Here is a 461373-nt window from a genome sequence, read left to right on the forward strand (position 1 = left end):
CTAAATAAACCCATGGCATTTGGAGCAAATTTGGTCGCGCGCTTGGGTATTTCTTACAAAGGCGACTTCACTACAGGGTTCTCTGCACCGTCGGTATTGGCGGAAAGAAGTTTTGATGAAGTCAGCAGTTCAACCATTGTCGACAGTTACATCGGTTTAAATTTCGATAAATGGCAAGTATCGCTTTACGCCGATAATTTAACAAACTCAGATGATATCACCACCAGTGACGGCGACGCTCAGTACCTGGCCGAAAAACCAGGGCTCCAGTATTCGATAAACCTAGGCGACCAAGAATACCGTTTACGACCCAGAACCGTCGGCGTCAGTTTCAGCTATAACTTTTAAAAGAATCACCCTCGTGGGGTAAACGAACCATTACAACTCCTGTAAAGGTGCTCTTGAGGGAAAGGTAAGATCAATAACGACAACCGTTGTTTTTGATCCCTTTCCCATTTTTCAAGACTTGGTGAGCAAAAACAATGTCGATACCAAAAGCCAACAACTTATTTGATAATCCGAGCGATCAATTGCACGCGGTTGCACAGTTGCTCGCCGACGGAAATATTGATAACGCTGCGGCCTTGTGTGTACAACTCACAAAATCGTTTCCACGTTGCTCCGACGTCTGGCGATTGCTATCGTGTGTTAGTCTACAACTGACAAAACCAAAATTGGCGATAGACAGCGCGTTAAAAGCCGTCGAATTAAACCCAAAATCGGCTGCCAACTTTATTCAACTCACCAAAAGCTACTTAGCCATTCACGAATGGAAAAACGCTAAAAAAGCCATTGCTTACGCGCAGCAATTGCCTTTGAATAACGACGCTGAACTAATTGCAGATTTGGCAAAAACAACGTTTGATACCGGTGACATCGACAAATCGTTAGAGCTTTATAACCAAGCATTAATAATTGATAACAATCATGTCGAAACCCTTCACAACCGGGCGTTATTGTATCGATTTAAAGGCGACTTTGACCGTGCCGAACAAGACTACCAACGCTTACTGCAAATACAACCGAATGACGTTGAATCACTGTACGAATTATCGCAATTAAAAACCTGGGATAACGATCACCCTTGGTTGGAGAGAATCAACGCAATCAACGAGAAGGCACAGTCCTGGAAGGAACGCGCGTATGTTGAATTTGCACTGGGTAAATTTCTGGAAGATCAAAAACGTTTTGACGATGCTTTTAATCATTATCACCAAGGCAATAAAATTATTCACCATCAAAACGTACAGGTTAATAAGCAATCTCTAGAAAACGATATTACTGTTCACAAAAACCTGCCTAAGCTGTTTTCATTATTAAACGCAAAAGACACTATTCTAAAAGATATCAATCCAAAAGATATCAATGCAAAAAAATCGGGCAATGACATAAGCGGTGGCTGGAAACCGTTATTTATTCTAGGAATGCCTAGAACCGGCAGTACGTTAATAGACAGAATTTTATCCAATCACAGCAGCGTTATTAGCGGCGGCGAATTAACCAGCATGCCATTGGCTATTATGGAAAGCGTTGGTCTCAGCGCCATTAATGATCCATTCTTACTGAATCTTGATCAATTAAAACCGCCTACAGAAAAAAGCATCTCTTTTATAAAAAATCGTTACCGTCAACTGACCCAAGACAAAGCCCGCCCAGATAACAACCATAAGTTCGTTATCGACAAATTACCTTTTAATCACAAATTTATCGGCCATATTATTTCTGCATTTCCGGATGCGAAAATCATTTACAGCCAAAGAAACCTTTCCGATACCTTAATCAGCAATTATAAAATGCTGTTTAATCACGGTTATAGCTATTCATATAACCTAGAAAGCTTAACAGTTTATCTCAGATCATTCGCAGCCACGATGAATCAATGGCAGAAGCTGTATCCCCAAAATATACACATTCTAAATTACGAACAATTAATTGAAAGCCCAGAAAGCACCATAACCAACGTATTGAGTTTTTGTGGTTTATCCACCGAACAACGCTGTTTTGAATTTTATAAAAATCCAACACCAAGCCATACCGCAAGCGCCAGCCAAATTCGCCAGCCCATGCACAAAAAATCGATTCAGCATTGGAAACATTATGAATCACAATTAACGGAATTCACTCAACGATTCAAACAGTAAAATTCAAACAGCAAACCGAAAGAATCACCACGCTTTATTTGAGAAAATGTATGCCAACATTAAATATTTACCAATCCATGTGGGGCATGGAATTTAATCAACCCGACAGCTTTCAGTGGCAGCTACAGGAAAAAATCAACAGGATTGCTGACTCAGGCTTTTACGGGGTAAGCTTCGATTTTCCTCATCACAATAAGAATTTTATAGAACACGCTCAACCACTGCTTAAACAATTCGGTTTGGCTTGTGTATTTAATGTATTTGTCAGTAATTCAAACGATTTTCAAGAGCTTGTCGATTGGGCTAAAACACTGGATTGCCCACCTGAATGCATAGGGATTATCGGCCAGGTTCCACCTTGGGATGTTAACGCCATTGCCGAGCAAACTCGGGATTGGTTAAGCATTGGCAACCGCGCTGGCTTTGCCACTTATGTAGAAGCCCACAGAAACTGCATGACCAACGATTTACTGTTTACCTTGCAATTGATGGATCAAGTGCCGGAGCTTTCCATGGTGGCCGATTTATCCCATGTTTTGCTGAATCAAGAATGGTATTTACCCATTTCACAAGAAGCGTCTGCATTGGTATCACTCGTACTCAATCGCACACAGGTTTTTCATGGTCGTGTCGGCACACGCGAACAAGCGCAAATTGCTTTGGCTTTTCCTCAAAACCAACCCTGGTTTGAATTATTCAAAAGCTGGTGGTTAGAGGGTTTCGAAACCTGGATTCAGCAAAATACAGATTCCGAAAAAGCCTGTGCGTTTGTCTGTGAGCTCGGCCCACCGCCCTACGCGATTACCGGGCCTGACGGTTTTGAATTGAGCGACCGCTGGCAGGAAGCATTATTGCTTAAACAAACCGCTGAGAGCTTATGGCAACAAGCCATTGAAGCCGTGAATAAAAATTCAATGAAGACCAAGGACGCCGTACTGTGAGCATTAAAACCTGTGGAAAGATTATTCCAGAAATTCTCGAAGGCTACGGTACCGAGATTATTTTCGGTATTCCCGGTGTGCACAATATCGAAATGTACGGCGGCCTGCCACAAACTCACATTCAACATATAACCCCTCGTCACGAACAAGGTGCGGGATTTATGGCCGATGGTTACGCCCGTGCCTCTGGCAAGCCGGGGGTGTGTTTTATTATCACCGGCCCCGGCATGACCAATATCGCAACCGCAATGGCGCAAGCGATGCAGGATTCTATTCCCCTATTGGTGATTTCATCGGTAAACAGCAACCATCAGCTGGCATTGGGTGAAGGTCGCCTCCATGAATTGCCGGATCAATTAGCGTTAACCTCGCAGGTTTCGGTGTACAACCACCGCTTAACCGACGTTAATAATTTACCCAAAGTAATCGCCCGTGCTTTTTCCATATTTACCAGCCAACGCCCCGGTCCGGTGCACATCGAAATTCCGCTGGATGTGCTTAAGCAAGACGCATCGCATATTGATACCACACCGTGGCCACTACCCGATTCTCCCACGGCATCGATCACCGCAATTAAACCTGCCGTTGAATTGTTATCGAGCGCACAACGACCGCTCATGATTATTGGTGGCGGTGCGGTTGGTGCCGCTGAGCCCATTGTTCAGGTTGCCGAATATTTTAATATTCCCGTTCTTAACACCAATAACGGTAAAGGTATTGTGCCTAGCTCGCATCCGTTACAGGTCGGTGCAACGCCGTCTCTAGAGTGTTTAAGAGAAGAGCTGGAAAATCAAGCCGATGTTATTTTGGCGATTGGCACCGAATTTTCTGAGACCGACTACGACTTTTTCTTTTTGGGTGATTTAAACATTAACGGAAAAGTAGTTCGAATAGATATCGACATGAGTCAGTTATTCAGCAACGTAAAACCGGACATTCCTTTGTTGGGTGACGCCAATAAAATTATGCAGTTAATTGCGACTGAAATCAGCCAGTACTCAACTCCCCAAACACCCAACAATCAACGTGCGGCGCAATTAAAAAGCTCAGCGATTACTCATCGCGATAAAAATTACCAAGCATTTTTCGACACAATTACTGCTACGGTTCCCGAAGCCATTATTGTGGGCGACTCCACTCAGCCGACGTATTTCGCCCAAGCATTTTATGAATGTGAAAAACCACGACGGTATTTTCATTCGGCAACCGGTTTTGGCACATTGGGTTACGCCTTTCCCGCAACCGTTGGCGCTAAGCTCGCGCAACCGAATTTACCCGTGATTGGTTTGATTGGTGATGGCGGCGGCCAATTTACGGTCAATGAACTTGCCAGCGCCGTGGGTATTAATGCAGATATCACATTCATTGTTTGGAACAACAGCGGCTACGGCGAAATAAAACGCTTTATGAACGAGCAGGATATTCCCGCCATTGGCGTTGATATTTACACCCCAAGCTACGCCAATCTTGCTCGTGAATACGGTTTTCAATCGTGGCTGGTTGAATCCATGAGTGATTTTTCTGAAAAGCTGGCATTGGCCATCGAACACCGAGGTCCGAGTCTGATTGAAATTAAAGAATCAGGCGTTGTTTCGAACTTTCCGTTTTAAAGGTTAAACCATAACGACTATGAACGCTTTTTTAACACGCCCAACCTTTAACACACCGAAATTGCAGCAAATGCTTGCCGATGCTGGAATTGAATTAGAAGTTAGAGACAGCCCAGACGTTTGCCCAAAAAGTTTATTGTTCAAAAAAGCATTGCAAGTCGATGCATTACTAACGCACACCGAAGACACCATCGATCGAGGGTTACTAGAAACAGCCAAAAATTCTGGCCGTTTAAAGGTTGTCTCCAACATGGGTATTGGCTTTTCAAACATCGATATTGAAACCGCGAAAAAACTCAACATTGCGGTTACCAATACGCCAACCGAAGAAGCCTTTGAAGCCACCGCCGAGGCCACGGTTGCCTTATTAGTGTCGATCGCCCGAAGAATTCCCGCATTGCACATGGAGCGCAAATCATTAACCGAAGACCCAGCACCTTCGTTTTCAAGGCCAACGGCTGTATCGGTAAGAAACAAAGTCACCGGTATTGTGGGCATGGGTCGCATTGGTTCGCGGGTGGCAAAAACCATGCATCATGGATTTAACAATCAAATCATTTACTACGACATTGCCAATAAACCCGAACTGGACCGCGACATTCATTCGAAATTAGTCAAGCTCGACTACCTGATGGCACACAGTGATTTTATTTGTGTGAACATGCCGCTAAATAAGCACACCAAAAACTTGGTCAACGCAGACATGATTGCGCTTATGCACAACAAGGCAACGTTTATTAATACTGCACGGGCGGGATTAGTCGACGAACAAGCTCTGATTGATCGTTTAAATTCCGGCAGCTTACACGGCGCAGGTTTAGACGTTTACAGCTCAGCGGTAAACACCATCGCGGAAAGCAACATTGCGTTGACTTCGCACTTCGCCAACTTTGAAGATCAAGCGTACAACGCCATGACAGATTTAGTGGCGAATAATGTTATTTCGACACTAAAAAACAATACGCCGATTACACCCGTTTATTAAAACTCAGTATCTAGGGCCTATGGTACCTAAATGATACTTTTTTAAATCAATTATTTATGCCGAATAATATCGATATGACAAGCACAGCGAACTTACCAGTAGATGAAAGCTCAGGCAAAAATTCTGATCCAACACAGTTTACGCTGTTAAAACTGATTGGTTGTTCGCTGTTTGGAATCCTGTTTTTTCTGGTTCCCATTTATCAAGACGGTAAATGGACCATAATGATGGGTATTCTTTCTGATGGCATTAAAGGTTTTATTGGCAACAATATGGCATTTTTTACTTTGCCATTGTTTATTGTCAGTTCGATTATTTCGTTGGTTTATTATTTACTGCCACAGGCAATATCGAAACAGTTACCCTTCTCCAAACATCTTGTGGCTTCCCATTGGTTTTGGGTATTGTTATCCACGGTTGGTGGCATTGTTTCGGTAATGTTGCTGTTTAACGTCGGCCCACAATGGGTTTTAGAAAAACAAACCGGCGTTACGGCGTATATTGATGTTGCCGGAGCCATATTTGTAGTTATTGGCTTGGGGTGTTTGTTTCTTCCTTTTTTAACCGATTATGGCTTGCTGGACTTTGTCGGCACGCTGATGCGTCCGGTGTATAAACGCCTATTTGGTCTTCCGGGAAGGTCTGTTGTTGATACGTTGGCTTCTTGGATTGGTGCTTCTAGCATTGCGGTCATCATGACATCCAAACAATACGAACGCGGTTATTACACGGCAAAAGAATCCGCTACTATCGCAACCAATTTTTCCGTTATTTCACTGCCATTTGTATTGTTAACTTCACAAGTTGCCGGGCTAGAAGGCTACTTCTTTCAACTCTACGGCAGTATGGCCCTCATCTGCATTACTTGCGCGATTGTTGTTCCTAAGTTACCACCATTAAAAAATGTGCCCAATCACTACTATTCATCGGTTGGTAAACGAGTTTCAGAAATTGCAGAACATGGGCACTCTCCGCTTTCTTGGGCGTGTAAACAATCGTTTGCGACCGCATCAAAATCGCCCAACCCGTTAGTATCGCTAAAAAATGGTTTTGGCACCATGTGCGATCTTTTTATCATGATGATGCCTGCCGCCATGACCATCGAATTTTTAGCGCTGGTGCTGTACTACCATACCAGCTTATTTCAGATTATCTCTTACCCGTTTATTCATGTGTTGGATCTGCTACAAATACCCGATGCAGAAACGGCCGCACCGGGCGTGGTCATTGGTTTACTCGATCAATTTGTACCCGCGATCATTGCCGGCACTCAGCAATCAGAAATTACGCGTTTTATTTTGGCAGGATTATCCATTACCCAACTCATTTTCTTTGCCGAATCTGCCCTATTAATTATGCGATCAAAAATACCGTTAACGATTACTCATTTAATTGCGATATTTTTTATCCGCACTGCAATAGCCCTACCGATATTGGCGTTGATTGCGCACTGGATTTTTTAATCACTGAAAATTTAAATAAATTTAGCGATTATTATTAACTGCATTAATGGTTCGCTATTTTTTGTGTTAGGAGAAAGACATGAAAATCGACGTCACGCACATTGACAGCGAAGACACTCAAATTCACGGATTGCCTTCTGCGGTATTTAAAGATTCAGAAATCTTTCAGCAAGAATCCGAAACAATTTTAAGAAAAGGTTGGGTCAGCATTGCCAGCGCTCAGCAGTTAGAAAATGTCGGTGATATTTTACCCGTTCGTATGGGTGATGCCAGCCTAATTGCCATTCGCAGTGAAGACCAAAAAATCAGCGTATTCCACAACGTTTGTCGCCACAAAGCTGCACCTATTATCGACAAACCTTGCCGTGTTCGCACGCTTTCGTGCCCGTATCACCGTTGGGCTTATAAACTGGATGGCAGCCTTCGTTCAGCACCAAAGTTTTTCGGCAATTCGGACCGAGAATTAACCGAAGAAGAAAAATCCGACAAAGGCTTAATTGAAGTTCGATCTGTGGTTTGGTGGGACACCATTTTTGTGAACATTTCTGGTGATGCCGAACCCTTTGAAGATTTTATCAAACCATTGGATCAAATACTGGAAGGCTACGACTCTAACGATTTACACAGAATCAGTTCTACAGAATACGAATCTAAATCCAACTGGAAACTCGCCGTTGATAACTTTTTAGATGGCTACCACGTACCGTTTGTGCATTCTCAAGCCGTACGATTAAATTCGGTGATGAATCAGGAAGATTTATTTTTATCCGACAATATTATCGGTTTAAAACTGCCCTCTGGCGCGTCAGATAAACCTGCAAAAACCGACAAACCACTGCCCACGTTTAAGCACTTAAACAAAGACAATATTGGCACCCAACAGTGGTTTGGTATTTTCCCAAATACCTTACTGTTTGTTGACCCGGTTTGGGTACAATTGATTATCGTGCGACCAGAAGCCTACGATTTTTACACAGAAACACTCACCATTTACGCAGCCAATCCAGACACCATGTCGCCAGAATACGACAAACAGCGAGAAACACTAAGCAACGTGTTAAATCACGTTAACGAACAAGACATCGAACTGCTCGATAAACTGCAAATCACCCGCACGTCTCCCGAAGCGGACAAAGGCATATTGGTACAAGCGTGGGATCAGGTAAATGTAAGATTTCACCAAATTTGGTTGGAGAAAATGAAACAGCAATAATTTCAAAACGATTATTTTAAATAAATAACGTCGAAAAACAGCTTTCCGCGAAAACTGATATCAGGGACGATTTTTTAATTTTCGCTAAGCTTATCAATTTGCCCCGATAAATTACGTCGCGCTTGTACTTCATACAACTCATAAAATCGATCCGTCTGATAGATTCTAGAACGCTCTAGAAAATTCTTAAGAATTGACTCTCTGGCATGCCGATACTGCACTTCTGGAACCCAGGAATATTCCTTGCGAATAGATTCATCATAAGCATGAAACACGGCGCTCGGTTGCCCTAGAATCGCTAAATCAATATCCAGCAGCAATTCGGTATCGGGATCATGAGCAATATGGGATTTGGTTGCCAAAATCATAGCTTCAATGGCAGCCACACAATTCGGCGCCACCCCCAAGCTTGATAAGGTTGTTACTGCAAGTGCCGCGCTCTGTTCTTCGTTATCGGATTTAAGAGAATTATAAATCGCATCGTGAAACCAAATGGCCACTTCAATTTCATTCGCTTTTTTGGCAAGATCACGATGAGTATCCAGCGCTTTCAAACACTCTTCTACGTGAGTTTGAGAATGATAAAAACGCGAAGGCTCGTTATAAAGATGTTTGAGTTGATCAAAAAGATCAACAGAAGGTGCCGCACCAATGGCAGCTAAGGCGTTATCGAGTCTGGTTTGAGTGAACATAAAAACCGGATTATTTAGCGATTAATCAGTTCGTCATAACTGGGATAATTAGATCCTTCTTCCCAGAGCGATTTATACAGCTGTTCAAATTTAGCCGCTGTAGCACCATAAACCACCGAAAGTTCTGACGCATCATCTGACTCCTGCTGATTGCCCTGCTCTATATCCTGATGAATACGGTCTAATTCTTTCTCTAGAAGAGGTATCACTACACATAGATCAGAAAGGGTTAATGAACTCACTATCTCTCCTCAAATGTTAAGCTAGTAGCTATTTCATCTAGTAACATCAAAAACTTTTTAAGTGGCATATCCCAACCAGCTTTTATACTGTAATGAAACGAGCTATGTCTCCGATTATAATTGTCTTTTATTATATATAATCCGTGTGGAATCTTCAGCCCAATGTTTAAACGGAAGTAATCCCACTTTTTGTTTGGAACTCCTAACTTATCAAACAGAGAAACACCTCCCGACTTAGAATCTACCCATAGTTCGTTGTTATTTATATAAGTTGCTATATCGGGATCTCTGACATTTCCATTCGAGAGTAAAAAAGATTTTAAAATTGGATATAATATAGGCTTACCTTTGTCTTCAGGTTTCTGCCCTCTCCATAAATTTAATTCAAGATCATAAGAACTGTCAAAAAGCTCGCCTAGCTTTCTTTTTTCAATATAGAGTTCTTCATCGAGGGATTTTTTATTTTTTGGCATAGTAATTCCCTTTGAGCTAAACCTAACTTGATTTGAAGTTGCATGATATATCAAGCGTACTTAAGGGAATTAGACATAGTCATCAGATTTTTCTACGCGCTCTAACAATGTGTCGTATATATCATCTTTATTATAACAATAAAAAATTATTAATACATTTACTAAGAATTCGCCAAACTCACCATCGTATTTAACAACACATTTGCACCGGCTTCGATATCTTCTGGTGTGGCGTATTCGGCTTCGTTGTGAGAAATACCGTCTTTACAGGGTATAAATATCATGGCAGTGGGTGCTTTGCGGGTGATATAAACGGAATCGTGTCCGGCGCCGGAGAACATGTGTTTATGGGTAAGCCCTAAATTCTGGGTTGCGTTGGAAATAGCATCGACGCAAGTTTTGGAGAATTGTACGGCGGGCGATCGCCATTCGTCGCGAATGTTGTAATTAAATAATTTTTTCTCGCAATGGTTATTAATAGTCTCACGAAATTTAGCATCTAACTCGTCGAGAATGGCTTGCTTGGGATGTCGAATATCAACGGCCAATGTGATTTTTTCGGGTACGGTGTTGCGCGCACCTGGCTCGGCTTTTATGTCACCAAAGGTGATTCGTGAGTCTGGGCCGTATTGTTCAATTAATTGGTAAAGCTCGTTAATAATATCTGGCAATACCATAAAGGGGTCATGACGAACGTTCATCGGTGTTGGCCCTGCGTGTACGGGTGTGCCGTGAAGGGTTAAATCGTACCAATAAATGCCTTGCACACCTTCAACCACACCAATTTGTAATGCTTCGGCTTCTAGAATGGGGCCTTGTTCGATATGAACTTCAATAAATCCTTTTATTGGGCGCGGTTCGCAGGGAATCTCGCCTAAGTAATTTATTCGCGCTAATTCTTCGCCGATGGTTTTGCCCGATTTGTCGGTGCGGCTATGTCCGTATTGCACATCGAACTCGCCACACCAAACGCCAGAACCAATCATCGCGGGAGAAAATCGCGCGCCTTCTTCGTTGGTCCAAACGCTGGCTTCAATGGGGGCTTCGGTTTCAATGCCGTGATCGTTCAAACTGCGAATCACCTCAAGACCAGCAAGCACACCGTAGACACCATCGAATTTTCCGCCCGTGGGTTGCGTATCAATATGGGAACCGGTTACTACTGGCGGTAAATTGTTATCTCGGCCTGGACGCTGAGCAAAAATATTTCCCATGGTATCGATTTTTATGGAACAACCGGCATCAGTGCACCACTGAATGAATAAATCACGGGCTTGTCGATCAAGATCGGTTAATGCTTGGCGATTACAGCCACCGGCAGGTGTTGCGCCAAGCTCTGCCAAATCCATTAAACTCTGCCACAAACGATTGCCATTAACGGTAAGTTGAGTCGTCATAGTGATTGATCCGTTGTTTGTTATCGATGGAAATATTTTTTATTTAACTTTTAATATTATTTATTTAACCTTTTATTTAATGACACTCTTTTTAACCACACTCTCACGCTTTAACGGCTGACACATACAATGCAAACTACCGCCGCCGCGAGAAATCATGGAAACATCCACCGTCATTACCTCTAAACCGTTGGCTTTACAGGCATCAATTAACGAGCTTGCCTCTGCCGGTAACAACACGCGATCATTACCTAACGCCACCACATTACAACCCATGTGATGCATGGCATTTTTAAAACTCACGTCAATTAATTCGATATTTTTTTCTTTTAACCACTGAATAAATTCAGGCTCCAACGCATCAATGCAAGCAACCGCCAAGCCTTCGGTGAGCATGGAAAATAAAACATCCAAGTGCAAATAAAACGGATCAAACTCGTAGGCGTAAAATTCCCAACCTTCGACTTCAAACCAAGCCGATACCTGATCAATAGCCTCTTTTGTGGTGCGATCACCGGAGTAACCACACGCCACCACGCCCGGTTTTAAAATATGGAAATCGCCGCCTTCAAATGTGCCCGTGCTGACCATATCGTACACAGGAATGTTCATACGGTGATAAAACCGAACCAGCTCCGTCCATTCGCCTCGACGCCAGTGATTAGACATTTGGGTAATGATCGGTCCCCACGGGGTCATCACCGAGGAATCCCGCGCAAAAATTTGGTACGGATGATTGGCATCGGGCGTGAGCATATGCACATTAACGCCTGCGGATTGATAGATTTCACGCATGGTTTGGTGCTGCTCGGCGGCAACGGCAGCATCAAACACATCGCCTTTGCGCAAGGTTCGCCTCGCCGTAGCGTTGCTGGGTAGCCAGCCAAAGTTATCCACAGGCCCTAGAAGAATGTCGGTTAAGACGCCGTATTCGGAATCCATCCCCCAGTGTTCTAGAGGTTGAGTATTACCGCCGTCTTGTCGATTTTTGAATGAAAATTCTGCCATGAGTTTGCTCTCGCGAGTTCACGATTAATGCTTTATCAATCCCAGTTTATGGTTTATTTTAGTTTCCACAAGCAACAAAATATCACCAAAATGGTAACCAGAAAGCTCCAACAAACGGGTACTAAATAAACGGGCACCAAGAAGGCATAATGATGGTAAACCTACGCAACCTCCCACTCACCGCGCTGCGCACCTTTGAGGTCGTTGGCCGCCACTGCCACATTCGCCGCGCAGCGGAAGAAATGCACATTTCCCACCCGGCACTGAGCAAGCAAATAAAGCAACTCGAAACCTATTTGGATGCGCCGTTGTTTTACCGCAAGGGCAATCGCCTGGAATTAACCCGCGCAGGCCATCAACTGTTGCACAGCGTGCAAGAAGCCTTTAAGCATTTGCAAAGCGGAATTCAATTATTAGAAACCGACAGTATTGTTGGCGAACTGACCATTGCCACCACACCCACTATTGCCATGAGTTGGTTGCTGCAAATTTTAAAAAAATTCCAAGGCGATTACCCAGGCGTTGATGTGCGCATTCAAACCATTGAACCCGCACAAACCGAATTGCCCACCAACTTTGATGTTGCCATCTGCCTAGGCAAACCCGAAGCGCAGGAACGAGTAATTCAACCGCTGTACGAAGAGCGCTACCTACCCGTCGCCAACCCAGAAATTCTGCCCAGCGAACGTCTTAGCAACGCCCGCGAACTCAACCAATACCCACTGTTACACGACCGCTTAAACCAATGGCAATTATGGTTTAAAGCACAAAACCTAGAATACCAACCCATCAAACAACACACCTACTTCGACCACGCCTACCAAGCCATCGAAGCTGCTCGCCTAAGCATGGGCATCGCCCTGGCCGAACCTTTTGAAGTGAAAGAAGATATAAAAAACGGCCGCCTGACCACCGTATTGGATACCGCCTTTACCGTTGGGCAAACAGTGTATTTGGTGTGCGACGAAGAAAATTACGTGAGCTTGCGGGCAAGATTGTTTATTGAGCGAGTGAAAGAATGGCTTTTGAGAAGTAGTAAGGGGTGAGGGTTTTTAAATGGTTTATTCTGTTAGTGTTTATTTGGAAGTTTATTCAAAAATCACCACCAATAATAACGATCACTGAGCCAACATAATGAAAATGCACAACCCACCACACCCTGGTGAGCTGATCAAAACTTTTCTGATTGAAGACGAACACAGCAATAAAATCGACTCTATTGCTAATGTTGCAAAAAACTCGGCGTAGGCCGCAGTGCATTGAATAATGTGATTAATGACAGCGCATCGCTGTCTTTAGAAATGGCATTAAGACTGGAAACGATTAGCTTAGGTAGTGCCGAGATGTGAGCAAAAATGCAGTCTGATTACACCTTGTAGCAATTAAGAAATCAGTCCATGGCTTAACCTAGCATTACCAATTAAATAATAATTTAAAGTTCAACCAATATAATCAAAGCCCACAAATTGCTTAAGTAACTTCTCGTAATCGGCAATTTTGATCAACCCTTGGGCGAGTTGCTCTTCCTGTCCGTTGTGCTGTTGCACCAAGGATAATGACAACGTTTGGTTATCGTGAGAATTAAGAAAAACATAAAACGCTTGATTGATGTGCTGGCTCATACGCGGCTCTTTATCAAATTCAGATACAACAAACCCATTCGAAAATAGTTGCGTTTATTAGACAGTATTTCAAGTTAAAAGTGGTGATCTAGAGAGATCTTTTATAGTTAGACAATAGAATTCAGCAAGAGTGAACGGGAATTGAGAGGAAATGACACATATTAAATTTAAACAAATGCAATAAATACAATATGTGCCAAGGAGTTTTTATTGATAAAGATTTATTTATCAGACATCTTAGTGAGTTGATTATCCATGATTTTTCTTATCTCGGCAGCAGAGCCTTTTATGCGCTTGATATTACCGTCATCAGAAAAATCAATTTCCACGTTTCGATCAACGTATTTTTCAAGCACCTTTGCCAATTGTATTAAAAATCCGTTTTTACCCATCGCCACGGTTAAAGCACCACCGGCACCCACTGCGATGGCAGCAATGGCTCCTAAAGTAACAGGGTCGCCACGGGTTATCATTGTGGTTTGCGGTTTTCGAATTTCGGGGTCGTCAACGGGCAAGCCTAGCGCTTTTAAATCACGGTACAATTCTTGAACAAGCTGGCGAGAGTCTTCGGTATGTGGATCTTCTAGTTTTATTAAAAATTCCATCGTTTACCTGCAATGATTTATCTGACAATTAATCAAAGCGTACTTGAATTTTTATAGTGCTAAAAGACTTTTATTAAGATTAAGAGATTAAACAAGAAAAAGCCCTCAATAATAAACATGTATTGAGGGCAAAAACTCGTTATTGAGCGGTCCAACCGCCATCAATAGTAATAGACGACCCAGTAATTAATTTTGCGGAATCACTGCATAAATAAACAATGGTGTCGGCGATATCGGTAACCGTCACTTGCTGTTTAATGGCGTGGGCTTTTAGCAATACGTTTTTAATGGCGTCTTCTTCCGACATATTGTAGGTTTTTGCTAAGCCAGGAAGCTGCTTGTGCATGAGTGGTGTATTTACACTACCCGGACAAATAGCGTTACAGGTAATACCGAATTCACCCAGTTCAAGCGCGACCGTTTTGGTTAAACCAATGACCCCGTGTTTGGCAGCATTGTAGGCAGACTTGTAGGGCGAAGCGACCAAACCGTGAACCGATGAAATATTTACGATTCGACCCCAGCCTTTTTCTTTCATGGCAGGTACGGCGGCTTTTATGGTGTGAAAATTGGAATTTAAGCTGATATCAATAATGTCATTCCATTTATCGTCTGGGAAATCTTCGATGGGCGAAACATTTTGAATTCCGGCGTTGTTAACCAGAATATCAACACCGCCAAATTCATTGATACCAAGCTCTACCATAGCTCGAATTTGTTCAGGCTTTCTCATATCTGCGTTGGAATACAATACGTTAACACCAAAAGTATCTTCTAGTTCAACGCGTTGTTTTTCGATATCGGCCTCATCACCGAAACCATTTAAGACAATGTTCGCGCCTTTTTCTGCAAGTCCACGCGCAATGGCTTGACCAATCCCGCTGGTTGAACCGGTAACAATGGCCGATTTATTTTTCAAATCCATGATAATTCCTCAAAACTAAATTTAAATGCGTTCGAAAGCTTTATATCAATAAAACTTATTGTATTAATTTCTGGGTATTACTCGCCTGGTATTAACTATTTTTTGCTGGCGATAATTACCCCAATGGCAACCACTAATATGCCTACCAAAGCAACTGACGTTAAGCTTTGGTTATAAATTAGATATTCTTCAACGGCAGTAACGGGCGGTACCATATAAAACAAACTGGTTACGCTCGACATAGACCGATGTTGAATTAAATACATCAGTATGAAAATAGAACCAATCGACAATACACCCACCAACCAAAACAGAGCAAAGATAAATTCTCCGGTCCACTGTATGGTCATGTCTTCTGTTGTTAACGCTATTACAAACAACAATACAAAGGTGGAGGCGTACTGAATACTGGTGCCAGTAATTGGATGCATACCCGCACAATATTTCTTTTGATAAATAATACCGTAAGAAATACCAATCAAGCTCACGGCAATCGCCACAAATGCAATGACCGTAGCGTTATCTTGCCCAAATTTGAAAGCGAAAATCTTTTCTGCCACAACCAGGCCTACGCCTAAAAATCCTAGGATTAAACCGAACCACTGAAAACGGCTCATGGTTTCATCTAACATTTTTTTAGCGAATAAACACGATAATATCGGTTGAATACCGACAATTAATGCGGCGATTCCGGCAGACATTCCAAGATTGATCGCGGAAAAGATGCCACCCAAATAGAGTCCGTGCAGCAATAATCCCGATACCGAAATATGAAATACCGCACGAGAGCTTTTCGGCCAAGGCGGACGCATGATGGCGATAATCATGAATAATATCGCACACGTGATTGCAAACCTCAGTGACAAAAAGGTAAAAGGCTCTACGTACGGCAGCCCATACTTTGCCCCTATAAATCCGGTACTCCAAAGCAGAACAAACAGCGCGGGAAAAAAGAATAACGAAAACTTACTCTCTACCGTTGCTTTAAAAGATTGCGAAATAGACGTCATAAATAAATCATCAATAGTGTGTAATAAACACGAGAAACCTAGCTACATTTTATTGTTATGTTGCACTGCTGTGGCTAGGGCCTGTTCACACTAATTTAATCACACCTGCTGGAGTGTATTTTTTTCGTATTTTAGGCGCAGTGAGTGTGATTTGGTTGTTCCAAATGAACGAGCTGCAACACGAAATACGGGAAAAATACGCCGAGCCCCTAGGGTCGCCCCTAAAACACGCCATTCGTTGTTGTTCGTCGCTTATTTAGCCCGCTAAACTGCACTCCTCACGCCTAGACTGACGCGTTTTAGGGGCGACAGGTGCGGTTAAATTAGTGTGAACAGGCCCTAGTTAACTCAGTTAATAGGCGCTAAATCATTAAGATTGTGTGAATCGGTCTAGACGGAATAGCTCAATATCATGCTTGGTCTCACCGAATTCAGCAAGGTCGGCCATGATTTCACCCATTACGGAACAGAACTTAAATCCGTGCCCAGAGAAACCACCGGCAAACGATACTTGAGGCGATTCAGGTAATGTGCCGATAATAAAGTGCTCGTCTTCGGTATTGGTGTAAATGCAGGTTGCGGAATCTAACATTTCACCAGCGCCTTCTGGGAAGAACTTTTCAACGCCTTGACGAACAATTTGTTTATCGTATTCGCTCACTTCTCGGTTCATAGTATCGGGATCAATAATTTCATTGAGATGATGAGCACGACCAAATTTAAACCCAGTTTTGTCGTAGACAGGGAAACCGTAATAATGCCCTTCTTCCAACAACAAGTTAAATACTGGGAAATGGCTCGGATTAAATAATTCGGGTTTAATTGGATCAAACCAAGCCACAACTTGACGCTCAGGTGCGACCATTTCAGGCAGATGGCTCATCATCTTAGAGAACCAAGGACCAGCGGTAATCACCAGTTTATCAGCGGTGTATTCCCCATGATTGGTAACGACTTTTGCAGCATCGCCTACGGCCTGCCATTGCAATACTTGCTCGTTATCGTGAATTTCTGCACCGGCAGCCTTGGCCAAAAGTACATAAGCCTTGATAATTCTATCGGCAAATAGAACACCACCATCGGCCTGAAAAATACCCTGTATTTCTTCGGGGAAGTGATAACCCGGAAATTTCTCGCACAGTTCGCTGCCTGAAAGCACTTGATGCTCTAAATTGTGCTCTTTACACGATTGCAACGAACCTTGCACGATTTCGCTGTCGGGTAAGCCTGCATCTAATGAACCGGTAATATGAAGAAGCGTTTCTCCAGTTTTTTGTTCCAGCTTTCGCCAGAGATCATAGGCGGAGCGAACCAGAGTAACGTAATCGGCACCTTGATAGTACGCCATACGAATAATGCGGGTAGCACCGTGGGAAGAGCCCATGTTATTGGGAATGTCGTAGCGATCAATCCCAAGCACTTTTTTCCCGCGCTCTGCGAGTTCACAGACGGTAGCACTGCCCATTCCACCGACTCCGATGACGATCACATCGTAATGGTTGGGGTCGTTCTTATCAATTTGTGTGGCTTCCATTTTTTATTTCCTTAAACCGTGAAGATTCGCAATTAAACGGCGGCGGCGGTTAGATTTTCGTAGGTTTCTTGTTTTAGGAAACGGGTTTTTCGGCTTTCCCACAAATTGACTTCTTCTTTTTTTCCCAAAAGGTGATACATCTCACGTACTAGATCGAGAGAACCGCCTTCTTGGTGATTAAAGTGATAATAGGTTCTTAATAGCAACTCTTCAGCATCGCGCTTACGGTCACCTTGATACAAACGTAATGCGTTAATTAACTTGTCATTAAAATCAGCGGTTGTTGGTTTTTTCAAATCTGCTAACCAACTCTCATCGAGATACTCGTCTTTAATTAGATTTCTTAGATTGTCGTTAACATAGCAATCGAGAACAATGTGAATTCGATCTTCACCTTCGTTTACCGCGCCGTGTACAAAGTCAGCAGGATTTAACTTCCATAAGCCATCTTTATGCAAGTGAACTTTTTTGCCCTCTAAAATTAAGTAAGCGTTGTCGTTGGTTTTTACAGGAATGTGCAATCGTAATTTTTCTCTGTTATCTAATTCCGAATAATCACGGTGCTCCCACAAACACGCGTTTGGCCCCAATAGATTTAGCCTCGCCCACATAAACTCTAAACCTAGGTTATTCAGTATTTCAGCGGTTTTAGGTAATTTATTAAGTACCTCGGTGGGCTTCGGTTTACAGTCTTTAATTAAGGTATTACTACCATCGCCATCACTGCTCAGCAACGACAGAGAGTAAACGCCTTGCGAAACGTATTCACTGTAAGAGAAGTTTCTCCAATCGAGATTGGCGGCTTCTATCTCATCAGAAATAATTTTACTGGTTCCTTCCTCTAACAATTTCAATCGAGAAATAGCCGAAAGATAGTTCTTTGATGATTCTTCATTGTAACTGTGCATGACATTTTTCCTTTATATATGCTTATTTTAGTTAGCTTCAGTAGTGACATTGGCAAAACAAATTAATAATTCTTAAAATAATAAACATTCAAAAATACGAACTAGAAAAACTTTTAAATCATGTAAACCAGAAATGCGCTTTGAAAAATTTTAAATAAAACTCACCCCGTCACGCATCGAAAATGCGCTATTTAATAAATTAAGAAAAATGTACTACCACGACTAAACGCGACGATAATTTGCAACAATCGTCGTCATTAAATTAAAAAATCACAGACACAGGAAGACCAAACCGAGGGTTTAATCGGTGTCGTATAATAATTAAGTTTTAAATAAGAATTAGTCGATATAGTTAAAATTAATTCATGATAGGGCGATATCGGGTAGAACTACCCAATACCCAGCATTCCTTACTGTAGATTTAATACAAACGTGAATTTGTCGAGGTTTCTGATTTTCAATATAAACAGATGTCACCGAAGATTTGTGACTTATGTCAAATCATAAAACCAATGTTATTTATGAGTAATTTTTGGTTTTACTAATTTCGCAGTAACAAATGTTAACGCATTGATCAGATTGTTATTGATTAATTCACACCACTAAGACGATTTCAATTTACCAAAAAATATCAGTCAATAGTTTCGATTTTTATCACAAAATGTAAAAACTTATTTTTATTCAAATTACTTCATCAATTAATCACCCACTCACACCAAAAAGATAATTAAATTTAATGTTTTTAATAACCTAATCAATGCATGAAATAAAATTTATTTATGCATCGAAAAAATCTAAATTAAATAAAATAAATTTAATAAATTTTTAAGGACGGCCAATTTAATTATTTTTTTGACAATTAAATTAAAAATTTAAACTTACTTAATTTTTATAATAACCGTCATTAATTGACATAGAAGGATAATATTTGTTTACCGCTTAAACTTATTATTTTGACAAACAATAAAAAATAATAAACATTCCAAAACAAGGCGTTCATATGCTTTATAGAATGGCTTAGAACGAACAAACAACAGAACACTATAATTAGAAATTTATTTTTTCTTTAGCATTTATAATTTAACCGACAGAGCATGACTCAGTTAACTGTAAATTCCATCACTCAATAAATAATTTAATGGTTTACAAACGTATTAACCGATTAATTTAATGATTCATTTAAAATAGATTTATTTCTATAAAAGCAATTTGAGTAGAACCATTGGTTATACAACTAAAAAATCTGAAACGAACCAAACAATAATTATTAGAGGTTTATATACAAAACCAATAAACACTCGGCATTCAATTATTTTCTAACATTATCTGATTGGTAGTGGTAACTGGCAGGAGAAAATTTTGAGGATATAGAAATGAACGACTTAGGGGTTGTATGACTGCTTCTCAGAAATTACGGGTGGGGTTAACCCCACCCAATAATCCGTATTTTTACTTAAAAGGCTTCTGTTAATTTTCTAACTTCATCAAAAGTTGAATTAACCAATAACTCTCCATTTTTATACACTGTTTTTAACAATGAATTTTGATCATTTAATTGATCTTCACGAATGGTTTCAAGTACGCCTTGTTGATTTTTTATAACGGCTAATCGACCCTTCTTAGAACGTTTGCTGGTATCGGTAATAGGATCTTTAAATACATCGTGCCACTGATCATTAATTTTTACGGCAGAAGCTTTCATGGCAAATTTCAATGTATCTCGATTGATCTTCTGTAACAGCTCCGCTCCCATTCCGAAGGCAACGTTCTCGGCACTTAGTTTTTTAGCGTCCATAGCTATTAATATGTCTTCGATACTGTCGAGAGAAACGCCATCGCCTTGGATAACGCGAACACAATCGGGCAATACACGATAGCCTTTGCTGTTGGTTTTAAAGCCAAATTTGTTCATCAATCGCTCAATGGTTTCTGTTACCACTTCAACAGGATTGCCGCTATCGGGTCGAATCACAACGGTGCCACCATTATTGATTACTTGGTCACGCAACTCTTCTCCCCAAATATTATCGATGGCATTCCATAGATCGTAGGAATCACTGACCACAGCTACCAACTTGTTAGGTCCAGCAAACTGGTTGAGCATGTTCTCATAGGCTTTGGCTTCGTTGTCTTTGCCCCAAGAAGTTATTGTGCTGTGCTCCGCAGCGGGAATAGAAAACCCTGCCATATCTGCGCCATAGTATTTTCTTCCGGCTACGAGAGCACTTAAGGTGTCTGTGCCCTGAAAATTAACTAAGTGCGCTAATCCGCCAATGGCGGCCGCTTCTTCTGTTGTCGCACCACGGGCACCAAAGTCGTGCAGTTTAAACGCAAGGCCGTCGGTTGAATCTGCTGTTTTCTGCAAATATTTTTGGATGATTTTTTTGCAGTACCAAGATTTAGTCGCAACCGTGGTTGGGTACCACACAGCGCGTAAAATTGAGGTTTCAATGTAACTGGTAAGCCAAGCGCAGTTTGGATCGGTATTTTTTACTTGAGCCATAACAGTGCGCTCCGGCACGATAGTACCTTCAGGCAAAGCTTCAATCTCTATCGGTAAAAAGCCGTTATAAGTATCGAGAATGTATTGCCAACCGTCTTTATTAAATGGAACGCCGTGCGCGGTTAAAATTATTTCTGCTTCGTCGATATCGTTTTGGGTAATTGGGGTTAGCAAATACTCTTTGATAAACATCTGCAAGCCGAAAAATACAGATTGCTTAAACTTACCACCGCGTGATTCAATGTAGCTGGAAACATTCGTGGTATTGGCTGGATACTGTAAGAAGTGAGACGCTTTGTAAGAATCTGCGTTTAAGATTAGATTAGTTTTTGCAGTTGTCATGATGGAAATCCTCCGATCATCCGTTTAGCGAGGGTCTTTCCCTTCGCTTATTTGAATTTGATGACGATAATATGTGGTTATTGGCCAGTAATATTTTTACTGGAATTCTACGTTTGTGCTGACCAGTTATATTCTTACTAAAGTGTTACTAAGACTCACATTCCCGCGAGTTCATGAATAATAAAATAGTGATCTTCAAAAATTTTCTCTGGGTTTAACTCAGCCAGCGGTACCCAGAATGCCTTTTTAGCGTCGTCGCTGCCTTTTACCTTCGGCAACGTTTGGTTGGGTTCCAACTCAATGTAATAGGCATGAGTGATGGTTCGTCCACGTGATGACCGATGCGGATCATCAAATACACGCTGTTTTTTAATCGATCCTTTCAACACAGGCGGCGGAATTTTTAGTTTTGTTTCTTCACGCAGTTCACGAATACAAGCATCAATAAGTGTTTCGTCGGGCTGAACAAAACCACCTGGCAAGGCCATTAAACCTTTTCCGGGTTTTGCTTTGCGCTCAACCATAAGTACGTGGCCACTTTGAACAACGACTGCATCCACCGTTAAAAAAGTCGGTGTGTAAGGCGCATCAGACCATCGCTGTTTGTATTTAGCAATAAAATCAAATTCTTCTTTTAGATGACTAAATACTTCAGCTTCCTGAAAGGTACTGATCCAGTGTTTCACAGACGCTGGTAAGCCGTTTACTATTTGATCAACCGGCTCTTCATTTTGCTGACTTACCAATAAGCTTTCACGTATTGGCGTGGCGCTAATATTCTGGCAATTTTCCACAGCAACTGATCGCCACTGGGGGAACAAATTTAGGTAGTAAGAACTCTGGTCTTTACTGTGACCAATAAGCCCTATTTTCGGACTTTGATAAGGCTGCGCGTGGTAAGAGGTAATTAAGCCATTGATTGTCGCTTGAACGTTGCGAACCCAAGCTTCGTCGTTGTACACAATGTCCATCAACGGTGCTACCAAGACTCGTTCGTTTTGCTCATCTGTCAAAGAGCTTCGAATCATGGTTTCTCGTTCTGGAACCGTCCAAGGATTGCGAACAGAGCGCGGCTGGTGAGCAGAACCACAAAGAATAATAAGGGTTTGAGACTTCTCAAGTGCGGTATTAATTACGGAGAGGTGACCATTGTGAAATGGCTGAAATCGGCCAATAAAGACCAGAAAATCAAATTCTTTTTCAGAATTCATCGCAGCAAGCTCCTTGCTGTTATAGGTTCAGTAACAGGTCTTTCCCGTTACGTTTTTGTATGGTCATTCTATTTTTGTAATTTCTTAGAAAGACAAATTATAGAATTATTGTGACTTCGAAAATGAATCCCATTCCCGAATCTGAAATCATTATGAATAGCACACAGTGCGCTGTCAACAGTTACGTTTACACGCTTAATTTTATACACAACGTAAAAAGTAGTGTTATGTTTTATAGCTTATTGATAATACGTAACTAGTGTTAAAGCAAAAATTCAGGCCAATTATTCGGAGTGTTGATGCTTTAGTTCATCCATTGCATTCTGAATTTCTTCACTGTTAAATCCGCGGCTCATTAAAAATCGAAAATACTTTGATTTTAGTTTATGGTCAGACAAAACTTCGTGCATGGAAGTATTTCCTAATTTTCTTTCCAAACACACAGTCGCTAATTCAAACCAATCGATTTCGCATGTATTAAAGGCGTTTTCAATTAATTGATTATTAACGCCTTTAAATTTTAATTCATTTTTAATTCTGGTTTTACCGCGATATTTACCGGCACTCATCCGAATAAACGATTCACAATATCGAGCATCGTTAAGGTAACCGTATTCCGATATTTTTGTTATCGCCTGCTCAATGAATACGTGAGCATTTTCTATTTTCGATTTATCAGACCGAACAAACTTTACTACCAATTTTTGCTTTAATTCGTGAGTCGTGTAATCACGTCGTGACAATAAAAAAACAGCGTGATTGAACACTTTATTTTCAGAATTTTCGATCATTTAATTCGCTTATAATATTTTAAATATTGGCACAAAAGTATTTTGATAAAACGAGCATCTACAAACGTAAAAAAACGGCCATAAAGGCCGTTTTTTTTAAATAACAGAGTGGCTTTTGAATTAAGCCTCCGCTGGCTCTTCTCCAGCTTCTGATTCTGGAACCGTATCTGGAAGTAATTTCTCACGAATTTGAGCTTCAATAGTTTGAGCAATTTCTGGATTTTCTTGCAAGAAGCGAATCGAGTTATTTTTACCTTGGCCAATTTTGTCGCCTTGATAGCTGTACCAAGCACCGGACTTATCGACCAGACCCAGTTTCACACCAAAGTCGATCACTTCACCCAACAAGTTAATGCCTTCCCCGTACAAGATTTGGAATTCAGCTTGCTTAAACGGAGGTGCAACTTTGTTTTTAACTACTTTAACTCGAGTTTCGTTACCAACCACTTCATCGCCATCTTTCACAGAACCGGTACGACGAATGTCCAATCGAACTGAAGAGTAGAATTTTAGTGCGTTACCACCCGTGGTGGTTTCTGGCGAACCGAACATCACACCAATTTTCATACGAATTTGGTTGATGAAGATCGCTAAGCAGTTTGCGTTCTTAATGTTACCGGTAATCTTACGAAGCGCCTGAGACATCAAACGCGCTTGAAGGCCAACATGGTGATCACCCATTTCGCCTTCGATTTCAGCTTTTGGTGTTAACGCGGCAACGGAGTCAACCACCAAAACATCAACCGCTCCAGAACGTACTAACATATCGGCAACTTCGAGTGCCTGCTCACCGGTGTCTGGCTGAGAGACAATAAGGTCGTCGACATTAACGCCAAGCTTTTCTGCGTAGATTGGGTCGAGTGCGTGTTCGGCATCAACGAAGGCACAAGTGCCGCCATTTTTTTGAGCTTCGGCGATCACTTGTAAGGTAAGCGTTGTTTTACCAGAGGACTCTGGACCGTAAATCTCAACAATACGGCCTTTAGGTAAACCACCTACGCCCAATGCGGAATCAAGACCAATGGAACCTGTGGACACAACAGGAATTTTCACTTGTTCACGGTCACCCATGCGCATTACAGTGCCTTTACCAAATTGACGTTCAATTTGACTTAAGGCCGCGGCAAGTGCTTTTTCTTTATTTGCGTCCATTGATTTCCCCATTGGTTATAACAAGTTGTGACGGCTGATAAGATGATGCAATAGCGAGGTTTCTCGCTACGCGTTCAATATGATGGATTCTAAAAACGTTGTGTTTCAATGTACAGTAAAATTAGCACAAAATACTGTATAAGAAAACAGTTATTGTTTATTTATACAGTAAAATAAAGTTACTCAAGCAAATCGATCAAACCTCTGAGACTTGCCATCACAGCCTGACGGCGTATTTCTGCCCGACCGCCATTAAAATTGAACAATCGACTGCGTGTGCTGTTGGTGAATTTTGCACTCCACGCGATCCACACGGTGCCAATTGGTTTGTCTTTACTGCCTCCGGTGGGTCCTGCAACGCCGCTCACGGCAACCGCCATATTGGCGCCGCTGGCCGCCAATGCACCTTGCGCCATCTCTTTTACGGTCTCTTCGCTCACCGCACCGTGATTGGCAAGGGTTTCAGGGTTTACGTTCAGAAGCTGCATTTTTGCAGTATTTGAATAGGTTACTAGCCCCATCTCAAACCAAAGTGAACTGCCTGGAATTTCAGTAATTGCGCTCGCGATACCGCCGCCGGTGCACGACTCGGCTGTGGCAACGGTGTAACGGCGATCGGCAAGTTTGCTACCCAACTGCTGGGATAAGGATTCTGTCATTGATTTCATAATTGCCAACTTAAGCCACGTGTTTGTGGATATCAAGTGTTTATAGGAGGCTCCTATAGAACACCTCTGTGTGAATTTAGTTGATATGAGTTAGACTAGCGCCAACTTAAAATCAGACCTTCAAATAACGGGTCAAATATAATTCAATAAACGCCCAATGGCACATAGACCATGAGCCATGTTCACCTAAGTTTATTTGAATAATCAACAGCTTACCTGCTTCAACTGGATTAATGTTGACCATATTAACGCAGGACAACAACGACTAAGTCAGAGTTGATACCGGTTGGGTTAGTTTCCACAGCAGACAAATCCAACAAGATGAATTTGATGAGAGCGTGACGCTCTTCTCACTCTAGAATGCTAACTAATTTACGATTACGCCAAGAGACAAACCTCCCTTATCTATGACTTCCGCAACCGTCAAACCCAATCAGTCCTCAAAGAAAGTGAAGAAAGCCTCCGACAAGAATAATCCGGGTCAGCACACCCCCATGATGCAGCAGTACTTGCGCATTAAATCCGAACATCCCAACGAATTGGTTTTTTATCGGATGGGGGATTTCTATGAACTGTTCTTTGACGATGCGAAAAAAGCGGCACATCTGCTGGACGTAACCTTAACTGCGCGGGGTAAATCTGGCGGCGAGCCAATTCCAATGGCAGGCGTTCCGTTTCACGCCGCCGAAGCGTATTTAGCCAAATTGGTCCGCCTTGGTGAATCCGTCGCTATTTGCGAACAAGTGGGTAATCCTGCCGAAAGTAAAGGACCGGTCGAACGTAAGGTCGTTAGGGTAGTCACGCCAGGAACCGTAAGCGACGAAGCACTGCTCGATGAAAGCCAAGATAATCTGTTGATTGCCATTCATCGGCACGAGGAAGACTTTGGTATTGCCACGCTCGATATCGGCAGTGGTCGATTTCAGGTTTTCGAAGCCTCGGGAGAAGAAGCTCTACACGCCGAAATTGAGCGTTTAAAACCCGCAGAAACACTGATTGCCGACGATTTTGCTCACACGCCTTTACCGGCGACGTTAAAAGGGGTTCGATCGCGCCCACCTTGGGAGTTCGATTACGACACAGCGCTTCGACTTTTGTGTACTCAGTTCGAAACCAAGGATTTATCCGGTTTTGGTTGCGCAGAACTGCCTTTGGCACTGGGAGCGGCGGGATGTTTGTTGGCCTACGCCCAAGAAACTCAGCGCACGGCTCTGCCACACATTCGCTCAATTCGTCACGAAGATCGAGACGAGGCGGTGGCCATGGACAGCGCAACCCGAAAAAACCTCGAGTTGGATGTTAATCTTCAAGGCGAAGAATCGAACACGTTATTTTCGGTACTCAACCAATGCGCGACGGCGATGGGCAGTCGGCTCCTAAGACGCTGGTTGAATCGGCCGTTACGTAACATCACCACGCTTACACAACGGCAAGACGCCATCACCGAACTGAGCAGTCAATATCAGTTTGAGTTAATTCATGAACATCTAAAAGCCGTCGGTGATTTGGAACGTATCTTAGGTCGCGTGGCGCTGCGTTCCGCTCGACCAAGAGATCTGTCACGTCTTTGTACATCGCTTGCGGTGTACCCTCAAATTCAAAGCGAGCTTGCCAATTTCGATAAAAAAGAACGATTGCTTGAATTGGCCGCTGACATCAATGAATTTCCCGAGTTAGTTGATTTATTGTCAAAAGCACTGGAAGAAAATCCGCCGGTTGTCATCCGTGAAGGCGGTGTTATTGCCAGCGGCTACGATCAAGAACTGGATGAACTTCGTGAATTAAGCTCCAACGCGGGTCAATTTTTGGTTGATTTAGAAACCCGAGAAAAAGAGCGGACCGGAATTAGCACGCTAAAAGTTGGATTTAATCGCGTCCACGGTTATTACATTGAGATCAGTCGTGGTCAGTCAGACAAAGCACCGGTTGATTACATTCGTCGTCAAACCCTCAAAAACGCAGAAAGATTCATTACTCCTGAGCTAAAAGAATTTGAAGATAAAGCGCTGTCGGCAAAGAGCCGTGCACTAGCACGAGAAAAAGCGTTGTACGACGAATTGCTCGAAACCATTAATCAGGATTTAACCGCTTTACAAATTTCGGCCGCAGGCGTTTCAGAATTAGACGTATTGAACACACTTGCTGAGCGGGCTATTAATTTGAATTTCTGTCGACCGGCACTAACGCCAGAACCCGGATTAGAAATATCGGGCGGGCGCCACCCGGTGGTCGAACAAGTGATCGATGATCCGTTCGTCGCCAATGATCTGAGCTTGGACGACAGGCAACGCATGCTCATTATTACCGGTCCGAACATGGGCGGTAAAAGTACCTACATGCGTCAAAATGCGTTGATTACTTTGCTCGCACACATCGGCAGTTTTATTCCAGCCACCTCCGCACAGATCGGCATGGTCGACAGGATTTTCACCCGTATCGGTTCATCTGACGATCTCGCCGGAGGTCGTTCAACGTTCATGGTAGAAATGACTGAAACCGCTAATATCCTTCATAACGCAACCGACAGAAGTCTGGTGCTGATGGATGAAGTCGGTCGCGGTACCAGCACCTTTGACGGGCTTTCATTGGCTTGGGCCTGTGCGCAACATTTAGCCAACAAAGTCAAAGCTTTCACCTTGTTCGCCACTCACTATTTCGAACTGACCGATTTACCCAACCAAATTGCTTCCGTTGCTAACGTTCATCTCGATGCCACAGAGCACAATGACGACCTAATATTTTTACACCATATTCAACGAGGCGCCGCTAATAAAAGCTTTGGCTTACAAGTGGCAAAATTGGCAGGTATTCCAAAACAGGTGTTAGAGCAGGCAAAAATCCAACTCGATTATTTGGAAACCGGTTCAACCGAAAACACACAACCCATGGTGATCGAACCGAGTCAAAGTGCGGCAGAGCAGCCATTTCAAGGAGACTTCTTCAGCCAGGGAACACACCCATTAGTCGAAAAAATGGAGGCAACCGATGTGGATAATCTTTCACCAAGAGAAGCACTGAATTTATTGTATGAGCTTAAAAAGCTGGTGAAATCGTAATATTTTCCATTTTTATGGGCGGTGTCTAAATCGAATGTTTCATTAAACTATATTGAATGTTTCATTCAAACTGGCCTTTGTCAGCCTAAAAATCGCGTGCATTAATCGTTTGACTTTTGATAAAATGCTGGGCTTATTAAAAAAACATAGATTAGCTATTGGAGCCCAGCATGACCTTCGTCGTAGGCGAAAATTGTATTAAGTGTAAACACACAGATTGTGTGGAAGTTTGTCCTGTAGACTGCTTCTACGAAGGCCCAAATTTCCTCGTGATTCATCCAGATGAATGTATTGACTGTGCACTCTGCGAACCAGAATGTCCTGTTGAAGCGATTTACTCAGAAGATGAGTTGCCCGAAGGGCAGGAAGTTTTCCTTGAATTAAACGAAGAACTTGCTGACCTCTGGCCAAACATCACCGAGATGAAAGAGTCCCCTGCAGACGCCGATAAGTGGGATGGCGTTGAAGGCAAGCTTCAATATTTAGAGCGATAACTTCGCTTTATACCATCGTTATTGATGCATGAAGCCGGAGTCATCTAACGCTCCGGCTGACGCATAAAGCCTAAGACCAACCTTCCTTTCAAGCAATTTTCTCAATACTCACAACCTCTATTTTCCAACGTTGATTATCGTCCACATCACCTAACGGTAAATAACGCCAACAGACGTTACAGTTTTCTATGTTAACGCCGTATATTCGGTCGCTATCAGGTGTTTGATACTGCGGTCGCGGGTCTTGTTGAAGCATCTCTACGATCAACGGTTTAAGTTGCTCATAGGTATGAGTTATTTTTTCTAATGCTGTTAAGGCGAGATCTGAAAACTCAACCGCTATTTTTTTGGGTTCACCGTCGGCAAATCCAGCTTTAGCGTCGGGCAGGCTATCGGCGTAAGGAATATAAGGTTTGATATCGAGTATTGGTGTTCCATCAACCAAATCGGCACCGGCAACAACAATGCTGGCTGTATTTCCAGAAACAACCACTTCTTTTAATTCCACCACTGATAAACCAATAGGATTAGGGCGAACGGGAGAACGAGTGGCAAAGACACCGACTTTTTCGTTGCCGCCGAGCCGAGGCGGACGAACTTTAGGGCGCCATGAAACCGATAAGTTTTTATGAAAAATAAATTGAATCCAAATATGGCTATAATTCTCTAAACCTTCGAACGCAGCCTTGTTATTAAATGGTGGAAAAAAAATAATTTCACCGCGCGCAGACGGCGTTAGGCCACTTTGTCGAGGAACACCAAACTTCTCTTTAAAGCTTGATTTAATTTCGCCAATAACCTCAAGTTGAAAAGACTCTTTTCTTACGTTCAAATCATCTTGTGTTATGTCTTTTTTATCGTTCAAAAATCACCTATTTCAACAACCATAATAAGTTCAACAACCGCAATAAGAAACGGAACAACCACTCCAAAAACGGAGTCTACCAATGAGACCGTTACCTTAGTTTTCAAATGTATTTTATATCGATATTTACGGAAGATGTCCAAAGACAATAAACCCAAAAAAGAACTTTTAAATTTCTGGATTTAAGCGATTAATTCAAAAAAACAGACTAAAGATCAGGCACACTGCAAAACAAACACTTTGCAGAACAAAAAAGAAAGAAGAGATAAAAATTGAGAAGGGAAAAGCCACAATAAATATTGTGGCTTTCAAATGAAAATCGAAGGTTTGTACGGAGTCATTATTTACATGCTAAACAAGCATTCTCCGTCCAACCCTTGTTGTTCTAAAATATCACGTAAACGTTTTAAAGCTTCGACCTGAATTTGGCGAACTCTTTCACGGGTAAGACCAATTTCACGCCCTACTTCTTCTAAAGTACTCATTTCGTGGCCGCGTAATCCAAACCGACGAGTCACAACTTCACGTTGTTTTTCGGTTAATTCACCCAACCACTCATCGATGCTTTGGCATAAATCGCTGTCTTGCAACACCGAGGATGGATCTGAGGTGTGATGATCAGGGACGGTATCGACCAGGGTTTTTTCTGAGTTGAGCCCAAGAGGAACGTCCATAGAAGTCACGCGCTCATTTAATTTGAGCATCTTCTCAACGTCTTCAACAGGCTTTTCTAACAGATTAGCAATGTCTTCTGGTGTGGGTTCGTGATCTAATTTTTGAGACAGTTCCCGAGCGGCTCTCAAATACACATTTAATTCTTTTACGACATGAATGGGCAAACGAATCGTTCGCGTTTGGTTCATAATCGCCCGTTCAATGGTTTGACGTATCCACCATGTTGCGTAGGTCGAAAATCTAAATCCGCGTTCTGGATCGAATTTTTCAACGGCGCGAATTAATCCTAGATTACCTTCTTCAATTAAATCTAATAAAGCTAACCCACGATTGACATAACGTCGCGAAATTTTAACCACTAAACGTAAATTACTTTCTATCATTCGCTTGCGCGACGCTTTGCACCCACGCAACGCTTTGCGCGCGTAAAATACTTCTTCTTCGGCAGAAAGTAAGGGAGAAAAACCAATTTCGTTTAAATACAGTTGCGTAGCATCTAAATTTTTTGCAATTTCTTCGCTATCAGCGTCGCTACGTCGGAGGTTTTTTGCAGCTGCTGGAACTTCTTCTGCATCGGCTTCGGCTGATGCGCCTATCTCGACAAGTTCATTTTCTAGATCTGGAACAACGAACACGTTATCGTCAGTTTTACTGTTAGAGTTTGGTACAGTCACTGCCATGATCTTAGCCCTTAATAAGTTATGGATCTTTAAAGGGATCTAATGATTAACCCTTTCCCGGACACCCTCACCTTTTGGACTTTAAGCTCTAGTGCCTTATTTTATTTTTTGAGCTTAATTTTCGAAGCATAGAAACACTATCGCCGTGGTAAATATCGCAACGGATCAACGGGCTTACCGTTGTTGCGAATCTCAAAATAGAGCTTGGTGTTTCCGGTTCCACTGGAACCTATTTCGGCAACTTTCTGACCTGCTTGAACGCTGCTCCCTTCTTTCACTAATATCCGATCCACATGAGCGTATGCACTCAGATACTGCTTGTTGTGTTTTATTATTAAAAGTTTGCCGTATCTTCTTAGTCCTTCACCCGCATAAACAACAATGCCGCTTGCTGCGGTAACCACAGAATCTCCCTTTTTTATCACAATATCAATACCCTCAGCTTGAGGGTCACCCGGGACAAACCGCTTTGTCACCTTGCCGAGCGTAGGCCAAGCCCACTTAATTTTTGTGGTAGTCGGCAAACTTTCATTTTTACTAATTTGGTTTTTCGTTAATTGTCTTGAACGAGTTGTAGTCACGTTTTTGACGCTTGAATCCTTCTTATTTTTGACGACCTTGGTTTTTGAGGAAGAGGAAGTGGGAGGTTTTGCCTTATTCGATTGATTTACCTTAGCAGTCTCTAAAGTTAGTACTTGGCCGGGGTAGATGTTGAATTTTGCGCCAATATTATTAGCTTTGGCTAAAACTTTATAATCCAAACCATATCGCCAAGCGATTGAGTATAAAGTTTCACCTTTGGATACGGTGTGTGTGGTGAGTTTTCGTGACGGAGGTTGCGTCAATTCCACGACACTTGCCTGTTTAGAGTGTGAACTGCAACCGTTTATAATGACCAAGGCGATCAAGATTATGAACACCCTAAAAACCATGAAAGCCTCTTTTTGGGTATAAAGGTTTTATGATTCTCTCTATTAACGTAATTAATCCTATTGATCGCTTATTAGGTTTAGGCATGTTTTATAAAGAAATCATCGGAATTAATTCTAAAAAAAATTGTAAAATGGAGGCACTTTTTAAAAATTTAGGGGTTTACACTGTTAAATATGACGGAATTTAAGCAAAAAATTGTATAAATTTGATCCAGGTCTAGTCGACAAACCCCTAGTCAACCTCCCACTTTTTAGAAAATACCTCAATAGAAAGTACAGAAGCGAAGCCAATTAAGGCAAATGCAAGCGCTATATAAAGCTGCGAAGGCTCGCCTAAAGTTTGAGCATATTCCCAGGGGAGTACATTTTCTTGAACTACTGGCACCAAATCACCGTGTCGATCAAGCTTGGTTTCTAACACAATTTTCCAGGGCCAAATCACATTCAGTGAGCCGATTAAAAAACCTGTCAACAGCGCCAAGGTTTTATTGTGATAGCGTTTAAGCAACCAGGATAAAAGTCGAGAAAATCCAATTAATCCTAACGCGCAACCAATGCCAAAGCTTGCCAAAAGCACGATATTAAATGTCGATAACGCTTCAATAAAGACAGGATACAATCCCATCAATAGCAGAATAAAGCTGCCTGATATGCCCGGTAATATCATCGCGCATATCGCGACCGCGCCACCGATCATTAGTATCCACCAATCGCCAGGAAGCGCTGCGGGTTTTGCGATGGAAACACCGAGCGCAACAAACGCCCCAAACGCCATCCACGCCCACATGGTTAAACCTTTAAATTTCACTTCTTTATAAAGGTGCCAAATAGACGCGAGCACTAATCCCCAGAAAAAAGACCAAACTAAAATTGGGTGATGATGGAGTGCGTGATCGATTATCTTGGCCAGGGTGAGCATACTAATAATCACACCCGAAAATACGGAAAGTAAAAAATTACCGTTAATGGAATACCAAGCGCTGGCAAACCCCTGCTGTTTCCAAATGATAAGGGTTTTAATGCCAATACTTTTCAGAGAATTAATCAGCTCTTCATATATTCCCGTGATAAACGCAATGGTTCCGCCGGACACTCCCGGCACAACGTCTGCCGCTCCCATTGCCATTCCGCGCAACATAAGGAATAAATAGTGGAGTGAGGTTTTGCTCATATTTGTGTCGTCCTTGAGAACAGGAAGGCTAGGTACAAATTTGTTTGCGAAATTGTAAGAAATCGAACGGTAATTAACTTACGGGGCTTATTCAATTTAGCACTTAAGGTAAGTGTAGGCTACCTTAAAGACCGTAACGTTTCGATGACAATTTGTTGCTATACCGAAGAGTTATACAAATCTGTGTAGAAATTTTAAGATCGGCTATTTGAGGAAAGAAATTCGGCGCAATCGGCAAGAAGAATTAACCGGTTGTGAGACGCAAAAATGCAAAGTTAACGGGTTGTTCCGCCTAACAGAGGCACAAACTTTACCGGCTCAATTTCTGTAGTAACAAAGCCTTCGTCGGTATTTTTTACCATGACTAAAGTTTGTGAGGCTTCGCCAATAGGAATGACTAAAACACCGTTAGGTGCCAACTGATCCAGTAACTCTTGAGGAACTTGACGTGGCGCGGCCGCACTCAAGATCGCATCGAATTGTTTTTCTTGCGACCAACCAAAATGACCATCGGCGTGTTTTAACATCACGTTTCGATAACCCAATTCAGTCAGGCGTTTGCGAGCTTTGTCCTGCAGCGGTTTGATACGCTCAACACTGTATATCTGCTCAAACAAGCCGGCGAGTATCGCCGTTTGGTAACCCGAGCCCGTGCCGATCTCAAGCACAAGCTGCGCATCTGGCGCGTGAGTTCTCAGTAATTCGGTCATGCGAGCGACAATATAGGGTTGAGAAAGCGTTTGGCCGAACCCAATGGGCAGCGACGTGTCTTCGTAGGCACGATGGCTCAATGCTTCATCGAGGAAAATGTGACGGGGCGTAGACTCCATCAGAGTTAAAACCTGAGTGTCTTTAATCCCCTGCTCAATCAAGCGTTGAATTAAACGTTGACGAGTTCTTTGGGATGTCATCCCGATGCCTTGGTGTTGCGAACGCTTCAAACCAGATCAATCCAAATTTCTTCAGCAAAAACTTAGGTGACAAGTACTGTGTTAACTAGAACTCAAGTTCCAATCAATACGTCGTTATTATAAATGGTTTATGAAAAATCAACACTGATAAGTCGTACTTAAATCTGTGTTAGATAAAGTCGGGTTATCCTGGGATTTGTTGGTCCATGGTTTTTGCCGGTTGCAAACGACACTTACCCACTATTTTTGCGGGCACACCGGCTACGGTTGAATACGAAGGCACGTCTTTTCTAACCAAACTGCCAGCAGCCACTTTGGCAGCTTCACCGACGTTCACATTGCCGAGAATTTTACTGCCCGCACCAATCATCACACCGCGACCAATGGTTGGGTGGCGCTTTCTTGATGTGCAACCACTGCCACCGAGCGTGACCGAGTGCAGCATAGAGACGTCGTTTTCAATAACCGTGGTTTCTCCGATAACCACTCCGGTTGCGTGATCAATCATAATGCCATGACCGATATTCGCCGCTGGATGGATATCGACATCAAAAATTTCTGACACTCGGTTTTGAAAAAACAGGGCCAGCGGTTTGCGCCCCTGTTGCCAGAGCCAGTGACTGATACGGTAAGCTTGCAGCGCGTGATACCCTTTGTAGTGAAGTAACGGGGTTAAATATTCATCACAGGCAGCGTCGCGCTCAACGGACGCGTTGATGTCTTCGAGCATTGACGTTTCAATGGCCGCGTCTGCCGCCATCGCTTCTTCGCACACTTCTCTGACCAGCATATCGGGCAGGTCTTCACTCGCCAGCAATCCAGCCAAAATGTAGGTGATGCTTTGAGTAAAGTTTTCATGTTTAAGAACGGTGCAATGGTAATGACTTGCCAGTCCCGGCTCCGCCATACTGGCTTTTTTTGCTTCTTCTTTAATTTTCGGCCAGATACCGTTCAGTTGAGTTGTTAACATGAAAGTCAGTATTCCAATTCAAAAAATGAAAATCAGTTCTAGGTTGCGGTTATCAGCCGCCGTTTTTACTGCGATAAGCTCACTATTTCAAGTTTGATTGAGCAAATTAGAATTTAGGTGCTTCTAATTTTTATATGTCCAACAGTTATATTAGCGACAGCACCCTTAAAACAATCAAGCCGATTCAAACATGTGTTTTTATAACTCTAACACCTAAAAAGCACCAAACTAAATCTCAAAATTCGTATTAAAAATCAACACATTAAGAGATGAACTTCACCGCACAATTGAGCTTTTTTGTATTAAAAATTAGCCCGAAACACGAATGAACCGGTTATATATTTCAGGTAGATTTTCGAGTATTTCGTTTTTCAAAAGTATGTCGCTACCGGCAATGGTTTGTGCAAGAAAATCTAGATCGAACTGTTCTTCAAATATTTTTGCTGCAGGCGCATAACTTAAATGCCAAGGTTCAGGTGCAATACCAAAAGCATTGTCATCTGCATTGGTTGGCGTCTGATACGGTCTTACAAAACCGACGTCTGGGTTGTCTTCTAACCAGGGCGTCAGCCAGCGGTGAAATTCTTCAAAAACCCCGCCTTCTTGAGTTTCTCTTTGCGTTAATTGGACGTTGTAATCGGAATTTATCGCCTGAGCGTCAATGATATCAATGTCTGTACCCCAATGGTGACGCGACGCCCCTGGTAACGCAGACCATCGTAGAATCGCTTGGACTAGATCCCAGCCTTGCAGGCTTCCGTGTAGAATGACGGTTTCATCAGCCGACAAAACAGCGCGTTTACCGCAAGATTTTGCGTTCCAAATCGACATTTGCGCATTAAAACTGCGAAACCCACTAAAAACTTTTAACTTAAACCCTTGCTTTTTTGCTGCATCTGCTAAAATTTTTAAAGGCTCTATGATATTTGGATGGAGCCTACAACCAAAAGTCTCACATTCAGACAACGGGGCTAAATGTGAGTCGCTCTGACCAGAAATACACGCGTTCGCCAAAATGGTACTCATTGACTACTTTCTCTCAATTTAAGTAACGATGCTGCTACTTTTGGTAACGAAGATCGACTCAACATTCAAAAAATAGGGATGTCTATTTACCCTCAAACTTTTTGAGGTGTAACATAGCATTTAGCTATATAAAAATTACTACAATAGTTCGTTCAACAATCACAAGCGCAATAATAATAAATAAAGGCTAACTAAAATGAACGTAAATAACACTGATCTTATTAGACTTAAAAATATTGGGGCTGCATCGGTCAATATTCTGCATGCGGTGGGCATCCATAACATTGATGATTTAAAAGAGGTTGGCGCGGTTGAAGCCTACGTGCGAATCAAAAATCGCGGAATCAATGTCTCAAAAGTTATGCTCTACGCACTGCAAGGTGCTCTTGAGGATACTCACTGGAATGACCTGAGCCCTGATTCAAAGGCACGTCTCTTAGAAGACGCTCAAGTCCAATCTACCTCTGAGCTAGTTTCAATGCCACCCACAGCCGCTACCGGATCGTAATACTCCGGTACTGGTTAGGACAAAAAACACGCCATTGTTTTGCTTAATACGAGTAGGTTTACACTAACTCCTAATGGCTAGTCTATTGTCTCGCTTACCTGAGTACCTGTCTTATATCTCACAGTGAATAGTTTATGTTCGCTGACAATCAGCGTGCACAAAGAACACGATCTAATTAGTGAAGAGCTTCACAAAAAAGCCAAATATGCGTTCAAATCACAACTTTTTTGAGAATTATTATCAAAAAGACTTTACATGAGAATGAGATTGCTTATCATTAATACATCGACTACGCAGTAGTTGGTTCAGAGGAAACCTTATACATCATGGTCTCTTCTCCTTATCAGGCTAATCACGGTTTTAAGCCAGCTTAAATTAAGCTGGCTTTTTTTATGCCTTTCTCAAACACAAGCCCCCCGCACATTTGCTTTAAACTCAACTGCACTAAGTTCATTGTTCTGAAAAATCGCCATACTGCGTATGCTTAAATAATGACATTTAAGATCAATATTCAAACCATGCAATAAAGTTATTTCAAAATCGATGCTTACCCCAAATAAAAATGAGAATTATTATCAAAAAGACTTTACATGAGAATGAGATTTGTTATTATTAACTCATCAGCTACTTAGTAGTTGGTGCAGAGGAAACCTTACACATCATGGTCTCTTCTCCTTATCAGGCTAATCACGGTTTTGAGCCAGCTCTTTGAGCTGGCTTTTTTTATGAGACTCCGATAATTATCCGGCTTTGCCTACCTTTCTTTTGCAGTTATCTATCACTGGCCTTATTTCGTCTTTTGACTTTTTGTCTTTCCCACGGGCTTTAGCGTTTGCCGCAATCTTAAGTGAATTAACGTCATCAAATAAAAATGAGAATATTTATCAAATAGACTTTACATGCAAATGAGATTTGTTATTATTAACTCATCAGCTACGCAGTAGTTGGTTCAGAGGAAACCTTATACATCATGGTCTCTTCTCCTTATCAGGCTAATCACGGTTTTTAAGCCAGCTCTTTGAGCTGGCTTTTTTTGTTGAATTTTCCAAAATCGAGCTCATCTATTTATCAATCATCCAGTTATTCGCAGCCTGTATTTATAAAAACTGCGGACAACCCGCAAATAATCAGACGTATTTTAATAGCTGAATGATGACTTATCTCTCTGCCATTCGATCACAGACGAATGACGAGAGGTGCCATTAAGTATCGACAAATAACCATCTCAAAAAGTAACAACGCTAAACGAAGGATTACTTCAGCTATGAGTCACGGCTTCAATTATTCTCGATCTAAATTTGCTGGTGTAACTGATAAATTATTGTTTATTTTACTGTTCGCAGTTTCTTCACTGACACACGCCTTAACAGAAGACGAAAAAAACAATATCCAAGTTTTTAAAGAATCCAGCCAATCAGTGGTATTTGTAACCAACAACACTCTCGTTCGAGATCCCTATTCTTTTAACGTCAGCAAACGCCCGCAAGGAACGGGAACAGGCTTTGTCTGGGACAAACAAGGCCACATTGTTACCAATTTCCATGTCATCGACGGTGCCCGAGAAATCACGATTACGTTATCGGACCAGAGCTCTTGGAATGCTGCGGTGGTGGGTTTAGCGCCTGAAAAAGACATCGCCGTGTTAAAAATTGAAGCGCCATCGAAACTCTTGAAACCACTTCCAATAGGCGATTCAGAAGCGCTACAGGTTGGACGTAAGGTGCTCGCTATCGGCAATCCATTTGGTTTGGATACCACATTAACCGTCGGAGTAGTGAGTGCTTTGGGAAGAGAAATTCAGGCGCCCAACCAGCGAACGATTCAGAACGTCATTCAAACAGACGCCGCAATTAACCCAGGCAACTCAGGCGGCCCACTGCTGAATTCAGACGGAGAATTGATTGGCGTTAACGCAGCTATTTACAGCCCCAATGGCGCGAGTATCGGAATTGGCTTTGCCATACCGGTGAATTCAGTTAAGAAAATTGTGCCGGAATTAATTCAATACGGTCATCTCGTCAGGCCAGTTATTGGTGTGGAACTCGCCCCCATTTCTTGGGCCAGGAACAATAATCTGCCGGGCGTACCGGTGCTGCGCGTAACCCGTAATGGACCTGCAGATCGTGCAGGCATGGAGGGAATCACTCGAAATCGTTGGGGCGCAACCATTTTGGGCGATGTCATTGCCAAGATCGACAACAAATCGGTAAACAGTATTGATGAATTATTGGGGGTGTTGGAGTCTTATAAGCCCGGTGATCGTGTGGCGATTACCATAATTCGCCAAAACCGCGAAAAAACATTGCGCCTAACATTGGCCGCTCCCAACTGATAGAGCGACAGTCATACCTCGCGCAGGGGTGCTCACAGCGAGCATCCCTGCGAAATGTGCAAATCTAGAACTCAAGGAATAACAACGGGAATACGCTGCGCCAAGGTAATTTCTGATGGTGAAATAACCGCTTTATAAGCGATGGCTTCTACGCCTTTGGCAACAGCTTTGCGAAGCCATTTGCCGTACTCTTCGTCAATATGATCGGCAGGGGATACAGTCTCAATGCCAGAGTGTTGAACACAATAAAAGATGACCGCTCTGTGCCCCTGATCCACCAGCCCCATCAACGCCTGTAGGTGTTTAGAACCTCGCACAGACACTGAATCAGGAAAAAACCCCTCGCCGTTAGATTCACCGTCCATCAAGGTGACACTTTTTACTTCAACAAAACAGTCGCGATCGTCAGCGCTATGGTCGCGCAAACGAAAATCTAATCGGCTTTCAAAATCTTCACACTTCACTTCTGCCTTTAGGTCGTTGTAACCGGACAACTCGGTGATGACTCCGTTTTCAATCGCTTCGGCAACTAATTTATTCGCTCGCCCAGTATTCACGCCCGCTAGGTGTCCGCTGGGTGTTGTGGTGATCTCTAACGTTTGTGCGTATTTGCGTTTTTTATTGTCAGAGGTTGAGTACCAACAAGGTGTCCCCGGTGCTGTGCAGTTGCGCATCGACCCGGTATTTGGGCAATGGATTGTGAGTGTAGTCCCGTCGGGCTGAGTAATATCCGTTAAAAATCGTTTGTACCGTTTTTCGAATATAGCTTCGTTAAATTCAGGATAAAAGTTCATAAAAAAGGTCTACATATATAGCAAAAAGTCAAAACATTGCGTCTAAAATACCGAATATAGAGAGCAAGTATTACACTGATTGAGAAATATCATCAGCCTGAAAAAAATCTGTAGCATCAGTTACAGGTTTCTGGTAGCTTGCTGTGCTCTGAAAAATTCGGGCTTGAAATATTTAAGAACGCCCAAACATAGATTGCCCTGTGATTTCGACAAAGAGGCGAACAACAATGCCAAACTCATCCACAGCTGACAAAGTTAACACCTACGGTTTGCAACCCTACCAGGAGCAACCGGGCGAAGAATACATGAATGAATCACAACAGGAGCACTTTCGAAAGATGCTCTTGGCGTGGAAGGCTGAGTTAATGGAAGAAGTCGATCGAACCATGAGTCACCTCAAGGATGAAGCGGCGAACTTCCCAGACCCTGCTGACAGGGCCAGCCAAGAAGAAGAATTTAGCTTAGAACTTCGCACTCGCGACCGCGAGCGAAAGCTCATTAAGAAAATTGACTCAACTATCGAGCTTATCGACAGTGATGACTACGGTTATTGCGAGACTTGCGGTGTTGAGATTGGCATCAGTCGCCTAGAAGCTCGACCCACTGCAACTCAATGTGTTGATTGTAAAACGCTTGATGAAATCCGAGAAAAACAAGTCGGCGGTTAACAACAAAAGAAACACCTCAGAGTAAACGGCATCCATTGCTGTTTACTCTCCCTTGATGTTTACTCTAAGCCCCGCACTATGTTTGACTGACACCTGAGGTTCTAGCAACCTGAGGGTTCTATTTTTCTAAAGTCCAATACGAATCACCCCATTCGACCCCTTCTTTTTCTATGACTTCCTATGTTGGTCGTTTCGCTCCCTCACCTACCGGGCAATTGCATTTCGGCTCACTCGTCACTGCATTAGCAAGCTATCTTGATGCTCGAAGTCAATCCGGCATTTGGTTGGTCCGCATTGAAGATCTTGATCCGCCGAGAGAAGAAAAAGGTGCCACCGAATCGATACTCAGAAGCCTAGAATGCCACGGGTTGAATTGGGACAAAGAAGTTATTTATCAATCCAAACGCGCCGAGGTTTTCGATCATTACCTCGAACAATTAAGCAATAAACAGTTATTGTTTCGATGCAATTGCACACGCCAACGGTTATCGAAACTGCACGGCAGTTACGACGGCCACTGTTTAACGTCGCCACCTGAATCTGATTCACCCAGCGCACTGAAAATTGGCAACCTAGCCAATAAAAACTGGAGTTTTGACGATCGAATTCAGGGATTTCAAAAGGAGCATTTGTCGTTTCCGCAAGACAGTTTTGTCCTGGTGCGAAAAGACACTTTGTACGCCTACCAATTAGCGGTTGTGTGCGATGATATTGAGCAAGGAATCACCCACATTGTCAGAGGCAACGATTTGCTTTCGAGTACTGCTCGGCAGATTTTATTATTCGATGTTTTAGAAGCAACGCCGCCAAGCTTTGCTCACATCCCCTTGGTACTTGCCAATAATCAACAAAAACTCAGCAAACAAAACAAAGCTCCGGTTATTGATAACGCCGAAGCGTCAATGAATTTGTTGAATGCGCTAAAATTTTTAAATCAATCTCCGCCAGAAAATTTGTCGGAAGAATCACCAGAAACCATTTTGTCGTGGTCCATTGAGCATTGGCAAATCAATGCCATTCCTAAATTGCCAGGTTTCATTCCGCCGAACTCACTTTGAGGTTTTTGGAATTTTTAACACCGCAATAAAAACGGTAATAAAGGAAGAAAGACTCATTGGCCTTTTTGATTGAGACGTTGATTACTCGTATGATGCTCCCAACCCATAAAACCACTGATTATTTGTATGAATAACCCTGTTGTCACACATCGACTTCTCATACTGCTCTTACTGGTGCTCACCAGCTTTTCACCCGCACTGTTCAGTTGGGTATTAAGCGAACAAGGAACCTGGTATCGACCTTTTATTGTTTGGTCATTTGTAATACTAATCGCCTATTTATTGCAGCGTGAGCGCATTCGACGTGACTTTTGATCTTTCCCTCATTGCATTACTGATTGGTGGGTACGTTGCGTTATTGTTTTTAATCGCCTACTGCACCAACAAAGATTTAATTCCAAGCTCCATTGTAAGTCATCCGGCGACGTACATTTTATCGATGGGCGTATTCGCCAGTGCGTGGTCTTTTTATGGTGCCGTTGAAATCGCAAAAGATTTTGGTCATGGCGCTCTGGCCTACTATATAGGTGCTAGCGTTTTATTTTTGTTTGCCCCGGTAACACTGGCACCCATTGCCGAACTCACACGCCGTTTTAAAATTCCGTCGCTTGCGGATCTTTTGGTGTTTAGATACCACAGCCAAAATGTAGGCATCTTGGTGATGGTATGCAGCTTGTTAGCACTGATTCCGTTACTTTCTGTGCAAATTCAAGCCGTCTCAGACACACTCGCCATCATCACCGCGCCCTCAGAAAGCTTCGACCAAACAGAACCTACTTTTGCCAATCGTGACTTAACCGCCTTTGGTTATTGTTTGTTGCTCACCATATTCACCATGATGTTTGGTGCCAGCCGATTTAAACAACGCGGCCTGGTGGTGACCTTAGCGGTAGAGTCACTGATCAAACTGATTGCGTTTTTAGCAGTGGGTTACTTGGCAATTTGGGGCGTATTTGGCGGCATGTCCGAACTCGATCAATGGTTGGTTGATAACCCAGATCGATTCCAGGCATTAATCGACCCGAACCCAGATCAATCGCCCCACGCGTTACTGATTATCTTTGTGACTGCAACACTGGCCATGCCTCACGTATTCCAGTCTTCAATGGTGAACGCTCACATCAAACGATCCATGCGAATCACTTCTTGGGCATTTCCATTGTTTTTGATGCTCATGGCAATTCCTATTTTTCCGGTGCTGTGGGCCGGTCAATCGTTAGATGTGTCTTGGCCAGTTCAGTACTACACACTCGCGGTACCGCTAGCGGCTGGAAATGAGTGGATCACCATTTTGGCGTTTATTGGTGGATTATCGGCGGCCACTGGAGCATTGGTTTCCATTGTCCTGTCGTGCACGATGATGGTTCTCAACCACGGATTGTTACCGTTTTCCCATTTTGGCAACCAGCGAGACCTCGGCAAGCAATTGGTATTTCTTCGCCGGGTGGTGATTTGCTTTATCTTCGTGGTCGCTTATGTCTTCTTCTTAACATTGCGCTCACGCCACAGTATTTTGGACTTAGCATTGATTGCGTTTGTCCAAATCCTCCAGTTTTTCCCAGCGGTCATTGCCACGCCTTATTGGTCGCGGGGAAATCGCTGGGGACTCATTATCGGTGTTTGCTTGGGGTCGATCGTCAGTATTGGCGGCTTTATGGTGCCCACGCTGTTGGAATTTAACAGCTACAATCTTCCGTTTTTGGGCGTTATCTCTGTTGGCTCGGAACATTGGGACGTTGTTGCTGTGCTGTCCCTTGCCGTAAACATCGCCGGGTTTATCACTGCATCTCTGGTGACACCTCAATCACCGGAAGAAAAATACAGTGCGTCACTGTGCACAGAAGACGAACTCAGTCATCCGGTGCGAGTTATTTTAGACGTTCACAGCTGTGAAGAAATTAGAGACCGATTGGTTTCTTATCTCGGCCCAACTATGGCAGAGACTCAAATTAACCGTGCGATTTCGGAACTCGGCATCAGTTTTTCGGAGCGCCGCCCCTACAGTTTGCGACGTTTAAGGGATCGCCTAGAATCTAATTTATCGGTAATCACCGGGCGTTCGGTTGCAAAAGGAATCATCGACCGAAGCCTTCCTTATCTTCTTCCAGAAAAAGAAGGCAGTACCGACATCAACTTAATTGAGTCAAGACTGCACCGCTACAGAAACCGCCTTTCTGGGATGGCTGCGGAATTGGACAATCTTCGACGCTATCACCGCAACACACTGCAAGAATTGCCCATATCCGTTTGTTCTCTCGGCGGCGATTCGGAAGTCCTGATGTGGAACAAAGCGATGGAAGCGCTTACCAATATTGACGCCTCCTCCGTGGTTGGATCACACATTGATGATTTGCCCAGTCCTTGGAACACCATCATTTCTGACTTCTGCGCCAGCAGCAATATGCATTTGCACGGGCAAGCATTATCGTTTGACAATAACGATCATTTCTTTAACTTACACAAGGCCCAGCTGAGCAGCCCGCACATCTATGACGGTATTGAAGGCCAAGTAATCTTGTTGGAAGACGTCACCGAACTGAAAAAGCTGGAACACAAACTGGCGCACAGTGAACGTTTGGCGTCTGTTGGCCGCCTTGCCGCCGGTGTTGCCCACGAAATTGGTAACCCAGTCACCGGTATCGCGTGTTTGGCACAAAACCTAAAATACGAAGATACTTCTGAAGAGGCACTTGATACTGCTCAGCAAATTCTCTCGCAAACCGATAGAATTAATAGGATCGTTCAATCGTTGGTAAGCTTCTCTCGCTCGGGCGATATTTCTGGAACACAATTCGTTCACATCGAGTTACGCCAGTGTGTGGAAGAAGCCATACAACTTCTGTCATTACAGAAAGACAAAACCCAAGTCGATTATCAAAACCACGTTAAAGACGACATAATGGTTTGGGGCGATAGCCAAAAGTTGATTCAAGTTTTTGTGAACCTGCTGTCCAACGCCAGAGACGCCAGCGAAGAAAGTGGCGCGGTCTCTATCGAAGCGTCTAACCTAAATCGGCACACCGAAATTTGGGTCACCGACGAGGGCCAAGGTATTTCACAAGAACATCTAGAGCAGATTATGGAACCCTTCTTCACCACCAAAGATCCCGGTGAAGGAACAGGACTCGGTTTGGCCATGGTTTACAGTATTATTGAGGATCATCAGGGCGCAATTGATATTGAAAGTCCGGTTGACCCAGATACACTAACTGGGGCACGCTTTATCATTAAGCTGCCGCACAGTGTTGAACCCAAACCTACCGATGACCAGACAAACACCGTTACTTTGAATTAGTTAAGTGATGAACTATGAGTAAAATACTGATCGTTGAAGACGAAGCCATTATTCGTACCGCATTAAGAAAGTTACTTGAGCGGAATAAATACGACGTTTCTGAAGCCAATTCAGTCAAACAAGCCATTGGCAAGTTCCAACTGACAGATTTTGACCTCATCATCAGTGATCTGCGTTTGCCCGGAGCACCGGGTACCGATTTGATCAAGCTCTCGGGCGATGTTCCGGTGCTGATCATGACCAGTTACGCCAGTCTCAGGTCGGCGGTGGATTCTATGCGAATGGGTGCAATGGACTACATTGCCAAACCCTTCGATCACGACGAAATGGTGGCTGCGGTTAAGCGTGTTATCGGTAAAGCCAACGCTGCGGAAACCGCGAAAAAAGGCAACAAGAAAAGCCAAGCAGTTGCTCCTGTCAAAGGCATGATTGGCACCAGTCCGGTCATGAGAGAGCTGTACGGCAAACTCGAAAAAGTAGCACCGACTCCGGCAACAGTATTGATTCACGGTGAAACCGGAACCGGTAAAGAACTCGTCGCACGCTCTCTTCACGCTTTGAGCCCAAGAGCGGATCGCCCACTCATTTCCGTCAACTGCGCCGCAATCCCGGAAACCTTGATTGAATCTGAATTATTCGGCCACGAGAAAGGCGCTTTCACGGGAGCCGCTTCCACTCGCGAAGGTCTTGTCGCCGCAGCCGATACCGGCACACTCTTCCTCGACGAAATCGGCGAATTACCTCTAGAAGCGCAAGCTCGATTGTTACGGGTTATTCAGGAGGGTGAAGTTCGACCGATTGGCGCTATCGAATCTCGCAAAGTTGATGTGCGATTGGTAACCGCCACTCACAGAGATCTGCGCCAATTGGCAAAGACCGGCAAATTCCGAGAAGATTTGTATTACCGCTTGAACGTTATTCAACTGCGCTTACCGCCATTGAGAGAACGTGGAAAAGACGTCATTGCCATTGCCGAAGCGTTGCTGGAGAGATTCTGCGAAGAGATGTCGAAACCGCTACAAGCACTTAGCCCGGAGGCGGTTCAAGCCATTACAACTTACTCTTGGCCCGGCAACGTACGTGAACTTGAAAACGCCATTCAACGTGCAGTTATTCTCAGTGAAAACGACCAAGAAATCAGTTACGAACTGCTCGGCATCGATTTAGACCTAGTTAAAACAGATACACCCGAAAATCACGAGCACGATTCTCCTTACCAGAGCCAGCTCACCCCCGCCGACAGCGGCCAAAAGCAGAGTTCTGCTGACCCGCAAGAAGATCTCTCCCTCGAAGACTACTTCCAACACTTTGTTTTAGAACATCAGGAATCGATGAGTGAAACTGAACTCGCTCGAAAATTAGGCATTAGCCGTAAATGCTTGTGGGAGCGTCGACAAAAACTGGGGATCGAACGGAAAAAGACCTTATCAACCACCAAGTAATCCAGATTGATAAGCTTCATGAGTGCGGTGGCCCTCACTGGGAGCAACGCACTTGCTATGTTATGGGTTGTTGTGAGTTGTGAATTGATAGCCCCACAAACTTACAACTCTGGACTTATAGCCCCGAAACTCAAGACTACACACTCATTCGTTACAGGTAACACGGCTGTTACCCAAACTCTGTTACCTACTGTTTATCAACAACTCCTCGTGACCTTTTATCGTTGCTCGTTGCCCAGAGCCTGTTATTAACAACAGGTAAAAACGATCTTTCACTGTTATCTCTGCCCATTGCCTAAAACCACACTTCTTCCGAGCCCTTACCAGGCTCAACAATCAATTATTCCTTATTGGAATATAGCTAACTAGCCAGTTTAGGCGTAACACAAACTGCCAATAGTTCAATTTTCATACTCAAATTCAGACGTAAGTATTACTTTGAAGCACCTGTTTGTTACTTGGAGTACAAATTTTTGTTACGCGTCGTAAAGTGTTACCCCAAAATGATTAAGTAACAGATATCGGGATAATAGGTAACGAATTGAAAATAGCAAAACGAGATAAAAAAGCCCTGAAAACACGTAAGGCATTGTTTTTATTATAATTTTCAATATTGGCACAACGACTGCTATATACCGAGCATAATAAAAACAACAAATAATAAAAACAACGACACGTATAAAACTACATAACAACAATAAATAATAATTAACGAATAACTGATTATAATAACAACAATAAACAATAATTACTGAGCAACTGACAATAACAACAATAAATAATAATTAATGAAAAATTGACAATAACAACAATAAATAATAATAAAAGAAAATTTGCTTATTAAAACAACAACAATAAAAAACAATTGATATATTTAACAACAACTAGAACGAATAACACTCACAACAATTTGACTTGAATTCGGGGTATTTGCTCCGTAAGTAAACATCAAAGCACGGAAGCCTTGAACTTTGTATAAAGGACTGAAGAATCTCCGGCGGAGGGGTGCATACCTCTCCGTTTTGCTTTATTTAAATTTCACGAATATCTGAGTTTAAAATTCCACCCTGTGACACCACGTGATACACTCGCCCGTCGTTTACTATTTATAGCTTTCACTTAACACTTGCGCAGATCGCGCATTAATAAAGAACTCTCATACTCCGCGCATGCTAAAACGGTTAATCAACCTATTCACAGGCTCCAATGACTCTTCCAAATCATCGGTAATCCCTGCAAGCCAACATCATATTTCATCGAAACAGATCAGCCAGGCCGCTCACAAAGTTATCCACAGACTGATGGATTCCAATTATCAGGCGTTTTTAGTCGGTGGCGGTGTTAGGGATCTCTTACTGGAAGGCTCGCCTAAGGATTTTGACGTTGCCACCAATGCCACCCCGGAACAAGTACGCAAACTGTTTCGCAATTCGCGCATTGTCGGCCGTCGTTTTCGCATCGTACACGTTCGTTTCGGTCGTGAGATCATTGAAGTTACCACATTTAGAAACGATCACTCAGACGACAAAGACAACAATGCCTCGAAATCAGAAGACGGCATGTTACTGCGCGACAATGTCTTCGGTGACATAGAAACAGACGCAAAGCGTCGAGATTTCACGGTAAACGCGCTCTATTACAACCCGCATTCTGGTGACATTTTTGATTACACCGGTGGCTTTGAAGACATTCACCATAAAACGCTGAGAATTATTGGTGATCCGGTCACTCGTTTTAAAGAAGACCCGGTGCGCATGCTGCGTGCGGTTAGGTTTTCCTCCAAACTCAATTTTGATATAGAGCCGAAAACTTCCGCACCTATTTCAGAACAAGCGCCGTCGATTAGCCAAGTATCATCGGCACGACTGTGGGACGAGAGCTTAAAGCTGTTTATGTCCGGCTACAGCGCTTCAATTTATCAACAGCTGATTGATTTTGGCTTGTTCAAAACTCTGTTTCCCGGCAGCTTTGAGCAGATTCAAAACAATCCTCAAGTTCACACCTTCTTTGAAAACGCGATGCGTAACACGGATCGACGTATTCAATCCGGTAAGCGAGTAACGCCTGCGTTTATTTACGCCGTTTTACTTTGGCCAGAAATTCAAGATCGACAAAAGCAACTCATTGCCGATCGTGTTCCGCCGTTGGAAGCCTCCCATCAAGCGTATCAACAAGTGCTGTCTCGACAGATACAGTTGATTAGTATTCCCAAGCGTTTCTCTACAACCATGAGAGAGATTTGGGATTTACAGGCGAGACTGCCAAAACGTGCGGGGCAACGTGCCTTCCGCACCCTAGAGCACGCGAAGTTTCGTGCTGCGTATGATTTTCTGTTATTGCGTGAACAATCTGGCGAAGATCACCACGGTTTAGGCCAGTGGTGGACTGATTTCCAAAACGCAGACCCTGTCGCACGCGAAAAAATGGCCAATGCCCAGCATCGCCAGGGAAGAAACCGTCCCAACAAACGTCGACCCAGACGAAAAAACACATCCATTCAGACTCAGGAAAATTCGTAATTGTTAGGCAATGACATCACAGCCCTTCCAACAAGGGCTTATATTGGTATTGGCTCAAATTTGGAAAACCCAAAGGAACAGGTAAGTTCAGCAATCTCTCAAATAGATGAATTAGCGGACGTTGTCGTCACTGCCCACTCGTCGCTCTACCAAACAGCACCGATCGGCCCTGAAGGCCAACCTGACTACATCAATGCTGTTATTCAAATAGATACTTACCTAGGCGCCCACCAACTGTTGAATGAACTTCAAAACATTGAAAACCAACACGGCAGAACCCGAGAAGTTCGCTGGGGTGCGCGCACGCTAGACTTGGATATACTCTTATTCGGTGAGGAGACCCTATGCGATGATCGTCTACAGGTTCCACACCCAAGAATGTTGGAGCGAAATTTCGTCATCGTTCCGCTGGCAGAAGTTGTCCCTGACTACGTTTTCGCCAATGGACATGACATTCAAAGTACGGTAGAAACGCTCGGTACGATTGGAATTCATAAAATCAAAGAAACCACTGAGCGTATTGCCTGATTGTCGCCATTTGCGGTTGGCATCAGTGATGCTCTCTAACCTCACCTAGCGGTGATGTTCGTGGTTCAACGTAAACATGAGAGAACACCTATGCCATACGGTAAACCAACTGAAGAATCAGCACTGGCAAAGTCTGTTAGCATCAATACCTTGCGCAAAATGAAGCAGGAGAACACAAAATTTGTCTGTGTTTCTCTTTATGATGCTCCTATGTCTGCCATGGCACAAAAGACTGGCATAGAAGTTCTATTAGTTGGCGACAGTCTTGGAATGACTGTACTCGGCTATGACGACACTATCCCAGTGACCATGGAACACATGATTTATCATGTTGAAGCAGTCCGACGCGGTAACAGCAAATCCCTAATCATGGGAGACATGCCGTTTATGACCTATGCAACACCTGAGCAAGCCATGCAAAACGCTACTCGCATTATGCAAGCAGGCGCACACATGGTGAAACTCGAAGGCGGTGAATGGATTGCAGAAACAGTAAAAATGTTGACCGATCGCGGAATCCCAGTGTGTGCTCACGTCGGACTAACACCACAGTACGTTAATAAATTCGGCGGCTTCCGAGTGCAAGGTCGCAGCGAAGAACAAGCCCAGGTTATTTTAAACGACGCGAAAGTGTTGGATGAAGCCGGCGCTGACCTTGTCGTACTTGAGTGCATCCCAAGCCAACTGGCTAAAACCATTACTGAATCGGTGGAAATGTCTACTATCGGAATTGGCGCTGGGGGCGACACAGACGCTCAAGTATTGGTGATCAATGATATTTTAGGCCTGACAGAAAGACCGCCTAAATTTTCTAAAAACTTCTTGGAAGAAACCGCGTCAATACCGGGTGCGTTGATGAAATACGCTGACGATACTCGAAATGGTGTTTTCCCGAGCGAAGAACATATTTTCGTGTAAAACCCAAATTCAGCTCCAAATACGGTGTTTGGAGCTGAAACTTTATTGCTAGTCTTTTCTCTGCCAGCAACTCTTCCCTTCTTGCCCTGGCCCAGACCCTACACAGACAGACAGAGCTGTTATCGAGCCATCACTAAATACATCAGAAGCCAGTAGTTGCTGAAGAATGTAATGCGAAAACTCCTCAACCGTAGTATTTCGAATCGGCAATACTCGTGTATCGGCTTTCAAAAACTGCATCTCCTCACCATTGAACGTCACGTAGAAGTAGCGCTCGCTGTCGGATACCGTCAGATACGGCGAATTACCAGGCAACAACAAATATTCATCAAGTTCAGCACAGCAACGTTTTAATTCGTCTTTGTACACTCGGTAGTTACTGGCAAAACCGTTGTCCCCGACAATTACTTCCAATTCTGCAGAAACAGTAAAATTATGACCGTGCAAACGCTCTCGTTCGGTGGCGGAAAATACGGTGAAATGTGCGGCTGAGAATTTCAGATATTCTTTGCTGAAAGTCAGAATGACTGAGCGTTGCGCGCTTTGAGTATCGGTTGAATGGCTATGCTCTGAATTATTATTCATTAAATTAAAGGACCTGTGATCAACTCCAAATGACTTCGTATGACCTCAAACATACATACCCGAGACAACAAGTGATTCATCACCGTTATCTCAGCAGGCTTATTTTTAAGTGCACTCTTGATGGTTAGTCTGAAAGTTAGAACTTTTAGAACTTAGAGCTAATCTAGAGGTTTTGTAGATTATCCTCAATAAGACTATTCTAGTACAACACCTTTGCATTTGAGCCCCAGCTAACACGATGAGGCTCAGAAATGCGAGGCAGGTAAATCCTGCCACCTGTTATACACACTATGCTATTGAGCGATCAGTCACACTAGAAAAACTTTGGATCACGCTTTTCAATAAATGCGTTGAGTCCTTCAGTTCGGTGCTCTGATGCAAACGCTTGCGCAAATAAACGAGCTTCTAGATCTTCAGCTTCACGTTGCGGAAGATCATCGCCTTCATAGATCGCACGCTTCACCAATCGCAAAGAATTGGGGCTGCGAGACGCAATGACTGCAGCTTGCTTCAAACAATGTTCCATAAGTTGATCGGGCTCGACCAATTCAGCAGCGACACCCCACTGCAATGCTTGCTGCGCGGTAAAGATATCGCCGGTTAGGCAAATCAAACTGGTCACACTTTTGCCAACACATCGCAACAATCGTTGACTGCCACCGAAGCCTGGCAAAATACCTAAAGCTACCTCAGGCGCTCCGAATTTGGCCGTGTTACTCATCACGATGTAGTCGCACGCAAGCGCCATTTCGAGGCCGCCGCCAAGTATGTAACCATTAGCAGCCACAATAACCGGAATGGGTAACTGCTCTATTTTGCGAAAAACTTCTTGCCCTTCTTGAGCAACTTGCAGTCCGTCTTCTGGTAGACGCGCCGCCATTTCTTTAATATCAGCACCGGCAACAAACGCTTTTTCACCTGCTCCCGTTAATACGATACAACCAACATTTAGATCAACGACCTGCTCACAAAACGCCGTTAACTCCGACATCACTTCTGCGTTTAAGGCATTCATGGCTTTAGGTCGATTGATAGTGAGTACGCCAACTCGATCTATCTGTTCAAAGGTCAATGTGTTGAAGTTCATCATACTTACTCTTTATAAATTTGATCGTTTGTTATTTTGAGTGATTATAACAACTGACTGTGTCTTTTTAAGTCGCCCAATAAAATCATGAGATTTACGCCAAGATTACTGAGCTAACGTAAAATTATTTCTCAACACCCTGTGGAAAAACCTTTCTAATTTGTACAAAACACCCTCTGATCGGGCGTGCATTGTGACCTAGGCCACCCTTTTAGTTGTGGATAACTTGTGAAAGCCAAGTGCATATCTAGTGCTTACATTTTTTTTCACCACTATATGTTGTGCTACCTGTTATTTTTGCCTATAGTCTAAAATAACTTCCGAGATGAGATGTAGGCTGGATTCAAGTCACCACTCATAGGTGAAGCAACTGTGGTAGGTAGAAGGCAGACAGAGCGATGACTTTCATCAAAATTGGCCGGTAAAAATAGGTAAACAACGATAAATTTTTGCGCCAATTCGTAATTCACACCCACCTAAGCACTCAATATCAGTGACTTAGCGCAGTGCTTCTAAAGTCATCACATCATTGAGCAGAACTGACCGTTCAAGTTTTTATATTCGTAGTAAAAGCGCCATTCATAAATTTTGAATGAGCTGCTTCTTTTTAATTTCACGCAAAGGGTTTTCCATCATGTTAAGTTGGGACGATTTCGATACCGACGACCACTCATCTGTTACTAACAAGCCAAAAACAGCTGAACCTGTAAAACAGGAAGTAACCAAACCAGCACCCGCAAGCACATCAACTTCGGCGCCCGCACCACAAGCGGCAGCTGTCGAAACGAAAGCAGAGTCTTCATCAGCAAACCTAGGTGAAAAATCATCTAACGTAGAAGCGGCATTAAAATCCATCGCCGAAGCGGATATCGCTCCGGGCTTAGAAGAGTTGGAAATGGGTGCAGCACGCGTAGAAGTTGACGATAAACGAATGATTAACTGTCGAGCTGATTTGAACCAACTCGTACCATTTAAGTACGACTGGGCTTGGCAAAAATATCTTGATGGCTGTGCCAATCACTGGATGCCACAAGAAATTAACATGAATGCCGACATCGCACTTTGGAAAAACCCCAATGGCTTAAGCGATGACGAACGCCTAATTATCATGCGTTCATTAGGATATTTCTCAACCGCTGACAGCCTAGTTGCCAATAACTTAGTGTTGGCTATTTATCGCTTAGTAACTAACCCAGAATGCCGCCAATACATTTTGCGCCAAGCTTTTGAAGAAGCCATTCACACTCACGCCTATCAATACTGTATTGAGTCTTTGGGGATGGATGAAGGCGAAGTGTTTAATATGTATCGCGAAGTACCTTCTGTTGCGGCAAAAGCAGCTTGGAGTATCGCGCATACCCGAGGACTTAGCGATCCGTCATTCACCACAGGTACGTTTGAATCCGATCAAGAGTTACTGAGAAACTTAGTCGGCTTCTACGTTGTTACCGAAGGTATCTTCTTCTACTGTGGCTTCTCTCAAATACTGTCTATGGGTAGACGTAACAAAATGACGGGTGTTGCTGAGCAATTCCAATACATTTTGCGCGATGAATCCATGCACCTTAACTTTGGTATCGATGTTATTAACCAAATTAAGCTAGAGAATCCTCACTTGTGGACCGAAGAATTCCGCCAAGAAATTATCCAAATGATTTTGGAAGGTGCGGAATTAGAAATTCAATACGCCAGAGACACAATGCCCCGCGGTGTCTTGGGTATGAACGCTTCAATGATGGAAGAATATCTGCACTTCATCGCTAACCGTCGTCTATCCCAGCTTGGTCTGCCGGAGCAATATCCAGGGGCTGAAAACCCATTCCCTTGGATGAGCGAAATGATGGACTTACGCAAAGAGAAAAACTTCTTTGAAACTCGCGTTATTGAGTATCAAACTGGTGGAGCATTGAATTGGGGAGAATAAATCGAGCATGATTTTTTAATCGCTACGATACCTAAAATGCTTACATTCAAAAAAAGAGGGCTAGGCCCTCTTTTTTGTTTTATGGCACCTAACTTTACGACTCAAACCAAATCAAATAAATATCAAAACTTTCACTATCAGCCTAATAGCCTGACAAATAAGTAGATCGATAAATCAATAGAAAGTAACAAATAAGTAAGTCGAAAAAGGTATTATTTTTTTGATTGCTCAATCAAAATTTTTAAATAAGCTCTAGAAGATACATTCCAAATACTCTCAGTTATTCCGTAATTACTACGATCGTCTATCATAAAAATAATTAAACCTACCTTTCCCCCGGCAATTTGCCTCTAATAAAAGAAAGATCGTTCCAATAATTATAAATAAAAATTATTGGTTAAATAATCTAAATTCATATTTGATATTTCACATTTAAAAATTATCGACTACCAAGTGAGAGATATCTCACAAAAAGAAAAGTAATTTGCGCCTGTTCACATTTTTAATGTGAATGCATACTACAAATCACAGGGACGTTATCAAGGAAGACAAAAGACCAAGGTTGGTCTTAAAAGGATTTTTCAAACGGCAACAGTTGGCAAGGATTTGCGAACACGGATACGCCGAACGGAATGGAAGTAATACTTTTTGATGAAATAACCTGAATACACGGACGTAAACAAGGATAAGTCTGACGGATCAATCAGCGCAGGTTACTCTCGACGGCAAGGGATGCTGTCTTAATAAAAAAAGGAATTTAGAGAGGCACGAAGCCTTTCCGGCTAGGGAAAGCCATCATTTATTCACTTCAAATGAGTTTTTGGAATAGATATTTGAATTTATAATAACTATTCCAAATTAACTTTCTCATATTATCGAATTATAAATTTTTATAATTACTTCGATTAACTCTTCCGACCAATCAAACCAACGTCACGTCATTCTATAAATTGAAGAAGTAACCGAATTTATTAAGAACAGCTTCTGCTTGAAGAGCATCTGATATTTATGGAACAAGCATTATTGATAGAGCTTAAAACGAAACAAAGCCCGGCATGAAATGCCGAGCTGCAAAAGAGAAGGGATCAATAAGAGTAACTGTTTTGAGTCGCTACAAAAGTTTCTTGAATTAACAAAGCATCGTTTAAGGCACGATGAATTTTCTGGCCTAACTCTTCCGACAACCGTTTCTTAGCATAAGACCAATCTTCTAATTGTTTCTCAGAAGTAATTGCCTCAATCGGACTCACAAAAAACTGCCTGCGAATCTGGGCTCGGTTAAATAAGGTATCAACCCATGGTTTATCAACGACCCAAGCGTCGCTGTATAGGGTTTGGCCAAGCAAAACCGCGTTTAACTCCTGCGCAACTTCGACAGGTTCTCTACCTTCTGTCATCAGCTGTTCACGGGAGATGCCATGCAAAGCTTCAGCATCGTCATCCCAATGCGTCCAGTCATTGAATGGCTTGATCAAATATGAAAATCGTTGACCGGTATTCAAAACAACACCGATCTCAATTGGATAACTATCAGATCCGAAGCCAGAGGCTTCAACATCAACAATCGGGGGACGCTGATGGCGATCTACTGCAAATCCTTTCGCTGTGCGTAATATACTCATTTTATTCTCGTTATTATTTACTCAATCCTATTAATTTCATGCCTTTAACTACCTCAATAATAACCAAATCCACATATAAGAATAATAGAGTTTGATTTCTTCTTGAATTTCGAGTTGAGACACTAGCTTACTAGTATGACATTCTTTCAATAAACATAAGACATAAATTTGAAAATATCCAAAATTAATCAGGATTTTTAAAACGATGTGTATCTAAGAAACACAAAAACAAATTTATTTGAGAATATTCACTCAAGTTTATATAAAAAATACCAAAAGTAACTCTAACTAATAGTTGAAATAAATAACCTTAATTAACCATTTAACAGTAAGTTCTCAGGAATAATAAATATTGAATATATCGATTACTAAAAATAAATCCTTGAAAATAACCGACAATAATTCAATTCATAAGATTCGACAAAACACAAAGCCTAAAAGTTCTTGTCATATCAGAATAAATATTACCAAAACCTAAGAACCTTGACTGGTTAATAAGTAGTGCGAATAGTTCGAGAAAAGTCTCGCGCGTTTGGCTTGGCCATCAAAATTTGAGCAGTACCTATCACGCGCTCTTGGAATCCCCCCTGGCAGTACAATAGGTAATACTCCCACATACGTTCAAAAACCGAATCGAAACCAAGAGATCGGACTTTATCTAGGTTGTTGAGAAAGTGATGTCTCCAAGAGGCAAGTGTTAACGCATAATCACGCGTCATATCAGCCAAAGAAACAATTTGCATATTCGTATTTTTACGTACGTGCTGGGTAATCACCTCAATGGAAGGCAAGGCACCACCTGGGAAAATGTACTTTTGAATAAAATCGACTGACCGTCTGGCTTGGTCGTATTTTTGATCAGGCATAGTGATAGCTTGAATCAACATTAATCCATCTTCGTGCAACATTTGTGAACAGGTTTCGAAAAAAGAGGAATAATATTTATGACCAACAGCTTCAATCATTTCGATAGATACGATTTTATCGTACTTGCCGGATAAGACTCGATAGTCTTTACACACCACTGTAATTTGATTTTCCAAGCCTTCACGTTTCACCCACGCCTTCGCGTACTCGTATTGTTCCTTGGAAATAGTCGTGGTGGTTACTCGACAGCCTGTCGTTTTAGCAGCAAAGATCGCTAAGCCACCCCACCCTGTGCCAATTTCCAGCAAATGATCGTCTTTTGATAAATTAAGCGCACGACATACCTGACGCATTTTATTGATCGAAGCTTGCTCTAAGGTATCGTCATCGGATTCAAAAACTGCCGATGAATACATCATGTTTTTGTCTAAAAACAATTTAAAGAAATCATTACTCAAATCGTAGTGAGCAGAAATATTAGTTTGTGAGCCGTTTATATTGTTGCGTTGTAAATATTTTGTAAAACCAAATAAAATATTTTTGAACACACTCCATCGTCCATTCATGGCCTGCATTAACGCTTGGTTTCTTACCATTAATCGAACCACGTTAATTAAATCAGGAGATGACCACGCCCCCACCATATAAGATTCACCGGAACCAATGGAACCTCTCAGCAGAACTTGGCGATAAGCGGATGGATGAGACACATTAATTTTAGCCACAATTTCTGCACTTCGTTTGTCTTCGCCAAACGAGTACTGCTCACCAGATTCAACAAGTATTAAATGTCCGACCTTAATCTCACGAAAAAGCTTAAATACGGTGGCGCGTGCCAAACGATCAATTAAACGGATATCTTGTCTATTTTTTATTTTGGCCTGATCTATACTAACGGTTTTCATTGATATCTCACTTCAGTGATTTCGGGTGTGGAAAAATTGGGACTTTTTTCAAAAACAACTTAAAAGCTTGCCAATAAATACCCCAAACAACTTTCATTGTCATGCAAGGGTGTTCAACAAATAGTTTCTTTAGACGATTTTTAGAAAAGCTCTGTCGTTGTAGCGATAACGTAGCATCAAACACACGCTCGTCATCGCGATTACAAAGCAAATGAATATCCAATTGTTTTTCTTTTACGTTACTGCGCCAAACATACTGTAAATCCATTCCGTGAAAAGGCGACACATGCATTGCTTTATCAAACAAATAGTTTTCGACCCGGTTATTATCGTCGCAATGAATTAAGTAATGCTTACGTTCTCCCCAAGGAGTATTCGTTACCTCAGCGATAATGTATTTTATATTTTCGCCATGATTATCAAACATAAAATACACGGAAATCGGATTAATCAAATACCCAAAACAACGCACATTGGTCAGCAACGTAATTGGTCCAGAAGTGGGTGTATAACCTTGACTGGCAACCCATTGACAAATAGTTTCTCTGAGTGGTTGGCTACCACCATCAAAATAATCTTCTCTTTTCCAAACCCAAGGTTTAAATAGATTCCATTTACGAGAACTTGTATTTAAAAATGGCATTTGCTCTATTTCATCGATATTCAAATAAAACATGAATACCGAATATGAAAACTCATGAGCCGTTGGGTAGAGTCTACGGTGATTCACCCACCCTTTAAAAACACCGCTTGTACTGCAGTTTTTAGGTAATTCGTTAGATACGCTATTACCCATCAAGCACCTACCAACCTTTCATTTTTAATATTTTCTTCGCAAAGAGTACCCATAGTGGCCAAGAGTTTGTCAGCCACTTTCTTAGCGCTTGCAACACCATCTTCATGAAAGCCATTACCCCACCACGCACCACAAAACCAAGTTCTGTCTTTGTTAATTAAATTCCATTGTGATTGCGCTTCGACACTTTCTAAAGAAAAAGTAGGGTGGGCATAATGATAGGTACCAATAATTTTATTTTCATCAATTAGATCTGTACAGTTAAGAGTGACGCAAAAAGTTTTATCACTCTTCAAACCTTGTAGGATGTTCATGTTGTAGGTTAAGACTGCTTCACTTTGAAAAAAGTCTTCCGATGCGGAATTCAGCAATTTATAGTTCCAACTTGACCACACTGATTTTCTCGATGGTAACTGACTCTCATCCCAATGCAATACGACTTCATTATTGTTGTATAAACACTTAGAAATTACACTGCGTTCATCAGTGGTTGGATTTTCCAATATTTTTAACGCTTGATCACTATGGCAAGCAAACACAACATGATCAAAGGTTTCTAGCTTGCCATTGATAATAAGATCAACACCATTTTTGTAACGTTTCGCAGAAGTAACTTTGGAGTTACAGTGAATGTTGTTCGCAAAACCTTGAGTAATTTTTGGAATGTAGTTTTTTGAGCCGCCGTCAATAACATACCACTGCGGTCGGTTTTTAATGGATAACAAACCGTGATTTTTAAAAAACCGGAGGAAAAATAACACCGGCATATCCAAACTGTCTTGCGTCGACTTAGACCAAATTGCACTGGCCATAGGAATAAGATAATGAGTAACAAAGCGGCCGCGAAGATCATTCTTAATTAAATAATCATTCAGTGAACGGCCATCATTCAAACTACCCGATTCTAAGTCCTCCAGAGCAATTTTGTTAAAGCGCACGATATCTCTGAGCATTTGCCAATGATCCAAACTGAATACGTTCGACGTTTGAGCAAATAAACCAGAAAAACCATTGCCGCAGTACTCTAATCCGGTTCTATCACACGAGACACTGAAACCCATACTGGTTGGTTTGTAGTCAACCTTATTGTCGTGAAGGATTTGGCGAAACAAAGGGTAGTTGCGATCGTTAAAAACAATAAAACCTGTATCAATACTATATTCAACACCATCCAAATCGAAATCGATTGTCGCGGTGTGTCCTCCTACACGGCCGTCTTGTTCGTAAATGTGTACGTCACATTGTTCTTGCAGAAAATAAGCTGTGGACATTCCAGAAATGCCAGAGCCAACAATGGCAACTCTCGGTTTTCTCATAAAATTAATCTTTAACTGATTTAGGGTTAAACGTCGTTTTCTCTGCGCATTTTTTTTGCGACCGAGCCAAACCAAAGCTGAGGCCACCAACGGTAGATTTGCAATAACCAATACAATTTTTTTGGAAAAATAATACGTTTTTTCCGCTTCGCCAAGCCGTCGATAATAATTTGGCTGGCTTCATCAACAGACATTAAAAATGGCATCTTAAAGTCGTTTTTATCCGTTAACGGAGTCTTAACAAATCCTGGTAAAACGGTACATACATCAATACCAATAGGTTCTAAATCGATTCTTTGACATGCCATAAAATATTCAAACGCGGCCTTAGAAGCGCCGTACGCTTGAGCCCGTGTAAACGGTGCTTGCGCTGCCAGTGATCCAATTCCCATGAAACAACCTCTGGTATCACTTTTCTTCAGCAGCGGGATAGACAATTCTAAAATGTCGACCGCAGCAAAAAAATTTACGGCAAAAACCCGTCGATACAAGGCGCGATTGTTATGCAAATCGTCAACATATTCACAAATACCAGCGCAATAAATAACGCCATCTAATGAATCAATCAATTCAGGCAGCGTTTTTTTTACAATGAGAAAATCATCTTCTGATTGCAGATCAAAAACCAATACCGTTACGTGATTTGGGTACTGTTTTTTTAGGTGCTCTAACGCCGTTGCGTTGCGACCACTGACAATGACATGATTTTCTAAACGAGCCAAGTCAGTCGCCAGTTGCAATCCGATCCCTGAGGACGCACCCAGCACCCAATAGTTTTTATTGCTGCAAACTGAATCTGCTTGTGCGTTACTCATCATTGGCAACTCGTTGACGAATCTTTCGAGTGATTGCGCCAAACACCGGTATGTTTTCATAAAGCATGGCGCCTACGTCATAGTAATCAATATGACGAATGACTTTACCCAGAGAAAACTCCAATGAGCTTGCTCCTTCGACCTCTATTTCTTCTCCAGAACGAAGTTTTTTATGCTTAAAAGACATTGTCCAAAATACCGCCGAACTGGGACCGGATTCGATTACTTTGACGTATTCAAACTGGCATTTCACAAGAGAGGTAGACAATCTGGAGAAATATTTTCTTAAATCTGGTAAGCCCTGAATTTCGTGAATAGGGTCACTGAACACGATATCTTTGTGGTAGATGTCGGGAAGGCTGTCGATTGTGTTGGAATCAAAATTGGCGTAGTTATCCAAAAAACGCTGCAAGTGAATTGATGTCACTGTGTTGGGTAGAATGGCGTTATTCATATATTCGGGTCTTTGTGAGATCACACCTTTCACTGAAAATTTGTGACGAGCACGGAAGGTGTAAAATGACATTGTTTAAAATAAGGTTACGATCTCCCCTCTCGGAAAGATCATAATTTATATTCTTTTTAAGTAATATTTCACATTATTTGATCAATACAACACCCAAGCCCAGCGGTCGCCACCTGATTGATCCAAAATCCAGCAATTTCCGTAATAGACGACGTGATTATGCCAAGAAGCGGACTTTGGAGAATATTCGTGCTAGCGTCTAACCAACAGCAGCAGAAGCGGTTAAAAATTGTGAAGGACGACGACCATTCAACCGAGCAGTCAAACAAGAAACCGGAGTCTGGAGAAGACCGATGGACACCCTTGTTGGTGTCTGTTGCCGACAAAAATAGAGCAGCGTTTGAGCAACTTTTCAACCATTTTGCACCTTTGATTCGTGGTTACAGCCGATCCAAACCAAGCCCAACTGAAATGACGGGTTTTGCTGACGAACTGGTGCAGGAAGTTATGATAAAAATCTGGCAAAAAGCACACAGCTTTAATCCAGAAAAAGCATCAGCAAGCACATGGATTTTCACTTTAGTGAGAAACTGTCGAGTGGATATGCTGCGAAGAAACAATCGCCACAACAACCAGACATTGGAAACCGACGACATCTGGCCGATTGAGTCCGAAGATACGCCGATTACTCACTTGCAACAATCGAGAGATCAAGAGCGTTTGTTCAAGGCTGCGGAAACCTTACCGCCGGAACAAATGTCTGTAATCAGCAAGGTGTTTGTCGAAGGTAAAACACACACCGAAACAGCCAGCGAACTGGGTTTGCCGCTAGGAACGGTCAAATCTAGGGTGAGACTTGCGTTAAAGAAACTGCAAGTCATGGTCACTCATCGCATCAACGAGGTAGACCTATGAGTCAGCATCACCCATCGATTAACATGCTAGCCGAGTACTGTGCGGGAACACTCGGTATGGCAGAGGCGCTGAGCATCAGTGCCCACTTACACTACTGTCACAGTTGTAGATGCCAAGTGGAAAATCTAAATCGCTTAAACGGCACATTGCTGAGCGATGAAAATTTCAGCCAAGCATTTCAAGAGCCTTCAGCTGCCAAAGCACACACCGCGGTTAATCATGGGGAACAGAGCATCGATTCGTTGTTGCAATCGACACTCAATAGAATTGATGCCTTAGACAATCATTCATCAAGTGAAACGACGTTATCTGGCGTACCAATACAGCAAGCGAGCATCGCTAATAAAATTCGTAAAGACTTGCCACCGGTCATTGCCAAGTTAATTGTGAAACCTCGGTTCTTACGCTGGAAAAAGCTCTCTCCGGCAATGGAAGCAGCAAAGCTTTCGGCAGGGCAGAATGAGTGTGAAGTATCGCTCATCAAAATCAAGGCTGGCGGAAGAGTTCTGGAGCATGATCACAGAGGTAACGAATACACTGTTGTTTTGAGAGGAGCATTTTCAGATCAAGACGGGATTTATTCCGCTGGCGATTTTATCCACCGAAAACCCAATGAAATACACGCGCCGTGCGCTACCGCAGATGCCGATTGCTTGTGCTTAACGGTTGTCGACGCACCGTTGAAATTCACAGGATTAATTGGCTGCCTTATTAATCCTTTCATGAAATTACAGCCCAGTTAATCAACAGTTTTTGCCACCGAGTTTAGGTCTCTCAAAAATTTACTAAGGCCAAACGCTGTAATCATCGCGTTTGGTCTTAAAATCCGCTTGTTCATCCTTTTCTTATTTATCGCGCCCATGACTGAGTTAAAGTTTTGCTCGGCGGCGTTTTTCCAATAACACCAAACAGCGCGCTCTAAACAGCACTTGTTTAATATTAGGTGTCTATTATTTATCGCCTTTTTGAAAATTTAGTCAATAATGAAATTAATAAATTTTGACTAATAATCTTTCTTTTCAATAGTAAATGCTAATTGAATATTCTCTGAGAAAGAGCAAGAATTGGTGATAGGAAAGCTTCGGAATTTCAAACTAAACTGATTTAGTAGGAAGCTTCTTATCACTGCTTTTGAGATATCAACATACAATGAGTAAGAAAACTCGCAAATGTAACTGTGATTTCGCTGAAGATACATGCAAAAAAGAACCAGAGTTTGAGCAACTTAGAACACAAATTCATGATCTTCAAGAACAAATTCAACAGTTAACCGAACTGGTTAGAACCGATGCATTGACAGGTTTGTACAATCATCGTTACTTTCGGGAAGCATTGCACCGTGAGGTAGAGCGCACTCAACGAACAGGAGCTGATTGCTGCCTAGTATTAATCGACCTTGATCACTTTAAGCTCGTGAATGATACCTGGGGCCACGAAGTTGGCAACTTAGCGTTGAAGCACGCCGCCAATTTAATTCGATTTACCATTCGCCCAATGGATTTACCTTGTCGCTACGGCGGGGAAGAATTTGCGCTTTTATTCCCTTCTACCCCTCTTATTACCAGCAAACAAATTGCCGAACGTATTCGTGATATTCTGGAAAAAACACCCCTTGAATGTGAGAATCACAGCATCAAATTGACCGCTAGCTTTGGCATCGCGAGTTACTCAGCGAATAGCCTACTCACAGAAGATCAATTAATTGAAAAAGCGGATCAGCAATTGTATCTGGCGAAAAATCAAGGACGCAATCAAGTCTGCGCAGCAATATCTGAACAGAATCATTATCCTCAGGTGAGCCAAGAGGAAAAAGATTTATTAAATAATTTATTTGATAACAACCAATAAGCGAACACTCAAACACGGATCCAACCTATCCATAATCAATAACCGAGCTTTTGCGTTATTGAATGGAAATCAGCATCACCGACAACTTACCTTCTGTAATTTCTTTTGTACTAAATTACCAGTCTACTTTTTTCCGATTCACTTTAATTTTTGAACGCTTACCCTTGGATTCTAAACGCTTGAGTTTACTGGATCGGGTTGGCTTTGTGGCAATGCGTTTTTTGGGCTTGATTAACACCGATTTAATTAAAAACTGTAATCGACGAAACGCCGCATCACGATTTTTTTCTTGAGTTCGAAATTCTTGCGCTTTAATTGTTATAACACCGTCTTTTGAAATTCTCTGATCCGTTAAATTCATCAGGCGAGTTTTAATTTCTTCGGGAATGGTAGAGGTGAGTACATTGAATTTTAGATGAATGGCACTTGAGACTTTATTAACGTTTTGACCACCGGCGCCGCTGGCTCGAATATGAGTAACAGAACAATCGGCGACGTTAATAATGATATTGCGGGAGATGACGATACCTTCGGAAAACTCGCTCATGCTCAATGATTCACAGAGTCATCTTTGGGTTTAAATTCGTAGATATTACTGCCTGGGTCTTTTTCCAATGAAATGTCGACTGTTTCAGTAGATTCAGGCACCTCATCAGAAAACCAGTGATAAATCATAATAATAATTGCGGCAAATAGCGTTGCTACATAGGGAAATAAAGGCGGCAATCCCGCTCGACGGTCAATCAACAACAACATTATGAAAAAACCAACCAATCCAATCCAGCTGACCGGTTTAATGCGTTTGAGCCGTTGAAAAAAGCCCGCTTTTTTTTGCTCTGTTCTTAACAGTGCGACATCGCAGTAAGGGCAAATAAAGTTTTTCGTTGGATCCATCCAATTTTCGCATTTTGCCTGCTTATCGGAAAAAATATTTCTACAATTTGCGCATTCATACTGCATGTTTGTTTACAGGCTCCGCCTTTGAAAAACCTCTTTGTGTCATCAAGATAATTCTTCCATGAATACATCTTTTTCGTTGTTCATTAGCCTTAAAGACCAATACTGATTTAGGTTTTTGGGAGAGTAACCCCAACTTGACCCTGATACTTGCCGCCTCGATCTCGATACGATGTTGCGCAGACTTCATCGGATTCAAAAAATAGCATTTGTGCGACGCCTTCGTTAGCGTAAATTTTTGCAGGTAATGGGGTTGTATTGGAAAACTCCAGCGTCACATGACCTTCCCACTCAGGCTCAAGCGGCGTCACATTGACGATAATTCCACAGCGAGCGTACGTTGATTTACCCAAACAAACCGTCAAAATATTTCGTGGGATTCGGAAATATTCCACCGTTCTTGCCAATGCGAATGAATTTGGTGGAATAATGCACACATCACTCACCACATCAACAAAGCTGTTGTCATCAAAGTTTTTCGGATCAACGATGGCTGAATGCACGTTCGTGAAGATTTTAAATTCATTCGCACAACGGACATCATAGCCATAGCTGGAAGTACCGTAGGAGATAAGCTTTTGGCCTTCATCGTTGTATCTAACTTGGCCCGGCTCAAATGGCTCAATCATAGCCTGCTCTTGAGCCATTCGGCACATCCACTTATCTGACTTAATACTCATAACTCACTCATTACTCTTACATTACTGATTGATATGGACTCACTTGAGCCAAAGACTGGATGATAACGGCTTAACCCAATCAAACAAACACTTGCCGTGAAATTCATGGCCCCTATAGGTTAGTCATCACTGAACTCAATCACTGGGGATTGAGCCGCATCTAGCGTATTCAGCCACAATTGTGCGGATGCTTTTTGCGCAATTTGACGGTACTTCTGGCTAATTTCCGAATCGACATCTTTTACCAACGGCGACTTACCGCTGTCGGCATCCTCACGAATCGAAAGCGATAATGGTAAGCTTCCCAGTAATTGAGTGTTGTACTGTTCGCTGATTCGATCCCCACCGCCAACGCCAAAAATTGGCTCTTCATGCCCACAACTGCTGCAAATGTGCGTAGACATATTTTCTACAACACCAAGAATGGGAACATTCACTTTGGTAAACATTTCAATTCCTTTTTTAGCATCAAGCAACGCGATATCTTGAGGAGTGGTTACAATCACCGCTCCCGCCAACGGAACCTTCTGAGATAGGGTTAATTGGATATCTCCGGTTCCAGGCGGCATGTCAACGATGAGGTAATCCAGCTCTCCCCATTGGGTTTGCCCCAAAATCTGCATAAACGCACCGCTAGCCATGGGGCCGCGCCAAACCATCGGCGTTTTTTCAGTGACTAAAAATCCCATCGACATCAGTTTGATGCCGTTTGATTCAATCGGCAGAATTGTGTTGCTTTGAGCGGTCGGGCGAGTATCGCTGACGGCAAATAACTGCGGTTGGCTCGGGCCGTATATATCAGCGTCCAAAATTCCTACTTTTGCCCCTTCTGCTTGTAACGCCAGGGCCAGATTAGCGGTAGTCGTGGATTTACCGACACCCCCTTTACCTGAAGCAACCGCAATCACCTGTTTAACCTCTGCTAAGTGAGGTAGCTCCGCAACGTGTTGGCCCGTTGGCACAACCGTATCGATATCCAACTGTATTTCGCTAATGCCATCCAAAGCAGACACTTTGTCCCAAACCGCCTGAGACAACGCTTGTTTGATGTCTTCGCCAACAAAGCCCAGAATTATTACGACAGACGCCTTAGATTGATCAATAGAAACACTGGTTAAGGCATTCAGTTGCGCCAAGCTCTTCTGAGTGACTGGCTCGATAACGGATTCCACGGCTGAAATAACAGATTGTTCAACACTCATAAATTTTGATTCTTTATTCAGATAATTGATTGACGCCCTACTTTCAAAATCGCAGGGTCATAGATAACCAAACTTCCCTTCCAGATATGGTATATTTGCCCGCTATTTTAACGCGATCTCTCAAGAAACCTAGAATTGATTGATTTGCAATCGCTTTTGATTAGCCAATGCTTAATTTGCTTCACGGAAACCCTATGCAGCGACGAAGAATTCTCGTAACCAGCGCCCTTCCCTACGCGAACGGGCCGTTACATTTAGGCCATATTGTCGAAACCATCCAAACCGACATTTGGGTTCGTTACCAAAAACTGCGCGGGCACGAATGTTATTACGTCTGTGCCGACGACGCTCACGGCACAGCGATCATGCTCAAAGCCGAGCAAATGGGCATTACACCAGAAGAACAAATTGCCCAGGTAAAAGCAGATCACGAAAAAAGTTACGCAGGCTTTAATATCGGCTTTGATAACTTCCACAGCACACATTCGGATGAAAATCAGCAATATTCGGGTCTGATTTACGAGCGACTAAAAGCTAACGGTCACATTGCAACTCGATCGGTGACTCAAGCGTTCGATCCAGAGAAAAATTTATTTTTGGCCGATCGATACGTCAAAGGCACATGCCCAAAATGTAAGGCCGACGATCAGTACGGCGATAACTGTGAGAAATGTGGCGCCACCTACAGTCCAATGGATTTAATCAATCCAAAATCAGCCATCAGTGGCGCAACCCCCATAGAAAAAGATTCGGAACATTTCTTCTTCAAATTACCGGAATTTACCGACTTCTTAAAAAATTGGACTCGCGATGGTCACCTTCAAGAAGAAGTTGCCAATAAGCTTGCCGAATGGTTGGACGGCGGTTTAAAAGAATGGGACATTTCTCGCGATGCGCCGTACTTTGGTTTTGAAATTCCTGGCGAACCCGGTAAATATTTTTACGTTTGGTTGGACGCCCCAATCGGCTACATGGCTAGCTTTAAAAATCTGTGTGATCGAACGAATGACTTGGAGTTTGACGACTTTTGGCAAAAAGACTCTAACGCTGAGCTGTATCACTTTATTGGCAAAGACATCGTTAATTTCCACGCACTTTTTTGGCCAGCAATGCTGACCTCAGCAGATTTCCGCACACCCACAGCCGTTAACGTGCACGGGTTTTTAATGGTCAATGGCGAAAAAATGTCAAAATCTCGAGGCACGTTTATTAACGCTTCAAGTTATCTAGAGCATTTAGACCCTGATTATTTGCGTTATTACTTTGCCAGCAAATTAACGAATCGTGTTGATGACATTGATTTAAATTTGCAAGATTTTATCCAAAAAGTAAATTCTGATTTAGTTGGAAAGCTCGTTAATATTGCCAGCCGTACCGCAAAATTTATTCAAAAATCTGGCGGTCAATTATCAGAAACGATTGCAGATAAAGACTTGTGGCAACAATTTATCAACGCCCAAGACGTTATCGCCGACGGTTTTGAAAATCGTGAGTACGCGAAGGTAATGCGCGAGATTATGGCATTGGCTGATGCCGCGAACGAATACATCGCTGCTAAAGCACCTTGGTCATTAGCAAAAGAAGAAGGCAAAGAACAAGAAGTTTTGGATATCTGTACGCTTGGGGTCAATATGTTCCGAGTGCTAATGACTTACTTAAAACCCGTTGTTCCGGCACTGGCTGAACGCGCTGAAACTTTCTTGGGTCAACCTTTGGATTGGCAAGACAATTTGGAGTTTTTGGGTAAGGTTGAGATCAATGCCTTCAAACCGTTGTTAAAACGCGTTGAAAACACGCAAGTTGACGCGGTGATTGAAACCAACAACAAAATTTTAGCTGAGATGACAGGTTCACAAAAAACGGAATCAAAATCAGAACAGTCGGAAGAAAACTCCGAATTCGAAAGCCTTGCTGAAACCATCAATTTTGATGAATTTGCTAAAGTTGACTTACGTGTTGCTTTGATTGAAAAGGCAGAACACGTGGACGGTGCAAAAAAACTGTTGAAATTAACGCTCGATATCGGATTTGAAAAACGCACCGTTTTTTCAGGCATCAAGAGCGCTTACCAACCAGAAGATTTAGAAGGTAAATTAACGGTAATGGTTGCCAACCTTGCGCCGCGCAAAATGAAGTTTGGCTTATCGGAAGGTATGGTTCTCGCAGCCGGCCCCGGTGGAAAAGACATTCATTTACTAGAACCGCACTCTGGCGCTAAACCCGGCCAACGTATCATGTAATAACCCACTGCTGAATTCTCGCCATTGGGAATTCAGCACCTTTTTCTAAACTCAAGCCAAGCTTAACAACTGCGTTCATAACCATGATTTCTAATTTGTCCTCGCTCGAACAAGACATTCGCGATTCCGTCACTCAAGCACTGAAAGAAGATGTCGGTGACGGTGATATTACCGCCGAGCTGATTGCGGAAAATACTCAAGCCAAGGCTCGGGTAATTACACGAGAAGCTTGTGTTTTGTGCGGTAAAGCTTGGGTGGAAGAAGTCTTCCGTCAATTGGATAGCGAAGTTAACATCATTTGGAATGGTGAAGACGGCGATTTATTTCAGGAAGACGACGTTTTATTCGAGCTAGAAGGCACAGCCCGGAGTTTATTAACGGGTGAACGTGCAGCGCTGAACTTCGTGCAACTGCTTTCTGCCGTGGCAACAAAAGCAAAGTATTATTCTGAACTTGTCGCAGGCACCAACATAAAAATATTGGATACCCGGAAAACCATTCCCGGCCTACGTACTGCACAAAAATACGCAGTCACCTGCGGTGGCTGTTTTAATCATCGCATTGGATTATTCGACGCGTTTCTGATTAAAGAAAATCATATTTCTGCGTGCGGCGGCATCGAAAAAGCAGTAACCACAGCGAAAGCCCTCTACCCAGAGAAGCCCGTTGAAATTGAGGTTGAATCGCTGGAAGAGTTTGAAATTGCGGCGGCAGCGAAAGCTGACATTATTATGTTGGATAACTTCACATTAACGGACTTGAAAACAGCGGTTGCTCTCAATAAAGAAAAATACGACGCTTATTCTAAGTTAGAAGCTTCTGGCGGGGTAAACAACAAAACACTTCGCCCCATTGCAGAAACAGGTGTTGATTTTGTGTCGGTTGGCGCTTTAACAAAAGACTGCAAAGCCATCGATTTATCAATGAGAATTCTGTGGTAGGAATTTTCCTCCCACAGATGCATTACCCAGAGTATTAGTTAGCACTTCCCCAAGGTTCAATAGGAAAATATTGAGCCTTGCTAATGTCTTTATTGGGAAAGACAACCACCCAGGCACCAAATCTGTGTGTTACCGGCAACCAAACAAAATCTTCTTTTGGCAACTCTTCAAATACTTCCGATGGATTATTGGCTTTGACAGTTTCTGATAACAACAAGCCTTTATCAAAACTTCTTTCAATAAGCTCTTTATTTTTACACTCCCGATAGTACTTCGGAAACATCTGAATGTCTTTGCCATCAATGGCAGAGAAAATTAAATCGGATTTTTCTTGAGGGTCGGCTGGACTCTCTGTACAAACATCTAATGGCCCAAACCAGCTTTTTTGAGCGTATTTATCGTCACTCGCCGCTTTTAAATCTTCATCATCAAGCTCAAACGCACTTACTACTTCTATCCTATCTTTAACAAAGGCCAATACAACGGGCCGAGAATCTGCAACCGTTGACACGCCGTAAACCAATGCGGCAACTTGAATAACACCGATAATGGAGTAATCACGAATCAGTTCCGAACGTGGCTTTTTCGGGTTAAAAATTACCAAAGACATTAAAGGCCCAAGGCAAATTTCCACGATCAGTACCAACTGGTACAACTCAACGCCACCGAGCATTGACGAAAGTTTTCCGGGAAACCAAATATGGAAAACTAAGACGCCGGAACATAAGGCGATTAACAAGGTAACCAATAAATGGAAACCTGCTGCCTTAAACTTCAGTAACAGTAATGATTGAGTAGATAGAGACACTTTAGGCACAAATATTTATAAGGTTAATCAAAAAAGGCCTCTATCAAGAGGCCTTTTTATATTTCTTAGCAAACTAAGAATTAAGCGCGACATTCACCTGGAGCAACGTTTTGAGGTAAGGTGCCTGTTGTCGCACCGCCTATGATCCCAGCTTTACCAGCTGCGTAACAGGTCCAAATGATAGCACCATCTGGGCGAGAACCGGCCATCAAAGCAGCACCACCTGCCGTAGGCTGTAGGACAAGTGTGAAGTTATCCGTACCACCAGAAACACGATTACTAAAAGTGACAGTAACTAAACCGGTAGCAGTAGTAATGTCAATTGAGTTAACGTTTGGCGAAGTACCTGCTGTAGCTCCCTCATCACCAACCTGCTGAGTACAATTCGCGCCAGAAGTACATGGAGTCAGCGACCCTAAAGTACCTTGAGGATAACCAGAACCAAGACCACCCCTTGCCGCAGGAATTGTATTCGCAGCATTATCCATTACAACAACTTTAGCTTCAGCAGCTAATGCCAAACCTTCAGATACACGTGAACGAGTGGTGTAGTCTTGGTAAGCAGGAAGCGCAACCGCCGCCAAAATGCCGATAATCGCAACAACGATCATCAATTCAATCAGTGTAAAACCCTTTTGCACTTTTTTCATTTTGAATCATCTCCGAGAAAGAATAAGTAGAACCTGCAATCCGTTCGCAGTTGTTCACAGGTTACCCCTACAGTAGCAATGGGTAGGCCAAGATGAAAAGTCGTTAAAAATCGGGATTATTTGTCCAATAAAAAAACATTCTTTTATTTGGGGTTAACTTTTGACGCCAAACTGACAAATTTTGTCGAACACCACCCGACAAAATTTGTCACAAGTTGACTGCGACAACATGAATATTTTCACTATTGATAAGTAATAACGTTCTTAAGCTTTAAAATCAGCTTTTGCCGACAGTTATTCACGAACTGCCAATCTTACCGGCTTGAAGTAAAAAGATGATGAGTTAGGGTGCTAAGCTCAGAAATTGCTAGTATTCTTAATAATCTACTTTAAGTTTGTCTATTTTCAGCCAACTAAGCTCTTAACGAACAGTTCCCAGTTTCTATGAATCAAAATACCGTTCAACTCAATGGTCTTGCCAAACGCTTAGTGAGCGACGGCACCCTTTCGGAAGACGACGCCAAAACTGCTGTTACCAATTCTAATGCAGAAAAAATTCCCCTGGCTTGGTATTTATCCAATGCTCAGTTAGCCTCGTCCTCTCAGATTGCTCAAACCGCTGCCGATGAATTTGGCACTCCCGTTTTTGACATTGACTCTCTGCGGTTAGATTCCATCCCACGTGGTTTGATCGACAATAAGCTGGTTGAAAAGCATCACACACTGCCCTTATTCAAGCGGGGAAATCGCCTGTTTGTCGGAGTATCAGACCCTACTGATCTGGCCGCCATTGATGAGATTAAGTTTAATACCGGCTTAAGTACCGACGCCATTCTTATAGAACCTGACAAATTACAGAAAGCTATCGAGGCTTATTTAAACCAGGAAGATGGCATCAATAACATTGAGGGCCTTGATGACGAAAGCCTGGAAGACTTAGATGTAGAGGCGGTTAGCGACAAAAGCGATAGCGAAGATGACACCTCTGAAGCCGACGAAGCCCCTATTGTTCGATTCTGTAATAAGGTATTACTTGACGCTATTAAATCTGGTGCATCTGATATTCACTTTGAACCCTACGAAAAGGCTTATCGAGTAAGATTTCGACGCGACGGCATCTTAGTCGAAGTTGCACGCCCACCAGTCAATCTAGCCACCAAAATTTCAGCGCGCTTAAAAGTCATGTCGCAAATGGACATCAGTGAACGTCGAGTTCCACAAGATGGCCGAATTAAAATGAAAATTTCCAAAAACCGGGCAATTGATTTCCGGGTTAACTCCCTGCCTACGCTTTTTGGCGAAAAAATCGTTTTACGAATTCTTGACCCCAGTAGCGCCAAGTTAGGTATTGATGCCTTGGGTTATGAGGCCGACCAAAAGCAAATCTACTTAGATGCGTTGGATCAACCACAAGGGATGATTCTCGTAACAGGGCCAACGGGCTCAGGTAAAACTGTTTCACTTTATACTGGCCTTAATATTCTGAATACAGAAGAACGCAATATCTCTACTGCCGAAGATCCAGTGGAAATTAACCTGGAGGGTATCAACCAGGTTAATATGAACTCAAAAGTTGGGTTAACGTTCGCAGAATCGCTGCGGTCCTTTCTTCGACAAGATCCAGACATCGTTATGGTTGGGGAAATTCGAGATTTAGAAACCGCAGAAATTGCTATCAAAGCAGCACAAACTGGTCACTTGGTGTTATCTACTCTGCATACCAACAGCGCTCCCGAAACCTTAACTCGACTGCTCAATATGGGGGTTCCTGCGTTTAACGTGGCAACCTCGGTCAGCGTTATTATTGCTCAGCGCCTTGCTAGGAGACTGTGTTCAAACTGCAAACGTCCCGCCGATGACATCCCAGATGAAATCCTTTCCCAGGAAGGCTTTGACGACATCGGCATGGACCGTTCAGAAATTGAACTTTACCACCCAGTCGGTTGCGCTAATTGCAACAATGGTTATAAGGGCCGGGTTGGTGTATATGAAGTCGTTCGCATCACCGATTCAATTTCAAGGATTATAATGGAGGGCGGCAATGCAATTCAGATTGCCGACCAAGCACGAAAAGAAGGCTTTAATAATTTAAGGATCTCAGCGTTGAGAAAAGCCGCTTTCGGGGTTACCAGCCTTGAAGAAGCTAACCGAGTTACGAAGGATTAAGATCCATGGCAACCGCTACAAACGATTCAGTATTTACCTACAAGGGTGTTGATCGCAAAGGCAACAAGATTCAGGGCGAGCTCAAAGGCGCCAGCTCTGCTCTCGTTAAAGCCCAATTGCGAAAGAAAGGGATTGTACCTGGCCAAGTAAGAAAAAAAGCCAAGCCTCTGTTTGGCAGTGGGCAAAAAGCCCTAAAGCCTCAAGATATCGCCATTTTTACACGACAAATGGCGACTATGATGAAAGCAGGTGTGCCTTTGGTACAAAGCTTCGAGATTGTGGCTGACGGCCTTGAAAATGCAACCCTCAAAGCACTGGTTTATGAAATCCGTGACGACGTAGCAACCGGTAACGGATTTGCCGCTGCTCTTGCAAAACACCCTAAATATTTCGATGAGCTATTTTGCAATCTTGTCGATTCCGGTGAGCAGTCGGGTGCACTTGAAACCATGCTCGATCGGATTGCCACCTACAAAGAAAAAACCGAGGCCATGAAGGCCAAAATCAAAAAAGCCCTAACATACCCAATAGCCGTTGTTGTGGTTGCTTTGGTAGTAACGGGGATTTTGCTGGTTAAGGTTGTACCCCAATTTGCGGAAACATTCGCAAGCTTCGGTGCTGATTTACCGGCATTTACGCTCTTTGTATTAAACCTCTCTGAAACTGTCCAGCAGTGGTGGTTGATTATCTTAGTATGCGTGGTTGCTGGTGTGTATGCATTTGTTCAGGCCAAGAAGCGCTCAGTGCCCTTTGCCCGAATTGTAGATCGCTATATGGTTAAGCTGCCCATTGTTGGTAGTATTGTTTATGAATCTATTATCGCTCGCTTTGCACGAACCCTTTCAACAACATTTGCGGCGGGTGTTCCACTGATTGACGCGTTGACTTCGGTCTCTGGCGCAACAGGCAACTTAATCTACGAAGAAACCACGTTGAAAGTGCGTGATGAAGTTGCAACCGGTGTGCAACTAAATGTGTCTATGAGAGCTACCAATCAGTTCCCTTCAATGCTTATCCAAATGACAGCAATTGGTGAAGAATCTGGTGCGCTGGATGAAATGCTTGATAAAGTTGCGACTTTTTACGAAGATTCGGTTGACAACCAAGTGGATAACCTCAGCACTTTGCTTGAACCGCTGATTATGGCAGTTCTTGGTATTCTTGTAGGCGGATTGATGGTTGCGATGTACTTGCCAATCTTCCAAATCGGCCAAGCAATTTAAACAGCAAAGTTTTCAAAGCAGTAGAATTAAATGGAAGTACTTTTTTCTCAACCGCTGGTGTTAATACCGGCGGTTCTTATTTTGGGGCTCGTAGTCGGCAGCTTTTTAAACGTTGTTGTTTACCGCCTGCCAATAATGATGGAACGTCAGTGGAAATCTGAGTGTTGTGAGTTTTTAGAAATCGCTGATTCAGAAAAAAAACAAGAACCATTTAATTTAGTGGTCCCCAATTCTACATGTCCTAATTGTGGCCATAAAATCCAACCCTGGGAAAATATTCCTATTATCAGCTACCTATTTCTAGGCGGCAAATGTTCCAATTGTAAGACGCGTATCTCAATACGATACCCGTTAGTTGAGCTGGCAACAGGTATTTTTTCAGCAATTGCCGCTTGGCAACTCGGTTATGGCCCCGGCTTGCTGCCTGCTTTACTGTTTACTTGGTGTTTAGTCACACTCACGCTAATTGATGCAGACCATAAACTTCTTCCTGACAACATTACTTTACCGCTTCTTTGGTTAGGCTTATTGGTTAACAGCCAAGGGATATTTACCGATTTAACCAGCGCAGTATTCGGTGCTGCAGCCGGTTATCTAGTTCTCTGGAGCGTATATTGGTTATTTAAAATCCTTCGAGGAAAAGAAGGAATGGGTTATGGTGATTTCAAATTACTTGCAGCACTTGGCGCTTGGTGCGGATGGCAGCAACTTGCGTTAATAATCATATTCTCTGCTGGTGTTGGAGCTATCCTTGGGGCACTGTTTCTAATGTCAAAAGGGAAAGATAAAAGCGAACCCATTCCCTTCGGACCATTCTTAGCCATTGCTGGGTGGATAGCTTTCCTTTGGGGAGACAGCATTGTTAACAGCTATACTGCTTTTTTGATCGATCAATAGCAGCGTACAATAATGAACCATCTTATAATGTGTCATGAGTAAATTCGTTGTAGGTTTAACCGGCGGTATTGGCAGTGGAAAGTCCGCCGCCAGTTCTCACTTTGAATCCTTGGGAATCCGTTGTGTAGATGCCGATATTGTCTCTAGAGAGGTAGTATTACCAGGAACTAGAGCACTCTCAGAAATCGAAAAGCATTTTGGTAATAATGTTATTGATAATCAGGGAGAATTAAACCGAAAAATACTCCGTGAAATAATTTTTCACGATCCCGATGAAAAAGTATGGCTTGAAAAGTTACTACATCCCTTGATTCGCGAGCGAATTCAATTGCTGATTGCGAATTCTAAGAGCCCTTACACCATTCTTAGCTCACCATTACTGATCGAAACAAAACAACATCTGCAGACTGATTACGTACTCGTAGTTGATGTTCCTGAGGATACACAACTGAGTCGCACACTGAAAAGAGATGGTGGTAATGAGAAGACGATAAAATCAATTCTCTCCAATCAACTGAGTCGCACACAACGGCTTAAATACGCCGATGACATTATCGACAATTCTACTGACCTAAAAACACTCCACGCCCAAGTTGAAAGCTTACACAAAAAGTATTTGGATTTAGCGTCAAAAAAGTAACTGCCAACCCGTTTAAAATAGGTACAAACGTGAGTAAACCAACAAAAATTCAATGCCCAAACTGTCAAACATCAATTACTTGGAGCGATGAATTCCCAGACCGCCCATTTTGTAGTGAACGCTGTAAACTCATTGATTTAGGAGAGTGGGCTAGCGAAAATCATAAAATTCCCGGCAGCCCTAATTACGATGACGTTTTAAGCGGTGACTTGGATTTAATGGCAGAAAACCCTAATAAACATCTCCATTAACTCTAAGAACGGTATTTAATCAGACGCTAAAATACGTCAGAATTTAAAATTGCCTCAACAATTTCGACATTTGCCTTGGGAAATTCGAAAGATGTAATAGTTTCTCTCGTCGCCCACTCAAGCGGTTGCCCTTCCACGCCTTTGGGAACACCAGAAAATTGATCAACCCACCAAACATCCAATTTAACTTGCTTGTCCGAATAATCGTGAACAATTTCAATCAAAGGCTGAGATGACAACACAGTGATTGCCAACTCTTCATTTAATTCCCGCGATAACGCTTTTTGAACGGATTCACCATTTTCAACCTTACCGCCTGGAAATTCCCACAAACCGCCCTGATGTTGATGACTTGCCCGCTTTGCTAATAAAATTTTTCCCTGCTGGACAATAACCCCTACAGCAACGTGAATTCGTTTAGCCATATTAAGAACGATACTCCGCATTAATTTTTACGTAATCGTAACTTAAATCCGTTGTCCAAACGGTTTCTTGAGAATCCCCTCTGCGCAAATTAATGCGAATCTCAATTTCTTGCTCAGACATCACTTTTGCACCAGCTTCTTCAACGTAAGATTCAGCCCGCCCACCACTGGCAACAATTAAAACATCACCCAAATAAACATCAATTTTTGAAACATCCAATCCCTGAACACCAGCGTAGCCAATCGCAGCAACAATACGTCCCCAATTCGGATCACTGGCAAACAAGGCAGTTTTCACCAAGGGTGATTGTGCAACAGAATAAGCAACTCGCAGCGCTTCTTTTGAAGATTCAGCATTTTCCACAACTACCGATACTAATTTAGTCGCCCCTTCACCATCGGCTACAATTGCCTTCGCAATTTCTAACAGAACATCGTTTAATGCACTTGTGAATAGCTCGAACAATTCCGAATTATTTTCGTTAACCTCAATGGATGTGCCCGTTGCAACCAGCACACAAGAGTCATTCGTTGAGGTGTCACCATCGACGGTAATACGATTAAAGCTCTTCTCAACACCTTCAGCTAATAATTTTTGTAATAGACCTTTTTCAACTTGTGCGTCAGTTGCAACATAACCCAACATTGTCGCCATGTTAGGTTTAATCATTCCAGCACCTTTACTGATACCGGTAATATTGATTACTTGACCTTGATATTCAATTTTTCGGCTAGCGCCTTTTGGACGAGTATCTGTAGTCATGATGGCACGACCAGCCGCGTCCCAATTGTCTTCTGACAAATTGTTAATCGCATCGGGTAATGCGTTAAGAATTCGATCCGTCGGCAAGTGTTCGCCAATCACACCGGTTGAGAACGGCAATACTTGATCAACATTCACATCAATTAGATCAGCTACTTTTTGATTAATTGCTTGGGCATCAGCTAAACCTTGGTCACCCGTGCAAGCATTAGCATTACCGGAGTTTGTCACCAGGATTCGAATATTATTTTTAAGGTTTTCTCGGCAAATCAGCACCGGTGCAGCACAAAAAGCGTTTTGAGTAAAAACTCCAGCTACGGTGCTGGTGTCAGGAAACATCATTACCGTAATATCATCTCTCGTCGGTTGAGATGGGTTAGCCCCTTTGACATCGGCAAAAGAAGTACCTAATGAAAACCCATTAACTGGATTCATTTCAGGAAATGTGGAATTACCAACAGCCATGATTGCCCCTAAAAATACGTGTATAAAATATAAGCTTTATTTTATTTGAATTTCAGTGTCTATAAAACGAAAAAAACCACCCGAGCTTTAAACCAGGGTGGCTTTTAAAGACACGCTAAAAGTTTATTAAGACAAACGTCCGTGGCAGTGCTTGTATTTTTTGCCCGAACCACAAGGACAAGGATCGTTGCGGCCAACCTTAGGCTCAGTTCGTCTTAACGGCGCAGCTGCTGCTGGCTCTTCACTTTCAGGAGCGGGTTCATTCAGAGAATTAGCCTGAGCATGCTCCATTTGAAGCGCCATATTTTCTTGCATCTCACGCTGGCGACGTTCAATTTCCTCGATTTGTTCTCGTGTAATCGGCTCAACTCGCGCTAGCATTTTGGTCACTTCTAGCTTGACGTTATCCAACAAACTCTGGAACAACTCAAATGATTCACGCTTGTATTCTTGCTTCGGATTTTTCTGAGCATAAGCACGCAAGTTAATACCTTGGCGCAAATGATCCATGTTGGCCAGATGTTCTTTCCACAACTGATCCAACACCTGAAGCATAACTCGACGTTCAACATCAACGATGACTTCACCGAAGCGTTCACACTTTTCTTTCCAATTCTGATCAGCTGCTTCTTGAATCTTCGCTAACAACGACTCTTCGTGAAGCGACTTATCTTCTTCAAGCCAAGATTGGATAGGTAATTTAAGCCCTAATTCGTTCTCCAAATTTTGCTCAAGCTCCGGAATATCCCATTGCTCTTCAACACTTTGAACAGGAACCGAACTCTGATAGATATCGCGAATCACATCTTGGCGAATTGCATTAACGGTATCAGAAATAGCATCAGCGTCTAGAAGTTCATTACGCTGCTGATAAATAACTTGGCGTTGGTCGTTAGCAACATCATCGTATTCAAGCAATTGCTTACGAATGTCGAAGTTTCTGCCTTCAACTTTTCTTTGAGCTTTCTCAATAGCGTTATTTACCATTTTTGCTTCAATGGCTTCGCCTTTTTCCATGCCCATCGCTTTCATAATGTTGCGAACGCGATCAGACGCAAAAATACGCATCAGACTATCTTCCAATGAAAGATAGAAGCGAGTCATTCCCGGATCACCTTGGCGACCAGAACGACCACGGAGCTGATTATCAATTCGGCGAGATTCATGCCGTTCAGTACCAATAATGTGTAAACCACCATTATCAAGCACTTGCTGATGACGCTCTTTCCATTCAGACTTTATTTTTTCAATTTGCTCGTCTGTTGGGTTATCCAGTTCGGCGACTTCTGCTTCCCAATTCCCACCCAAAACGATATCCGTACCACGACCAGCCATATTAGTAGCGATAGTTACCGCTCTAGGGCGGCCCGCCTGCGCAATAATTTCAGCTTCTTTCTCGTGGAATTTAGCGTTAAGAACTTGGTGTTTGATACCCGCTTTGTTGAGACGAGCAGACATAATCTCTGACGTTTCAATCGACGCCGTTCCCACAAGTACAGGCACGTCTTTGCCCATACAGTGCTTAACGTCATCAACAATGGCGTCGTACTTTTCTTCTAACGATAGGAAAACCAAATCGTTTAAGTCTTCACGAGCGATAGGTTTGTTAGTTGGTATAACGACAACATCCAATCCATAGATTTGGTGAAATTCTACGGCCTCAGTATCTGCAGTACCGGTCATACCACTGAGTTTTTTATAGATACGGAAGTAATTTTGGAATGTCGTGGAGGCCAATGTTTGACTTTCATTTTGAATCTGCAAGCCCTCTTTGGCTTCCAAGGCTTGATGCAAACCTTCCGATAAACGACGCCCAGGCATTGTACGGCCAGTATGCTCATCAATCAGCATAACCTGGTTATTTTCGACAATGTAGTGAACGTTTTTATGGAACAAAGTGTGGGCACGCAACGCTGCGTGAACATGATGCAATAAACCTAGGTTTCCTGGGGAATACAGGCTATCGCCTTCCTCAAGCAGACCGTTACTGACTAACAGATTCTCAATTTCCTGGTGACCAAGCTCCGTTAAATCAACTGATCGACTTTTTTCATCGACCAAATAATGCCCTGGGGTGATATTTTGGCTCTCAGGATCATCCTCTTTGATCTCACCTTCTTGTGACTTTAAAAGAGGAATCAATTGATTTATTGAACGGTAAAGAGCAGAACTGTCTTGTGCCGCACCTGAAATAATTAACGGCGTTCGGGCCTCATCAATCAGGATTGAGTCGACTTCGTCGACAATTGCAAAATTGAGCGGTCGCTGAGATTTGTCTTCATTACTCAACGCCATATTATCGCGCAGATAATCAAAACCAAATTCATTATTGGTTCCGTAGGTAATATCGGCAGCGTAAGCGTCTTTTTTCTCATCCGGGTCTTGCATGGAATAAATGCTGCCAACTTCCATACCCAACGCGTTGTACAAAGGTGTCATCCACTGAGCATCGCGTCGCGCCAAGTAATCGTTAACCGTTACTACGTGCACACCAGCGCCACTGAGCGCGTTGAGGTACACCGGAAGCGTTGCCATTAATGTTTTACCTTCACCCGTGCGCATCTCAGCAATGCGACCCTCATGTAAGGTAATACCACCAATCATTTGGACGTCAAAGTGACGCATTTCCATAGCTCGCTTGCCAGCTTCACGCACCAATGCAAACGCTTCAGGTAATAGCTGGTCTAGAGTTTCACCTTTTTGGAAACGAGACTTGAACTCTTCTGTCTTTTCCTTGATTCCTTCGTCGGATAGCTTGACATATTCTTCTTCTAACGCATTGATTTTCACGACTGTACGTCGCATGCGCTTCACTTCTCGATCATTTTTTGTACCAAAAACGGCTTTAAAGGCTTTTCCTAACATTTCTTTTTCCATAAAAAAGCATTGGGGCAGCTTGGCTACCAATGGGCGCCAAGTAAACAGGAAGGTGCTTGCAGAAGCAAGCGATAGGAGGAATTTTACCGTCGGTGAGTTCGGTGAATATACGAAGAAGGATCTACAGCACGGCCATTTTTGTAGACTTCAAAATGGACATGAGGGCCTGTTGAACGACCACTACTGCCCATAAGAGCAATAACTTGGCCTTTTTTAACAACATCGCCAACTTTGACCAGATTCTTGTTATTGTGAGCGTAACGAGTAGAAAATCCAGAGCCGTGGTTAATTTCAACCATCTGGCCGTATCCGCTGCGATCACTGGACCAAGTGACCACACCTGATGCCACAGCAATAATATTTGAATCAAACTTACCAGCGAAATCGACACCACTGTGCCAAGCAATTTTGCCATTGAACGGATCCGTTCGACGCCCAAAGCGGGAGGACATCCAACCTTTTTCTATGGGTCGGCCTGCGATAAAGACATCGTTTTGTATCTTACGGTTTGCAATGAGCGCCTCAAGCGTCTCTAATTGCTGCTCTCGATCTTCTATTTGTCGGGAGAGATCATCGATGACATCAACGAAACTTGGGGGGACAAAATCGGCAGTTTCTTCGGTTATTTCGGGGCCGCCCAGTGCAGGACGCTGACTGAAATCGAATTCTCCAGAATCCAATTTGGCTAATGTTGTCAAACGCTCACCTAGAGCGTCCATACGTACCAAACGGGCCTGAAGTTCAGCGACTCTTAAGGTTAGTGCTGCTAGATTTTCTTCAGTTTCTCGTTTGCTTTCAGAAATTGCTTGTTTTTGTTCTTCTAAGGTAGAGCGCCATGCGTGAGCGGTCTCTTGATCTAAGATATCAGACTGATCGCCCGATGTGATCATCGACCCTAAGTAAGCGCCCACACCCAAAGGCATACCGAGAATACAAAGTGAGAGAACAGCTCGCGTCCAACCACTCATATTGTAGGTTTTCGTGGCTTTGTTTTGTTTTCCGACAACAATAATTTTCATAGCTTACAAAGCGTAAAAACCTAGCTTCTCTAACCAACTGATAAAACAAACACAGAAAAATTCATTTAAGTTCTTGCCTTATTCCCTCAAGTAGTCGCGAATTCCCTCGCATATGACAAGAGATAATGCCAAATCGAGATTCGGGATACAACAACGTATGTGTGGAATTAATGAAGTTTATAGAGAAACGTTAAGGTTAGTAAATCCTGCAATTAAAATACTTTGCGGTTATCCACATTAAATTATGGTCAACCAGACCAAATTGTTCAATTAACAAACAAAAAATAAGGGGTTAGGCAATATTGAAGAGTCTGAGCAAGAACTAAGTGAAATAAGTAAACCAGAGAGGCAGAGTATGCTGGAAAAACAATAAGCTGGAAGCGATTTGGATGGAAAATACGCGTTAGAACTTCTTTTTCAGTTATCCGTGAGCCTCAATTTGAATCATTAAGGCCCAGGACAAATAAACTGTATCTTATGAAGCAGCCATCATTGGCTTAATGTAAGAAATCGGTGATGTTGCCTCTTCAAAAGTGACAACTTCCCAAGCACTTTTCTGTTTCAGAAGCTCTCGCAGAAGTTTGTTGTTCAGGGCATGACCTGATTTGTGGGCTCTAAACTCACCAATCAAGCTATTGCCTAGAAGATACAAATCACCAATTGCGTCTAGGATTTTGTGTTTTACAAACTCATCCTCATAGCGCAAGCCGTCTTCGTTAAGAATACGGTATTGATCAACAACGATTGCGTTATCAACGCTACCGCCTTTTGCTAAGCCTTTGGAGCGCAAATATTCGAAATCACGTGTAAAACCAAAAGTTCTAGCTCTACTGACTTCCTTAACAAAAGAGGTACTGGAAAAATCAACCTCGGCACTTGCCACTCGATCATGGAAAACTGGGTGATCGAAATCAATGCTAAAGGCCACTTTGAATCCATCAAACGGGATGAATTCAGCGACCTTATCACCTTCCGAAATGGAAACCTTTCGCTTAATGCGAATAAATTTCTTGGCAGCTGACTGCTCTTCGATTCCAGCGGATTGAATCAAGAAAACAAACGGCCCCGCACTGCCATCCATAATAGGAACTTCAGGAGAGCTCACTTCAACGATAGCGTTATCAATGCCAAGACCCGCCATTGCTGACAACAAATGCTCAACGGTAGAAACACGCACATCGCCTTTCATCAGGGTAGTGGAGAGGGTCGTGTCACCTACATTTTCAGCTTTTGCAACTATATCCACCGGCGGACTCAAATCTGCTCGGCGAAAAATAATACCAGTATCAACAGGTGCGGGTTTTAAAGTGAGATACACTTTTTCACCAGTGTGCAAACCAACACCAGTGGCGCGAATAGCATTTTTTAATGTCCGCTGTTTTATCATCGAAAAGACGAAACTCCAATGTGGCACCAAAACAATAAGTCAGAATTATTCTGGAGCGGGGCTAAAATTGACGGCAATACTACCAGAGTTGTAATACTGACACCATTGAACTGAATGACAGCCCAACAGACTCACAAAACTCAGTTAAGTTCTGATCAAGTATTAAACAACCTGTCACTATTTACCGTAATCTTATCGATTAATCTGCCTGACGTCTCAAAAATGCCGGGATATCCAAGTATTCAAGATCGCGCTCATCAATGGCCTTGTTCTTTGCAACGGAACCTGGAGCTGATTTTCCAGCGGCGGCATTCTCACGAGCTTGTTGCTTGCGCATAATCGTTGGACGATCAAGCTTATTGTAGTCAGGCGTTCCCGATTGAACGGCTGAGTTATCAATAACCTTGCTCATATTTTTTTCTTTAGGAGTCACAGGCAACTCAATGGCACTGCCAAGTCCTGTTGCAACTACAGTTACACGCAATTCACCTGACATATCAGGATCGATAACCGTACCGACAACCACGGTAGCATCATTAGAAGCAAACTCCTCAACGGTATCACCTACCTCAGAGAACTCACCCAAGGACAAATCCATACCTGCGGTAATATTAACCAAGATACCACGAGCACCTTCTAGGTTGATATCGTCAAGTAATGGGCTTCGAATCGCAGCTTCTGCAGCTTCTCGAGCTCGGTTTTCACCTTTAGAGTGACCAGTACCCATCATAGCCATGCCCATTTCGGACATCACCGTGCGAACGTCAGCGAAGTCGACGTTGATCATTCCTGGGCGGATAATCAGATCCGCGATACCTTGAACGGCGCCCAACAATACGTCGTTAGCTGCTTTGAACGCATCTAGCAACGAAGTGGCACTGCCGAGTACCGACAATAACTTCTCGTTAGGAATCGTAATTAATGAATCCACTCGCTCTTCAAGCTCAGTAATACCAAGCTCAGCGATTTTCATGCGCTTTTTACCTTCAAACGGGAATGGTTTAGTCACCACAGCAACCGTTAGAATGCCCATTTCACGAGCAATTTCGGCAACTACTGGTGCACCACCGGTACCGGTACCACCACCCATACCTGCGGTGATGAACACCATATCGGCGCCGGACAAGACTTCAGCGATACGATCGCGATCTTCCATTGCTGCCTGGCGTCCAACATCTGGGTTAGCGCCGGCACCCAAACCTTTGGTCATACCTTGACCAAGTTGTAGCACGGTTCGTGTGTCAACATTTTTAAGTGCTTGGGCGTCGGTATTCGCACAAATGAACTCCACACCTTCGATGTGACTTTCAATCATGTGCTTAACGGCATTACCACCACCGCCACCAACACCAACAACTTTAATTACTGCATTCTGAGGAATGCTGTCTACCAGCTCGAACATAACGTCCCCTCTCTTTTTTCTCTATTAACTTAGCGAATTAACGCTTTACCCTGATGAAACTCGGTCAAAGATATCTTTGACGAAATTCTTTTACATATTGGAATCGAACCACTTTTTGATTCGACCCCAAACATTTTCTGACGGCTTTTCTACCTGTCCGCGTCGGCCGTCAATGTGTGTTTTCATTCCGTACAACAACAAACCGACGCCGGTTGAATAAATTGGGTTATCAACAATGTCTGATAGCCCCCGAATACTGTGCGGTGAACCCAGGCGAACTGGCATATGAAAAATTTCTTCTGCCAATTCAACAACGCCTTCCATTTTTGACGTGCCACCGGTTAACACAATGCCTGCTGCAACTAAGTCTTCGTATCCGCTGCGACGCAACTCTGCTTGGATTAAGGTAAACAACTCGTCGTAACGAGGTTCAACCACCTCAGCCAGCGCTTGTCGTGATAAATCACGTGGCTTGCGATCACCAACGCTGGGTACTTTTATACTTTCGTCATCACCGGTGAGCTTCGCCAATGCACACGCATACTTAATTTTGATGTCTTCGGCGTGCGGTGTAGGTGTTCTTAGGGCCATTGCAATATCGTTGGTAACTTGGTCACCCGCAATTGGGATAACACCCGTGTGACGAATCGCGCCTTCACTGAACACTGCAATATCGGTAGTGCCACCACCGATATCCACCAAACACACACCTAGTTCTTTTTCGTCTTCGGTTAGAACCGAATAGCTGGAAGCGAGCTGTTCCAAAATAATGTCTTCGACTTCCAAACCACAACGACGAATACACTTTTCAATATTTTGTGCAGCATTTACTGCACAAGTAACCAGATGAACCTTGGCTTCCAAACGAACTCCCGACATACCGAGTGGTTCTTTAACGCCTTCTTGTTCATCAATTAAATATTCTTGCGGCAAGATATGGAGTATTTTTTGATCTGCAGGAATCGCAACTGCCTGCGCCGCATCAATAACTCGATCTAAATCTTGCTCAAGTACTTCGCGATCTTTAATTGCGACAATACCGTGTGAATTAAGACTACTGATGTGGCTACCAGCAATCCCCACATACACCGAGTGAATCTGGCAACCTGCCATTAACTCAGCTTCTTCAACAGCGCGTTGGATCGATTGCACGGTCGACTCAATATTAACGACAACACCTTTTTTAAGTCCTGTCGATTTATGAGAACCAATACCAATAATTTCCAATTCACCTTCTGGCGATACTTCACCCACGATGGCAACCACCTTGGAAGTACCTATATCCAAGCCAACAATCATGCGGTTGTCAGGGGCATTTGCCATTTTTTAGTCCTTGTATCTTCCGACTAGATGTTACTGATTAAGCGGTTGTGTATTTTCTTTTTTAACCGAAATATTTTTCCAGTTAACCGCCACACCATTTCGGTATCGTAAATCAACACTTTCAATATTATCGGCTTCGTCAATTAAGTGTTTTTCGTAAACGACAACGAAACGTTCCAATTTGTCTTCTATGTTATTTTTTCCAAGTATGACTGATATTTTATTATCCAGCCCCAACGTCCAGGAATAATCATCACCTAAAGTCAGCCAAACCGGGTCAAGTCCGTGAAGCCTTAATTGACTTGAAAACGACATAAATTGTTCAGTTACTTTTATCTCTGTGCCCTCAGGGCCATTTAATCCCGGCAATTGCGTTAAAAAATTATTCCTGCCGATATCAATTCGTTTTCCAGCTTGATTTAAAAAGCTGTCATTTCCCCACCGAGCAATCGCAGTTTCTTCTACTAATGTAACCTTTAACTTGTCAGGCCACTGTCGATTTAGTGTTGCTTGGGCTATCCAGGGGTCGGATTCTAACTGTCGTTTCAGACGATTTAAATCAAGTCCTAAAAAACTTTTATCAACCAGTGGCTCAACCAAACTTTCAAATCGCTCCAGCGATACCTGCTCTAAGTCACCGTCAACAATCACTGCCGATACTGACCGATCGACAACTTCCAGTGTTTTTTGCCTGGCAAGAATTCCAAGTAAAACCGCGCCAACCGCCAACATGCTTAAAACACTAAATGCAATGATCCACGATAGAACCCTTTGCTTACCTGGTGTCTTGTCGGACTTTCCTTTAGGTTTTCGTTTTGTAGAACTTGCTCCGCGTTTAGTTGATTTTGCAACTAATTGTCCATTTAAACGATTCGCCCTGAATAAAAAGGCAGCCGTCACTGGGTCTCCTTGACCAGCGTCTGAGAAATAATCTCAACGCACAAATCCTGAAAACTTAACCCCACCGAATTCGCCGCCATTGGCACTAGACTATGATCAGTCATACCGGGAACCGTATTTACTTCCAATAAATAAAAATTCCCTTGTTGGTCGGCCATAAAATCAACACGTCCCCAGCCACTGCAACCAACACTTTCAAAAGCTTTCAGAGCTAGCTCGCATAATTCAGATAATTTTTCTTCATCCAACCCACACGGAATTAAATATTGGGTTTCATCTGAGAAATACTTGGCTTGGTAATCGTAAAAAGTGTTGTTTACTACTACTTTAATCGGCGACAAACACCGATTGGCCAAAACAGTAACGGTGTATTCGGCGCCTTCAATCAGTTCCTCAGCAATAATTGACGGATCAAACTGACAAGCATTTTCATATGCTGTTCGCAAATCGTCAGCGCAATCAACCTTCGACATTCCTATGCTTGAGCCTTCATGAGCAGGCTTGACCATTGCCTTACCGCCCAGTTTATTCAAACACGAATCCCAATCAGTAGTTGCCGTTAAAACCTCAAAATTTGGAGTTGGTAAACCGAGCGCCAACCAGAGGTATTTACTCTTTAACTTATCCATAGCTAAGGCGGAAGCTTGGACATTACTGCCAGTGTAGGGAATTCCTAATAATTCCAAAGCAGCTTGAATTTTTCCGTCTTCTCCACCTGGGCCATGCAATGCAATAAAAGCTCGATCAATATTTTGATCGATGAGCTGCGATATTGGTTTAGCACCAAGATCGATTTCAACAATATCAACACCTGCAGCATCCAACGCTCTACTAATCGCCTTCCCGCTTTTCAGGGAAATTTCTCGCTCAGCAGACGTGCCGCCATAAAGAACAGCGACTCTACCTAGTTGTTGAATTAATTGACCGCTCATAAAACTCTTATCAATCTAAAATTACTGTAGTTTTCTCTTTGCCAGCTCTTTAGCCAGAGTGCCAACATTACCGGCACCTTGGGTTATAACAATGTCGCCGGGCTGAACGATTTCTCGAATAACCTCTGGCACACCATCAATACCTTTAACAAAAATTGGATCGACTTGACCGCGTATGCGAATACTTCGACTTAAATGTCGGCCGTCAGCTCCAGTAATAGGTTCTTCACCGGCACTGTAAACTTCCAGCAAAACCAGCACATCAACATTCGATAAAACTTCGACAAAATCTTCGAATAAATCGCGAGTACGCGTGTAACGGTGCGGTTGATAAACCATAACCAAGCGACGGTCAGGCCATCCTGCTCGCACCGCTTTTATCGTTGCATCGACTTCACTTGGGTGGTGCCCATAATCGTCGACTAGCATTGCCGTACCATTGTCTAAAGCGATATCGCCATAAACTTGGAAGCGTCGGCCAACGCCTAAGAATCCAGATAAACCATTTTGTATTGCATCTGTACTAATGCCTTCATCGACAGCAACCGCAATTGCAGCTAAGGCATTAAGAACGTTGTGCATACCCGGCATGTTTAAAAATATTTCTAACGGTTCATCCCAATCTGGGCCAACTACTTTAAAGCGACTGTTAAGACCTTCTTGACGAACGTCGATTGCACGAAAATCACAATGTTCACTGATGCCATAGGTAAGCACAGGTCTGGATATGTCCGGTATGATTTCGCGAACAATGGGGTCATCTCCGCAAACCACCGCCAATCCATAAAATGGCAAGTTGTGGAGAAACTCAATAAAGGTTTTCTTTAATCGAGAAAAATCACCTTCGTATGTATCCATGTGATCGGCATCAATATTGGTAACAATGGCAACCATCGGCTGCAAATGTAAAAAAGATGCGTCACTTTCGTCAGCTTCTGCAATTAAATAGCGACTTTGTCCCAACTGAGCATTGGTACCCGCACTCGTCAGCAAACCACCAATAACAAACGTTGGATCACGCTCTGCTGCGGCAAAAACAGATGCCAGAAAACTGGTGGTTGTCGTTTTTCCGTGCGTTCCCGCCACAGCAATTCCGTGACGGTAACGCATTAACTCTCCGAGCATTTCCGCTCTTCGAACAACAGGGATACGATACTCTCGAGCACTGACTAACTCTGGATTTGTCAAATCAATTGCTGTTGAGTTAACAACCACGTCAGCGCCAACAACATTGGAACCGTGGTGACCAATAAAAACTTTTGCGCCTAAATCGGATAAACGTCTCGTAACGTCCGATTCTTTTAAGTCAGAACCGGTAATCTGATACCCTTGATTTAATAGTACTTCCGCAATGCCAGACATCCCAGCACCGCCAATACCGATAAAATGAATGCGTTTTATTCGACGCATTTCCGGTACTTGATTAATCAGTCCATTTGTCGATTGTGAAGCCATCAACGAATTACCTCTAAACTGGCTTTAGCCATAATTTCCGCTGTATCTTTAACAGCCAACGACCGCGCTTTTTCAGCAATCGTTAATAAGTTAGGTCGATCTCGCATCGCCGATTGAATTTCATCAATTAACCGGTCCAGCGTTAATTCTTTTTGTTGGCAAATTTTTCCAGCACCGCTGGATACCAACCACAGAGCGTTTTGAGTTTGGTGGTCATCAATAGCATGCGGAAATGGAATCATTAATGACGCACATCCAGCAGCTGCTATCTCAGCAACGGTAAGCGCCCCTGCTCTGCATATAACAAAATGCGCCCAACTGTATGCTTCGGCCATGTCTTCCACAAATGGCATCACATTAAACTGATCGTTATTGAGATCGAGTCCACAGGCTTCATAAGATGCAATGGTTGAATCCAAATTTTTTCCACCGCATTGATGCCGCACATGAATTTCTGCACTGGTGCCGGAAATAATTTTCTCTACTGCTTTCGGCACACTCTCATTCAACGCCGCCGCACCTAAACTGCCACCCAACACTAATAAATGAAACGGGCTATCACTGCTTAAGTTAGTGTCAGGCCAACGATCTTTTGGAGAACAAATACTGCTAATTTCTTTTCTCACTGGGTTTCCAACAACAGTTGCCTGCTTAAAAACATTCGGAAACGCGGTGTAAACTTGAGTCGCAATTTTCGCAAGAATTTTATTGGTAGTACCGGCAACAGCATTTTGCTCGTGGATAATCAGTGGGATACCCAACATTTTTGCGGCAAAACCACCGGGGCCTGCAACAAAACCTCCGAAACCTAAAACAACATTTGCCTGTCTTTGTTTGATTAACGAAGATGCTTGCCGTATTGCTTTAAGAATCAAAAACGGTGCTTTAATCAGAGTTTTCGCACTCTTACCACGAACACCTTCTATATCAATATAGTCAATATCCAACCCAGCATCAGGAATTAACTTTGACTCCAAACCTCTTCTCGTTCCGAGCCAACTTACACTAAACCCAAGGTCAATTAATTCTCGAGCAACAGCTAAAGCAGGATATATATGCCCGCCCGTTCCGCCTGCCATAATCACTGCATGTAGAGGCATTAGTTTCTGGCCTCCACTGTTGACTGTGGATTTGGACTCAGTTCTTTTTGTACTCTAATCAGTAAACCCATAAACATCATTGTGACGATCAAGCTACTGCCGCCGTAGCTGATAAATGGCAGCGTCAAACCTTTTGTTGGTAAGAAACCAGAAGCTACACCAATATTGATGAATGCTTGGCACGCCAACATCACGCCAACACCAAAAGCAATATAACAAGCAAAAGCTGAATCTTGGTTGATTGCTTTTTTGGCCAAAGCAAAGGCTTTGAAAATAAGAGCAACAAACAACGCCACAACAATCAGCGCTCCGATAAAGCCAAATTCCTCAGCAACAATCGAAAAAATAAAATCCGTATGAGCTTCTGGCAGAAAAAATAATTTTTGAATGCTATTACCCAATCCCAATCCAAACCATTCACCTCGGCCGAAGCCAATCAAAGATTGGGATAATTGATAACCGTTTGAATACTGATCAGCCCAAGGGTCCAAAAAAGTCTTAAACCGAGTTAAGCGCCAAGGGGTTGCAAAAACTAAGTACGAAAAGATACCGCCCGCTGCAATTGCTACAACCAAGCACTGCCATAGGCGAATACCAGCAATAAACATCATTGCCAGTACTGCTGTTACCAAAACCACCGTACTGCCCAAATCGGGTTCCATTAGGATCAATGCAGCAATAACTGTTAACACACCCATTGGCTTTAAAACTGCCGAACTCTTTTCTTTAATCTTACTTTGCCACTTGGCAAAGTAGCTGGCGAAAAAAACCAAACTACAAAATTTTGCCAATTCAGATGCCTGGATATTTATCGACCCGATACGTATCCAGCGACGACCACTATTGACCTCTGTCCCGATCAATAAAACCAAAACAAGCAAAGCAATACTGATAATAAGTACTACCCATCCGTAATTTTTCCACAACGATAATGGCACCATAGCGACGATTAACGCGGCGAAAATCCCCATCACTGCAAACACCAAATGGCGACGAGCAAAAAACCACGGATCGTTGTAATGCTGATCAGCAAAACTGATGGATGCCGACGACACCATGACAATTCCAAAACTCAACAAAACCAACACCAACGCCAGCAGTGACTTATCCGCAAAAAAACCACCAGTTACCTGCGGCATTCTAAAGCTTTGCGGAAGGCCGTAACTCAAACTGATCATAAACCACCTACCGCTACAGCGAATTGATGGCCACGATCTTCAAAACCTTCAAACATATCGAAACTTGCACAGGCCGGTGACAACAGCACACGATCGCCAGGCAGAGCTAACTGATACGCTTTCTCAACAGCTGACGCCATTGATTGAGTTAAATGAGTGTCGATTGAACTTGGAACTGCTTGTTTAATAAGTTCGGCGTCTTCTCCCATTAATAAAACGGCACGAATGCGATCATCAATTATTTTTTCGATCTCAGAGAAATCAGCACCCTTAGATTGACCGCCCATTATGAGCAATAATTTTTCGTCTGCTTTTAATGTTGGCAGTAACCCAGTGATTGCTGCTGAACATGCGCCAATATTCGTCGCTTTAGAATCATTGATAAAAGTGATTCCGTTTTTCTCAGCAATCCACTGGCAGCGATGATCCAAACCTTTAAATTGCTTTAGGGCCTCTAATGAATGTTCATTAAGACCGCCCATAACACTCAACAATGCCATTGCCGCTAACGCGTTAGATAGGTTGTGAGTTCCTACCATTTTAAGCTCGTCGACACTGATCAGAGGTTTAGCTCCTTGAGCTAAATACTTCTTATCACCTCGTTGAATGATTCCAAACTGTTTTAAATCAGGAGCATTGACACCAAAATTAATCTCACTAACACCTTGCGCCAAAGGCCCAAATGTCAAAGGATCTTCGCGATTAACAATGCGATTTTTTGCCCCAAAGTAAATTCGAGTTTTTGCACTGTGATAAGCCACGTAGCTGTCATATCGATCCATGTGATCACGACTGACATTTAAAATGGTCGCCGCAAATGCATTCAGTTTTTGCGTGGTTTCTAACTGAAAACTGGATAACTCCAATACATAAAAATCAGGTTTTGGCTTTGAAAGTAATTCCAGGGCAGCAATTCCAATGTTGCCACCAACTTCAACAGTCAAACCTGCTGCTGTCGCCATTTCACCAACCAAAGTTGTTACTGTGCTCTTTCCGTTAGAACCAGTAATAGCGATGATGGGTGCGTTTGCATGGCGAGCAAATAATTCAATATCACCAATAATTTCAACACCATGCTTGCTCGCCTCACTCAATGCTGAATGAGATAAACCAATGCCTGGGCTTAAAATGATTTGATCAGCTGTATTTAATGCCGCTTGATCAAGCTCCCCACAAATAGGCATATTCAAAGGGAACTCGGCAATATACTCCTCTTTTAATGGAGGGTTTTCCCGAGTGTCCATCAACAAAAATGGACAATTTTGCTTGGCAAGGAAACGCGCGACGGATAGGCCGGTTATACCCAACCCCACAATCACGGTAACTTTACTGGTAGCAATCGTTGTCATCATTTTTTATCAATACAACTCGGAAATTTATTAATGTATTAACGTAACTTAAGTGTCGCCAGGCCAAACAAAACCAGCATCACGGTGATAATCCAAAAACGCACGATAACTCTTGGTTCAGGCCATCCTTTTAATTCAAAGTGATGGTGAAGTGGTGCCATTCTGAAAATTCGGCGACCAGTCAATTTGTAGGAGCCAACCTGCAGAATCACCGAAACCGTCTCCATTACAAACACACCACCCATAATGAAAAATACGATCTCGTGGCGAACAATAACGGCAACTACACCGAGTGCCGCACCCAGAGCCAAAGCGCCAACATCACCCATAAAAACTTGAGCTGGGTAAGTGTTAAACCATAAAAACCCTAAACCTGCGCCAACCAATGCAGCACAGAACACAACCAATTCTCCAGAACCAGGAACACTGGCAATATTCAAATAGTTAGCAAATTCTGCGTGGCCGACTAAATAAGCAAATATTCCTAACGCCGAACCGACCATTACGGTGGGCATAATTGCTAAACCGTCTAGGCCATCCGTTAAATTCACAGCGTTACTTGAACCAACGATAACGAAGTAAGTAAGCACGACGTAAAACAAACCAAGATCGAGCGCTACGTTCTTAAAAAACGGCACAAACAATTGTGTTTCAGCAGGAACTTGCGCGGTCGAATACAGAAAAACCGCAGCACCTAAACCCGCAATTGATTGCCAAAAGTATTTCCATTTTGCTGGTAGCCCACGAGAATTTTTTTCAACCACTTTTCGATAATCATCAACCCATCCCACGGCACCGAACACTGCGGTTACTACAAGAACAACCCAAATGTATCGATTATTAAGATCCGCCCACAAAAGCGAACTAATAAAAATAGCAGCAAGAATTAAGGTTCCGCCCATTGTCGGCGTACCTGATTTACTCAAGTGACTTTGTGGTCCGTCATCTCTTACCGCTTGGCCTATTTGGAGAAGATTCAACTTCCGAATCATCCACGGCCCTAATAGCATGGATATAGCCAACGCAGTTAACACACCCAAAATTGCGCGCAACGTGAGATATTGAAAAACCGCAAATCCACCGGCAAAACTTTGTAAATATTCAAATAACCAAAGCAACATCTTAAACAGTGCCTCCTAAAACTAATTGGTTGACGACATCTTCCATCTTGGCACTGCGCGAACCTTTAACTAAAACGGTTGTATTGGCATCAAGCTGGGTTAATAAGCTTGTGACCAAAGAATTTTTATCGTTAAAATAATGAGTAGAATCACCAAAGCCGTCACAAGTAAATTGTGACAGCTCACCACACGCAAACAGGCTATGAATGCCTTTTTGTTGCGCAAATTGACCTACTTCTTTATGCATTTTTGCAGAGTCATGGCCCAACTCACCCATGTCTCCCAGCACTAAAATTGTTTTCGTGGAATAACTGGACAATACATCGATTGCAGCTTTCACACTGCCCGGATTGGCGTTGTAGGTATCGTCAATAATCGTCGAACATTCAATACCTGGTTTAACAACCAATCGGCCTGGAACCGGTAAAAAACTTTCTAAACCTTCGACGATGTTATCAATACTGAGTCCACTAGCTACACCGCAACTAGCTGCGGCGAGTGCATTCATAACATTGCTTTCACCCAGTACTTTCAACACCACGGTTTTCTCAGCACTAGGCGTAACCAAGTCAAATCGATAATAACCTTGATCATTAATCGATAAATTTTTTCCAAACACCTCACATTCAGGATTTTCGGTGCTAAATCGAATCGTTTTTCTGTGTTTATTTTGTTCTAACCATTGCGCCGCGTACTTGTCATCTGCGTTAATAATGGCAATACCACTGTCTGCAAGGTGATCGTATATTTCAGATTTAGCCTGCGCGATAGCATCTACCGAGCCGAAACCTTCTACGTGGGAAGGCTGAACGTTATTTATCAAAGCAACATTTGGCTGGGCCAACTTAGACAAATAATCGATCTCACCAACGGCACTAGCGCCCATCTCAATCACAGCAAAATCATGATTTTCGCTGAGCTGAAACAGCGTTAACGGCACGCCGATGTGATTATTCAAATTTCCGGTGGTCGCAAGCGTATTCCCAATCGTAGAAAAAATAGCTTGCACCATGCCTTTAACCGTAGTTTTTCCACAGCTTCCGGTAATAGCAGTAACCGGCTTTGACCAGCGTTGGCGAATGAATGAAGCTAAATTGCCAAGTGCCTGTGTTGTATCGTCAACCAGGCATTGACTCACATTTAGATCCAGCTTTTTACTGACAACAACACAACATGCCCCTTTGTCGATGGCCGCACTGACAAAATCATGGCCATCAAAATTTTCACCAACAAGCGCAAAAAAGACACTGCCTTCCTGAATTGTTCTGGTATCTGTGCTGACACTCAAAAAAGTGCCATCACTTCCTAACAAACGCCCATTGGTTGCATTTGCTAATTCTTTAAGAGTGAGCCCACTTAACATGACGCCGCCTTTTTATTTAAAAATGAATGGGCGACTTGTGCATCATCATGGTGAACATTTTGATCACCAATAATTTGATAATCTTCGTGACCTTTACCAGCAATCAATACAATATCGTCGTTACTCGCCTGAGAGATGGCCTCTCCGATTGCGTGCGTTCGGTCCAGCTCTACGGTTACTCGCTCTGGCTGACTAAAACCAGTCAAAATATCGTCGGCAATAATCTTTGGATCTTCGAACCTTGGGTTGTCATTTGTCACAAAAACTTTGTCACTGTAGGCTTCAACGGCTTTTGCCATCAACGGACGCTTGCCTCGATCACGATTTCCTCCGCAGCCAAAAACACAAATTAAGTTTCCTTGGCAATGTTTTCTTAAGGCTGAGAGTGCTTTATCTAAACCGTCAGGCGTGTGGGCGTAATCAACAACAACCGACGTCGTTTCTTGCGATGAATCTATAATTTGCATCCGGCCAGCAACGGGTTTAAGTTTTGGAATAATTTTAAGTAATTCTTCAAAATTGATATTTTCGGATAGCAGTGCACCAATAACTGCCAGCAAATTACTTAAATTAAATTCACCAATAAGACGGGTATTAATTTGACCGTTACCCCAAGGGGTATATATATCTGCTGAAATTCCAGAAATACTGAAATGAATATTTTTAACCGAAATTTCTACATCAGAGCGAATTAAAGAGTAACGAATAAGACTTGCTGGGAAATCCCATTCATCTGCGATCGCTGCCCCAAATTCATCATCAACATTAATAATTGCGTTTCTTAATTCATCGCGAGCAAACAATCTTTTTTTGCTTTCACCATAAGCGGCCATCGAACCGTGATAATCGAGGTGATCTCGACTCAAATTGGTGAAAGCGGCGCATGTGAAATTTAAGCTATCAACACGAAACTGATCCAAGCTGTGTGACGAAACTTCCAAAGACAAGCACGTGATATCATCGGCCATGTTGCGAATGGTTTTTTGCGTAGTAATCGCATCAGGCGTGGTAAAACCATTAGCAGTTAGCACTTCACCAAAAACGCCAACACCAGTGGTCCCAATAACACCACAGGATTGCCCTAATAAAGTTTTTGCTTGTGCGTAAAGGTGAGCACAGGTCGTTTTTCCATTGGTTCCAGTAACACCAAACGTTGTTAAATTATTGGCGGGATAACCATAAAAACGTGCCGCTAATTCTGAAATACGTTTCAGAAGATTAGGAATTTCAACTACCGCAACACCGTGTTGTATTTTAACGCCTTTGTAATTATCAGCGTGAGACAATACCGCTGCCGCACCTTGATCGATGGCTTGCTGAATAAACTTTCGTCCATCTATTTGCGTACCCACCAACGCAACAAACACATCGCCACGAGATACTTGTCGACTGTCGAGCACAAGATCTTTCGGCACTATTTGAGCGACGTTACTCGGCAAAGCAATGTCTTTCACAATCGATAACAATTCACCGAGATTCAGAAGGCTGTAATTCATGATACGCCTCCGGGTTTTTTCTCTTTGTTGCTCGCGTGAATAGAAATAGCTTTATTTGGTGGAACTTCAAGAATTCTAAGAGCCGCTTCTGTAATTTTTCCAAACACTGGCGCAGCCACTTCACCACCGAAATATTTCCCGCTTTTCGGTTCTGAAATTACCGTAACTACAACAATTCGTGGATTTTCTAGCGGTGCAAACCCTGCAAACAAAGATCGGTAACGATCGTCTGCGTAACCATGCTCACCCACCAAGTGCGCCGTTCCAGATTTACCCGCTGTAGTATAATTTTCTAATTCAGCACGTGATCCAGTGCCGCCTTTTTGGGTAACAGTGGCGAGCATGGATTTCATTTGAGAAGCCAGCTTTTCTGAAAAGACACGCTCTGATTCAGGTTCAGAGTCAAGCTTCAGCAACGAAACCGGTTTTTTCAAACCGTCATTTGCGATAACGCTATAAGCCTGAGCAAGCTGCAATACACTGGTGGTGAAACCATAACCAAAACTGTAATTCGCCAAAGTAACTTTTGGCCAGCGTTCGTATTGAGGAAGCAAGCCAACGGCTTCTCCTGGAAACCCTGTTCCTGGCAATTGTCCCAAACCAACACGGTAGTACATGTCTCGAATTGGTTGCGGGCCGGTTTTTAGCGCGATTTTAGTCGTCGCAACCTGGCTTGATTTGGTAATGACTTTAGTAAGATCCATCACACCGTAATTAACCGGATCTAAAAACGTCTTACCGCCAACATGCAAATACCCAGGTGCGGTATCAATAAATGAATTTTTACTGACGATTCCAGCTTCCATTGCAGCCAATATACTGAACGGTTTAATCGTAGAACCTGGTTCGAATTGATCGACAAGCGCGCGATTTCTCACCGAGGCCGTTTCGATGTTAGTTCGATCATTTGGATTAAAAGACGGCTGGTTTACCAGCGCCAAAACTTCACCCGTTAAGGTATCTAAAATAATTGCAGACCCAGAACTCGCACGATTTTCTTTTACGGCTGCTTTTAACTCTTTGTAAGCGTGATATTGCAATCGAAGATCAATACTTAAGGTCAAGTTTTTCCCGGCTGTCGCAGATTTAACTAAGCCAACTTCACGAATAACCTGATCGTATAAATCTTTTTCAACATGGCGCTGACCGGTCTCCCCAGCTAAGTGGCTATCAAACGCCAACTCAAGCCCTTCTTGCCCTTTATCGTGAATGTCGGTGATCCCCAAAAGGTGAGCACTGACCTCTGCTGAGGGATAAAAACGACGAAATTCCTGCTGCGAGTACACACCAGGAATTTTAAGGTCGAGAACTTTTTGGGCCTCTTCAGGAGGCAACCTACTCGACAGCGACATGTAATATTTATCTCGATACCGATTCAGCTTTTCGGTCAGCTCTCCCAATGTGTAACCGCTGACTTTCGCCAAATCAGGCCATCGATGTTGATGCTTAAATAATGTCTGTGGGTTTACCGATAAGCTTAACAACGGGGTGCTAACGGCAAGAGGTTCACCGTTGCGATCGGATATTGCGCCGCGGTAACCGAGTATCGGTTCTGCTCGCAATGTTCTAGCAGTGCCTTGATCTTGAAGAAATTGATAACCGCGATCATTTGTCGGTAAGACTTGAATGTTTCCCAAGTGAACAACAAGAGCAATCAACAACGCGAGCAGAACCACTGCGACGACGTAGAATCGCCAGCGTGGCACTAAAACAGGCTCTAAAAGTACCTGCTTAGTTGCGTTCTTTTTGGTTGCTGTCATTGCTGAACCACGATTATTTCTTCAGGCTCTGGAAGAGCCATTTCTAATTCACCCGCAGCAATTTTTTCGATGCGGGAATACGATGCCCAGGTACTGCGTTCAAGCAGATATTGACCCCACTGAAGCTGTAACTCCGAGGACTCTGCTTTTGCCTGAGCAAGTGAGTTTGTACTAACTCTCACATTATGCGTGGTATAAACCACCGCCAATGCCGATATCACCACTGCAATCCATAAAGCCACAACCGCAAAACCCAAGGCGATTGGTGCCTTGGTATCTGGAGAAGCTGCAGCCTTCGGATTGATTGGATTATCCACGGAAGCGTTTTTACTCTTATTGTCGTCTCTGTATCAACTCTTCACCTTGGCTTAACTGTCTTGCTGTATGACAGGTAAACAATTGATGGTATTTACTTCAATTTAACCGCAACACGCATAACAGCACTTCGTGAACGGACATTTTCTTGAATTTCTTCTGAACTCGCTTTGATCGCTCGGCCAATGGACTTTAAGCGTTTGTTGAGCTGATCATCGGTCACCGGAACTCCTTTAGGTAAGGAATCGCCCTTTTCATGCTTGCGAATAAACTGCTTTACTATTCGGTCTTCTAGGGAATGAAAACTGATTACTACCAAATGGCCGCCAACTTTGAGTAATTCCAGCGCTTGTTGCAGAGCTTGCTCGACATCGCCAAGCTCATTATTTACCTGAATACGAATAGCTTGAAACGCTCGGGTCGCTGGGTGCTTGTGCTTTTCCCAAGCAGGATTTGCCTCTGAAACAACTTTCGCAAGATCACCCGTTCGCTCAAATGGCTGCTGCTCTCTTCGTTTGACAATCGCATTAGCAATTCGCTTGGCAAACCGCTCTTCGCCATAGGTTTTAAGAACCCACACCAAATCTTCTTCTTTTACAGAGTTAATCCACTGGGCGGCGCTCTGGCCGGAGGATGTATTCATCCTCATATCGAGAGGCCCATCGTTTTGAAAACTGAAGCCACGCTCTGCGTTGTCAAGCTGAGGGGAAGAAACCCCTAAATCCAACAAAACACCAAACAACTTTCCTTCTTGTTGTCGACTAGCGACAAGGTTTGACATGTCTGCGAAAGAACAGTGAGCTATTTCAAAACGAGAATCCTGTTCAGACAACTTTTTGCCATCAGAGATCGCCGTTGGGTCTTTATCAATGGCCAACAGAGAACCACTTTCTTCTAAACGTTCTAGAATTTTTCGGCTATGGCCGCCGCGCCCATATGTTCCATCAATGTAGAATCCGTTGGGGTCATAAACCAGAGCGTCGACAGCTTCTTCGAGCAGCACGGAGTAGTGCGTTTGAGACATAAGTGATAACCAATTCTAAAGACTCAGCGACATCATTTCTTCAGGCATGGTTTCATCGTCATCCGACTCATCCAAGCGTGCAATGAAATGCTCTTCACTCCAAAGCTCCAACCGAGTCCCTTGTCCGATGAGCATCACCTTTTTTTCAAGCCCTGCGTATTCTCGTAATGTGGGGGGAATTAATATCCTGCCACTATCATCCAATTCAAATTCATTCGCATAACCAATCATTAAAAGCTTGGTTTTACGGGCAATTTTGTTAAAGGTAGGTAAAGCCTCAAGCTTCGGGAGAATTTCCTCCCACTGTGGCTTTGGGTACATCAACAAACAGCGATCTTCGGTGTGTGCAGTTACAACTATTTGGCCTTGGCAAACTTGGCTCAACTGTTCGCGCGTACGAGTGGGGATAGCCACGCGTCCTTTCGCGTCCATATTGATTGATTGATTGCCAAGAAACATTTTTCACCAATAGAGGTTCTAGCTCCACAAAATTACACAATTCACCACTTTTTCCCACTAATGCACACTATAATTTGCATTAGCCCAAAGTCAAGGTGAGGTTATTGGTTTAGCGGAGTGATCTACAGAGAAGGTATAAAAAGTGAGGATTATGCAACAATTACTGAATATTACTGGTAATTGACAGGTTCTGTGACTTTAAAAAATATCAATAAAAATCAAATAGTTAAAGCACTGACCCTTGAAACCAAAGGTAATTAGAATGATTTAAAATTAAAAACCAAGCAGATCAGTCTGGTTTGTAAATAAGAGTAAAAAGTAAGTATTGACTTGCGCTCAAGGTGACATGAAAGATAGCCAACAGATCAGTGTGCCAATGTTTGCACAACGCAATAAAAAGGGTTCAAAATCTCATCACGCAGTCAAAACAAAGAGTGATGATCTGAACCCAGGTAAAATAAGAAAATTGGATTGTTAGCCCAACTGAACTACGGACAAATAATGTGCGGCAAGTAGCGCGACAAATCTTGAGTAATGAGCGTGCTATCTTCTCTGACAGAAATTCCCGCCGGTTGATTATCAATCAACCAAGAACCAATCAACGTATAGTTGTTGTCAAAACAAGGTAGAGGATAGAATTCCTGAAAAATAAAACCTTCTTCTCCGTAAGGCCCGTCGGAGTGATAGGTCATTTCGCCATTTTCAAAAACACTGACATTGGCGCCCTCACGGGCGAATATGGGTTTTTTAACGTAGCTATTCAAATGCTGCGCGGCTTGCTTCTCGTCAAAAAAACACGGCAGTAAATTGGGGTGATTGGGAAACAATTGCCAAAGCAGAGGCATTAGAGCCTTATTAGACAGCAAAGCCTTCCAGGGTGGTTCTATCCAAGATGTTTGAGCTTTGCTGAAATAACCACCAAAGTCTTCTCTCAGCATGAATTCCCACGGGTAAAGCTTAAACATCCAATCGATAACCTGATCGTCTGTGTCCGTAAAAGCGGGAATGCAACGACCACTGTCATCGCCTAACTCAATTTCTCCAAGCCCGATATCTTCGATATACACAAACTCGGTGAACAAACCCGCCTCTTGGGCGCAGTCTTCTAGATATTGGACTGTTCCTCTATCTTCTTCGGTGTCACGGCAGCAGGAAAAATGCAGTAATTGCTCAGGATAAATTTCGCCCATCGATCGAAATCGTTCAATGAGCTTTTCTTGAATTGAATTAAATTGGTCGCTATTAGGGTGTAAAACGCCGGAAACAATTTTGTCTTCTAACCACAGCCACTGCCAAAAGCCCGATTCGTACAAACTCGTTGGCGTATCAGCGTTATTTTCGTAGAGTTTTGCGGGACTTTTACCGTCATACGCCAAATCTAAACGAGAATACAGGCTTGGCTCCTTGTTGAGCCACGAGCGACGAATAAAATCCCAGTGTTGCTCTGGGATTTGAAACTTGGCGAATAACTCTTCGTCATTAACAACTTTGTCAACAACGTCCAAACACATTTGGTGAAGCTCCTCAGTGGGATCTTCAATGTGATCTTCAATCTGGCGCAGAGAAAATTCGTAATAGGCGGATTCATCCCAGTAGGCTTCGCCGTACATTGTATGGAATTTGAAGCCAAACTCTCGCGCACGTTCTTGCCAATCAGGGCGCTCGTTGGTAACTACTCGGCGCATTAACCGCCCCAACCACCTTTAGAGGATCCCCAACCGCCTTTACTTTTCGAAGAGCCACCCCAATTTGATTTAGCCGCCACGGTAGAACCAAAGCCGCCGCGAGAAATGGTGCGAGTGATTTTGGGCTTCGGCTTAAATGCGTTATCAGAGACTTTTATTTTGCCGTAACGGCTTGTGCCGTATGTGTAGCCATCGACACTAGACCACTGACCATAAAACGGCGAATAACGAGAATAAGAAGTATACAATGGCGCAGATCGGTAACGTCGGCGCTCAAAAGCATCACCGACTTCGTCGATAACTTCTGCGAGCATAAAGCCTGCAACTGCGGGAATAAACCAGTTTTGACCACTGTCTGCTTGATACGGAACACAGTTACGATTACCAAAATCGTAAGTACAAGCTTCTAACGAGGTGTACTTAGGGCCAGACTCTTGAGCAACATTCACTGCGTCGTTATAAGCGGATTCACATACGTCGACTTGATCTGGATTTTTCGAAATGCAATCAGCGATATCGCTGTAAACAACTGCTTCTTCACCACCATCAGAACATGCCACCAAAACTGCTGCAGCAACGGAAACCGCCAACGGTTTTAACTTTGAGCGCAACGGTGTTGGTTGGGATAAATTATCATCTTCGAGCTTACGCATTCGCTCAAGATTAATTGAACGTGTCCTTTTCATAGTGCACTCCTAAATTAATATGTCATGCACGCTGCGTTAAGCAAACCAACAGCCACGGATGTACCACCCAACATAATCCCTGCAGAAAGTTCGTTGTCGTTAATTCGTTGTACAATTTTAGGCATGAACACAAATCGAACGACTAGGAAGGCGATAAGCTGAGCGATAAGCGCGACTACAGCCCAAATAGTAAAGTCAATCAACGAAACTGAGTTACTGGCAGCACTGGCAAGTGCCACTGAAAAACCAATAACCGCTCCTGCAAAACCTGTCGCAGCCGCTGCATTTTTTTCTTCTTTTACCAACTTCCATTCATCGTGTGGTGTAACCCACGCATAAACGACTTTGAAAATTAAAAGAAAAACTAATGAGATCGCGAAATACAGGGCAAAGCTTCCCAAACCCAATAACGACTCTTGCAAAATTTCCATATTACATTCCCAATTTATTATCTTACGATGTTCACTAACAAATACTATTACCCGATGATGTCGATATCAGCTGGCTGCAAGTCAAAACCTGTACTACGCACAAGACATCGATCGGCCTGATTCCCAATGATTTTCTCTTCGCCGGAAATCATAGCGTACTCCATAGAGTCTTCAGAAGCTTCTCGCTCGTAAAGCATTACGAACTGATCTGTTTCGGTAACTTTATTACCTTCGGTATACGTTTTTTCTGTCATAGCAACCGGGGCGGATTCACCACCGGTACTTTCCCACACACGATTAAATGTGTAGTCATCGACCTTTACTTCGGGAAAACTAATCCCAGAACTTAACAGACTATTCCACTCTGAGTCAGAACTGACTCCGGTTGTATCGTAGTAATACCAGAGCTTAACATCAGAAATGTGCTCTTCGTTCATTCCACCAGACAATAGTACCTGTACAAATCCGTCATCATCAGTGTAAAAACGCAAAACCGTGGTATCACTGTCGAGTTCAACTTTTCCTACAGCCTGAATAAATTGGGTTTTTGCAACGCCCTCAACAATTAAGTTAGGCTCAATCAGTTTCAGTTTAAGCTCATCTAAATTAAAAGCCCCACCGAGTCGCAAACCTAATACTTCTGGTGCAGAATCTGTAGGTTCACTTTTCTTATCTTTACCAAATAATTTACCGAACACTTAAACCACTCCAATCAATTTTTTGGATTCGTTCATCTGCAATATAAAAAATGACGTCTTGAGGGCAAATAATTTCGCCAAATTTAGGATTTATCGCAATCTCTTGGCTGCCTTTTTTAGCCACACCAATGAGCGTCGCATCAAATTGTTCTTTTAAATACAAAAACACCGATTTGACATTAACTTCATCAGCTCCAGAAAATGGAGCAGAATACTGAGTCATGCCTTTATCGGCATTTAATAACTCATGATGCAAGAAACTGGAACCTGGATCTACCGCAGCTTTCGCCATCATTTCAACAGAAACCGAAGGCATACACTCGACATTTGGGCAGTGATTATTCAACAAAGCACCCAAGGTTTCATCAGAGAAATACGCGATTGTATGCGCACTAGGGTTTTTTCCTGAACAATAAAGCGCTGTGGTCATTGTCAGGTCATCTTCGGGATTATCAATGATAATACAAGAGGCGGTTTCGATGGACGCTCGCCCCATGTCATTGTCATGATTAAAACTATCAACCTTAACAAAGCCTATTTTATCAGGCATTGGGTTTTCGACATCTGCTCTCACACATAAAACAATGTTTCTGGGTGTCGCTTCGAATTTATTTTCTCTCAGCAGCAAACGCAACAACTGTTGAGTTCGCGTGCCATTCCAACCGATAACAACAATGTGATTTTCGTAATGCAATTTTCTTAACCCCTTAATACCCCGGCGCCAATGAAACGAGAAAAACGCCGCGATTCTACCAATGGCGAGACCAAATAAACTGAGACCAAGCGGGATAACAAAAAGAGAGACCACGTAACGACCGGCCGTGGTAGTTGGGGAGAGATCACCGTAACCCACTGTTGATGCAGTTACAATAATCCAATAGAAATAACTGTCTAGACTAATAAGCTCTTTTTCACCGCTGAGCGCAAGCAAAATCCAACTTAATACAAAATAAGCGGCAATGACAAACACCACTGTTTGCCATCGCGCTTCAAGAAAATGCTTTAATAAAAGCTTTCTTACGTACTTAAACACCAGCATTACCGATTACTTTTTGCCAAGAATCCTCGCCAATTCGTCATCAGCAGAAGAATTCCCACCTGAAATACCTGCTTCACGCAAGCGTTTCTCTAGGGCATCTCCAGATTCAGATTCTGCCAACTCATTTGCCGCTTCAAGTTGCGCACTGCGTTCTTTTTGGCGATCTTGAATACGAGTTAATGATTCAGCAGCAGTTTTCATACGGCTGTTTGCACCCATGTGTCGAGAAGAAACCGCAGTTTGCGCTTTTTGAACCGACTCAGTGGCTTTAACCATATCAACTTGCTGTTCCATTTTCCGCAAGTTATTTTTTGCTTGGGAAATATTAGCACGCAATGTTTTTTCTGAGTTGTTAAATTGCTCAACAAATTGCTGTTCAGCGTCTAACTGACCACGCAAATCAACAACTTTTTGCGCGCAATCTAACGCCAATTGGGTATCGCCTTTTTCATTTGCTGTAACGGCGTGACGCTCGTATTCAGCAACTGATTTTTCAAGGCCTGCTACTTTTTGTTCGGCTAATTTTCGTTTAGCCATGATTTGCGTCAGTGAGGTGTCAGAGCGACGTAGCTCTTCTTTCGCTTCGCGAATTTCTTGGTCGAGAATACGAAGAGCTTGATTATCAACAACCGCTTCGGCAGCTTCGTTGACTCCACCTTTAACAGCCGTTACTAACTTACGCCAAACACTCATTAGTTACTCCTTCTCGCTTATTGCAAGTAATTTTCGTATGCATCTAAAAAGCCTTCGATGTTATCGAATAAAGCTTCTATCTCAATTTTGATACTCTCTTCTTTTGATTGTGAAGAAAGTGCACCAAAGGCAATGTAATACTCAACACCGTCAATGGCAGTTATGCCAATGGTCGTCAACGGAAATACTTGATGTGTTTTCAAGATTTCGTCGTTTAACTGAGCAGTATCATTAACTTGGCTTTTAGCAAACAAAATAGATTCAACAACAATTTGTTCGCCACTTACGGCGAGGTATGCATCAATGCCATCAGTATTGGTAATACACAAAACTTCGTCTTCTCTGTGTAAAACCCATTGATCCTGTTGATTGAGCATTTCCTCAACTTGTGTGAGATTCCAACCCATACCAATCGGTCTCCTAAATTAATTGTTTTCGGATGTCTCACGATGTAGCGTAGACATAATATAATATTTATAATGTCTGTAAAGATATTTTTTTATTTTTTCGTAAAAAATACTATACAAACACACAAGGCAAATTATGGACCAAAATACTGCACCTAACCCCTGGCGTAAGCTTATCAGCCGTTACATCAAGTCAGAAATGACTAAAAAAGGCATCAAATATGAAGAACTCAGCTCGCGATTGGCGAAAACCGGAACACAGCAAACCGCGGCCAACCTCAGGAACAAAATCAATCGAGGCATATTGGGTGCAGATCTATTCGTACAAATACTGTTTGTGTTAGAAACGAATCAACTCTCCCGCGAACAGCTTATTGAAATTTTAGAAGAGATTGAGAAGAATCCGAATTAATATTTTAAACAGCTAATTTAACGTCTAGCTTTCAGTCTGCCTTATAAGGCTAATGAATTTTGAGTGTTATTTCTATGAATGAATTTCACCGAGAGATTAGCCTGCCTGACCGTTGAAAAAGTACGGACAGTTTGCAAAAACAAGGATAAAACCAAATCTGTAAGTAAAAAATAGTGAAAGGAAATTCTGTGAAAACAAAGTGTTAGGCGAAAAATCAGGAAACGAAAACTTAAGGAAAATTTTGTTAAGCTGATTTATCAAATGACAAAAACACACTTTTACGCTCGTCTACAAAAGGCTAAAAATTGCTTAATGGATATTAATTGAACCTAAAATACCGGCCTTTTCATGACAAAATTGATTAACTCTACACCGCTTATTTTTGCCGTATTTTTTCTTACAGTATAAAAACCGTATTTCTGAAAGAAAGGTTTCGCAGTAATGCTGACCATAGAATGCATAGCAATCTGATCAGGGCATAAACAAATTAAATGCTCCATTAGTGCCTTACCAATGCCCATTGATTGATAGTCACCATGAACAAAAAAGTGGTCGATGTATCCATCACTTTGAACGTCGGCGTAGCCAACAACTTTATTGTCCAAAACAGCAACAAAAGGGTTTATTTCAGTCATTCTCTTGAGCCACGCAGTCTCTGAGAATTGATCCGGCGCCCAAGCCTGTATTTGCTCGAGAGAATAATCGCTTACACAAGTTTGGCGAACTGAAGAATAAAAAACCTCCCACAGCTGCTTCTCTAGACCCAGTTTGAAAGGCTCGATAATCATTAAGACACCATAGATAGACGGATAGGACAGATAAATAGAAAAACTGCAGGTGACTTAGTCAATCAAAGTCAATCAAATTAACGTTAATGAAATGAACAAAAAGTAGAAACAAGAGGAAGAGTAATTCGAAGTCGGCCGATAAGCCGGGTTCTGTCATGGACAGTCATTCATCTGGGATGCTCGTCACCGAACACCTCAAGCAACCTACCCGCCTTCAGTGCGGGCCGCACCATTGAAGGCCTATTTGGTCTTGCTCCGAGCGGGGTTTACCATGCCACAAACTGTTACCAGTTGCGCGGTGCGCTCTTACCGCACCCTTTCACCCTTACCGGCTATCCAAGATAGCTTAGGCGGTCTACTCTCTGCTGCACTGGCCGTAGGTTCACACCCCCCAGGCGTTACCTGGCGCTCTACCCTGCGGAGCCCGGACTTTCCTCCCCAATATAAATATTGGAGCGACTGCCTGGCCGACTTCGAGCGCACAGGGTAAAGATTTTGTTGATAACTGGCAAACAGAATTTAACGACTATTGTCTGTTAAGGCCCCAATCATAAAGCTGCTTCTTTTTTAATCCTGTGTATTTTGCTGCAATAACAGACGCTTTCTTGAGGGGTAATTCTTCTAATAAATACCCCATTAGCCGCTCGGTATCCGAATCAATCTCCGTTAGCTTTTGCTCTCCAGGACCGACCATAACCACAAATTCACCCTTTTGCTGATTCGTGTCTTCTTGAACTTTATCTGCTACTTCAGCCACAGTTCCCGACAGAAAGGTTTCGTAGGTTTTTGTGAGTTCTCTGGCGACAACCACCTCGCGTTGATCACCAAACGTGGCGGCGATATCAGATAAACAAGCAACAATCCGATGTGGTGCCTCGTAAAAAACCAGAGTAGCGTCTGAGCTTTTCAGTGATTCCAACGTTTTCACTCGAGCAGTTGCTTTGGCAGGTAAGAAACCTTCAAATCGAAACTTATCGGTTGGTAAACCCGAAGCACTCAATGCCGCAATTAACGCACAAGCGCCAGGAATGGGAACCACTCGAATCCCTTCACTGCGAGCGACTTGAACCAATCGATACCCTGGATCAGAAATCAACGGCGTTCCTGCATCTGAAATAAGCGCGATATCTTCACCCGCTTTCAACGATGAAATGAGCTTTTCAGTTTTATCGTTGTCACTAAAGTCATGATAAGCCGTCATCGGCGTGGCAATTTGGAAGTAATCCATCAGACGCGCACTGTGTCGAGTGTCCTCTGCTGCGATGAGACTGACTTGCTGGAGAGTTTCAATGGCCCTCGGCACCATGTCACTTAGGTTACCGATTGGCGTGGCGACAATGTACAATTGTCCCCAAGATGAGGTAGTGGCCATACACTTCCCTAAAAGATACGGTTTTTACTGTTGTAGTATTGCAGCAAATAGAATCTCAAGACACGATAATGTGTAGGTAGCTTTGAGAATTTGCTTAACGATTGGATCTTACTGTGAATCAACAATCAGAAAATGGTTTTACTTTCGAGAGCTTGAAAAAAGCACTTAAAAACGGAAAACGTATAGTTAACAATTTCCCATCAACCAAAACGATTACCGTCGCTTGTGCCTGTGTATTGTTAGCTTCCTGTGGATCTAGTAATAACAAGCAACAACCTGCGATAACAACGCCACAAGCCCAAACGGTCGAAGATGTTAGCACACTTCTAGAGCGCGCGCGCTTCGCCGAGTTTCAAGGCTCTCTTGCCGACGCTGAAAACTTGCGTCTTGAAGCCGCTCAATCAATGCTGTCTTTGGGCAACCGTGCGGCGGCAATGAACCTCTACGCCGGTGTCAAACCCGATTTACTCGATATAGACAAGCTCGTCAGTTACAGCTTGGAATACGGCGAATTAGCACTTTCAACGGGCGAATATTATTTAGCAAATCGAATACTCAATAACTCTCGTTTAGTTCTGCAAATTATCTCGGTCAACCCAGAACAAGAGCTTCGTTGGCGAGAAAATCGTGCGAATTTATTCGCCACTATTGATGAACCCATCAAAGCCATTCGCGAACACATTGCCATAACGCCACTGCTCACTGACCTGCAGCAAGAAGCAGCCAACAACGAAACACTCTGGAAAGTATTAACGCAGCTACCAGAATCCGCTCTCACTCACCTATCGGTTCTCGAGAAAAATGATTTGTTACGCGGATGGTACGCGTTAGCGGCAATCAATAAGAACAACAATTACACGCTTGAGCAGCAACTCCAGCAGGTCAGTATTTGGCAAGAACAGTGGCCTTATCATCCAGCCAATCAAAACCTGCCGGAAGATTTAAGATTGTTACAGCAGCTGGTTTCTCAGCAACCTAAACAAATTGCACTGTTGTTGCCGACCACCGGACGTTTCGCGAATGCCGGTAAAGCGGTACGCGATGGTTTTATGGCTTCCTACTTTGCAGATACTCAATCAGGAAATACAACCGCAGAGTTACGAATTTACAACACTGACGGCGCCGACATTAACGCCGTCTACGATCAAGCGGTTACCGATGGCGCAGAAGCAATTATCGGCCCTCTACAAAAAAAACCTCTTGAAGAGTTAAATCTAAGGCCCGGCTTACCAGTTCCAACGCTGGCACTAAATTACGTCTCAGGGTCACTTTTCACACAAAACCTATATCAATTTGGACTTGCTGCAGAAGACGAAGGTCGACAAATTGCTATCCGAGCCTGGAAAGACGGTCACCGCAGAGCCATGATCTTGGCATCGAGCCGAGACTGGGGGCAGAGAGCATCACGGGCGTTTATTGATCAATGGCAATTGCTGGGCGGCACCATTGCAATCGACAGTGAATTTTCTACACAAGCTAAGTTTTCTGACACCGTAGAAAGCTCATTGCTGGTCAATCGAAGTAAGCAACGTGCTCGCACATTGAGACGAGCCATTTCTACCAGCGTTGAATTTGAGCCTCGCTCACGAAGTGATGTCGATATGATTTTTATGGTGGCGAACCCAGGAGACGCCAAACAGCTGAAGCCCACGTTGGCTTTTCACTACGCTGGAGCAATACCGGTTTATGGCACCAGCCACCTTTACAACCCAACAGCGGGGTCTGAAAACAAAGACTTAAACGGAATTAGATTCACCTCTCTGCCTTGGTATTTTGGTTTCAACACAAAACTGAAAACCGATTTAGACCAAACCACAAATACATCGAGCTTCCAAAGCCTTCACGCACTCGGCGTCGATGCTTATCGAGTCTACCCACGCCTGAAACAATTTGAGCTTGTCAGTGATATTCGACTGTACGGGGCAACGGGAAATCTGTATTTAACCGACGGCGGCAGAATTGCACGGGAGCAGTCTTGGGCAATCATTAACTCCGGTGAAGCGAAAGCTCTGCCCACCGTGGCCAGTGGAATTTTATCTAGAGCGGATTAAACGATTGTTCTCGAAAAACAAAATCTCGCAGAGGTCTGTGATCGATGGCAAATCCGCCGAGGCTTATGCTTTGGATTACCTCTGCACCCAAAAGCTGGTTTTTGTAGAAAAAAATTATCGTTGTCGCGGCGGCGAAATTGATCTCATAATGCTCGACGACAGCGATTTAGTGTTTATCGAAGTAAAATTCCGAAGTTATTCGGGCTACGGAACCGCTGCTGAAATGGTTTCAGTGGCGAAACAACGAAAGATTATTCATGCTACCCAGGTTTTCCTGGCCAATCACACCAAATACGCAAATTTTAATTGCAGGTTTGACGTTTTTGCGATAGAAGGCAAGCAAAAAGAAACAATGAACGTTTCTTGGATTAAAAACGCATTTTTGAGTTAACCCAGCCAGTCACGATAGAATTACCCAATATGGGTTCAAACCTATTAATTCGCCAAAATCATAAAAAGACATCAAAATAACAAACAACTTAATGACCACAAATTACCAACACCGCCAGACACCATAATTTATGACCGATGACGAATTAAACCAAGACCTCGAAGAACGGGTTATTACTCTCTTCCATCAAAGCCTTGAAGCTAAAATGGAATCAGGAGAAATTCTCGCTCCCATGCTAGTGGCCGCCAGCCAAACGCTGGTACACGCACTGTTGAGTGAGAGAAAAGTGCTCGTTGCAGGCAATGGTATTTCCGCTGCAAATTCGCAAATACTGGTCAATTGCTTAACTAACCGTTTTGAACGCGAGCGCCCTGGATTCCCGGCTTATGCCCTGGCAACAAACCCCACTGCAATCACCGCGTTTGCCAGTGACACAAGCTTTAACGACATATTTGCAAAGCAAGTTATGGCACTCGGCCAAGAAGGTGATGTCTTAGTGTTGTTCACAACCAGCGGCAACCCAAGTAATCTCATCCAGGCTGTTGCAGCTGCACATGATCGCAACATGGAAGTGTTGGCTTTTACCGGTCGAGACGGCGGCAACATTCCAGCGCTTTTAGATGAACAAGACATTGAGCTGAGAATTCCTGTGGATTCACGCGCTCGAATTCACGAAGTTCATTTGCTGTCTATTTTTTGTGTTTGTGATTTGATTGATAACCAATTATTTGGACCACTAGAAGCATGACGTTCAGCAGTAATCCGTTTTTAAAACTTATCACCGTTATTTTTTCACTAATTTGCTTGTCCGCCTGCACCACTCTGGTGGATATCAGCACAAGCGAACCCATCAAGCCGGATCCAACCAAGAGAACCATTGGCACCTACATTGATGACGAGCAGCTGGAAACCATTGCAAAAGTTAACCTGAGAAAAACCAGCGAAGCACTTAAGCAGTCAAACATTCAAGTTTCTGCATTCAATGGTGTTGTTTTACTCACCGGCCAAGTAGCCAATCAATCGCTTCGAACTCAGGCAGCGCAGGTTGTATCTGATTTGGAAAGAGTCAGGCAAGTACACAACGAACTTGAGATTCGCGACAACGCCACGTTTTGGATGAATCGAAATGACCAGTGGATTTCAACAAAAGTGAAAACCAAGCTGCTGGCTAATAAAGACATCAAAAGCAGTCGCGTGAAAGTGAAAACCGAAAATGGCGTGGTCTATCTCATGGGGCTGCTGAGCCGCGCTCAGGCCGAAAAAGTGACTAACGTTGTTGCGGGCACGAGCAGAGTCGTGAAAGTTGTTAGGGTATTTGAATACGTCGACTAAGACATCGAATTAAAGACACAAAAAAAGCGACCTTAATGGTCGCTTTTTTATTGGAATATTGCTGCGAAAGATCAATCTCTTTCAATAGCAATGGCAATCCCTTCACCACCGCCAATACACAACGCAGCAATTCCGGTTTTCTTGTCGTAAGTTTCCAATGCAGCAAGCAATGTCACCATAATACGAGCACCAGAGGCTCCCAGCGGATGGCCTAATGCACATGCGCCGCCATGAACATTAACCTTAGCGTGATCGAGTTCGTATTCACGCATCGCAGCCATGGTCACTACTGCAAACGCTTCATTGACTTCGTACAGATCAACGTCGCTGGCTGACCACTGACATTGTTGCAGTACATTACCGATAGCACCAACTGGAGCGGTAGTGAACCATTCAGGTTGGTGAGCGTGTTCAGCTTGCGCTTTGATTTTAGCGAGTACTTTAATACCGCGGCTTTTCGCTTCTGATTCAGACATCAAAACAAGTGCGGCAGCACCGTCGGAAATAGAGCTTGCGTTCGCCGGAGTGATTGTTCCGTCTTTTTTAAAGACTGCCTTCAGAGCAGGAATTTTTTCTGGCCTGGCTTTCGCTGGCTGCTCATCGGTATCAACAACGACTTCGCCTTTACGAGTCTTAATGGTGACTGGCGCAACCTCACGCTTGAACTTACCTTCTGCAATGGCTTTATTTGCACGACTTAAAGATTCAATGGCATAGGCATCTTGCTCTTCTCTCGAAAACGAATACTTCTCAGCACAGTTTTCAGCATAAGCACCCATGAGCTTACCGCTGTAGGCATCTTCTAAGCCATCAGTGTACATATGATCCAACATCTCACCGTGACCCAAGCGATAGCCTTGACGGCCTTTAGCTAACAGATACGGAACACGAGTCATACTTTCCATACCACCGGCAACGATGATTTTCGCACGACCAGCCTGAATGGTATCGCATGCCATCTGCACGGTTTTCATACCAGAACCACACACCTTGTTCATGGTGGTAACAGTCACAGAATCGGGGATACCTGCGCCGATTGACGCTTGACGAGCCGGGGCTTGACCTAATCCAGCAGGCAACACGCAACCCATATAAACTTGATCAACGTCTGAACCGGAAATTCCGGCATCTTTCAACGCAGATTCAATCGCAACAGACCCCAATTGAGTAGCGGGGACGTCACTCAAATCGCCTTGAAGACCGCCCATAGGCGTTCGCGCGATACCAACGATAACAACTGAGTCACTCATATTATTTCTCCGGACGACTTGTAGTAAATTATTATTGAGTCATTACAAGCACTCTATTTTGAACATATAAAGCAGAACACGAATAACGGGGAGCTAAATATACGGAAGCATTAAAATAGTATTAATAAAATTATTATTTGAGCTAAGACAGAAAATTCCCGGTATTCCCTAAAATTTAACATCAGCTTTTCAGAAAAATACTTTTGAATTCGCATCAAACACAGCAAAAATAAAAGCGTGGCAAAAAACGAATTAAAGAGAATATTAAATTTATTTTTTATTAATTAAATGCAACAAGGTGTTTAATAAGCACAAGATTAGTCTTCATTGAAACTATATTCCAATTACTTTTACCAATTGTAAACACACCTGAACCTAGCAATTAGTTTTAAAAATTAAACGTTTAATTACAACTTTTTTCAATTTAACTTTTAAATCTATCAATAAAAATAAATAATTAAGACTCAAATTAGAAAACAAACCGAGCGCTACATTTCAGTATTTTAAAAACCCTTAAAATACTTAAGCAGTTGAAAAGAATAGAAAAATACAGGCTTTTACGTTGCTTTTTAACTGTCTGAATTCAGCTCAGCCCTGGACATCTTACGCTAACAAATACCCTTCAATATTTGGCATCAATCGCAATAAAAATAAATAATCAGAATTAAGGTGTTCTTCGGAGGGAAGGCTGAGTGGAATCCCACTCAGCCTTTTATAGAGTACTTACTGTCTATAAGACATCAATGTAAACGGGTTGAATGGCAACAGTCCACACAATCACAGAACCGACACGAACGATTACAGCCAACACAAGCGCTATCGTCACAACAGAGGTGGCATACATAAATGCACGCTCTTTCTGGATATTCATTAATATTGGAATGCCTTCATAAATAAGGTAAATCGCGTAGGCTCCTGCAATACCTAATATGGCGGCATTTAAATATATGTCTGGGTATAAATGGATAATACTCGCAAGAAACACTGGCGTACTAACATAGACAGCTAAGGCAGTTCCTTCGTAATGTCGCTGCTCGCTACTGTCGCGCACACCATAGGTATTAGACATCCAGTTAATAAATTCCCCTAAAACATACACACCTATGATCAAAGCGAAATAGGTAATTGCGCATAGACTTAATGCACTACCTGTGGTCAATCGAGTGACGCTACCATCTCCAAACGACCAACCAACTTGCGTTACACCAATGTAGGCACTCACCGCTGGAATAAGCGCTAGAAAAGGCACATGACTCACAAATACCTGCAAAAATGAATGTCGCTCATTTCTAATTTGTTTCCATTCTTTATCAGGGTGAATCAAGATTCCAAGAGTGTGCTCCAAGATGGCCATAAGCCCCTCCGGTATATGATACTTATTATTAGTTTGTAACAACTAACTCAGTATTAGCTAGGAATTCAACTTACACCAATAAGATCTTCTCATTAAAAATATGGTTATTAGCACGAAGCAGCATATTTTTTGATCAAACAAGCAATCAAATAAGTAAAGATGAATACTAGAAATACGAGTTAAACGTGCTCGGGTGAACACAGTTTGTGAGAAAAACGAAATATTAATCGCAAGAATCTGGCCGAAATAAAAAAACGGTCTGATAAGCAACTAAAAATCGGACTTGAGTCACACTAAAGACAGGAGGGTTTTTCTATACAAAAAAGATAACCGCGCTAGATGACACAGCTATCATTTAAGATTTTATTAATACAGGGTGTCCTAATTTAAGAAAGCGTTACTTTATGACACGTAAGCTCGGTCTAGTACTATTCTGCCCACTTTTAGAACTGTTGTTCGAATCACTAGGCGCAGGCGCAATAGTCGCTTTTTTAGGCTTGGTTGGTTCTGGAGGTTCAGGAGGGGTTTCTAATTCGAACATCATTCCTCGTCCATTCTCACGCGCATAAATTCCGAGAACGGCGAAACAAGGAACGTAAATATCAATTGGCACACCACCAAACCTTGCATTAAAGGTGATTGCCTCTGTACCCAAATCCAGCGACATAACTGCATTGGGAGAAACGTTTAAAATAATTTGTCCGTCTTTATTAACGTATTGTTGAGGCACAGAAACACCGTCTGAATAAGCATCAACAATCAGATAAGGTGTGCAATCATTATCTACTATCCATTCATAATGAGCTCTAATCAAATAGGGCTTACAGGAAGTCATCGACATAAATCTAACCCGCAAAAATCGCTTTGGTAAGTAGGATTCTTGAACACACTTATTTTATAAAAACAAAATAAAGTAATTAAAATTGATAATAAACGAGAATTGTTAAAACTGTTATCAAAGATCAATAACAAGCGTATAGAAACCGCTGATGCATGCGTAACAACATCAGCGGCAAACTATTACAATCGCATTTCTTTTTCGGCTTCGGTCAAGCTTTCTTGGAAAGACTCTCTAGCGAACAGGCGATCCATATAATCGAATAGCGGCTTTGCTTGACGAGTTTTTGGAAGTTTGATTTCAAGCGCATCGAGTCGCCACAAGATTGGGGCTAAGCAACAATCAACAATGCTGAACTCTTCGCTCATGAAAAATGGCATTTCTTCAAAAATAGGGGCAACGGCTAGCAAGCTGTCTTTCAGCTCTTTACGAGCTTTGTTTACAGATTCTTTGTTTTTCGCCAACACAATTGTATCAATTAGTGGAGCCCAGTCTTTTTCGATTCTGTGCATCCATAATCGGCTTTGTGCACGAGCAACAGGATATACCGGTAACAATGGCGGATGAGGGAAACGCTCATCAAGGTATTCCATCATTACTTTGGTTTCATAAAGAGCCAACTCACGGTCAACTAACGTTGGAAGAGAACCATAAGGGTTGAGATCAGCTAATTCTTCAGGTAAATTTTTAGAGTCACTGTTAATAATGTCTACTGAAACACCTTTTTCAGCAAGTACAATGCGTACTCGATGACTGTAGTGATCACGGTCATCAGAAAAATATGTCATGGATGAGCGTTTCGCAACAACTCCCATTGAATGCACCTCAAGCGTATGTTTGATTATAAATTCATTGGCTGATCTTAAACGCTTTGGATCGTCAGCAATCAATGACGATTACCGACCAAAGAGACTAAACACAGCAGCATTTCCCTAAAAAGCTTAGGAATACTCAAGCTGTGTATATTAGAAAATAATTCTAAAGTCTGCGGGACTCAAAACGCATAGCGAATCAACCGAGCCGACCATTATACCTCAAAAAATCACGCTCGCGGGCATCGGTGTGGAAAAATCACAAATAATCAATCAATTACCGCGAAGTCCCTGCTAAATAACCCGTTTTGAATAATCGCCAGATACAAAAAAGGCGCGATTAAATCGCGCCTTTTTTACAACAAACTAACACTCATTCACGTTAGTGAATTTCACGCCAGTACTCTCTGTTGAGTAACCACACAAAGATAAACAGAACGACTAAGAATAGAAGCGCGTAAACACCAATGCGCTTACGATCAAGAGCATAAGGCTCTGCAATGTATTCCATAAAGTTAACCAAGTCGTAGATGGCTTGGTCAAACTCTTTTTGATCCATAGATCCTTTAACTGCACCGACTTTCAAGCTGCCACAAGCTTCATCAGAAATAGCTTCACCCAGCTGATTTCTGATTACATGACCGTGATCATCAAGAGCAGGTCCGGGCGCACACTCAGGTAATCCTTGCAATTCCATGAAAACATGAGGCATTGCAACTTTATCGAATACCTTATTGTTTACACCCGTTGGACGTGTGTCGTCTTTGTAGAAATTTCTTAGGTAGGTATACAACCAATCTGGATTACGAGAACGAGCAACCATAGTCAAATCAGGAGGGGTTGCACCAAACCATGCCTTTGCTTCTTTAGCTGGCATAGAAATCGTCATCAAATCACCGATTCGGTCATTGCCAAGAACAAGGTTTCCCAGCATCTCTTCGTGAGGGATACCTAGATCGTCAGCGACACGCTCCCAACGAGAAAACTTGGCTTCGTGACAACCCATGCAGTAGTTAACAAACCACTTGGCACCGCGTTGCAAAGATTCTTTATCGTTAAGATCTGGCTCCATGTGATCACAAGGGATAGAACCACAAGCACCACCAGAAGCCGCAACCGCTTTAATAGGTACAACCGCTAGTACAGCGAATAGGATGAAACCAGCCCATACGATATATCCAGGCAAACCTTTGGTCTGAACTCGTGCAGGTTCTTCTGTGTAGCTATCTTTGTTCGTTAACCAAGGCGTTAAAATGGTCAAGAAGCCAAGATAGAAACCAACGAGTCGAACAATAATCGGAATCTCAACATCGAATTGACCCATCGCCATGTAGATCAATGTCACACCGAGAACAACCGCAATAACCAAATTGACAGGAGTCATTTGATTCTTTGTTGGGTTGGTGAACACTGGCATTTGAATGAAATACACGAAGTAGTAAAGAGTCGCCAACTGAGCAAGTAATGTTCTGCCTTCAGTAGGAGATTGAACACCTAAGTAGCCCAATACAACAAACATAGCTGCAAACGTCATCAACTGAACGCGCGGCAACCAGCCTTTGTAACGCATGGACTTAACTGGGCTCTTATCAAGCCAAGGAAGTACAAACAGAATGGCAATCGATGCACCCATCGCAACCAATCCTAAGAACTTCGAACTTAGAGGGCCGATATCAATCGTTACAGCACGCAAAATCGCATAGAACGGTGTGAAATACCAAACTGGCGCAATGTGCTCTGGTGTCTTCAGATTGTTAGCTTGCTCAAAGTTGGCATATTCAAGGAAGAATCCGCCCATCTCTGGCATGAAGAACATGACAAAACAGAAAACAAACAAGAATACTGTGACACCAACCAAATCATGAACGGTGTAGAACGGATGGAATGGAACACCGTCACGTGGGATACCGTTTTCATCTTTGTTTTTCTTGATTTCAACACCGTCAGGGTTGTTAGAACCCACTTCGTGAAGTGCCAAAATGTGTAGGACAACCAATGCCAGAATAACAATTGGAAGAGCAATCACATGGAGAGAGAAGAAACGGTTTAGGGTAATACCTGAAATCAGGAAGTCACCACGAATCCACTGTACGAGCTCATCGCCGATTCCTGGAATTGCACCGAACAAAGATACAATTACCTGAGCACCCCAATAAGACATCTGCCCCCAAGGTAATACGTACCCCATGAAGGCCTCAGCCATTAAGGCCAAGTAGATTGTCATACCGAAGATCCACACTAATTCTCGAGGCGCTTTATAAGAGCCGTACATCAAACCTCGGAACATATGGAGATAAACAACAACAAAGAATGCAGAAGCGCCCGTTGAATGCATGTAGCGGATAATCCACCCATACTCAACGTCTCGCATAATGTATTCAACAGATGCGAAAGCTTCTTCTGCACTCGGCACGAAGCTCATTACCAACCAAATTCCTGTGAGTAACTGGTTTACCAACACAAGAATTGATAGAACACCAAAGAAATACCAGAAGTTGAAGTTCTTAGGTGCGTAGTATTTACCCATATGGGTATCCCATGCGCGCTGAACAGGCAAGCGCGCATCAACCCAATTTAATAATTCGGTCATCTTGCTCATTACAATTACGCCTCTTGATCAACACCCACAGTTAGAAGAAAGTCACCTTCAAATGAATGAGGTGGTACTTCTAAGTTAATTGGCGCAGGAACGCCCTTCAGGACTCGACCCGCCAAATCAAACTTAGAACCGTGACAAGGACAGAAAAAACCACCCTGCCATTTATCACCGCCAAGATCAGCGGCACCAACTTCTGGGCGGAACAAAGGCGCACAACCAAGATGCGTACACAACCCTAACAACACCAAGTATTCGTCTTTGATAGATCGAAACTCTTTGCCGACATATTCGGGTTGTTGTGGCTCATCAGAGCCAGGATCACGGACCTGGTCGTCCATTTTGCGAATACCGTCCAGAATTTCTGGTGTACGTTTTACAACGTAAACTGGTTTTCCGCGCCACTCCAGGGTAATCATTTGGCCAGGTTCTAGTTTCTCTAGATTAGCTTTAACCGGAGCACCAGCGGCTTTCGCCTTTGCACTGGGGTTCCAGGAGCCTACAAACGGCACAGCTACACCGATTGCACCTACAGCACCAACTGCAGACGTAGCCGCAGTTAGAAATTTGCGCCGTCCGGTATTTACACCGTCTTCACTCATGAGGCTTTCTCCCATTCCAGGTTCTCTTAACGATAAATACAGATAACCGGGTGAATCACTAAGGTTGAACTTTCGTATTATTAGATATGATAATAAATTCCATCATGGTATATAACTTGCGATAGACCCTCAAGAATACATACCCTCACCTCGTTACACTTCAACTTAGACTTGACCTTTATCAAGGCTTCAGAAGCTTTTAAAAATGTTAAAAATTGGTGTAACGAGCCAAAAAAAAGCCCGAGCAGTTGCCCGAGCTTTTTCTGATAAACCACAAAACAGACGTAAGCCCGTTTGAAAAATTAACGTTTTGAGAATTGTGGTTTCTTACGAGCTTTTCGCAGACCAACTTTCTTACGTTCAACTTCACGAGCGTCACGGGTAACGAAACCAGCGTCGCGAAGAGGTCTTCTAAGTTCTTCGTCGTATTGCATTAACGCGCGAGTCAAACCGTGACGAATTGCACCTGCTTGACCGAAGCTACCGCCACCTTTAACAGTAACTTTGATATCGAACTTTTCAGTAGCTTCTGCTACTTCAAGCGCTTGACGAACAATCATTCTAGCCACTTCACGACCGAAGTATTCGTCTAAGGTACGACCGTTAATTGAAATATTACCGCTGCCTTCTGTGATAAAAACACGGGCGGTAGACGTTTTTCGGCGACCAGTGCCGTAGTATTGAGTTGCTGCCATGTTAACCCCCGATTAAATGTTTAGTTCTTGTGGTTGTTGAGCGGTATGAGGGTGCTCTGCACCGGCATAGACTTTCAACTTTTTAAACATTGCACGGCCAAGAGGACCTTTTGGCAACATACCTTTAACAGCGATTTCAACAGTACGCTCTGGCGCTTTCTCGATTAGCTTGTCGAAGCTAATGGATTTAATGCCACCGATGTACCCAGTATGATGATAGTACATTTTATCGGTTGCTTTGCGGCCAGTAACGTGTACTTTTTCAGCGTTAATAACAACGATGTAATCACCGGTATCAACGTGAGGAGTGTATTCTGGCTTGTGCTTACCACGTAAGCGACTTGCGATCTCTGCAGCCATACGACCGAGAGTTTTACCTTCTGCATCAACTACGTACCAGTCGCGTTTGACGGTAGCAGGATTGGCACTAATGGTCTTCATGTTATTTTGCCTAACTCTGAAAATTTAAGGATGGACTGGCGTTTGTAGCTCGCCATGATTGCCAAATCGGCAGTATTCAAATCGAATACCCTAAAGGTTATCTTTTTAGAGATTAACTTAAGTTATAGCTCAAGAAACCAACTAGTCACTTGTAAACAACTCTAAAACGATATTTTCTTGAAAAAGAAAAGCTTATCTAAATTTAGCCTTGAATATCGTCGCTAAATTCGTAAATTCAGACAATTATTACATCCAAATTAAATCTGACGACGCCTAAAAAGGAGCGCGGATTCTAATTCGCGGACGAACAAATAACAACCCCTAAAACTGGTATGAATATAAAATTATAAAATTTACAGCAAACGAAGCTCTGATGCGGCTTAAAAGCTACTACTAAGGTCTATGAGGACGAGCTAAATAATCGTGGCTTTGCATTTCTAACAATCGGCTAGTAGTTCTCTCAAATTCAAAACTGAGTCGGCCGCCAGCGTATATGTCCGGCAGTTGGACTTCCGCTGAAATGATCACTTTTACGCTTCGATCGTAAAACTCATCAACCATATTAATGAAACGACGTGCTGAATCGTCCGTATCGCGATTAAGTTGGGGAACATTGGACACCAAAACCGCGTGGTACTCTCGAGCCAGTTCAATGTAGTCATTTTGAGATCTCGGCCCTTCGCACAGCTCTGAGAAATCAAACCAAACCACGTCTTCAGCCTCAAAGCGAGAACATATAATTCTTCCCTCAACTTCAACTTCGGTTGACGCTTTAATCTCTTCTTTATCAGGCACCAAGCTGTAGAAACTCGCCTGCAAGCTCTTATCCGCTTGATCGTCCAGCGGGAAATGAAACAATTCTGCTTGTTCCAACGCTCGTAATCGATAATCAACACCACCATCAACGTTGACTATCAACGTGTGTTTTTCCAACAAAGAAATGGCCGGTAGAAAACGAGCTCGTTGCAATCCATCTTTATACAAACCCGAAGGTACGATGTTAGAGGTAGCAACCAAGCTTACTCCACGCAAAAATAATGCGTCTAATAAAGTTGCCAAAATCATGGCGTCGGTGATGTCGGTTACGAAGAATTCATCAAAGCAGATGACTAACGCGTCATCAGCAATGCGGTCAGCAACAATTTCGAGTGGATTTTTTTGCCCGTCTAAAGTTTTTAATTCTTGGTGAACTCGACGCATAAACCGGTGAAAATGGGCTCGCATTTTTTTCTCAAACGGCAAACTTTCATAAAAGTTGTCCATGAGATACGTTTTTCCACGCCCGACACCGCCCCAAAAATAAAGGCCTTTCACAGGCTCGATGGCAGGTGCTTTGCGACCCAATAATCGACCAACGAAAGATACGCTCTTAACACTCTGCTCAGATCGCTCAACCAATTGATCATACAACGACTGAAGATGCTTAACGGCCTGCTCTTGTGCGGCGTCGTAGTTAAAATCTTCTCTCTCAAGATCGCGCTTATATCGGGCAAGCGGTGTATTTTCCATGGTGATACATTCCTACTAACCAAAACTGACGAAGCCAAGTTTGTCGTACAAACACTGTTGATAAACCACTAGGACAAACAGCGATTTATCTCAGCAACGAATCTTATCTATACTCAAGCTAACTTCGTATATAAAACAGTAATATTACCTTAAATGAATTCAAATTAGTGTTTTATGCGATTGTTGTAGGTTTAACAGACCCTAAAAAGCATCGCGTTAAAACCCTAATTCACGCACAAATTGAAAGAAATCATTTTTTACCCTTCACACTCAGTGTTAATCTTGTTAAATAACAACAACATTAAACTGGCATTTGCACAGAAATTAATGTGCTTCAAATATAAAATTAGCAATCCATACAGTTATTGCACGTGGATTTGAGTAGGAGTATCAGGTGTTTTCTATTACGGCTTTAATTCTTACCGGAGTGTGCTGCATACTCGTTGGCGGCGGTATTGGTTATTTTATCGGCTCTCAATTTAGCACTGATAAACAAGCAACCAAAACAATGGAAGCCCGAGTAGAAAGAGCTGAAGATGAGCTTAAGAGCTTTCAAGCAGACGTTACCGAGCATTTTCAACAGACCTCAGTTTTGGTAAATAAATTGACTGAAACGTACCGTGATGTTCACGAGCACCTAGCTGGTGGCGCAATCAAGCTTGCCAATGCGGACATTGGTAAAGAGCTCGTGGAAGGCGCGTCAAAACAATGGGCACAGGCTCAAGTGACAAAAGAATTGTTATCAGAAGACTCTGTTGTCGAGCCGCCTAGAGATTGGGCACCGAATAAAGGCACCTTGAGTGAATCTTTCGGTTTAGAGAATACGCAAACTCACCCGGACGAAGAAAAAAATCCAACGCCGGAGAAAGTTCATACCAGCTAAGCCTTCCTACATTCTTGAGTTATTCGAATAAGTCGAGCTATTTTCGGCTTATTCGCTATGCTTCCCTTCATATCCCCGCAACTTTTCTATCAAGAACGCATTTCGACCGCCATAAAAGTAGGTTAACATTGCCAGATTCAGGCTCCCCAAAACTTGAATAGACATAATTTCAGTGAGCACAACCAATGCTCGGCGAGAGCAAACTTTACACTAGCGCCTTAACGCGGAAATTATTGGTAGAGAATCTGCACCTTTTAGCCTTCACGGATGAAGCAAAGAAACAATACAACGCACATAACGACTCCTAAACCAACCGATGAGAATTTCGTGAAGAAATTTATTGAATATGTAATGTGGCCTGTAGTTATCGGCTTAATTGCAGCGGTATCCGTCATGTTTGCACTGCCCAAAATCAACGGCACCCAACTCAGTCAAAACAGTCAAATTGCTGAACAGACGGACTTTGTTCAAACAAGCGGTCCCGCGAGCTACTCTTACGCAGTGAAAACCGCTGCGCCATCTGTGGTGAATATATACGCACGTAAGCTTTCCCAAAAAAGACGATATCCATTTATTGACGACCCATTGTTTCGTCACTATTTCAACAATGCCAACCACTTGATGCAGCGTCGATTGCAATCTGCGTTAGGGTCGGGCGTGATTGTTAATGACGACGGCTATATCCTTACAAATAATCATGTTATTGATGATGCGATAGAAATCGTAATTCTCGTCCACGACGGAAGAGAAGCTCTGGCAGAAGTGATTGGTAGAGATCCAGAAACCGATTTAGCCGTTCTCAAGGTAGATTTGCCGAATTTAACTCCGGCGACCTTGGGCAGCCCAGCTAACGCGAGTATTGGCGATGTAGTACTCGCAATCGGCAACCCATTCGGAGTGGGTCAAACGGTTACTCAAGGAATTATCAGCGCCACTGGCCGCTACGGTCTCGATTTGAGCAACTACGAAAATTACCTGCAAACAGACGCTGCAATCAACCCGGGCAACTCAGGGGGCGCTCTTGTCGATGTAAATGGCGCCCTACTTGGAATCAATACCGCGATTCTCGATGACAACGACCCATCGGTCGGAATTAGCTTTGCTATTCCCTCTGATCAAGCCATGCAAGTCATGCGTAATATTGTGGAAAATGGCAGAGTGATTCGGGGCTGGCTCGGAATAGAAGCGCAACCACTGAATCCGAACATCGCCAAATCCATGGGTTTAAGCAGTAATGGTGTGGTTGTTATTAGTGTTTACAAAAACGGCCCAGCGCATGTCGCAGGACTGAAGCCCGGCGACATCATCACTCATATTGATGATTTACCCGTAGGAAATGGCCGTGACAGCATGAATCAAATCGCTGCCAAAAAACCCAATGAAGAAGTTGTGGTTGATCTTATTCGCAACGGAAGACACTTCAAATTGTCTGCATTGCTGGCTGAGAAACCTGTTATTTCGAGCTAAGCCATCTGGTTTGAGTTAAACCATAACTCAAACTAATACGGCGCAGGTTTCAAGCACTTCAGATATGGCTGTGTAGTTCCTACCTTATTCAGTAAGAATTACACAGCTTAGAAGGAATGATTACTCTATCTGGCAATTACTTCTTAATTCTATACTCGGCTGATCTTGCGTGAGCTTCAAGATCCTCTCCTCTGGCCAAAACCGAAGCAACTTTCCCTAACTCAGAAGCGCCATCGGCGGAGCAATGAATAATTGAGCTTCGCTTTTGAAAATCATAGACACCAAGCGGTGAAGAAAAACGCGCGGTTCCCGAGGTAGGAAGTACGTGATTTGGGCCCGCACAATAGTCACCGAGCGCTTCTGCGGCGTAACGCCCCATAAAAATCGCCCCGGCGTGACGAATTTTCGGCAACCACTGTTCTGGGTTTTCAACAGACAACTCCAAATGCTCAGCCGCGATAACATTTGCGATGTCCATGGCTTGGTCAAGATCGGAACATTTAATCAATGCACCGCGAGATTCCATAGAAATTTTGACAATTTTCTCTCGGCTTAACGTCGGCAACAGCTTTTCAATACTGGTTTTCACCGCATCTAAGAACGCCTGATCTGGAGAAACCAATATCGCCTGGGCCATCTCATCGTGCTCTGCTTGAGAAAACAAATCCATGGCAATCCAATCTGGATCGGTTTGGCCATCGCAAATGACCAGAATCTCAGAAGGCCCTGCAATCATGTCAATTGCTACCTGACCAAATACAGCACGCTTGGCAGAGGCAACAAAGACGTTACCGGGACCGACAATTTTATCCACTTTGGGCACAAGATCGGTTCCATAAGCCAATGCCGCTACCGCTTGGGCACCACCAATGGCAAACACACGATCGACACCAGATATTGCTGCGGCGGCAAGCACCAAATCATTAATGTCTCCATCGGGTGTCGGAACAACCATGATAACTTCTTCAACACCAGCAACCTTGGCGGGCATAACGTTCATCAAAACCGATGAAGGGTAACTCGCCTTACCACCGGGAACATAAACGCCAACTCGATCTAACGGCGTCACTTTCTGGCCCAGGACGGTGCCGTCAGCCTCAGTGTACTGCCAGGAATCCTGCAACTGATGCTGATGATAACTTTTAACCCGCTCAGCCGCTTTTTCGAGCGCTTCTCTCTCAGCCGTTGAGATTCTTGCCAACGCCTCCTGTTGAGACTGCTTTGTAATCTCAAGCGCTTCAACCGAATCTGGTGTCCAGCGGTCAAGCTTTCCAGTCAACGCTATTAACGCCTGATCACCTTCGGACTTAATACGATGAATAATGTCATCAACAATCGTCGTTACTTGATGATCAACCACTAAATCCGTATGCAGCAATTCTTTTAACTGCTGATCAAATTCAGGGCTTTGTGCATCTAGCTGTTTGATGTTGATTTGACTCATCGCTCTACTCTTTCACTACTTTGTTTGGAAATACGGTTATTACGCGTTAACTAACGGCTTTTCGAATACCTTCAATGATTGTACCGATTTTCTCATGCTTCATTTTCATTGAAGCTTTATTGACGATTAACCGAGAACTGATGTCCGCAATGTGCTCGCGCGGCTCTAAACCGTTGGCCTTGAGGGTATTACCAGTATCGACAATATCGACTATTTCATCGGCCAATCCGATAATCGGTGCAAGCTCCATGGCGCCATAAAGCTTAATGATGTCAACCTGACGGGCCTTCTCGGCGTAATACTGCTTAGCCACGTTAACAAACTTAGTCGCCACTTTAATACGGCCAGATTTGGTCTCTTTTCCTTTGATACCCGCAGTCATTAAACGACAGCGAGCGATGCCTAAATCTAAAGGCTCGTAGATGCCTTCGGCGCCGTGCTCCAACAGCATATCTTTTCCTGATACGCCGATATCAGCCGCACCAAATTGCACGTAAGTCGTAACATCAACGCCACGCAAAACAATAAACTTCACGCCTGGCTGGTTGCTGTCGAAGGTCAGTTTTCGGCTTTTTTCGATGTCTTCGAGAGGGTATAAATCTGCCGCAGCGAGTAACGGAAGGGTTTCCTTCAAAATTCGGCCTTTGGTTAAGGCGATTGTTAATTCTGTCATGATGTTTTACTTCTTTTTGAATAGCGCCATCAAAGGCACTATTCAATTGTTATTCATTAACGTCCAAAGAATCCGATTAGGAACACTTAACCAACCTAACCAGGTACTCGTCGAATATTAGCGCCCAGCAATTGCAGTTTTTCTTCAATACACTCATAACCGCGGTCAATATGGTAAATACGATCCACCATAGTTTCGCCGTTGGCAATCATGCCAGCAATGACAAGACTGGCGGACGCTCTTAAATCTGACGCCATTACCGGAGCGGCTTTCAACTCTTCCACACCAGTTACAATCGCAGTATTGCCTTCTAGGCGAATATTTGCACCCATTCGATTTAATTCATGAATTTGAATGAGGCGATTTTCAAAAATGGTCTCGGTAACCGATCCTGTACCCTCAGACACAGCATTCATCGCCAAAAATTGGGCTTGCATATCGGTGGGGAAAGCCGGGTAAGGTGCGGTACGCAAACTCACCGCTTTTGGTCGATTGCCTTTCATGTCGAGCTCGATCCAATCAGGACCAGTGGAAATGCAGGCTCCTGCTTCGTCCAGTTTCAACAACACAGACTCTAACAATTTTTCGCAGGTATCTTTTAGCTTAACTCGACCTCGACTTGCCGCCGCTGCTACCAGATAGGTACCAGTTTCAATGCGATCAGGCATGACATCAAACTGACAACCAGATAACGATTTTACGCCTTCAATAGTCAGCGTATCAGTGCCAATACCGTCAATTTTAGCGCCCATTTCAACCAAACAATTGGCGAGATCAACAACCTCTGGTTCTCTGGCAGCATTTTCAAGAATGGTTGTTCCCTCAGCCAAGGTCGCAGCCATCATTAAGTTTTCCGTACCGCCAACGGTCACGGTATCCATAAAGAAGTGGACCCCTTTAAGGCGACCGTCGCTCTTTGCGCGAATGTAACCTTGGTCAACTTCAATCGTGGCTCCCATTGCTTCAAGACCACGAAGATGAATATCCACAGGTCGACTGCCAATGGCGCAACCTCCCGGAAAAGAAACATTCGCTTCGCCAAAGCGGCTCAACATAGGCCCAAGCACTAAAATTGAAGCGCGCATGGTGCGAACCAGATCGTAAGGAGCGGTATATTCAGAGATTGAGCTGTTATCGACTTCAACACACAGTTTTTCGTCAATCGTTACGCCCACCCCCATACAACGCAATAAAGCCAGCATGGTAGTAACGTCGTGCAAGTGCGGTAAATTGCCCACTTGCATGGGTGTTTCAGCGAGTAAAGTAGCCGCTAATATCGGCAGAGCTGAATTCTTAGAACCCGATATGCGAATTTCACCACTAAGCGGACCACCGCCTTTGATGATTAATTTATCCATGTGTTGGAGCCGTGAATAATGAAGGTATTAATGGAATTGGGTACAGAACCTAAACAACAATGATTCAATGCAACTTATTGTTGCTGCCATTGCTCAGGTGTATACGTTTTCATGTTTACTGCGTGTATTTCGCCACTTTTAATATGAGCGTCTAATACACCATAGATTAATTGTTGTTTTTTTACTGGATTCAACCCTTCAAATGCTGGGCTAACAACCACTAAATTTACGTGAGAACCAGAAACTTCAACTGTTGCTTGGCAATCATCGATGTTGGATTCAATAAGCTGTTTAATCTCTTCCTCTGGAATCATTGTCTCTCACTTTCAGGGATAAGTAATGGTTAAACGAAGGTATTCGAGCATCGATCAATCAAGTTAGCGTTGACACTTATCAACTGCATCTCGGCAATAGGGCTCGGCAACAATTTCAAAAAGGCGCGACATTTTAAAGAATAGGGGCAATAAATTCACCTAAATTCGCACAAAAACCTCAATCAACAAAATCCACCAAACAAACCGGGTCTTGAATGGGTATAACACAACGAAAGAGAGGCTCAAATGAGCCTCTCTTTGTTAATCATTTATTGCGCAAATTCCAAATTGGACATAATTAAGAATTAGGCGCGACAAGAAACTAAGCATCCCAGTTATCGATGACTTTTTTCACATCGCCGTCATTTTGCTTAAGCGCTACTCGGAACTGATCTCGGAACGTTTTGCCAAGATTAATGCCGTTGAGGTTCATGTTACGCAATACCCATTCACCTTTCTTATTGATACCCATAGTGTAAGAAACCAAACTTGAACCTGTTGGCCCTTCAACACGCTGGCGCACCACAACGCTCTTTTGACCAGCCAAATCTGCAGATGGCGGAATCACCTCAACTTTAAAATCAGCAAAGCTCGCCATGCCTTTTGTATAAGTGGTAACTAAGTTGCGCTTAAATACATTGGCAAAACGCTTGAATTCGTCCCTAGAAACCGAAGTTGCATTCTCTCGGCCCATAACGTTAAACGCGATAAATCTGAAATCGACAACCTGGCTCAATAAATTGTCTAGGTTGTCTGCCATTTTTTCAGAGTTGTATTCAGGGCTGGCCTGGGCTTCTCTGATCAGATCAAGCACCACGTCGGTAACCTGCGTTACAACCTCATGAGCACTGACTTCTGCCGCGCTATTTTTGATAACCAACTTGGCGCTGTCTTTGGCTTCTTGAACTTTTGCTTCAGACTTTTCAACTTTTTGCTCAGCGGTAGCTTTTGTCTCTTCCTGCGCAACCACCATTTGATGGCTCATCATCAAACTACCCGCTAACAAACCACTGATGATCAAACGCCCTAAATTCTGTCTAGTCATGAATCCACTCCCAATCTAGGTCACTAAACTTATTCGACCTTTTTCTGCGTAGGTCCTTTAGAAACCGGTTATTAATTTTAATCTTACGGGGTTTAAATGCCACGGATAATAGCCATTAACTGATTTGTAAACAAATTTGTCGGCCAAAGTGACAAGACCATCTACAACCATTACCATTGCCGGCCTTTTAATCTCTTGTTATGACCGTTGGATCATTCAAAAGGTTGCATGAATTGCCTTACTCAAACTTAAGGACTACGAGATGTCAGAAATTTGGATTGCCTGGGGCGCTATTTTACTAGGCTTTGTCGGGTTAATGTGGAGCGCGGACCGATTTGTTGACGGCGCGGCCGCATTTGCAAAAAACCTTGGCATCTCCAAACTTATTATCGGTTTAACCATTGTTTCGCTCGGGACTTCAGCACCAGAAATTGTTGTCTCCATCAGCGCTTCAATCAAAGGCGAAGGCGACCTTGCCGTGGGTAACGCCCTCGGCTCAAATCTGGCCAATATCGGGTTAGTTCTTGCGATCACCGCGTTAATCGCACCGCTTCCTATCTTTAAACACATTCTTACTCAGGAAATTCCAATTTTACTCGGAGTTACCATTCTCGCCGGGATTTTCTTAGCCGATGCCCAACTGGAAGTGTACGAAGGCATCATTTTGGCTGGCACTGTTGTCCCATTGATAACGTGGATGATCATCAATAAAAGAAAGCACCCGTCGCCCGAGGAAGAAGACTCCGACATTGAATCCATGGCCAACGCGAAAGCCGGTATGTGGTTTTTGATTGGTTTAACGCTGTTAATCATCAGCTCCGAAACCTTGGTTTGGGGAGCAACAACGGTTGCAACGCATTTTGGTGTTAGCTCGCTAGTGATTGGATTAACCGTCGTCGCCGTTGGCACCAGCCTTCCCGAGCTGGCCGCATCTGTTGTCAGCGCCTTACGCGGTCATCACGACATTGCTTTAGGCAACATCGTAGGCTCAAACATCTTCAACATTTTAGCGGTGATGTCGGTACCTGGAATTTTGGGTCCACTGTCGATGAACAGCGAAGTGTTCATCCGTGATTACGCTTCTATGGCTGCGATTACGGCCTTCTTAGCCATTGCACTGTGGATTGACTTTAAGCTCGTAGCGAAAAAGAACAACGGCGTTGGTCGTCTTGGCAGAGTGATCGGACTGATTCTTTTAGCGGGCTATGCCACCTACTATGGGGTATTATTCGCTTAAAAAACGCACTGGCGACAGCAACTGTTAGCCCCCTATTTTTTGTTTAACTTGAAAGAATATTGATACTGTAATGACCGAATTGACACACATTGATGTTGGCAAGCGCACTGTCCGCATGGAATATGACGCCATCAAACTATTAGAAGATCGGATCGATGATGATTTTGCCAAAGCTTGTGAATTAATTCTCGCGGTTCAAGGTCGAGTTATCGTCACTGGAATGGGAAAATCCGGTCATATCGGCCGCAAAATCGCTGCCACACTTGCAAGCACAGGAACCCCAGCGTTCTTCGTTCATCCAGGCGAAGCCAGCCACGGTGACTTAGGAATGATCACCGAAAAAGACCTTGTGATTGCGATTTCAAATTCAGGGAAATCCACTGAAATCCAAGCCTTGTTGCCGTTGTTCAAAAGAATGGCCATTCCCGTGATTAGCATGACAGGCAGCGCCGAATCTCCGCTCGCAAAAGCTGCGCTAATCAACTTGGATATCGCGGTAGAAACCGAAGCTTGCCCACTCGATCTCGCGCCAACTTCCAGCACCACAGTAACCTTAGTTATGGGCGATGCCTTGGCTGTCGCTTTACTGGAAGCCCGTGGATTTACCGCTGAAGATTTTGCTTTTTCTCACCCCGGTGGGGCTTTAGGACGAAAACTCCTGTTGAAAGTCGAAGATATTATGCACAAAGGAAGCAGCATTCCTGTTGTAAATCTTCAAACACCACTGAGTCAAGCCTTAGTAGAAATGACGCAAAAAGGGCTTGGAATTACCACGGTTGAAGACGATAACGGAGAGCTGGCCGGTGTATTCACTGACGGTGATTTGCGTCGCCACGTTGACCTAAAGACCGACCTTTCAACCGCCACTATGGCGAATGTTATGACGGCCAACCCAAAAACAGTCGCGCCGAATTTGCTTGCAGCACAAGCACTGAAGCTCATGGAAGAAAAGAAAATTACGGCAGTTATTGTCGCCGACGAATCCCACAAACTTGTCGGCATTTTGCACCTACACGACATATTAAGGGCCGGTGTTTTTTAAATCCGATTATTCGCAATAACCGAAATAAACCCCTGTTTCGCCGCCATTTATACTGGATCAAGCTGTGACTGAACTAACCAACGATTTACGAGACAAATTTCAACAAATTAAATTATTATTGCTGGATGTCGACGGCGTATTAACCGACGGAAAACTGTACTTCAGCAACGACGGCAACGAACTTAAAGCTTTTAACACCTTAGATGGTCACGGCATTAAGCTGCTCCAAAAGTCAGGAGTTAACGTCGGAATCATTACCGGCCGTAAGAGCCAACTCGTTCAAAAAAGAGCGGCAGATCTCGGCATTGAAATTTTAGTTCAAGGACGAGAGGACAAATTTACTGCCCTTAAAGAAATTCTTGATACTCATAATGTCGACATGGAAAACATCGCATTTATTGGTGACGATTATCCCGATTTAACCGTCATGACCAAGGTCGGTATAGGTATTACCGTCGCCAATGCTTTGCCTGCTATGGTTGAACACAGTGATTGGCAAACTCGCCGAAAAGGCGGCGAAGGCGCTGTGCGAGAAATATGCGACCTAATTATGACAATCCAAGGAACGTTCGACGCAGGATTAGCGCCCTACATTAGCTAACAAACCGCAGTTAACAACACGCCAATTAGGCGAAAACTTAAATGTTAAATTCACCAACTAAGACCCCTACATTAACGTGCTGAAAAAAATACTCACCCTCACCGTTATCACCGGCTTGGTCTTAGTTGCGGTATTGATCTCAGAAAACCCTAAAATTACTGCCCCCCTAAAATTAGAATCCAAGCCGCAAACCCCTGTAGCAATCATAAAAAATTCCACAACACGGCAATACAATCCGCAAGGCCAACTCGAGTACTTGTTAAAAGTTGAAACCGCAGAGCAATTTCTGCGAGTCAATCCTAAAAACGACAAGCCGTTGAGCGCAGAAAAAGGTTACACAGAATTATCGCAACCCGATTTGACACTTTTTCAGTCTGAACAAACGCCTTGGAATATCACGGCTGAGAATGGTAGAGCCGAAAATAACGGCACTGTAATTACACTTTGGGGCGATGTCGTGGTCTACAGATCACTGGCAGATGGCGGGGAGTACATTATGTCGACCGACCAACTCGAAGTGCGGCCGCTAGAACAACTGGCCGAAACTGACCGAGCTGTTACCATACGCAGCCCCAACGGCGTCGCGAATGCTGTGGGTATGCGCTTAAATATGATTAACAACGTTACTGAGTTACTGTCCCAAGTGAAGGGAGTTTATGAATCCAATCCTCTACCCTAAGCGTTTTCTAACCATGAAAAGTTTTTCAAAGCTTGCTTGTTTTATCAGTTTATTGGCTTTTACGTCGCTCTCTAACGCACTTCCTTCCGATCGCAATCAACCCATTGAGATCGACGCAGAACGCGCCGAAAGAAACGACAAGACCGGTGTCACGACCTTCATTGGCAATGCAACTCTAACCCAGGGCACGTTAAAAATTTCCGCCGATTTCATTAGAGTCAAACAAAACCCAAGTGGCGTTGACAATATTGTCGCAGAAGGACAACCCGCTAAATTCCAACAGCAACCTGAAGCCAACGAACCTCTAGTGAAAGCAGAAGCAGAAAAAATTCTGTATTCGGTAGCCAAAGAGACCGTCAATTTATCCGTAAACGCACAAATAGATCGAGGAGATGGCTCAACCATCAACAGCGACAGCATTGATTACGACATTCGAGAGTCCCACTCAGTAGCCTCGGGAGACAGCGGCGTCAAAATTGTCATTCAACCTCAAACGGAAGAAAACAGCGGTAACGAACAATAATGAGCGAACTCTGCGCTAAAAACCTGGCTAAAAGTTACAGCGGCCGCCAAGTCGTAAACGACGTTTCTTTCGCGGTTAAAACCAATCAAGTCGTTGGCCTTCTCGGCCCTAACGGGGCAGGAAAAACCACCTGTTTTTACATGATTGCCGGAATCGTCAAGGCCGACCGAGGTTCAGTTACCATTGACGGTGAAGACGTTACTAGCCTACCAATGCACGGCCGGGCACGTCGAGGACTTGGCTATTTGCCTCAAGAAGCGTCGGTTTTTCGCAAGCTCACTGTTAGAGAAAACATACTCGCCATTTTAGAGACTCGTTCAGAGTTATCCACAGCTGAACGCAAGCAACGCGCTGATGAACTGCTGGAAGAATTCCACATCACTCACGTCAAAAACAGCTTAGGAATCGCTCTTTCAGGCGGTGAAAGACGGCGGGTTGAAATTGCCCGAGCGCTGGCAACAGAGCCTCGATTCATCTTACTGGATGAGCCCTTTGCCGGTGTCGACCCAAAATCCGTCGGCGACATCAAACTCATCATTGAACACCTCAGAAACCGAGGCATTGGCGTTCTAATCACGGACCATCACGTACGTGAAACTCTCGATATTTGCGAAAAAGCCTACATCGTGGGCGAAGGTTTTATTATTGCCGAAGGCGACGCTGAAACAGTCTTGGCTAACCAAAAAGTAAGAGACACCTATCTGGGCGAAAACTTTAAGCTGTAATTTACGCCCAACAACCTCGTTACTTCACCTCAAATTTACGCGCAAACGCTGACGAATTCAGCGTTGTCTGCGTTTATTAGCCCTTCCGACACAACAGTAGAAATAACGACCACAAAAGTTGACTATCATTTAATCTGAGAAAACCACTTTACGGCAAAGTTTTTTTGCGCGACTATATGATTATCGGTGCCACGAGAGCCTCAATCAAAACTCTCAATCACCGCCGTTTATTCGGTTCCATACAGCATCTACACAGCCTTGCCAAAACAGTAAAACAGAATAAAAATAACTGCCTTCCTTATCGCTTTACACGATCCTAATATCCCTACTTAAGCAAATTACTAATTTAGGCATAATTTTTGCAGTAAAACATTGCAAACTGTCCCCATTCGAGACTAAACTTCCAAGTAGTTTAACTAAAGCTAACAGGGAACTAATCACCCCTATTTGGAAGTGTTATCGAGTTATGAAGCAGTCGTTACAACTTAAAATGGGTCAGCAACTAACCATGACCCCGCAATTGCAACAAGCGATTCGCTTATTGCAGCTTTCCACCTTGGATCTTCAACAGGAAATTCAAGAAGCATTAGAATCCAATCCAATGCTCGAAGTCACCGAAGTTGAAGACACACCGAGCGAAAAAGAATCCTCCTCCGATAACACTCCCTCAGAAACAGCCTCTGCCACAGAACAACAACCTCAAGAAAAAGAATTCGAAGCCGCAGACGCCGAAACCAGCGCAGCAGAGGGTGAATGGCAAGAAAACATACCTGAAGATCTACCGGTCGATACGCAGTGGGACGATATTTACCAAAGCAGCGCCCCACCCTCGTCTTCCTCATCTACTCCCGCTGAACGCGACGACAGTTACTTCGACAGCCAAATCGACAACTCCGAAACCCTTCAAGAACACTTGTTGTGGCAACTCAACTTAACACCAATGTCCGACCACGATCGTACGATTGCCCATGCAATTATCGATTCCGTCGAACCCAGTGGCTTGTTGTCTTCGACCATTGAAGATATTTACGAAGGATTGAAAAACGACGGAGCGCCACGAATTCTGGCCGACGAAGATACAGAAAACGGCGAAAGCGAATCAGAAACCACACCCGAAACTGCAGAAGATACCGCTCAGTGTGACAGCAGCGAACCAGAAGCCAGTGACGACGAATCACTCTCTGACGAAGAGCTATCGATCGAAGAAGTACTCGCCGTTCAGCACCGCTTGCAACTGTTCGACCCAATTGGTTCATGCAGTGTTGATTTGTCCGAGTGTTTACAGGTTCAGCTCAACCAATACCCGCTGGATACACCCGGATTAGAATCGTCAAAAGTGATCGTTAAAGATTTTCTAGGCCCCCTGGGAAATCGAGATTACAAACAAATCATGCGTCGCTGCCGCTTAAAAGAGCCTGAGCTAAAAATCGCCATTGAGCTGATTCAACAACTGACCCCTCATCCGGGCGCATTAATTGGCAGCAGCGATACCAGCTATATTGTTCCCGACGTGTTTGTCAGTAAAAAAAGTGATCGCTGGGTGGTAGAACTCAATCCCGACATCGCACCGCGCCTTAAAATTAACAACAGCTACGCAAGCTTGGTGAAACGTGCAGACAGCAGCGACGACAACACCTTTTTGAGAGACAATTTACAAGAAGCACGTTGGTTTCTAAAAAGCTTACAAAGCCGAAACGAGACTTTACTAAAAGTTGCCAGCTGTATTGTCGATAAGCAGCAAGGCTTTTTAGATCACGGCCCTGAAGCCATGAGACCATTGGTATTACACGATATCGCCGAAGATGTGGGGATGCACGAATCCACCATTTCTCGTGTAACCACACAAAAATACATGCACACACCACAGGGGATTTTTGAACTTAAGTACTTTTTCTCTAGCCACGTCAGTACAGATAATGGCGGCGAATGCTCTTCTACAGCGATTCGTGCGATCATTAAAAAACTGGTAGCGGCAGAAGATCAGAGAAAGCCATTGAGCGACAGTAAAATTACTGCACTTTTGGCGGATCAAGGTATTAAAGTCGCACGAAGAACCATCGCAAAATATCGAGAATCGTTGGGAATTCCAGCCTCAAATGAACGCAAGCGGCTGATTTAGCGATATTGCGAAGGGTCAATTCTGTGTGTGAGTTCGACGCGTACTTACACACAGGGCTAGTTACCAATAACAATACAACTAGCCTTTTTAGACTGGCTTGAAAGAGCGGTATTGCGATGTTGAGCTCTTAACAGGCCAATTGTTGGACCAACTCTAAGAGGACCTGTAATGCAACTTACCATCAGTGGACACCACGTAGAACTCACCGATTCCATAAAAAACTACGTAGAATCCAAGCTCTCCAAACTCGATAAACACCATAACCAAATTACCAGCACCAATGTCATATTATCGGTTGAAAAGTTGCGTCAAAAAGCCGAAGCTTCCGTCCACGTAAATGGCAAAGATGTCTTTGCCAACAGCGAATCAGATGATCTTTACGCCGCCATAGACGCGTTAACAGACAAACTCGATCGCCAACTTCTTAAACACAAAGAGAAAATTAGTAACCACCGTTAATCATGGATCTTTCCAGTATTTTAGCCCCAGGTCGCGTTAAGTGCGGCCTGGAAGGCGTCAGTAAAAAACGCATGCTCGAAAATATCGCCAAGCACATCACCGAAGGTTTCCCAGTGCTTGATGCAGACGAGCTGTTTCGTCGACTCATGGCTCGCGAGAGATTGGGCTCGACAGGAATTGGCTTAGGGATCGCGATTCCACATTGCCGATTAGAAAATTGCACAGGTGTAATGGGTGCCTTTTTTAAACTTGAAACTCCATTAGAATTCGATGCCATCGACGAAGAACCGGTAGATTTAATTTTTACGCTTCTGGTTCCTGAAGAAGCAGACGATGCGCATCTTCAAATATTGGCAGAAGTTGCCAAAACGTTTTCAGACAAAGATTTACTCTTAAAATTAAGAGCTTGCACATCAGATCAGGAACTATTCAACGTTATTACCGCGCAGTAATTAATCAATAGGGATATCAATATGCAACTGGTAATTATCAGCGGCCGATCCGGCTCTGGCATCAGTAGCGCTTTGAGAGTGTTAGAAGATTCCGGCATGACTTGCATCGATAATCTTCCGGTAGGGCTTCTTGAACACTTAGTTAATACGGAATTTAGACAAACACAACGTTACGCCGTCAGCATTGACGCGCGCAGTAATCTCTCGGCTCTCAAAGATTTTGATCGATTGTTTGAACACATAGAGAGCCGCCAAGTAGAAACACAAATTGTGTTTCTCGACGCCAGAGATGAAATACTCATAAAACGCTTTAGTGAAACTCGTCGAAAGCACCCGCTCACCTCCGATAAAATCGACCTAAAAGAAGCCATTAACGCAGAGACCGAATTACTCACCCCCATTCAATCGCGAGCGGATCAGATCATTGATACCAGCAGCTTGAGCGTTCATCAGCTGCGCAATCTTATCCACAAATGGGTCACCGGCAGCGATTCACTTGGCACCTCGGTACAGTTTCAATCGTTTGGATTTAAACACGGGCTGCCCGCAGACGCCGATATCGTATTTGATGTTCGCTGTTTACCAAATCCATTTTGGGTGCCAAATCTTAGAGGTTGTACGGGAAATGATGTCGAAGTACAGAATTATCTCGCCAAACAACCGTTAGTAAATTCCATGATCGACAGTATTTCAGACTTTTTGAATAAATGGGTACCTGAGTACGAGAAAAGTAATCGCAGTTATATTACCGTCGCGATAGGATGTACTGGTGGCCAACACCGATCAGTCTACGTGTGCAATCAACTGGCAGAGAATTTTAAAACCTCGCAAGAAGCCCCGCTGGTTCGTCACAGAGACCTGAAAACTCCGAGTTAACGGCCAACTCAAACAACCATTCGAGTAATATCTGGAATAACATCTGAAATATGATCGAAAAAGACATTACTATCACCAATAAAAAGGGTCTCCACGCCAGAGCCGCAACAAAACTTGCGAAGACAGCGATGGCTTTTAACGCCAGCCTTGAAATTCACTGCAATGGCAAAACTGCCGACGGCAAAAGTGTTATGTCGATCCTGTTACTCGCCGCCACCATTGGAACTTCAACTCGATTAATCAGTGAAGGCGAAGACGAAAACCAAATGATGGAAGCAATGGTAAACCTGTTTCACGATAAATTTGGCGAGGAAATTTAAACCAATTTGTAAAGACTCGAAAAAAGATAAATAAATAAAGCTAAAACGCTCGCTGACGACTTGTCAGAACCAGAGACAACTATCTAAACTATTCTATCGGCGTAAGTCCCACCTACACCGCCACACTCCCAAAATACTTTTTCGGATTTAACACAGCGTTAATTAGCAAAGCCTATAAAAGCAGTGTCTTAACCGTTTGCATTTCGAAGATAAGCGACACTATGCCCAATCGTGAAACAAAAGCGCAATTGCTATCACCAGAATCTAATGAAAAATTAAAAGAGATTTTGCTGGCTCTCGAAGGCGGCGCGTTTAGCTCCATCCGCAGGATGCTCAACAGCTTACAACCGCCAGCAATTGCCCATCTGCTTGTTTCATCGCCTCCAAATCGTCGCATGTTAATTTGGGAAATGGTCGACAAAGACCTCGAAGGTGAAGTCATTCAAGAGCTCCCCGACAACGTTCGGGTGCAGCTATTACACGAAATGGATTCCACCGAGCTTGCGGAAATGACCGAAGAGCTCGAAACCGATAACGTCGCCGACATTCTGCAACAACTTCCTGATCAGGTAATTCAAGAAGTATTGGCGGCAATGTCGACGCAAAATCGCCAGCGCGTTGAAACGGTGTTGTCTTACGACGAAGACACCGCCGGCGGCTTGATGAACATCGACACCATCACCGTGCGCCCAGATCTCACACTGGATGTGGTCCTTCGCTACCTGAGACGCCACGAAGAACTGCCCAACTCCACTTACAGCCTTATTGTCGTTAACCGCCGGGATATATTTTTGGGGATTTTGCCAATTCCCAAATTACTCACCAGTGATCCCAACATGACCGTCCGTGAAATCATGGATACGGACATTATCGCCATTCATCACAGCACCAAAGACAGCGAAGTTGCCAACGCGTTTGAACGGGAAGACTGGGTTATGGCTCCAGTGGTCGACGACGATGGAAAACTGCTCGGTCGAATTACCGTTGATGACGTGGTAGACGTGATTCGAGAAGGCGCCGATCACTCACTGATGAGCTTGGCCGGTTTGGACGATGATTCCGACACTTTTGCCTCGGTTCGAAAAACGTCACCGCGCCGTGCCATTTGGTTAGGCATTAACTTGTTAACCGCCATCATTGCCTCGTCGGTTATCAACATCTTTCAAGACACCATCGATAAAGTCGTCGCACTGGCAGTATTGATGCCCATCGTCGCCAGTATGGGAGGCGTCGCCGGAAGCCAAACCTTAACCGTTGTCATTCGCGGCATGGCCCTCGGCCATATCAGCCGCGGAAACTTATCGTGGTTACTGAGCCGAGAATTTCTGGTTGGTCTCATCAACGGCTTAATTTGGGCGTTGATTATGGGAGGTATCGCTGCGGTTTGGTTCGATGATAAAATCATCGCCTTTATTATCGCAGCCGCTATGATTATTAATCTAATCTTTGCTGCCCTCGCCGGTGCTCTGCTGCCGGTCGTGTTAAAAAGTATGAAAATCGACCCAGCCCTCGCCGGCGGCGTTGCACTTACAACTGTCACCGACGTTGTAGGCTTTTTTGCGTTTTTGGGTCTAGCGACTTACTTTTACGCGTAACCATTTTTGTCAGTACCCATTTTATCAGTACCTAAGTTATGAACAACGAAGACCATTTTGAATTCGACGAAGATTCCCTTCCCAGTAAAACGCAACTTAAAAAAGAGTCGCAGCAACTGCAAGAACTGGGCGATCAGCTGACCCAGCTCAATGAGACACAAATGCTGGAATTACAGCTCGATGACGCACTGCTAGATGCGGTGAAAATTGCGAAAAAAATGAAGGCGAGCAACAGCCGTCGTCGACAAATTCAATTTATTGGCAAATTGATTCGCAACAGAGATCCAGAAGCACTAATACAAGCGTTTGAGCAACTGACCCAAGAAAAAGAAAATCACGTTCAAGTACACCACTTGTGCGAAAACTGGCGTGATCGTTTACTGGAAGACATGAATGAGCTGCAAGCTTTTCTTGACCAGTACCCCAATGCTGATCGACAGCAATTGCGCCAGCTTATTCGCAATGCGCAAAACGAAAAGAAAGCCAATAAGCCCCCAGCCAGCGCTCGAAAGCTCTACACATTAATTAAATCTGTGGTTGGATAAAACAAAGAACAAATAATAAAACACAGATTTTTTTATTGGGTAACATGCGATGCAGCTCTGGGCTACACCGGAGCTGAACTTAATAAATCGTAGAGTCTATTAACCGGTATAGGATACAAAAGCGCCTTGGGATCCCCCTCTGGAGAAGCGTTCGAGGCTTCTTCATCGGCTTTTTTACCGGCTTTTTTTGCGGCGTTATCATCAAACAAGCGAATAAATTCGGATTTTGGATCTTCCCAAGTGCCGCTAATTTTATAGCTCAAGCTCGCCACTTTATTCACTTGTTTTTTAAACAGTTTACTCGCGACATAAACACCGGCAGCGGCAGGTAATCCGCCTGCAAGCGCTGCAATTAAGGTTAAATTTCCACCCACCGGCAAAGTTGCCACTAAGGTGGTGTCTAATTCTTCGTTGATTAAATCAATGTTGCCTGCGTAACTTAATGAACTCGATGGTGCCTTCACAATAATAGGCGAAGGAATTAATAAATCGCCGTTTTTAAATTCCAGTTTTCCATCAATGCGGTCAAACGCCATACCGCTTTCAACCAAATCGGAAACACCCAAACGTAAACGGCGAGCCCAGGAATCAAAATTAAACAGTGCCACCAAACGCAATATAGCGTCACCGCCGCCTTCAGCTGCTCGAATAAATCGGCCATGCTCCATATCGACTTGCACACTGCCCTCTAAAGCAGTCATTTCAATCGCAGCTGGGGAACCTGGCCAGCTCAAATCCACATCGAATACAGCATCAGAAGATTCCAACACTTTCGGTTGGTCAAAAGCAACCAAGGCATCGTCGATTTTATTAGAGTCAACCTTGCCAAGAAAATGCGTTCGCATTTGCCCGTCATACGATTCCCACACCAACCGAGCGCCGTCTGAGTCAATCCCAGTAAAATTCAATTGATGAACATTGCCAACAATATTATCCACAACCAAACGATTATTGTTTGGGCTTAATTCAAACGACCAAGTCCCATACTGATCGTCGCCGAGCTTAAGTTCCTTAATCGAAACATAAGCTGGTGGAATTGCTGACAGATCAATGTCTGCTAACGGATCGATTGCATCGCTTTCAGACTCATCGTCACTGGAGGGCAAATACAAGTGATTGAAGCTGGCGGTCATTTTTTCGGTATCAGACAACGGCAATTCTAAAAAGCCTGCTGCAAGGTCGCTGTTAAATTCAATCGACCAACGATCCGAAAGTTGCTTACCGGTAACATTCGCATTGGGAATTTCGAAGGATTTAATCTGGCTATTGTAAAGCGCAAATTCAAATCCCACGTCTAATTCAGAATCGCCTTCACTCACCACCTGATCTTGATAAATTTCGTATTGATCAAGAACGTCCAACCACTCATCCAAATTAAAACGCGGCATTAAACCGTGAACATGAATGCCTTTATTTTTTAAATGCGGCTGATCATTAATTGCGATATCAACCTGTTCAAGCACACCTTTTTTACTGACCAAACGACCGTTCAGCCAATCGGACAAACTCAAACGGTAAAGATTAATATCGTCATTAATTTCTAAAGTTACCGCGAATGGTGATTCTATCTCTGGAGATTTGTTAAAAGGCTCCGGTAGGTCAATGCTCACACCTTCTAACTCTGAGCGCACGGTCAAAGTGACCGGTTGCGTCGAATCTTTCTCTCCGGGAAGAAAAAGCTCACCGTGAAATGCTGTTTCACCATCGGCAAATAATAACTCTGGGCTTTGAAGCCATTGCTGTACGTCGGTAATTTTGGTCAAGCCAGAAAATAAAATTCGAGTTGAAGCTTCTTGTTCATCAACGGTATTTGAAGCTGATGTAGAAACCTCGGTATAGCCTTCGCTAACAATAATCGCTGAAGCAGGCTGATCCCACACTTTAAAATCGATACCATCGCTGTGTAAACCTGTGCGGCTGTCGAATAACAGCGGACCTTCAAGAGAATCAAACGACAGATCCAAATCTGTCATTACCAACGTGCCCGGTTTTAATGACAAATCAACAACTTGGTAACCTTCCTGTTCTCCCGAAGTTAGCGGAATACTCAAATCTACCGAGCCATTAAATGGGGTCGATAGGGTCCATTCATCAAAAACAGATCCCAATTGTTCGCGAATAGGCGTCGTGGTTAACAACTGAATACCGTCATTGCCTGGACCAACCACATTGCCTTTAACCGCCAGCATAGTTTGGTCGTTAATGCGCTCAACCGACAATTCAGCTTCGGATATTTGGGTTTCCCACAACTGAGCAGAACTGACTTGGGCACTGACCACTGTGGAATTTAATTCAATTCTGCCGTCTATGTGCGTTAGTGCAGGCCATTCATCGTGGTAAGCCAATTCACCTTGTTCAAGTTCGATCCAAAGCTGAGTTGTGATTTCGTTATTTCCCGGAGATAAACGACCACGATAAACAAAACCTGACGCGCTAATATCACCGGATTTAATTGATTGATCCAACCAAGCTTTTAAATCCGGCTCAAGAGATTTAGGCAACAGTTGACTGCGAAAAGAAACATCAGAATTTGTAAGACCAACAAATAAATCTAAATTTGACGGACGACTTTTTGCGATCCAGGGAAGGTCAACAGAAGCTACGCCAATAGCGGTACCAATATCGCCGTCGAGCGTTAACACATCAGAAAAAATAGATACTTTATTGTCTTCAGGAGACAACCGCCAGGCAACGCGACCGTGAGCAGAATCAAACACCATAGGTTCATTAAATGCCGTTTGAAACCACATCGAAAAACCGTTGTTTGAATCGAGGGTAATCTCACCACCAGAGATTCCCGCAGAAATAAATCCATTCACTCCAGTCAGTTGTGGTGCACCTTGAAACGCACCCACAGATACAGAATTTGCGACGGTTAATAATCGCGTTTGCTTAATATCGTTAGTAGGAATACGGATTTCAGTCGCAGTTAATTCGCCTTGTAGATTTAGCGAATCTAAGATCTCAAGTAATTTAGGATTATTTTCCGAAAATAAACGTGCGCTTTGAGTCAACTTCGGCAGAAAAATACTGGGGGTTTTAATTCGCCATGTAGAATCAGTGAATGCAATATCGAGCAACTCAAGATTCAACGCTTTTTGTTGCCACTGCACCGATGAATCCTGCACTTGAATATTAAATTCAAAATCGGCGGGCACCGTATTGAGTGAGCCGCCAAAGCGAGTGCTCACTGATGTTGGAACATCAATATCATTAATTTTAGTTTCGGTTAACGCCAACTCAAAGTCGCCGTTAAATGCATACACATGACGCTTTTGACTCGAAAGCCAAACATTAATGTTTAATGTATCTTGCTCGGTATCCAAACCCTCAATGGCGACATCAAAATTGGTGATGTAGTTTTTTAACTCAGCCATCGGGAAATCAACCAGCTGAATAAATCCTTTAACATCGCGCTCAGCATCGGAGCGAGGATCACCGTACGCTTCTAATACGGCATTCGCAACGGATTGATCGTCGACATTAATATTCGCCACCAAACGATGAAAATCCTGTTGATTCTGAAATTCGATATCAGTAACGGATAATTCCAGCGTTTTTCCTTCGTAACTTTCGAGCATGAGTGAAACATCGTTCACTTGTAAGCGATCCGCCAGTAAAAAGATGTCCACTGGATCGTCAATTATGGAAGCTTGCTTATTTCGACGAGCTGCTGTTTGAATGCCGGATAATTGCCAATTGCCATTTTGCTGTTGCTTCAACTCAATTTTGGCATTGGCAAGACTGATTTCATTCCAGATTAAACGACCTTGAAACAGGCTCTGCAACAGATCGAGTTCAAGAGCAATGGATTCAATTTCAACACTAGGAGAAGAAGACTTAGATAACGATGATTGAGAAACGTGTTGGTCGTGTGAATCTGCGATGGAAACTGAAGAGTCTCGCGACGGGTAGATTTTTAAACTGTCGACAGCAATAGATGGGGATAATTGATTCCAGCGCGCGTTGATGGAATTCACCACCACATCACTGCCAATTTCATCACTGATAATTTGCGTAATATATTCTTGGTTGTTTTTAACCAGCGGCGCCATCAAACGGCCCACTTGTACAAAAACCGCCGTTAGAATAATTAATACGGCTAAACACAACCAAAAAACATTCGCTGATTTTGCCAACGCTTTTTTCATTGCCAACCCCAACCAACGTGAGGTTTTAAAAATCCGACAAAATGTTTTTGTAAGAATAAAATCAATTCAGCGTTCCGAAAATAACCGTTCAAAAACCAGTGGCCAACTCACCTAATACTAGTCATTTTTGAACTGCATCAACTTACCATGATTGCCAGCAATGGCTCCAAACCAATAAATTTCGACTTCGATTATTGGTCTCTACCCAATGTTGACGATTATCCCAGTATCTTCTGTACCTTAACTGAATCAACAACCTATGCGCGGAGCTGATCTTTGTTGAGTTTAGAACTGGAAGATACCAGAAAAGTATTTGGAAAGATTTTTTAATGTAAATATTGTGGTTCAAATCCAAAAAATGATTTCCCACAATGACATTACCTTCTAAAAATAAGCTGATGCGACCTTGAAGGTTATATTGGAATGATGTCGTACTGCTCTTGGTTGTAAATAGTTTCGACTTGAAATTGTATTTCTCGACCAATAAACATTTCGAGATCGGCAACATTTGCGGATTCTTCATCCAACAAACAATCGACCACCAATTGAGACGCTAACACCAGAATTTTAGGCGTATCGTAGGTTCTCGCCTCACGCAAAATCTCTCGAAAGATTTCGTAACAGATCGTTTGCGCAGATTTCAAACTGCCGCGACCATCACACACCGGACACGGCTCACACATAATTTGACCGAGCGATTCGCGGGTTCGCTTGCGAGTCATTTCAACCAGCCCCAATTCCGACACGCCGGTAATGGTTGTTTTGGCGTGGTCTTTCTCCATAGCTTTTTCGAGCGTTCTCAATACTTGGCGCTGATTCTCTTGTTCTTTCATGTCGATAAAATCGACTACGATAATTCCACCAATATTTCTCAAGCGCAGCTGCCGAGCAATCGCACTGGCGGCTTCTAAATTGGTTTTGTAGATGGTTTCTTCAAGATTTCGATGACCAACAAAACCGCCCGTGTTGACATCAATGGTGGTCATCGCCTCGGTTTGCTCCACCAATAAATAGCCGCCAGATTTCAACGGCACTTTGGTGCTGAGCGCTTTTTGAATTTCGTCTTCTACTCCGTAGAGATCAAACAAAGGCCGCTCGCCCGGATAATGCTCGATTTTTCCGGCAATTTCTGGGGCGTATTGTTTTGAAAATTCAATCATTTTCCCGTGGACTTCTCGAGAATCAACGCGAACCTTTTCAATATGAGGTTTGACTAAATCACGCAGAGTGCGCATAAACAGCGGCAAATCTTGATAAATAATCGAGGGAACACGAGCACTTTTGATTTGCTGGGCTAAATCCGCCCACATCTTTTGTAAAAACGGAATGTCGGAGATGAGATCTTCTTCTTGAGCACCTTCGGCAACGGTACGGACAATAAACCCACCATCGGGCTTTTCTTGCAGATCTTCCACCCCCTTTTCGACCAAGTTACGCAGTCGTTCGCGCTCACCTTCGTCTTCGATACGGGTAGAAATGCCGATGTGTTCGGTTTGTGGCATATACACCAAATAACGACCCGACACCGATAAATGTGTGGTTAAACGCGCGCCTTTGGTTCCAATAGCATCTTTAGTCACCTGCACGGTGAGTGTTTGACCTTCGTGAACAATGTCTCGAATATCCGGCACTTGTGCGTTTCGATCTTCCATGCCATTTTCGTCGAGCGGGGCGATATCGGCCGCGTGAATAAATCCCGCGCGCTCAAGCCCAATATTGACGAACGCCGCCTGCATGCCGGGCAAGACTCGAACAACCTTTCCTTTGAAGATGTAACCAACAAAGCCTTTGCTTTGAGTTCGCTCGATATAAACTTCTTGGAGAACACCATTTTCAATGAGGGCAACGCGGGTTTCGGTGGGGGCAAAGTTGATCAGTAACTCTTCACTCATAATCTATGTCTTGTCGTTAGATTTCGCCATTCCTGGCCAATTACAGGCACATCAAGAAATACCTTTCTTATTATCGACACCAAATCTCATGAATGAAATGGTCTGTCTGTTTTCTCTATCCTCTCACCGTTTAATAACCACATTCAAGACCTGATCAAACTCACGTCACATTTCTTGTGATTATGCGCTCCAAATGGGCACATCAAACTGAGCGAGAATTGGCGTCACCACTTCAATGGGCAAGCCCACTACATTACTGTAGCTACCTTGGATACTTTCCACAAAAACCGCTCCCAAACCTTGAATGGCGTAGCTGCCAGATTTGTCCTGAGGCTCACCCGTTTGCCAGTACTTTTCGATCAAGTAATCGTCAATGGTTTCTTTAAACCTAACACTGGTTTCACTTACGCCAACGGCTTGTCGGCCCGAGCAAACAACGGCAACAGCACTGATGACTTGATGGCAGTTGCCGGCCATTAACTTGAGCATTCGTTTAGCATCGTCCAAATCTGTCGGCTTTTCCAAGATCAAACCATTGCACACGCCAATTGTATCTGCACCTAAAACGGCAATGCCGTCACTGCGGCGCCCACTGATTTTTTTGGCCTTTGCCAATGCCAACCGCTGAACGTAATCACTGGGGCTTTCATCGACCTGATGCACTTCGGGAACATCGGCAACATCAACAGCAAACCGAACCCCTATTTGCTCGAGGAGTTCACGGCGACGAGGGGATTGAGAGGCGAGAATTAAATCGACTTGAGACATAGAAATACCGTGTAAACGTACGATAAGCGACGAAAGAAATAGAGCCCGGAAAACTCAACAGCGAATATTAGCCAATCAAGCAACGCGATAACGAATTCGAAACCGCTCCAATACAGTGTGCACTAACGGCCACAGTAAAGCGCTGGCAAACGCGGGCAGCAAAAATTGCGATGGGTGAGCTGAGTGCCCCGTTAAACTGTGCACCCAGTTAACAAACAACTGATGAATGCCCACCATCACAAACACCCAAACCGATTGTTGCCAATACATGTAGGTTCGTATTCGTTGATAAGACAACAGACAAATGTACGCAACCACCACCATTGCTAGCGCGTGCTGACCAATGATTGCGTAGGACACCACATCCAAGCAAATACCGGCAAACCAAGCACTCAAAATCCCAATGGTTTGTGGCAGTGCCAACGACCAGTAGATAAAAATAAGCACCACAAACTGCGGGCGCAGCCAACTGATTTTGTCGGGGACGGGCATTACACTCAGGGTTAAACCAATAATGAGTGTTACCAAAATGAACCAACGATTGTGCGCTCTCGATGCTTGCATCAACGCACCTCAGACAAATCCGATTCGGTCAGCACATCCTCAGGAGCCGTTGAGCTGTCTCGGAAAACCAACAATACATGGCGACTGCGATTGAGCTGCGCCATCGGCTCAACATGAACTCCGGCAAACGGCCGACCCGGATCGTGAATGATTTCTGTCACAGTGCCCACAGGATAGCCGCGCGGGAATTTCTGACCGAGCCCCGAACTCACCAACAAATCCCCCACCTCAATGTCTACGGTATTGGAGACATGGCGCAACTCCATGCGGTACAAATCACCAATGCCTTCAACAATGGCGCGGACACCGTTGCGGTTTACCTCGACAGGTAACGCGTGAGTGGAATCGGTGATCAATAACACCTGACTTGAAAACGGCCCCACCTCCACAACCTGCCCCATCAGTCCTTGGGCATCCAACAACGGCTGGCCGATATAGACGTTATCTCTTGAACCTTTATTGATCACTACTTTGTGCACGAGTGGATCGGAAGACACACCAATCATCTCAGCCACCAGCACTTGCTCGGCGACCATTTCCGCAGAATTCATTAATTCTCTGAGGCGCACATTCTCAGTGACCACCGCCGCCATGCCCTGCAATCGGCGTTGATGTATGAGTAATTGTTCTTTGAGCGCTCTATTTTCGTCTAATAATTGCTCTCGTGTGACCAAATTGTCTTGCCCCCACTCACTGATTCGAGAAGGGATATTGGTCACCCAATAAAACGGCACCGAGATTGTGGATAACTGTGATTTAACGGGTTTTAAATAGGGAGTGAAAACGTCCAGCAGCACAATCACGACCGTGAGCAACATAACCCACAACGTCAATCGCGACAGCGTTGATGAACCTTTTGAAAACAGCGGTTTAATAGTGAAGCCCCAGAGTATCTATATTAATTTAGCTAACGTCGAGAATTGCCCAATAAATATAGAGCAAATTATAATCTAAAATTATAAATAACGGCCGACTCAAAGACTGGGGGTCAACGAGTCAGCACGATCAAGGCTCAGAATTAACTCGATAGTAAGTCGATTCTGTGAGTATCCATGAATTCCATTGCACGACCTCCGCCACGAGCAACACAAGTCAGCGGATCTTCGGCAACAATCACAGGTAAACCGGTTTCTTCACTCAACAGGCGATCAATATCGCGAAGTAACGCGCCACCACCGGTAAGCACGATTCCGCTTTCGGCGATATCAGAAGCCAGTTCTGGAGGCGATTGCTCTAACGCACTTTTCACCGCTTGAACAATACCCGCTAGCGGTTGTTGCAAGGCTTCGAGGATTTCATCGGAATTGAGAGAAAAGCTGCGTGGCACACCTTCGGCAAGATTGCGACCGCGCACGTCGATTTCGCGAACTTCACTGCTCGCGTAGGCACAGCCTACTTCCTGCTTGATTCGCTCGGCCGTGGCATCACCAATAACGCTGCCGTAATTGCGACGAACGTAGTTTACGATCGCTTCATCAAAGCGGTCGCCACCAATGCGAACAGAATCGGAATACACCACACCGTTTAAAGAAATGATCGCGATTTCCGTCGTACCACCACCGATGTCTACAACCATAGAACCGCTGGCTTCTTCAACGCGAAGACCAGCACCAATAGCTGCGGCCATTGGCTCTTCGATCAAGCGAACCTCACGCGCACCAGCGCCTAATGCAGATTCACGAATAGCGCGCTTTTCTACTTCTGTAGAAAGGCAAGGAACACACACAAGTACGCGAGGGCTAGGCTGGAACCAACTGGTTTCGTGGACTTTTTTAATAAAGTGCTGAAGCATTTTTTCAGTCACTTGGAAGTCGGCAATCACACCATCTTTTAGCGGTCGAATGGCGGTAATATTGCCAGGAGTACGTCCAAGCATGCGCTTGGCTTCAACACCGACGGCTTCAACAATTTTGTGGCCGTTATGAGTTCTTATTGCAACCACAGAAGGCTCGTCTAAAACAATGCCGCGATCACGTACGTAAATAAGAGTATTGGCCGTTCCCAAATCAATCGATAAGTCGTTGGAGAACATGCCGCGCAGACGCTTTGGCATTAACATATATTGTGCGTACCTTAAATAATTTTCAAAGCCTTAAACTACCACGTGATGTTCAAAAAAAGATCACGGAATAAAATTTGGGAAATCAGAGACACTTCACCTGATTTTGAGTGCGTGCACTCTAACAATGGCGAGACTTTTGGGCAAGGTAGCAATCGAGCAAGTTTGGCGTAACTCGATAAAATCATCGCATTTTCCCAACAAATCAACGCTAAACCTACTTTCCTTTAGCAAGAAAAGCATTAAAGCCTGTAAATGCAAACTTCTGGCAGGTAAAATTCCTTCTTTTGTAACTCTAAAATCTCAAATAAGTTTCAAATTGGATTGTTTTTATTTGCAAAGTTGGCCCCGGCCCCAATTTGAAGTAAACAAGTTAGAATCATTCGACTACAAACGTTAAAGGCAGGAAGTACACTTTGGACTCTTCTGAAATTCAAAAACTCGCCAACTTGGCCATGATCGAAATCGACGACAGCCAAGTTTCAGAGGTTGCTGCACGTATCAGTGATGTATTGGCGTTGGTTGATCAACTGCAAGCTGCTGATACCGATAATGTCACTCCTATGGCTCACCCTCTCGACACCGTTCAACGCTTGCGCAGCGACGAGGTGAACGAACCCAATCGTCGTGAAGCATTCCAAGCCATCGCTCCAGAGTCGGAAAATGGCCTTTACCTTGTACCTAAAGTCATAGACGCAGGTTAAAGCAACTTCTGTAAAAACCATTGGCTTTTGGATATTCACCTCAACCAATACCAAACTATCAGCGAATTTATCGAGCTTTGTCATAAGGACAAATCCCAATGCATCGACAATCCATATCCGAGCTTGCCCAAAGCTTGAGGGATAAAAAATTTTCCAGTGTTGAATTAACCCAACACTATTTAGACCGAATCAAACGTATTGACCCGCAGCTCAACAGCTACGTCACTGTCACCGAAGAAATCGCCTTAGCTCAGGCAAAAATTGCCGATGAGCGTTTGGCCTCAGGCGACAGTAATCCTTTGTGCGGAATTCCTATCGCGCACAAAGACATTTTCTGTACCGAAGGTGTTCGAACCAGCTGCGGTTCTAAAATGCTCGATAATTTCGTACCGCCATACAACGCAACGGTTGTGGAAAATTACCTTGATGCCGGTGCAGTGATGCTCGGTAAAGTGAACATGGATGAATTCGCGATGGGTTCATCTAACGAAACCAGTTACTATGGGCCAGTGAAAAACCCGTGGGACACACGCTGTGTTCCCGGCGGCTCCTCCGGCGGCTCAGCGGCATCAGTTGCAGCCATGCTAGCAGCAGGTGCAACGGCGACGGATACCGGTGGCTCTATTCGCCAACCCGCCAGTCACTGTGGTTTAACGGGCATTAAACCCACGTACGGCCGCGCATCTCGTTACGGAATGATCGCGTTTGCCTCCAGCCTTGACCAAGCCGGTGTTCTCACTCGCAGCGCCAAAGATGCCGCGATCATGATGAATTCCTTAATCAGCTTCGATCAAAAAGACAGCACCAGCGTTGATGTTGCCAAAGAAGATTATCTCCAAAACCTAGAGACTTCGGTTGAAGGCATCACCATTGGTGTACCTAAAGAATATTTCGGTGACGGTTTAAAAATCGAGACCGCAGCTCTGGTTCAAGAAGCCATCGATCAATACGAAAAAATGGGCGCGAAGATTAAAGAAATCAGTCTTCCGCACAGCAGTCTTGCCGTGCCTGCTTACTATGTCATTGCACCGGCTGAATGTTCGGCAAACTTATCGCGCTTTGACGGTGTTCGTTACGGTTACCGTTGCGAAAATCCAAAAGACCTAGAAGACCTCTACAAACGCAGCCGCGGCGAAGCCTTTGGCGAAGAAGTGAAACGCCGTATTCTCGTTGGTACCTACGCGCTGTCAGCGGGTTACTTCGACGCTTACTACAACAAAGCACAACAAGTGCGCCGCTTGATCAAACAAGATTTCGATGAGGCTTTCAAAGACGTCGATGTGATCATGGGACCAACCTGCACATCACCGGCCTTTAAGTTCGATTCAAAAGGCTCTGATCCAGTTGCTATGTACCTCGAAGACATTTACACCATTGCGACTAACCTCGCTGGTTTGCCTGGATTATCGATTCCGTGTGGGCTTGTGGATAACAAACCCGTTGGCTTGCAAATCATTGGTCCGGCGTTCGCTGAAGGCAAACTATTGAACATTGCCCACCAATTCCAACTTGCGACCGATTTCCACACATTGACCGCGCCGGATTTGGACTAAGGAGGGCTAAAAAATGACTTGGGAAACCGTAATTGGCCTAGAAGTACACGTTCAATTGGCCACAAAATCGAAACTCTTTTCTGCAACCAGCACCGCGTTTGGCTCAGAGCCCAACACTCAAGCGAGCGCCATCGATTTGGCCATGCCTGGAACACTTCCAGTCGCCAACGAAGAGCCTTTCCGCTACGCGATTATGTTCGGTCTTGCCATTGGCGCTGAAATCGGCAAAGAATCCGTTTTCGAGCGTAAAAACTACTTTTACCCCGACCTCCCCAAAGGCTACCAAACCACGCAGTTGGCCAAACCTATTGTGGGTGCCGGTGAAGTGGAAATCACGTTGGAAGATGGCTCCACCAAATCCATTCGCATTCACCACGCGCACCTTGAAGAAGACGCCGGAAAATCCATGCACGAAGATTTTCACGGCATGAGCGGCATCGATTTAAACCGCGCCGGCACACCGCTGATTGAGATTGTTTCTGAGCCCGATCTACGCAGCGCCGAAGAGGCCGTGGCGTTTGCGAAAAAACTGCACAGCTTAGTCACATCACTGGGTATTTGTGACGGCGAAATGAGCCAAGGCTCCATGCGTTTTGACGTCAATATTTCAGTGCACAAACCAGGCACTCCGTTTGGTACGCGAACCGAAACCAAGAACTTAAACTCCTTTAAGTTCATGGAAGAAGCCATTGAGATGGAAGTCGATCGTCAGATCGAAGAATTAGAAAGCGGCGGCGTTATCGATCAAGAAACCCGTTTGTACGACGGCGACAAACGCACCGCGAAAACCATGCGCAAAAAGGCCGACGAAAACGACTACCGTTACTTCCCTTGCCCAGACTTGCTGCCTGTTGTCTTTGATGACGCCTACGTCGATGCCATCAAAGCAGCAATGCCAGAATTGCCCGAAGCCAGAGCCGCCCGCTTCAAAGAAGAATATCAACTCAGTGATTACGACGCTGACATTCTTTCTGCTGACGCCGCGACCAGCGCCTACTTTGAGCAATTGGTAAAAACTTCAAATGACGCTAAGCAGTCGGCCAACTGGATTATGGGTGAGTTATCAGCAAAACTGAATGCTGAAGAGAAATCCATCAAAGACAGCCCAGTAACGGCCGAACAATTGGGCGGTGTTATTTCACGAACCCAAGACGGCACAATTTCGAGTAAAATTGCCAAGCAGGTCTTTGAAGCTTTATGGGATGGCAAAGGAACCAGCGCCGATGAAATCATTGAGTCGCAAGGCTTAAAACAGGTTTCCGATACCGGCGCACTCGAAAAAATGGCCGATGAGGTGATCGCCAACTCGGCCAAACAGGTTGAAAACTATCGCAATGCTGATCCTGACAAACGCCCGAAAATGTTGGGTTACTTTGTTGGACAAATCATGAAAGCATCGAAAGGCCAAGCCAACCCACAGGCGATCAATAAAATATTAATAGAGAAGCTCAACGCGCTTCTTTAACCGTGAGAGAGTTCAGACGTTATGGCACTTAAAAAAGATAAGCAAAAAGTTCTCGGAGAAGTTTTCGACGACGAGCGTGTAAAAAGCTTTTTGCTGTTTCCTGCACCGGAAGGTGTTAATCCTGATTTTCACGTGCTTGAAAAAGCCTACCGTGGAATGAAAGCGGAAAATTTCAAAACCTTCGTTCAATTTTTCTTGGCAGAAGGCAGAGACATTAACGCGGCAGGCCCTGACGGCAAAACCCTACTGGCCCAGGTTCAAAGCCATCGCCCAGGCGCTGATTACGCAAAAATCTTAACTGATAACGGCGCAGTCTAGGTTTTCAAGTAATTCCGATTGTGTGCCTTCCTTCGGGTCTCACCCAAGGAAGGCCCGTCGATGTATTCTTCAACTTTCCACAAAATCACATCATTCCATTTAAACCTAAATTTGACTCACAACATCTAACGAGTCAATCTTGCCCAACAATCCCAGTCCAAATAGAGAAATCCTTTGAGCAGCGGTAATTTAATCACAGGCGCAAACTACCTGGTTAGTGGAGCGCAGCTAATCACCAAACCGAAATTTCGACTTTTTATTATTGTTCCGATTCTGGTCAATATCGCTATTTTTATTGTCTTGACCAGCGTGATGTTCAATTACTTTTCTGACGTTGTTGACGCCATGGTCGGCGCTATTCCCGATTGGAGTTGGCTTGAAGGATTTAAAAGCACCATCGCCTGGATTATTTCAGTGCTCTCGGCGTTTATTGCGATTGTTCTCTACGGTTACAGTTTTAGCGTCATCACCAATATTCTTGCCGCTCCGTTTTATGGCTTTCTTGCCGAACGCGTAGAAGAGCACATCACAGGTAACACGCCACCGAGCGAATCCATTGTTTCAATGACCGTTCGCACAGTGGGTCGGGAGCTGGTGAAACTTTGGTACTTTATTTCCCGAGGATTTTTGGTGTTTATCGCCGCTTTTATTCTCGGATTTATTCCATTGGCGCAATTCTTTTTACCCGTACTGCTGTTTTTGTGGGCAGCGTGGTCAATGGCGATTCAATACTCAGATTACTGCGCTGACAACAATCAAATTGGCTTTACGCAATTTCGTGAAGGGCTGGCTGAAAAACGTTTCAGTGCGTGGGGATTTGGCAGTTTGGTCTTTATTGGCTCCACCATTCCGCTGGTAAACATTTTTGTGTTACCAGCTGCTGTTGCCGGTGGAACCATTTTATGGATTAAAGAGCAGCCAACATCTCGATTGGCTTAAGCGAGACCGATTTTTATTGATGAGACCTAGGCTAGATTTCCTAGCCTAGAAATAAAACTAGTCTCGATTTTGAGGCGGTCTACGGCGGCCTCGGCTGTGTCGGCGTGGGCCATCTCTCTCGGTATTGCGAGGTTTTGGTTCTACCTCAGGAATGGCCTTCAACAACTCTTCAGGCGGCTGTTCACAGGTCAGCGTTTCACCCACAAGTACTTGAATTGGCTCCAAACGCAGCGCATCATCTTCACAGGCAAAACTGATGGACGTACCTTTTCGACCTGCACGGCCCGTTCGGCCAATGCGGTGAACGTAATCTTCAGGCTCTTCTGGCAACGTAAAGTTAACAACGTGGCTAATACCATCGATATGAATACCACGACCAGCAACGTCAGTGGCAACCAGCACTTTTAATTTTCCAGATTTAAAACCGTCTAGAGTGCGAACACGCTTATTCTGGGAAATTTCACCACTGAGCAAACCGGCTTTAATGTCGTGATCCAACAAACGGTGATAGAGATCACGGCACTCATCGCGGCGATTGGCGAAGACAATTAAGCTTTCAACGTCTTCGGTTTGTAACAGGTTAAACAACAAACTGAATTTTTCTTCGGTAGACACCAAATAAATGCGTTGAGTAACGGTATCGGTTGCAACAGATTCCGGCTCGATTTCAATTCGAACCGCTTCGTCTGTCCACTGTTCGGCGAGATTAATAACGTCGTCAGTAAAAGTCGCAGAGAACAGTAACGTTTGGCGGTGGGATTTCTGCGGCGTTGCTCGAACGATTCGGCGAACCTGTGGAATAAAGCCCATATCCAACATGCGATCGGCCTCATCAATCACCAAAACTTCGACGAGATCTAGATGAACATCACCATTGCCTACAAAATCTAATAATCGACCCGGTGTTGCTACCAGAATATCAACCAAGGTTGAATGCAATCGATCCTGCTGCTTTTGGTAATCCATTCCACCAACCAGAGTATGAATTTTTAGATCGGTGTATTTGGTTAAGTTTTTTGCGTCTTCGGCAATTTGCAGAACCAGTTCGCGCGTGGGTGCCAAAATTAACGCTCTGGCCTCACCTGCGTAGCGTTCTTTCTCAATAGGGTTATTGACTAAATCCTCGATAGTGCCCACCAAAAACGCGGCAGTTTTACCGGTTCCGGTTTGAGCTTTACCGACTAAGTCTTGGCCGTCTAGGGTAAAAGGCAGAGCCTGGGCTTGAATGGGTGAGCAGTATTGGAAACCCAAATCGTGAACGGCATGCATTAATTCGTCAGGTAAACCAAGGTCGTGAAAACGCGTTTTACCTTCTCGCGGTTCTACCTGAAATTGGCTTATGTCCCACTGACTTGTTTTCTTGCGACGACGTGAGCGACGGCGGCGCTTGTCACCACCCTCACCAGAATTTTGTTTGGAATCATCAGAATCGGAGTGTGAAGCAGTATTCATAGACTGCTCTTCTGGACTGAACAAAACGGGTTTTATTGCAAAGTTGGCTATCAAACCTAATTTCTCTCTTGGAGCAAAAAGTGTCCATTCTAACACAGCTGTCAATACACTTTTTGAATATCAATTAACGGTGTCAACTTGGTTAACAATATAAAAAGCGAGGAACACGCCTCGCTTTTTCACAGCAATACACCAAGCCACCTGATCAAATAAATTTTACTGAACTCAGTATTTCGCTTACTGGAATTTTCTCTAAAAATAACGCACTCGCTCGATAATTCGCCGGAATTCATCGATCAATTCGAGATAAGGTCTTATTGTCACAACGAAATTGCGGGTAATCTTAGCGTGCGTGCATTAAATCGTAGTATTCATAGAATACGACGAGATGAAAGAAGTTCCTTAAATTTAGAGCACTTATTCAAAAACTAAGTTACAACAAAATAGACTTACTTGTAATTAAAAACCTAGTTAAGAAGCCTCTGATTAAGTCTTACGCAATACTATCGCACAAGTCTACATAAACTTGATCTGTTATGACGTTAGACGAACACCATTACACAAATAAAGTGGCGTTAGAATTATTCACTTAATACAGCGTAAATTTTCACGCCTAGGTAAACTCCTGCGCTTATAAAGGTAAGCAAAACTTTAAAATGCGTAAATGGCCAAGAAAAACAAAGCACAAACGCTGATCTTTCGCTAATATCCCCACCCTTTTCAACCGATACTCACCCTAAGCCGATTAGCAACGCTTAAGTACGTGAATTCGCAAGTTCCGTTTTACCATTAACCGTATTGATAAACATGGCACAGACAACTCAAGAAATAAAAGTGATCGCTAAACTCGGCACCCCGCTGATTTTTAGCCACACGGCCATTATTGCTATGTCTGCCACCGATACGATTATGGCAGCTCAAGTAAGTACCGATGCACTTGCCGGTCTCGCCATTGGCGCGAGCATTTGGTCAGCACTGAGCGTCATGATTTTAGGCATGTGCGGAGCAACAGCAACCATTGCCGCGCAATTTCACGGCGGTAAACGGCTCTCGCGCATCGGTTTTCAAGTGCATCAAACAGCTTGGATTGGATTTTTTACCGCGGTTCTTATCAGCATCATTTTAGCTTTAAGCGCTGTTTGGTTACGCTGGGTTCAACCCGAAGGCACACTGACCACCATCGCCATTGATTACCTACAAGTGCTCACCTTGGGTTGCTTTGGCTACACACTGGCGGCGGTGTTGCGCGGTACTTGCGAAGCCATCGGCGATACCGGACTCGCCATGCTGACCAATGGCGTGTTGTTTTTACTGAATTTAATTTTTGATTATTTACTGGTATTTGGAAAATTTGGTTTTCCAGAATTGGGCCCTGTGGGTTGTGCGTGGGCAAGTGTTCTGTCGTATTGGATCATCGCCATTGTGCTTACGATTTTTCTTGCGAAACAGAAAAAATACCAGCGCTTAAATTTGTTCAATCGAATTTGGAAACCCAAATGGCACGTCATGAAAAAACATCTCGCCATTTGTGTTCCCTTAGCCTTGGGCACTGGCAGTGAAGTTTTTTTCTTCTCAAGTATCGCGTTATTTGTAGTTCCGTTCGGCACGTTGCCGGTAGCCAGTCACCAAATTGTGATTAATTTCAGCTCACTGGTGTACATGATTCCACTGGGGTTTTCCGTAGCCTTGTGTATTCGTTGTGCCAGCCTCCGAGGCAGTAATCAAAACGTGCACGCTCGTTTTAGCGCTTTTACCGGCGTCAAACTGGCAACTGCGATTGCCTTTGCCACCGCGCTACTCACCGTGGCGTTAAGAGACTTCGTCGCAGAAATTTACACCCCTGATGTCGATGTACAGCAGCTGGTGTCGCAACTGTTATTGCTGTGTGCGCTGTACCAAATTGCGGATGCGGTGCAGGTTGGTTCTTGGGGTGGTTTACGCGGCTTTGGCGACACCAAGGTGCCAATGGTTATGCAGTTAATTTCGTATTGGGTGATTGGATTCCCCTGCGGTTACGCGCTGGCGCACGGCTTAGAATGGGGTATTTTCGGCTTCTGGACGGGAATTATCGTCGGTTTGTGCTGCGCTGCTGTCTTGCTGAATTTCCGATTGAGAAAACTCACTCGCCAATACAAGCCACAGGCGGCGAGTTAACCGTTAGAACACACTAATTGTTAGAACACACGGGACAGTCCGGTAACTTGGGTAATGCCAACGTTTGCCAGCGACTGGCGATAGCATCATAAATGGTGAGCTTGCCGGGATGACATGGTAGGCCCGCAGCTATTTTTAGCGCTTCTAACGCTTGCATGGAACCGATCACCCCCACCAACGGCGAGAATACACCGCTTTCAGAGCAGTTCAGTTCGGTATCCGAATTCTCATCGTACAAACAACGGTAACAGGCTGACTGCTGTGCTGGATCAACCACCAGCAACTGCCCTTCAAAACCGATTGCAGCGCCCGAAACCAAGGGCGTCCTTTCCTGCCAACAGGTGCGATTTATTAACAATCGCGTCGATAGATTATCAGTACAATCCACGACAACCCGAGCGTCACGAATCTGTTCTTGCAGACTGGTAGCATCTAAGCGTTGTGATAGGTGAGTTACTTTGACGGTGGAATTTAACGCCTGAGCCGACTCGGCGGCCGACTGAGCTTTGTTTTTACCAACAGAAGATTCGTTGTGAGCAATTTGACGCTGCAAGTTGGTCAAATCAACAAGATCATCGTCAACCAACACCAGCTCGCCCACTCCAGATGCGGCCAAATACTGGCTTACTGGTGACCCTAAACCACCTTGACCAATAACCAAAATACGAGATTCAATAATATTTTGCTGCCCTTCAATATCAATTTGCGGCAGTAAAATATGGCGGCTGTAACGCAGTAATTGCTCATCATTCACACGATCACCTACTTCACCGAAAACGGCCCAAAGTTACTCGGTCTCGATCACCCAGATCTTGGCGAGTTTCAACTTGTTGATAACCCAATGTTTGAAGCAATTGAAGACAATCATTGCCTTTATCGTAACCGTGTTCAAACATAAGCCAACCGCCGGGAGCCAAAAATTCCCGAGCATGGGTAGCAATAGTAACGATATCAGCGAGACCTTTTTGTTGAGAGATCAACGCACTTTTGGGTTCAAAGCGCACATCGCCCTGGCTCAAATGAATATCTTCGGGATCAATGTAAGGCGGGTTGCTGACAATCAAATCAAAACGGCGATGATCATCGAGCGAATCAAACCAGTTGCTCTGCAAAAACTCGGCGTTTGTTAACCCACAACGTGTTTTGTTTTCTTGAGCAAGAGTGACCGCTTCTGAACTGAAATCAACACCCGTGACCGACCAAGCCGGATGTTCGCTTGCCAACGCTAGGGCAATAGCACCGGTACCCGTACCCAAATCAAGCACGTTGGCATCGGTTGAAGACACTTTTTCTAAAGCGATTTCTACCAGTAACTCGGTTTCAGGGCGGGGAATCAGTGTCGATGGATTAACATTTAACGTCAAACTCCAAAACCCTTGCTCGCCCATCAGATAAGCGACCGGCTCGCCTTGAATTCGCCGAGTAACGCTTTCTTGAAAACAAAGAAATTGGTCGCCAGAGAGCGTTTTCTCCGGCCAGGTAAACAGGTAAGTGCGATCTTTTTTCAGCGCAAATGCCAGCAGCAGTTCGGCATCCAAACGCGGAGAATCTGAGTCGACGAATTGAGACGACGCCCAAACCAGCAACTCAGCGATGGATGACGTCTCTGCGACTGAATTCGAACTCGATACCGTCATTGCGTGCCTTGAAGTTAATCGCTAAGGACAGAATTAATTGGCGAGCGCAGCAAGCTGATCCGCTTGATACTCGTTCACTAATGGCCCAACCACCTCGTCCAAAGAACCTTCCATCACTTCTGCCAACTTATACAACGTTAAGTTGATGCGATGATCGGTAACGCGACCCTGTGGATAATTGTAGGTACGGATGCGTTCTGAACGGTCGCCACTGCCCACCAAGTTACGGCGTTCGTCGGCAATGGACTGCGCCGCCGCCGATTCTTGCTCAGACTTTAATTTTGAGGCCAACAAAGACATCGCTCGGGCGCGGTTTTTATGCTGCGAACGCTCGTCTTGGCACTCCACCACAATGCCGGTGGGTAAATGCGTGAGGCGAATGGCAGAATCGGTTTTGTTGACGTGCTGACCACCGGCACCGCTGGCGCGGAAGGTATCGATACGCAAATCGTTTTTGTTGATATCGATTTCTTCCAACTCATCGGCTTCGGCCATGATTGCGACAGTGCACGCAGAGGTATGAATTCGGCCTTGGGATTCGGTCTCTGGCACACGTTGTACACGATGAGCGCCCGATTCAAACTTCAATTGCGAGTACACACCCTGACCGACAATACGCGCGATAACTTCTTTGTAGCCGCCGTGCTCGCCTTCATTGGCGTTGGTAAGTTCAACCCGCCAGCCCCGTGTTTCGGCGTATTTGCTGTACATACGGAACAAATCACCGGCAAAAATAGCCGCTTCGTCACCACCGGTTCCGGCACGAATTTCCAAGAACACGTTTTTCTCGTCGTTGGGGTCTTTCGGCAACAAAAGTTTTTGCAGTTCCAGCTCTAACGGTTCTTTTTGCTCTTCGGCTTCTTTTAACTCCTCTTGCGCCATTTCGCGCATGTCGGAATCGCCGTCGTTCATCATTTCTTTTGCAGTGGTGATGTCGTCAAGCACGGTTTTGTAGCTACTGAAGGTTTTCACCACCGGCTCAAGTTCTGCGTATTCTTTGGATAATTCACGGAATTTATCTTGATCGCTGATAATGTCAGCGTCACCCAATAAAGCCGCTACTTCGTCATAACGATCTTGCAATCGCTCGAGTTTTTCGAGAATAGAATCTTTCATATAAAGTCTTAATTAACAGCCTTAAGTGAGGTCTTGCTGGTCAAGATCGAACAACTCTTGTGTCCATCCGATCAAATCGGCTCGGCCTTCAGCACTGGCTTGGCGTAATTTTGCGGTAGGTGAATGTAACAACTTATTGGTTAAGTTGCGGGCAAGTTGCTGCATGAGCTTTTCAGGGTCACCGCCTGAGGACAACGACTTTAATGCTTTTTGTAATTCAGCATCACGCAGCGTTTCAGCTTTCTTGCGATAAGCGCGAATAGTAGAGACCGAATCTTGTACACGCAAGCCGCTAACGTAAGACTTAACGCCATCGGCAATGATTTCATCGGCCTGCTCCGCCGCTTCTTGGCGCGAACGAAGGTTCTCTTGAATAACATCGCTGAGATCATCGACGGTGTACAAGTAAACATCGGGAAGGTCGCCTACTTGCTCTTCGATATCGCGCGGAACGGCAATATCAACCATAAACATGGGTTTATGCTTACGGACTTTTAGCGCCGCTTCAACGGAGCCTTTGCCGAGAATCGGCAGTGGACTGGCGGTTGAGGAAATAATGATATCAACGTGGGGAAGCACTTCTGGAATTTCTTCGAGCAAAATACCCTTACCATCGAACTCATCGGCAAGGGTTGCCGCCCTCGAAAGCGTTCTATTTGCAACTATAATGGATTTAATGCCTTGCTCGGACAAATGTCTCGCCACAAGCTCGATTGTCTCACCGGCGCCAATTAATAACGCGGTGTCTTTTTTCAGATCGCTAAAAATCTGTTGCGCCAGACTGACCGCTGCATAAGCCACAGATACCGGGTTTTCACCGATGGCGGTTTCAGTGCGAACCCGCTTTGCAATGGCAAACACTTGTTGGAAGGCGTCGTGTAACACGGGTCCGACTGTGCCGCTTTCTCGGGCGTGCGCATACGACGCTTTCATTTGACCGAGAATTTGCGGCTCGCCCAGTACCAACGAATCTAAACCAGAAGCCACACGCATCATGTGAGATATCGCACTTTCGCTGGTTTTCACGTAGTGACTGGCGTTGAGCTCGTCAAAACTTAAATTTCGGTAATTTGATAGCCAAGTTAAAAGTTGGTTGCATTCATCCTGAGACTGGGCGTAAATTTCTGTACGGTTACACGTTGAGAGAATCGCAATCTCCGACAAACCGGTTTCCATCGCAGACAATAGCGCAGACTCGATTTGTTCTGGGCTAAATGCCAATTGCTCACGTAATGCTACAGAAGCCGTGTTGTGATTTATGCCTAATGCAAGTAATGCCATGGAAATTGAATGAACTTCCCGTTAAAAATAAACTTTGCGGAACTTAGATTTCAATTTACCGCTCAAAAGTCGTGAATTGTCCGCATCTTCTTTGGCTCTGACAAGGGTAAAGAAGGATAAAAGCTAAAATTATAGATAAACTCAAATCCATTTTAGCGATAAACACCTTTATATTTAAGTGTGTTAACAAAGCAATCGCTAGAAGCCAATCGATTTAAAGATGTTACATTGAATCGTCGATTGCCCACATTTTAGGGGTCTTACTTTTGAACTTCACAATTCAGTCGTTGCTCAGAATTTCCAAATGTTTCGGGGTATCGAGCACCTTATTGCTCGCGGCGTGCGCTACCCAGCAGCCGTTAGTATCCGATGAAACCATTGAAGAGAAAGCGCAAACTGAACCAGAAATCGTCTATAAAAACTTCGAGCCCGAAACCTTTTATTCCTTGATGGTTGCCGAGCTTGCTGGCGATCGCCAACGCTACGACATCGCCCTTCGCAACTACGTACAACAGGCCCATCAAACCCGAGACAAAGCCGTTGCCGCGCGCGCCACCCGTATCGCTCGCTTCCTCGGCGCACGTCAAGTGACACTTAACTCTTCGCTGTTGTGGCTCGAACTCGAACCCAGTAACGAAGAAGCCCAAGTCATTGCCGCTACCGAATTGGCCCAGGCCGGCCGCCTCTCGGAATCCATTAAGCTTGCTAAAAACTTGTCGGAAAAAGATGTAGATTCTTTATTCTTGTCGATTGCCTCCAGAGCCGAACAAAGTACGGACACTCAACGTGAAGGCTTAATCAAAGAGTATACGGAACTTTTAGAAATTCACCCCGAGAAACCCGAATTAATTATCGGTAAAGGTTTGCTGTTAGCCCAGTCGGGCTCGGTGGATGAAGCCCTTAAGTTGGCCCAAGCTGTTCTCAAAGACGACCCCATGAATGTGCCAGCGGCAAAGCTTGAAACCAACATTTTGCGCGAACTCGAACGCAACGACGAAGCCAAAGCCCGCTTGAGTTCAATGCTTGAACAAGATCCTCGCAATTTGAGTTTGCGCCTGCACTACGCCCGCTTGCTCACGCACGACGATATCGAAGGCTCGAAAGAGCAGTTTGAAATACTGAACGAGCAAAAACCAGGCGATCCCGACCTGATGTTCTCGCTCGCTCTGCTCAACCAAGAATTGGGCTTATTTGACGAAGCCAAAGCGCTGTACAGCGAATTAATTCACACACCCAATCGCGGTTCATCAGCTCACTTCTATTTAGGTGAAATCGCCAATGCTCAAGGCGATACCGAAACCGCGCTGGTTCATTACCAACAAGTAGGCGCGGGCCAAGACTTTATGCTCGCGATCAACCGAGCGTCAGACATTTTGTTAAGCCAAAATCGATTGGAAGACTTTGGCGATCAATTCAATAAATTAAGAAGAGACTTCCCGCAGCAAGAAGAACGCCTGTACCTGTCGCAGTCCAACCTGTTGGTTCGACACGCAATGCTGGAAGAAGCCGTGAATATTCTGACCGAAGGCTTAACCTTCCACACGCAGAGTTCATCTTTGTTGTACGCACGCGCAATGGCGAACGAGCAGCGAGACTTAATTCATCTGACCGAAGAAGATCTGCGCACCATTCTTAATTACGACACGACCAATGCCACTGCATTAAACGCACTGGGTTACACATTGGCCGACAGAACCGATCGCTTTGAAGAAGCGTTTGAATTAATCAGCGAAGCCTTCGCGCTCAATCCAGACGATCCTGCAATTATCGACTCAATGGGCTGGGTTCATTACCGTTTAGGCAATTATCAACAAGCCATTACGCATTTGCGCGAAGCCATGAAAGCCTTTCCCGATCATGAAATTGCGGCTCACTTAGGGGAAGTTTTATGGGTCGTCGGTGAAAAGCAGGAAGCCGAAGCGATTTGGCAGGAAGGTTTACGATTGAATCCAGACAGCGACATTATTCCAGGCGTGATTGAACGGCTTAAGGCTGAGCAATAATGACAAAGCAGTGTGTACAGCCGTTTGTGCGGCTGTTGCTTTTAGCAGTCTCAGTTGTGATCTTGTCAGCGTGTGAAAGTATCGGTAAAAAATCCAGTTTACCCGTTTACAACTCCCCGGCCTTTGCACTCGACAACTGGCAAATTCGCGGCAAGCTTGGCATTAAAACCGAAAACGACCGCGCCAGCTCCAGCCTTAAATGGACACAATCTGAACTCGACTCTTACCAGATCAATCTTGCAGGCCCGCTCGGACAAGGCGCTGTCAAAATGACGGCCAAACCAGATCAATTCACCTTAGTCGCACGCGGAAAAACCTATCACAGCGAATCGCCGCGACAGTTACTGTTAAATCAGTTGGGCTGGGATTTACCCGTTGATCATTTCCAGCACTGGGTCAAAGGCGTGCCCTCTCCCTATCAACGAGTGGATGCGATTGAATACGACGACAATGGCACTTTATTGTCACTGAGCCAAGACGGATGGGACTTAGAATTCAGTCGTTACCAAACCTATGGTTCGTGGACGTTACCGGGTAAACTCACGGCAAAAATTCAGTCGCTGTCATTGACCTTAATTATTCGCGATTGGGAAACCGGCCATTAATTCTTCGCGTTAGAACTCAGTTATGCAATCGCTCACCTTGCCCGCTCCGGCAAAATTAAATTTATTCCTCCATATTAATCGCCGTCGTGAAGACGGTTATCACGACTTGCAGACCGTTTTCCAACTCTTGGATTTCGGCGATGAACTGACCTTCACCCCAAATACCGACAATACAATTCGGTTTACCTGTTCGAACAAATCCCTTGAAGGCGACGACAATTTAGTAATGAAAGCGGCTTATTCATTACAACCGTTCGCACGACAATTTTTGGGTATCGATATTTATCTGAATAAAATTTTGCCCGCCGGAGGTGGTATTGGTGGTGGCAGCAGTGACGCCGCAACCACATTATTAGCGCTGAATTATTTGTGGCACTGTGATTTAACTGCCGATCAATTAGCCGATATCGGAAGAGAGCTTGGAGCGGACATTCCAGTGTTTGTTCGTGGTCAAAGTTCGTTCGCCGAAGGTGTCGGTGAACGTCTACAACCCCTTGATTTGCCTAAAAAATGGTTCATTGTGCTCGATCCTGGTTGCCACGTATCCACTGCGAAAATTTTTTCACATAAACGTTTGACAAGAGACACTCCCATCATTAAAGTAGCGACCTCTTTCGGGCAAGGCACAAAAAATGATTGCCAACCCTTAGTTGAGGAGCTTTACTCTCAAGTTAAAGAAGCTCGACTTTGGTTAGACCAATTTGGTCAAGCTCGAATGACAGGAACAGGTTGTTGTGTATTTCTTTCTGTCGATGACGAAGATACTGCGCAAACAATATTTAAACAGCGGCCAAAACACATTAACGGTTTTGTTGCTAAAGGAGTAAACACTTCTCCTGCTGTTGAACAGCTTTCTCTGTCAATTGCTACTGGGGTGTAGCCAAGCGGTAAGGCAGCGGGTTTTGATCCCGTCATGCGAAGGTTCGAATCCTTCCACCCCAGCCATATTTATAGGCTTACGCATTTAGTTAGTATTCCATTCTCGCGGTAAGCTTCTACGATTTTATTTCAAGCGAATTCTATTTAAATATCCAGAGCCAAATAATTTTTATTGCATAATTGCTTACAATTAGATAAAAAGCGCGCCTGGATTATTCCAGTCTTTTATCCACACACAAACAAACCACTCAGGATAAATTTATTGTGGCTGATTTGATGTTATTTTCGGGCAATGCTAACAAAGCCCTAGCCCAGGCTGTTGCGGACAAACTCGGTATTCCATTAGGCAATGCTGCAGTGAGTAAATTTTCTGACGGTGAAATCACCGTTGAACTTAACGATAACGTTCGCGGACGTGATGTTTTCATCATTCAGCCAACTTGCGCACCCACCAATGACAACCTCATGGAATTAATTTTCATGGTCGATGCATTAGGTCGTGCTTCTGCTGGAAGAATTACTGCCGTTGTTCCTTACTTTGGTTACGCACGTCAAGATCGTCGAGTTCGATCCGCTCGTGTACCTATTTCAGCCAAAGTGGTTGCCGATATGATGGTTGCCGTTGGTGTTGACCGCGTATTAACCGTCGATCTTCATTCCGAGCAAATTCAGGGTTTCTTCGCAGTACCTGTGGATAACGTTTACGGCTCGCCAGTGCTACTCAATGACATTGAGCGCCGTGACTTTGAAGACCTCATTGTTGTATCGCCAGATATCGGTGGTGTTGTTCGTGCCCGCGCTGTGGCAAAACAACTCGACATCGACCTGGCCATTATCGATAAACGTCGCCCACGTGCGAACGTTGCCGAAGTGATGAACTTAATTGGTGACGTTGACGGTCGAACCTGCGTTCTTGTTGACGACATGGTCGATACCGCAGGCACCCTATGTGGCGCAGCCAAAGCCCTGAAGAGCTTTGGTGCAGAAAAAGTGGTCGCCTACTGTACGCACCCAGTACTTTCTGGCAACGCACTCAACAATATTCGCAATTCAGAGCTGGATGAGCTTGTCGTTACCGACTCGATCCCGCTTTCAGCGGAAGCTCAAGGCATCAGCAATATTCGCCAACTTTCGCTCGCACCGATGCTTGCCGAGTGCGTACGCAGAATTTGTAACGAAGAATCATTGAGTGCCATGTTTCGATAACGTCTGAATTCGTTTAGAAAACATCAAACATTGCACTTATTTTCACACTTTAGAACGTTCTAGTTTAGAACAGACTAAAGCTTTTAAAACCAACCAATTCTCTGGTCGCAAGAGATTGGTGTTTATATAGAGGACTCAGCAATGGCTGAAGATTTTGTACTTAGTGCTGAAGTTCGTGAAGTGTCAGGGAAAGGTGCGAGCCGCCGCCTGCGTCGCGAACAAGGTTTAGTTCCAGGAATCATCTACGGTGGTGACAAAGAGCCTACTCAAATTACCCTTGCTCATAAAGACTTGATCAAGCAACTTGAGAACGAAGCGTTCTACTCTCACATCGTAACTCTGAACATTGGTTCTGGTTCTGAATCTGTTATTTTAAAAGATTTGCAACGTCACCCTGCAAAACCAATCATTTTGCACGCTGACTTCTTGCGCGTATCTGCTGATCAGAAGCTTCACACCAAAGTACCTCTGCACTTCATCAACGAAGCAAGCAGTGTTGGTGTTAAAACTCAAGGCGGCGTTGTTACTCACAACATCACTGAATTGGACATCACTTGTCTTCCTAAAGACTTGCCTGAGTTCATCGAAGTTGACGTTGCTGCTCTTGAAGTTGGCCAAAGCCTACACATCTCAGAAATCACCCTTCCTGAAGGCGTTAGTTCTGTTGATTTGGCTCACGACCACGACTTGGCAATTGCTACCATCTCTAAAACTCGCGGCGCAAGCTCTAGCGACGAAGATGGCGAAGCAGCAGCCACTGAAGAATAAGTTTAAACACTTATCTTCCTTGCAGCCGGTTCTACCCGGCTGCATCAACACTCCTTTTCTGGCAAAATCCCCTCTCCTTTTTACAACCCGATTCAACATTCATGGATGCTCCGGTAAAAATTCTTGTCGGCCTTGGAAACCCAGGTGCTGAGTACGAAAATACTCGTCATAACGCGGGTGAAGATTTTGTTCGCCTTATTGCCGAGCAATACAACATCACACTAAAGCAAGACACTAAATACTTCGGCTTTTATGGCAAAGGCATCGTCAATAATCGCGATATCAAGCTGTTGATTCCCACCACCTTTATGAATCGCAGCGGCAAATCCATAGCCGCGCTGGCAAACTTTTTTAAGGTGGAACCCAAAAGCATTTTGGTAGCTCATGATGAACTCGATATGGAACCGGGTGTGGCCCGGCTCAAAGTTGGCGGCGGCCACGGCGGCCACAATGGCTTGCGCGATACCATCTCGGCCCTTGGCAACAGCAAAGATTTTGCCCGTCTGCGTTTAGGCATTGGCCATCCGGGCAACGCTAAAATGGTATCGGGATACGTTTTAAAGAAAGCCCCGACGATCGATCGCGACAAAATCAGCGAAGCCAGCTACCAAGCCGCTAAAGTCTTGCCGCAACTGATGGAAGGCAAGTGGAATCAGGCCATGCAGGATTTGCATACCGCGACTTAATCGTCGGAAAAAGCCTCGCGCATCGAATCGCCAGCGGTTGTATGTGAACCCGCCTTGCACTGGTGTAGAATGCCGAGCTTTTCACCCATTCAGAATTTATCGTGATTACAGTCCCAATCGCTCTAATCAACACGCTCACACAGGAACTCAAGCATGGGCTTTAAATGTGGTATCGTCGGTTTGCCAAACGTTGGTAAATCCACCCTTTTTAACGCACTTACCAAAGCAGGCATCGACGCAGAAAACTTCCCATTCTGCACCATCGAGCCAAATTCGGGCGTCGTACCCGTTCCCGATCCACGCCAAGACAAGCTCGCCGAAATCGTGAGTCCTGAGCGCGTAGTTCCAACCACCATGGAATTCGTTGATATCGCCGGGCTCGTAGCTGGCGCCTCCAAAGGTGAAGGTTTGGGCAACCAATTCCTGGCTAACATTCGCGAAACCGACGCCATTGCCCACGTAGTTCGCTGCTTTGACGATGAAAACGTTGTTCACGTTGATGGTAAAGTGAACCCGGATTCCGACGTGGAAGTCATCAACACCGAATTAGCATTGGCCGACCTCGACAGCGTCGAAAAAGCACTGACTCGCTACGCCAAGCTCGCCAAAGGCCAAGACAAAGACGCCAAGGCCATGAAAGAGTTGTGCGAGAAAATTCTTCCACACTTGAACGAAGCACAACCATTGCGCTCGTTTGCGTTAAATGACGACGAACTGGCCATGCTTAAGCCGTTGAGCCTGCTGACGCTCAAACCAACCATGTACATCGCCAACGTCGACGAAGACGGTTTTGATGACAATCCATTGCTCGACAAAGTTCGTGCCATGGCAGAAGGCGAAAACGCCGTTGTTGTGGCAATCTGCAACAAGCTAGAAGCCGAAATCGCCGAACTCGACGACGAAGAAAAAACTGAATTCCTCGCCGATCTGGGCATGGAAGAGCCGGGCCTTAACCGTGTTATTCGCGCGGGTTACGAGCTACTGGGCTTACACACCTACTTCACCGCCGGTGTAAAAGAAGTTCGCGCCTGGACCATTCCCGTTGGCGCCACCGCACCGCAAGCGGCCGGTAAAATCCACACCGACTTCGAAAAAGGCTTCATTCGCGCAGAAATCGTCTCTTACGATGACTTCGTTGAATTCAACGGCGAATCCGGTGCGAAAGACGCAGGCAAATGGCGTTTGGAAGGCAAAGACTACATCGTTAAAGACGGCGACGTCATTCACTTCCGCTTTAACGTTTAATCGATAAAAAACCGAAAATAACCCAGGCTTTTGCCTTGACAGAAACGCCTGGGTTAGTAATAATTCGCGCCCTCACCAAGTGACTGATTCGAAACGGAAAACTCCAATTTCCACAACGTCATTTCAGAAATCTTGGTTGCTAATTTTTGAGTTAATTGCTTAAGTTTTAGAGTAATACTTAAAGTTAGCGAACTGCATGGTAGTGGCTAGGTAGCTCAGCTGGTTAGAGCGCAGCACTCATAATGCTGAGGTCGGGAGTTCAAGTCTCCCCCTAGCTACCATTTCCAAAACCTTTTTCAGGTTACCTTTCCACAATTATTAATATCATCTCTTTAAAACGTTACCCAAACTACGTTTGAATTTACCTAATCTCTTCCTTGAGATTTGTTGATAACTAGCCTTCATCAACCGGTTTAATATCCTCGTCTACCTCAATGGTCGGCAATACAAATGAATTGACAAAATCGTAGAGCACTTCCAACTTACTTTTATGAGGGTTTTCAGGAATAAACTGTGCCGCGGTCATTTCAATAATATCTCGCGCTTTACCGCAAGCAATAGAAACATCGTCAGAAACTAAACCGTCGATTTCACAGCGATTATTTTCGAGCATGTACGCTTCGGCAAATTCGTAGCTGACTTTATCCATTGAGAATAAATAGCATTTTAATTTTTTGGTGATTTTTAAATTGGTTTGATTATTAACGAATTCAAGCGCAATTAACGACACCAAATACCCAAACGCCAAATGGTGGCGATTAGAAACCACGGTATCGTTTTTCTCACTGACTAACTGCAACAAGTTGTAACTGTTGTGCAAGCGTTTCAATTGCCTTGGATTCACCAATTGGAATTGTTGAGTCCAATAGACAAACGCCGCTTTTTGATCGTCGGTTAATCCCTCAAGCAGTTGTTCCGAATCTACCGATTCCGACACCGGCTCTTCTAAAACAAAATCAGCCAACTCATCAATCGATTGATAGGTTTCACTTTCTAAAATAGACGCGTTAAATTCTTGGTTTTCGTCGTTATTGCTATTTTGCTCGGAACGTTCGAACACAGTTTTACCAGGCATAACATCGTTTAGCCAACTTGGCTTACGTGGATTTTCATGTTCCTTCCACACATGGCTCATGTACCCCGCCACTGAATTAAAATCTGGTTCCGGTAAATTAATAGGAATGTGAATTATTTTTCCCAAATAATCGCGGGCAATGGATTTAGCATCACCACTGGTGTGATAACCCTGTAATTCTCGGTAGTGGTGCGCCAGTGCTGCCAACGCAATACGCTGATCAATGGCGAGAATAACGGTAACGTTTTCAATATCTAAAATTAAACGCACCGCTTCGAGCGTTTTAACAATACCTTCAGGACTGCATCGATCTAGATCATCAACGACAAAAATCATGCGCTTGGGTTTTAATAAACCAAATAACGATTTCTTTAACCGCAAATCACACATTAATGCAATATCGCTGCGCATCTCCGAGACCAAACCAATGTGCTGCGCGTAACTCGGCATTTTTACGTAGGTCAGCAATTCTTTGGTATAGGGTTGAGAAAACAAGCGTTTAACTTGGCGAATCAGAAAATACACTAGGGTCACCGAGGAACCCAGTGCGGCTATATTCGCGGCAATAATCCCGTCAATAACACCTTCGAATTCTTTGTAATCGTTAAATTTAGCGTTGTAAATATCCGGCCAACTTTGAACAATAAACATAACCAGCACACACAACACTACCAATACCGCACCCAAACGGATGGATTTAATGGGATGGCTGTGAGTTACAAAATTAGCAGCCAGGTAATTTCGAGCGCACGCATTCCACAAAAACGTGCGTTCAAGCCTGTATTTTAAATAATCGAAGTACGCGTAAATTTCGTTTTTTAAACCAGTGCCCGTTTTACCGTCATTCTCTTTTTTACCATCACTCTCTTTTTTACCGTTACTTTCTTTTTTTATGGGCGGCTCGTAAGGAACACGAAATTCTGTTAGCGCATTAATAATTTCATGAGCCATTCCGGCTTGAATATTATCAGTATACTCATAAGCCCAAGCGTTAAATTCTCCCCAAATAAAATTGGATTCTTTGGTCACTAAACGCTCTTTGAGTAAATCCAGAATTCGAGTTTTCCCAGATCCCCAATAACCCAGCAACCCCACGGTTAAATGCCCAGAATTGGACTTGTGGGTAAATTTATTCACCAAGGCATTAACCAACGATTTCCGATTTAATGCATCGGAAATATCGGAATCAGACTCCGACGATGTCTCAGCACTGATGGTTTGTTTCACCGCCGATTTAATTTGCAACTGCGCAAGAGATTCATACACTTTTAGCAAATGCCGAAGTGCGACAACGATTTTTTCATCAATTGAGTCAGAAGCAATTGCCTGTACCAACGGGCGAAAAGAACCACTGTACAGCTCAACAAACGCATCCGGCGCTGCACCGTGCCACAATGGGCTTTTTAATAAATCGATCGCGCTGGAATTTTTAGCCGCGTCTAAATCTTGCTCGATATTAGCCACCAGCTCGTCACAATAGCCACTGCTCTTTGCAGCTTCAATAGAATAAGAATAGGTAAACGCAGGCGCACACACGTCGGCCTCTGCCGCATAAGCGCCCAAATAAGCAACCGCATGGGCGGCTTTGGCTGAAACCGAATCACCGGCATCATTCGCTGCCGCGTAAGAGCCTCTGGCGGCTTCAATGGCGGTGTCTACGTAATTGGAGCGGTCGCCTTCTAAACCGGTACAAATCTGTTTGGCAAGCGATAACGTTTGAAATAACCGCAATAAATTATAGGCACGGTTATCTATAATTTGGTGCTTATTATTGGTTTTTTCAGCCGATGCATTTTCGTTATTCGTTAACCAATAATTAAAATCACCGGTCACCGCAAGTGCCGGAAAAATTCGAGTAACAGCACGCAAAGCAATGGCACGCGGCAGGAATTTATCGCGACGATACAATTGCGAGGTTCTGTTACGAATCCGATCTTGAAAAGATTTTAAATCAAACCCCTTTTCACGTTCCGCGTGAGCGTTGGGATTGGATTTAGAAAAAGACCGAGTGACATTATCAATACTAATGCTCATAAGCAAAGCTCCCTGTGCTCACTGAGCTGAGTGAAAATTCCTGATAATATTTTTAAATTATTCAGAGGTTTCTATAAATAATTAGGAGCAATTGTAAAATAATAATTCAAAAAAATACAGCGCGTAAAAATCAACTCTGAAAGCCAATACTGAAAGCCAACAAGTAGCTTAAAAATACAATTCAAATGGTCAAGTTTTTACTTCGCTATTTTCAAATTTAACCGATTTAGCATTTACCACTTCAATTGCAGGCAGAACAAATGCGTTTACCAATGAAAAGAGCGCCGATAATTTACTGTGATTAGAATCGTAAGAAACCAACACGTCTGCCGCTGTACAAATGACCTCACGCGCATTTCTACACGTACCAATAAGGTTGTCATCGTTCAATGGCTTTAAGGATTCTGGCGTTTCTCCGATTGGCGTATCTTCGTCATCGGTTTTACCGCTGAATAAATAGTCTTTTAATTCGCTGGCCAAACGCAAATCTAACTGATTATTGATAAACTCCAATGCAATCAAAGTGACCAGATAACCAAACGCCAAGTGATATTTATCACTGACGATCTTATCGATTTTCTCACTCACCAGCTGCAGTAAATTGTAACTGTTGTGCAAGCGTTTAAGTTGGCGTGGATTGGTTAACTGGAACTGGTCCGTCCAATAAACAAAAGCAGCTTTTTGTTCTGGCGTTAAGCCTTTTAGGATGCTTTCAGGTTTGGGCTTAACCGCTTCTGGTAATGGCTCTTCTAAAATTAATTGTGCTACTTCTTCTACCGTGAGTTTTTTATTACTATCTTTTTCAGAACCAGTATCTTTTCCTGAATCCGAATCTTGCTGTTCCTCACTTGGCTGTTTTGGGCGTTCATCTGAATTATCACCCTGTTCCATTTTGGCTTTATCTTCTGGCAAGACTAGTTGGCGCCAATCCAATTCTTCCGAATCGCCTTCGTCATTTTGCCAAACGTAGCCCATATAACCTTTTACGGTTTCTATATCCGGCTCGGGAATATTAATGGGTAAATGAATAATTTTACCCAAGTAATCGCGAGCGATGGTTCTGGCATCACCACTGGTATGAAACTCTTGAATTTCTTGATAATGATACGCCAGCGCTGCCAGTGCAATGCGTTGATCGATGGCGAGAATCACCGTGACATTTTCGATATCTAAAATTAAGCGAACGGCTTCTAAGGTTTTCACGATGCCATCAGGGCTACAACGATCGAGATCGTCTACCACAAAAATTAAGCGTTTTTGTTTTCCCAGCCCTAAAAAGGTTCTCTGTAAGCGCAACTTACACATTAGGGCGATATCATCGCGCATTTCAGATACCAAACCAAGGTGTTTAGCGTAGCTCGGTAATTTAATATAGGTTAATAATTCTTTTGTATAGGGTTGCGAAAATAATTGTTTTACTTGTTTATAGAACCAAACCAATAAAAAAGGCACACTGCCCAATGCGGCAATGTTACCCAACCCTAACTTGGCAATGGATTTTGAGAATTCAGCGTAACTGCTGGCATTTATTTGAGAAATATCACCCCAATTTGCAAAAATAAATTCCGCAATAAAACTGCTGATCAACAATACCACACCAAACAATAACGACTTTACCGGGTAACGATGGGCCGCAAATTCAGCGGCTAACCACAATCGAGACGATGCCGACCAAACCAACCAACGCCACAAGCGATAACCTTTATATCGTAAATATTCAACAAAACGATAGGACGTTTTGTTTTCTTTAAAAGGAATTCGATATCGAGTTAATGCTTGAATAATTTCGTGGGCCATTCCCGCTTGTATATTTTCGGTATGTTCGTAAGCCCAAGCGTTAAACTCGCCCCAAATAAATTCAGTGTTTTTCTCTTCGTTAGCATTCTTTTTATTTTTATAAAACACTCTATCTTTTAATAAATTTAAAATCCGCGTTTTACCTGAACCCCAATGACCCAGCAAACCCACCGTTAAATGGCCTTTATTAGAATGGTGTTTCAGCTTTTCATAAAGCGCTTTAACTAAACCCTCTCTATTTAACGCATCCGATATTGCGGCTTCATTTTCAGCGGCGGTTTCGGGTGAAATAATTTGTGTCAGATTTTCGTCTACATCGCCCAGTTGTAGCAGTACTTCGTAATCGGCCAGCATTTTTAACAAGGCATCAGCAACAGATTTATCGGCTTGCTCATCAGCAAGGGCAATTACGGCGGGTTTAAATTTCGAGTTGTATACCGCAATAACATCGTCAGGAACACCTGAAGGCCAAATGGGTTGTTCTATTAGTTCTTCTAAGGAATGCGTGTTTGCGAAATTTATCTCCTGCTGGTTAACCTCAATGACTTTAATAAAGGCGACGTAGGAGGCGGTGGCGTCGGCGGCAGTGGCGGCGGAGACGTCGACGTCGGCGGCAGTGGGGGCAGTAGCGGCGGAGACGTCGGGGGCAGTGGGGGCAGTAGCGGCGGAGACGTCGGGGGCAGTAGCGGCGTAGACGGCGGAGGCGGCAGCGACGGCGGCGGCGAAGGCGGCGGCGTAGACGGAGACGGAGACGACGGCATCGGCGTAGACGGAGACGTAGGCGACGGCATCGGCGGCGGTGATGTAGTCGGCGGCTGCGGAGGCTGCGTTTCCGAATTCTCTTAGTCGTTTTAAATCGTTATCAGTTTGGGATAAACACGCTTTTGATGTTAACAATAACATCTCGTACAGCGATAGCGCGTAAAACGCTCTCAAATCTTCTTTAGTGTTCCAAAAATCAAAATGGCCTCTTTCAGCAATTAATGGAAATACACGCAAGGCTGATCGATAAGCTAGGGTGGCAGGCAGATATTTATCTTTTTTATACAGTTCTTTAAACTGGGGTTCTAATTCTTCTCGATATTTATCCCGATCAAACTTACCACCGCTATTCTTACCGGTACTATCATCAATTTCTTCCCGCCCACCATCCGCCATGGTTTCCTCGCTTTTCGGTTTAAAGTTTTTGCAATAAACAACGTGCATGCACTCATCAGCCAAAAGAATATTAATTCAAAATACTCGATAACTGAACGAGAAGAGGCAGTTTTGTAGAACAAAGAGAACGATTTTAAAAACACGCAGAGTGGATTTTTACAGTGTGGTAATTTTAATAACAAGCTGGACTTAATTTTATTTTTATACAGCTGGTTTCGGTTTTATTAAGAGCAGAACCATTGAAAACAGCTGACTCAACGTATTAATTCTTTCACAGCTTCGCCAAAACAGTTATCCACAGCGAACGAGCCAACCCTTAACAATACCTCAAAATTCTACAATATCCATAAAATTCAAACAGTTACGATATTTTAGACCTACCACAGAGTACTATTTTGGCATTCCAGCACCGCACTCACTTGCACCCTTACCAACCTTGAATTAGTCTCGGTGGCATATATAGGCTGAGTAACAGAGCGTGCTTTTGGACTTTTTAACCACACTGGATACCACACCCATTGTGCTATCGCTGAAACTGGCGGTTATCACAACGGTGCTACTGTTGATTATCGCCACGCCGCTTGCTTGGTGGCTAACGGGGTCGAGCCGCAGAACCAAGAGCATTGCTACGGCGGTGGCAACCTTACCTTTGGTGTTACCGCCATCGGTGTTGGGGTTTTATTTACTGCTGCTGTTGGGCACTGACGGTCCGCTGGGCCAACTCAGTCAATTTTTGGGTTTTACCAGCCTGGCGTTTACCTTTCAGGGCTTGGTGATTGCCTCCATTATTTATTCGTTTCCGTTTGCCCTACAGCCGATTCAAAACGCTTTTGAATCAATGGGCAGAAAACCCATTGAAGCCGCCGCCACGTTAGGCGCTTCACCATGGGATCGTTTTTTTACCGTCGCGCTGCCCATAGCCAGACCGGGAATATTAACCGCAGCGGTGTTGAGCTTTGCCCATACTATTGGTGAATTCGGTGTTATTTTAATGATTGGCGGCAATATTCCCGGCGAAACCAAAGTACTTTCCATTGCCATTTACGATCATGTGGAATCCATCGAATACGATCAAGCCCATGCACTGTCGTTATTAATGATTGTATTTTCATTTGTTGTTTTATTTTTACTGTACTTTTTAAACTCTAAATCTCCACTCGCTACCGCAAAAACACCCGCTCACCATGACTGAAATTACCGTGCATTATCAAGTCAATCGACCAGAGTTTCATCTGAATGTGAAATTCACGGCAAATGGCACGGGTGTTACCGCTTTATTCGGCCAATCGGGTTCCGGCAAAACCACTTTGTTACGCTGCATTGCCGGATTGGAACAAGCGGATGAAGGGATTTTTATTTTTAATGGAGAACCTTGGCAAAACACCGATATTAATTTACCAGCCCACAAACGTCCTATTGGTTATGTGTTTCAGGAAGCGAATTTATTTCCGCATTTATCGGTAGAAAAGAATTTGCAGTACGGGTTTAAACGCCGAAAAGCCAGCGAAAAATCCATCGGCTATGACGACGCTATTCATCTTGTGGGTATTAATTCATTATTAAAGCGCTTGCCGAGTCAGCTTTCTGGCGGCCAACGCCAACGAGTCGCTATTGCTCGCGCACTGCTTACTAACCCACAGTTATTATTAATGGATGAGCCGCTGGCAAGCTTAGATATTCAAAGTAAGGCCGAAATTCTGCCCTATTTAGAGCAGCTCAATCAGCAATTGGATATTCCCGTATTTTACGTCAGCCATTCGCCGGATGAAGTATTACGCATTGCCGATGATATTGTCCTGCTCAAAGACGGACACGTTGAAGCCACAGGCCACTTAAACGACGTACTCACCCGCACCGATTTACCCTTGGCAAAATTAGAGGAAGCGAGTGCTGCGGTTACGGGTGTTGTTTCTAAACACAATGAGGAATTTCATTTAACCTACGTCAAAATTCAAGGCGGCACAGTTGCAGTTTCAAAATTAAATTTACCTATTGGCCACAAAGCAAGAATTCGAATTAGCGCCAAAGACGTCAGCTTGGCATTGACGCCTGCGCAAAACACCAGCATCACCAATGCATTTCCGGTAAAAATTGCATCCATCACACCAACGGTTGATCCGGCAAAAGTACTGATTAAATTGGATATGGGCGGCGATTACTTTTTATCACAAATCACCAAATTGTCCGCCCATCAATTGGAATTGACTGTAGGGAAAATCGTGTATGCGCAGATTAAGAGCGTGGCGTTGATGAGATAATCCCGTTACTTAGAATTATTTTTTAATTACTAAAAGAAAGTGAAATGCAGAAATAACAATCTGACTAACCCAAAGATAACAAAGCGTAATCTAAGTATTAGTCAGAAATATTTGAAGTAATCCGCTTATTTTACGGATACCTCAAAGAAAGAACTTGAGTACCGCCAAGATAAATTTAGATTTCGTAGGTTTTACCACCAGTCGGAATTCCCTGACCACTTCGATACGAACCCTCTTCCACATCCGCCTCAGGGATATGATTAAACTCGGCATAATTTTTCTTAGCGTCACGAGTAAATTGACTGGACTCTTCGTGTGAAGGGTGTGGCTGAGATTGTTTACGATAGTAAGTAATCTTTTCAGTTTTAGGTGAATCCATTGACTGTGTCATGTAATTTGCCATGATATTTTTCCTTAACATCTGATCAATTAATAGTTAAAGTTAGCCATACTAGCGGCTTGATTAATACCATATTCTTCTTCGGTCATCGTTTGCACTCGACCACTGAAATAATTCTCAGAAAAATATTGGTAATACTGTTGGCGATTAATTGCCTGTTTGTTCTGAACGCTCTCTAACGCTCTAATAGGTACTACCTCACCTGCCGATGGATTCCAGTTACCGGCTTCAATACCGCCATTAATGATATTGGTAACTACACCCATTCGATTGGCAAACGTGGTATTTACTCTGCCTTTTTGCTGATCGTTTTCAGAAGGTTGCCACTTTTGCAAAATAACATCCGAACACGATGGCTTGTTGTTACTGGCCGTACACCAAAACCATAGCGCCGTAGCCCAACCCAAATACGGTACTTGCGCGACGGCTTTGGGGTTTTGATAAATGTCTTCGTCAGAATTAGGAATCGAGTCTCGCGCTTTTTCGTAATTAAAAGCGTAAGAAATTTGCAAAGCTCCCCGCCCATAATAAGATTGCTTACCATCAGGTGTCAGTCCATAACCTGTGCACCACACTTGATCTTCTGGGTTATGGGCACACAATTCTTCGACATACTCGCCACCTTCGTTAGCGAAATACAATCCCCTGGTGTAGGTGTTACTGTCACTGCCATCACCCGTGGTTTCATGAGCGGCATTTGCCAAAAAAGCGAGAATATTGGTTAAGGTCAGTTCCATGGTTGAGCCAATCAACTGAGACTCAAATACCTCTACCGCTTCGATTAACCCATCGTAGGTATAAAGCGCGCTACGGTTAGGAAACATGTTTTTAAAAACGTCTTGCGAAATAACGAACTCACCGTTGTCATCAAATACGGTCATAACTCCTCCACATAAATATTGTTCAGAGGTTTACCATTCTGGAGAGAATCAGATAGATAAATTGCTTTATCAGTATCTGAATTCTCCCAGAAATATATGTTATCTAACTTGAATAACTAACGAGTAAACTATAGCTCTTTCCAAGTATTTTTTGCGGTAAATTCGATTTCAAGATCGGTAACACCACGGTACTCTAGCTTGTACGCATTAGGAGTTACGGTGCCAATATCGAGAATTTCACCTTCGGTGTAATTTCCGAATACGATCCAATAGGCAGGTTTCGGTCGCATCATGACTTGCATATTCGGTTGTGAACCCACAACAAAGGTACCTTTTCCAGACATACCAATACCCAAGCTAACTTCACCGGATTTAATGCGTTGAGTTTGGTTTATGTACAATGTTCCTTCCTGCTCTCCTTGAGCTTGATCATCAAAGGTGTAGGCATTGGAGTTGTAATCAAATTCAACTTTGTTTTGGGTTTTTAAGTTTGCATCCCAAGATTGGCTTGCAAACACTTTTGTTCCTGGCTCAAGGTTTTTTGTTCTCGACCAGATAAAGTTGTAATCTAACGTCCAATCGAATAAAAGCTTAGTTGTTGGGTGCGCTTCTTTCGCCAGCCACGCTAGCGTAGCGATTTCAATTTCATTAACATCCGGAGATTCCTGAAATATACAGAAGCTACCTGTTTGCGATGAATTGTTATGTACCTTCAGAGTGTATTGAGTACTCATAAAATAATCCTTGGTAAATGTTATTTAATCGGCTTTGAAAACCGTATAAAAACGATATCAAGCCGTAGCGTTAGTGACGTTTGATTTCTTCATTAAAAGGTTTGATTTTTTCACAACTGAAAAAATCAATTTAAAAGAAGCTATTCTGCATTAATTACAGCCACGCAGAGACGAGGGTTGACACCCAAATCGTTTTTTAAATAAGGTGGAAAAATAATTGAAGTTAGAAAACCCAACATCCAGGGCTATCAAATGAATCGGCTTACGGGTTGTTTTAATCAACTCTATTGATTTCAACAATCTCTGTTCGCGTAACCAAGCCATCGGACCGCAACCAACCATCGCGTTAAAAATTGCATTCAATTTATTTCTATTGCAGCCAACGCTCACACACAAATCGTTCAATGCAATATCACAATCCATATTGTCTATAAGAAACCTGCATGAAGTCGCAAATAATCGTTCTTTCGGGGAAAAATCATTTTGCTTACTCTGTGTTTTAGGGCTATTCATACGATCACAAACACGAGTTACTTTCATATATAACTCAGTATCTAACAAGGGCACAGAAAGATAATCATCCGCACCTAATGCAAATACTTTTTCCCTGTTGACATAGGTCGGCTCCATCAACATAAAAATATATATTGAACCAGATATGCGATCTTTAAGATTTTTAATCAGTTGCTTTATATCAATGTTACTGGCGGGATACTCAATCAATACGACGTTAATTTTGTCAGGTATAAATGAGTAGACCTCCTTTTCCAACTCAATTATTTTTATATCAGATAAAACTTTTCTAACTACCTTAACCTGGGTTTATTACTATGTAAAAAGCAGACTGAACTCATAGATTATCTCCGTGTTATACAATTTTAGCTTTGTCATAATTCAACCAAAAACTTCAATCGTTATTCAGTGTAAGCTCGGAGAAAAAACTAGTGTATTACACGATATTACGCACAAAAAATATTGATATACAGATACACAAATTAACAGAACAATTTAAAACATTTAAAAAATCATTTAGACCAATAACAATCAGACAAGCAAAATAAAAAAAAAATAAATTATAAGAATTGTCACTTCTATTATAGGAAACAACAACCCACCCTATTTTTTCCGCCTAAATCGGTAAGCGAATAAATTAATTTTACATTCAGGCATACATTTCAAACAGAATGACAATGCCGCAATTACATAGACAGTATTCAGATTATTTTAAAAGCCACCATTGAAGAAAAATATCCTAATGGACTTTTACAAGGTTTAAGCTTTTAAGAACGGCGGTATTTTTTAGGCCAATTTTTACTCACACGAGCAACCCAGAATTTATTAGCCGTGTAAGCGAAGGTAAGAAAATTGGAGAAATAACTCGGATTAATTTTGAGCTATTTAAGAACCGAAGAAAAAGTGATCAAAAAATTCAGCAGATATGAAAATTCACTAACGGAAAATTACGCCCAATAAAAAGCAGGCGCCATCAATCCCATCAAATTATAAAGTCCGTGAATAATAATGGCGGGTAGTACTCTTCCCCTTATCTCAAAACACATTCCAAAAATAATTGATGGGAAAAATACCGCCAAGGCTCCTACGGATGAAAAATACCAGGCGTGGGCTGCGGCAAAAATAGCGCTTACGATAATATTGGCAGGAGTAAGTTGAATACCGGTTGTGAATAAGTTGCAAGAAAGGATTGGTGCTGCAAGAGATTTTATTTTCAAGGTTTCTTTGAGTAAGAAAGCACGAAAAATAATCTCTTCGCACACAGGGTAAAAAATACAGGCGAGTAAAAGGGTTCGCACAGAATCAATGCGAGAAGGGTTTGGCCACTGCTGATTGATCAAACACCAAAGCGCCAATACAAAAAGGGCAACCCATACGGCTGCCCTTAATGTTTTTATTTCTTTAGCAGAAATACGTAAAAGATCTTTTGTCATTAACGCAGTAGGTTAGCAAGCTTTCTGCGGTTAATGAAGATCAATGCTAATGCTGCAAGTAATGGCAAGGTTGGGTCAATTGGTGCGTTCGGGCCACCGAAAGAACAACCAAAGGTATTGTCATCGTCATCATCTACGTTGATTTCAATGACTTCTTCAACGGTTACCGATACTTGATCCGTGCTAGAAGCACCTTCGGCGTCGGTTACGGTAACTTCGAACACCAATGTCATTTCAGTGCCGTCAACTAACGGTGCACCAAAACTTGGGGTCGCGGTATCTGCATCAACTAGGTTCACCGAGTCGCCACTGATTTGCGTCCAAGCAAAGGTTAATTCTCCGCCTTCAGGATCTGTTGAAGCAGAAGCATCTAGATCTACCGTTACCCCTTCACCAATGGTGATGTCTGCACCAGCGTTAGCAACAGGTGCTTGGTTAACAACATCGTTAACCGTAACGGCCACCATGGCCGAATCCGTTGCACCGTCTTCGTCTGTCACCATAACCTGGAACACAAGGTCAGTAGCAACATCAACTTCAGGCGCGACAAAGCTTGCGTTCGCCGTATCTGCATTGGTTAGGGTTACCATAGCACCGCTGACTTGAGTCCAAGCAAACGTGCTGATTGCGGCGTCATCGGTTGATGCACTGGCGTCTAGGTTTACGGTATCGCCTTCATTAACAGTTTGTGCATTTCCGGCGTTGGCTACAGGCGCTTGGTTTGGTGCTTCTAGGTTTAAACCAACAATCACAGGATCGTGATCGGAATAACGCGTTGCCGTGCTATCGTCGAAGTAAGAAAGATCTTTACCGAAGTCGGCGTTGTAATCTAATGCGTCGGCTTCGTCGGCGTTGATGTTCCAAACGGTTACGTCGTTAAGTTTTTCATTTAATTCATCGCTTAACAGGATGTAATCCAAAGTACCGGTTTGACCCGCAAATACAAACGAATTGGCGTCTGGACCTTCAACGTTAACAAAACCTTGGCCTAACAAGAATTGAACGGGTTCTTCTTGAGCGTAAGCGTTTAAATCACCCATGATGATCACGTCAGAATCGTCAACACCCGTTGGGTTGGTTGCCAACCAAGTTACGATGGCTTGTGAAGCTTCTAAACGACGCTGATTCCAGAACGCGGCACCGTCATTTTGATCAAAGTTGAGACTGGTGGTATCACTGATTCCAGACTGGCCTTTTGATTTGTAGTGATTAACCACAACGGTAAACTGATCACCGCTTGCAACTTCTTCAAACGTTGCCGCCAGTGGAACACGGTTAGTCGCTGGGCCTTCGAAAATTGGATCGGCGCTAAAATCACGGCCGGTAAATCCATCGAGAGTTGCAGCAATAGTGTCATCTAGCATGGCAACGTTACTGCCATCGGCAAGATCAACAATTGCTGGCTTATAAATCATAGCGACGGCGATGGCATCACCACCAACAAACTGCACGCCCGGATTCACAAAAGTGTAAGTCTCAGAACCGATGGCTGTGTTAACCGCATCAACCAATACTTCTACTGCTGTATCAATTTCTGCATCGGTATCGAATTCGTTTTCGATTTCGATTAAACCAACAATGTCAGCATCGATAGCAACAACCGCATTAACCAATTTTGCCAACTGACGATTAAATTCTAAGTCGGCTGGATCAGTACCAAAACGTGTTAGGTCATCTGCACCGCGAGGCGAGAAACCGTTGGCCGTTTGTGCATTGCCATCATCAATGGTGGAGAAGAAATTTAATACATTCATTGAAGCAACTTTAACGCTGCCGCCAACGTCTTCTGGTGTTGCCGGACGTGGGTTTAATGAATCAGTATTGGCTGTTGAAGTGAAAGTATTTAAACCGTCAGCGTGAGAACGCACACGCCAAGTTGCGCCCGAGGCCGCGTTACCGGCAAATTTATAATCCAACACACCAGTTAAACCTGTGATGGTATCGCCCATGCGCGGCGCTGATGCTTCGTTGTAGGTAAAACCAAATAAACCAGACACGTTTTCGTTTTGGTTATTTAAGCCATCATCAACAACGATTTGACGAGCACCGATGCTGCGAAGGTGAGCATCAAAGCCGTCAACATCAGGAGTGTTGTCTTGAGTAAATTGACGTGGACGTTCACCCGCGGTTACGCGAATTTCATTAAAGCGATCTAGCTGGAATTGTTCGTTGATGGTTAAGGTTTCTGGGAAATTAACCAACATGCCTTCGAAGGCTTCTAAATCGGGCTGGAATGCACCATTACCATTTAATGTTACCGCAGTATTGCCCAATAAAGTGACATCAACCGCTAACGGAGAAACAATCGATAAAGGATCAGCAACGCACGGCGCAATAATAGTGACGGCGGTTACGGTATCGATTTGAGTTTCACCGAAGAACTGATCAACGGTACCGGAAACTCGAACCACATCCCCCAGATTTACATCAACGCCAAAAGAATCGTCAAAAACGTAAATACCTTCAGAAGAGGTTGCGTCGCCATCTTGGTCAGCGGTTTCTTCCATCACGTAGAAGCCACGTAGGTTGCGGCTGTCATCGGCATCGCCATCTTGGAAGTCACCAACTACGATACCTTCGATAGTCACCAACTCGCCAATCATTGGACTGACATCGGTTTCGCCGAAATTATTTGTACCGTAAGTGCTTGGATTACCTTGAACAGCAGAAATTAATGCCAAAGGAGGCTCAGGTGCAGGCATTGGGTCTGGCGGAGTGACTACCGCAGTTCCAGCTAGAGGTACCGGTGTAGAAGCAGATGCGTTAGTAGTTTCGTTATCTAAAACGTTAGTTCCGCTAAAACTCCACTCTGCCTGAGTAAACGTAATATTTGGCGCAGTGATACTTGGATCACGTGCCGCCCAACCATCTAGGTATTCCCAAAAGGTACCGGTTCCATCAACACCAACTTCACCAAATACGTCTGAAGCCGCGCCGTTGAAATATAAAATAAAAGCATCATCACCATTTACGTTAACAACGTTATCAGCGAAATCAGCATCGAATCCAAAAAAAGCATTAAAGTTAGCAACGCCGCCATTGGAGGTTGAGGTGATATAAAGATAATCACCCGCGGATACTGACATCACTGGGAAAGTAAATTCTGGCGCGCCACCTGATGCATTGCCGTTAGACGCACTTTCGATCCCATATTGACTTAAATCCGCAATATCTTCCAAAGCCAATAGCTCAACAGCTTTAGGAGTACCACCTGACAATGGGCCATCAACCACAGCCGTTATCAATAAATCTTGCGCAAACACCGACGGTGTTAACGCCCCCAAGAGTGCTCCGGCGAGCAGTTTTTTGTTCATTTTCATACTCAACAACCACTTATTATTAAAAGAACGATTCCTAGCAAAATTTAACCGGTTAACTTGCAAATCCTAAGCCGAAACAAACTAAAAGTTATAACCACTTAGTAATGAAGTATTAATTTTTAGACGATTCTGCCATTCCATTAATACATTTAAATTACTAAATAACATCACAGAGCTGTAAAGTAATGCTAAAAAAGCATAATTTATAACCACTATTCGAATATGGATAAAATTTTAATAAACAAAAAACATAAAGCTAGGGCCGCATTAGTAGTCCTACTTGTAGGTTATTAAATAGTTTTCTTAGATTAATTTATAATAAACGGAAGAAATTCAATAACCATTAATAACATCTTTTAACGGTTATCTTTCAGTTTTGAGAATATTTTGTGATGTCTAAAACAACAAATTCATCTGTAAGTATGAAAAAAAGAAAAAAAACAGAAAAAAAACCAGAATTAAGTATGAATTTCAGAAAAATTTAACGTTGTATTTCGCTCAATTTAATCGCCTTGATTGCGCCATTAATTTTCCGCTACTCTTCCCCACGCGTACAAAAAATTAATCTAAGTACACATCTTCTCAACGGATTAGGAAGCTCTAACCCATTTAACAAGAATTAATTCGCAGTAAAAATTTTGAAACATTTGCGTTATTTATTTACGTCATTTGTTAATAATTATTTTTATTACAAAAAATTCGACGTTAATTAGAACTGCCTACAAAACAAATAAAAACCTAGAAGTTCATAGGAGCAAGACATGCCTTACATTGATATTAAAGTTTTTAAAGACGAATTAACTTCTGAGCAAGCATCAGAATTAATCAGCAAAGTAACTGACGCAGTGGCAGAAGTTACCAGTGAAAAACTACGTGATGTTACTTGGATTACTATTGATGAAGTTAAAGACGGCCACTGGGGCGTAGGCGGCAACGCACTGGCGTTAAGTGACGTTAAAAAAATAATGGAAAGTTAAATTTCTGTTGCTTTGATTAACGCACACCTGCGTTAATCAAAGTATATCCTAGCGGGTAGAAACCCTCTATTCAGGAAGTTTAGTTTCTGAAATAACAATGCCGTTGTTATCACAATAAATCCAATCACCGGGATTAATGGTGTGGCCAGCAAAGGTAACCGCAACGTTTAAATCACCAATGCCGCGTTTATCCGTTTTTAACGGAATAGTATTCAATGCTTTAACACCCAGCTTCAGCGCAGCAATTTCATCGCAATCTCGGATACAACCAAAGATCACAAAACCTGCCCAGCCATTGGCAACGGCTTTCTCAGCAATCATATCGCCGAGCAAGGCTCTGCGAAGTGAACCGCCGCCATCAACCACCAATACCTTGCCTTCACCCGGCTGATTAGCTTGCTCTTTGACGAGTGAATTATCTTCATGGCACTTAACCGTAACCACTTCACCAAAAAACTGTTTATTTCCACCGTAATTATTGAAGATGGAATCTAGGACTCTCAAACTGCTTTCGTGATCGTCACATATATCAGGGGTTGAAACTTTTTCCATAGATGACTCCTTTTCTTCGTTTGTTTTCCCTTACTATACAAGGTTCCCGCCAACAGTTTTAGTATTAGGATTCTCTTGTGGGAACCTGTGATTGTATTTTCGGACAAACCCACAACGGTTACTTTTTGGCCGTCGATATTTGTCCAAGGCAAAAGCAAACAAATGTACAAAAGGTATGATAGCCTAGAGCGTACTATCATTAATGTAATACGCTCTAATCAAACGCCCTCGAACACCCGGTTGTTGTAACCAGGGTTTAGCCCATTCCTCATGGGTGACAGACATCGGTGGCGGAATCCGTTAGACAACAAATCCAATTCTCTGATTAAACGACGATTTCAGGTGTCTTTTAGCTTTCTATTTTGAGAAAGCGAACAGCAGCCTACATTGACGCTTTTCAGCTAAGTAGTATCTAGATGAACGCACAACAAACAGTACAAAAAGCCCCGATATTACTGCTTGCATTAACGGTGGCTTTAACGCCCTTTTCAATCGATGCCTATCTTCCAGCATTACCCACCATCGCTGAAGAATTTAATACCAGCATCCACTACATTGAATTGTCTATCAGCTTTTTCTTGGTCGGTTACGCCATTGGCCAGCTGTGCGGCGGACCCATTTCCGATTCTATTGGTCGACGAAAATCGATTTTTATCGGGCTCACGTTATTTTGCGTTGGAACCGTGGCGGTTATTTTATCGAACTCGCCCGAAACCCTTTGGATTTCAAGATTCATTCAAGCCATTGGTGGCGGACTCACTGGCGTTAATCCTCCAGCAATCATTCGCGATGTTAGCAGCGGCCGAGAAGCGGCCAGAAATTTAAGCAGAGTGGTCATAATTATGATGATCGCACCGCTGATCGCGCCAATTATTGGCACGAGTATTTTAGCGGTATCCAATTGGCACGCTATTTTTGTTTTTCTGTTGGTTTACGCGCTGGGAATATTCATCACGGTAACACTAAAACTGCCCGAAACCCGAAGATTGCCAAGCCAGACAACGCCAATAAAAAAAGAAAACGCGTTACAAAAATATCTCTACGTGGCTAAAAATCGCTATGCGATGGGGTATGTGTTTGCCAATTGCTGCTCTTACGCCGGATTGTTTGCCTACGTCACCACAGCATCGTTTATTTTTATTGAATACTTTGGCTTCACCAAAGAAGTGTTCCCCATTTTCTTTGCCATTAACGTTGCAACTTTGGCCGCTTTTAACCGAGTGAACGTTCACCTGTTGAGTTATTACAACCCACACCAACTCCTAACAGCGGGGCAAGTTGCTTTATTTTCGGTATCGGTGGTTATCTTTCTCTATTGTTATTTAACGCCAAGCCCTTCGCAGTGGGTGTTCATCCCATTGCTCGTGGCCTATTGCGCGGCGTTGGGTTTGATTTCATCAAACGCCACAGTTTCGACCATTGAATACTTTCCCAATCACGCAGCGACAGCCACTGCATTTATTGGAGCGAATTCATTTTTGTGGGGAGCGGGTTCTGGATTTGTCTACGCGTATTTTGCCGATGGCTCGTTAACACCTATCGCGGCGGTGTTTTTAGGCGCATCGGCACTGGGAATTTGTTTGAGGAATATCTTGCAGATTAAAGGAACACCGAGCATTCAGTGAAAATAAAAGCCGCATAAAGCGGCTTTTATTTTAAGCGACTCGTATAACTTCTTTTCGGCGAGTTTGCTGTAGCATTAAACAACTAAGTATTAGCGCTGCAACAATCACTGCCCAGTCACCATTCAACTCAGGAACAGCGGTTACCGTTCCAGAAGTAGAAAAGTCTTTTACAGAGCCTTCACGATCATCGCCTACTTGCAATGCGCGAATAGCTGCTAATGTAAAAGTACTTTCGGTGAGAGGTTCACCAAATGAAGGTAAACCAAAAGAAAAACTGCTAACGAAATCCTGACCTAAACGACCGATAGAGAAAGTATATTCAGGCGATATTCCGGTACCGTTAAAATTACACGCACCATTACATCGACCTACACCAACGCCATCAGTATAACTTTCGATAAGATCAAGGTTTAAACCACTTGTGCCGTAATTTACACTGGAATCAAAACCAAAACCGATCACATCACCCAAAAGGGATTGGTCACCGATGTCGATATTGAAAGTATAAAATCCGTCGTTAGTGGTATCGTCAACAGTAACTTGCCAATCAATTTCATCACTGGTGTTATAAACCCAATTTCCGAAACTGACTGAAGTCGCTTGCGTTTGTGCCGAAGCAAAAACCATCATTAAAGCAACAATTACCAGACGTAACATTGTCGTGCCTCCCGCACTTGATTGAAGTATCCACTGATATAATCCAAAAAAATCAGCTGCACAAATCTAACACAAAGTGAGAACTAGCTCACCAAAACCGTCAAATCTATCAGTTGTTTTTACACGATTTTATAGATTTACAAATTTTGAATAATCAATTTTTTAAATACATAAGCCGCAAACCAGCCTCCAATTCAGACAGGGCTTAATTAGATAAATCAAGTTTTCAAGAAGCGGTGAATTGATGTGCAAGCTTTTAACGAAAGGAGGGGTAATAGAGTGGATTTTTCAACCGAATAAACACCAAAATCCAAAATTTCACTTTCCCTAAATATAAGGTTTTATATTTAGGGATTTTGGCAGACCGATCCAAGTTATCGAGGCAGTTTTATACTCTATTCAAAAACGCAAAACTGTATACAATTTTTATCAGTATTATTTAGCTGTATTTAAACCAGTGCTCTAACGATTGCTCTTGCCAATTAACCAACAAAGACAAACCTTCGTCGACCACTTTTAAATAGACATCAATAATCTCTGTGGCTAATTCAAACAGTTGTCGGCTGTTCATGGTAATGACTTTTGATTCAAGGATTTCGCGTTCAACGGTTGTCATTAAAAACAGTAATTTGAATTCATACGCTTTAATCAACGGCAACGACTGAATGTTGTTATCAGTGACTTCTAATAAGCGATCCGCCTGATTGCGAACTTTTTCATGTTGCACACGGGTGCCTTGGATAAAGTAACGTAATTTGCTCGATTCCAACTCATCCTGGCTGCCGCGGCTCGATGCCAAGGTTGATAAACCGCGAATCTTTGCGACTAATTCCACCAGCGCTGGCAATTGGTTGCAAACAAACACCAACAGGCCCACCTGACTGAACATTTGTTTGCGAGGTTCTAGCTGTGAAACGATTCCATCGTCTTGATTGGCATCGGCAAATTGGACGGCAACAGGTCGCTCTAGGTAGCGAGCCAAAATCATCATGAGCTGAAGTAACTGCTCGATAAAATGGGAGTGGTACTCGAAATTTTCCATCACCGAGTCACCCTGCCAATCTCGCTCGATGGTCGACCAAGCGGCACTTAATTTTTCCAATTGTGCGGGCGCGAGTAAGTTGTTTGATTGTCCTGCGAACGCTTGCAGTACTTGCATCCGACGGGTGACTTGTTTTTGTAAAGTTGAGAATTCTTCCTCGAACTCTTCATAACCGGCAATCAGTGACATCCCTAAACCACGATGACGTTGGATCGCACGGCACAAGTGGCTAATTTGTTTGATTAAACTGAGCGCCATTAACCTCTCGTTGTAGTTCTGACAAGCTACAACCAAATTCCCACTGCTCATTTTCTGTTCTGCTGTTGTTTGATTTTTCAAAATAATGTCTGATCGCTTGTTAATCTGGGGCTGAATTTTTCATCGATTCAATGGCCACCTTACCGATACAGGTAATTACCCAATAAATAATGCCAGAATTTAGCAAGTGGTGTACCAGCCACTTTAGGGCCTAGGTTCCACGCTTTGCCGAATTGAAAGCACCAAAATAGGACATTTGTACTTTTTGTAATCACCAATACCGAACACAAATTCAAATATATATTGATTTATTCGATTAAAAAGGTAGTGTAAGAACCAAATACGAGCCAATTTAGGTCACACTTACTCGCGGTAATCCCATAGCAGTTCCATTAGCAATTGTATAACCAAATGGAACTAGTATTTTCTACAGCTATAACAAGCATTCAAAAGACACCCCTTCTTATGTTATAAATGTCTTAGTAAAGGAGTTTGTTATCTATTAATGGACGAATGTAAAAACAGCTGTACTCAAATCAACTTTACGCAACTACTGATTGACACTTTTTACCGCGACTAAGATCATACTTAACAGATCGTATACGTGACCTAAATCACGCTTTTGGGTGCTGATGTAAATAATGTATTTAACATGATTTGCACACATATCGCCCAATGTGTTGTTTTTTGAATCACAATTTTTGTGCACTTCAAAGATAACTTAGCCACGGTTTGCGTTATGTTGAGGGGTTTATTTTGTTGCGTTGTAATTTTTGTCTGGTCAAAAAGTGTTTGCTGTCGGTATAAATCAACGCAAAGGGAAACGCTATGAAATTTTTGCTTAAATCTTTCGTTTTAGCTTTAGCATTAGGCGCAACATCTTCTGCTTTCGCGGACTCAAACCCAATCAGTTCTTTACTTTCTGATTTTACTGTTGTCTCTCCTCAACCTCAAAGCGCATCTGGCTCTGATCTTTTCTGTAGTCTTTTTCCTGCTCGGTGTGAAGGAAAGAAGAGATACCCAAACAAAGATCCAAAACCAGTACCTGAGTTAAATGCAGCAGCGGCACCAATCTCTGCAGCTATCGCTCTTAGTGCACTTGCTCTAGGTGCGGAACGCCGTCGTCGTAAGCTTAAAATTCAGCGTAACGGCTAATTTTAGGTTTTCGAAGTCAAAAAATGTGAAGCTTCGGCTTCGCATTTTTGTAGTCCTTATTAAGGATATTAGTTTTATCGCGAACGCAATTTCCTATTGCAATCGTCGTGTTAGATTTTAGTTGTTCATTCAAAAGTACCTGCATTTGCGTACATATGTTTATTAGTAAATCCGCATCTGCTAAGCGATTTTTATTTATTTAATGAATAAATGTAAAAAGAGTTGTACTTAAACCATCTTTACGTGACAGACAATTGACACTTTTTTCTGTGATTGAGATCATACTCAACAGATCGCAAGCGTGATCTTAATCACGTTTTGAACAACTGTGTTGCTTTTTTGATATATCAAAAGCTGCATGTAGATTGATCAAAATGTTCATTTTGAGATTACAATTTTTGTGTATTGCAACGGAAATCTAACCACGGTTCCACGCTCTGGTGGGAAGGTCACTTTTTGTTGCCTACAAATGCGGTCTCATCAAAAGGTGTCTGTGGTCGGTAAATATCAACGCAAAGGGAAACGCTATGAAATTCTTGCTTAAATCTCTCATTTTAGCTTTAGCATTAGGCGCTACTTCTTCTGCTTTCGCGAACTCTAATCCAGTAAGTTCTGTTCTAACCGATTTATCGGACTTTACTGTTGTATCTCCTGAACCTCAAAGCTTCTTCTTCGATTTTTTCTGGAAGCCTAAAAAAGGTAAGGGCAAAGGCAAAGGTAAGGGTAGAAAATGTTATTTCTTCTACTTCTGTAAAAAGCCTGGTCCTAAGGACGATCCAAAAGCGGTACCAGAGTTGAATGCAGCAGCTGCACCTATTTCAGCGGCTATCGCTCTTAGCGCATTAGCGTTAGGTGCTGAGCGTCGTCGTCGTAAGTTGCAGGTTGAGCGTACTAACGCTTAATTTTCTGGCTCGATCGAGAAAAAAGCGAAGCTCTAGCTTCGCTTTTTTTATGCCTGACTGTTTTCCTGGTCTAACAACCTAGAGCCCCAGCGATACTATGGCCTAAGGAATCTGAGTTTTTACGTAAAAGCATTTGAATCACAATCATTTGATCCGTATGGTTCTAGCCCTCATGGATTGAACTCAGTAATTTCAAAGTAATTTGGCGCCTTCACATGACTCTTCGCATAGCAGCTATTGCCTTACTCCTGGTCGAAGTTTTAATTATTAGTGTAAGTTTTGATGCTCAACCGCTGAAAAACTTGGTCGACTCACAAGCCGCATTCCTCTTTTCTAATTTATCCCTAGTTATTGTTTGGTTAAGTGCTTACTTTGGTGCTTATTTGGTTGTCTTACTGACTCAACAAACAGAGCCTGTAGCACAACCTGTGAGCTACGCTCCTGTAACCACAAAATCAGCGGGAGCATTCTTCGCCTTTAATCTTGCCGCGTTTGCCTTTTTCTTTTGGGCAACCAGCTTTTTATTCGCCGAACGTACCGTCATCGACTCTGAATTTTGGTTGGTGTTTTTAACTTGGTGTGTGTTGGGCGCACTGGTATTTGTGTCTATTTTGGCGGTTGTTTATCACTGGAATTCTTGGCTGAGCAGACTGACACAACACAAGTCGACAATTGCCTTGTGCGTATTGTTGGCAACCGTGGTATCAAGTACATCGCTGTTGGCGAAAAACCTGTGGCCGTCATTCATTCAACCCACGTTTGCGCTTTCAGAAGTGATTTTGTTTTCGGTATTTGGCGAAGTTTATACCGATCCAGAAGCGCTAAATTTGGGATTGGAATACTTCATCGTCAACATCTCATCTGAGTGCTCTGGCATTGAAGGAATGGGCCTTGGTTTTTGCTTTACCATGCTCTATTTGTACTTGTACCGATCCCAACTGAAATTCCCAATCGCACTCATTTTGCTGCCAATCGCGGTGGCATTAAGCTGGCTCTTTAACGTTATTCGTATCTGCCTGCTTATTTTTATCGGCGAGTACATTTCCAGTGACTTCGCGATCGGTGGTTTTCACAGCCAAGCGGGTTGGTTTACCTTTATCGCGTTGGCCTTGATCATCATTTACCTGTTCGACAAAATCCCGTTCATTAAGAAGCGACAAGAAGAATCGGCACAACAAACCGAGCAAGCCCTTGCACCGGATTACGTTGCAACAGCGATTATTTCCACATTTATTGTCTTTCTGTTGTGTTCTCTAATCTCAGGTTTTGACGAAAGCACGGTCAACTGGCTGTACCCAGTAAAAGCCCTGGGCTCGATGGCGGCAATTCTCTATTTTTGGAAACGCTTCGAACTCACAGCGCCGAGCCGCTGGTTAGAATCGGTGGCATTGGGATTGGTGGTTACGTTGGTATGGGTGCTGCTCATCCCAGAAGATACGGAATACAACCAAACTTTTGCAACCGCCCTGGGTGAAGAATCAACGACGATGATGTTGGTGTGGTTAGCGATTCGCTTCTTGGGCTCAATCGCAGTAGCACCTATTGTTGAAGAATTAATGTTCCGCGGCTATTTGCTCAGTCGCGTCGCGGCCCATGAAATACATGAGCGCTCGCCGCAAATCAATTTGTTCGCGATTGTCATCTCTTCTCTCGCCTTTGGTGCCATTCACAATCAATGGATCGCAGGCACCGCAGCTGGTGTGCTCTACGCAGTCGTTAGATTACGCGGCAATCTAAGCTCGGCCATTCTGGCGCACAGTGTAACCAACGCGAGCTTATGTGTTTACGCGTTAACCCACGGCCAATGGTCCTACCTGTAAACAGCACTCAATATTTGTTGCTGACTTAGACCTAATCTGGTCTTGGTCAGCCAAATCGGCTCTGTTCATCTCTACATTAAAAAGCCTTGTTTACGCGAGAGTGTTCGTGTGAACAGGGCTTTCGTTAAATGCACTGCAAGTTAACATCGCATTCTCTAAAGCAGTTACCTATAATTGCCAGCTTTCATTTGAACACAACGATTTCATCCAATTAGGTGCAGTTACTGCGATGACAGACCAATACAACCCCGCCGATGTTGAAGCGAAGGCTCAACAATTCTGGGAAGCCGAGCAAACGTTTAAAGTTACCGAAGACACAAGCAAAGAAAAATACTACTGTCTGGCCATGTTCCCCTACCCCAGCGGCAAGCTGCATATGGGACACGTGCGTAATTACACCATCACCGACGTTATTGCACGCTACCAAAGAATGCTGGGTAAAAACGTTCTCCACCCAATGGGTTGGGACGCCTTTGGTCTGCCAGCGGAAAACGCCGCCATTCAAAACAAAACCGCGCCAGCGAAGTGGACCTACAGCAATATCGATTACATGAAATCCCAGCTCAAAAGCTTGGGCTTTGGTTTCGATTGGTCGCGCGAACTGGCCACGTGTCAAAACGAGTACTACCGTTGGGAGCAATGGTTTTTCACTCGCTTGTACGAGAAAGGCTTGGTCTACAAAAAAATGGCCACCGTTAACTGGGATCCAGTCGACCAAACCGTGCTTGCCAACGAGCAAGTGGTCGATGGTCGTGGCTGGCGTTCTGGCGCGTTAATCGAGCGCAAAGAAATTCCTCAGTGGTTTATTAAAATCACCGACTACGCCGAAGAATTGTTAACCAGTCTCGATAAGCTCCCTAATTGGCCTGAGCAAGTTAAAACCATGCAACGCAATTGGATTGGCAAATCCAAAGGTGTTGAATTGTGGTTTGATTTACCCGAAACCATTGCCGAATTGGATTCGTTCAGTGTTTACACCACACGCCCAGATACCTTAATGGGTGTGACTTACGTCAGCCTTGCCGCTGAGCACCCAATTTCTTTGGAGCTTGCCAAATCCAATCCTGAATTGGCCGCGTTTATCCAAGACTGCAAAAAGCAAAGTGTCGCCGAAGCCGATATGGCTTCTATGGATAAAAAAGGGTTGTATTCCGGTATCGACGCAAAACACCCAATCACGGGTGAATCGATTCCAGTGTGGATTGCCAATTACGTGTTGATGGATTACGGCTCCGGCGCGGTGATGGCAGTTCCCGCCCACGACGAACGCGACTACGAATTCGCTAAAAAGTACGACTTGCCATTAAAACAAGTGATTAAAGGCGGTAAAGACGACGACCTAAGCCAAGCCGCAATCACCGAAAAAGGCGAGTTAATGAACTCCGGTGAAGGCTTTGAACACTGGGATGGCTTGAACTTTAAAAAAGCCTTCTCGGCCATTGCCCAACACTTAAAGTCGATTAATAAAGGCGAAGTGCAAACCAACTACCGTTTGCGCGATTGGGGCGTTTCTCGTCAGCGTTACTGGGGCACCCCCATTCCAATGTTGAATTTGGCCGACGGCACCGAAATTCCGGTTCCTGCAGACCGCTTACCGGTATTGTTGCCAGAAGACGTTGAAATGGACGGCGTAAGCTCGCCGATTAAATCCGATCCCGACTGGCGCAAAGCCGGTGAAATCAACGGCGTAGTCGCCGAGCACGAAACCGATACCTTCGATACCTTTATGGAATCGAGCTGGTATTACGCGCGCTTCACCTGCCCGAATTTCCAAGACGGTATGCTAGATAAAACCGCAGCCGATTACTGGTTGCCAGTAGATCAATACGTCGGCGGTATCGAGCACGCAATTTTGCACTTGTTGTACGCGCGCTTCTTCCACAAATTAATGCGTGATGAAGACTTAATCAGCTCTGACGAACCCTTCGAACGCTTACTTTGCCAAGGCATGGTACTGGCGGAATCTTTCTTCAAAGAAAACGAAGATGGTTCAAAAACCTGGTTTAACCCAGCGGAAGTTTCGTTAGAAAAAGACAACAAAGGCAAAATTCTTTCGGCGAGCCATCCCGATGCGGGCGAATTAAGTCTCGGCGGCACCACCAAAATGTCGAAATCAAAAAACAACGGTGTTGATCCGCAATCGACCGTTGATAAATACGGAGCCGATACCGTGCGTTTGTTTGCAATGTTTGCCGCGCCTCCTGAGCAGACCCTCGAATGGCACGATTCTGGTGTTGAAGGCGCAAGCCGCTTCTTACGCCGTTTCTGGAAAACCGTTCACGGACACATTCAAGCGGGCACACCTTCGGCATTGAATGTTGAAGCACTGTCTGGCGAGCAAAAGCAATTGCGCCGCAAAATCCACGAAACCATTCAAAAGGTTTCCGACGATTTCGGTAAGCGTTTAACGTTCAATACCGCCATCGCTGCAGTGATGGAGTTGCTGAACGACGTCACTAAATTCGCCGATCGCTCAACGCCAGAAACCTTAGCCGTAGAACGCGAAGCACTCGAAGCCATGACATTGGTATTGGCTCCAATTGCACCGCACATTTGTCACAGCATTTGGCAAGATCTAGGCAACAGCGGCAGCATCGTCGATGCCACTTGGCCAAGCGTTGATGAATCCGCTTTGGTACGCGATTCATTGCATTACGCGGTTCAGGTAAACGGTAAAGTTCGCGGCGAAATCGACGTGCCAGCCTCTGCGAGCGACGACGAAGTCATCGCCACTGCTAAAGCGGACCCGAATGTATCGAAATTCTTGGAAGGCAAAGAGATTAAAATGAACAAAGTCATCAAAGGCAAATTGGTGACTTTCGCGGTGAAATAAATCGGCCTAAGCCTGCAATAACGAATTATTGCAGGCATTTTTAGGTTCGTGTGCACCCAACTCTTCATCTCATTTAGGTAAACAACATGGTCTTTATACGCTTTCTGATCACTGCCATCATTTGCTTTTCAATAAGCGCCTGTGGCTGGCATTTACGTGGAAGCGTTTCTTTGCCAGAAGATTTACGAGAACTCGCTCTGGAATCCGATGGTGTTAATGCCACCGTGATTCGTGAAATCGAACGCGCCTTTGAGCTCAATAAAATTGAGTTAGTTGATGCCCAATACGCGCCTTATCGAATGACTTTATCGGACGAATTCGAAGAGCGACGTATTTCCGCGGTCAGTTCCGACGGCCTTGCCGAACGTATCAGCTTGACCTTATCGGTTGCATTCGTGATCGAAAATCAAGACGGCTTTATTTTGGGCGAGCCCGGAAAAGCCACTGTCACCCGCAGTTACGGTTTCGATCGCCAAAACGTCGCCGGTAAAGCCGCCGAAGAGCAACTCGTCAAACAAGAAATGCGACAAGAATTGGGGCAACAATTGTTGCGTCGCTACCGCTTTTTAGCGGCCAATGGCACGGTTACCAAGCCTGTGGATAACTCTGTTCCGGTAGAAGCCATTGATTCCACTCAACCTGTGAGCAATCCTTAGTTTATGGCGAAGATCCGCGCTGAACAGCTCGCTGGCCACTGCAAAAACCCGCTCGCGCCAATTTACGTTATTTTTGGTGACGAGCCACTGTTGCGGCAAGAAGCTTGCGATACCCTTCGCAAAGCAGCAACAGAGCAGGGTTACACGGAACGCGAGCGCTATTACAGCGACGCCAGTTTGGACTGGGACGACGTCTTTTCAGGTGCCGCCAACTTTTCATTGTTTGCCGAACGGAAAATGGTGGAAATTCACCTTCACAATGGCAAGCCTGGCGATAAAGGCGCAAAAGCCATTATGCGCTACTGTGAAGACCCTTCCGAAGATACTCTGCTGTTAATCACCGCTCCCAAACTCGATGGCACCAGCCAGCGCAGCAAATGGTTTAAGGCGCTGGAAGCTAAAGGACAAATCGTTCAGGTTTGGCCTGTCAATGCCGAACAACTCCCCCGCTGGATTGATCAGCGTTTAAAAGCCAAAGGATTAAGCGCTTCGAGCGAGGCCATCGACATGCTATCTGCCAAGGTAGAAGGCAACTTGTTGGCCGCTAAGCAAGAGATCGAAAAGCTAACTCTCATTTCGAGCCAAGACAGTGCTATCTCTGCCGAAGAGATGGCTGCCGTGGTCGGCGACAGTGCTCGCTACGACGTTTTTGGACTGGTGGATAAAGCATTGACCGGTAAAACCGAATCCGCCATGAAAACCCTTCAGGGTTTGAAAAGTGAAGGCACGGAACCGGTTATTATATTGTGGGCACTGGCCCGCGAAATCAGAACGTTGGTTGCCATCTGCGAGGCGGTGGAATCCGGCCAAAGCCAAATGCAAGCGTTTAAAGCCGAGCGCGTTTGGGATAAACGCCAAGGCATGATGCAAGCCGCCCTCGCTCGGCTTTCCCACAAACATTTGCAGCATTTATTGCGCAAAGCCAACGGCATTGATCGTGCGGTTAAAGGGCTGCGCAAAGCGTCTGTATGGGACGAACTCACTGATTTAACGCTTCACTTGTGCGGTATTGTCACGATCAAGCCACAAATAGATGCCCTGTCTTTAACAACCTAACTCTCGGTTGCCTCAACAATGCTCTGATAAAACTGTTTTGCCGTGCGCGCGCTATTGGTTCCGCGAGTACGGGCAAACAGCGCAGCTTTTTGATGCAAGATTTCCTGATCAAAGTCGTGTGAGGCAAACAACAAATCCACCACTTTAAAATATTCTTGCCAACTGATGGGGTAAAACGACAGCCACAAACCAAATCGATCCGCTAACGACAATTTTTCTTCCACGGTATCAGAATGCAAAACACTGGAATCGGCCATTCTTGCCGCAAGGGTTTCTTGATTGTCTGCTTGGGTTTGGGGAATTAAATGTCGGCGATTAGACGTTGCGTATAACAGCAAATTTTCCGGCGGCAGCTCAATAGAGCCCTCTAAAATACTTTTTAAATGCTTGTAATTGGTTTCATCGTTTTCGAATGAAAGATCGTCACAGAATAAAATAAACCGGTAATCACAATCACTGATTAAGTCGACGATTTCGGGCAAGTCTTCTAAATCGGCTTTATCGACTTCAATCACACGCAACCCCTGATCAAAATATTCATTGAGCAGCGCTTTTACCAAGCTGGATTTACCCGTGCCGCGCGCGCCCCACAACAAAGCGTTATTCGCAGGCAAGCCCTGTAAAAACCGAGTAGTGTTGTCAACCAAGAGTGATTTTTGGCGATCGATTTGTAAGAGTTGATTGAGACCAATCGAGTCCAATCGGGTGACCGGTTTTAAGTACGCTTGTTTTGGCCGCCATACAGCCGCTTTATGAACACTCCAATCGAGCATGAATTCCCCTAAAATAATAACGAACAGTTAGGGAGATTATAAACAGCGACCAACAAGAGAAGAAACCGTAGATGCTTATACCTATACTTGGCAAAGATAAGCGACGGCCGGGTCGGATTTGCCCGCTAAAATTTGCTGATACACCCAGCGAACTTCCTCGGCACCATCAATCAATTGTGGTGACAGCCAACTGGAAAAGGCTTCACAGGCTAAAACACAGTGCTCTTTGAATTCAAACGCCATTCTCGCTCGGGTATCGTAGCCCATCACTTGTTGGAAAAAATCTTGCGGATTGAAAATTTCCCCCATGGGAAAAGCATCATTTGTAGGTTTTGATTCCAAGGTTGCGTGAGGCAAACCAAAGCCGTAAACATACACCAACTGCGATTTCAGATGATAATGCAACATTGCTAATATTTGTGGCCCAGAGGATAAATCCACAACCAACGACGGCGCCTGTAACAAACGGCTGATGTCGTTGTAGGTATGAATTTCATCGTAATATTGCAAGCCATCGATGTGGTTTCTATGGCGATGAGAGGTAATTCCGACAACTTTTGGCACATTAGAAAATCCACCAATACTGCGCCAATATTTTAAGAAAAAAGCCAGAATAAGCGCAGTTTTACTGGAAGCACCGGTAATCACCAATTGCTGCGCGCCCTTAAATCCGTTTTCCAACAAGGTTCTGCCCAGGGCGAACGCCACGTCTAACATTGGTCGCAAATAGACGTACAAGTCGGGATCGATGAGATCAAATAACTCGGCCTCATCCAACGCGGGCATGGTGTGGGCTTTGACTACAGAATCATTCTCGCTGCCCACCCTCATTTGAGTCGAGACGACTTCACGATCGGGATTCCACACCAAATAGCGTGTCATAGGAAACCAACCGTAAAAACCGAGTCCTTTATCGAAGCCTTCTCGGTTGGATTCGATAATCTGCGCATACCCCCACACATAGAGATTTTGAGTGGTATCGGATGTGCTTTCTTGAACAAAATTGGAGGGATTAGAAACCGTGGATTGACTTTGAGGCAAACTCGAGCCGGAAAAACCGAATCGTTCCAGCTTTGCTAAAAAAGCACCGTCTTGTAAATAATGCCGAGGCCGCAAAATACCATTGGTCACCAACAGCTGGCGACTGTCCTTGTTGCATAAGTGTAAGGTCACATTGTGCATAAATACGGCTACTTAACATTCCATTGCGCTGTCGTCACAAAATCGGACACGATTTAAAAGGATTTACAAAGATCAGCGTCTTATTGTTATCTATATTTACGGCCGTTTGAACATCTGACTTTAATTCTTAGGCTTTACCGATGACTAATTAACAAGAAAAACCTCACGCAGCCAATCTTAATTTTGGTACAAGAGGTTTTGAATATTCAACTCACAAACGTTAAAAAAACAACAAGTTTACATTAGAGACCATCAAAACGCGTATCGCATAAATCGTTCCTGTCTACACAAGGGAATTTGAATAAAGAAATCTCAACAAAAAGACTCAAGTGTGTTGAATCGTATAATTATTCTCCATTGAGTAATTGGATTCACCGTTGAAGCCTCTAATCTCTCGCCTTTGCGGCGATCTTGTTTCAAATCGTTCTAAAACAAGAAGAATTACTATAGGAGCCTCTGACTAACCTCAACATTACTCAGCGTGATCTCAAGCGTGCAATTGCAAGGCGCCGTTTGCAATTAATGGCCGTAGTCCTTAATAAAAACGGCAACGCCGCAAGTGTGCGCTTGAGACCGCGCCTTTCAGGGCCTGCCAGTTTTTTCCTGCTCTGCGTTGTGCTTTTTCGATTTAACCCGTTAGACCTTCAAAAGCACGCCTTGATCAGAAAAAAACTCCTTGGCCTGAGTGATCTTGAGGTTAATCAGAGGCTCCTATAACTTGTAACTGAATTAGGCCAGTAAAACTAACAGTTGATTGCATTAACCGATAAAAAAGCCCCAATGTCGGATAAAAACGCGCTTAATTAAGTAATTTAGGCTCTAGAACACAACGGCTTTCATAAACAGACTACTTTTATCCACAATCGATTGCTCGATACGGAGAAACTCCACAATGCTGAAATCTACGCAACGTAAAAAACACAAACCTCTTTGGTTAGCACCTACGGCTCTGGCCGTTACCATCGCATTGGTAGGCTGCACACAACAAACTGATCAAATCAGCACAACCGGCACAGAAAATAAAAAAACCGCTGCTGTCTTAGAATCAGGAATAACATTAGCCAACATGGACGAGCAAGTTCGCCCACAAGACGATTTTTACAATTACGTCAACGGCACGTGGATGGCAAGCACAGAAATTCCTTCAGACCGATCTTCCTACGGAAATTTTCAAATCTTGCGGGAGAAATCTGAGCAAAGCGTTCACAAAATCCTTCATGATCTACAAAATCAACCTGCGGATTCTCTATCGGACGAAGCCAAAAAAGTAAAAGCTCTCTACGAAAGCTTTATGGATGAAGAAGCTGTCAATAAAGCCGGAATTGCCCCCTACCAACAATTTGCTGCAAAAGTTGAGGCAATAAAATCAAAATCGGATTTAACCGAGTTTTTAGGAAAACCTTGGATCATCAGCGAATTGGGTCCTATCGGATTTTTTATCGCTGCGGATAAAAAAGATCCAACACAATACGCTCCCTACTTGTATCAGTCAGGTTTGTCGTTACCCGATCGCGATTATTATTTTGACGACTCCGAAAAAGGTCAATCCATTTTAGCTGGCTACAAACAACACCTCGTTAACATGATGACACTGGTTGATGAAAACAACCCGGAAACCGCCGCCGAAAACATTCTGAATTTCGAAACAAAACTTGCCCAAGGCCAATGGCTCAGAGTCGATATGAGAGACGCGGTTAAAACCTACAATCCGGTTTCACCGCAAGAGATTTCCAACACCTATGGCGATTTTGATTGGCCTAGCTTTTTGGCCACAACAAAATTCGATTCAGAGAAAAAAGTCGTCATTGGCCAACCGTCTTACATAGAACACTTAATTACCTTGGTAAATAACGAATCCTTAGAACACTGGAAACTGTATTTAAAATGGCGGGGACTGCATGAATTTGCCGGTTACCTTAATGACGACATTGCCCAGGAAGATTTTGAGTTTTTTGCAAAAACACTTCGCGGCATACAAGAACAACGCGCTCGTTGGAAACGCGCCATTCAATTTTCGGGTGAATACGCGGGCGAGGCCATTGGCAAAATCTACGTAGACCAATATTTCCCGCCACAAGCAAAAGAACGCATGGTCACCCTCGTAGAAAATTTAAGAACCGCTTATCGTCAAAGTATTTTAGAACTGGATTGGATGACGGAAGTTACTAAAAAACGCGCCATCGACAAGCTCGAAAAATTCCTTCCTAAAATTGGCTACCCCGATGTTTGGCGTGATTATTCCGATTTAACGGTGAGCGATAACCTGGCTGGCAATTATCTCGCTGGTGTGCAGTTCCAATATCAAACTCAAATCGACAAATTAGGCCAACCTATCGATCGCAACGAATGGCTACTAACACCTCAAACCGTCAACGCCTATTATCACCCATTGTTGAATGAAATTGTTTTCCCTGCCGCAATTTTGCAACCGCCATTTTTTAATTTATCTGCCGATGATGCCGTTAATTATGGCGCTATTGGTGGCGTTATTGGTCACGAAATGGGCCACGGTTTTGACGACCAAGGTTCTCGTTACAACGGAGACGGTAAATTAGAAAATTGGTGGGAACCCGAAGATGGTGCTGCATTTGCCGAACGCACTAAGGCATTGGTTGATCAATACGACAGCTACACAGTATTAGACGGTTTGGCCGTCAATGGCAGCTTAACGTTGGGAGAAAATATCGGAGACCTTGGCGGGTTAACCATTGCTCACAAAGCTTACTTATTATCGCTAAAAGGAAAAGAACCCGAAATAATCGACGGTTTTACCGGCGAACAACGATTCTTTTTAGGTTGGGCGCAAGCGTTTTTATCGAAATACACGGATGAAAACCTCACCGTTCGCATCAAAACAGACCCACACAGCCCTGCGCAATTTCGCGTCAATGGCGTGGTTAAAAATATGCCAGAATTCCACGCGGCATTTGATGTAACAGAAGGCGACAAACTCTATCTACCGTCTGAGCAACAAGTAAAAATTTGGTAATTGCTAAAAGTGACAACTTAATTCAATTGCCTATCGTGTTTCTTCTAGCACGTTTCTTCTTATCAGATTTCACCTTCATTTTTGATCGAGGCTTCCATGCCTCGATTTTTTTGCCTTATCGACTTCAAGCAATGACGTTTTTCAGCAATCTCAGCTCATACATGACCGTTCAATTTTAAATTACCTATCCTCATGATAGTGATATACTTGGCATTCAAAGTGAGATAAATCAATAAATCGAAACCTTTAATTGCAACACTTGTCACACAAATTGAAGGACTGTATTAATTTATTAACAGTCTTGATTTAGACTAACTTAAAATAAGTTACTGCACATATAAGAATAATAATTTGTCGATATTCAATACTTTTAGCCTAAAAAATAACGCTTTCGAATACTCATACAAAATTTAAAAAATCTTCTAAATTACTTTCTATTCGCTTACCCACCTCAAACATAAATTTACCTTTTAATACAAAAAATTCTTTTTGTTATTTAGTAAAATACGAAATTAAAGCAGTTAAAAATAGTTTTTCTCAATTTTATTGGCATTTAAAAAAACATTATCACCCTCTTCGTGTTTATTTTCCCGGTTTTCTTTTAACAGCCATTAAAATATTAAATTAAAAAATTTTAATACGCCGTTGTTAAAACTGTTAAGTAACGTTTACTTTTTTAATTTTAACCTCAGTTGAAAACTATGAAATACCGTATTTATCCTGCTTGTTGATCCGCAAAATTCATACTTATTAATGTATAAATCCTATTAATTAGTGCGCAGAAAAAAATCGTACACAAAACAAACTCGACAAAGATTTATTGGCACTTTTTTTAAATTCATCTTGTGATAGGATCGGTTTCGCTCAACAGGAGATATTGAGCGCTTTCAAATAAAAACTATTTATTTTCCTATCTAGGCAGTTTTCGTAAGGGACGCGTAATGCTGTTGCCTCAAGGCTTCTAATTACCACCACTTCGGTAACGCTTAGTTGCAAACCAGCCTGACTAACTCGTTTGTCAATAAATGGATTAAAGGATCAACTCAGATGACTACTGAAAAAAACAATGATATCGAAACCACGACTGAAACCTCTCGTCGTGATTTTCTGAAACTAAGTGCAACTTCAGGTACTGCATTGGCTGCTGGTGCTGCACTGGGTCTTGGTGGTGCGAGCTCTGCAAACGCTGACGATTTCAACCCATTCCAATTTGAGCCATCAAGCCCATTAGGCAACCGCGCTCTTAAAGCGGCTGAAATTAATATCCGTGCGGCTAATCAGCAATTCCGCGAAACCCTTCGTCTACCGACTCAATTCGACAACAACGATGAGCGTCGTTACGCGTCTCAAAACTTCTACGCAAGTTACTCTAAATGTCTTCCTTGTAACCAGTTCGGTGAAGTAAACCCTGCTTCTTTCCGCCAGTTACAACGTGCAATGCGCACCGGCGCAGAAGCCGATTTCCAAGCGATCGTTTTAGATGCAACTTCCGACCGTGGTCTTGTTTCTCCACAAGCGGCATTTAAATTTGAGCTATCTGGTTTAGACAGCCACGCGACTCGCATCAACGCTTCTCACACATTCCGCAGTGCAGACATCGCCGGTGAAATGGCAGAAGTTTACTGGCAAGCGCTTACTCGTGACGTTCCTTACAGCGAGTACGACAGCAACCCATTGACCAACGCTGCTGTTGCCGATCTTAACAACTTCACCGTAACCCCAGGTTCTTTCAACAACGGCGAAACTACAACTGCTAACCTTTTCCGTGGTGAAACTCCAGGGGATCTAGCGGGTCCTTACGTTTCTCAGCTATTGTTGAAAGACTTCAGCTATGGTTCTGTTGACGTAGTACAACGCTACGAAAAAGGTGTTGAAGGCGTTAACTTCATGGTTGACGAAGCTAACTGGCTAAACGTACAAAAAGGTGCAACTCCAAACGAAACGTTGGAATTTGACCCAGTTAAGCGTTACATCTTCAACGCTCGTACTATGGCTGAGTATGTTCACCGTGACCTAACGTTCTCTGCGTACTTACAAGCAGCGTTGGTTATGTTGTCTTACGGCCCAGGTGCTGTTGAGCAAAACTTCCCATACGTTAACGGCGGCAACCAAGAAGGCTTCGCAACATTCGGCACGCCTTACATTCTTGATTTGATTGCTCGCGCAGGTAACCTAGCGCTTACTGGTGCATGGTTCCACAAATGGCGTGTAAACCGCTTCTTGCGTCCTGAAGCTTACGCTGGCCGTGTTAACTTCATGACCAAAGGTCAACGTTCTTACGAGTTGCATTCAGACATCTTAAACTCTGACGCGGTTTCTCGTTTGATGAGTGAAAACGGTACTGCATTGTGTCCACAAGCATTTACCGAAGGTTCTCCAACTCACCCATCATTCCCTGCTGGTCACGCTTGTTACTCTGGCTCTTGTGCCACTGTATTGAAAGCATTGTTCAACGAAGACTTCGTGATCCCTGATCCTGTATTCGCTGACAACACGGGTGAAAACCTATTGCCTTACACCGGTTCTGACGACTTGACTCTTCGTGGCGAGATCAACAAGTTGGCTAACAACATTGCTCTTGGTCGTGACGGCGCTGGCGTTCACTACCGTCAAGACGGTGTACAAGGTTTGTTGGTTGGTGAGCAACAAGCAATCACTTTGTTAAGAGACGCTTCTGAGACTGTTAACGAAGCTCAATTTGGTGGTTTCTCACTCACCAAATTCGACGGCACTCGAATCTTGATTCGCGACCGTCAAGTTATCACTCTTTAATCGATTGATAATTTAGACATTAATTTTACTGGCGTTAATTTTCCCCAATAAGCGCCAGTCTAAAATTAAGCATCGAAAAACCCGGGTATTTTTACTCGGGTTTTTTATTGCAAAACTAGAAATAACTAAGAAAAAATAAAGAAGAGAGAACAGCGAGAAGAGAAAAGCAGCAAGAATAATAAACGTGAGCTTACTTTAATAAGTTTAAAACTCACGCTCTAATAAGTTATGAACAGAAATAAAGTTACACTTGTTCGTCGGGATTTTCGACAGCATCCACTTTTTTCGCTTTTTTGTTACCTTCGTCGGATTCGTTGATTTTCCAATAACTGCTGGCGTATATTTTTCCGCGACCAACGCCTTTTTCTTTTTTGAAATAACGACGCAAATTTCTCATCATTTCAAATTCTCCTGCCAACCAAATGGCAACATCGCCATCCATCCAATTCAACGATTTAACTTTATCGACTAACAGTGAATTCGGTGTTTTGGGTTCCGGATTAATAACCCAGACTAATTCTAGATTTTCCGGTTTTTCTATCGCGACAATATCTGCCTCACTCATCACTTCAATCACACAGTAACCTTGAGCGTTTTTTGGCAATTGTTGCAAGTTGATAATAAGTGCGGGCAGCGCCGTCATATCTCCGGCGAGAAAAAACCACTGCGCATCTTGATGAATAATTTTTTTATCACCAGGACCGGCAATAAAAACAGCATCCCCTATTTGGGCATTTTCAATCCAATAATTTGCAGGGCCTTGGTCTTCAGAATTAAAACTGTGCTTAACACCCAGTAAATGCAGTTGTTTTTTCTCGGCATCAAATTTAAAGATGGTAAACGTACGCTTGCGTAGGGACGAAAAGTACGTTTTTTCCTGCATTTGCTCAGGCTTAATTGCATCTTCACCGACAGCCGGAAACAATAATTTTACGTAGCCACTTTCTTGATTTTCAGGGAAGTCATTTAGATCGTCTCCTGCCAAAATGAAAAGGTCGAGGTTTTCACTAAAAACCTGTTTGGATACCAGCGAAAGTGACAATGTTTTTTTCATAAAATTATTTATTCAACTCAGTAACGGCAAGTAATTTAATTTTAGCAACAATGGCACGTAACCCGTTGCCACGTGTTGGACTCAAATGGCGCTCTAAATCCAGTGCTTCAAAGTAACCATCAACATCAAAGTCGGTAATTTCCTGTGGCGATTTTTGATCGAACGCCGCCATCACCAACGCTAGTAATCCGCGTACAATAACGGCATCACTGTCGACTAAAAAACAGAAACGACCATCGTCCTGTTTTACTTCCAACCAAACACTGCTTTGACAGCCCTTAACTAAACGGTCATCTGTGTGCAGACTGTCGTCCATTGGCGATAATTCTTTGCCAAGGTCAATAATGTATTTGTATCGCTCTTCCCAATCATCGAAAAAGCCAATGTCATCGATGATTTCTTCGGTATTAAGTTGTGACATATGTTTGGTAACTTCTTATTTATAACCTAAAAAAACAAACCCGCTTCCAACTGCGCTTCTTCACTCATCATTTCTCTCGACCAAGGCGGATCAAACACCAATTCCACGTTAACCGAGCTGACATTCGGGACTTTAGCGGTTCTGTATTCTACATCGCTGACCAATACTGGCCCCATACCGCAACCGGGGGCAGTCAACGTCATTTGAATGTTGACGGATTTTTCTTCTTGATTGACATCGACTTTATAGATTAGGCCGAGTTCAACTAAATCAATGGGAATTTCAGGATCGAATACGGTTTTTAGAGCAGACCAGACTTGGTCTTCATGAATGGTGTCGTCGGTGGCTTCGGGAAATTCAAGCACTTCTGGCTCTTGGCCAATGGCGCCGGCATCAGTGCCGTCAATACGAACCATGTTACCTTGCCAAGTAACGGTGTAGTTTCCGCCGAGTGATTGATTAATCGTAACAAATTGGCCAGCAGGAATTGTGACCGCTTCACCGCTTGGAACTCGGCGGGCGGGACAATCACTCTGTGTGACTACCATTTTTTGTTCCATAGTGATTGCTCCTTGGCGATACTGCGAGTTACTACTTACTATAACACTGACTGAACCCACACAATCGTGGGTATACTTTTTAGACAAGAAAACAATTTGTCAGGCTTATCAAGAGGTTTCGCGAAATTAGGTTAAACACGACTTTGCGCTTAACCCAAATTCAATTTCACGATGAATGAATTTTCTTTTGGCAGGTGCACCTACAATAATTAGGTGATCTAACACAGAAATTTTAATTAACGCTAAAACTTTCACCACAACCACACTCGGCAACGACGTTGGGGTTGTTGAATTTAATCACGTGGTTTAGCCCTTCGGTAACGAGGTCAATTTCAGTGCCATGAACCACGTTAACGGCTTCGTTATCGACCGCGAGCACTAATTGATCGTCTAAATCAATCAATCGATCAGATTCTGACGCGCTATCTACGAAATCGAGTACATAAGCAAAACCGGAGCAGCCACTTTTCTTGACCGACAGGCGAATCAAACTGCCACCGCCATCTTTTGCATTGCGATGAAAATACTTGAGCGCACGATCCGTCACCGTGATAGGAGTCGCGCTAGGATCAAACGTCGTAACAGACATAGAAACTCCACTATTTTGGAATCCGAACTCCCACCAACAAGTGTAAAGACTAGAAGAAATGGTGGGATGAAATAACAGATAGCCTTAAATAATTCGTCAAACTTTTTGTTAGAAGGTTCAATACTTTTATTCAAGCATCATTTTGACTTTTTTGAGACCTTCAAACAGAGCATTCACATCTTCAATGGTGTTGTAGAGCGAGAAGGACGCTCGCGCAGTTCCCGGAATACCGAGCCGATTCATCAGTGGCTCAGCACAGTGATTACCGGTGCGAATGGCGATGCCTTGTCGATCCAGTAAAAAACCAATGTCAGCGGGATGGCCACCTTCAAGCAAAAAGCTAAGTACACCAACTTTGTTTTTTGACTTACCAACAATGGTTAGACCCTGAAAGTCTTCCGCTTGCGCAGTAGCAGCGTCTAATAAACTGGCTTCATGTTGCTCAATGGCTTGACGATCCAAACTTTTGAACCAATCGATCGCGACACCAAAAGCAATGGCATCAGCAACATTGGGGGTTCCGGCTTCCAATCGATACGGCAGTTGATTCCAGGTGGCGGTTTGGTAGGTCACTGAAGAAATCATTTCACCGCCGGTTTGCCATACCGGCCACTCTTTGAGTAATTCTTCGCGCCCCCACAGAGCACCGATTCCCATGGGCCCGTATATTTTATGCGCTGAAAACACATAAAAATCACAACCTATGGCCTGTACATCAACCGCTTCGTGGGCAATACCTTGCGCACCATCAATCAATACCCATGCACCAACGGCTTTGGCTTTTTGGGTAAGTTCAACAATCGGGTTAAGCGTTCCCAATGCGTTAGAAACGTGCGGGAAGGCCACTAATTTCGTGCGTTCGGACAATTTGCTGTCAAAATCAGCAATATTCAATTCACCATTATCATCAATGGCAGCAACCAATAACTCAGCACCTGTTTTATGACAGACCTGCTGCCAAGTAACGAGGTCAGCGTGGTGCTCCAGCTCCGTGACCAGCACCTGATCACCGGCACTTAAATAATGAGTCAAGCCATGACTGACGATGTTGATTGATTCCGTCGTTCCAGACGTCCAAATCACTTCTTCGCGTTTATTCGCGTTGAGGAAACTGGCGATAGTATCGCGCGCGCCTTCAAACGCTTGCGTGGCTTCATCGGCTAATCGGTGAGCGCCGCGATGGACGTTGGAGTTGTAACGAGTGTAATAATCAACGAGAGAATCAATCACGCACTGAGGTTTTTGCGTGGTCGCCGCGTTATCGAGATAAACAAGCGGATTACCGTCAATTTCACGCGCAAGAATCGGGAACTGGCGGCGAATCTCGTAGACATCAAACGCCATTAAACCGCCTCCACTCCAGGAATCTGGTTACGTAAATCGTTAAAGCGACGCTTCAATTCACCTTGGAGCCATTCAACCAACGGCTCCAGCGGTAGCTGCTCAATCAATTCATTGATGAAACCGAAATTCAGCATAATTCGCGCTTCTTGCTCGCTCACACCACGAGAACGCAAGTAGTAAAGCGCCTTGGTATCAAGTTCGGCCACGGTCGCACCGTGAGCACAACGAACATCATCGGCGTAAATTTCAAGCTCTGGCTTGGTATTGACTTCGGCTTTGTTGGTTAACAACAAATTGCGGTTATTCAATTCAGCCAAGGTTTTTTGCGCATGGCGATGAATGTGAATACGGCCATTGAACACTGCTTTGGCTTCGTCACCGACAATACCGCGAATGTTTTCCTCGGTAGTGCCGTTGGGCTTGGTGTGCTCAACGTTTGAATGAAGATCAAAAATTTCTTTGCCTTCAAGCAGATACACAGAGTTCTGTGTCGCCATTGCGTGTTCGCCGCAATGGTTAATATCGATATCCACTCGAGACAACAAGCTACCGAAGCCAATCAAGGTTGAGTGCAATTCACTGCGATCGGAAAGATTAAAGTGACTGCCACCTACAACCATGGCTTGGTTTGTATGCAGAGCAAAGCGGTAATGGTTGAGTTTGGCGTCGTCTTCAAGTTGATATTCAGCGTATTGAGTCGCAACCAGTGGGTTATCGCCACGATACTCTTCGATAACCGCCAAGCTCGCGCCTTTACCAACACGCACAAGATGACGAACGTGTGATTCACCGCCATTTTGCCAATGCACGAGGCGAATTGGAGTATCCACGACGACGGATTCATCAACATCGATAACCACACCAGCTGACGCAAGAACGTCGTTCACCAATCCAAAGACGTGATGTTCGGGCTTAACTTTCTGAAATAGATTCTGAGCTGATTCTTTTGACTCAGAAAGTAAGGAAATACTTACTCCAGGGATGTTATCGGTTAATTCACTGACGAGCTTACCGTTAACAAAGACAATCTCGATACACTCTAAGCCTTCAATAGACTCAGCCGTGAATGCGTCGTTGGTTGGTTCTGCGACAGACGTTCTTTCCAAACAAGCCAGTGGCGTGTAGCGCCAATTTTCAGTTTTACGGGTAGGCCAAGCCGTATTATGCAATTGCTGCAGAGACTTTTCGCGCGCTGCTGATAACCAATCGGTCGAATCACTGCTTTGGTATTGGGCGAGCGCTTGGGTTAACCAATTGCTCATTACATAACCTCTTTGTGCATTTCGATAGGATCGGCTGAACGCTGTTCGGTGAGCCAAGAATACCCTTGAGCTTCCAGTTCTAACGCCAAAGAAGCATCGCCGCTTTTCACGATTTTGCCGTCAGATAACACATGGACAAAGTCAGGCTTGATGTAATCGAGAAGACGCTGATAGTGAGTAACCACTACAAAGCTACGTTCGCCGTCACGCATACTGTTAACACCTTCTGCAACAACTTGAAGAGCGTCGATATCCAAACCGGAATCCGACTCATCAAGAATGCAAAGCTTGGGCTTCAACAGCAGCATTTGCATGATTTCGTTGCGCTTTTTCTCGCCGCCGGAGAAACCTTCGTTCACTCCACGCTTTAAGAATTCCGCAGGCAAATTAACTTGTTTGCAAGCTTCACGCGCTTCTTTTAAGAACTCTTTCGAACTGATGGGCTCAAGGCCTTGAGCTTCTCGGTGAGCATCAACGGAGGATTTTAAAAACTCTAAATTGCTCACCCCTGGAATTTCTACTGGGTATTGGAATGCTAAAAACAATCCTGCGCGCGAGCGTTCTTCGATATCGATATCGAGCAGTTCAGTACCCGCTAAGGTTGCTTCACCACCGACAACTTCGTAGCCTTCACGGCCAGACAAAACATAACCTAAGGTACTTTTACCGGCACCGTTTGGTCCCATAATCGCGTGAACTTCACCGGGCTTGATCTCTAGATCCAAGCCTTTAAGGATGGTTTTGTCTTCGACTTTCGCTTCCAAGCCTTTAACGGATAATAATGCTGCTTGTGACATATCTCTGAACCTTTGCCTTTTACCCAACTGAGCCTTCAAGGCTAATTTCTAACAATTTACCCGCTTCTACCGCGAACTCCATGGGCAGTTCTTTAAATACTTCTTTACAAAAACCGTTCACAATCATCGATACGGCTTTTTCTGGATCTAAGCCTCGCTGCTGACACAAGAACAACTGATCATCACTCACTTTAGAGGTGGTTGCTTCATGCTCAACAATGGCACTGGGGTTTTTGCTCTCAACATAAGGGAATGTATGAGCACCGCACTGATCACCGATTAACAAAGAATCACACTGCGTAAAATTACGAGCACCGTCTGCACCTGGGTTCATTCGAACCAAACCACGGTAGGAGTTATTGCTTCGACCGGCTGAAATACCTTTAGAGATGATCGTTGAACGGGTATTTTTACCCAAGTGAATCATCTTGGTTCCGGTATCTGCTTGCTGTTTCGCTCGCGTCAGTGCAACTGAATAGAATTCGCCAATGCTGTTGTCGCCTTTCAAAACACAACTTGGGTATTTCCAAGTCACCGAAGAACCGGTTTCTACCTGTGTCCAACTGATTTTCGCATTGGTATGACAAATGCCACGCTTGGTTACAAAGTTATAAATACCACCGCGCCCTTCTTCGTCGCCGGGGTACCAGTTTTGAACCGTTGAATACTTAATTTCTGCGTCGTCCATCGCCACCAATTCAACGACGGCGGCGTGCAGTTGATTCTCATCTCGTTGTGGCGCCGTGCAGCCTTCAAGATAACTGACATAACTGCCTTCATCAGCGACAATCAATGTCCGTTCAAATTGACCGGTATTTTGTTCATTAATACGGAAATACGTCGACAGCTCCATTGGGCAGCGAACGCCCTTAGGTATATAGACAAAAGAACCGTCTGTGAACACTGCACAGTTAAGTGCGGCAAAATAGTTGTCTTTCTGTGGGACAACACTGCCTAAATACTTTTTAACGAGATCCGGGTATTTGTGGACTGCCTCGGAAATTGGACAGAAAATAACTCCAGCTTCTTCTAGCTTCTCACGGAAAGTCGTCACTACCGATACGGAGTCAAATACTGCATCGACAGCAACGCCCGCAAGCATTTGCTGCTCAACCAGTGGAATACCTAGCTTTTCATAAGTGCGCAGCAACTCAGGATCAACTTCATCCAAACTCTTTGGCTTGTCAGCCATACTTTTCGGTGCCGAATAGTATGAGATGTCTTGGTAGTTAATCTTTGGGAAATCGACGTGCGCCCACTCGGGCTCGGACATTTCTTTCCAAGTGCGATATGCTTTTAAGCGCCACTCAAGCATCCATTCTGGCTCTTCTTTACGTGCGGAGATGCGGGCGATGACATCCTCATCGAGCCCGGGAGGAAAAGTCTCCGACTCCACATCGGATACGAACCCCGCCTCGTATTGTCTGGCAAGGGCCTTATCGATTTCTTCAGTCATGGACTAACTCGCTAATCAGGTAGAGCAAACACTCTTGGGCGTTTTTCGGATGCGCTTTTTACCAGTTTTTCGCCTGCAATGGAATTGGACGTATAACTAGTAGCGCAAAGAATGCGGTAAAGTTCTAAGATAGAACTCTATTTTACCCCATCATTTCGAGAATTTGATCTTCGGGAGCGTTTTCTTCAAGCTTTTCTTGTTCTTGAGATTCGTTGTGTTTCTCAAGCAAGCTTTTCAAGCTGATGTTGCTCAGGAATTGGTGGATTTGCATGCTGAGCTGACTCCACAAGTGATGAGTCAAACAGACTTCGCCGTGATTGCAGTTGCCCGCACCGCCGCAGCTGGTGGCGTCAATGGATTCGTTGACGGCATCGACAATCTCAGCAATGAAAATAGCATCCGCTTCTCGGCTGAGTCGGTAACCACCGCCAGGCCCGCGAACGCTGGATACTAAGTCTTGCTTTCTCAATTTCGAAAATAATTGTTCCAAATACGACAGTGAGATTCCTTGACGTTTAGAAATTCCAGCTAGGCTGATTGGGCCTTCATGGCTGTGAATCGCTAAATCAAGCATGGCAGTAACGGCATAGCGGCCTTTGGTTGTTAAACGCATACGTGGCTCCTCGTCTTATGCTTTCTCAATGCGTGTTTGGAGTTATCATTCTTAAATCATCGGCGCAGCCATTGTGGTAAATCCTACAAAATTAATCAAGTAAATATCTTACTATTTTAGTAAGATATTATTATCGATTAAATCGATAAACAAAATAAAAAATCCAACAAAAAGTGGGTAAGAAATCTAACGGTTTTCCTACAGTCATCCAGCTCATCTCGCCAAGGCAATTGCGACCTTTAATCACAGATCATTTACTGTGCATTGACCAAATCATTCAAACACGCAACCTCACCCTATTAACAGTTTTTGGGGACCTAATCCGTCGCTTAGCTTTGAACAGCATTACCCGCCATAGCTACAAATTGATTGCTACTGAAGATTGATACTGAAGATTGATACTGAAGATCAATACTGACGATTAACCTCGATCATTCAAAAAATAGAAAAAGAAAAACCACAAAAAATAATCGTTCAAAAATATCTGAATCCTGTCATATATACTGACCTCTCCAATTGATGGATCAATATCTCTATGACCACTTCTAATATCCCTTTTAATAGAACTCCCAAATTCAAATGTTAAAAGTAATGAAAGTCTTAAGCGGGATATCTGACAGGTAAAAATGACAGTAATGACAGCATCTCTTTGATCAAATCTCGAAATCAATATTGAAGAACTTTTTATTACTTAAAAATGGGATGCTTAAGGATGAAATCGCAACGGGATATTCAAATGCAGTACTGGTAGAAAAAGTAACCGCAGGCAGTTGATAGTTTAATTGGAAGGCAATTGTAGGAAATGGTCTAGATCAGTGCGTTGATTATTGACTCTAAAATTATCAAGAAGGCAATATTTTAGAACGGTAACAGAAACACTAAAAATATTTATCTTACGGCTTTTAATAGTGGTACTAAAATAACCACTGAAAACCGTTACATAGGTTCGCAAAAAATCCCAGTAAATTACTCGGAGACTCTAAACTTAAATAAAAAAGATACACAGTATCATTTGGCTAAAGTAACTTGGCATTGACGATCGTAATCAATGCACTATTTATTTTTGATTCAATGTATTAATTTTTTCTAAATTGTGCTCGAACAGTATTTGAAATGAATCAACCCACACTTGCTCAACCGTGGCACCATCTTTCTTTATCTGTTCAAAATTTGCCGTGGGTAAGGTTTTTGAATCAGGTATCGAATCGGGGAAATTTAACTCAACGAAATTATCGTTCAAAGTAATGACGAGATTAATCTTAGCCATTACCTGTTCCTGGTTACCCTTAACCGTAGTAAAGCCTGTCTCTTTAAATTCAAATATTACAGGTTTCTTAGATGACTCAATTGCTTTAAGAAAAAGTGCCGAATCTTTCTTATTTAATAAGCTCGTTTTATTTATTGCTTGGTCGACGTACGATTTTATGAGCGTTTGAAATTCGCTGGTTTCTTTTCCATCTAAAGCCGATTGCGTAATTTCTTTGGAGATACCTTCATCAATTGCAACTCCTACAGCAATGCCCGCAGGTCCCATTGCAGACATGAGCATAAAACCAGCGCTACTGCCTTTTCCTTCAAAAGAAAATTTAGATTTTTCTAGCTTAATTTCGTAATCAGTGGCCTTGAGAGAAGTTTTCTCAAAAGTGGTAGTACAACCTGCTAACACACCAATTAGAACGATCGATAAAAAATGCAATGTAAAAAATTTTCTACAGACGCCACCAATCATTAACTAACCGCTCTTAAATCAATACAACTATTTAGTACAACTATCTAGTGACAAACTGCACCATAAACTCTCACAATGTTTTTCATTTCATTAGATTAACCTGTCAAAGTTCATATTTTGTTAACGCTCAGACACAAGACAATAAAAATTAGGCATTTTAATTGGCATTTATTATTTAGAAAGTGAATAAAAGAAGACAGCGTTAGAAAACGATTCGTCACTACCAATCAATTGGTAAGGAACACAAATAACAAAGCAATTAGATTATTTATCAATCGACAACGGTAACAGGAAAGAAAGAGAAAGGAGAAAGGGAAGAAATTTCAATGCAAGGAAGGTTTACTGTATCCAACAGGCAGCTCAAGACTGCCTGCGGATAATTCAGGCAAAAACAGATTAATTTGCCTTGGCAGCAGCACCAGATTTTGCAGCTCTGCGGCCGTATACAGCAATCGCGCGGTCGATTAAGAAACCGAACAATTTAACCGGCGCCCAACGTGGCAACAATCGGTTTTCCCACGCATAAAATTTATTCAGAAGACCGGATACGTTTGAAGATCTCTTACCCAGACTGTTCAAACCGCAACGAGCAACGTCAGCAGGCTTTTGAGCAATCATAGGCAATTGTGAAAAATCGATCGCCATATTTTGAGAGAAAGGTGTATCCGTTAAGCCTGGTGACAATACTGTCAAATCAATACCCTTTGACTTAAGCTCAACGTTCAAAGATTCACCCAAAATTAAGATATAAGATTTGCTCGCCGCGTAAGCTGCAAAATTTGGGATACCTTGATAAGCAAATAAACTAGAAACCAAAATGATACCCGAATGCTTTCTGCCTTCCATTTTCTTGGCGAAAACGTGGGTCAACTCGGTTGGGGATTTAACGTTAAGATCTAACATTTTATCGATAGAAGCGTAGTCTTTCTCAACAAAACGCCCCATTTCGTCAACGCCGGCACAAGGGATAACCAAACCTACGTCCAGATCGGCAACACCTTTAGCTAAGGTTTGTACCGCGTATGGCTCCAACAAATCCAATGCAACCGGGCGTACTTCAATATTAGCTTCGGCTTTTAAGGTGTTTGCTAATTCATCCAACAAAGGTTGACGTCTAGCAACAAGTACTAAGTTAAAGCCTTCTTTCGCCAATAATTTTGCAAATTCTTGACCGATACCCGAATTCGCTCCGGTAATTACCGCCCAAGAACCGTATTTATCTAACAATCTGGACATTTTGCTCTCCTAGATAGAAATTCATTCGTCGAGGTTGATCACTACATGACGCCTCAACGATAAGTAACCCTCAATATGATTTTTTGAAGGTTATCATGATCAAAAATCATTCTCAACGTAAAACCTTCTATAGTGACTATTATTGGTTACCTGTGGTATGGGCGCGGCGTACTTATCGGTCAGTCGTCGATTACGTTAAAAAAATTTCATAAAAAAAGCGCACTAGCTTCACACTAGTACGCTTTTCAGGTTTCGCCAATTACCGACTATTACACTTATAATTCGGTCAGTGACGCATTTTTATTTCGATTGCTGAAATACCGTAACAAACCTACCCTTCAATACTCATCAATTTCAGATCAGATGAAACATTAAATGCACAATCCATTACCGCTTGTAAGTCTTCCACATTGATGCCCGGTGCAATCTCGATTAACTCCAAAGCACAATTTTTCAACTGGAATACTGCACGTTCGGTAATAAATAAAACAGTTCTGTTGCTAAAATTACCGGAACTGGAACTAAATGTAATTTGTTCAACAACGTCGACAAACTTACGCGTAGCACCTTCCTGAAGAATTTTTAACTCACCATTTTCGACGGCGACCTTAAGGCCACCTGTAGTAAAGGTACCGCAAAAACACAGGTTTTTCGCAGACTGAGAAATATTTACGAAGCCGCCAGCGCCCGGCATACGCTTGCCGAATCGGCTCACGTTTACGTTTCCTTGTTGATCCGCTTGCGCAAATCCAAGGAAAGAAATTGCAATGCCGCCGCCATCATAAATATTAAATAATTCAGACTGCTCCATCATTGCGTCTGGATTTGTTGAAGCACCAAACGATAAATCGCTTTCAGGGTTACCACCGATAACACCCGATTCAATGGTTAATGCAAATTTACCATCGTCATTTAGTCGCATTTGCTCACCAATTAATGCAGGAATTCCAATTCCCAAATTGACGCAACCACCGTCAATCTCGTTCAGAACCTTCATACCACGGCGAACGATAATTGACTTTGCAAGGTCGATAGTTTCTGAAGCCGAAGCGGCTGCATCACTTGCCTGAGCCAGCGCGCGACCATAAGTTTGTGGGTGATCTTTTTCTTCGGCGATAACAACGTAATCTACTAAAAATCCAGGGATTTTCACGTAATAAGGGTTGAGTGATTTTCGCTTAACCACTTCTTTTACTTGAACAATTACGATACCGCCAGAGTTCTTGGCAGCTTGCGCTTGCGCCAGAGAATCCATGTAAGACACTTCGTCTTCAAACGAAATATTTCCGTCTTCGTCTGCTTTTGTCCCGCGCAATAGCGCAACATCAATTTTTTGCGAAGGATAAAGTAAGTAGCGCTCCCCTTTAATCATCAGCTCTTCAACGAGAGAATCTGATTTTTCGCGAGTGAAAGCACCACCTTCGATATTGGGATCAGCAAACGTGTTGATACCAACTTGCGTAATGACGCCCAGAGAGCCGCGCGCAATTTCCTTAAACAAGTTACTGACCACACCTTGCGGCCAGTTATGGGCCTTTACCTCACCAGATAAACCCATTGCCGTTAGCTTAGGATTTAACGCCCAAAAGCCACCAATAGCTTGATTAACTAAGCCTGGGTAGGCCAAGCGATCCAATCCGTTTCCTGACTTATCGCCTGCACCAGAGGCAAATAACAAGTTAATTTTTTCCGGCTTGCCGGTTTCAACAAACCGCGCTTCGATGGCTCTGGTTAACATATCACCATGACCACAACTGCCAAAACCACCAGGAATTATAGTCGCACCATCTTGAATTAATTCAGCAGCTTGCTCTGTACTGATAATTTCCACCTTTACCTCCGAAGCGTATTTATATATTTAGAATTGGTTGATTACGATATAAAACGAGCAAATAGAAAATTGCTGTAGGACTCGATATTAAATATTTAATATTTAATCCAGGTAAAATAAAAATAACATATTCGAGACACTGAACTCATTTTATAAATTTGTGACGATTAGACTGTATCAAAAAAATATTGAATGTTTTTTAATACAACCTACTTGATAAGTGGATTCATGTTACTCGTTATTATTAGCCCTTGACGATACACAAACTACTAATGTCTCGCTGTATAGTAAGATTTCACAAGTGAATACTAATAAAAACCTAACACTTGGTATTTAGACTTAACTATAAGCACATTCTTAAACATTAATAGACATTTATCAAAAACTGAGCGGTTTTATTTTATTTCTACTTTTAAACACTGTGTGTACAAAAATAGAATCACCTTTCAGTCTCTTAAGTCGTACTAGTAGTGCTCTGCTGCATGAACGAGGTTATCTCATCTCCGAATAGTTACTCGCTTAATTAATCACAATTCTATTAAGCGTGACCAAATTCACACAGATTTGCATAACCGCCTAAATATTTTTTTAACAGTTATACAATAGAATCCCCGCCAATTCGAGGTTCTATTATTAAACACACCCGTATTCTATCTGCAAATAGATGTGTCCTTTTATTCGCGGATAAGCTGTAACTAGTGCTTTAACAACTGCAGTCAATTTACGCTTGGCGAGCATTTGGAACTAGAAATAAAAAATAATTCGAAATTAAACAAACTAAACAAATTTTAAAGAATCTAGCATAGGAAGAGTAATATGGAAAAGGTCATCACCGTAGTCGGTGGGGGTGCAACAGCGCTTTCTTTTTTAGACAGCTTCATCACAGAAAAAACCAATAACCCAGAAAGTCAGTCAGCTACTATTTATGTTATCGAAAAACAAGACTACTTCGGGCCAGGTGTTGCGTATAACGAAGACAGTGCATCAAATATCTTAAACACTAAAGCTGGATATATTTCTGCGTTTGCTAATAAACCAGGTGACTTCTTTGACTGGTTACATTCAAACCCGGATCTTTGGGAAGACCGTTTCCCAGGTTATTCTGCGACAGAAGACAGCTATGCACCGCGTCCTCTGTTTGGTATGTATTTACAACACTCTTTTGCGAAAGTTGTTAAAAATGCAACCCAGAAAAATATCAAGGTCGTACAAATTAACGCAGAAGCGGTTGACGTATCTAAAGTAGGTAAATCTTACGTCACCAAAACCAGCTGTAGTTTGAACATCACCTCCGACCTAGTCTTAATGGCTTGCGGAACCATTCCAAATTCAAAAATTGAATCACCAGCAACGTTAGGTTCTGTGGTTTCAAATCCGTACCCTGTATGTAAGCTAACTAAGTACGTTAAAAAAGAACAACCAATTGCAATCATTGGTGCGCGATTGAGTGCAATCGATGCAGTTGTTGCTTTGGTAGAAGAAGGGCACGAAGGTGAAATTCACGTCTACTCACGCAGTGGCTTCTTCCCTTCTATTCGCGGAACACAAGGTCGCTTCGCAACTAAATATCTGAACAACGAATATTTAGATACTTTCCTTGCAGAAAACCCAGTGATTTCACTCGACGATATCATCACCATGGTTTCTAAAGATTTAGAATACTATTTCGAGTGCAACCCTGATCACGAGCGAGAAGAAATTCCTCTACCGCCTAAAGCACCAAACTCCATCGAAGAGTTTATCGAACATGAGTTAGCAATGGCTAAGAAGCCTCGCGGTTGGCAAGCTGTTCTATATTCAACCAACGCAATCATCGAGCGTCTATGGCTTGCTCTTAAGCAAGAAGACAAAGAGAAGTTCTTGGCTGAATACTTCGCGACCTTCATGTCTTACCGTGTTTCTATTCCAAGTGAAAACGGTGAGCGCATTCTTAACTACATCAAGTCTGGTCAAGTTAAGTTCTTCAGCGGTGATAGCCGAGTATCAAAAGAATACGGCTCTATGCCAGTTGTTGCGCAAAATGTTGACGGCGAAGAAATTCAACGTGAGTACGGTTACGTAGTCTACGCTACAGGCTCTCCAAAAGACCCAATGAAGAGTGACTCTAAGCTTATTCGTAACTTGGTTTCTCGTGGCGATGTTCAACCGCAACAATTCGGCGGTATTGAAATTGACACCGATACTTACCAAGTGACTACAAGCACAGGTGCAATTCACGAAGGTCTATACGCTTCGGGTGAACTAACCGTTGGTAACTTCTTCTTCACCAGTGCTATGGATATTATTGTTCGCCACGCAATGAAATCTGCGAAATCAATTTTTGAGCAAAACTTCATTGCTTCGCACGAGCCTTCTGAAGAATTACCTGTTAGCCAAGCCAATGGCTAATTAAAAGGTAAATTAAAAATTAAGTGCTTCCTCTTTTTTTGAGAGGAAGCACTTTTTTTATGTTGGAAATAGTTATAATACCAGCTTCATGAGAGACACATAAATATAAACAATAATGGCCACAATAATTCCGACATAATTTTCTAGTTTAATATCAGCAAATTCAAAATTAGTTTTTCTTCAAATTTCAATATTTAATCAGCGACCTATTTTCACAGCCGCTTCGTCATTGCATTGCGCATTAATTACTTTTTTTTAATTTAGCATTATCAATATGAGTTTAACGCATCAAATCAATAACAATATTTGGTTTGCACGCTGGATTGGCTTCAGCGCAACCTTTATTGGTATTGGCATTAGCCGCATGTCATTTACTCCTCTTGCGGCCACAGCTGTAGAGTTGGAAATTTTTCCGAAAGAAGCAACCACAATTATTGGTGCCGCTCTAATGCTGGGTTACGTTACCGGAGCAATTGTGGCTGGTCCAATGATCAAACGCTTAGGCATTTTGATGTCTTTACGTGTTTGCTTCATTGTTGCTTTACTGTGTCAGGTCATTGAGATGATCGACCTTTCTGTTTTCACTTGGCAATTTACCCGCTTCTTTTATAACGCAGCCGGCGGAGCTTTGATGGTTACTGGGCCGGTCTTAGCAGTAAGTAAAGGAACCAGTACCCAAAAAGCAAAAACCCCACTTTGGTCTTTTGTAGGTATTGGTATTGGCGCAATGGTTTCTGCAACATTTATGTTGTTACCATTAAATTTATTGCAGCAGCAACAATTACTATCGGTTGTTGTTTTTGCCTCAGTCGGATTTAACCTTTTTTTACTTTCGCATATTACGTACGAACAAAAAAAATCAACGGGAAAAGCCAACCTACCCGCCGCAGCCTATTGTGTCATTGCAGGCTACGCTATGGCTGCAGCCTGCTTTGTTCCTGGTAGTGTGTATTTAAGTGATTATGCAGCTAACGAATTAAAATGGGGAAGCCAAGAAGGTAGTACTTTATGGCTTTTTTTTGGAATTGGGGGTTTATTATCCACACCGTTAATTTCTAAAATATATCCAAGATACTTAAATGGCTCAGCGTTAGCCGTTTTATTCTCATCGAAGGTAATTGCGTTAACAATATTTTCATTTTTCCCAAATAAATTTGCTTTCTATATAGCCGCTCTTTTGAGTGGGTTTGGGTTACCTAATATTGTTTTATTAACTTCGAATTGGCTGCGAGAAAATTTATCACAGGATCAATTTTCATCAGCTTGGCAGATTGCCACAATGTGCTTTTCCTCCGGACAGGCTGTTAGTGCGTTAATTCTTGCTTTTATTTTTGACTGGGTAGAGGTTTATCAAACTCTATTTGTCGTTGCCTTAGGCTTTGTATTAATAGGGCTAACCTTAGTGAATGCAAGATTTTTATTTCCTGTCGGACAAAATTCGGAAGATATAAGTACACCATTAAATCAACAAGCCAGCTGAAGACCGAATAAATAAAATATCTATTTTATTTAAAATAAAGATGTTTAAACATCTAAATAACGTAAGACATAACCACAAAAAACAAACTTTAATGAAACTCAAGGAGCTAGATATGTTTCAAAAGACTCTTGCTAAAGTAGGCAAATCGCTTTTAGCGGTTGCTGTTGCTTCAACTGTTGCTACTGCTGCTGACGCTCGTAACGATCTTCCAAGTCACGGTGAACTACGTCGTGCACTTAAAACTGTTGTAGGCGCTGAAGTAAATGGTGGTGCAGGTCTAGAATTCTGGGCAGTAATCGTTGACCGTGACAACGTTGTTCGCACTGTTGTTTTCTCTGGTGATGATCGTTCTTCTCAACTTCCAATTGGTCGTGTTGTAACTACTGCGAAAGCAACTACTGTTAACGCACTTAGCCTAGAAAACTTCGTTGTTTCAAACCCACAATTGTCACAACCAACTCTACGTAACGGCTTGTTCCAAAACCTTCCAGATGCATTCCCAGTTTCTGACGCTGGTTTCCGCGGCCCAGCTCGTTTATTCGGTACCCGTAAAGACCCAATGATCGGTCGCATCCAAGGTGGTGCTACTGCTCTAGGTGGTGGTTTGGCTCTATTCAACGACGACGGTGAAGTTATCGGCGGATTAGGCATCGGTGGTGAAGTTCACCCATGTGCTGACCACAATGCTGCATGGATCCTACGTGACATGCTAGGTCTAGATAACCTTCCTCCAGGCATTGGTTTCTCTGAAACTGGCGACGACAACATCGTTCACGATCTAGACGAAAACGGCGTAAGTGCTAGCGGTTTCGGTACTGTTGAATGTTCTCCTGAAGCAACTGCTATCAGTGCGGCATTGCCAACTATTTACCCAATTGGCCCTAACTACTAATTCAAACTTAGTAGTTAAACTCACGACTGCTTAACTGTTTATTAGCACACAAATTTAATAAATAGTTTTTCCTTTGGTCTCTTTCCCTGTGAGACCAAAGGATTTTTTAACCCCCTTCCATCAAAATTTCTGATCAAGAAACTCTATTCATTTCCACCGTTCTTGCAACTCTTTGATTTTTATAGCAATAATTTTTGCTGCTTGTTGTGCCTTAATCAGTACTTATTCAAGTAATTTCGATAAGCATTTATGATTTAAATCCACATCTATTTGCTAATCCAGGATTTTAAAATGGCCATATCGACTCTGTTTATTTCCCACGGCGGAGGACCGCTCCCATTATTAGGCGATCGCCGTCATGAGGGACTGATTCATAATATGCGAGAGGCTGCAGAAATTATTGAAAAACCCGACGCCATTATTGTGGTAAGTGCACACTGGGAAGAAAAGCTTTTTAAAATTACGTCTTCGTTAAATCCTGAATTAATTTATGATTACTACGGCTTTCCTGAAGAGTCATACCAAATAAAATATCCCGTACAGGGCAACCCGCAATTAGCACAAACCCTACACCAACAATTGACGGAAAATAATTTAGCTTCAGAATTAGACGCAAATCGAGGACTCGACCACGGTGTTTTTGTACCTCTGAAAATAATGTTTCCTAATGCGGATATTCCGTGTTTGCAAATTTCTATTAATACTAATTTATCGCCTGCAGAACATATTAAGTTAGGAGAGGTTTTATCCGAATTACACGATCACAATATCTTGGTATTAGGCTCAGGATTTTCCTTTCACAATATGCAAGCCTTCTATGCACCAGCAACGGGCAACAATAAAATATTAAACGAACAGTTCGACCGTTGGTTAAATGCAACCTGTACTGGCAAATACGATGGTAATGAAATAAACCGTCAGGATTTATTAGAAAACTGGGAAAAAGCACCAGGGGCTCGTTTTGCTCACCCCAGAGAAGAGCATTTATTACCATTACACGTTTGTTACGGTTGTCAAAAGCGCCCTGCCATTAAATCGTTACAATGTGATGTCTTCGGCTATAAAACGTCAAGTTTTGTCTGGTAGTACACCCGGTTATTTTAAACCTTAAGATTGGACGAAAAAGATATAAATTCTTTAAGTAACCATCATAGACATATTAATATGGTTACTTAAAATATTCTCTTAAATTGCTTGCTGCCAAAAATAACAACACTTACCAAGCTTTGAGAGAATTCTTATGTCTGAGTTACCACCCATAAAATACGGCTATGAAAACATTGAAAATATCGATATATTTTATCGAGAAGCCGGGATAGATAAGAGTAAAAAACTTCTTATACTGCAAAGATTTCCATATTCTACATCCGCCATTAATTCATTAATCAGCGAATTATCGCAAGATTTCCATGTTATTGCGCCAGATTACCCTGGATTTGGCAACAGCAGCAGACCGTCCCCCAACCTTTTCGATTACACATTCGAAAACCTAGCACTCATACTAAAAATATTCGCGAAAAGAAAAAATCTGACTAATTATGAAATCTTCATTGAAGATTCTAACCTAGAAATTGGGCAATCTTTAATTAGCATCGACGCTAAGAATATTCACGGTGTTATTATTAGTCATTCATTAAGTGACCATTCTGAAAGCATGAATGATCACGATCATTTAATAAAACAGAATTATTCGGAAAAAACGTCGTACCAAATACAAAATAACGAACTTCATTTATTTAAAAGCACTAACAATTTAGATTATGACGAAAGTCAAATCTATGACAGACTGTTTGGGCAACCAAAAGTAAACACTAAAAGCTTATTATTGAGCAATATTGAAAACGAAGGCATTTCGGTAAAAAAGTTAGGCTACAAAAAAAATAATGTAGGCATTAAAGAAACAATGCAAACTACAAAACCGTATCCCCAAATTTCTCAGCGAATTAATCATACGGATTCTCATATTTGCCTCGTGTCACCTTAATATTATAAAAAACGGACAAGGGCCAATCAGATAAGGCATAAGACAAAAAAACGCTTTCTAGAGTCCAATTGAGTTGTATTGCTTGATAGTAAATAAGGCAGTACACTCATTTTTGGACAATATTATATAATTCAAGGAGAACCCAAATGTCTATGTCTTCATTCAGTTACGAAGATCTCACTTACATCCAATCCTCACTGCAAGCCTACTCCAGCGATCTGAGCAAAGTAGAAGAATCGGACTGTGACGAAGATTACACGTTCGAAGAAGTAAAAACCGACCTTGAAAGGGTAGCCAATCTATTAGAGCGTGTTGACGGCTTTATCGAAAATTTCGGCACGGTTGATTTTTCCGTTAAATCCACCAAAGAGTAGTGAATCAAGACATTCACTGCTGGCTTGGCGCGCGAGTTAACCACAAAAACCAATAAATAAGGGGCAATAGACAGTTATTCACTCCCCTACCCTGGTAGAATTATCAACATTGTTGTAAAACATAAAATATTCGATACTATATATAGAGAATTTGTTATGTATAAACGTCTTCTTGTCGGTACGTTAAGCCTATTTTCATCTTTTTCTGTACTTGCTGGTTCCCTAACCCTTACCAGTGAAGACATTAAAAATGGCGAGTCGATGAGCAAAGCTCAAGAATTCACAGGTTTCGGCTGTGAAGGTGGAAACACCTCGCCACACCTCTCGTGGTCCAACCCTCCTCAAGGCACAAAAAGCTTTGCGTTAACCGTATTTGATCGAGACGCACCTACCGGCAGCGGTTGGTGGCATTGGCAGGTAGTCAATATTCCAGCGAATGTTCAGGAATTAGCGCAAGGCGCTGGCAGTTCGACGAACACAATGCCCAAGGGCAGCCAGCAAATCGAAAACGACTACGGCATTAAGGAATTCGGCGGCGCCTGCCCACCAGTAGGACACGGCGTTCACCATTACACGTTTAAACTTCACGCCTTAAAAGTTGAGAAATTAGAACTGCCAGAGAATGCATCGTCAGCCTTAGCAGGTTTTATGATCAACGCCAATACCATCGAGTCCGCAACTATTGAAGCCTTGTACGAACGATAACCGCACGAATTAGCACGTTCAGACAAAAGAAAAAATCCAAGAAAAGATCGTCGAAAGCTCTGATTAATGCAGAGCTTTCGCTCTTTATACCCTCGTTACAGCCACTAAGATAAATATGATTACTATCGAAAAAGACTCAAAAGCTGAAGAAATTTTTATTCATGCAACGCCAGAAGACCTCAGAGAATTCGCAAAAAAACTCTGGGCTATATCTGAAAAAGCTGACACCAAAGGTAAGCACAAAGAGCAGCTAACGACAAAACGAGATGCAGATGTTTTCTTATCTACTGAACTGCAGAGTGAGCCTCAAAAACATAGCATTATCAAAAAATTAACAATTTCCAGCCGTATTAAATAAAAACGCTATATCAAGCGGCTGTGGTCATAGGGAACAGCCGCCAGAAACGGCGATACACTATCAATGTTTATACGCTAAAAACTCACCCTTTCCGACTGTCAAAAGGCTGCAAGTAAACTCAGGGTTATTGTTGAAAGCGGTCATTACCGAGTCGAATTCATTGCGGTGTGAAATAGCATTATCAAAAATAATCAATCCACCCGATGCCGTTAATCTAATAATATCTTTTAACAATGGCTCGTAGATATCTCTGTCGGAATCCAGAAATACAATATCAAAGCGCTTTTCCATTCGTGGCAGTAATTCCATTGCTTCACCAGCGACAATTTCAATACGCTCATTTAAGCCCGATTCGAGAAAGTTAGCTTTTGCCTCTTTAATTTTATTCTCGTTTCTTTCAATGGTAGTAATGCAACCACCTTCACTCATAGACGCCGCAAACCACAGCGTTGAGTAACCATTGGATGTGCCCACTTCTAAGATATTTTTAGGTTTAATAAGCTTAACTAAAACCGAGAAAAGTTCACCCGTATCTCGGGTTATATTAAGATATTTCTTTTTTCTGTCAGAGACTTCTTCATCATTTTGAATACCGAGAAGCTCCAGACGTATCATGAGTTCGTTAAATTGAGTACTTTGCACAATATCACCTTGTTATAAGTGAGTTGCCACAATGTAGCCGCCAAGTAGCAATAGAGAAAAAAAGAAGATCCGCTGGAACAATTGTACGGAAATAAAGCTGCGTATTTTTCCACCAATCATCATGCCGATAATGGCAGGAACCAAGGCAATTAAGGAAATTGCTCCGGTAGAAATTGTTAAGATATTCATCCAAAAGAGACCAATGCTTAACCCCAAAGAAGAACACGTAAATAGTATTCCCATTGCTTGGATAAGCTTGTCTTTTGGTAAACCAACCGATTGCAGATAAAAAACGCCAGGGACGGCAGAAGATCCGGTTAGGCCGGTAAAAACACCGTTGGCAATACCTAATGTAAATCCGGCTGTGGGCTCCCAGCGTTTATCAATAGAAAGCGTAATTTTGGTTAAACCCAACGCCGCATAGGAAAACAGAAGCAAGCCCAACACCAAAGACATATTCGCCGGATTGACTTGTAAAGCCAGCCAACAACCTAACGCGATTGACACCGTCGCAGCGAGAAAAAAGTGCCAATGGTCGTGCCACAATAACTTACCGTGACTACCGCTGACGGCCTGATAAAAATTGGTTATTAATGCAGGTAAGGCCACCATTGCCATCGCTGAATGAATACCGGTTAACGCAGTTAGTATTCCCAAAACAACCGGTGGCAGGCCTAAGCCCACCACACCTTTGATTGTGCCGGCAAAAATAAATACCAGCATAATTATAACGATGGTTGAAATTTGATAATCTATCAAGCAGTCTCTAGCTCCAAACCCGGAAATTCCGCCTCAACACCATTTTTTACAAAACACCGCAACCCAGCTATTACATCTCCGACTTCTTCGGCATCTAACACGTCGGGTTTCTTGTTTGAAAATTGCGCAGCAACATTAAGAATATCACTCTTTCTATCTTCAATATAGACAGCTTTACTGGGCTCGTTAACTTTATGAATATTTTGTAGGCTTTCTTCTAATTGGCTACTGTTACTTGCAAACTCTATATCAAAAGAACCAAGTTGTAACAAAATATAACGGCTGCGCTCACCAACACTCATGCCGTTAGCAAAACGGTGCTTTATACACGACGGAATTTGAAAAGTTTGACCTTCAACAATATGGTAAATCTTTTGAAGATCCGGTAGTTCAATATCGATCGCGCCCTTAGCGCAATATATCATATCTGAAACAGTATGATGGTAGTGGTACGACACCGATTGATGATCTAAATTAAATAAACTGACTCGAATACCATCTTCGTAATAAAACTCTTTCATTTCCATGATTTTTCCTCACGGTTTTAGTCGACAATTTCTGCTTCTGATTGTCGTACGTTGATATCATCCTGTTCGACTTTAGCGAGTTGGCTCCACTGCTCAGCCATCCACACAGCCGCCTCAACAAAAGCTGCGGAGAAGTTTCTTTCGTTTTGCCAAAAGCGAGTTAATACGCCAAAGGAAGCAATAAATTCTGAGGGCTTAACAACACCGGTTTTTGAATCGCGACACATTACTTGGTAACTGTCATAACTGTCTAGAGAGACACCGCCTGTGACGTAGTTTTCTTCTTCATACGCAATAAGCTCATCTTTTTCTAGAAGGTTTTTAACCAACTGAGAAGGATGACTGTGCAGATTAAAACTTTGACCAGAGGCATAAATGACAGCGTCAATTGGAATGTAGGTATATCCGCTCTCGTTTAAATAACTCAATTCAAAGCCATTATCGCTTTCAATGGGATTAGGGGAAATGTCGTAACCCATTTTTACCGATTTGAGAATTCCAGACTCAAACAACGCAATTAGCTTTTCAGCGTTACTCAATGGGATTGGTACGGCGGTTCGAATAAAATGAGTATCCAGTAATTTGTCGTACATCTGCTTTTCGGTACCACTTAAATATCGATAAAACTTCATCCGTCTTACTTTTAATAATATTGAATGAATTAAATTATTGGATACCGAACACGTTTTGTCGTAATTTAGCTTTTCAAAAGCACTGGTGAATTTTGGATTCGAAACATCCGACCAGTTTATTTCGTCGGAGGTTGCGTGCTTTAGCTCAGCATCAATTAACGACAAAATATCTTCGAGCAATAACTTATGCCCTACCGTTTTTTCCAGCTCAGTAAAGGTATCTTCTGTAAGATATTTGAATTCGTAGTCAGGCTTATCGCCGCGAACTGCCGGGAAAAAACCGCATCGGCTGCCAACAAAAATTTCTAAATGATCGCACAAGCCCGCAGGAGTAAAACCGACTATTTGCCCTTGAGTATTGTATTGGAAACTGCCATCGCTCACCAAAGACATAACCGCGTCAATTCCACTGGGCCCCATTCCTTTCACGAAAACGCGTAGTTTTCTGCCATCGGCATCGTTTAGCCACTGCTTAATGCGTCTTTTTACCCGATAAAACGGATAAGGTGAATTTAGCTCTTTAGAAGTCACCGAATTACTGGCAGAAGCAACGGTCCAGTGCCCGGTGGACAATAACACTCGATGAAAGCCATCAAGTTTAACGGGCTTACCGCTTCTTTTATTGATAATTTCTAAATAAAATTTGTTGTTATTGCGATACCCATCTGTAACCGAATAACCGTTGTATGGAACGATATCAATATTGTAATCTTTCGCTAAATCAAAATATTGATAATATCGATCTTCAAGATAATGGCCAAATAACGCTCTTGGGTAAAAGGCATCAGCATCGGGCAGCCACTCTTCTTTAGGGGTGAGTGGATGAGTCTCTTTGATTAACTCAAAGTGATTATTGATTAAAAACTCTCTGTTTTCCAACATCCAATCGTAGAAATCATTATCGTAGAGCGACATTACTCCAGCTTGGTTGTTGCATAAATGACTGGGTAATAACTCATCGTAATCGTAAGGAAAGCCTGGACCATTCTTAGACCTTTCCTCAACGGTAATAATCTCAATAGAATCGGACGAGCGCTTTGTTCTGATCAACGCTTTCACCAAATGAACCAATGCCGCGGTTCCAGAAAACCCAGTTCCAACAATACAAAATCGAAGGGGATTGGTTGATGACATAAATATTCTCTATAAGTATTGAAAACCAACCTCAAGCAATTGAGGTTGGTTTTACAGGTTAACTGTTAGAGCGAATACAAAGCCTGCTTAATTCGATCAGCCGCTTCGCCGAGCGTTTCGGCGGTTCTGCCACTATTCATGCGAATAAAATACCGCAGTTTTTGGGCATCTCCGGAAAAGTTATGACCGCCAATGGAAGCCACTTTCGCTTTATCCAAAAGAAATTGATCGGCGCTGTCATACCCCATCGCTGAAATTTTTTCAGAGTATTGTGAGATATCAGCAAAGATAAAAAAGCCACCTTCGGGAACGGTAACCGTAACGCCATCAATAGTATTCAAACGATCAACAAAACTCTGTAAATTTAATCGAGAATTGATCGCCCGTGCATTTGCGACTTCGTCCATAAAAGGTTGCATAGCGGTATGAGTTGCAATCTGAGCGTACGTCGATGCAAACGAATTAAGATTGACTTGCACCTTCGCCATCATTGCCACTGACTGAGCGTCACTGCAAATGTAACCGACACGATCACCGTGCATTCCGTAGGTTTTCCCAGGTCCGGTCACAATGGTTGTACAATCGCGCAATGCGTATTCGTCACCTTGGGCTGTTGTAATAACACACTTGGCGATGGTGTCCGGCCCGTCCAAAATATGGGATTCATAAGGGCAATCGAACAGAATTTGAATGGGCGCCTTTCCTGCTTTCGCACGCGCGCTATTGTGCTCGGCGATGACCTCTGCCAACGTCTCTTGGGCATCGGCATTGTATATTTTACCGGACGGGTTAAGGCAATCACTTAAAATGACCATTTTAGTCTTGTCTGTAATTGCCTCGGATAAAGCTTGGGCCGACAAACACGATCTAAAAAAATCTGGGATGTAAACGCCGACCATTTCTGCCCCGTGTAACTCAATCATATCGGCGTAATGAGGCCAGTTGGGCAGTGGCACAATAACTTCATCATCCGGATCGAGAAAGGTATGAAAGGCAACTGTGATCGCGCCTTTAATTCCACCCGGCGTTACCATCACCTCGGTTTCTGGATCGTACTGAATGCCCCTGAGCCGATTGACGCGTTCACTAATCGAGGTTCGTAAAAAATCGAAACCCTTAACAGGTGCGAATTCATGAATCGCCCTTGGATTACTGCTAATGTAATCTATCACGGAGGCATCGATGCGTTTATCTGCAATGTCGTCCAGCGTACCAATACTTAGATCGATTACATGTTCGCTGGATTGCGCATTGAGTTTTGCAATTTTTGCCTTTGTACCGTGAGTAATGGAATCACGCAACTTGAGTGCTGTGCGTGAAAAATTCGAGTTAGGCATACTCTTCCCCTTCAACAATCACAGTACCCGATTCTAATTTTAATGTGTTGTCGTACATTGCGTCCCACATAGACTGCTGAACTTTTAATACTTCATTTGCGCCAAAAATAATTTCATTTAAATCGTCTAGGTTTTGGCAATTGTTTTTGACGCATTGACGGGCATCCGCCGCGTGGCGTTCTTCAACACCGTTGTCGACGTGAGCGTTAAAATACACTTCAACGTCATGCTTAAAAATATCGATATCCATCTTTCTACGCGTTAATCGAAACGCCTCTCTGAATGTTGTTAACATTTGATCGGCATGGGTTTCTAACGCCATAGCAACGCCCAACATTCGCTGATACGAACTGGTAATTAAATCCAGTATTTTTTCGCGATAGGCTAGTGTTTCTGGAATAATTAATGGGCTTTTCTTCGCATCGACGACTTTTAATGGCGCAATGCCAAATTCAGTTTCGCCAAATAAATTTAAGGCATTTTCCATAAACACTTCATGGCAATGAGCCTTATTTCCCATTCCAGTTTCCTCACCCAAAATGTAAGCAAACAGAATTAGCGTATCCATATCATTGACTTCAGAAGCTCTTGCACACACGTGAGCAATACCTTTGACGGTCAACTCGGTTCGATAAAAAAAATTAGCTCGATACAATTCATAAGTATCTGGCGTCCACTTAACAGCAGTTAAATGGTTAAAATAATTATTCTTAAAAATATTGTGCTCTTCTAATGATGATAAAAATTCGTCTAACTCACGTTCACACTGATTTTTTTCAAATGACATCGCTTGTTCCTTTGAATTTATGCACTGTAATTAAATTAGGACTAGGATAAATCAACAACAAACCGACCCACCCAACGAACGGGGCAAAAAGAAAATATCAGAACTGATTTTTCGATTAAACATAAGACCAAAGTATAGGTTTACAGCTTAATTCGAAGATAAGCGAATTAACAGTATAACTTTAAAGAACAAAACCTTAATAAAAAATAAATACACTTCACATATCAATAAAAAGCATAAGGAATTAAATCAAAACAGGGAATATCAAAATATTCGGTCATGAAAAACAAATATAAACAATCAATTTTGTAAAATGTACCCTGTTCTCAATTTATAAAAAATATGATAACAACGAAGAAAATAATATAACAAAATTAAGACTCTGCTTTTGATCACTAATCAGAATCAAAACGGCCAATAGTTAATATTCGCTTTCAGACAAAAGAATTATTTATTAAATTATTTCGATAAAAATATTACCCTGCACACACTGTAATATTTTAAAAACAAAAAACGACCGCACTCAGAAAGAGAAAGAGAAAGAGAAAGAGAAAGAGAACACTATAAAAAACCCCGGATAAACAAAAAAATTATCCGAGGTTCTCAAATCACAAAAATACAAAATAGTTAATTAATTATTGAACCATTTCGTTTTCAGTAAACATACCTTCAAACAATGCAGAACTGAGGTAACGTTCACCAGAATCAGGCAGCACAACAACAATCATTTTATCGGAAAATTCAGGCTTTTCTGCTACACGCAACGCTGCACACAAAGCCGCACCACAAGAAATACCCGCTAAAATACCTTCTTTTTGCATTAGCAAGCGCGCGGTATTGATTGCCTCTTCATTGGTTACCTGCTCAACAGAGTCAACAATTTCAAGATCTAAGTTTTGCGGAACAAAACCAGCCCCAATACCTTGGATTTTATGCGGCGAAGGTTTTACTTCATCACCGTTGATGGTTTGAGTGATAACTGGGGAGTCAACCGGCTCTACCGCAACCGAGGTAATGGCTTTTCCTTTTTGCTGCTTAATATAGCGAGAAACACCCGTAATTGTTCCGCCGGTACCAACACCAGCAACAAACACATCGATTTTACCATCGGTGTCGTTCCAAATTTCTGGGCCGGTTGTTTTTTCGTGAATTTGAGGATTCGCCGGGTTTTCAAACTGCTGTAGCATTAAATGATTTTCAGGATCGCCGTCGACAATCGCTTTAGCTTTTTCGATAGCGCCTTTCATGCCTTTAGGTGGTTCGGTCAAAATAATTTCCGCCCCCAAAGCTTTCATCAATTTGCGACGCTCTAAAGACATACTGGCAGGCATCGTCAGAATTAACTTATACCCTTTACTGGCAGCCACAAAAGCCAATGCGATTCCGGTATTACCGCTGGTAGGTTCGACCAACGTCATGCCTGGTTTAAGCTTACCGCTTTCTTCAGCCGCCCAAATCATGCTTGCGCCGATTCGGCACTTAACGGAACCCGCTGGGTTACGCGATTCAATCTTCGCGTACACATTTCCGTTGGGACAGATGTTTTTCAGTCTGATCATTGGTGTATTACCAATGGATTCGGCATTATTCTCGTACATACGACCCTCTCTCTTGTTAAATGTGTCAGCGTTACTGTGGGGATCTCTGCACTGGTAGCGACCAATCCTACACTGACACGGAATTTTTAACCGGAGAGTATCAGAGCTTGGCCTTTTGTGACAAACCTATTACCCCGCTTTATTGCTATTGTCTTGATACCGTTCAGAGTGATTTGAAAATCGCCGAAATACATAGCTAAGTCGTATAACCTTATAATCAAACAATATTGTTCAAATTTAAGCAAAGGTCTGGTTATTGCTGAACATTTTCACATCACCGGTTTGCGTTGTCGGGTTATTTACATAGTTTTTTGATGGCGATATTTATCGATATTTGGTTTGCGGGAATTATCGCAGCAGCATTAATACTTAATCGTAAATTATAAATCAGGTAACTTTACTGACATTACTTCGGCGAAAAAATAAAATCGATAATTTATTATTTCACGTTTAAATTAAAACAAGCTATATCGAACGTCATAAATTCAAACGAACAAACACAAGACTTTAAGTAAATAAAAAACTTTTTCAGTTGTAATTAATTAATAGCGAATAGAACAAGTAAAAATCCAATTATAAAAGCGATTTTATTCGCTAATACCACAACACATTAATGGATGTGTTTTATTAGGGTTTTGGATACAATCAATAATCTATTGTATTAATCAGGCTTTTAAAAATGAGCATTCAGGATCCAGTTAGCAATAAGCACACACTTAACAGTGAATTAAAACCACACAGCTATCTTGTTCTGGGAGAAAACTTTTACACGCGCGTTTCTCCAACACCTGTTGCTCAGCCTAATCTTATTCGGCTCAACCAAACGCTATCAGAATTTCTCAATTTAGACGTTAATCAGCTGAATACTCCGGAAAATCTGGAAATTTTTTCCGGCAATAAAACACTTTCTCACGCCTCATCACTGGCCACGGTTTACGCCGGGCATCAATTTGGCAACTGGAACCCGCAACTTGGTGACGGCAGAGCGTTGTTATTGGGCGAAATACTCGCCAAAGACAATAAACTCTACGACATACAGCTCAAAGGTTCGGGCCCTACGCCGTATTCGAGAATGGGAGACGGCCGCTCACCGATTGGTCCCGTATTGCGAGAGTACATTGTCAGTGAAGCCATGCACTCCTTGGCGGTACCCACCACGCGCGCGCTTGCAGCGGTATCTACCGGGGAGACAGTGACCCGTGATTTATTGCTGCCCGGAGGTATTTTAACGCGGGTTGCCCAAAGCCATATCAGGATTGGCACCTTTCAGTACTTTACCGCCCGTCAACAGCTCAATGACATTCAATCATTGGCGGATTTTGTTATCCATCGTCATTACCAAACCGACGTACAAACCGAGTTCCCAGACAACCCCTATTTGGGCCTACTGAGCTTGGTTGTTCGCAGGCAAGCCAAACTCATTGCCAAATGGATGTCATTGGGGTTTATCCACGGTGTGATGAACACAGACAACATGCTTTTAAGCGGCGAGACGGTGGATTATGGCCCCTGTGCGTTTATGGATCAGTACAGGCACAACAAAGTCTTTAGCTCCATTGATCACCACGGCCGATACGCGTACTGCAATCAACCCAAAATCGCAAAGTGGAACGTCAGCTGGTTAGCGCAAGCACTGCTGCCGTTAATTGACACCAATGAAGAACACGCCGTAAAACTCGCGTTATCGGCATTGGATGAGTTTGAAGAAATTTACCAGAATGAATACCAAGCCTTGTTCGCACGTAAGCTTGGTTTTAATACTGCGAGCGACAACTCAAACCAGCTGGTGAATAATCTGCTTGGAATCATGGAGAAAGAAAAGCTGGATTTCACCAATACATTTCGAGCACTTGCGAACCTACTCATTGAACACAGTGATGCTACTGAAAACTTTGAAAGCGCTTATGACACATCTGCGCTCACATTGAAGGCAAAACAGTGGGTACAAGGATGGTTGGATGCGTTGTCATCAGAAGGTATCGCAGCGAATACGGCAATTGAAACCATACGCACAATAAATCCCGCGTATATTCCTCGAAATCACCAGGTCAATCAGGCAATTGATCAAGCCGTTGATCAGAACGATTTCTCCCTTTTTAATACTTTAGTTGATCTGCTAGAAGAGCCTTTTACTTATAAAACTGAATTAGCTCAATTTGCCGCGGCGCCAGAAGCGAACGAAACTATTTTTAGAACATTTTGTGGCACCTAAATTCATACAGCAGCGACACTGGTTTTTACTTTTATTTATTTTTATTCCAACTTTGCCAACACTATTTCCCACACACAATAAAGCTCTTTAACCAGAGCTTTATTGGCTCGCCTTTTTTCCATTCTCTACCGCCAATCGCAGAAGTATAACCACACATCACACGTATTGGCTGCACGATAAAGGTAACAATCAAAAACAACCTTGCCTCTACAATGAACAATTTTGTGAAAGCCATCAAATTTTTCAATAAAAAATATTAAAACATTAAGGCAAGAAACCAGTAGATGAGGCGGCGCAAAATACCTCTGACTGTTTAATCTTTTAAAACAGTGTGTTTCTGAAGAGATGATTGCTGCAGACAAAAAGCTATTGTATGAATAGAAGAATTAACGTTTAACAGGACCACAAATAAACAAAAACCCCAACGCACCATTAAGCACGAAGGGGTTTTGATGTTTTTTAGAATTCAGACGTTATCTGTATTCTAAGGCAATTAAGATGCAGCTAATTCTTTAGCGCGCTCAATTGCTTGTGCTTGGTCGCCTTGAGGATCAGCAGTCAACAAAGAAGGCTGGAAGCGAAGAGCGTTAACATCGGTAATACCAACAACATTCAACCACCAGTTAAGGTAAGTTGATTGGTAGTCAGTACCGAATTTTGGATCAACGCCAGGAGCGAATACACCAGCGGTGTAAACAACAGTTGCTTTTTTGTTTTCAAGCAAACCAGAGTAACCGTCTTCTGGGCTGAAACCGAACAACATACCTGGTTGAGTGATAACGTCGATGTATTGCTTTAGTTTGTAAGGGATGCCGCCGTTCCACATTGGAACTGCGAAAACGTACTCGTCAGCAGCCATGAAGTTTTGAGTCACTTCAACAACTTTGTCCCACGCTGATTGACGTGGTCCGTCCATCTCGCCAACACCGAAGAAGGTCATTTTGGCAGCAGCTTTATCACCGTCGAATTCAGGTAAATCACAGTTCCAAAGATCAAGAACTTCAACTTCTAGGCTTGGATCGTTTGCTTTGCGAGCAGCAACGTATGCGTCAGCAACAGCGTTAGATTGAGATGACTCAGAGCGAGGAGACGCAATGATATGCAACAACTTAGTCATGGTTTGAATTCTCCAATGAGAGGATTTTCAATAATTTAGGGTTATGCACTAATAAAACGCACACCTTCGCACCCATTTTTCATAAAAGGGCGAACATGTGCTGGTAACCGTTGTAATAACTGTTCATAGGTTAGCTAGAAAAAAGATAACTTGTCAATATTAAATTTACGGGTTATGTTTACCAGATGACATAATTTAGAGGATAGCGTTTTGACTGTAGCCCAACGCCCTGATCCATTTCTAATTGCCGACAATCCCGCCCTTGATTTTCTCAACTCCATTTGTGCTCCGTGGGGAGAAGATATTGAGTGGATTGAGAATGGTGATGACCTTGTGGAATGGCTCATTCACGCAGAATTAATCGAAAAACAAGAACGCGACCAAATTTACGCAAAATTGTCGCGCGAACAACTTGACGAAGCCGCCGAACGCGCTAGAAATATGCGCGAATGGTTCCGCAGCTTTGTGACAACTCATGCTGGAAAACCCGTTAATAAAAATGCTCTAAAAGAGCTCAAGCCATTAAACGATTTGCTCAGCGGCGATCATTTATATCGTCAAATAGGCATTATTGAAGACGAAGAGCTTGGTACCAAATTCCACTGGCATGAATTGCGACGCTGGCACAAATCCGATGACCTTTTATCGGCAATTGCCGCGGAAATGGGCAAATTCGTTTGTTCAGCCGATTTCACGCTCGTCAAAAACTGTGAAGGCCCAACCTGCACACTTTGGTTTTTGGATATCAGTAAAAACCACAAACGTCGCTGGTGCTCAATGTCGGTTTGTGGAAATCGCGCCAAGGCTGCCGCCCACCGAGCAAAGAAAAAGGCTCACTAGCCCGCTTTTTACACCCGGCACCACGCCATCAATAAGAACTATTAGATTACCCAGCATCGTGTAATCTAATAGCTCTCATATTCTAACCGCACTATCTAAGTCGACCCTTCTATTTAACTTCCGAACCTTCTGCTTGCCTACATAGCGACTACTTATAAGAGTCATGTATTTATAAGAGTCATGTATTTATAATAGTCACGTATTTATAGTGGTCACGTTATAGCAATTACACTCTGACGGCTCTGCACTAGCCATTCTTTAATGGCTCTTCTGCAATGATCCTTCTTCAATGACCTTTCTTCAATCGCCCGAGAGAGACTCTGCCAGCGTATTCCCACGCAACAACTTTCCGCAGCCATACCAACATCCATTTGCCTTCTACAGGTGAATCATTCCAACGTTCATCTGTTTTATTAATTGTTCATTTATCAGTCATGTTTAGCCACTTTCTGTTGCATTGATAAAAATTCAACAAACTAGTGACAGATGATAATTTCAACCCTATAATCGTTTTTATCTAATTTAGATTAAAACGAATTTAAAAATGATTAATACTGACGCTCTCTGCCATTTCTTTATCAATAACCGCAAATGGGTATTCTGGGTACTGCTCGCCGTTGTCGCCACAGCTGCTATCCAATTCCCTAAAATACAAACGGATACTGATCCTGAGAACATGTTGCCCACAACAGACTTAGATCGTCAGTATCATAACCAAGTGAAAGAGACATTCGCATTACACGACTCTCTTGTCATCGGTATTGTTAATCCAGATTCAATTTACCACCCTAAAACACTCGCAAAACTCGTCAAAGTGACAGAATTTATTGACGGGCTCGACAGTGTCGTTCATCAAGATATTTTATCTCTCGCCACCGTTGATAACATCTCTCAAAAAGAGCCAGGCACCATTCAGTTCGAATGGATGATGAAAACGCCGCCACAATCCGATGAGCGAGCCCAACAGATTCGCTCTCAAGTTTCACGACTGCCTTTTCTTCGCAACACTATTGTATCTATCGACGAAAAAGCAGCGACAATCTATGTTCCTTTAATCGATAAGAACACCAGCTTTAAAACCGCGAATGAAATTCGCCGGTACATCGATTCCCTAGAAAGCGATTCACTCGATAACGACCAATGGCACATAACCGGTTTACCGGTTGCAGAGGATCAGTTCGGCCATGAAATGTTTGTGCAAATGGGCATTTCAGCGCCTCTAGCAGGCTTGGTGATATTCATTCTACTGTGGGTATTTTTCAGAAATATTCCCTTTATTACCGCGCCGATGATTATTGCCATGGCGACGGTAATCATCACAATGGGTACGCTAATCGCCTTTGGTTTCACCGTACACATTATGTCTTCGATGATTGCCATCTTCTTAATGCCAATCGCCGTGGTCGACTCGGTGCATTTTTTATCGGAATTTTCCGACAACTACAAAAAAGACTCAGACGTAAAAGAAGTATTGTCTGAAGTTGTTGGGCGATTGTTTCAACCCATGTTGTTCACGTCCATCACATCGTCAATTGGTTTCTACTCTTTATTGCTAACGCCAATCCCGCCTGTACAAATATTTGGAGCATTTGTTGGCACAGGCATATTATTGGCATTCGCCTTAACCATCATTTTCTTGCCGGCTTACATCAGCCAGTTAAACAGCAAAAACTTAGAGAAACTGATTGAAATTAATCCCGACTCAGAAGATTCAAAAATCGCAGGTTCAGTGCGCAGATTTGGTCAGATTGCAAATTCAAACACGAAAATTTGGTACTTGGTATTTATCGCTATTTCGGGAATTTCGGCCTACGGCATCAGTAAGATCGAAATTAACGATAACCCCGTTCGATGGTTTAAGCCCGATCACCAAATTCGTATTGCAGACCAGGTACTAAATCACCATTTTGCCGGAACCTACGATGCGTACATTGTGTTAGAGCAACCTAAAAACCATACCCAAGCATTAATTAACATTACGTCAGATTTTGAGAGCAAGCACACCTTACAAAGTGAATTTAAAAATATTCTCGATGAATTTGTTAATAATCTCGAAAAACCAGATTCAAATTTAACATCAACCGTCGACGATACGTTATTTGCTCTGGAGGATTTTAGTTTCTTAGATATATCCGAGGAACAACTGAAACTTTCACAAGACTTCGCCTTACAATTAGAAGAGTTTTTAGAAAATACCAAACCCTTTCTAAATCCCAGCAATCTTTCTTACATTGCCGATTTGCAGGAGTATTTAAACACCACGGGTTTGGTGGGCAAGTCAAACAGTCTCAGCGACATTGTTAAAACAGTGAACCGAGAGTTACATTCTGGCTCGTCTGAAGACTTCCGCTTGCCTAACTCCAATCCGGCAGTGGCACAGACTCTATTGCAGTATCAATCCTCTCATCGACCACAAGATTTATGGCACTTTGTAACTCGCGATTACAGCCAATCTCTGGTTTGGTTGCAATTAACGAGCGGCGACAATAAAGACATGCAACAGGTCATCAATAAAGTTGATGAATACATTGCTGCGAACCCATTGCCCGCAGGTATGGATTACCACTGGGCAGGTAAAGCTTACCTAAACCTAATTTGGCAAGAAAAAATGGTCGCGGGAATGTTTGACAGCTTATCCGGTGCGTTCATTCTTGTCTTTTTAATCATGGCATTACTGTTCCGCTCTTTTGTATTCGGTGCAGTAGCGATGCTACCGCTGTCACTTTCCATCGCATTTATCTATGGAATCATCGGTATCATCGGCAAAGACTACGACATGCCCATTGCCGTTTTATCAGCGCTGACATTGGGAATCTCGGTGGATTTCGCCATCCACTTTATCGAGCGACTCAGAGTTAATTATCGTCAACTAGACAACTGGAATTTAGCGATAAAAGCTATGTTCGAAGAACCGGGTCGAGCAATTACCCGAAACGCCATCGTTATTGCCATTGGATTTACCCCATTGCTGTTTGCACCGTTGGTTCCCTACATCACGGTAGGCGTTTTATTGGCAAGCATTATGGCAATTTCAGCTGTCGCTACATTAATTATGATTCCAAGCGTATTGAAACCTTTTCATAAACGAGTTTTTAATTGAGGGCATTTTTGTGAAACTTAAAAAAATTACACAATGTGTTATTTTGAGTGTGTTAGCCGCAGCGCAAAGCGCGGTTGCACAAGTCGATGACGAACATGCCAGATCCATTGTGCAACAGGCAGAAATGGCGTCCTATTACGCAGGTAATGACGGCCGCAGCCTGGCAAGAATGATCATTACAGACGGAAACGGTCAAAAGCAAATACGTCAATTTACGATTTTACGCCAAGATGTCGAAGATCGCGGCGACCAAAACTTAATGGTATTTTTCTCGCGCCCATCAGATGTTCGCGATACGGTATTTCGGGTGCTAAAACACACCACTCAAGATGACGACCGCTGGTTGTATTTACCCGGCCTAGACTTGGTTAAACGAATTTCCGCCGGAGATAAACGCACCTCGTTTGTTGGTTCGCACTTTTTTTATGAAGATGTTTCCGGCCGTAATACCGAAGAAGATTATTTCGAATTACTCGAAGAAAACGACGAGTTTTATACCATCAAAGCGGTTCCAAAAAATTTATCTTCGGTGGAGTTCACTCATTATATTGTGAATATCGAAAAATCATCAATGTTGCCGAGAAAGATCGAATTTTACGATGCTAAAGATCGTCTTTATCGTCGAGTCGAGTCACTTAAAATCGAAAATATTGATGGCCACCCAACCGTTCTTCATTCCCGAGTAGAAGACTTATTAAATGGCGGCGCAACCGAAATGCAATTTCGTTTCGTTGAGTATGACCTCGGTTTACCAGAAACGCTTTTTTCAGAGAGAAGCCTTAGAACACCACCACGTCGTTGGTTAAAAATTAAAGGCTAGATCGATGCCCAGAATCACATTAGTCATTGGCATAGCAGGGACGCTATTTTTTAACATGGCTGCACAGTTTTCTTACGCTCAAGAAAACACAGCAGATAACGAAAGCTTTGATTCAGTATGGGATGATGATTGGGGTGAAGACACTTATAATTCAACAAAAAACATAAATGTTGCGTCGTTTTCTGGTTTCACAGAAACACTGTATGGCAGCAGGCTTTCAAATTCAGAGTTTCATAAAAAAACCAGTATAGAAGACATACGTCTGCGTCTAGAAACAAAATTAGACATCTATTCAGTAAATATTGTCTCTAAAGGAGATATTTACTACGACGGAGTTTTAGACGACTGGCGCGGAAATTTTAGAGAACTTCGACTAGACTATTCTTGGAAACAAACTGACTTAAAAGTTGGTCGCCAGGTGTTAACCTGGGGAACGGGAGATTTTTTATTTTTAAACGATTTTTTCCCTAAAGATTGGCAATCTTTTTTCTCAGGTCGTGACGATGAATACTTGAAAGCATCGTCAAATGCGGTTAAGTTGTCTTTATACTCTTCAATAATTAATACAGATTTTGTTTGGGTTCCTAAATTCGAGCCCGATAATTATGTAAGGGGTGACTATTATTCTTTTTTCAACCCTTTATCAAACTCAATCTCCGCACCAAATTTAGAAGCCAATGAGCCGGACAATTCCGAATTCGCGATCCGGCTTTTTAAAACCATAAATAGTTACGAGCTTGGGGGTTATTTTTATCGAGGTTATTTTAAAAGCCCTAACGGATTTTCTGAACGAGGTGAGTTAGAGTTTTCTCGCCTTCAAAGCTTAGGCTTCTCGGTCAGAGGCCAAGCGGGTGACGGTCTGATTAATTTAGAAACCTCTTACCTAAATAGTCTTGATGACAAAGAAGGTAACGACCCGCTGATCTCTAACAGTCAATTTAGATTTCTCATAGGCTACGAACAAGAGTTACGGGAACGGTTAACCGCGTCTACCCAAATTTATTTGGAACGCACACTAAAATACAATCAGCTGGTTGAATCCAGTTTTAACCCAACGATCGAGCCCAACGAAAACCGCACGCTTCTTACACTTAGATTAGGCTGGAGAAGTAGAAATGATAAATTGAGATTGTCGCTGTTTACATTTTATTCACCTTCGGATTCTGACAGTTATTGGCGCCCTTCGGTCAACTATCGTGTCGATGATCACTGGAATGTAAGCTTTGGCGGCAATGTTTTTGAAGGAAAGGATGAAAACACGTTCTTCTCACAACTGGACGATAACGAAAATTTATTCTTAAGAGTGAGATACAATTATTAAATCCATCCTAATTTCAAATAGTTTCATTGACGTAACAACTAGTAATAGTGGTAATATTGCAACAGGCAAAAAGGTATAAAAAAGTTAGCCTTTAGATCTAACACCTACATTTTGTATCTTAGCCAGTTAATGACTTAAAGCCGCCAATGTAAAAAGTAGAGTTCGAAATACTGATCCCAGAATTTGCGTCTCTACAGGTGGCGATGTAGGTTATACAACACTATTAGTTTATACCAAAGCGGGTACCCTACGATGGAAATGCAAGTGGAAATGCCACAACTTCATGAAGAAGATGCTGCAAAAGCTGCCGACTTTTTGCGATCTTTGGCTAATGAATACCGGTTACAAATACTGTGTCGATTGGCTGATGGTGAAATGAATGTTGGAGAATTACACAAGCCTTTCAATTTGAGCCAGTCGTCTTTCTCACAACACTTATCGGTATTACGCAAGCAAGGACTTGTTAAAAATCGCAAAGTCGCTCAAACCGTTTATTATTCGATCAATGACAAAGACATTCAGGGAATCATGAAGATCCTGAAAGACAAATTTTGTCCTGACCTGTAAATAATAAAACGACAATTTACACCCCTAATTTGGCTCGTACTTAAAATAATAAAACGGGCCAAAATGAGTGCGGCAGTTCACCTCTCCAAGACTCCATGTCGATTCGTACAGCAATAATGCTGCTTGACCAGAAAATCGTAAAAGCTCTCTTTTAGAACACGCTATCATTATCGACTAATATAACGTCTCAACACATTCTACAAACAAATTTTGCTGAACCATTTTAGCGATAATTACAATAACTATTTACTGCTATCTTCCCACCTTATTCGTTTAACTCTTTATTTTATTAAAATAAAAATAACGCCGATTAGACTTCAGCCCTATTTAAAGTAAAAAATAACTGACGAATTGCACAACAAAAATATTTGTAGAGATTTTAAAGTGAGTTAATAAATGGAAAAGAGGAAGTGGCAATATGCAAACGATATTGCGAAAGTCAGAAAGACATACCAGGAATTAAAACTAAAGAAAACTAACCAAAGGTCTAAGAATAAAATATTTGACTGCAACTGCCGATATAAATTGCAATACCAGCAGTTGCATTGCGTGTTACATCATTAAATCAACACCGCACTCAAGGTTTTCAAACCAGCGGAAAAAGTTTTCCACCTGTTCTTTACCCATAAATGGCTTACCGTGCTGAGGTAGAATCATTTGAATATCCAGCTCTCGTGCTCGATTCACCCACGCTCGGCAAGCGCGGTTAGAAGCCATGTAACGTCGGTGGAAGCCTTCCATTAGCGGAACGTGCGCATCAAAGTCTTCAACTGGCTTGTGATCTTGTCCTGGGGTTACAGCAGCGCCTACATCGCCTGAAAAAAGGATTTTCGAAATTGGGTCGTAAAAATGGAAGTTACCCACTGAATGCAAAAAGTGCGCTGGTACAGCCTGAATTTTAGATTTTCCAAGCGTGATCATTGCCCCTTTATCTGGCAATTCAACCATGCGATCAACGAGAGATTTATTCATTTTACCTGAAACAAAACCCGACACTAAATGCGGTAAAAATCGAGCCCACAAGCGCGATGTAACAACCTGACAATCGGTGTGCATTAACCATCGAGGCAATGAAGAAATAATATCGGGATCTTGGTGTGACGCAAAAATTAACTTTAAAGATTTCAACGATATATGTTTGCTCAACTCAATCGATAAAGGCGTGTAAGTTAAGTCACCGCCCGGATCAAATAAAGCCGCTTCACCATGATCAACAATAACTAATTGGTTGCTCGGAATCCCTTCACCATCAACCAATCCTGTAATAAATAGGCAAACATGCCCACCTTCATCGAATACTTTAACCACTCGCTCGGACATACAACCACCAATAATTAATATCTAGCCCAAATTAAAACCAAATGGGAATGTCAATAAAAATACGAACTCTGACACCAAATTCCTTAAGTCATATTTAAAGTAGCGTACAGAAGAGCGCAATGAGAAATTTATTAGCCTAAATTCTAGTAGAAAAAAAAATTTTTTCTTAACCTGTAATATTTTCCAATTTATATAAACCCAAAAAGATCTAATAAAAGCCTGATATTTAGCAATTTTATACCATTAGTTTCACGAACATTAATGAATCATAGGATTCGATTGGGCTGTGAATTGTATTGTATTTACTAAGGAAAAGTTAGGAAAAAATTTTAATAAACTCAAAGAAACTACAACTATTACTACATGAATCAATAGACCTAATCCACTGAACGCGCAATTCTATGTGTAAATGATAGAAAATGATCACAATCAAATAAAACTTTTGTAGTTATTTGATTTAAAGCAAGCAGCCAATGATTAGATTAATCCAAATCAAACGGTAATGACGTATTCGCGCTCTTGACGATGCTGTATATAAAGTTTCAGGAATATACAGATCGTACCAACCTGAATATTTTGCAGCACAATGACTCAAAAAATAAACAAACAATATTTTTCATAGAACATCTTTTAAATCTATAAAATCGATAAGGTGTGAGCTTTTTTCAACAAGAGTTTTATTTTTGCTGCTGAAAAAACTTCTTCTTAGCGTGATGAGATATTAACTGACAACAATATTTAAATTTGTAATATTAAAAAGTTAGATTATCAATTTACGCCAAAATTTATTGAGCTTAATTAAAATCATATTTAATTATTGTGAAGGAAATTCAGACGAAAGTTTTAATGCCAACACATGACCTTTTATATTTTTTTAATATACCTGTGTCGAATTTTTCTGGAATTATTTCTATAAAATAGAATTATCCCCTAAAATTAAACGGTTTTTTAGATATAGGATCCACGGTTTAATCTAATTTAGTGAACTAAAAAAGTAGTCACACTCGATACGAGCAAATTATAACCACAGAAAAATAGCCGATCTGAAAAACAACAAATCAATCTATTAGAAAGACAAACAAAGAAGGTAGTAAAGATTTAGCGAAGAAAAATAAAAAAAGCTTCCCTATTTTAATAACAACAGTTAGGAAAGCTTTTTGAAAGAAAGGTTTTAGTATTCGGCGTTGTGGTAGACATTCTGTACGTCGTCGACGAAGTTCAGCATATCAATAAACTTCTGAAAAACCTCTACGTCATCGCCACTAATTGGTGCAGTGTCTCTCGGTACAAATTGAATTTCATCAACGTCAAAATCAATGTCGCCTAACGCATCAATCAATGCCGTTTTTGCTTTGTAATGTTCAGTGTGCGGAACAAAGACGGTAATTTTATCGCCTTCACTTTCGATATCAGAAACTTCAACATCCGCTTCCATTAAGATTTCAAGTGCACCGTCTTCATCGCCATTGAACACAAGAATGCCGCTGTGATCGAAACTGTGGCTAACCGTACCTTGAGTACCAATTTTGCACTTGCACTTGGTAAAGCATTGTCGAACATCACCGTAGGTGCGGTTAGGATTATCGGTTAAGCAATCGATAATAACCATCACACCACCGGGACCAAAGCCTTCGTAACGCGCAGGTGAGAAGTCCTCGCCCGCACCGCCTTTGGCTTTATCTAACGCTTTATCAATTACATGCCCTGGGACTTGATCTTTTTTTGCTCGATCGATCAAGCCTCGTAACGCGAGGTTACCGTCGGGTTCAACACCGCCGGCTTTCGCACAGACATAAATCTCGCGGCCATACTTACTGTATACCTTAGCCTTGGCGTCAGAGGTTTTCGCCATAGACTCTTTTCGGTTCTGGAAGGCTCTGCCCATTGTTGCCTCTTAAATTCAGTAAAAACGCGAATTTTAGCGTTGTCGCAGGCATTAGTGAACCCTATGCGCTTAAGGTCTCTCCAATCCGGGCGATTTCAGTATCAATTTGCGAGCTGAGACACTCGACGCTGGGCATAAGCATCGACTTGCGACCACACCCGCAGTAGGTTACCGCTCCATATCAATTCGATTTCTGCGGCAGAATAACCGCGATTGAGCAGTTCTTCGGTGATGGCGCGAGTTTGACTGATGTCATCCCAACCCTGAATGCCACCGCCGCCGCCAAAATCAGACGCAATACCGGCGTGCTCGACACCGACAAGCTTAGCGACGTAATCGATTTGATCGACAAAATCGGCTACGGTCGAGCGAACCCAACGATCATTCAAACTGGCAACACGGGTGCGGAATTCTTGCAACTGCTCTTGAGTTGCCTTCTTGTACCAATCGCTGCCTTCGAATCCCATAGCCTTGCGAATGTTGGCAATCTCGGCTTTCTCCTCTTTTGTCACGGTTCGCATGTAACTATCAAACGCGACCAACTGAATCACACCGTCGCGCTCAGCGATGGCCTTAATTTCTTCATCCGTTAGGTTTCTTGGGTGATCAAACAAGGCTTTAACGCCGGAGTGCGACGCTATAACGGGGACTTGAGAGACTTCCACCGCCTCTAACGTCGATTCTTTGGAGGTATGGGAAATATCCACCATGATTCCCAAACGATTCATCGAAGCGATGAGATCTCGGCCGATATCCGATAAACCGTTGTTAACGGGTTCTTCAACGTCTGCTTGCGCCCCTTTTGCAACGGAGCTGTCGGCAAAATGATTGTGGCCAAAATGGGTGAGAGAAATGTACCGGGCACCACGATCGTAGAATTCTTGTAAATGTTCAAAATGATTTCCTAGAGGAAAAGCATTTTCAACACCAACAACCGCCACCAGTTTACCCGCTTCAACCGCCGATTTAAGTTCCTCTGGATTTCTGGCAAGCACCATATTATCGGGATTTTTTCTCACCATTCTTTCGATGGCATTAAATTTTTGCTGTGCTTGAGAATACGCTTGCACATACCCGGTATCCGACACTGGCCCTTGTGCGACGTAAACAATAAAAAAGCCAACGTCTAAACCGCCGTCTCGCATTTTAGGAATGTCTACCTGCATTGGCGATAAAACACTGGAATTCGCGAGACTGGTTCCTAAGGTGACGGGGACATCAATGTGCGTATCGATGGTGGTGATAGCTTGGTGAATACTATCGAGATCTTTACCGACATCCGTCTTATCCGAAACAACGGAACAACCGACAAAAAATAGAGAGAACAATAAAACCATCAGGAACTTCATGTATTCCTCCTGAAATAGAACAGTAACTTACTCCCTGATTTATCAGTGAAGTAAACGTGGTGAAAAAATAGTGGCAAATAACTATGCGAAAAAGAGACCAGACACAAGCACGATGGATTAGCTGTGCATTTTAAAAAAATGAAAGAGCGGAAAGAAATTTCGGTGGGTTAAAATGGAATCAATAATGTTGTCAATGAATGAATAATTCGGTGGAGAAACACTCATTGAGGGCACAAAGTTGCACCCTCAATTGTGTAGAAAAATCAATAAAACTTAAAATCCTGCGGCAGCGTCATCACCGCGTCGGTCTGCGCCACCTTCATAAGTACCATTAGGAAGCTTTAAAATTGCATCAACCTTGCCGATAACGCGAGAGCGTCCGCGATTGACGGTATATCCTTTGTCTTCTAAACCAGACAGTAACGCATCGTCGAAACCTTCTTTCTCGAACAACACCATATCGGGAAGCCACTGGTGGTGAAATCTTGGTGCATTAACCGCTTCTTGCATACCAAAATCGAACTCCACTACGTTTAAAATGGTTTGCAACACGGAGGTAATAATCGTTGATCCGCCCGGCGCCCCCAACACCATAAATAAATCACCGTCGCGCTCAACAATAGTTGGCGTCATTGAACTTAGCATGCGTTTCCCTGGCGCAATACTATTGGCTTCGCTTCCGGTTAATCCAAACATATTCGGCACGCCAGGTTTTACGCTGAAATCGTCCATTTCGTTATTGAAGAAAAAGCCAAGCTCGTCGCTGAATAATTTCGAACCGTAGGCACCATTGATGGTAATGGTTGCCGCAAGTGCGTTACCGTATGAATCAACAATTGAGTAGTGGGTTGTTTCAGAACTTTCTGCAAAATTAATTTCACCAGCGCTAATATCGGAAGACTTGGTCGCTTTATCGAAACTAAAACTCGACATGCGCTCGGTTAAATAATCGCGATCCGTCAACTGTTCACGCGGAATGGTGACAAAATCGGGATCGCCCAAATATTCGTTGCGATCGGCGTAAGCGCGACGTTCCGCTTCCACCAATATTTGCGCTACTGGCAAACTATTATGCTCATACTGACCCACATCGTAAGGTTCAATCATGTGCATAATTTGTTGCAGTGTCATTCCGCCACTGCTCGGTGGGCTCATCGAAATAATGTTTAAATCTTTATAGGAAAATCGCACGGGCTCACGCCAAACCACTTGGTATTGCGCTAAATCTTCCTCGGTAATAAAACCGCCTTTCTCTTGAATAAACGCGGCGATTTTCTTTGCGGTCTCGCCTTTATAAAACTCATCACGACCGTTTTTTACGAGTTTTTTCAGTGTATCGGCAAGAGCTTGTCGCTGAATTAATTCGCCCGCCTGATATTCTTTGGAAAATTTTGACTCGGTACCACTGACTTCGGTAATAGAAGGACGCGATCGATCCAATCGACCTTTTTGGTATTCAGTAACCACAACGCCTTTTTCAGCGAGCGCAATAACTGGCTCCATCAGCTCAGCCATAGTGCGCGTACCAAAGCGCTCATGCATGGCAAAAATACCGGCGATGGTTCCCGGCACACCCACTGCGGTTGCGCCTTTGCGACTCATGCCTGAAATCACATCGCCGTTTTCATCTAAATACATATCGCGGTGGGCCGCTAAAGGCGCTTTTTCGCGAAAATCCAAGGCGCCAACGCTACCGTCGGCCTGACGATAGACCACAAAACCGCCGCCCCCAGGGCTTCCTGCAAACGGATAAGCCACAGCCAGTGCCATCTCTACAGCGACCATGGCATCAAAAGCCGTGCCGCCGTCACGCAGCACTTGCAAACCAATTTCAGATGCCTCAATGCGCGCAGAAACTACCATAGCCTTGTCTGCAATAAGACCACGAGATTTTTCTGTTGTTGGCGATTGCGCTGTTGTTTTTGTCTCTGTAACACTGGCCGCAGTTTGCTCCGCGGCTGTTTCAACATCTGTCCCATTACATGCCGATAAACCGAACATGAAAATAAAAGGTAAACACTTTAATGCAAATTTCATTTTTGTTTCCTAACCGGCGCTGTAAATACAAAGATAATCCAATAAAACACACGTTTAATTTTAATTATTATTTTATAAAAATCTCTAATTAAGAAGCCTTTGTTTCTATTTTTTGCAGCTGCTCAATCTCACGAGCAACGTGTTCTGGCGATTCGGTTTTTCTTGCCAACAACTGATAAAAACCGGGCACAACATACAGAGTCAACAAAGCGGCCATTGCTACACCAAACAACACCACAATACCCAAAACATTGCGGCTTGCGGCCCCTGGCCCCATCGCCATAATCAATGGAATCGCGCCCATAATGGTGGACACGGTTGTCATTAATACTGGGCGCAATCGTAATTTACAGGCGTGGACAATAGCGTCTTTAAATTCTTGGCCTTCATCGCGCAGTTGGTTAATAAACTCAACCAATAAAATACCATTTTTAGTCGCGATACCAATTAACATTAAAAATCCAATTTGACTGAAAATGTTAAAGGTTGTGTTGGTCACATACAGCCCTAGTAAACCACCGGCAATGGCCAAAGGCACCGTAAACATAATAACCGTAGGGTGAACAAAACTTTCAAACTGAGCTGCCATAACCAAAAATAAAATCAGCAAGGCAAAGCCAAACACAAAGTACAAATTATTGGTGGATTCTTTAAATTCTAACGATTCACCTTTGTAATCAATTTGTGCTTGATAGGGTAAATGTTCGCGAACACTTTGCTCTAAAAATGCCAAACCTTCTTCAACAGTTACATCGCCTGCCAGTCCTGCAGAAATGGTAACCGCACGCAAACGGTTGTAGCGTTCGAGTCGAGCGATATCGGCTTTGTTTTCAATGGTAATTAGGTTCGCCAGAGAAATCAGCTCACCGCTGATTGACGAGCGAACGTAAGTGTTTGAGATATCGGCGTTGGTATCGCGTTGTTCTGCTTTTACTTGCAGAATCACCGGATACTCCAAACCATCTTTCACATAACGCGAAACTTCTTGGTCCGCCATTAACGCTTGCAGTGTTTCACCAATGGCAGCAACGGAAACACCCAACGCGGCAGCACGGTTTTTATCAATTTCCAAATGCACTTGTTGTTGGGTTTCCTGCAAGTCGGAATTCAAGCTGGTGAACAAACCGCTGTCATTGGCTTTTGCCATAATGATGTCGCGCCACTCGATCAGGTTTTCGTAATTGTCGCCCTGAATTACAAACTCAATGGGTGTGTTACCACCACCACGACTCAGTCCGTTAGGTACGAATACACCGGCTCTGACCCCAGGAATACTGTTCCAAATTCCCATAACTTCACGGCGAACTTCAAAGACTGATTTGTCGCGATCATTCCAGTCGGTGAAAGAAATTCTGGAAAACGCTGTGGTTGGATTCAGGCTACCAAATGAAGGAGAAATAAATAGCACACGGGTAAGATCGCCTTCGTTTACGCGATCAATTAACGGTGCATTGAGGTCTTCAATCACCCCGCGCATTTTATCGATGGTGGTCCCCTGTTCGGTGGAGATAAAGGCCATTAATGTGCCCTGATCTTCACTGGGCGCGTATTCCTGTTCGATGGTTTGGAACAAGTAATAACTGGCGCCCAAAGCAATGGCGCACAAGATCAGCGGCAGCACAACAATTTTCATGGATGAGTGCAACGAGTTTTCGTATTTAACGCTGAGCTTATCCATGCCATCACTGATCCACTGGATAAGTTTAATGGGCTTATCGTTGGCTTTTAACAGCTTACTGCACAGCATAGGCACGATGGTTAATGCCAGAATCGTCGAGGCAATAACAGCAGCAGAAATAGCCACGGCCAATTCTGAGAAAATTTGGCCGGTGTTATCACCCAAGAAACTGATCGGCACAAATACCGCAACCAAAACAACGGTGGTTGCGATAACCGCAAAACCCACCTGACGCGCCCCGTAAAGCGCAGCAATTAATGGCGGCTCGCCGTTTTCAACGCGCCGGTGAATGTTTTCCAATACAACAATGGCGTCATCGACCACCAAGCCAATGGCCAACACCATCGCCAGTAAGGTAATTAAATTGATGGAAAAGCCAAACGCTTGCAAAGCAATAAACGAACCCAGCAAACTCAAAGGAATACACACCACCGGAATGAGTAACGCTTTCAAACTGCCTAAAAATAACCAAAGTACAAAAGCCACCAAAATAACAGTGGCGCCAATGGTCCAATACACACCGTCAATTGCCGCTTGAATAAATTCCGAGGCGTCACCGGATTCAGTCATATTAACCGCCGGAGGCAATGATTCCTGAATTCTCGCGATTTCTTTGTGAATGCCTTCCAGCACTTCAACGGTATTGGCGTTGGATTGCTTCACAATGCCAATGGCCATACTGTCTAAACCATTGGTTAGGAAAATTCGGCGCAAGTTTTCTCGATCGAGATTAACCTGAGCTACTTCGCCTAAACGCACTAAGTGACCGTCGTCTCCGCGACGAATCACAAGATTTCTAAAATCTTCAGGCGACTGATAATTACGCGCAATTCGAACCGGGAACTCACGGGTTTGCGATTCAATTCGTCCCGCCGGTAATTCAACATTTTCGCGTTCTAAGGCGTCTACCAAATCGAGAACGGTCAGGTTTCTTGCCGCCAGTTCATGGCGATCAACCCATATGCGCATGGAGGGATTACCACCGCCGTAAATATTGACCGACGACACACCGGGCACAACACTAAAACGATCTTTCAGATAACGTTCGGCGTAATCGGTCAATTCCATAATTGACCAAGTATCGGAAGATAAACTCAGGAAAATAATCGGTCGGGCGTCGCTGTCGGCTTTATTGATGATGGGATCTTCGGCGTCCTCGGGCAAACGTCGTTGCACACGCGAAACAAAATCGCGAACGTCGTTAGCGGCCTGATCAATATCCCGACTTAAATTGAATTCAATATTGATCGAAGAACTGCCATCTCTACTCACCGAGCTAACGGATTTAATACCTTCGATACCACTGACTTCGTCTTCAATAACCTGAGTAATTCGATTTTCAACAATGTCTGCCGCTGCACCGGGATAACCCGTTCGAATGGAAATTTGCGCGGGTGAAATATCGGGGTACTCACGAGTGGAAAGCTGCTGATAAGAAAAGACGCCAAACACCGCTATAAGCAAAGCAATGACTGACGCAAACACAGGTCGTTTTATGCAAACATCTGACAGGATCATGAGAAAACCATTAATTCGTTAAATTAATAACCGTGCTGCACAGCAAGGATTTAGAGACATTGAATAAATACAAGAACGAGTGACAAGGCACTAATGACCAAAAAGACGATGAATAGCCAACGAAAATTAACGCCTGAAGTACATTGATGATACTTCCGTCACAGTAGGAACTTGGCGCTGAGGGTTAACTATTTTCCTGCTCAGCGCCTGACGGACTCATTAACTTTTTCCGTCTGACTCGACGCCATCAATATTGGAATTTGAAAACGAAGAATGTTCATCGTCAATGATTTTTACTTTGGCGCCGTTGCGCAAATTGAGCGTACCGTCGATAACAACTCGGTCTCCCGCTTTAACACCATCACCAACCACTACGTGACCAGGAATACGTTTGATAATGGTGACCGACTGTTGATGAGCAGTATTCTCTTCATCGACCACATACACCGATGAGCGATTGCCCACCTGTACCAACGCACTTTCTGTGATGACGAGTCCGAGGTACTGATCCGAATACAAGGTCACATTCACCAACATGCCTGGGCGAAGCTGGTAATCGCTGTTGGGAATATCCGCTCGAACCGCGATGGCACGGGTTACAGGATCGACTCGCGATCCCAAAGTCGCCACTCGGCCCGAAATCTCACGATCCGGCCAAGCAGGGGTTCTACCTGCCACCAAATTTCCCGGCTGAACCTGGGCGAGATACACTTCTGGAACGGTAAAATCGAGCTTTAAGGTTTTGATGTCATCGAGCGTGGTAATTTCACTTCCCGGCGTCACCAGAGCACCGACACTGACTTCTCGAAAGCCGAGCACGCCTGAGAACGGGGCTCGAATAATGCGGTCGTCAAGGCGCGCTTCAATGGCCTGCAAGCGGCCTCTATTGGCGCCCACTTCCGAACGAGCGAGGTCAATGTCCGATTCAGAAGCGAGATTCTTGCCGATACTTTCCAATCGATTCAGACGCCGTAAGGAATCGTCTAAATTAGCTCTGGCTTCTGCAAGCTCAGCGCTTTGCTCATCGTCGGTTAAGGTGACCAAAATATCGTCTTTCTCAACAAACTGACCATCGCTGAAATTCACAGTCGAAACATTATCGGTGACCGTAGCACTGACTGTGACAGACTCGTACGCCTGCAAGGTACCAATCACTTCAATCTCATCAACCAGAAACCGCTCTTCCACCGTTCCTAGCACCACCGACGACGGCGGTCGTTTACCTCCCTTGCCGCCGGGAGCTCCAGGCTTAGACGCCTGCTCGCAGGCAGTCAGTACAAACACAGAGATTAACGGAATCAGAAGCTTTAGAGCCGTGTGTTTTCTTACATCAATGCGCACCTAGGAGATCCTTTTTCGTTTCATTATTTTTGTCTCTACTGTAGTACGCAAATCCCAAAGGAAGTGTCTACTCGTACCACTAATTCACCCTTTTTATGTTCTAAGTGTTCTAACTAACCATAATGATGGTTGTATTTAGCTTTGGATGACTCGCGAAGTAAATAATTCAGTCATTCAAGCAGTAATAAGGGTGTAAGCACCTATCAAAATAAACCCAGCACCTGCCAAATACTGCAGGTATTTAGTATCGATATATGTGGATAATAGACTACCTACCAAAACCCCAATCGCTGACGAAAGCACCAGTGCGGCCGACGCTGCCAAAAAAACCGACCACTTACTGACAGTTTTGTCAGCTGCAAACAGCATGGTTGCCAGTTGAGTTTTATCCCCAAGTTCGGCAATGAATACCGACACAAAAATCGTTAAAAATATCTTCCAGTCCATTCTCAAAACCCAATAAAACAACTTGCTATAAGACCGCGATTTTACCACGCGATTAAGCAAACAATATGGCTATCACTCAACCATTTGATAGTTTTATTGAAATCATTCAATCAGAGAATTAAAAACTGCGCGCTTGATTTATAACACTGTGAAAATCTACACCGCATCTGGGGAAACGAATAAGTTCAATTTATACATAAAAATACAGCCACAAAAATTTGTGACTGTATTTTTGGTGTGCCGCAATTAAACAGCAGAACTAATGCATTAATGAACGCATAGACACTGAATTAGAAGTCAGCATTCAAACGCAAATAGTAGTAACCGCCTTGCCAATCAACGATGGTGTCTGACGCGTAGATTCGACCGTTACCGTAATCGCCGATTTCATCTTCGTCTGGGAATTCGTCGAAGATGTTACGACCACCCAATGAAACACTGAGGTTTTCATTAATGCGGTATGTGCCTTCTAAATCAAAGAAAACCACTTCGTCGTACTCTTGAACTTCAAGCGAACCGTCTGGGCCACTGTTGTTTGAGTTTTCAGAACTTCCGTAGAAGTTAGCGCGCGCCAACAATGAGAATTCACCGAAGCCGTGAGTCGCCGTTACAGTACCGCGAATTTCAGGATCGAAGTTTTCAAAGTCGAAGGCATCTTCTGCGTTCAAGAATTCACTTGGATCAGAATCGAACTCGGAAGTGTTGTAGTTAAACGATGCGGTGATATCGGTGGTTTGACCATTGCCCCAGGTGATCGGAGCAGTTGCAACGATATCCACACCTTCGGTGATGGTGTCGAATGCGTTAGCGAAGTAGAACACGCCACCAATAGATTCAGCACCGACAACACCAGCGGCTTGCAGCGCCTGGAAGTTTTCGAAGTCTGCACCCGTGGTTGGATCGGTAGACACATCCAAGGTAGAAACCGCGAAGGTACGATCTTCAATATCGATGCGGTAGTAATCGACGGTAAGAGTTAAGGCGTCGAAGTTAGCAGTGAAACCAAAGGTAAAGTTGGTAGAGGTTTCAGGTCCGAGATCACGCGCACCCAATGCTTGTGCTACGTCGCTGCCAGCTGGGAACAGACCCGTTGCCACTGGGAAGCCGTTAGGCAAACGCGTAGAAACGTTGGTGGTACCTTGCTGACCCGGTGTTGGTGCACGGAAACCTGTACCCACAGAAGCACGGAAGCCCCAAGTGTCGTTGATGTCGTATTGCAGTGCTAGTTTACCAACCAACTCATCACCGAAGTCTGAGTAATCTTCGTATCGCAACGCACCTTGCAAGAACAGTTTTTCGGTTACGTCTTTACTGACATCTAGATATAAGCCGTAAGAATCACGAGAAAATACTTCAGAGAATTGCGGAGAGAAACCTGGGAAACCGTTAGAACCGACACCCAAAATTTGGAAAACAGGATCGTCTGGATCAGCACAATTGAGGTCAGAACCATTCGCTTGAACTGCCAAACCGGCAGCTGTTTCAACACCATTATCACAGAAACCAAATGGGTCAGCAGAGGCAAAGGCACCAGCTTCAAATGACAGTTGCTCACCTTGCTGCACATCGTACTCTTCATCTAAGTAGCTTGCACCAAAAGCAACCACTAAACCACTGTCGAATTCTTTAACAAAATCCGCTTGGATTTGGAATTCTTCGTTACTTAATGCACCTGGGCGGAAAGACGTTGGACTATCTGGGCCTAACGATGGGTTAACTGTGTTGCGAAGAGTGTATTCAATTTCGTTAAAGCCGTAACGAGTGCTGAAATCATAATAGAAGCCAGATCCCCATTCACCTTTAATACCGGCAACTAAAGAGTAATCTTCAACTTCACCGAAGAAACGTGGTGTAAAACCACCTGGGAATGTTTCTAACGCATTGAAGACTTCACCGTCGGCAGTACGAACGTCATTCAATACACCGTTGAGTGGGAAACGATAGAAGAAGCTGCCGTCCGCTTCGCTGTCCGAATAGTTACCAAAACCGTACACTTCGGTGGTGTCATTTAAGTCGTAACCAGCGTTAAAGAAAATACGAGTTGATTCAGAATTTGGCTGACCCCACGGCTGAACAACATCACCACCTTCTAAAGAAGCACCACCAACACCCGCTAAAAATTCTGGGTCACTTAAGAAAGCAACACGCTCTTGAACCAAAGGATCGGGATTGTTTATGAAATCTTGGAAGGTTGGGTTGGACTCGTCTAGACAGAAAAATTCTTCACAGTATTGTTCAGATCGAGAAGTTGCGTCAGCATCGGCAAATTCACCCGAAATACTTAAGAAACCATTTTCACCTAACGGTAAACCGATATTACCTGAAATGGTGTAATTATCGCCGTCGCCTTCGAAATATTCTCCGGTATCAATAGAGATAGAACCGCCTTCGGCATTATCTTTTAAAATAAAGTTAATTACCCCAGCGATAGCATCAGAGCCGTACTGTGCAGCAGCACCATCACGTAAAACTTCAACGTTTTTAATTGCCGCAGCAGGAATGGTTGCAACGTCAGGACCTTGAGTACCAGAGCCACCAATTTCTACGAGAGAAGCACGGTGACGACGTTTTGAGTTTACAAGAACTAAGGTTTTATCCGTTGGCAAGCCGCGCAAACTTGCAGGTCGAATAAAAGTACCACCGTCTGCAATTGGGCTTCGTTCTGACGAATAAGAAGGAATTAGAGTTTGAAGAATATCGTTGGTATCGGAGTAGGATACCGATTCAATCGTTTCCGCGCTGAACACATCGACTGGCACTGGGGAATCAGAGACCGAACGTGGCTTACCACGCACACCGGTTACCACAACCTCTTCTAATTCAGAGCCTCCCTGGGCATAAGCGATATTTGACAGTGTAATTCCTTCAGCGCATATGGCAGCGATGGTCATCGAAAGTGCTTTCGATTTAAAATTTTTCATGGCTAAACTCCAGAGCCTCTCACCTAAGGTTAAATTCAGTTGTGCGAATAGCTGAAAATCCCGAGCAAATTAGAAATACTAATCACTGTTATTGGGCAACTATTTATAAGAAGGGAAATTAAACTGAGTAAATTTTGAAAAGTCGTATTTATATCTCGACGTTTAATTTTTCCTAGAATCACGGAACTCTGGAGAGCAAAGGGCGTACCACGAATAAAAATAATGAAATAAAACCTGAAGAAAATAAAAAAAACATTCTCGAAATAAAATAAAACTCACGATTGCTTTAAATTATTCATTAATTCATGCAAAAAAAGAAAAAAACCTTAAATTCAACTTAATTGGCTTATCCGATATATTTTTAGATCAGAAACATTCTTGCCCCAGGAATAAACATTCAAACCGCAATAATGATTACCGCGCACCAGCTGCGTGCAACAAATCTGTAATCTGACGGAATTAAAATAAAAGACAACAACTAAAAGAAAAGAACAACCCCGGCATTTTATTGAATAAAAATCTGAACAAAAACAATAAGAAAGACAGTTTTTATTAAAACCACACTAATTTTTAAAGCCATTAAAACAAGCGGTTTTATGAACGTAAGCTTTTTATAAAAACACAAACATTACCTGTTAGAAGTAATAACAAAGCCTTATAAATTTTCTCACAGAAAATATTTTTTAATATTTCAATTATCAACACTAAAAGTTTTAATTTAAGAAACAATTCAACAGACAGCCACACCATCCATAGAAACACACTAGCGTGCACCGTTTTATTATCCACACATTAATTTTTGCACTAAAACATCCAGCGGATTTTATTTAGGAAAAAATAACCGTTGATAAAAAACGCTCTAAAAGAAAACATGCATTGCGCATCCCACAATTAAATTGAATTTACCAACCTGGCATTACTGACAGGGATTAATTTAAAAACAAGTAAAAACACGGATAAATAAATGACTAAACAAGAAAACACAAAAAATAGATAAGAAATAAGATAAAACGTGAAAGGCAAGAAGAAATGACAATAAAATCAAAATAAATAGACAACTACGATTCTATTTAGACAATGCTTAACAAGATCTGGGCTGATAGACTAATAAGCGAATGAATTAATAGGTGAATGAATTAATAGATGAATAGATTAACAGGTGAGTGGATTAGTAGGTGAACAGATTAATAGCTAAATAGATAAACTCTTGATTAACCGAAAAGCTCAGCCATTAAGAACAAACGTTATACCATACAGTAACCCGAGTTCCGCCTTCACTGTGCTCAAGACGAGAACATAAAGAACGAATAATATCCAAACCGCGCCCAAAGGTATCCAGCTCGGACGATTTTTTTATTTGCTTAACGTTAAAACCTTTACCGCTGTCTTTCAGAGATATTTTAATCTCTTTGTTTTCATACTGAATACTAATGTTAACCGAGCCTTCTTTGAGGTTTTTCAATCTTTTTTCGCGCTCGGAATAATAAACCATAAATCCATCGTCGGTGGCTTTCAATTCCGAATCCAACCCCAAAACACCGTGATCTAACGCGTTGTTGTAGAGTTCGGAGATAACCGTCGATAAAAAATCTTGATGAACATCCAAACCAACGGCATTGGAAAGCAAGCGAATAATCTGCGGCGTTGGACTCACCGACTTCAAATCATCGGCGTCTAAATTAATCGTTAAGCACCAAGGCATTGCCGCAACATTGTTAGCTGCCTGATTTGACGCTGATTCAGCATCGGAAACATCACACAACAATTCAACAAACACCGAATCTAGATTTTGCGAACGGGCCTCTAGCTCTGTCGTAATGTGGGAGAAAGCGCGCGATGGGTCAGACTTGATACAATCAGTGATGTCCGACTGACCAAAGGCCTGCTGGTTCCCATCTTGGGATCGTTCCACACTGTTAGTATGAAAGAAGATTCGTTGACCGGGCGTCAAATCGAAAACGGAAACATCCTGGCTAAAATCAAACTCTGACAACTCGGTGAGCGGTGGGTGCTTGGAAAGAATGGGCTCAAATGCAGCATCTGGCGAAGAGACAATGATTCCGTAAGGCATACCGCCGGACCAGACGGTTAAGCGATCACAGTGATGACTCAGCTCCAACAAGCTCAACGACATATTCATATTGCTTGGCAATACCGTCGCTAACGAGCGGTTCATTTCAGCGGCAATTTTTCCAACCGGTTTGCCCTTTTTCGTCATTGCCCGAAACGTGGAAAAAATAGGCATTGCTCCCAATGCTGCAGGTAATCCGCGGCCGGAGACCGAACCGATGGCAACATAAACACTGCCAGTAGGTCCTTCTTGAGTGATTAAAATATCCCCACTTAACAGCGCTTTTGGCGAGTTATGCAAGCGAATGTTGTCTCGATCAACCTGATTACCTCGGCAATGCGTATCGTATATACGCTCAATGATATCTTGCTCAAGGGTAACGTTTTGCCGATAAATCTCCAGATTCTGCTTTTCGGCTTCGGTTTTTAGAAAACGCTGCTCTAACCTTTTTTGAGCCAACAATTTACTGCGGAAGTGTTCTTGCTCAATTGGCGTATAAATAACATCGTCGCCAATTTCCAAACATTGCTGAATTAATTTGGGGTTATTATCATCCAGTATAAAATTAATAAGAATAAAACGATCACCTGCTTGCTGCCGAATCTGCTCAGCAAGAGCAACGCAACTGGAATCGGGAATATTGTTGGTTATTAAAATTAAGGTGGGCCAAGAGTTTTCTTGATTCAAAAAGTGAATACACGCCTTCGCTGAGTCAAAAGCCTCAACCGAAACATTAGTTTCTTCTTTTATAAGAACGTTACGGAGATTTTCCCGAGATACTTTGTTTCCATCAACTAGGGCGATTGGCATTCTATTTTATTTCAAACTTACGCTGGAAGTTAGAGATTTTAAGTACTTTTAAAATTTGTGGCCGGCAGTTTATCAGTTTTATCGATACTTGGTCTTCACCAAAATACCTTAACATATTTAACAACATACCGAGACCGGAACTTTCCATATAATCGGTGTTACGAAAGTCAATTTGGTAATTTACCGATGGGTTGTCGACATACGCTTTACGGAATGAATCTACCGACTCAAAATCAAAACTATTATCCAGCGTTATGGTAACAACGCCGTTAGTGACTTGAGTAGAAATCGTCATATTGTGTACCTATTTGAAAATATTTCAACGCCTTTAAAATAATTCAACGTCGCCTTCATCCATGCTGCCCTGCTCGACTTTTTGAGCGAGATTCTGGTTTCTAAAGTCTTCGCGCATACTCGTTAATTTTTCGGCAACATCGTGTAAGTGAGATAAATCCGTCGCTGTAGCGATTTCACCATGACTCACCAACGCCACTTCGTGTATGTGTGATAACCGCTGTTGGATGTGGCCCGACAACTGACTGATAATGTCTTCGAACTGCAGTGCTCGAATGGAATTATTAATTTCAGTTTCAATTTCAGCCGTTGCACCTGTTAGGTTACCTAACATTAATTCTGTTTCACGATTAAACGCCTCTATTTTTAGAAGCATACTATCAATATTCAGCCGACCTTCAATGGCAGAATTAATATCCAATGACGCGATGGAACCCACTTCCTTATTAACATCGGCCATACTCGATTTAGTCGATTCAATCTTCACGCGAACTTCTTGGTTAAGATTAGCAGAAGTTACTGACAACGATCGTACCTCGTCAGCCACCACCGCAAATCCGCGTCCGACTTCACCAGCACGCGCGGCCTCAATCGCCGCATTTAACGCCAATAAATTAGTCTGCTCCGCTAATTTTTGAACATCGTCCAAAATAGAAAACATACTTTCCATATGGGATGTCATGTCGTTAATTTTATGAATGGAAGAAATACTTTTATCACTGATTTCAACCAACAAATCCACATAACCCTGCAAGATACTATCTACGTGTTGTACAAAATCTTTGAAATTAAACGAGTCTTCGTTATCTGAACCTTCTACTTCTTGGTTTTGCCCTAAACCTTCAACGAATCCTCGAGCCATACTCGACTGATCGTTAGTTTTACAGACTACGTTAGAAAAACTTTGCTGGAGCAATAATGTGGAATCCTGAATAAGGTCGCGAATACGATCAATATGCTCGTTAACATAAGTAGATTCTTCATCGAGAATTTCTTCAATCGCAGAACCAATTTTACCCATTTCTGCCTGAAATTCTTGGCTGATGTGTTCGACTTCGACCGCATAATCTTTAACTTCGTGTTTGTGTGTTGTATAAAGCCAAAGTCCAAACGAAGCTATAAAAAATAGCACTAATAATGTTTTGTGTGCGCCAAACAATAGCAGTAAGAGGAACACAACACTTGATGCAATCGGCATTGAGTTCTTTTTTAAGTATTCCGAAGAAAGCATCTCTATTCCTATGCTGCTACGTTAAAATCTAATATCGGTACAACTGAATCACACCGGTAAAATAAACCTAAGATCCATACCCAAACTGTAGTTCTGGAAGTTCAATTGAGCAATCCAATTGAGTCACTCTAGGCACAGCGATCCACCATAAATTGCGGCATTTTATCCAACGCTAACACGTACTCTGCGGCATTATTTTCTACCGCCACTCTCGGCATACCCCAGACCACGCAACTGGCTTCATCTTGCGCGACGGTAAGAGCACCTTTGTTGCGTAAACGGAGCATACCCTGAGCACCATCGGCGCCCATGCCCGTTAAAATCATGGATAAAATTTTATTATTGCCCCACTCGGCAACAGAATCAAACAACACATCAACGGAAGGCTTGTGACGATTAACCGGTTCCGAATCTTGGGTCATGCCTTTAAATTTTGCCCCCGATTTCGACAGCACCATATGCTTATCGCCGCGGGCAATATAGGCGTGTCCAGGTAATAACTCGGTGGCTTCGTATCCCATTTCGACAACGGTCAGATCACTGTTGGCATTTAAGCGCTCGGCAAAAGATGCGGTAAATCCTTCTGGCATATGCTGGACAACAGCAATGGGCGGCATTTGCGCAGGCAACGCACTGAATAATTCTTTAAGGGCTAAGGTACCGCCGGTTGATGCACCAATAACAATTAATTCAGGCTTGTCTCGTCGATTGGTGGATTTTTTGACTACCGCTTTTTTAGTCAGCCCAGAACGTTCTGCTTTTTCAAAAACCGTGGCGTTAACTTTTGCCGCTTGTCGAACTTTATTGCGAATCGACGATGCCAGTGGCTTGAACACTTCCATATCGGTGGACTTAGGCTTAGGGATAAAGTCTACCGCGCCAATTTCTAACGCCTCTAACGTAACCGCAGCACCCACTTCGGTTAACGTTGAAATCATCACCACAGGTAAAGGACGCAAACGCATAATGTTGCGTAAAAATGTAATACCGTCCATTTTTGGCATTTCGATATCCAGGGTAATCACATCTGGATTTAAGGTCTTGATTTTATCTCGCGCTTCATAGGGATCTTCTGCGGTTCCAACCACTTCTATGGCCGGGTCGGCGGACAAAATAGAAGAAAGAATTTGTACGATTAATTGCGAATCGTCAACGATAAGAACTTTGATCTTTTTCATAACATTAGAACAACTCGATATCGCCCTCGACAGGCTCATGTTGAATGTTTTGAGAATATTGTCGCTCGCGAGATACAATCGTATTGTTGTTAAGCTCGCGAATTTTTTTCATTCTCGCCTTGCCCGTTAATGGATTAAATAAAACCTTACGGGGATAAACGTCACCGAGATCCTCACCTATGAGATCTATATTTTCTTGATGTAAATACGTCAGTACAAATTCGGCGTTACGCAAACCCACTTCATTGCTTTGATTAAGCACTTTGCCTCCGCCGAATACTTTGGCTTTTAAATTACGACGAATGCCACCGTGGGTTAAGATTTCATTGATTAAATGTTCCATCGCGTAGTTACCGTAACGAGTGGCGTCACTGGCAACGTTACCCCAAGTAATTTTATGGGCTTCAACTTCCGATAGCGGCAACATAAAGTGATTCATGCCACCGATGGAATTTTCTTCATCCCAAATACACGCAGAAACACAAGAACCCAACGTGGTCGCAATCAATTCAGTATGCGATCGTGTGACATAAAATTCACCCGGTAAAATTTTGGCAATAAATTTATTTTCTCTCCGATCGACATACCGGTTTACGTGTTCAAAACCAACAATAACCTCATCAAGTGGCGTCCCATCACTGAGTATTTTCTCTTTTTTAGACGATAGACTCATAGTTTTTGTACTCTGATATACGGTACTAACACTTACAAATTAGATATTAAAGCTTGATGTAAGTAGTGCGGCCAACGGGATCCAATTGAGAATAACCCTTTGCAACACTCTCACTGTGACCCAACATTAATGCGCCGCCCGGTCTTAGTATTTTTAAGAATTTTTCCAATATTGCTTCTTGGGTGGGTCTGTCGAAATAGATCAGTACATTGCGACAAAAAATTACGTCAAATGGGCCTTTCATTGGCCAAGCATTCAATAAATTCAATTGTTTAAAAGTAATAATATCTTTTAATATTTCATTGACTCTGACATGACCGGGATAATCTGGCTCAGCAGATTCAAACCAGTCTTTCTTTATTTTAGTCGGTAAACTCTCAATTCGATCTAATTTATAGACACCTTCTTTGCTGGTATCTAAAACATTCGTGTCTAGATCGGTGGCTAATATTTTGCAATCCCACAAATTAATCTGACGACCAAAATACTTATTTAACGTAATCGACAGTGTGTAAGGCTCTTCACCGGTTGAACAGGCAGAAGACCAGACCCTTAAGCGTCGTTTCGCGCCGGTAAATTTTTCGTGCTCCGGTAAAAAGTTTTCTAATAAATAATCAAAGTGGTGCGATTCTCGATAAAAGCTGGTCAAATTCGTGGTGATCGCATTAATAAAATTCGGCAACTCTTCGCTATCGTTGGTTTTTAATAACTGAAAGTACTCAGAAAAGCTGGGAACATTAAGCTCTCGAATTCGGCGCATTAAGCGTCGATACACCATTTCTCGTTTCGACTCTTTTAGAACAATACCGGTAATTTCATAAACCATGTCGCACAGTTCTTGAAATTGACGGGGATTTAAGGAATGTTCTTCTGCTCTTACATTGCTCACGGTATAAGTCCTAAAAGAATAACTAGAAAAAACATTTATATGCTAGAAGGTAAGCAAGCTTTTGATGTGTAAAAAAACACATCCTTGTGTGGGTTTTGTCCATTAAACTTGGAAGATAACAACTAACAACAATAAAAACCGAACAGATAAGGCAAGAAATAAATTGGCTATGCCAAATTCATGTAAACTATTTTTAAACGCTTACTTAGCTTACTTAACTCACTTAATAGCCACGTGCAATTAATGCGCGTTATTCTTCACCTAAATCAAAAAACCGAACTTGCTTTAATAAATTCTGAGCCATGTCTTCCATGGATCGGCTGGACGCTGAGGCTTGCTCAACCAAAGACGCATTTTGTTGGGTCATTTCATCCATCTGCGATACAGCCTTGCCAACTTCGGTAATACCCGCAGACTGCTCTCGACTGGCGTTATCAATGCTGGAGACCATCGCAACCACTTCTTGCACGGCGGATACTAATTCTTCAAAAGTGTTACCGGTATCGTGAACCAACTTGGTTCCCTTGGAAACGGCATCGACGCTGTCGTTAATCAAACCTTTAATTTCTTTTGCAGCCGACGCACTGCGTTGGGCTAAATTCCGAACCTCGGCGGCAACAACCGCAAATCCTCGGCCCTGCTCTCCCGCACGTGCCGCTTCCACCGCCGCGTTTAAGGCAAGCAAGTTGGTTTGGAAGGCAATTTCATCAATAACGCCAATAATATCTGAGATTTTTTTACTGGATTTATTGATTTCTTCCATAGCACCCACGGCATTTTGTACTACTTCACCACCGCTACTGGCTCGGGTCATTGCGGTGTTGGCTTTGCCGGTAGCTTCCGAGGCAGACTTGGCGTTTTGTTGTACCGTTGCGGTTAATTGCTCCATCGCAGCCGCGGTTTCTTCAAGATTCGCCGCCTGGGTTTCGGTACGCTGACTTAAATCGTTGTTACCTTGTGCCATTTCTCGCGACGCAGAAAATACGCTGTTTGAGGTGGTTCTGATTTCAGAAACCAATGAACTCAACTGAGTCACAAGATTATTCATGGATTCGGCGACCATATTAAATTCGCCTTCCAATTCATCTTCCACTTGTGTCGTTAAATCGCCGTCGGAAACCTGGCCTAAGGCTTGTCGGATCACTGCAATGGCAGTTTTACGGCCGGTAATATCCGTTGCGTATTTAACAACTTTATACGGATTGCCTTTGGAGTCTAAAATCGGGTTGTAAGACGCTTGAATCCATATTTCCTTGCCATGTTTACCAAATCGCTGATACTCACCGGCATCGTATTCACCGCGATTTAATTTCTCCCAAAACGACTGGTATTCTTTCGAATTTCCGTAATCGTTCTCAACGAATAGTCTATGGTGCTGCCCTTGGATTTCTGAAAGAGAGTAACCCACAGCGTTAAGGAAATTGTCATTGGCATCAACAATTGTGCCGTCCATGTTAAATTCAATTACGGCCTGCGACTTACTAATGGCTGCGATTTGACCGGAGAAATCGGCATTCTTAGCTTTTTGTTCCGTGATGTCAGACGCGTATTTTACGACTTTAACGGGTTTCCCATTCAGATCTAAAATTGGATTGTACGAGGCTTGAATCCAAATCTCTTGTCCTGATTTGGTCACGCGCATGTATTCGCCCGAATCGTACTCACCTTTATTGAGCTTTTCCCAGAATTTTTTATATTCATGAGAAGCGCCGTAAGAAGGAGTGACAAACATCCGGTGATGCTGTCCTTTGATTTCATCCAGCGTATAACCAACGGCGTTGAGAAAGTTTTGATTGGCATCGATAATGGTGCCATCCATATTAAATTCAATCACCGCCTGAGATTTTCCGATGGCCTCTATTTGACCAGAAGAATCGGCATTTTGAACTTTTTGCGCGGTAATATCGCTCGCGTATTTAACCACCTTAAACGGCTTACCGTCGGGATCAAAAATTGGGTTGTAAGACGCTTGAATCCAAAATTCTTTGCCTTGCTTATTTACGCGTTTAAATTCACCAGAAAAGAATTTACCGTCAGCTAAATCTTGCCAAAAGCTTTGATACTCGGAGCTATTTTTGTAGCTCGAATCCACGAATAAACTGTGATGCTTACCTTTTATTTCATCAAGCTTGTAACCAACAGCATTAAGAAAATTGCCATTCGCATTTAAAATGGTGCCGTCAGGCTCAAATTCAATCACTGCTTGTGAACGACAAATAGCATTCACCTGACCTTCGTAGTCGGATAATTTCTTTACTTGCTCGGTAATGTCCGAAGCGTACTTAACAACCTTGGTAACATTACCTTGGTCATCAAAAATGGGATTATACGAAGCTTGAATCCAAACATCGCCTCCGGTTTTATTAACTCGCTTAAATTGCCCAGCGTTGAATTCACCCGATTTAAGGTTTTGCCAAAACTCTTTGTAATCCTCAGAATCGACATTTCCTGGAGGCATAAATACGCTGTGATGTTTACCGATAATCTCATCAAGTGAATAACCCATTGCCTTCAAAAAGTTGTCATTGGCATTGAGGATATTGCCGGAAGGATCAAAAGTGATCATGGCTTGAGACTTAGAAAACGCTTCTAAAATACGCTTGTCTTCAGACGATTGGTTGGAAGCTTCCGATTCAAACCATTCAAATAACCACTCATCTGAATTGTTAAGCTGACTGACACCCAACAAAAAGCATTCATCAGCAATACTAACTTTGCCTTTTTTATAGGAACCGTCGTAATTGTGAACAAGCTGGTTTAAGTCTTCGTGGGCTTCGATAATTACACGTAAATTTTTACCAACAATCGAGCTGTTATCCCATTCTTTATCCAACGATTGAAACGTTTTTGTATGATGGAAAAATAATTTCTCAGCATTGTGATTGGAGTATTGCACCTCGAAATCACCGTTGGTAACGATGATTCCAAGGTTTAATGAATCAAAATACTGCTCGGGTAAGGCTACTTTGCTGATAGAGTTTTCGCTGTTCACTTTTTATCACCTAAAACTCGTTAATCACTGAATCAATTCCCTAGTAATTAACGTAACCCGTTAAAACTCTTCCCACTCATCTTCGTCACTGCCAGAACCTCCTACCGACTTAACAGGCGGTTTTTTTGCGGCACCAGCTCCACGTGCTGCACCTCGGGATCTGGCCGGTGCACTTGCCGAGCGTCCCGCTGGGGCACCACCAAGGTCATCGCCATCGGCCACTTTAAAGAAGCTGACTTGCGTGATGAGCTCTTGAGCCTGGTCTTCCATCGATTTACTCGAAGCTGCCGCTTCTTCTACCAGTGCCGCATTTTGCTGTGTCATTTCATCCATTTGCGATACGGCTTTGCTGATTTCAGAAATACCACCGGCTTGTTCTTTACCAGCCGAATCAATATTGGAAACCATTGCGCGAACTTCTTGTACGGCATCAATCAAGACATTGAAGGTCTCACCGGTATCGTCCACCAACTTAGCTCCGCGAGTTACCGCGTCGACGCTGTCGTTAATGAGTCCTTTAATTTCTTTAGCGGCTGTGGCACTGCGTTGAGCCAGGTTGCGTACCTCGGCTGCCACCACGGCGAAACCGCGACCTTGTTCACCGGCTCTGGCTGCTTCCACCGCAGCGTTCAATGCCAGCAAGTTAGTCTGGAAGGCGATTTCGTCAATGACACCAATAATGTCGGCGATTTTCTTGCTCGATTTATTGATCTCTTCCATCGACTCAACGGCTTTACCGACAACCTCACCACCATTTTTAGCTTTTTCCATGGCTTCGTTGGCTTTTTCAGTCGCCTCCGTTGAAGACTTGGAGTTTTGCTGAACCGTTGAGGTTAATTCTTCCATTGTTGCGGCGGTTTCTTCCAAGCTCGACGCTTGCGATTCCGTACGTTGACTTAAATCGCTGTTACCTGCTGCAATTTCTCGGGCGACATTAAATACGTTGGAAGACGCATTGCTGATGGTTTGAACCATACCCACCAGATTTTCGAGAGAGCTGTTGATGGATTCAGTTAATACCGCAAATTGACCGCTGTATTCGCCATCCACTTTTTCTCGTAAATCACCTTCTGCCAGTGCTTTCACGACATTAATGGTTTCATCTAATGGCTTGCTGATTTCATCCATTAAGGAGTTGATGTTGGTACCAAGATTTTTGGTAAATCCTTCATAGGTGCTGACATCAATACGGTGGGTTAAATCACCTTTAATGGCAGAATCAATGAGGCTTTCAATTTGTTTTTGTGCACCGCGTTCGTCGGTAATATCAACCCACTGGACAGCAGTGCCAATAACGGCTCCCTTGCTGTCTTTTAATGCCAGCGCAGTCAAATTGAATTGCAATTCACCAACGGCAATTTCTGTCTGCATCGGGAATTTGCTGGTATCGGCTAAAATTGAACGCTGATGCGCTGGGTTTTTATGGAAGATATCGATATTAGCGCCAACAATGGTGCGCAAATCGAAATTCGGTAGCACTCGGCGAATTTCGTTTTCTCGACGTTCGAACATTTTTCGTAATGCTGGGTTTAGAAAGACAATCACGCCCTCTTCGTCGGCCATCATTAAATTGGTGGTCATACCGTCTACAGCAGTATTTAAACGGCCCACTTCAATTTCGGTTTGTCGTGCCGCAGTAACATCTTGCCATTCAAGCGAGTTGCCAATGTATTCGCCTTTAATGTCATAAATTGGCGTTACATTCAGTTCGAACATTAAATCTCGAATTTTAATGTCGGTTTTGTACGGCAAGTTACTCGGATCAGACAAAAGGCTGCGTTGGTGAGCTGGGTTTTTGTGGAACACATCCACACAGGTGCCGATAACTTTTTCCGGATCAGCGCTAAAGCCAGGCCATTCTTCTTGGAATGTTGCCTCGTGTTTTTTGAGTAAATCAACAGTTGCCGGGTTCGCGTAGGTAATTTTGAAATCGCGATCAATCATCATTGATGGCGTACCGGATTGTTCAATCGCACCTTCAAGCCGTGCTGCTTTATCCGCTTGTTCGCGCATGTCGGTAACGTCTTGCCATTCAAGCGAGTTACCGATGTACTCTCCTTTGGTATTGAAAATGGAGGTAACATTAAGCTCAAAAATTAAATCCAAAACGGTGATGTCGGTTTTGTACGGTAAATTTTTGGGGTCGGATAATAACTTTCTTTGATGTTCCGGGTTTTTATGGAACACGTCCACACAGGTACCAATGACTTTTTTGGGATCAGCACTGAACCCTGGCCATTGTTTTTGGAAAGTCGCTTCGTGTTTTTCGAGCAATTCAACGGTCGCTGGATTGGCGTAGGTAATTTTAAAGTCACGATCGATCATCATCGACGCCGTACCAGATTGCTCAATAGAGCCCTCTAAGCGAGCCGCTTTGTCTGCTTGACTTCTCGCTTCAGTAACGTCTTGCCATTCGAGCGAGTTACCGATGTAATCGCCCTTGGTATTAAAAATAGAGGTTACATTAAGCTCAAAGATTAAATCTAAAACGGTGATGTCCGTTTTATAAGGCAGATTTTTTGGATCGGAAAGCAACTTTCTTTGATGCTCAGGATCTTTGTGGAATACATCCACACAGGTGCCAATGACTTTTTTAGGATCGGCGCTGAATCCAGGCCATTGTTTTTGGAAAGTTGCTTCGTGTTTTTCCAACAGTTCAACGGTAGCCGGGTTAGCGTAGGTGATTATGAAATCACGATTGATCATCATTGATGGCGTACCGGATTGCTCGATAGCGCCTTCCATTCGAGTGGCTTTATCTTCTTGAAAACGCGTATCGGTCACGTCGTACCATTCCAACGTACAGCCAACGTATTTTCCACTGCTGTCTAAAATGCTGGAAACGTTCAGTTCAATGATAAGATCTTCGATGGTAATATCGGTTCTTAGTGGCAAACTGCTGGGATCGGATAACATATTGCGTTGATGCGCCGGATCTTTATGGAAACCGTCAATGCATTTGCCGAGCATGTAGTCTTTGGAGGCAGAAAAATCCGGCCATATTTTTTTAAACTTATCTTCATTATTTTTTAGCAAACTTAATGTTGCTTGATTGAGATAGGTTACATTAAAATCACGATCAACCATCATTACAGCAGTAATCATATGATCCAATGCATTCTCATATTGATCTGCATTTTTAGAATCAGCTTCATCAGTTTGCATTTTTCCTCTCCTAAGAGAACTGAATTTTTTCGGAAATTGTAGTTTCGATCAGGCGTTATAAAACATGTATTACTTCGACCGATTTAAAGAATTCTTTGATTTTTAAGGATTCGATAAACGGCTGTATTAACTGGCTAATGATTCACTGGCTTTGGGTCGCACATGCGAGACAACACTGTACAAATCATTAACGTTTAATAATTTTTTGGCGTCGAGCAAAATAATAATTTTTTCATCGACCGTCGCCATACCAAAAACAAATCGACTATCGATGTGATCGCCAAAATTAGGCGACTCTTTAATATTTTCGGCTTCAACTTTGTACACTTCAGAAACAGCATCCACAACCACACCAACAACCACACTGTTTTCAGATTCACTGGTGCGTAAAACAATCACTACGGTTGTGTCGGTATAATCGATGGGATCACGGCCAAAGCGCTGTCGCATATCAACAATGGGGACAATAACACCTCGCAAATTAATCACACCGCGCAAATAATCGGGAGCACCGGGAATCGCCGTTACTGGAGCCCACACCATAATTTCTTGCACACGCAGGATATCAACGCCGAATTCCTCGCCATCGAGCAAAAAGGTTAAATATTCTTGAGATTGATCACTCATTGGTTACACCTTCTTCGTCTAGCTGAACAAGTTGATCGACATTTAATAAAGTAACGACATCGGCACCAACATTGACCAAACCCTGAATGTAATTAGGTTCAATTAAACCACCAAAGCTCGGCGCGACTTTTATGTCATCGGATTCTGCGTTTAAAACATCTGATACCGCATCGACAACAAAACCCATGGTGCAACTCGCACTTGCCTGCTCACTTTTTACCGCAAGAACAATAACTACCGTTGTCGGTTTATAATCCGCCTCGCCAATGTGAAAGCGAATTCGCAAATCGAGTATTGGCACGATAACACCGCGTAAATTAATCACCCCTTTGACGTACTCGGGTGAATTGGGAATTAACGTGGGCTCTTCCCATCCGCGTATTTCTGTGACAGACAAAATATCCACACCGTAGTGTTCTTGACATAAACAAAACGTGAGATATTGATCACCACCGGAAATAAAATCTATGCCCTCAAGAGACAAATCTTTACCACCGCCGTGGGTGTTTATCTCAGGGACTTCTATCACTGCTTCCATGATATTTATACCTAGTGTTACGCAGCCCTAACGCCTTGTGGGCGTCTTCGATTTTGAGACGCAGACGAGATTAAGCCTGGGATATCTAAAATTAAAGCGACAGAACCATCACCTAAAATGGTCGCACCGGAAATTCCGTCCACTCGTCGATAATTACTTTCTAAGCTTTTAATCACAACTTGTTGTTGGGCCAACAAGTCGTCAACGAGTAAACCAATTTTGCTGCCTTCACCTTCTACAACCACCAATAACGCGTTGTCTAAATCGGTGTTATCGGCGTTGATATTAAATTCGCGATAAATAGGAATAATGGGGACGTTGTCTTCGCGCAACCGGTACAATTCCATATTGCCCGAAACGCGATTGACTAAATCGGGCTTTATTTGCAGTGATTCAACGATAGCAACCAACGGAACAATAAACACTTCGTTGCCGACGCGAACTAATTGTCCATCGAGAATGGCGAGTGTTAATGGCAGGTGTACTCGAATGCATGAGCCTTTGCCCATTTCGGATTCAATTTCAATACGACCGCCGAGTGATTTGATGTTTCTTCTAACCACATCCATTCCCACGCCGCGACCGGACAAATCACTGACTTCGGCCGCCGTTGAAAAACCGGGCTCAAAGATTAATTCGTAAATCTCTTGATCGGATAATTCTTGTTCCGCACTCACGATGCCTTTTTCGCGTGCTTTACCCAGAATTTTTTCAGCGTCCATACCGCGGCCATCGTCGGAAATTTCAATAACGATATTTCCACCTTTGTGTTCTGCGGCTAATACGATTTTTCCGGTTTCATCTTTACCGGCAGCAACGCGATCGTCTGGCATTTCTAAACCGTGGTCGACTGCATTTCTGACCAAGTGAACCAGAGGATCACCAATTTGTTCCATAACGGTTTTGTCGAGTTCGGTGTGTTCACCCATCAATACCAACTCAACTTTTTTGCCGGTTTTATTGGATAAATCACGAATCATTCGTGGGAAGCGGTTAAACGCAAAACTGATGGGCAACATTCGAATGCGCATTACGTTTTCTTGCAATTCGCGCGTATTTTGTTTTAGTTGCTCTAAACCGTGAGATAACCGCTCAAGTTTTTCCAGATCAAAGTTGTTACCTAATTCAGATAACATACTTTGCGTAATCACCAGCTCGCCCACCAAGTTAATTAGATTATCCACCTTATCAATACCCACCCGAATCGAGGTTGCGCCAGATTGGGCAGATTCACCACCAGAGGCTTTGGCAGCGGGCTTTTTAGCTGGTGCTGGCTTCGCAGCTGCTTCCGGCGCAGGCGCGGGTTTTGTCTCAGGCGCTGGGGCGGATTCAGCGGTATTTTCTGATTCTGCTGATGTGGGTACAGGTGCAGATGCGGGTGCTTGTTCGGCATTTTCTGACACCGATGCCGATGCACTGGAGACCTCTTCGATGGACAATTCACATTCATCCAACACCCAGTCAAATGCAGACTCGATTTCTTCTTTATCGGATTCGGTGGTTAATAAAATTTCCCAAGAAATAAAACATTCGTCGAGAGTTAACTGCTGGAACTCAGGAATTTCATCGGTTTTTGCAGTAACAGATAACTCCCCCAAACCTTCTAACTCTCGAAATATTCGAATGGGTTCGTTCCCGGTTAGAAGAATTTGTGGTTCAGGCTTGAAGATAATTTTCCACTGTTTGGGGCCGTCTTCGGGTGGCTCACCACCGCCATCAGAACCAAAAAACGTTTGTGCAACCGCATCTTCCGCCTTGGCAATACCTTCTTCAGGAGCACCACCTTGATCCGCACCAGGTGCGTTTGCCAACATGGCTTCAAACGCATCGAGCAACGGTTTACTTTCATTGGTGTCAATGGGTGTATTATTTTCTAGGCAAGCAATCATGCCACGCATGGCATCGCAAGACTGCAAAAACAACTCAACGCCTTCGGGTGTAAGCTCTCGCTTTCCTTCTCGAACTTCGTCAAGCAGTGTTTCAAGCACATGAGTAAAACTTGCGATTTCAGGAAAACCTAAGGTTGCACTGCCACCTTTAATAGAATGAGCAGATCGGAAAATTGTGTTAATTAGCTCGGGATCCGCTTCTTCTTGATCACTGACGGCTAATAATGCCTGCTCCATTGCATCCAGGCCTTCGTAACTTTCCTCAAAGAAAACCTGATGAAACTGTTGTAGATCGATGCTCATAACGTTTTCAACCGTTGAGTGTTATCCAAGAACTTTTTTAATGGTTGCCAGGAGTTTTTCTGGGTTGAAAGGTTTCACCAACCAACCTGTTGCGCCTGCCGATTTACCGGTGCTTTTCTTCTCTGCAGAGGACTCGGTGGTAAGCAGCAATATCGGAGTGTATTTGTAACTGGGTAAGGTCCGTAAATTTCGAGTGAGATCAATACCGTTCATAACCGGCATATTTAAGTCGGTTACTACCGCATCGAATTTGTCGGATTTGGCAATGGTAAATGCTTGCTGCCCATCTGCTGCATCTTTAATTTGATGCCCTGCAGATTGTAATGTGGCGGCAACCATATTACGCATAGATGCCGAATCATCAACGATTAAAATGCGAGCCATCTAATACTCCTTAAGGAAATTGTAAAACGTAAACTTATAAAAATTGGAATTACTCCAACCCTAATTCTTCCGCCAACCCAAGTAATTTGGCAGAATTTATTAATCCTTCACTGGGATTTTTCCAAATCAGGTTTCCGTCAGTCGTACTTATTTCTCGCTTTAGCGCAACAAACATTTGTAAACCGGCAGTGTCTGCTTTATTAACTTTGTCTGCCTTTAATTCAATATTCACTGACTTTTGAAGAGATTTTTGCAATCTCCCATAAAGATTTGAAACCTGTGTGATATCGAGATATTCACCGCAGGAAAAGCTGGTTTTATCGCTCATAACTCTTCTTAAATCCGTTCTGACCAGGCAATGATTTTGTATGATTTACATGGAAGGTGCTTTAACTATCGACAATCTTGATGAGTTCTTTAAAGACCACGATTATTAGGTTTACAAAATATAAGCACATCTTCGTATGACGACGGTTACACTCAAATTGCTGTTCAAGCTTTATGATGGTTAAGATTAGACCGTTATTTTTTCTTTTCCCACATAATTACAGTGAATAATTCGTTAATACGGTTTTTTAATATTCGGACGACTTTATGATTGTCATTTATCATATAAAAAATAGTAACTTCCAAACTTTTTAGCGCTAATTTTTACTCTTCTGAGATGAACCGACAATTTATTGACGAGACCTAAAACTCGCCAACTGGGCAATTACGAACAAATCTCAAATAATATTCCATTACCTGATAAATCAAGATACAAACAAATTTTAAAATTATTTTTAGCCACTAATTTTAAAAGCCATTAGAAATTGACAGGCTCAACCAAAACAACTAAAAATTTATCTATATGTGTTGTTCGACTCCCGAACGACAGCCACAAAACTCCAATTAAGTTATGTAACACCTGCGCAACAAACACTGCAGCATTCAGCCTTCCTAAGCGGTAAAATCGTTGATGTAACCCTGCTCGAAAATTAGGTGTTAAATAGTTATTCGGGTAATAGCATGAATTCTTTTTTTGAATTCTCAATACTTTACAGCTACCAAAACAGCCCATGTCAGGCCGAGCACTTGATTCGGGGTTTTGTCGACAAAAATAAAGGTCGGCCGCCAAAGGTTAACGTCTCAACCGTAGAGAATTCTGAACTTATTCATAATCCGTTGGGTTTGACGTTTGATCTGGTATTTATCTCAATGGGCGAGTCAGAAATTAATCGTGTTAACGAGCTGTCGAATCGGTTTTCTGAAACGTCTCCCCGCACGCCGATTATTTTTTTGTTACCGCATAAAAGTTATGTTTCTACGCTGAATAATCTCAGCCATCAAACGGCCACACTCGATGACATCAATGACGATTTTCTAGCGGAAAAAATTTATAACCATTCACAGCAACACACCTACCTTTCGAGCACACCGCCGTCGCTGACAATCGATGCTTTAACCGGCTTGGGAAATCGACGCGGCGTGTTTGAGCATTTAAATCACGCCATTGAACACAGTCAGTTATATCATTCAGAACTGGTATTACTGTATATTAATTGCGACAACTTCAATGTCATCAATGAAAGTTTGGGCTATCGAAGCGGAGATTTATTTTTATCGAGTTTTGCAGGATTGTTACGATCAACCGTAGCGGAGAGTGATTATTTAGCTCGGGTTACCGCCGATGAATTTATGATTGTTATCAATTCGAATACCGACGCACTTGATATCGCCACACTGATTTCGCAAAAAATCTTGCAAGCGTCTCGCAACGGTGTTTTTCTGTCCACGGGCGAATTCTTAGAAATTCCTTGTAGCATTGGCGTCACACTCTACACACCAGAACGAGAACACCTCAGTGCAGAAAACTTAATGCGCGAAGCTCGCATTGCACTCAACAGTGTTAAGAACCGAGGCGGCAATGCTTTTAAAATATTCCATTCGGACCTTGGCCGTATCGCTGCACGGCGCATTAACTTGTTGAATAAAATCCGAAACGCGCTCCAACGCCGGGAGTTTTACCTCAATTACCAGCCTATTATGGATGCCTCCACCGACAGAGTGCGCGGATTCGAAGCTTTGCTGCGCTGGCAATTGCCCGACGGTGAACGCATACCGCCGAACGAATTTATTCCGATTTTAGAAGAAACAGGGATGATCCACGTTTTGGGCAGCTGGGTGATCACGCAAGCCTGTGAAGATTTGTCGCGCATGATTCAATTGCGGGTGATCGATAACCGACATTGGATGAGTGTGAATGTGTCACCCATTCAATTACTCGATCATTCGTTTACCACAAGGCTACAACAAAGCCTCAGTCAAACTCAGATCAATCCCAGTCAACTGCACATTGAACTGACCGAGTCGTCTTTGATGGAGAATAGTGAGTTTACGTTAGCGACCTTGGCAGACATCAAACAGATAGGTTGTCACCTATCATTGGATGATTTTGGTGTGGGTTATTCGTCTATGAATTATTTAAGAATTTTGCCCATTGATACGTTGAAAATTGATCAGTCGTTTATTAGAAATTACGAAGGTGACCAATCCGACAAAGCCATTATTAGAACGATGGTTTCTCTGGCCCATAATCTCAGCAAAAAAGTGGTTGCCGAAGGCGTTGAAACTAAAAAAGTAGCCAATTTTTTGAAGCAACGTCGCTGTGATTATTTGCAGGGTTATCTCTACGCCAAACCGATGTCATTCCCTGAACTGGTTGAATTCACTCAAGCCAAAAACCACGCACCGAAAGCCGCACGGCTGTGAGCTGACACTTTTATAGTATATACATTACGATAAATACTTTGTTTTTATTTTGACCGCTCACGCCACAGAACTGCCAATTCCGTTTATCCTTGCCCCTATCTCTATCCTAACCTTTGCGTAAATGGTTATATGCCTGGAAAATTAATTGACAATTTTGGTGGTATTTTCTTATTTCTGCGTTTATAGCCTATAGAATACAACCATAGGAATTCTGTCTTGATACCTCAAAACTTACAATCAAGTTACCAACAACATCTTGATGACCAAGTATCTTCCGTCAAAAAAGTTTTGTCACAATCGCAATTTGACCATCTTTTAATTGCTGGCGGCACACTTAACTACCGCTTCAGAGACGATACAACTTACCCTTTTCGACTCAATCCTTACCTGGCTCGATTTGCACCATTACAGCATTTTCCCAATTCATGGTTGCTGATCTCAGCGGATCAATTGAAGCCAAAGCTGTGGCTGTACGAGCCTCAGGATTTTTGGCATAAAGTAGAAACACTGGATTGCGCAACGATAAGCGAAGCATTTGATATTGAGGTCACAACCACCAAACCCGATCTCGCTAAACAACTTAACGCAATTTCCGGCAAGATTGCCGCGCTGGGTGATGCTTCTGAATTTGAAGCACTTGATATCGAGATGACAATAAACCCGGAATCAGTCCTAAACGTTTTGGATTACCACTGCGGTAAAAAATCCGAGTACGAAATCGCTTGTCTATCCCACGCTAACAGGCTCGGTGCAGCAGCACATTGTGCCGCGCGGGATGCGTTTTTCGACGGCGCCAGTGAATATCAGGCGCACCAGGCTTTCTTAAGTGCTATAGATGCCGAAGACCATCAATTGCCCTACGACAGTATTGTTGCCATCAATCAGAATTCGGCCATTCTGCACTACACTTTTCGAGAACGACAAAAACCACAACCGTCGCATTCCATGTTGATTGATGCGGGCGCAAGCTTTCTCGGTTACGGCAGTGATATCACCCGAACCTATTGTAGAGACAGCAATCATCTATTTTCCGACCTCATTCGCGCGCTGGACGACATTCAACAAAAGATCATTGCATTGATAAAACCCGGCGTGGATTATTTGGACTTGCATGTAAAAACCCATGCAGAAATAACCCAACTGTTGTGCGACAACCAAATTATTCAATGCTCTGTCGATGAGGCAAGCCAGCACGGGTTAAGCCGCACGTTTTTCCCACACGGGCTGGGCCACTTTTTGGGAATACAAGTGCATGACAAAGGCGGTTGGTTTCGCGATGAAAGTGGCGCCGAACGTCAGCCACCAAAAGAACATCCCTTTTTGCGCTTAACTCGCACACTGGAGCAAGGACATGTGGTTACCATTGAACCGGGTTTGTATTTTATTCCGATGCTGCTCAAACAACTGAAATCATCGAGTGCTGAGCAGCTGATTAACTGGAAGCTGGTGGAACAATTGACTCCCTTTGGCGGGATTCGAATTGAAGATAATGTATTGGTGACCGACCAAGGCGCAAGAAACCTAACGCGAGAATTTTTAGCGTACTAAGCCGTCGTTAGCCACTGCCAGAGCCGGTAGTTACCTCTAGGTCGTAACCGTATTCCACTCGGTTGCGACCGTTGTATTTCGCCCGATACATGGCTTTATCGGCCTCGTTCAGCATTTGCTCAATGGTGCGTCTACGCACCGAAATGGCCACACCGATGCTCACCGTGACATAAAATTGACCACCGGGATAATCAATCGGAACGCTTTCAACGGTTTTTCGGATACGCTCTGCGGTTTTTAAAGCCCCGGCACGATCGGTATCGGGCAGTAGGAATCCGAACTCTTCCCCCCCCAAGCGCGCCACAAAATCGGTGCCTTGGCGCACCAATTCATCAAACGCTACACCGAGGGTCTTCAACGCAGTATCGCCAGTAATGTGACCGTAATCGTCGTTAACACGCTTGAAGTGATCAATATCCACCAACAACAATGCTAACGACTGACCACTGCGTTCGTTGCGCTGCAATTCCTGATTCACTTGCAGAGTAAACGCCCGTCGATTAGGCAGGCCAGTAAGATAGTCCGACAGTGCTTGTTGTTCGAGCTTAGCAGCCAAGGCTTCGGTTTCTTCAACCTGTTTTTGCAACTGTTCGGTGCGTCGAGCAACTGCAAACTCTAGCTGCTGCTTTTGCATATCCAATTCGGCGATCGCTTGGTCTCGGCTTAAACGCATGGAATGCAACACCATGCACGATCCCATAATAATGGCCGCGTATATCTGCAAGGCGATAAAGTTGCCGTCGTCGATTTCACGAGCCACCAATGTCGTCACGAATAAACTGCCGGTGAGTATGACCACCAGCGAGATGGTCACCATTGCCGTGTTTTTTCGCATCGACAACCACAAACACGCCGGTAACGACAGCAGCATGGCCGGGTACTGACCAAGGCTTTCGAGGGCGGGCGAGTTGACCAAAAACCACATGATAATCAACACGCTACCGGCAATAATGATGGGCACTACCCGAGCTTTAAACGATAAACCAATCCAACTCTTTTTATCACTGACCGCTAATAAAAGCGGGCAAAACAGAACGTTGCCGGTGAGATCGGAAAAGAACCAACGGATAAAAATAATTTCGAGATCAATAAGGTTCAGCGAACGAGTAATAGCAAGCGCTATACAGCCGGTAATTGCCGAGAAAAAGCTCTGAATGGCTGTCGCGCCAAACACCAGGCTTAAAATGGGTTTTAACTGGCTAATGTTGTCGTTGCGCCCGCCGAGATAATAATAAGCGGCAGCACCCAACCAGGCGGCAACACCGTTGCATGCGCTGAAAAAGGTAAAGATGGTTTCATAGGGCATACTAAAAACATGGTATGCCTCTTGGCCGAGAATGACGGGGATAAACCCGAGACGTCCGTAACGAATGAACAGCCAGATACCCACGGCGCCTGCAGGCCAGATAATGGTAATCTCGTAGGTATCATGCTCAAGAGCATGAGATACAGCAGTAGCCACCCACATCATGCCGACGGTGTAGAGAAACCATCGGATCGCAGGCCAAATGCCTTGTTTGTATTCCGTACTAAAATCCATTGAACGTCCGTCTTACCTCACCGCACTCAAGCAGTTGGCAACGCTGGTCTTGTACATATTTTGATAATTTAGCCTGTCGACAATATACGCATGTACCCTCTGTATATTAAAGCTGAGCAGGTGATAAAATGTTCTATGCATTAGCAATAATTAAAGACCAACTGTAGTAATTATGATAGTTAACGCCATTTATTGCGGCACGAATGATGGTTGTACGCGGCGTTATCGTTAACGCTGCCGGTCGACAAAAAACGCATCGACCGCTTTTGCGCGTACATTTTCATCAATTTCAATCTGTTTTCGTAATCGTTAAATTCGCTAAATCATATGAAACGAATTAGTTTTTGAACGCATCATCAACTAATGCTTTTGCATCGGCTTCTAATAGTTTTAGATGCGCTTCATCGACAAAACTTTCTAAGTAAATTTTATAAATATCTTCGGTTCCTGAAGGCCGAGCCGCGAACCAGCCATTTTCTGTTTCAACTTTTAGGCCACCAATTGACGCGTTATTTCCAGGCGCCTTGGTTAAAATTCGCGTTATAGGATCACCTGCAAGAGTTTCACCAGCTACATCGCTTTCAGACAGGGAAGACAAACGTTTTTTCTGTTCACCACTGGCGGGAACATCAATGCGTCGATACAGAGGATTGCCAAAACTTTGCGTGAGGTTTTGATAATGCGTGGCGGGATCACTGCCGGTAACCGCCAAAATTTCGGCGGCCAACAACGCCAGAATTATGCCGTCTTTATCGGTACTCCAGACTTTGCCATTTTTTCTAAGGAAAGATGCGCCAGCGCTTTCTTCGCCCCCAAACGCTAATTCGCCGTTAAATAATCCGTCGACGTACCATTTAAATCCCACCGGCACTTCACATAAATTACGGCCTTTATTACTAACCACTCGGTCAATCATTGCGCTTGATACCAGGGTTTTACCAAACGCCAATTCGCCAGACCAATCACTTCGATGAGAAATAAGATAATCAATGGCGACTGCTAAATAAGCATTAGGATTCATTAATCCGGTTCCGCGACAGACGATGCCGTGGCGGTCGTAATCGGGGTCGTTGCCAACGGCAATATCAAAGGAATCTTGCAGCTCCAATAAATTCGCCATTGCATAAGGAGAAGAACAATCCATACGAATTTTGCCGTCTTTGTCTAACGGCATAAAAGCAAAGCTCGGATCAACTTTAGTGTTAACAACGGTGATATCGAGACCAAAACGTTTAGCAATCGGCTCCCAATACGCCAAACCAGAACCACCCATTGGATCGACACCAATTTTAATATTGGCCTTTGCGATGGCTTCCATGTCGATAACTTGATCGAGCTCACTGACGTAGTGCTCAATGTAATCAAACGATTCCACCAAACCTTGAGCTTTCGCAGCATCGAGATTTAATCGTTTAACGTCTTTCAATTCAGACAACAAAATTTCGTTCGCGCGATTAGCAACCCAATCGGTAATGTCTTTATCGGCAGGTCCACCCATTGGCGGGTTGTATTTAATTCCGCCGTCTTTTGGCGGATTGTGTGAAGGCGTAATAACAATGCCATCGGCAACAGAGCTGTTGTTGTCGTTATGGGTGAGAATTGCGTGTGAAATAACAGGCGTTGGGGTGTAGCCGTTATTGCTGTCGACGCGAACCGTCAGACCATTTCCGGTAAGCACTTCAACAACACTGATAAAGGCAGGTTCCGATAACGCGTGGGTGTCTTTACCGATATAAACCGGGCCGGTGATATTTTGCTGTGTGCGGTGTTCAGCAATGGCTTGGCTAATGGCCAAAATGTGATTTTCATTAAAGGTGGTTTCAAGCGCGCAACCACGGTGACCCGAGGTGCCAAAGCTGACGGATTGCTCGGGAAAATCACCGATCTCAGGGCGCTGACAGTAATAAGCAGAAACTAATTGCGGAATGTTAGTCAGTTGTTCGTTCGTTGCTTTTTGGCCAGCTTGAGGGTGTATTGCCATGGTGTTTTTCCATTTTTAAGAGCGAAATACAAGAATGATTCTTCAATGAAAAACCCTACTTGAGCGCATTAATTAATCCTAATAAGAAGCTGAATTGTCGCATACCGCATAAAATTATTGCTCGGCACAATATTTAAAAAACTGTAAAAAAGCCTCTCACAATTATCAATTTTTCCTATTTCTTTAAATAATTTAAGCACAAGCAAAATTTTGCCCCAATTTAACGCTTGTTGAGTTCATCAGAAGCGCTCATATCTTAAAATGGCAAAACGATATTTACGCCACCTTGGATATTTCTAATCAAACATAACAACCGAACCTTCAAAATGACTCTCTGTGAACATTGTCAGCTTTTCCTCTCACGCATTTTTATTTTAGGGAGTAATGACACTCCAAAATGTTCTACCCAAAAAGTTCTTTTCAATGATTAATGCGCGGTTTATTTCGAACCGCCAAAATGTGCTTCTTGTACCATTGTGATCGATCCATCAAAAACCCTAGAGTTAAAATTATTGTCAATAAACCGCAATATTGGCGTTAATCTGAGGTTCCTATATAATCCGCCCCCTTATTTTTATCAGCTACGCTTTAACCAAAGTAATCGCTGCCTCCAACGGGGTTTTTGCCGTGTCAAAATAGGTTTTTTGATGCAGTCATCAAAACTCTGAAGTTCAGTTGGAGTGAAACCTAATTGCCACATTGGGGGTAAACTGTGACTGCAAAAGTAGCCATTGTCATGGGCTCGGCGAGTGATTGGCCGACGATGCAAGAAGCCAGCAACATTCTCGAACAGCTCGGTGTTGAACACCACGTAGAAGTCGTATCCGCTCACCGCACACCCGACAAAATGTTCGATTTTGCAGCACAAGCCGTTGATAACGGCCTAGAAGTTATCATTGCCGGTGCCGGCGGTGCCGCTCATTTACCCGGCATGATCGCCAGTAAAACACGCCTCCCAGTTCTTGGTGTTCCCGTACAAAGCCGAGCACTCAGCGGTCAAGACAGCTTGCTGTCAATTGTGCAAATGCCCAAAGGCATCGCCGTTGGTACGCTAGCCATTGGTACAGCTGGCGCGTTTAACGCAGGTCTTCTCGCCGCACAAATTCTTTCCAATCACGATCCCAAACTCGCCGCAGCAATTGATACATTCCGCAGCGAACAAACGCAAAAAATACTCAATGCTCCAGACCCACGCGTTTCTGAGGGCTCCAATTAATGAGTAAAATTTGGGTACTAGGTGACGGCCAATTAGGTGCTATGTTGCGCCACGCCGGTATGCCTTTGGATGTCGAAGTTTGTCCGATTGATATCAACGCCGACATTTTGCCGGAATTGTCACCTGAAGATAAAGTCACCGCTGAGCGCGAACAGTGGCCGAGCACACCGGTCACCCAGGCCCTTGAGCAACACCCAAACTTTCTCAATCGCTTAGTGTTTCCAAAGCTTGCCGATCGAGTCACCCAAAAACAATTGCTCGATGACTTAGACCTATCGACAGCGCCGTGGATGGTGGTGAGTGACGGCGTTGATGAAGCATCCATTCATCAACAACTGAGTGACAACGTATTATTGAAACGCAGAAGTGGCGGCTACGACGGTCGCGGTCAACACTGGTTAAGAAGTTGTAACAACGACAAAATCCCCGCCGATTGGCACGACCACGCGATTGCCGAACAAGCCATCAACTTTGATGAAGAAGTGTCTCTTATTGGCGCCAGAGACATCAAAGGTAATGTCGTATTTTTCCCAATCACGTTAAATTTGAATACCGACGGTATTTTGATGGCAACCGTGGCACCGGTTGATCGCATCGCCCACCTACAAGCAGAAGCTGAGCGTATGCTGGGAAAATTGCTGGAATCGCTCGATTACGTCGGCGTTCTGGCAATGGAAGCATTCCGTTTGGGCGATTCGTTGATGATCAATGAATTGGCACCGCGTGTTCACAACACCGGTCACTGGACTCAGGCGGGATCAAGCATCAGCCAGTTTGAGTATCACGTCAGAGCCGTGGCAGGTTACCCAACGATTCCCGCACAAATCAAAGCACCTTCGGTGATGATCAACTTGATTGGTACGCCCTGGGATGAACGCTGGCTCGCCATCGAAGGCGCAGAAGTGTACTGGTATGGCAAAGACCATCGACCTGGCAGAAAGCTTGGTCACATTAATTTCTGCAACAGCGATACGGCACAAATTAGCAGCCAATTAGCTCAGCTAAAAGACTTGCTGCCAGAGCAATACCAACCAGCAATTCAGTGGGTTCAAACTAATTTAACCCCATAACGGGTTATGGGGTTGCAACAGCTTAGCGCACTTTAATGTAGTGATTTTCTCGACTTTCTTGACGAGCTTTTTCTTCCGCACAAAGATCGGCGGTTGGACGAATTAACAAGCGAGGTAAACCAATGGGTTCTCCACTTACCTTACAGTACCCGTATTCGCCCTCATCAATTAAGTTGAGTGTTTTAACCACTTTGCGCATAAGCTTGGTTTGTCGGTCAGCGATACGAAGACGCTGGCGATTTTCTTCTTCCACCAATGCTCGATCCAGTTCGTCCGCTTCTTTGGCTTGATCGTTCATTAAATCTCGAACGCCAACGAGCTGAGCTTCAATTTCATCTTTCTGTTCAATCAAAAGGCTTCGAAAAAATGATAATTGAACATCGTTCATGTACTCTGATTCTGGCATCGACAACAGCTGCTGTTTGGTAATCATATTACTCACCCATCAACAAAAAATTAATTGAAATAACCTTGTTTAATTTTTATCAGAGCTTAAATCGCGATTTTGGCAATTCTATGACAACAATATTAGTCAAAAACAAATTAGAGACAAAATTTACAAGGTTGTAAAAATTTGCAAACTGCTACTTCTTTTTATAATAAATGAGTTGGAAAAATCATGACCTTATTTCGCCCCTGCATTGATTTGCATGAAGGAAAAGTCAAACAAATCGTTGGTGGAACGCTGAATGATCAGGGTGCAAAGACCAACTTCGTCAGTGAAAAGAATTCCGACTATTTCGCTGACCTCTATAAATCCTACAACTTAACGGGTGGTCATGTCATCGGTTTAGGTCCAGGAAATGAAACAGCGGCTAAATTAGCGCTAGCGACTTGGCGTGGAAAACTTCAATATGGCGGAGGAATAAACCCAGACAACGCAAAAGATTATCTCGACGCTGGTGCCGAGAAAGTCATTGTCACCTCCTACATTTTTGATAACAAAGAATTGTCCTTAGAAAAATTAAAAAGCCTTCACAAGATTGTTGGCAGCAAGCAACTGGTACTCGATCTAAGTTGTCGAAAAGTAGAATCCGGCTGGGCGATTGCTACCAATCGCTGGCAGACAGTAACCTCAACCTTGGTCAACCAAGACACGCTCGAAGATCTCTCCCAATGGTGCAGTGAATTTTTGATTCACGCCGCCGACGTTGAAGGCCTTCAACAAGGCATTGATTCGGAACTGGTTCAATTCCTAGGAAAACATTGCCCAATTCCCGTCACTTACGCAGGCGGAGCCAGTAGTATGAAAGATTTAGAAATGGTTGATGAGCTGTCCAACGGAAAAGTCGATTTAACCATTGGCAGCGCGCTGGATATTTTCGGAGGCAGTGGCGTGAAATTTAAAGATTGCGTCGAGTGGAACCAACAAAAACAATAATCCATAAGTGACGATCTAATAACATCAATCCAATAATATTAATCCAATAACATCAATCCAAACCCTCGCCTTAACCGTAGATCACCGGAACACTATTTGAAAATCGCCCAAATTATTCGTCAAACGTTCCGGTGAATTACCAATGCAAAAAATTTCGTTATCCAGCCTAGCCAACAGCGACAAACGCCCAGAAAAAACATTGGTCTATAGCCACGGTTACTATCTCTATACGTTAGAAGTTGTCATTGATGGTGTTCGCCATTCGATTATTGACGAAAAACTAAAACCCGCGCGCTTCAAAAATCTAGAATCTATACGACAATTGTTAAAATCGAACAATCTTCCACTGCAAAGTTGTTATTTGATTCAAGAAGCGGTATACAGCGAAATGATCGGCTTAGACAGCGAAACTGTCGAGCCTATGTCGATGCCATTAAACTGGCACCATAGCCATTACGATGAATTACACTGAACTTGTTAATTATTCAGAGCATGTAATTTTTTCGAAACGTTGAGTTTTTGTTTTAGACGCTTACACCGGCCATTAACTCAACCCATGTTTTTTCAGAAAGAGAAAACTCCGGTAAAGAAAACAAATAAAAAACACGCGCTTTTTAACCGACACGCACTTCAATTTTCATTTCAAGTAACAAGACCTCACCCAAACAGACTACTATTTCACAAAACGCACACTCAATAATAAATTGAAACTATACATCTAAGTCAGATTTTAATTTTCAATTAGTCAATCACCGACCGCAATGGTATCAACTCGGTAATTTTTTCAGACACTCAACAACACTCATCATCGAGTTTAAATTCGCTTTTCGAAATACAACCTTAAAACCCAACGGCTGCGATTGTTTTTAACACAGCTAATCGGTTTTATCGGTTAAATATTAAAATTCGTATTTAAATAAGAAATGAAACGCGTGACGAATAAAGGCTAATTGAATTAATTGCGACATCACCTTTTGATTACTTTCGACTAAGAGCTTTCAACAAAAGATGAAAAATTTTGCACCATAAAAGAACCCAACAAGCAAATTAATAGTCCATGAATTTTATTCACGAGTGCATGAGCATACAGACTGAATCTCTTTAAATAACTAATTCAAGTTTTTCAACTTTGTTTATCTTGAGAGTGATGTATACCAAGACAACGGAATACGGCAAAAGAAAAATTGACTGGTATCAAGAGTTAATTTCGAATAATAAAACTATAAAGAACAATAGATGTAATAAACCTATCATGACCCATTCAAAACACAGTACAATTGGCCCAGAAAATTTCACTAGGAAGGTGAAAAATTGCACCAAGGAGATTACTATGGTCACCCCAAAATACAGCCCGACAGAATCAGATAAAACTAACGACTTATTATCTGGTAATGAAAACGGCTACCGTGTTTATAAAACCTCATACCGCATTCACTCGTACGGCATGTTTTAAGGTTAACAGCCTACCCACTCTGATCAGATCTGATGCTGTATTGGCGCTAAACCCTGCAGAAATTGATCAGATTTTAACCGAAAGTTCATTTTTGATCCTTTAACGGTAATTTTTATAACTAAAGGTCGCAAAATTGAATTTTTTATTATTTAATAGCTCCTTTGATCACAAAAAGCTAAAACTCCAGCAGGCGACTGCTCCTTAATCGGCAGAACTAAACCTTGTGACCAAGACAGATAGAACAGCCCGTGGCTATTTAAGCCTTAAATGGCAAGCCGTTATTAGTGTAAGCCTCGTACTGATCTTCAGTTTCGGCCTGCTCACTATTAATGGCCGCAGCAATCTTGAACAAACATTCGAGAGTGAGCGCGAGCGTGTCTTTTTTGATCGCCAAAAGGCGGTTTCCGCGTCCCTCGATACCATCAAGCTACAACTTCAACGCCTCGCCGGACACATGCAAGGCCAAGCGTTTCTTTCTAACGGTACTCTCGATACCGAGGGCTTAGAAAAAACCATCAACATTCATTGGGACCAGCTCAGTTTCGATTGGGGTGTGGATTCCATTGTTATTCTTTCCCCGGAAGATACCGAAAAAGGTACGTGGGGTCGACCAATGGACATTGCCAATTTTCCTCAAGAGTGGCTAAAAACAGCTCGCGAAACTGAAGCGACAGTCAGCCAAATTTGGTGCCCAACGTCTTGTACCCAAGTTGCCGTTGTGCCTGTCATTTTGGACAGTGCCGAAGTGGGCCTTCTTATTATGGCCAGCTCACTGGCTGATGCGGTTTTATACTTCCAGTCAAACACCGATGCCGACGTAGGCATCTTAGTGGATCACCAACGACAAACCGAAAGTGCCGATCACCAGCTAATTAACTGGCGCTACGATTTGGCAGCACTCACCGGTGCACCCACCAGCTACGAAGTTCTGAAAGAATTATCGAAAGAGAAAAAATTCAACGAGGTTAAAGACCAACGCAGTATTCGACTTTGGAACTGGCAATTTTATGAAGTCAGCTTTATTCCACTGACGGCATCATTGGATGAAAACATTGCGCAATTGGTGGTGGTCGATAACGTAACCACTGAAATGACTCGTCTGGACAATACACTTCGGTATTTGGTGATTGTTTCAGCCATTGCCTTAGTTGTGACCGAACTGGTGCTGCTAGGTTTGCTGTGGTTGCCGATGATGCGCCTACAAAAAGTGTCGCAAGTATTACCGATGCTGGCGAATAACACGCACCGAAAAATTAACAATCTGTTAAAGCCGTCGATTGGTCGCGGTATTGTTCGCAATGAAATTCACGAATTGTTCGACTCCACCATTTCTCTTTCGCATCGCTTAGAAGAATTGGATAAAACGGTTGAATCGCGAACGCAGCGCTTAAAAAACCGAAGCCAAGAATTACTTAAAGAACGTAACTTTGTTACCAGCCTGCTCGATAACGTTCACATCGTTATTTTAACTCAGGACAGTGAAAGCAATATCAAACTGCTCAACTCCGAAGGCAATCGATTAATCGAGTACGATCGCGAGTTGAACATTTCCCAGTCTAAATTTACCGATCATTTAGACGAAGCCGATAAATACGCGTTTTTTAACGGACTAGAAAAACTATCCACCGGTGTCGTTACTGAATTCCGACAAGAAATTGATTTTACCGATTCCAGCGGCAATCCGTTACACATGGAGTGGTTCCACAGTATTTTGCCGAAATCGGTTGCCGAGGGAGAACTCATTCTTTCTGTTGGGTTGGATTTAACCGCTCGCAAAGTTGCCGAGAGTAATCTCGCTTGGTTGGCCGATCACGACCCTCTCACTGAACTATACAATCGTCGTCGTTTCCAAACAGAATTTGAGCGCGTGCTAAACGCCACAAAATCAAAAAACAGTTCTGGCGCATTGATATTTTTCGACATCGATCAGTTTAAAACCGTCAATGACACCAGCGGTCACCCAATGGGCGATCAACTGTTGCGAGAAATTGCCAAAAAACTCCGAGAAAGCGCTAACAATAAAGACATTGTTGCCCGCCTAGGCGGTGACGAATTCGCTATTCTTTTAGAAAACTGCGGTCGCGATTGCGCGATAGATTACGCTGAGCGTTTCTGCGATTCGGTGCGACAAACACGCATTAGCAACAACGGCTCTACTCACCGAATCAGCTTGAGTATGGGAATTGCCGTGTTCCCGGATCACGGAAAATCCGCCGATGAATTAATGGCGAACGCCGACCTAGCAATGTATCGAGCCAAAGCGGCGAGTAACGCGCGCAGCAACTGGCATTTGTATTCCAATCAAACACCTGATCGCGAAGAACTCTACAACCGCGTCAACTGGAAACAACAAATCGAACACGCGTTAGAGCACAATCGATTTGTTCTGTTCTTCCAGCCAATTTTAGATATTCGCAGCGGTTACATTTCTCACTATGAATCGCTCGTGCGAATGGTGGATGAGTCAGGAAAAATTATTCCTCCCGGTGCCTTTATTCCCGTGGCAGAACAAACGGGGTTGATCTATGAAATCGATGTTCACATTGTGCAATTAGCCATCGAAGCGCTTCACGCGTTCCACGAACACGATTCTGACATCAGCCTGTCGGTGAACTTATCAGCGAGAGCTGTCGCCACCAGCCAATTTATCGACCTTGTCGAAAAATCTGCCATTGATCGTCCTTTCGAACGCTCTAAGTTACTTTTCGAGCTGACCGAAACTTCTGCTGTAGAAGACGTGACCGCAGCGGCAAAAGAAATCGAAAAATTCCGAGACCTTGGTTATCGTTTTGCCATCGATGATTTTGGGGTTGGATTTTCTTCGTGGTATTACCTGCGGGAATTACCGGTAGATTACGTTAAAATTGACGGATCGTTTGTACGCAAACTATCCACCAACATGGAAGACCGCTTGTTTGTTAAAGCTATTAATGATGTCGCCCAAGGACTGGGTAAGAAAACTATTGCCGAATTTGTGGAAGATCAATATTCACTTGCCCTACTATCTGCAATGGGTGTTAATTTTGCCCAAGGTTATCAAATCGGAAAACCACAACCGCTTGAAACCACTTTGGAAACTTTTGCAGAACCTGTTAAGTTATAGAGTGGCAAGTAATGCCGTTATGGATTTATTTTATTCTCTGAGAAAGAAAATTCCCCGTACGTTAATATTAAAGACGATGAAACAATTGATGGTAGGTACTCAATCGAATCTACGGTTTCGACCATTGTCGTCGTTCGTGCTGCCTGGAATTTTGTTATTTCTTGCAAGCGTTATTAACGCTCAAGAAATCGACCCAGCCTCGCCCATTATTGATGACGATAAAATCTATGTTATCGCCAACCAACAAGTTGAGCTTGTGCAAATATCCACAGGCTCTTTGCGCTCAATCTTTGCCATGCGTAAACGCACTTGGCCAAGCGGCGAAACTGTAAAAGTATTCGTATTAGCCGACAACAACCCCACACATGTGAGGTTCACCAAAGAATTATTGCACACCTTCCCCTACAATTTACGGCGAATATGGGACAGACGTGTTTTCTCAGGTATAGGACAGTATCCAACCTTGCTTAGCTCAGAATCTGAAATGATGGAAAAAATCGCCAGCACAACCAATGCAATCGGGTATATCCAGGGAAAATTTATCTCTGACGATGTGAAATTGCTGGTGGTAAAAAAATGATTAAGAACAACCATCACCTAAGAAAGCTGTCTTGCGTTTTTGGTTTATCTGTCACCAGCCAATTCGTCAATGCGCAAATTCCTAATTTAGACGTACCCGGCAGTTTTGAAGCTCACGGTTTTGCCACGCAAAATTTTGTTTTAACGTCTGAAAACCAATTCTTCGGCGACAGTGAATCCGGCAGTTTTGAATTTTTCGAAATAGGAATTAACGGCCACTGGCAAGCCACTGATCGATTGACCTTTTCTGCTCAGGTAACCGCGAGAGATGCCGGTAAAACCGACGACGGTGATCCACGTTTGGATTACGGGTTTCTCGATTATCGCCTCTACAATTCTGATACTTATTCAGCCGGTATTCGGTTGGGTCGAGCTGTGAACGCCCAAGGGTTGTACAACAGCACTCGCGATGTTGCCAAAACTCGTCCCAGTATTATTCTGCCGCAATCTATTTATTTCGACAGTTTACGAAATTTAGCTCTGTCTTCTGACGGTATTTATTTCTACCAAGATTTATTCCGCGGTGCGCACGAGTTTTCAACACAATTCAGTTACATTGAACCTCGCGCAGATGACCCAGACTTAGAACCTATTGTTTTGTCGTCTTTCCGCCCAGGCCGCTTTGAAGGGGCTTCCAGTTGGCTGGCGAATTTTTTATACGACTACGATTTCGGCAAAATTCGTTTGGGCTTAACTGCAACTCAGTTAAATACCGATTACATCAGCCGAAATGATCCGTTTCTTAGTGATGGTGAATTTATTTTCTCACCAATTATTTTTTCGGCTCAGTACCAAACAGAGCGCGTAACCTATTCCGCAGAATATATGCGCCGCCGATCGGAGCTGAAAAGCCTAGGTGCGCCCTTTGACAGCAAGCTCAACGGTTCCAGCTATTACATTCAGGCTCAATATCGCATTAATAACGAGTTGAGTATTTATACCCGTTTTGACAACCTAACCAGCGACGACTCAGATCGCTTTGGTGATGTTTTTGAGCAAAACACCGGGCTCTCTGGCGACACTCGTTACGCAAAAGATTTTATGATTGGTGCTCGTTGGGACATTAACCAGAATTGGTTAATCAGTGCCGAGTATCACGATGTGGAAGGTCGAGGCTGGCTCTCGTTGTTAGAAACACCCGCAAACGATGGCAGTCGATACTGGGATTTATTTTTAATGTCGGTATCTACCCGCTTCTAATTTTTACGCCCAGAAAACCGTTGGTTTAGCGCTTATTTTGCGCTTAAAGCTTATTGGTTTTCTGGGTTTCTTCCTGTGAAATTCTTTTCGAAAAAGCGCTTAATATCCGCAGCATCGGCATCAATGTCACCTGAAAGCTCAGGCCCATCAATAAAATAAAACGTCTTCGAAGGATAATCCCAAGATACCAACATTAAAGGAATGTCTAAGGATTGGGCAATTCTTAAAAAGCCTGTTTTATAACGCTCGACCTTACTGCGTGTTCCCTCAGGCGTAATCGCTACCCAGCAATGACTGTTTTTTTCATACCACTGTTGGACTTGTGAAATTACTTCGCTGCCTTTAGAGCGATCAATGGGAATGCCTCCCAATGACATAAACAACCCTTTAAAAGGCCAAATAAAAGCTTCTTTCTTCATCAGATAAGAAAACTTTACGCCCAGTGCCATCACCAAAAACATCGCGACCACAAAATCCCAATTGGAGGTATGCGGTGCGCCGGCAATAACAATTTGTTTGTGATTGGAAATTTCACCGCGAAACTTCCAACCCATTAAACGCAAAAAACGAGCGCCTAGCCAACGGGTAAAACGATTACCCATTCGAGGCATATTGGGCGGGAGAGCGACCTCCTCAACATTGACCCTAGGCGATTGCAATATTTTTTCTAAATCCATCACTCATACGCTCAAACAGCACTAATGAATAATTACCACTCAATTCAACTTACATCGTCTGAGCAATTCTACGTTAAACCGATTGCAATCGGACTCCCTAATTAGTCTTATTAATGTTCTCGTGTCGACCTGAAAACAACATCGGGATGACGCTCTTGGGCAAGCGATAAATTCACTCGTGTCGGAGCCAAATACGTTAAATGGCCACCGCCATCAATGGCAATATTATCACTCGCTTTTTTGCGAATATCAGCAATCAGTGCGGGATCGTCCGCTTCAATCCAGCGGGCCGTTTGCACGTTTACAGGCTCGTAAATAGCCTCAACTTTGTATTCGTCTTTTAAGCGATAAGCCACCACTTCAAATTGCAGCACACCGACGGCACCAACAACAATGTCGTTGTTGTTAATCGGGAAAAATACTTGAGTAGAGCCCTCTTCTGACAACTGCTGCAAACCTTTTTGCAACGCTTTAGTTTTCAGAGGATCTTTTAGACGAATGCGACGGAACAATTCCGGTGCAAAGTGAGGAATACCTTTGTACTTAAGATCTTCGCCTTGGGTAAAGGTATCGCCAATTTGAATCGTACCGTGGTTGTGCAGACCAATGATGTCACCGGAGCAAGCCTCTTCTACCGCAGAACGATCACCGGCCAAAAACGTTACCGCATCGGCGATTTTAATGTCCTTGCCAATACGCACATGACGCATTTTCATGCCTTGAGTGTATTTACCAGAACACACACGCATAAAGGCAATACGGTCACGGTGTTTAGGGTCCATGTTCGCCTGAATCTTGAAAACGAAGCCAGAAAACTTCTCTTCGGTGGCTTCTACTGGGCGCTGTTGAGTTTCACGATCTTGTGGCTTAGGCGCCCACTCGACAAAGCCATCGAGCATTTCACGAACACCAAAATTGCCAAGAGCAGTACCAAAATAGACCGGTGTCAAACGCCCGGCAAGGTATTCATCAACATCAAACTCATTGGTTGCACCGCGCACTAACTCGATTTCATCGCGAATATCGTCGGCGTAAGAACCTACCAAATCTTCAAATTCTGGCGAATCTAAGCCCTTAATTTGAATATCATCGTTGATGGTGTGACCCATGCCCGACTGGAATACGTGGATGGTGTCGGTGTATAAGTTATAAACGCCCTTAAATTCCTTACCCATGCCCAACGGCCAGTTGATTGGTGCCGCTGCAATCTTCAGTACGTCCTCGATTTCGTCCATCACCTCGATCGGGTCGCGAATATCACGGTCCATTTTGTTAATGAACGATAAAATCGGCGTATCGCGAAGACGACACACATCCATCAACTTGATGGTACGATCCTCCACACCCTTCGCGCCGTCGATCACCATCAATACCGAATCCACCGCGGTGAGCGTGCGGTAGGTATCCTCAGAGAAGTCTTCGTGCCCTGGGGTATCAAGAAGGTTAACGGTGCGTTCTTTGTAGGGAAACTGCATCACAGAGGATGTCACCGAGATACCACGTTCCTGCTCCATCGTCATCCAATCCGACTTCGCGTGCGGGCCTTTCTTTCCCTTCACCGAACCGGCCAATTGAATGGCATTTCCGAACAACAACAGCTTTTCTGTCATCGTGGTTTTACCGGCATCCGGGTGAGAAATGATAGCAAACGTGCGACGTTTACTGACTTCATCTAAAAACTTGCTATCTGCCATACCGATAAAAACCCTAGTCTGAACGTGTTCGAAAATGGCCCAATGGGCGGAAAATCGGCGTATTCTACAGAAGATTTGAGATGCGATAAATTGCTGTAGCAATATGTTTTAGAATTATTAGTCAAACCGACGGCTTTCAGCTTAACTGTTCAAATCGTTTATGAGAGCTTCGATTCCGTTGTCACGCGACATTATGATGGCTGAACTCAAACACGCCTCAGTAGAAAGACGGGTAAATCCAGTCTTAAAACCGATATCTATTGGCTATGACCAAAAAGAAAAAACCTCTTTCAATGATCACACTGAAAGAGGTTTTTGTTTTTGAGAAATTAATCAATCAGAGAACGAAATTTATAAGTATTTTCTTTATTTAAAATTAAACGAAAGCACTGTTATAAATAAAAAATTAACTCAATTTATTATCGTTTTGGCAAATGTTGAGTCGTGAACAGAAAATCGGTTTGCGTCAATGGTGCGTGACAAGCGCGGCAAGTATCTAAGTCTTTAGGAGCGACATCACCATTCGGTTTAAAAGCCGCAAAATCCCAATCGCCAACGTTTATTTTTGACGGAGAAGTTTCAGCGAAGCCATCTTGTTTTTCCATGACACCGAGCAACAATAATTTATCTTTGACTCGACGGTTCACTAACGATTTTGCAACAGAGCCATCTTCATTTTTTTTCACGGAATAAATTTCAGCAACAATAACCGAACCGCTGAGTAATTCACCGTTTTCGTCGGCACCTTTCATAGCAACATCATTGGCGAACAGACGAATAAATTGGTCGTGGTTTTGAATACGGTCTAACGATAAGTATTCTGTGTAAGTTTCTTTGTAATCTTTAGGTAGGCCAACGCGAAGATCTTCTCCGGCGGAGACGGTTAACGCGAAAAACAGTGCAATGAAGCTAACGAGGGGTCTCATAAGTCTCTCCTATCAATATTATAGTTTTATTAGTACACTTACTGTACGCACACTAACAATATTGTAAATCTATTGTTAAGTAAACATAATTATTAGCCAGACACTAAATTAGGAACTTACCATTGCCGATTAACGCTGCTCGATTGGATGACCAACTTTGTTTTGCGCTGTATTCAGCCTCAAATCGGCTGAATGCCATCTATCGACCTATCTTAGATCCGTTAGGACTCACCTACACACAGTTCGTGGTGATGATGGCGCTGTGGGAAAACGATGGAATTTCTATTACAGAACTCGCAGCCCGCACTAATTTAAGCAAGGCTACTATGACTCCGTTGTTGAGAAAACTGGAAGAAAAGTCATTAATTCAGCTAGACAGAATGATCGACAACGATCGAACCAAAACGATTACGGTCACTCCTACTGGAGAAGAACTTGCCGCTCAAAGCCACAGTGTCACTCAACAGGCTTTTTGCACTACAGGACTGACAATGGACGAAGCCATGGAGATTATCAAAATCTGCCAACGCATTGGGGTGTAAAACATTGGGTGCAAAACATTGGGGTGCAAAAATAACCACTCAAAAAAACGCAGACGTGGTTTCAACATGCAGGCTGATGTCAAAAATGATGTGCTTTTTAACAGGAACGGCAGGTTTCTATCAAACGTTAAAGGTGATCACTGCTATAACGCTAAAAACAACGTTTGCACACATTAACTACTCATTGATTCCAAACAGGTAACATGTGTTAAAGCAAGTAATGAAAGCTCACGCCAATAAACCTAGATAAACACAGAAAATAAATAAGAACAAAAAATTCACCCACTGATAATTTGCAATCTATCAGAGAGTGAATTTTTATTTTTAACCGTTTATTTAGCGGCGTGCAAAATGCGAGTAACACACGCTAGATCAAGATCACCGGTTTCAGACAACGCCGTCAATCCCATTTTTTCCATGTTGCCAACAACTTTTTCGATACCCTGATCATCAATATCGTAGTGCGTTAAATTGGTTACGATATCCAAGCTATTGAAAAATGCTTCGGTTTTATCAATGGCTAGATTAATTTTATCGTCATCACTACCTTCGGTGATGTTCCAAACACGTTCGGCAAACTGGGTAAGCTTGTCGTGTTTTTGGGTTTTACGTTCACGTAATAATGATGGCAATACGATTGCCAAGGTTCTGCCGTGAGCAATACCATAACTGGCGGTAAGTTCGTGACCAATCATATGAGTCGCCCAATCGTGGGGAACACCGCTACCAATAATGCCATTAAGCGCCATGGTTGCAGACCAAATAAAATTCTTACGCGCATCCATGTTGTCGTTGTCGGCGTAAGTGATCGGCCCTTCTTCAATCAGGGTTTGCAACACACCTTCTGCCATGCGATCTTGCACTTTCGCGTTTACTGGGTAAGTTAGATATTGCTCAGTTACATGAATAAATGCATCGGCAATGCCGTTTGCGATTTGCTCTTTCGGTAAAGTCTTGGTGAATTCCGGATCGAGAAATGAAAATTTCGGAAATGCTAACGGCGACATTACTGGGTATTTTTGGTGATTGTAAGTCACCACCGCCCCCATGTTCATTTCAGAGCCTGTCGCTGGAAGAGTAGCAACGCAACCTAATGGCAGAGCTTCTTTCGCAGGCGGCGGATTAAAACCGTGGAATAATAAACTTTCAGGCTCCGAATCAAATTTGGCGGCTAAAGCGATAAATTTGGTGCCGTCCATTACCGAACCACCACCAACAGCTAATAAAAAGGTAATACCTTCCTGCTTAACAATATCGACTGCTTTCATTAAGGTTGTGAATTCAGGATTGGGTTCAATACCGCCGAACTCAATCACCGAGCGCTCGCCTAAACCGGCTTTTACCTGCTCTAACGCGCCGTTGCGTTTGACGCTGCCGCCGCCATATAAGACTAAGACTTTTGCATCTGCGGGGATTAAATTATCAAGTTCTGCTAAACGGTTTTGGCCGAATACGATGTGAGTTGGATTGTAAAAATCGAAATTTTGCATAGTTGTGTGCCCTCGTGACTGCATGCATTATAGTCTCACGCGACAGCAGTAATAATAGGCATTAGTCTCAAAAGCATGCCTATTTCTACCCCTTAGGGAATTGATAGCCAAGTTGTTAATGTGTTAAATATAATAAACTCTGAGTTTAAGGTAAAAACGTTAACAACCGCAGGCCTCTAGCGATGCAAAAACTGCGTGGCACATTTCAATAACAATACATTATTGATTTGGTGAAGAAATTTAGAAACGCTTTTTCAATTTCCAGCTTCGGATAACGTTAAAAAGCGCACTTATTAACAACTTCGATAGCGTGAGCGCATGATCAATATAAGGTGATTTATCATGACAAATCTGGTTAACCTGTTGGAAAAATTGGCAAGCGACGAAGGTTACAACCAGACTCGGCTTGACGGCGTTGGAGTTTATAAAGCCAGTGAATCGTCCAGCCGCGTGCCCTTGTGTTACAGCCAAGGTTTAATTGTGGTTGCCCAAGGGCAAAAGCAAGTTTTCTTGGATGAACAAGTTTATCACTACAACCCCGATAACTATTTGGTACTAACCTTGCCTCTACCAGCAGAGTGCGAAACCATAGTTACGCCGGGGCAGCCTTTGTATTGCATGATGATAGATTTTGATATGGGCCAACTGACCGAATTGGTTCGCCTGTTTGATGAGCATCATCAAAGCTCGCTCTATCATTCTTGCAAAGAGACAAAGGGTTTATACGCAAGCGAATGCAACGCCGAGTTTAATCAGGCAATCCTGCGTTTAGCCGAATGTTTGCAGTCACCGTTAAAAAGCGATGTATTGGGTAAAGGACTGGTGCGAGAAGTACTCTACATTTTGTTGCAAGGCCCTCTTGCCGCTTCGCTATTTGCACTGGTTTCACACAACACACAACTGTCTCGCTTGGAGCGAGTGCTCAAATATTTGCATGAAAATTATCAGGAGCAATTGGACGTCGATCAGCTGGCGGATATGGCCAACATGAGCACATCGAGCTTTCACCGCAATTTTAAACAAATGACGGCGTCCTCTCCGATTCAATACGTAAAAAAAATGCGATTAAATCGAGCCAAAGAATTGTTGCTCGACCAAGGCTTAAAGGTAAAACAAGCCGCAGCGCAGGTCGGCTATGAAAGCCCAACCCAATTTAGCCGTGAATTTAAACGTTATTTTGGCGAGAGCCCGCAAATGATTGGCCGCGCTTAATCATTTAAATGCATCAATAAAATCTGGAATGCTTTGTTTAGGAGTGAAGTTTTGATAGTAAAGATTACACTACAAAAAAGATTTTTGTATTTTCTGATTTTAATTTGGGCCGTGTTTTTTCTATCGTTTCTATCGTTTCTATCGGCAAAATCATACGCAAATGTTGATTCCGGCAATCAAACATTAATGGCAAGCATTTCAGACTTATTTAACGAGCAAACGGCAAAAAACTACGCAAGTGTACAACCATTAAATCAAACCATTACCTGGCAAGTTTATTTACCTGAAAACTACTCACCCGAAAACCCACCAGGATTGCTGGTCTATATTAGCCCGGGAAATTCCGGAGAGATTCCAGATGACTGGCAAGACATCATGGATGAGTTCAATTTAATTTGGATTGGTGCCGATAACTCAGGAAACAACGCGGATACGCACAAGCGACTGACTTACGCTTTATTGGCACCCAGGGTTATTGCACACAATCGATACTCGGTAAATTCAGATCGAGTTTATTTATCTGGGTTTTCTGGCGGCGGTCGTGTTGCGAGTTTATTGGCCTCGGATTTTCCGAGCATTTTTAAAGGTGCGATTTACAACAGCGGTGCCAATAAGTGGCTCAATATGACACCAGAAAAGTTAGAAATAATGAAAAATAATCGTTATGTATTCATTACCGGCAGAGAAGATTTTAATTTGAATGATACAAAACGTGTTTACCGATTTTATAAAAAAGCCGGACTGGAAAATTTAAAACTAAAAGTTATTAGTAGAATGGGCCATGACAACCCCAGCCAAAAAAACTACGCACAAGCCATTAAGTTTATCGATGCTTCTCACTCGCGCTAAGTTTAGTTTCTGTTCATTCAACTTGAGTTATATTCATTCAATACAATAAAATACGAATAATAGCCCATTTTTTGAATAGGAATTTCCATGCTTCGCGTCATCTTTGTAGCTTTAATAGCGGCCTCACTTCACGGTTGCGCCACGTTATCGAAAGAAGAATGCCTATACGCTGACTGGTATCAAATAGGACTAGAAGACGGCAGCCGAGGCATAGACGCCCTCCAATTAGCACGACATCGCAAAGCATGCGCCAAAGCCGGTGTAACACCTGATCGTGAGGCTTACGAGCTAGGCCACCATAGCGGTTTGTTGAATTATTGTACATATCAAACCGGATTACGCCTAGGAACAAACGGAAGCTCCATGCCGCAATTTTGCCCCTCTGAGGTAATAGCGGAGTTCACACAAGGTTATAAACACGGTTATGAGCGTTACCAGCAAATCAAAGTCATTAAAGATTTAGAGTCGAAAGTCCGTTCTGTGTATTATTCAATTGATGAACATGAAGAGTACATCGCAAAAAATGAGCACATCTTAGTCAGCGATACCAGCACTGGCGAACAAAGAGAAGAAGCCTTAGCGGCATTAAGAATTCTTGAAGACGAAATAGCAGTATTTGCGCTGGATTTAATTGCTTTAGAAGAATCCCTGGAATACCAAGAATCCGTTCTCGAAGACATTATTAATCAGCAGCGATAATCATATCGTTGCTTGACTCAAATACTTTTCCATCTCTTCCGGTGGCACCATTGCGCCGCCGGTTGCCCATACGATGTGTGTTGCGTTTTCCATAACTTTTTCAGTGAGCCCCATCCGAGTTTTATATTCTGAATTTTCCACAACGGCTTTTAGTCCGTGCATTCCTGCTAACGCAGATGGCTCCAAGGCAATATTTTCGCTTTTATAAAGTAAACCTAGATAACGATACAGGCTTTCATCAGAAATTGTGCAATAGCCGTCGATTAAACGCTCCATCGCTCGGCCCACAAAACCCGACGCTCGACCAACCGCCAGTCCGTCGGCGGCGGTAATATTATCAATGCCAATATCTTGAACAGAAATAGCATCGTGCAAGCCGGTGTGCACTCCTAAAAACATACAAGGAGAATGCGTAGGTTCAGCAAAGATACAATGTACGTGATCACCAAAGGCGAGTTTTAAACCGAACGCAACACCGCCTGGGCCACCGCCCACACCACACGGTAAATACACAAATAAAGGCTGCTCTTGATCGACAATAATGCCTAAGTGATCGAATTGTTTTTTCAGTCGCTCACCGGCAACGGAATACCCTAAAAATAAGGTTTTCGAATTCTCATCATCAATAAAATAACAGGAGGCATCATTTTCAGCCTGTTTTCTGGCTTCACAAACAGCAGCGCCGTAATCCTGATTATATTCAACAACATGAACACCAAGCCTGCGAAGGCGATCTTTTTTCCACTGACGCGCGTCCGCCGACATATGCACCGTCACTGAGAAACCCAATTTGGCACTGATGATCCCAATGGACAAACCTAAATTACCCGTAGAGCCAACGGCAATGGAATACTGGCTAAAAAAACGCTTAAATGAATCGTTCAGTAAACACTGATAATCGTCTGTTTTATTGAGCAATCCGCTTTTAATCGCTAGATTCTCTGCGTGGGTTAACACCTCGTAAATACCGCCACGTGCTTTTATTGATCCTGAAATAGGTAAATGGCTGTCTTTTTTGAGCATTAACCTTCCAGGAATGTCTAACGTTTGATTGGCGCACAATGCTTGCTTCATATTGGCAATGTCGATCACGTCGGATTCAATTAACCCGTTGGAAGACTGAGTTTCTGGAAAAGCGTTAGCAATAAAAGGCGCGAATCGCTCCAGTCGAGCACTGGCATCTCGGACATCTTCAGCCGTTAATCCAACGTAGGGAAGCGCTTCTTTCACGCTGGTCACATTAGGATTAAACCAATTCGTTTCAGTCAGTGCGATGAGTTTTTCAAGAAGCGGAAATTGCTTTTTCAGAAGTTCGACTTTGTTATTTATCATATGAAACCAACGTGAGAAACTACAGTTATTATCAAAAACCAGAAAATCAGCTGCGCCCCTATTTTTGCGGGTCTTATCACAACAGCCTATCAACAGAGCTTGTCAGCACAGCCTTCCCCGCGCCAAAATATGACCCATTATAAATAACTCTATATAAAGCATAGAAATGTGAACAACGCTTTTTATAGGTTACATTGAATTTTCAAAGTTCATCTCCACCTATAAACCAATCATTCATGTTGATTCAAAATACGGAGAACACTTAATGCAGTATTCTACCTTAGGCAATAGCGGATTAGACGTCTCTCGAGTCTGTTTAGGCACCATGACTTGGGGAAAACAAAACAACCAAGCACAGGCTGACGAGCAGATCGAATACGCATTAGAACGCGGTGTTAACTTTATGGATACCGCAGAAATGTACGCCATACCACCAACGCCAGACACTTACGGCAAAACCGAGGCAATCATTGGTGATTGGCTTTCAAGAAACGCAACCAAACGCTCTGACTTTATCCTCGCCACCAAAATAGCAGGTAACGGCCTACACTGGATACGCGGCGGCAAAAATATTACTGCCTCAGACATTGCGCCCTCGGTTGATGCCTCATTAAAAAGATTGCAAACCGATTACATCGACGTTTACCAACTGCATTGGCCGAACCGTACAACGCCTCATTTTGGTAAACACTGGCCGGGTGACATCAGCTTTACCGATGTCGATGCCAACGCACACACCGAAGAAATGCTTCACATTTTAGAAGCGTTAAACCAATGCATTAAAGATGGAAAAATTCGTCACTACGGGCTTTCCGACGATTCGCCCTGGGGCATTAACCAATACATTCGTCTGGCTGAAATTCACAATCTGCCAAAACCGGTATCGATTCAAAATGAGTTCAATTTGTTGCACACCAAAGACTGGCCATTTTTAATCGAAAATTGCGTGCACCAAAACGTCGCCTACTTACCTTGGTCACCGTTAGCGGCCGGTATGTTAAGCGGAAAATATTTGAATGGTGCGTTACCCGAAGGAAGCCGATGGACCTTAACTCAACGTAACGGATTATTCAGAAACACACCGCAATCGGAAGCGGCCATCACTAAACTGGTAGAAATTGCCAAAGACGCACAAATAACGCCTTCGCAATTGGCGTTAGCGTGGTGCGATCAAGTCGATGGCGTAACATCCACCATTATCGGCGCGACTACATTAGATCAGTTAAAAGAAGACATCGATGCGTTCGATATCGAACTGTCTGAAGAGACATTAAAAGCGATTTCAGACGCTTTAAAAGCCCACCCAATGCCTTTTTAAGTTTAACAAGCCAATTAAGGTGAGCAAAAAAATAAGGGCGGTTTATCTCCGCCCTTATCAATCATAAAACAGAAAAATGAAAAATAATTAAGCCTAATTTACGCTTTTTTCTGTTCTTTAACCCAATTGCCCACAATACGCTCCAGCACCGACAACGGCACTGCACCGCCACCTAACACCACATCGTGGAAGGCTTTAATATCAAATTTATCGCCCAATTCAGATTCTGCTTCGGCTCTTAATTCTTGGATTTTTAGCATGCCCACTTTATAGCTGGTCGCTTGCCCTGGAATAACCAAGTAACGACGAACCTCCGAGACAGCCTGTGCATCGGTAACAGCGGAATTCGCTTTAAAATAATCAATCGCTTGTTGTTCAGACCAACCTTTAGCGTGCAAACCGGTATCAACAACCAATCGAATAGCGCGCCACATTTCAGACCCCAGTCGACCAAAATTAGACAGTGGATCGGCATAAGTGCCCGGCATTTCGGTGGCTAATTTTTCGGTATACAGCGCCCATCCTTCAACGTAAGCGGTAAATCGTGCTTGCGTTCTAAACGTTGGAATACCTTTAAGTTCTTGCGATATCGCAATTTGCATGTGGTGGCCCGGCAAGCCTTCATGATAGGCAATAACTTCCAATTCACGCTTAGGCATCGCTGTCATGTCGGACAAGTGCGCGTAATAGATTCCCGGACGACTGCCGTCTGGTGTTGGCGGATAATAATGCTGAGCTGCGCCGTCTTTCTCGCGAAAAGCCTCAACACGTTTTACCACCATGTCCGCCTCAGGCAATATGCCAAAATATTTCGGCAACAAAGATTTTATGTTATCGATGGCTGCGGTTGCATCATCAATATAACCCTGACGCCCTTCATCGGTGTTGGGATAATAAAGTCGTTCGTCATTTTTTTCGGTACGAAGAAAAACAAAGAATTCAGCAAGCGAACCTTCAAATCCAAATTCTTTTTTAACGTCTTCCATTTCCGCACGTAAACGAGCCACTTCTTGTAAGCCGATTTCGTGAATCTCATCCGACGTTAACGCAGTGGTTGTTTGGTTCGCCAACCGCTCATTATAAAAAGCCGGTCCGTTAGGTAACGCGCTGACACCTTTTGCTAATTTACCGGCGTTGACTCGATCTTTTTTCTGCCAAGCAATTAAGCGTTCGTAAGCGGGTTTAAATTCATTGATAAAATTTTTCTTAGCCTGCGCAGTTAATTCGTCCGCCGTAGCCTGATCTATTTTTTCAGCGTCTAACAATTTTTTGATATTGGATTTGGCATTCGCCCAAACATCACTGTCTTCGCCGTCGGTAAATGGCGCGCCAGTAATAATTGCGGTTGATTCCTCAATAACCGAATCGAAGGCAAAATACGGAGGTCGAACGCCTTTTTCAGCCACCTTCATTGACTGGTCGATTAACTGATTTAACGCCCGTCCGCTCTCTTTGATTCGAGAAACGTAATTCTCCATATCTTCCTGAGATTCAACTCTGTGAAAGGCAATCAGTATTTGCGGAAAGAAAGCATGCACAGCACGCATCTGTTCAAACACGTACCCGTTGTACCTAAACTCTTCTTGCGCTAACGCTTGCTCAGCCTGATACACCCAAATATCGTAAGAAATGCGTGCGTCGGAACTTAGCGTGTTGTAATCAAAACTCGACTTAAGCTCGGCGAGATTGGCCTTGGTGATCGCCAAGTTTTCATCGGCAGCTGCTTCCGACATATCGTCGATTTCACCCTGCCGCTCTGGACGCCCTAAAAACGTTAAGCGAATGGGGCTTCGCAGCAAGCCTTCCTCGTACTTCTCGTTAAACCAAACGTTGAGCCGCTCACTCTCCAACGCTACTTGTTGCGCAAGCTGAGAATCGGAAGCGCTCTCTACCGCCGACGCCTGGTAATCCGCCGTAGCACTGTGATCCGCCGAGTTTGGGCTTAATGTACACCCCATAAGAGATAGCGTGGTTAACGCCGCTAAAACACCGTATCGCATAAATTTTCCTATAGTCTGGGCTGAACAAACGCCCATATGCCCATTAAATTCTTGTCGATTGAAAGTATTAAGACGATTTATAGAACAAATAGCCCAAGTGGTAGGCTCAAGGTTGTGTAATATAACGTGTTCTTTGGAAATACTTCTATAGATTGAGCAAGAATTGATCGAAATCGATTCATCTCATGGAGACTTAAAAGAGAAGGCATTTAAGGTAGTCACTCAAGCCAACAACTTATTTTTCACACTAAAAAAGTTAACCGTCGTGGTCAGTAACTTCGTAGATTAAACGTCAATAAAATAAATGAATAAACTACCCGGAAGATAAAACTAAAGGAGTGCTTAAAAATAAGAGGAAAGAGAAGGAAATAGAAAAGAGACGGGGAAAACCTACAAGATGTAACCCCCTAAACCATACAGAGGATTACATCAGAGACTAAATGCTACTCACAGATTAGGAGCAAAGTTGATCGCAAGGAATGCATCAATAACTATCTAATTAGACTTCGCTTAGCATTTTTTCTAATTTGTTTTGCTGAGCAGAAATTTCTCTCTCAACATCTTCAACGAAATCAATCATACCGGCAAGAATTGCCTTGTTGTAGATTTCATCGCTGTTACGCAATTCGGTTGCAGCAGCCATCATGTCTTTTAAAGCCGCTTTTGATTTTTCGTTAAGCATTTTTACATGCGCTAACTTTTGCTGAGCCATTTCCATGGATTCTTTAGAAGCTCCAGACTTCGCTGATTCAGCAACAACAGTACGGATTTTTTTGATGTTGTCATCGTATTCGTTGATTGCATCAAATGAACGACGAACAATGGCATTTAACTTGATTACAGTTTCTTTGGTAAATGCTGGCTGGAAGTCTTCTGGCAGCAACTCAACAATTTTCTTGCGGGCTACGGTGTCAGCTTCTTCAGCGATTGCAGAATGACCAGCGAATCCGCAGGTTACAAGTAATAAAACAAATAGTCGTATGAATTTCATGATAAATGCCCTTAGATATTGATATCCCTATGTAAACAAAAATTTCTGATTTTCTCAAAAATTTCATCACACTATTATGTGTTCAAACTAATGTGTGTTCAAACTAAAACCGGCACTACCCTGGGGCAGTGCCGGAAAATTACATGGCTATATAGTCATAATACAGCGCACGCTATTTCTTACCAAGCTGGTTGGAAAGCTTCAACATTGTTGATCAAGTGGTGACCGATAGCGGTACCTTGTTGCTGACCAGCGATGTCATCGAAGTTCCAGTGAACACCGTTGTATACACGGCTCACACCATTTTGCTCTTGTGCGTCAGTTAGGCTTTCGAAACGAACAGGAACGAATGGACGGTATACGTCTGGGAAGAATGGATCCACACCTAGACCATTGTACTCGTCAGAAACGAAAGTGAATGGAGTGTCGTCACCGAAAGCGTCACGTAGTACTTCGAAAGTAACACCACCGAACGCAGCGTGACCTGATGGGTAAGCTGGGAATGGAGGAGTAGGACGAATTGACTCTGTAGTGTTAATTACAGAAACACCGACTGGATCCCAAGTGATGTCTTTAACGGTATCTTCGTTAAGGTCTTCACTGCGGATACCAGTAACTGGACGCCAGTAGTTATAGTAGAACTTACTATCCCAAGCAGCGATACCAACGTCAGCCATACCAACGTTAACCATAGCTAGAGTACGAGCTAGGTCTAGAGCGTCAGTTTGACCTTCAGCTTTAGCGATTTGGATAGCGATTTGGTTGTAGATACGTGGTGGAACACCGATCAAAGGTACACCGTCGTAACCCCAGTAGTTACCAACGAAACGAGTTGCATCAGTACTGGTGCTGGTAGTTCTTTCGTTAGTTGGAGCACCACCTACAGCAGCAACTTCAGCGTAAGCTTTTGCGTACTCTTCAGAATCTGGTAATGGTGGAGGAGCGATACGGAACTGATCGCCTGAATCCATAGTGAACGGCTTAACGTTACCCCAGAATGCACCTAGTGCTAGGTTGAAATCACCAGCAGTTGCAGGAGTGTTTGGATCTGGTTGCCATTCACCGATGTTGCGAGTGCCACCGTTAACTTTGGTGCCGAAGAAAGTTTCTTTACCACCGTTTGCTACGCGACCGCCTTCACCGAAATCTGGCTCTGCACGACCTGATTTATCGCCACGACGATCTTCACGGATTGCTTTAAACGCGTCAACACCTACGTCTTTACCAGCTTTGTAGCTAGAACGGCTAGTGAAAGATTTGATTAGGTCAACTTCGTTGTCACGAATTTCTTTTAGACGAGCTTCTTGAGCTGGGTACAAACGCTTAAGAGTGCGGAACGCAGCGAAAGCAACAGCAGCGTGAGGAGAAGCACCTGCGTCAACGTCAATTGCTTTACCGTAAGAAACGTAGTCGCCTTCGATTGCGTTTAGCGCGTCAAATACAGCGATTTGAACCATAGCTAATGCACGGCTAGTACGGGTAGGACCACCTTGGTTTAGAGGAGAGCCTTCGCCTTCAGCAGCAGGAGTGTGGTCTAGAGCAACAGTGTCTAGAGCAACGGTGTGCCAGAATTTAACACGCTCAGATAGGTTGTCGATTGAAGAGTAAGCGTCGTCGTAACCAACCGCTTGTAAACGCCACAAGTTACCCGCTTGGATAGCTTGCTTACTTAATTCACCGATGTAACCAATTGCTTGAGATTTAGATTGGCTACCGATGTCTGATTCTTCTGCGAATGCAGGAGTAGCTGCCATTGCAACTAGGATCGCTGCCGATAATTTCTTCATCATAATAACTTCCCTTAATATAGATGATTGAGTTTAGTTTCAGATTTACTGCTTCCTTTACTTCACATCATCAGTGAGTTTGAAAGCTTGCAGAGCCTTTCCCAAACATAAAGCAGGAAAATAACTCTGTTTTAGTCGTTGTACGCTAGCATAGTCAGTGCTTTTACTTTGCAGTCATCAAACCGTTCAGCTGTAGAACAAATTAATAATTGCTACCAAGAGTTAGAGTCATTAACTCTCAGCGGTGGAAATGCTAACACAAGAAATTGAGAAACTAGACTGCCTAAAATTTTAAAAAAATTTATTTTTTTGATAGAAATAAAAAATAGTTCCATAAAAATATTCTACAGAACAAGAATAAATAACTATCGCAAATAAATGTAAATCTGGTGGCAAATCTCTCTGGCATGAAAATTACGTGTTTTCGTCCTTTTTTTATTTCAATACTTATGAAAACAACGTTAAAGCAATACCGAAAGGTAATGCATGAAAACATAGGTTTAGCAATGTAAATAAAAGTAAGTGAGATCTTTACATAACTAAATTTTAAATCTGTTTAACAATTGAGAACTGTTTAATAATTTTTTAATAGTTAACAAACAGACTTGTGAGAATTTAGTCGCATTTTGGATGTTAAATCGAACAAATAATTCCATTCGATAATAAAAATATTTTGTATAGCCGTTTGATAGCTTAATTTTTATTTTTTAGTACCAACGTAAAAATGGTTTACTTGTTCTTTTTTTATGCTTTCCATTCTTACACATTATTTTTTATCGCAATACTTTCTAAATGGTCAAATTTTTAAGAAATTACTCAATTGGTTGCGAAAAAATTTTCTGTCACATTTTAAATTAGACAAGTATTTTAATATTTTTTAAACACAAACCCTATTCATGATATAGATCAATACTTCAAAATCCATTTGATTTAAAACTGGGAAATAAATTGCACATTAACCTCTAAAAACACTGTAAAAATAGGGTTAAAATTTAAAAGCTCGCTCTAAACAGTAAGCGATAGTATAAAGATAACATCTAATCAAACCGCAGCTGAGTTTTCCATACAGTTGACCCATCACCTTTTTCACAACAGATAAACACCAATCATAGATTTATTCACTAAGCAAAATCTAAATTAGTCTTTAAAGCCCGGTATTATTCTTAGCCTCAACAATAAAAAGGCATCGTTAAAGCTTGGATCCGTCTATGACAAAACAAAAACAGGTCTGTACAAAAATCTAAATAAAACATGACTGTCTATTATTTAACGGCTAGAAATTACTTGAAGCACACTGATCAAAAATACAAAAAATCGGCAACATAAAATCCATAAAGCCATCCATAAAAACTATCAAGGCAAACAAGGTAATCGGCCGCTGAATTGGAGATACGCATCAGACCATTGTCGCTTGATTAAAATCAACAAAATAATAGAAACTGATGTATTCCCCACTGCTGCGTTTACATCTACTTAACCTAAAAAATTAAGCCGCGTTTTATTTCATGACACTTTTTTAAACCCGTAAGTTGTCATAAAAAAATAGACCATCAAAAACCTGAGCCAGGCTGTTTTAGAAATTCAATTTCTTCTTCGGTTGATTCTCTTCCTAATATTTTATTCCGGTGAGGATAACGGCCGAAACGATCAACAATATCTTTGTGCCTTTGCTCGAAACGCAAGTTGTCTTTATTGCCCAACTTGGTAAATAAGATTATGGCTTGCTCGTGAATTAACTTCGATTCACTGTGCATATAAGGCATGTATAAAAAGCTTCTTTCAACAACAGAAAGCTTTTCATCGAACTGATTCTCCACCGCAACCTGAGCCAACACCAATGCCTGAGAATCACACGCGAAGGCTTCGGGCTTGTCTCGGAATATGTTTCTGGAGAACTGATCCAGAACAAGCACTTCCGCCAACGCTCCCAGTGGAGACGTTCGCCATTCATACAACTCACCATCCATCGCCTGACGGTGAACACGGCCAAAACGACGCTCAATATTGGCGTCGAATTCGGAGTCCTTGATCCACCACATTTTGGGTTCCAGTTCACTGAACCAGAAACCAATGACTTGTTGATACATAACTCACCTCTCTATTGGCCATTATCTATTAGCCATTCTTAATATCACTTACTCTCGTCATCTGCCTTATTTGACCTTAGCGCGTCTGTGTTTCTTTAAGAGCGTATGCGGTGGTCAGGCTTATCGATATTTTCAATTTACATTTTACAGCACTTCCTCTATATTGTTGACCAACCGGTAACAAATAGAGAGAGCCTACCTATAGCTAGAATACGCACTGTCGGCCGTCCTCGTGAATTCGACGAAAATGCCGCTTTAGAAGCCGTTATGGATGTGTTTTGGAGCCGAGGCTACGAATCTGCATCGCTAGCTTGCTTGTGCGACGCAACAGGTCTGCACAAAGGTAGCCTGTACCAAGCTTTTGGTGATAAGAAACAATTATTCTTGAAAGCCTTACATCACTATTCCGAAATCGAGTTTGCCGAGGTATCGTCGGTCATATCGGAAGACGTCTCTCCTTTAACCAACATTCACGCTATTGTCGATAGAATTTGTGACCGCTTTGATGATAACAAAGGCTGCATGATGATAAATTCCATGACTGGCCTGTCCGATACCGACGACGATGTTTACAAAGCGTTTAAAATCTATGGTGCACAGCGGTTAAATGCAATCACAGAGTTAATTGAAGCAGGACAAAGCTTAGGCGAAATCAACCCTAAACTTTCCTCAATTACGCTCGCACAAGAACTGATGGTATGTTTGGCGGGCGCTGCGGCAACCGTAAAAGCGGTTATGGACAGAGACGAAGTACGCAGTTCAGTCCACCGCTTGGTCAATTATTGGACGTAATACCGAAACCAATTGTTTGTAGTTATTCGGTAGACTCGAAACAGAAATTTTTTAAGCTGATTATCGGCTACCGCTTCAGATCTTGAGTTTCAAACCATAGACAGACAAAAGCCGTCTATAAGCAGTACATTTCAGAATCACATTTTTAATTGCGGATAATCCGCTTTTTTTAGAAGCAATTTATGACCATCTGGTAACAAACTCTTACCAGCCAACTGAGCTTGCTACCAGGCTCAAACCAATACGTTAAAGCTACGATCCGAAGACTCACTTCCGATCGTATTTTTTACACTATTTATGACCAACCGGTAATTATTGTTCTCTCGGGAGGAAACACAGTGGGTTCTTATTTTAGAAAAGTAGACGATTGGGCAGCATCGCTGACGCGATGGGTCATTGCCTATAAATGGATTGTCTTGTTACTGGCCGTTTTATTGGCCGGTGTTATCGGCTCGGGAGCAAAATATTTAGAGTTTTCAACAAACTATCGAGTATTTTTCTCGAAAGCCAATCCCGAATTACAAGCCTTCGAACATTTACAAAACACCTATACGAAAAACGATAACTTTCTTTTTGTTGTCGCACCGAAAGATGGCGTCGTATTCAATGCTGAAATACTGACAGCCATTGAAGAATTAACCGAAGAAGCCTGGAAAATACCCTACGCCATTCGAGTTGATTCCATCACCAATTTCCAGCACACCTACGCCATTGAAGACGATTTAATTGTCGAAGATTTAATAGAGTCCGCCGCCGATCAAAACAGTACTTATTTTGACGAACGCAAAAATGTCGCATTAGACGAACCCTTGTTAAACAGCCAATTGGTTTCACAAGATGGAAAAGTCACGGCGGTTAACGTTGTTCTTCAATACCCAGAGAAAAAGCTCACCGAAGTTCCCGAAGCGGTAGAAGTTGCTCGTAAATTAAAAGCCGATCTTGAAGCAGCCAATCCCAACGTCGAGGTTTATCTCACTGGCGTTTCAATGCTCAACAACGCTTTCGCAGAAACTGGAATGAAAGACGCTGGCTCACTGATGCCATTGATGTTTCTGGTGATATTTATTTTATGTTGGTTAATCGTTAGATCCGTCTCTGCGACCTTCACAATTTTGATCATCATTACGTTATCAACCATGCTTGCGATGGGTTTTGCAGGATTTACCGGCATTAAATTAACGCCGATTGCTATGTCTGCCCCGATTGTTATTCTGACACTCGCCGTTGCCGATTCAATTCACATCCTTATTACACTGCGAACCTTAATGCGCGACGGCATGGAAAAGATTGATGCACTGGTCGAAGCGGTACGTATTAATTTCCTTGCAGTAACCATTACCTCGTTAACCACTATCGTAGGTTTCCTCGCGCTGAATTTTTCAGATTCACCGCCTTACTGGCACTTAGGTAATATGACAGCTGTGGGTATTGCTGGCGCGTGGTTGTATTCCATTACACTGTTACCGGCGTTACTGAGCTTCTTGCCGTTTAAGATTAAAAACGACCACAAAAAAGAATGGTCAGTTAAATTAATGGACAACTTGGCCGAAAGCGTCATCAACAACAATAAAAAATACCTTATTGGCTCGGGTATAATTACTTTGTTGTTAATCGCGGCCATTCCAACCTTAAAGTTTAATGACCAATGGGTGCAGTACTTTGACGAATCCATCGAGTTCAGACGCGATTCCGATAAAGCACTCGATCACTTTGGCCTCTACCCCATTGAGTTTTCAGTACCTGCCATCGAAGCTGGTGGAATCAGTGAGCCTGAATACCTGAATAACCTAGAAAATTTCGCGAACTTCCTTCGTTCTCAGCCGCACGTCACCCATGTATATTCGTTTACCGATATCATGAAGCGCTTGAACCGCAACATGCACGCAGACAACGACGAATTCTATAGAATTCCAACCGATCGCGACTTATCGGCGCAATACCTGTTGTTGTACGAATTATCGTTACCCTACGGCCTGGATTTAAACGACCGAGTGAATATCGATAAATCCGCAACCCGAATTACTGCCACCGTTTCACAAACCACCTCAGAAGAAACAAAAGCTTTCTTCGCCGACGTAGAACAATGGCAACAAGAAAATTGGCCACAATACATGTTATCAAAGCCAACCAGTGCGGCGGTCATGTTCACCTACATCAGTGAACGTAATATGGACAACATGGTCACCGGCACCATACTGGCTGTCGTTGCGATTGGCTTTATTATGATGTTCGCACTCCAAAGTGTACGCTTAGGCTTATTGAGCTTTATTCCCAACGGCCTGCCTATTTTAACCACTTTTGGTGCCTGGGCATTGCTGGTCGGTGAAGTAGGGTTTTCTGTGGCAACCGTTGCGTCAATATCACTTGGTATTATCGTCGATGACACCGTTCACTTCTTATCGAAATACGTGCGCGCACGAAACGAAAAAGGCTTAGACATCGAAGATTCGATTCGTTATGCCTTCCATAATGTGGGTGTTGCGATTGTCGTTAATACCGTGATTTTAGCCATCGGCTTTGTTGTCATGACAACATCGGCCTTTAAAATGAATGTTGACCTTGGCTTAATGACATTATTAGCGATTATTTTTGCCTTGCTGTTGGATTTTCTTTTATTGCCGACACTACTGCTTCTTGGCAAAAAAACCGCCAAAGAAGAAGAAAATGAAAACGAAGAAGTCATGATCGATACCGCAATCGAACCCAGCAAACCTTAACAACAAACCGTTAACTAATTTTATCGTTTGAGAATGAATACAATGAACATTAATAAATCTCTTCTTATTTCATTGCCTTTGGCCATAGCGGCCCTGGTTTCAACAGCAACGCATGCACAAACCGAACAAGAAAAAGGCTTTGAAATTGCGGCACGATCCGACCGCACCGACCTAGGCTTTGGCGACAGTAAAGTCGAAGCAAAAATGGTTCTGCGTAACGCCGCAGGCCAAGAAACCACTCGCGAATTGCGTTTTAACACCTTAGAAAAAGAAAACGAAGACGTTGGTGATAAAAGCTTGGTTTTCTTCCAAACACCAAGAGACGTTGAAGGCACCGCCCTGCTTTCTCACGCAAAAATTTTAGAGCCCGATGATCAGTGGCTTTATCTGCCTGCTTTAAAGCGCGTGAAACGTATTTCTTCAAGAAATAAATCAGGTCCATTCGTTGGTTCTGAGTTTGCTTTCGAAGATTTCACGACAACAGAGTTGAATAAATTTACCTACAAATATTTACGCGAAGAACCCTGCGGCGAATTCACCTGTGATGTTGTTGAACGCGAACCTCGCTATGAAAACTCAGGTTACACCAAACAGATCAGTTACATTGATCAACAGGATTACCAACCTAGAAAACTTGAATTCTACGATCGCCGTGGTGACTTATTGAAAGTTTTATCATTCGGAAACTACAAAAAATACGACAACGGCGTGTGGCGAGCACACACACTGAATATGGAAAATGTTCAAACCAACAAAAAGACCGACTTAATTTACGAGGAATACACCTTTAAAACAGGGTTGGGCAACAACGATTTCGTAAAAGGTAAACTGAGCCGCTTGAGATAATAAAAAGATGAATGTAATTGCTCTTAAAAAACCGTATCTATTATTTGGCTTACTGTCACTTTCCGGCGCAGCTTGCGCCGAAAGTAATTGGGACTTTTCAGGCAATATCGAATTAGAATCACGATATTTTGTAGAATCACCTCAATTCGACGCACAAGACGATCAAAAATTTCAAAACGCCGTCGATTCCACATTAGAATTTCGCTGGCGAAACAATGACGGCAACCAGCGCATCTCGATCATTCCCTATTTGCGCTGGGACGCTCAAGATAACGAGCGCTCATTAGTCGACCTACAAGAAAGCTACTGGGCACTTGAATCTAATAATTTGGAATTACTCGTCGGAATAAATACGGTTTTTTGGGGCGTTACTGAGTCAGTCCACTTAGTGGACATTATTAATCAAACCGACTCCGTTGCCGACATTGATGGCGAACAAAAGCTGGGCCAAGCAATGATAAACCTAGCTTGGCAACAAGACTGGGGATTACTCAACGTTTTTGTCTTACCCGGATTTCGTGAGCGCACGTTTGCCGGAATTGAAGGGCGATTGCGCACTCCGGTTGCTGTTGATAATGATCGAGCAAACTTCGAGTCTGGTGCTGATAAAAACCACGTCGATTTTGCACTGCGTTACAGCCACTATATTGGCGATTTTGATATCGGTATCAGCTACTTTTCTGGCACCAGCCGAGAAGCTCGATTCACAATCAACGAAAATGGTACACAACTGATTCCCATCTACGACCAAATTAATCAATTAGGTTTTGATGGCCAATACACCAAAGACGCTTGGCTGTGGAAATTAGAAGCCATTGTTCGCCAGGGACATTCAGATACATTTGTAGCGGCCATCGGTGGTTTTGAATACACGCAATACCAAATTTTCGACACCAACGCCGACTTAGGGTATTTATTGGAATACCAATACGACGATCGCGACGATGAAGAACCGCTCAGTATCGCTGACAACGATATTTTTGCAGGCGCTCGACTCGCGCTCAACGATCCACAAGACACCTCGGTTCTTGCCGGTATTGTTTATGATCATGAATCCGATGAAGTTTTTCTAAACGTGGAAGCTGAAACACGCATAGGAGATAACTACACCATTACCGGACGCGCACGCTTTATTAATAATACCGATTCATCCGACGCATTAGATTCGCTGAGCGAAGACGACTATATCGAAATTTCTATCGCCCGATATTTTTAATAGTAAATAGCTTGTGCGTTATTAAATCTAAAAATCCCACCTTACTGAGCAATCTATAAAAATCACCAACAGATTAATTGTGAAATCTCATCATTAATCTGTTGGGTTCTTTTATAAACCAACCAAGCTCGATCATTTTTATTCACCCTATCTTTTAAAAAGAACTGATCGATCTATAGGAGCCTCTACTTAACCTCAAGATCACTCAGGCCAAGGAGTTTTTTTCTGATTAAGGCGTGCTTTTGAAGGTCTAACGGGTTAAATCGAGAAAGCACAACGCAGAGCAGGAAAAAACTGGCAGGCCCTGAAAGGCGCGGTCTCAAGCGCACATTTGCGGCGTTGCCGTTTTTATTAAGGACTACGGCCATTAATTGCAAACAGCGTCTTGCAACTGCACGCTTGAGATCACGCTGAGTAATGTTGAGGTTAATCAGAGGCTCCTACAATATATCCATGACATTCTTCATGGTTTTCAATAAATTTACTTTTACGTTTCCCCTCCTGCCTTTTACATTTGCACGTTGATAGACTATTCAATCAAACCTAGAATCTTTCTCGATCCCGCAACTGATAATTTAAAACAACAATAATTCAGCATCTTAAAAATTATTCGCAGTGAAATAAAAACTTTTAATTTCATAGAAAAAGCCTTTATTTAAAGCGCTAATTACCGGGCCTTATTTAAAACCGGGAATTTATTTTAAAACCAGGCTTTGATTAAAACTAATAACAATTAGAATTTTCTGCCCCCAACATTGCTGAGTAAAAAATAATAAATCAGCTGTCGATATTTACCGTTTAAAACAAAAAGGAGAAGCCTATGTCTTCAGACACAAAGAAACCCAATATTTTAATGATTATGGTCGATCAAATGCGATTCCCACGATTTGATTTTGGTCCCGACCACGGATTCGCCGATCCAATCAAAAATATTCTCGGGTTCCAAGGCAGCAATCATCAGAGCAACGAATACAAAGATTATTTTCCCGGTTTTTGGAAATTGCGTGAAAATGCCGTTGTACTCAACAATCACCGTATTGCATCAAGCGCTTGTGTTCCCAGTCGCACCGCATTGTTCACCGGCCAATACGGGACTCATACCGGAGTTTTGCAAACCGACGGTTTGTTTAAAGAAGGATCGGACGAAGATTTTCCTTGGTTGCAGAAAAAAAGCTTTCCAACCATTGGCTCCTACATGAAAGCAGCGGGTTACAGCTCTCACTACTTTGGTAAATGGCACATCTCTGGAGAAGATACGACAACACTCACAGATTATGGATTCAACGATTGGGAAATTAGCTATCCAGACCCACACGGCACCTTACCGAATAATTTAGGCCACTACCGCGATTATCAATTTGCCGATAATGTCTGCGGCTTTTTACACCGACAAGGGTTAGGTATCCCCTACAGTATTGCGGATGCACAAGCACACGTTAAAGAAACCCAATCCAGCGAAGACGTCAATGGGCCTAACCCGCAGGACGATCCAACCCCTTGGTTTGCGGTAGCTTCATTCACAAATCCTCACGACATTGCCGCCTACCCAGGCTTACCCAAATATGTGAACGAAGAGCATCTCGCCAACGCGCCCTACACGTTAGCCGTGCCGAAACAAGGCTCAAAAGCCAACTTACCTTTCGGCGGCACCTACCACTTAACTCTTAACAAAAAGGGCTTTCCTCAAAATAACGCCGAAGTCGCACCGCACTGGAACGAAGATTTACTGCACGAGAACAAACCTTTTTGTCAGTTCGAATACAAATACAAAATGGGTTTATCGTTAGTGGCAAAAAGCGGTCGCCTGGCGTCTGAAAAAGCCCTCGAAGCGGGAAAAATTTCGCGCAAAGAACAATTGGATTTTGCCGTCGATTACACCTTAAATACCAATGAAGTCGGTTTACCCTTTGCTCTGACCGAAGACCCCGAACTGGCAAGCCGAGCGTTCATGCAATACTACGGCTATTTATTCAGTGAAGTCGATCAACACATTGCTTCAACCCTAAAAGCGCTAGAAGACTCTGGCCAAGCCGATAATACCATCGTTATTTTTTGTCCCGATCACGGCGAATACGGCGCATCCCACGGGACATTAATGGAGAAATGGCATTCCGCTTACGAAGAAATTATTCACGTGCCTATGGTGGTAAAATTTCCTGAGTCTATGCACTCCGTTAAAAACGGTATCCAGCAAATTGATGAAATCACCAGCCACATAGACATTTTGCCAACCGTATTAGGTTTAGCCGGTATTAAAACCGACCATCTACCTTATTTAAAAACAAAACTGATCAAAGAAGAAGGTTACGCAGTAGCGCCAAAACCGGTGGGTATCGATTTAAGCGACTTGATCAAATCAGGAGAGGTTGATTCAGACACTGCTCGCAGCAGCGTATTGTTTATGACTCACGATACCATTACCGAACCTCTGGAAGAGTCTTTATCAACAACACTGCCCGAAGATTGTAACGATAAAAAAGATACCTTTGAGCTAACCAACGAACGTGTTTACAACAAAGCCGTTGAGCGTTTAATTCGAGAGGCAAAAGACCTGGGTATATTACACCGCAATGAATTAAAACGACTGACCGAAGGCCCTGTTGCCCAACCTAACAATGTACACGCCGTCGTTGAAAAATCCGGTTGGAAGCTAGTCAGGTACTTTGATAAAAATAATGAAGATCAACAAGCGCAGTACGAATTATACGATTTAGGGAAAGACCCTAACGAGATCACCAACCTGTTGAAATACGATGGTAATTTTCCAACACCCATCGACAGTGATACATACACAGACAAAGAAATTATCAAAAACGCTGTTCGATTGATGGAACAGTTAAAAGTACACGAAAAGGAATTATTAGGTGTTCAGTACGCAACGGAGTTGTCGCCGAAATTAGTACCGGCTTAACTATTGAAGCATTAGCGACACAAGGACGTGTCGTTCAGATTGTCTGAACCAATGGTAGGAATACTGAGGTTATGGAAGCAAATGTGGATCAGTCACCATCGCGATTAACGTTGTCGCGCTCGGAATAACCGCTCAACACTTCATTGCCATCATTATATCCATCCGCTGTGGTATCAGAGCGACTAAAGCCGAAAAAATAAATACACTTAAGCAGCAAATTGATCGCAAATACCAACATCAACAGGGGAAAAATAGTATTTTCCATCGTTGATTCGGAATGAATGTCAGTTAAAAACCAGGATGCCCAAAGGGCAAAAACAATAAATATCCAAGAAAACATGTGAATCACCTTTGCTATCTTCTGGTGGGTAATAGCAAATAATTACGTTATTATTATTTAGATTGTTTATTCTAATTCCAATTTTTATAAGGATGACGAACAAGATTTACATTGTAGTACTTCGGGTCATCCGTGACTTCTTGAGTTACCCATTCGGGCAGGGCAATTTCATCATCAGCGTGTTCTAATTCAACTTCTGCGACAATTAACCCTTTGTTGTCTCCTAAAAATACATCGATTTCCCAAGTATAGCCACAATATTCAACACAATACCGATTTTTCATGACCTGCGGTTCCAAACACAGCTCATTTAGCATATCGATAGCGTCTAGTTTAGGAATGACGTATTCAAACTCGGAACGCGTAATCCCTTCATTCTTACCTTTTATCGTTAACCAAGCATCGTCGCCAGAAATCCTTACACGAACAACGGTTAATTCTGAGGTAGGAATAAATCCCTGACGAATTTCTTTACCCCCGGTTAATTTACCGAGTTTAACGGTATCAACTAAAAATTTGCGTTCAATTTCTTGAGCCATAACTTAATCGCTCACCCCAGCACATACGATTTTTTATATTTTTACAATTTGATGACAGAGTAAAAATAAGGTCAGCACATGTACGGCCAACCCTATTTACGATGTATTGATCAAGGAACCTCTGATTAATTCAAGATCCCGTGAGCTAAACAAAAGTTCCTTAAAGAACCTCCATTTAAATCACTTAATTTTATTTCAGTGAATGTAACCCGATCATGTTACCTTCGGTATCGAGTACCAAAGAAATAAACCCATATTCACCAATGGACATTTTAGAGCGTTCCACTTTTCCACCAGCACCATTTACACGTGCTTCTTCTACAGAACAATCTTCACAAGAGAAATAAACAACAGTGCTATTGCCACCAGCCGGGCAGACATCCATTTTTACCAAAGCACCGGTTGCACCGTATTTATCCATTTCACACGGAAAACTGTACATTTGAATGTTGCCATCGGTTGGATCTTCCAACAGTTCTAAATTAACTTGAAGAACAGATTCGTAAAACTGTTTGGCTCGCACCATATCGTCGACGTAAATCTCAAACCACCCAATTGGATTACTCATTTTTTTGTCTCCTTATTTTAGTAACCTGCTTTTAATAAGCTACGCAAATTTTATTCCCAGATTTAACCGCCCCCAGAACAAACTATCGGTATGCAATAAGACTACGCCCAATTTATGTACATTTCGATAAAGAGCCATTAATTTTGCTCACCAAGTCTTACTCTTTGTCTCTCTAAACTGGAACAGTTAATAAAAGTGAACACGCAATTCAAAAATTCAACAAAGGCATACAGGTGTGGATAAAAATAATTCAAAGCTAAATACGATATTATTACTTGAGAAAAAATTTAAATTACTTTTTCTAATTTAATTCTGGGATTGCATATTAGGAAACGAAATAAAGTCGTTATCGAAACAGCGACCAAAAGACAACAACTAGGGAATAATAACAAAAAGGACAATGACTAAAAGAACAGTGAATTGCTTAGGCAGCTGGAAGTATAGAAAATACCGATAAGGCAATTGAAGTTTTTCGCGGAGGATTCAATCACTCAAAGCCGACCGTGCAAACTAACTCAGTCGGCAATTTAAGGGATAAAAACTGATAAAAATACGATTTTAGACAAGTTGAAAAATGTATTTAAATATTTTGCAGCGGCATTGGTTCAAATTGTTCACGTGGAAGCTTAGGTATCAGGCAAATTTGCTTTGCTGAATGAGAGGCGTTATTTGATAACTTAGTATCGTTGTTATTAAGTTGCTCAGCTAAATACGCTAACACTCGGGGCTTGGTAATTTCAGACGGCGCTGCGAAAATTCCAAACTTTCGCGCCTGTAGCCCCAAACGTAAACTGCTAGACCATCGAATCATTAAGGGCGCTAACACCAAACCCAACAATACCGGCGACAACCAGTAGAAAAATAAAGGAGAGAAATACAACGTAACACTTCCCCACATTAAAGCGGCCAACACGCCAAGACCGCTCGCTTTGATCGCTTCAAACCATGAAACCAATCGACCTTCACGAGGTTGAGCATTCCAACCAACTTTAAACCCTAAAAATATGGATACCACAAAAAATGCATGGAATACCATCATAAGCGGCGCAATGATGATAGAAAAAGTCATTTCAACCAACGAGCTTATGATCAGCTTAACTGCGCCACCGAATTCTTTGCGTCGATGAACAAGTGCCAACAACACTGCCAACAACTTGGGCAACAGCAACAGAGTAAACGTTAAAAATAACAACGAAAAAATCAGGTCGGGCTTAGTGATGGGCCAATCTGGAAACAACTGATAAGACGAACTGAAATACTCTTTTTTTGTGACCGCTCGGTTGATTGCATCGATAGTGCTTAAACCAAGCATAACTAGCCAAATCAACGAAGTTACATACGCCAGCGCACCAAATAAGAGATGGATTCTGCTCAACAGCGTCATTCTTGGAATAGTCAGCATGCCCAAATGCTGGATATTTCCCTGCACCCAACGACGATCACGAGTGGCATAATCCAAAATATTACTGGGCACCTCTTCGTAACTTCCACCCAGATTCGGCAATAAAATAACCTCCCAGCCGTCTCTGCGTAACAGCGCCGCTTCTACAAAATCGTGGCTTAATATGTCACCGCCAAAGGGCGATCTTTTTTTAAGTGTCGGTAAGCCACAATGATTTTTGAATGCCTCAACACGAATAATTGCGTTATGTCCCCAATAGTTGGCGTTATCGGTCTGCCAAAATGCCAATCCCGTTGCCAACATTGGGCAACACAACTGCGCTGCAAATTGTAAGAATCGGCCAAAGAATGTTTCTTGACGTACTGGAATGGGTACCGTTTGGATCAAACCTGCTTTTGGGTTGGAATGCATCTGGTACGCCAACTCAATCATACAAGAACCCGTCATGATGCTATCGGCATCGAGCACAATCATGGATTCATAGAACGCTCCCCAACGTTCGCAGAAATCCTTTAAATTTCCGACCTTCTTCCCCGTATTTTTGGGTCGATTACGATAAAATATTTTTTGTGATTGACCTTTAAAGCGCTTCAGTAAGTTCTGCCATGCCGCCAATTCGGCTAATCTAATATCTGGATCTTGTGTGTCACTCAATAAATAAAAATCAAATTGTTCACTGTTACCAGTTTCTAGCAAAGACATTAATGAAGCTTCGAAACCGGCGAATACCCGATGAGTATCTTCATTGTAGATCGGCATTACGACCGCTACTTTTGACTCGAATGCTTTGTTGGAAAGGTTCTCGTTTAACGCTGCAATTGACGGTTGCTTTTTTAACGTTAGTGGATCAATTTTAAATAGCTGAAAGACAAAACCAATAATAGCCGACCAAAAGGCAGTCACAATCCAAATAAAAGTCGCGCTGAATAAAATGAGTAATATTATTTCTAGTGTTGTGGTTCCGTTAGGTTTCAATATATCAAACATCATCCTGAAACCAACAATTGAGGTTACCAAGGTTAGCGTTAGAAATAAAAGTACACGAAATTTTCGATAAGGAACATTTAGCGCTTGACCATCGAATACTTCCGTTACTTTGGATTGTGGTGTTCGAGGGCTTCGATCGTCGATTAAAAATTTATTGGATAGCATTTGAGTTCCATACGTAATTCCACGTTTCACTGATGCGTTGATCGTGCAAGGAAAGATTTAACCTCATATCAATTACCGTGTTATCCGAAGGTATCAACGTAAAATACACTCGCCAGCCTTTTCCCTCTGGCAATTTAACCACCCGTAAATTTTCATATTCACCGGAAGATAGGATTAAATTTACTTTTATATTGGCATTGGCACTCAATCGATCTATTTCGATTCCGGCAAAATCAATCACAAATTGTCGATGACTTTTAGGTGGCGGATTACTTTCGCCCGCAATAGCAGCCCAACTTGTTCGAGTACTCTTTACGAACGCAGCATCAAATCCAGGGGCGTTAGCGTTGTAGGTACTGATTCGATAATCAAACGATAATTCGTCTCCGGCTAACACCGGCTTTGACGGCACCCAGTAAGCAACTATGTTGTCGTTTGTTTCGGAATTCGTTGGAATCTCTACCAATTCAACCCGACCTTCACCCCAATCAGACATGGGCTTTATCCATAGACTCGGGCGCGTTTCGTATTTGGCTTCAAGATCGGAATAATTATCGAACGCTCTGTCTCGCTGGGCTAATCCAAACCCTTTTAAATGCTCGATCGTCGATGAGGTAATACTTAGTTCCTGTGGATTGCGCAGAGGCCGCCATAACCATTCACCAGAAGCCAATAGAATTTGTAGCCCATCGGAATCGTGTATTTCTGGACGAAAATCATCTACAAATTTAGTTTTGTTTTCACCGTATAGGAACATACTGGTTAATGGTGCAACCCCCAGCTTTTTAATATTTTTACGAGGGTATAGTTTGGAATTTACATCGATTTCTGAATGAATGCCTGGTTTAATTAAAAACTGAAACGCACCACTTACGGACGGGCTATCCAACAACGCAAAAACAACCAAACTATGCTCGTTCTCTGTTGGTTGCTTTAGCCAAAATTCAACAAAATAAGGAAATTCCTCACCCTCTGGCTCACCAGTATCAATGGCCAATCCACGCCCAGAAATACCGTAAGTTTGCTGTGGTCCTACCATACGAAAATAGGAAGCACCTTGAAAGACAATTAATTCATCTTTATAAATGTTCGAATTTAATGGGTAATGCACACGAAAACCCGCGTAACCCAACATCTTGTCGGTTACTGAATCTACATTTAATTCATTGGGAATGTGTGTAGCTTCTCGTTCATAAATAAAATCATTTGAATTAAACTTTAGTCGCGCATGCGTCTGAGGTTTATCGATTAAATTTAACGAAATTAGCTTTTTATACAAAAAACCCGGATGGAAAAGTTGTATTTCAAATTCTGATTCATTCTTCCAAAGTGCCGCATTTGGATTAAATCGGATAGATCGGTACTGTTGATAGCTTAAATTATCTAACGTTTGCGGTAATTCCGACTTATTTTCTTTATACGCAGCTTTTGATAAGGCTTTCGCTTTTTCAGATACCCACTGAAATAATTTATCGTTTGATTCAGGCAATCTATTTTCGCTATAAGTGTGATGACCCTCTTCATTTAAATTTTCATTATTTGAATTAGATTCAGGAATTTGCTCTTCAATTACAGTACCTTCGGGTACCTGGCTTACTGCAAAAGCAGACCAAAAGTATCCGAGCATAAAAACCGTAATAGAGATTTTTGAAAAATAATATCCCATGCGTTGACAGTACATTCACAAATATAAAAATAGAGAATTTACAAGAAATCACATTGCATTTGCGCCGCCCACGAACAAACATTCAAAAACGACATACAAATTATCAATGTTATATTGATATGATCATTCACTAGAGATTTAGTGATACATGTGACCGCATAATAAAATATTTTCTCAGTTTTAATTTATTGAATACGCATAAATAAGACCAAGTTCACAAGAAACTTATCAATTGAACGAACCTTACGTTATCTAACCGTGAATTTAATGCGAAGCAACAGAATGCTGAAAAGTTAAGTTATCAGTTAAGTTCGGAGAAGAATTCAATAAAAATTCCAGCAAGGCGAACTCACATAACAATGTAATCATGGTGTTACCAACACCTGGCGGCACACTTCTATGTCTCCATACCCTTTAATGAATGTATTTTCGCTCAAAAAAGTAGATATATCTTTTTTACTATGTATCTTTTTTATTCTAGAACATTAAAGTTGGCATTTAGGTTTTATAACTTATATCCAGGTAAACCCTTATCAAAATGCTGAGTCTGTTTAGATAGACACGAAGATATAAATTACACATTTATCTACCTGAAAGTTTCAGGCATTTTTAATGTGCGAATAAATTATGTATTTAAAAATAAAGCTAAAAATTTAATATCAAAAGAAAGAACTGACTTTTATAGATCAATGCAGATAGTCACATCCAACAGCCAAACATTTGTATTAATTATTCAAAAAAACAATCAAAATTTAACCCAATGGGATTTTTGGCCAGGAATTAACACTAACAAAAACGTGCGCTAAAACCACACCTACCGAATATCAAACGTATTTGGATAATAATATTTAAGGCAAGCCATGAAAAAAGCAGAGTATAAAGTTGTTAGCGGAACGAATGGATTTCCAGAACTGGAAGAGAAAGTTTCAAAATTACTCAACCAAGGATGGAAGCCCGTTGGCGGGATTGGATTTAACGCAGGGTACCCTTATCAAGCCATGGCAAAAGTTGTGACTGTTTCCACTGCTGAAAAAGCAAATAGTAACAAGAACAAACAGCAATTATCCAAAACTGAAGAGACTGTTTAGTTTTCGGATGAAAGAAACAGCTACAGATATATCGATAATTAAATAGATCTGTAGCTCTGTTCACAATTGCAAACCTAATTAGAAATCGTAGTTCATACCAACATTAAATTGATTCGAATCTTCGTTACCAAATAAGCTTCCTTCCCACTCATTTACCTTAGCGTAAAATACCAATAAAAAACTATGATAATCTGCGTATCGAGAGCAAAAGGAAAAAAGATTACTCTCGATTTATAGAGAATTAACTACGCTCGTGTTTGCGAAGGAGAATAGCCAAAAAAACGTTTATATTCACGACTGAACTGAGGGAAGCTGTTGTAGCCAACGTGAAAACTCGCTTCGTTAGCTTGCATACCTTGTTTGAGTAAAATTTGCGCTTTTTGCAATTTATAAGATTTAACGTACTGCATGGGCGGAACATGCATCAACTTTTTAAACGCATTAAAGAATGTGGTTTTACTCATATTAGCAATACTTGCCAGCTCCTCAATCTGAATGGTGCGATCCATATTACTGTGAATAAAACTGATGACTTTGGAGATCGGTTGTATCTGCCCGTACTGATTGAGCAACATGCGCAACGTGTAACCATATTCGCCGGTAAGTATACGATAATAGATTTCATCAATAATAGAATCGCCTAAAATGGCGGATTCCATTTCGTTGGCACCGACTTTCATTAATTTATTAAACGTTTGCACAAGCGGTGGATCAGCTTTACCGACCACAACGCAGGAACTTTCTCGAGGAATTTTCGGTAAGCTTTCGCTTTCTAGGCGCTCAATTTTCAGCACCATGTTCGCCAATCGTACTAAATTGATGTAAAGGGCAGCGGATAACAAAGGCTTTTCTACACTTGCCTCAACCACTTGGGTTCCCACAGGCAGCGGTAGAAAATTAATGAAAAAATCACCGGCTTTGTAATTAAAAGAAGTGTCTCCCACGTGGCACGCTTTTTCGCCTTGAGTGATAAGGCAAATAAAAGGTTCATACAACACCGGAGATTTACTCTGAATTTGCGTTGTTTTGTATACCCCTACTCCGTCAATAAAAGTTGGCGTAACACCGTCTTCTCCCTCGTAGCCCGCGATTGTTTGGTTTAATTGTTTTAAACTCTCAAGCATATAGTTAAAAAATCACAAGTTATTTACTGTTAAGGTTACAAATTATTACACTGTTGGCATCAACTTATTTTTGACTCAACGTTACAAAAATACAAAATAAAAGCACTGTAAGATTGTGCATAGGTTATGCAGTATTGTGCATACATTTAAATTCATCTATGACGGATAATAAGTCCAAGTCATCACGACATTTAATTAATTTTGATAAGCGGTCGTATTAATTACGATAATGAATAATCAAAAATTACTGCATTAAATGTCGAACCCAGCTAGTCATGCTTAATTGCCACGCATAAAAGTTTATCAATCGGTTCAAGGGACTGGGCCATTTTTTTAGTTATTAGGATCGTACGCTTTTTTCGTTTCTTCAAACTCTTTCTCAAGATCTTCCAGATTACTCGCTTCATTTAACAATTGATTTTGTAGTTCTTCTAACTTACTAGGATCGTAGTTTTCTTTTGATGCGTCTATAAATTCTTCTTCCCAACGATCACGTTCCTCTTCTTGCGGTGGTTCTTTTAGAAAAACGCGTTTTTCAGATTTTGAGACATCATTCACAGTAGGGGTATTTTCTTGCTCGGAAGTGCTCGTATTTTTCTCACACCCCATTAACAAAACTGTAACAATTAAAACAATTCCACTGAGTAGTTTGGGGGTATTGTGCGCATTCATGTTAGCGTCCTTTTTTATATTTTGATTTTAGTTCGTTCCATCGGATCTCTGTCAAAGGCAAAAATCTACTTAAGAAATTAACGCCGTTAACTTAAGGAGCCTCTGATTAACTCATTACTCTCAGTTACACTTCTCGGATTAATCAGACGTTATTGCGATAGCCATTTTCGGTACACATCGCATAAAACCAAACCTTACAGAAAGTCGAACAAGAGTTTCGAACAAACGAATTCAAGCAGGCTTTAGATACAACAAACGCTGGGTAGTTTAGGTAAAGTTTTGTCGTTTATCGAGCCTTATAAATACAAGCCTGGAACACTCATTCTTAATATCGGTTTGTTTTTTTGCAAAACTTTCTGAGTTATCTCATTACTGTATTTCCGGCACGACCCATTTTGGTTCATTTTAAAAATAAAATACCGTCGCTAAAAGTCACAACATTGACGTTTGAGATCACAAAAATTCCAGGCACAACCGATGAATTACCCACACCACGACTTTACGGGTTGCGTTAAAAAAAACGTATAATCACAATTTTTTAGCAATCTTGGAGAAAATCCACGATGTCAGATTTGCCAATTGCAGCGACAGATTCGGAGATTCAAGAACGACGCGAACGAGTTTTTCTCATACTCGCCGGTATATTTATTTGCTCCATGACCATGCTCAATATCATCGGTAGCACACGTTTTATTCAACTCGGCCCGTTAACCTTAACCGTGGGCGTTCTTCCCTACCCTCTGACATTTTTATGCACAGACCTTATCTGTGAGCTGTACGGAAAAAAGCGTGCTAATTTCTTGGTCACTCTCGGATTAGTGCTGAATATTTTTATTTTTTTGGTGATCTACCTTGCCCATTCAGCAGCGCCAGTGCCAGAAGCCTCTATGCCACCGTGGCAAAAACTCGATTTAGCAACCGATGTTACGTTGCCCAATAACACCGTTGCCAGCGGTCAGGTAGAGTTGTTTGACTTTATTTTTTCCTTAACCTCTGGCGCAATATTCGCCTCTATGCTGGCCTACAGCGCAGCCCAATACTGCGACGTGCGTCTGTTTCACTTCTGGAAACGCGTAACTAAAGGCAAGCATTTGTGGATAAGAAATAACTTCAGCACACTCATCAGCCAAGCGGTTGATTCCGTTGTTGTCATTGGTGTGGTGTTTGGCGCCGTGTATTTGGCGGGCGGAATTACCCTAAAAGAAATGATCGCGATAATGTTCAGCAGCTATTTGTTTAAATTGGCCGCCGCGCTTATCGACACGGGGCCGTTCTATTACTTAACAGGAAAGCTCAGACGTTATTTACAGCTTGAGCAAGACAGCAACGCCAGCAGTAAAGCGTATTGATTCGAGCAAAATTCCTACACAGCAGAAAACTCTGTCTAATTAAGGTTAGAGTTTTCTGCCCAGTTTTCTTTTGCGGCTCTATTGAACGCTAGAGCGTAATCACCGAATAAAACATCTTTAGTGCAATCGTAATCAGCAAAACTGCGAAAATCTTACGCAACGTAGGCACCGGCAGCTTATGAGCGATTTTAACGCCAATGGGTGCGGTCAATGCAGTGCAACAAGAAATCACAACCACTGCCGGCCAATAGACATAGCCAATAATGTATTGGTCTAAATCGGTTTGCGGCCAACCGTTGTACAAATAACCGATCGTACCAACGATTGAAATCGGCAATCCCATTGCCGCAGACGTTCCCACGGCGCGTTTTAATTCGTGGCCGCGCCAGGATAAATACGGAACCGTAAGCGAACCACCACCGATGGAAACCAACGCCGACACTGCACCAATACCGCCGCCAACACCGACCAATTCATTATTTGAAGGTGAGTGACTGCTTGCAAACTTTACTGGCCGCCACATTTGAATGGAAACGAACGTCATAAAGATTGCAAAAAAACCGGCGAGATACACCGACTTTAATGAGGCCACCAAAAAGGTCGCTGCGAAGGTGCCGATAACAACACCCGGAGTCATAAATCGAACGCTGTGCCAATCCACACCACCTTTGGCTTTATGGGCTTTCATACTCGAAAACGAGGTAACAATAATTGCCGCCATCGACGTGCCCAGTGATAAGTGCACAATTTTATCGCTGGGGAAATTCATATAGAGGAATAAACTACTTAGTGCCGGAACCAAAATTCCGCCGCCACCAACACCGAGCAATCCGGCAACAACACCCACAAATGATCCAAGAAGGATCAGCATTACAATGATTTCAATAGACATTTGTTTTAACGCACTGATTTAGAAGTGCGCCGATTCTACTACAGTGATGACTAACAATTTCGACTAATTGTTTTCATCTCGTGACCATCTAGCACTGATCGTGCAGCCATCTATTCATTATGTAGGCAGCAAAACAACGGTCTATGTCGTTGATTTTAACGTGACAACAAGAAAAGTAGTAAGCACACACTTACAGCATGAGAGAGAAAAGATAAACACCTGGATAAAAACCCTGATCTCATCCACGGTTGTGCTCCGTGACTACTGAGCCATCTTCCCCTTGTCCCTTCGGGGATTCCCGTCTAAAGTGCCAACTTTTTAACCATTACTCACAATAAGCTTTGGGTAATTTTGGAATAAATCAGAAGTCACTCTGTCTGATAGGCATAACAAGGATTCTAATAAAATGTCTGCATCATCGATTGTCGTATTAGGTAGCACCAATTGGGATATTTGCATGTACTTGCCTCACCTGCCCATGCCCGGCGAAACGGTAGGCTCTGGTCGCATGCAAACCAATCTTGGCGGCAAAGGCGCTAACCAAGCCGTCGCTTGTCACAAAGCAGGCGGAAACACCCAATTTATCAGCTGTATTGGCAACGACGCCACCGGCCAAAACATTCTTCAAATGTTTAATGACCTCGCCCTGCCGACCGATTCGATCAAGGTTGTGGAAGACTCCACCGGCACCGCGTGTATTTTTATCGACAGCAACGCGGAAAATTGCATTGGCCTAACCCCAGGTGCCAATAAATGGCTGAATACTGAGGTCGTTGATCAGCATTACGATGATATCGCCAATGCCAATGTTCTTTTAATGCAATTAGAAACACCGCCCGCTACGATTTTTCACGCCGCAACAATAGCCAAACAGAACAACACCAAGGTTATACTCAATCCGGCACCGGCCGCACGCCTAAATGATGATGTCTTTCCACTTGTGGACCTTTTAACGCCCAACCGAGGTGAGCTAGCGCAACTCGCTGGCATAGCCACCGATTCCGATGACGGGTTAGTTAAAGCGTGCAGCGTATTAATTGAAAAAGGCGTAAAAGCTCTGGTTGTGACGCTAGGCCGCGACGGCGCCTTCCTATATACGCCCAACACCCAACAGTACTTCGATGCATTCCCCGTCATGGCCATCGACACCACCGCCGCTGGCGATACTTTTAACGGCTATCTTACGGCCTCCCTATCCCAGGCTTGGGATTTTCAACTTTCGATTCCTACGGCGTCTGCAGCCGCTGCTTTATCTGTGAAGAAAAGAGGGGCAATACCTTCAATTCCTGAGCGCTCTGCGGTATCAGAATTTATGGATGAGCAGTAAAATTTGGCGATTCAGCTCAACTTTAAGCGAATAATTAAAAAACCAATAAGAGAATATTCTATGGGACTCAAACAACTCTTAACCCGCGCAGGATTCTTGATTACGTTAGGCTTACTCAGCGCCTGTGATTCTGGCACCCCCGCCGCCAATCAAGAAGCCACCACCAGCAGCGAAGACAAACCCGCTCGCGTTGCGCTTGTGATGAAATCTCTGGCCAATGAATTCTTCATTAATATGGCCAACGGTGCCGAGACTCACCAAAAAGACAACGCCGATAAATACGAATTAATTGTCAACGGCATTCGCAACGAAAGCGATCTTGCCCAGCAAGTGTCTTTGATCGAACAAATGATGGCGACCCAAGTAGACGTCATTGTCGTAGCGCCAGCGGATTCGAAAAGTATTTTGCCGGTCGCCAAACGCGCGATTGATCAAGGTATTACCGTGATTAATATCGACAATAAATTCGACCAAGAATTAATGGCAAAAATGGGTGTATCGATTCCGTTTGTTGGCCCAGACAACCGCGCAGGCGCGCGCAAAATTGGTGAATACTTGGCTCAGCAATTAACCGCTGGTGATCAAGTGGCGATTATTGGCGGCATTCCCGGTGCCTTTAATGCTCAACAGCGCCAAGCCGGTTTTGAAGATGCCATGACCGCCGCTGACATCAATGTCGTTAGTATTCAGGCAGCCGATTGGGAACAAGCCAAAGCCGCAACTATTGCCGCAGCGATTCTTTCTGAAAACCCAGAGCTAAAAGCCATTTTGGCCGCCAACGACAGCATGGCATTAGGCGCCGTTGCCGCAGTTCGCCAAGCGGGCCGAAGCGACGATGTATTAGTGGTGGGTTTCGATAATATTTCCGCCGCCCAAGACATGGTGAAAAACGGCAGCATGCTCGCCACTGCCGAACAATACGGCGACCAACTGGCGGTTTTCGGCATTGAATACGCGCTGCAAATTTTGGAAAGCGGACAAAGCCCGGAAGATAAAAATACGCCCGTGGATTTAGTTACCCAAGAAAGCCTTCAATAAATAAATTACTCAACGATCATGCAAAATTCGGCTTCGACATTACTCAGCGTACACGACTTGGATAAAACCTTCGCCGTACCTGTGTTAAAACAATTAAACTTTGAATTAAAGCGTGGCGAAATCCACGCGTTAATGGGCAGCAACGGTGCCGGTAAAAGTACCCTGTGTAATATCATTGCCGGAGTACACCAAGCCACGGCGGGGAGCATGCAATTTTTAGGGAACGATTACCGCCCTGAAAACGTTAACGCCGCCGAAACTTCCGGTGTACGCATGGTCATGCAGGAATTAAATTTATTTCCAACCTTAAGCATTGCCGAGAATCTGTGCTTTAAACATTTAGGCAATAAATTCGGTGTTATCGACAAACAACGCCTCAATCAAAAAGCCGAGGCGTTATTAACCCTGGTTGGCCTCGATGATTTATCACCAGACACACCAATGGCCGAGCTTGGTGTGGGCAAACAGCAATTAATTGAAATCGCCTCGGTGATTTCAGAACCCACACAACTGTTGATTGTTGACGAACCCACCGCGGCATTAACCGACCCACAAATCGATTTATTGTTTAACGAACTTAACCGATTAAAAGAAAGCGGCGTTGGTATTATTTATATCTCTCATCGCATGGATGAAATTCAACGCATTGCCGATCGCGTGTCTATTTTGCGCGATGGTCAACTAGTAGCAACAGAAAATATCGCCGACATTGACGTAGACACCATCGTAAATTTAATGGCGGGCAGCGTTGATGAATCCGCAAAGACCATTACCAAGAACAACAATACTGGCACTCATCCCGTTGCCTTCACAGTCAATCAATTCACCCGTGCTCCCGCTTTTAACGATATTTCTTTTGACGTTAAAAGCGGAGAAGTTCTGGGTATTGGTGGTTTGATTGGTTCTGGCAGAACCGAATTATTGCGTGCTATGTTCGGTGCTGATGTAGCCAGTTCCGGCTTTTTAAGTTTCGCCAATGACAACTTTCAACAAAAAGTCACTCCGAAAACACCCATTGATGGCATCAAAGCCGGTATCGGTTTAGTCGTTGAAGACCGAAAATCCCAAGGCTTATTATTGCAAGGCTCGCTACTGAGCAACATTTCATTATCGATTCTGCCTAAATTAACGCGATTTTTTGGCGTCACCAACAATAGCCAAGAGCACGAACTTGCCATGGATATTGCCAAACGCCTGGCAATTAAATACGACGACATCTACGCACCGATTTCGCAATTAAGCGGCGGCAATCAACAAAAAGCGTTAATCGCCCGCTGGTTGTTAAAAGATCTACCGATTTTATTGTTCGACGAGCCCAGCCGTGGCGTTGATGCCCGAGCAAAAGCGTTAATTCACGATTTAATTCGCGAGCAAGCCGCCCTTGGCAAAGCGGTTGTTGTGGTTTCCAGCGAGACGCAAGAATTAATGACCGTATCCGACCGGATTTTGGTGTTATCCAACGGTCGTTTAGCCGGTGAATTCGATCCCGAGACACTCACCGAAGAACAATTGTTGGAAGCCAGCTTTCGCTATTATTCGGCAAGCAATCAATAGTTCAGTTAATACTGATATTAATAACCGAACTAATACTTCTATTAACAACTATAGAAAATCGTTCAAATCATTAAAAGCGCAGTACGTTTATTATGAGCAAAAAAATAAATTTACCTTGGAACTCACTCGGTTTAATCGGCGTATTAATTGTGCTGGTGTTGTTTTTCAGCCTAATGAGTGATTACTTCTTTTCCACCGTTACTTTTCGCACCCTAGTCAATCAGATTCCCGCATTAACCGTAATTGCCGTGGGCATGACTTACGTTTTATTGGTTGCCGGTATTGATTTATCCGTGGGCTCGGTGATGGCACTGTCAGCAGCGGTGGTGGGCGTACTCATTGTCGATTTTAATTTGCCCGTAGTTATCGCCATTGTTGCCGGACTGTTCGTTGGATTAAGTTTTGGTGTCGCCAGCGGTTTTGTCAGCGCCCACTGGAAAATACCGTCTTTTGTGGTCACCCTCGGTGTGTTAGAAATTGCTCGCGGCGGAGCCTATTTAGTCACAAGTTCAGAAACCAAATACATCGGCGATCCCATCGCCTTTATTGGCAGCCCCGTGCCAGGCATTGGCGTTTCTGCGGCGTTAATTATGGCCGTAGCCGTGGTTATTTTTGCGCAGTGGTTATTGAGCAAAACCGTGTTTGGCCGCTACATGATTGCCATTGGCACCAACGAAGAGGCGGTACGTCTAGCCGGAATTAATCCGGTAAAATGGAAAGTAGCCGTGTTCGCCATTGCCGGATTACTGGCGGGCCTTGGCGGTGTGTTTCAATTAGGTTATTTACAATCCGCCGATCCCAACGCCGGTATTGGTTTAGAGCTTTCTGCAATTGCTGCGGTAGTGATCGGCGGCACCAGCCTTTCTGGCGGCCGCGGCTCTGTTGTCAATTCATTCTTCGGCGTATTAATTATTGCCGTTATGCAAACCGGCCTTGCACAGCTTGGCGTTTCCGAATCGTCCAAGCGTATTATCACCGGCTTAGTCATTATTGCCGCCGTATTGTTTGACCAATACCGCGAACCACTGGCAAAAAAATTAAATCGTATCGCGTAATTTATCAGCAAAAATAAAACAAAATAGGAGATTTACCATGCACGGCCCTAACCCCAACGACAAATCTCCTATTCCTAATTTTCCTCAAGTAGGATTCTTAAAAAACTACATCACCCGCGAAAACATAATCGTGGGTGATTACACCTACTACGACGACCCAAACGGCCCCGAAAATTTCGAAAATAACGTGCTTTACCATTTTCCGTTTGTGGGCGACAAACTCATCATCGGAAAATTTTGCGCCATAGCAACCAACGTAAAATTCATTATGAACGGTGCCAACCACCAAACCAATGGCGTCTCCACCTACCCGTTTTACATCTTTGGCAACGGCTGGGAAAAAGCCATGCCCAAAGAAGGTGACCTACCCTACAAAGGCGATACCGTCATTGGCAACGACGTTTGGATCGGCTATGAAACCACCATCATGCCCGGCGTAAAAATTGGCAACGGCGCCATCATCGCGACAAAATCCGTCGTCACCAAAGACGTACCTGACTACGCCGTAGTGGGCGGCAATCCTGCAGAAATCATTAAATATCGTTTTGATGAAGCCACTATTGAGAAGTTATTAAAAATGGCCTGGTGGGATTGGAGTGTAGAGGAGATTAGTGAACGGTTGGGGGAGATTGTTGGCGAGCCTGAGAAATGATCACTACTGACTATGACCATTTCCAGGCAGTCTCACTCTATAAAAGGTAGATCAAGAACTTTCTATTAAATCAATTAACCGTAGGTAACGGCCATGATTTACTATACTCGGATCAGCCTCTTCTATAAGATTAAGAACTCTCATTAGATCGTAAGGTAAATTTACAGTACTGTTTGGAATTACTGCATCAATTAATTTTAATGCGTCACGTGGATACTTCTCTAAAATTTTTTTTGGTTTATCTAGATGGACGAAAGAATAAAGCCAATGCACATCGATCTCAATAGGAACTAAAAATTCGTATACCGAAGATAAAACATTTGGAAAGCTGTCTCCAGTATCTTTCAATATAGATATCCACGACTGTGTAAGACCAGATGTTCGAAATTCAATCTCCTTTGGCCATACGTTATTAATAAACGGAATTACATAATCAATCCAACCAAAATCCTTCTCATTACCGACTCCGCCAAGAAAAAGCGCTGCATCCCGTCTACCTCTATTATTCATATTTCTTAGACATGCTCTAGCTTCGTTTGAAGAAAGTCCGATCTTATCTTTGTAACGTACCGCTAAATCTATAATTAAACGGGTAGCTACTTGTATTATGTCTTCCTGCCATTTCCACGAATAAATGACAGGAAATAACTCCAATAACAAAGGCTTGAGTAACACAAGCAATTCTTCATTAGGCAAATACTGTGAACATAAAAAACCATTCCAAGCTGGTTCAGCGTTTGAATGATTTAACACAAACCATGGCAAGATATTTTTTTTGACCCAGACGGGATCTATATTATAAAGCCATTCAATTTGTCGTGTAATCAAAATTACCGCATGGCTACTGCCTTCTCCTGGAGCTTCCAGTAAGCTTTTATATCGAATTTTAAAAGCTTCAGGAATACCTGAGGATTCCTGAAGCTTTAATGAATTAAGAGTGGAATGCAACGCTCTGGTAACATCGCCAATGGGAGCATTTATTGCGTAATTGTAGGTTCGCCTAGAATATTCGATTTCTCCAGGTTTTTGAAACACATGTATCCCACTGTCCGTGACCGAATCGTCACCGGAAGTTAAACCTTCAACGAAATGATCAAACACTTTCCAAGCCAATATTTCATCAAATTGATACATTAATAAAAGCTTATCTTTTAACCACCCCCCTACCGCGTGGTGCAACTTTTGGATCACGGAATAAGGTAAATGACATAATCTATAAAGAAGTGTTCGAAATAATCTCGAATTTGTATTTTCGGGCCAGTTTCGAATTAACGAACGCCAATATTCTTCTGGAAATTCCCCGAGCTTTGCCTGACCTGAAAGTACGGACAGCGCCTTTCTGGGCTTTTCTTTCACCAAACCATCAAAAGGCTGTTTGTTATAATTACTAAAATGATCTCGCTTCGAAATAGATTCAGCTACTTCTATTACCTCACTGATAGGGACGTCAATTAATTCTTCCGGGCTTTCATCAGTGTGTATAGATCGGACTCTAGGATTATTCTGAGTCAAAAGGTTTAGAGCCCATTCATCGTACCATTTTGGTAAACTGGAAATCATATCATCAAGCTGAGTGATATCTTCACTATTAAACTCTCTTCCCTGCAAAACCAACCATTTTATATATCGACAAGAAGTATCAATTTTATTATTCGTGAATTCTTCCTGAGACCAATCTTCGTTGTTATCAGGACCAAGAAATAAACGTTCTACAATTGTATTTCTATCACTTAAATCGAACTCATCCCAACGATCATTTAACAAAAACAATAACTCTCGTTTATTACTCCAATCCCAGAAAGCTTCTTGCGATAAATTCAATATTATTTCAGCCACTTCGTTACTGTTAAATAATTCAGGATGATTCAGTGCAAACAGCTTAATCTTTGTAAAAAAATATCTCTCGTGCGATCGCCAAGTAAATACGTATCCTTTTAATACATTAGGATAACTCTTCACCATCTGAGAAAATAACTCAAGAAACCAGCGGAAAAATTCGTTATCCTCATGATTATGACCCTCTACTTCTCGATCACTGTAACAAGTTGGTTCATCTAAGGTAATAGCATCACACTCTCTTTTAAGATCGGCAGATCTCTGTAAACTTGCTTCTAGTATCTTAAAAACTAATTCCAAATGTTCAACACCAAAATTCAAATATTTAGAATAGGTTTCAGGAAATTTAACTTGCCAATGAATCAACCTCTTATTATTTTCCCACTCACTGATCGGAGGTTTAACTGCATCAAGACCATATGATTTATCTACGGATAACATTGGCTCGGCTGCTGATGTAAATTCACGAACAACGCTAGAAGTCCATCCTTCTTCTTTAATTCTAGCCTGTAATAGCCTCCATCTCATATCACCTGAAAAGTTTCGACCATCTGACTGATAGTAATGAATTAAACTCCAGGTACGCCGAGCAATTTCATGTAAAGAACCATTTCTGGCTAACTCCAATTCTATGCACTTCAAAATTGTAGAATGTAAACCATTCTTTTTCGAAGCCCACCATGCAGTAGTCGGGTTGTTTAAGTGTTTGATAATCCAATCCGTAAGGTGTTCTAACCGTCTAGGTATTGGCGTATAATTTCCGTATTGCAAATCAGCTAATTGGTGAAAATCAGCTGGATTTTTGTCGCCATATTGCCAACCCAAGATATTATTAGGAAATAAATTAGTTTTAAATGGTCTCTCAGGGTCGTCATCCAAGCCATATTCTTCCAATGGGTCATAGGACTCATCTTCTCCTAATTCCCAATTGCCACTTTCAGAATCAGCAAGTCGACAACGCGCATCAAAAACACACAACCACTCCGGCGAAGGAGAAGGGTCAGCTTTGGCAAATAGGCGTGCTCCAGGAGTGGACTTGACTAGATGCACAACTTGGCCTCGTTCATGCGGTTCTAGAGCACGAGGCCCTTTCAAGGCTAGATCGATAACACTGTTTCTCCACTGTCTTAGGTTATCAGCTCTAACAGCCCAGGCTTCCAATGTTTCCCAAAGGCTTTTGTGGCTCTCACACCCAATGGCGGTTACCCCGCGGTCTCTCCACTTAGCCTCAATACTTTCAAGATCTCCACGATCAAAAGCATACAAATTACTTCTGTCAGATTGTCCATCATGATTTAATCCTTGAAGCAAGTATTTTACGGGTGGGTCTTCAGCTTGATAACCAACCAACACAACCGTATAACGTTCTAATAACGAACGGATAAAATTAGTAGCCCATGCTTCCGATAAGTAAGCACGACCAAAATCGGCACTGCTGAGTACGTAGGGATGATGAGAGGCTTGAGGACTTTTTATTCGTCCATGGAGATAGGTAATTCCTGTAATAGGTAAACCAAGATCGATATGCGGAAATTTGGGCGGTTCATAGATATCAGACTCTTTGAACTCTACTGCTGTTTCAAATAGACGGTCAAAATTGGTCGTTACTATTTGGGGTAAACCATCCTCATTCGTGGATATTCTAGCGATAATACTGTGTTCTTTACTTACGTCAGGCGCAGCTTCTTTACTCAATCGTCGAGCAACTTGAGAATTTACATTCTCTCTACCGTACTCTTGATTGAGCAAATGAAAAATCTGGTCAAGAGCAGTTTTAGGGCGATTTTGGTTGTTTTTTCTATCTTCAACCCAGGGGTGAAATTCTAAATCTATAGCTGAACCCTTGGCAGGGTCGTAATAATCTATTACATGCTTGGTCAAGTCATAAAAAGTTGGCATTCCAGCATTAATAGAAACTCCAGCCCCACAGAGAAAAACGACTCGCCCTTGATCTCTTTTTTCCAGTAACTGATCGGGGATATTAGGGCCATTATGAGTGAAACGCATGAATAAATTACCTTGCTCAACAGTGATGTGCATGTGAATGATTGCACTTAAGAAAGCTCACGCAATTCTTGAGATGTTGCAAACAAAGGTCACCTGGAAGAACATACAGGTCAATTAATTGGTTTCATTTCTGAAGTAGTAATTTCAGGTCAATTTTTATCCACAAACAAAACAATTAATAAATATAATTGATTTCTAATTTAATAACTTTACCCTCTAGCAAACCTAACCATGTCATTTAATTTATCTTAAAAACACAAAAAACGAATTTGCACACATTAAAAATTGAAGGATCAACATAATTTAAAAAAAGAAATTCTCATGACAGTTATTGTGCTTCCTTCCCAGTTAGTTTTGAACCAACTTTCTAGTCACATCTTTTAAAAACTTTAAGAGCATCAACAAAATTTATAAATCAGTGAATATCATTTAATGCTTGTCCGATGTACCATCGAATATACGGTATTAAATTCATGAATAAACGAAGAAGAGATCATATTAGAGTAGAAGAAAAATTTAAATCAATTAGGAATATTACCTATGATGAGGTAATGTCTGAATTTCCAGGAACAGTCGTAAAGGGAATCGATCTACGTACAGCTCATTTAGCAGATTCTTGGTCATCAATCCGAATACCCTCTGCTAGACTCAATCGCAGTAGTTGGGAATGGGTAAAGGAGTATCCTTACTATCAAAATCGACCTAATAGATTTGAAATTTCATTATGGAGAGACAATATACTTTGCGCACTTTGCTACGGACAGACTTCTGTTTCTGGAACAAGGGTTAGAATGAATCTGATAGAATCAACACCGATACGCCCCAGCCCTTTACGATCTAGAGCCTTGCCAATTATAGCGTTTTCAGCAGCCGTTTTTGCAGATATAGTGGGAGCAGATGAATTATGGGTGTTAGACCCAGATCCCAAACTCGAGGGTCTTTACATAAAAGAAGGTTTTAGTTCCAGGGCAACGTACCATGGTAAAAGAGTTGGCCAAAGGAGAATCTTATGATACCCGACCCAAATAGCAAGGAAGGAAAAGAAGAAATAGCTCGAAGAGTTCAGAAGCGAAAAAGTGAACTTGAAGATGTGAAAAAACGAGCACAAAATACTCCAGATGATGAACCCTCAGGTAAATTAACATCACCATCTGAAATTGATCGTATGAGAGATAGAAAAAATGAAGATATATAAAAGTACTATCAATGAGAACAAGATTAAATCCCAGATAAAAAACAATTCCAAAAAAATAAAATTCAATGCAAAGAAAATTGAAAAGGCACTATCTAAAAGCAATAAGGGAAACTCCTGAAAAAACACACTTCAACATCTATGATCTTCAAAAGCACCCTAATTTGCATTACTTTATCAGGGTGCTTAATTCACCAGATTAATAACTCCAAATTCCCAATCACATGGAATACTGGGTTTACTATGGTAGATTTACTGGAATCCAGCGACAACTTTGTTTTAACGTCAAAGGCTGATTTAGCTCAACTTATAAATGCCTCTTGGTACGCTGAATTTGACGTGATTAACACTCGCTCTGGTAAGTCATCTTTTAATACTTGCCAAAATTTATTTGACGAATCTTTATCCAACACCCGTACTCAGCAAGATTCGGCTTATGGCGCTTACCTAGAATTTAAAACTATGTGTGCGGCAACTAAAATATTGATAAATTCTAGGGCATCAAAAGCCAGTTATATTCCTCCGACGGTATTCACCGAAAATACACCTAATATTTTTCCCAAAAATCTTGCGGTTCAAACCTCTACGTTAGAATCAAAGCGTCTCCTCAAGGATTCTGAGATTATTAGTTGGAGCGACGCAACACCAATAACCAGCTATAAGCGTTTATCGAACGAAAAAGCGGTTTATTTTAATGACGGCGTAATTCAAGAATTAGAAGTTGTTGGAACTGGTGATGTTAACGGTGATTCCATTGAGGATTTACTGATTGTTACACGTGATTCTTTAAACGATGGCAACTATTTTAACATGCGATTATTTATTTTATCCGTCGACCAATATGGAAATTGGTCACTCATTAAAGAGCTATAACTATACTGCATTCCTAATAATATCCAATTTATTCATTTGTGAATTAGATATTACCTTGTTAATTTTTTATACCATTAAATAAATTTAAAGAATTCTTAAACAACCTAGAAAAAAATCAGTCAAAGAGATCGCATAATGCATCTAAGTAACAATATGGCCCCGGTTATTATTCAAGCAATACAAGACGCTATTAAGTTTAATCAAGATTTATTAAATAGCGAAACATTAAAAAATATTGAAGAACATGAAGAATACCTAATGACTTTAGGATATCTGTTAACACATATTCAAGACGAATATAAAAAACAAATTACGGCTAACATAATCCAGAAACGAAAAAGTGAGCTTGAAGATGTGAAAAAACGAGCACTGAACGATCCGGATGGTGAACCTTCAGGTAAATTGACGTCACCATCCGACATTGATCGCATAAAAGATAGAAAAATTGAAAATAAATAAAACTGTTTTAAGCCAATCTTATTACTTGTCGTGGTATTTTATTCGATTTCTCTGACATTAAAAGCAATATACTGATCAAGAATATAACGGCTAATGACGCTCCACGAGCACTCAGTTCTGGAACAGCTACTGGTTCTACTTCGTCACCAAATGCAAAACCAGAGAAAAATACCCAAGAATCTCCATCATCATTAACAGCATCAGCGATCGAAAACTCAGCGGTATGGACACCGGCTTCCAATCCACTAATATTAAAGGTAATTACTTCGGTTATTCCATTAGCTTCTGTTATTGCAGATAGACCTTCGTCTCGATCATTAGGAAGAAATAAATCTATATTTCTTGTCCTATTAATAGAGGCAACTGAAATTGTATCCCCACCCGGTAAAAAAGCCTGATCTACTCCATCAATGGAGAACGAAAAAATATCATTATTAATAAAACTGGGGAAATCGGGAAGAAAAAATGATGGCGTGTATTCTTCTGACGCGAAAATTACTTCGAATACTAAATCGCCGCCCACATTGTTATCTAATTGAAAATCAAAAGATAAGGTTGCTGCGTCGAAAGTTGGAGCACCTGCCAAATCGGATAACGATTCAGAACCAGCGTTGCCAAATTCAGTGGTATTATAATCTCTGAAATTTCCCTCTCGCTCGGCGTCAGAAGCTAACCCGGTTGATAAGACAATTCCTGATCTAAAGTCATCACTAATCGCTCTATTGCTATCATCAAAAATACCCGCTTGTACGTCTTCACCAATAAAATTGGCATTAAACACTGAAACTCCAGAACCAAAAACATTTGATGCGAGAGTATTGGCAGAAACGCTATCTTCAACCTCTAACGAAAAGGAATACACGTCAGATGCCAAAACTAATCCCAGTGCGATATAGATCGCTTTTTGAGTTTTATCAAATTTCACTAAATTTACTCCCAATTAGAGTACGTATTAATATAAACCATCCTAATTTTATTCAATGCTGATCGACTCTAAAACAAACGAAACAATTGTTCAACGTGTAGGATTTGCAGATAATATTCAATATAACTGAAACAATTACTTGTATTTTTGAGCACTAAAATCAACTTTTGCTTTATTTAATACACCAATTTAAATCAATTAATAAATTTATTTGGCACTCTAATCTTTTAGAAAAGATACAACACCAATAACCAGCTATCAGCTTTTATCGAACGAAAAAGCGGTTTATTTTAATGACGGCGTAACTCAAGAATTAGAAGTTGTTGGAACTGGTGATGTTAACGGTGATTCCATTGAGGATTTGCTGATTGTTACACGTGATTCTTTAAACGATGGCAATTATTTTAATATGCGATTATTTATTTTATCCGTCGACCAATACGAAAACTGGTCACTCATTAAAGAACTGTAGCTATATTTTATTCCATAAAAAAGCCGAATTTAATTATTCGGCTTTTTTGTTTTTTACATGGTGCTTTGGTTTTCATCTAAGCCGCATCTCTACGAATAGCTAATGCTGACGGATCGGCTTCTTTCATTGGTCTTTCTTCATCGTCGGTGTCTGAAATACTTCTTACTCGTTCGCGTGCTTTTAACAATCGGTTGATCACATCAAACCAAAATGGTGAGCCCAACGACAGAGCGATGGCGGTGATTAACCAGCCGAGAATATTCTTTATTAACAACCACGGGGAGTGTTCGATTAATCCACCAAAAGAACCGGCTTCTTCGTAGGCTTTTACTAAAGGTGTGGATTCGTTCCAACCAACGATGGGCGGCATATCAACGGACATTTCTCGAGCAAGCTCTTCGCAGGTTTTTGCCATTGGGTTTTCAGGTTGATCGTTTACGCCTGGAATAACACAATTTATGGTTTGAAAATCTTGGTTTTCCATAATTTGCTTGGCAAACGCTACTTGTTGTTCGCGAAGAATGGGGTCTTCTAATAATAAGCGATACATGTCGATGGTGTTAACGTTGATAATGATCGACACCAATAAACCAATGGGCAATAAAACCCACGTTTGAATTTTGCGTTTAAACCAATCGCGGCAACGTTCACCGGCATCTCTAAACCAGCATTCTAAATACTGCTCAAATACTTTTGGGTTGTCGTTGGATTGTTGCCAATAACTGTAAATTTGTTGTTGCCAAGATTTATCGAGGTACGCCAATCGATCCTCGTCTGTACATTCAAGCCCGGCTTTTTCTCGTAATAACTCGCAGATTTTTTTCGGGCTTTTTCTGTTTTTTAAATACTCGCCTTCTAAATAACAATCGAGTAACACGTAAACGAATGTGTCTTCGGGAATACGAGAAGGATTGCGGCTGGTTTTTACTTTTAACCCCTCGATACGTGGATGGCTGAGCATTTTTTTGCACATACCACTTTCGGTCATGTTGGTGATAAGCGTGCACAATGATTTTGCGTGCAGTCCACACCATTGAATGATTAATTCGCTAAAGGCGGTTACCGTAAGGCTCAGGGTGAAATAGATGGTGACGATGCCAATAAAGGCATCGAGCATGGGTAAGGCAGCCATAGTCTTCCCTTGTATTTCTTGCTTCTAAATATGAATCAACTTTCAAGGATAAGCGTATTTGATGTCAATTAGAACCTTTTAAAGTTCACAAATGGCTGGCATATTCATGGAGCTGGCAGTTTAACTGATAGGGCCTAAATATCTAAGTAGTGGCATTTACGATAGAGGCATTCACGCGTTTTACGACTTCTAGAAAACCCAACATAAGTAGCGCCCATAACGGTAAGAGAATGGCGATGGTAAACACAAGGCTGTGCGGAAATACGACGGCGCCAATGTGAAAACCGGCGCAATAACTTAGGGTTCCAAATACGGCTCCTAAACCAGCTGCGCCAATTTTGGGAATGTTAACGAGCCATCGCAAGCTGTGATTTAAGGTTAAGGTAAAATTAACCCACAATAAAATCAGCCAAACCGGAATGATGTACACACTCGGAAATTGAAAAATACCAAGCCAAAACAACACGTTATCAACCAAAATTCCCGTTAACGAGCAGGCGGTAATTATTTTAAGGTCACTCCATTTTGTTGGGCTAATTCGCCATGAAAGGTAGGCAATAAGAATCAAACCAAATACGGCTTTATCTTGCAGAAATACCGCCAGCGCCCAAGCTATTTGGAACAGAGCAAAATTCGCAAAGGTATAAATGGCAGAGTATTTGACCATTATCTTGAAGTACTCGTGATTGTTTTTATTAGAGTATTTGTACCTCTTTTTTATCGATTTGGATGACGACCGATAAATGTGAACGGATTTAATTTTGGTTGAGGCCCAGTTCTTTTTGCAGCTTTTTGGTCAATTTGAGTGACACCAAACGATATGATTCGCTGATGTAATACTTTAGTTCATCATCGAGTTCGGCTTTGGAGTCGTATTGTTGAATCCATTTTAAGCCTCGCGATGCCATATAAGGCGCGGGCCGGTAGCCGTCTTTTTCTTGCAGAAAATGAAAATTAACCTCTGAGGTTTTAAAGGTGAATGCCGGTTCACCGGATTTACCCCAGCCACCAATCGCAAACACTTTGCCGCCAACTTTCCACACCTGAGAATCGCCCCACTGCACTACGTGGGTGGTTGCAGGAAATGATTGGCAATAACGGTTAAATTCATCGTAAGTCATAATGTTGAATTACCTGTTTGGAACCGGAGCTTTCAGCGAAATTGTCGCAGTCCGAAATTAAGTGATGGAAAATACGTCGGTAATTTTCTCACCATTCCAGACAAACCGATAATGTTGGGTTTGAATGGCCGGCGGCTGCAAGGCATTGGGTTTGAACACGGCAATGCACTCGCCCCCACGATGCCGCACAGATTGGTAATGCAATCCCCAAAGTCCTTGCTCACGCTTTTGCGCACCAAATCTCTGGGCAGCACTCCAATCGTCGGGATTGTGGATAACTTCGTTTGCGCGCACGTCTTCGAGCGGCTGGACCACATCGCATTTATAAGCGCGCATGGTGATTTCACACGCGGGCTCTGCGGTTGCGCTGTAAAACTTTGCCCGACCATGTTTGCACTCTTCGATGGAGGTTTCCATCGCTAAACCGGCGTAATAAACCCCGTAATTACCTTGAGTGAATCGGCTGGGGTAACCAATGTGGGTAAACGCAGCCATAATAACGGAGCTACCGTGGCCGACCACGCGCTGCTCAAGAGGCACTAAACTGATGTCGCCGACTTCGTCGCGAATGCGATCATTGGTTAAGGATTCCAGTGCATAAGCGGCTTCAAGTTCTTCGGGATCGAGGAGGTTTTCAAAAATTCGGATCGGTGGAAAGTGGCTAGGAACCAGTCGATATACCGGGAAAGAGTTTTTCATAGTGTACTTTATTCAAAATGGCTGCCTCGGTGAGCATCCAAATAACGACGAATGTCGGCTAAATCCAACACATTGCCACCGAGCATTCTGTCGAGCGCTGACTGACCGTTAAAATCCCGATTGGGTTTGTGCACCCATTGTTGCCATTGGTTTTCCATCGGAAACAGTAATTGCAGCGCTTTGTAGATGCCGGCGATGTAAGAAAATCGTTCTAGCGTGTCTCTGCTGAGTTTTATGGGTTTGTTCTGCTCAAGCTTTTCTCGCCAAGTGTGGAATGTGGTGCGGCTGTTTAAGCCTGCCAAAACCAGTTTTTGTTTTTCCGTTAATTGCCACTGATCAGTAATTTGAAAAAATAACTTTACCGCGACTTTAGCGATTTGCTCGGCTTGATGTTGAGGAACGACTTGCATAAAAATCACCACAAAAGTACATAAAATAATCATATGTTCTTTTATGAACTATTTCAAGTTTTAGGTTCACATATATACCAAATCTAGACAAAACTAAACGTTCGCATGAACCTTAATATACTTTTACGTGTATAAAAGTCTTTAACAAAAGATCAAAACCGCACAAAGCGTAAAAAATAAGAAATAAACATTCAAGGAAGGCAGGCTACTAAACCCTTAATTAATTAGGTTCAGCAGCCAAAAGAGATTAAGGAAGAACGCTGATGAGTTTTTTAGCGATCTCAGTATTATCTTGATGACCGACAAATGCTTCGGCCCCAAGACCTTTTGCAAGCACGGGCACATCAACTGCGGTATGACCACCGGTTGTCCACCCGGTGTGAGTTTCTCGGTCAATCACGCTTTTAACCCAGCTGTAAGCGCCCTGTTGATCCACGGCGGTTAACTTCTTCAGCGCTTCTAATTCTTCGGCTTCAAATTCTAGCGGCAACAGTTCTTTCGCGAGTTTTTCTCGCTGTGCTCCAGCGGGTTTAAAAACCAGTTTTTGAGCGATGGTTGCCGGTGAATGCTCAAGCTTATGAATAAAATCGGGCTTCCAAATGTAGGCGCGCTCTCGGGCTAAACTCATACCGCCAGTACTATGATCAGCGGTGACCACCAAAATGGTATCGGGATTGTTATCCACATAAGCCTCTAGCCATTCCAGTGTGTCGGCAAGATCAGCCATCTCCCCCATCGCCGCAGCCACATCGTTAGCGTGCCCCGCCCAATCCACCTGGCTGGCTTCAACCAATAAGAAGAATCCCTTGTCGTTTTCTAGGTTTCTTACTGCGGCTTGGGTCAAACTGAGCAATCGTTTCTTTTGTGGATAATCCAGTGCCCAAGGCAAACCGACGGGAGCAAACAGACCGAGCAGCGGTTTTCCGGGTTGGATGGCTGGTAAATCGTTGATGTTGTTGAGGTATTCATAACCTGCGCCGATAAACTCACCAACCAGGTCGCGATCTTCGCGCTGAAAATACTGGGTGCCACCACCGAGGATAACATCGGCGGTAAATTTGCCATCAATGCGCTGATCGAAGTAGCTCTCAGCAATTTCATTGTAGTTTTTGCGGCTTTCATTGTGCGTAATAAATGCCGCTGGAGTTGCGTGATTCACCTGCGAAGTGACCGCAACGCCGGTTTTCATGCCCTTTTGTTTTGCCATTTGCAAAATGGTGGGAACGGTTTTCTTATCCACATCAACGCCAATAGCGCCATTGTAGGATTTAACGCCTGTGGATAACGCCGTTGCCGCTGCCGCCGAATCCGTCACGACACCTGATACCGCCGCGGGATAGGTACTGGCACTGCCCACGTGCAGACGATCAAACACGGTTTTTTCGATTTCTGGGGTGGATTTATCGTCGGCAAAATAACGATAACCGGTGGTGTACACCGGGCCCATTCCGTCACTGATCACATAAATAATGTTTTTCGGTTTGTCTGCGGCGTGAAGGGTTAGAGGAACCAAAGCAGCAAGAGCGAATAAAAGCTTTCTCATAAACTTTCCGTACGACGATTTTTCGGTAATAAATATTAGTGGGATTGTACCCGAGATTAGCGTCAATATTTTTACCAATAACGACACCAAAGACTATTAACTCGGTTTGTTGATGCAAAAATTATGGCTCAACAGCAACAGTGAGCCCTTTGATTCGTAGATTGAATTCGATAGGGTAATCTTTCTGACATTTTTCTCCCAACCAAGAGACGAAGATCGCCAATGACGCCTGCGATTAATTTACTGAAAAAACTCAAACTTGCTCATACCGTGCACGAATACCACCACGACAGTAACGCCGAATCCTATGGTTTAGAAGCCGCAGAAAAGCTCAACATTGAAGCAAAACGCGTTTTTAAAACGCTGGTGGTGCAATTAGACGGTAAAGAATTGGCTGTCGGTATAATCCCGGTCGAAGAAAAGCTCAGCATGAAACTCATTGCCAAATCCGCAAAGGCAAAAAAGGCCGTAATGGCGGACCCAGCCTTAGTGGAAAAAACCACAGGTTATGTACTTGGCGGTGTCAGCCCTTTGGGGCAAAAAAAGCGATTAAAAACCTTTATTGATGACTCTGCGGAAGGCTTTAACAGTATCTTTGTGAGTGCGGGCAAGCGGGGTTTGGATATCGAATTAGCGCCCAAGGATTTGGCATCGGCACTCAATGCGCGCTTCGTCGATTTAAAACAAGTTTAAACCTCTTTAGGAACCTCTGATTAACGCAAATAGCGTTGACTGCATTATTCAACCATTGTTTTACTCAGCCATCGCATTACCCAGCGGATTTTTTGATCCGCTCAATCCCGTGGAAAGCACTCACCAAAACGAATCCAACCAACATGCCGACCATGTGAAAGCTTGGCGTACTGCGCCAGCGAGTGTCTGAAAACAAGGCCACATCAAAATAGAGTTCGTAACTGTTTTTAATCACCACACCAATTAACAGCAACAGCACAAGCCCGTTCCATAAGGTCGACTGAATTTTGGACTTATCCACATCCAGCAAACAATAGAGTGTGACCACAAAGAAACCGTTAAGCGCGCCAGACAAACCAGCGTAGTGTTGGAACTGATTCTGAAGCACAAACCAAACAGCAATCGCCGTAAAAGATGCCGCAGCAGTAACACACCAGTAGCGGATTGAGGACATTTCAACGCAATAGCTCAGCACCACAAACGCCAGTAAATCGTAACCGAAGTGACTGAAATCCGTGTGAATCAACTGAGCAGTTAACAACGTATACCAGCGGAAATCATCGGTTTTGGACGCCAGCAACGCCTGAAAAACGTCACCACCAAACGGAGCAACAAAATAAAGCACCGCAACCACCAAGGACACGGCGATTGTCAGAAACGGAATTTTTGCTGAATGCCTCACTCTGGCTACCTACTCACCTTATTTTATATACGTTGCTTGGTATGTGCTGTTCTAGACGTATTATTCAAAGACTCTCATTCAATAATCGTTACTAGCGAATGCGCTGAATTATAAGCAACGCATTAAATCACGAATTAGCTCTCTAAAGCGCGACTGCGCAATCAACAACAATGCCAGCAACAATTAGTGGTAAAATCCGCCGCTCTTTTACAGCAAAATCAATTTGTACAAAAACTAGGCAAAACCATGGCAATTAACTGGTATCCGGGTCATATGCACAAGGCCCGCAAGCAAATTATCGAGATTCTCCCCAAAATAGATGTAATCATCGAAATTGTCGATGCCCGTATCCCCTACAGCAGCGAAAACCCCGTTATCGCGGAATTCAAAGGCAATAAGCCATGCATTAAGATTTTGAGCAAATCCGATCTTGCTAATGAAGACACCACAGCTGCTTGGCAAAACCATTTTAGTGAACAAAAAAACGTACAGTCGTTGGCCATTAATACGTTAAAAGCGGGAGATGTAAAAATCATTCCTGATTTAATTCGTAAACTCGCTCCCGAGAGAACGGTAAAAACAAAAAAGATTCACGTATTAATTGTTGGTATTCCAAACGTTGGCAAATCCACGTTAATTAATGCACTGGCTGGGCGAAGTGCCGCCAAAGTGGGCAACGAACCCGCAGTCACCAAAGCACAGCAACAAATTCACGTTGACGACGATATCGTCTTGAATGACACCCCTGGGATTTTGTGGCCAAAAGTGGAAAATGAAAACAGCGGCTATCGCCTCGCCATGACCGGTGCCATTCGTGATACCGCCATTGATTACGAAGATATCGCACTTTATGCCCTCGGCCATTTCACTCAATATCAGCCCAATGAATTAATGAAGCGCTATCAGTTAAATGAGTTGCCCAATACTCAAGAACACGACTGGGACATTTTATTATTAGAAACCATCGGCAGAAAACGCGGCGCTAAAGGTGGCGGTGGCCACGTTAATTTCCATAAAGCCTCGGAAATATTAATTCACGATTACCGCGCAGGTGAGATCGGAAGAATTACATTAGAAACGCCAGAAATGATGGCGGCAGAAGAAATTGTCGTCGCAAAAATTCGCGCCGAAAAAGAAGAGAAAGAAAAAGTAAGAAAAGAAAAAGAGCGTTTAAAGCGCAGTGGTAAGCGTCATTAATTTCATGGTATTTCAGTAAACTATGAATAAAACCCTAGGAAAACTACTTACTGCCACATTGATCTTTGGGTTAGGCATGGGTACAGGAATAGTCTTGGAATTTATCGAAGATTTATTTCACCAGGACTTTATGACGGTAACTATTTGGGATTCGTCGGACAGATGTGGCGTTAACAAGGTAATCGTTTATTCCGACGGGTATTCAATAGAAAAAGAAATAAAAATGACAAAAGAATCTGTTCGCTTTTACGCCCGAAAAAGACAAATAACTTCATACGATATTACTGTTCATACAGAAAATTGCGGTGTTATTGAAGGCTATGGCCGAACTGCGTATCCTGGCCAGGTAATCTATGAATTTATCAAGAAAGGTGAAATTCATATGGAAATACGAAGTTAAGTAATAAAACCTCTCTAACGTACAACAGAAGGTTCAATTACTCAGCAGCAAAACCATTAATATCATCTTGATGGGGCTCGGAATAAATTAAATTGCATTGCGAGCCATTGCAGCTCACCATAAAAGGTTCTTGCTTCCAGCAATAGGCTTCGTACAATTCTTCAAATCCGGTTTGCACTAATCGCAAGCCGTCTTGTGGGAACTGGCAACCTGCACCAATAATGGCTCGTTCGGCGGCAAATTCGTAACGGCCGTAATTTTCTTTTTTGCGCAGTTCTTTGGGCAACCAGTTACGAGCGAGGGCACCGGTTTCTGTGTGCTCTTTCATTTGTAAGTGCAATTTCCAAAAGGCATCTTCAAAAGCGTCTTCTACGGATTTAGACAATACATGGTTTGCCGCAAAACTGCTTACCACTGGCACACTGGCGGCTACTACGCCCACACCAAACCGCTCCAACGTTAATACTTTTGATCGACCGGTAATGGGTAATGCTAGGACCTTTGCGCCTTCACCATCGTAAATGGAAAAATTCATGGCGACTTTACTTTGCATAGTCACCTTATTAATGGCGAGTTTATCAATAGAGGGAACCACCGCGAGTGCGCAATCGGAGCACGCACCGCGCACGTAATTTTCCTGGCGAACTTCAACGTTAGAAAAATAGTTTTCGAAGAAATTTTTCGATGAATCGGCAATGGCATCACCAGCCGCCAATTGCCAATCCAATAAAACACCCACCGCAAGCACACCCACTTGGCCAAAAGACTCTTCGGCAACTTCTGGCGGTACAAATATAACCACCTTGGTATGATTTTTATGCGTGGGCTGATCGACAATTTGATCGTCGTAAACGTCGATGGGTACATTCACTGCACAACCGGTGATTTGCAGGGCGAGTAATATAAATGCAACAATACTGACGTTTTTCATCTAAGCGACCGGTTTTGTTAAAACAAGATGTGCTTAGATAGTAGTTGCTTGACCCAACCATCAAGTTGATCCACTTAACACTTTTTGGCCGTTGTCTCAGGCAAAAATGTTAAATAGATCACATGTTTTGAAAGGCTCTATTTTTTATAGTTTTGCGTTCGTTTTTTGGCAAATGATATTCTTATTTTCTAAAACCAAACGATTCTAAAAATAAAATCTCTGCATGTTTTGTTATAGATCTTTCGCCTCGTGGCGGAGCTGCATCAAACAAAACGCCAACTATCTTGACTAAAACCTATGAATTCCAAGCTGGATAAAAATCTATTTTTATATAGAGCGTTATAAAAAATAAATAATAATTTACGATTAATTTTAAATTATTATTTATTAAAGATTAAATTTTTGGACCATTAAAATAAAACGATTCATTGTTTAAATAATTTATTATTAAAAGTCACAAATATAAGGCAATAAAAAGCACGTTAATTATCGACAATAATTATTATTTTCATTGCCGCAAAAAAACAAGTGAACAATGTTTTATTTGAGCAAACACTAATATTTACTGAATCTTGCGATTACCGCAATACCCTTCTCTATTTGAGCTAGTTGTACATTCACGCACCAAATTATGCTATAAACCGCAAAAAATAACGTGATGTGTTCACAGCCTAAATTTACACCGTGTTTGATCACTTTTGAATCATCACAGACGTCTACAAAAATAATGGGCTTTCAAGGAACCGTTTTTATGCCGACTCACATTAAAACAATTACCTGCCAAGTAAAAACGTTCCTTTATAATCAAGGCAAGCCGCACGCGTGGATTTACCACATTAAAGAAGGGTTTGTCTTAGTTAATGGTTTGAACGCCGAAGGCAAACACGGCATTACCGATTTGTACGGTAAAGGCAATTGGTTTGGCCCTGGATTGTTCGACTCGTCAGCCTTACAAAATGCTGAAGCTCAACCCGGCTGCGTTGTGGAACGTTATTCTAAGGAAGACTTCTCGGCGCTTCTGGCAGCACAACCACAGCAAGCTCATAGCGTTATTGAACAAATCAGTCGTCGTGAACAACAATTACAAAAGCGCTTGTTTCTTCAACAAACAGCTGCATTACCAATTAGATTGGCACAAACGCTGTCGTATTTATTTCAATTTCAAGGGCAAGCGTGTCAGCACGGGCACGACCGCGATGTGTACTTATCGCAGCAGGATTTAGCCGATATGGTCGGCGGCAGTCGTCAAAGTGTCAGTCAATTGTTATCGTCGTGGAAAAAAAGCGGCGCCATTGACTATACCCGCGGCTATATTTGCCTTGAAGACACCGTCAAACTGCACCAACTCACGGGAGAATAGAGCGAAAAACTCTGCGGTCAATCACTTCTATATTTATTAGTTTTTCAACATATTCTGCTTTTTTTACTTCTGTCAGCTAGGCGACAGACGCACTTTTCTACAGCGCTTACTATTTGCCGTACAACTAAACAATCAATGGAAGTATAACCGTGAAAAAAGCCATTATTGCCGCCGCCTGTTTAATGTTCAGTGTTAATGCACTGAGTGACGCGCCGTTAAAAAGCACGTACAAAAAGCTTGTTGATAAGGAAGGTAATATCTCGTTACCGGATGATTACCGCGAGAACTGGACCTTTTTAGGTTCGTATTTTGTTGAAGGTGCTCCAGCTGAAGGTTCTGATAAGCCAAGCTTTGATGTACACACCGTATACACCCAACCGAAAGCTGCAAAATATTACCGCAAACACGGTAAATTCCCTGACGGTGCAGTGATTCTTAAAGATGTAAACGCCACCAAAACCGAAGTTTTAACAACCGGTGTTGCACGTTATGAAGGCGATCCAAAGGTCACTTTCGCGATGGTTAAAAATACCAAAGACCGCTTTGCCGATAACAAAGCCTGGGGCGAAGGTTGGGGCTGGGCGTTATTTACGCCAGGTAATCCAGAAAGCCAAACCACAGATTGGAAAGGCGAAGGCTTTAACAACTGCCACGCTTGTCACTTACCAGTGAAAGACCAAGACTGGGTTTATAAACAGGGCTATAAATCAGTGATTGGCGAGTAAGCGAACACCGCTTAACAAGCTTTCGAGTTAGAAAAAAGTGGTAGGTTAATTGACTTACCACTTTTTTAATTTTTATTACAACGAACCGAACGCCGATTAATGCTCATCAAATAATTGAATGGCGTAACCGGTTTTTAACGCTTCTTGAATCTGCTTATCTTTGCGCTTTAACTGCAAAACTTTTCCTTTTGGCAACTGCTTGCGTTTTTCGATTACAACGTCGTAAAAGCCTTCTTTCATTACGAATAATCGAGCCAGCTGCTCTGCGCCGATTAAATCTTTGAAATCAATGTAAACAATAAATGGCGCTTCTGCATCTTTGGCAAAACCATCAATGGCTTCTTTCGTTTTTGCGGTAACTGAAAATATATACATAAATGTAATGAGAGTAACCAGCAACCCTAAAATTTATTAGCTCAAAATACGCTAGAAATTAAAAAGCTGCTGTATAAATACGTTAATAAGTTATTGTGACAGTGTGTTTTCTAACACGGCAATCAGTCGGCGAGTTTGTTCGAGCGTACCTACTGTCACCCGTAATCCGTCTTTGCCGGTATTGTCTTTTCTTGGTCGCACCAAAATTCCGGCGTTAAATAAGGCATCTTTAACACCGCTGCAATCGTCAAATAATACCAACAGATAATTAGCAACCGAGGGCCAAAACTCAATGTTCTTTTGTGCGAGAAAGCTTTCCAATAAAGGTTTGCTCTCTTCCATTATTTCTCGAACGTAGTCTTGAGTGTATTCTGGATTTTCTAACGCTGCCGTTGCCGCAACCACCGCCATTTGATTAATGTCGTAAGGGCCGCGCATGGCCAGCAAGGCGTCAACGTTACTTTGTGCCGTTAGGATGTAACCAAAGCGCAACGATGGAATGCCCCAAGTTTTGGAAAACGTACGCGTGATAACAATATTTTCAAATTCAGAGATAAGCGCTTTGGCGGTATCTTTCGAATATTCAAAATAACACTCGTCCACCAAAATGGCGGCGTTTGGCGCTGCTTCGGCCAAGGTTTTAATCGCTTCAAACGAAATTGGTGTTCCGCACGGATTGTTTGGATTGGCGGCAACAATCAGACGCGTTTTTTCATTGATTAAAGCCAAGACGTTTTGCAGTGGATAACCGCCGTCTTTGGTGTATTGCGGAGAATGTATGATTAAGTCTTCGGTTTTGGCGACCTGCGCGTAAATCGCAAACGTCGGATCAGGAATAATCACTTCATCACCAGCGCGACACGTGCCACGAATGGTTAATTCGATACCGTGGTCAGAACCGTTGGTGATCACCAGCTGGTCAGATTCAACACCGCAATAGTGCGCCAATTGGTCGGCGATATCACCGTAATTCGGGTACTGTTGCAAACGGTCGCTGTGAATAAAATCGATTAACGCCTGTTTTATTTCATGGCTAACGGGAATGGTTCGCTCGTTAAAATCCAATAAAACAAATTGATTAGCATCGCGCCCACTCAATGGGGGCTTGTATGCTGCCATGGCAGTAATGTGACTTTTAAAAATACTCACGTTTGAGGACTCTTGTATCGAACCATTAATCTGGTGTGTGAAAGTAACGTAAACCGAAATTTTTCTAATTTGGTTTTCTGAATTAATTTTCAGCGAACATTTGCGTGTTGTGGACAACTAAATTGTCACGATGAATCAACTCGTCTTCGTCTTTATAACCCAAAAGCGTTTCTATCGATTCGGTTGGCTGACCTTTGATAAGCTCAACTTCGCGAGCGCTGTAATTAACCAAGCCGCGAGCAATTTCAACGCCGGATTTATCGACGCAAACCACCATGTCACCGCGTTTAAACTGACCGACGGCTTTGCTAACACCCACAGCCAACAAACTTCGACCGTCGCGCTTAAGTACTCTGACCGCGCCATCGTCAAGAACCAGTGATCCACGTGTTTGTAGATGCCCGGCCAACCATTGTTTGCGTGCTTGAACCGGCTGTTGATTTGCCAACAACAAGGTGCCGAGATTTTCGCCGTCGTACAAACGGCTAATCACATTTTCGATTTTGCCGCCCACAATTAGGGTGTCGGTACCGGATCTTGCTGCAAGTCGCGCCGCGCGCACTTTGGTTTGCATGCCGCCTGTGCCGAGCGCCCCGGTGCCGCCGCCCGCCATTGCGTCTAGCTCAGCGGCGTTGGCGTCGGTTTCACTGATCAAGGTGGCATCTGGGTTTGAACGTGGATCGGCGGTGTACATTCCGTCTTGATCGGTGAGAATCACCAACAAATCAGCGTCGACCAAATTGGCCACCAAGGCGGCAAGGCTGTCGTTGTCACCAAAACGAATTTCATCGGTCACCACCGTGTCGTTCTCGTTCACAACCGGAATCGCTTTGATACCGACAAGGGTATTCAAGGTAGATCGAGCGTTGATGTAACGTTCACGGTTAGACAGATCATCGTGGTCTAATAAAATCTGCGCGGTGTGAATGGAGTAGCAACCAAACGCTTCTTGGTAAGTTTGCACCAAACTCATTTGCCCCACTGCTGCGGCCGCTTGTAGATCGTGAATGCTGGTTGGGCGTGTGGTCCAGCCCAAACGATTCATGCCCGCTGCAACCGCGCCCGATGACACGAGAATAATTTCGATGTCGTTGGCGTGAAGCCCTGATATTTGTTTCACCCAATTTTCAATGGCGGGACGATCAAGCTTTCTGCCATTGTCCGTTAACAGGGCACTGCCTATTTTAATCACCCAACGCTTGCGGGATTTTAAACTGCTTCGAATCGTCATACTCATATCAATCATCGGCTCGTTATCGGATGTCAAAATACAAACAACGTCTTTAATAGGTGTCGCTCATATTCCCTCGATCAGCCACTATAATTGAATAACGAGTCAGAATTAAGGTGCGTAGACAACATCAACATCGTGATCGTCGTCATCATCCCAATCATCTCCGGCTTTTGCCGCGTCACGCTGCGCTTTTCGCAACATACGAAGGGATTCAATTCGCTCACGAGCTTCTTCTTGCATTTGATTTTGAATATCAAATTCGGCCTGAGCGAGTTCTGAGTCTTCTTTTTCGGCTTCCCATACAGACTCAAGATGCTCTAGTACATCCGACGACAGCGGTCGCGTTCCGGTTTGGTTAATGGCTGCAACTCGCACCACTCGGCCCTGCCAATTCAGTTGATCGATGACTTCTTGGCATTTTGCTTCTACTTCGTCTGCCGGCAGGAGATCAATTTTGTTGAGCACCAACCACTGCTCACGCTGGGCCAGAGTCGGACTGAATTTCTCCAGTTCATCCAGAATTTTTTGGGCGTTTTCAGCAGGCGTGCTGCCGTCGTAGGGGAACATATCGACAAGATGCAACAACACGCGGCATCGAGTTAAATGTTTTAGAAAGCGAATTCCGAGGCCGGCACCTTCAGAGGCGCCTTCGATAAGACCGGGAATATCGGCAATTACAAAACTGCGGTGTTCCTGAACCTTAACCACCCCCAAATTAGGTACCAAGGTGGTAAACGGGTAGTTAGCAACTTTCGGCTTGGCCGCAGAAACAGCGCGAATAAACGTTGATTTACCGGCATTGGGTAAACCGAGCAAACCAACATCGGCTAATACGCGAAGCTCTAGCTTGATGTTGCGTGCTTCGCCTTCAGAACCGGGTGAGGTTTGGCGTGGAGCGCGATTGACACTGGATTTGAAGCGCGTGTTGCCCAAGCCGTGGAAACCGCCCTGGGCGACCTTGAGTCTTTGACCGACTTCGGTGAGATCACCCAACAGTTCTTCGGTATCGATATCGATTACGGAAGTGCCAACCGGGACTTTTAAGACCAGGTCTTCGCCTTGTGCGCCGCGACAGTCTTTGGATCGACCCGATTCGCCATTTTGAGCGCGGTATTTTGGTTGGTAGCGGTAATCAACCAGCGTATTGAGGTTTTCATCAGCGATAAGATAAACACTGCCACCGTCACCGCCGTCGCCACCGTCGGGACCACCTTTGGCGATGTATTTTTCTCGGCGGAAGCTTAAGCAACCGTTACCGCCATCGCCCGCCTTTACAAATATCGGCGCTTCGTCCACAAATTTCATGAGTGACTCCCGTCATATCGCTGTGTTGACCGAGCCGCAGCATTCCATTCCTAGAGACGGCAGTGGCCTAAAATTTATTCAATCTCAATAACAAAAAACCCCATCAATAGATGGGGTTTTTCTTAAAACTCTACTGAACCAGAATGATTACATTACTGGCAATAGGCTTAGAATCAACAGATCAATTATTGAACTGGCTCAATACTTACGTACTTACGATTCTTAGGGCCTTTAATTTCGAATTTTACAGTCCCATCTGATTTTGCAAACAAGGTATGGTCTTTACCAATACCTACGTTTACTCCTGGATGGAATTTGGTACCACGTTGACGAACCAAAATGTTACCAGCTAAAACTTCTTGACCACCGAAACGTTTTACACCTAAGCGTTTACTTTCCGAGTCGCGGCCGTTACGAGTACTACCACCTGCTTTTTTATGAGCCATTAGTTTCTACCTCTTAACTTATCCTTGAATGCCGGTAATTTTCACTTCAGTGTACCACTGACGGTGACCTTGGCGCTTCATAGAGTGCTTACGACGACGGAACTTGATGATTTTTACTTTATCAGCGCGGCCGTGGGCAACAACTTCCGCAGAAACTTTTGCACCTTCAACAACTGGCTCGCCGATTTTAACGTCATCACCATTTGCAACGAGTAAAACTTTGTCGAAATCAACAGTTTCACCGGTTGCTGCTTCAATTTTTTCTAAGCGAAGAACTTCGCCTTCAGTAACGCGGTGTTGTTTACCACCACTTACAATAACTGCATACATGCTATCTGCTCCAACAGAGTCATCGGACGCCACGAAGTAACGGGATAAACCGTTTTCTCAAACCTACTCTTACTTTATTACAGCTAGAAATAAGCTCGAACTACTTGCGGCGTGTACTTTCAAGGGGCGTGGATTCTAATGGATTGTCGCTCAGCTTACAACCAATTTCTGTTCTGGTGCGTAGGTGTAACCAAACCCTCTGTCGGCAATCAATGTGATCAGGAACTCACATCAATTAAAGCAGAGAAAAAATTTAACGCCATTTCACAAAAATTTAGGCGACCGCTAATATCCATTGTGTATAAAAAAAAGCATTTTAACCTACTGCAAAGGGATGTGTGCTAATTTAGCCGCTCATGTCTTGACGGGTTCTGTTTGCCTGCCTAGGATGCAGCCTAATTTTTTTACAGTGTACTGACTTTATCAATGTTGTCCTTTCATAACGTAGTCCGCGAAGACTTTGAAGCCGTCAATCAGTTAATCATCGACCAGCTTCACTCAGATGTTGATCTGGTAGAAAACATCGGCCATTACCTAGTAGAAGCGGGCGGAAAGCGCCTGCGTCCTTTATTGGTGTTGCTGTGTGCTAAGGCACTGGGTTACAGCGATAAACAGCATCTCAGTCTTGCTGCCATTATTGAGTTTATTCACACCGCTACCTTGCTGCACGACGACGTTGTCGATATGTCCGAGTTGCGTCGAGGCAGACCCACGGCGAACGCTAATTGGGGTAACGCACCGAGCGTGCTAGTGGGCGATTTCCTCTACAGCCGCGCCTTCCAGATGATGGTTGCCATCGGCAGCATGGACATTATGGCAATACTCTCAAACACAACTAACGTTATTTCTGAGGGTGAAGTTCAGCAATTAGTCAATGCAAAAGACCCCGATGTCACCGAGGCGTCATATTTTACAGTTATCAATAAGAAAACTGCGGCATTATTTGAAGCAGCGTGCGAAACCGCGATGGTATTATGCGATGCGTCGGCAGAACAACGTGCCGCGCTTGCCGCTTACGGCAGCCATTTAGGCATTGCATTCCAGTTAGTGGATGACACCCTCGACTATGAGGGCGATGCGGAATCTTTGGGTAAAAACGTGGGCGACGACCTCGCCGAGGGCAAGCCAACTTTACCATTAATTTACGCAATGGCTCATTCCAGCGAAGAAGAAAGTACTATCATTGCCGATGCCATTCGCCAAGGTAGCGTTGAACATTTGAGCAAAATCGTCGAACTGGTAAGATCGTCGGGTGGATTAGCTTACACTCATCAACAAGCTGAACTTCATGTTCAAAAAGCGAAGGAATCATTGCAGGTTCTTCCGCCAAGTGACTACCGCAGCGCGATGGAGGACTTGGCAAACTTTGCCATTAGTCGGACAAATTAGCACTCAAACCGAAGCAAGGACAACAAGCGAGGGACAAAGCAAACAATGAACACACCAGAGAGCTATGACTACCCGAGCTGGGAACCTTTAAAAAAACACGCCAATGATTGGTCAACCTCTCTGGCCAATCTCTTCAACCAAGACCCCGAACGCAGCAACCGATACACGCTCTCTGTCGGCGGCCTCTATCTCGATTACTCCAAAAATCACATCGATGACAAAGCACTAACGCTTTTGAACTCCGTTGCCCAAGAAGCGGGATTACCGGAGGCCATCAAAGCGCTTTTTCGCGGCGATATCGTTAACAATACTGAGCACCGCCCGGCTCTGCATACCGCGTTGCGCTCCCCCAAGCTTAGCCCGAGCGACAAAAAGGACTGTGTTAACAAAGCACAGGAGCAAGTGGCAACGGTTGTCGAAAAGGTCCACAACGGACGTTGGAAAGGCTTTAACGGCAAAAGAATTACTCACGTCGTTAACATAGGTATTGGCGGCTCTGATCTCGGCCCACGTATGGTCGTGAATGCGCTGAAAGACTACCAAGTCGATTCCATTGAGGTACTGTTCGTCGCCAACATTGACGGCTCTGACCTATGCGATCAGATAGAACATTTAAACCCAGAATCAACGCTGTTTATCGTTGCGTCTAAATCTTTCTCTACCTTAGAAACCAAAGAAAATGCCCTGGCAGCGCGCCAATGGCTGCTCACCAACGGTTGCCCGGTCGAACAACTTCACTGCCACTTTATTGCCGTAAGCAGCAACATCGAAGCAGCGGTGGAATTTGGTATTGCCGAAGATCATATTTTGCCGATGTGGGATTGGGTTGGCGGCCGCTATTCTCTGTGGTCTGCCATTGGTATTCCCATCGCTATGGCATTGGGTGTGGATAACTTCAAAGCGTTGCTCGCAGGCGCAGAGGTCATGGACGAGCACTTTCACAGTGCCGATCTGGCCGACAACATGCCTGCAACTTTAGCGCTACTGGCGTTTTGGTACAGCTCAAACTGGGGTTATGAAAGCCAAGCCATTTTGCCGTATGTTCAGCGCCTACATCGTTTGCCTGCGTATTTGCAGCAATTGGATATGGAAAGCTTGGGTAAGCGCGTTGATCGCAACGGTAACGATTTAACGGACAATTCGGGTCTGATTTTATGGGGAACCGAAGGCACCAATGGTCAGCATTCTTTCCATCAGTTATTACACCAAGGCACACGCAAAGTGTTGGTGGATTTTATCGCCAGTATAAAACCCACTAGCGAGCTAGAAACACACCACCATTATTTAATGGCCAACTGTATCGGCCAATCCCAAGCACTTCTTGAGGGTAAATCCCTCGCGCAAGCGAAAAAAGAATTGCTAGAGGCCGGTTACGACCAAAAAGCCACAGACGATATTGCCCCACACAAAGTCATTCCTGGCAACCGCCCAAGCAACACCATTTTAATGAACGAATTATCGCCGCATTCATTAGGATCGCTCATTGCGCTTTATGAGCATAAAGTCTATTGTTTAGGTGTACTTTGGAATTTAAATCCATTCGACCAATGGGGGGTGGAACTAGGAAAACAACTGGGTTTGAAGATTTACCCCGCAATTACCTCAGGTGATTGTGATTCTGGCTGGGACAGCTCAACCAAGAATTTGATTCGAAAACTCACGTCTTAATTTTTCTAGCCAGACGATCGCTTTGACTACCATCGTTGATAAAAAAGATCCAAGCAACACTCACGTATCAAAGCGTATTGCTTTAATTACCGTTGGTTGGATCGCTTTAATTTTGGGGGTGATCGGTATTTTTTTACCATTGCTTCCAACCACGCCTTTTATTCTTCTCGCCTCTTGGTGCTTTGCAAGATCGAGCCGTTATTTTCATAACTTCTTAATTAATAACGCCACCTTTGGCCCTATGATTCAACGTTGGGAAGCCGGCCAAGGCATCACCCGAACCATACGTAATCGCGCGGTTACCATGCTCTGGTTAACCATGATGTTATCCATGTGGATTATTGGTAAATGGTGGGCTATGGCACTGCTAACAACCATCGGTTTGTGCACAACCTGCTACTTATTCCGAATGACCCGAGACGACCCCGTTGAAGAATCCGTTGCTAATTCGAAAAAACACGGATTAATCCCCTAAAGAATTTTCTGATACCGCCGTTAATTGTTAATTTAAAATAAACTATTTTTCTGAGAAGTTTTCACTAATAAAGCACTCCAGAACATCACACCCAAAATGCCGAATGCCAGCGCGTGTTTGAGCCGCTTGTTATATTTTTATAATTCATGTCGTTCAATAAACTCTTTGAATTCTTTGAAAAACTTATCTAAAGCATCATGAGGGTTCGCAGACATGTGATTAATATTGCGTGCCCAGCCATGCGTTGTCCTAATGCTATATTTATTATCAATAAACACATTAAAGCACTTTATGATGAAATGAGCATCAGGGTCATTACTTGTGTGAAGATAGCCATCCAAAAAGGTAGAAAAATACATTATATGTTTTTCTGGCAACCACATTAACGGTCTTCGCTCTATTTCACGGATAATCTCTGGTAATGATTTTGTGCTTAAATCGATTACATTAATTCTAGATGCTTCGTAGTCATTATCCATTGTGATTACCTAGCAAATATAACGTCGTTGTAAGGGGCAACTGTGCAGTTGTGGGCTCGTTATCTATGCTTGTACTGAGTTGGGCAATAGCCTCTAGTAATTTCTGAACTACGTAATTTTTTATGTTTTGTCTTACGACCTGAAACCCTACTACGCCAAAGTTTAAAGCTACTTGCCTTAAGCCGCCCCCGCATAAACCTAATAACTTCAGATTCGTTTAAGCCAAATTGAGAATATATCGCCTCAAACGGTGTGCGATCTTCCCATGCCATTTCTATAATTCGTGATTCAATTCCAGAGTCTATCTTCATTTAAAATAACTTATTTTTGAGACAGCTCTTTTTACGTTCAAACTCTAATTTTGGTTTAGGCGACTAATAAACAACTAACGCCCCAATAAGGGGCTGATAAATGCTTGGCTAAACTGTGTAGCGGAGCGGAACCGAGCCAAGCTTTAGCAGTCGCTTGTTAGGGCTTGGGTGCCTTAGAGAAGTCGATGAACTGCCGAGCTCCTTGCTTAAACTCTTGAAGTTCATCGAACATCCCTCTAGTTTCGGGAGGTAACGAATTACAAGCAACAGAAGAACGTGAACGCTTTATTAATTCCGCTCTCGTTTGCAACCTATTGTTTTTATTGGCTTTAGATTCTTTCATTGCTCTAGAAAACTGACTATTTCTGCATCAGTAATTGTTTGCTTACAAAATGCAGTAATTCTTCGTTGAGGAGAATCACCGTTTTTACGATACGCTTTTGAAGAGCGCATATTACATATACTAATAGTCTTCGTCACACCGTCAAGCTCCTGCTGCCAAGTTCTTTCTTCTTCCGTGGGTATATACCTCCAGTGTAGGATTGAACCATTGATATCAGCTATTGCATTGACTACTTCGATGGCAGCACCGTACCTATCCCCAGGGTTAGGCTTTAGGCATTTGTTTATAACTTTTTGTAGTTTCTTAGGAATATGCAGCGGATATGCCTTTCTATCAGGAAATTTCCCCGCTATTACATCGCGAGCAAACTGCTCTCCCGTTTCATAAACTCCAAACTGCTGGTCAAATAATTGATTACCAACACACATTCTGTACATCGTCAATCCAATCTGATAAATATCAAATCTGTTATCAAAAGCTTTTTCTCTATTTCCGAAGACTTCAGGAGGCATTTGCTTAACATAGAGTAATGGTTGTTGCGCAATACCGTCTGCATCCATAACTTTGGTTAACCCAAAATCAGCTAGAAGAGCTTCATTTCGGTCAGAAATCAAAATATTGTCCGGCTTGATGTCAAAATGAATTAACCCTTTAGAATGTACATTGTGCAACCCATTTAGAGCGTGTGACGAATACCTAATGATTTCTTTAACTGTCAAAAAACGATTATCTATAAGCCGCTTCAACGATCCATTCTTATAAAATGGAGAGGCAACATATATTCGGTCATCATCTTCGCAAGCATAGCTAACCTGAACAACATTGGGGTGTGTACTTGTATACAATGTACGAGCTTCAGAAAAGTACTCATCAGCACTGAAGCCTGGGGTTTTCTCTACTTCTTTTATCACCATTTCGGCATCTAAGTACTCATCGTGAACACGGTAGACTTTGGAGTTTTGACCCTCCTGACCTATTTCCTCGATTTTCCTGAACGATACTTGAGCTTTTTGATATGGAAACATTATGCTATGCCTCCCATAGCAACCAAGGCAGCCTCTCTAGAATTTTGTGTGGTCAATAGATCCCAATTAACTATAACCGAAAAGTTGGATTTACCTCTAAATACCTCGTCAAGCTCTTCAGTTTTCATTTTCAATCTAGACGCAATTGATACTTTTCTTCCCGTGAAGTAACTTTCGACATCACTACTTGAAAATGCTTCTTGGATTACCCCTTCAATGTGAAGTCTGGTTACGTCGAGGTTTTGTGAATTTGCTTCCGCAACACGTATTCCCGCAATAGAAATTCCGTACTCCCGTAAGATGTCTAGAACACAATTTCGGATATATTTTAGCTTTTCCGGGAAATCTAATGCAGCTGGGACTTTAATTACTTCATTATTAATTATTGTGAATCGATCGCCTTCACATTCAATAACAACAAATGTTGTTTTCTTGGGTTCTACTCTAATTCCCAAAATGTTCATTTCTTATATCATTCCTTAATACAAATTCTTATCTCAAGGACGGGCGAGCCCTAACGCTTTGCTAAGCGGCAATAAAATAGCTGGCTAAAATTAGCGAGGTACGAACAAAAGCCAGCTATTTTTTTGTCTGTTTAAGCAAATTGTTATATTTTTGTTGGGATGCCTTTACGACTAGATGTCATAGCCCATTGTTTTATTAAACTTAAAAAAGCCCAAACATCACCAGATGTTGGTTTAACATACGTTGAAGATTCTGGGTTTTCCCCCATTTTTTCAAAAATCTCTACCAGCCATTTTGGTCCATGACCTGATGCTTCAAGTGGTTTTAACCAACTTTCTAATTCACCGTCTGGGACAACAAAAAGTCCATAGTCAGCCAATTGTTGAAGTAAATTTTGAGCAGCCTCCTTTTCTTCGGCAGGGAGCGCAGATATTCCACCATCTCTTTTCATATCAATGGATTCGTCTGTAAATTTTTGCTTAATAGATTGACGAATTGACCCCAAAGGAGTTTGAGATATTTGTGGAATAAATCCACTACTTAAAAAATTACTCCAAACCTGACCACCTTCTTTTAAAATATCAACATCAACTATTGCAGCTGCCGGAATACCTAATTCGCGCAAAGGTTTTATTATTTGGTGTACTGTTTGTTTATTTTGAGCATTAATAAATAGGCAGCTAGATATTCCATTATCAGGTGAGTATTTAAGCAATCTATCGTTAATCTCTTGATAGAAGGCTCTATCTGCATCTGATTCTGTAACAATTACAGCTTCATAAAAAAGGCCATCGACCACACTAGTAGATCTTAAAAGAGGGTTTCTCATCAGCTTCAATAAATTATCATTTGGCAATAGTCGGGCAGTTGCATCCCCTTGAGAATAGGTCAATCGAACAATATTAATCGGTACTCCTGATTGAACACACCCCATAATAAAATTTGAGCTATGAGTAGAAACAAAAATGTTCTTGTTTTGGCTCGCAGCTGTTACGGACACTTCTTTGCCTAACTTATATGAGAGAGAAGGATGTAGAAAAGCTTCAGGCTCATCAACTAATAGCACCATAGGGTCACCAGCAACAAGTTCTAAAACAATACCAGTAAATGCTTTTACACCATCACTTAATTCGTCAATTTTCTTTGCTCGACTATGAAATTGAACAGCTTCACTATGAACACCACGCTCTTCCATTTCACTTGCTGGTGCACTTTCAGATAAGCGGACTTTAAGTTTACCTAAATCCGTTGGGTCAATAACAAAATGAAGGTTAAATGCATCATGCACGATACGTCTGACTTCTCTTCTTTTTTCATCATCGCGAAAAAGAGCACTTAAGCTATTTTCTGGAGGAGATTGTAAGTTTCCGCCTTGTTGCTCTCTTACCAATTGCATCCGCCCCTGACCATCAAGCAATAAGGTATTAAACTTTAAAAACCATTGGCAAAACAACTGTCTGAAATAATCTGTATTGTTTTGACTTATAGATTGGAATAGGCTTGATTTTTCAATTTGTATACGTTCATTATAATTACCAACAATCAAACTTCCTTCTGAAACTGACTCGTGTTCGTTTGGCTCTTTTGTGAAGTGAGCTAATTTTTCTTCAAATCTACCTTGCTCGATACTTTTAAGAATAGCTTCATCAATGATAACATTTCTCGCATCAAGGTTTCCTTCTCTACAAAATTGTTGAATCTCTTTTAATACTTTTGATTTTCCCGAATTATTGGGACCGACAAATACAGTTATAGGCGTGACATTCAAATCAAGGGGATTTTCGCCAACCCAACTACCAAATTTTAATTTTATACGATCTAACACCCCAACTCCTGTGAAAAATATAACGCCATTGTAAATTACAGTTTTGGAGGAGCTCGTTTGTGCTATAAAGCACAAAAAGGAGCAACGGATAAGCTGTTACTGTTACCAGTCTTATTATGACTGTAATTTACTACCAGTTTTGTCTACCCGATAAATAGCATAAACAAGAGGTACCAAAACACCAAAGCTTACAATAGTTGATAGGTAAAAACCTAAATATGAAAGCTGCAACACCATCACTAAACATATGATCACCGGGGCTAACAGAGCCTGACAGCAAAATGTAGGAAGTCATTGCCGATTAGATAAGAAATAGCAGAGTCAGTATAGCTATAACACCTACTAATAACGCCTTCCCTTGCATCCAATGCTCCTGAAACCAATTTTAGTCACAACGCCGTTGTAAGCGGCGACTTTCTAGTTGGTTGGTTTTGTGCTATTCAAGCACAAAAACGAACAATGAAAAAGGCTTCCGATTGACAGCTTCGTTAGCTTTAGAATTTTTGTGAAATGATGTAAATTCATCCTCTTCCTTATACCAGCCGCCGTAAGAATTAGAAACTTTAATGTCGATATATCTAATTCTCCCCTCATCCCAATTTTTAGAGAATTGACGATGCTCTCGATGACTAGACTTTCTTGGTAAAAGAGATATATGAGGATTTAAAAAGCTACATTTATTTTTAGCCAATGCTGTATCTGAGGAAATATGTACATCAGACCTTGAGAGAACTGTATTATCTTTAAATTCTACTGTTATTTTTATATTGTAATTTTTTTCTATAGGCTCTGACATGCAAATATTTATACCTTCACGCCCCTCTTTCTTTATAAAGACAATAGAACTCTACTTTTATGGTTTCACTACAGCCTATAAGAAGTAATGATGCTAAAAGCAGTATAAATTTCACTTTATGTCTCTTTTGAGAAGCTAATAGTTTAATAAATGTCTTAACGACGTGTATTCCTAGATTTTCGGCCGCTAAGACATATTTTTCCAAATCAATTGTCGCTGCGACCTATATCTCAAGTGAATTTTTCTAAACGCTATCGCGAAACCCTTATCAGGTCAACGTTCGAAGTCATTTGGCACAAGATTCATCTTTGTGTTTTAAGTTACCGATAAATCTATCCCAAAAAACACTATCATCGCTAACCACATTAATTTTATTCATACCTGAATTCTTTATAAAAATTATTGAGATAACTCTACTCAGATTGATGCTTCGATTGGATTTATTTCGGTAGGATTATTGAGTATTTCTAACCAGGATTTTTCGAGGGTGATAGTTAAATATCACCCGGCAATAAGAAACCAATTTGCTTAACAAATCAGTTATGGATTTTTTATACTTTTGAAACCGTTGCTTTATAAGATAGAAAAAAGCTTTTAGCAATGTCGCACTGGTGTATTCATATGCGACCAAATTTCCTTAAATGGCATTACGTGTTGATAAGTAATTGGTTTAATAAAAGGTAAACTTCGTAATTATTTACCACTGAATCTACACTGCCAAATACTCCTTAACTACCTCATCGGATAAATTATCCATCTCGCCCGAAGCGACGATTCGTCCTTTTTCCATAATATGAAAGTCCTGCCCAACTCGTCTTGCGAAAGCGAGTTTTTGCTCGACGAGTAAAACGGTTGTGTTGAATTCTTTGTTTAACCGAACGATAACGTCGCCAATTTGCTGAACAATATTAGGCTGTATGCCTTCGTTGGGTTCGTCGAGGATTAATAGTTTAGGTTCGATGGTTAATGCTCTGCCGATGGCGAGTTGCTGTTGTTGGCCACCGGATAAATCGCCGCCTCGGCGTTTCATCATGGAATCGAGCACGGGAAATAATTCGAAGATTAAATCGGGAATTTTCTTGCTGCCATCGGTTCGCCCGGCGAGGCCGGTGCGTAGGTTTTCTTCTACGGTAAGTTGCGGAAATATATCTCTCCCCTGAGGAACATAACCGACGCCAAGCTTTGGTCTTAAATGAGCGGGGCTGCGGGAAATGTCTTTACCGTCAATTAAGATGGTTCCCGATTTAACCGGCAATAATCCCATAATGCATTTTAATAACGTGGTTTTACCGACACCATTGCGGCCTAATAAACACGTTAAGCTGCCGGAGGTTAATTCTAAATTTAAATCCCACAGTATTTGCGAGCCACCGTAGAGTTGGTTGATTTGTTTTAATTCAATCATTGTGACTCTCCCAAATACACTTCAATAACGTCGGGATTATTTTGTATTTCGTCCATGTTGCCTTCTGCTAATACAAACCCTTGATGCAGCACGGTCACTTTTTTGGCAATGCTACGTACAAAAGCCATGTCGTGCTCAACGACAACCACGGTTCGCTCGCCGGCCAATGACGTTAACAACTCTGCGGTGTGTTCGGTTTCTTGCGGTGTCATGCCTGCGACGGGTTCGTCGACCAGTAATAATCGAGGATCAGACACCAGCAACATGCCAATTTCTAACCATTGTTTTTGTCCGTGCGATAGTGCACCAGCGAGTTGATTGGATTGCTTGCTCAGGCCAATGATGTCCAACACATCAGCAATGCGATCGGACTGTTCACTGCTCATACGATAAAAAATACTGGCGAGAATGGCTTTACTCATTCGCAGTGATAATTCTAGGTTTTCAAAAACCGTGTGCTGTTCAAATACCGTAGGTTTTTGGAATTTACGACCAATGCCTAAAGTTGCTATATCTGATTCGTTTTTATTTAATAAATTGTGAGTTTGACCAAAATAAGCCATGCCTGAATCGGGCTGGGTTTTGCCGGTAATCACATCCATTAACGTGGTTTTACCGGCACCGTTTGCTCCGATTAAACACCGCAGTTCGCCGTCATCAATATAGAGATTTAAATCATTGAGTGCTTTAAAGCCATCGAACGAAACTGTTAAGCCTTCAACGTACAACAATACTTCGTGGGATACATCAACTGCTGGCATTTGATCCGGCATCATAAAATCGAACACGCGATCACGACGCATTAATTCACGAAATTTATCGAGCTGCTCCATTACGCATTGCCTCCGTTTGATTTTTTCCAGGAAGACAATAAACCGACGATACCGCGCGGTAAGAAAATTGTGACACCAACAAAGAGTGCTCCCAGGGCAAATAACCAGGCTTCGGGTAAAATGCCTGTAAATTGAGTTTTGGCAAAATTCACCAACAAGGCACCAAGCACCGCACCGTACAGTAAGCCTCGACCACCCACAGCAACCCACACAACCACTTCAATGGAATTAAGTGGTGCAAATTCTCCGGGGTTAATAATGCCCACCTGCGGAACATAGAGCGCGCCCGCTATGGCTGCGATAATGGCGGAATAGACAAACAGCCAAACCTTGTAGTTTTCGGTTTTAAAGCCAACAAAACGAACACGGTTTTCGGCATCGCGCACGGCTTCAATAACGCGACCAAACTTAGAAGACAAAATAAATTGGCTAAGCAGATAAACGCCGCCCAATACACAGGCCGTAATAATAAATAATGACACTCTAGTGTTATCATTTTGTAAATCGTAACCGAGAATGTCTTTAAAATCGGTTAAACCATTGTTACCACCAAAACCCATTTCATTGCGAAAAAACGCAAGCATAAGCGCGTAGGTTAACGCTTGAGTCATAATTGATAAATACACACCGGTTACTCGCGAGCGAAACGCGAGCCAACCAAACACAAACGCTAGCAACCCAGGAATTAATAACACCATTAGCATGGCAAAGGGAAAGGAATCAAAACCCTGCCAAAACCACGGCAGTTCAGACCAATTTAAAAACACCATAAAATCCGGCAGTACAGGGTCGCCATAGACACCGCGATCACCAATTTGGCGCATTAAATACATCCCCATACCGTAACCACCAAGGGCGAAGAACGCACCGTGGCCAAGACTGAGTATGCCGCAATACCCCCAAACAATATCAACTGCCATAGCTAACAGTGCATAACTTAAATATTTGCCCAGCAAAGTGATTGTGTAAGTATCGACATGCAGCGGTGAACCCGGCGGAAACAATTGATTACCAATAGACGCCAACACGGTTACCGAAAATAGGATGATTAAAAATAGGTTACCACCTCGGCTCGATAATAAACCTTCACGACGTGATGTATCGGTAGTCAGTAATGAAGAAATAAATGAAGCAGCCATTATTCCGCTGACCTCCCTTTTTGTGGAAATAACCCACGTGGGCGTTTTTGAATAAATAACACGATAAAAACTAATACCAGAATTTGTGCGAGAACTGCACCGGTCACGGGCTCTAAGAATTTATTAACAACGCCCAACGAGAACGCACCAACCAGTGTGCCCCAAAGGTTACCCACACCACCAAAAACCACCACCATAAAAGAATCAATAATGTAGGCTTGTCCCAGGTTTGGTCCAACATTGGTTAATTGACTAAGGGCGACACCAGCAACGCCAGCAATACCCGAACCTAAACCAAAAGTCATGGCATCAACCCAATCGCTGCGAATACCCACCGCTTTTGCCATATCCCGATTTTGTGACACCGCACGCACGTATAAACCCAAGGCGGTTTTTTTCATGACCAGCAGTAACACTGCAAAAACAATGAGTGAAAAAATAATGATGTACAAACGATTGTACGTGAGCGCTAAACCCGGATTAATTTGCAAGGCACCCGACATCCATTCTGGTGTGCTCACTTGTCGGTTTAATGGTGAAAAAATACTGCGCACGGCTTGTTGCAAAATTAAACTTAAACCAAAGGTAGCTAATAATGTTTCTAACGGGCGACCTTTTAGAAATTGAATAATACCGCGTTCAATAGCAATGCCGACCAAACCACAGACCACAAAGGCTGCGGGAATCGCAATAATAATAGAAAGGCCGATGTGATTTGGCATTAGGGTTTGAATCACGTAAGTAGTGTAAGCGCCCAGCATTAACAATTCACCATGCGCCATGTTGATAACACCCATCACGCCGAAAGTAATCGACAAGCCAATGGCTGCCAACAATAAAACGGAACCCAAACTTAGACCAAAGAAAACACGCTCAATAAACCCGTAGAATTCGAGTTTACCGTCAATCTTTACCAATGCAGATTCCGCTAAAGCAATGAGTTGTTTATCGTCTTCTAGGTATTCTCCGTTGGCGTCTTGTTCTAGTATGACATTTAACCGGCTACGCACGGACGGGTGTAATTCCCCAGATAGAGTTTTTACCGCTTGCTTTTGTATTGATTTATCGTTGGAATCCAGCAATGCAATATTCAGGGCTAAATTCATTTTTTCCAGTACGGCGTTATTTTGTTCGGATTCTTTCGCGCTTTTCAATAAGGTAATATTTTCTGAATTCAAATCAGACATCAGTTTTTCAACGGCGGCCAAACGTTGGTTTGAGTCTTCACTGAATAATGTCAGTTTCGCGATGGCTTTTCTCAATTGTTTGCGAAGCTTGTTATTGACTCTGATTTTTTTAATATCTGATTTAGCAATATGTTCGATCGTTGTTTGATCAAGTACTTGTGTTGCACGGAAGGCTTTGCCGTCATCGAGCTCTTGATTTAGCATGATTACCGTTTTATCGGATTTGACGTAATAAAGTTTTCCTTCCACTAGGGATTCAAATAAAGGCAGTAATCGCGGATCAGATTCTTGCTCTAGATCAGTAACAACCTTTGACAGGTTTTTTAACTTCGTTGACGGCATTTTATCAACCAGCTCTTTAAATGAGGTTTCTGGTGGTTGATCGGACGCTTGAACACAGCTAACGCCGCTTATCCAAGTTGCAATCAAAATAATTGCCGTAACAAGATTTTTGGAAAACGCCGTTCGCTTAGGAACACGTTTAAATTTGGGATATTCCGACCAGGATAATTCCATATCTGTGATACTGCCTTAACAATGAACGCCGAAAATTACTTTTTAGTTTTCACTATTTTGCAAAGCATGATAGACGCATTAAAAAATGGGCTTGCATAGCAAGCCCAATGGGTACTACTTTTGGAGTTTTCTGTTAGCAATGCAGCAACGGGTTAGAAATTCTGTCCCGAGCACTTAGCTGTTTTTGCGTTGAAGTTACCGCATTTAATGGGTTCTACCCAATCGGCAACAATGTCTTTTGAGCCAGGAAGGTAATCAGACCAAGCATCGCCAGGAACCACACCATCGGTTTCCCAAACCACTTCAAACTGACCGTCTTCTTGAATTTCACCAATTAACACAGGCTTCGATAAGTGGTGGTTTTTGTTCATTACCGCAGTGCCACCGGTTAGGTTTGGTGAAGTGATACCAATCATCGCTTGCTCAACGGTATCGACGTCGGTGGTACCGGCTTTTTCAACAGCGGCAGTCCACATGTTGAAACCAATATAAGTGGCTTCCATTGGATCATTGGTAACACGATCTTTACCGGCGAATTTTTTCCATTGCGCAATAAAGTCTTCGTTGACATCGGCTTCAACGCTTTGGAAATAGTTCCAAGCGGCTAAATGACCAACGAGCGGTGCCGTGTCTAAACCGGATAATTCTTCTTCACCTACCGAGAAAGCAACCACAGGAATATCTTCTGCGGAAATACCTTGGTTGCCCAGCTCTTTATAAAATGGCACGTTAGCATCACCGTTTACAGTTGATACAACCGCTGTTTGTTTGCCTTCGTTACCGAATTTTTTAATATCAGAAACAATACCTTGCCAATCGGAATGGCCGAACGGCGTGTAGTTGATCATGATGTCTTTCTCATCAACGCCTTTGGCTTTTAAATAGGCTTCGAGAATTTTATTGGTGGTGCGCGGATAAACGTAATCAGTTCCGGCAAGCACCCAACGCTCAACGCCAATTTCTTCCATTAAATAATCAACCGCAGGAATTGCTTGTTGATTAGGAGCCGCACCCGTGTAGAAAACATTTTTCGAAGATTCTTCACCTTCGTATTGCACCGGATAAAATAGCAGGCCATTTAATTCTTCAATAACAGGCAGAACCGATTTGCGCGAAACAGAAGTCCAACAGCCAAAAATCACATCGACTTTATCTTTGGTAAGTAACTCTCGGGTTTTCTCAGCAAATAACGGCCAGTTGGAGGCAGGATCAACCACAACGGCTTCCAGTTGCTTTCCTAAAAGGCCGCCTTTTTTATTTTGCTCATCAATCATCATCAATACCGTGTCTTTCAACGTGGTTTCTGAGATTGCCATGGTTCCTGATAACGAGTGCAGCACACCTACTTTGATTGTTTCTGCGGCTGAAACCGCTGCCGACAATGCTATAGACACTGTCGCAGCCGTTGCCGTCATTAACTTTTTCAATTTCATGTTTATTTACCTAATGGGTTTATCTGGAAATAATCGATAGAAACCGCTGAATACTTTCTGTTAATCAGCGATTTCTGAATTAATTACTGGCTAACCGATCGATTTAAACAGCTTTTAAAAAGTAAACAGGGCTTCTAATGCAAAGGTATTGGTATCAACATCAGAAATGTCGTCGGTGTCTAATCGATATTCTGCGACTAACAATAGGTTGTCGCCTACTGTCAGACTTGGCGCAATGGTAATGCCACTTAAATCCGTAATGGTTGTACCGCCTGCGTCTTCGGTTTCGTAGGCGTGATAACGAAAGGTAATGCCGTAATCGCCGGACGCGTAATTTGCCATTAATAAATAACCGTCGGACTCTTCATCTAAACCAGTCGTACCTTCAGCGGTGTTGTATTCAGCGGCAAAGGTGAAACCACTCACTTCATAAGACGCCCAAACGTTAACGGCATCTCGATCCGTTTCTGATAAATAAAACGCTTTTGCGGTCACACCTGGCAATGGCGACAAATGAATACCAAATTCCGATCCGAGATTGGTGGTATCGCTTTCAATCGGGTCTGAAAATAAATCGTTCACAACCGACAACGTAAACGATACGGCATTATTAACTTTGTATTGCCCAGACACCCCTTGTTGATAAAACCCGTAAAATACCGGCGCATAACCAGTGCCACTGAACTGATACAATCCCGTAGGCTCTTCGGTTTCCCAACCGGTGTAACTTAAGAAGCGGCCCGCCGTAAGACTGAACGAATCATTAAATTGTTTGGTAATAAATACCTGCTCAACAAACGTTTCGTCTTCGCCGTTACCCGTACCGTTTTCACCAAATTCGATATCCACTTGTGCCGATATACCGTCTTTGCCCTTAAAAAAGAAATCCACTTCTACTTGGTCAACATTGAATTCTTTCTCGGTGCTATCGGCATCGTCTACATCTGTATTGACGAATGACATGTCGATAAACCCAGAGGCACTAAAACCTTTTAGCACTTCCGAAAGATCGGTTTGCGCATAACTTGTTGGTGACGCCAGCGCTACCGCCGCTGCTATAGAAGAAAACGTTAAGCTTTTAAATTTCATGTCGGTCGTAACTCCCTAAAGGTTTATAAGAATTCGGCAGTGGGCGCTTATTTCTAGTGAGAACTAGAACGGCTCGGTTGGTTTTGAGGGATTATGCAAGGCTTGCTATAGGGTAAGAATTCGGTGGAATGCGATGCACGCTACGTTGAGTGACGTATAGAAAATAAAATTGATTGCTGCTATATGGTGCGAATAATTCACAACAGTGGCAGAGTTGTTGCTACTTTAAAGTGCACAGATTTTATTAACTCAGTAGAAAGTATTGCAGTGAATTAGTTACAGAAATTATTAAATAAAAATTGCACCAACATAAAACAAATTACGCAAACAGAACGCACACCTTTGGACCATTAAAAGATTAATGTAACCGTGAACCAAAAATTCGACGCTCAATCGGCAACGCTAGAACAAGTACCGCAACCTCGTCGGCAATACAATCAATGGGTTGCCAACGAATCGTTGGAAGACTTTGCACTTCGACATACCGCAAGACGGGCACGACGTTGGTCTTTTTCTCGTATTGCCAATACTGCGTTGGGCACCAGCTCGTTTTTGGTATTGGAGTTATTGGGTGCAACCATTGCCATTAATTACGGGGTCTATCATTCCCTGTGGGCGATTTTTGTGGTTTGCACGTTATTGTTTATTTCAGGCTTACCCATAAGTTATTACGCCACAAAATATTCTGTGGATATTGATTTACTCACTCGTGGCGCAGGTTTTGGGTACGTCGGCTCGACCATTTCCTCTCTTACCTACGCCTCGTTTACGTTTATCTTTTTTGCCCTAGAAGCCACGATTATGGCCAGCGCCCTTGAGCTTCTCATAGGCACGCCTATGTGGCTGGGTTACATCATCAGTGCATTGGCCGTGATTCCGCTGGTTACCCACGGCATTGCCATGATCAGCCGTTTTCAGCTGTTAACACAACCGTTGTGGCTGTTACTGCAAATTGCTCCGATTATTTATATTGCTCAGCATCCAGACGGCACATTGGATCAGTGGCTGCTGTTTTCAGGAACCGATGCCGCAGTTAATACTTCGTTTGATTGGATTACCTTTGGCACAGCAACCACCGTTTTATTCGCATTGATGGCTCAAATTGGGGAGCAAGTGGATTTTTTGCGTTTTATGCCCGAGCCAGGTTTTAACGCACCGACATCAAAAAAGAAAAGAGAACAGAAAAAATGGTGGGCCGCCGTGGTAATTGCTGGTCCGGGTTGGGTTATTTTCGGGGCGATTAAACTCGTACTCGGCACATTGCTGGCTTTTTTGTTGATTCAGCAAGGCGTTACACCCGATAAAGCCTCCGACCCGACTCATATGTACAGCGCTGCGTTTCAGCATTTTTCACTGTCACCCGAGGCCGCTTTAGTGCTAGCGGCGATGTTTGTGATTATCTGCCAAATTAAAATTAATGTTGCGAACGCGTACGCGGGATCACTCGCCTGGTCTAACTTTTTTTCGCGGCTCACGCACCATCATCCAGGACGAGTGGTGTGGTTGGTATTTAACGTGATTATTGCGTTACTGTTGATGGAGCTAGGGGTTTATCGTGCTATTGAGACGGTGCTGCACCACTACTCAGTCTTTGTGCTGGCTTGGTTTGGTTCAATCATCGCCGACCTTGTTATTAATAAGCCCTTGGGTTTGAGCCCTAAACACATTGAATTCCGGCGTTCCCGCCTCTACGACATCAATCCTGTAGGCGTCGGCTCTACGGCGTTAGCGGCGGTTATCGGCATGTTGGCAAGCACTGCCGTACTCGGTGAAAAAGTTGCCGCATTTTCGGGATTTATTGCCTTTTTCTTACCGTTTATTACCGCCCCGCTAATCGCAGTTTTTACTCGGGGGAAGTATTATTTGGTTCCCGAAGACAAAGTTCCTAAAGACAAAGTTCCTAAAGACAAAGTTCCTGAAGATAAGGTTATTGACGCTAAAATTTTAGAGTCTTCAAACAAAAACATTAAATCACACGCAAGCCAAACCTGCACCGTTTGCGGTAATCAATTTGATCAAGAGGACATCAATACCTGTCCGGCATACAGCGGTCCGATTTGCTCACTTTGTTGTGCCTTAGAAACCCGCTGTAAAGATCAATGCCGATCAAAAGCACACATTGGAGCGCAGCTGGAGTCGGTTTTAAAACCGATAACCGGAGACAAAGCCTATCGACTTTTAGTGGGGCCGGTGGGGCAATTTATTTTTGCGTTTACGGTGATTTCGGTAATTTCAGCAAGTATTTTTTACATCGCTTACTTTCCTGTTCACAATGATGGCGTAACTGAAAACAGTGTTATACAACAAGCTTTTACCACCAGTTTTATTTTAATTTTAATTCTTTTAGGTGTGCTGGTTTGGTTGTTTGTTTTGGCCCAAAAAAGCGCCCGTATGGCGTTGCAAGAAACCAGTTTGCAAACCCAGAAACTGACCGACGAGATATCCGCGCACAAGGTAACTTTAAAAGAATTAGAGCGAGCAAGAAGATCGGCCGATTCTGCCAACATCGCAAAAAGCAATTACGTAACGTCACTCAGCCATGAGCTGAGAACACCACTCAATGTTATTTTAGGTTACGCCCAGTTACTGCAAAAAGACCAGGAAATTCCGAGCGATCAAAAAGATAAGTTGTCGATACTGCATCGCAACGGTGAGCATCTCGCCACCATGATTGAGGGATTACTGGAAATCTCTAAAATTGAAGCCGGTCGACTGAACTTAAATACCGATCGTGTGCGACTTGATTTAATGCTCGATCAATTGGTAAAAATGTTTCGCCAACAAGCCGAATATAAGGGTTTAGAATTTAATTATCACTGCCAGAAAAATCTTCCAACCACTATAAAAGTCGATGAAAAACGGCTTCGACAAATTCTTATCAATTTGTTGTCGAACGCGGTTAAGTTTACCGAGCACGGTAAAATTGGATTCTCGGTGAGTTATCGAAGCCACGTCGCTCGCTTTAAAATCAAAGATACTGGTTACGGCATTGCGCAAAGCAATTTAAGTACTATTTTTTCTCCTTTTGTTCGAGGAGACGACGTTGAACAAAAACAAATTTCTGGTTCAGGATTGGGTTTGGCGATTTGTCGTCAATTAGCAGACATGATGGGAGCAGACATTGAGGTTGAGAGTGAAGAAGGCAAAGGCTCAAGTTTTACGTTACTTCTTCAAGCCACACCGGCTGAAACACAAATCAGTGAACGCAATTCTCTGACACCTATTGTTGGTTATGAAGATAACGTTAAAACCATTTTAATTGTTGATGACAACACCGACCATCGGCAACTATTGATCAACTTACTAACTCCACTAAACTTTAATTTGTTGGAAGCCGCTGATGGCGAAACGGTTAACAGTATTCAGAAAAAACCGGATTTAGTGCTGTTAGATGTAAGGTTAGGTAAGACTTCGGGTTGGGATGTTGCCAAGCAATTGAAGAGTCGGTTTGAACAATTGCCCATTATTATGGTTTCGGCGAATGCTCGCGGTTTTTATCACACCATGCCAAGCAAACATGTTCACGACGATTACCTCGAAAAACCCTTACAATTAGACGCATTGCTTGAGAAAATCGGCAATTTGTTAGCATTAAAATGGATTTACGCATCAACATGCGTAGCTGAAAAACAACCGCCCACCCAAGTATCGCAATCCAAAGAAAGTACAGCCACTGTTTCTTCTCATGCAGTGTTCCAACAAATTATTGAGTTTGCAAAAATAGGAAATTTAAACGGCTTGCTCACGTTTTTAGATGACATCGGCAACAACAATACGCTATCTCCTGCTGTCGTTAATGAACTTCGCTCGCTTGCGAAAAATTTTGATTTCAAGGGCGCAATTGAGTTTGCCGAAAAAAACCTTCTAACACCAGAAACCGTCAATGACCATGAATAATTCCAGTGAACCCACAATTACGGCGCTTATCGTTGATGATTCTCCCGATTCTCTCGGCATGTTAAATCAAGCGTTAAACAGCGAAGGAATGACGGTATTGGTTGCGCTGGGTGGCAAGCAGGCGATTAATATCATCGAGCAAATTACACCAGACATCGTGTTGCTCGATGCCGTCATGCCAGAATTAGACGGATTCGAAACCTGTCGATTGATTAAAGAAAAAAATCCGAACTTGCCCGTAATTTTTATGACGGGACTGACAGAAACTGAAGATATTGTGCACGGGTTGGAAGTGGGCGCCGTCGATTACATTACCAAACCCATCAATACCACCGAAGCCATTGCCCGATTAAAGGTGCACGTTCACAATGCCCGCCGACAATTCAGCGCTAAAGCGGCGTTGGATTCCGCGGATCAATCCATCATCGCCATTGATGATTCCGGCATTATTCTTTGGTCGACAACACGAGCACAGGAACATTTGGAGCAATACGAAAACGATACCGCTCAGCTTTGCTCGGATTTACAACAAGCACTACAACAGAAATGGACAATAGAAACTAACGCCGTAATTCCGTTGAATGGCTTTCACGATGCATCGGTTAATGTGACGTATCTTAATAAATTAGGCTCACAACATTTGCTGCGTCTTTCAGGAAACAGCCAACCTATCAATGTTGCGCGTTTGGCGGAAAAATTACCGGTAACACAACGAGAAGCTGAAGTGTTGTTTTGGTTATCGAAGGGAAAATCTAACTGGGATATTGCGACCATACTTGGTATTAAGCCTCGCACAATCAACAAGCATCTTGAACAGGTTTTTAAAAAATTAGAGGTAGAAAATAGAACGGCGGCGGCGGCCATTGTGCTCGAAATAATTTCGGCTGTTTAAGGTTTTAATTCTTACTAGGGCCTGTATGAAAATAAAAAACCACCTCTAAACAAGGTGGTTTTTAGCAAACTGCAGTTGCTTATTCGCGAATTAACGACAGCAATTCGTCGCGTTTTTCTTCCATCAAACTAACATTGCCACGCGATTCGACATTTAATCGAATGACCGGCTCGGTGTTTGACATACGAAGATTGAATCGCCAGTCGGAATATTCAACGGAAAGCCCATCGGTATGATCCACCAATTCGGCGTCACCAGAATATTTTGCCTCTGCTTTTGCAATCACAGCTTTAGCGTCAGACACCTTACTGTTGATTTCTCCACTGCAAGGAAATGCGGCCATACACTCATCGACCAGCGTCGATAAGTTTTTACCCGAAGACGAGAGCAATTGCGCAACCAGCAGCCAAGGGATCATACCGCTGTCGCAGTAGGCAAAATCTTTAAAATAATGGTGAGCACTCATTTCACCACCGTAAACCGCATCTTCTTTGCGCATGCGTTCTTTGATAAACGCATGACCGGTTTTACTCATAATTGCAACACCGCCGCACTGACTGACGGTATTCTGCGTATTCCACGTTAAACGCGGATCGTGAACAATTTTGGCACTGGGAGTGTTTTGCAGAAAGGCTTCGGCGAGTAATCCCACCAAATAATACCCTTCAATAAAACGACCATTTTCGTCAAAGAAGAAACAGCGATCGAAATCACCGTCCCAAGCAATACCGATATCCGCTTTGTGCTGGATAACCGCATCTTCGGTAGAGCTGCGATTTTCAGGCAACAACGGGTTGGGAATACCGTTTGGGAAATTACCGTTAGGCTCGTGATGTACTTTTATGAATTCGATTGAAGGTAGGAATTCTTCAATGGCGTCGATCACCATTCCAGCGCCACCGTTACCGGCATTCACCACCACTTTCAGTGGTTTCAACTCAGCAGGTTTGATGTAACCCAGCAAGTGTTTTACATACTCATCACGAGTGTTGAGTGTTTCAACCTTACCTTTGCTGGCTTCGGTAAAATCCTCGGCCTCAGCAATGGCTTTGATATCAAATAATCCGGTATCACCACTGATTGGCCGCGAGCCCTCACGTACCAATTTCATACCGTTGTAATCCATTGGGTTGTGACTGGCCGTCACACAAATACCACCGTCGACAGGGTAATTAAAAGACGCAAAATACACTTCTTCGGTGCCGCACTGGCCGATGAATAAAACATCCGAACCAGCGTCGGTAATTCCGTCAATCAAAGCCTTAGACAACTCTGGACTGGTGAGACGAATATCGTGACCAACAACCACTTTCTTGGCATTTAAGTACTGAGCAAAAGCGCGACCGACTCGATAGGCGACATCGGTATTGAGTTGCTCTGGGACTTGGCCGCGAATGTCATACGCCTTAAAGCAGGTAATTTCCCTGGCCAATGTACTTATCCTTTGTAGATGTTGTTGTAAACAAAGTTTGTTGCTTCAACGAAGCCATCAACACTACCGCAATCGAAACGGGTGCCTTTAAATTTGTAACCGAGAACACAACCGGCTTTGGCCTGAGTTAACAGAGCGTCAGTCAATTGGATTTCACCGTTTTTGCCAGGTGGGGTGTTTTCGATAATTTCGAAAATATCTGGCGTAAGAATGTAGCGGCCAATAATAGCCAAGTTGCTCGGCGCTTCTTCAACCGGAGGCTTTTCAACCATATCGGTCACTTGGAAGATTCCGTCTTTTAGCTTTTCACCTGCGATCACACCAAATTTACTGATTTGGTCTTCTGGCACTTCTTGAATTGCAACAATGCTGCAGCGGAATTGCTTGTACAACTGCACCATTTGAGAAAGGACGCCGTCACCTTCACCACTGTTCAAACACAGGTCATCGGACAGCACAACACCAAAGGGCTCATCGCCAATTAAGCGGCGACCATTTAAAATAGCATCACCCAAACCACGCATTTCTTGCTGACGGGTCATTGAGAATGTCGCTTTATGCATGACATCGCGGATGCTGCTGAGAAATTCTTCTTTCGAGGTTCCTGCAATTTGGTGTTCTAATTCGTAGCTGACATCAAAGTGATCAGCAATTGCACGCTTACCACGACCAGTCACGAGTCCAATTTCAGTCAGTCCCGCTTCGATCGCCTCTTCAACACCGTACTGAACTAACGGCTTGTTAACTACTGGGAGCATTTCCTTTGGCATCGACTTAGTAGCGGGAAGAAATCGGGTACCATAGCCCGCAACAGGGAATAGACACTTCTTAATCATTATATAATCCTTAATTGATCAGACTGACTTAAGCTTCAAAACAGTTCAACAACGGGCAACACCTTACCATAGAATATACAAGCTTGTTGCATACCCTTCTTGGCAGTATCGTAAATTGTTAGCATACGTTAACAACGAATAATTACCCTGATTTATTATTGTGCGAGAAGGCAATTGTAAATTTCCAAATGCACCAAATAAGTCGATATCTATCGACAAAAATCTGCTTTTAACATTCACTTCCAAACACAGAAACCTTGTGAAAACTATCAGCCGTCATTTGTAATAATCGTTTGGCCTAAACGCTTGAAAAGTCGAATAAGATTACGAAATAAGCATTCGATGGTATTAAATCTGGACAAGGGCGCACCATTCATTAGAATGTGCTCCCTTCGCTTGCCAGCGCATCGACTTTCGACGAATGGCTTGCAACTATAGAAAACTGCTAGAGTCAATGTATGGATTCCTTTGAACCTAAAAGCTCTTATGAGCGAGATGAACTGATAGCTTGTGGCCACGGCAAATTGTTTGGCCCAGATAACGCCCGATTACCAGTTCCAAACATGCTGATGCTTGATCGCATTACACACATTAGCAGCGATGGTGGTGATTTCGGAAAAGGTGAAATCATAGCGGAGCTGGATATTCACCCTGACCTTTGGTTCTTTGAGTGCCACTTCCCAAATGACCCAGTCATGCCAGGCTGTCTAGGTCTAGATGCCATGTGGCAACTCGTTGGCTTCTACCTTGGCTGGAGAGGCAACCCAGGCCGAGGTCGAGCGTTAGGTTCTGGTGAAGTAAAATTCACAGGACAAATCTTACCTACGGCTAAAAAAGTAACCTATCATATAAGCTTAAAGCGGGTTATTGAACGCAAGCTAATCATGGGTATCGCAAATGGTAAGGCTTCCGTCGACGGCAAGCCTATTTACACTGCGAGCGACTTACGCGTTGGTCTATTCACTGATACCAGTAAGTTTTAACATACAAACATAAGTACGATTGCGAAATAGACATTATTATTACAGCAAGACATACTTAATTATAATCTTTTCATTTACTGGCCAAATATGGCAAAGCGGGTGGGGTAGCATATGAGACGCGTTGTGGTTACCGGAATGGGCATTGTCTCCTGTATTGGTAACGATTTAGAGACAGTTTTGGAGTCTTTGAAAAGCGGCCACTCAGGAATTTCCGTTCAAGACGAATACATCGAGCGAGGCTTTCGCAGCCATATCGCCGGCAGCATCAATATCGATGTTAAAGAATTAATCGACCGCAAGATTGCTCGATTCATGAGCCCAGCATCAAGCTATGCCTATCTTGCGATGCAGCAGGCAATCAACGATTCTGGCCTCGAAGAAAACGAAGTATCCAATGAAAGAACCGGTATTATCATGGGTTCCGGCGGTGCTTCTACCTCAAACCTAGTGGATACCGCAGACATCGCCCGCCAGAAAGGGGTTAAACGAGTTGGCCCTTACCGTGTCACTCAGACCATGGCGAGTACTACCTCAGCGTGTTTGGCCACTCCGTTTAAAATTCGCGGTGTTAACTATTCCATCTCTTCTGCGTGCGCAACCAGTGCTCACTGTATTGGTAACGCCGTTGAACAAATTCAGTTGGGTAAACAAGACGTTGTGTTTGCCGGCGGTGGTGAAGAAGAACACTGGAGCCTAACCTGCATGTTTGATGCAATGGGCGCCCTTTCCACCAAATACAACGAAACACCAGAAAAAGCTTCTCGCCCGTACGATGCCAATCGCGACGGTTTCGTCATTTCTGGCGGCGGTGGCTGTTTGGTTGTTGAAGAGTTAGAGCACGCAAAAGCACGTGGTGCGAAAATCTACGGTGAAATTGTCGGTTACGGCGCAACTTCCGACGGCTACGACATGGTCGCACCGTCTGGCGAAGGCGCTATTCGCTGCATGAAACAAGCTTTGGCAACGGTTGACGGTGGAATTGATTACATCAACTCACACGGCACCTCAACGCCTGCTGGTGACATTCAAGAATTGAACGCAATCAAAGAAGTATTTGGCGATAAGTTACCACCTATCAGCTCTACCAAATCTTTGACGGGCCATTCACTTGGTGCAACCAGTGTTCAAGAAGCAATTTATTGCTTGTTGATGATGAAAAATCGCTTCATTGCGGCTTCAGCAAACATTGATGATTTGGATGAAGGCGCACAGGGCGCCTCCATCGTTGAAAAACGTATGGACGACGTAGACATCAACAGCTTTATGTCTAACAGTTTCGGCTTCGGCGGCACCAATGCGGCGCTCGTCATGAAGAAATACACCGACTAGCCAGCTGATCATTCTTACCTCGAAGGATAACCTTTCGAGGTAAGAACATTTTCTTATTTCTACTGCAGCAGTTATATCTCCTCTTTCCTGCTCTCCCAACACCTCTAACACTCTTAGTCTTCTGCCCTTTTTCGGTATTCACAACCGACAGGAATCGCTCCATAAACCTTTCTTATTTATCTTCGCCCTCAACAGGCAATCCGCTCAGTTAATCAGCTTTGGTTCAGGCTAATGCTCTAAAATACGCTTAAACATCGCTAATAACGGTTTGCGCTCTGTTAACAACAGAGATCATCAGACAGCGATCAACCAAGTGAACTACGGATAAAAAAGGAGGGCGCAGTGAAAAATTTATTCTGCCGCGATTCAGCCCGTGATTCTGCACACACACAAAACCTGACGGTGTCGCTTTTTCACAACAAAGGTATTTCGCTCTTGGGTGTTATGCTGTCTGTTTTGATGGTCAGTTCTTTTTCCCAAGCCGAAATTAAACAAATAAAAAAGGAGTCGTATTATTCTGACTCTCATTCAAAAACGATTACTTCGCACAGCAAAAGCGCGAATATAAAAAGCCAAAAAGTTTCTAAGCCGCAAAACCATTATGGCAATCATTGGCAATACAACAGAAACTTTAATCGCCATTACAATCGCGATTTAAATCATTCAAATTATCATCGAAATTACAGCAATAATCACAACAGAAATTACAATCACCGGTCTAACTACAATCATCGATCCAACTATCATCACCGGTCTAATTACCGCCACCGAAATAATTATCGACGCGAGGTACATCATCACTACCACAGTTACGGCCATCGCGTCAGTTACTTACCTCATGGCTATCGTCGCTTAAGGTATTCTCACTACCCTTTGTATTATCACTCTGGGAATTATTACCGCCCTACTTCACGAGGTTACGTTGTGGTTCGTGCGCCGATTGGTGTTCATGTGTCGCACTTACCAATTGGTTACACAACGGTTGTTGTTGGCGCCGCCACCTACTTTTTGGCTCACGACATTTACTACAAAAAACACGGCAAAGATTATGTCGTTGTCGAACCGCCTGAAGGTAAAACCACAACTGTTGCCGCCAGCGATAGCCAAAACAGCGAATGGTTAATTTATCCAGCGGAGGGCCAAAGCGATAAAGAATTAGAAAGGGACCGATACCAATGCCACCGCTGGGCAGTGAGCCAATCGGACTACGATCCTAGTCGCTCCAAAAATCAATATTCAAAAAGAGATGATTATTACCGGGCTCAGGCCGCCTGTTTAGAGGGACGAGGTTATGTTGTTAAATAAAATCACAACCACCGCAGCACTCATGTTGGTTTCTACATTGAGCTTCGGTCAATCGACGGAAATATTTACTTATCCAGCCGCAGGTCAAAGCCAGGAACAAATGGAACGAGATCGCTACGAATGTTACCGCTGGGCCGTATCCACTACAGGAACGGATCCTGCGACACTGGTGAGCCCAGCGTCGACGACAGCCCCAACAATTGTAGAAAACAAAAACCGCGGCGATGCTGCCAAAGGAACTATCATTGGTACAGTTGCAGGAGCCATTATTGGTTCAACCATTGAGAGCAGAGGCAGATATCATCGCCGCCATAACAATGCCGCCGGTGGCGCTGTTGTCGGTGCCGCGGTAGGAGGAATTATAGGTTCCAGCCGCGAAAGAAATGGTTATCAAAACGCGGCGTTGGAAGCGAAAAAAATTGAAATTCGCCAACAGAGAGAACAATCCGAATACGAAACTAAGATCAGCAATTACACCCGAGCATTCTCGGCGTGCATGCATGGACGATCATACACAGTAAAATAAATTACTCTTTAATTTTGTGCTCACTTCTTTGCGCCAGCCAAGTGGTGAGCTCAAGATTTAAACCCTGCCTCCAGGTTCGTGGTTGAATCCCGAAATTATCCATTAACCGGCGATACCCCAAAGCCGCACTGTACGGTTTAGCCTCAGCATCGGAAATATCGTTAATCATTCCCTGCGTATCGCGTTCTGATTTTAATCGCTCAGAAATTTCTTCTGCCAATTCTTCTTCGGTGCAAACATCGGCCGAGCTGTAATGGAAAATGCCCCAATTTTGAGAGCCACAACTGACTTGCTTCACAACCGCTGTAACAATTCGCGCAATATCGCAATGACCTACAGGTGCACCTCTTCGCTCTGCGTGGATATCGGCTTGATTTCCACGCCAGAGAGACTCTGAAATGGTTGTCATTAGATTTTCACCGGTCGCACCGATCACCCAACTTAAACGCAACAAGATATGCCGTTCAACTTCGGCCACAATTTTTTCCAGCTCTGCGAATACGGTTCCACAAGAGTCGCGCGGTTCGATTTCATCAGATTCTAAAAAGCCCGATTTAGTACCACTGAAAACTCGGTAATTGGAAAGCTGCATTAACACCTTATTATTGTCGGAACAATATTGAGAGATAGTTTGAGTCACTGGGACCACAGGTAAATCCAGCAACCGCTCTCCTTTATCGCTCCAGCCGTAGGTGTTAATCACCATGTCTGGATTACACTGCGTGAGCTTCGCTTGAATATCACAAACGTTTTCGGCGGTAGAATCTGAAAGATTCAGTGATAGCACTTGAATATCCGAAGATGTTAATTCCTCTTCTAATACTTTCCCAACAGCAGTGGAAGTATCGGTCACTAAAACAGAGTAAGCCAATGATGAAAGCCTCACGAAACTATAAGCCCAACACGAATGTGAAAGACTACTTTACTGAATTTACCCAAGCTTAAATAGGTGTTTAAAAATCTAGCCATTTAAATTCAATTGGCCAGCTCACTATGAGTGTGTCGAGTTAACATAACACTCATTGCGCTACTTTTACCATAGCCGACGAAGTAAGAATTTTGCCAACGCTAAATACAATACATGAGAGCAATAAAAACCTATAAATAAAAGAATGCTTTCGTTAGCCAGATTCAAACGATAAAAACATTGTAAAATTGAATTTATTTTATCGTACTTTCCTAATCGTGCTCTGCCGCTTCGGCATTTCAAAAATACTAGAGCATCAATAGATACATCAACAATACGCTGCATCTACATTGAACTTGCACACAATAATCAACGTACGAAATAGCATGCGAGATAAATACTGTTGAAAGCTAAAAAGACCCCTTAACGAAAAAGCCTCCGATCCCATACACTGGAAACGAAGGCTTTAGACAGAATACGTTAAAGCTGGTGCTTTATATTCGAATATTAGAACGGGATATCATCATCAAACGAATCAAAATTCGACGGCGTTTGCGGTTGCTGAGGGGTACTCGGCGCAGGCTTTTGTTGGTTGTAGTTCTGTGATGGTGCCGGTGCCGATGATTGTTGAGCGTAGCCACCACCATAATCTGGACCAGAATCTTGCGATGGCTGAGAGCGACCTTGCATAGCAGCTTCAGTTCTACCACCTAACATTTGCATTTCCGAAGCAACAATCTCTGTAGTGTATCGATCTTGACCACTTTGATCTTGCCACTTACGTGTTCGCAAAGAGCCTTCGACATACACCTGAGAACCCTTTCTCAAATACTCTCCAGCAATTTCTGCTAAGCGATTGAAAAAGACAACGCGATGCCATTCGGTTCGCTCTTGAGGCTGGCCGGTTTGCTTATCTTTCCAGGATTCACTGGTGGCGATACTGATATTAGTCACGGCACCCCCACTTGGCATATAGCGAGTTTCTGGGTCTTGACCACAGTTACCAACTAAAATTACTTTGTTTATGCCACGGGCCATGGAGATCTCCTAAAGTTAAACACGAGCTTGTATCGAGCTTTTGTTTTTGAATTTAATATCAATCTAAAATACGGGGAATTTGGCAACACTTTAACGAATGGTCGCGCGTAAACCAAGCGCTTCAATGTTGGAAACTTCAAATTCTTTCTCATCCACACGCAAGTGTGCAGACGATTCTTCTTCAATAAAGGTTACATCATAAACCCCATTTATTCCGCGCAACTGGGGCTCAACTCTGAAAAACTGAGTTTGACTTGTCTCTACAATGACGCTGCTCAGTGCTTTGGGTATCGACATCGTCATAGCAATGAGCAACCACACTCCAGTCAAAGCAGCACCTACATAAAATACCGATTGTGCACCAAAGTGCTGGCTTAAATACCCACCTAGAGCACCACCAACAAAAGCACCCATAAACTGGAACGTTGAATAAACACCTGAGGCCGAGCCTTTGGTATCGGAACTGGCTTGTTTACTCATCAAGCTTGGCAGAGTCGCCTCTAGGAGATTAAACCCTAGAAAGAAGACAAACAGCATGATGACACACACTACCAACGAATCGTTGAACCCAGATAACAACAACGTCGAGATCAACAGAAAGGTAATTGCCGACAAGAATACCGGTTTCATTTTGCGGTGTTTTTCAGCAATGATCACCAATGGAATCATCGCAATGAAAGACACCACCATAACCGGGAGATAAATAAGCCAATGCTGAGCGACAGCAATGCCTAAGTTCTCAAACAAAATACCGGGCATGACCACAAACAACGAGGTCATCAACAAGTGCAAAACAAACACACCAACATCTAAACGCAGCAGCTGAGGATGCAAAAAAACCGAGCCAATCTGTTGATAAATCGGTTTTTGTTGCCCAGCACCGACACTCTTAGCCGGCGTCGGCAGAACTTTTAATATGATCCAAAAACCCGGAATGACCAGTATTGCCGACAACCAAAAAATGCCTGACAGCCCCCAAGTTGACGCGATCAGAGGGCCAATCACCAAAGACGCGGCAAACGCAACACCGATCGAAATCCCAAGCGACGCCATTGCTTTCGTGCGGTTGTTTTCACTGGTCAGGTCAGTCAGCAACGCCATTATTGCCGCGGCAATGGCACCGGCGCCTTGTAATGCACGGCCAGTAATCAGCTGCCAAATACTGGTTGCTTCCGCCGCAACCACACTCCCAATAAAGAATAGGATAAGCCCAAAAACAATGACAGGTTTACGACCGACGTAATCTGACAGAGCACCTAAAGGGATCTGAAAAGCAGCTTGGGTTAACCCATAAATTCCTAGAGCGACCCCCAGAAGAACGGGAGTTGCGCCTGAATACTCCACTCCAAGTACCGCAAGCACTGGCAAGACCATAAACAAGCCCAGCATGCGCAATACATATAAAGAGGCGAGAGAAAAAACTACTTTCCGCTCAAGAGGAGGATTATTAGGCACAATTGATGATCCCTATATTTCGAAGGGCCGGTATTTTAATGCCCAGAGTAAGATTCGACCAGCTTTCTTAAGAAGCAATATTTATAAGAAATACTGTTCGGACTAAAACTAATCAGGGTATCAGTAGCTAAACAATCTTATTGTTATGGGAACAAACGATACAAATCTCGGCATCAAGTCTTCTACTGATGCCGAAATAAAACCTTTTAGTTTGACCGACCGATCCCAATGTATTTAAGGCCCATTTCTTCTAAACGGAACGGGTTATACATATTACGACCATCGACAATCAGCGGCTCATTCAAACTTGATTTTATGAATTCAAAATCAGGCGCCCAAAAAGCTTTCCATTCAGTACAAATAATCAACGCATCGGCATTGGATAAACACGCTTCTTTAGTGCCCATCAACTGCAAATCTTCGCGTGAACCGTAAATACGTTGAGTTTCTTGCATAGCCTCTGGATCATAAGCTTTTACAGTTGCACCGGCTTGCCAAAGAGCTTCCATCAAAACGCGACTGGAAGCCTCGCGCATATCATCTGTTTTAGGCTTAAACGCTAGCCCCCAAATGGCGAAGGTTCGACCTTTTAAATCGCCATTGAAATAATTGTTCACCTTATCGAACAATCGCTCTTTTTGACGACCATTGACCGACTCAACAGCTTCTAATAACTCGGGTTGATAGCCGACGTGCTTTGCCGTAGACACCAATGCCTTAACATCCTTCGGAAAACAAGAACCGCCATAACCGCAGCCAGGGTAAATAAATTGATAGCCAATTCTTGGATCGGAACCAATTCCCTGTCGAACACGCTCGATATCAGCGCCGACGTATTCAGCGATGTTAGCAACTTCATTAATAAAGCTAATTTTAGTCGCAAGCATTGCATTGGCCGCATACTTTGTAAGCTCCGCCGAGCGTACATCCATAAACATTAAGCGGTCATGGTTGCGGTTGAAAGGAGCGTAAAGCTCCTGCATTGCCGACTCAACAAATGAAGAATTTGTTCCGACAATGATTCTGTCGGGTTTAAGGAAGTCAGAAACCGCAGCGCCTTCTTTTAGGAATTCAGGATTAGAGGCAACATGATAAGGTACAGACACATCTCGCGTTGAAAACACGCTATCCAACTGGGCTCGAACCTTATCCGACGTACCAACCGGCACCGTTGATTTGGTGACAACTACGGCCTCATGGTTCAAATATTGGCCGATGGTTTCAGCGACCTTTAAGACATAACGCAAATCGGCAGAACCATCCTCATCCGGTGGTGTGCCTACTGCAATAAACTGAACGGTACCAAAAGCAACCGCTTCTTCAGCGTTAGTTGTGAATTTCAAGCGACCTTCACTGAAATTCGATTTAACAATACTTTCTAGTCCAGGTTCATAAATAGGAATCTGACCGTTTTTCAGGTTCTCAATTTTGGATTCATCGACATCCACGCACATCACACTGTGGCCTACTTCCGCCAAACAAGCGCCTGTGACCAATCCCACATAGCCAGTTCCAAATACGGTTACTTTCACCTAATTTCCGCCTTTCATTTCAATAATCCAAGCTCAAAACGAATAAAATTCATACAAAAACACACTGAGCTAAACTCGAATTATGCTTGATCTCAGCAACCATTCCTACGATTGAAACAAAATTCCACACGCAATCTTCCACAAATTTCAAACAACCTTGTCGAAAGAAACGGATTTTACAAACTGGCACAAAGACAAACCTGATTAATGATTTAAGCGCCAAAATCGACAAGAAGAGAAATAAAAAGCCAAGGTTGACCAAAAAAAGTGAGATTAACTAAGTTATTCGTACACTATTCACTTGTAATATTTGATCAAAACGTAAAACTTTCTGCTGAGCTTAAATTGACCAATGTCGTCTAAATCAACATATATTGACGCTTTAAGCGACATTTTTGATAAATGACTCACATTTCTTTACTTTGATTCAAAAACTAGCAGATATGACGGGTAGACCAAGTTACTATCTAAAAATGAGAACCGGTTAATTGACAAATAAATAAATTGTTAAATTAAAAATAGTTTCTTTTATTTTCTGCAATTAAATTCAATTGAATTACTGCAAACAAAAGACGTCCAGCACAATGTGCCTGAGCAACAACCAGCCCTATGTGCTTTTTTTAAAACGGAGAGGTCTTTGATCTCCATTTTGTTTTAACCTGCATACCGCGCTATAAGGAAGTTCATGAATATACCTGGATTACAATCAGCCCATTACCCCAATAACAGTGCCAAGCCCTATTCTGTAAAGGAGTCATCACCTAACCTGCCGCTGGCCTTTATTTCTGATTTATCTGGTTTTGCTGGCCAAATTTTACCGGCACTACTGCAAAACGAACTCGGTTGTGAGTGCACACAATTCGAATTCACAGCACCGCTTGTCGACTCAGCTGACCTCGTTGTTATCGACTGCCAAAACATTGAACCTAAACAAATTAGCATTTGGTTACAAAAAAACTTGAATCGCTGTAAATCAATCGCGTTGGTGAAAATGCCTCACGATACGAAATACGAGCACTTGATTGAGTGGCCCAAAGTTAATGGAATGTTTTATCTTGAAGCAACAGATGAACAAATTGCACAAGGCATAAGACGCGTGCTACTTGGTGACTACTGGCTGCCACGCAGATTGCTCAATGCTCACCTTGAGAAATCAAGAGAATCACACCACGGAAAGATTGATGTTCAATTAACACCAAGAGAGAGTGAAATTTTAAAACTTATTAAACGCAGCGCAACGAATGCGGAAATTGGAGAAAAGCTCAGCTTAAGTGAGAATACGGTGAAAAGTCATCTTTACAAAGCCTATAAAAAAATAGGTGTAGTAAATCGCCTTGACGCCTGCAACTGGGCAAGATTAAACATAGAATAAATCTGTAAACTTTAAATTTAACTGCTGTATCTACAACTAAAATTATAATTATTTTAAACACTTTTTAATGATCCAAGTGTTTTCGACCTCTGAAAAAGTTAATTACTATAAATAAAATTTAAAGCCCATGTTTGCAGCCGGTAATAGGATATACCGGCCACAAATATCTTAATTAAAATAAAAAAGTAATTTTAAAATATACAAATCCCAACAGCAGACGGACCATTTTTTTCATAAAGGTCACGAGTGACCAATATATTTGAGAATATTCCCAAACTCGCCATGATAGAGCCACCAACCCAGGAAGAGATTTTTCGATCTGGGGGAGCAATAACATTTATTTTCATAGTTGCTGGCGCCAAGGCCGAAAGCTCTTTATGAACTCGCTCAGCTATCCCAGGAAAACTGGTATTAAAACCACCCAAAACAATATTGGCGTAATAATGTTTCCGGTCATCAACATCACATTTCATGATAGAGTTGTATATTGTTTCGGATAAGCCCGGCGCTTCCATGCCAACTAGTTCAGGCTTCATCATTAACTCTGGCGCCTTAAATAATTCAGAACTCAACGTAACGGTTGCACCATTTTCCAACGTTAAAGAATGTTGGGCAACTTCTTTTTTAAGCTCATCTTCATAAGAATAAGCGATATAGCCGTGACTTTCTTTTAATTGATTAATTGCTTTAACGTCATTAGGACTAACTGCATGACCTTTATCACGAATGGATTTAACCAAATTATCGGTAACGTCTTGCCCACCAAGATCCAAACGAATATCTCCATGTGCCTTTAAATGACCATCTAAAATAGGCACGACGTGAGTAACACCACCGCCAGAATGAGCAACGAGACCTGTATTTCGACCCACAGCAAACAATGACATTATTGTATTAGTACAAACACTCACTGCTGGAACATTGAGCTTATCGAAAAATACAGTAAGTATATTCTGACGGTCACTTTTTGTGGTTAAAGGTTTGACAGTAAGCAACACTGGACTGGAAGAAGGATCAACACCCAACTTCTCAAATGTATAGCGCCACAACTCCACCATATCGTCCCAGTTATCAATAATACCGTGCTCTAACGGACAGTTAACAGCGAGCGTTCCTGTTTTTGCAGCAGCTTCTTCACCGCAAAAAACTTCGCTACCCGATCGAGCAACCAGCGCAGGAATAATAACCTTTGGCGCATCCTCACCATTAAATCCTGCCTGAATATAATTAGTTCCATTATCGATAATAACGGTTTTCCCTGACATACAATTTTCCTTACTTCTCTAATTCACGTTAGTAGGTTTAAAGGAATAATAAGTGCCTCCGATATAACCATTCAAGCAAGATAAGAAGGGGTTTACATTTGAGCCAATAACATTACATTCGTACTAATTAATTATAAATATTAAAAAGAAACTAATGATTAAATTGAAAGGCTGAAAGATAAAGAATTATAAATTCAGAAAAACTGCGCTATGAATAAAAATAAAAAAAGACGGGAAATATATTTAGACAAGAAGAAAAGCCGAAACAACATTTAAGTTTCGGCTTTCTTTAAATTACTTGGCTTTTGCAAGCATAGGCTTAAGAAAACGCCCGGTGTGTGAGTGTTTTAATTTAGCGACTTGCTCTGGCGTTCCTTCGGCGATAATTTCTCCACCGCCGCTGCCACCTTCAGGTCCCAAATCAACGAGCCAATCCGCCGTTTTTATTACATCAAGATTATGCTCAATTACAACAACGGTGTTACCGTGGTCACGTAATCTATGCAATACAGAAAGTAATAACTCAATATCTTGGAAGTGCAAGCCGGTCGTTGGTTCGTCCAAAATATATAAGGTTTTTCCGGTATCGCGTTTAGACAGTTCACGCGCTAATTTTACTCGCTGCGCCTCACCGCCTGATAACGTTGTTGCCGCTTGGCCCAAACGCAAATAACTCAGGCCAACATCCATTAATGTTTGTAGTTTTTTAGCGATGGAAGGAATGGCATCAAAAAATTCACGTGCGTCTTCAACGGTCATTTCCAACACTTCGTGAATACTTTTGCCTTTGTATTTAACCTCAAGCGTTTCTCGGTTGTACCGCTTGCCATGACAAACATCGCACGGAACGTAAATATCTGGCAAAAAGTGCATCTCTACTTTAACAACACCGTCACCTTGGCAAGCCTCACAGCGCCCACCTTTTACGTTAAAACTGAAACGCCCCGCTTTGTAGCCACGTGAACGGGCTTCTTGAGTTCCGGCAAACAATTCTCGTACGGGGGTAAAGATACCGGTATAGGTTGCCGGGTTAGAACGCGGGGTTCTACCGATAGGACTTTGGTCAATATCAACGCATTTATCGAGATGGTTCAAGCCGTCGATAGATTCGTACGCAGCGGGTTTAAGCGTAGTTGCCTTGTTCAGTTCCGTAGCAGCTAACGGGTATAAAGTCGCATTAATTAGCGTAGATTTTCCCGAACCAGAAACACCGGTGACACAAGTCATCAACCCGATCGGAATATTTAATTCGACATTATTTAAGTTATTGCCGCTGGCTCCGGTAATGGTGAGAAATTTTTCATCGTCAATGGGTGTGCGTTTTTTGGGAACCGCAATTTGTTTTTTACCGGATAAATATTTACCCGTAACAGATTTGCTGTCTCTCATGATTTGCGCGGGCGTTCCCTGAGAAACAATTTCCCCACCGTGAACGCCTGCACCAGGGCCAATATCAACTACGTAGTCCGCAAGTCGAATGGCGTCTTCGTCGTGTTCAACGACAATAACGGTATTACCCAAATCTCTCAAATGATTCAGTGTGTTGAGTAAACGTTCGTTATCTCTCTGATGCAAACCGATGGATGGCTCATCAAGAATATACATAACACCCACTAAGCCAGCACCAATCTGACTGGCCAAACGAATTCGCTGTGCTTCACCACCGGAGAGTGTCTCTGCACTTCGGCTGAGTGTTAAATAATTTAAACCAACATCAACCAAAAAACGTAATCGCTCGCGCAACTCTTTAAGAATTTTTTCGGCAATTTTTTCCCGAGCACCGCTAAATTTTAGATCTGTGAAATAGTCAAAAGCTTCTTCAACGGGCAGCTCGGTAATATCGGGTAATGTTCGATTGTCGATAAAGACATTTCGAGCGTCTCGTCTTAATCTGGCGCCACCGCACTCTGGACATTTTTGGCTGGACATAAACTTAACCAGCTCTTCACGAACCATACTCGATTCAGTATCTCGATAACGGCGCTCCATATTGGGGATAACACCTTCAAAGGTGTGCGTCCTTGAGATGACATCACCACGGTCGTTGACATAACTGAAATCGATCTCCTGATTACCCGACCCGTACAAAATAACCTTTTTGTATTTTTTGGCTAATTTTGACCATGGCACATCAACATCAAAACCGTAATGCTCGGCTAATGAGTTGAGCATGTGAAAATAATAAACGTTGCGTTTATCCCAACCTCGAATAGCACCTTCAGAAAGAGAAGAGGTTTCGTATTGAATTACTTTTTCTTCATCAAAATATTGCTTAACCCCTAAACCGTCGCAGCTTGGGCAAGCGCCTGCGGGATTATTAAAAGAAAAGAGACGAGGTTCTAGCTCAGCAAGTGCATAATCACATATGGGGCAAGCGTGTTTTGCAGAAAACGTTTTTTCTTCAATAACTTCATCCATGTCGGCGACAAGCACGGAGCCCTCGCCCAACACTAACGCGGTTTCGAAAGATTCCGCCAATCGTTGCTGCAAATCGCCACGGACTTTAAAACGATCCACAACAACATCAATACTGTGTTTTCGACGCTTATCTAATTTTGGTGCTTCGTCTAGATCGACGACAATGCCATCGATACGAGCACGAATGTAACCTTCGCGCTTAAGCTGCTCAAACACATGCAGATGCTCACCTTTACGATCGCGAACAACCGGCGCAAGCAGCATAAGTTTGCTGCCTTCTGGTAAGGACAACACTTGGTCGACCATTTCGCTAACGGTTTGTGCAGTTAAGGGCTCTCCGTGAATGGGGCATCGCGGCTCTCCCACACGAGCGTAGAGCAATCGCAAGTAATCATAGATTTCGGTAATCGTACCAACGGTAGAGCGAGGGTTATGGGACGTAGATTTCTGCTCAATAGAAATGGCCGGGCTGAGACCTTCAACATGATCGACATCCGGCTTTTCCATCATCGACAAGAATTGACGGGCGTAAGTTGAAAGTGATTCAACGTATCGCCGTTGACCCTCAGCGTAAAGCGTATCGAACGCTAACGATGATTTACCCGATCCGGATAAACCCGTGATGACGATTAGCTTATCTCTCGGAAGGTCTAGATCGATATTTTTTAAGTTGTGGGTTCTCGCGCCACGAACAATGATGGTATCCACGAAGTTCCTTACATACTGCGGTAGATTTTAGCCGAAACGACTAGTATACGACGTTCCGCAAGATTTGAGTGTTAATCTATTAATACTTACGCCTGTAATACGTAAATGAGATGGTATTAGGTTAAGGGATATCGGGTGCAGAGTGCACCCGAAGAAAGGAAAGCGAGTTACACTCGGCCGTACATATCTTTAAATCGAACAATGTCATCCTCGCCGAGATAACTTCCAGACTGAACTTCAATCAGCTCTAATGGAATACTGCCGGGGTTTTTTAGTTGGTGGCGCTGACCAATTGGAATGTATGTGGATTGATTTTCGGTCAGCAGTATTTCATCGTCACCGTTGACGACAGCAGCGGTCCCTGACACAACGATCCAATGCTCCGCCCTATGATGATGCATTTGCAAGGAAAGCTCAGCACCGGGACGAACGACGATACGCTTAACCTGGAAGCGCTCGCCAAAATCGATGGAGTCGTAGTATCCCCAAGGACGATAAACTTTCCTGTGAACCTTTGCTTCCGAGCGAGATTGACTCTTCAACGATTTAACAATCGATTTAACTTCTTGTACTTTATCTTTGCTAGCCACCATCAATGAATCATCGGTATCGACAATCACCATGTCATCAACACCAACCGTTGCGATTAATTTTTTATCGGCTTGAATGTAACAATTTCGGCTATCGTGAATGAGTACATCACCTTTTGACGTGTTACCGTGCTCATCTTTTTCTGACACATCCCAAAGCGCTGACCAAGAGCCAACATCACTCCAGCCTGCATCCAAAGGCACAACAACCGCAGAATCGGTTTTTTCCATCACTGCATAATCAATTGAATCTTCTGGACAGGCTTCAAAAGATTCTTTGTTAACTCGCGTAAAATCCAAATCGATATTGGCGTTATCGAGCGATGCCTTGCACGCAGCGAGCATTTCAGGATTAAATTTTTCTAGCTCTTCAATATAACGGGTAGGCTTAAACATAAACATGCCGCTATTCCAGTAATACTCGCCAGAATCTAGATAACGTTGAGCAACCTCTGCGTCCGGCTTTTCAACAAATTGCTGAACACCGAAAACATTTTCAGTAACACTATCACTGCGTTTAATGTATCCATAACCGGTTTCTGGAGCAGTCGGAACAACCCCGAAAGTGACAAGCTTTCCAGCTTCGGCCTGCTGAGCTGCAATTGCAATTGCCTGATGAAAAACTTGCTCATGCTCAATGACGTGATCAGCCGGTAATATCAGCATTACTGAGTCATCACCTTTTGCAATCAGGGCCAACGCTGCCAAAGCAATTGCAGGAGCAGTATTGCGACCGACCGGCTCCAAAATAATGCCTGCTGGAGTATGACCACAGGCTCGCAATTGTTCGGCAACCATAAAGCGATGATTTTCGTTACAAATTACCCAAGGTCGTGCGAGTTCCTCAATACCATCAAGTCGACTTACGGTTTCTTGAACCATGGTCATATCAGAAGTTAACGGTAGAAATTGCTTGGGATATTGAGAGCGTGAATATGGCCAAAGCCTCGTCCCTGAACCACCAGATAAAACCACGGGTATCATGTATTTACTCCTTAATAAATGATGTCTGGCTAGTATTTCCAAAAAATACTAAAACCACCGAAACGCTGTAAAAACCAATAATGGCGCTTGAATGTCACTAAAACAAATATATTGTTCTTATATATTAAACAGTTTACAAACCAAAGCGAACTCCTACTAGTAGGATGGCATTCGACAGGTACAGTTCAAGCAACGTAAACTGCACCCCAGAAATACATTAACTCATTAATTGTTACGTTACGCATTAGCGGGAGCAGATCCATGGAAGTGATTAAAACCAAACTTGACGGTGTCGTGATTATAAAACCTAAAGTATTTGGCGATGATCGAGGCTTTTTTCTAGAAACATTTCAGCAAGAACGCTACAGAGAACTTGCCGGAATTGATCTTCCATTCGTTCAAGACAATCATTCAAGATCAACCAAAGGTGTTCTAAGAGGTCTTCATTTTCAAAAAACAAAACCTCAAGGTAAATTAGTACGCGTTGTTCGCGGTGAAGTTTACGATGTAGCGGTCGACATTAACCCAAGCTCCCCAACCTTTGGCCAATACGAAGGTGTTATTCTCAGCGAAACAAATAAGGCTCAATTTTGGGTTCCACCAGGCTACGCGCACGGCTTTGCAGTACTGAGTGAAACCGCCGACTTTGAATATAAGTGTACCGACTTCTACGATCCATCCGACGAAGGCGGGTTAATTTGGAACGACCCAACAGTCGCTATCGACTGGCCTCTCGAAAATCCCAGTCTTTCTGAAAAAGACGCTGTTTTACCCACATTGAAAGAGCTTTTTCCTAGCCATTCCTAATTCATCTTACTCAACATCAAGGATTACAATGAAAATATTAGTGTTTGGCGGAAAAGGTCAACTTGGAACTCATTTAGTCAATGAAGCCTCGAGTGCAGGTCATTCTACCATTGCAATGGACCGCGACGACGCCGATTTTTCGAATCCGCAATCCATAGAAAAAGCCATCTGTGAAAACAATCCCGATATCGTTGTCAATTGTTGTGCTTACACAGCAGTAGACAAAGCCGAGGAAGAAACTGAGTTGGCAGACGCCGTAAATCACTTAGGAGTGTTAGCTCTCGCTAAAGCCACGGGTCAGCGCTCAATTCCTGTCATACATATATCCACAGACTATGTTTATTCAGGGCAAAGCGAAGCACCCTATGTAGAAACCGCAGCAACTGCACCTCTTAGCGTCTACGGTAAAACGAAATTAGCGGGTGATTTGGCACTTGCTGACAACAACCCTAAACACGTGATTTTACGGACCAGCTGGGTATTTGGGGAATTCGGCAATAACTTTGTAAAAACGATGTTGCGTCTAGCCGAAACAAGAAACGAACTTAATGTAGTCGCAGATCAAAAAGGCAAACCAACCTACACGGGTGATATCGTTGCCGCTATTTTGGCGACCATCAAAAAGATACAAGCTGGTGACATCAATTGGGGGATATACCATTGTTCAAGTGCGGGAGAAACCACTTGGTGTGAATTCGCACAAGCCATTTTTGAACAAGCTAAAGCCAAGGGCTTGATCGACAAAGCGATGAATGTTCACCCAATACCAACATCGCAATACCCTACACCCGCGCCGCGCCCGCTCTATTCTGTTCTAGATACCGGAAAACTGGAAGCTGAACTTAATATGACACTTCCTAATTGGCAACTCGGATTAGAAAAACTATTGGATTACCTCCAAACAGAAAACGGATAATTAAATACCCTTGTGGCAATGCTTATGGAATTCTCCTAAAGCCAAGAGTTCGGTTTTACTGGTTGGCGAAGAACCTAGCGCTACGTTTCTTTCCAATCGGTAAAACCAGACAAGCCAATAGGTTCGATCTATCCCTTCGTAATAACCTGTTGTTAAACATTATCTATAATCACTTCAAACGCATCTTCGAAAGATCATTTTTAATTCAGATTCAACCAAGACAGCATGTTGGCATTTTGCTAGCATGAGCGCCCTTTAAAATTTGCCCTCCTTACCTGTTAGAGGAAAAGATGTTTAACCTCTTAGATCAACGTCCTACAAACGTTAAAAACGATATTCTATCGGGAATTACTGTTGCTCTTGCCCTAGTTCCTGAAGCTGTGGCTTTCGCATTTATTGCAGGCCTAGAACCCATGGTCGGTCTTTATGCCGCTTTCATGATGGGACTGGTAACGTCAATTTTCGGTGGTCGCCCTGGAATGATTTCTGGCGCTACTGGTGCAACTGCGGTCGTCATGGTGTCCTTAGTACTTGCCCATGGTGCGCAATACTTATTCGCAGCGGTCTTTTTAGCTGGGGTGCTGCAAATCCTTGCGGGTGTTTTAAAGCTCGGAAAATTTATTCGAATTGTGCCCCATCCCGTTATGTTAGGGTTTGTAAACGGGCTGGCTATCGTGATTTTCCTCTCTCAATTGGGTTTATTTGAATACGAAGTGACCGAAGGAGTATGGAATTATCTGCAAGGTGAAGAATTATTGGTGATGGGCACACTGATTGTTGCCACCATGCTGATCATGCAATTTCTACCTAAGTTCACCAAAGCAGTACCTGCAGGCCTAGTAGCAATTGTGAGCGTTACCCTAGCCGTGGTTTTACTCGATTTACCTGCTCGCTCGGTTATCGATTTTGTGGCCGACAAGCTACCTGAATCAGAAGCTGCAAGCGCTTCACTGCAAGGCACACTACCGAGCTTTGCCATCCCTCTGGTTCCATTTACCTTAGAAACCCTTTGGATCATCCTTCCTTACTCAGCAATCATCGCGGCAGTCGGTTTGATTGAATCTCTGCTGACATTATCGCTCATAGACGAACTTACCAATACACGAGGACGCGGCAACAAAGAATGTATTGGTCAAGGTTTAGCAAACTCAGTCAATGGTGTATTCGGTGGCATGGGTGGTTGCGCCATGATTGGTCAGAGTATGATCAACATAAACAATGGCGGTAGAGGCCGATTATCGGGTATTACCGCGGCCTTAGTGCTTTTAGGCTTTATTCTATTCGCAGCACCGTTGATTGAAATGATTCCATTAGCAGCTCTAGTAGGGGTTATGTTTATGGTGGTTCTTGGCACATTCGAATGGTCAAGCTTGCGAATTATTCGCAAAATCCCAATTACAGATGCATTCGTTATCATTTTGGTGTCAGGTATTACTGTGGCGTTTGACCTTGCGATTGCGGTGATAGTCGGTGTTATTGTTTCAGCATTGGTGTTTGCCTGGAAACACGCGCAACACATATACGCGGACGTTAGCTTTGATAACGAAGGCAGAAAAATCTACGATTTAAGAGGCCCGGTGTTTTTTGGCTCTGTGAGTAACTTTAAAGATATATTCGATATTGAAAACGACCCGAAAGAGGTCATTATTGAATTCCGTAGATCCCGAGTCAGTGATCACTCAGGAATTGATGCTCTAGATACGATCGCAGAAAAATACCAAGCAGCAGGCAAAAACCTACACTTAAGGCATCTTAGCCCTGAATGTCGAGAGCTGCTCGAAAAGGCCGGCGATCTTTGTGAAATTAATGTACTTGAAGATCCAACTTACCACGTTGCTTCCGACAAGCTCGCCTAATAAAGGAAACTGCCTGAGTTCAACGCGGCTCAGGCAGTGCTACCAAACAAAAGTATTCTAAAACCTCTTTTATACCCGCGCTATAACCTCTCCTAGAATCTCATATCATCCATAAAACCCTGGCAGATATTTCTACTGAAGAAAAACTAGAGACACACAATTTCTCTTCAAACTTCCTAAAGTACGTTAACAAATCAACTCAAAGCCACAAAAAAAGGCGCTATTAGCGCCTTTTTATTTATCTGTTGGACTTACGTCTAGTAAGCATTTTTACCAGTGAAGCCTTTAAAAACAGTCATAAAGATAATTTTTAAATCCCAGGCTACCGACCAGTTACGAATATACTGAAGATCGAACTCAACTCGACGTTCCATCTTATCCAACGTATCAGTTTCTCCACGAGCACCATTCACCTGCGCCCAACCAGTAATGCCTGGTTTGATCTTATGACGCAACATGTAACCCGAAATTTGCTCTCTGTATAGCTCATTGTGAGCAACGGCGTGCGGCCTAGGGCCGACAATTGACATGGTCCCCTCAAGAACATTCAGGAATTGCGGTAACTCATCCAATGATGTTCTTCTCAAAAACCCACCGAGCTTCGTAATCCGAGTATCGTTCTTCTGAGCCTGTTTGATTTCTGCAGTATTGTCTTCGCACACTGTCATCGATCGAAACTTCCACATCTTAAACGGACGACCGTCCAAACCATAACGGGTCTGTCTGAAGAAGATAGGTCCTTTGGAAGTTAGTTTTACGGCTGCAGCGATTAACAGCATAGGACCACTGATCAAAGCCAATATAATCAGCGCCAAAACAATATCCTCCATGCGTTTCAACATGGACATTGTTCCCCGGTTTGGCTCACCGACGATACCTATGGCAGGAATACCGTTTAGATTCACAGTTCGAGCGTGTAAGAGATCGAACATAAATACATCAGGGATGATATAAACAGACGTTGCAGACGTTGCTAATCTCTTGATAATCCACTGGATACGCTCTTCGCCGCGCATTGGGATTGTCAGATAAACTTGGTCAATTTTACCTGCACGAGCTTCGGAAATTAAATCGGAGAAATCGCCCGCTAAAGGACAGTTTTTCGCTCCTGAATCACTTCTGCAAGTTTGGTTTGGCTCTAGCGGCTCACTTGAAGGGTTTTGACGGTCATCGTAAAAACCACGAATAACATAACCGCCCCAGGTACATTTTTGTAATCTGTGCGCGACTTCTAAGGCCAGCTCTCCGCTTCCAACAATTGCTACGCTGCGAGTGTTGTAGCCATTATCACGAAGCTTTTGCAGCAATACCCTTGCAGAAACCCGCCAACCAAGTAATAAGGCAAGTGTAATGATGAACCACAGAGAAAACTGCGGCCACGCAAACAAACTTTCTCCGAGGTTGGTAATGCTTCCTATAGCCAGAATAAAAACGAAACTCGCCAGCCAACAAAAAGTAACTTGTTTGGCCTCTGCCCACATGGTTTCAGAACGCCAAGACCTATAAATTTCTGCAAACTCAGCGGAAAACTGCAAACAAATTACAGCCCCTAGTGCAGCAATTAAATAAGCTTGTGGTAGTGATTCAAGTGATAGGAATGCGGTAATTACCACACCGGTAATAACGAGTGCACAGTCGACGACACGTGCGAGTAAAGCAAACAAGGAGCTGTGCGGCTTAACCACTCCTTTGGATTGTAATTCCATGGTGAACCCTCTCCCTAGCAAAGTATTTCTTGTACAGGATGGTCAAACAGGCCTAGATATCACTGATACTTACTTTGAATTTCCAATTTCATAGAGTGAATATTAGCAAACATAGTAAGTGCTAACTACATCACATAAAAACTTTTACGTTCTCTTAAACATTACCTTACAACATTGAATTTGGAATGTACTTCACAGAAACAACTATACAAACTGAGCTAGACCAATTCAACAGAGTTGTAACTTATGGAGGGTCTAAAATAAATCATCAGACCATAATATAGGACGAACGGACAAACAGCTGGATAAACGAACTTCCTTATTACTTACAAATGTCCTAAGTACGCTTTTTGAGTATCCATAAGTGAATAATACTAAAATTAAGTTTCATTCATATACCTCAAACGTAAAACACCGAGCATACGCTCGGTGTTTTACAATTAGGCGAGAAGAATAAGTCAGATCTTATTCTTCAACAGCTTCCGCTTCTACTGGACGATCAACCAGTTCCACATAAGCCATTGGTGCTTTATCACCTGTACGGAAGCCACATTTCAAAATTCGAATGTAACCACCTGGACGGTCTTGATATCGAGGACCGATTTCGGTGAATAATTTACCAACAACTGCATCATTACGAACTCGCGAAAAAGCTAGACGGCGATTAGCAACGCTGTCTTTCTTAGCAAGTGTAATCAAAGGTTCTGCAACACGACGCAATTCTTTTGCTTTTGGCAAAGTTGTTTTAATCAACTCGTGCTCAACAAGAGATGCTGCCATATTGCTGAACATCGCTTTACGATGTGAACTGTTTCGATTCAGTTTACGGCCACTTTTACGATGACGCATGACTCTAAATCCTATAAGTGTATTGCTATCACAGCAATGAGTTTAATCAGCGAGGGACGATTCGTCCCTGCTCGTGTTAGTCGTCGTTACGTAAACTAGCCGGTGGCCAATTCTCTAAACGCATACCTAATGACAATCCACGAGTCGCCAATATGTCTTTAATTTCTGTAAGAGACTTTTTACCCAAATTAGGGGTTTTCAAAAGCTCAACCTCAGTACGCTGAATCAAATCACCAATGTAGTAGATATTTTCGGCTTTTAGGCAGTTCGCAGAACGAACAGTAAGCTCAAGATCATCTACAGGGCGTAACAGCACTGGATCAACTTCTTCTTGTTTCTCTTCAGGCTCAGATTGCTTCTCACCTTCAAGGTCAACAAACACAGCAAGTTGCTGTTGAAGAATAGTTGCAGCTCGACGAATAGCTTCTTCTGGATCAATTGTGCCGTCTGTTTCTAAATCAAGCACAAGGCGATCCAAATCCGTACGTTGCTCAACACGAGCACTTTCAACACTGTAAGCTAAACGCTTAACTGGGCTGTAAGTTGCGTCAAGTTGTAAACGGCCAATCGCACGGGTTTCTTCTTCGTCGTTAACACGAGCGTCAGCAGGCTGGTAGCCTCGACCACGTGCTACAGTGAGTTTCATATTTAAGTCAACATCACCGGTAATAGTAGCGATTACATGCTCAGGATTGATAATTTCAACTTCATGATCAACCTGGATGTCTCCCGCAGTAACCACACCAGGACCGCGTTTAGTCAAACTTAAAGTTGCTTGATCCTTACCATGCATCACGACTGCAACGCCTTTAAGGTTCAAAAGAATTTCGATTACATCCTCTTGAACACCTTCAATGGCGCTGTATTCGTGGAGTACACCAGAAATTTCAGCCTCAATGATTGCGCATCCAGGCATGGATGAAAGCAAAATACGGCGCAATGCGTTTCCTAGAGTATGGCCAAAACCACGCTCAAGAGGCTCAAGCACCACTTTAGCGTGATTTGTACTAAGATCACTTACGTCGATTGTTTTTGGAGTTAAAAATTCGCTAACAGCACTCTGCATAGTCGTACCTTATAAGTGGTTGATACCTTACTTCGAGTAAAGCTCCACGATTAGATTCTCGTTGATCTCAGCAGGTAAATCGCTACGATCAGGCTTACGCTTAAATGTGCCTTCTTTCTTTTCAGAATTAACGTCGACCCATTCAACATCAGCGCGTTGACGAGATAACTCTAAAGCGTTAGTGATACGCAATTGATTTTTCGCACGATCACGCACAGCGACAACGTCACCTACTTTGATTTGGTAAGATGGAATGTTAACCACTGCACCATTAACCAAAATAGATTTATGAGAAACTAATTGACGAGACTCAGAGCGTGTCGAGCCAAAGCCCATGCGATAAACAACGTTATCTAAACGACACTCTAGTAATTGAAGCAGGTTTTCACCAGTTGCACCTTTAATACGTGCTGCTTCTTTGTAGTAAGAACGGAATTGCTTTTCTAACAAACCGTAAATTCTACGAACTTTTTGCTTTTCACGTAGCTGAACACCGTAATCAGACAAACGACCGCGACGACCGCCGTGCTGACCAGGAGTGGTTTCAAGCTTACATTTAGAATCTAATGGGCGAGCGCCACTTTTAAGGAACAGGTCAGTTCCTTCACGGCGAGCCAGTTTACATTTTGGACCAATATAACGTGCCATCTTCTATAATCCCCCTTATACGCGACGCTTTTTAGGTGGACGACAGCCGTTGTGAGGAATTGGCGTCACATCGGTAATGTTAGTTACTTTAAAACCAACATTATTAAGTGCACGAACCGCTGATTCACGACCAGGGCCAGGGCCTTTAACTTCAACGTCTACGTTTTTCAAGCCATACTCTTTAGCAGCTTCACCAGCACGCTCTGCAGCAACCTGCGCAGCGAATGGAGTACTCTTACGAGAGCCACGGAAACCAGAACCACCTGCAGTAGCCCAGCTTAGAGTATTACCTTGACGATCGGTAATGGTAACAATTGTGTTGTTAAACGACGCGTGAATATGTGCAACGCCATCAACAACCGTCTTTTTCACTTTTTTACGAGTGGTTTTATTACTTGGCTTTGCCATGCAATTTTCCTTCGTTCGGTTGAATACTAAATTTAATTAGTATTATTTCTTGATGGGTTTACGCGGACCTTTACGGGTTCTCGCATTCGTTTTGGTTCTTTGACCACGTAACGGAAGGTTACGACGGTGCCTGATTCCACGGAAACAACCCAAGTCCATCAAACGCTTGATGTTCATTGAGACTTCACGTCGAAGATCACCTTCTACAGTCAATTTCGCCACTTCTTCACGCACCGCATCCATCTGAGATTCAGATAGATCACCAATCTTTGTGCTTTCAGCAATACCAGTTGCTGCACAAATTTGCTTTGCGGTAGTCTTACCAACGCCGTAAACGTAAGTAAGAGAAATAACGGCATGTTTATGATCTGGTATATTGACACCAGCAATACGAGCCATTCAAGTTACTCCACAAGATATTAAATTTCGGTATTAACAGCAGTTAATAGGCACCCAACTGTAGTGCTATTCATTTATATGTTCATTAAATGAAACTCGAACCGAGTCAGAACAAGGATTCGAAACCACTTGCAAGTGATTCAGAAACCTAAAATGATCTACATCACCGCCTAAAAAAGGTGCGCAAGGATACCTATCTAACTACAAAAAATCAATAGCCTGATGATTTCTCATTCAGACGACAGTTAATACCCCTCTTCAATAAGTAAACGCGCAGCATATGCCGCGCGTTTACTATCGAAACGTTTCAGGTCTAGCCTTGACGTTGCTTATGACGTGGTTCTGCACTGCAAATAACTCGTAATACACCATTACGACGAATCATTTTGCAATTACGACACATCTTTTTAACGGAAGCTCTAACTTTCATAATACAACCTCAATACTGATCAGCGAGCCATGCCGCTGCCATAACCTTTTAAATTTGATTTCTTCATCAGCGAATCATATTGGCTTGACATCAAATGAGATTGCACTTGAGCCATAAAGTCCATTACCACAACTACTGCAATCAATAGTGAAGTACCACCAAGATAGAAAGGTACATCTGTTGCCAATATTAAGAACTGAGGTAATAAACATACCGCTGCAATATAAATCGCACCCACAAGTGTTAATCGAGTTAACACTTTATCGATATATTTAGCTGTATGGTCACCAGGTCGGATACCGGGAACATAAGCTCCTGATTTTTTCAGGTTATCTGCAACTTCTTTCGGATTAAACATAAGAGCCGTATAGAAGAAACAGAAGAACACAATCATCGCCACAAACAAGATAAGGTTCAGTGGCTGACCGGGACCAATCAATAAAGCAAATTCTTGCAAAAAGTCTGAGCTTGTACCTTCGGTACTGTTACCAAACCATTGAGCAATTGTTGCAGGGAAAAGCAAAATAGTACTCGCAAAGATAGCAGGAATAACACCGGCCATATTTACCTTCAACGGAAGGTGACTGCTTTGAGCCGCAAATACCTTTTTACCTCGTTGCTGTTTGGCATAGTTTACCGTAATTCTGCGTTGGCCGCGCTCCATACGAACCACAAACCAAACAACTGCAATTGCGATAAAACAAACAATCAACAAAGCGAAAATACTTAAATCACCTTGACGAGATGACTCAGCTGCTTGACCAACTGCCGCTGGGATACCAGCAACAATACCGGCAAAAATAAGCATTGATATACCGTTTCCGATACCGCGTTCTGTCACTTGCTCACCAAGCCACATCATGAACACCGCACCAGTTACCAGAGAAACAACAGCGACGAAATAGAAACTGAAGTCTGCGGAATAAGCGAAACCTTGCGCTAGACCGACTGACATCCCAATCGCCTGAATTGTTGCCAAAATAACTGTTAAGTAACGTGTATATTGACTAATTTTTCTTCGACCAGCATCACCTTCTTTTTTCAACTGCTCTAAAGAAGGGGTAACTGCCGACATCAACTGCATAATAATAGAGGCAGAGATATACGGCATAATCCCAAGCGCAAGAATACTCATACGCTCAAGTGCACCGCCGGAAAACATATTAAACAGCCCAAGAATAGTGCCTTGGTTTTGATTGAACAGATCAGAAACACGATCTGGATCAATTCCTGGCACTGGGATGTGAGTCCCAATTCTATAGACAATAATTGCTAAAAATAGAAACCTCAGACGGGCCCATAATTCCGACAGGCCCTTTTGGTCTCCAAATGGTAAGCCACCCGCGTTTGCCATTGGTTCCCCCAAATATTTAAATACCGAACGCTAAAAGCGTATGGCTACGGGATTAGTCTTCTATCTTGCCGCCAGCAGCTTCGATTGCAGCCTTAGCGCCTTTAGTAGCACTAATACCTTTCAAAGTTACCGCTTTATTAATTTCGCCAGATAAAAATACTTTAGCTCGCTTGATAATAGAAGTTACTAAGCCCGCTTTGGCCAACGCTTCTATATCGATCACATCAGCATCTACTTTGTTCAATTCTGATAAGCGAATTTCTGCAGTTACGCGTCCAATACGAGAAGTAAAACCGAATTTTGGAAGACGCTTCTGCAAAGGCATTTGACCACCCTCGAAACCCGGCTTAACCGAGCCACCCGAGCGAGACTTCAAACCTTTATGACCACGACCACCGGTTTTACCAACACCACTACCGATACCGCGACCAACACGCTTTTTACTTGATACCCGGCCAGGTGCTGGGCTAAGAGTATTTAATTTCATATTACTCACCTTCAACCTTAACCAGATAGTTAACCCTGTTGATCATGCCGCGAGTTGATGGAGTATCCTCAACTTCAACAGTGTGACCAATGCGACGAAGACCCAAACCTAAAAGGCAAGCTTGGTGTGCTTTAAGACGACCAGCTCCGCTCTTTACTTGAGTCACTTTAACAGTTTTATTAGCCATGGTAATTCCACCTAGTCGAGCGGCTCGAGGCCGCTCATAAACCTTTAGCCAGTAATCTCTTCCACAGTTTTGCCACGCTTAGCAGCTACTGACTCTGGAGACGCCATTTGTTGCAATGCTTTGAACGTTGCACGAACAACATTAACTGGGTTAGTTGAACCGTAACATTTTGCCAAAACGTTCTGTACACCAGCAATTTCAAGAACAGCACGCATCGCACCACCGGCGATAACACCAGTACCTTGAGATGCAGGTTGCATGTAAACTTTTGATGCAGAGTGGCGACCTTTAGTTGGGTATTGAATGGTATCACCGTCCAAATCAACTTGGATCATGTTACGACGCGCCGCTTCCATAGCCTTCTGAATTGCTTGAGGCACTTCACGAGCTTTACCACGACCAAAACCAACTTTACCGTTTCCATCACCAACAACAGTTAATGCTGTAAAAGTGAAGATACGACCACCTTTTACTGTTTTAGCAACACGGTTTACTTCGACTAGCTTCTCTTGTAAACCTTCATCTTGTTGTTGCTGTGCGCCATTGCGCTCGTCTTTTTTATCTTTAGCCATTTTTCAAACCTTTAGAATTCGAGACCAGCTTCACGGGCAGCATCAGCCAACGCTTTAATTCGACCGTGATATTTGTAACCGCTACGGTCAAAAGCAACTTCAGTGATACCAGCAGCTTTTGCTCGCTCTGCAATCAATTTACCCACAACGCTAGCTGCGTCGACATTGCCAGTTTTGTTTTCTCGCAACTCTTTTTCAACGGTTGATGCACTAGCTAAAACTTGTGCACCATCAGCAGCAATAATTTGTGCGTAAATATGACGCGGAGTACGAAACACACTTAAGCGTGTGCTTCCAAGCTCGCGGATCTTTGCGCGAGAGCGACGAGCACGACGCAAACGAGATTGTTTTTTAACGTTCATTTCTATGCCCTACTTCTTCTTAGCTTCTTTACGACGTACGTACTCATCAGAGTAGCGCACACCCTTACCTTTATAAGGCTCTGGCGGACGATAGGCACGTATTTCGGAAGCTACTTGACCGAGCAATTGCTTATCTGCACTCTTAAGTACAATTTCTGTCTGACTTGGGGTTTCAGCCGTAACACCTTCTGGCAATTGATAATCGACAGGGTGAGAGAATCCCAACGTCAGGTTTACAGTTTTGCCAGAAGCTTTGGTACGGTAACCAACACCGATAAGCTCAAGTTTCTTTTCAAAACCTTGGCTTACACCAAATACCATGTTGTTTACTAGGGCACGCATGGTGCCCGCTAATGCTCTGGACTGCTTGGCGTTATCGCGAGCAGCGAACTTCAATACGTTCTCTTCTTGCGATACTTCGACATTCTTATGAATATCAATAGCCAATGTACCTTTGCCGCCTTTTACGGAAAGCGATTGATCTTTCAGATCCACTTTCACGCCGGCAGGTATTTCAACCGGACTGTTTGCAACTCGTGACATGACTAAATCCTAATTAGAATACTGTGCAAAGAACTTCGCCGCCAACACCAGCTGCGCGGGCTGCACGGTCAGTCATTACACCTTTACTGGTAGAAACAATAGCGATACCCAAACCGCCACGAACGGATGGTAGTTCGCTCTTACCAGCGTAGTTACGTAAACCTGGTCGACTTACACGATCTAACTCGGCAATGACTGGTTTACCTTCAAAATATTTTAAAACCACACTCAATGTTGGTTTGCTTTCTTCAGAAACGCTTACGTCGCTAATGTAGCCTTCTTCAAGAAGAACTTTTGCTACACTAATTTTCAATTTCGACGAAGGCATTTCTACAGTAGCTTTGCCAACCATTTGAGCGTTACGGATGCGAGTCAGCATATCTGACAACGGGTCTTGCATGCTCATAACATCTACTCCTGAATTCTATTTACCAGCTAGCCTTAACTAGGCCAGGAACGTCACCACGCATGGCAGCTTCACGTAATTTGTTTCGGCACAAGCCAAATTTACGGTAAACCGCGTGAGGGCGTCCGGTAACACGACAGCGACGTTGAATACGGGTAGCACTCGCATCACGTGGCATTTTTTGCAATTTGATTTGCGCTTCCCAAACTTGGTCTTCAGTAGACTCTGGGTTGGCGATAATTGCTTTCAACTCCGTACGCTTCGCAGCAAATTTAGAAACAGCTTTTGCGCGTTTTACGTCGCGAGCGATCATAGATTTCTTAGCCATAACAGTACCTTAACCTTTTAGTGGGAAGTTAAAGGCTCTAAGTAACGCACGACCTTCGTCGTCGTTGCGCGCCGTTGTGGTTATACAAATATCTAAGCCGCGGAGCTTGTCGACTTTGTCGTACTCAATCTCAGGAAAGATAATTTGCTCTGTAACACCCATGGAAAAGTTTCCACGACCGTCAAATTGTTTTGGGCTGATACCACGAAAATCGCGAATACGTGGAATAGCGATTGAAACTAATCGCTCCAAGAATTCATACATACGATCTTGACGTAAAGTTACTTTACAGCCGATTGGCCAACCGTCACGGATTTTGAAACCTGCGATGGATTTACGCGCTTTGGTAACAACCACTTTTTGTCCGGTGATAGCTTCAAGATCGCGAACAGCGTTCTCAAGAACTTTTTTATCACCTACTGCTTCACCAACACCCATGTTCACGGTGATTTTGGTAATGCGAGGAATTTCCATAACATTCGCAACGCCGAGCTCTTCTTTTAGCTTAGGTGCGATTTCAGATTTATAGACTGCTTTCAAATTAGCCATTTCTGTTACCACTCACTTAAGCGTCGACAGCTTCGCCGTTGGATTTAAATACACGAATCTTTTTGCCGTCTTCTAAAACTTTGAATCCAACACGATCCGCCTTATTCGTTGCATTGTTGTAAATTGCTACGTTTGATACTGCAATCGGAGCTTCTTTCTCAACAATGCCACCAGCTACACCAGCTTGCGGGTTTGGTTTTTGGTGCTTCTTAATCATCTGAATACCAGAAACCAATAGGCGATCATCAGTTAATACTTTGATCACTTTACCGCGCTTGCCTTTATCACGACCGGCGATGACGATTACTTCGTCGTCACGTTTGATCTTGCGCATTTGACTTTCCTCTTAACTTTGACCGGTATACTGTAAGTTAAAAACTTACAGCACCTCTGGCGCCAAAGAGATAATCTTCATGAATTTCTCACTGCGCAGTTCGCGAGTTACCGGGCCAAAAATACGGGTACCGATAGGTGCTTCACTGGCATTGAGTAATACAGCCGCGTTGTCGTCGAATTTGATCAAGGAACCGTCCTGTCTGCGAACACCTTTTTTGGTGCGCACTACAACAGCCTTCATTACTTGACCTTTTTTAACTTTGCCACGCGGAATGGCTTCTTTCACAGTGACTTTAATAATGTCACCAACTGCAGCATAACGGCGATGTGAACCGCCGAGTACTTTGATGCACATAACTCTACGAGCACCAGAGTTGTCAGCTACTTCTAGATAACTTTGAGTTTGAATCATCGTCCGTCTCCGAAACTTTAGGGCACTTACCGAATTAAATTACGGTAGCGCGCTCATCAATTTTCACCAAAGTCCAAGACTTGGTTTTTGACAATGGGCGAGTTTCGGCGATAGTGACTACATCACCCTGCTTACACTCGTTATTTTCATCGTGTGCTTTGATTTTCGAAGACTTACTGACGTATTTGCCATACACAGGGTGCTTAACTCGGCGCTCAATAAGCACGGTGATGGTTTTATCCATCTTGTCGCTGACAACTTTGCCAGACTCAGTACGAGCTTGATTTTCTGCCTGACTCATTATTCACCTGCCTTCTCGTTAAGCACTGTCTTAATTCGAGCGATATCGCGTCGGGTTTGTTTAACCAAATGAGTTTGATTCAATTGATTGGTTTCAGCTTGCATACGCAAACGGAATTGAGATTCCAATTGAGTTTCTAACTCTTTGTTAAGCTCTTCGACTGATTTCCCACGGAGTTCTTGGACTTTCATCACATCACCGTCCGTTTTACAAAAGTTGTGCTTACAGGTAATTTCGCAGCTGCCAATTGGAATGCTTCACGAGCTAATTCTTCGCTAACACCTTCCATCTCGTACAACACCTTTCCAGGCTGGATCTGACAGATCCAATACTCAACGTTACCCTTACCTTTACCTTGACGTACTTCCAAAGGCTTTTCGGTAATTGGTTTATCTGGAAACACACGGATCCAAATTTTACCGCCACGCTTAATGTGACGAGTCATTGTTCTACGAGCTGCTTCGATTTGACGCGCTGTAATGCGTCCACGACCAGTAGCTTTTAGGCCGTACTCACCGAAGCTAACTTTAGAACCTCGTTCAGCAAGACCGCGATTACGGCCTTTTTGCATCTTTCTGAACTTGGTACGCTTTGGCTGTAACATTTATGCGTACTCCTTACTTAGTTCGTTTTTTCTTAGTGGTTGGCTCTTCGGCTTGTTCTACATCGCCGATAACCTCACCTTTGAAAATCCAGACCTTCACACCGATGATACCGTAGGTAGTCGCTGCTTCAGCTGTTGCGTAGTCGATATCCGCACGCAAGGTGTGTAGAGGTACACGACCTTCGCGATACCATTCAGAACGTGCAATTTCAGCACCGCCCAAACGACCACCAACCTGAACTTTGATACCTTGTGCACCTTGACGCATTGCGTTTTGAACAACACGCTTCATTGCACGACGGAACATAACACGGCGCTCTAACTGTGAAGCTACGCTTTGTGCTACCAGAGTTGCATCGATATCAGGCTTACGAATTTCTTCGATATTAATATGAACCGGCACGCCCATTTTTTTGGTTAGCTCATTGCGAAGTTTTTCAACATCTTCGCCTTTCTTGCCGATTACGATGCCAGGACGTGCTGTGTGAATAGTCACACGAGCAGTGTTCGCTGGACGCTCGATTTCAATACGGCTTACAGAAGCGTGAGCTAAACTTTTTTGCAGATATTCTCTAACATTTAAATCGTTGAAGAGTTTGTCTGCATAGGCATCGCTACCAGCATACCAAGTAGAAGTATGCTTCTTAACAATGCCCAGACGAATGCCTGTCGGATGTACTTTCTGACCCATAACGTCTGTCTCTTAAATTTCGGCTACTTTTACAGTGATGTGACAAGAACGCTTAAGGATGCGATCCGCACGCCCTTTTGCTCTAGGACGGATGCGTTTCATCGTCATACCTTCGTCCACAAAAATTGTGGAGACCTTGAGCTCATCAACATCAGCGCCTTCATTGTGTTCGGCATTGGCAATCGCAGATTCCAATACTTTCTTAACAATGGCCGCGCCTTTTTTGTTACTAAAAGCCAGAATGTCTAACGCTTCTTCTACGTGTTTTCCACGAATTTGATCAGCGACCAAACGGGCTTTTTGCGCTGATAGACGCGCACCGCTTAACTTTGCAGCTACTTCCATCGTAAAACCCTCGAATTAACGTTTTTTGGCTTTTTTATCTGCCGCATGGCCGCGGTAGTTGCGAGTTGCAGAAAACTCGCCCAACTTGTGACCAACCATTTCTTCGTTGATCAAAACGGGAACGTGTTGCTTACCGTTGTGAACAGCGATGGTTAGACCGACCATTTCAGGCATAATCATTGACCGACGCGACCAAGTTTTAATTGGACGCCGATCGTTCTTTTCGATCGCAGCTTCAACCTTCTTAATAAGATGAAGATCGATATAAGGACCTTTTTTCAGTGAACGTGGCACTGTTACTTCCTCTTAGCTAGTTATTCGCGCGCTTACTTCTTGCCGCGACGACGAACAATCATTTTATCGGTACGTTTATTAGTACGAGTTTTATAACCCTTAGTTGGGGTACCCCAAGGACTCACTGGGTGACGACCACCAGAGGTACGACCTTCACCACCACCGTGTGGGTGATCAACCGGGTTCATAGCAACACCGCGAACAGTAGGACGAACACCTCTCCAACGAGAAGCACCAGCCTTACCTAAAGAACGCAAGTTGTGTTCACTATTCGAAACTTCACCAATGGTTGCTCGACAGTCAGATAAAACACGACGCATTTCGCCACTACGCAAACGAATCGTTGCATAGTTACCTTCACGCGCTACTAATTGAACAGAAGTACCGGCAGAGCGAGCTATTTGAGCACCCTTACCTGGCTTCAATTCAACACAGTGAACTACTGAACCGACTGGAACATTTCTAAGAGGCAAGCAGTTGCCAGCTTTAATTGCAGCGGAAGCACCGGATTCAACAGTGTCGCCAGCAACTAAACCTTTTGGAGCGATAATGTAACGACGCTCACCATCGGCAAAACAAACTAGAGCAATAAAGGCGCTGCGGTTTGGATCGTATTCGATACGTTCAACAGTAGCAGGAATGCCGTCTTTATTTCGTTTGAAATCAATTACGCGGTAATGTTGCTTATGACCACCACCAACGTGACGAGTAGTGATTCGACCGTTGTTGTTACGGCCACCAGACTTTGACTTTTTCTCCAATAGAGGAGCGTGCGGAGCACCTTTGTGCAAATCTGGATTAACTACACTAACAACGAAGCGACGCCCCGGAGAGGTAGGTTTACGTTTTACAATAGCCATTAACCTGTCTCCCTTACTCTGCTACTTGAAGATCAATTTCTTGACCTTCCTGAACACGGACGTAGGCTTTTTTCCAGTCGTTGCGCTTACCCAAACCGTGGCGGGTACGCTTGGTCTTACCTTTAACATTCAAGGTTTGAACACCAACGACATTAACCTCGTACAACTTTTCGATTGCAGCTTTGATTTCTTCTTTAGTTGCATCAACCATGACTTTAAAGCCGTACTGGTTGCTCAACTCAACAGCAATTGCTGATTTTTCAGACTGAATCGGAGCTAGAATCACTTTATAGATTCGTTCTTGAAAACTCATGCCAGCACCTCCTCAAACTTTTTAAGTGCAGCTACAGTCATCAAAACCTTTTCACAACGCACGAGTGATACAGGGTTAACACCGCTGACATCACAAACGTCTACTTTATGAAGGTTACGAGCTGACAAATAAAGAGACTCATTAACTTCTTCAGTCACGATCAAAACGTCATTTAAGTCGAACTGAGCAAGTTTCTGTACAAGCGCTTTAGTTTTTGGTGCTTCAATGTCGAAAGACTCAACAACGACCAAACGCTCTTGACGAGCTAGCTCAGACAAAATGCAACGCAATGCACCGCGATACATTTTCTTATTTAGTTTTTGCTCGTAGTTACGTGGCTTAGCTGCGAAAGTAGTACCACCACTGCGCCAAATTGGGCTGCGGATTGTACCAGCGCGAGCGCGGCCAGTGCCTTTTTGACGGAATGGCTTTTTACCACCACCAGACACTTCTGAACGAGTTTTTTGAGCTTTAGTACCTTGACGAGCACCCGCCAAGTAAGCAACAACTGCTTGATGCACTAAATCTTGATTAAATTCTTTACCAAAAGTCGCGTCAGAAACATTTACCGTTCCGCCACTACCTTCTGGTGTTGCAATGGTTAATTCCATGAGACCCCCTGAAATTAGTTGCGAACTTTAACTGCTGGACGCACAACAACATATCCGCCTGGAGCACCTGGTACCGCACCTTTTATTAATAAAAGGTTACGATCTCCGTCCACTCGAACCACTTCTAAGTTCTGAACAGTTTTTTGCTCAGCACCCATGTGACCAGCCATCTTTTTGCCTTTAAAAACACGACCAGGAGTTTGACATTGACCGATTGAACCAGGAGCACGGTGAGATAGGGAGTTACCGTGAGTAGCGTCTTGAGTACGGAAGTTCCAACGTTTAACGCCACCGGCAAAACCTTTACCTTTAGAATTACCAGTTACGTCAACTTTTTGGCCCGCTTCAAAGCCTTCTAAAGTTAGCTCAGCACCAACTTCAAAGGTTTCTTCGGAATTATTGCGAAGTTCAACTAACTTACTACCAGCTTCGGTGTTTGCTTTCGCATAGTGACCAGCGGCAGGCTTAGTGACTCGGGATGCGCGACGAGAACCTATAGCAACCTGAACAGCGCTATAACCATCAGTTTCGACACTTTTAACTTGAGTTACGCGGTTTGGTTCAACCTCAACCACAGTAACAGGGATGGATACACCCTCATCGGTAAAGATGCGGGTCATGCCGCTTTTGCGGCCGACAATACCAATTGTCATTTTTTAGACCTCTCAGTGTACGGGGCTTTTACCCGCTATGGCCGCCCATTTCAGAGCGTTACACAAACCCAAAACTTGGGATTTCGGCGACTTGTAAGCCTTCTACCAGTTTTCGAAATTCGAACACGATAGAAGGATGGAGTTATTAACCAAGACTGATTTGAACTTCAACGCCAGCAGCTAGATCTAGCTTCATGAGCGCATCAACGGTCTTCTCAGTAGGTTCAACAATATCCAACAAGCGCTTGTGTGTACGAATTTCATATTGATCACGCGCGTCTTTGTTAACGTGAGGCGAGATCAAAACAGTAAAACGCTCTTTGCGAGTTGGCAGCGGAATTGGACCGCGAACCTGCGCACCTGTACGTTTTGCTGTCTCTACAATCTCTTGGGTAGAGGCATCAATCAATTTATGATCAAACGCCTTTAGGCGAATACGAATACGCTGATTCTGCATTGAACCAAACTCCAAAAAACTTAAAGAACTTTTCCGTTAGGACCCAATTGACCGTGCAGGCCAAAAAGGAGGCGCAATTCTATAGACCAAGAATTGGCCTGTCAAACACTTTTTATCCAGATAGCTTACATCACAGGCCAAATTTTCGATGCGTATTTTTTAATAATGCCAATTCACTCTTCGCCGGCTCCGGCCACCGAAATACAGCGCAGGTCAGCTAACGATTATTTACATAACAGCAAGGATGCTTTTCAAAAGTAAAAGAGTCTTAAAAATTGTATTATTAGTGACTATTAATACAAGTTAACTCCTACCTTCGCGTTTATTATTAAACAAATTCAAAGTAGTATGTCGCACAACTTGCACAGATATCATCTAGACTGTGTGAGCAAATCCTTTTTCTTTATAAACGGACTTGTGGTGTCAATTATCACGCCCTTCTTATGATGATTACTACGACTATGGAGAGTTTTTAGTGAACGAAAAAATTAGACTCCTTAACATCGATCTCGATAACATTACGATGAAAGAGCTCGTTGAAAATTTCGAGCGCGGCTTTCTGCTTACTCTGCATGTCGACATGATAATGAAGCTGCAAAAGCAGAAAGATTTCTACGATATCATTTCTGAATTCGACGTTATAACCTGTGATAGTCAAATTTTGGTAGCAGCTGGTTCACTGTTAGGAACTCCATTCAAAGAACGTGTTTCCGGTTCAGACTTCTTCCCTCTGTACTGCGAAAAATATAAAGATGACGAGAGCATCAAGGTTTTCCTTTGTGGTGGCGGTCCGGGTATCGCAGAAATTGCTGCGAAAAACGTTAACGAGCGAATTGGCCGAGAAATCATTGTTGGTACTGATTCCCCTCCGTTCGATTACGATACCAACCCGGCAGAAGTCGACAGAATGATTCAGAAAATCAACGACTCTGGCGCAACGGTATTACTTGTTGGGCTTGGTGCTGGTCGACAAGAGAAATTCATGTACACCAACCGCCACAAGATGAAGAATGTGCACACATTTTTACCTCTTGGCGGAACCATCGACTACGAAGCCAAAACCTTGGTACGTCCAGCGCCTTGGATTACCGACTGGGGATTTGAATGGTTGTATCGATTACTCAAAGAACCTAAGCAACGCTGGCACCGATATTTAGTTCATCAGCCACCGGTTTTGTGGCTTCTACTAAAACAACGATTGGGCCTCTACAAAAACCCATTCGAAGAATCAGCAAAGCCTGATAGTTCTCGATCTTAATATCAGCTAAACCTAAAAAAGGAGCCTTAAGGCTCCTTTTTTATTGGTTGGAATTCTTATTGACTAAAACTATTCCGATTTAACGTACAGACTGCTTCAGCTTTGTGTTAATCACATTGGCAATCACTCCAACGTAACGCCCAATTAACATTGTCGAATGTCCCGCACCCACTTCTACTTTTTCCAAATTATCTTTAGGAATAATTTTGTCCCAGCCCAAATAATCACCCTCGAAATAATTCATATAGGGAGTGTCATCAATTTCTAAACCGGCTTTACCCTCAAGGTCATCCTGGGCCTCAAGTGCTTTAAAAAAGACAACCTTGCTATCAAATTGAGGGCGAAATGCACCATTTCGGAATTTTTTTTCACAACGGCGCAAAACAGTATCAACATCTGGCGTTGGGAATAACCAAATAGACAGTAATTTAAATTTAGTAGCAACAAATAAACTCAGAAAGGTAAGTGGTCGATAAATACACTTACTGATAACACTGATTCGATATTTAGAATAGCTAATCAACTTTTTCAAAAAGAAATTAATCTGATTCTTTGTATCTAACTGAGTCATTACTTGAGTTAATCTGTTGGCGCTGTCAGACAATTTTTCTTCGGCCTGACAAGGCACTGCATCAATGTAGTGCGAATCGAACAAGAATAATGTTTTAACTTCAACACCCCTGCGTTCAAGTTCTGCAGCAACACAGAAAGCAACAAATCCACCAATACACAAACCACCAATGTGAACCCCAGAAGCCAAATTCAATTGACTGATTTGATCACAGTAATAATCGACCATTTGCGCAATTGAAGTATGCACAGTTTCAATTCGACCAAAAGATTTCGGAGCCAAACCAAAAACGTTTGCTTGAGGAATTAACTGCTGAGCGAGCGTGTAATAAGGAATAACGTCGCCGTTACCATCGTGAAGAAATACAACTTGTTCTTGCTCGCTCCCACGGCGCAACAAGATCATACCGCTGGTCTTATGGCCCTTTTTAATATCGTCTAACTTTTCTGATAAAAGGCGGACTGTTGAGGCCAACAATAATTCATTAAGCGGGACACTGATTCCCATCTGCTCGTCAATTTTTCGAGCAATATCAATACTTGATAACGACGTGCCACCAAAATCGAAAAAGTCGTCGTCAATCCCGATGGTTTCGTTTCCTAAAACCGATTTCCATATCGATAGTAAACGTCTTTGAACAGGGGTTTCAGGCGGCGCTGCATCTGACTCAGCAATGAGATTTTCAGCGTTGGGAAACGGCAATGCATTGCGGTCGATTTTTAAATTGTGGTTGGTAGGCAGTGCGTCAATACGAACAAATGCTCGCGGATGCATAACCTCTTGTACAGAAGCTTTCAAATAAGCTCTAATTTCTGAAATTTGAGCAACCGTTAAATCTTGAGTCACATAAGCGTAAATGGCTTTATCGCCATTGTCCGTGCTTTGCGCCATTGCGATGACTTGATCAAGATAAGGAGCGTGCCGCAAATGCACATCCACCTCAGCAAGCTCTATACGAATGCCATTAATTTTTACTTGAAAATCTTTGCGGCCAAGCAGTTTAAGTTCTCCACGCTCATTGAGAACACCAATATCGCCCGTGTTATAAAACGTTTTATTTTCGAGACTACGATATTTTTCTGCCGTTAATTCAGTGCGATTTAAGTAACCCGCGGTTACGCCTGGACCACTAAAACAAACCTCTCCTTTTTCACCTGCTTGTACCTCTTCGCCATTGTCATTTACAACTAATACATCCACGCCATCAAAAGGCGACCCAACTAATGTTTCGTCGGGTAATTGCTCTAGGAAATATTGCTGAGTGGTGCCCATACAGGAAATTTCACTGCAGCCGTAAATCACAAAAATTTCTGATTGACGAAACATCGTCAGTAATCGTTGTAACAATTCAACAGGAACCAAATCGCCCCCCATTGAGGCATGAAACAAATGGGAGTATCGAGAAGCCAACTGTTCAGGAGAAAAGGTTTGCGCTAAGTAATCTACGATTCTTCGCATTAACGCAGGCCCACAATGGATCATTGTAATATCCATCATGACCTCGGCCATCTGATCTGGATTAGTGACCATTGCGCGCGGTAAAACTCTGACTGAGCCACCGGCTAATATCGGGCAAATTAATTCGAATAAACTAATGCTAAAAGTAAATTTAGCAATCGTAGGCATGACAGTTTTTGACGTCATGGAATAGCGCTGAATGGCCGACGAGGTATAGTAAATTAAATTTGAATACGACCCTTTAACCCCTTTGGGTTCGCCTGTAGTGCCAGATGTAAAAAATATAAACGCCGTATTATTTAAAGGAATCTCAACAGCCAAATGATTACAGTCACTGACTTTGATCTCCAATGCGTTCTGAAGGGTTAACGTTTTAACGCCTTCCGGCAGGAGCATCATTCGCTCTGAACTGGTAATCACCACATCGGGTGCAGATTGACGAATTACTGACTGAATTCGGCTTTCAGGAAATTCAGGATCGATTGGAATGTAAGTACCACCGATACTAAAGATGGCGAGAACAACAGCAGGAGACAATAAATTAGGGTCAAGCAATACAGCAATTTTAGGCTGGTCGTTATCTACCGCAGACTTAAAGGCAGCAGCTAAGCATTTGATGTTGCGGTTCAGTTCAGCAAACGACATTTCCTTGGAACCAAATCGAATCGCCATTGAACTTGGGGTTAAGTTCGCATGCCGCTCAATAATTTGGTGTGGAAAATAGTCTTGTGATAAATCAAACATTACGCCAGCCATTCGCTTCCTACTTTTACACCCCAACGAGGAGCACTATTAACTTCCCTGGAAAATCTAATACCTTATTATACAGTACCTGAATATCATTCATTATTAATACAAGCCTTTGGAAAAAATAATTTTCCTTGCCTTAATATTATGAAATAAACACAAGCCTCGATTAGCACGCTTAGGCATATAAAGCGTTTACCATTACCCACTCAGCCAATGACTACCGAACAAACCCATTTCTGCCAGTAACACGGTTTCACTATCAGGGTTTCGCCAAAACGGTTTCATCAACTCGGAATCATACAGATCGATTATTCCAAGTTGACGACGAATAACAACGAAGCTCACACCTCGGTTACGAATAATTTAGATGTAACAAAAACTGTCTAGCGAGCACTAGAACTATAGTGCATTAATTCAAACCACAGTGGGCTCGACGAAATTCTTATACTCAGGCAATAAAACACACATTCAAGAGTACGCGTAAACCCGCGATGATCGTATTTTAATTTTTCTATGTTTAAGGAGTACTTCGACGTTTTACAAACACACTGTTACGCATTGAATCCCACAGTAATTGCGGAGGATCGGTGTCTTCTTTACGCTGAATTTTACGTCTTAAACGCCAGAGCGCAAAACAAACAATCCACATAGCATCGGCTGCGGCGGCGTAGAATATAGAGTAGTTTTTTACAAAGTAGCGACGTCTGGAATCCAGTAAATATTGGGGTGCTCTTTTTGGTTTTGTATCCCGAGAGGTCACACCGGTGCTGTCACCGGCAATATGCATCACTCGACTTTGCGGAACATACCAACATTCCCAGCCCGCTCTTTTTGCGGACAAACAAAAATCGGTTTCCTCGTAATACAAGAAATAGGTTTCGTCCATCAGGCCAGCAGTTTCAAACACCGCTCTGCGCACGAGCATACTGGCTCCGGGTAACCAGTCGACCTGTTCGATCTGATCACTCATTTCTTTCGGCACAATGTGATCACTCAATAACTTAGTGACTACACCGAGTTTTAAGCCACGGTCAATTTCGCTCAAAATAGACGGGAAACGAAATGCGATGCGCCATAAAGAACCATCGGGGTTCTCGAAACAACCACCAGCAATGCCGACATTTGGGCGCTCTTCCAAGAAATCACGCAAGATTACCATTGCGTCTTCTCGAACTTCGGTATCAGGATTGAGCAAATGGAAATAATCCGGTGGTGAATCGCTGGCAAGCGCCTGGCGAATAGCGTAATTATTGCCATAGGCGTAACCACCGTTTTTTGGTGCTTGCAGCGCAAACGCCCAAGGCCAACCGCGTTCAGCAATGTGTGAAGAAATGAGTTCACACGATTGATCTTGTGAGTCGTTATCAACGACCACAACACAGGTATTTGGGATTTTTGAAACTTCGCTGGAAAGCTCTTCTAAGCAATCTATGGTTCGTTGAGGAGTTCGGTAGTTAACAATCACTACCAGATAATCACAAGTCGTCCATTCCATAAGTGTTCGTCCTAAAGCTCAGAAGCAATTGCACCTTAATCCGGCATTCAAAATAGAGGGTTGTCCTGATAATTTCAGGGGAGATTATTCAATTGACTATACAGGATAGGTTTTGGCTTCTCAAACAATCTACTCGACCAACCAGCTAGCCAATAAAAGCAATAAACTCACCATAAAAACGAATTTTCCAGGCTAATTAAAGGCATTAACTAACAATATTGAAGTTTAATAATGTTGCATTTCGTTTTTAATAAACAGATCAATAATAAAAAATTACATTTCACGAAAGAAAAGCAACACAATAAATAAAAGTGAAGGATGGGAATCAGTAAGAAATCCGACTTGGTTTAAATTGAAGAGGCAAACAAAATCGCCTCTTCAATTTAGTAAGTCGTTACACAAGAAGGGTGTTTAGATAGTTAGGATTTTTTCCCCACGAGCAATGCCGGAAACACCGCTGCGTACGACTTCAATAATTGAAGCTTCGCCAAGAGATTGCACGAAGGCATCCAATTTTTCACTGGTACCAATCAACTGAACAACGTAAACATTTGGTGTAACATCAACTACTTGGCCACGGAAGATGTCGGCACAACGCTTAATTTCAGCGCGCGCCGCACCAGTCGCTTTGACCTTCACCAACATCAATTCACGCTCAATGTGCGTGCCATCGCTTAAATCAACCAGCTTAACCACATCAATCAACTTGTTGAGGTGCTTGGTAATTTGCTCAAGCTTGTGGTCGTCGCCAATTGTAGTCAACGTTAGGCGCGATAGCGTTGGATCTTCAGTCGGTGCAACCGTGAGAGTTTCAATGTTGTAACCGCGCTGAGAAAACAAACCAACAACACGCGACAAAGCACCCGGGGCGTTTTCCATCAAAATCGAAATAATTCTTCTCATGATTAGGTACGCTCCGTCTTACTTAACAACATGTCGCGCATTGAACCATTTGGTGCAATCAACATTGGGTAAACGTGCTCGCCCGGATCAACAGCGATGTCCATAAACACCACGCGATCTTTCATCGCAAAACACTCTTCCATCTTCTGCTCAAGTTCTTCGCGTTTGGTCACTTTCATGCCGACATGGCCGTAAGCTTCCATCAACTTAACAAAGTCTGGGAGTGATTCTTCGTACAAGCTTTCGGAGTAGCGACTGCTGTATTGCATGTCTTGCCACTGTCTAACCATGCCCAATGCTTGGTTGTTCAAACAAATAATCTTCACTGGCAAATGGTACTGAGTGAGCGTAGAGAGCTCTTGAATACACATTTGGATGCTGCCTTCACCAGTAATACACACCACACAGTCGTCACGGAAGGCCAATTGCACCCCCATCGCGGCGGGCAAGCCAAAGCCCATGGTGCCCAAACCACCGGAATTGATCCAACGGCGCGGCTTATCAAACAGGTAATACTGGGCAGCGAACATTTGGTGCTGACCAACGTCAGAACAAACGTAGGCGTTCCCTTTAGTTACCTTGTGAAGCATTTGAACCACTTCTTGAGGTTTTAGCTTGTCGCCGGAGGTATCAAAGCGGTTGCTGTGATACAGGCCGTGACGTTCGCGCCAACCTTCAATCTGTGCCCACCAAGCATCGATGGCATCACTATCAACCTTGGTTTTTGAACTGCCTAACAAGCCAATCATCTCGCCTAAAACGCTGTCAACAGCACCAACAATGGGCACGTCTGCACGAACGGTTTTAGAAATAGACGCCGGATCCACGTCCACGTGAATCACTTTTGCGTGCGGACAGAATTTGCTCGGCGTATTGGTCACACGATCATCAAAACGAGCGCCAACGGCCAAAATCAAATCACTGTGGTGCATGGCCGTGTTGGCTTCGAACGTACCGTGCATTCCGAGCATGCCTAGGAATTGCTTGTCAGTACCAGGGTATGCACCCAAACCCATCAAGGTATTGGTTACCGGGTAATTCAGCTTGCGAGCAAGCGTGGTGAGCAATTCGCTGGCGTTGCCTTGAACAACACCACCACCGGCGTAAATTACCGGGCGTTTAGCTTCCAACAACAACTGTACGGCTTTTTTCACCTGACCACTGTGGCCGCGAACCGCCGGGTTGTAGGAACGAATTTTTACCGATTCAGGAAACTCGTACGGAAATTGAGTTGATGGATCGGTTTTATCTTTCGGAATATCAATTACCACCGGTCCAGGTCGACCGGTACCGGCAATGTAGTATGCCTTGCGAATAATCTCAGGAATTTCTGCCGGATCAGTAATGACAAAGCTGTGTTTAACGATAGGTCGAGAAACACCGACCATATCAGTTTCCTGGAAAGCATCTTCACCAATTTTTTCAGAAGTCACCTGCGCAGACAGAACAACCATCGCAATGGAATCCATGTACGCGGTTGCAATACCGGTAATGGTGTTGGTTGCTCCTGGGCCAGATGTGACCAGCACGGTGCCGACTTTGCCGGTGGCTCGAGTGTAGGCATCAGCGGCGTGTGCTGCTGATTGCTCGTGACGAACCAATACGTGTTGGATCTCTTTTTGTCTGAAAATCGAGTCGTAAATGTGTAGAGCAGCTCCACCCGGATAACCAAAAATGTGTTCCACACCTTGGTCATGTAGGGCGCGTACGAGCATATCTCCACCGGATAGCATCTCCACGGTTATTCCTCTCTGTCGTTTAATTCCGCATTCGTTGTTACTCTCACCAATAGCTATAACGCTGTCGTCCACTCATAGTAAGGACAGCTGCTTGCGATGAGAAGAGTATGATAGTTTTGCGAATGCTCCTCACCGGACCTCGTATATTTATTCGAGATGGGTGAACAGGCGGCGTTGGTGTACGCAGCTCCGCATGAGGATGGTGAGGTGAGGGTTTGACTCACCTGGGGCAGGCATTACATCTCGGTTGCGCGACTTGCCTGCACGCCATCTTGAGAACCGGTCATTTTGTTGATTTGACGAAGAATGTCAAGATAGACAGATTATTTTATCAGGCAAAATAGAATCTTAAGAATGCGCGCTACTCTTGCTGATCTCAAACCGCTATAGTAGTTAAATCCCATTCAACTAAATCCGTTTCGGGCATCATTATGACCAACCACTATCGACTAAGATTCAAGCAAACTGCCGTAACTGTATTAATGGCTGCAGCTTGTTGTTTCGCTCTCAGCTCTCAGGCAGCGACTTTGTATAAGTGGACTGATGAAAACGGTGTTGTGCATTTTTCTGAGCACCCTCCAGCAGGCGTTGCTAATGTAGAAAAGGTACGCAATCACGTTGCTCGGGGAAACAGTCCAGTTCAATACAATGCTCCCAGCACACAGTCGGAAGCAGCCGAGACGGCCGAAGCACAACCTACGAATGCAGAAGCTGGCCAACAGAGAGATCCGGCGGTTCAAAAGGCCCGTTGTGAAACTGCACGTAAAAACCTAGATGCACTCAGCACATTTGTGCGAATTCGCGAAAAAGACGAAAACGGTGAACTTCGTTTTCTGAGTGAAGAAGAAGTCGCTGAGCGTCGACAAACGTTTAAAGATATTGTCGAAAAAGAATGCAGCGGTTCATAGTCCAATTACGACTTTATTCACTGCCATTCAATTCATTGCCCTCAGTCGCAAACAAAGCGAATTCGGTTACCTGCTAGGTACGAAAGTAGATACGAACAGTAGATAAACACAATAGATACAAAAAAGGCGTAGATAAAATGTTTAAGTTTTATCTACGCCTTAATCGTTCACAATCTGCCAGTCTATTTATTCCCGATCAAAACTGACCTTGTCACCTTCGAGTGTCACTTTGATGGTGTCTCCGGCTGAGAATTTGCCCGACAAAATCTGCTCGGCCAGCGGGTTTTCCAACATTTTTTGAATCGCCCTTTTTAACGGCCGAGCACCAAAAACAGGATCAAAACCAGCTTCACCCAACTTGTTCATCACCGAATCGGCAATCACCAGCTGTAAATCACGCTCAACCAAACGGCTTCTCAAACGCTGAAGTTGAATATTAGCAATGCCTTGAATTTGATCTTGGGAAAGCGGATCGAAAACAACCACTTCGTCAATGCGATTAATAAATTCAGGACGGAAGTGATTACCGACCACATCCAGCACAGCGCTTTTGATTAACTCGGCGTCATTGGTAGCGTCGATTTTAGTCATTTCTTGAATAACGTCCGATCCTAAATTAGACGTCATAATAACGACCGTATTTCGGAAATCTACTGTACGCCCCTGACCGTCGGTCAATCGACCATCTTCCAACACTTGCAATAAAATATTGAAAACATCGGGGTGCGCTTTTTCAACTTCATCAAGTAGTAATACCGAATAGGGTTTGCGACGCACCGCCTCAGTCAGATAACCGCCCTCTTCGTAACCGACATAACCCGGAGGTGCGCCGATGAGTCGAGCAACGGAGTGTTTTTCCATGAACTCGGACATATCAATACGAACCATCGAATCTTCGGTGTCGAACAAGAATTCCGCCAACGCTTTGCACAACTCAGTTTTACCGACGCCAGTCGGCCCTAAAAATAGAAACGAACCGTTCGGACGATTTGGGTCGGCCAGCCCAGCACGGGAACGTCGCACAGCGTTAGAAACTGCAACTACTGCTTGTTGTTGACCAATCACACGTCCGTGTAAACCCTCTTCCATACGCAATAACTTATCGCGTTCACCTTCGAGCATTTTCGAGATGGGAATACCGGTCCACTTAGAAACCACTTCCGCAATTTCTTCGTCAGTAACTTTGTTGCGCAGTAACGTCATCTCTTGAGTTTCAACCTGAGACGCCATGTCCAACTGCTTTTCTAGATCGGGAATAATTCCGTATTGCAGTTCAGACATACGACCCAAATCACCAGCACGACGCGCGGAATCCAAATCCAAGCGCGCTTGCTCAAGCGTGCTTTTGATTTCTTGGGAGCCATGAAGAGCCGCTTTTTCAGAACGCCATACTTCTTCTAGGTCAGCGTATTCTTTTTCGACCTGAGCAATATCTTCGTCGATTTTTGATAGGCGCTTTCGCGATGCTTCGTCTTCATCTTTTTTCACCGCTTCACGTTCAATTTTTAATTGAATCAACCGGCGCTCGAGCTTATCCATCGACTCTGGTTTAGAGTCAATTTCCATACGAATGCGGCTGGCGGCTTCGTCGATCAAATCAATGGCTTTGTCTGGCAATTGTCGATCAGTGATGTAACGTTGCGATAATTTAGTCGCCGCAACAATCGCCGGATCGGTAATATCCACGCCATGATGGACTTCATAGCGCTCTTTCAAACCTCGAAGAATGGCGACGGTATCTTCCTCAGTGGGTTCATCCACCAACACTTTTTGGAAACGCCTTTCTAGTGCCGCATCTTTTTCAATGTATTGTCGATATTCATCTAACGTGGTCGCCCCCACACAATGGAGTTCACCGCGCGCTAGAGCAGGCTTTAACATGTTACCTGCGTCCATTGCCCCTTCGGCTTTACCGGCGCCGACCATCGTATGAATTTCATCGATAAATAAAATAACGCGGCCTTCTTCTTTGCTCAATTCGTTCAATACCGATTTAAGTCGCTCTTCGAACTCTCCTCGAAATTTCGCCCCGGCTAATAAACTGCCTAAATCCAACGACAATAAACGTTTGTCTTTTAATCCTTCGGGTACTTCACCATTAATAATTCGCTGAGCGAGACCTTCAACGATCGCGGTTTTACCCACGCCTGGCTCGCCAATAAGTACCGGATTATTTTTAGTTCGGCGCTGCAACACTTGCACGGTTCGACGAATTTCATCATCGCGACCAATAACGGGATCGAGTTTTCCCGCTTCCGCCCGTTCGGTTAAATCGATGGTGTATTTTTCCAGCGCTTGACGATTGCCTTCTGCATCTGGGTCATCCACAGTTTCGCCGCCTCGAACTTTTTTTATGGCTTCTTTTAAACGATTGGCATCGCCAAATTGCTTTAATAACCGGCCCAACGAACTGGAATTATCGTCCAGCGCAGCAATTAAAAATGATTCGCTGGAAATGAATTTATCGCCCGCTTTCTGAGCTTGCTTGTCGGAGAGATTAAACAGCCGCATTAATTCCGGCGACATGTGCACATCACCAGTTGGGTTTTGAATGGTGGCATAGCCTTCCATTTCTTTGGACAACCCATTGCGTAAACCGGTGACGTCGAAACCGGCTTGAGCCAACAGTGGCCGCATTGAACCACCGTGTTGATCCAGCAGTGACAACAATAAGTGAGCGGGTTCAATATGGTTGTGATCGCGTCCCACCGCTAATGATTGAGCATCGGCAAGGGCGGTTTGTAATTGATTGGTTAATCTATCTATTCTCATACAGTCCTCGAAATACGGTCACTTAGCGCAAAGCCGAAGGCGCCGTTCGGTATTGCATGTGTGTTGATTTCTAAATGGGTGTGCAAAATGAGATTGCAAGCAATCGCAAAAGAGAATTTTTGATTTATCGCAAGTTAGAATTGTATAAGAAATTTCCAGAAACGGTTTAATTCTGTAACCAAATTAAACTGGCAAAGCGTCCCGACTGAGCATTTTGGCGATGGGAATACCAGCGTTCATCATCGTAGGTGCAGTAATTGCCGCCGTATATTTTAGTCATATTTAACAGGCTCAACTGCGCTTTGGCTAATGCGTAGAGATCGAATAAATATTTATTGGGGTTCTGACTATTACAGAAACAAGATTCAATTAACGATCGATACAACTGCTCAATATGACGTTGGTTTTTTGTCGACTGAATAGTCGTTTTTGCGTGTAATTCTTGGCCATCTAAAACACACAAAACCTTTTCAGCAATCGACGATGAGTACTGCAAAACTTGTGTTTTAACCTCATTTCCCACTTCGTAATTTTTACCGCTGATGGCTGGCCCCAGATAAACAACAAACTCCGAATACACACGATTTTCGATGGCTCGAAATTCAGCGAGAGTGTCTAACAATACTCCGGCCGCCAATCCTCGCCACCCAGCGTGAGCCGCAGCAACAGCATTGCCGGTATTAGAAGACATTAACACCGGCATGCAATCGGCCGTCAGTATGCAGCAAGCTTTACCTGAATCAGTTGCAAACGCCGCATCCGCAGGCGTGTGAATGCGATTGCTCTGATCAGCTACTTCTGTGGATAACTCAGCCACTCGGCATTCGTGCACTTGCTGTAACCAGTTCAATTGCGGGCACACACCCGGCGCCTGAGCCAGTTTCTCACTCAATTGTTGTCGATTAGCGGCTACCGATTCGGCATCGTCATTGACGTGATCAGCAAGATTAAAGCCTGCCTTGGCACCCTGGCTCACACCACCCAATCGAGTCGTCACCAAGGCTCTGACGTTGCCGGGCCAGGGAACATCGGGAATGTAAAAACTGGATTCATCCATCATTTAAAACCTTAGGCTCAAAAACAGCAGGATTGGTCACACAAAGCAGCCGTTTACTCTTCTGCGGCTTCTAATGCCTCAAGCAGAGCTAACATATCCTCAGGTAAATCAACTTCCCATTCCATATATTCACCCGATACTGGATGCACTAACCCCAGAGATTGGGCATGCAAGGCTTGGCGCGGAAAGCCTTTTAGAGCTTCGATAAGCTCAGGCGATGCTCCTTTGGGAATTTTAAATCGGCCAGCGTAGGTATTGTCACCCACCAAGGGATGGCGAATGTGCGCCATGTGCACACGAATTTGATGAGTTCTGCCGGTTTCAAGCTTGAGCCGCACGTGAGTGTGATTGGTGAATCGCTGCACCAACCGATAGTGGGTCACCGCTTCTTTGCCATCGCCTTCTTTCAGCACTGCCATGTGGGTGCGCATTTTGGGATGACGGCCAATGGGTGCGTCAACACAACCACCTCCGGTCATTGTACCGATGGCAACCGCTTCGTATTCACGGCTGACTGACCGCTCTTGCAATTGCGCAATCAAATCGTTGTGTGCCTGCAATGTTTTCGCAACCACCATTAACCCAGTCGTGTCTTTATCTAAACGGTGCACAATACCCGCTCTGGGCAACAACGACTGTTGATCGTTAAGATTCAGCAACGCATTCAATAATGTGCCGGTGTAGTTACCCGCAGCCGGATGAACCACCAAACCCGCGGGCTTGTTGATTACCAATAGATGTTCGTCTTCAAAGACAATGTCTAGAGGAATGTCTTCTGCTAACCATTCCCCCTGTGGCTGTAGTTGTGCGTTCAACACCAGTTGTTCGCCACCGTAGAGCTTATCTTTGGCTTTGGCGGTTTTTTGATTGACGGTTAAATCACCGGATTTAATCCATTGTTGCAGTTGAGAACGTGAAAAGTCAGGAAACAATTCACTGGCAACTTGGTCCAATCTGAGACCACGATGTTCTGGGGTAGAGACAGCGCTCTTTTGAATGGTTTGTTCTGGAGTGCTCATAGATGGTTGTACAAACGATTTAAACGAAACAGTTTAACATTGTTTGGTAAAACTCAGGTTTTCTTGTGGCACGATTTTTATCGTTCATATCCTATGGCGCTATTCTTATGGCGCGATAGTGAAGGTAAGACGCTATAATGAACGATAGATATTCACACTCATTAGGCGGCCGCAACACCAGCACTGCCTGTGAGAGAAAAATGTTAACTGTTTCAAAGCTTGGGTGTTAACATCCGTCTGTGGTTAAATAATACCCGTCTATAGAATCAGATCGAATTGGCATCAAAGCCTTCATAACCAGACTTTGATATGCTTAGTTAATAACAAGAATTCAGTTGCTTTACTTATACTCAGGAAATTATGCGCGTTTATCCCATCCTTGCAGCTCTAATGATAGTTTTACTCAGTGGTTGTTCACTGTTTGGCTCTAAAGACGATCAAGCGAGCGCCGAAGAAAACACTACCGAAAAACTGCTTTACGATTCAGCCCAGTCCTTCCTTCGTTCAGGGCAGTGGGAATCAGCCATCAGCAATCTGCAATTGCTTGAAGAGAACTTTCCTTTTGGTAACTACGCAGAACAGGCTCAATTGGAGCTTATTTACGCGCATTACAAAAACTTTGAAACTGGCGCAGCCATCGCGTCTGCCGACCGTTTCATCCGCTTGCACCCGCAACACCGCCAAGTGGATTACGCCTACTACATGAAAGGCTTGGCCACTTTTACTCAAGGTAAAGGCATTTTTGAACGCTTTTTACCTACCGATTTAACCCGTCGTGATCCGGGCCCTGCGCGTGAGTCTTTCTCTCACTTCGCACAACTGCTCGCCCGCTATCCCAACAGTATTTACGCCCCAGACGCCAAAAAGCGCATGATCTACCTTCGCAACCTGCTTGCTCGTTACGAAATTCATGTTGCAAACTACTACTTTAAACGCGGTGCTTATTTAGCAGCAGCTAATCGCGGTCGTTATGTGGTTGAGAACTTCCAGAAAACACCTGCGGTTCCCGATGGTTTGGCTGTAATGACTCAAGCCTACAAATTCTTGGGAATGGAAAAGCTGTCTGAACAAAACCGCACCGTTCTTGCACAAAACTTCCCTGAGCACCCGGCCCTGAATGATGACGGCAGCTTCCGATACGCTGATTCCAGTATCGAAGAAGAAGATAAATCTTGGCTTGCCACTTTAACCTTCGGCCTGCTTGAACGCCCAGATACCCCAGCCTACGACAGCCGAGAAATCTATAATTCGGTTTATCTCGAAGATCCGAGAGTCGCGAGCCAAACCACCACGACCAGTGCCGAAAGCAAACAAAAATCATTGGCAAATCGATTGAGCTTTGGATTGTTTAACTGATCAATAACTAAGAATACACAATCAAAAAACCGGGCAATTGCCCGGTTTTTTTATGGATTGGAAAACTTCGCTGAAACACAACAAATGCGGATTTACCCGCAGAGGACTAATCGCCAATTTTCCAGCCATTGGTAATGGGATAACGACGGTCACGACCAAATCCGCGTTGAGTAATACGAACCCCTTCTGGTGCTTGGCGACGTTTGTACTCGTTAATATCTACCAATCGCAAAACACGATTCACCGTCTGAGACTCAAAACCTGCAGCAATAATCACCTCAGCACTCTCATCCAATTCGATGTAACGATACAGGATTTCATCCAAAACCTCGTACGGCGGCAAGCTGTCTTCGTCTTTTTGATCCGGCGCCAGTTCAGCCGAAGGCGGACGCTCAATCACACTGACAGGAATCACTTCGCTGATAGTATTGCGGTAACGCGATAACTCAAACACAGTAACCTTTGGCACGTCTTTTAATACGTCGTAACCACCAGCCATATCACCGTAGAGCGTGGAATAACCCACCGCCATTTCGCTCTTATTTCCAGTGGTTAAAACCAAGTAACGTTTCTTGTTAGAGATCGCCATCAACAAAACCCCTCGCGCACGCGCTTGCAGGTTTTCTTCGGTAGTGTCTCGCTCAGTGCCTTCAAACTCCTCAGCAAGGCTCGCCATAAAGGCGTCGAAGATCGGCTCAATGCTGATTGATTGATAGCGCACGCCCAAACGCTCGGCCTCGTCGGCGGCGTCATTTTTGGATAAATCGCTGGTGTAACGAAACGGCATCATGATCGCTTCCACCCTATCCTTACCCAAAGCATCAACCGCAACAGCAAGGGTCAAGGCCGAATCAATACCGCCAGACAAACCCAGAACCACCCCTTTAAAGCCGTTCTTGTTAACGTAATCTCTCACGCCTAAGACAAGGGCTTGGTAAATTGACGCCAATTCCGAAGGTGGTTCGATCAATTGATTGGGGGTAATTGTGGCGCAATCATCACCCAGCTCTACATTAACCTGATAAAGCCCTTCTTCGAAAAACGGCGCTTGGAACTGTTTTTCGCCTTTGGCATCGACAACCATTGATCCGCCATCAAACACCAACTCGTCTTGCCCGCCCACCAAATTAACGTACACAATAGGCATCTGGCCTTCGTTGGCGCGTTGACCAAGCAACTCATCGCGCTCGTAATTTTTACCACGATGAAACGGTGAGGCGTTCAAATTCAACATAATTTCAGCGCCGGCAAGTCGCGCCTGTTCCGTAGGCTCGGGAAGCCAAATATCTTCACAAACCGTCACGCCAACTTTGATACCCGACAACTCGAACACACACGGCGAGTGGCCTGCTGTGAAATATCGTTTCTCATCGAAGACTTGGTAGTTGGGCAAACACTGCTTCGCGTATTCAGTGACCGTATTGCCGTTTAAGAAAACACCCGCCATATTGAAAACGTTGCCATCAACCACTTTGGGGTAACCCACCACGGCGGCAATATCCGCAGGCATCCGGCTTTTTAAATCATTTAATGCATTATCGATTCGCGTTTCTAGACTGGGTCTAAGCAACAAATCTTCTGGCGGATAGCCAATGAGAGTTAACTCAGGAAAAACCACCACGTCAGCGCCTTTTTCCGCTGATTGTTCAAGAACTGAAATTACTTTCTCAAGATTGCCTGGAATGTCCCCAACCATAAAATTTAATTGGGCCATTACAACGTTTAATCCAGCCACCGACTTCTCCTACGCCTGATTCGATTAGTATGCAATTGGGCTTATGCACAGAGTGCTATTGTCCTGGAATCTGCTGAAATAGGCAAAGACGAGCACGCACTTTGCACAACCAATGATTCATGGATCTAATTTTGCCAAGTAACTCGCTATTTAAGACGTGTAGTCCCAGGCTCACCGCTAAAACCGTCCACAATGAGACCTCACATGATCACGCACATGACTACTCACATGGCAACTCATATCGCAACGCAACTCGGTTCAACTGAAGACACACGTGCATGAAATCCTGTGTCTGGAAATGATATGCTCGTTATTACGCGCGGAGTATTTTTTCTAACCGTCGACCAAAACAACAATTTTTACCACAACAACAATTTATTCAATGGCAAAAACCGACATCTACGACAATAACTACGGTTTACTGAGGGTATACACTTACTATCGTGTCGCTCTCGGCAGCCTGTTATTAATGCTCCACACCAGTGATTTAATTACTGATTTATTGGGCAGTATCGATAAGCAACTGTTCTTATACACAACCCTTGTTTACACCGTCCTCAATATTCTAACGCTGCTGCGACTGTGGATAAGTCGGTTAGAGCCCACGACCTCTCAAGTTGTATTTTTCCTGATCGTCGATATTTTCGCACTTAACCTTTTAAGTTACGCCAGTGGCGGCATTAAAAGTGGCATTGGCTATCTGTTAATAATTACAGCAGCCACCGGGGCCATTTTTTTGCGCGGCCAGTGGGCGATGTTTATCGCGGCATTCGCGGCAATATCGGCTCTGGCCGAAACGATTATTTCTGGCATTACCCACGGCAACAAAGCGGCGGATTTATTTTCAGCCGCCGCCCTCGGTATTTTGCTGTTCGCCACCGCGATTTTATTCCAGTACCTAACCCAGCGAATTCGAGAAAGTACCGCCGAGGCTCAGGACCAAGCCCACTTAGCAGCAAAAGCCATTGATATATCGCAACAGATTATTGCCAGAATGAGAACAGGCGTACTGGTGATGGATGCGGAAGAAAAAATTCAATTGATTAACCACGCCGCCGGTGAGCTGCTTGGCCTAAAGCACGAAATGTATCGGGATATTTCCGATATAGAACACATCCCAATCGTCTACCGCGCTTACCAACAATGGCGAGAATCACCGACCACACTGCAAGAGCCGGTACACATTGCGCAATCGAATAACGACGTGCGAATTAATTTTGCCATGTTGGGTGAACAACCTAACGCAAGTATTTTAGTGTTCGTTGAAGACCATCGATTGCTGGCACAAGAAGCTCAGAAATTAAAACTCGGATCACTGGGGCAATTAACGGCAAGTATCGCCCACGAAATTCGAAACCCATTGGGGGCGATTAGCCACGCCGCACAATTGTTGGCCGAAACGCCAAATAGAGAAAGTAGCGATGAGCGCTTACTGAATATAATTATCAATCACTCCAAACGCGTGAATCAAATCATTGAAAACACTCTGCAATTATCGCGCAGAAGCCAGGGCCAGGCCGAAGTGATCGATCTCAGACAGTGGCTGCCTAAATTTATCGCCGATTATGAAATTACGCACTCCATCGATCCTCCAATCGACATAGAATTGGTCTTTATCAGTGACAACAATGAACCGATTTTGGCAAAAATTGATGTAAATCACCTGCGACAAATTTTAACGAACCTTATTGAAAATGGGTTGCGCTACAGCTTTAAAAACACAGGATTGCATCACTTGTTACTCAGAGCCAGCAATATCGATAACGGAGAAATTACCAGTTTGCAAATTCAAGACGACGGTGTTGGAATTTCTAAAGAACATCTCAAACACATCTTTGAACCGTTCTACACAACAGAAAACACCGGATCTGGGCTGGGCTTGTACGTATCGCGAGAACTCTGCCAACTCAATCAGGCATCACTGAATTATTTTTACAACGACAACGAAAAAAGCTGCTTTCAAATTAACTTTGCCCACGCTCAACAAATGTTCTAACACCTACCAACAGGCATTTTGTTGATCAAACCGTTGGGAATTACGCTATTTTTCAATTGCGGTAATTAAGACATAATCAGAGGTTTCTTAATTACCCAGTAATTTTTTTCAGACAGAATCAATGAACAAACAAGCACATCGCTGGTTTATCATTCTCTGAATCGTCAACGACACAAGTAAAGGTCAAACCGTATTATGTCCCATCAAGCTCTTATCATTGACGATGAACCCGATATTCTCGAACTATTGGATATCACACTCTCGCGCATGGGTATTGAATCTCATCGAGCGCCCGATCTCAAAAGTGCAAAATTGCAATTAAAAGAGAATCACTACGACCTGTGCTTAACCGATATGAGATTGCCAGACGGCAATGGCATCGATCTGGTTAAGGAGCTTCAAACCAGCAAGCCCAATTTACCGGTGGCCGTATTTACCGCACACGGCAATATGGACACCGCTGTTGAAGCCATGAAAGCCGGAGCATTTGATTTTATTACCAAACCGGTCGATTTGGAGCTGTTGCGACAGCTGGTTAAATCGGCATTGAATGCTTCTCACAATAAAACCGAAGCCAGTTCCGATTCCGAGCATTTAATCAAAGGTGAATCGGATCAGATCCGAGAACTCAAACAAAAAATTGTCAAACTGGCACGCTCACAGGCCCCAGTATTTATATCGGGTGAATCCGGCAGTGGTAAAGAACTGGTTGCCCGCTCCATTCATCAACAAGGGCCGCGAGCCGAGAAACCATTTGTTGCCGTCAACTGTGGGGCGATTCCATCCGAACTCGTTGAAAGCGAATTTTTTGGCTACCGCAAAGGCAGCTTTACCGGCGCTCAATCCGATAAAAAAGGGTTATTCCAAGCCGCCAATGGCGGCACCTTATTCTTAGATGAAATTGCCGATTTGCCGCTCGACATGCAAGTAAAATTGCTTCGTGCCATTCAAGAAAAAGCCGTGCGAGCCATTGGCGATTCAACCGAAACCAAAATAGACGTGCGCATCTTAAGCGCGAGTCACAAAAACCTGCCACAAGCGATTGAAGACGGCACCTTCCGCGCTGACTTGTATTACCGCATTAATGTGATTGAGGTATTGGTCCCGCCGTTGCGCCAGCGCGGTAAAGATATTTTGTTGTTAACGGATTTTTTCTTAAACCAATTTGCCGAAGAAACTCAGTTACCGAAAGCCACCTTGGCACCCGAAGCAAAAACGGCCCTGGAAAATTACGATTTTCCAGGTAACGTGCGCGAATTAGAAAACGTACTCGAACGTGCTTACACCTTGTGTGAAAATAATTTAATCACTCAAACCGACCTTCAGCTCGCGCCGATTAAACACAATAAAATCAGCAAAATTGAAACGCCATCCAATCCGAGCCCACCAACTAAATCCACAAACGCTTACGACGGCAGCGTCTCTATCGACGAATATTTAGAAGAAATTGAAAAAGAAATTCTGTTGAATGCGCTGGAAGATAACCGCTGGAATCGAACCTCAACCGCAAAAGCATTAGGCATTACTTTTCGCTCATTGAGATATCGGTTAAAAAAATTGGATTTAGACAACGATTAACTCACACTGGAAGTTCTATAGGAGCCTCTGACTAACCTCAAGATCACTCAGGCCAAGGAGTTTTTTTCTGATTAAGGCGTGCTTTTGAAGGTCTAACGGGTTAAATCGAAAAAGCACAACGCAAAGCAGGAAAAAACTGGCAGGCCCTGAAAGGCGTGGCCTCAAGCGCACATTTGCGGCGTTGCCGTTTTTATTAAGGCCCCATGTCTGTTACGGAAAGGGCCATTAATTGCAAACGTCGCCTTGCAACTGCACGCTTGAGATCACGCTGAGTAATTTTGAGGTTAGTCAGAGGCTCCTATAGTTAGAGCTTCCAGCACTCTGATACGTTTTCGATCTAAATTTTTAATCGGAGCGTTTACTCGGTAAAGGTACCACGAATCGGGTAATTATTATCAGGATTGCGAATAAAACGAATCCCATTAATAATACTTTCAAGATTCGGGCGGGTGAACGGTGTATTGGAAATATCCACCACCTGTAGATTTCCATCACCATTAATAATAAATAATCCTGGTTCAGCAAATACGGAATCCGACTCTTGTGGTCTTGGTGTTGAAATGTATAAACCCAAAGCCTTCATTTGTTCCACAGTCAACCCAAAACCCACTGCAAATTCGGGCTCAACCAAAGCCAGTTGTTCTTTTGCTCTTTCTTCGGTATCGGAAGACACGGCAACAACATCCACCCCTAATTCGTTATAAGCGGCAAGCAGTGGATTTAATTCCTTCAAGTAATGCGTGCACAACGGGCAATGTTTACCGCGATACACAATCACCATTTGCCAGTCACAACCTTCAGCAGGCTTTCCTAACTGCAGTTCACCACCACCAAATTTAGCCACCGACATTGCGGGAAATTTTTCCCCCGCCGATAATTTAAACGCACTCATAATAGCCTCTTCAAATAAATTCATCGTGTTATACAACTAATTTTATGCGCTATAAAAAACCGGCCAACGGCCGGTTCCATAACGTGAATGACTTATTATTTTATAATTTAATGTTAAAACGCAAATAGCTAAATACGCCAGGTACGTCATAGGTGGTTGCGTCAAACCCATTCAAAGCACAACTAAAACAGGTTGGAGAATCTTCATCAGTAACATTAAGCACACCCGCAGACAAGGTAATTTCTTGCTCAGTAGGCAATGACCAAGTTGCCGCTAAATCAACGTATAAAGTGTCTTCCAAAACATTCAGTTCTTCAGCTTCATTGGAACAAAGTCCTAAGCCATCCAAACCTGTGCAATCTTCGGTAACTTCATCAATGTAACGGAAAGTCGCGGCAAACGCCCAATTATCGTAAAACAATTCGGACGTTAATGTGGATTTTAATTCGGGATAAGCCTGCTCAGGATCACCCGTTTCAGTACCTTCCAAATGCACATCAATAAAACCGGTTGATGTTGGCACCTGCTCAATGTATTCGTCTAAGAACGTATTTTGCCAAGTCAATTTAATTTGGCCAAAACTATAGGTCGGGCTTAAATAGACAAAACTTAAATCATAACCGGAGGTTTCAATACCACCGATATTCGTTAACTGATTAGAAAAACCGTTAATAACACCGCCTGAGGTTCGTGTTATTCCGTTACACAAGCCCGAATCCAACGTTGAAATACAACCTTCTAATTGTACTTGCGCATCCAACGCTTGAATTGCACCATCGATCTCGTGCTCATAATAGGTGCCTTCAACGGTAAACTGCTCAATCCAATCTTGGCTATCGACCCAATCGGCATCGTAGACAAAACCTAAGGTGATGCTGTCGGATTCTTCCGGTTGCAACTCTCGATTGCCGCCCGTGGTTACCGATATTTGTGGATTAAACTGAACGTAACTGCCATCAACAGGAACGCCTAACGCAGCACAGTTTGCAACGGTTTGTGGGTCAGCCGGAATGGCACCGTTTTGCGTGCCTAAAATATCGGAACATGGATCAGCTAGGGTTTGATCGAAACGTGCAGCCGAGCCGAACAACTCGCCAATTCCCGGAGCACGTAATCCTTCAGAAAAACTGCCGCGCAATAAAATATTGCTGACCGGGCGATATTTAAATCCTACTTTGCTGGTGGATTCCGAACCAAACGTACTGTAGTCAGAGTTTCGGATTGCCAGAGATAAATCTAAAAGATCAGCGCCGGGTAAATTCTCGAGAATAGGAATTTGCAACTCAAGGTAATATTCTTCAATATCAAAGCCACCACGTGTAGGCGTTGATTGAACACCCGCGCTTTCACCGGCAACAACAACAGCGTCCGGTTGAAAAAATCCATCTTGTTCTCGGTATTCTATACCTGCTGCAAAAGCAAAGGGGCCTGCGGGTAATTGGAATAAATCGCCGCTGATGTTTGCCGTAACGTTCGATAACTCTTGCTCACTTACGTCTTTTTGCACAAACGAAATAAAATCCAATTGCTCCTGAGTAATCGTACCGTTACCGTCACCTTGGCCACCGAATAAATTTAATGGCACACAAGAACCCGTACAATCTGGGCCCAGCGCTTCTTGAATTCTCGCAGAGTTGTAACCGCCGGTTTTGATCTGATCAGCACGGTTTTCTGAGCGAGCAAAATTAACATCCCAATAAAAATTGCGATCACCCAACTCAAATTGGCCTTGCAAACCAGCCCCCACGTAAAAAGTATTCACGTCCTGCTCGAACACCCTCGGACCACCTTCTAATGGACGACGACCAAAAAAGAAGGGATTGGTATTGGCGTCGAGCGTAAAGCCAAACGGATTAAACGGATTACTCGCATCCACCGAAATGGTATCTAACAGATTACCATTCCCGGCTTCTGGGCCAATAAATAATGGCTCGGGCGCTGCCTGATTGGTTGATTTACGATTGTTAAACAAACCTTTTAAATAAAACGTTGTTGATGGCGTTAAATCGTATTGCGCTTGAGTGTAAATATTGGTGCGCTCATTGGGGGCTAGCACCAAATTAAATGGCGAGAAATTAAATCGATCTGCCGTTGTAAATGGACTGAAATCATCGTTTGGACCACAGGGGTTTGCGGCATCGTAACGCGGCACACCCGTGACACCGTCGTTAATCGTACAGTCAACTTGCAAACCCGTATTTGGATCCGTAAAAAAGAAACGTCCTTGAGGTGTACCCGAACTGCCACCTAAACCGTTAGTCACAAATGGAATGGGCGTAGAAGCCTGATCACGATCCGCCGCAAGCACATCGTTCGCATTAACATAACCAATATTTAAAAATATCCGTGAGCGATCGCCAATCGTGCCAATGGATAAATTAATTTCATTACTTTCACCATCACCTTCGTCGTACGCACCGGAATAAGCTTCAATTTCAAAGCCGTCAAAGTCTTTTTTGGTAATAATATTAACAACACCGGCAATTGCGTCACTGCCGTAAATGGATGACGCGCCATCTTCTAAAACTTCAATTCGCTCAATAATTGCCGTTGGAATGGTGTTTAAATCCACCGCAGACGAGACGCCACTGGCCGACGACCCATTCACCCAGCGCACACCGTCCACCAAAACCAAGGTTCGATTAGACCCTAAATAACGCAAATCAATTTGCGAGGCACCGGCACCAATACCACCGCCATCGGGTGGAAAACCGAAATTACCACTGCTGTTAAAACGCGAATTTAATCCGCCGCCAGACGCCGTTAAGCGCTGTAAGAAATCACCCACCGATGTTAAGCCTGAACGATCCAAATCCTCAGCAGTTAACGTTGTGACTGGAGATCCTTGCGAAAGCGGATCTTGACGAATTCGAGTACCGGTTACACTCACTTCTTCAATGGTGTCGTTGGCACCATTGGCTTGAGCATAAACGGGAGATGTAGAAAATAGAAAACACGAGGCAAGTGCTGCCGGTAAAGCGACTTTATTAAATGACTTACCATAAAACCTGACATCAAGGTGTTGCATAGACAGTCTCCGCCCAGATTAAAATCTGATTATTTATTGCTAGAATTATTTGGACGCATGCACAAAAGCTGACGATATTTATAAAAATATTGATAGGATTAATCGTTCGATAAATAGATTTAGTCGTTCCTACGTTTACGCCAATTTTCGCAAATGCACATCAAGCCAGAGACGAGCTGTATAAAATTGACCGCCCTGTAAGGACTGACAAATAAGAAGAATTAATATAAGAAGGGAGTGTTGATAGACGAAAAAGTAAATGAGGTTAAAAACAAACAAATAAAATACACATTAACGTGTGATCCAAATCCTATTACAGGTTGAACCCGTTAATTTTTTATATCAGGATTAAATTAATTCGTATAAATCAAAAATTCCCAATTCAGTTTTATTTTTAATAATAGTTAGCGAATTCATACTCTCACCAAAAGTTTTCTACGCCTGCCTTTATACGATTATTTCTTCTAAACATTGAGTTACCGAAATTCAAACGGGTTTAGCCCCGCGCATGCGGGGAACACAGTCACCACAAATTCGGCGACACCTGCAGCGTCGGTTTAGCCCCGCGCATGCGGGAACACAGCCGTTGACTATCTTGCATTTCCCTCAGCCCCGGTTTAGCCCCGCGCATGCGGGGAACACCGCATCAAGAACAGTGAAACCAGAACCTGTACCGGTTTAGCCCCGCGCATGCGGGGAACACTCTTACTGTATCTGATTGTTTTTAAAAGGAAAATACCACCCTGTATTTTCTACCGATACAATTGATGGTTTTTTAGTCTAAAAAGCGGCCACCACGGCAGTAGTGGCTTGCGGTATTTGGGAGATAATGTGGGGATTTAAAGAAGGGCTTCTAAAGAAATATACGTCGCTGCCTCAACAGGGGATTCGCATTTTGGAACAACCCCTAGCAGCGGTGCGCGAATTCGGCCTTTTAAGGTTTCTATATTTTCTTCTGTATACGCAGCCTCGGAATCCAAACAATTGGCAACCCAACCTGCTAACGGCAATCCAGATTGAGCAATGGCTTGAGCGGTAAGCAGCGCATGATTAAGGCAGCCTAATCGAACGCCAACCACAAGAATAACAGGCACATTTAATTGCACGGCAAAGTCGGCCAAGGTCTCTCGTTGATTTAAAGGCACAAACCAACCGCCGGCGCCTTCCACTAACCACAAATCGGCGCGATTTAATAACGCCCCTTGAGCAAAACCGTGCAAACGAGAAGCACTCAATTTTTTACCTTCTTTTTCTGCGGCAATATGCGGTGCTATGGGCTCTTTTAAAATAACGGGGTTAATGGATTGGTAAGGCAATGTTAATGTCATGGCGTTTGATAATGCCACGGCATCTTCGTTTTTAATGATACCTTCGTCGTCAAAACCGCCTGCGGCAATGGGCTTTAACGCACCGGTTTTTAAGTTTGCTTGTTTGGCTTTTTCTAAAATTGCGCAAGAAACAAAAGTCTTTCCCACTTCAGTGTCTGTGCCGGTTACAAAAAATTTTTTAGCCAAAATAGATTCTCTTTTAACGTTACTTCACAAGATGTAAATAATAAACTTCGTAGGTTAACGGTAAGCCAGCATCTTCTCGTAGTGATTCATAGGCTTGGCTTAGCATTTGGAAATTTCTCTTTCCAGACAATCCTTTGGCTCGGCCACGATTCACATTATGAGCGCCGATGTCTTTAAATTCACGCATCAAGGTTTTGACATCATTGAAATACAAGGTTTTAAAAACACGCGTTAACTCAACGTTTGCAAACCCCACTTTTTGCGCGGTATGCAATAATATCTCGCCATCAATAAATTGATTGATGTGCTGGTGACAATCAACTTTTTGCCACGATAATTTCAGTTCGTTTAAACTTTTTGGTCCTAACGTACTCAAGTGTGCTTGGCCATTAGTTGACATAACCCGAAAAATTTCAGCCAATAATTTGGCGGGATTTTCACACCATTGAATCGCAAGATTAGAATAAATCTGGTCGATACTGTGATTTTTCAGCGGCAGATTTTCAGCATCGGCCTGCACAAATAATGCGTTTTTTGAGTTTACGGCTTTCGCTTTCGACAACATACCCGATGCAATATCGAGAGCATAAACTTGTTGATCACCAGTGTTTTTGTTTTCACAAGACTGCAGCTGCGAGGTAAAAAACCCAGTACCGCAACCCAAATCTAAAATAGTATTGATATTGTCGTTTTTGTTTTCCCGAAATGCATCGAGCAACTCGTCACCAACATCACGCTGAAACTGGGCACTGGCGTCGTAGCTTTGTGCGGCATCACTAAACGATTTAGCAACACTCGCTTTGGAACGCTCAGGTTTGACTCGCTGAATAAAATCGCAAACAGACGCTATTAATTGTGCTGGATTCTCTAGATGAAGTGCGTGACAACCTTTTAGCACTTCAAATTCGTGAACTACCGGTGCGGACTGATTCAGTAATTTTAATGGTGCTGCGCACGCAATTGGGACTAATTGATCGCCAGAAGCAAACAGATGCAAACCTGGAACAATACTTTGCTCGTACGCTTGGCGGTTATCGATGCTATTTAACCAATCCAAACCCAAGGCGTAGTGTTGATCTGAGTTGTAAGCGTCGGAATAAAACGCTCGTACAGATTTCAACGTGGATTTTGCGTGAATGCTATCTTCAGTGTCGGAATGCCCAACCAACTGAGCAAAACGTTTTAAAGTTTTCTCAGTGTTGATTTGCGTTGTTTTTTTAAAATTATCAAAGATTGCCGTTGGCATGGCGTACGGCCAATCTTCACTCTCAGAAAACTTAGCATTGGCAGCAATCGTTACCAATGCCGCAACTCGCTGAGGATAGGCATGTGCCAATTGAGCAGCAAGCATTCCACCCAAAGACCAGCCCAAATAAATACCGGTTTTCGGTAACAACGGCAATAACGCGTCAAGTGTCATTGATAAATCTTGATTTCCGCCGAAACCGGGTAAGTCAATGACGTGGAGATCAAAATGTTGATTCAGTTGAACACCAAACAACTGCCAACACTGCGAATCACTGCCCCAACCGTGCAAAAGCACCAACGGTTCACTGGCAAGTTTTTCACCGGAACATGCGTGAAAACCCGCAGGTAAATAGGGTATCTCTAAAGAATTTAACACCTGTTGTTCGGCGTTGCTGTGCGAAATAGTAACCAACTGATCGATTGATTGAGCCATAGAATTCATATCGAGTTATTCCGCCAGTGATTCGTTGGCCTGAGAGCAAAACTGATCGTACGCTTGCGCCAACAAGTCGGTGAGCTTTTCAACTTGCTCTGGCGTGTGCGCTGCGGTGAGGGTAATTCGTAAACGTGCCGTGCCTTTAGGAACGGTTGGCGGTCGAATAGCGCCTACCAAAATACCGTTGGCTTTTAAAAACTCAGCAATGTTCAACATCGATTGCTCATCGCCAATCACCAATGGCTGTATGGCCGTGTTGGATTCCATTAAATCAAAATCTAACGCGCTCACACGAGTTCTAAATAACTGAATTAAAGACTGTAGCTTTTCTCTTAATTCGGCGCCTTGCTGAATAATCTTCAAAGATTGGCGAGTGGCAGCAGCAATTGCTGGGGGTAACGCGGTGGAATAAATATAGGGACGAGCAAACTGAATTAAAGTTTCGATTAATGTTTCACTGCCAGCAACAAAAGCGCCGTAAGTGCCAAACGCTTTTCCGAAGGTTCCCACCAAAATAGGAACCTGCTGTTCAGACAATTGCAATTGCTCGCACAAGCCCGCACCGGTTTTTCCTAACACGCCAAAACCGTGTGCATCGTCTACCATCAACCAAGCGTCGTGATTTTTCGCGGTAGTGATAATGTCAGCTAAGGGCGCGCAATCGCCGTCCATGCTGAATACACCGTCGGTGACCACAATTTTTCGATTGCCTGGCAAACTCAAGGTTTTATCAAGGCTAGTAATATCGTTGTGAATGTAGCGACGGAATTTAGCGCCGCTAGAAAGCCCGCCATCCAACAGTGAGGCGTGATTTAATTTATCTTCGGCAACCAAATCGCCTTGCCCCAACAGCACATTCAAGCAAGAAAGATTGGCCGCGTAACCATTGGAAAAAACCAGCGCGCGTGCACGACCGGTAAATTCCGCTAATTCCTGCTCCAATAAATGATGCTCTTGATGATGGCCAATCACTAAATGAGAGGCACCACTTCCCACACCAAATTTATTGGCGGAGTCGACAAACGCTTTGGTCACGTCGGGATGATTGGCAAGCCCTAAATAATCGTTGCTGGCAAAATTAATAAATTCGCCATCGTGTGCTTGGCTGCTCAGCGACACGTCCGATCCCTGCGCCGATGCCATGACTTTGCGATTACGATACAACGACTGACGCGCGCGCTCGGCTAACGCTTGCTTTAATTCTTGCTCAATCATAATGCTTTACAGGCTATTGAAGGCTTAAGTCGCAAGGACTATTGCCCTACCGCAGTTTGAGTCGCGTCGTAAAAATACGCCTTATTTTCTTGCTCGCGAATGGCGTGCTCGATGTTCGCTTGTTCGGCTTCATCGTCGTTTTCGGTCTCGAATTTTTCCGGCTGTAAATTCAAGCGCTCAAACAGTTGCATATCTTTGTTGGCTTTTGGATTTGGAGTGGTTAACAGTTTTTCGCCATAGAAAATCGAATTGGCTCCAGCGAGAAATGCCATGGCTTGCATTTCATCATTCATATCTTCGCGACCGGCGGATAAACGCACGTAAGATTTCGGCATTAGGATTCGCGCAACCGCAATGGTGCGAATAAAATCGAATGGATCGAGATCCTCGTTTTCCGCCAATGGCGTGCCTGCAACTCGAACCAACATGTTAATCGGTACCGACTCAGGGTGCTGGGGAAGATTCGATAATTGTTGCAATAAACCTGCGCGATCGGTGTCGTTTTCGCCCATTCCAACGATGCCACCTGCACAAATTTTCATGCCCGATTTACGCACACGATCTAATGTTTCTAAGCGATCTTGGTATGTGCGCGTGGTGATGATTTCACCGTAGTATTCTGGCGAGGTATCGAGATTGTGGTTGTAGTAATCGAGTCCTGCGTCGGCTAACTCTTGCGCTTGCTCATCTTTTAGCATGCCCAATGTCATGCAGGTTTCAAGGCCCAAGGCTTTTACCTGGCGAACCATATCGGTCACGTAAGGCATGTCACGATTTTTAGGCGAACGCCAAGCAGCACCCATGCAAAAACGCGTGGCACCGGCTTCTTTTGCAGCTTTTGCTTCATCAACCACCGCTTGAACTTTCATTAGCTGCTCTTTTTCAAGACCCGTATCGTATCGAGCCGACTGCGGACAATAGGCACAATCTTCCGGGCAAGCGCCAGTTTTGATGGAGCAAAGCGTGCTCACTTGCACTTCGTTCGGGTTAAAGTGCTGACGGTGAACGCTCTGAGCTTGAAACATCAAGTCCATGAAAGGCGTGTTAAACAGGGCGACAATTTCGTCTCTGCGCCAGTCGTGGCGGCATTCGGTGACTTCGGGCATACTTGCCAAACTCCAATTCGGTGTTCTTAATTCAGGCGCTTGTGTGTTTGCAAGTAACCACTTACACCACATTCCAAACGAGCAATAGGTTTTGCTCTTTTAAAGACGGGACAGTCTAACCAACTGCACTTAGCTGTCAACCAACAAACGCAAACTAGGTTTACAAGTGGCGAGAAAGGAATCACAGGCACAAGAATCAACCGGCCTTGTTCAGCGCATGGGACAGCGGATTTCGGCCCTACTTCGGCGCTGCCATTTGTGCGAATCGGCAATTGCCCAAATCAATAACCAGCACCATCTGTGCGACCACTGCTGGCAAGCACTGCCCTGGAATCAGCATTATTGCCAACACTGTGCGCACCCAACGGCCTCACCTGTTGCGCGATGTGGTAACTGCCTAGATAGCCAAAATCACTACCGGCGCTGTGTGTGCCCGCTTATTTACGATTACCCCGTCGATCACTTGATTACCCGCTACAAGAACAATCAGCACCGATTACAAGGGCTGCTGGAAACCGTGATTCAACAAGGACTCACAGCGTTTGAACATCGCGACTGGGATGGGGTTCTGGCCGTACCGATGCACCCCAAAAATCAATGGCGACGTGGCTTTAATCAGAGCCATGTATTGGCGAGCTTTGTTGCAAGAACGCTGCATATTCCGCTGATAGAAGGATTTCAACAAAGCCAATTGCTGTCTTCTCAAAAAGCTCTCTCTCGCAAACAACGGCAAAGCAATCTCAAAAACGCGTTTCAAATGACGCAATCGCTACACGGGAAAACACTGTTGCTGATCGACGATGTGGTCACCACTGGCAGCACCATCGAAGCTGCCTCACGAACGTTGCAATCGGCCGGAGCCCACAGCATTGATGTATTAGCGCTTGCGCGTACACCCAACCCGAAAACGCGTTTAAGCTAGTTACTACCAGCGACAGTCTGTAGAATTGCAATCACCACAAAAGGTGATTACCTATGACAGACCCTCGCGATTTCGACGATAACTCCGACTTTGATGACGACGAGTTCGAAACTCACCCCTACGACTCACTCACGCCAGATACCGTACTCAACGCCGTTGAGTCTTTGGGATACCAAACCGACGCCCGAATTTTGCCTCTCAACAGTTACGAGAACCGTGTTTACCAAGTGGGTATCGAAGACGAAACACCGATTATCGCCAAGTTTTATCGGCCGCAACGGTGGAGCATCGAGCAAATTCTGGAAGAGCATCAATTTGCGCAAGAACTCGTAGACGTTGAGGTTCCAGTCGTACCGGCAACCGCAAACAGCGATGGCAAAACACTGCACGAGTGGCAAGGATTTCAATTTGCTGTGTACGAACGCAAAGGCGGCCACGCACCCGAGCTGGATAACCTGGATCATCTGCTCGTTATCGGGCGATTAATGGGGCGCATGCATGCGCTGTCTAAAACCAAGGAATTTTCTCACCGCCCAGCATTAGACATTGAATCGTTCGGCGAGCAATCGAGAACGTTTCTTTTAGAAAACCAATTTTTACCTAAAGAATTGGAAACCGCTTACGATACTTTAACGCGAGATTTAATCGCACAAATCCGAACCGCGTTTTCTAACTTTCCTGCAAAATCAATCCGTTTGCATGGCGATTGCCATCCAGGAAATATTTTATGGCGCGACGACAGCGCCCACTTTGTCGATTTGGATGATGCCCGCAGTGGTCCGGCAGTCCAAGATTTATGGATGTTAATTTCTGGCGACAGAAATCAACAGACCTTGCAGATGAGCGAAATTCTCGAAGGGTACCAACAATTTTGTGACTTTGATTTCACCGAATTAAATTTAATTGAACCTCTGCGTACATTGAGAATCATGCATTACTCAGCGTGGCTCGCCAGACGTTGGACCGATCCGGCGTTTCCGCACAATTTTCCGTGGTTTAACAGCCAGCGTTATTGGGCCGAGCACATTTTAGAGTTAAGAGAACAACTTTCTGCCATGCAAGAGCCAGCACTGACCTTGTTTTAATGGCAATAAAACCCAATAAAACACATCACTAATTGCAAAGTGATGTTTAAAACCACAGACAAACAATTGCTAAAAGCCGCCAAGACGTTGGAGCAAGATTGTGATAAATAAAATTTGGGAAAAAATCCGCTGTGAAGCGAAAGAAAACGCCCAGAAAGAACCCATATTAGCTAGCTATTTACACGCGACCATTTTAAATCACAACTCACCCATGGCCGCGTTGAGTTACTTATTGGCGAATAAACTCGACAGCCCAACGGCTTCTGCGCTGTTGATTCGAGAAGTGATCGAAGAAGCCTTTACCGCCAAACCCGAAATGGCTCAATGCATTGCCCACGATTTAGACGCCGTGCGCAATCGCGATTCTGCCTGCGACGAATTCTCAACGCCATTTTTGTACTACAAAGGCTTTCACGCACTGCAAGCGTATCGCGTCGCAAATTGGCTGTGGACTCAAGACCGCAAACCCTTCGCCCTATTTTTACAAAACAGAATCTCCGTCGTTTTTTCTGTGGATATTCACCCTGCGGCAAAAATTGGCAAAGGTATTATGTTTGATCACGCCACCGGTATCGTCATCGGCGAAACCGCTGTGGTTGAAGACCACGTCTCGATTATGCAGTCAGTCACCTTAGGCGGCACCGGTAAAGAAGGTGGCGATCGCCACCCAAAAATTCGTCGCGGTGTTTTAATTGGTGCAGGTTCAAAAGTGCTCGGCAATATTGAAGTGGGAGAAAATTCTCTCGTGGGTGCAGGCAGCGTAGTATTAAAACCCGTAGAAGCCAACTGCGTGGTTGCAGGCGTACCTGCAATTAAAGTAGCCGACCGCGCCAGTGATACTAATCCCGCTGACGAAATGTGTTACGACTGGTAAATACGGAAGTATTTGGGTTGATTAGAAATTTCGAACTGAATGGATGAGTAAAATTAAAAAGCCAGATTAAGTCTGGCTTTTATTTTATCACATCAAAAATATATCAATATCTTAGATTATAAATTACTGATTCTTACCTTCTTTATTAGCAGAAATTTGCTCTCCTAAGGTAAAACAATACTCGGAGTAATTTTCATTACTTGAGATTGCTTTTCCGCTTGTTCGAATTGATACAATAGCTTGTCGTAAAAAATGATATCTTCCTGTATCTCGATTCGCTCATCCTCAGACAAAGGTTTTTCCAAGGAATTTTTATTGTCGGATATAATTTCACGCTCCAAACCTGCCAAACGATATTGAAGCGCGGAACGAATATAGGAGATATCTTTGAATGTTAACTCAGTCATGTTATACCGGCCTCATCTATTTCCATAAATTTTCCAACTCTTCTTATACCTCATAAACCAATGAATGTCGTAAAACGGTGTTAAGAATGTAATGTGGTTACACCACCACTCCACTCAAATGCATCTATCTGTGATTCTCCTACCACTTGGAACACTTCTCCTCAATATCAATTTGATCTATATCAACACACCCAGCAACAAGCTCACTTAGCGATCTCTCAGCTATTCCTCAGTTTTCTCGAATCGGTAAAATGCGCGCCAACTGAACTCACTTTTGATCAATAGTTATCCTATGAAGTTGCCAGAATTGCTCTCCCCTGCGGGGTCTTTGAAGAATATGGAATACGCTTTCGCTTACGGGGCGGATGCGGTTTATGCGGGCCAGCCACGTTACAGTTTACGTGTGCGTGAAAATGAATTTAATAAGATTGAAAATTTAGCGAAAGGTGTTGCTCGCGCTCATGAGTTGGGCAAGCAATTTTATATTGCTAGCAACATTAGCCCGCACAACAATAAGGTAAAAACCTATTTAAGAGACATGGAAGATGTTATCGCCATGAAGCCCGATGCGTTAATTATGTCGGACCCCGGCTTAATTATGTTGGTGCGCGAGGCGTTTCCTGATATTCCGATTCATTTATCAGTACAAGCGAATGCAGTGAATTGGGCAACGGTAAAATTCTGGCACAAGCAAGGATTAACACGGGTAATTTTATCGCGAGAATTATCGCTGGATGAAATCGAAGAGATCAAACAACAGTGCCCAGAAATGGAAATCGAAGTTTTTGTCCACGGTGCATTATGTATCGCTTATTCTGGCCGTTGTTTGCTTTCTGGTTATATGACCCATCGTGATTCTAACCAAGGCGCGTGTACAAATTCTTGTCGCTGGAAATATTCCACGCACGAAGCGGTGCAGTCTGACGGCGGCGAAATTATTCCGACAACCAATATTGAATCATCGGCAATAGACCAACCTGTAGAGTTTTTTAATCCCGAACAAGAAAATAATGAAAGCGATGGCAGTGAAAAGATATCGCCATTGTATTTGTTACAGGAAAAGGGCCGACCTGGGGAATTAATGCCAGCCTACGAAGATGAGCACGGCACCTACATTATGAATTCCAAAGATTTGCGGGCCGTGCAGCACGTACAACGTCTAATGGAAATTGGTGTGGATTCATTAAAAATTGAAGGGCGCACCAAAAGCTATTACTACGCAGCTAGAACCGCACAAGTGTACAAACAGGCAATGATAGACGCGGCCGAAAATAAAGCCTTCGACTTTACATTAATGGACGAATTAGAAGGCATGGCGAACCGAGGCTTTACTGAGGGGTTTTACCGTCGCCACGTGCCAGCGGAATACCAAAATTACGAGACTGGAAATTCTACCTCAACCAAACAGCAGTTTGTCGGTGATGCAATTGACGTAAATACCGATCAAAAGACAATTACCATTGAGGTAAAAAACCGTTTTGAGGTGGGTGATAATTTAGAGTTACTCACTCCAAATGGAAATTTTGCCTTTCAATTGTCCAACATGACGAATGCAAAAAATGGAAAAAGCTTAGAAGCCGCACCTGGATCGGGTTATTGCGTACAAGTTCCTTGGCAGCAAATTCCGGGAATCACCGACAATAAAGCTGCACTCGAAAAAGGATTGTTGATCCGTAATTTATAGATTCAACAATAAAGTTTCGAAGAGTCAGATGAAATAAGTAAAGCCTTTTTATTCAACATTAATAAAAAGGCTTTACTGTGAAAACCAAACACATCAACTAGTAAACTAATTCCTTAAAAAGTACTGACTTCGTTATTATTTAACCAACGCCCGCCCAGTCATACAATTTCTTCTTTAACAACAATCAACGGAAGAAACCATTATGATCGAAATTGATGACGTATCCTCGCTCCCCTCATTTGCTATCAAAAGCTCAGAAACAATTCCTACTTTTCAATTGGATTATAACGACAAAAACGAAGGTGTATTAATTGCTAACGACGTACCCTACAGTGGTGTAGAGATTTACAACGCAATTGCTAAAGAAGCAAAAACCTTTGCTTTTTGCATTAACGCACCCGACGACGAACCCTTTGAATCATTACCTACCACACAACCATTGACCGGAGTTGAGTTAGAAGCTGAGGTTCAGTTTATGTGGTTCCCTAACACTACCAGTCGCAATGCAATTAAAGCAGTGGTTACCGCTAATGTTGATAAAAGTGGTACTGGTTTTGAAGCTTGTGGCTGCGAATATATTTTGTATCCGGCAGGTAAGGCGATAGATCCGAAAATTGAAATAGGAGGCATTCCACCTAAATAATAATTCGATCAACTAATATTCCTTGTAATAAAGTGTAATAGTTAATAAATTACGGTCTGGTACTGTTAGTTACAGCACCAGCTACTCTATAACACAATAAGGAAATTAGATATCAATGGGAATTATAATTCATCCGAATAACGCAGAAACTCCAATTATTGTTAATTTAGTTCCGGTAGAACAAGAGGACAATTACATTAAATGCGATTGGGAATGTGACGGCAAAGAAGCGGATACCTTAATATTCACACCCAATAGCGAAAGTGATAAAACCTTTCATATTATTTTTCACTTTCAGGGTAATCCGGTAACACATTGCTGTTTAAAATCTCGATTAAAGAACGGCGCAACGATGGAGCCAACTCCTGTTGTTATTTGGAATGTTAGAAAACCTCATTGGCCACCTAAGAACACAGATAACTTTACAGAAATTGCTGGTGGTTGTTTGATTATTGGATCTGGAACCACTGACGATACTGATAACTTAGCGTTTGGCTATGATGGAAAAGTTTTGGATCCTTCAATTAAAATTGGTGGTGTTACTCCAAGATAGAACTTGGCTTCTGGTTCTGAAATTGCTTAAAAATATTAGTTTTGGCTAACAGAACCAGAATTCACTTCACATATATTGGAAAGCCATGGCAACAAAAGCCAAACAGCTCCAAGCCCATTATCAATGGCTAAATTGGATCTATTGCAGGCTGAGAATGCATCTCCAACAACTGAGTATATAATCGCCGAGGAGTACAATACTTCAGCGTTATCAGGGTAAAGAATTTCTAATTGTCGAATCAAATTAACCGCTTCTGAGTATTCTCCTAAATGCACATAAGCCAAAGCCCGTATTTTAGAGTTGAATATATCTATATCCTGCCCCTCAGTAAGACTAATAATTTTAAGAAAACCCTCATTGGCTAGATCTAATTTATTTTGGAGTAACCTAGCTTCTGAAACATTCAAAATTGCATTAATTTCATTTGAGTTAACTTGAAGTGCCTTATCAAATTGATTCTCAGCCTCAGAGTATTGATGTTTAAGCATATAAACTAGCCCAAGATTATTTCGAACTTCAACATCATCCCTGTATTTCAAAATATCAAGATATATACTTTCTGAAATTATCAATTCTCCTTGACTTAATTTGCTAGCAGCTAATAACTTTTTACCCAAGAAATGATCGGGATCAAGTGATAATAGTTTCTCTAAACTTTTGTCTAACTGCTTGTATTTTGATTCCCACCATAAATTAAGTGAAAAATTATAATAGTTATCAACATTCGGTCTAACCTTTATAAGTTGCAGGTAATAATCTCTGGCTAAACTGTAGTTTGCTGTATATGTGTAATAAATCGCGTACGCCTGGAGCTCTTCCTCCAGCCCTAAATTTGACTTACTCTCGATAATTTCTAAAGCAAGATCATATTTTTTAGTGTTTAACAGATAATGTAGCCGATGAAAAAAAGCCTGAGATGAGCTTGGGAAGTTACTATCTTCCAGATCAATAACACCTTTAACTGATCTTAGATAATTTTGATCCCCTGAATTGTAATATTCGTGCAGCAATGTTTTTATCCATAACTTATAAAGTCCGGGAAACCTAGGATTAGCTTGATGGAAAGTATCAATCTTTGCGATTAACTCCGACGAGCTTATGGAGCCGTCAATCTGCCCCCTATACAGAGCAAGATATTGATAGAAATCCTCATTACTGATGCTTTTCAAATTTTGAAAATACACATTAGAATTCGAATAGAAATTCGATAAAAAGTTCTCAATCAAAGTCAACATTGTATTTATGTCGTCATAAATAAACTTATTATTTACTTCTTCAATTACAGATAACGATTTCTTTTCAACGATTCTTGTGGATAAATTACATACAACGTCTCTGCAGCTCAATTTTGGCACCACCACCTCATCCGCTGCAGTCTGCTTAAAAAAATCTTCGATTGAAATTCCAGGTTTCTCCGCAACACTAGTTTCCAATACAGAAACATTGGGATGGGCCAGTAAATATTCACGAATCCAAACGGATGCACTCAAATAAAGATCTTTTTCAATATCCGACACGCCTTCAGAATCCCATAATGCGGGCTCGTAAATTGCCACGTATTTTTTTTCTATGGGACGACTGTCGTAAATCCAATAGCCCGCCACACAACACACGACGACAACCAACATCGCTAAGGTACCCTTTAACCACGCTGGGAATCTGGTTGGCGCTTTATAAAGCTCGCTTGTGGGTAGCGTTTCGGTTAAATCTACGTCGTTAAGCCCACTTGGATTTTTTTCATGGGCAACTAAACGACCAACAACATCAGCGGCATTTGGGGGCCGTTTGGACTTGTCTTTTTGTAGCAAACTTACTACAAGCGTACATATTTCGGCCGGAATATTCGGATTAAAATCTTTTGGATTAATTGGCTCGTTGTGCAGGATATTTTTTATGATTTCGTTTTTGTTAATGACCGAACCAGTCACAAACGGATGTTTTCCGCAAAGCAAGGTATAACAAACACAACCCAACGAAAAGAGATCGCTTTTTGTATCAACGCTTGCGCCGTTTATTTCTTCGGGAGCTAACGTTAATAAGGACGAAAATTTTTCCGATTTATTCTGAGAATGCTCTTTAAACGAACGGGTATGAGTGCCAGAAATAACTTCGGATATACCAAAATCGCTGAGTTTGGCAATATTGGAGTTGGAAACTAAAATGTTTTCAGGCTTGATGTCTCGGTGCAGAATATTGTGGTCATGCGCGTACTCTAAGGCCTGGGCAATTTGACGCAACCAAATAATTTTCTGCTCAAGGCTTGCGTATTGCTCAACAATGGCACGTTTTAAATCGATGCCATCGACGTATTCCATCACCAAAGCAATGGAGTCATGCTCTTCAACAATATCGTACAGGTGTACAATATTGGCATGATTTAAATTGGCAAGAATTTTGGCTTCATTAATGATTTGATCTTTTGAGATCGAATGAATTTTTGCAGCGTGTATAACTTTTAAGGCTACTTGGCGATTCAGGCGTTTGTCTTCGGCAAGATAAACCACACCCATACCACCGCGACCAAGCTCTCGTAATACCTGATAATTTTCAAAGCTCGGTAATTCTTCGTTATTGTCCATTAAAATACTGGCTGCAAATTATGCGCTCTCTAATGAATGATCAAGCGGTTTGTTGATAATGATGTTTTCTGAACCCAGCCGAATTTGGCCTCGTCTTCTCTCGAACAATGTTTCAGCTGGAACTTTGTTACCGGTGGCTTCTGATAACTGCTTTCGAGCCCGGTAGGTGTAGATATTGATGTGGTTTTCATCGAGACCAAGTTCGCGAGAAATCAGCTCTTTAGTGCACCAGCCCTGCTCGCTTGTAGAAACACCTTGGGTTTTGTGCTGATCGCGAAGGCGAGCCAAATACAAAATAAGTTCGTGATGGCTGCGCTCGCCCAAGTTAAAACTCCCAAAATCGGAATTCACACCGATTTGAATGGTTTCTTCGTCTTGGCTAACACTGAAGACAAACTCAACGGAACGCTTAAAGTCCATTGAGGAAATCTCAATGGTTGGGTAAATCGTTTCGGTTAAAAATACTTTCCAGAGACGGTTGTTAACAAAAAATGTGCTGTTATGGCTTAGGTCTATAAAGTTACCGTTCTCGCCATTTTCATTGTACTCCAAACGCCAGAGATGCTCTGAAGGCTCAAAATACACAGCAGCCGTGGGATTTTCATCATCGGGAAGCAATGTATAACTTTGTAAATTAATCGGTGGCTGGTTTTCATTAACGCAAAAAAGCTTATTTAACGGCTCACTGTCGTCTATCAATTGCCATTGCTGCTTGGATTGAGGAGAGAAGCTCCAGTTGTCACCAATTTTGATTTTGGTCGGCTTGGCAGTGGACAGTTTTTTTCCGTTTAGCCAAGTGCCATTTTTACTTAGATCTTTAAGAAACCAATTGTTGTTTTTATATTCTATTAACGCATGAATTTTGGAAATTTCGGGTTCTTGGATCAAACTGTCGACCAAATCCGACCGCCGCCCAAACGTATGGCACGCCCTAAGCTCTACCTCTTCGTGAGAGTCTAGATGTTTGATACGCGCCATGTGTTATCCCACCGTTTATTCCAATGTTAGGTTTTTATGCGTTTGTTAACTATAAAACCCTTTTGCATAAGCTGCTCGTAAAGGCTAGTTAAAGCAGCACTAAGTAGTCGAAATATTAACATTAGTACTTTTATATTCAAATCTCCCTTAGGAGGAAATAGGCGCCACCTTAAGCACTCATGATGTCACACAAAACAACCACCAAGAAAATAAATACGACAAAAAGATGTTTTTGACGACAGAAAGATATTTACAGCGAAGTTTTAAAATTATTCAGTTGTGAATTAAATGGTTTGACGCGCTACCACTCATACAATAACAACGCGAGGGAATGATTAGTCGCAAAGGCAAAGGATAGGAGCACGCTAGGGCCTGTTCACACTAATTTAACCGCACCTGTCGCCCCTAAAACGCGTCAGTCTAGGCGTGAGGAGTGCAGTTTAGCGCGCTAAATAAGCGACGAACAACAACGAATGGCGTGTTTTAGGGGCGACCCTAAGGGCTCGGTGTATTTTTCCCGTATTTCGTGTTGCAGCTCGTTCATTTGGAACCACCAAATCACACTCACTGCGCCTAAAATACGAAAAAAATACGCTCCAGCAGGTGTGATTAAATGAGTGTGAACAGGCCCTAGGATAAAGCGATAAGAAAGACCAGTAACACTGGCGTGATCGCGGTGATCAACAAGCATTTGGTCATTAAATTAATGATGGAGTCGCCTTCTGCGTGAGTGCGAACGGAAACAAAGTTTGCAATCGCTGTGGTCGGAACGGCAAATATCGCCAGCACAAAGGCACCAAGCCCTAACCACGAGCCATTGCCGGTGTTAACTGTGATAACTATCCAGGTTACCACTATCTGAGCTAAAGCAGGGAGCAATACTCCCCATACATACTTCATATTGATGCGCCAATAAAGTGTTAGACATTGGCCGGCAACAGTCGCAATGGCTGACCACTCTTGCGAGTGACCAGAGCCAGTTAACACCGTGCTCAACCATTGTGGTCACACAAAAGAATAGCACTTTTAAACGCGATTTATGTTGAAAAAATCCAGAGAAATATTTCTGCGTTTGAAAATTAAAAGTTTCGAATGGAATTTAAGGAATCTCTGACTAACGGATCCATAAAATCTTTTGACAACCGTTTGCGGTACAACCGGTAATATCAAATGAGATAGGCTCTTTAGCGGCTTTTTTCGCTAATAAGATGGAATACAATTCTTGTTCGTAGGGACTGTTGTTTTCAATTTTATAAAAATT

At 43.2% G+C, this 461373-nt stretch carries 402 protein-coding genes, 2 tRNA genes and 1 other RNA gene (2 of these 405 cut by a window edge); 152 read left to right on the top strand and 253 right to left on the bottom strand.

Features of this window, described 5'->3' with window-relative positions:
- The 7 genes from LU361_RS01815 to LU361_RS01845 form a co-directional block, all read left to right on the top strand.
- A protein-coding gene (locus LU361_RS01815; protein WP_233086605.1) for a TonB-dependent receptor crosses the window boundary here: on the top strand, positions 1-348 show its 3' end. The gene continues 2007 nt to the left of window position 1, outside the view; only the last 348 of its 2355 coding nucleotides appear in the window; its start codon lies off the left edge, out of view; it ends in the stop codon at positions 346-348.
- 134 nt (positions 349-482) lie between these two features.
- Positions 483-2141, top strand: a complete 1659-nt coding sequence (locus tag LU361_RS01820; protein WP_233086606.1) for a tetratricopeptide repeat-containing sulfotransferase family protein — start codon at positions 483-485, stop codon at positions 2139-2141.
- A gap of 50 nt (positions 2142-2191) precedes the next feature.
- Complete coding sequence (locus LU361_RS01825) at positions 2192-3082, top strand: hypothetical protein (protein ID WP_233086607.1); 891 nt, start codon at positions 2192-2194, stop codon at positions 3080-3082.
- Entirely contained in the window at positions 3079-4692 is a 1614-nt protein-coding gene (locus LU361_RS01830) for a 5-guanidino-2-oxopentanoate decarboxylase (protein WP_233086608.1), read from the top strand. Before LU361_RS01825 ends, LU361_RS01830 begins: the two co-directional genes overlap by 4 nt.
- A gap of 19 nt (positions 4693-4711) precedes the next feature.
- Complete coding sequence (locus LU361_RS01835) at positions 4712-5677, top strand: 2-hydroxyacid dehydrogenase (protein ID WP_233086609.1); 966 nt, start codon at positions 4712-4714, stop codon at positions 5675-5677.
- Between the two features lie 74 nt (positions 5678-5751).
- Positions 5752-7140, top strand: a complete 1389-nt coding sequence (locus tag LU361_RS01840) for a YjiH family protein (RefSeq protein ID WP_233086610.1) — start codon at positions 5752-5754, stop codon at positions 7138-7140.
- Positions 7141-7219: 79 nt separating this feature from the next.
- Positions 7220-8353, top strand: coding sequence for an aromatic ring-hydroxylating oxygenase subunit alpha (locus LU361_RS01845; RefSeq protein ID WP_233086611.1), 1134 nt, complete (start codon positions 7220-7222; stop codon positions 8351-8353).
- Between the two features lie 74 nt (positions 8354-8427).
- Here the strand turns inward: LU361_RS01845 and LU361_RS01850 are convergent, their stop codons facing one another.
- The 5 genes from LU361_RS01850 to LU361_RS01870 form a co-directional block, all read right to left on the bottom strand.
- Positions 8428-9045 (bottom strand): HD domain-containing protein, encoded by a 618-nt coding sequence (locus LU361_RS01850; RefSeq protein ID WP_233086612.1) that lies wholly within the window; start codon positions 9043-9045, stop codon positions 8428-8430.
- A gap of 14 nt (positions 9046-9059) precedes the next feature.
- Positions 9060-9287 (bottom strand): hypothetical protein, encoded by a 228-nt coding sequence (locus tag LU361_RS01855; protein ID WP_233086613.1) that lies wholly within the window; start codon positions 9285-9287, stop codon positions 9060-9062.
- On the bottom strand, positions 9287-9760 hold the full coding sequence (locus LU361_RS01860) for a Tse2 family ADP-ribosyltransferase toxin (RefSeq protein ID WP_233086614.1): 474 nt from the start codon (positions 9758-9760) through the stop codon (positions 9287-9289). Before LU361_RS01860 ends, LU361_RS01855 begins: the two co-directional genes overlap by 1 nt.
- Positions 9761-9921: 161 nt before the next feature.
- A complete protein-coding gene (locus LU361_RS01865; RefSeq protein ID WP_233086615.1) occupies positions 9922-11157 on the bottom strand; it encodes a Zn-dependent hydrolase in 1236 nt (411 codons plus the stop codon).
- Between the two features lie 72 nt (positions 11158-11229).
- The gene (locus LU361_RS01870) at positions 11230-12165 is read right to left on the bottom strand and encodes a dimethylarginine dimethylaminohydrolase family protein (protein WP_233086616.1); all 936 of its coding nucleotides are present in this window, start codon (positions 12163-12165) and stop codon (positions 11230-11232) included.
- 149 nt (positions 12166-12314) lie between these two features.
- Between LU361_RS01870 and LU361_RS01875 the strand changes: the two genes are divergently transcribed.
- Positions 12315-13211 (top strand): LysR substrate-binding domain-containing protein, encoded by an 897-nt coding sequence (locus LU361_RS01875; RefSeq protein WP_233086617.1) that lies wholly within the window; start codon positions 12315-12317, stop codon positions 13209-13211.
- Positions 13212-13604: 393 nt separating this feature from the next.
- Here the strand turns inward: LU361_RS01875 and LU361_RS01880 are convergent, their stop codons facing one another.
- The 11 genes from LU361_RS01880 to LU361_RS01930 all read right to left on the bottom strand — a co-directional run bounded on the left by LU361_RS01880 (position 13605) and on the right by LU361_RS01930 (position 25436).
- Complete coding sequence (locus tag LU361_RS01880; RefSeq protein WP_233086618.1) at positions 13605-13787, bottom strand: hypothetical protein; 183 nt, start codon at positions 13785-13787, stop codon at positions 13605-13607.
- Between the two features lie 221 nt (positions 13788-14008).
- Positions 14009-14392, bottom strand: coding sequence for a hypothetical protein (locus tag LU361_RS01885; RefSeq protein WP_233086619.1), 384 nt, complete (start codon positions 14390-14392; stop codon positions 14009-14011).
- A 139-nt stretch (positions 14393-14531) separates the two neighbouring features.
- Positions 14532-15317: a 3-hydroxybutyrate dehydrogenase gene (locus tag LU361_RS01890; protein ID WP_233086620.1), complete on the bottom strand. Its 786-nt coding sequence runs from the start codon at positions 15315-15317 to the stop codon at positions 14532-14534.
- A 95-nt stretch (positions 15318-15412) separates the two neighbouring features.
- The gene (locus LU361_RS01895; RefSeq protein WP_233086621.1) at positions 15413-16327 is read right to left on the bottom strand and encodes a DMT family transporter; all 915 of its coding nucleotides are present in this window, start codon (positions 16325-16327) and stop codon (positions 15413-15415) included.
- 370 nt (positions 16328-16697) lie between these two features.
- Positions 16698-17861: an N-methyl-L-tryptophan oxidase gene (solA, locus tag LU361_RS01900; protein WP_233086622.1), complete on the bottom strand. Its 1164-nt coding sequence runs from the start codon at positions 17859-17861 to the stop codon at positions 16698-16700.
- A 32-nt stretch (positions 17862-17893) separates the two neighbouring features.
- Positions 17894-18769 (bottom strand): aspartyl/asparaginyl beta-hydroxylase domain-containing protein, encoded by an 876-nt coding sequence (locus LU361_RS01905; protein WP_233086623.1) that lies wholly within the window; start codon positions 18767-18769, stop codon positions 17894-17896.
- Positions 18770-20222: 1453 nt separating this feature from the next.
- A complete protein-coding gene (locus LU361_RS01910; protein WP_233086624.1) occupies positions 20223-21614 on the bottom strand; it encodes a nicotinate phosphoribosyltransferase in 1392 nt (463 codons plus the stop codon).
- Positions 21615-21769: 155 nt separating this feature from the next.
- Entirely contained in the window at positions 21770-22825 is a 1056-nt protein-coding gene (locus tag LU361_RS01915) for a bifunctional nicotinamide-nucleotide adenylyltransferase/Nudix hydroxylase (RefSeq protein WP_233086625.1), read from the bottom strand.
- 284 nt (positions 22826-23109) lie between these two features.
- Complete coding sequence (locus tag LU361_RS01920) at positions 23110-23616, bottom strand: regulatory protein RecX (protein WP_233086626.1); 507 nt, start codon at positions 23614-23616, stop codon at positions 23110-23112.
- Positions 23617-23736: 120 nt separating this feature from the next.
- Entirely contained in the window at positions 23737-24768 is a 1032-nt protein-coding gene (recA, locus tag LU361_RS01925) for a recombinase RecA (RefSeq protein ID WP_233086627.1), read from the bottom strand.
- A gap of 179 nt (positions 24769-24947) precedes the next feature.
- Entirely contained in the window at positions 24948-25436 is a 489-nt protein-coding gene (locus LU361_RS01930) for a CinA family protein (RefSeq protein WP_250647545.1), read from the bottom strand.
- A 494-nt stretch (positions 25437-25930) separates the two neighbouring features.
- Between LU361_RS01930 and mutS the strand changes: the two genes are divergently transcribed.
- Both mutS and fdxA read left to right on the top strand, forming a co-directional pair.
- Positions 25931-28492 carry a DNA mismatch repair protein MutS gene (mutS, locus tag LU361_RS01935; protein WP_233088186.1) on the top strand — a complete coding sequence of 854 codons (2562 nt, stop codon included), beginning with the start codon at positions 25931-25933 and terminating at the stop codon, positions 28490-28492.
- 170 nt (positions 28493-28662) lie between these two features.
- Positions 28663-28986, top strand: coding sequence for a ferredoxin FdxA (gene fdxA / locus LU361_RS01940; protein ID WP_233086628.1), 324 nt, complete (start codon positions 28663-28665; stop codon positions 28984-28986).
- An 88-nt stretch (positions 28987-29074) separates the two neighbouring features.
- Here the strand turns inward: fdxA and tsaA are convergent, their stop codons facing one another.
- The 7 genes from tsaA to LU361_RS01975 form a co-directional block, all read right to left on the bottom strand.
- A complete protein-coding gene (gene tsaA / locus LU361_RS01945; RefSeq protein ID WP_233086629.1) occupies positions 29075-29851 on the bottom strand; it encodes a tRNA (N6-threonylcarbamoyladenosine(37)-N6)-methyltransferase TrmO in 777 nt (258 codons plus the stop codon).
- A 344-nt stretch (positions 29852-30195) separates the two neighbouring features.
- A complete protein-coding gene (gene rpoS / locus LU361_RS01950) occupies positions 30196-31206 on the bottom strand; it encodes an RNA polymerase sigma factor RpoS (protein WP_250647546.1) in 1011 nt (336 codons plus the stop codon).
- 137 nt (positions 31207-31343) lie between these two features.
- The gene (locus LU361_RS01955) at positions 31344-32057 is read right to left on the bottom strand and encodes a peptidoglycan DD-metalloendopeptidase family protein (protein WP_233086630.1); all 714 of its coding nucleotides are present in this window, start codon (positions 32055-32057) and stop codon (positions 31344-31346) included.
- Between the two features lie 313 nt (positions 32058-32370).
- Positions 32371-33309 (bottom strand): DUF368 domain-containing protein, encoded by a 939-nt coding sequence (locus LU361_RS01960; RefSeq protein WP_233086631.1) that lies wholly within the window; start codon positions 33307-33309, stop codon positions 32371-32373.
- Between the two features lie 275 nt (positions 33310-33584).
- Entirely contained in the window at positions 33585-34220 is a 636-nt protein-coding gene (locus tag LU361_RS01965) for a protein-L-isoaspartate(D-aspartate) O-methyltransferase (protein WP_233086632.1), read from the bottom strand.
- Between the two features lie 184 nt (positions 34221-34404).
- Positions 34405-35190 carry a serine O-acetyltransferase gene (gene cysE / locus LU361_RS01970; RefSeq protein ID WP_233086633.1) on the bottom strand — a complete coding sequence of 262 codons (786 nt, stop codon included), beginning with the start codon at positions 35188-35190 and terminating at the stop codon, positions 34405-34407.
- Positions 35191-35499: 309 nt separating this feature from the next.
- Positions 35500-36216, bottom strand: a complete 717-nt coding sequence (locus tag LU361_RS01975; protein ID WP_233086634.1) for a M15 family metallopeptidase — start codon at positions 36214-36216, stop codon at positions 35500-35502.
- A 196-nt stretch (positions 36217-36412) separates the two neighbouring features.
- Here LU361_RS01975 and LU361_RS01980 point away from each other — a divergent pair, with 196 nt between their 5' ends.
- Together LU361_RS01980 and LU361_RS01985 are read left to right on the top strand one after the other, a co-directional pair.
- Positions 36413-36724 carry a TfoX/Sxy family protein gene (locus tag LU361_RS01980; protein WP_233086635.1) on the top strand — a complete coding sequence of 104 codons (312 nt, stop codon included), beginning with the start codon at positions 36413-36415 and terminating at the stop codon, positions 36722-36724.
- Positions 36725-37988: 1264 nt separating this feature from the next.
- The gene (locus LU361_RS01985) at positions 37989-39056 is read left to right on the top strand and encodes a S1C family serine protease (RefSeq protein WP_233086636.1); all 1068 of its coding nucleotides are present in this window, start codon (positions 37989-37991) and stop codon (positions 39054-39056) included.
- A gap of 71 nt (positions 39057-39127) precedes the next feature.
- On the opposite strand, the gene sfsA is transcribed toward LU361_RS01985, so the two are convergent.
- A complete protein-coding gene (gene sfsA, locus LU361_RS01990) occupies positions 39128-39850 on the bottom strand; it encodes a DNA/RNA nuclease SfsA (RefSeq protein WP_233086637.1) in 723 nt (240 codons plus the stop codon).
- Positions 39851-40077: 227 nt separating this feature from the next.
- Here sfsA and dksA point away from each other — a divergent pair, with 227 nt between their 5' ends.
- The 8 genes from dksA to panB all read left to right on the top strand — a co-directional run bounded on the left by dksA (position 40078) and on the right by panB (position 50278).
- Positions 40078-40518, top strand: a complete 441-nt coding sequence (gene dksA, locus LU361_RS01995) for an RNA polymerase-binding protein DksA (protein WP_233086638.1) — start codon at positions 40078-40080, stop codon at positions 40516-40518.
- 170 nt (positions 40519-40688) lie between these two features.
- Positions 40689-41576 carry a tRNA glutamyl-Q(34) synthetase GluQRS gene (gene gluQRS, locus LU361_RS02000; protein WP_233086639.1) on the top strand — a complete coding sequence of 296 codons (888 nt, stop codon included), beginning with the start codon at positions 40689-40691 and terminating at the stop codon, positions 41574-41576.
- Between the two features lie 126 nt (positions 41577-41702).
- Positions 41703-41891 carry a hypothetical protein gene (locus tag LU361_RS02005; RefSeq protein ID WP_233086640.1) on the top strand — a complete coding sequence of 63 codons (189 nt, stop codon included), beginning with the start codon at positions 41703-41705 and terminating at the stop codon, positions 41889-41891.
- Complete coding sequence (locus LU361_RS02010; protein ID WP_233086641.1) at positions 41881-44871, top strand: sensor histidine kinase; 2991 nt, start codon at positions 41881-41883, stop codon at positions 44869-44871. The genes LU361_RS02005 and LU361_RS02010 overlap by 11 nt, the downstream gene beginning before the upstream one ends.
- 14 nt (positions 44872-44885) lie before the next feature.
- Positions 44886-46313, top strand: a complete 1428-nt coding sequence (locus LU361_RS02015; protein WP_233086642.1) for a sigma-54-dependent transcriptional regulator — start codon at positions 44886-44888, stop codon at positions 46311-46313.
- A 1169-nt stretch (positions 46314-47482) separates the two neighbouring features.
- Positions 47483-48832, top strand: coding sequence for a polynucleotide adenylyltransferase PcnB (gene pcnB / locus LU361_RS02020; protein ID WP_233086643.1), 1350 nt, complete (start codon positions 47483-47485; stop codon positions 48830-48832).
- Entirely contained in the window at positions 48833-49360 is a 528-nt protein-coding gene (folK, locus tag LU361_RS02025; RefSeq protein WP_233086644.1) for a 2-amino-4-hydroxy-6-hydroxymethyldihydropteridine diphosphokinase, read from the top strand.
- 90 nt (positions 49361-49450) lie between these two features.
- Positions 49451-50278, top strand: coding sequence for a 3-methyl-2-oxobutanoate hydroxymethyltransferase (panB, locus tag LU361_RS02030; protein ID WP_233086645.1), 828 nt, complete (start codon positions 49451-49453; stop codon positions 50276-50278).
- A gap of 48 nt (positions 50279-50326) precedes the next feature.
- Here the strand turns inward: panB and LU361_RS02035 are convergent, their stop codons facing one another.
- Together LU361_RS02035 and LU361_RS02040 are read right to left on the bottom strand one after the other, a co-directional pair.
- Positions 50327-50863 carry a 6-pyruvoyl trahydropterin synthase family protein gene (locus LU361_RS02035; RefSeq protein WP_233086646.1) on the bottom strand — a complete coding sequence of 179 codons (537 nt, stop codon included), beginning with the start codon at positions 50861-50863 and terminating at the stop codon, positions 50327-50329.
- A 313-nt stretch (positions 50864-51176) separates the two neighbouring features.
- On the bottom strand, positions 51177-51953 hold the full coding sequence (locus LU361_RS02040) for an enoyl-CoA hydratase/isomerase family protein (RefSeq protein WP_233086647.1): 777 nt from the start codon (positions 51951-51953) through the stop codon (positions 51177-51179).
- Positions 51954-52584: 631 nt separating this feature from the next.
- On the opposite strand from LU361_RS02040, the gene LU361_RS02045 reads away from it, so the two are divergent.
- Positions 52585-53874 carry a ribonucleotide-diphosphate reductase subunit beta gene (locus LU361_RS02045; RefSeq protein WP_233086648.1) on the top strand — a complete coding sequence of 430 codons (1290 nt, stop codon included), beginning with the start codon at positions 52585-52587 and terminating at the stop codon, positions 53872-53874.
- A 1085-nt stretch (positions 53875-54959) separates the two neighbouring features.
- Here the strand turns inward: LU361_RS02045 and LU361_RS02050 are convergent.
- The 6 genes from LU361_RS02050 to LU361_RS02075 all read right to left on the bottom strand — a co-directional run bounded on the left by LU361_RS02050 (position 54960) and on the right by LU361_RS02075 (position 60649).
- On the bottom strand, positions 54960-55496 hold the full coding sequence (locus LU361_RS02050; RefSeq protein WP_233086649.1) for a 3'-5' exonuclease: 537 nt from the start codon (positions 55494-55496) through the stop codon (positions 54960-54962).
- 491 nt (positions 55497-55987) lie between these two features.
- A complete protein-coding gene (locus tag LU361_RS02055; RefSeq protein ID WP_233086650.1) occupies positions 55988-57268 on the bottom strand; it encodes an SAM-dependent methyltransferase in 1281 nt (426 codons plus the stop codon).
- Positions 57269-57275: 7 nt separating this feature from the next.
- On the bottom strand, positions 57276-58064 hold the full coding sequence (locus tag LU361_RS02060) for a DUF1365 domain-containing protein (RefSeq protein ID WP_233086651.1): 789 nt from the start codon (positions 58062-58064) through the stop codon (positions 57276-57278).
- Positions 58064-59380: an NAD(P)/FAD-dependent oxidoreductase gene (locus LU361_RS02065; RefSeq protein ID WP_233086652.1), complete on the bottom strand. Its 1317-nt coding sequence runs from the start codon at positions 59378-59380 to the stop codon at positions 58064-58066. The genes LU361_RS02060 and LU361_RS02065 overlap by 1 nt, the downstream gene beginning before the upstream one ends.
- A gap of 26 nt (positions 59381-59406) precedes the next feature.
- On the bottom strand, positions 59407-60255 hold the full coding sequence (locus tag LU361_RS02070; RefSeq protein WP_233086653.1) for an SDR family NAD(P)-dependent oxidoreductase: 849 nt from the start codon (positions 60253-60255) through the stop codon (positions 59407-59409).
- Positions 60188-60649 carry a nuclear transport factor 2 family protein gene (locus LU361_RS02075; RefSeq protein ID WP_233086654.1) on the bottom strand — a complete coding sequence of 154 codons (462 nt, stop codon included), beginning with the start codon at positions 60647-60649 and terminating at the stop codon, positions 60188-60190. Before LU361_RS02075 ends, LU361_RS02070 begins: the two co-directional genes overlap by 68 nt.
- Positions 60650-60910: 261 nt before the next feature.
- Between LU361_RS02075 and LU361_RS02080 the strand changes: the two genes are divergently transcribed.
- From LU361_RS02080 to LU361_RS02090, 3 genes are all read left to right on the top strand, one after another.
- On the top strand, positions 60911-61576 hold the full coding sequence (locus LU361_RS02080) for a sigma-70 family RNA polymerase sigma factor (protein WP_233086655.1): 666 nt from the start codon (positions 60911-60913) through the stop codon (positions 61574-61576).
- On the top strand, positions 61573-62319 hold the full coding sequence (locus LU361_RS02085) for a ChrR family anti-sigma-E factor (protein ID WP_233086656.1): 747 nt from the start codon (positions 61573-61575) through the stop codon (positions 62317-62319). Before LU361_RS02080 ends, LU361_RS02085 begins: the two co-directional genes overlap by 4 nt.
- Before the next feature lie 406 nt (positions 62320-62725).
- Positions 62726-63424 (top strand): GGDEF domain-containing protein, encoded by a 699-nt coding sequence (locus LU361_RS02090; RefSeq protein ID WP_233086657.1) that lies wholly within the window; start codon positions 62726-62728, stop codon positions 63422-63424.
- A 115-nt stretch (positions 63425-63539) separates the two neighbouring features.
- Here LU361_RS02090 and arfB read toward each other — a convergent pair whose 3' ends face one another.
- From arfB to apbC, 4 genes are all read right to left on the bottom strand, one after another.
- A complete protein-coding gene (arfB, locus tag LU361_RS02095; protein ID WP_233086658.1) occupies positions 63540-63971 on the bottom strand; it encodes an alternative ribosome rescue aminoacyl-tRNA hydrolase ArfB in 432 nt (143 codons plus the stop codon).
- Between the two features lie 2 nt (positions 63972-63973).
- Positions 63974-64318 carry a hypothetical protein gene (locus tag LU361_RS02100; protein WP_233086659.1) on the bottom strand — a complete coding sequence of 115 codons (345 nt, stop codon included), beginning with the start codon at positions 64316-64318 and terminating at the stop codon, positions 63974-63976.
- Between the two features lie 173 nt (positions 64319-64491).
- The gene (gene dcd, locus LU361_RS02105) at positions 64492-65061 is read right to left on the bottom strand and encodes a dCTP deaminase (RefSeq protein ID WP_233086660.1); all 570 of its coding nucleotides are present in this window, start codon (positions 65059-65061) and stop codon (positions 64492-64494) included.
- 119 nt (positions 65062-65180) lie between these two features.
- On the bottom strand, positions 65181-66263 hold the full coding sequence (gene apbC, locus LU361_RS02110) for an iron-sulfur cluster carrier protein ApbC (RefSeq protein ID WP_233086661.1): 1083 nt from the start codon (positions 66261-66263) through the stop codon (positions 65181-65183).
- Between the two features lie 194 nt (positions 66264-66457).
- On the opposite strand from apbC, the gene metG reads away from it, so the two are divergent.
- Both metG and nadC read left to right on the top strand, forming a co-directional pair.
- On the top strand, positions 66458-68503 hold the full coding sequence (metG, locus tag LU361_RS02115; RefSeq protein ID WP_233086662.1) for a methionine--tRNA ligase: 2046 nt from the start codon (positions 66458-66460) through the stop codon (positions 68501-68503).
- An 83-nt stretch (positions 68504-68586) separates the two neighbouring features.
- Positions 68587-69444: a carboxylating nicotinate-nucleotide diphosphorylase gene (gene nadC / locus LU361_RS02120; protein ID WP_233086663.1), complete on the top strand. Its 858-nt coding sequence runs from the start codon at positions 68587-68589 to the stop codon at positions 69442-69444.
- A gap of 34 nt (positions 69445-69478) precedes the next feature.
- Here nadC and LU361_RS02125 read toward each other — a convergent pair whose 3' ends face one another.
- Together LU361_RS02125 and LU361_RS02130 are read right to left on the bottom strand one after the other, a co-directional pair.
- Complete coding sequence (locus LU361_RS02125; RefSeq protein ID WP_233086664.1) at positions 69479-70252, bottom strand: hypothetical protein; 774 nt, start codon at positions 70250-70252, stop codon at positions 69479-69481.
- A gap of 80 nt (positions 70253-70332) precedes the next feature.
- Complete coding sequence (locus LU361_RS02130) at positions 70333-70902, bottom strand: pilin (RefSeq protein ID WP_286206422.1); 570 nt, start codon at positions 70900-70902, stop codon at positions 70333-70335.
- Positions 70903-71346: 444 nt separating this feature from the next.
- Here LU361_RS02130 and pilB point away from each other — a divergent pair, with 444 nt between their 5' ends.
- From pilB to yacG, 5 genes are read left to right on the top strand one after another with little or no spacing between them, the layout of a single operon-like run.
- Positions 71347-73068: a type IV-A pilus assembly ATPase PilB gene (gene pilB / locus LU361_RS02140; RefSeq protein WP_233086665.1), complete on the top strand. Its 1722-nt coding sequence runs from the start codon at positions 71347-71349 to the stop codon at positions 73066-73068.
- A gap of 5 nt (positions 73069-73073) precedes the next feature.
- Positions 73074-74291, top strand: a complete 1218-nt coding sequence (locus LU361_RS02145; RefSeq protein WP_233086666.1) for a type II secretion system F family protein — start codon at positions 73074-73076, stop codon at positions 74289-74291.
- A 30-nt stretch (positions 74292-74321) separates the two neighbouring features.
- Positions 74322-75188, top strand: coding sequence for a prepilin peptidase (locus tag LU361_RS02150; protein WP_233086667.1), 867 nt, complete (start codon positions 74322-74324; stop codon positions 75186-75188).
- 34 nt (positions 75189-75222) lie between these two features.
- On the top strand, positions 75223-75828 hold the full coding sequence (gene coaE, locus LU361_RS02155) for a dephospho-CoA kinase (RefSeq protein WP_233086668.1): 606 nt from the start codon (positions 75223-75225) through the stop codon (positions 75826-75828).
- 29 nt (positions 75829-75857) lie between these two features.
- A complete protein-coding gene (gene yacG / locus LU361_RS02160; RefSeq protein ID WP_233086669.1) occupies positions 75858-76079 on the top strand; it encodes a DNA gyrase inhibitor YacG in 222 nt (73 codons plus the stop codon).
- Positions 76080-76105: 26 nt separating this feature from the next.
- On the opposite strand, the gene mutT is transcribed toward yacG, so the two are convergent.
- The 27 genes from mutT to LU361_RS02295 all read right to left on the bottom strand — a co-directional run bounded on the left by mutT (position 76106) and on the right by LU361_RS02295 (position 105831).
- The gene (gene mutT / locus LU361_RS02165; RefSeq protein WP_233086670.1) at positions 76106-76504 is read right to left on the bottom strand and encodes an 8-oxo-dGTP diphosphatase MutT; all 399 of its coding nucleotides are present in this window, start codon (positions 76502-76504) and stop codon (positions 76106-76108) included.
- Between the two features lies 1 nt (position 76505).
- Positions 76506-77732 (bottom strand): bifunctional glutamate N-acetyltransferase/amino-acid acetyltransferase ArgJ, encoded by a 1227-nt coding sequence (gene argJ, locus LU361_RS02170; RefSeq protein ID WP_233086671.1) that lies wholly within the window; start codon positions 77730-77732, stop codon positions 76506-76508.
- Between the two features lie 126 nt (positions 77733-77858).
- Positions 77859-80597 (bottom strand): preprotein translocase subunit SecA, encoded by a 2739-nt coding sequence (gene secA / locus LU361_RS02175; protein ID WP_233086672.1) that lies wholly within the window; start codon positions 80595-80597, stop codon positions 77859-77861.
- Between the two features lie 95 nt (positions 80598-80692).
- On the bottom strand, positions 80693-81628 hold the full coding sequence (locus tag LU361_RS02180) for a M23 family metallopeptidase (protein WP_233086673.1): 936 nt from the start codon (positions 81626-81628) through the stop codon (positions 80693-80695).
- A 475-nt stretch (positions 81629-82103) separates the two neighbouring features.
- Positions 82104-83015 (bottom strand): UDP-3-O-acyl-N-acetylglucosamine deacetylase, encoded by a 912-nt coding sequence (lpxC, locus tag LU361_RS02185; protein ID WP_233086674.1) that lies wholly within the window; start codon positions 83013-83015, stop codon positions 82104-82106.
- Between the two features lie 199 nt (positions 83016-83214).
- The gene (gene ftsZ / locus LU361_RS02190; RefSeq protein ID WP_233086675.1) at positions 83215-84417 is read right to left on the bottom strand and encodes a cell division protein FtsZ; all 1203 of its coding nucleotides are present in this window, start codon (positions 84415-84417) and stop codon (positions 83215-83217) included.
- A gap of 90 nt (positions 84418-84507) precedes the next feature.
- Positions 84508-85740 carry a cell division protein FtsA gene (gene ftsA, locus LU361_RS02195; RefSeq protein ID WP_233086676.1) on the bottom strand — a complete coding sequence of 411 codons (1233 nt, stop codon included), beginning with the start codon at positions 85738-85740 and terminating at the stop codon, positions 84508-84510.
- Between the two features lie 30 nt (positions 85741-85770).
- Positions 85771-86640, bottom strand: coding sequence for a cell division protein FtsQ/DivIB (locus tag LU361_RS02200; RefSeq protein ID WP_233086677.1), 870 nt, complete (start codon positions 86638-86640; stop codon positions 85771-85773).
- The gene (locus tag LU361_RS02205) at positions 86637-87572 is read right to left on the bottom strand and encodes a D-alanine--D-alanine ligase (RefSeq protein ID WP_233086678.1); all 936 of its coding nucleotides are present in this window, start codon (positions 87570-87572) and stop codon (positions 86637-86639) included. The genes LU361_RS02200 and LU361_RS02205 overlap by 4 nt, the downstream gene beginning before the upstream one ends.
- 21 nt (positions 87573-87593) lie before the next feature.
- The gene (murC, locus tag LU361_RS02210) at positions 87594-89027 is read right to left on the bottom strand and encodes a UDP-N-acetylmuramate--L-alanine ligase (protein WP_233086679.1); all 1434 of its coding nucleotides are present in this window, start codon (positions 89025-89027) and stop codon (positions 87594-87596) included.
- Complete coding sequence (gene murG / locus LU361_RS02215) at positions 89027-90127, bottom strand: undecaprenyldiphospho-muramoylpentapeptide beta-N-acetylglucosaminyltransferase (RefSeq protein WP_233086680.1); 1101 nt, start codon at positions 90125-90127, stop codon at positions 89027-89029. Before murG ends, murC begins: the two co-directional genes overlap by 1 nt.
- The gene (gene ftsW, locus LU361_RS02220) at positions 90127-91305 is read right to left on the bottom strand and encodes a putative lipid II flippase FtsW (RefSeq protein ID WP_233086681.1); all 1179 of its coding nucleotides are present in this window, start codon (positions 91303-91305) and stop codon (positions 90127-90129) included. Before ftsW ends, murG begins: the two co-directional genes overlap by 1 nt.
- The gene (murD, locus tag LU361_RS02225) at positions 91302-92657 is read right to left on the bottom strand and encodes a UDP-N-acetylmuramoyl-L-alanine--D-glutamate ligase (protein WP_233086682.1); all 1356 of its coding nucleotides are present in this window, start codon (positions 92655-92657) and stop codon (positions 91302-91304) included. The genes ftsW and murD overlap by 4 nt, the downstream gene beginning before the upstream one ends.
- A gap of 35 nt (positions 92658-92692) precedes the next feature.
- Complete coding sequence (mraY, locus tag LU361_RS02230) at positions 92693-93775, bottom strand: phospho-N-acetylmuramoyl-pentapeptide-transferase (RefSeq protein WP_233086683.1); 1083 nt, start codon at positions 93773-93775, stop codon at positions 92693-92695.
- 1 nt (position 93776) lies between these two features.
- The gene (locus tag LU361_RS02235; RefSeq protein WP_233086684.1) at positions 93777-95138 is read right to left on the bottom strand and encodes a UDP-N-acetylmuramoyl-tripeptide--D-alanyl-D-alanine ligase; all 1362 of its coding nucleotides are present in this window, start codon (positions 95136-95138) and stop codon (positions 93777-93779) included.
- Positions 95132-96634 carry a UDP-N-acetylmuramoyl-L-alanyl-D-glutamate--2,6-diaminopimelate ligase gene (locus tag LU361_RS02240; protein ID WP_233086685.1) on the bottom strand — a complete coding sequence of 501 codons (1503 nt, stop codon included), beginning with the start codon at positions 96632-96634 and terminating at the stop codon, positions 95132-95134. The genes LU361_RS02235 and LU361_RS02240 overlap by 7 nt, the downstream gene beginning before the upstream one ends.
- A complete protein-coding gene (locus LU361_RS02245; RefSeq protein WP_233086686.1) occupies positions 96631-98394 on the bottom strand; it encodes a peptidoglycan D,D-transpeptidase FtsI family protein in 1764 nt (587 codons plus the stop codon). Before LU361_RS02245 ends, LU361_RS02240 begins: the two co-directional genes overlap by 4 nt.
- Positions 98391-98711: a cell division protein FtsL gene (ftsL, locus tag LU361_RS02250; protein WP_233086687.1), complete on the bottom strand. Its 321-nt coding sequence runs from the start codon at positions 98709-98711 to the stop codon at positions 98391-98393. The genes LU361_RS02245 and ftsL overlap by 4 nt, the downstream gene beginning before the upstream one ends.
- Before the next feature lie 92 nt (positions 98712-98803).
- On the bottom strand, positions 98804-99733 hold the full coding sequence (gene rsmH, locus LU361_RS02255; RefSeq protein WP_233086688.1) for a 16S rRNA (cytosine(1402)-N(4))-methyltransferase RsmH: 930 nt from the start codon (positions 99731-99733) through the stop codon (positions 98804-98806).
- A gap of 15 nt (positions 99734-99748) precedes the next feature.
- Positions 99749-100192, bottom strand: a complete 444-nt coding sequence (gene mraZ, locus LU361_RS02260; protein WP_233086689.1) for a division/cell wall cluster transcriptional repressor MraZ — start codon at positions 100190-100192, stop codon at positions 99749-99751.
- Positions 100193-100680: 488 nt separating this feature from the next.
- Positions 100681-101877 (bottom strand): glutathionylspermidine synthase family protein, encoded by a 1197-nt coding sequence (locus tag LU361_RS02265; RefSeq protein WP_233086690.1) that lies wholly within the window; start codon positions 101875-101877, stop codon positions 100681-100683.
- Complete coding sequence (locus tag LU361_RS02270) at positions 101877-102563, bottom strand: DUF1190 domain-containing protein (RefSeq protein ID WP_233086691.1); 687 nt, start codon at positions 102561-102563, stop codon at positions 101877-101879. The genes LU361_RS02265 and LU361_RS02270 overlap by 1 nt, the downstream gene beginning before the upstream one ends.
- A 14-nt stretch (positions 102564-102577) precedes the next feature.
- Positions 102578-102994 carry a DUF350 domain-containing protein gene (locus LU361_RS02275; RefSeq protein ID WP_233086692.1) on the bottom strand — a complete coding sequence of 139 codons (417 nt, stop codon included), beginning with the start codon at positions 102992-102994 and terminating at the stop codon, positions 102578-102580.
- 47 nt (positions 102995-103041) lie between these two features.
- Positions 103042-103692: a YjfK family protein gene (locus tag LU361_RS02280; protein WP_233086693.1), complete on the bottom strand. Its 651-nt coding sequence runs from the start codon at positions 103690-103692 to the stop codon at positions 103042-103044.
- Positions 103682-104725, bottom strand: coding sequence for a potassium channel family protein (locus LU361_RS02285; RefSeq protein WP_233086694.1), 1044 nt, complete (start codon positions 104723-104725; stop codon positions 103682-103684). Before LU361_RS02285 ends, LU361_RS02280 begins: the two co-directional genes overlap by 11 nt.
- A gap of 12 nt (positions 104726-104737) precedes the next feature.
- Positions 104738-105424 (bottom strand): PspA/IM30 family protein, encoded by a 687-nt coding sequence (locus tag LU361_RS02290; protein WP_233086695.1) that lies wholly within the window; start codon positions 105422-105424, stop codon positions 104738-104740.
- A 17-nt stretch (positions 105425-105441) separates the two neighbouring features.
- On the bottom strand, positions 105442-105831 hold the full coding sequence (locus LU361_RS02295; protein ID WP_233086696.1) for a DUF2170 family protein: 390 nt from the start codon (positions 105829-105831) through the stop codon (positions 105442-105444).
- 136 nt (positions 105832-105967) lie between these two features.
- On the opposite strand from LU361_RS02295, the gene LU361_RS02300 reads away from it, so the two are divergent.
- Positions 105968-106243, top strand: a complete 276-nt coding sequence (locus LU361_RS02300; RefSeq protein WP_233086697.1) for a DUF6471 domain-containing protein — start codon at positions 105968-105970, stop codon at positions 106241-106243.
- Between the two features lie 329 nt (positions 106244-106572).
- Here LU361_RS02300 and LU361_RS02305 read toward each other — a convergent pair whose 3' ends face one another.
- The 3 genes from LU361_RS02305 to rsmI all read right to left on the bottom strand — a co-directional run bounded on the left by LU361_RS02305 (position 106573) and on the right by rsmI (position 108403).
- Positions 106573-107031, bottom strand: a complete 459-nt coding sequence (locus LU361_RS02305; RefSeq protein ID WP_233086698.1) for a GNAT family N-acetyltransferase — start codon at positions 107029-107031, stop codon at positions 106573-106575.
- 123 nt (positions 107032-107154) lie between these two features.
- An RNA gene (rnpB, locus tag LU361_RS02310) (RNase P RNA component class A) lies at positions 107155-107506 on the bottom strand.
- 51 nt (positions 107507-107557) lie between these two features.
- Complete coding sequence (gene rsmI / locus LU361_RS02315) at positions 107558-108403, bottom strand: 16S rRNA (cytidine(1402)-2'-O)-methyltransferase (RefSeq protein WP_233086699.1); 846 nt, start codon at positions 108401-108403, stop codon at positions 107558-107560.
- A gap of 113 nt (positions 108404-108516) precedes the next feature.
- Between rsmI and LU361_RS02320 the strand changes: the two genes are divergently transcribed.
- The 4 genes from LU361_RS02320 (at position 108517) to LU361_RS02335 (ending at position 112177) form a co-directional block, all read left to right on the top strand.
- Entirely contained in the window at positions 108517-110454 is a 1938-nt protein-coding gene (locus LU361_RS02320; protein WP_233086700.1) for a penicillin-binding protein activator, read from the top strand.
- Between the two features lie 37 nt (positions 110455-110491).
- Entirely contained in the window at positions 110492-110845 is a 354-nt protein-coding gene (locus tag LU361_RS02325; protein ID WP_233086701.1) for a YraN family protein, read from the top strand.
- 130 nt (positions 110846-110975) lie between these two features.
- Positions 110976-111593, top strand: a complete 618-nt coding sequence (locus LU361_RS02330; protein WP_233086702.1) for an SIS domain-containing protein — start codon at positions 110976-110978, stop codon at positions 111591-111593.
- Positions 111590-112177 (top strand): BON domain-containing protein, encoded by a 588-nt coding sequence (locus LU361_RS02335; protein ID WP_233086703.1) that lies wholly within the window; start codon positions 111590-111592, stop codon positions 112175-112177. Before LU361_RS02330 ends, LU361_RS02335 begins: the two co-directional genes overlap by 4 nt.
- 71 nt (positions 112178-112248) lie before the next feature.
- Here LU361_RS02335 and LU361_RS02340 read toward each other — a convergent pair whose 3' ends face one another.
- The 9 genes from LU361_RS02340 to zapE all read right to left on the bottom strand — a co-directional run bounded on the left by LU361_RS02340 (position 112249) and on the right by zapE (position 122274).
- A complete protein-coding gene (locus LU361_RS02340) occupies positions 112249-113427 on the bottom strand; it encodes a thiolase family protein (protein ID WP_233086704.1) in 1179 nt (392 codons plus the stop codon).
- 730 nt (positions 113428-114157) lie between these two features.
- Positions 114158-114781, bottom strand: coding sequence for a Yip1 family protein (locus tag LU361_RS02345; protein ID WP_233086705.1), 624 nt, complete (start codon positions 114779-114781; stop codon positions 114158-114160).
- A gap of 397 nt (positions 114782-115178) precedes the next feature.
- Positions 115179-115622 carry a ClpXP protease specificity-enhancing factor gene (locus LU361_RS02350; RefSeq protein WP_233086706.1) on the bottom strand — a complete coding sequence of 148 codons (444 nt, stop codon included), beginning with the start codon at positions 115620-115622 and terminating at the stop codon, positions 115179-115181.
- Between the two features lie 179 nt (positions 115623-115801).
- A complete protein-coding gene (sspA, locus tag LU361_RS02355; protein ID WP_233086707.1) occupies positions 115802-116434 on the bottom strand; it encodes a stringent starvation protein SspA in 633 nt (210 codons plus the stop codon).
- A gap of 379 nt (positions 116435-116813) precedes the next feature.
- Positions 116814-119030, bottom strand: coding sequence for a ubiquinol-cytochrome c reductase (locus LU361_RS02360; protein ID WP_233086708.1), 2217 nt, complete (start codon positions 119028-119030; stop codon positions 116814-116816).
- Between the two features lie 5 nt (positions 119031-119035).
- On the bottom strand, positions 119036-119629 hold the full coding sequence (gene petA, locus LU361_RS02365; RefSeq protein WP_233086709.1) for a ubiquinol-cytochrome c reductase iron-sulfur subunit: 594 nt from the start codon (positions 119627-119629) through the stop codon (positions 119036-119038).
- A 302-nt stretch (positions 119630-119931) separates the two neighbouring features.
- Positions 119932-120324 carry a 30S ribosomal protein S9 gene (rpsI, locus tag LU361_RS02370; protein WP_233086710.1) on the bottom strand — a complete coding sequence of 131 codons (393 nt, stop codon included), beginning with the start codon at positions 120322-120324 and terminating at the stop codon, positions 119932-119934.
- A 12-nt stretch (positions 120325-120336) separates the two neighbouring features.
- Positions 120337-120765, bottom strand: a complete 429-nt coding sequence (rplM, locus tag LU361_RS02375; RefSeq protein WP_233086711.1) for a 50S ribosomal protein L13 — start codon at positions 120763-120765, stop codon at positions 120337-120339.
- Between the two features lie 393 nt (positions 120766-121158).
- Complete coding sequence (gene zapE, locus LU361_RS02380) at positions 121159-122274, bottom strand: cell division protein ZapE (RefSeq protein ID WP_233086712.1); 1116 nt, start codon at positions 122272-122274, stop codon at positions 121159-121161.
- Positions 122275-122668: 394 nt separating this feature from the next.
- Between zapE and LU361_RS02385 the strand changes: the two genes are divergently transcribed.
- Together LU361_RS02385 and LU361_RS02390 are read left to right on the top strand one after the other, a co-directional pair.
- Entirely contained in the window at positions 122669-123157 is a 489-nt protein-coding gene (locus tag LU361_RS02385) for a Z-ring associated ZapG family protein (protein ID WP_233086713.1), read from the top strand.
- Between the two features lie 327 nt (positions 123158-123484).
- Complete coding sequence (locus LU361_RS02390; protein WP_233086714.1) at positions 123485-124624, top strand: S1C family serine protease; 1140 nt, start codon at positions 123485-123487, stop codon at positions 124622-124624.
- 136 nt (positions 124625-124760) lie between these two features.
- Here the strand turns inward: LU361_RS02390 and hisD are convergent, their stop codons facing one another.
- From hisD to LU361_RS02415, 5 genes are all read right to left on the bottom strand, one after another.
- The gene (gene hisD, locus LU361_RS02395) at positions 124761-126068 is read right to left on the bottom strand and encodes a histidinol dehydrogenase (RefSeq protein WP_233086715.1); all 1308 of its coding nucleotides are present in this window, start codon (positions 126066-126068) and stop codon (positions 124761-124763) included.
- Between the two features lie 46 nt (positions 126069-126114).
- Positions 126115-126741, bottom strand: a complete 627-nt coding sequence (gene hisG, locus LU361_RS02400) for an ATP phosphoribosyltransferase (protein WP_233086716.1) — start codon at positions 126739-126741, stop codon at positions 126115-126117.
- Positions 126742-126836: 95 nt separating this feature from the next.
- Positions 126837-128099 (bottom strand): UDP-N-acetylglucosamine 1-carboxyvinyltransferase, encoded by a 1263-nt coding sequence (murA, locus tag LU361_RS02405; RefSeq protein ID WP_233086717.1) that lies wholly within the window; start codon positions 128097-128099, stop codon positions 126837-126839.
- A gap of 74 nt (positions 128100-128173) precedes the next feature.
- Positions 128174-128413 (bottom strand): BolA family protein, encoded by a 240-nt coding sequence (locus LU361_RS02410; RefSeq protein ID WP_250647549.1) that lies wholly within the window; start codon positions 128411-128413, stop codon positions 128174-128176.
- 322 nt (positions 128414-128735) lie between these two features.
- On the bottom strand, positions 128736-129458 hold the full coding sequence (locus LU361_RS02415; protein ID WP_233086718.1) for an MlaC/ttg2D family ABC transporter substrate-binding protein: 723 nt from the start codon (positions 129456-129458) through the stop codon (positions 128736-128738).
- Between the two features lie 262 nt (positions 129459-129720).
- On the opposite strand from LU361_RS02415, the gene LU361_RS02420 reads away from it, so the two are divergent.
- From LU361_RS02420 to yjgA, 13 genes are all read left to right on the top strand, one after another.
- On the top strand, positions 129721-130695 hold the full coding sequence (locus LU361_RS02420; protein ID WP_233086719.1) for a calcium/sodium antiporter: 975 nt from the start codon (positions 129721-129723) through the stop codon (positions 130693-130695).
- A gap of 70 nt (positions 130696-130765) precedes the next feature.
- Positions 130766-131737, top strand: a complete 972-nt coding sequence (locus LU361_RS02425; protein WP_233086720.1) for a KpsF/GutQ family sugar-phosphate isomerase — start codon at positions 130766-130768, stop codon at positions 131735-131737.
- Positions 131738-131801: 64 nt separating this feature from the next.
- Positions 131802-132338, top strand: coding sequence for a 3-deoxy-manno-octulosonate-8-phosphatase KdsC (kdsC, locus tag LU361_RS02430; RefSeq protein WP_233086721.1), 537 nt, complete (start codon positions 131802-131804; stop codon positions 132336-132338).
- A 76-nt stretch (positions 132339-132414) separates the two neighbouring features.
- Positions 132415-133017: an LPS export ABC transporter periplasmic protein LptC gene (lptC, locus tag LU361_RS02435; RefSeq protein ID WP_233086722.1), complete on the top strand. Its 603-nt coding sequence runs from the start codon at positions 132415-132417 to the stop codon at positions 133015-133017.
- A complete protein-coding gene (gene lptA, locus LU361_RS02440) occupies positions 132995-133540 on the top strand; it encodes a lipopolysaccharide transport periplasmic protein LptA (RefSeq protein ID WP_233086723.1) in 546 nt (181 codons plus the stop codon). Before lptC ends, lptA begins: the two co-directional genes overlap by 23 nt.
- Positions 133540-134265 carry an LPS export ABC transporter ATP-binding protein gene (lptB, locus tag LU361_RS02445; RefSeq protein ID WP_233086724.1) on the top strand — a complete coding sequence of 242 codons (726 nt, stop codon included), beginning with the start codon at positions 133540-133542 and terminating at the stop codon, positions 134263-134265. Before lptA ends, lptB begins: the two co-directional genes overlap by 1 nt.
- Positions 134266-134731: 466 nt before the next feature.
- On the top strand, positions 134732-136384 hold the full coding sequence (locus tag LU361_RS02450; RefSeq protein ID WP_233086725.1) for an RNA polymerase factor sigma-54: 1653 nt from the start codon (positions 134732-134734) through the stop codon (positions 136382-136384).
- A gap of 168 nt (positions 136385-136552) precedes the next feature.
- A complete protein-coding gene (hpf, locus tag LU361_RS02455) occupies positions 136553-136843 on the top strand; it encodes a ribosome hibernation-promoting factor, HPF/YfiA family (protein ID WP_233086726.1) in 291 nt (96 codons plus the stop codon).
- A gap of 2 nt (positions 136844-136845) precedes the next feature.
- A complete protein-coding gene (ptsN, locus tag LU361_RS02460; protein ID WP_233086727.1) occupies positions 136846-137295 on the top strand; it encodes a PTS IIA-like nitrogen regulatory protein PtsN in 450 nt (149 codons plus the stop codon).
- A 21-nt stretch (positions 137296-137316) separates the two neighbouring features.
- Positions 137317-138171 carry an RNase adapter RapZ gene (rapZ, locus tag LU361_RS02465; RefSeq protein WP_233086728.1) on the top strand — a complete coding sequence of 285 codons (855 nt, stop codon included), beginning with the start codon at positions 137317-137319 and terminating at the stop codon, positions 138169-138171.
- A gap of 50 nt (positions 138172-138221) precedes the next feature.
- Positions 138222-138491: an HPr family phosphocarrier protein gene (locus tag LU361_RS02470; RefSeq protein WP_233086729.1), complete on the top strand. Its 270-nt coding sequence runs from the start codon at positions 138222-138224 to the stop codon at positions 138489-138491.
- 221 nt (positions 138492-138712) lie between these two features.
- A complete protein-coding gene (gene mgtE, locus LU361_RS02475) occupies positions 138713-140086 on the top strand; it encodes a magnesium transporter (RefSeq protein ID WP_233086730.1) in 1374 nt (457 codons plus the stop codon).
- A gap of 38 nt (positions 140087-140124) precedes the next feature.
- A complete protein-coding gene (gene yjgA / locus LU361_RS02480) occupies positions 140125-140631 on the top strand; it encodes a ribosome biogenesis factor YjgA (RefSeq protein ID WP_233086731.1) in 507 nt (168 codons plus the stop codon).
- A gap of 62 nt (positions 140632-140693) precedes the next feature.
- Here the strand turns inward: yjgA and LU361_RS02485 are convergent, their stop codons facing one another.
- From LU361_RS02485 to LU361_RS02510, 6 genes are all read right to left on the bottom strand, one after another.
- Positions 140694-144782: a YhdP family phospholipid transporter gene (locus tag LU361_RS02485; protein WP_233086732.1), complete on the bottom strand. Its 4089-nt coding sequence runs from the start codon at positions 144780-144782 to the stop codon at positions 140694-140696.
- A gap of 413 nt (positions 144783-145195) precedes the next feature.
- On the bottom strand, positions 145196-146674 hold the full coding sequence (gene rng, locus LU361_RS02490; RefSeq protein ID WP_233086733.1) for a ribonuclease G: 1479 nt from the start codon (positions 146672-146674) through the stop codon (positions 145196-145198).
- A gap of 180 nt (positions 146675-146854) precedes the next feature.
- Positions 146855-147442 carry a Maf family protein gene (locus LU361_RS02495; protein ID WP_233086734.1) on the bottom strand — a complete coding sequence of 196 codons (588 nt, stop codon included), beginning with the start codon at positions 147440-147442 and terminating at the stop codon, positions 146855-146857.
- Between the two features lie 75 nt (positions 147443-147517).
- Positions 147518-148006: a rod shape-determining protein MreD gene (gene mreD / locus LU361_RS02500; protein ID WP_233086735.1), complete on the bottom strand. Its 489-nt coding sequence runs from the start codon at positions 148004-148006 to the stop codon at positions 147518-147520.
- Positions 148006-148899 carry a rod shape-determining protein MreC gene (mreC, locus tag LU361_RS02505; RefSeq protein ID WP_350337996.1) on the bottom strand — a complete coding sequence of 298 codons (894 nt, stop codon included), beginning with the start codon at positions 148897-148899 and terminating at the stop codon, positions 148006-148008. Before mreC ends, mreD begins: the two co-directional genes overlap by 1 nt.
- Before the next feature lie 125 nt (positions 148900-149024).
- Positions 149025-150059 (bottom strand): rod shape-determining protein, encoded by a 1035-nt coding sequence (locus LU361_RS02510; protein ID WP_233088190.1) that lies wholly within the window; start codon positions 150057-150059, stop codon positions 149025-149027.
- Between the two features lie 422 nt (positions 150060-150481).
- Between LU361_RS02510 and gatC the strand changes: the two genes are divergently transcribed.
- The 5 genes from gatC (at position 150482) to cysZ (ending at position 155044) form a co-directional block, all read left to right on the top strand.
- Positions 150482-150769 carry an Asp-tRNA(Asn)/Glu-tRNA(Gln) amidotransferase subunit GatC gene (gene gatC, locus LU361_RS02515; RefSeq protein WP_233086737.1) on the top strand — a complete coding sequence of 96 codons (288 nt, stop codon included), beginning with the start codon at positions 150482-150484 and terminating at the stop codon, positions 150767-150769.
- Between the two features lie 98 nt (positions 150770-150867).
- Positions 150868-152322: an Asp-tRNA(Asn)/Glu-tRNA(Gln) amidotransferase subunit GatA gene (gene gatA, locus LU361_RS02520; protein ID WP_233086738.1), complete on the top strand. Its 1455-nt coding sequence runs from the start codon at positions 150868-150870 to the stop codon at positions 152320-152322.
- 13 nt (positions 152323-152335) lie between these two features.
- Positions 152336-153787, top strand: a complete 1452-nt coding sequence (gene gatB / locus LU361_RS02525; RefSeq protein WP_233086739.1) for an Asp-tRNA(Asn)/Glu-tRNA(Gln) amidotransferase subunit GatB — start codon at positions 152336-152338, stop codon at positions 153785-153787.
- 21 nt (positions 153788-153808) lie between these two features.
- Complete coding sequence (locus LU361_RS02530; protein WP_233086740.1) at positions 153809-154105, top strand: PA4642 family protein; 297 nt, start codon at positions 153809-153811, stop codon at positions 154103-154105.
- 174 nt (positions 154106-154279) lie between these two features.
- Complete coding sequence (cysZ, locus tag LU361_RS02535; RefSeq protein WP_233086741.1) at positions 154280-155044, top strand: sulfate transporter CysZ; 765 nt, start codon at positions 154280-154282, stop codon at positions 155042-155044.
- A gap of 57 nt (positions 155045-155101) precedes the next feature.
- Here the strand turns inward: cysZ and rhlB are convergent, their stop codons facing one another.
- Positions 155102-156496: an ATP-dependent RNA helicase RhlB gene (rhlB, locus tag LU361_RS02540; RefSeq protein WP_233086742.1), complete on the bottom strand. Its 1395-nt coding sequence runs from the start codon at positions 156494-156496 to the stop codon at positions 155102-155104.
- An 807-nt stretch (positions 156497-157303) separates the two neighbouring features.
- Between rhlB and LU361_RS02545 the strand changes: the two genes are divergently transcribed.
- Positions 157304-158650, top strand: coding sequence for an MATE family efflux transporter (locus LU361_RS02545; protein WP_233086743.1), 1347 nt, complete (start codon positions 157304-157306; stop codon positions 158648-158650).
- Positions 158651-158663: 13 nt separating this feature from the next.
- Here the strand turns inward: LU361_RS02545 and LU361_RS02550 are convergent, their stop codons facing one another.
- Genes LU361_RS02550 through hemA form a run of 4 tightly spaced genes read right to left on the bottom strand, consistent with a single transcriptional unit; the run spans position 158664 to position 162684 of the window.
- Positions 158664-159404 (bottom strand): HesA/MoeB/ThiF family protein, encoded by a 741-nt coding sequence (locus LU361_RS02550; RefSeq protein ID WP_233086744.1) that lies wholly within the window; start codon positions 159402-159404, stop codon positions 158664-158666.
- Between the two features lie 13 nt (positions 159405-159417).
- Positions 159418-160287: a peptide chain release factor N(5)-glutamine methyltransferase gene (gene prmC, locus LU361_RS02555; RefSeq protein WP_233086745.1), complete on the bottom strand. Its 870-nt coding sequence runs from the start codon at positions 160285-160287 to the stop codon at positions 159418-159420.
- Between the two features lie 33 nt (positions 160288-160320).
- The gene (gene prfA, locus LU361_RS02560) at positions 160321-161403 is read right to left on the bottom strand and encodes a peptide chain release factor 1 (protein WP_233086746.1); all 1083 of its coding nucleotides are present in this window, start codon (positions 161401-161403) and stop codon (positions 160321-160323) included.
- A 21-nt stretch (positions 161404-161424) separates the two neighbouring features.
- On the bottom strand, positions 161425-162684 hold the full coding sequence (hemA, locus tag LU361_RS02565) for a glutamyl-tRNA reductase (protein ID WP_233086747.1): 1260 nt from the start codon (positions 162682-162684) through the stop codon (positions 161425-161427).
- Positions 162685-162950: 266 nt separating this feature from the next.
- On the opposite strand from hemA, the gene LU361_RS02570 reads away from it, so the two are divergent.
- The 9 genes from LU361_RS02570 to LU361_RS02610 all read left to right on the top strand — a co-directional run bounded on the left by LU361_RS02570 (position 162951) and on the right by LU361_RS02610 (position 170357).
- Positions 162951-164687: a tetratricopeptide repeat protein gene (locus tag LU361_RS02570; protein ID WP_233086748.1), complete on the top strand. Its 1737-nt coding sequence runs from the start codon at positions 162951-162953 to the stop codon at positions 164685-164687.
- Complete coding sequence (gene lolB, locus LU361_RS02575; RefSeq protein ID WP_233086749.1) at positions 164687-165292, top strand: lipoprotein insertase outer membrane protein LolB; 606 nt, start codon at positions 164687-164689, stop codon at positions 165290-165292. The genes LU361_RS02570 and lolB overlap by 1 nt, the downstream gene beginning before the upstream one ends.
- 22 nt (positions 165293-165314) lie before the next feature.
- A complete protein-coding gene (gene ispE / locus LU361_RS02580; RefSeq protein WP_233086750.1) occupies positions 165315-166172 on the top strand; it encodes a 4-(cytidine 5'-diphospho)-2-C-methyl-D-erythritol kinase in 858 nt (285 codons plus the stop codon).
- Positions 166163-166237: transfer RNA gene (locus tag LU361_RS02585), tRNA-Gln, on the top strand. Before ispE ends, LU361_RS02585 begins: the two co-directional genes overlap by 10 nt.
- A gap of 210 nt (positions 166238-166447) precedes the next feature.
- The gene (locus tag LU361_RS02590; protein ID WP_250647594.1) at positions 166448-167377 is read left to right on the top strand and encodes a ribose-phosphate pyrophosphokinase; all 930 of its coding nucleotides are present in this window, start codon (positions 166448-166450) and stop codon (positions 167375-167377) included.
- Between the two features lie 141 nt (positions 167378-167518).
- Positions 167519-168145 carry a 50S ribosomal protein L25/general stress protein Ctc gene (locus tag LU361_RS02595; protein WP_233086752.1) on the top strand — a complete coding sequence of 209 codons (627 nt, stop codon included), beginning with the start codon at positions 167519-167521 and terminating at the stop codon, positions 168143-168145.
- 101 nt (positions 168146-168246) lie between these two features.
- Positions 168247-168831, top strand: coding sequence for an aminoacyl-tRNA hydrolase (gene pth, locus LU361_RS02600; RefSeq protein WP_233086753.1), 585 nt, complete (start codon positions 168247-168249; stop codon positions 168829-168831).
- A 153-nt stretch (positions 168832-168984) separates the two neighbouring features.
- Positions 168985-170076, top strand: a complete 1092-nt coding sequence (gene ychF, locus LU361_RS02605) for a redox-regulated ATPase YchF (protein ID WP_233086754.1) — start codon at positions 168985-168987, stop codon at positions 170074-170076.
- A gap of 204 nt (positions 170077-170280) precedes the next feature.
- Positions 170281-170357, top strand: a tRNA-Met gene (locus tag LU361_RS02610).
- A 113-nt stretch (positions 170358-170470) separates the two neighbouring features.
- Here the strand turns inward: LU361_RS02610 and LU361_RS02615 are convergent.
- Positions 170471-173185 (bottom strand): KAP family P-loop NTPase fold protein, encoded by a 2715-nt coding sequence (locus LU361_RS02615; protein WP_233086755.1) that lies wholly within the window; start codon positions 173183-173185, stop codon positions 170471-170473.
- A 189-nt stretch (positions 173186-173374) separates the two neighbouring features.
- A complete protein-coding gene (locus LU361_RS02620; RefSeq protein ID WP_233086756.1) occupies positions 173375-176140 on the bottom strand; it encodes a KAP family P-loop NTPase fold protein in 2766 nt (921 codons plus the stop codon).
- 484 nt (positions 176141-176624) lie between these two features.
- On the opposite strand from LU361_RS02620, the gene modB reads away from it, so the two are divergent.
- Together modB and modC are read left to right on the top strand one after the other, a co-directional pair.
- Positions 176625-177332: a molybdate ABC transporter permease subunit gene (modB, locus tag LU361_RS02625; RefSeq protein ID WP_233086757.1), complete on the top strand. Its 708-nt coding sequence runs from the start codon at positions 176625-176627 to the stop codon at positions 177330-177332.
- The gene (gene modC, locus LU361_RS02630) at positions 177325-178398 is read left to right on the top strand and encodes a molybdenum ABC transporter ATP-binding protein (RefSeq protein ID WP_233086758.1); all 1074 of its coding nucleotides are present in this window, start codon (positions 177325-177327) and stop codon (positions 178396-178398) included. The genes modB and modC overlap by 8 nt, the downstream gene beginning before the upstream one ends.
- A 175-nt stretch (positions 178399-178573) precedes the next feature.
- On the opposite strand, the gene LU361_RS02635 is transcribed toward modC, so the two are convergent.
- From LU361_RS02635 to LU361_RS02660, 6 genes are all read right to left on the bottom strand, one after another.
- A complete protein-coding gene (locus tag LU361_RS02635) occupies positions 178574-178801 on the bottom strand; it encodes a hypothetical protein (RefSeq protein ID WP_233086759.1) in 228 nt (75 codons plus the stop codon).
- A gap of 26 nt (positions 178802-178827) precedes the next feature.
- On the bottom strand, positions 178828-179679 hold the full coding sequence (locus LU361_RS02640) for a chitinase (protein WP_233086760.1): 852 nt from the start codon (positions 179677-179679) through the stop codon (positions 178828-178830).
- 128 nt (positions 179680-179807) lie between these two features.
- Positions 179808-180413 (bottom strand): hypothetical protein, encoded by a 606-nt coding sequence (locus LU361_RS02645; protein WP_233086761.1) that lies wholly within the window; start codon positions 180411-180413, stop codon positions 179808-179810.
- 150 nt (positions 180414-180563) lie between these two features.
- Positions 180564-181136: an AraC family transcriptional regulator gene (locus LU361_RS02650; protein WP_233086762.1), complete on the bottom strand. Its 573-nt coding sequence runs from the start codon at positions 181134-181136 to the stop codon at positions 180564-180566.
- Positions 181137-181873: 737 nt separating this feature from the next.
- A complete protein-coding gene (locus LU361_RS02655) occupies positions 181874-182359 on the bottom strand; it encodes a JDVT-CTERM system glutamic-type intramembrane protease (protein ID WP_233086763.1) in 486 nt (161 codons plus the stop codon).
- Entirely contained in the window at positions 182359-185679 is a 3321-nt protein-coding gene (locus LU361_RS02660; protein ID WP_233086764.1) for an ExeM/NucH family extracellular endonuclease, read from the bottom strand. Before LU361_RS02660 ends, LU361_RS02655 begins: the two co-directional genes overlap by 1 nt.
- Before the next feature lie 761 nt (positions 185680-186440).
- Here LU361_RS02660 and LU361_RS02665 point away from each other — a divergent pair.
- Positions 186441-186656, top strand: coding sequence for a tautomerase family protein (locus LU361_RS02665; RefSeq protein WP_233086765.1), 216 nt, complete (start codon positions 186441-186443; stop codon positions 186654-186656).
- Positions 186657-186722: 66 nt separating this feature from the next.
- Here the strand turns inward: LU361_RS02665 and rraA are convergent, their stop codons facing one another.
- Entirely contained in the window at positions 186723-187208 is a 486-nt protein-coding gene (rraA, locus tag LU361_RS02670; RefSeq protein ID WP_233086766.1) for a ribonuclease E activity regulator RraA, read from the bottom strand.
- A gap of 416 nt (positions 187209-187624) precedes the next feature.
- On the opposite strand from rraA, the gene LU361_RS02675 reads away from it, so the two are divergent.
- The gene (locus LU361_RS02675) at positions 187625-188833 is read left to right on the top strand and encodes a multidrug effflux MFS transporter (RefSeq protein ID WP_233086767.1); all 1209 of its coding nucleotides are present in this window, start codon (positions 187625-187627) and stop codon (positions 188831-188833) included.
- Between the two features lie 30 nt (positions 188834-188863).
- Here the strand turns inward: LU361_RS02675 and LU361_RS02680 are convergent, their stop codons facing one another.
- Together LU361_RS02680 and LU361_RS02685 are read right to left on the bottom strand one after the other, a co-directional pair.
- Positions 188864-189490: a hypothetical protein gene (locus LU361_RS02680; protein ID WP_233086768.1), complete on the bottom strand. Its 627-nt coding sequence runs from the start codon at positions 189488-189490 to the stop codon at positions 188864-188866.
- Between the two features lie 439 nt (positions 189491-189929).
- Positions 189930-190841 carry a lytic murein transglycosylase gene (locus LU361_RS02685; RefSeq protein WP_233086769.1) on the bottom strand — a complete coding sequence of 304 codons (912 nt, stop codon included), beginning with the start codon at positions 190839-190841 and terminating at the stop codon, positions 189930-189932.
- Positions 190842-191618: 777 nt separating this feature from the next.
- Here LU361_RS02685 and LU361_RS02690 point away from each other — a divergent pair.
- From LU361_RS02690 to holA, 6 genes are all read left to right on the top strand, one after another.
- On the top strand, positions 191619-191945 hold the full coding sequence (locus LU361_RS02690) for a hypothetical protein (protein WP_233086770.1): 327 nt from the start codon (positions 191619-191621) through the stop codon (positions 191943-191945).
- 527 nt (positions 191946-192472) lie between these two features.
- The gene (locus tag LU361_RS02695; protein WP_233086771.1) at positions 192473-192847 is read left to right on the top strand and encodes a hypothetical protein; all 375 of its coding nucleotides are present in this window, start codon (positions 192473-192475) and stop codon (positions 192845-192847) included.
- Positions 192848-193062: 215 nt separating this feature from the next.
- Positions 193063-194667, top strand: a complete 1605-nt coding sequence (xrtE, locus tag LU361_RS02700; protein ID WP_233086772.1) for an exosortase E/protease, VPEID-CTERM system — start codon at positions 193063-193065, stop codon at positions 194665-194667.
- 229 nt (positions 194668-194896) lie between these two features.
- Positions 194897-197500 carry a leucine--tRNA ligase gene (gene leuS / locus LU361_RS02705; protein ID WP_233086773.1) on the top strand — a complete coding sequence of 868 codons (2604 nt, stop codon included), beginning with the start codon at positions 194897-194899 and terminating at the stop codon, positions 197498-197500.
- 86 nt (positions 197501-197586) lie between these two features.
- Positions 197587-198156, top strand: coding sequence for an LPS-assembly lipoprotein LptE (locus LU361_RS02710; protein ID WP_233086774.1), 570 nt, complete (start codon positions 197587-197589; stop codon positions 198154-198156).
- A 3-nt stretch (positions 198157-198159) separates the two neighbouring features.
- Positions 198160-199212 carry a DNA polymerase III subunit delta gene (gene holA / locus LU361_RS02715; RefSeq protein WP_233086775.1) on the top strand — a complete coding sequence of 351 codons (1053 nt, stop codon included), beginning with the start codon at positions 198160-198162 and terminating at the stop codon, positions 199210-199212.
- Here holA and LU361_RS02720 read toward each other — a convergent pair.
- Together LU361_RS02720 and LU361_RS02725 are read right to left on the bottom strand one after the other, a co-directional pair.
- Positions 199209-199985, bottom strand: a complete 777-nt coding sequence (locus LU361_RS02720) for an ATP-binding protein (RefSeq protein WP_233086776.1) — start codon at positions 199983-199985, stop codon at positions 199209-199211. The two genes, holA and LU361_RS02720, sit on opposite strands and share 4 nt — an antisense overlap.
- 81 nt (positions 199986-200066) lie before the next feature.
- A complete protein-coding gene (locus LU361_RS02725) occupies positions 200067-201167 on the bottom strand; it encodes a DUF2855 family protein (RefSeq protein WP_233086777.1) in 1101 nt (366 codons plus the stop codon).
- An 892-nt stretch (positions 201168-202059) separates the two neighbouring features.
- Between LU361_RS02725 and LU361_RS02730 the strand changes: the two genes are divergently transcribed.
- Entirely contained in the window at positions 202060-204156 is a 2097-nt protein-coding gene (locus tag LU361_RS02730) for a M13 family metallopeptidase (RefSeq protein WP_233086778.1), read from the top strand.
- 1047 nt (positions 204157-205203) lie between these two features.
- Entirely contained in the window at positions 205204-206928 is a 1725-nt protein-coding gene (locus LU361_RS02735; RefSeq protein ID WP_233086779.1) for a vanadium-dependent haloperoxidase, read from the top strand.
- Between the two features lie 244 nt (positions 206929-207172).
- Here the strand turns inward: LU361_RS02735 and LU361_RS02740 are convergent, their stop codons facing one another.
- From LU361_RS02740 to LU361_RS02795, 12 genes are all read right to left on the bottom strand, one after another.
- Positions 207173-207982, bottom strand: a complete 810-nt coding sequence (locus tag LU361_RS02740) for a siderophore-interacting protein (RefSeq protein ID WP_233086780.1) — start codon at positions 207980-207982, stop codon at positions 207173-207175.
- Positions 207983-207986: 4 nt separating this feature from the next.
- The gene (locus LU361_RS02745) at positions 207987-208403 is read right to left on the bottom strand and encodes a SufE family protein (protein ID WP_233086781.1); all 417 of its coding nucleotides are present in this window, start codon (positions 208401-208403) and stop codon (positions 207987-207989) included.
- A gap of 26 nt (positions 208404-208429) precedes the next feature.
- Positions 208430-208963: a putative Fe-S cluster assembly protein SufT gene (gene sufT / locus LU361_RS02750; protein ID WP_233086782.1), complete on the bottom strand. Its 534-nt coding sequence runs from the start codon at positions 208961-208963 to the stop codon at positions 208430-208432.
- Between the two features lie 232 nt (positions 208964-209195).
- Positions 209196-209552, bottom strand: a complete 357-nt coding sequence (locus LU361_RS02755) for a HesB/IscA family protein (protein WP_233086783.1) — start codon at positions 209550-209552, stop codon at positions 209196-209198.
- 126 nt (positions 209553-209678) lie between these two features.
- Entirely contained in the window at positions 209679-210896 is a 1218-nt protein-coding gene (locus tag LU361_RS02760; RefSeq protein WP_233086784.1) for an aminotransferase class V-fold PLP-dependent enzyme, read from the bottom strand.
- A complete protein-coding gene (gene sufD, locus LU361_RS02765) occupies positions 210896-212158 on the bottom strand; it encodes a Fe-S cluster assembly protein SufD (protein ID WP_233086785.1) in 1263 nt (420 codons plus the stop codon). The genes LU361_RS02760 and sufD overlap by 1 nt, the downstream gene beginning before the upstream one ends.
- The gene (sufC, locus tag LU361_RS02770; RefSeq protein WP_233086786.1) at positions 212158-212955 is read right to left on the bottom strand and encodes a Fe-S cluster assembly ATPase SufC; all 798 of its coding nucleotides are present in this window, start codon (positions 212953-212955) and stop codon (positions 212158-212160) included. Before sufC ends, sufD begins: the two co-directional genes overlap by 1 nt.
- A gap of 19 nt (positions 212956-212974) precedes the next feature.
- Positions 212975-214411, bottom strand: coding sequence for a Fe-S cluster assembly protein SufB (sufB, locus tag LU361_RS02775; RefSeq protein ID WP_233086787.1), 1437 nt, complete (start codon positions 214409-214411; stop codon positions 212975-212977).
- Between the two features lie 142 nt (positions 214412-214553).
- Positions 214554-215024, bottom strand: a complete 471-nt coding sequence (gene iscR / locus LU361_RS02780) for a Fe-S cluster assembly transcriptional regulator IscR (RefSeq protein ID WP_233086788.1) — start codon at positions 215022-215024, stop codon at positions 214554-214556.
- A gap of 1057 nt (positions 215025-216081) precedes the next feature.
- Positions 216082-216753: a hypothetical protein gene (locus LU361_RS02785; protein ID WP_233086789.1), complete on the bottom strand. Its 672-nt coding sequence runs from the start codon at positions 216751-216753 to the stop codon at positions 216082-216084.
- Positions 216754-217149: 396 nt separating this feature from the next.
- Positions 217150-217989 (bottom strand): SDR family NAD(P)-dependent oxidoreductase, encoded by an 840-nt coding sequence (locus LU361_RS02790; protein WP_233086790.1) that lies wholly within the window; start codon positions 217987-217989, stop codon positions 217150-217152.
- 331 nt (positions 217990-218320) lie between these two features.
- The gene (locus LU361_RS02795) at positions 218321-219820 is read right to left on the bottom strand and encodes a malonate decarboxylase subunit alpha (RefSeq protein ID WP_233086791.1); all 1500 of its coding nucleotides are present in this window, start codon (positions 219818-219820) and stop codon (positions 218321-218323) included.
- Positions 219821-220636: 816 nt separating this feature from the next.
- On the opposite strand from LU361_RS02795, the gene LU361_RS02800 reads away from it, so the two are divergent.
- The 8 genes from LU361_RS02800 to LU361_RS02835 all read left to right on the top strand — a co-directional run bounded on the left by LU361_RS02800 (position 220637) and on the right by LU361_RS02835 (position 228001).
- Positions 220637-222208: an FAD/NAD(P)-binding protein gene (locus LU361_RS02800; RefSeq protein WP_233086792.1), complete on the top strand. Its 1572-nt coding sequence runs from the start codon at positions 220637-220639 to the stop codon at positions 222206-222208.
- 274 nt (positions 222209-222482) lie between these two features.
- Positions 222483-223688, top strand: coding sequence for an MFS transporter (locus LU361_RS02805; RefSeq protein ID WP_233086793.1), 1206 nt, complete (start codon positions 222483-222485; stop codon positions 223686-223688).
- Between the two features lie 112 nt (positions 223689-223800).
- On the top strand, positions 223801-224580 hold the full coding sequence (locus tag LU361_RS02810) for a hypothetical protein (protein WP_233086794.1): 780 nt from the start codon (positions 223801-223803) through the stop codon (positions 224578-224580).
- A gap of 291 nt (positions 224581-224871) precedes the next feature.
- Positions 224872-225666 carry a DODA-type extradiol aromatic ring-opening family dioxygenase gene (locus tag LU361_RS02815; RefSeq protein ID WP_233086795.1) on the top strand — a complete coding sequence of 265 codons (795 nt, stop codon included), beginning with the start codon at positions 224872-224874 and terminating at the stop codon, positions 225664-225666.
- 154 nt (positions 225667-225820) lie between these two features.
- The gene (locus LU361_RS02820) at positions 225821-226564 is read left to right on the top strand and encodes an alpha/beta fold hydrolase (RefSeq protein ID WP_233086796.1); all 744 of its coding nucleotides are present in this window, start codon (positions 225821-225823) and stop codon (positions 226562-226564) included.
- Between the two features lie 146 nt (positions 226565-226710).
- On the top strand, positions 226711-226938 hold the full coding sequence (locus LU361_RS02825) for a hypothetical protein (protein ID WP_233086797.1): 228 nt from the start codon (positions 226711-226713) through the stop codon (positions 226936-226938).
- 156 nt (positions 226939-227094) lie between these two features.
- Positions 227095-227643, top strand: a complete 549-nt coding sequence (locus LU361_RS02830) for a YbhB/YbcL family Raf kinase inhibitor-like protein (protein ID WP_233086798.1) — start codon at positions 227095-227097, stop codon at positions 227641-227643.
- A gap of 115 nt (positions 227644-227758) precedes the next feature.
- On the top strand, positions 227759-228001 hold the full coding sequence (locus tag LU361_RS02835; protein WP_233086799.1) for a hypothetical protein: 243 nt from the start codon (positions 227759-227761) through the stop codon (positions 227999-228001).
- Positions 228002-228061: 60 nt separating this feature from the next.
- On the opposite strand, the gene LU361_RS02840 is transcribed toward LU361_RS02835, so the two are convergent.
- The 7 genes from LU361_RS02840 to cysK form a co-directional block, all read right to left on the bottom strand.
- Positions 228062-228643, bottom strand: a complete 582-nt coding sequence (locus LU361_RS02840; protein ID WP_233086800.1) for an O-methyltransferase — start codon at positions 228641-228643, stop codon at positions 228062-228064.
- A gap of 12 nt (positions 228644-228655) precedes the next feature.
- Positions 228656-229366 carry a sulfite exporter TauE/SafE family protein gene (locus tag LU361_RS02845; RefSeq protein ID WP_233086801.1) on the bottom strand — a complete coding sequence of 237 codons (711 nt, stop codon included), beginning with the start codon at positions 229364-229366 and terminating at the stop codon, positions 228656-228658.
- A 32-nt stretch (positions 229367-229398) separates the two neighbouring features.
- Positions 229399-229929 (bottom strand): cupin domain-containing protein, encoded by a 531-nt coding sequence (locus tag LU361_RS02850; protein ID WP_233086802.1) that lies wholly within the window; start codon positions 229927-229929, stop codon positions 229399-229401.
- Positions 229930-229946: 17 nt separating this feature from the next.
- Positions 229947-231695 carry an FAD/NAD(P)-binding protein gene (locus tag LU361_RS02855; RefSeq protein WP_233086803.1) on the bottom strand — a complete coding sequence of 583 codons (1749 nt, stop codon included), beginning with the start codon at positions 231693-231695 and terminating at the stop codon, positions 229947-229949.
- 65 nt (positions 231696-231760) lie between these two features.
- Positions 231761-233032 carry a pyridoxal phosphate-dependent aminotransferase gene (locus LU361_RS02860; protein WP_233086804.1) on the bottom strand — a complete coding sequence of 424 codons (1272 nt, stop codon included), beginning with the start codon at positions 233030-233032 and terminating at the stop codon, positions 231761-231763.
- On the bottom strand, positions 233025-233819 hold the full coding sequence (locus LU361_RS02865; protein WP_233086805.1) for an iron-containing redox enzyme family protein: 795 nt from the start codon (positions 233817-233819) through the stop codon (positions 233025-233027). Before LU361_RS02865 ends, LU361_RS02860 begins: the two co-directional genes overlap by 8 nt.
- Before the next feature lie 635 nt (positions 233820-234454).
- Complete coding sequence (gene cysK, locus LU361_RS02870; RefSeq protein WP_233086806.1) at positions 234455-235417, bottom strand: cysteine synthase A; 963 nt, start codon at positions 235415-235417, stop codon at positions 234455-234457.
- A gap of 679 nt (positions 235418-236096) precedes the next feature.
- Between cysK and LU361_RS02875 the strand changes: the two genes are divergently transcribed.
- Positions 236097-237629, top strand: a complete 1533-nt coding sequence (locus LU361_RS02875) for a protein adenylyltransferase SelO (protein ID WP_233086807.1) — start codon at positions 236097-236099, stop codon at positions 237627-237629.
- A gap of 493 nt (positions 237630-238122) precedes the next feature.
- Here the strand turns inward: LU361_RS02875 and LU361_RS02880 are convergent, their stop codons facing one another.
- Complete coding sequence (locus tag LU361_RS02880) at positions 238123-238746, bottom strand: FMN-dependent NADH-azoreductase (RefSeq protein WP_233086808.1); 624 nt, start codon at positions 238744-238746, stop codon at positions 238123-238125.
- A gap of 210 nt (positions 238747-238956) precedes the next feature.
- On the opposite strand from LU361_RS02880, the gene LU361_RS02885 reads away from it, so the two are divergent.
- The gene (locus LU361_RS02885; protein ID WP_233086809.1) at positions 238957-239586 is read left to right on the top strand and encodes a CGNR zinc finger domain-containing protein; all 630 of its coding nucleotides are present in this window, start codon (positions 238957-238959) and stop codon (positions 239584-239586) included.
- A gap of 195 nt (positions 239587-239781) precedes the next feature.
- On the opposite strand, the gene LU361_RS20275 is transcribed toward LU361_RS02885, so the two are convergent.
- A complete protein-coding gene (locus LU361_RS20275; protein WP_350337997.1) occupies positions 239782-239841 on the bottom strand; it encodes a hypothetical protein in 60 nt (19 codons plus the stop codon).
- Positions 239842-240130: 289 nt separating this feature from the next.
- Between LU361_RS20275 and LU361_RS02890 the strand changes: the two genes are divergently transcribed.
- The 4 genes from LU361_RS02890 to LU361_RS02905 all read left to right on the top strand — a co-directional run bounded on the left by LU361_RS02890 (position 240131) and on the right by LU361_RS02905 (position 245394).
- Positions 240131-242686: an efflux RND transporter permease subunit gene (locus LU361_RS02890; protein ID WP_233086810.1), complete on the top strand. Its 2556-nt coding sequence runs from the start codon at positions 240131-240133 to the stop codon at positions 242684-242686.
- A gap of 10 nt (positions 242687-242696) precedes the next feature.
- Entirely contained in the window at positions 242697-243506 is an 810-nt protein-coding gene (locus LU361_RS02895; RefSeq protein ID WP_233086811.1) for an outer membrane lipoprotein-sorting protein, read from the top strand.
- 4 nt (positions 243507-243510) lie between these two features.
- Positions 243511-244827, top strand: a complete 1317-nt coding sequence (locus LU361_RS02900) for a hypothetical protein (protein ID WP_233086812.1) — start codon at positions 243511-243513, stop codon at positions 244825-244827.
- A 252-nt stretch (positions 244828-245079) separates the two neighbouring features.
- Positions 245080-245394, top strand: a complete 315-nt coding sequence (locus tag LU361_RS02905; protein WP_233086813.1) for an ArsR/SmtB family transcription factor — start codon at positions 245080-245082, stop codon at positions 245392-245394.
- Between the two features lie 552 nt (positions 245395-245946).
- Here LU361_RS02905 and LU361_RS02910 read toward each other — a convergent pair.
- From LU361_RS02910 to LU361_RS03010, 21 genes are all read right to left on the bottom strand, one after another.
- Positions 245947-246714 carry an oxygen-binding di-iron domain-containing protein gene (locus tag LU361_RS02910; RefSeq protein ID WP_233086814.1) on the bottom strand — a complete coding sequence of 256 codons (768 nt, stop codon included), beginning with the start codon at positions 246712-246714 and terminating at the stop codon, positions 245947-245949.
- A 1171-nt stretch (positions 246715-247885) separates the two neighbouring features.
- Complete coding sequence (locus LU361_RS02915) at positions 247886-248599, bottom strand: YebC/PmpR family DNA-binding transcriptional regulator (protein WP_233086815.1); 714 nt, start codon at positions 248597-248599, stop codon at positions 247886-247888.
- Positions 248600-248700: 101 nt separating this feature from the next.
- Positions 248701-249948 (bottom strand): dipeptidase, encoded by a 1248-nt coding sequence (locus LU361_RS02920; RefSeq protein WP_233086816.1) that lies wholly within the window; start codon positions 249946-249948, stop codon positions 248701-248703.
- Positions 249949-250221: 273 nt separating this feature from the next.
- A complete protein-coding gene (gene ggt / locus LU361_RS02925; RefSeq protein ID WP_233086817.1) occupies positions 250222-251985 on the bottom strand; it encodes a gamma-glutamyltransferase in 1764 nt (587 codons plus the stop codon).
- An 88-nt stretch (positions 251986-252073) separates the two neighbouring features.
- On the bottom strand, positions 252074-255181 hold the full coding sequence (locus tag LU361_RS02930; protein ID WP_233086818.1) for an efflux RND transporter permease subunit: 3108 nt from the start codon (positions 255179-255181) through the stop codon (positions 252074-252076).
- 219 nt (positions 255182-255400) lie between these two features.
- The gene (locus tag LU361_RS02935; protein ID WP_233086819.1) at positions 255401-256522 is read right to left on the bottom strand and encodes an efflux RND transporter periplasmic adaptor subunit; all 1122 of its coding nucleotides are present in this window, start codon (positions 256520-256522) and stop codon (positions 255401-255403) included.
- 174 nt (positions 256523-256696) lie between these two features.
- Positions 256697-256969, bottom strand: a complete 273-nt coding sequence (locus LU361_RS02940) for a TMEM165/GDT1 family protein (RefSeq protein ID WP_233086820.1) — start codon at positions 256967-256969, stop codon at positions 256697-256699.
- 290 nt (positions 256970-257259) lie between these two features.
- Positions 257260-259890, bottom strand: coding sequence for a TonB-dependent receptor plug domain-containing protein (locus tag LU361_RS02945; RefSeq protein ID WP_233086821.1), 2631 nt, complete (start codon positions 259888-259890; stop codon positions 257260-257262).
- Between the two features lie 1231 nt (positions 259891-261121).
- Positions 261122-262771, bottom strand: a complete 1650-nt coding sequence (locus LU361_RS02950; RefSeq protein ID WP_233086822.1) for a SpoIIE family protein phosphatase — start codon at positions 262769-262771, stop codon at positions 261122-261124.
- A 1-nt stretch (position 262772) separates the two neighbouring features.
- Positions 262773-263066, bottom strand: a complete 294-nt coding sequence (locus LU361_RS02955) for an STAS domain-containing protein (protein WP_233086823.1) — start codon at positions 263064-263066, stop codon at positions 262773-262775.
- A 33-nt stretch (positions 263067-263099) separates the two neighbouring features.
- Positions 263100-264296 carry a methyl-accepting chemotaxis protein gene (locus tag LU361_RS02960; protein ID WP_233086824.1) on the bottom strand — a complete coding sequence of 399 codons (1197 nt, stop codon included), beginning with the start codon at positions 264294-264296 and terminating at the stop codon, positions 263100-263102.
- Between the two features lie 128 nt (positions 264297-264424).
- The gene (locus LU361_RS02965) at positions 264425-265474 is read right to left on the bottom strand and encodes a protein-glutamate methylesterase/protein-glutamine glutaminase (RefSeq protein WP_233086825.1); all 1050 of its coding nucleotides are present in this window, start codon (positions 265472-265474) and stop codon (positions 264425-264427) included.
- A gap of 4 nt (positions 265475-265478) precedes the next feature.
- Entirely contained in the window at positions 265479-266147 is a 669-nt protein-coding gene (gene cheD / locus LU361_RS02970) for a chemoreceptor glutamine deamidase CheD (protein WP_233086826.1), read from the bottom strand.
- Between the two features lie 46 nt (positions 266148-266193).
- Entirely contained in the window at positions 266194-267036 is an 843-nt protein-coding gene (locus LU361_RS02975; protein ID WP_233086827.1) for a CheR family methyltransferase, read from the bottom strand.
- Between the two features lie 250 nt (positions 267037-267286).
- Positions 267287-270028, bottom strand: coding sequence for a methyl-accepting chemotaxis protein (locus LU361_RS02980; RefSeq protein WP_233086828.1), 2742 nt, complete (start codon positions 270026-270028; stop codon positions 267287-267289).
- Between the two features lie 60 nt (positions 270029-270088).
- Entirely contained in the window at positions 270089-273193 is a 3105-nt protein-coding gene (locus LU361_RS02985) for a methyl-accepting chemotaxis protein (RefSeq protein ID WP_233086829.1), read from the bottom strand.
- A gap of 126 nt (positions 273194-273319) precedes the next feature.
- Positions 273320-273820 (bottom strand): chemotaxis protein CheW, encoded by a 501-nt coding sequence (locus LU361_RS02990; protein WP_233086830.1) that lies wholly within the window; start codon positions 273818-273820, stop codon positions 273320-273322.
- Positions 273813-274358, bottom strand: a complete 546-nt coding sequence (locus LU361_RS02995; RefSeq protein WP_233086831.1) for a chemotaxis protein CheW — start codon at positions 274356-274358, stop codon at positions 273813-273815. Before LU361_RS02995 ends, LU361_RS02990 begins: the two co-directional genes overlap by 8 nt.
- A 17-nt stretch (positions 274359-274375) precedes the next feature.
- Positions 274376-276550 carry a chemotaxis protein CheA gene (locus LU361_RS03000; RefSeq protein WP_233086832.1) on the bottom strand — a complete coding sequence of 725 codons (2175 nt, stop codon included), beginning with the start codon at positions 276548-276550 and terminating at the stop codon, positions 274376-274378.
- Positions 276551-276571: 21 nt separating this feature from the next.
- The gene (locus LU361_RS03005) at positions 276572-276934 is read right to left on the bottom strand and encodes a response regulator (RefSeq protein WP_233086833.1); all 363 of its coding nucleotides are present in this window, start codon (positions 276932-276934) and stop codon (positions 276572-276574) included.
- Between the two features lie 49 nt (positions 276935-276983).
- Positions 276984-277262 (bottom strand): STAS domain-containing protein, encoded by a 279-nt coding sequence (locus LU361_RS03010; protein WP_233086834.1) that lies wholly within the window; start codon positions 277260-277262, stop codon positions 276984-276986.
- A gap of 680 nt (positions 277263-277942) precedes the next feature.
- On the opposite strand from LU361_RS03010, the gene LU361_RS03015 reads away from it, so the two are divergent.
- Both LU361_RS03015 and pepQ read left to right on the top strand, forming a co-directional pair.
- Positions 277943-279685, top strand: a complete 1743-nt coding sequence (locus LU361_RS03015) for a putative bifunctional diguanylate cyclase/phosphodiesterase (RefSeq protein ID WP_233086835.1) — start codon at positions 277943-277945, stop codon at positions 279683-279685.
- Between the two features lie 216 nt (positions 279686-279901).
- A complete protein-coding gene (gene pepQ, locus LU361_RS03020) occupies positions 279902-281233 on the top strand; it encodes a Xaa-Pro dipeptidase (RefSeq protein ID WP_233086836.1) in 1332 nt (443 codons plus the stop codon).
- Positions 281234-281240: 7 nt separating this feature from the next.
- On the opposite strand, the gene LU361_RS03025 is transcribed toward pepQ, so the two are convergent.
- Together LU361_RS03025 and pgm are read right to left on the bottom strand one after the other, a co-directional pair.
- On the bottom strand, positions 281241-282773 hold the full coding sequence (locus LU361_RS03025) for a sensor domain-containing diguanylate cyclase (protein ID WP_233086837.1): 1533 nt from the start codon (positions 282771-282773) through the stop codon (positions 281241-281243).
- A 337-nt stretch (positions 282774-283110) separates the two neighbouring features.
- On the bottom strand, positions 283111-284754 hold the full coding sequence (pgm, locus tag LU361_RS03030; protein ID WP_233086838.1) for a phosphoglucomutase (alpha-D-glucose-1,6-bisphosphate-dependent): 1644 nt from the start codon (positions 284752-284754) through the stop codon (positions 283111-283113).
- Between the two features lie 712 nt (positions 284755-285466).
- Here pgm and purE point away from each other — a divergent pair.
- Both purE and purK read left to right on the top strand, forming a co-directional pair.
- Positions 285467-285970, top strand: a complete 504-nt coding sequence (purE, locus tag LU361_RS03035; RefSeq protein WP_350337990.1) for a 5-(carboxyamino)imidazole ribonucleotide mutase — start codon at positions 285467-285469, stop codon at positions 285968-285970.
- On the top strand, positions 285970-287040 hold the full coding sequence (gene purK, locus LU361_RS03040; protein ID WP_233086839.1) for a 5-(carboxyamino)imidazole ribonucleotide synthase: 1071 nt from the start codon (positions 285970-285972) through the stop codon (positions 287038-287040). The genes purE and purK overlap by 1 nt, the downstream gene beginning before the upstream one ends.
- A 22-nt stretch (positions 287041-287062) precedes the next feature.
- Here the strand turns inward: purK and LU361_RS03045 are convergent, their stop codons facing one another.
- Positions 287063-287473, bottom strand: a complete 411-nt coding sequence (locus LU361_RS03045; RefSeq protein ID WP_233086840.1) for a TraR/DksA family transcriptional regulator — start codon at positions 287471-287473, stop codon at positions 287063-287065.
- Between the two features lie 186 nt (positions 287474-287659).
- Between LU361_RS03045 and hisA the strand changes: the two genes are divergently transcribed.
- The 6 genes from hisA to LU361_RS03070 all read left to right on the top strand — a co-directional run bounded on the left by hisA (position 287660) and on the right by LU361_RS03070 (position 294756).
- On the top strand, positions 287660-288421 hold the full coding sequence (gene hisA / locus LU361_RS03050; protein ID WP_233086841.1) for a phosphoribosylformimino-5-aminoimidazole carboxamide ribotide isomerase: 762 nt from the start codon (positions 287660-287662) through the stop codon (positions 288419-288421).
- A 142-nt stretch (positions 288422-288563) separates the two neighbouring features.
- Positions 288564-288893, top strand: coding sequence for a DUF6482 family protein (locus LU361_RS03055; protein ID WP_233086842.1), 330 nt, complete (start codon positions 288564-288566; stop codon positions 288891-288893).
- An 858-nt stretch (positions 288894-289751) separates the two neighbouring features.
- Positions 289752-289874 carry a hypothetical protein gene (locus LU361_RS20090; RefSeq protein WP_286206424.1) on the top strand — a complete coding sequence of 41 codons (123 nt, stop codon included), beginning with the start codon at positions 289752-289754 and terminating at the stop codon, positions 289872-289874.
- Positions 289875-290097: 223 nt separating this feature from the next.
- Positions 290098-292977, top strand: coding sequence for a bifunctional diguanylate cyclase/phosphodiesterase (locus tag LU361_RS03060; protein ID WP_233086843.1), 2880 nt, complete (start codon positions 290098-290100; stop codon positions 292975-292977).
- Position 292978: 1 nt separating this feature from the next.
- A complete protein-coding gene (locus LU361_RS03065; protein WP_233086844.1) occupies positions 292979-293557 on the top strand; it encodes a hypothetical protein in 579 nt (192 codons plus the stop codon).
- The gene (locus LU361_RS03070; RefSeq protein ID WP_233086845.1) at positions 293554-294756 is read left to right on the top strand and encodes a hypothetical protein; all 1203 of its coding nucleotides are present in this window, start codon (positions 293554-293556) and stop codon (positions 294754-294756) included. The genes LU361_RS03065 and LU361_RS03070 overlap by 4 nt, the downstream gene beginning before the upstream one ends.
- A 50-nt stretch (positions 294757-294806) precedes the next feature.
- Here the strand turns inward: LU361_RS03070 and LU361_RS03075 are convergent, their stop codons facing one another.
- The 3 genes from LU361_RS03075 to LU361_RS03085 form a co-directional block, all read right to left on the bottom strand.
- Complete coding sequence (locus LU361_RS03075) at positions 294807-295433, bottom strand: 1-acyl-sn-glycerol-3-phosphate acyltransferase (protein WP_233086846.1); 627 nt, start codon at positions 295431-295433, stop codon at positions 294807-294809.
- A 110-nt stretch (positions 295434-295543) separates the two neighbouring features.
- A complete protein-coding gene (locus LU361_RS03080; protein WP_233086847.1) occupies positions 295544-297127 on the bottom strand; it encodes a peptide chain release factor 3 in 1584 nt (527 codons plus the stop codon).
- 419 nt (positions 297128-297546) lie between these two features.
- Positions 297547-298053, bottom strand: coding sequence for a cytochrome P460 family protein (locus LU361_RS03085; RefSeq protein WP_233086848.1), 507 nt, complete (start codon positions 298051-298053; stop codon positions 297547-297549).
- A gap of 122 nt (positions 298054-298175) precedes the next feature.
- On the opposite strand from LU361_RS03085, the gene LU361_RS03090 reads away from it, so the two are divergent.
- Entirely contained in the window at positions 298176-298595 is a 420-nt protein-coding gene (locus LU361_RS03090; RefSeq protein WP_233086849.1) for a MarR family winged helix-turn-helix transcriptional regulator, read from the top strand.
- A gap of 332 nt (positions 298596-298927) precedes the next feature.
- Here the strand turns inward: LU361_RS03090 and LU361_RS03095 are convergent, their stop codons facing one another.
- Positions 298928-300085 carry an iron-containing alcohol dehydrogenase gene (locus LU361_RS03095; RefSeq protein WP_233086850.1) on the bottom strand — a complete coding sequence of 386 codons (1158 nt, stop codon included), beginning with the start codon at positions 300083-300085 and terminating at the stop codon, positions 298928-298930.
- A 342-nt stretch (positions 300086-300427) separates the two neighbouring features.
- Between LU361_RS03095 and LU361_RS03100 the strand changes: the two genes are divergently transcribed.
- From LU361_RS03100 to LU361_RS03110, 3 genes are all read left to right on the top strand, one after another.
- Positions 300428-301297: an AraC family transcriptional regulator gene (locus LU361_RS03100; protein WP_233086851.1), complete on the top strand. Its 870-nt coding sequence runs from the start codon at positions 300428-300430 to the stop codon at positions 301295-301297.
- 51 nt (positions 301298-301348) lie between these two features.
- Entirely contained in the window at positions 301349-302146 is a 798-nt protein-coding gene (locus LU361_RS03105) for an alpha/beta hydrolase (RefSeq protein WP_233086852.1), read from the top strand.
- Positions 302147-302233: 87 nt separating this feature from the next.
- Positions 302234-302845 carry a DUF2799 domain-containing protein gene (locus LU361_RS03110; RefSeq protein WP_233086853.1) on the top strand — a complete coding sequence of 204 codons (612 nt, stop codon included), beginning with the start codon at positions 302234-302236 and terminating at the stop codon, positions 302843-302845.
- Here LU361_RS03110 and dsdA read toward each other — a convergent pair whose 3' ends face one another.
- Positions 302846-304177 (bottom strand): D-serine ammonia-lyase, encoded by a 1332-nt coding sequence (gene dsdA, locus LU361_RS03115; RefSeq protein ID WP_233086854.1) that lies wholly within the window; start codon positions 304175-304177, stop codon positions 302846-302848. It lies immediately after the preceding gene.
- Positions 304178-304442: 265 nt separating this feature from the next.
- Between dsdA and LU361_RS03120 the strand changes: the two genes are divergently transcribed.
- Positions 304443-305495: an aldo/keto reductase gene (locus tag LU361_RS03120; RefSeq protein WP_233086855.1), complete on the top strand. Its 1053-nt coding sequence runs from the start codon at positions 304443-304445 to the stop codon at positions 305493-305495.
- Positions 305496-305593: 98 nt separating this feature from the next.
- On the opposite strand, the gene LU361_RS03125 is transcribed toward LU361_RS03120, so the two are convergent.
- The 4 genes from LU361_RS03125 to LU361_RS03140 all read right to left on the bottom strand — a co-directional run bounded on the left by LU361_RS03125 (position 305594) and on the right by LU361_RS03140 (position 312360).
- Positions 305594-307495, bottom strand: coding sequence for a DUF885 domain-containing protein (locus tag LU361_RS03125; protein ID WP_233086856.1), 1902 nt, complete (start codon positions 307493-307495; stop codon positions 305594-305596).
- A 499-nt stretch (positions 307496-307994) separates the two neighbouring features.
- Positions 307995-308486, bottom strand: coding sequence for a hypothetical protein (locus LU361_RS03130; protein ID WP_233086857.1), 492 nt, complete (start codon positions 308484-308486; stop codon positions 307995-307997).
- A gap of 179 nt (positions 308487-308665) precedes the next feature.
- On the bottom strand, positions 308666-310276 hold the full coding sequence (locus tag LU361_RS03135; protein WP_233086858.1) for a vanadium-dependent haloperoxidase: 1611 nt from the start codon (positions 310274-310276) through the stop codon (positions 308666-308668).
- 1547 nt (positions 310277-311823) lie between these two features.
- On the bottom strand, positions 311824-312360 hold the full coding sequence (locus tag LU361_RS03140) for a DUF924 family protein (protein ID WP_233086859.1): 537 nt from the start codon (positions 312358-312360) through the stop codon (positions 311824-311826).
- A 105-nt stretch (positions 312361-312465) separates the two neighbouring features.
- On the opposite strand from LU361_RS03140, the gene LU361_RS03145 reads away from it, so the two are divergent.
- From LU361_RS03145 to LU361_RS03165, 5 genes are all read left to right on the top strand, one after another.
- Positions 312466-313152, top strand: a complete 687-nt coding sequence (locus tag LU361_RS03145; RefSeq protein WP_233086860.1) for a TetR/AcrR family transcriptional regulator — start codon at positions 312466-312468, stop codon at positions 313150-313152.
- 338 nt (positions 313153-313490) lie between these two features.
- Entirely contained in the window at positions 313491-315869 is a 2379-nt protein-coding gene (locus LU361_RS03150) for an efflux RND transporter permease subunit (protein ID WP_233086861.1), read from the top strand.
- Between the two features lie 42 nt (positions 315870-315911).
- On the top strand, positions 315912-316715 hold the full coding sequence (locus LU361_RS03155) for an outer membrane lipoprotein-sorting protein (RefSeq protein ID WP_233086862.1): 804 nt from the start codon (positions 315912-315914) through the stop codon (positions 316713-316715).
- Between the two features lie 7 nt (positions 316716-316722).
- On the top strand, positions 316723-317931 hold the full coding sequence (locus LU361_RS03160) for a hypothetical protein (protein WP_233086863.1): 1209 nt from the start codon (positions 316723-316725) through the stop codon (positions 317929-317931).
- Positions 317932-318751: 820 nt separating this feature from the next.
- Positions 318752-320842, top strand: a complete 2091-nt coding sequence (locus LU361_RS03165) for a sulfatase-like hydrolase/transferase (protein ID WP_233086864.1) — start codon at positions 318752-318754, stop codon at positions 320840-320842.
- 88 nt (positions 320843-320930) lie between these two features.
- Here LU361_RS03165 and LU361_RS03170 read toward each other — a convergent pair whose 3' ends face one another.
- From LU361_RS03170 to LU361_RS03190, 5 genes are all read right to left on the bottom strand, one after another.
- Positions 320931-321182: a hypothetical protein gene (locus LU361_RS03170; RefSeq protein WP_233086865.1), complete on the bottom strand. Its 252-nt coding sequence runs from the start codon at positions 321180-321182 to the stop codon at positions 320931-320933.
- A gap of 71 nt (positions 321183-321253) precedes the next feature.
- Complete coding sequence (locus LU361_RS03175) at positions 321254-321721, bottom strand: CYTH domain-containing protein (RefSeq protein WP_233086866.1); 468 nt, start codon at positions 321719-321721, stop codon at positions 321254-321256.
- 190 nt (positions 321722-321911) lie between these two features.
- The gene (locus LU361_RS03180; RefSeq protein WP_233086867.1) at positions 321912-322289 is read right to left on the bottom strand and encodes a VOC family protein; all 378 of its coding nucleotides are present in this window, start codon (positions 322287-322289) and stop codon (positions 321912-321914) included.
- 580 nt (positions 322290-322869) lie between these two features.
- Entirely contained in the window at positions 322870-324843 is a 1974-nt protein-coding gene (mdoH, locus tag LU361_RS03185) for a glucans biosynthesis glucosyltransferase MdoH (protein WP_233086868.1), read from the bottom strand.
- Positions 324830-326470: an OpgD/OpgG family glucan biosynthesis protein gene (locus LU361_RS03190; RefSeq protein ID WP_233086869.1), complete on the bottom strand. Its 1641-nt coding sequence runs from the start codon at positions 326468-326470 to the stop codon at positions 324830-324832. Before LU361_RS03190 ends, mdoH begins: the two co-directional genes overlap by 14 nt.
- Before the next feature lie 899 nt (positions 326471-327369).
- On the opposite strand from LU361_RS03190, the gene LU361_RS03195 reads away from it, so the two are divergent.
- Positions 327370-327597: a DUF1737 domain-containing protein gene (locus LU361_RS03195; RefSeq protein WP_233086870.1), complete on the top strand. Its 228-nt coding sequence runs from the start codon at positions 327370-327372 to the stop codon at positions 327595-327597.
- Positions 327598-327842: 245 nt separating this feature from the next.
- Here the strand turns inward: LU361_RS03195 and LU361_RS03200 are convergent, their stop codons facing one another.
- Together LU361_RS03200 and LU361_RS03205 are read right to left on the bottom strand one after the other, a co-directional pair.
- Complete coding sequence (locus LU361_RS03200) at positions 327843-328721, bottom strand: AraC family transcriptional regulator (RefSeq protein ID WP_233086871.1); 879 nt, start codon at positions 328719-328721, stop codon at positions 327843-327845.
- 333 nt (positions 328722-329054) lie between these two features.
- Positions 329055-329393, bottom strand: coding sequence for a hypothetical protein (locus tag LU361_RS03205; protein ID WP_233086872.1), 339 nt, complete (start codon positions 329391-329393; stop codon positions 329055-329057).
- A gap of 563 nt (positions 329394-329956) precedes the next feature.
- Here LU361_RS03205 and LU361_RS03210 point away from each other — a divergent pair.
- Positions 329957-330742 carry a queuosine precursor transporter gene (locus LU361_RS03210; protein ID WP_233086873.1) on the top strand — a complete coding sequence of 262 codons (786 nt, stop codon included), beginning with the start codon at positions 329957-329959 and terminating at the stop codon, positions 330740-330742.
- Between the two features lie 88 nt (positions 330743-330830).
- Here LU361_RS03210 and LU361_RS03215 read toward each other — a convergent pair whose 3' ends face one another.
- A complete protein-coding gene (locus LU361_RS03215) occupies positions 330831-331634 on the bottom strand; it encodes a sulfite exporter TauE/SafE family protein (protein WP_233086874.1) in 804 nt (267 codons plus the stop codon).
- Positions 331635-332040: 406 nt separating this feature from the next.
- Between LU361_RS03215 and rbsK the strand changes: the two genes are divergently transcribed.
- The 5 genes from rbsK to LU361_RS03240 all read left to right on the top strand — a co-directional run bounded on the left by rbsK (position 332041) and on the right by LU361_RS03240 (position 337260).
- Positions 332041-332961 (top strand): ribokinase, encoded by a 921-nt coding sequence (gene rbsK / locus LU361_RS03220; protein ID WP_233086875.1) that lies wholly within the window; start codon positions 332041-332043, stop codon positions 332959-332961.
- Between the two features lie 60 nt (positions 332962-333021).
- Positions 333022-333999 (top strand): sugar ABC transporter substrate-binding protein, encoded by a 978-nt coding sequence (locus LU361_RS03225; protein WP_233086876.1) that lies wholly within the window; start codon positions 333022-333024, stop codon positions 333997-333999.
- 18 nt (positions 334000-334017) lie between these two features.
- Positions 334018-335553, top strand: coding sequence for a sugar ABC transporter ATP-binding protein (locus LU361_RS03230; protein WP_233086877.1), 1536 nt, complete (start codon positions 334018-334020; stop codon positions 335551-335553).
- Between the two features lie 92 nt (positions 335554-335645).
- Positions 335646-336608 carry an ABC transporter permease gene (locus LU361_RS03235; RefSeq protein ID WP_233086878.1) on the top strand — a complete coding sequence of 321 codons (963 nt, stop codon included), beginning with the start codon at positions 335646-335648 and terminating at the stop codon, positions 336606-336608.
- A 37-nt stretch (positions 336609-336645) separates the two neighbouring features.
- Positions 336646-337260 (top strand): Vat family streptogramin A O-acetyltransferase, encoded by a 615-nt coding sequence (locus LU361_RS03240; RefSeq protein WP_233086879.1) that lies wholly within the window; start codon positions 336646-336648, stop codon positions 337258-337260.
- Between the two features lie 51 nt (positions 337261-337311).
- Here the strand turns inward: LU361_RS03240 and LU361_RS03245 are convergent, their stop codons facing one another.
- Entirely contained in the window at positions 337312-341136 is a 3825-nt protein-coding gene (locus LU361_RS03245) for an SIR2 family protein (RefSeq protein ID WP_233086880.1), read from the bottom strand.
- A 440-nt stretch (positions 341137-341576) separates the two neighbouring features.
- On the opposite strand from LU361_RS03245, the gene LU361_RS03250 reads away from it, so the two are divergent.
- The 4 genes from LU361_RS03250 (at position 341577) to LU361_RS03265 (ending at position 343627) form a co-directional block, all read left to right on the top strand.
- On the top strand, positions 341577-342116 hold the full coding sequence (locus LU361_RS03250; RefSeq protein ID WP_233086881.1) for a hypothetical protein: 540 nt from the start codon (positions 341577-341579) through the stop codon (positions 342114-342116).
- A complete protein-coding gene (locus LU361_RS03255) occupies positions 342113-342298 on the top strand; it encodes a hypothetical protein (protein ID WP_233086882.1) in 186 nt (61 codons plus the stop codon). Before LU361_RS03250 ends, LU361_RS03255 begins: the two co-directional genes overlap by 4 nt.
- A gap of 240 nt (positions 342299-342538) precedes the next feature.
- Positions 342539-343168, top strand: a complete 630-nt coding sequence (locus LU361_RS03260) for a hypothetical protein (protein ID WP_233086883.1) — start codon at positions 342539-342541, stop codon at positions 343166-343168.
- Positions 343169-343303: 135 nt separating this feature from the next.
- Positions 343304-343627, top strand: coding sequence for a hypothetical protein (locus LU361_RS03265; protein WP_233086884.1), 324 nt, complete (start codon positions 343304-343306; stop codon positions 343625-343627).
- A gap of 7 nt (positions 343628-343634) precedes the next feature.
- On the opposite strand, the gene LU361_RS03270 is transcribed toward LU361_RS03265, so the two are convergent.
- The 7 genes from LU361_RS03270 to LU361_RS03300 form a co-directional block, all read right to left on the bottom strand.
- Positions 343635-344552 carry a choice-of-anchor L domain-containing protein gene (locus LU361_RS03270; protein WP_233086885.1) on the bottom strand — a complete coding sequence of 306 codons (918 nt, stop codon included), beginning with the start codon at positions 344550-344552 and terminating at the stop codon, positions 343635-343637.
- A 548-nt stretch (positions 344553-345100) separates the two neighbouring features.
- Positions 345101-346156, bottom strand: coding sequence for a hypothetical protein (locus LU361_RS03275; RefSeq protein WP_233086886.1), 1056 nt, complete (start codon positions 346154-346156; stop codon positions 345101-345103).
- A gap of 142 nt (positions 346157-346298) precedes the next feature.
- The gene (locus tag LU361_RS03280; protein WP_233086887.1) at positions 346299-346823 is read right to left on the bottom strand and encodes a DUF2878 domain-containing protein; all 525 of its coding nucleotides are present in this window, start codon (positions 346821-346823) and stop codon (positions 346299-346301) included.
- A gap of 88 nt (positions 346824-346911) precedes the next feature.
- Positions 346912-347277: an MmcQ/YjbR family DNA-binding protein gene (locus LU361_RS03285; RefSeq protein WP_233086888.1), complete on the bottom strand. Its 366-nt coding sequence runs from the start codon at positions 347275-347277 to the stop codon at positions 346912-346914.
- Positions 347278-347334: 57 nt separating this feature from the next.
- On the bottom strand, positions 347335-347976 hold the full coding sequence (locus LU361_RS03290; RefSeq protein ID WP_233086889.1) for an RES family NAD+ phosphorylase: 642 nt from the start codon (positions 347974-347976) through the stop codon (positions 347335-347337).
- Positions 347977-347984: 8 nt separating this feature from the next.
- Positions 347985-348386 (bottom strand): MbcA/ParS/Xre antitoxin family protein, encoded by a 402-nt coding sequence (locus LU361_RS03295; RefSeq protein WP_233086890.1) that lies wholly within the window; start codon positions 348384-348386, stop codon positions 347985-347987.
- Between the two features lie 247 nt (positions 348387-348633).
- On the bottom strand, positions 348634-349929 hold the full coding sequence (locus LU361_RS03300; protein ID WP_233086891.1) for an alkaline phosphatase: 1296 nt from the start codon (positions 349927-349929) through the stop codon (positions 348634-348636).
- 222 nt (positions 349930-350151) lie between these two features.
- On the opposite strand from LU361_RS03300, the gene ybaK reads away from it, so the two are divergent.
- Entirely contained in the window at positions 350152-350622 is a 471-nt protein-coding gene (gene ybaK / locus LU361_RS03305; protein WP_233086892.1) for a Cys-tRNA(Pro) deacylase, read from the top strand.
- A 76-nt stretch (positions 350623-350698) separates the two neighbouring features.
- On the opposite strand, the gene LU361_RS03310 is transcribed toward ybaK, so the two are convergent.
- Positions 350699-351304 carry a rhomboid family intramembrane serine protease gene (locus LU361_RS03310; protein WP_233086893.1) on the bottom strand — a complete coding sequence of 202 codons (606 nt, stop codon included), beginning with the start codon at positions 351302-351304 and terminating at the stop codon, positions 350699-350701.
- Between the two features lie 246 nt (positions 351305-351550).
- Here LU361_RS03310 and ylqF point away from each other — a divergent pair, with 246 nt between their 5' ends.
- Both ylqF and LU361_RS03320 read left to right on the top strand, forming a co-directional pair.
- Positions 351551-352501 (top strand): ribosome biogenesis GTPase YlqF, encoded by a 951-nt coding sequence (gene ylqF / locus LU361_RS03315; RefSeq protein ID WP_233086894.1) that lies wholly within the window; start codon positions 351551-351553, stop codon positions 352499-352501.
- Positions 352502-352577: 76 nt separating this feature from the next.
- A complete protein-coding gene (locus LU361_RS03320) occupies positions 352578-352901 on the top strand; it encodes a hypothetical protein (protein WP_233086895.1) in 324 nt (107 codons plus the stop codon).
- Positions 352902-352938: 37 nt separating this feature from the next.
- Here the strand turns inward: LU361_RS03320 and LU361_RS03325 are convergent, their stop codons facing one another.
- Entirely contained in the window at positions 352939-353832 is an 894-nt protein-coding gene (locus LU361_RS03325) for a hypothetical protein (RefSeq protein WP_233086896.1), read from the bottom strand.
- A gap of 751 nt (positions 353833-354583) precedes the next feature.
- Between LU361_RS03325 and LU361_RS03330 the strand changes: the two genes are divergently transcribed.
- Both LU361_RS03330 and LU361_RS03335 read left to right on the top strand, forming a co-directional pair.
- Positions 354584-355192, top strand: a complete 609-nt coding sequence (locus tag LU361_RS03330; protein WP_233086897.1) for a Crp/Fnr family transcriptional regulator — start codon at positions 354584-354586, stop codon at positions 355190-355192.
- A 149-nt stretch (positions 355193-355341) separates the two neighbouring features.
- Complete coding sequence (locus LU361_RS03335; RefSeq protein WP_233086898.1) at positions 355342-355917, top strand: cytochrome P460 family protein; 576 nt, start codon at positions 355342-355344, stop codon at positions 355915-355917.
- 96 nt (positions 355918-356013) lie between these two features.
- Here LU361_RS03335 and LU361_RS03340 read toward each other — a convergent pair whose 3' ends face one another.
- From LU361_RS03340 to rplU, 6 genes are all read right to left on the bottom strand, one after another.
- Entirely contained in the window at positions 356014-356292 is a 279-nt protein-coding gene (locus tag LU361_RS03340; RefSeq protein ID WP_233086899.1) for a hypothetical protein, read from the bottom strand.
- A gap of 90 nt (positions 356293-356382) precedes the next feature.
- A complete protein-coding gene (locus LU361_RS03345) occupies positions 356383-357441 on the bottom strand; it encodes a pyridoxal phosphate-dependent aminotransferase (RefSeq protein ID WP_233086900.1) in 1059 nt (352 codons plus the stop codon).
- Between the two features lie 82 nt (positions 357442-357523).
- Positions 357524-358672, bottom strand: coding sequence for a glutamate 5-kinase (proB, locus tag LU361_RS03350; protein WP_233088192.1), 1149 nt, complete (start codon positions 358670-358672; stop codon positions 357524-357526).
- 111 nt (positions 358673-358783) lie between these two features.
- Positions 358784-359980 carry an Obg family GTPase CgtA gene (cgtA, locus tag LU361_RS03355; RefSeq protein WP_233086901.1) on the bottom strand — a complete coding sequence of 399 codons (1197 nt, stop codon included), beginning with the start codon at positions 359978-359980 and terminating at the stop codon, positions 358784-358786.
- A gap of 185 nt (positions 359981-360165) precedes the next feature.
- Positions 360166-360426: a 50S ribosomal protein L27 gene (rpmA, locus tag LU361_RS03360; RefSeq protein ID WP_233086902.1), complete on the bottom strand. Its 261-nt coding sequence runs from the start codon at positions 360424-360426 to the stop codon at positions 360166-360168.
- An 18-nt stretch (positions 360427-360444) separates the two neighbouring features.
- Complete coding sequence (gene rplU / locus LU361_RS03365; protein ID WP_233086903.1) at positions 360445-360756, bottom strand: 50S ribosomal protein L21; 312 nt, start codon at positions 360754-360756, stop codon at positions 360445-360447.
- A 426-nt stretch (positions 360757-361182) separates the two neighbouring features.
- Between rplU and LU361_RS03370 the strand changes: the two genes are divergently transcribed.
- The 3 genes from LU361_RS03370 to LU361_RS03380 are packed head-to-tail and all read left to right on the top strand — an operon-like array spanning position 361183 to position 364288.
- Positions 361183-362145 carry a polyprenyl synthetase family protein gene (locus tag LU361_RS03370; protein ID WP_233086904.1) on the top strand — a complete coding sequence of 321 codons (963 nt, stop codon included), beginning with the start codon at positions 361183-361185 and terminating at the stop codon, positions 362143-362145.
- A gap of 45 nt (positions 362146-362190) precedes the next feature.
- On the top strand, positions 362191-363813 hold the full coding sequence (pgi, locus tag LU361_RS03375; protein WP_233086905.1) for a glucose-6-phosphate isomerase: 1623 nt from the start codon (positions 362191-362193) through the stop codon (positions 363811-363813).
- Positions 363814-363835: 22 nt separating this feature from the next.
- Positions 363836-364288 (top strand): YbaN family protein, encoded by a 453-nt coding sequence (locus LU361_RS03380; RefSeq protein WP_233086906.1) that lies wholly within the window; start codon positions 363836-363838, stop codon positions 364286-364288.
- A 137-nt stretch (positions 364289-364425) separates the two neighbouring features.
- Here LU361_RS03380 and LU361_RS03385 read toward each other — a convergent pair whose 3' ends face one another.
- The 12 genes from LU361_RS03385 to LU361_RS03440 form a co-directional block, all read right to left on the bottom strand.
- Positions 364426-364767, bottom strand: a complete 342-nt coding sequence (locus LU361_RS03385) for a hypothetical protein (RefSeq protein ID WP_233086907.1) — start codon at positions 364765-364767, stop codon at positions 364426-364428.
- Positions 364768-364826: 59 nt separating this feature from the next.
- Positions 364827-365078 carry a TIGR03643 family protein gene (locus LU361_RS03390; RefSeq protein ID WP_233086908.1) on the bottom strand — a complete coding sequence of 84 codons (252 nt, stop codon included), beginning with the start codon at positions 365076-365078 and terminating at the stop codon, positions 364827-364829.
- 339 nt (positions 365079-365417) lie between these two features.
- Complete coding sequence (locus LU361_RS03395; protein ID WP_233086909.1) at positions 365418-366446, bottom strand: serine/threonine-protein kinase; 1029 nt, start codon at positions 366444-366446, stop codon at positions 365418-365420.
- Entirely contained in the window at positions 366446-366910 is a 465-nt protein-coding gene (locus tag LU361_RS03400; protein WP_233086910.1) for a RuvC family protein, read from the bottom strand. The genes LU361_RS03395 and LU361_RS03400 overlap by 1 nt, the downstream gene beginning before the upstream one ends.
- Before the next feature lie 143 nt (positions 366911-367053).
- The gene (locus tag LU361_RS03405; RefSeq protein ID WP_233086911.1) at positions 367054-368736 is read right to left on the bottom strand and encodes an ATP-dependent nuclease; all 1683 of its coding nucleotides are present in this window, start codon (positions 368734-368736) and stop codon (positions 367054-367056) included.
- 436 nt (positions 368737-369172) lie between these two features.
- On the bottom strand, positions 369173-369532 hold the full coding sequence (locus tag LU361_RS03410; protein WP_233086912.1) for a hypothetical protein: 360 nt from the start codon (positions 369530-369532) through the stop codon (positions 369173-369175).
- A gap of 709 nt (positions 369533-370241) precedes the next feature.
- Positions 370242-370937, bottom strand: coding sequence for an urea ABC transporter ATP-binding subunit UrtE (gene urtE, locus LU361_RS03415; RefSeq protein WP_233086913.1), 696 nt, complete (start codon positions 370935-370937; stop codon positions 370242-370244).
- Complete coding sequence (gene urtD / locus LU361_RS03420) at positions 370934-371713, bottom strand: urea ABC transporter ATP-binding protein UrtD (RefSeq protein WP_233088193.1); 780 nt, start codon at positions 371711-371713, stop codon at positions 370934-370936. Before urtD ends, urtE begins: the two co-directional genes overlap by 4 nt.
- 56 nt (positions 371714-371769) lie before the next feature.
- The gene (urtC, locus tag LU361_RS03425; protein WP_233086914.1) at positions 371770-372909 is read right to left on the bottom strand and encodes an urea ABC transporter permease subunit UrtC; all 1140 of its coding nucleotides are present in this window, start codon (positions 372907-372909) and stop codon (positions 371770-371772) included.
- On the bottom strand, positions 372909-374612 hold the full coding sequence (gene urtB, locus LU361_RS03430; RefSeq protein WP_233086915.1) for an urea ABC transporter permease subunit UrtB: 1704 nt from the start codon (positions 374610-374612) through the stop codon (positions 372909-372911). Before urtB ends, urtC begins: the two co-directional genes overlap by 1 nt.
- A gap of 152 nt (positions 374613-374764) precedes the next feature.
- The gene (urtA, locus tag LU361_RS03435; protein ID WP_434064656.1) at positions 374765-376027 is read right to left on the bottom strand and encodes an urea ABC transporter substrate-binding protein; all 1263 of its coding nucleotides are present in this window, start codon (positions 376025-376027) and stop codon (positions 374765-374767) included.
- Between the two features lie 132 nt (positions 376028-376159).
- On the bottom strand, positions 376160-377134 hold the full coding sequence (locus LU361_RS03440; protein WP_233086916.1) for a porin: 975 nt from the start codon (positions 377132-377134) through the stop codon (positions 376160-376162).
- 369 nt (positions 377135-377503) lie between these two features.
- Between LU361_RS03440 and LU361_RS20280 the strand changes: the two genes are divergently transcribed.
- Together LU361_RS20280 and LU361_RS03450 are read left to right on the top strand one after the other, a co-directional pair.
- Entirely contained in the window at positions 377504-381031 is a 3528-nt protein-coding gene (locus LU361_RS20280) for a hybrid sensor histidine kinase/response regulator (RefSeq protein WP_233086917.1), read from the top strand.
- Complete coding sequence (locus LU361_RS03450) at positions 381018-381923, top strand: response regulator (protein ID WP_233086918.1); 906 nt, start codon at positions 381018-381020, stop codon at positions 381921-381923. The genes LU361_RS20280 and LU361_RS03450 overlap by 14 nt, the downstream gene beginning before the upstream one ends.
- Before the next feature lie 79 nt (positions 381924-382002).
- Here the strand turns inward: LU361_RS03450 and LU361_RS03455 are convergent, their stop codons facing one another.
- Together LU361_RS03455 and galU are read right to left on the bottom strand one after the other, a co-directional pair.
- Positions 382003-383355 (bottom strand): phosphohexomutase domain-containing protein, encoded by a 1353-nt coding sequence (locus LU361_RS03455; protein WP_233086919.1) that lies wholly within the window; start codon positions 383353-383355, stop codon positions 382003-382005.
- 5 nt (positions 383356-383360) lie between these two features.
- Positions 383361-384191 carry a UTP--glucose-1-phosphate uridylyltransferase GalU gene (galU, locus tag LU361_RS03460; protein ID WP_233086920.1) on the bottom strand — a complete coding sequence of 277 codons (831 nt, stop codon included), beginning with the start codon at positions 384189-384191 and terminating at the stop codon, positions 383361-383363.
- A gap of 458 nt (positions 384192-384649) precedes the next feature.
- Here galU and fabA point away from each other — a divergent pair, with 458 nt between their 5' ends.
- From fabA to LU361_RS03480, 4 genes are all read left to right on the top strand, one after another.
- On the top strand, positions 384650-385174 hold the full coding sequence (fabA, locus tag LU361_RS03465; protein WP_233086921.1) for a bifunctional 3-hydroxydecanoyl-ACP dehydratase/trans-2-decenoyl-ACP isomerase: 525 nt from the start codon (positions 384650-384652) through the stop codon (positions 385172-385174).
- A 111-nt stretch (positions 385175-385285) separates the two neighbouring features.
- Positions 385286-386503 (top strand): beta-ketoacyl-ACP synthase I, encoded by a 1218-nt coding sequence (gene fabB, locus LU361_RS03470; RefSeq protein WP_233086922.1) that lies wholly within the window; start codon positions 385286-385288, stop codon positions 386501-386503.
- Positions 386504-386845: 342 nt separating this feature from the next.
- Complete coding sequence (locus LU361_RS03475; protein WP_233086923.1) at positions 386846-387808, top strand: DUF6515 family protein; 963 nt, start codon at positions 386846-386848, stop codon at positions 387806-387808.
- The gene (locus tag LU361_RS03480; RefSeq protein WP_233086924.1) at positions 387795-388334 is read left to right on the top strand and encodes a YMGG-like glycine zipper-containing protein; all 540 of its coding nucleotides are present in this window, start codon (positions 387795-387797) and stop codon (positions 388332-388334) included. The genes LU361_RS03475 and LU361_RS03480 overlap by 14 nt, the downstream gene beginning before the upstream one ends.
- 1 nt (position 388335) lies before the next feature.
- Here the strand turns inward: LU361_RS03480 and LU361_RS03485 are convergent, their stop codons facing one another.
- The 4 genes from LU361_RS03485 to LU361_RS03500 all read right to left on the bottom strand — a co-directional run bounded on the left by LU361_RS03485 (position 388336) and on the right by LU361_RS03500 (position 393266).
- The gene (locus tag LU361_RS03485) at positions 388336-389205 is read right to left on the bottom strand and encodes a sugar nucleotide-binding protein (RefSeq protein WP_233086925.1); all 870 of its coding nucleotides are present in this window, start codon (positions 389203-389205) and stop codon (positions 388336-388338) included.
- Positions 389206-389748: 543 nt separating this feature from the next.
- On the bottom strand, positions 389749-390279 hold the full coding sequence (ssb, locus tag LU361_RS03490; protein WP_233086926.1) for a single-stranded DNA-binding protein: 531 nt from the start codon (positions 390277-390279) through the stop codon (positions 389749-389751).
- 90 nt (positions 390280-390369) lie between these two features.
- Complete coding sequence (locus LU361_RS03495; RefSeq protein WP_233086927.1) at positions 390370-391734, bottom strand: MFS transporter; 1365 nt, start codon at positions 391732-391734, stop codon at positions 390370-390372.
- A 206-nt stretch (positions 391735-391940) separates the two neighbouring features.
- Positions 391941-393266 (bottom strand): UDP-glucose dehydrogenase family protein, encoded by a 1326-nt coding sequence (locus tag LU361_RS03500; RefSeq protein WP_233086928.1) that lies wholly within the window; start codon positions 393264-393266, stop codon positions 391941-391943.
- 685 nt (positions 393267-393951) lie between these two features.
- Between LU361_RS03500 and LU361_RS03505 the strand changes: the two genes are divergently transcribed.
- A complete protein-coding gene (locus LU361_RS03505; protein ID WP_233086929.1) occupies positions 393952-394638 on the top strand; it encodes a LuxR C-terminal-related transcriptional regulator in 687 nt (228 codons plus the stop codon).
- 191 nt (positions 394639-394829) lie between these two features.
- On the opposite strand, the gene LU361_RS03510 is transcribed toward LU361_RS03505, so the two are convergent.
- From LU361_RS03510 to LU361_RS03520, 3 genes are all read right to left on the bottom strand, one after another.
- Positions 394830-395903: an actin family protein gene (locus tag LU361_RS03510; RefSeq protein WP_233086930.1), complete on the bottom strand. Its 1074-nt coding sequence runs from the start codon at positions 395901-395903 to the stop codon at positions 394830-394832.
- 294 nt (positions 395904-396197) lie between these two features.
- Positions 396198-399029: an excinuclease ABC subunit UvrA gene (uvrA, locus tag LU361_RS03515; RefSeq protein WP_233086931.1), complete on the bottom strand. Its 2832-nt coding sequence runs from the start codon at positions 399027-399029 to the stop codon at positions 396198-396200.
- Positions 399030-399196: 167 nt separating this feature from the next.
- Positions 399197-400603, bottom strand: coding sequence for a mannose-1-phosphate guanylyltransferase/mannose-6-phosphate isomerase (locus LU361_RS03520; protein WP_233086932.1), 1407 nt, complete (start codon positions 400601-400603; stop codon positions 399197-399199).
- Positions 400604-400864: 261 nt separating this feature from the next.
- Here LU361_RS03520 and rfbC point away from each other — a divergent pair, with 261 nt between their 5' ends.
- The 3 genes from rfbC to LU361_RS03535 all read left to right on the top strand — a co-directional run bounded on the left by rfbC (position 400865) and on the right by LU361_RS03535 (position 404182).
- A complete protein-coding gene (rfbC, locus tag LU361_RS03525; protein WP_233086933.1) occupies positions 400865-401410 on the top strand; it encodes a dTDP-4-dehydrorhamnose 3,5-epimerase in 546 nt (181 codons plus the stop codon).
- Between the two features lie 28 nt (positions 401411-401438).
- Positions 401439-402326 (top strand): dTDP-4-dehydrorhamnose reductase, encoded by an 888-nt coding sequence (gene rfbD, locus LU361_RS03530; protein WP_233086934.1) that lies wholly within the window; start codon positions 401439-401441, stop codon positions 402324-402326.
- Between the two features lie 290 nt (positions 402327-402616).
- Positions 402617-404182: a SulP family inorganic anion transporter gene (locus LU361_RS03535; protein ID WP_233086935.1), complete on the top strand. Its 1566-nt coding sequence runs from the start codon at positions 402617-402619 to the stop codon at positions 404180-404182.
- A 257-nt stretch (positions 404183-404439) separates the two neighbouring features.
- Here LU361_RS03535 and LU361_RS03540 read toward each other — a convergent pair whose 3' ends face one another.
- From LU361_RS03540 to rpsJ, 29 genes are all read right to left on the bottom strand, one after another.
- A complete protein-coding gene (locus LU361_RS03540; RefSeq protein WP_233086936.1) occupies positions 404440-405888 on the bottom strand; it encodes an undecaprenyl-phosphate glucose phosphotransferase in 1449 nt (482 codons plus the stop codon).
- 465 nt (positions 405889-406353) lie between these two features.
- Positions 406354-406737, bottom strand: coding sequence for a 50S ribosomal protein L17 (gene rplQ / locus LU361_RS03545; protein ID WP_233086937.1), 384 nt, complete (start codon positions 406735-406737; stop codon positions 406354-406356).
- A gap of 76 nt (positions 406738-406813) precedes the next feature.
- The gene (locus LU361_RS03550) at positions 406814-407803 is read right to left on the bottom strand and encodes a DNA-directed RNA polymerase subunit alpha (RefSeq protein WP_233086938.1); all 990 of its coding nucleotides are present in this window, start codon (positions 407801-407803) and stop codon (positions 406814-406816) included.
- 27 nt (positions 407804-407830) lie between these two features.
- The gene (gene rpsD, locus LU361_RS03555; protein ID WP_233086939.1) at positions 407831-408451 is read right to left on the bottom strand and encodes a 30S ribosomal protein S4; all 621 of its coding nucleotides are present in this window, start codon (positions 408449-408451) and stop codon (positions 407831-407833) included.
- 15 nt (positions 408452-408466) lie between these two features.
- On the bottom strand, positions 408467-408859 hold the full coding sequence (gene rpsK / locus LU361_RS03560; RefSeq protein WP_233086940.1) for a 30S ribosomal protein S11: 393 nt from the start codon (positions 408857-408859) through the stop codon (positions 408467-408469).
- 42 nt (positions 408860-408901) lie between these two features.
- Positions 408902-409258 carry a 30S ribosomal protein S13 gene (rpsM, locus tag LU361_RS03565; protein WP_233086941.1) on the bottom strand — a complete coding sequence of 119 codons (357 nt, stop codon included), beginning with the start codon at positions 409256-409258 and terminating at the stop codon, positions 408902-408904.
- A 313-nt stretch (positions 409259-409571) separates the two neighbouring features.
- Positions 409572-409688, bottom strand: coding sequence for a 50S ribosomal protein L36 (gene rpmJ / locus LU361_RS03570; RefSeq protein WP_233086942.1), 117 nt, complete (start codon positions 409686-409688; stop codon positions 409572-409574).
- 19 nt (positions 409689-409707) lie between these two features.
- Positions 409708-411042 (bottom strand): preprotein translocase subunit SecY, encoded by a 1335-nt coding sequence (gene secY / locus LU361_RS03575; RefSeq protein ID WP_233086943.1) that lies wholly within the window; start codon positions 411040-411042, stop codon positions 409708-409710.
- A 52-nt stretch (positions 411043-411094) separates the two neighbouring features.
- Positions 411095-411529 (bottom strand): 50S ribosomal protein L15, encoded by a 435-nt coding sequence (gene rplO / locus LU361_RS03580; protein WP_233086944.1) that lies wholly within the window; start codon positions 411527-411529, stop codon positions 411095-411097.
- A 1-nt stretch (position 411530) separates the two neighbouring features.
- The gene (gene rpmD / locus LU361_RS03585; protein ID WP_233086945.1) at positions 411531-411716 is read right to left on the bottom strand and encodes a 50S ribosomal protein L30; all 186 of its coding nucleotides are present in this window, start codon (positions 411714-411716) and stop codon (positions 411531-411533) included.
- A gap of 44 nt (positions 411717-411760) precedes the next feature.
- The gene (rpsE, locus tag LU361_RS03590; RefSeq protein ID WP_233086946.1) at positions 411761-412288 is read right to left on the bottom strand and encodes a 30S ribosomal protein S5; all 528 of its coding nucleotides are present in this window, start codon (positions 412286-412288) and stop codon (positions 411761-411763) included.
- Positions 412289-412299: 11 nt separating this feature from the next.
- Positions 412300-412650 (bottom strand): 50S ribosomal protein L18, encoded by a 351-nt coding sequence (gene rplR / locus LU361_RS03595; protein WP_233086947.1) that lies wholly within the window; start codon positions 412648-412650, stop codon positions 412300-412302.
- A gap of 9 nt (positions 412651-412659) precedes the next feature.
- Positions 412660-413193, bottom strand: a complete 534-nt coding sequence (rplF, locus tag LU361_RS03600; RefSeq protein ID WP_233086948.1) for a 50S ribosomal protein L6 — start codon at positions 413191-413193, stop codon at positions 412660-412662.
- A gap of 13 nt (positions 413194-413206) precedes the next feature.
- Positions 413207-413599 carry a 30S ribosomal protein S8 gene (gene rpsH / locus LU361_RS03605; RefSeq protein WP_233086949.1) on the bottom strand — a complete coding sequence of 131 codons (393 nt, stop codon included), beginning with the start codon at positions 413597-413599 and terminating at the stop codon, positions 413207-413209.
- 22 nt (positions 413600-413621) lie between these two features.
- A complete protein-coding gene (rpsN, locus tag LU361_RS03610) occupies positions 413622-413927 on the bottom strand; it encodes a 30S ribosomal protein S14 (RefSeq protein WP_233086950.1) in 306 nt (101 codons plus the stop codon).
- 9 nt (positions 413928-413936) lie between these two features.
- Positions 413937-414476 (bottom strand): 50S ribosomal protein L5, encoded by a 540-nt coding sequence (gene rplE / locus LU361_RS03615; protein ID WP_233086951.1) that lies wholly within the window; start codon positions 414474-414476, stop codon positions 413937-413939.
- Between the two features lie 16 nt (positions 414477-414492).
- Positions 414493-414810: a 50S ribosomal protein L24 gene (rplX, locus tag LU361_RS03620; protein WP_233086952.1), complete on the bottom strand. Its 318-nt coding sequence runs from the start codon at positions 414808-414810 to the stop codon at positions 414493-414495.
- 45 nt (positions 414811-414855) lie between these two features.
- Positions 414856-415224 (bottom strand): 50S ribosomal protein L14, encoded by a 369-nt coding sequence (gene rplN / locus LU361_RS03625; RefSeq protein ID WP_233086953.1) that lies wholly within the window; start codon positions 415222-415224, stop codon positions 414856-414858.
- Between the two features lie 34 nt (positions 415225-415258).
- Positions 415259-415525: a 30S ribosomal protein S17 gene (rpsQ, locus tag LU361_RS03630; protein ID WP_233086954.1), complete on the bottom strand. Its 267-nt coding sequence runs from the start codon at positions 415523-415525 to the stop codon at positions 415259-415261.
- Positions 415525-415716: a 50S ribosomal protein L29 gene (gene rpmC / locus LU361_RS03635; RefSeq protein ID WP_233086955.1), complete on the bottom strand. Its 192-nt coding sequence runs from the start codon at positions 415714-415716 to the stop codon at positions 415525-415527. Before rpmC ends, rpsQ begins: the two co-directional genes overlap by 1 nt.
- Positions 415716-416129 (bottom strand): 50S ribosomal protein L16, encoded by a 414-nt coding sequence (gene rplP, locus LU361_RS03640; RefSeq protein ID WP_233086956.1) that lies wholly within the window; start codon positions 416127-416129, stop codon positions 415716-415718. The genes rpmC and rplP overlap by 1 nt, the downstream gene beginning before the upstream one ends.
- Positions 416130-416142: 13 nt before the next feature.
- A complete protein-coding gene (gene rpsC / locus LU361_RS03645) occupies positions 416143-416820 on the bottom strand; it encodes a 30S ribosomal protein S3 (RefSeq protein ID WP_233086957.1) in 678 nt (225 codons plus the stop codon).
- 12 nt (positions 416821-416832) lie between these two features.
- Complete coding sequence (rplV, locus tag LU361_RS03650; protein ID WP_233086958.1) at positions 416833-417165, bottom strand: 50S ribosomal protein L22; 333 nt, start codon at positions 417163-417165, stop codon at positions 416833-416835.
- A gap of 15 nt (positions 417166-417180) precedes the next feature.
- Positions 417181-417459, bottom strand: coding sequence for a 30S ribosomal protein S19 (gene rpsS / locus LU361_RS03655; protein ID WP_233086959.1), 279 nt, complete (start codon positions 417457-417459; stop codon positions 417181-417183).
- A 32-nt stretch (positions 417460-417491) separates the two neighbouring features.
- The gene (gene rplB, locus LU361_RS03660; RefSeq protein WP_233086960.1) at positions 417492-418319 is read right to left on the bottom strand and encodes a 50S ribosomal protein L2; all 828 of its coding nucleotides are present in this window, start codon (positions 418317-418319) and stop codon (positions 417492-417494) included.
- 13 nt (positions 418320-418332) lie between these two features.
- Entirely contained in the window at positions 418333-418632 is a 300-nt protein-coding gene (gene rplW, locus LU361_RS03665) for a 50S ribosomal protein L23 (RefSeq protein WP_233086961.1), read from the bottom strand.
- The gene (gene rplD / locus LU361_RS03670) at positions 418629-419243 is read right to left on the bottom strand and encodes a 50S ribosomal protein L4 (RefSeq protein ID WP_233086962.1); all 615 of its coding nucleotides are present in this window, start codon (positions 419241-419243) and stop codon (positions 418629-418631) included. The genes rplW and rplD overlap by 4 nt, the downstream gene beginning before the upstream one ends.
- A 14-nt stretch (positions 419244-419257) precedes the next feature.
- On the bottom strand, positions 419258-419896 hold the full coding sequence (gene rplC, locus LU361_RS03675) for a 50S ribosomal protein L3 (RefSeq protein ID WP_233086963.1): 639 nt from the start codon (positions 419894-419896) through the stop codon (positions 419258-419260).
- Between the two features lie 145 nt (positions 419897-420041).
- Positions 420042-420353: a 30S ribosomal protein S10 gene (gene rpsJ, locus LU361_RS03680; RefSeq protein WP_007644456.1), complete on the bottom strand. Its 312-nt coding sequence runs from the start codon at positions 420351-420353 to the stop codon at positions 420042-420044.
- A gap of 475 nt (positions 420354-420828) precedes the next feature.
- Between rpsJ and LU361_RS03685 the strand changes: the two genes are divergently transcribed.
- Entirely contained in the window at positions 420829-421611 is a 783-nt protein-coding gene (locus LU361_RS03685) for a WecB/TagA/CpsF family glycosyltransferase (RefSeq protein ID WP_233086964.1), read from the top strand.
- Between the two features lie 79 nt (positions 421612-421690).
- Here the strand turns inward: LU361_RS03685 and LU361_RS03690 are convergent, their stop codons facing one another.
- The 4 genes from LU361_RS03690 to LU361_RS03705 form a co-directional block, all read right to left on the bottom strand.
- Positions 421691-424396, bottom strand: a complete 2706-nt coding sequence (locus LU361_RS03690; protein WP_233086965.1) for a non-ribosomal peptide synthetase family protein — start codon at positions 424394-424396, stop codon at positions 421691-421693.
- Between the two features lie 511 nt (positions 424397-424907).
- Positions 424908-425885, bottom strand: a complete 978-nt coding sequence (locus LU361_RS03695) for a glycosyltransferase family 2 protein (protein WP_233086966.1) — start codon at positions 425883-425885, stop codon at positions 424908-424910.
- A 411-nt stretch (positions 425886-426296) separates the two neighbouring features.
- Positions 426297-426788, bottom strand: a complete 492-nt coding sequence (gene ilvN / locus LU361_RS03700) for an acetolactate synthase small subunit (RefSeq protein ID WP_233086967.1) — start codon at positions 426786-426788, stop codon at positions 426297-426299.
- 2 nt (positions 426789-426790) lie between these two features.
- Entirely contained in the window at positions 426791-428527 is a 1737-nt protein-coding gene (locus LU361_RS03705; RefSeq protein ID WP_233086968.1) for an acetolactate synthase 3 large subunit, read from the bottom strand.
- A gap of 431 nt (positions 428528-428958) precedes the next feature.
- Here LU361_RS03705 and LU361_RS03710 point away from each other — a divergent pair, with 431 nt between their 5' ends.
- Entirely contained in the window at positions 428959-429435 is a 477-nt protein-coding gene (locus LU361_RS03710) for a DUF4124 domain-containing protein (protein WP_233086969.1), read from the top strand.
- A 186-nt stretch (positions 429436-429621) separates the two neighbouring features.
- Here LU361_RS03710 and clpB read toward each other — a convergent pair whose 3' ends face one another.
- The 3 genes from clpB to rluD all read right to left on the bottom strand — a co-directional run bounded on the left by clpB (position 429622) and on the right by rluD (position 434283).
- Positions 429622-432207: an ATP-dependent chaperone ClpB gene (clpB, locus tag LU361_RS03715; protein WP_233086970.1), complete on the bottom strand. Its 2586-nt coding sequence runs from the start codon at positions 432205-432207 to the stop codon at positions 429622-429624.
- A 166-nt stretch (positions 432208-432373) separates the two neighbouring features.
- Positions 432374-433267, bottom strand: a complete 894-nt coding sequence (pgeF, locus tag LU361_RS03720; protein ID WP_233086971.1) for a peptidoglycan editing factor PgeF — start codon at positions 433265-433267, stop codon at positions 432374-432376.
- A gap of 50 nt (positions 433268-433317) precedes the next feature.
- Positions 433318-434283: a 23S rRNA pseudouridine(1911/1915/1917) synthase RluD gene (gene rluD / locus LU361_RS03725; RefSeq protein WP_233086972.1), complete on the bottom strand. Its 966-nt coding sequence runs from the start codon at positions 434281-434283 to the stop codon at positions 433318-433320.
- A 360-nt stretch (positions 434284-434643) separates the two neighbouring features.
- On the opposite strand from rluD, the gene LU361_RS03730 reads away from it, so the two are divergent.
- Positions 434644-435639, top strand: coding sequence for an outer membrane protein assembly factor BamD (locus LU361_RS03730; protein WP_233086973.1), 996 nt, complete (start codon positions 434644-434646; stop codon positions 435637-435639).
- 106 nt (positions 435640-435745) lie between these two features.
- Here LU361_RS03730 and LU361_RS03735 read toward each other — a convergent pair whose 3' ends face one another.
- Positions 435746-437374 (bottom strand): NAD+ synthase, encoded by a 1629-nt coding sequence (locus tag LU361_RS03735; protein WP_233086974.1) that lies wholly within the window; start codon positions 437372-437374, stop codon positions 435746-435748.
- Between the two features lie 382 nt (positions 437375-437756).
- On the opposite strand from LU361_RS03735, the gene LU361_RS03740 reads away from it, so the two are divergent.
- Positions 437757-439370: a sensor histidine kinase gene (locus LU361_RS03740; RefSeq protein ID WP_233086975.1), complete on the top strand. Its 1614-nt coding sequence runs from the start codon at positions 437757-437759 to the stop codon at positions 439368-439370.
- Between the two features lie 195 nt (positions 439371-439565).
- Complete coding sequence (locus LU361_RS03745; protein ID WP_233086976.1) at positions 439566-440948, top strand: sigma-54-dependent transcriptional regulator; 1383 nt, start codon at positions 439566-439568, stop codon at positions 440946-440948.
- Positions 440949-441306: 358 nt separating this feature from the next.
- Here the strand turns inward: LU361_RS03745 and LU361_RS03750 are convergent, their stop codons facing one another.
- From LU361_RS03750 to bioB, 6 genes are all read right to left on the bottom strand, one after another.
- Positions 441307-441840, bottom strand: a complete 534-nt coding sequence (locus LU361_RS03750) for a redoxin domain-containing protein (protein WP_233086977.1) — start codon at positions 441838-441840, stop codon at positions 441307-441309.
- Positions 441841-441940: 100 nt separating this feature from the next.
- A complete protein-coding gene (locus tag LU361_RS03755; RefSeq protein WP_233086978.1) occupies positions 441941-444868 on the bottom strand; it encodes a TonB-dependent receptor domain-containing protein in 2928 nt (975 codons plus the stop codon).
- Positions 444869-445707: 839 nt separating this feature from the next.
- Positions 445708-446382 carry a dethiobiotin synthase gene (gene bioD / locus LU361_RS03760; protein WP_233086979.1) on the bottom strand — a complete coding sequence of 225 codons (675 nt, stop codon included), beginning with the start codon at positions 446380-446382 and terminating at the stop codon, positions 445708-445710.
- 19 nt (positions 446383-446401) lie between these two features.
- The gene (gene bioC, locus LU361_RS03765; RefSeq protein ID WP_233086980.1) at positions 446402-448072 is read right to left on the bottom strand and encodes a malonyl-ACP O-methyltransferase BioC; all 1671 of its coding nucleotides are present in this window, start codon (positions 448070-448072) and stop codon (positions 446402-446404) included.
- A gap of 6 nt (positions 448073-448078) precedes the next feature.
- The gene (gene bioF / locus LU361_RS03770) at positions 448079-449281 is read right to left on the bottom strand and encodes an 8-amino-7-oxononanoate synthase (RefSeq protein ID WP_233086981.1); all 1203 of its coding nucleotides are present in this window, start codon (positions 449279-449281) and stop codon (positions 448079-448081) included.
- 38 nt (positions 449282-449319) lie between these two features.
- The gene (gene bioB, locus LU361_RS03775) at positions 449320-450387 is read right to left on the bottom strand and encodes a biotin synthase BioB (protein WP_233086982.1); all 1068 of its coding nucleotides are present in this window, start codon (positions 450385-450387) and stop codon (positions 449320-449322) included.
- A gap of 166 nt (positions 450388-450553) precedes the next feature.
- Here bioB and LU361_RS03780 point away from each other — a divergent pair, with 166 nt between their 5' ends.
- The 3 genes from LU361_RS03780 to cysE (LU361_RS03790) all read left to right on the top strand — a co-directional run bounded on the left by LU361_RS03780 (position 450554) and on the right by cysE (LU361_RS03790) (position 453268).
- Positions 450554-451309 carry a ComFC family protein gene (locus LU361_RS03780; protein WP_233086983.1) on the top strand — a complete coding sequence of 252 codons (756 nt, stop codon included), beginning with the start codon at positions 450554-450556 and terminating at the stop codon, positions 451307-451309.
- Between the two features lie 53 nt (positions 451310-451362).
- A complete protein-coding gene (locus LU361_RS03785; RefSeq protein WP_233086984.1) occupies positions 451363-452394 on the top strand; it encodes a serine/threonine protein kinase in 1032 nt (343 codons plus the stop codon).
- A 100-nt stretch (positions 452395-452494) separates the two neighbouring features.
- Positions 452495-453268: a serine O-acetyltransferase gene (gene cysE / locus LU361_RS03790; protein ID WP_434064651.1), complete on the top strand. Its 774-nt coding sequence runs from the start codon at positions 452495-452497 to the stop codon at positions 453266-453268.
- Between the two features lie 164 nt (positions 453269-453432).
- On the opposite strand, the gene LU361_RS03795 is transcribed toward cysE (LU361_RS03790), so the two are convergent.
- On the bottom strand, positions 453433-453675 hold the full coding sequence (locus LU361_RS03795) for a hypothetical protein (protein ID WP_233086985.1): 243 nt from the start codon (positions 453673-453675) through the stop codon (positions 453433-453435).
- 292 nt (positions 453676-453967) lie between these two features.
- Here LU361_RS03795 and trhP point away from each other — a divergent pair, with 292 nt between their 5' ends.
- The 3 genes from trhP to LU361_RS03810 all read left to right on the top strand — a co-directional run bounded on the left by trhP (position 453968) and on the right by LU361_RS03810 (position 456555).
- A complete protein-coding gene (gene trhP / locus LU361_RS03800; protein WP_233086986.1) occupies positions 453968-455359 on the top strand; it encodes a prephenate-dependent tRNA uridine(34) hydroxylase TrhP in 1392 nt (463 codons plus the stop codon).
- Positions 455360-455561: 202 nt separating this feature from the next.
- On the top strand, positions 455562-456002 hold the full coding sequence (locus tag LU361_RS03805) for a hypothetical protein (RefSeq protein ID WP_233086987.1): 441 nt from the start codon (positions 455562-455564) through the stop codon (positions 456000-456002).
- 115 nt (positions 456003-456117) lie between these two features.
- The gene (locus tag LU361_RS03810) at positions 456118-456555 is read left to right on the top strand and encodes a hypothetical protein (protein WP_233086988.1); all 438 of its coding nucleotides are present in this window, start codon (positions 456118-456120) and stop codon (positions 456553-456555) included.
- Positions 456556-456590: 35 nt separating this feature from the next.
- On the opposite strand, the gene LU361_RS03815 is transcribed toward LU361_RS03810, so the two are convergent.
- From LU361_RS03815 to LU361_RS03830, 4 genes are all read right to left on the bottom strand, one after another.
- Entirely contained in the window at positions 456591-459134 is a 2544-nt protein-coding gene (locus LU361_RS03815; protein WP_233086989.1) for a serine/threonine-protein kinase, read from the bottom strand.
- An 18-nt stretch (positions 459135-459152) separates the two neighbouring features.
- Entirely contained in the window at positions 459153-460112 is a 960-nt protein-coding gene (locus LU361_RS03820) for an FHA domain-containing protein (protein ID WP_233086990.1), read from the bottom strand.
- Positions 460113-460742: 630 nt separating this feature from the next.
- Positions 460743-461099 carry a hypothetical protein gene (locus tag LU361_RS03825; protein ID WP_233086991.1) on the bottom strand — a complete coding sequence of 119 codons (357 nt, stop codon included), beginning with the start codon at positions 461097-461099 and terminating at the stop codon, positions 460743-460745.
- Between the two features lie 127 nt (positions 461100-461226).
- On the bottom strand, positions 461227-461373 hold the 3' portion of the coding sequence (locus LU361_RS03830) for a hypothetical protein (protein ID WP_233086992.1). 72 nt of this gene lie beyond the right edge of the window; only the last 147 of its 219 coding nucleotides appear in the window; its start codon lies off the right edge, out of view; it ends in the stop codon at positions 461227-461229.

It is taken from the genome of Sessilibacter corallicola, assembly GCF_021290925.1.
Taxonomy (GTDB): Bacteria; Pseudomonadota; Gammaproteobacteria; order Pseudomonadales; family Cellvibrionaceae; genus Sessilibacter; species Sessilibacter corallicola.

What these genes read in the sequence shown, in the direction of transcription:
- apbC (WP_233086661.1), bottom strand. Translation starts at nt 66,263, where the DNA reads ATGAGTGTTGAACAATCTGTTATTTCAGCCGTGGAATCCGTTATCGAG.
- prfA (WP_233086746.1), bottom strand. Translation starts at nt 161,403, where the DNA reads ATGAAAGATTCTATTCTCGAAAAACTCGAGCGATTGCAAGATCGTTAT.
- LU361_RS03480 (WP_233086924.1), top strand. Translation starts at nt 387,795, where the DNA reads ATGTTGTTAAATAAAATCACAACCACCGCAGCACTCATGTTGGTTTCT.
- LU361_RS03535 (WP_233086935.1), top strand. Translation starts at nt 402,617, where the DNA reads ATGTTTAACCTCTTAGATCAACGTCCTACAAACGTTAAAAACGATATT.
- LU361_RS20090 (WP_286206424.1), top strand. Translation starts at nt 289,752, where the DNA reads ATGGTCACCCCAAAATACAGCCCGACAGAATCAGATAAAACTAACGAC.
- LU361_RS01910 (WP_233086624.1), bottom strand. Translation starts at nt 21,614, where the DNA reads ATGACAACTGCAAAAACTAATCTAATCTTAAACGCAGATTCTTACAAA.
- rplM (WP_233086711.1), bottom strand. Translation starts at nt 120,765, where the DNA reads ATGAAGACCATTAGTGCCAATCCTGCTACCGTCAAACGCGACTGGTAC.
- LU361_RS02900 (WP_233086812.1), top strand. Translation starts at nt 243,511, where the DNA reads ATGCCCAGAATCACATTAGTCATTGGCATAGCAGGGACGCTATTTTTT.
- LU361_RS03320 (WP_233086895.1), top strand. Translation starts at nt 352,578, where the DNA reads ATGGGTACAGGAATAGTCTTGGAATTTATCGAAGATTTATTTCACCAG.
- sufT (WP_233086782.1), bottom strand. Translation starts at nt 208,963, where the DNA reads ATGGAACAAAAAATGGTAGTCACACAGAGTGATTGTCCCGCCCGCCGA.
- rplO (WP_233086944.1), bottom strand. Translation starts at nt 411,529, where the DNA reads ATGAAATTAAATACTCTTAGCCCAGCACCTGGCCGGGTATCAAGTAAA.
- LU361_RS02425 (WP_233086720.1), top strand. Translation starts at nt 130,766, where the DNA reads ATGACCGAATTGACACACATTGATGTTGGCAAGCGCACTGTCCGCATG.
- rpsH (WP_233086949.1), bottom strand. Translation starts at nt 413,599, where the DNA reads ATGAGCATGCAAGACCCGTTGTCAGATATGCTGACTCGCATCCGTAAC.
- pgm (WP_233086838.1), bottom strand. Translation starts at nt 284,754, where the DNA reads ATGGCAATACACCCTCAAGCTGGCCAAAAAGCAACGAACGAACAACTG.
- rng (WP_233086733.1), bottom strand. Translation starts at nt 146,674, where the DNA reads ATGAGTGAAGAGTTACTGATCAACTTTGCCCCCACCGAAACCCGCGTT.
- rfbD (WP_233086934.1), top strand. Translation starts at nt 401,439, where the DNA reads ATGAAAATATTAGTGTTTGGCGGAAAAGGTCAACTTGGAACTCATTTA.
- yjgA (WP_233086731.1), top strand. Translation starts at nt 140,125, where the DNA reads ATGAACAACGAAGACCATTTTGAATTCGACGAAGATTCCCTTCCCAGT.
- LU361_RS01980 (WP_233086635.1), top strand. Translation starts at nt 36,413, where the DNA reads ATGAACGTAAATAACACTGATCTTATTAGACTTAAAAATATTGGGGCT.
- rpmA (WP_233086902.1), bottom strand. Translation starts at nt 360,426, where the DNA reads ATGGCTCATAAAAAAGCAGGTGGTAGTACTCGTAACGGCCGCGACTCG.
- LU361_RS02015 (WP_233086642.1), top strand. Translation starts at nt 44,886, where the DNA reads ATGAGTAAAATACTGATCGTTGAAGACGAAGCCATTATTCGTACCGCA.
- LU361_RS03695 (WP_233086966.1), bottom strand. Translation starts at nt 425,885, where the DNA reads ATGGAATGGACGACTTGTGATTATCTGGTAGTGATTGTTAACTACCGA.
- LU361_RS02660 (WP_233086764.1), bottom strand. Translation starts at nt 185,679, where the DNA reads ATGAAAATGAACAAAAAACTGCTCGCCGGAGCACTCTTGGGGGCGTTA.
- LU361_RS02050 (WP_233086649.1), bottom strand. Translation starts at nt 55,496, where the DNA reads ATGAGTATATTACGCACAGCGAAAGGATTTGCAGTAGATCGCCATCAG.
- LU361_RS03285 (WP_233086888.1), bottom strand. Translation starts at nt 347,277, where the DNA reads ATGACTTACGATGAATTTAACCGTTATTGCCAATCATTTCCTGCAACC.
- LU361_RS02005 (WP_233086640.1), top strand. Translation starts at nt 41,703, where the DNA reads ATGAATAACCCTGTTGTCACACATCGACTTCTCATACTGCTCTTACTG.
- LU361_RS02695 (WP_233086771.1), top strand. Translation starts at nt 192,473, where the DNA reads ATGAAATTCTTGCTTAAATCTCTCATTTTAGCTTTAGCATTAGGCGCT.
- LU361_RS02790 (WP_233086790.1), bottom strand. Translation starts at nt 217,989, where the DNA reads ATGTCCAGATTGTTAGATAAATACGGTTCTTGGGCGGTAATTACCGGA.
- LU361_RS02735 (WP_233086779.1), top strand. Translation starts at nt 205,204, where the DNA reads ATGACTACTGAAAAAAACAATGATATCGAAACCACGACTGAAACCTCT.
- ftsA (WP_233086676.1), bottom strand. Translation starts at nt 85,740, where the DNA reads ATGGCAAATGCCCCTGACAACCGCATGATTGTTGGCTTGGATATAGGT.
- LU361_RS02940 (WP_233086820.1), bottom strand. Translation starts at nt 256,969, where the DNA reads ATGGACTGGAAGATATTTTTAACGATTTTTGTGTCGGTATTCATTGCC.
- LU361_RS03295 (WP_233086890.1), bottom strand. Translation starts at nt 348,386, where the DNA reads ATGCAAGTCGTTCCTCAACATCAAGCCGAGCAAATCGCTAAAGTCGCG.
- LU361_RS01890 (WP_233086620.1), bottom strand. Translation starts at nt 15,317, where the DNA reads ATGGATTTGAAAAATAAATCGGCCATTGTTACCGGTTCAACCAGCGGG.
- LU361_RS02690 (WP_233086770.1), top strand. Translation starts at nt 191,619, where the DNA reads ATGAAATTTTTGCTTAAATCTTTCGTTTTAGCTTTAGCATTAGGCGCA.
- LU361_RS02450 (WP_233086725.1), top strand. Translation starts at nt 134,732, where the DNA reads ATGAAGCAGTCGTTACAACTTAAAATGGGTCAGCAACTAACCATGACC.
- LU361_RS02830 (WP_233086798.1), top strand. Translation starts at nt 227,095, where the DNA reads ATGTATAAACGTCTTCTTGTCGGTACGTTAAGCCTATTTTCATCTTTT.
- LU361_RS02985 (WP_233086829.1), bottom strand. Translation starts at nt 273,193, where the DNA reads ATGCAAACTGATGAAGCTGATTCTAAAAATGCAGATCAATATGAGAAT.
- LU361_RS03235 (WP_233086878.1), top strand. Translation starts at nt 335,646, where the DNA reads ATGAGCAAAAAAATAAATTTACCTTGGAACTCACTCGGTTTAATCGGC.
- urtB (WP_233086915.1), bottom strand. Translation starts at nt 374,612, where the DNA reads ATGGAATTATCCTGGTCGGAATATCCCAAATTTAAACGTGTTCCTAAG.
- LU361_RS02145 (WP_233086666.1), top strand. Translation starts at nt 73,074, where the DNA reads ATGGCAACCGCTACAAACGATTCAGTATTTACCTACAAGGGTGTTGAT.
- LU361_RS03815 (WP_233086989.1), bottom strand. Translation starts at nt 459,134, where the DNA reads ATGGACAATAACGAAGAATTACCGAGCTTTGAAAATTATCAGGTATTA.
- LU361_RS03085 (WP_233086848.1), bottom strand. Translation starts at nt 298,053, where the DNA reads ATGAGACCCCTCGTTAGCTTCATTGCACTGTTTTTCGCGTTAACCGTC.
- LU361_RS03690 (WP_233086965.1), bottom strand. Translation starts at nt 424,396, where the DNA reads ATGGCTGGCGTAATGTTTGATTTATCACAAGACTATTTTCCACACCAA.
- dksA (WP_233086638.1), top strand. Translation starts at nt 40,078, where the DNA reads ATGCCAAACTCATCCACAGCTGACAAAGTTAACACCTACGGTTTGCAA.
- proB (WP_233088192.1), bottom strand. Translation starts at nt 358,672, where the DNA reads ATGACGATTCGAAGCAGTTTAAAATCCCGCAAGCGTTGGGTGATTAAA.
- urtE (WP_233086913.1), bottom strand. Translation starts at nt 370,937, where the DNA reads ATGATTGAATTAAAACAAATCAACCAACTCTACGGTGGCTCGCAAATA.
- urtA (WP_434064656.1), bottom strand. Translation starts at nt 376,027, where the DNA reads ATGACGGCAACGGCTGCGACAGTGTCTATAGCATTGTCGGCAGCGGTT.
- LU361_RS02855 (WP_233086803.1), bottom strand. Translation starts at nt 231,695, where the DNA reads ATGTCATCAACCAATCCCCTTCGATTTTGTATTGTTGGAACTGGGTTT.
- trhP (WP_233086986.1), top strand. Translation starts at nt 453,968, where the DNA reads ATGAAGTTGCCAGAATTGCTCTCCCCTGCGGGGTCTTTGAAGAATATG.
- LU361_RS03205 (WP_233086872.1), bottom strand. Translation starts at nt 329,393, where the DNA reads ATGAATGCGCACAATACCCCCAAACTACTCAGTGGAATTGTTTTAATT.
- LU361_RS02060 (WP_233086651.1), bottom strand. Translation starts at nt 58,064, where the DNA reads ATGGGTAATAGCGTATCTAACGAATTACCTAAAAACTGCAGTACAAGC.
- LU361_RS02785 (WP_233086789.1), bottom strand. Translation starts at nt 216,753, where the DNA reads ATGATTGGTGGCGTCTGTAGAAAATTTTTTACATTGCATTTTTTATCG.
- LU361_RS01880 (WP_233086618.1), bottom strand. Translation starts at nt 13,787, where the DNA reads ATGAGCCAGCACATCAATCAAGCGTTTTATGTTTTTCTTAATTCTCAC.
- mutT (WP_233086670.1), bottom strand. Translation starts at nt 76,504, where the DNA reads ATGGCTAAACGAATTCACGTTGCTGTAGGGGTTATTGTCCAGCAGGGA.
- sspA (WP_233086707.1), bottom strand. Translation starts at nt 116,434, where the DNA reads ATGGGAGTTGTTGCGAAACGCTCATCCATGACATATTTTTCTGATGAC.
- prmC (WP_233086745.1), bottom strand. Translation starts at nt 160,287, where the DNA reads ATGACGGTATCGAGTTCGAATTCAGTCGCAGAGACGTCATCCATCGCT.
- LU361_RS02350 (WP_233086706.1), bottom strand. Translation starts at nt 115,622, where the DNA reads ATGTCGATGACTTCCTGTAAGCCCTATTTGATTAGAGCTCATTATGAA.
- fabA (WP_233086921.1), top strand. Translation starts at nt 384,650, where the DNA reads ATGGATTCCTTTGAACCTAAAAGCTCTTATGAGCGAGATGAACTGATA.
- LU361_RS02860 (WP_233086804.1), bottom strand. Translation starts at nt 233,032, where the DNA reads ATGCCTAACTCGAATTTTTCACGCACAGCACTCAAGTTGCGTGATTCC.
- bioB (WP_233086982.1), bottom strand. Translation starts at nt 450,387, where the DNA reads ATGCCCGAAGTCACCGAATGCCGCCACGACTGGCGCAGAGACGAAATT.
- recA (WP_233086627.1), bottom strand. Translation starts at nt 24,768, where the DNA reads ATGGACGCAAATAAAGAAAAAGCACTTGCCGCGGCCTTAAGTCAAATT.
- LU361_RS02815 (WP_233086795.1), top strand. Translation starts at nt 224,872, where the DNA reads ATGGCCATATCGACTCTGTTTATTTCCCACGGCGGAGGACCGCTCCCA.
- LU361_RS02805 (WP_233086793.1), top strand. Translation starts at nt 222,483, where the DNA reads ATGAGTTTAACGCATCAAATCAATAACAATATTTGGTTTGCACGCTGG.
- rsmH (WP_233086688.1), bottom strand. Translation starts at nt 99,733, where the DNA reads ATGTCTCAAACGCACTACTCCGTGCTGCTCGAAGAAGCTGTCGACGCT.
- LU361_RS02290 (WP_233086695.1), bottom strand. Translation starts at nt 105,424, where the DNA reads ATGAGTGTTTGGCGTAAGTTAGTAACGGCTGTTAAAGGTGGAGTCAAC.
- LU361_RS02760 (WP_233086784.1), bottom strand. Translation starts at nt 210,896, where the DNA reads ATGGCGTTTGATGTCTACGAGATTCGCCGCCAGTTCCCGATTCTTGCG.
- LU361_RS02945 (WP_233086821.1), bottom strand. Translation starts at nt 259,890, where the DNA reads ATGAAAAATTTTAAATCGAAAGCACTTTCGATGACCATCGCTGCCATA.
- LU361_RS02910 (WP_233086814.1), bottom strand. Translation starts at nt 246,714, where the DNA reads ATGTCCGAGCGAGTGGTTAAAGTATTCGATGAAGGTGGGCATGTTTGC.
- LU361_RS02065 (WP_233086652.1), bottom strand. Translation starts at nt 59,380, where the DNA reads ATGAGAAAACCGAGAGTTGCCATTGTTGGCTCTGGCATTTCTGGAATG.
- dcd (WP_233086660.1), bottom strand. Translation starts at nt 65,061, where the DNA reads ATGAGTATTAAGTCAGATAAGTGGATGTGCCGAATGGCTCAAGAGCAG.
- LU361_RS01850 (WP_233086612.1), bottom strand. Translation starts at nt 9,045, where the DNA reads ATGTTCACTCAAACCAGACTCGATAACGCCTTAGCTGCCATTGGTGCG.
- LU361_RS02680 (WP_233086768.1), bottom strand. Translation starts at nt 189,490, where the DNA reads ATGTTACGTCTGGTAATTGTTGCTTTAATGATGGTTTTTGCTTCGGCA.
- LU361_RS02865 (WP_233086805.1), bottom strand. Translation starts at nt 233,819, where the DNA reads ATGTCATTTGAAAAAAATCAGTGTGAACGTGAGTTAGACGAATTTTTA.
- LU361_RS02965 (WP_233086825.1), bottom strand. Translation starts at nt 265,474, where the DNA reads ATGAAAAAGATCAAAGTTCTTATCGTTGACGATTCGCAATTAATCGTA.
- LU361_RS03240 (WP_233086879.1), top strand. Translation starts at nt 336,646, where the DNA reads ATGCACGGCCCTAACCCCAACGACAAATCTCCTATTCCTAATTTTCCT.
- rraA (WP_233086766.1), bottom strand. Translation starts at nt 187,208, where the DNA reads ATGGAAAAAGTTTCAACCCCTGATATATGTGACGATCACGAAAGCAGT.
- LU361_RS02905 (WP_233086813.1), top strand. Translation starts at nt 245,080, where the DNA reads ATGGAAATGCAAGTGGAAATGCCACAACTTCATGAAGAAGATGCTGCA.
- LU361_RS01930 (WP_250647545.1), bottom strand. Translation starts at nt 25,436, where the DNA reads ATGAAATCAATGACAGAATCCTTATCCCAGCAGTTGGGTAGCAAACTT.
- LU361_RS03300 (WP_233086891.1), bottom strand. Translation starts at nt 349,929, where the DNA reads ATGAGAAAGCTTTTATTCGCTCTTGCTGCTTTGGTTCCTCTAACCCTT.
- ispE (WP_233086750.1), top strand. Translation starts at nt 165,315, where the DNA reads ATGCAATCGCTCACCTTGCCCGCTCCGGCAAAATTAAATTTATTCCTC.
- mraY (WP_233086683.1), bottom strand. Translation starts at nt 93,775, where the DNA reads ATGTTGCTTTGGTTATTTGAATATTTACAAAGTTTTGCCGGTGGATTT.
- LU361_RS02850 (WP_233086802.1), bottom strand. Translation starts at nt 229,929, where the DNA reads ATGGAAATGAAAGAGTTTTATTACGAAGATGGTATTCGAGTCAGTTTA.
- LU361_RS02955 (WP_233086823.1), bottom strand. Translation starts at nt 263,066, where the DNA reads ATGACGATTTCTACTCAAGTCACTAACGGCGTTGTTACCATAACGCTG.
- arfB (WP_233086658.1), bottom strand. Translation starts at nt 63,971, where the DNA reads ATGAGCGAGTTTTCCGAAGGTATCGTCATCTCCCGCAATATCATTATT.
- sfsA (WP_233086637.1), bottom strand. Translation starts at nt 39,850, where the DNA reads ATGAACTTTTATCCTGAATTTAACGAAGCTATATTCGAAAAACGGTAC.
- LU361_RS02640 (WP_233086760.1), bottom strand. Translation starts at nt 179,679, where the DNA reads ATGACCGTATTTGATGACAACGGTGAGTTCGTTATTTCGCAAGACGTT.
- LU361_RS03390 (WP_233086908.1), bottom strand. Translation starts at nt 365,078, where the DNA reads ATGAAGATAGACTCTGGAATTGAATCACGAATTATAGAAATGGCATGG.
- LU361_RS02665 (WP_233086765.1), top strand. Translation starts at nt 186,441, where the DNA reads ATGCCTTACATTGATATTAAAGTTTTTAAAGACGAATTAACTTCTGAG.
- LU361_RS03820 (WP_233086990.1), bottom strand. Translation starts at nt 460,112, where the DNA reads ATGGCGCGTATCAAACATCTAGACTCTCACGAAGAGGTAGAGCTTAGG.
- LU361_RS03195 (WP_233086870.1), top strand. Translation starts at nt 327,370, where the DNA reads ATGAAAAAAGCAGAGTATAAAGTTGTTAGCGGAACGAATGGATTTCCA.
- mutS (WP_233088186.1), top strand. Translation starts at nt 25,931, where the DNA reads ATGATGCAGCAGTACTTGCGCATTAAATCCGAACATCCCAACGAATTG.
- LU361_RS02635 (WP_233086759.1), bottom strand. Translation starts at nt 178,801, where the DNA reads ATGGCAAATTACATGACACAGTCAATGGATTCACCTAAAACTGAAAAG.
- LU361_RS03395 (WP_233086909.1), bottom strand. Translation starts at nt 366,446, where the DNA reads ATGTTTCCATATCAAAAAGCTCAAGTATCGTTCAGGAAAATCGAGGAA.
- LU361_RS02330 (WP_233086702.1), top strand. Translation starts at nt 110,976, where the DNA reads ATGACCGATGACGAATTAAACCAAGACCTCGAAGAACGGGTTATTACT.
- LU361_RS02545 (WP_233086743.1), top strand. Translation starts at nt 157,304, where the DNA reads ATGGCACAGACAACTCAAGAAATAAAAGTGATCGCTAAACTCGGCACC.
- LU361_RS02595 (WP_233086752.1), top strand. Translation starts at nt 167,519, where the DNA reads ATGGCTGAAGATTTTGTACTTAGTGCTGAAGTTCGTGAAGTGTCAGGG.
- rpsD (WP_233086939.1), bottom strand. Translation starts at nt 408,451, where the DNA reads ATGGCACGTTATATTGGTCCAAAATGTAAACTGGCTCGCCGTGAAGGA.
- LU361_RS02045 (WP_233086648.1), top strand. Translation starts at nt 52,585, where the DNA reads ATGTTAAGTTGGGACGATTTCGATACCGACGACCACTCATCTGTTACT.
- rpsC (WP_233086957.1), bottom strand. Translation starts at nt 416,820, where the DNA reads ATGGGTCAGAAAGTACATCCGACAGGCATTCGTCTGGGCATTGTTAAG.
- LU361_RS02890 (WP_233086810.1), top strand. Translation starts at nt 240,131, where the DNA reads ATGATTAATACTGACGCTCTCTGCCATTTCTTTATCAATAACCGCAAA.
- LU361_RS01825 (WP_233086607.1), top strand. Translation starts at nt 2,192, where the DNA reads ATGCCAACATTAAATATTTACCAATCCATGTGGGGCATGGAATTTAAT.
- LU361_RS03440 (WP_233086916.1), bottom strand. Translation starts at nt 377,134, where the DNA reads ATGAAATTTAAAAGCTTAACGTTTTCTTCTATAGCAGCGGCGGTAGCG.
- solA (WP_233086622.1), bottom strand. Translation starts at nt 17,861, where the DNA reads ATGGAAGCCACACAAATTGATAAGAACGACCCCAACCATTACGATGTG.
- LU361_RS03025 (WP_233086837.1), bottom strand. Translation starts at nt 282,773, where the DNA reads ATGGATTTTAGTACGGAATACAAACAAGGCATTTGGCCTGCGATCCGA.
- rplX (WP_233086952.1), bottom strand. Translation starts at nt 414,810, where the DNA reads ATGCGCAAGATCAAACGTGACGACGAAGTAATCGTCATCGCCGGTCGT.
- rpsN (WP_233086950.1), bottom strand. Translation starts at nt 413,927, where the DNA reads ATGGCTAAGAAATCTATGATCGCTCGCGACGTAAAACGCGCAAAAGCT.
- LU361_RS03540 (WP_233086936.1), bottom strand. Translation starts at nt 405,888, where the DNA reads ATGGAATTACAATCCAAAGGAGTGGTTAAGCCGCACAGCTCCTTGTTT.
- LU361_RS02360 (WP_233086708.1), bottom strand. Translation starts at nt 119,030, where the DNA reads ATGAGCAAGATGACCGAATTATTAAATTGGGTTGATGCGCGCTTGCCT.
- rpmC (WP_233086955.1), bottom strand. Translation starts at nt 415,716, where the DNA reads ATGAAAGTCCAAGAACTCCGTGGGAAATCAGTCGAAGAGCTTAACAAA.
- xrtE (WP_233086772.1), top strand. Translation starts at nt 193,063, where the DNA reads ATGACTCTTCGCATAGCAGCTATTGCCTTACTCCTGGTCGAAGTTTTA.
- bioC (WP_233086980.1), bottom strand. Translation starts at nt 448,072, where the DNA reads ATGAATTCTATGGCTCAATCAATCGATCAGTTGGTTACTATTTCGCAC.
- ybaK (WP_233086892.1), top strand. Translation starts at nt 350,152, where the DNA reads ATGACGCCTGCGATTAATTTACTGAAAAAACTCAAACTTGCTCATACC.
- sufB (WP_233086787.1), bottom strand. Translation starts at nt 214,411, where the DNA reads ATGACTGAAGAAATCGATAAGGCCCTTGCCAGACAATACGAGGCGGGG.
- LU361_RS03255 (WP_233086882.1), top strand. Translation starts at nt 342,113, where the DNA reads ATGATACCCGACCCAAATAGCAAGGAAGGAAAAGAAGAAATAGCTCGA.
- LU361_RS01915 (WP_233086625.1), bottom strand. Translation starts at nt 22,825, where the DNA reads ATGAATTCTGAAAAAGAATTTGATTTTCTGGTCTTTATTGGCCGATTT.
- LU361_RS03075 (WP_233086846.1), bottom strand. Translation starts at nt 295,433, where the DNA reads ATGGATTTAGAAAAAATATTGCAATCGCCTAGGGTCAATGTTGAGGAG.
- LU361_RS02040 (WP_233086647.1), bottom strand. Translation starts at nt 51,953, where the DNA reads ATGATGAACTTCAACACATTGACCTTTGAACAGATAGATCGAGTTGGC.
- sufC (WP_233086786.1), bottom strand. Translation starts at nt 212,955, where the DNA reads ATGTCACAAGCAGCATTATTATCCGTTAAAGGCTTGGAAGCGAAAGTC.
- LU361_RS03135 (WP_233086858.1), bottom strand. Translation starts at nt 310,276, where the DNA reads ATGATGAAGAAATTATCGGCAGCGATCCTAGTTGCAATGGCAGCTACT.
- lpxC (WP_233086674.1), bottom strand. Translation starts at nt 83,015, where the DNA reads ATGATAAAACAGCGGACATTAAAAAATGCTATTCGCGCCACTGGTGTT.
- LU361_RS03070 (WP_233086845.1), top strand. Translation starts at nt 293,554, where the DNA reads ATGATTAAGAACAACCATCACCTAAGAAAGCTGTCTTGCGTTTTTGGT.
- LU361_RS03080 (WP_233086847.1), bottom strand. Translation starts at nt 297,127, where the DNA reads ATGGCAGATAGCAAGTTTTTAGATGAAGTCAGTAAACGTCGCACGTTT.
- LU361_RS03120 (WP_233086855.1), top strand. Translation starts at nt 304,443, where the DNA reads ATGCAGTATTCTACCTTAGGCAATAGCGGATTAGACGTCTCTCGAGTC.
- LU361_RS02180 (WP_233086673.1), bottom strand. Translation starts at nt 81,628, where the DNA reads ATGAAAATTATTGTTGTCGGAAAACAAAACAAAGCCACGAAAACCTAC.
- clpB (WP_233086970.1), bottom strand. Translation starts at nt 432,207, where the DNA reads ATGAGAATAGATAGATTAACCAATCAATTACAAACCGCCCTTGCCGAT.
- holA (WP_233086775.1), top strand. Translation starts at nt 198,160, where the DNA reads ATGGCGAAGATCCGCGCTGAACAGCTCGCTGGCCACTGCAAAAACCCG.
- LU361_RS03370 (WP_233086904.1), top strand. Translation starts at nt 361,183, where the DNA reads ATGTTGTCCTTTCATAACGTAGTCCGCGAAGACTTTGAAGCCGTCAAT.
- LU361_RS03200 (WP_233086871.1), bottom strand. Translation starts at nt 328,721, where the DNA reads ATGCTTGAGAGTTTAAAACAATTAAACCAAACAATCGCGGGCTACGAG.
- LU361_RS02950 (WP_233086822.1), bottom strand. Translation starts at nt 262,771, where the DNA reads ATGCCAATCGCCCTAGTTGATGGAAACAAAGTATCTCGGGAAAATCTC.
- panB (WP_233086645.1), top strand. Translation starts at nt 49,451, where the DNA reads ATGCCATACGGTAAACCAACTGAAGAATCAGCACTGGCAAAGTCTGTT.
- LU361_RS02245 (WP_233086686.1), bottom strand. Translation starts at nt 98,394, where the DNA reads ATGACAGCAACCAAAAAGAACGCAACTAAGCAGGTACTTTTAGAGCCT.
- LU361_RS03265 (WP_233086884.1), top strand. Translation starts at nt 343,304, where the DNA reads ATGCATCTAAGTAACAATATGGCCCCGGTTATTATTCAAGCAATACAA.
- LU361_RS01820 (WP_233086606.1), top strand. Translation starts at nt 483, where the DNA reads ATGTCGATACCAAAAGCCAACAACTTATTTGATAATCCGAGCGATCAA.
- rpsE (WP_233086946.1), bottom strand. Translation starts at nt 412,288, where the DNA reads ATGGCTAAAGATAAAAAAGACGAGCGCAATGGCGCACAGCAACAACAA.
- rfbC (WP_233086933.1), top strand. Translation starts at nt 400,865, where the DNA reads ATGGAAGTGATTAAAACCAAACTTGACGGTGTCGTGATTATAAAACCT.
- secA (WP_233086672.1), bottom strand. Translation starts at nt 80,597, where the DNA reads ATGTTAGGAAAAGCCTTTAAAGCCGTTTTTGGTACAAAAAATGATCGA.
- cheD (WP_233086826.1), bottom strand. Translation starts at nt 266,147, where the DNA reads ATGAGTCTATCGTCTAAAAAAGAGAAAATACTCAGTGATGGGACGCCA.
- LU361_RS01885 (WP_233086619.1), bottom strand. Translation starts at nt 14,392, where the DNA reads ATGGAATTTTTAATAAAACTAGAAGATCCACATACCGAAGACTCTCGC.
- lolB (WP_233086749.1), top strand. Translation starts at nt 164,687, where the DNA reads ATGACAAAGCAGTGTGTACAGCCGTTTGTGCGGCTGTTGCTTTTAGCA.
- hisA (WP_233086841.1), top strand. Translation starts at nt 287,660, where the DNA reads ATGACCTTATTTCGCCCCTGCATTGATTTGCATGAAGGAAAAGTCAAA.
- gatA (WP_233086738.1), top strand. Translation starts at nt 150,868, where the DNA reads ATGCATCGACAATCCATATCCGAGCTTGCCCAAAGCTTGAGGGATAAA.
- LU361_RS02265 (WP_233086690.1), bottom strand. Translation starts at nt 101,877, where the DNA reads ATGCGCCGAGTAGTTACCAACGAGCGCCCTGATTGGCAAGAACGTGCG.
- LU361_RS03160 (WP_233086863.1), top strand. Translation starts at nt 316,723, where the DNA reads ATGAATGTAATTGCTCTTAAAAAACCGTATCTATTATTTGGCTTACTG.
- LU361_RS03260 (WP_233086883.1), top strand. Translation starts at nt 342,539, where the DNA reads ATGGTAGATTTACTGGAATCCAGCGACAACTTTGTTTTAACGTCAAAG.
- rpsK (WP_233086940.1), bottom strand. Translation starts at nt 408,859, where the DNA reads ATGGCAAAGCCAAGTAATAAAACCACTCGTAAAAAAGTGAAAAAGACG.
- rpsM (WP_233086941.1), bottom strand. Translation starts at nt 409,258, where the DNA reads ATGGCTCGTATTGCTGGTGTCAATATACCAGATCATAAACATGCCGTT.
- LU361_RS02740 (WP_233086780.1), bottom strand. Translation starts at nt 207,982, where the DNA reads ATGAAAAAAACATTGTCACTTTCGCTGGTATCCAAACAGGTTTTTAGT.
- dsdA (WP_233086854.1), bottom strand. Translation starts at nt 304,177, where the DNA reads ATGATAAATAACAAAGTCGAACTTCTGAAAAAGCAATTTCCGCTTCTT.
- LU361_RS03130 (WP_233086857.1), bottom strand. Translation starts at nt 308,486, where the DNA reads ATGAAATTCATACGACTATTTGTTTTATTACTTGTAACCTGCGGATTC.
- hemA (WP_233086747.1), bottom strand. Translation starts at nt 162,684, where the DNA reads ATGGCATTACTTGCATTAGGCATAAATCACAACACGGCTTCTGTAGCA.
- LU361_RS02205 (WP_233086678.1), bottom strand. Translation starts at nt 87,572, where the DNA reads ATGAGCGGTCAATTAATTCAACAACTAGGTAGAGTCGCTGTTCTTTAT.
- LU361_RS01865 (WP_233086615.1), bottom strand. Translation starts at nt 11,157, where the DNA reads ATGACGACTCAACTTACCGTTAATGGCAATCGTTTGTGGCAGAGTTTA.
- LU361_RS03190 (WP_233086869.1), bottom strand. Translation starts at nt 326,470, where the DNA reads ATGCTCGGATACTTTTGGTCTGCTTTTGCAGTAAGCCAGGTACCCGAA.
- LU361_RS02275 (WP_233086692.1), bottom strand. Translation starts at nt 102,994, where the DNA reads ATGGAAATTTTGCAAGAGTCGTTATTGGGTTTGGGAAGCTTTGCCCTG.
- galU (WP_233086920.1), bottom strand. Translation starts at nt 384,191, where the DNA reads ATGATTAAGAAGTGTCTATTCCCTGTTGCGGGCTATGGTACCCGATTT.
- LU361_RS03155 (WP_233086862.1), top strand. Translation starts at nt 315,912, where the DNA reads ATGAACATTAATAAATCTCTTCTTATTTCATTGCCTTTGGCCATAGCG.
- rplE (WP_233086951.1), bottom strand. Translation starts at nt 414,476, where the DNA reads ATGGCTAATTTGAAAGCAGTCTATAAATCTGAAATCGCACCTAAGCTA.
- fdxA (WP_233086628.1), top strand. Translation starts at nt 28,663, where the DNA reads ATGACCTTCGTCGTAGGCGAAAATTGTATTAAGTGTAAACACACAGAT.
- LU361_RS02835 (WP_233086799.1), top strand. Translation starts at nt 227,759, where the DNA reads ATGATTACTATCGAAAAAGACTCAAAAGCTGAAGAAATTTTTATTCAT.
- LU361_RS02655 (WP_233086763.1), bottom strand. Translation starts at nt 182,359, where the DNA reads ATGACAAAAGATCTTTTACGTATTTCTGCTAAAGAAATAAAAACATTA.
- LU361_RS01975 (WP_233086634.1), bottom strand. Translation starts at nt 36,216, where the DNA reads ATGAGTACCATTTTGGCGAACGCGTGTATTTCTGGTCAGAGCGACTCA.
- rpsJ (WP_007644456.1), bottom strand. Translation starts at nt 420,353, where the DNA reads ATGCAGAATCAGCGTATTCGTATTCGCCTAAAGGCGTTTGATCATAAA.
- LU361_RS02800 (WP_233086792.1), top strand. Translation starts at nt 220,637, where the DNA reads ATGGAAAAGGTCATCACCGTAGTCGGTGGGGGTGCAACAGCGCTTTCT.
- LU361_RS03710 (WP_233086969.1), top strand. Translation starts at nt 428,959, where the DNA reads ATGACCAACCACTATCGACTAAGATTCAAGCAAACTGCCGTAACTGTA.
- iscR (WP_233086788.1), bottom strand. Translation starts at nt 215,024, where the DNA reads ATGCGTTTAACAACCAAAGGCCGCTATGCCGTTACTGCCATGCTTGAT.
- LU361_RS02675 (WP_233086767.1), top strand. Translation starts at nt 187,625, where the DNA reads ATGAACGCACAACAAACAGTACAAAAAGCCCCGATATTACTGCTTGCA.
- pgi (WP_233086905.1), top strand. Translation starts at nt 362,191, where the DNA reads ATGAACACACCAGAGAGCTATGACTACCCGAGCTGGGAACCTTTAAAA.
- ptsN (WP_233086727.1), top strand. Translation starts at nt 136,846, where the DNA reads ATGGATCTTTCCAGTATTTTAGCCCCAGGTCGCGTTAAGTGCGGCCTG.
- murC (WP_233086679.1), bottom strand. Translation starts at nt 89,027, where the DNA reads ATGGCTTCACAATCGACAAATGGACTGATTAATCAAGTACCGGAAATG.
- LU361_RS03100 (WP_233086851.1), top strand. Translation starts at nt 300,428, where the DNA reads ATGACAAATCTGGTTAACCTGTTGGAAAAATTGGCAAGCGACGAAGGT.
- mraZ (WP_233086689.1), bottom strand. Translation starts at nt 100,192, where the DNA reads ATGTTTCTTGGCAATCAATCAATCAATATGGACGCGAAAGGACGCGTG.
- rplB (WP_233086960.1), bottom strand. Translation starts at nt 418,319, where the DNA reads ATGGCTATTGTAAAACGTAAACCTACCTCTCCGGGGCGTCGCTTCGTT.
- LU361_RS01840 (WP_233086610.1), top strand. Translation starts at nt 5,752, where the DNA reads ATGACAAGCACAGCGAACTTACCAGTAGATGAAAGCTCAGGCAAAAAT.
- LU361_RS03055 (WP_233086842.1), top strand. Translation starts at nt 288,564, where the DNA reads ATGCAAAAAATTTCGTTATCCAGCCTAGCCAACAGCGACAAACGCCCA.
- LU361_RS01960 (WP_233086631.1), bottom strand. Translation starts at nt 33,309, where the DNA reads ATGAGCAAAACCTCACTCCACTATTTATTCCTTATGTTGCGCGGAATG.
- LU361_RS01920 (WP_233086626.1), bottom strand. Translation starts at nt 23,616, where the DNA reads ATGATCGAAAATTCTGAAAATAAAGTGTTCAATCACGCTGTTTTTTTA.
- LU361_RS03010 (WP_233086834.1), bottom strand. Translation starts at nt 277,262, where the DNA reads ATGAGCGATAAAACCAGCTTTTCCTGCGGTGAATATCTCGATATCACA.
- ssb (WP_233086926.1), bottom strand. Translation starts at nt 390,279, where the DNA reads ATGGCCCGTGGCATAAACAAAGTAATTTTAGTTGGTAACTGTGGTCAA.
- LU361_RS03145 (WP_233086860.1), top strand. Translation starts at nt 312,466, where the DNA reads ATGCGGTGGTCAGGCTTATCGATATTTTCAATTTACATTTTACAGCAC.
- hisD (WP_233086715.1), bottom strand. Translation starts at nt 126,068, where the DNA reads ATGAGTCAAATCAACATCAAACAGCTAGATGCACAAAGCCCTGAATTT.
- LU361_RS03245 (WP_233086880.1), bottom strand. Translation starts at nt 341,136, where the DNA reads ATGCACATCACTGTTGAGCAAGGTAATTTATTCATGCGTTTCACTCAT.
- murA (WP_233086717.1), bottom strand. Translation starts at nt 128,099, where the DNA reads ATGGATAAATTAATCATCAAAGGCGGTGGTCCGCTTAGTGGTGAAATT.
- LU361_RS03550 (WP_233086938.1), bottom strand. Translation starts at nt 407,803, where the DNA reads ATGCAGAGTGCTGTTAGCGAATTTTTAACTCCAAAAACAATCGACGTA.
- LU361_RS01895 (WP_233086621.1), bottom strand. Translation starts at nt 16,327, where the DNA reads ATGACGTCTATTTCGCAATCTTTTAAAGCAACGGTAGAGAGTAAGTTT.
- LU361_RS01870 (WP_233086616.1), bottom strand. Translation starts at nt 12,165, where the DNA reads ATGGCAGAATTTTCATTCAAAAATCGACAAGACGGCGGTAATACTCAA.
- LU361_RS02415 (WP_233086718.1), bottom strand. Translation starts at nt 129,458, where the DNA reads ATGACTAGACAGAATTTAGGGCGTTTGATCATCAGTGGTTTGTTAGCG.
- mdoH (WP_233086868.1), bottom strand. Translation starts at nt 324,843, where the DNA reads ATGCTATCCAATAAATTTTTAATCGACGATCGAAGCCCTCGAACACCA.
- mgtE (WP_233086730.1), top strand. Translation starts at nt 138,713, where the DNA reads ATGCCCAATCGTGAAACAAAAGCGCAATTGCTATCACCAGAATCTAAT.
- ftsW (WP_233086681.1), bottom strand. Translation starts at nt 91,305, where the DNA reads ATGATCAGTTTGAGTTACGGCCTTCCGCAAAGCTTTAGAATGCCGCAG.
- LU361_RS01835 (WP_233086609.1), top strand. Translation starts at nt 4,712, where the DNA reads ATGAACGCTTTTTTAACACGCCCAACCTTTAACACACCGAAATTGCAG.
- rpmJ (WP_233086942.1), bottom strand. Translation starts at nt 409,688, where the DNA reads ATGAAAGTTAGAGCTTCCGTTAAAAAGATGTGTCGTAATTGCAAAATG.
- LU361_RS02090 (WP_233086657.1), top strand. Translation starts at nt 62,726, where the DNA reads ATGAGTAAGAAAACTCGCAAATGTAACTGTGATTTCGCTGAAGATACA.
- rplU (WP_233086903.1), bottom strand. Translation starts at nt 360,756, where the DNA reads ATGTATGCAGTTATTGTAAGTGGTGGTAAACAACACCGCGTTACTGAA.
- LU361_RS01965 (WP_233086632.1), bottom strand. Translation starts at nt 34,220, where the DNA reads ATGACATCCCAAAGAACTCGTCAACGTTTAATTCAACGCTTGATTGAG.
- murD (WP_233086682.1), bottom strand. Translation starts at nt 92,657, where the DNA reads ATGATGACAACGATTGCTACCAGTAAAGTTACCGTGATTGTGGGGTTG.
- LU361_RS03125 (WP_233086856.1), bottom strand. Translation starts at nt 307,495, where the DNA reads ATGCGATACGGTGTTTTAGCGGCGTTAACCACGCTATCTCTTATGGGG.
- LU361_RS03210 (WP_233086873.1), top strand. Translation starts at nt 329,957, where the DNA reads ATGTCAGATTTGCCAATTGCAGCGACAGATTCGGAGATTCAAGAACGA.
- LU361_RS02845 (WP_233086801.1), bottom strand. Translation starts at nt 229,366, where the DNA reads ATGCTGGTATTTATTTTTGCCGGCACAATCAAAGGTGTGGTGGGCTTA.
- LU361_RS02345 (WP_233086705.1), bottom strand. Translation starts at nt 114,781, where the DNA reads ATGGCCATCTTGGAGCACACTCTTGGAATCTTGATTCACCCTGATAAA.
- LU361_RS03750 (WP_233086977.1), bottom strand. Translation starts at nt 441,840, where the DNA reads ATGAGTGCGTTTAAATTATCGGCGGGGGAAAAATTTCCCGCAATGTCG.
- ggt (WP_233086817.1), bottom strand. Translation starts at nt 251,985, where the DNA reads ATGAAATTTGCATTAAAGTGTTTACCTTTTATTTTCATGTTCGGTTTA.
- LU361_RS03740 (WP_233086975.1), top strand. Translation starts at nt 437,757, where the DNA reads ATGGCAAAAACCGACATCTACGACAATAACTACGGTTTACTGAGGGTA.
- LU361_RS03400 (WP_233086910.1), bottom strand. Translation starts at nt 366,910, where the DNA reads ATGAACATTTTGGGAATTAGAGTAGAACCCAAGAAAACAACATTTGTT.
- LU361_RS02530 (WP_233086740.1), top strand. Translation starts at nt 153,809, where the DNA reads ATGGCACTTAAAAAAGATAAGCAAAAAGTTCTCGGAGAAGTTTTCGAC.
- LU361_RS02615 (WP_233086755.1), bottom strand. Translation starts at nt 173,185, where the DNA reads ATGAGCATTAGTATTGATAATGTCACTCGGTCTTTTTCTAAATCCAAT.
- rpsI (WP_233086710.1), bottom strand. Translation starts at nt 120,324, where the DNA reads ATGGCAGCAACTCAATACTACGGCACTGGTCGCCGAAAAACGTCTACC.
- modC (WP_233086758.1), top strand. Translation starts at nt 177,325, where the DNA reads ATGACTGAAATTACCGTGCATTATCAAGTCAATCGACCAGAGTTTCAT.
- LU361_RS03215 (WP_233086874.1), bottom strand. Translation starts at nt 331,634, where the DNA reads ATGTCTATTGAAATCATTGTAATGCTGATCCTTCTTGGATCATTTGTG.
- gluQRS (WP_233086639.1), top strand. Translation starts at nt 40,689, where the DNA reads ATGACTTCCTATGTTGGTCGTTTCGCTCCCTCACCTACCGGGCAATTG.
- LU361_RS02710 (WP_233086774.1), top strand. Translation starts at nt 197,587, where the DNA reads ATGGTCTTTATACGCTTTCTGATCACTGCCATCATTTGCTTTTCAATA.
- LU361_RS03015 (WP_233086835.1), top strand. Translation starts at nt 277,943, where the DNA reads ATGAATTCTTTTTTTGAATTCTCAATACTTTACAGCTACCAAAACAGC.
- pilB (WP_233086665.1), top strand. Translation starts at nt 71,347, where the DNA reads ATGAATCAAAATACCGTTCAACTCAATGGTCTTGCCAAACGCTTAGTG.
- LU361_RS03140 (WP_233086859.1), bottom strand. Translation starts at nt 312,360, where the DNA reads ATGTATCAACAAGTCATTGGTTTCTGGTTCAGTGAACTGGAACCCAAA.
- ylqF (WP_233086894.1), top strand. Translation starts at nt 351,551, where the DNA reads ATGGCAATTAACTGGTATCCGGGTCATATGCACAAGGCCCGCAAGCAA.
- LU361_RS02075 (WP_233086654.1), bottom strand. Translation starts at nt 60,649, where the DNA reads ATGAATAACGCCATTCTACCCAACACAGTGACATCAATTCACTTGCAG.
- LU361_RS03170 (WP_233086865.1), bottom strand. Translation starts at nt 321,182, where the DNA reads ATGTTTTCTTGGATATTTATTGTTTTTGCCCTTTGGGCATCCTGGTTT.
- LU361_RS02340 (WP_233086704.1), bottom strand. Translation starts at nt 113,427, where the DNA reads ATGAGTGACTCAGTTGTTATCGTTGGTATCGCGCGAACGCCTATGGGC.
- LU361_RS03110 (WP_233086853.1), top strand. Translation starts at nt 302,234, where the DNA reads ATGCTTCGCGTCATCTTTGTAGCTTTAATAGCGGCCTCACTTCACGGT.
- rplR (WP_233086947.1), bottom strand. Translation starts at nt 412,650, where the DNA reads ATGAACGTTAAAAAACAATCTCGTTTGCGTCGTGCTCGTCGCTCTCGC.
- LU361_RS01985 (WP_233086636.1), top strand. Translation starts at nt 37,989, where the DNA reads ATGAGTCACGGCTTCAATTATTCTCGATCTAAATTTGCTGGTGTAACT.
- LU361_RS02745 (WP_233086781.1), bottom strand. Translation starts at nt 208,403, where the DNA reads ATGTCACAACTTAATACCGAAGAAATCATCGATGACATTGGCTTTTTC.
- LU361_RS02920 (WP_233086816.1), bottom strand. Translation starts at nt 249,948, where the DNA reads ATGAAGTTCCTGATGGTTTTATTGTTCTCTCTATTTTTTGTCGGTTGT.
- LU361_RS03745 (WP_233086976.1), top strand. Translation starts at nt 439,566, where the DNA reads ATGTCCCATCAAGCTCTTATCATTGACGATGAACCCGATATTCTCGAA.
- urtC (WP_233086914.1), bottom strand. Translation starts at nt 372,909, where the DNA reads ATGGCTGCTTCATTTATTTCTTCATTACTGACTACCGATACATCACGT.
- LU361_RS02300 (WP_233086697.1), top strand. Translation starts at nt 105,968, where the DNA reads ATGGACCAAAATACTGCACCTAACCCCTGGCGTAAGCTTATCAGCCGT.
- LU361_RS02755 (WP_233086783.1), bottom strand. Translation starts at nt 209,552, where the DNA reads ATGTCTGTTACGACGTTTGATCCTAGCGCGACTCCTATCACGGTGACG.
- LU361_RS03520 (WP_233086932.1), bottom strand. Translation starts at nt 400,603, where the DNA reads ATGATACCCGTGGTTTTATCTGGTGGTTCAGGGACGAGGCTTTGGCCA.
- hpf (WP_233086726.1), top strand. Translation starts at nt 136,553, where the DNA reads ATGCAACTTACCATCAGTGGACACCACGTAGAACTCACCGATTCCATA.
- ilvN (WP_233086967.1), bottom strand. Translation starts at nt 426,788, where the DNA reads ATGAGAAGAATTATTTCGATTTTGATGGAAAACGCCCCGGGTGCTTTG.
- pcnB (WP_233086643.1), top strand. Translation starts at nt 47,483, where the DNA reads ATGCTAAAACGGTTAATCAACCTATTCACAGGCTCCAATGACTCTTCC.
- gatB (WP_233086739.1), top strand. Translation starts at nt 152,336, where the DNA reads ATGACTTGGGAAACCGTAATTGGCCTAGAAGTACACGTTCAATTGGCC.
- LU361_RS01875 (WP_233086617.1), top strand. Translation starts at nt 12,315, where the DNA reads ATGATGGTAAACCTACGCAACCTCCCACTCACCGCGCTGCGCACCTTT.
- LU361_RS03165 (WP_233086864.1), top strand. Translation starts at nt 318,752, where the DNA reads ATGTCTTCAGACACAAAGAAACCCAATATTTTAATGATTATGGTCGAT.
- LU361_RS03340 (WP_233086899.1), bottom strand. Translation starts at nt 356,292, where the DNA reads ATGTATATATTTTCAGTTACCGCAAAAACGAAAGAAGCCATTGATGGT.
- LU361_RS03275 (WP_233086886.1), bottom strand. Translation starts at nt 346,156, where the DNA reads ATGGCTGCCTTACCCATGCTCGATGCCTTTATTGGCATCGTCACCATC.
- lptA (WP_233086723.1), top strand. Translation starts at nt 132,995, where the DNA reads ATGAATCCAATCCTCTACCCTAAGCGTTTTCTAACCATGAAAAGTTTT.
- LU361_RS02915 (WP_233086815.1), bottom strand. Translation starts at nt 248,599, where the DNA reads ATGGGCAGAGCCTTCCAGAACCGAAAAGAGTCTATGGCGAAAACCTCT.
- sufD (WP_233086785.1), bottom strand. Translation starts at nt 212,158, where the DNA reads ATGAGCAATTGGTTAACCCAAGCGCTCGCCCAATACCAAAGCAGTGAT.
- rbsK (WP_233086875.1), top strand. Translation starts at nt 332,041, where the DNA reads ATGTCTGCATCATCGATTGTCGTATTAGGTAGCACCAATTGGGATATT.
- argJ (WP_233086671.1), bottom strand. Translation starts at nt 77,732, where the DNA reads ATGGCTGTTGGTAATTCCACATTTCCTGAAATGAATCCAGTTAATGGG.
- cgtA (WP_233086901.1), bottom strand. Translation starts at nt 359,980, where the DNA reads ATGAAATTTGTGGACGAAGCGCCGATATTTGTAAAGGCGGGCGATGGC.
- rplC (WP_233086963.1), bottom strand. Translation starts at nt 419,896, where the DNA reads ATGACAATTGGTATTGTCGGCCGCAAAAGCGGCATGACCCGCATCTTT.
- zapE (WP_233086712.1), bottom strand. Translation starts at nt 122,274, where the DNA reads ATGGAAAATACACCGCTTGCCCGATATAAGCGCGATCTTGAGAGAGAA.
- LU361_RS03785 (WP_233086984.1), top strand. Translation starts at nt 451,363, where the DNA reads ATGACAGACCCTCGCGATTTCGACGATAACTCCGACTTTGATGACGAC.
- LU361_RS02620 (WP_233086756.1), bottom strand. Translation starts at nt 176,140, where the DNA reads ATGGCGGATGGTGGGCGGGAAGAAATTGATGATAGTACCGGTAAGAAT.
- LU361_RS03755 (WP_233086978.1), bottom strand. Translation starts at nt 444,868, where the DNA reads ATGCAACACCTTGATGTCAGGTTTTATGGTAAGTCATTTAATAAAGTC.
- LU361_RS02825 (WP_233086797.1), top strand. Translation starts at nt 226,711, where the DNA reads ATGTCTATGTCTTCATTCAGTTACGAAGATCTCACTTACATCCAATCC.
- rplW (WP_233086961.1), bottom strand. Translation starts at nt 418,632, where the DNA reads ATGAGTTTTCAAGAACGAATCTATAAAGTGATTCTAGCTCCGATTCAG.
- LU361_RS02295 (WP_233086696.1), bottom strand. Translation starts at nt 105,831, where the DNA reads ATGGGTTGGAATCTCACACAAGTTGAGGAAATGCTCAATCAACAGGAT.
- pth (WP_233086753.1), top strand. Translation starts at nt 168,247, where the DNA reads ATGGATGCTCCGGTAAAAATTCTTGTCGGCCTTGGAAACCCAGGTGCT.
- cysK (WP_233086806.1), bottom strand. Translation starts at nt 235,417, where the DNA reads ATGTACGAGAATAATGCCGAATCCATTGGTAATACACCAATGATCAGA.
- rpsQ (WP_233086954.1), bottom strand. Translation starts at nt 415,525, where the DNA reads ATGAGTCAGGCAGAAAATCAAGCTCGTACTGAGTCTGGCAAAGTTGTC.
- rplD (WP_233086962.1), bottom strand. Translation starts at nt 419,243, where the DNA reads ATGGAATTAACCATTGCAACACCAGAAGGTAGTGGCGGAACGGTAAAT.
- LU361_RS01860 (WP_233086614.1), bottom strand. Translation starts at nt 9,760, where the DNA reads ATGCCAAAAAATAAAAAATCCCTCGATGAAGAACTCTATATTGAAAAA.
- LU361_RS03410 (WP_233086912.1), bottom strand. Translation starts at nt 369,532, where the DNA reads ATGTCAGAGCCTATAGAAAAAAATTACAATATAAAAATAACAGTAGAA.
- fabB (WP_233086922.1), top strand. Translation starts at nt 385,286, where the DNA reads ATGAGACGCGTTGTGGTTACCGGAATGGGCATTGTCTCCTGTATTGGT.
- LU361_RS02150 (WP_233086667.1), top strand. Translation starts at nt 74,322, where the DNA reads ATGGAAGTACTTTTTTCTCAACCGCTGGTGTTAATACCGGCGGTTCTT.
- LU361_RS02055 (WP_233086650.1), bottom strand. Translation starts at nt 57,268, where the DNA reads ATGAAAACCGTTAGTATAGATCAGGCCAAAATAAAAAATAGACAAGAT.
- LU361_RS03005 (WP_233086833.1), bottom strand. Translation starts at nt 276,934, where the DNA reads ATGGCTCGCATTTTAATCGTTGATGATTCGGCATCTATGCGTAATATG.
- LU361_RS02510 (WP_233088190.1), bottom strand. Translation starts at nt 150,059, where the DNA reads ATGCCAAAGCGTCTGCGCGGCATGTTCTCCAACGACTTATCGATTGAT.
- LU361_RS02725 (WP_233086777.1), bottom strand. Translation starts at nt 201,167, where the DNA reads ATGCACAATGTGACCTTACACTTATGCAACAAGGACAGTCGCCAGCTG.
- bioF (WP_233086981.1), bottom strand. Translation starts at nt 449,281, where the DNA reads ATGATTGAGCAAGAATTAAAGCAAGCGTTAGCCGAGCGCGCGCGTCAG.
- ftsZ (WP_233086675.1), bottom strand. Translation starts at nt 84,417, where the DNA reads ATGTTCGAGCTGGTAGACAGCATTCCTCAGAATGCAGTAATTAAAGTT.
- LU361_RS02930 (WP_233086818.1), bottom strand. Translation starts at nt 255,181, where the DNA reads ATGATCCTGTCAGATGTTTGCATAAAACGACCTGTGTTTGCGTCAGTC.
- LU361_RS03095 (WP_233086850.1), bottom strand. Translation starts at nt 300,085, where the DNA reads ATGCAAAATTTCGATTTTTACAATCCAACTCACATCGTATTCGGCCAA.
- LU361_RS02730 (WP_233086778.1), top strand. Translation starts at nt 202,060, where the DNA reads ATGCTGAAATCTACGCAACGTAAAAAACACAAACCTCTTTGGTTAGCA.
- LU361_RS03795 (WP_233086985.1), bottom strand. Translation starts at nt 453,675, where the DNA reads ATGACTGAGTTAACATTCAAAGATATCTCCTATATTCGTTCCGCGCTT.
- LU361_RS02685 (WP_233086769.1), bottom strand. Translation starts at nt 190,841, where the DNA reads ATGAGCAGTGGGAATTTGGTTGTAGCTTGTCAGAACTACAACGAGAGG.
- LU361_RS02420 (WP_233086719.1), top strand. Translation starts at nt 129,721, where the DNA reads ATGTCAGAAATTTGGATTGCCTGGGGCGCTATTTTACTAGGCTTTGTC.
- LU361_RS03385 (WP_233086907.1), bottom strand. Translation starts at nt 364,767, where the DNA reads ATGGATAATGACTACGAAGCATCTAGAATTAATGTAATCGATTTAAGC.
- LU361_RS03000 (WP_233086832.1), bottom strand. Translation starts at nt 276,550, where the DNA reads ATGAGCATCGATCTACAACAGTTTCATCAGGTTTTCTTTGAGGAAAGT.
- rpmD (WP_233086945.1), bottom strand. Translation starts at nt 411,716, where the DNA reads ATGGCTAATAAAACTGTTAAAGTGACTCAAGTAAAGAGCGGAGCTGGT.
- rhlB (WP_233086742.1), bottom strand. Translation starts at nt 156,496, where the DNA reads ATGAATACTGCTTCACACTCCGATTCTGATGATTCCAAACAAAATTCT.
- urtD (WP_233088193.1), bottom strand. Translation starts at nt 371,713, where the DNA reads ATGATGCCGGATCAAATGCCAGCAGTTGATGTATCCCACGAAGTATTG.
- LU361_RS02645 (WP_233086761.1), bottom strand. Translation starts at nt 180,413, where the DNA reads ATGAGTACTCAATACACTCTGAAGGTACATAACAATTCATCGCAAACA.
- rluD (WP_233086972.1), bottom strand. Translation starts at nt 434,283, where the DNA reads ATGAGCACTCCAGAACAAACCATTCAAAAGAGCGCTGTCTCTACCCCA.
- LU361_RS02270 (WP_233086691.1), bottom strand. Translation starts at nt 102,563, where the DNA reads ATGAAAAGGACACGTTCAATTAATCTTGAGCGAATGCGTAAGCTCGAA.
- LU361_RS03450 (WP_233086918.1), top strand. Translation starts at nt 381,018, where the DNA reads ATGACCATGAATAATTCCAGTGAACCCACAATTACGGCGCTTATCGTT.
- rsmI (WP_233086699.1), bottom strand. Translation starts at nt 108,403, where the DNA reads ATGGCCACTACCTCATCTTGGGGACAATTGTACATTGTCGCCACGCCA.
- LU361_RS03230 (WP_233086877.1), top strand. Translation starts at nt 334,018, where the DNA reads ATGCAAAATTCGGCTTCGACATTACTCAGCGTACACGACTTGGATAAA.
- LU361_RS02035 (WP_233086646.1), bottom strand. Translation starts at nt 50,863, where the DNA reads ATGAATAATAATTCAGAGCATAGCCATTCAACCGATACTCAAAGCGCG.
- LU361_RS03250 (WP_233086881.1), top strand. Translation starts at nt 341,577, where the DNA reads ATGAATAAACGAAGAAGAGATCATATTAGAGTAGAAGAAAAATTTAAA.
- hisG (WP_233086716.1), bottom strand. Translation starts at nt 126,741, where the DNA reads ATGACAGAATTAACAATCGCCTTAACCAAAGGCCGAATTTTGAAGGAA.
- LU361_RS02130 (WP_286206422.1), bottom strand. Translation starts at nt 70,902, where the DNA reads ATGAAAAAAGTGCAAAAGGGTTTTACACTGATTGAATTGATGATCGTT.
- rpoS (WP_250647546.1), bottom strand. Translation starts at nt 31,206, where the DNA reads ATGGCAGTGACTGTACCAAACTCTAACAGTAAAACTGACGATAACGTG.
- LU361_RS02990 (WP_233086830.1), bottom strand. Translation starts at nt 273,820, where the DNA reads ATGAGTGATCAATCTCAAGAATATTTAACCTTTTTGCTCGATGGCGAG.
- LU361_RS03290 (WP_233086889.1), bottom strand. Translation starts at nt 347,976, where the DNA reads ATGAAAAACTCTTTCCCGGTATATCGACTGGTTCCTAGCCACTTTCCA.
- coaE (WP_233086668.1), top strand. Translation starts at nt 75,223, where the DNA reads ATGAGTAAATTCGTTGTAGGTTTAACCGGCGGTATTGGCAGTGGAAAG.
- murG (WP_233086680.1), bottom strand. Translation starts at nt 90,127, where the DNA reads ATGCCTCTACATGCAGTGATTATGGCAGGCGGAACGGGCGGGCATATA.
- LU361_RS01845 (WP_233086611.1), top strand. Translation starts at nt 7,220, where the DNA reads ATGAAAATCGACGTCACGCACATTGACAGCGAAGACACTCAAATTCAC.
- LU361_RS03510 (WP_233086930.1), bottom strand. Translation starts at nt 395,903, where the DNA reads ATGTCAGGGAAAACCGTTATTATCGATAATGGAACTAATTATATTCAG.
- LU361_RS03805 (WP_233086987.1), top strand. Translation starts at nt 455,562, where the DNA reads ATGATCGAAATTGATGACGTATCCTCGCTCCCCTCATTTGCTATCAAA.
- LU361_RS02305 (WP_233086698.1), bottom strand. Translation starts at nt 107,031, where the DNA reads ATGATTATCGAGCCTTTCAAACTGGGTCTAGAGAAGCAGCTGTGGGAG.
- LU361_RS02720 (WP_233086776.1), bottom strand. Translation starts at nt 199,985, where the DNA reads ATGCTCGATTGGAGTGTTCATAAAGCGGCTGTATGGCGGCCAAAACAA.
- rapZ (WP_233086728.1), top strand. Translation starts at nt 137,317, where the DNA reads ATGCAACTGGTAATTATCAGCGGCCGATCCGGCTCTGGCATCAGTAGC.
- LU361_RS03325 (WP_233086896.1), bottom strand. Translation starts at nt 353,832, where the DNA reads ATGAAAAACGTCAGTATTGTTGCATTTATATTACTCGCCCTGCAAATC.
- LU361_RS02590 (WP_250647594.1), top strand. Translation starts at nt 166,448, where the DNA reads ATGTTATTTTCGGGCAATGCTAACAAAGCCCTAGCCCAGGCTGTTGCG.
- LU361_RS02470 (WP_233086729.1), top strand. Translation starts at nt 138,222, where the DNA reads ATGATCGAAAAAGACATTACTATCACCAATAAAAAGGGTCTCCACGCC.
- mreD (WP_233086735.1), bottom strand. Translation starts at nt 148,006, where the DNA reads ATGCAAGCATCGAGAGCGCACAATCGTTGGTTCATTTTGGTAACACTC.
- rplF (WP_233086948.1), bottom strand. Translation starts at nt 413,193, where the DNA reads ATGTCACGAGTTGCAAACAGTCCGGTTGAAATACCTGCCGGCGTGAAA.
- LU361_RS03225 (WP_233086876.1), top strand. Translation starts at nt 333,022, where the DNA reads ATGGGACTCAAACAACTCTTAACCCGCGCAGGATTCTTGATTACGTTA.
- rplV (WP_233086958.1), bottom strand. Translation starts at nt 417,165, where the DNA reads ATGGAAGTAGCTGCAAAGTTAAGCGGTGCGCGTCTATCAGCGCAAAAA.
- leuS (WP_233086773.1), top strand. Translation starts at nt 194,897, where the DNA reads ATGACAGACCAATACAACCCCGCCGATGTTGAAGCGAAGGCTCAACAA.
- petA (WP_233086709.1), bottom strand. Translation starts at nt 119,629, where the DNA reads ATGAGTGAAGACGGTGTAAATACCGGACGGCGCAAATTTCTAACTGCG.
- LU361_RS03280 (WP_233086887.1), bottom strand. Translation starts at nt 346,823, where the DNA reads ATGGTCAAATACTCTGCCATTTATACCTTTGCGAATTTTGCTCTGTTC.
- LU361_RS02240 (WP_233086685.1), bottom strand. Translation starts at nt 96,634, where the DNA reads ATGAATTACAGCCTTCTGAATCTCGGTGAATTGTTATCGATTGTGAAA.
- LU361_RS03730 (WP_233086973.1), top strand. Translation starts at nt 434,644, where the DNA reads ATGCGCGTTTATCCCATCCTTGCAGCTCTAATGATAGTTTTACTCAGT.
- LU361_RS02875 (WP_233086807.1), top strand. Translation starts at nt 236,097, where the DNA reads ATGAGCATTCAGGATCCAGTTAGCAATAAGCACACACTTAACAGTGAA.
- LU361_RS02880 (WP_233086808.1), bottom strand. Translation starts at nt 238,746, where the DNA reads ATGACTAAGTTGTTGCATATCATTGCGTCTCCTCGCTCTGAGTCATCT.
- LU361_RS03175 (WP_233086866.1), bottom strand. Translation starts at nt 321,721, where the DNA reads ATGGCTCAAGAAATTGAACGCAAATTTTTAGTTGATACCGTTAAACTC.
- LU361_RS02335 (WP_233086703.1), top strand. Translation starts at nt 111,590, where the DNA reads ATGACGTTCAGCAGTAATCCGTTTTTAAAACTTATCACCGTTATTTTT.
- LU361_RS03810 (WP_233086988.1), top strand. Translation starts at nt 456,118, where the DNA reads ATGGGAATTATAATTCATCCGAATAACGCAGAAACTCCAATTATTGTT.
- LU361_RS02235 (WP_233086684.1), bottom strand. Translation starts at nt 95,138, where the DNA reads ATGTTAAGTGGGCTCACTCTTAAAGAATTAGCAAATGCAACCAATGGG.
- LU361_RS03330 (WP_233086897.1), top strand. Translation starts at nt 354,584, where the DNA reads ATGCCGACTCACATTAAAACAATTACCTGCCAAGTAAAAACGTTCCTT.
- LU361_RS02410 (WP_250647549.1), bottom strand. Translation starts at nt 128,413, where the DNA reads ATGATTCCAGAGGAAGAGATTAAACAGCTTATTGAATCCAACATCGAT.
- LU361_RS02960 (WP_233086824.1), bottom strand. Translation starts at nt 264,296, where the DNA reads ATGCTTTCTTCGGAATACTTAAAAAAGAACTCAATGCCGATTGCATCA.
- LU361_RS02810 (WP_233086794.1), top strand. Translation starts at nt 223,801, where the DNA reads ATGTTTCAAAAGACTCTTGCTAAAGTAGGCAAATCGCTTTTAGCGGTT.
- cysE (WP_233086633.1), bottom strand. Translation starts at nt 35,190, where the DNA reads ATGTTAACAACTCAACTGAACGGTATCTGGCCGAAAATTAAAGAAGAA.
- LU361_RS02085 (WP_233086656.1), top strand. Translation starts at nt 61,573, where the DNA reads ATGAGTCAGCATCACCCATCGATTAACATGCTAGCCGAGTACTGTGCG.
- metG (WP_233086662.1), top strand. Translation starts at nt 66,458, where the DNA reads ATGCAGCGACGAAGAATTCTCGTAACCAGCGCCCTTCCCTACGCGAAC.
- LU361_RS02495 (WP_233086734.1), bottom strand. Translation starts at nt 147,442, where the DNA reads ATGTCTCAAGTCGATTTAATTCTCGCCTCTCAATCCCCTCGTCGCCGT.
- rplP (WP_233086956.1), bottom strand. Translation starts at nt 416,129, where the DNA reads ATGTTACAGCCAAAGCGTACCAAGTTCAGAAAGATGCAAAAAGGCCGT.
- LU361_RS03505 (WP_233086929.1), top strand. Translation starts at nt 393,952, where the DNA reads ATGAATATACCTGGATTACAATCAGCCCATTACCCCAATAACAGTGCC.
- LU361_RS02995 (WP_233086831.1), bottom strand. Translation starts at nt 274,358, where the DNA reads ATGGAAGCAGTGATAGAAGTCCCTGAGATAAACACCCACGGCGGTGGT.
- purK (WP_233086839.1), top strand. Translation starts at nt 285,970, where the DNA reads ATGAGTAAAATTTGGGTACTAGGTGACGGCCAATTAGGTGCTATGTTG.
- LU361_RS02070 (WP_233086653.1), bottom strand. Translation starts at nt 60,255, where the DNA reads ATGAAAACATACCGGTGTTTGGCGCAATCACTCGAAAGATTCGTCAAC.
- LU361_RS03180 (WP_233086867.1), bottom strand. Translation starts at nt 322,289, where the DNA reads ATGAGTAATCCAATTGGGTGGTTTGAGATTTACGTCGACGATATGGTG.
- LU361_RS02100 (WP_233086659.1), bottom strand. Translation starts at nt 64,318, where the DNA reads ATGGATCCAACGAAAAACTTTATTTGCCCTTACTGCGATGTCGCACTG.
- secY (WP_233086943.1), bottom strand. Translation starts at nt 411,042, where the DNA reads ATGGCAAACGCGGGTGGCTTACCATTTGGAGACCAAAAGGGCCTGTCG.
- pgeF (WP_233086971.1), bottom strand. Translation starts at nt 433,267, where the DNA reads ATGATGGATGAATCCAGTTTTTACATTCCCGATGTTCCCTGGCCCGGC.
- lptB (WP_233086724.1), top strand. Translation starts at nt 133,540, where the DNA reads ATGAGCGAACTCTGCGCTAAAAACCTGGCTAAAAGTTACAGCGGCCGC.
- LU361_RS03045 (WP_233086840.1), bottom strand. Translation starts at nt 287,473, where the DNA reads ATGATTACCAAACAGCAGCTGTTGTCGATGCCAGAATCAGAGTACATG.
- LU361_RS02820 (WP_233086796.1), top strand. Translation starts at nt 225,821, where the DNA reads ATGTCTGAGTTACCACCCATAAAATACGGCTATGAAAACATTGAAAAT.
- rplN (WP_233086953.1), bottom strand. Translation starts at nt 415,224, where the DNA reads ATGATTCAAACTCAAAGTTATCTAGAAGTAGCTGACAACTCTGGTGCT.
- ychF (WP_233086754.1), top strand. Translation starts at nt 168,985, where the DNA reads ATGGGCTTTAAATGTGGTATCGTCGGTTTGCCAAACGTTGGTAAATCC.
- LU361_RS01905 (WP_233086623.1), bottom strand. Translation starts at nt 18,769, where the DNA reads ATGCACAGTTACAATGAAGAATCATCAAAGAACTATCTTTCGGCTATT.
- LU361_RS02485 (WP_233086732.1), bottom strand. Translation starts at nt 144,782, where the DNA reads ATGAAAAAAGCGTTGGCAAAATCAGCGAATGTTTTTTGGTTGTGTTTA.
- nadC (WP_233086663.1), top strand. Translation starts at nt 68,587, where the DNA reads ATGATTTCTAATTTGTCCTCGCTCGAACAAGACATTCGCGATTCCGTC.
- rplQ (WP_233086937.1), bottom strand. Translation starts at nt 406,737, where the DNA reads ATGCGTCATCGTAAAAGTGGCCGTAAACTGAATCGAAACAGTTCACAT.